Origin of the sequence: Variovorax paradoxus, from assembly GCF_009498455.1 — a bacterium.
Classification (GTDB): domain Bacteria; phylum Pseudomonadota; class Gammaproteobacteria; order Burkholderiales; family Burkholderiaceae_C; genus Variovorax; species Variovorax paradoxus_H.
Map to the genome: position 1 here is coordinate 5847636 of NZ_CP045644.1, position 446087 is coordinate 6293722.

General features: G+C 68.1%; 420 protein-coding genes, 1 tRNA gene, 3 pseudogenes and 2 riboswitches (2 of these 426 cut by a window edge). Of the genes and pseudogenes, 177 read left to right on the forward strand and 247 right to left on the reverse strand.

What is annotated here, in order from left to right:
- The 3 genes in view from GFK26_RS26985 to GFK26_RS26995 are tightly spaced (at most 56 nt apart) and all read right to left on the reverse strand, a layout consistent with a single transcriptional unit that may run on beyond the window.
- Nucleotides 1–1597, reverse strand: the 5' portion of a protein-coding gene (locus GFK26_RS26985) for a catalase (protein WP_153284657.1). Its footprint begins 824 nt before the window's first position; the window shows 1597 of its 2421 coding nt (coding positions 1–1597); it begins with the start codon at nt 1595–1597; its stop codon lies off the left edge, out of view.
- 56 nt (nt 1598–1653) lie between these two features.
- Nucleotides 1654–2640 (reverse strand): DUF72 domain-containing protein, encoded by a 987-nt coding sequence (locus tag GFK26_RS26990; protein WP_153284658.1) that lies wholly within the window; start codon nt 2638–2640, stop codon nt 1654–1656.
- Complete coding sequence (locus GFK26_RS26995) at nt 2624–3190, reverse strand: hemerythrin domain-containing protein (protein ID WP_153286124.1); 567 nt, start codon at nt 3188–3190, stop codon at nt 2624–2626. Before GFK26_RS26995 ends, GFK26_RS26990 begins: the two co-directional genes overlap by 17 nt.
- A 309-nt stretch (nt 3191–3499) precedes the next feature.
- Between GFK26_RS26995 and GFK26_RS27000 the strand changes: the two genes are divergently transcribed.
- Nucleotides 3500–4927: a homospermidine synthase gene (locus GFK26_RS27000; protein ID WP_153284659.1), complete on the forward strand. Its 1428-nt coding sequence runs from the start codon at nt 3500–3502 to the stop codon at nt 4925–4927.
- A gap of 1 nt (nt 4928) precedes the next feature.
- Nucleotides 4929–6233, forward strand: a complete 1305-nt coding sequence (locus tag GFK26_RS27005) for an NAD(P)/FAD-dependent oxidoreductase (protein ID WP_153284660.1) — start codon at nt 4929–4931, stop codon at nt 6231–6233.
- 6 nt (nt 6234–6239) lie between these two features.
- Here GFK26_RS27005 and GFK26_RS27010 read toward each other — a convergent pair whose 3' ends face one another.
- Genes GFK26_RS27010 through GFK26_RS27025 form a run of 4 tightly spaced genes read right to left on the reverse strand, consistent with a single transcriptional unit; the run spans nt 6240 to nt 7394 of the window.
- Nucleotides 6240–6581: a hypothetical protein gene (locus GFK26_RS27010; RefSeq protein ID WP_153284661.1), complete on the reverse strand. Its 342-nt coding sequence runs from the start codon at nt 6579–6581 to the stop codon at nt 6240–6242.
- A gap of 37 nt (nt 6582–6618) precedes the next feature.
- Nucleotides 6619–6903 (reverse strand): hypothetical protein, encoded by a 285-nt coding sequence (locus GFK26_RS27015; RefSeq protein WP_153284662.1) that lies wholly within the window; start codon nt 6901–6903, stop codon nt 6619–6621.
- Entirely contained in the window at nt 6900–7163 is a 264-nt protein-coding gene (locus tag GFK26_RS27020) for a hypothetical protein (protein WP_228121793.1), read from the reverse strand. The genes GFK26_RS27015 and GFK26_RS27020 overlap by 4 nt, the downstream gene beginning before the upstream one ends.
- A gap of 42 nt (nt 7164–7205) precedes the next feature.
- Nucleotides 7206–7394 carry an aminoglycoside phosphotransferase gene (locus tag GFK26_RS27025; protein ID WP_153284663.1) on the reverse strand — a complete coding sequence of 63 codons (189 nt, stop codon included), beginning with the start codon at nt 7392–7394 and terminating at the stop codon, nt 7206–7208.
- Between the two features lie 299 nt (nt 7395–7693).
- Between GFK26_RS27025 and GFK26_RS27030 the strand changes: the two genes are divergently transcribed.
- Nucleotides 7694–8110, forward strand: a complete 417-nt coding sequence (locus GFK26_RS27030) for a DUF6766 family protein (RefSeq protein ID WP_153284664.1) — start codon at nt 7694–7696, stop codon at nt 8108–8110.
- Nucleotides 8111–8163: 53 nt separating this feature from the next.
- Here the strand turns inward: GFK26_RS27030 and GFK26_RS27035 are convergent, their stop codons facing one another.
- On the reverse strand, nt 8164–8694 hold the full coding sequence (locus tag GFK26_RS27035; protein WP_153284665.1) for a DUF4142 domain-containing protein: 531 nt from the start codon (nt 8692–8694) through the stop codon (nt 8164–8166).
- Between the two features lie 222 nt (nt 8695–8916).
- Here GFK26_RS27035 and GFK26_RS27040 point away from each other — a divergent pair, with 222 nt between their 5' ends.
- Nucleotides 8917–9201, forward strand: a complete 285-nt coding sequence (locus GFK26_RS27040) for a DUF2934 domain-containing protein (protein WP_194273961.1) — start codon at nt 8917–8919, stop codon at nt 9199–9201.
- A gap of 18 nt (nt 9202–9219) precedes the next feature.
- Here the strand turns inward: GFK26_RS27040 and GFK26_RS27045 are convergent, their stop codons facing one another.
- Nucleotides 9220–9387, reverse strand: coding sequence for a hypothetical protein (locus GFK26_RS27045; protein ID WP_153284667.1), 168 nt, complete (start codon nt 9385–9387; stop codon nt 9220–9222).
- Nucleotides 9388–9600: 213 nt separating this feature from the next.
- On the opposite strand from GFK26_RS27045, the gene GFK26_RS27050 reads away from it, so the two are divergent.
- Entirely contained in the window at nt 9601–9906 is a 306-nt protein-coding gene (locus GFK26_RS27050; protein WP_153284668.1) for a hypothetical protein, read from the forward strand.
- Nucleotides 9903–10178, forward strand: coding sequence for a hypothetical protein (locus GFK26_RS27055; protein ID WP_153284669.1), 276 nt, complete (start codon nt 9903–9905; stop codon nt 10176–10178). Before GFK26_RS27050 ends, GFK26_RS27055 begins: the two co-directional genes overlap by 4 nt.
- A gap of 43 nt (nt 10179–10221) precedes the next feature.
- On the opposite strand, the gene GFK26_RS34605 is transcribed toward GFK26_RS27055, so the two are convergent.
- Nucleotides 10222–11259: an ATP-binding protein gene (locus tag GFK26_RS34605; protein WP_322745817.1), complete on the reverse strand. Its 1038-nt coding sequence runs from the start codon at nt 11257–11259 to the stop codon at nt 10222–10224.
- Nucleotides 11256–14402 carry a CheR family methyltransferase gene (locus GFK26_RS27060; RefSeq protein WP_322745818.1) on the reverse strand — a complete coding sequence of 1049 codons (3147 nt, stop codon included), beginning with the start codon at nt 14400–14402 and terminating at the stop codon, nt 11256–11258. The genes GFK26_RS34605 and GFK26_RS27060 overlap by 4 nt, the downstream gene beginning before the upstream one ends.
- Before the next feature lie 241 nt (nt 14403–14643).
- On the opposite strand from GFK26_RS27060, the gene GFK26_RS27065 reads away from it, so the two are divergent.
- The 4 genes from GFK26_RS27065 to GFK26_RS27080 are packed head-to-tail and all read left to right on the forward strand — an operon-like array spanning nt 14644 to nt 17658.
- Nucleotides 14644–15696 (forward strand): SDR family oxidoreductase, encoded by a 1053-nt coding sequence (locus tag GFK26_RS27065; RefSeq protein WP_194273962.1) that lies wholly within the window; start codon nt 14644–14646, stop codon nt 15694–15696.
- Nucleotides 15693–15929, forward strand: coding sequence for a hypothetical protein (locus GFK26_RS27070; RefSeq protein WP_153284670.1), 237 nt, complete (start codon nt 15693–15695; stop codon nt 15927–15929). The genes GFK26_RS27065 and GFK26_RS27070 overlap by 4 nt, the downstream gene beginning before the upstream one ends.
- Before the next feature lie 57 nt (nt 15930–15986).
- Complete coding sequence (locus GFK26_RS27075; RefSeq protein ID WP_153284671.1) at nt 15987–16859, forward strand: SDR family oxidoreductase; 873 nt, start codon at nt 15987–15989, stop codon at nt 16857–16859.
- Nucleotides 16860–16869: 10 nt separating this feature from the next.
- Nucleotides 16870–17658 carry an OBAP family protein gene (locus tag GFK26_RS27080; RefSeq protein WP_153284672.1) on the forward strand — a complete coding sequence of 263 codons (789 nt, stop codon included), beginning with the start codon at nt 16870–16872 and terminating at the stop codon, nt 17656–17658.
- On the opposite strand, the gene GFK26_RS27085 is transcribed toward GFK26_RS27080, so the two are convergent.
- The gene (locus GFK26_RS27085) at nt 17659–17838 is read right to left on the reverse strand and encodes a hypothetical protein (protein ID WP_194273963.1); all 180 of its coding nucleotides are present in this window, start codon (nt 17836–17838) and stop codon (nt 17659–17661) included. It lies immediately after the preceding gene.
- 278 nt (nt 17839–18116) lie between these two features.
- Between GFK26_RS27085 and GFK26_RS27090 the strand changes: the two genes are divergently transcribed.
- On the forward strand, nt 18117–18719 hold the full coding sequence (locus GFK26_RS27090) for a response regulator transcription factor (RefSeq protein WP_153284674.1): 603 nt from the start codon (nt 18117–18119) through the stop codon (nt 18717–18719).
- A gap of 33 nt (nt 18720–18752) precedes the next feature.
- Here the strand turns inward: GFK26_RS27090 and GFK26_RS27095 are convergent, their stop codons facing one another.
- From GFK26_RS27095 to GFK26_RS27115, 5 genes are all read right to left on the reverse strand, one after another.
- Nucleotides 18753–19172: a TraR/DksA family transcriptional regulator gene (locus GFK26_RS27095; protein ID WP_153284675.1), complete on the reverse strand. Its 420-nt coding sequence runs from the start codon at nt 19170–19172 to the stop codon at nt 18753–18755.
- A 57-nt stretch (nt 19173–19229) separates the two neighbouring features.
- Entirely contained in the window at nt 19230–20261 is a 1032-nt protein-coding gene (locus GFK26_RS27100) for a chemotaxis protein CheB (RefSeq protein ID WP_194273964.1), read from the reverse strand.
- A 69-nt stretch (nt 20262–20330) separates the two neighbouring features.
- Nucleotides 20331–25007 (reverse strand): CheR family methyltransferase, encoded by a 4677-nt coding sequence (locus GFK26_RS27105; RefSeq protein WP_228121794.1) that lies wholly within the window; start codon nt 25005–25007, stop codon nt 20331–20333.
- A gap of 37 nt (nt 25008–25044) precedes the next feature.
- Entirely contained in the window at nt 25045–26499 is a 1455-nt protein-coding gene (locus GFK26_RS27110; protein ID WP_153284677.1) for a sigma-54-dependent transcriptional regulator, read from the reverse strand.
- Between the two features lie 92 nt (nt 26500–26591).
- On the reverse strand, nt 26592–26978 hold the full coding sequence (locus GFK26_RS27115; protein WP_153284678.1) for a histidine kinase dimerization/phospho-acceptor domain-containing protein: 387 nt from the start codon (nt 26976–26978) through the stop codon (nt 26592–26594).
- 185 nt (nt 26979–27163) lie between these two features.
- On the opposite strand from GFK26_RS27115, the gene rpoN reads away from it, so the two are divergent.
- The 3 genes from rpoN (at nt 27164) to GFK26_RS27130 (ending at nt 29327) form a co-directional block, all read left to right on the forward strand.
- A complete protein-coding gene (gene rpoN, locus GFK26_RS27120; RefSeq protein ID WP_153284679.1) occupies nt 27164–28603 on the forward strand; it encodes an RNA polymerase factor sigma-54 in 1440 nt (479 codons plus the stop codon).
- 219 nt (nt 28604–28822) lie between these two features.
- Nucleotides 28823–29089 carry a hypothetical protein gene (locus tag GFK26_RS27125; protein WP_153284680.1) on the forward strand — a complete coding sequence of 89 codons (267 nt, stop codon included), beginning with the start codon at nt 28823–28825 and terminating at the stop codon, nt 29087–29089.
- 28 nt (nt 29090–29117) lie between these two features.
- Complete coding sequence (locus GFK26_RS27130; protein WP_153284681.1) at nt 29118–29327, forward strand: hypothetical protein; 210 nt, start codon at nt 29118–29120, stop codon at nt 29325–29327.
- Between the two features lie 43 nt (nt 29328–29370).
- Here GFK26_RS27130 and GFK26_RS27135 read toward each other — a convergent pair whose 3' ends face one another.
- From GFK26_RS27135 to GFK26_RS27145, 3 genes are read right to left on the reverse strand one after another with little or no spacing between them, the layout of a single operon-like run.
- The gene (locus GFK26_RS27135) at nt 29371–29778 is read right to left on the reverse strand and encodes an Hsp20/alpha crystallin family protein (protein WP_153284682.1); all 408 of its coding nucleotides are present in this window, start codon (nt 29776–29778) and stop codon (nt 29371–29373) included.
- Between the two features lie 18 nt (nt 29779–29796).
- Entirely contained in the window at nt 29797–30234 is a 438-nt protein-coding gene (locus tag GFK26_RS27140) for an Hsp20/alpha crystallin family protein (RefSeq protein ID WP_153284683.1), read from the reverse strand.
- Nucleotides 30235–30275: 41 nt separating this feature from the next.
- Nucleotides 30276–30611 carry a hypothetical protein gene (locus GFK26_RS27145; protein WP_153284684.1) on the reverse strand — a complete coding sequence of 112 codons (336 nt, stop codon included), beginning with the start codon at nt 30609–30611 and terminating at the stop codon, nt 30276–30278.
- Between the two features lie 283 nt (nt 30612–30894).
- Here GFK26_RS27145 and paoA point away from each other — a divergent pair, with 283 nt between their 5' ends.
- Genes paoA through paoC form a run of 3 tightly spaced genes read left to right on the forward strand, consistent with a single transcriptional unit; the run spans nt 30895 to nt 34699 of the window.
- On the forward strand, nt 30895–31539 hold the full coding sequence (gene paoA / locus GFK26_RS27150) for an aldehyde dehydrogenase iron-sulfur subunit PaoA (protein WP_153284685.1): 645 nt from the start codon (nt 30895–30897) through the stop codon (nt 31537–31539).
- The gene (locus GFK26_RS27155; protein ID WP_153284686.1) at nt 31536–32492 is read left to right on the forward strand and encodes an FAD binding domain-containing protein; all 957 of its coding nucleotides are present in this window, start codon (nt 31536–31538) and stop codon (nt 32490–32492) included. Before paoA ends, GFK26_RS27155 begins: the two co-directional genes overlap by 4 nt.
- Nucleotides 32489–34699: an aldehyde oxidoreductase molybdenum-binding subunit PaoC gene (gene paoC / locus GFK26_RS27160; protein WP_153284687.1), complete on the forward strand. Its 2211-nt coding sequence runs from the start codon at nt 32489–32491 to the stop codon at nt 34697–34699. Before GFK26_RS27155 ends, paoC begins: the two co-directional genes overlap by 4 nt.
- Before the next feature lie 39 nt (nt 34700–34738).
- On the opposite strand, the gene GFK26_RS27165 is transcribed toward paoC, so the two are convergent.
- On the reverse strand, nt 34739–35020 hold the full coding sequence (locus tag GFK26_RS27165) for a hypothetical protein (protein ID WP_153284688.1): 282 nt from the start codon (nt 35018–35020) through the stop codon (nt 34739–34741).
- 387 nt (nt 35021–35407) lie between these two features.
- Between GFK26_RS27165 and GFK26_RS34510 the strand changes: the two genes are divergently transcribed.
- Nucleotides 35408–37378, forward strand: a complete 1971-nt coding sequence (locus tag GFK26_RS34510) for an Ig-like domain-containing protein (RefSeq protein WP_194273965.1) — start codon at nt 35408–35410, stop codon at nt 37376–37378.
- 297 nt (nt 37379–37675) lie between these two features.
- On the opposite strand, the pseudogene GFK26_RS34385 reads toward GFK26_RS34510, so the two are convergent.
- Nucleotides 37676–37816 (reverse strand): annotated as a pseudogene (locus GFK26_RS34385) (integrase); the annotation flags it as partial.
- A 205-nt stretch (nt 37817–38021) separates the two neighbouring features.
- Between GFK26_RS34385 and GFK26_RS27180 the strand changes: the two are divergent.
- The 4 genes from GFK26_RS27180 (at nt 38022) to GFK26_RS27195 (ending at nt 42125) form a co-directional block, all read left to right on the forward strand.
- Nucleotides 38022–39008, forward strand: coding sequence for an AraC family transcriptional regulator (locus GFK26_RS27180; RefSeq protein WP_153284690.1), 987 nt, complete (start codon nt 38022–38024; stop codon nt 39006–39008).
- A 200-nt stretch (nt 39009–39208) separates the two neighbouring features.
- A complete protein-coding gene (locus tag GFK26_RS27185; RefSeq protein WP_153284691.1) occupies nt 39209–39790 on the forward strand; it encodes a VOC family protein in 582 nt (193 codons plus the stop codon).
- Nucleotides 39791–39837: 47 nt separating this feature from the next.
- Nucleotides 39838–41685, forward strand: a complete 1848-nt coding sequence (locus GFK26_RS27190) for an FAD-dependent monooxygenase (RefSeq protein ID WP_153284692.1) — start codon at nt 39838–39840, stop codon at nt 41683–41685.
- On the forward strand, nt 41682–42125 hold the full coding sequence (locus tag GFK26_RS27195; RefSeq protein ID WP_153284693.1) for a nuclear transport factor 2 family protein: 444 nt from the start codon (nt 41682–41684) through the stop codon (nt 42123–42125). The genes GFK26_RS27190 and GFK26_RS27195 overlap by 4 nt, the downstream gene beginning before the upstream one ends.
- An 806-nt stretch (nt 42126–42931) precedes the next feature.
- Here GFK26_RS27195 and GFK26_RS27205 read toward each other — a convergent pair.
- Nucleotides 42932–43942, reverse strand: coding sequence for a CbrC family protein (locus tag GFK26_RS27205; RefSeq protein ID WP_194273966.1), 1011 nt, complete (start codon nt 43940–43942; stop codon nt 42932–42934).
- Between the two features lie 602 nt (nt 43943–44544).
- Here GFK26_RS27205 and GFK26_RS27210 point away from each other — a divergent pair.
- The 9 genes from GFK26_RS27210 to GFK26_RS27250 all read left to right on the forward strand — a co-directional run bounded on the left by GFK26_RS27210 (nt 44545) and on the right by GFK26_RS27250 (nt 56056).
- Entirely contained in the window at nt 44545–45684 is a 1140-nt protein-coding gene (locus GFK26_RS27210; RefSeq protein WP_322745819.1) for an efflux RND transporter periplasmic adaptor subunit, read from the forward strand.
- Nucleotides 45681–48857: an efflux RND transporter permease subunit gene (locus GFK26_RS27215; RefSeq protein ID WP_153284697.1), complete on the forward strand. Its 3177-nt coding sequence runs from the start codon at nt 45681–45683 to the stop codon at nt 48855–48857. Before GFK26_RS27210 ends, GFK26_RS27215 begins: the two co-directional genes overlap by 4 nt.
- Nucleotides 48854–50350 carry an efflux transporter outer membrane subunit gene (locus tag GFK26_RS27220; protein WP_153284698.1) on the forward strand — a complete coding sequence of 499 codons (1497 nt, stop codon included), beginning with the start codon at nt 48854–48856 and terminating at the stop codon, nt 50348–50350. Before GFK26_RS27215 ends, GFK26_RS27220 begins: the two co-directional genes overlap by 4 nt.
- Before the next feature lie 60 nt (nt 50351–50410).
- Nucleotides 50411–52981, forward strand: a complete 2571-nt coding sequence (locus GFK26_RS27225; RefSeq protein WP_153284699.1) for a heavy metal translocating P-type ATPase — start codon at nt 50411–50413, stop codon at nt 52979–52981.
- Between the two features lie 10 nt (nt 52982–52991).
- Nucleotides 52992–53276 carry a glutaredoxin family protein gene (locus GFK26_RS27230; protein ID WP_153284700.1) on the forward strand — a complete coding sequence of 95 codons (285 nt, stop codon included), beginning with the start codon at nt 52992–52994 and terminating at the stop codon, nt 53274–53276.
- Nucleotides 53273–54295 (forward strand): 2Fe-2S iron-sulfur cluster-binding protein, encoded by a 1023-nt coding sequence (locus GFK26_RS27235; protein WP_153284701.1) that lies wholly within the window; start codon nt 53273–53275, stop codon nt 54293–54295. Before GFK26_RS27230 ends, GFK26_RS27235 begins: the two co-directional genes overlap by 4 nt.
- Nucleotides 54296–54346: 51 nt before the next feature.
- Nucleotides 54347–54847, forward strand: coding sequence for a Cu(I)-responsive transcriptional regulator (cueR, locus tag GFK26_RS27240; protein WP_153284702.1), 501 nt, complete (start codon nt 54347–54349; stop codon nt 54845–54847).
- Between the two features lie 92 nt (nt 54848–54939).
- The gene (locus tag GFK26_RS27245; RefSeq protein WP_153284703.1) at nt 54940–55134 is read left to right on the forward strand and encodes a heavy-metal-associated domain-containing protein; all 195 of its coding nucleotides are present in this window, start codon (nt 54940–54942) and stop codon (nt 55132–55134) included.
- A gap of 37 nt (nt 55135–55171) precedes the next feature.
- Complete coding sequence (locus tag GFK26_RS27250; RefSeq protein WP_153284704.1) at nt 55172–56056, forward strand: hypothetical protein; 885 nt, start codon at nt 55172–55174, stop codon at nt 56054–56056.
- Between the two features lie 269 nt (nt 56057–56325).
- On the opposite strand, the gene GFK26_RS27255 is transcribed toward GFK26_RS27250, so the two are convergent.
- The 5 genes from GFK26_RS27255 to GFK26_RS27275 are packed head-to-tail and all read right to left on the reverse strand — an operon-like array spanning nt 56326 to nt 61291.
- Complete coding sequence (locus tag GFK26_RS27255) at nt 56326–57756, reverse strand: aldehyde dehydrogenase family protein (RefSeq protein WP_153284705.1); 1431 nt, start codon at nt 57754–57756, stop codon at nt 56326–56328.
- Nucleotides 57757–57789: 33 nt separating this feature from the next.
- Complete coding sequence (locus GFK26_RS27260) at nt 57790–58674, reverse strand: TauD/TfdA dioxygenase family protein (RefSeq protein ID WP_153284706.1); 885 nt, start codon at nt 58672–58674, stop codon at nt 57790–57792.
- Nucleotides 58675–58732: 58 nt separating this feature from the next.
- Nucleotides 58733–59488, reverse strand: a complete 756-nt coding sequence (locus GFK26_RS27265; RefSeq protein ID WP_153284707.1) for an ABC transporter permease — start codon at nt 59486–59488, stop codon at nt 58733–58735.
- A complete protein-coding gene (locus GFK26_RS27270) occupies nt 59478–60281 on the reverse strand; it encodes an ABC transporter ATP-binding protein (RefSeq protein ID WP_153284708.1) in 804 nt (267 codons plus the stop codon). Before GFK26_RS27270 ends, GFK26_RS27265 begins: the two co-directional genes overlap by 11 nt.
- Nucleotides 60282–60292: 11 nt before the next feature.
- Nucleotides 60293–61291 carry an ABC transporter substrate-binding protein gene (locus tag GFK26_RS27275; RefSeq protein ID WP_153284709.1) on the reverse strand — a complete coding sequence of 333 codons (999 nt, stop codon included), beginning with the start codon at nt 61289–61291 and terminating at the stop codon, nt 60293–60295.
- 101 nt (nt 61292–61392) lie between these two features.
- Here GFK26_RS27275 and GFK26_RS27280 point away from each other — a divergent pair, with 101 nt between their 5' ends.
- Nucleotides 61393–62070: a Crp/Fnr family transcriptional regulator gene (locus tag GFK26_RS27280; RefSeq protein WP_153284710.1), complete on the forward strand. Its 678-nt coding sequence runs from the start codon at nt 61393–61395 to the stop codon at nt 62068–62070.
- Nucleotides 62071–62246: 176 nt separating this feature from the next.
- On the opposite strand, the gene GFK26_RS27285 is transcribed toward GFK26_RS27280, so the two are convergent.
- Genes GFK26_RS27285 through tauA form a run of 4 tightly spaced genes read right to left on the reverse strand, consistent with a single transcriptional unit; the run spans nt 62247 to nt 65868 of the window.
- Complete coding sequence (locus GFK26_RS27285; protein WP_153284711.1) at nt 62247–63017, reverse strand: sulfite exporter TauE/SafE family protein; 771 nt, start codon at nt 63015–63017, stop codon at nt 62247–62249.
- A gap of 45 nt (nt 63018–63062) precedes the next feature.
- The gene (locus GFK26_RS27290) at nt 63063–63929 is read right to left on the reverse strand and encodes an ABC transporter permease subunit (protein ID WP_153284712.1); all 867 of its coding nucleotides are present in this window, start codon (nt 63927–63929) and stop codon (nt 63063–63065) included.
- Nucleotides 63922–64737 (reverse strand): taurine ABC transporter ATP-binding protein, encoded by an 816-nt coding sequence (locus GFK26_RS27295; RefSeq protein WP_153286127.1) that lies wholly within the window; start codon nt 64735–64737, stop codon nt 63922–63924. The genes GFK26_RS27290 and GFK26_RS27295 overlap by 8 nt, the downstream gene beginning before the upstream one ends.
- A gap of 57 nt (nt 64738–64794) precedes the next feature.
- Nucleotides 64795–65868: a taurine ABC transporter substrate-binding protein gene (tauA, locus tag GFK26_RS27300; RefSeq protein WP_322745820.1), complete on the reverse strand. Its 1074-nt coding sequence runs from the start codon at nt 65866–65868 to the stop codon at nt 64795–64797.
- A gap of 139 nt (nt 65869–66007) precedes the next feature.
- On the opposite strand from tauA, the gene GFK26_RS27305 reads away from it, so the two are divergent.
- From GFK26_RS27305 to GFK26_RS27320, 4 genes are all read left to right on the forward strand, one after another.
- Complete coding sequence (locus GFK26_RS27305) at nt 66008–67489, forward strand: PLP-dependent aminotransferase family protein (RefSeq protein ID WP_153284713.1); 1482 nt, start codon at nt 66008–66010, stop codon at nt 67487–67489.
- Nucleotides 67490–67679: 190 nt separating this feature from the next.
- The gene (locus GFK26_RS27310) at nt 67680–67910 is read left to right on the forward strand and encodes a hypothetical protein (protein ID WP_153284714.1); all 231 of its coding nucleotides are present in this window, start codon (nt 67680–67682) and stop codon (nt 67908–67910) included.
- Nucleotides 67907–69112: a sulfite oxidase gene (locus tag GFK26_RS27315; RefSeq protein WP_153284715.1), complete on the forward strand. Its 1206-nt coding sequence runs from the start codon at nt 67907–67909 to the stop codon at nt 69110–69112. The genes GFK26_RS27310 and GFK26_RS27315 overlap by 4 nt, the downstream gene beginning before the upstream one ends.
- 19 nt (nt 69113–69131) lie before the next feature.
- Nucleotides 69132–69491 (forward strand): c-type cytochrome, encoded by a 360-nt coding sequence (locus GFK26_RS27320; RefSeq protein ID WP_416222517.1) that lies wholly within the window; start codon nt 69132–69134, stop codon nt 69489–69491.
- Between the two features lie 122 nt (nt 69492–69613).
- On the opposite strand, the gene GFK26_RS27325 is transcribed toward GFK26_RS27320, so the two are convergent.
- Both GFK26_RS27325 and GFK26_RS27330 read right to left on the reverse strand, forming a co-directional pair.
- Complete coding sequence (locus GFK26_RS27325) at nt 69614–71335, reverse strand: cobaltochelatase CobT-related protein (RefSeq protein WP_153284717.1); 1722 nt, start codon at nt 71333–71335, stop codon at nt 69614–69616.
- Between the two features lie 4 nt (nt 71336–71339).
- Nucleotides 71340–72320: an AAA family ATPase gene (locus tag GFK26_RS27330; protein ID WP_153284718.1), complete on the reverse strand. Its 981-nt coding sequence runs from the start codon at nt 72318–72320 to the stop codon at nt 71340–71342.
- 157 nt (nt 72321–72477) lie between these two features.
- Between GFK26_RS27330 and GFK26_RS27335 the strand changes: the two genes are divergently transcribed.
- From GFK26_RS27335 to GFK26_RS27375, 9 genes are all read left to right on the forward strand, one after another.
- Nucleotides 72478–72876, forward strand: a complete 399-nt coding sequence (locus GFK26_RS27335) for a nuclear transport factor 2 family protein (RefSeq protein WP_153284719.1) — start codon at nt 72478–72480, stop codon at nt 72874–72876.
- A gap of 16 nt (nt 72877–72892) precedes the next feature.
- Entirely contained in the window at nt 72893–74311 is a 1419-nt protein-coding gene (locus tag GFK26_RS27340) for an NAD(P)/FAD-dependent oxidoreductase (protein WP_153284720.1), read from the forward strand.
- A gap of 121 nt (nt 74312–74432) precedes the next feature.
- Entirely contained in the window at nt 74433–75899 is a 1467-nt protein-coding gene (locus tag GFK26_RS27345; RefSeq protein ID WP_153284721.1) for an amino acid permease, read from the forward strand.
- Between the two features lie 134 nt (nt 75900–76033).
- Nucleotides 76034–77857, forward strand: coding sequence for a sulfoacetaldehyde acetyltransferase (gene xsc / locus GFK26_RS27350; protein WP_153284722.1), 1824 nt, complete (start codon nt 76034–76036; stop codon nt 77855–77857).
- 204 nt (nt 77858–78061) lie between these two features.
- Complete coding sequence (locus GFK26_RS27355; protein ID WP_416222575.1) at nt 78062–78994, forward strand: bifunctional enoyl-CoA hydratase/phosphate acetyltransferase; 933 nt, start codon at nt 78062–78064, stop codon at nt 78992–78994.
- On the forward strand, nt 78991–80037 hold the full coding sequence (locus GFK26_RS27360) for a YeiH family protein (protein ID WP_153284724.1): 1047 nt from the start codon (nt 78991–78993) through the stop codon (nt 80035–80037). Before GFK26_RS27355 ends, GFK26_RS27360 begins: the two co-directional genes overlap by 4 nt.
- A gap of 341 nt (nt 80038–80378) precedes the next feature.
- Nucleotides 80379–81335 carry a LysR family transcriptional regulator gene (locus GFK26_RS27365; RefSeq protein ID WP_153284725.1) on the forward strand — a complete coding sequence of 319 codons (957 nt, stop codon included), beginning with the start codon at nt 80379–80381 and terminating at the stop codon, nt 81333–81335.
- A gap of 96 nt (nt 81336–81431) precedes the next feature.
- Nucleotides 81432–82532, forward strand: coding sequence for an adenosine deaminase (gene add / locus GFK26_RS27370; protein ID WP_153284726.1), 1101 nt, complete (start codon nt 81432–81434; stop codon nt 82530–82532).
- A 43-nt stretch (nt 82533–82575) separates the two neighbouring features.
- Nucleotides 82576–83583, forward strand: coding sequence for a Bug family tripartite tricarboxylate transporter substrate binding protein (locus GFK26_RS27375; RefSeq protein ID WP_153284727.1), 1008 nt, complete (start codon nt 82576–82578; stop codon nt 83581–83583).
- Nucleotides 83584–83930: 347 nt separating this feature from the next.
- On the opposite strand, the gene GFK26_RS27380 is transcribed toward GFK26_RS27375, so the two are convergent.
- The gene (locus tag GFK26_RS27380) at nt 83931–84857 is read right to left on the reverse strand and encodes a LysR family transcriptional regulator (protein ID WP_153284728.1); all 927 of its coding nucleotides are present in this window, start codon (nt 84855–84857) and stop codon (nt 83931–83933) included.
- A gap of 72 nt (nt 84858–84929) precedes the next feature.
- On the opposite strand from GFK26_RS27380, the gene GFK26_RS27385 reads away from it, so the two are divergent.
- From GFK26_RS27385 to GFK26_RS27400, 4 genes are read left to right on the forward strand one after another with little or no spacing between them, the layout of a single operon-like run.
- Entirely contained in the window at nt 84930–85604 is a 675-nt protein-coding gene (locus GFK26_RS27385; protein WP_153284729.1) for an HAD family hydrolase, read from the forward strand.
- Between the two features lie 27 nt (nt 85605–85631).
- Nucleotides 85632–86618 carry a tripartite tricarboxylate transporter substrate-binding protein gene (locus tag GFK26_RS27390; protein WP_153284730.1) on the forward strand — a complete coding sequence of 329 codons (987 nt, stop codon included), beginning with the start codon at nt 85632–85634 and terminating at the stop codon, nt 86616–86618.
- A 6-nt stretch (nt 86619–86624) separates the two neighbouring features.
- Nucleotides 86625–87779 (forward strand): DSD1 family PLP-dependent enzyme, encoded by a 1155-nt coding sequence (locus GFK26_RS27395; protein ID WP_416222518.1) that lies wholly within the window; start codon nt 86625–86627, stop codon nt 87777–87779.
- 22 nt (nt 87780–87801) lie between these two features.
- Nucleotides 87802–88185: a RidA family protein gene (locus tag GFK26_RS27400; protein WP_416222576.1), complete on the forward strand. Its 384-nt coding sequence runs from the start codon at nt 87802–87804 to the stop codon at nt 88183–88185.
- A 94-nt stretch (nt 88186–88279) separates the two neighbouring features.
- On the opposite strand, the gene GFK26_RS27405 is transcribed toward GFK26_RS27400, so the two are convergent.
- Nucleotides 88280–88642 (reverse strand): hypothetical protein, encoded by a 363-nt coding sequence (locus GFK26_RS27405; RefSeq protein WP_153284732.1) that lies wholly within the window; start codon nt 88640–88642, stop codon nt 88280–88282.
- Between the two features lie 102 nt (nt 88643–88744).
- On the opposite strand from GFK26_RS27405, the gene GFK26_RS27410 reads away from it, so the two are divergent.
- On the forward strand, nt 88745–89395 hold the full coding sequence (locus tag GFK26_RS27410; protein WP_153284733.1) for a hypothetical protein: 651 nt from the start codon (nt 88745–88747) through the stop codon (nt 89393–89395).
- Between the two features lie 76 nt (nt 89396–89471).
- Here the strand turns inward: GFK26_RS27410 and GFK26_RS27415 are convergent, their stop codons facing one another.
- The 6 genes from GFK26_RS27415 to GFK26_RS27440 all read right to left on the reverse strand — a co-directional run bounded on the left by GFK26_RS27415 (nt 89472) and on the right by GFK26_RS27440 (nt 91649).
- Nucleotides 89472–89795, reverse strand: a complete 324-nt coding sequence (locus tag GFK26_RS27415; RefSeq protein WP_153284734.1) for a hypothetical protein — start codon at nt 89793–89795, stop codon at nt 89472–89474.
- A gap of 86 nt (nt 89796–89881) precedes the next feature.
- Complete coding sequence (locus GFK26_RS27420; protein ID WP_153284735.1) at nt 89882–90139, reverse strand: SWIB/MDM2 domain-containing protein; 258 nt, start codon at nt 90137–90139, stop codon at nt 89882–89884.
- Nucleotides 90140–90298: 159 nt separating this feature from the next.
- Complete coding sequence (locus GFK26_RS27425; RefSeq protein ID WP_153284736.1) at nt 90299–90598, reverse strand: hypothetical protein; 300 nt, start codon at nt 90596–90598, stop codon at nt 90299–90301.
- 70 nt (nt 90599–90668) lie between these two features.
- Entirely contained in the window at nt 90669–90950 is a 282-nt protein-coding gene (locus GFK26_RS27430; protein ID WP_416222519.1) for a hypothetical protein, read from the reverse strand.
- 82 nt (nt 90951–91032) lie between these two features.
- A complete protein-coding gene (locus tag GFK26_RS27435) occupies nt 91033–91317 on the reverse strand; it encodes a hypothetical protein (protein WP_153284737.1) in 285 nt (94 codons plus the stop codon).
- A gap of 53 nt (nt 91318–91370) precedes the next feature.
- Complete coding sequence (locus tag GFK26_RS27440; RefSeq protein WP_153284738.1) at nt 91371–91649, reverse strand: barstar family protein; 279 nt, start codon at nt 91647–91649, stop codon at nt 91371–91373.
- Nucleotides 91650–92262: 613 nt separating this feature from the next.
- Here GFK26_RS27440 and GFK26_RS27445 point away from each other — a divergent pair.
- Together GFK26_RS27445 and GFK26_RS27450 are read left to right on the forward strand one after the other, a co-directional pair.
- Nucleotides 92263–93213, forward strand: a complete 951-nt coding sequence (locus tag GFK26_RS27445) for a class I SAM-dependent methyltransferase (RefSeq protein ID WP_153284739.1) — start codon at nt 92263–92265, stop codon at nt 93211–93213.
- A 240-nt stretch (nt 93214–93453) separates the two neighbouring features.
- Complete coding sequence (locus GFK26_RS27450) at nt 93454–94077, forward strand: tyrosine-type recombinase/integrase (RefSeq protein WP_153284740.1); 624 nt, start codon at nt 93454–93456, stop codon at nt 94075–94077.
- Nucleotides 94078–94359: 282 nt separating this feature from the next.
- Here the strand turns inward: GFK26_RS27450 and GFK26_RS27455 are convergent, their stop codons facing one another.
- The 5 genes from GFK26_RS27455 to GFK26_RS27475 all read right to left on the reverse strand — a co-directional run bounded on the left by GFK26_RS27455 (nt 94360) and on the right by GFK26_RS27475 (nt 99341).
- Entirely contained in the window at nt 94360–95331 is a 972-nt protein-coding gene (locus tag GFK26_RS27455) for an NAD(P)H-dependent flavin oxidoreductase (RefSeq protein ID WP_153284741.1), read from the reverse strand.
- Between the two features lie 7 nt (nt 95332–95338).
- On the reverse strand, nt 95339–96301 hold the full coding sequence (locus tag GFK26_RS27460) for a Bug family tripartite tricarboxylate transporter substrate binding protein (protein WP_153284742.1): 963 nt from the start codon (nt 96299–96301) through the stop codon (nt 95339–95341).
- Between the two features lie 24 nt (nt 96302–96325).
- Entirely contained in the window at nt 96326–96943 is a 618-nt protein-coding gene (locus GFK26_RS27465; RefSeq protein ID WP_153284743.1) for a 2-hydroxychromene-2-carboxylate isomerase, read from the reverse strand.
- A gap of 46 nt (nt 96944–96989) precedes the next feature.
- Nucleotides 96990–97718 carry an SDR family oxidoreductase gene (locus GFK26_RS27470; protein WP_153284744.1) on the reverse strand — a complete coding sequence of 243 codons (729 nt, stop codon included), beginning with the start codon at nt 97716–97718 and terminating at the stop codon, nt 96990–96992.
- 75 nt (nt 97719–97793) lie between these two features.
- Complete coding sequence (locus tag GFK26_RS27475) at nt 97794–99341, reverse strand: class I adenylate-forming enzyme family protein (protein ID WP_153284745.1); 1548 nt, start codon at nt 99339–99341, stop codon at nt 97794–97796.
- 83 nt (nt 99342–99424) lie between these two features.
- Here GFK26_RS27475 and GFK26_RS27480 point away from each other — a divergent pair, with 83 nt between their 5' ends.
- Nucleotides 99425–99874, forward strand: coding sequence for a winged helix-turn-helix transcriptional regulator (locus GFK26_RS27480; protein WP_153284746.1), 450 nt, complete (start codon nt 99425–99427; stop codon nt 99872–99874).
- Nucleotides 99875–100286: 412 nt separating this feature from the next.
- On the opposite strand, the gene GFK26_RS27485 is transcribed toward GFK26_RS27480, so the two are convergent.
- From GFK26_RS27485 to GFK26_RS27540, 13 genes are all read right to left on the reverse strand, one after another.
- Entirely contained in the window at nt 100287–101609 is a 1323-nt protein-coding gene (locus GFK26_RS27485; RefSeq protein ID WP_153286131.1) for an amidohydrolase, read from the reverse strand.
- 599 nt (nt 101610–102208) lie between these two features.
- Nucleotides 102209–102439 (reverse strand): hypothetical protein, encoded by a 231-nt coding sequence (locus GFK26_RS27490; protein WP_153284747.1) that lies wholly within the window; start codon nt 102437–102439, stop codon nt 102209–102211.
- 164 nt (nt 102440–102603) lie between these two features.
- On the reverse strand, nt 102604–103215 hold the full coding sequence (locus GFK26_RS34610; RefSeq protein WP_322745821.1) for a site-specific integrase: 612 nt from the start codon (nt 103213–103215) through the stop codon (nt 102604–102606).
- 100 nt (nt 103216–103315) lie between these two features.
- A complete protein-coding gene (locus tag GFK26_RS34615; RefSeq protein WP_322745822.1) occupies nt 103316–103936 on the reverse strand; it encodes an Arm DNA-binding domain-containing protein in 621 nt (206 codons plus the stop codon).
- A 65-nt stretch (nt 103937–104001) separates the two neighbouring features.
- Nucleotides 104002–104075: transfer RNA gene (locus tag GFK26_RS27500), tRNA-Gly, on the reverse strand.
- Between the two features lie 49 nt (nt 104076–104124).
- Nucleotides 104125–104361 (reverse strand): hypothetical protein, encoded by a 237-nt coding sequence (locus tag GFK26_RS27505; protein ID WP_153284748.1) that lies wholly within the window; start codon nt 104359–104361, stop codon nt 104125–104127.
- A gap of 59 nt (nt 104362–104420) precedes the next feature.
- Complete coding sequence (locus tag GFK26_RS27510) at nt 104421–104645, reverse strand: hypothetical protein (protein WP_153284749.1); 225 nt, start codon at nt 104643–104645, stop codon at nt 104421–104423.
- 164 nt (nt 104646–104809) lie between these two features.
- Nucleotides 104810–105085, reverse strand: a complete 276-nt coding sequence (locus GFK26_RS27515; RefSeq protein ID WP_153284750.1) for a hypothetical protein — start codon at nt 105083–105085, stop codon at nt 104810–104812.
- Nucleotides 105086–105195: 110 nt separating this feature from the next.
- A complete protein-coding gene (locus GFK26_RS27520; protein ID WP_153284751.1) occupies nt 105196–105972 on the reverse strand; it encodes an alpha/beta hydrolase family protein in 777 nt (258 codons plus the stop codon).
- On the reverse strand, nt 105956–107128 hold the full coding sequence (locus tag GFK26_RS27525; RefSeq protein WP_153284752.1) for a DUF3182 family protein: 1173 nt from the start codon (nt 107126–107128) through the stop codon (nt 105956–105958). Before GFK26_RS27525 ends, GFK26_RS27520 begins: the two co-directional genes overlap by 17 nt.
- 7 nt (nt 107129–107135) lie before the next feature.
- A complete protein-coding gene (locus GFK26_RS27530) occupies nt 107136–107402 on the reverse strand; it encodes a hypothetical protein (protein ID WP_228121795.1) in 267 nt (88 codons plus the stop codon).
- Nucleotides 107403–107559: 157 nt separating this feature from the next.
- Complete coding sequence (locus tag GFK26_RS27535) at nt 107560–108162, reverse strand: cysteine hydrolase family protein (protein WP_228121796.1); 603 nt, start codon at nt 108160–108162, stop codon at nt 107560–107562.
- Nucleotides 108159–108407 carry a hypothetical protein gene (locus tag GFK26_RS27540; protein ID WP_153284753.1) on the reverse strand — a complete coding sequence of 83 codons (249 nt, stop codon included), beginning with the start codon at nt 108405–108407 and terminating at the stop codon, nt 108159–108161. Before GFK26_RS27540 ends, GFK26_RS27535 begins: the two co-directional genes overlap by 4 nt.
- Before the next feature lie 199 nt (nt 108408–108606).
- Here GFK26_RS27540 and ligD point away from each other — a divergent pair, with 199 nt between their 5' ends.
- Nucleotides 108607–111195 (forward strand): DNA ligase D, encoded by a 2589-nt coding sequence (gene ligD / locus GFK26_RS27545; RefSeq protein WP_153284754.1) that lies wholly within the window; start codon nt 108607–108609, stop codon nt 111193–111195.
- Nucleotides 111196–111238: 43 nt separating this feature from the next.
- Nucleotides 111239–112159 (forward strand): Ku protein, encoded by a 921-nt coding sequence (locus GFK26_RS27550; protein WP_153284755.1) that lies wholly within the window; start codon nt 111239–111241, stop codon nt 112157–112159.
- Here the strand turns inward: GFK26_RS27550 and GFK26_RS27555 are convergent.
- Nucleotides 112156–113064, reverse strand: coding sequence for a LysR family transcriptional regulator (locus GFK26_RS27555; protein WP_153284756.1), 909 nt, complete (start codon nt 113062–113064; stop codon nt 112156–112158). The genes GFK26_RS27550 and GFK26_RS27555 overlap by 4 nt on opposite strands.
- 118 nt (nt 113065–113182) lie before the next feature.
- Here GFK26_RS27555 and GFK26_RS27560 point away from each other — a divergent pair, with 118 nt between their 5' ends.
- The 4 genes from GFK26_RS27560 (at nt 113183) to GFK26_RS27575 (ending at nt 116503) form a co-directional block, all read left to right on the forward strand.
- Nucleotides 113183–114448: an SGNH/GDSL hydrolase family protein gene (locus GFK26_RS27560; protein ID WP_153284757.1), complete on the forward strand. Its 1266-nt coding sequence runs from the start codon at nt 113183–113185 to the stop codon at nt 114446–114448.
- A gap of 81 nt (nt 114449–114529) precedes the next feature.
- Entirely contained in the window at nt 114530–114766 is a 237-nt protein-coding gene (locus GFK26_RS27565) for a hypothetical protein (RefSeq protein ID WP_153284758.1), read from the forward strand.
- Between the two features lie 36 nt (nt 114767–114802).
- On the forward strand, nt 114803–115408 hold the full coding sequence (gene thpR, locus GFK26_RS27570; RefSeq protein ID WP_153284759.1) for an RNA 2',3'-cyclic phosphodiesterase: 606 nt from the start codon (nt 114803–114805) through the stop codon (nt 115406–115408).
- Nucleotides 115409–115486: 78 nt separating this feature from the next.
- On the forward strand, nt 115487–116503 hold the full coding sequence (locus GFK26_RS27575; RefSeq protein WP_153284760.1) for a phosphotransferase enzyme family protein: 1017 nt from the start codon (nt 115487–115489) through the stop codon (nt 116501–116503).
- Nucleotides 116504–116518: 15 nt separating this feature from the next.
- On the opposite strand, the gene GFK26_RS27580 is transcribed toward GFK26_RS27575, so the two are convergent.
- The 4 genes from GFK26_RS27580 to imuA form a co-directional block, all read right to left on the reverse strand.
- A complete protein-coding gene (locus GFK26_RS27580) occupies nt 116519–117451 on the reverse strand; it encodes a hypothetical protein (RefSeq protein ID WP_153284761.1) in 933 nt (310 codons plus the stop codon).
- An 86-nt stretch (nt 117452–117537) separates the two neighbouring features.
- Complete coding sequence (locus GFK26_RS27585; protein WP_153284762.1) at nt 117538–120894, reverse strand: error-prone DNA polymerase; 3357 nt, start codon at nt 120892–120894, stop codon at nt 117538–117540.
- Nucleotides 120887–122245, reverse strand: a complete 1359-nt coding sequence (locus tag GFK26_RS27590; protein WP_153284763.1) for a Y-family DNA polymerase — start codon at nt 122243–122245, stop codon at nt 120887–120889. The genes GFK26_RS27585 and GFK26_RS27590 overlap by 8 nt, the downstream gene beginning before the upstream one ends.
- Nucleotides 122214–123020 carry a translesion DNA synthesis-associated protein ImuA gene (gene imuA, locus GFK26_RS27595; RefSeq protein ID WP_153284764.1) on the reverse strand — a complete coding sequence of 269 codons (807 nt, stop codon included), beginning with the start codon at nt 123018–123020 and terminating at the stop codon, nt 122214–122216. Before imuA ends, GFK26_RS27590 begins: the two co-directional genes overlap by 32 nt.
- Before the next feature lie 111 nt (nt 123021–123131).
- On the opposite strand from imuA, the gene GFK26_RS27600 reads away from it, so the two are divergent.
- On the forward strand, nt 123132–124262 hold the full coding sequence (locus GFK26_RS27600; protein ID WP_153284765.1) for an ABC transporter substrate-binding protein: 1131 nt from the start codon (nt 123132–123134) through the stop codon (nt 124260–124262).
- An 80-nt stretch (nt 124263–124342) separates the two neighbouring features.
- Entirely contained in the window at nt 124343–125263 is a 921-nt protein-coding gene (locus tag GFK26_RS27605; RefSeq protein ID WP_194274154.1) for an aldo/keto reductase, read from the forward strand.
- Between the two features lie 3 nt (nt 125264–125266).
- Here the strand turns inward: GFK26_RS27605 and GFK26_RS27610 are convergent, their stop codons facing one another.
- The gene (locus tag GFK26_RS27610) at nt 125267–126145 is read right to left on the reverse strand and encodes an alpha/beta fold hydrolase (protein WP_153284766.1); all 879 of its coding nucleotides are present in this window, start codon (nt 126143–126145) and stop codon (nt 125267–125269) included.
- A gap of 29 nt (nt 126146–126174) precedes the next feature.
- Complete coding sequence (locus GFK26_RS27615; protein WP_153284767.1) at nt 126175–127002, reverse strand: DODA-type extradiol aromatic ring-opening family dioxygenase; 828 nt, start codon at nt 127000–127002, stop codon at nt 126175–126177.
- 100 nt (nt 127003–127102) lie between these two features.
- On the opposite strand from GFK26_RS27615, the gene GFK26_RS27620 reads away from it, so the two are divergent.
- Together GFK26_RS27620 and GFK26_RS27625 are read left to right on the forward strand one after the other, a co-directional pair.
- Complete coding sequence (locus GFK26_RS27620; RefSeq protein ID WP_153284768.1) at nt 127103–128038, forward strand: LysR family transcriptional regulator; 936 nt, start codon at nt 127103–127105, stop codon at nt 128036–128038.
- Nucleotides 128039–128132: 94 nt separating this feature from the next.
- Entirely contained in the window at nt 128133–129989 is a 1857-nt protein-coding gene (locus GFK26_RS27625) for an ABC transporter ATP-binding protein (protein WP_194273968.1), read from the forward strand.
- A 7-nt stretch (nt 129990–129996) separates the two neighbouring features.
- Here the strand turns inward: GFK26_RS27625 and GFK26_RS27630 are convergent, their stop codons facing one another.
- Nucleotides 129997–130425, reverse strand: a complete 429-nt coding sequence (locus GFK26_RS27630; RefSeq protein WP_153284770.1) for a VOC family protein — start codon at nt 130423–130425, stop codon at nt 129997–129999.
- An 85-nt stretch (nt 130426–130510) separates the two neighbouring features.
- On the opposite strand from GFK26_RS27630, the gene GFK26_RS27635 reads away from it, so the two are divergent.
- Nucleotides 130511–131104, forward strand: a complete 594-nt coding sequence (locus tag GFK26_RS27635) for a TetR/AcrR family transcriptional regulator (protein ID WP_153284771.1) — start codon at nt 130511–130513, stop codon at nt 131102–131104.
- Here GFK26_RS27635 and tssF read toward each other — a convergent pair.
- Both tssF and tssE read right to left on the reverse strand, forming a co-directional pair.
- Nucleotides 131101–132981: a type VI secretion system baseplate subunit TssF gene (tssF, locus tag GFK26_RS27640; protein WP_153284772.1), complete on the reverse strand. Its 1881-nt coding sequence runs from the start codon at nt 132979–132981 to the stop codon at nt 131101–131103. The two genes, GFK26_RS27635 and tssF, sit on opposite strands and share 4 nt — an antisense overlap.
- A gap of 67 nt (nt 132982–133048) precedes the next feature.
- Nucleotides 133049–133639, reverse strand: a complete 591-nt coding sequence (gene tssE / locus GFK26_RS27645; protein ID WP_153284773.1) for a type VI secretion system baseplate subunit TssE — start codon at nt 133637–133639, stop codon at nt 133049–133051.
- Between tssE and GFK26_RS27650 the strand changes: the two genes are divergently transcribed.
- The 3 genes from GFK26_RS27650 (at nt 133638) to GFK26_RS27660 (ending at nt 136905) form a co-directional block, all read left to right on the forward strand.
- The gene (locus GFK26_RS27650; RefSeq protein ID WP_153284774.1) at nt 133638–133937 is read left to right on the forward strand and encodes a hypothetical protein; all 300 of its coding nucleotides are present in this window, start codon (nt 133638–133640) and stop codon (nt 133935–133937) included. The two genes, tssE and GFK26_RS27650, sit on opposite strands and share 2 nt — an antisense overlap.
- Before the next feature lie 167 nt (nt 133938–134104).
- Nucleotides 134105–135490 carry a DUF2868 domain-containing protein gene (locus tag GFK26_RS27655; protein ID WP_153284775.1) on the forward strand — a complete coding sequence of 462 codons (1386 nt, stop codon included), beginning with the start codon at nt 134105–134107 and terminating at the stop codon, nt 135488–135490.
- On the forward strand, nt 135487–136905 hold the full coding sequence (locus GFK26_RS27660) for a GTPase/DUF3482 domain-containing protein (RefSeq protein WP_153284776.1): 1419 nt from the start codon (nt 135487–135489) through the stop codon (nt 136903–136905). Before GFK26_RS27655 ends, GFK26_RS27660 begins: the two co-directional genes overlap by 4 nt.
- A gap of 9 nt (nt 136906–136914) precedes the next feature.
- On the opposite strand, the gene GFK26_RS27665 is transcribed toward GFK26_RS27660, so the two are convergent.
- Entirely contained in the window at nt 136915–137706 is a 792-nt protein-coding gene (locus GFK26_RS27665; protein ID WP_265590114.1) for a crotonase/enoyl-CoA hydratase family protein, read from the reverse strand.
- A 135-nt stretch (nt 137707–137841) separates the two neighbouring features.
- Between GFK26_RS27665 and GFK26_RS27670 the strand changes: the two genes are divergently transcribed.
- A complete protein-coding gene (locus GFK26_RS27670) occupies nt 137842–138861 on the forward strand; it encodes an AraC family transcriptional regulator (protein ID WP_153284777.1) in 1020 nt (339 codons plus the stop codon).
- On the opposite strand, the gene GFK26_RS27675 is transcribed toward GFK26_RS27670, so the two are convergent.
- Nucleotides 138858–139853 (reverse strand): sialic acid TRAP transporter substrate-binding protein SiaP, encoded by a 996-nt coding sequence (locus GFK26_RS27675; protein ID WP_153284778.1) that lies wholly within the window; start codon nt 139851–139853, stop codon nt 138858–138860. The genes GFK26_RS27670 and GFK26_RS27675 overlap by 4 nt on opposite strands.
- 203 nt (nt 139854–140056) lie before the next feature.
- Here GFK26_RS27675 and trhA point away from each other — a divergent pair, with 203 nt between their 5' ends.
- Nucleotides 140057–140680 carry a PAQR family membrane homeostasis protein TrhA gene (gene trhA, locus GFK26_RS27680; RefSeq protein WP_153284779.1) on the forward strand — a complete coding sequence of 208 codons (624 nt, stop codon included), beginning with the start codon at nt 140057–140059 and terminating at the stop codon, nt 140678–140680.
- 3 nt (nt 140681–140683) lie between these two features.
- On the opposite strand, the gene GFK26_RS27685 is transcribed toward trhA, so the two are convergent.
- The 5 genes from GFK26_RS27685 to bla all read right to left on the reverse strand — a co-directional run bounded on the left by GFK26_RS27685 (nt 140684) and on the right by bla (nt 146614).
- Complete coding sequence (locus tag GFK26_RS27685) at nt 140684–141685, reverse strand: tripartite tricarboxylate transporter substrate binding protein (RefSeq protein ID WP_153284780.1); 1002 nt, start codon at nt 141683–141685, stop codon at nt 140684–140686.
- A 34-nt stretch (nt 141686–141719) separates the two neighbouring features.
- The gene (locus GFK26_RS27690; protein WP_153284781.1) at nt 141720–142967 is read right to left on the reverse strand and encodes an acyl-CoA dehydrogenase family protein; all 1248 of its coding nucleotides are present in this window, start codon (nt 142965–142967) and stop codon (nt 141720–141722) included.
- A gap of 11 nt (nt 142968–142978) precedes the next feature.
- Entirely contained in the window at nt 142979–144550 is a 1572-nt protein-coding gene (locus tag GFK26_RS27695) for an AMP-binding protein (protein ID WP_228121797.1), read from the reverse strand.
- 135 nt (nt 144551–144685) lie between these two features.
- Nucleotides 144686–145687: a LysR family transcriptional regulator gene (locus GFK26_RS27700; protein WP_153284782.1), complete on the reverse strand. Its 1002-nt coding sequence runs from the start codon at nt 145685–145687 to the stop codon at nt 144686–144688.
- Between the two features lie 39 nt (nt 145688–145726).
- Nucleotides 145727–146614 (reverse strand): class A beta-lactamase, encoded by an 888-nt coding sequence (bla, locus tag GFK26_RS27705; RefSeq protein WP_153284783.1) that lies wholly within the window; start codon nt 146612–146614, stop codon nt 145727–145729.
- Nucleotides 146615–146786: 172 nt separating this feature from the next.
- On the opposite strand from bla, the gene GFK26_RS27710 reads away from it, so the two are divergent.
- Nucleotides 146787–147146, forward strand: coding sequence for an ArsR/SmtB family transcription factor (locus GFK26_RS27710; protein ID WP_153284784.1), 360 nt, complete (start codon nt 146787–146789; stop codon nt 147144–147146).
- Between the two features lie 43 nt (nt 147147–147189).
- The gene (locus tag GFK26_RS27715; RefSeq protein WP_228121798.1) at nt 147190–147735 is read left to right on the forward strand and encodes an SRPBCC family protein; all 546 of its coding nucleotides are present in this window, start codon (nt 147190–147192) and stop codon (nt 147733–147735) included.
- A gap of 20 nt (nt 147736–147755) precedes the next feature.
- Here GFK26_RS27715 and GFK26_RS27720 read toward each other — a convergent pair whose 3' ends face one another.
- The 4 genes from GFK26_RS27720 to GFK26_RS27735 form a co-directional block, all read right to left on the reverse strand.
- Nucleotides 147756–148379 carry a hypothetical protein gene (locus tag GFK26_RS27720; protein ID WP_153284785.1) on the reverse strand — a complete coding sequence of 208 codons (624 nt, stop codon included), beginning with the start codon at nt 148377–148379 and terminating at the stop codon, nt 147756–147758.
- A gap of 165 nt (nt 148380–148544) precedes the next feature.
- Nucleotides 148545–161966, reverse strand: a complete 13422-nt coding sequence (locus GFK26_RS27725; protein WP_153284786.1) for an Ig-like domain-containing protein — start codon at nt 161964–161966, stop codon at nt 148545–148547.
- Nucleotides 161967–162232: 266 nt separating this feature from the next.
- The gene (locus GFK26_RS27730; RefSeq protein WP_153284787.1) at nt 162233–163204 is read right to left on the reverse strand and encodes a Bug family tripartite tricarboxylate transporter substrate binding protein; all 972 of its coding nucleotides are present in this window, start codon (nt 163202–163204) and stop codon (nt 162233–162235) included.
- A 53-nt stretch (nt 163205–163257) separates the two neighbouring features.
- Nucleotides 163258–164412: a CaiB/BaiF CoA transferase family protein gene (locus GFK26_RS27735; RefSeq protein ID WP_153284788.1), complete on the reverse strand. Its 1155-nt coding sequence runs from the start codon at nt 164410–164412 to the stop codon at nt 163258–163260.
- 143 nt (nt 164413–164555) lie between these two features.
- Here GFK26_RS27735 and GFK26_RS27740 point away from each other — a divergent pair, with 143 nt between their 5' ends.
- From GFK26_RS27740 to GFK26_RS27775, 8 genes are all read left to right on the forward strand, one after another.
- Nucleotides 164556–165458 carry a LysR family transcriptional regulator gene (locus GFK26_RS27740; RefSeq protein ID WP_194273969.1) on the forward strand — a complete coding sequence of 301 codons (903 nt, stop codon included), beginning with the start codon at nt 164556–164558 and terminating at the stop codon, nt 165456–165458.
- Nucleotides 165459–165491: 33 nt separating this feature from the next.
- Nucleotides 165492–166247: a glutamine amidotransferase gene (locus tag GFK26_RS27745; RefSeq protein ID WP_153284790.1), complete on the forward strand. Its 756-nt coding sequence runs from the start codon at nt 165492–165494 to the stop codon at nt 166245–166247.
- A gap of 88 nt (nt 166248–166335) precedes the next feature.
- Nucleotides 166336–166974: a CDP-alcohol phosphatidyltransferase family protein gene (locus tag GFK26_RS27750; protein ID WP_101493638.1), complete on the forward strand. Its 639-nt coding sequence runs from the start codon at nt 166336–166338 to the stop codon at nt 166972–166974.
- Between the two features lie 35 nt (nt 166975–167009).
- Nucleotides 167010–167591, forward strand: a complete 582-nt coding sequence (locus GFK26_RS27755; RefSeq protein ID WP_153284791.1) for a glutathione S-transferase family protein — start codon at nt 167010–167012, stop codon at nt 167589–167591.
- A 41-nt stretch (nt 167592–167632) separates the two neighbouring features.
- The gene (locus GFK26_RS27760; protein ID WP_153284792.1) at nt 167633–168301 is read left to right on the forward strand and encodes a histidine phosphatase family protein; all 669 of its coding nucleotides are present in this window, start codon (nt 167633–167635) and stop codon (nt 168299–168301) included.
- A 51-nt stretch (nt 168302–168352) separates the two neighbouring features.
- A complete protein-coding gene (locus GFK26_RS27765; protein WP_153284793.1) occupies nt 168353–169315 on the forward strand; it encodes a DnaJ C-terminal domain-containing protein in 963 nt (320 codons plus the stop codon).
- A 2-nt stretch (nt 169316–169317) separates the two neighbouring features.
- Nucleotides 169318–169638, forward strand: a complete 321-nt coding sequence (locus GFK26_RS27770; RefSeq protein ID WP_153284794.1) for a chaperone modulator CbpM — start codon at nt 169318–169320, stop codon at nt 169636–169638.
- 174 nt (nt 169639–169812) lie between these two features.
- The gene (locus GFK26_RS27775; protein ID WP_153284795.1) at nt 169813–170805 is read left to right on the forward strand and encodes a fimbrial protein; all 993 of its coding nucleotides are present in this window, start codon (nt 169813–169815) and stop codon (nt 170803–170805) included.
- A 10-nt stretch (nt 170806–170815) separates the two neighbouring features.
- Here GFK26_RS27775 and GFK26_RS27780 read toward each other — a convergent pair whose 3' ends face one another.
- Nucleotides 170816–172555 carry a dipeptidase gene (locus GFK26_RS27780; protein ID WP_153284796.1) on the reverse strand — a complete coding sequence of 580 codons (1740 nt, stop codon included), beginning with the start codon at nt 172553–172555 and terminating at the stop codon, nt 170816–170818.
- Between the two features lie 49 nt (nt 172556–172604).
- Here GFK26_RS27780 and GFK26_RS27785 point away from each other — a divergent pair, with 49 nt between their 5' ends.
- Nucleotides 172605–173189, forward strand: coding sequence for a DNA-3-methyladenine glycosylase I (locus tag GFK26_RS27785; RefSeq protein ID WP_153284797.1), 585 nt, complete (start codon nt 172605–172607; stop codon nt 173187–173189).
- 98 nt (nt 173190–173287) lie between these two features.
- Here GFK26_RS27785 and GFK26_RS27790 read toward each other — a convergent pair whose 3' ends face one another.
- The 3 genes from GFK26_RS27790 to metE all read right to left on the reverse strand — a co-directional run bounded on the left by GFK26_RS27790 (nt 173288) and on the right by metE (nt 177066).
- Nucleotides 173288–173632 carry an alpha/beta hydrolase gene (locus GFK26_RS27790; RefSeq protein ID WP_153284798.1) on the reverse strand — a complete coding sequence of 115 codons (345 nt, stop codon included), beginning with the start codon at nt 173630–173632 and terminating at the stop codon, nt 173288–173290.
- Nucleotides 173633–173832: 200 nt separating this feature from the next.
- Complete coding sequence (locus tag GFK26_RS27795; protein ID WP_228121799.1) at nt 173833–174621, reverse strand: hypothetical protein; 789 nt, start codon at nt 174619–174621, stop codon at nt 173833–173835.
- Between the two features lie 99 nt (nt 174622–174720).
- Nucleotides 174721–177066 (reverse strand): 5-methyltetrahydropteroyltriglutamate--homocysteine S-methyltransferase, encoded by a 2346-nt coding sequence (gene metE, locus GFK26_RS27800; RefSeq protein ID WP_153284800.1) that lies wholly within the window; start codon nt 177064–177066, stop codon nt 174721–174723.
- Between the two features lie 99 nt (nt 177067–177165).
- Here metE and GFK26_RS27805 point away from each other — a divergent pair, with 99 nt between their 5' ends.
- Entirely contained in the window at nt 177166–178092 is a 927-nt protein-coding gene (locus GFK26_RS27805) for a LysR family transcriptional regulator (RefSeq protein WP_153284801.1), read from the forward strand.
- Nucleotides 178093–178175: 83 nt separating this feature from the next.
- Nucleotides 178176–179441, forward strand: coding sequence for an MFS transporter (locus tag GFK26_RS27810; RefSeq protein ID WP_153284802.1), 1266 nt, complete (start codon nt 178176–178178; stop codon nt 179439–179441).
- Here GFK26_RS27810 and mmsB read toward each other — a convergent pair.
- The 5 genes from mmsB to GFK26_RS27835 all read right to left on the reverse strand — a co-directional run bounded on the left by mmsB (nt 179426) and on the right by GFK26_RS27835 (nt 184688).
- Nucleotides 179426–180322 (reverse strand): 3-hydroxyisobutyrate dehydrogenase, encoded by an 897-nt coding sequence (mmsB, locus tag GFK26_RS27815; protein WP_153284803.1) that lies wholly within the window; start codon nt 180320–180322, stop codon nt 179426–179428. The genes GFK26_RS27810 and mmsB overlap by 16 nt on opposite strands.
- A gap of 40 nt (nt 180323–180362) precedes the next feature.
- Complete coding sequence (locus tag GFK26_RS27820) at nt 180363–181481, reverse strand: enoyl-CoA hydratase/isomerase family protein (protein WP_153284804.1); 1119 nt, start codon at nt 181479–181481, stop codon at nt 180363–180365.
- A gap of 137 nt (nt 181482–181618) precedes the next feature.
- Entirely contained in the window at nt 181619–182773 is a 1155-nt protein-coding gene (locus tag GFK26_RS27825) for an acyl-CoA dehydrogenase family protein (RefSeq protein ID WP_153284805.1), read from the reverse strand.
- A complete protein-coding gene (locus tag GFK26_RS27830; RefSeq protein ID WP_228121800.1) occupies nt 182770–183123 on the reverse strand; it encodes a lysozyme inhibitor LprI family protein in 354 nt (117 codons plus the stop codon). Before GFK26_RS27830 ends, GFK26_RS27825 begins: the two co-directional genes overlap by 4 nt.
- A gap of 41 nt (nt 183124–183164) precedes the next feature.
- Nucleotides 183165–184688, reverse strand: a complete 1524-nt coding sequence (locus GFK26_RS27835) for a CoA-acylating methylmalonate-semialdehyde dehydrogenase (protein WP_153284807.1) — start codon at nt 184686–184688, stop codon at nt 183165–183167.
- A 160-nt stretch (nt 184689–184848) separates the two neighbouring features.
- On the opposite strand from GFK26_RS27835, the gene GFK26_RS27840 reads away from it, so the two are divergent.
- Complete coding sequence (locus GFK26_RS27840; protein WP_153284808.1) at nt 184849–185757, forward strand: LysR family transcriptional regulator; 909 nt, start codon at nt 184849–184851, stop codon at nt 185755–185757.
- Between the two features lie 13 nt (nt 185758–185770).
- On the opposite strand, the gene GFK26_RS27845 is transcribed toward GFK26_RS27840, so the two are convergent.
- The 4 genes from GFK26_RS27845 to GFK26_RS27860 form a co-directional block, all read right to left on the reverse strand.
- Complete coding sequence (locus tag GFK26_RS27845; RefSeq protein WP_153284809.1) at nt 185771–186832, reverse strand: DUF4241 domain-containing protein; 1062 nt, start codon at nt 186830–186832, stop codon at nt 185771–185773.
- A gap of 12 nt (nt 186833–186844) precedes the next feature.
- Nucleotides 186845–188242 (reverse strand): CoA transferase, encoded by a 1398-nt coding sequence (locus GFK26_RS27850; protein WP_153284810.1) that lies wholly within the window; start codon nt 188240–188242, stop codon nt 186845–186847.
- 114 nt (nt 188243–188356) lie between these two features.
- Nucleotides 188357–188995, reverse strand: coding sequence for a 3-oxoacid CoA-transferase subunit B (locus GFK26_RS27855; RefSeq protein WP_056573812.1), 639 nt, complete (start codon nt 188993–188995; stop codon nt 188357–188359).
- A gap of 1 nt (nt 188996) precedes the next feature.
- Nucleotides 188997–189797, reverse strand: a complete 801-nt coding sequence (locus GFK26_RS27860) for a CoA transferase subunit A (RefSeq protein WP_153284811.1) — start codon at nt 189795–189797, stop codon at nt 188997–188999.
- A 92-nt stretch (nt 189798–189889) separates the two neighbouring features.
- On the opposite strand from GFK26_RS27860, the gene GFK26_RS27865 reads away from it, so the two are divergent.
- The gene (locus tag GFK26_RS27865) at nt 189890–190456 is read left to right on the forward strand and encodes a LuxR C-terminal-related transcriptional regulator (RefSeq protein ID WP_062476432.1); all 567 of its coding nucleotides are present in this window, start codon (nt 189890–189892) and stop codon (nt 190454–190456) included.
- Between the two features lie 138 nt (nt 190457–190594).
- On the opposite strand, the gene GFK26_RS27870 is transcribed toward GFK26_RS27865, so the two are convergent.
- Nucleotides 190595–191056 (reverse strand): GNAT family N-acetyltransferase, encoded by a 462-nt coding sequence (locus tag GFK26_RS27870; protein WP_194273970.1) that lies wholly within the window; start codon nt 191054–191056, stop codon nt 190595–190597.
- A 203-nt stretch (nt 191057–191259) separates the two neighbouring features.
- Between GFK26_RS27870 and GFK26_RS34070 the strand changes: the two genes are divergently transcribed.
- Nucleotides 191260–191406, forward strand: a complete 147-nt coding sequence (locus GFK26_RS34070) for a hypothetical protein (protein ID WP_167481131.1) — start codon at nt 191260–191262, stop codon at nt 191404–191406.
- Nucleotides 191407–191421: 15 nt separating this feature from the next.
- Here GFK26_RS34070 and GFK26_RS27875 read toward each other — a convergent pair whose 3' ends face one another.
- From GFK26_RS27875 to GFK26_RS27935, 13 genes are all read right to left on the reverse strand, one after another.
- On the reverse strand, nt 191422–192387 hold the full coding sequence (locus GFK26_RS27875; protein WP_153284813.1) for a Bug family tripartite tricarboxylate transporter substrate binding protein: 966 nt from the start codon (nt 192385–192387) through the stop codon (nt 191422–191424).
- Nucleotides 192388–192434: 47 nt separating this feature from the next.
- Nucleotides 192435–192815 carry a VOC family protein gene (locus GFK26_RS27880; protein ID WP_153284814.1) on the reverse strand — a complete coding sequence of 127 codons (381 nt, stop codon included), beginning with the start codon at nt 192813–192815 and terminating at the stop codon, nt 192435–192437.
- The gene (locus GFK26_RS27885) at nt 192812–193795 is read right to left on the reverse strand and encodes a hydroxymethylglutaryl-CoA lyase (RefSeq protein WP_153284815.1); all 984 of its coding nucleotides are present in this window, start codon (nt 193793–193795) and stop codon (nt 192812–192814) included. The genes GFK26_RS27880 and GFK26_RS27885 overlap by 4 nt, the downstream gene beginning before the upstream one ends.
- Nucleotides 193792–194964 (reverse strand): CaiB/BaiF CoA transferase family protein, encoded by a 1173-nt coding sequence (locus GFK26_RS27890; RefSeq protein WP_153284816.1) that lies wholly within the window; start codon nt 194962–194964, stop codon nt 193792–193794. Before GFK26_RS27890 ends, GFK26_RS27885 begins: the two co-directional genes overlap by 4 nt.
- 117 nt (nt 194965–195081) lie before the next feature.
- Complete coding sequence (locus GFK26_RS27895) at nt 195082–195855, reverse strand: hypothetical protein (protein ID WP_153284817.1); 774 nt, start codon at nt 195853–195855, stop codon at nt 195082–195084.
- A complete protein-coding gene (locus GFK26_RS27900; protein ID WP_153284818.1) occupies nt 195855–196553 on the reverse strand; it encodes a phospholipase D-like domain-containing protein in 699 nt (232 codons plus the stop codon). Before GFK26_RS27900 ends, GFK26_RS27895 begins: the two co-directional genes overlap by 1 nt.
- Entirely contained in the window at nt 196553–201820 is a 5268-nt protein-coding gene (locus GFK26_RS27905; RefSeq protein ID WP_153284819.1) for a DNA repair ATPase, read from the reverse strand. Before GFK26_RS27905 ends, GFK26_RS27900 begins: the two co-directional genes overlap by 1 nt.
- A 12-nt stretch (nt 201821–201832) precedes the next feature.
- Entirely contained in the window at nt 201833–202378 is a 546-nt protein-coding gene (locus GFK26_RS27910) for a zf-TFIIB domain-containing protein (RefSeq protein ID WP_153284820.1), read from the reverse strand.
- Nucleotides 202375–204561, reverse strand: coding sequence for a hypothetical protein (locus tag GFK26_RS27915; RefSeq protein ID WP_153284821.1), 2187 nt, complete (start codon nt 204559–204561; stop codon nt 202375–202377). The genes GFK26_RS27910 and GFK26_RS27915 overlap by 4 nt, the downstream gene beginning before the upstream one ends.
- Nucleotides 204562–204630: 69 nt before the next feature.
- On the reverse strand, nt 204631–205275 hold the full coding sequence (locus GFK26_RS27920; RefSeq protein WP_153284822.1) for an OB-fold-containig protein: 645 nt from the start codon (nt 205273–205275) through the stop codon (nt 204631–204633).
- A gap of 42 nt (nt 205276–205317) precedes the next feature.
- A complete protein-coding gene (locus tag GFK26_RS27925; protein ID WP_180839085.1) occupies nt 205318–205677 on the reverse strand; it encodes a hypothetical protein in 360 nt (119 codons plus the stop codon).
- Nucleotides 205678–205679: 2 nt separating this feature from the next.
- Entirely contained in the window at nt 205680–206402 is a 723-nt protein-coding gene (locus GFK26_RS27930) for a PspA/IM30 family protein (protein ID WP_153284823.1), read from the reverse strand.
- A 12-nt stretch (nt 206403–206414) separates the two neighbouring features.
- A complete protein-coding gene (locus GFK26_RS27935; protein WP_153284824.1) occupies nt 206415–206831 on the reverse strand; it encodes a YjfI family protein in 417 nt (138 codons plus the stop codon).
- Between the two features lie 141 nt (nt 206832–206972).
- On the opposite strand from GFK26_RS27935, the gene GFK26_RS27940 reads away from it, so the two are divergent.
- Nucleotides 206973–207890: a LysR family transcriptional regulator gene (locus GFK26_RS27940; RefSeq protein ID WP_153284825.1), complete on the forward strand. Its 918-nt coding sequence runs from the start codon at nt 206973–206975 to the stop codon at nt 207888–207890.
- Between the two features lie 7 nt (nt 207891–207897).
- Here the strand turns inward: GFK26_RS27940 and GFK26_RS27945 are convergent, their stop codons facing one another.
- Together GFK26_RS27945 and adh are read right to left on the reverse strand one after the other, a co-directional pair.
- The gene (locus GFK26_RS27945; RefSeq protein WP_153284826.1) at nt 207898–208281 is read right to left on the reverse strand and encodes a DUF779 domain-containing protein; all 384 of its coding nucleotides are present in this window, start codon (nt 208279–208281) and stop codon (nt 207898–207900) included.
- The gene (gene adh / locus GFK26_RS27950; RefSeq protein ID WP_153284827.1) at nt 208281–209801 is read right to left on the reverse strand and encodes an aldehyde dehydrogenase; all 1521 of its coding nucleotides are present in this window, start codon (nt 209799–209801) and stop codon (nt 208281–208283) included. The genes GFK26_RS27945 and adh overlap by 1 nt, the downstream gene beginning before the upstream one ends.
- 241 nt (nt 209802–210042) lie before the next feature.
- Between adh and GFK26_RS27955 the strand changes: the two genes are divergently transcribed.
- Nucleotides 210043–211938: a sigma-54-dependent Fis family transcriptional regulator gene (locus GFK26_RS27955; RefSeq protein WP_153284828.1), complete on the forward strand. Its 1896-nt coding sequence runs from the start codon at nt 210043–210045 to the stop codon at nt 211936–211938.
- A gap of 56 nt (nt 211939–211994) precedes the next feature.
- Nucleotides 211995–212825: a class I SAM-dependent methyltransferase gene (locus GFK26_RS27960; RefSeq protein WP_194273971.1), complete on the forward strand. Its 831-nt coding sequence runs from the start codon at nt 211995–211997 to the stop codon at nt 212823–212825.
- Nucleotides 212826–212840: 15 nt separating this feature from the next.
- Here GFK26_RS27960 and GFK26_RS27965 read toward each other — a convergent pair whose 3' ends face one another.
- Both GFK26_RS27965 and GFK26_RS27970 read right to left on the reverse strand, forming a co-directional pair.
- Nucleotides 212841–213641 carry a DUF1266 domain-containing protein gene (locus tag GFK26_RS27965; protein ID WP_153284829.1) on the reverse strand — a complete coding sequence of 267 codons (801 nt, stop codon included), beginning with the start codon at nt 213639–213641 and terminating at the stop codon, nt 212841–212843.
- A 60-nt stretch (nt 213642–213701) separates the two neighbouring features.
- Entirely contained in the window at nt 213702–214691 is a 990-nt protein-coding gene (locus GFK26_RS27970) for a hypothetical protein (RefSeq protein ID WP_153284830.1), read from the reverse strand.
- Nucleotides 214692–215010: 319 nt separating this feature from the next.
- On the opposite strand from GFK26_RS27970, the gene GFK26_RS27975 reads away from it, so the two are divergent.
- The 3 genes from GFK26_RS27975 (at nt 215011) to GFK26_RS27985 (ending at nt 219939) form a co-directional block, all read left to right on the forward strand.
- Entirely contained in the window at nt 215011–215397 is a 387-nt protein-coding gene (locus GFK26_RS27975) for a DUF4259 domain-containing protein (protein WP_153284831.1), read from the forward strand.
- A 219-nt stretch (nt 215398–215616) separates the two neighbouring features.
- A complete protein-coding gene (locus GFK26_RS27980) occupies nt 215617–218733 on the forward strand; it encodes a hypothetical protein (RefSeq protein WP_153284832.1) in 3117 nt (1038 codons plus the stop codon).
- Nucleotides 218734–218895: 162 nt separating this feature from the next.
- Nucleotides 218896–219939 carry an RNA methyltransferase gene (locus tag GFK26_RS27985; RefSeq protein WP_153284833.1) on the forward strand — a complete coding sequence of 348 codons (1044 nt, stop codon included), beginning with the start codon at nt 218896–218898 and terminating at the stop codon, nt 219937–219939.
- Here GFK26_RS27985 and GFK26_RS27990 read toward each other — a convergent pair.
- The gene (locus GFK26_RS27990) at nt 219932–220684 is read right to left on the reverse strand and encodes an alpha/beta fold hydrolase (RefSeq protein ID WP_153284834.1); all 753 of its coding nucleotides are present in this window, start codon (nt 220682–220684) and stop codon (nt 219932–219934) included. The genes GFK26_RS27985 and GFK26_RS27990 overlap by 8 nt on opposite strands.
- Nucleotides 220685–220932: 248 nt before the next feature.
- Here GFK26_RS27990 and GFK26_RS27995 point away from each other — a divergent pair, with 248 nt between their 5' ends.
- Entirely contained in the window at nt 220933–222531 is a 1599-nt protein-coding gene (locus tag GFK26_RS27995; protein WP_153284835.1) for a glucan biosynthesis protein, read from the forward strand.
- Nucleotides 222532–222563: 32 nt separating this feature from the next.
- Here the strand turns inward: GFK26_RS27995 and GFK26_RS28000 are convergent, their stop codons facing one another.
- Complete coding sequence (locus GFK26_RS28000) at nt 222564–223058, reverse strand: pentapeptide repeat-containing protein (RefSeq protein WP_153284836.1); 495 nt, start codon at nt 223056–223058, stop codon at nt 222564–222566.
- 285 nt (nt 223059–223343) lie between these two features.
- Nucleotides 223344–223754 carry an FKBP-type peptidyl-prolyl cis-trans isomerase gene (locus GFK26_RS28005; RefSeq protein ID WP_153284837.1) on the reverse strand — a complete coding sequence of 137 codons (411 nt, stop codon included), beginning with the start codon at nt 223752–223754 and terminating at the stop codon, nt 223344–223346.
- Nucleotides 223755–223901: 147 nt separating this feature from the next.
- Between GFK26_RS28005 and eat the strand changes: the two genes are divergently transcribed.
- The 6 genes from eat (at nt 223902) to GFK26_RS28035 (ending at nt 229801) form a co-directional block, all read left to right on the forward strand.
- Complete coding sequence (eat, locus tag GFK26_RS28010) at nt 223902–225308, forward strand: ethanolamine permease (RefSeq protein WP_153284838.1); 1407 nt, start codon at nt 223902–223904, stop codon at nt 225306–225308.
- A gap of 17 nt (nt 225309–225325) precedes the next feature.
- Entirely contained in the window at nt 225326–226720 is a 1395-nt protein-coding gene (locus tag GFK26_RS28015; protein ID WP_153284839.1) for an ethanolamine ammonia-lyase subunit EutB, read from the forward strand.
- The gene (gene eutC / locus GFK26_RS28020; protein WP_153284840.1) at nt 226717–227508 is read left to right on the forward strand and encodes an ethanolamine ammonia-lyase subunit EutC; all 792 of its coding nucleotides are present in this window, start codon (nt 226717–226719) and stop codon (nt 227506–227508) included. Before GFK26_RS28015 ends, eutC begins: the two co-directional genes overlap by 4 nt.
- Before the next feature lie 185 nt (nt 227509–227693).
- Nucleotides 227694–227921 (forward strand): hypothetical protein, encoded by a 228-nt coding sequence (locus GFK26_RS28025; RefSeq protein WP_416222520.1) that lies wholly within the window; start codon nt 227694–227696, stop codon nt 227919–227921.
- Complete coding sequence (locus tag GFK26_RS28030) at nt 227911–229164, forward strand: type II toxin-antitoxin system HipA family toxin (RefSeq protein WP_153284842.1); 1254 nt, start codon at nt 227911–227913, stop codon at nt 229162–229164. The genes GFK26_RS28025 and GFK26_RS28030 overlap by 11 nt, the downstream gene beginning before the upstream one ends.
- A 55-nt stretch (nt 229165–229219) precedes the next feature.
- Nucleotides 229220–229801, forward strand: coding sequence for a peroxidase-related enzyme (locus GFK26_RS28035; RefSeq protein ID WP_153284843.1), 582 nt, complete (start codon nt 229220–229222; stop codon nt 229799–229801).
- Nucleotides 229802–229826: 25 nt separating this feature from the next.
- Here GFK26_RS28035 and GFK26_RS28040 read toward each other — a convergent pair whose 3' ends face one another.
- Genes GFK26_RS28040 through GFK26_RS28050 form a run of 3 tightly spaced genes read right to left on the reverse strand, consistent with a single transcriptional unit; the run spans nt 229827 to nt 232878 of the window.
- Entirely contained in the window at nt 229827–231590 is a 1764-nt protein-coding gene (locus GFK26_RS28040; protein ID WP_153284844.1) for a phosphoethanolamine transferase, read from the reverse strand.
- A 57-nt stretch (nt 231591–231647) separates the two neighbouring features.
- Nucleotides 231648–232223 (reverse strand): phosphatase PAP2 family protein, encoded by a 576-nt coding sequence (locus tag GFK26_RS28045; protein WP_153284845.1) that lies wholly within the window; start codon nt 232221–232223, stop codon nt 231648–231650.
- On the reverse strand, nt 232210–232878 hold the full coding sequence (locus GFK26_RS28050; protein WP_228121801.1) for a phosphatase PAP2 family protein: 669 nt from the start codon (nt 232876–232878) through the stop codon (nt 232210–232212). The genes GFK26_RS28045 and GFK26_RS28050 overlap by 14 nt, the downstream gene beginning before the upstream one ends.
- Nucleotides 232879–233056: 178 nt before the next feature.
- Between GFK26_RS28050 and GFK26_RS28055 the strand changes: the two genes are divergently transcribed.
- Together GFK26_RS28055 and GFK26_RS28060 are read left to right on the forward strand one after the other, a co-directional pair.
- Complete coding sequence (locus tag GFK26_RS28055) at nt 233057–233731, forward strand: response regulator transcription factor (protein WP_056573854.1); 675 nt, start codon at nt 233057–233059, stop codon at nt 233729–233731.
- Nucleotides 233728–235086: a sensor histidine kinase gene (locus GFK26_RS28060; RefSeq protein ID WP_153284847.1), complete on the forward strand. Its 1359-nt coding sequence runs from the start codon at nt 233728–233730 to the stop codon at nt 235084–235086. The genes GFK26_RS28055 and GFK26_RS28060 overlap by 4 nt, the downstream gene beginning before the upstream one ends.
- Before the next feature lie 16 nt (nt 235087–235102).
- Here GFK26_RS28060 and GFK26_RS28065 read toward each other — a convergent pair whose 3' ends face one another.
- The 3 genes from GFK26_RS28065 to GFK26_RS28075 are packed head-to-tail and all read right to left on the reverse strand — an operon-like array spanning nt 235103 to nt 237218.
- Complete coding sequence (locus tag GFK26_RS28065) at nt 235103–235525, reverse strand: acyl-CoA thioesterase (protein WP_153284848.1); 423 nt, start codon at nt 235523–235525, stop codon at nt 235103–235105.
- A complete protein-coding gene (locus GFK26_RS28070) occupies nt 235522–236376 on the reverse strand; it encodes a DMT family transporter (protein WP_416222521.1) in 855 nt (284 codons plus the stop codon). The genes GFK26_RS28065 and GFK26_RS28070 overlap by 4 nt, the downstream gene beginning before the upstream one ends.
- A 59-nt stretch (nt 236377–236435) precedes the next feature.
- A complete protein-coding gene (locus tag GFK26_RS28075; RefSeq protein WP_153284850.1) occupies nt 236436–237218 on the reverse strand; it encodes an SDR family oxidoreductase in 783 nt (260 codons plus the stop codon).
- 141 nt (nt 237219–237359) lie between these two features.
- On the opposite strand from GFK26_RS28075, the gene GFK26_RS28080 reads away from it, so the two are divergent.
- The gene (locus GFK26_RS28080) at nt 237360–239063 is read left to right on the forward strand and encodes an electron transfer flavoprotein-ubiquinone oxidoreductase (protein ID WP_153284851.1); all 1704 of its coding nucleotides are present in this window, start codon (nt 237360–237362) and stop codon (nt 239061–239063) included.
- 55 nt (nt 239064–239118) lie between these two features.
- Here GFK26_RS28080 and GFK26_RS28085 read toward each other — a convergent pair whose 3' ends face one another.
- Nucleotides 239119–240180, reverse strand: coding sequence for a hypothetical protein (locus tag GFK26_RS28085; RefSeq protein WP_153284852.1), 1062 nt, complete (start codon nt 240178–240180; stop codon nt 239119–239121).
- Nucleotides 240181–240246: 66 nt separating this feature from the next.
- Between GFK26_RS28085 and denD the strand changes: the two genes are divergently transcribed.
- The 4 genes from denD (at nt 240247) to GFK26_RS28105 (ending at nt 244190) form a co-directional block, all read left to right on the forward strand.
- On the forward strand, nt 240247–241263 hold the full coding sequence (denD, locus tag GFK26_RS28090) for a D-erythronate dehydrogenase (protein WP_153284853.1): 1017 nt from the start codon (nt 240247–240249) through the stop codon (nt 241261–241263).
- Between the two features lie 71 nt (nt 241264–241334).
- Nucleotides 241335–242306 carry a TRAP transporter substrate-binding protein gene (locus GFK26_RS28095; protein WP_153284854.1) on the forward strand — a complete coding sequence of 324 codons (972 nt, stop codon included), beginning with the start codon at nt 241335–241337 and terminating at the stop codon, nt 242304–242306.
- Between the two features lie 115 nt (nt 242307–242421).
- Nucleotides 242422–242916, forward strand: a complete 495-nt coding sequence (locus GFK26_RS28100) for a TRAP transporter small permease (protein WP_153284855.1) — start codon at nt 242422–242424, stop codon at nt 242914–242916.
- Nucleotides 242913–244190 carry a TRAP transporter large permease gene (locus tag GFK26_RS28105; protein ID WP_153284856.1) on the forward strand — a complete coding sequence of 426 codons (1278 nt, stop codon included), beginning with the start codon at nt 242913–242915 and terminating at the stop codon, nt 244188–244190. The genes GFK26_RS28100 and GFK26_RS28105 overlap by 4 nt, the downstream gene beginning before the upstream one ends.
- A gap of 63 nt (nt 244191–244253) precedes the next feature.
- On the opposite strand, the gene GFK26_RS28110 is transcribed toward GFK26_RS28105, so the two are convergent.
- Nucleotides 244254–245039, reverse strand: a complete 786-nt coding sequence (locus tag GFK26_RS28110) for an AraC family transcriptional regulator (protein ID WP_153284857.1) — start codon at nt 245037–245039, stop codon at nt 244254–244256.
- A gap of 109 nt (nt 245040–245148) precedes the next feature.
- On the opposite strand from GFK26_RS28110, the gene GFK26_RS28115 reads away from it, so the two are divergent.
- The 7 genes from GFK26_RS28115 to gcvP all read left to right on the forward strand — a co-directional run bounded on the left by GFK26_RS28115 (nt 245149) and on the right by gcvP (nt 253369).
- On the forward strand, nt 245149–246342 hold the full coding sequence (locus GFK26_RS28115; RefSeq protein ID WP_153284858.1) for an MFS transporter: 1194 nt from the start codon (nt 245149–245151) through the stop codon (nt 246340–246342).
- Between the two features lie 249 nt (nt 246343–246591).
- Nucleotides 246592–247071 (forward strand): hypothetical protein, encoded by a 480-nt coding sequence (locus GFK26_RS28120; RefSeq protein WP_153284859.1) that lies wholly within the window; start codon nt 246592–246594, stop codon nt 247069–247071.
- Nucleotides 247072–247167: 96 nt separating this feature from the next.
- Nucleotides 247168–247704 carry a hypothetical protein gene (locus GFK26_RS28125; RefSeq protein WP_153284860.1) on the forward strand — a complete coding sequence of 179 codons (537 nt, stop codon included), beginning with the start codon at nt 247168–247170 and terminating at the stop codon, nt 247702–247704.
- A 94-nt stretch (nt 247705–247798) separates the two neighbouring features.
- A complete protein-coding gene (locus GFK26_RS28130) occupies nt 247799–248476 on the forward strand; it encodes an N-acetylmuramoyl-L-alanine amidase (protein ID WP_153284861.1) in 678 nt (225 codons plus the stop codon).
- A gap of 49 nt (nt 248477–248525) precedes the next feature.
- A riboswitch (glycine riboswitch) is annotated at nt 248526–248616 on the forward strand.
- 12 nt (nt 248617–248628) lie between these two features.
- Nucleotides 248629–248733: riboswitch (glycine riboswitch) on the forward strand.
- Between the two features lie 47 nt (nt 248734–248780).
- Nucleotides 248781–249956 (forward strand): glycine cleavage system aminomethyltransferase GcvT, encoded by a 1176-nt coding sequence (gene gcvT / locus GFK26_RS28135; protein ID WP_153284862.1) that lies wholly within the window; start codon nt 248781–248783, stop codon nt 249954–249956.
- A 71-nt stretch (nt 249957–250027) separates the two neighbouring features.
- Nucleotides 250028–250399 (forward strand): glycine cleavage system protein GcvH, encoded by a 372-nt coding sequence (gene gcvH / locus GFK26_RS28140; RefSeq protein ID WP_153284863.1) that lies wholly within the window; start codon nt 250028–250030, stop codon nt 250397–250399.
- Between the two features lie 60 nt (nt 250400–250459).
- A complete protein-coding gene (gcvP, locus tag GFK26_RS28145; protein WP_153284864.1) occupies nt 250460–253369 on the forward strand; it encodes an aminomethyl-transferring glycine dehydrogenase in 2910 nt (969 codons plus the stop codon).
- Nucleotides 253370–253400: 31 nt separating this feature from the next.
- On the opposite strand, the gene GFK26_RS28150 is transcribed toward gcvP, so the two are convergent.
- The 6 genes from GFK26_RS28150 to GFK26_RS28175 form a co-directional block, all read right to left on the reverse strand.
- Nucleotides 253401–253649, reverse strand: coding sequence for a hypothetical protein (locus tag GFK26_RS28150; protein ID WP_153284865.1), 249 nt, complete (start codon nt 253647–253649; stop codon nt 253401–253403).
- 115 nt (nt 253650–253764) lie between these two features.
- Nucleotides 253765–254679 carry a DUF3014 domain-containing protein gene (locus tag GFK26_RS28155; RefSeq protein WP_153284866.1) on the reverse strand — a complete coding sequence of 305 codons (915 nt, stop codon included), beginning with the start codon at nt 254677–254679 and terminating at the stop codon, nt 253765–253767.
- A gap of 170 nt (nt 254680–254849) precedes the next feature.
- The gene (locus GFK26_RS28160; RefSeq protein ID WP_153284867.1) at nt 254850–255539 is read right to left on the reverse strand and encodes an alpha/beta hydrolase; all 690 of its coding nucleotides are present in this window, start codon (nt 255537–255539) and stop codon (nt 254850–254852) included.
- A 39-nt stretch (nt 255540–255578) separates the two neighbouring features.
- The gene (locus tag GFK26_RS28165; RefSeq protein WP_153284868.1) at nt 255579–256619 is read right to left on the reverse strand and encodes an NAD(P)H-dependent flavin oxidoreductase; all 1041 of its coding nucleotides are present in this window, start codon (nt 256617–256619) and stop codon (nt 255579–255581) included.
- Nucleotides 256620–256729: 110 nt separating this feature from the next.
- Nucleotides 256730–258031, reverse strand: coding sequence for a UDP-N-acetylglucosamine 1-carboxyvinyltransferase (locus tag GFK26_RS28170; RefSeq protein WP_153284869.1), 1302 nt, complete (start codon nt 258029–258031; stop codon nt 256730–256732).
- A 155-nt stretch (nt 258032–258186) separates the two neighbouring features.
- Nucleotides 258187–259104 (reverse strand): protein NO VEIN domain-containing protein, encoded by a 918-nt coding sequence (locus GFK26_RS28175; protein ID WP_153284870.1) that lies wholly within the window; start codon nt 259102–259104, stop codon nt 258187–258189.
- Between the two features lie 111 nt (nt 259105–259215).
- Here GFK26_RS28175 and GFK26_RS28180 point away from each other — a divergent pair, with 111 nt between their 5' ends.
- The gene (locus tag GFK26_RS28180; protein WP_153284871.1) at nt 259216–259935 is read left to right on the forward strand and encodes a hypothetical protein; all 720 of its coding nucleotides are present in this window, start codon (nt 259216–259218) and stop codon (nt 259933–259935) included.
- A 3-nt stretch (nt 259936–259938) separates the two neighbouring features.
- Here GFK26_RS28180 and GFK26_RS28185 read toward each other — a convergent pair whose 3' ends face one another.
- The gene (locus GFK26_RS28185; protein WP_153284872.1) at nt 259939–260256 is read right to left on the reverse strand and encodes a hemagglutinin; all 318 of its coding nucleotides are present in this window, start codon (nt 260254–260256) and stop codon (nt 259939–259941) included.
- 108 nt (nt 260257–260364) lie between these two features.
- Here GFK26_RS28185 and GFK26_RS28190 point away from each other — a divergent pair, with 108 nt between their 5' ends.
- On the forward strand, nt 260365–260586 hold the full coding sequence (locus GFK26_RS28190) for a hypothetical protein (RefSeq protein WP_153284873.1): 222 nt from the start codon (nt 260365–260367) through the stop codon (nt 260584–260586).
- An 11-nt stretch (nt 260587–260597) separates the two neighbouring features.
- Here the strand turns inward: GFK26_RS28190 and GFK26_RS28195 are convergent, their stop codons facing one another.
- A complete protein-coding gene (locus GFK26_RS28195) occupies nt 260598–260870 on the reverse strand; it encodes a hypothetical protein (RefSeq protein WP_153284874.1) in 273 nt (90 codons plus the stop codon).
- Nucleotides 260871–260978: 108 nt separating this feature from the next.
- Between GFK26_RS28195 and GFK26_RS28200 the strand changes: the two genes are divergently transcribed.
- The 3 genes from GFK26_RS28200 (at nt 260979) to GFK26_RS28210 (ending at nt 265112) form a co-directional block, all read left to right on the forward strand.
- Entirely contained in the window at nt 260979–263075 is a 2097-nt protein-coding gene (locus GFK26_RS28200; RefSeq protein ID WP_194273972.1) for a S8 family serine peptidase, read from the forward strand.
- A gap of 89 nt (nt 263076–263164) precedes the next feature.
- The gene (locus tag GFK26_RS28205) at nt 263165–263416 is read left to right on the forward strand and encodes a hypothetical protein (RefSeq protein WP_139703887.1); all 252 of its coding nucleotides are present in this window, start codon (nt 263165–263167) and stop codon (nt 263414–263416) included.
- A 91-nt stretch (nt 263417–263507) separates the two neighbouring features.
- Nucleotides 263508–265112 (forward strand): phospholipase D-like domain-containing protein, encoded by a 1605-nt coding sequence (locus tag GFK26_RS28210; RefSeq protein ID WP_153284876.1) that lies wholly within the window; start codon nt 263508–263510, stop codon nt 265110–265112.
- Here GFK26_RS28210 and GFK26_RS28215 read toward each other — a convergent pair.
- Nucleotides 265103–266089 carry a LysR family transcriptional regulator gene (locus tag GFK26_RS28215; protein WP_153284877.1) on the reverse strand — a complete coding sequence of 329 codons (987 nt, stop codon included), beginning with the start codon at nt 266087–266089 and terminating at the stop codon, nt 265103–265105. The genes GFK26_RS28210 and GFK26_RS28215 overlap by 10 nt on opposite strands.
- Before the next feature lie 127 nt (nt 266090–266216).
- Here GFK26_RS28215 and GFK26_RS28220 point away from each other — a divergent pair, with 127 nt between their 5' ends.
- Complete coding sequence (locus tag GFK26_RS28220; protein WP_153284878.1) at nt 266217–267437, forward strand: M20 aminoacylase family protein; 1221 nt, start codon at nt 266217–266219, stop codon at nt 267435–267437.
- A gap of 41 nt (nt 267438–267478) precedes the next feature.
- The gene (locus GFK26_RS28225) at nt 267479–268471 is read left to right on the forward strand and encodes a Bug family tripartite tricarboxylate transporter substrate binding protein (RefSeq protein ID WP_153284879.1); all 993 of its coding nucleotides are present in this window, start codon (nt 267479–267481) and stop codon (nt 268469–268471) included.
- A 12-nt stretch (nt 268472–268483) separates the two neighbouring features.
- Here the strand turns inward: GFK26_RS28225 and GFK26_RS28230 are convergent, their stop codons facing one another.
- Nucleotides 268484–268684 carry a hypothetical protein gene (locus GFK26_RS28230; RefSeq protein ID WP_153284880.1) on the reverse strand — a complete coding sequence of 67 codons (201 nt, stop codon included), beginning with the start codon at nt 268682–268684 and terminating at the stop codon, nt 268484–268486.
- Nucleotides 268685–268839: 155 nt separating this feature from the next.
- On the opposite strand from GFK26_RS28230, the gene GFK26_RS28235 reads away from it, so the two are divergent.
- Both GFK26_RS28235 and GFK26_RS28240 read left to right on the forward strand, forming a co-directional pair.
- On the forward strand, nt 268840–269130 hold the full coding sequence (locus tag GFK26_RS28235; protein ID WP_062474377.1) for a hypothetical protein: 291 nt from the start codon (nt 268840–268842) through the stop codon (nt 269128–269130).
- Nucleotides 269131–269237: 107 nt separating this feature from the next.
- Nucleotides 269238–270131, forward strand: coding sequence for an amidohydrolase family protein (locus GFK26_RS28240; RefSeq protein WP_153284881.1), 894 nt, complete (start codon nt 269238–269240; stop codon nt 270129–270131).
- Nucleotides 270132–270152: 21 nt separating this feature from the next.
- Here GFK26_RS28240 and GFK26_RS28245 read toward each other — a convergent pair whose 3' ends face one another.
- The 12 genes and pseudogenes from GFK26_RS28245 to GFK26_RS28300 all read right to left on the reverse strand — a co-directional run bounded on the left by GFK26_RS28245 (nt 270153) and on the right by GFK26_RS28300 (nt 283869).
- Nucleotides 270153–270911, reverse strand: a complete 759-nt coding sequence (locus GFK26_RS28245) for a tRNA-uridine aminocarboxypropyltransferase (RefSeq protein WP_153284882.1) — start codon at nt 270909–270911, stop codon at nt 270153–270155.
- A gap of 38 nt (nt 270912–270949) precedes the next feature.
- Nucleotides 270950–272168: pseudogene (locus GFK26_RS28250) on the reverse strand (DUF1501 domain-containing protein).
- Between the two features lie 278 nt (nt 272169–272446).
- A complete protein-coding gene (locus tag GFK26_RS28255) occupies nt 272447–274033 on the reverse strand; it encodes a DUF1800 domain-containing protein (protein WP_153284883.1) in 1587 nt (528 codons plus the stop codon).
- 114 nt (nt 274034–274147) lie between these two features.
- Complete coding sequence (locus GFK26_RS28260) at nt 274148–274822, reverse strand: DsbA family oxidoreductase (protein WP_153284884.1); 675 nt, start codon at nt 274820–274822, stop codon at nt 274148–274150.
- A 52-nt stretch (nt 274823–274874) separates the two neighbouring features.
- Nucleotides 274875–276296, reverse strand: a complete 1422-nt coding sequence (locus GFK26_RS28265) for an MFS transporter (RefSeq protein WP_153284885.1) — start codon at nt 276294–276296, stop codon at nt 274875–274877.
- A 49-nt stretch (nt 276297–276345) separates the two neighbouring features.
- Entirely contained in the window at nt 276346–278256 is a 1911-nt protein-coding gene (locus GFK26_RS28270) for a bifunctional sugar phosphate isomerase/epimerase/4-hydroxyphenylpyruvate dioxygenase family protein (RefSeq protein WP_153284886.1), read from the reverse strand.
- A gap of 140 nt (nt 278257–278396) precedes the next feature.
- Entirely contained in the window at nt 278397–279173 is a 777-nt protein-coding gene (locus tag GFK26_RS28275; RefSeq protein WP_153284887.1) for an alpha/beta fold hydrolase, read from the reverse strand.
- A complete protein-coding gene (locus GFK26_RS28280) occupies nt 279170–280408 on the reverse strand; it encodes a multidrug effflux MFS transporter (RefSeq protein WP_153284888.1) in 1239 nt (412 codons plus the stop codon). Before GFK26_RS28280 ends, GFK26_RS28275 begins: the two co-directional genes overlap by 4 nt.
- Entirely contained in the window at nt 280405–280854 is a 450-nt protein-coding gene (locus GFK26_RS28285; RefSeq protein WP_153284889.1) for a carboxymuconolactone decarboxylase family protein, read from the reverse strand. The genes GFK26_RS28280 and GFK26_RS28285 overlap by 4 nt, the downstream gene beginning before the upstream one ends.
- Entirely contained in the window at nt 280851–282065 is a 1215-nt protein-coding gene (gene pcaB, locus GFK26_RS28290) for a 3-carboxy-cis,cis-muconate cycloisomerase (protein WP_153284890.1), read from the reverse strand. The genes GFK26_RS28285 and pcaB overlap by 4 nt, the downstream gene beginning before the upstream one ends.
- A gap of 16 nt (nt 282066–282081) precedes the next feature.
- Complete coding sequence (locus tag GFK26_RS28295) at nt 282082–282915, reverse strand: shikimate dehydrogenase family protein (protein WP_153284891.1); 834 nt, start codon at nt 282913–282915, stop codon at nt 282082–282084.
- A gap of 30 nt (nt 282916–282945) precedes the next feature.
- Entirely contained in the window at nt 282946–283869 is a 924-nt protein-coding gene (locus GFK26_RS28300; RefSeq protein ID WP_153284892.1) for a shikimate dehydrogenase family protein, read from the reverse strand.
- A gap of 199 nt (nt 283870–284068) precedes the next feature.
- On the opposite strand from GFK26_RS28300, the gene GFK26_RS28305 reads away from it, so the two are divergent.
- Both GFK26_RS28305 and GFK26_RS28310 read left to right on the forward strand, forming a co-directional pair.
- Nucleotides 284069–284863, forward strand: coding sequence for an IclR family transcriptional regulator domain-containing protein (locus GFK26_RS28305; RefSeq protein WP_153284893.1), 795 nt, complete (start codon nt 284069–284071; stop codon nt 284861–284863).
- A gap of 74 nt (nt 284864–284937) precedes the next feature.
- The gene (locus tag GFK26_RS28310; protein WP_153284894.1) at nt 284938–285942 is read left to right on the forward strand and encodes a Bug family tripartite tricarboxylate transporter substrate binding protein; all 1005 of its coding nucleotides are present in this window, start codon (nt 284938–284940) and stop codon (nt 285940–285942) included.
- A 326-nt stretch (nt 285943–286268) separates the two neighbouring features.
- Here the strand turns inward: GFK26_RS28310 and GFK26_RS28315 are convergent, their stop codons facing one another.
- The 5 genes from GFK26_RS28315 to GFK26_RS28335 are packed head-to-tail and all read right to left on the reverse strand — an operon-like array spanning nt 286269 to nt 293823.
- Nucleotides 286269–288320: a T6SS phospholipase effector Tle1-like catalytic domain-containing protein gene (locus GFK26_RS28315; protein WP_153284895.1), complete on the reverse strand. Its 2052-nt coding sequence runs from the start codon at nt 288318–288320 to the stop codon at nt 286269–286271.
- The gene (locus tag GFK26_RS28320; protein WP_153284896.1) at nt 288317–289180 is read right to left on the reverse strand and encodes a DUF3304 domain-containing protein; all 864 of its coding nucleotides are present in this window, start codon (nt 289178–289180) and stop codon (nt 288317–288319) included. The genes GFK26_RS28315 and GFK26_RS28320 overlap by 4 nt, the downstream gene beginning before the upstream one ends.
- Nucleotides 289177–289941, reverse strand: a complete 765-nt coding sequence (locus tag GFK26_RS28325; protein ID WP_153284897.1) for a DUF3304 domain-containing protein — start codon at nt 289939–289941, stop codon at nt 289177–289179. Before GFK26_RS28325 ends, GFK26_RS28320 begins: the two co-directional genes overlap by 4 nt.
- Before the next feature lie 30 nt (nt 289942–289971).
- Nucleotides 289972–290814, reverse strand: a complete 843-nt coding sequence (locus GFK26_RS28330) for a DUF4123 domain-containing protein (protein WP_153284898.1) — start codon at nt 290812–290814, stop codon at nt 289972–289974.
- Nucleotides 290815–290820: 6 nt separating this feature from the next.
- Nucleotides 290821–293823 (reverse strand): type VI secretion system Vgr family protein, encoded by a 3003-nt coding sequence (locus GFK26_RS28335; protein WP_153284899.1) that lies wholly within the window; start codon nt 293821–293823, stop codon nt 290821–290823.
- Nucleotides 293824–294037: 214 nt separating this feature from the next.
- Between GFK26_RS28335 and GFK26_RS28340 the strand changes: the two genes are divergently transcribed.
- From GFK26_RS28340 to map, 6 genes are all read left to right on the forward strand, one after another.
- Entirely contained in the window at nt 294038–294703 is a 666-nt protein-coding gene (locus GFK26_RS28340) for a response regulator (protein ID WP_153284900.1), read from the forward strand.
- On the forward strand, nt 294704–296131 hold the full coding sequence (locus GFK26_RS28345; protein WP_228121802.1) for a sensor histidine kinase: 1428 nt from the start codon (nt 294704–294706) through the stop codon (nt 296129–296131).
- A 20-nt stretch (nt 296132–296151) separates the two neighbouring features.
- Complete coding sequence (locus GFK26_RS28350) at nt 296152–297171, forward strand: Bug family tripartite tricarboxylate transporter substrate binding protein (RefSeq protein WP_153284901.1); 1020 nt, start codon at nt 296152–296154, stop codon at nt 297169–297171.
- Nucleotides 297172–297187: 16 nt separating this feature from the next.
- Nucleotides 297188–297592: a DUF6194 family protein gene (locus GFK26_RS28355; protein ID WP_153284902.1), complete on the forward strand. Its 405-nt coding sequence runs from the start codon at nt 297188–297190 to the stop codon at nt 297590–297592.
- 66 nt (nt 297593–297658) lie between these two features.
- Nucleotides 297659–297919 carry a ParD-like family protein gene (locus GFK26_RS28360; protein WP_062482851.1) on the forward strand — a complete coding sequence of 87 codons (261 nt, stop codon included), beginning with the start codon at nt 297659–297661 and terminating at the stop codon, nt 297917–297919.
- Nucleotides 297919–298710 carry a type I methionyl aminopeptidase gene (gene map, locus GFK26_RS28365; protein ID WP_153284903.1) on the forward strand — a complete coding sequence of 264 codons (792 nt, stop codon included), beginning with the start codon at nt 297919–297921 and terminating at the stop codon, nt 298708–298710. Before GFK26_RS28360 ends, map begins: the two co-directional genes overlap by 1 nt.
- 148 nt (nt 298711–298858) lie before the next feature.
- Here the strand turns inward: map and GFK26_RS28370 are convergent, their stop codons facing one another.
- On the reverse strand, nt 298859–299509 hold the full coding sequence (locus tag GFK26_RS28370) for a hypothetical protein (RefSeq protein ID WP_153284904.1): 651 nt from the start codon (nt 299507–299509) through the stop codon (nt 298859–298861).
- Nucleotides 299510–299709: 200 nt separating this feature from the next.
- On the opposite strand from GFK26_RS28370, the gene GFK26_RS28375 reads away from it, so the two are divergent.
- The 3 genes from GFK26_RS28375 to GFK26_RS28385 all read left to right on the forward strand — a co-directional run bounded on the left by GFK26_RS28375 (nt 299710) and on the right by GFK26_RS28385 (nt 301039).
- Nucleotides 299710–299967: a hypothetical protein gene (locus GFK26_RS28375; RefSeq protein WP_056583431.1), complete on the forward strand. Its 258-nt coding sequence runs from the start codon at nt 299710–299712 to the stop codon at nt 299965–299967.
- Nucleotides 299952–300404 (forward strand): hypothetical protein, encoded by a 453-nt coding sequence (locus tag GFK26_RS28380; protein WP_153284905.1) that lies wholly within the window; start codon nt 299952–299954, stop codon nt 300402–300404. The genes GFK26_RS28375 and GFK26_RS28380 overlap by 16 nt, the downstream gene beginning before the upstream one ends.
- A 170-nt stretch (nt 300405–300574) precedes the next feature.
- Nucleotides 300575–301039: a DUF2846 domain-containing protein gene (locus GFK26_RS28385; RefSeq protein ID WP_153284906.1), complete on the forward strand. Its 465-nt coding sequence runs from the start codon at nt 300575–300577 to the stop codon at nt 301037–301039.
- Nucleotides 301040–301169: 130 nt separating this feature from the next.
- Here GFK26_RS28385 and GFK26_RS28390 read toward each other — a convergent pair whose 3' ends face one another.
- The 13 genes and pseudogenes from GFK26_RS28390 to GFK26_RS34620 form a co-directional block, all read right to left on the reverse strand.
- Nucleotides 301170–302393 (reverse strand): ROK family transcriptional regulator, encoded by a 1224-nt coding sequence (locus GFK26_RS28390; protein WP_153284907.1) that lies wholly within the window; start codon nt 302391–302393, stop codon nt 301170–301172.
- The gene (locus GFK26_RS28395; protein WP_153284908.1) at nt 302386–303183 is read right to left on the reverse strand and encodes an ATP-binding cassette domain-containing protein; all 798 of its coding nucleotides are present in this window, start codon (nt 303181–303183) and stop codon (nt 302386–302388) included. Before GFK26_RS28395 ends, GFK26_RS28390 begins: the two co-directional genes overlap by 8 nt.
- Nucleotides 303183–304142, reverse strand: coding sequence for an ABC transporter permease (locus tag GFK26_RS28400; RefSeq protein WP_153284909.1), 960 nt, complete (start codon nt 304140–304142; stop codon nt 303183–303185). Before GFK26_RS28400 ends, GFK26_RS28395 begins: the two co-directional genes overlap by 1 nt.
- Before the next feature lie 27 nt (nt 304143–304169).
- Nucleotides 304170–305183 carry a sugar ABC transporter substrate-binding protein gene (locus GFK26_RS28405; protein WP_153284910.1) on the reverse strand — a complete coding sequence of 338 codons (1014 nt, stop codon included), beginning with the start codon at nt 305181–305183 and terminating at the stop codon, nt 304170–304172.
- A gap of 422 nt (nt 305184–305605) precedes the next feature.
- Complete coding sequence (locus GFK26_RS28410) at nt 305606–306799, reverse strand: MFS transporter (RefSeq protein WP_153284911.1); 1194 nt, start codon at nt 306797–306799, stop codon at nt 305606–305608.
- Nucleotides 306799–307911 carry a chorismate synthase gene (gene aroC, locus GFK26_RS28415; RefSeq protein ID WP_153284912.1) on the reverse strand — a complete coding sequence of 371 codons (1113 nt, stop codon included), beginning with the start codon at nt 307909–307911 and terminating at the stop codon, nt 306799–306801. The genes GFK26_RS28410 and aroC overlap by 1 nt, the downstream gene beginning before the upstream one ends.
- 33 nt (nt 307912–307944) lie before the next feature.
- Nucleotides 307945–308130, reverse strand: coding sequence for a hypothetical protein (locus tag GFK26_RS28420; RefSeq protein ID WP_153284913.1), 186 nt, complete (start codon nt 308128–308130; stop codon nt 307945–307947).
- 55 nt (nt 308131–308185) lie between these two features.
- Nucleotides 308186–309769, reverse strand: a complete 1584-nt coding sequence (locus GFK26_RS28425) for an MFS transporter (RefSeq protein WP_153284914.1) — start codon at nt 309767–309769, stop codon at nt 308186–308188.
- Nucleotides 309766–310143, reverse strand: a complete 378-nt coding sequence (locus GFK26_RS28430) for a YciI family protein (RefSeq protein WP_153284915.1) — start codon at nt 310141–310143, stop codon at nt 309766–309768. Before GFK26_RS28430 ends, GFK26_RS28425 begins: the two co-directional genes overlap by 4 nt.
- On the reverse strand, nt 310140–310520 hold the full coding sequence (locus GFK26_RS28435; RefSeq protein WP_153284916.1) for a YciI family protein: 381 nt from the start codon (nt 310518–310520) through the stop codon (nt 310140–310142). Before GFK26_RS28435 ends, GFK26_RS28430 begins: the two co-directional genes overlap by 4 nt.
- Nucleotides 310521–310591: 71 nt before the next feature.
- Nucleotides 310592–311875, reverse strand: coding sequence for an RNA polymerase sigma factor (locus GFK26_RS28440; RefSeq protein WP_153284917.1), 1284 nt, complete (start codon nt 311873–311875; stop codon nt 310592–310594).
- A complete protein-coding gene (locus GFK26_RS28445) occupies nt 311872–312354 on the reverse strand; it encodes an SRPBCC domain-containing protein (RefSeq protein ID WP_322745823.1) in 483 nt (160 codons plus the stop codon). Before GFK26_RS28445 ends, GFK26_RS28440 begins: the two co-directional genes overlap by 4 nt.
- 149 nt (nt 312355–312503) lie before the next feature.
- A pseudogene (locus GFK26_RS34620) lies at nt 312504–312770 on the reverse strand (ArsR/SmtB family transcription factor); the annotation flags it as partial.
- A 17-nt stretch (nt 312771–312787) separates the two neighbouring features.
- On the opposite strand from GFK26_RS34620, the gene GFK26_RS28455 reads away from it, so the two are divergent.
- Nucleotides 312788–313210, forward strand: a complete 423-nt coding sequence (locus GFK26_RS28455; protein WP_153284918.1) for a cupin domain-containing protein — start codon at nt 312788–312790, stop codon at nt 313208–313210.
- Between the two features lie 15 nt (nt 313211–313225).
- On the opposite strand, the gene GFK26_RS28460 is transcribed toward GFK26_RS28455, so the two are convergent.
- Genes GFK26_RS28460 through GFK26_RS28485 form a run of 6 tightly spaced genes read right to left on the reverse strand, consistent with a single transcriptional unit; the run spans nt 313226 to nt 318564 of the window.
- Nucleotides 313226–314014: an enoyl-CoA hydratase/isomerase family protein gene (locus GFK26_RS28460; RefSeq protein WP_153284919.1), complete on the reverse strand. Its 789-nt coding sequence runs from the start codon at nt 314012–314014 to the stop codon at nt 313226–313228.
- A gap of 1 nt (nt 314015) precedes the next feature.
- A complete protein-coding gene (locus tag GFK26_RS28465) occupies nt 314016–314846 on the reverse strand; it encodes an SDR family NAD(P)-dependent oxidoreductase (protein ID WP_153284920.1) in 831 nt (276 codons plus the stop codon).
- Nucleotides 314847–314880: 34 nt separating this feature from the next.
- Nucleotides 314881–315300, reverse strand: coding sequence for a MaoC family dehydratase (locus GFK26_RS28470; protein ID WP_153284921.1), 420 nt, complete (start codon nt 315298–315300; stop codon nt 314881–314883).
- Between the two features lie 14 nt (nt 315301–315314).
- Nucleotides 315315–315755, reverse strand: a complete 441-nt coding sequence (locus GFK26_RS28475; protein WP_153284922.1) for a MaoC family dehydratase N-terminal domain-containing protein — start codon at nt 315753–315755, stop codon at nt 315315–315317.
- Between the two features lie 13 nt (nt 315756–315768).
- Nucleotides 315769–316953 (reverse strand): lipid-transfer protein, encoded by a 1185-nt coding sequence (locus GFK26_RS28480; RefSeq protein ID WP_153284923.1) that lies wholly within the window; start codon nt 316951–316953, stop codon nt 315769–315771.
- 51 nt (nt 316954–317004) lie between these two features.
- Nucleotides 317005–318564 carry a long-chain-fatty-acid--CoA ligase gene (locus GFK26_RS28485; RefSeq protein WP_153284924.1) on the reverse strand — a complete coding sequence of 520 codons (1560 nt, stop codon included), beginning with the start codon at nt 318562–318564 and terminating at the stop codon, nt 317005–317007.
- 139 nt (nt 318565–318703) lie between these two features.
- Between GFK26_RS28485 and GFK26_RS28490 the strand changes: the two genes are divergently transcribed.
- Nucleotides 318704–319738, forward strand: a complete 1035-nt coding sequence (locus tag GFK26_RS28490) for an AraC family transcriptional regulator (protein WP_153284925.1) — start codon at nt 318704–318706, stop codon at nt 319736–319738.
- Between the two features lie 50 nt (nt 319739–319788).
- Nucleotides 319789–320379 (forward strand): GbsR/MarR family transcriptional regulator, encoded by a 591-nt coding sequence (locus tag GFK26_RS28495; protein ID WP_153284926.1) that lies wholly within the window; start codon nt 319789–319791, stop codon nt 320377–320379.
- Between the two features lie 24 nt (nt 320380–320403).
- Here the strand turns inward: GFK26_RS28495 and cydX are convergent, their stop codons facing one another.
- The 12 genes from cydX to GFK26_RS28555 form a co-directional block, all read right to left on the reverse strand.
- Nucleotides 320404–320553 carry a cytochrome bd-I oxidase subunit CydX gene (cydX, locus tag GFK26_RS28500; RefSeq protein WP_153284927.1) on the reverse strand — a complete coding sequence of 50 codons (150 nt, stop codon included), beginning with the start codon at nt 320551–320553 and terminating at the stop codon, nt 320404–320406.
- Between the two features lie 18 nt (nt 320554–320571).
- A complete protein-coding gene (gene cydB, locus GFK26_RS28505; protein WP_153284928.1) occupies nt 320572–321726 on the reverse strand; it encodes a cytochrome d ubiquinol oxidase subunit II in 1155 nt (384 codons plus the stop codon).
- Nucleotides 321723–323342: a cytochrome ubiquinol oxidase subunit I gene (locus GFK26_RS28510; RefSeq protein ID WP_153284929.1), complete on the reverse strand. Its 1620-nt coding sequence runs from the start codon at nt 323340–323342 to the stop codon at nt 321723–321725. Before GFK26_RS28510 ends, cydB begins: the two co-directional genes overlap by 4 nt.
- A 45-nt stretch (nt 323343–323387) precedes the next feature.
- Entirely contained in the window at nt 323388–325100 is a 1713-nt protein-coding gene (locus GFK26_RS28515) for an amino acid ABC transporter ATP-binding/permease protein (RefSeq protein WP_153284930.1), read from the reverse strand.
- Nucleotides 325097–326794, reverse strand: coding sequence for a thiol reductant ABC exporter subunit CydD (cydD, locus tag GFK26_RS28520; RefSeq protein WP_153284931.1), 1698 nt, complete (start codon nt 326792–326794; stop codon nt 325097–325099). Before cydD ends, GFK26_RS28515 begins: the two co-directional genes overlap by 4 nt.
- Before the next feature lie 156 nt (nt 326795–326950).
- Nucleotides 326951–328045 carry an acyltransferase family protein gene (locus tag GFK26_RS28525; RefSeq protein ID WP_153286140.1) on the reverse strand — a complete coding sequence of 365 codons (1095 nt, stop codon included), beginning with the start codon at nt 328043–328045 and terminating at the stop codon, nt 326951–326953.
- A 68-nt stretch (nt 328046–328113) separates the two neighbouring features.
- A complete protein-coding gene (locus GFK26_RS28530; RefSeq protein ID WP_153284932.1) occupies nt 328114–329076 on the reverse strand; it encodes an NAD(P)H-dependent flavin oxidoreductase in 963 nt (320 codons plus the stop codon).
- A gap of 80 nt (nt 329077–329156) precedes the next feature.
- Nucleotides 329157–330947: an acyl-CoA dehydrogenase gene (locus GFK26_RS28535; RefSeq protein ID WP_153284933.1), complete on the reverse strand. Its 1791-nt coding sequence runs from the start codon at nt 330945–330947 to the stop codon at nt 329157–329159.
- Nucleotides 330948–331035: 88 nt separating this feature from the next.
- The gene (locus tag GFK26_RS28540; protein WP_153284934.1) at nt 331036–331968 is read right to left on the reverse strand and encodes an electron transfer flavoprotein subunit alpha/FixB family protein; all 933 of its coding nucleotides are present in this window, start codon (nt 331966–331968) and stop codon (nt 331036–331038) included.
- 13 nt (nt 331969–331981) lie between these two features.
- Entirely contained in the window at nt 331982–332731 is a 750-nt protein-coding gene (locus tag GFK26_RS28545) for an electron transfer flavoprotein subunit beta/FixA family protein (protein ID WP_153284935.1), read from the reverse strand.
- Nucleotides 332732–332867: 136 nt separating this feature from the next.
- Nucleotides 332868–334157 (reverse strand): mechanosensitive ion channel family protein, encoded by a 1290-nt coding sequence (locus GFK26_RS28550; RefSeq protein ID WP_153284936.1) that lies wholly within the window; start codon nt 334155–334157, stop codon nt 332868–332870.
- A 39-nt stretch (nt 334158–334196) separates the two neighbouring features.
- A complete protein-coding gene (locus GFK26_RS28555) occupies nt 334197–335150 on the reverse strand; it encodes a histone deacetylase family protein (protein WP_153284937.1) in 954 nt (317 codons plus the stop codon).
- A gap of 89 nt (nt 335151–335239) precedes the next feature.
- Between GFK26_RS28555 and GFK26_RS28560 the strand changes: the two genes are divergently transcribed.
- The 5 genes from GFK26_RS28560 to GFK26_RS28580 all read left to right on the forward strand — a co-directional run bounded on the left by GFK26_RS28560 (nt 335240) and on the right by GFK26_RS28580 (nt 340982).
- The gene (locus GFK26_RS28560) at nt 335240–336160 is read left to right on the forward strand and encodes an AAA family ATPase (RefSeq protein WP_153284938.1); all 921 of its coding nucleotides are present in this window, start codon (nt 335240–335242) and stop codon (nt 336158–336160) included.
- Entirely contained in the window at nt 336157–337137 is a 981-nt protein-coding gene (locus GFK26_RS28565; RefSeq protein ID WP_153284939.1) for a DUF58 domain-containing protein, read from the forward strand. Before GFK26_RS28560 ends, GFK26_RS28565 begins: the two co-directional genes overlap by 4 nt.
- 13 nt (nt 337138–337150) lie before the next feature.
- Nucleotides 337151–339172 carry a transglutaminase TgpA family protein gene (locus GFK26_RS28570; RefSeq protein ID WP_153284940.1) on the forward strand — a complete coding sequence of 674 codons (2022 nt, stop codon included), beginning with the start codon at nt 337151–337153 and terminating at the stop codon, nt 339170–339172.
- 74 nt (nt 339173–339246) lie between these two features.
- Nucleotides 339247–340353 carry a lytic murein transglycosylase B gene (gene mltB, locus GFK26_RS28575; RefSeq protein WP_153284941.1) on the forward strand — a complete coding sequence of 369 codons (1107 nt, stop codon included), beginning with the start codon at nt 339247–339249 and terminating at the stop codon, nt 340351–340353.
- A gap of 5 nt (nt 340354–340358) precedes the next feature.
- Entirely contained in the window at nt 340359–340982 is a 624-nt protein-coding gene (locus GFK26_RS28580; protein ID WP_153286141.1) for an N-methyl-D-aspartate receptor NMDAR2C subunit, read from the forward strand.
- On the opposite strand, the gene GFK26_RS28585 is transcribed toward GFK26_RS28580, so the two are convergent.
- The 16 genes from GFK26_RS28585 to glpD form a co-directional block, all read right to left on the reverse strand.
- On the reverse strand, nt 340958–341476 hold the full coding sequence (locus tag GFK26_RS28585; RefSeq protein WP_153284942.1) for a hypothetical protein: 519 nt from the start codon (nt 341474–341476) through the stop codon (nt 340958–340960). The two genes, GFK26_RS28580 and GFK26_RS28585, sit on opposite strands and share 25 nt — an antisense overlap.
- Nucleotides 341473–342555: a beta-ketoacyl synthase N-terminal-like domain-containing protein gene (locus GFK26_RS28590; protein WP_153284943.1), complete on the reverse strand. Its 1083-nt coding sequence runs from the start codon at nt 342553–342555 to the stop codon at nt 341473–341475. The genes GFK26_RS28585 and GFK26_RS28590 overlap by 4 nt, the downstream gene beginning before the upstream one ends.
- On the reverse strand, nt 342552–342830 hold the full coding sequence (locus tag GFK26_RS28595) for an acyl carrier protein (RefSeq protein ID WP_153284944.1): 279 nt from the start codon (nt 342828–342830) through the stop codon (nt 342552–342554). The genes GFK26_RS28590 and GFK26_RS28595 overlap by 4 nt, the downstream gene beginning before the upstream one ends.
- On the reverse strand, nt 342827–343984 hold the full coding sequence (locus tag GFK26_RS28600) for an ABC transporter permease (protein WP_153284945.1): 1158 nt from the start codon (nt 343982–343984) through the stop codon (nt 342827–342829). The genes GFK26_RS28595 and GFK26_RS28600 overlap by 4 nt, the downstream gene beginning before the upstream one ends.
- 9 nt (nt 343985–343993) lie before the next feature.
- Complete coding sequence (locus GFK26_RS28605; protein ID WP_153284946.1) at nt 343994–344902, reverse strand: ABC transporter ATP-binding protein; 909 nt, start codon at nt 344900–344902, stop codon at nt 343994–343996.
- On the reverse strand, nt 344902–345882 hold the full coding sequence (locus tag GFK26_RS28610) for a BtrH N-terminal domain-containing protein (protein ID WP_153284947.1): 981 nt from the start codon (nt 345880–345882) through the stop codon (nt 344902–344904). Before GFK26_RS28610 ends, GFK26_RS28605 begins: the two co-directional genes overlap by 1 nt.
- On the reverse strand, nt 345879–346274 hold the full coding sequence (locus GFK26_RS28615; RefSeq protein ID WP_153284948.1) for a hypothetical protein: 396 nt from the start codon (nt 346272–346274) through the stop codon (nt 345879–345881). Before GFK26_RS28615 ends, GFK26_RS28610 begins: the two co-directional genes overlap by 4 nt.
- Nucleotides 346275–346361: 87 nt before the next feature.
- Nucleotides 346362–347498, reverse strand: coding sequence for a beta-ketoacyl-ACP synthase III (locus GFK26_RS28620; RefSeq protein ID WP_153284949.1), 1137 nt, complete (start codon nt 347496–347498; stop codon nt 346362–346364).
- The gene (locus GFK26_RS28625; RefSeq protein WP_228121803.1) at nt 347488–348492 is read right to left on the reverse strand and encodes a dialkylrecorsinol condensing enzyme; all 1005 of its coding nucleotides are present in this window, start codon (nt 348490–348492) and stop codon (nt 347488–347490) included. The genes GFK26_RS28620 and GFK26_RS28625 overlap by 11 nt, the downstream gene beginning before the upstream one ends.
- A 167-nt stretch (nt 348493–348659) precedes the next feature.
- Entirely contained in the window at nt 348660–350390 is a 1731-nt protein-coding gene (locus tag GFK26_RS28630; RefSeq protein WP_153284950.1) for an ABC transporter substrate-binding protein, read from the reverse strand.
- A gap of 89 nt (nt 350391–350479) precedes the next feature.
- Nucleotides 350480–350788: a DUF2160 domain-containing protein gene (locus GFK26_RS28635; protein ID WP_153284951.1), complete on the reverse strand. Its 309-nt coding sequence runs from the start codon at nt 350786–350788 to the stop codon at nt 350480–350482.
- 131 nt (nt 350789–350919) lie between these two features.
- Nucleotides 350920–351732, reverse strand: a complete 813-nt coding sequence (locus tag GFK26_RS28640) for a carbohydrate ABC transporter permease (RefSeq protein ID WP_153284952.1) — start codon at nt 351730–351732, stop codon at nt 350920–350922.
- Nucleotides 351729–352619: a carbohydrate ABC transporter permease gene (locus GFK26_RS28645; RefSeq protein WP_153284953.1), complete on the reverse strand. Its 891-nt coding sequence runs from the start codon at nt 352617–352619 to the stop codon at nt 351729–351731. The genes GFK26_RS28640 and GFK26_RS28645 overlap by 4 nt, the downstream gene beginning before the upstream one ends.
- Nucleotides 352620–352764: 145 nt before the next feature.
- Entirely contained in the window at nt 352765–353835 is a 1071-nt protein-coding gene (locus GFK26_RS28650) for an ABC transporter ATP-binding protein (RefSeq protein WP_153284954.1), read from the reverse strand.
- 1 nt (nt 353836) lies between these two features.
- Nucleotides 353837–354910: an ABC transporter ATP-binding protein gene (locus GFK26_RS28655; protein WP_153284955.1), complete on the reverse strand. Its 1074-nt coding sequence runs from the start codon at nt 354908–354910 to the stop codon at nt 353837–353839.
- A complete protein-coding gene (gene glpD, locus GFK26_RS28660) occupies nt 354910–356586 on the reverse strand; it encodes a glycerol-3-phosphate dehydrogenase (RefSeq protein WP_153284956.1) in 1677 nt (558 codons plus the stop codon). The genes GFK26_RS28655 and glpD overlap by 1 nt, the downstream gene beginning before the upstream one ends.
- 122 nt (nt 356587–356708) lie before the next feature.
- Here glpD and GFK26_RS28665 point away from each other — a divergent pair, with 122 nt between their 5' ends.
- Complete coding sequence (locus GFK26_RS28665) at nt 356709–357479, forward strand: DeoR/GlpR family DNA-binding transcription regulator (protein WP_153284957.1); 771 nt, start codon at nt 356709–356711, stop codon at nt 357477–357479.
- 165 nt (nt 357480–357644) lie between these two features.
- Nucleotides 357645–359141, forward strand: a complete 1497-nt coding sequence (gene glpK, locus GFK26_RS28670; RefSeq protein WP_153284958.1) for a glycerol kinase GlpK — start codon at nt 357645–357647, stop codon at nt 359139–359141.
- Nucleotides 359142–359159: 18 nt separating this feature from the next.
- On the opposite strand, the gene GFK26_RS28675 is transcribed toward glpK, so the two are convergent.
- The 4 genes from GFK26_RS28675 to GFK26_RS28690 all read right to left on the reverse strand — a co-directional run bounded on the left by GFK26_RS28675 (nt 359160) and on the right by GFK26_RS28690 (nt 365081).
- Nucleotides 359160–359624 carry an SH3 domain-containing protein gene (locus GFK26_RS28675; protein ID WP_153284959.1) on the reverse strand — a complete coding sequence of 155 codons (465 nt, stop codon included), beginning with the start codon at nt 359622–359624 and terminating at the stop codon, nt 359160–359162.
- A gap of 413 nt (nt 359625–360037) precedes the next feature.
- Nucleotides 360038–360994, reverse strand: a complete 957-nt coding sequence (locus GFK26_RS28680; RefSeq protein WP_153284960.1) for an alpha-E domain-containing protein — start codon at nt 360992–360994, stop codon at nt 360038–360040.
- A gap of 11 nt (nt 360995–361005) precedes the next feature.
- Nucleotides 361006–362502, reverse strand: coding sequence for a circularly permuted type 2 ATP-grasp protein (locus GFK26_RS28685; protein WP_153284961.1), 1497 nt, complete (start codon nt 362500–362502; stop codon nt 361006–361008).
- Nucleotides 362503–362612: 110 nt separating this feature from the next.
- Entirely contained in the window at nt 362613–365081 is a 2469-nt protein-coding gene (locus tag GFK26_RS28690; RefSeq protein WP_153284962.1) for a DNA internalization-related competence protein ComEC/Rec2, read from the reverse strand.
- 121 nt (nt 365082–365202) lie between these two features.
- Here GFK26_RS28690 and GFK26_RS28695 point away from each other — a divergent pair, with 121 nt between their 5' ends.
- The 5 genes from GFK26_RS28695 (at nt 365203) to GFK26_RS28715 (ending at nt 374151) form a co-directional block, all read left to right on the forward strand.
- Complete coding sequence (locus GFK26_RS28695; protein ID WP_153284963.1) at nt 365203–368733, forward strand: DUF2126 domain-containing protein; 3531 nt, start codon at nt 365203–365205, stop codon at nt 368731–368733.
- A 731-nt stretch (nt 368734–369464) separates the two neighbouring features.
- Nucleotides 369465–371825: a circularly permuted type 2 ATP-grasp protein gene (locus GFK26_RS28700; protein ID WP_416222522.1), complete on the forward strand. Its 2361-nt coding sequence runs from the start codon at nt 369465–369467 to the stop codon at nt 371823–371825.
- Nucleotides 371826–371871: 46 nt separating this feature from the next.
- On the forward strand, nt 371872–372693 hold the full coding sequence (locus GFK26_RS28705) for a basic amino acid ABC transporter substrate-binding protein (protein WP_153284964.1): 822 nt from the start codon (nt 371872–371874) through the stop codon (nt 372691–372693).
- A gap of 16 nt (nt 372694–372709) precedes the next feature.
- The gene (locus GFK26_RS28710; RefSeq protein WP_153284965.1) at nt 372710–373696 is read left to right on the forward strand and encodes a transglutaminase family protein; all 987 of its coding nucleotides are present in this window, start codon (nt 372710–372712) and stop codon (nt 373694–373696) included.
- Complete coding sequence (locus tag GFK26_RS28715; RefSeq protein ID WP_101492354.1) at nt 373693–374151, forward strand: RidA family protein; 459 nt, start codon at nt 373693–373695, stop codon at nt 374149–374151. Before GFK26_RS28710 ends, GFK26_RS28715 begins: the two co-directional genes overlap by 4 nt.
- Nucleotides 374152–374174: 23 nt before the next feature.
- Here GFK26_RS28715 and GFK26_RS28720 read toward each other — a convergent pair whose 3' ends face one another.
- Nucleotides 374175–375326 (reverse strand): ABC transporter substrate-binding protein, encoded by a 1152-nt coding sequence (locus GFK26_RS28720; protein WP_153284966.1) that lies wholly within the window; start codon nt 375324–375326, stop codon nt 374175–374177.
- Between the two features lie 167 nt (nt 375327–375493).
- Between GFK26_RS28720 and GFK26_RS28725 the strand changes: the two genes are divergently transcribed.
- Together GFK26_RS28725 and GFK26_RS28730 are read left to right on the forward strand one after the other, a co-directional pair.
- Nucleotides 375494–376555: a PAS domain S-box protein gene (locus GFK26_RS28725; protein WP_194273973.1), complete on the forward strand. Its 1062-nt coding sequence runs from the start codon at nt 375494–375496 to the stop codon at nt 376553–376555.
- A complete protein-coding gene (locus GFK26_RS28730; RefSeq protein WP_153284968.1) occupies nt 376552–377184 on the forward strand; it encodes a response regulator transcription factor in 633 nt (210 codons plus the stop codon). The genes GFK26_RS28725 and GFK26_RS28730 overlap by 4 nt, the downstream gene beginning before the upstream one ends.
- A gap of 16 nt (nt 377185–377200) precedes the next feature.
- On the opposite strand, the gene GFK26_RS28735 is transcribed toward GFK26_RS28730, so the two are convergent.
- From GFK26_RS28735 to GFK26_RS28760, 6 genes are all read right to left on the reverse strand, one after another.
- Nucleotides 377201–378955, reverse strand: coding sequence for a carboxylesterase/lipase family protein (locus GFK26_RS28735; RefSeq protein WP_194273974.1), 1755 nt, complete (start codon nt 378953–378955; stop codon nt 377201–377203).
- Nucleotides 378956–379118: 163 nt separating this feature from the next.
- Complete coding sequence (locus GFK26_RS28740) at nt 379119–380123, reverse strand: hypothetical protein (protein WP_153284970.1); 1005 nt, start codon at nt 380121–380123, stop codon at nt 379119–379121.
- Nucleotides 380120–380929, reverse strand: coding sequence for a hypothetical protein (locus GFK26_RS28745; protein ID WP_228121804.1), 810 nt, complete (start codon nt 380927–380929; stop codon nt 380120–380122). Before GFK26_RS28745 ends, GFK26_RS28740 begins: the two co-directional genes overlap by 4 nt.
- A gap of 223 nt (nt 380930–381152) precedes the next feature.
- On the reverse strand, nt 381153–381812 hold the full coding sequence (locus GFK26_RS28750) for an aspartate/glutamate racemase family protein (RefSeq protein WP_153284972.1): 660 nt from the start codon (nt 381810–381812) through the stop codon (nt 381153–381155).
- 48 nt (nt 381813–381860) lie between these two features.
- The gene (locus GFK26_RS28755) at nt 381861–383315 is read right to left on the reverse strand and encodes an MFS transporter (protein ID WP_153284973.1); all 1455 of its coding nucleotides are present in this window, start codon (nt 383313–383315) and stop codon (nt 381861–381863) included.
- Nucleotides 383316–383582: 267 nt separating this feature from the next.
- Nucleotides 383583–384119: a peroxiredoxin-like family protein gene (locus GFK26_RS28760; RefSeq protein WP_153284974.1), complete on the reverse strand. Its 537-nt coding sequence runs from the start codon at nt 384117–384119 to the stop codon at nt 383583–383585.
- Between the two features lie 117 nt (nt 384120–384236).
- Between GFK26_RS28760 and GFK26_RS28765 the strand changes: the two genes are divergently transcribed.
- Nucleotides 384237–384887 (forward strand): TetR/AcrR family transcriptional regulator, encoded by a 651-nt coding sequence (locus tag GFK26_RS28765; protein WP_153284975.1) that lies wholly within the window; start codon nt 384237–384239, stop codon nt 384885–384887.
- Between the two features lie 32 nt (nt 384888–384919).
- Here GFK26_RS28765 and GFK26_RS28770 read toward each other — a convergent pair whose 3' ends face one another.
- The 9 genes from GFK26_RS28770 to GFK26_RS28810 all read right to left on the reverse strand — a co-directional run bounded on the left by GFK26_RS28770 (nt 384920) and on the right by GFK26_RS28810 (nt 393193).
- Complete coding sequence (locus GFK26_RS28770) at nt 384920–385756, reverse strand: MurR/RpiR family transcriptional regulator (protein WP_101492418.1); 837 nt, start codon at nt 385754–385756, stop codon at nt 384920–384922.
- An 89-nt stretch (nt 385757–385845) separates the two neighbouring features.
- Nucleotides 385846–386760 (reverse strand): LysR family transcriptional regulator, encoded by a 915-nt coding sequence (locus GFK26_RS28775; RefSeq protein WP_101492417.1) that lies wholly within the window; start codon nt 386758–386760, stop codon nt 385846–385848.
- A 27-nt stretch (nt 386761–386787) separates the two neighbouring features.
- Complete coding sequence (gene fdxA / locus GFK26_RS28780) at nt 386788–387117, reverse strand: ferredoxin (protein ID WP_153284976.1); 330 nt, start codon at nt 387115–387117, stop codon at nt 386788–386790.
- Nucleotides 387118–387135: 18 nt separating this feature from the next.
- The gene (locus tag GFK26_RS28785; protein WP_153284977.1) at nt 387136–387912 is read right to left on the reverse strand and encodes an enoyl-CoA hydratase-related protein; all 777 of its coding nucleotides are present in this window, start codon (nt 387910–387912) and stop codon (nt 387136–387138) included.
- Nucleotides 387909–389072, reverse strand: a complete 1164-nt coding sequence (locus GFK26_RS28790) for a CaiB/BaiF CoA transferase family protein (protein WP_153284978.1) — start codon at nt 389070–389072, stop codon at nt 387909–387911. The genes GFK26_RS28785 and GFK26_RS28790 overlap by 4 nt, the downstream gene beginning before the upstream one ends.
- Nucleotides 389069–390451, reverse strand: coding sequence for an FAD-dependent oxidoreductase (locus GFK26_RS28795; protein WP_153284979.1), 1383 nt, complete (start codon nt 390449–390451; stop codon nt 389069–389071). Before GFK26_RS28795 ends, GFK26_RS28790 begins: the two co-directional genes overlap by 4 nt.
- A gap of 52 nt (nt 390452–390503) precedes the next feature.
- A complete protein-coding gene (locus GFK26_RS28800) occupies nt 390504–391352 on the reverse strand; it encodes an ABC transporter permease (RefSeq protein ID WP_124457170.1) in 849 nt (282 codons plus the stop codon).
- Nucleotides 391353–391362: 10 nt separating this feature from the next.
- Nucleotides 391363–392157, reverse strand: a complete 795-nt coding sequence (locus GFK26_RS28805; protein ID WP_101492332.1) for an ABC transporter ATP-binding protein — start codon at nt 392155–392157, stop codon at nt 391363–391365.
- Between the two features lie 4 nt (nt 392158–392161).
- Entirely contained in the window at nt 392162–393193 is a 1032-nt protein-coding gene (locus tag GFK26_RS28810; protein WP_153284980.1) for an ABC transporter substrate-binding protein, read from the reverse strand.
- Between the two features lie 409 nt (nt 393194–393602).
- Here GFK26_RS28810 and GFK26_RS28815 point away from each other — a divergent pair, with 409 nt between their 5' ends.
- Nucleotides 393603–395297, forward strand: a complete 1695-nt coding sequence (locus tag GFK26_RS28815) for a hybrid sensor histidine kinase/response regulator (RefSeq protein WP_153284981.1) — start codon at nt 393603–393605, stop codon at nt 395295–395297.
- On the opposite strand, the gene GFK26_RS28820 is transcribed toward GFK26_RS28815, so the two are convergent.
- Nucleotides 395294–395941: a response regulator transcription factor gene (locus tag GFK26_RS28820; RefSeq protein ID WP_153284982.1), complete on the reverse strand. Its 648-nt coding sequence runs from the start codon at nt 395939–395941 to the stop codon at nt 395294–395296. The two genes, GFK26_RS28815 and GFK26_RS28820, sit on opposite strands and share 4 nt — an antisense overlap.
- A gap of 151 nt (nt 395942–396092) precedes the next feature.
- Here GFK26_RS28820 and GFK26_RS28825 point away from each other — a divergent pair, with 151 nt between their 5' ends.
- Nucleotides 396093–397754, forward strand: coding sequence for a GMC family oxidoreductase (locus GFK26_RS28825; protein WP_153284983.1), 1662 nt, complete (start codon nt 396093–396095; stop codon nt 397752–397754).
- On the opposite strand, the gene GFK26_RS28830 is transcribed toward GFK26_RS28825, so the two are convergent.
- From GFK26_RS28830 to GFK26_RS28865, 8 genes are all read right to left on the reverse strand, one after another.
- Nucleotides 397720–398748, reverse strand: a complete 1029-nt coding sequence (locus GFK26_RS28830) for a LacI family DNA-binding transcriptional regulator (protein WP_153284984.1) — start codon at nt 398746–398748, stop codon at nt 397720–397722. The genes GFK26_RS28825 and GFK26_RS28830 overlap by 35 nt on opposite strands.
- Before the next feature lie 313 nt (nt 398749–399061).
- Entirely contained in the window at nt 399062–400042 is a 981-nt protein-coding gene (locus GFK26_RS28835) for a 2-hydroxyacid dehydrogenase (protein WP_153284985.1), read from the reverse strand.
- The gene (locus tag GFK26_RS28840; protein WP_153284986.1) at nt 400042–400995 is read right to left on the reverse strand and encodes a sugar kinase; all 954 of its coding nucleotides are present in this window, start codon (nt 400993–400995) and stop codon (nt 400042–400044) included. The genes GFK26_RS28835 and GFK26_RS28840 overlap by 1 nt, the downstream gene beginning before the upstream one ends.
- Before the next feature lie 10 nt (nt 400996–401005).
- Nucleotides 401006–401749 carry a sugar phosphate isomerase/epimerase family protein gene (locus GFK26_RS28845; protein ID WP_153284987.1) on the reverse strand — a complete coding sequence of 248 codons (744 nt, stop codon included), beginning with the start codon at nt 401747–401749 and terminating at the stop codon, nt 401006–401008.
- The gene (locus GFK26_RS28850) at nt 401749–402504 is read right to left on the reverse strand and encodes an amino acid ABC transporter ATP-binding protein (protein WP_153284988.1); all 756 of its coding nucleotides are present in this window, start codon (nt 402502–402504) and stop codon (nt 401749–401751) included. Before GFK26_RS28850 ends, GFK26_RS28845 begins: the two co-directional genes overlap by 1 nt.
- Before the next feature lie 32 nt (nt 402505–402536).
- Entirely contained in the window at nt 402537–403334 is a 798-nt protein-coding gene (locus GFK26_RS28855; RefSeq protein ID WP_101492320.1) for a transporter substrate-binding domain-containing protein, read from the reverse strand.
- Nucleotides 403335–403386: 52 nt separating this feature from the next.
- Complete coding sequence (locus GFK26_RS28860) at nt 403387–404040, reverse strand: amino acid ABC transporter permease (RefSeq protein ID WP_099796310.1); 654 nt, start codon at nt 404038–404040, stop codon at nt 403387–403389.
- 31 nt (nt 404041–404071) lie between these two features.
- Nucleotides 404072–404743 carry an amino acid ABC transporter permease gene (locus GFK26_RS28865; RefSeq protein WP_101492318.1) on the reverse strand — a complete coding sequence of 224 codons (672 nt, stop codon included), beginning with the start codon at nt 404741–404743 and terminating at the stop codon, nt 404072–404074.
- A 134-nt stretch (nt 404744–404877) separates the two neighbouring features.
- Here GFK26_RS28865 and GFK26_RS28870 point away from each other — a divergent pair, with 134 nt between their 5' ends.
- Together GFK26_RS28870 and GFK26_RS28875 are read left to right on the forward strand one after the other, a co-directional pair.
- Nucleotides 404878–406575: a hypothetical protein gene (locus GFK26_RS28870; RefSeq protein WP_153284989.1), complete on the forward strand. Its 1698-nt coding sequence runs from the start codon at nt 404878–404880 to the stop codon at nt 406573–406575.
- A 304-nt stretch (nt 406576–406879) separates the two neighbouring features.
- Nucleotides 406880–407617, forward strand: coding sequence for a metallophosphoesterase family protein (locus tag GFK26_RS28875; protein WP_153284990.1), 738 nt, complete (start codon nt 406880–406882; stop codon nt 407615–407617).
- On the opposite strand, the gene GFK26_RS28880 is transcribed toward GFK26_RS28875, so the two are convergent.
- Entirely contained in the window at nt 407614–408144 is a 531-nt protein-coding gene (locus GFK26_RS28880) for a cysteine hydrolase family protein (RefSeq protein ID WP_153284991.1), read from the reverse strand. The genes GFK26_RS28875 and GFK26_RS28880 overlap by 4 nt on opposite strands.
- Nucleotides 408145–408298: 154 nt before the next feature.
- Here GFK26_RS28880 and GFK26_RS28885 point away from each other — a divergent pair, with 154 nt between their 5' ends.
- Both GFK26_RS28885 and GFK26_RS28890 read left to right on the forward strand, forming a co-directional pair.
- A complete protein-coding gene (locus tag GFK26_RS28885; RefSeq protein ID WP_153284992.1) occupies nt 408299–409426 on the forward strand; it encodes an MBL fold metallo-hydrolase in 1128 nt (375 codons plus the stop codon).
- Nucleotides 409427–409840: 414 nt separating this feature from the next.
- A complete protein-coding gene (locus tag GFK26_RS28890; RefSeq protein ID WP_153284993.1) occupies nt 409841–410812 on the forward strand; it encodes an ABC transporter substrate-binding protein in 972 nt (323 codons plus the stop codon).
- A 30-nt stretch (nt 410813–410842) separates the two neighbouring features.
- Here the strand turns inward: GFK26_RS28890 and GFK26_RS28895 are convergent, their stop codons facing one another.
- The 5 genes from GFK26_RS28895 to GFK26_RS28915 form a co-directional block, all read right to left on the reverse strand.
- The gene (locus tag GFK26_RS28895; RefSeq protein WP_225617000.1) at nt 410843–411040 is read right to left on the reverse strand and encodes a hypothetical protein; all 198 of its coding nucleotides are present in this window, start codon (nt 411038–411040) and stop codon (nt 410843–410845) included.
- The gene (parC, locus tag GFK26_RS28900) at nt 411040–413436 is read right to left on the reverse strand and encodes a DNA topoisomerase IV subunit A (RefSeq protein ID WP_153284994.1); all 2397 of its coding nucleotides are present in this window, start codon (nt 413434–413436) and stop codon (nt 411040–411042) included. The genes GFK26_RS28895 and parC overlap by 1 nt, the downstream gene beginning before the upstream one ends.
- 140 nt (nt 413437–413576) lie before the next feature.
- A complete protein-coding gene (locus GFK26_RS28905; protein WP_153284995.1) occupies nt 413577–414515 on the reverse strand; it encodes a lytic transglycosylase domain-containing protein in 939 nt (312 codons plus the stop codon).
- A gap of 32 nt (nt 414516–414547) precedes the next feature.
- Nucleotides 414548–416536 carry a DNA topoisomerase IV subunit B gene (locus tag GFK26_RS28910; protein ID WP_153284996.1) on the reverse strand — a complete coding sequence of 663 codons (1989 nt, stop codon included), beginning with the start codon at nt 416534–416536 and terminating at the stop codon, nt 414548–414550.
- A gap of 74 nt (nt 416537–416610) precedes the next feature.
- Complete coding sequence (locus GFK26_RS28915) at nt 416611–417522, reverse strand: LysR family transcriptional regulator (RefSeq protein WP_153284997.1); 912 nt, start codon at nt 417520–417522, stop codon at nt 416611–416613.
- 90 nt (nt 417523–417612) lie between these two features.
- Between GFK26_RS28915 and GFK26_RS28920 the strand changes: the two genes are divergently transcribed.
- The 8 genes from GFK26_RS28920 (at nt 417613) to GFK26_RS28950 (ending at nt 425136) form a co-directional block, all read left to right on the forward strand.
- Nucleotides 417613–418809: a serine hydrolase domain-containing protein gene (locus tag GFK26_RS28920; RefSeq protein WP_153284998.1), complete on the forward strand. Its 1197-nt coding sequence runs from the start codon at nt 417613–417615 to the stop codon at nt 418807–418809.
- Nucleotides 418802–419998, forward strand: coding sequence for an MFS transporter (locus tag GFK26_RS28925; protein ID WP_153284999.1), 1197 nt, complete (start codon nt 418802–418804; stop codon nt 419996–419998). Before GFK26_RS28920 ends, GFK26_RS28925 begins: the two co-directional genes overlap by 8 nt.
- Nucleotides 419999–420139: 141 nt before the next feature.
- The gene (locus GFK26_RS28930; protein WP_153285000.1) at nt 420140–421366 is read left to right on the forward strand and encodes an MFS transporter; all 1227 of its coding nucleotides are present in this window, start codon (nt 420140–420142) and stop codon (nt 421364–421366) included.
- A 24-nt stretch (nt 421367–421390) separates the two neighbouring features.
- Nucleotides 421391–421534: a hypothetical protein gene (locus GFK26_RS34075; protein ID WP_194273975.1), complete on the forward strand. Its 144-nt coding sequence runs from the start codon at nt 421391–421393 to the stop codon at nt 421532–421534.
- 43 nt (nt 421535–421577) lie between these two features.
- A complete protein-coding gene (locus GFK26_RS28935; RefSeq protein ID WP_153285001.1) occupies nt 421578–422150 on the forward strand; it encodes a class I SAM-dependent methyltransferase in 573 nt (190 codons plus the stop codon).
- Nucleotides 422151–422269: 119 nt separating this feature from the next.
- Nucleotides 422270–423118: a 4-hydroxy-tetrahydrodipicolinate synthase gene (gene dapA / locus GFK26_RS28940; RefSeq protein ID WP_257884969.1), complete on the forward strand. Its 849-nt coding sequence runs from the start codon at nt 422270–422272 to the stop codon at nt 423116–423118.
- A gap of 153 nt (nt 423119–423271) precedes the next feature.
- The gene (gene bamC / locus GFK26_RS28945; RefSeq protein ID WP_153285002.1) at nt 423272–424351 is read left to right on the forward strand and encodes an outer membrane protein assembly factor BamC; all 1080 of its coding nucleotides are present in this window, start codon (nt 423272–423274) and stop codon (nt 424349–424351) included.
- A 5-nt stretch (nt 424352–424356) separates the two neighbouring features.
- The gene (locus GFK26_RS28950) at nt 424357–425136 is read left to right on the forward strand and encodes an MBL fold metallo-hydrolase (protein WP_153285003.1); all 780 of its coding nucleotides are present in this window, start codon (nt 424357–424359) and stop codon (nt 425134–425136) included.
- A gap of 79 nt (nt 425137–425215) precedes the next feature.
- Here GFK26_RS28950 and GFK26_RS28955 read toward each other — a convergent pair whose 3' ends face one another.
- The 3 genes from GFK26_RS28955 to GFK26_RS28965 all read right to left on the reverse strand — a co-directional run bounded on the left by GFK26_RS28955 (nt 425216) and on the right by GFK26_RS28965 (nt 427197).
- A complete protein-coding gene (locus GFK26_RS28955; RefSeq protein ID WP_056583267.1) occupies nt 425216–425464 on the reverse strand; it encodes a hypothetical protein in 249 nt (82 codons plus the stop codon).
- A 94-nt stretch (nt 425465–425558) separates the two neighbouring features.
- Complete coding sequence (locus GFK26_RS28960; RefSeq protein ID WP_153285004.1) at nt 425559–426065, reverse strand: hypothetical protein; 507 nt, start codon at nt 426063–426065, stop codon at nt 425559–425561.
- Nucleotides 426055–427197 carry a JmjC domain-containing protein gene (locus GFK26_RS28965; RefSeq protein ID WP_153285005.1) on the reverse strand — a complete coding sequence of 381 codons (1143 nt, stop codon included), beginning with the start codon at nt 427195–427197 and terminating at the stop codon, nt 426055–426057. Before GFK26_RS28965 ends, GFK26_RS28960 begins: the two co-directional genes overlap by 11 nt.
- A 14-nt stretch (nt 427198–427211) precedes the next feature.
- Between GFK26_RS28965 and GFK26_RS28970 the strand changes: the two genes are divergently transcribed.
- Nucleotides 427212–427736 carry an FKBP-type peptidyl-prolyl cis-trans isomerase gene (locus GFK26_RS28970; RefSeq protein ID WP_153285006.1) on the forward strand — a complete coding sequence of 175 codons (525 nt, stop codon included), beginning with the start codon at nt 427212–427214 and terminating at the stop codon, nt 427734–427736.
- 70 nt (nt 427737–427806) lie between these two features.
- Here the strand turns inward: GFK26_RS28970 and GFK26_RS28975 are convergent, their stop codons facing one another.
- The 4 genes from GFK26_RS28975 to coaBC form a co-directional block, all read right to left on the reverse strand.
- On the reverse strand, nt 427807–428307 hold the full coding sequence (locus tag GFK26_RS28975) for a glycine zipper 2TM domain-containing protein (RefSeq protein WP_153285007.1): 501 nt from the start codon (nt 428305–428307) through the stop codon (nt 427807–427809).
- 190 nt (nt 428308–428497) lie between these two features.
- Nucleotides 428498–428944: a dUTP diphosphatase gene (dut, locus tag GFK26_RS28980; RefSeq protein WP_101492295.1), complete on the reverse strand. Its 447-nt coding sequence runs from the start codon at nt 428942–428944 to the stop codon at nt 428498–428500.
- A 15-nt stretch (nt 428945–428959) separates the two neighbouring features.
- Complete coding sequence (locus GFK26_RS28985) at nt 428960–429397, reverse strand: hypothetical protein (protein WP_153285008.1); 438 nt, start codon at nt 429395–429397, stop codon at nt 428960–428962.
- A complete protein-coding gene (coaBC, locus tag GFK26_RS28990; RefSeq protein WP_153285009.1) occupies nt 429397–430620 on the reverse strand; it encodes a bifunctional phosphopantothenoylcysteine decarboxylase/phosphopantothenate--cysteine ligase CoaBC in 1224 nt (407 codons plus the stop codon). The genes GFK26_RS28985 and coaBC overlap by 1 nt, the downstream gene beginning before the upstream one ends.
- Nucleotides 430621–430815: 195 nt before the next feature.
- On the opposite strand from coaBC, the gene GFK26_RS28995 reads away from it, so the two are divergent.
- The 8 genes from GFK26_RS28995 (at nt 430816) to GFK26_RS29030 (ending at nt 437774) form a co-directional block, all read left to right on the forward strand.
- Nucleotides 430816–432498 (forward strand): CTP synthase, encoded by a 1683-nt coding sequence (locus GFK26_RS28995; protein WP_056583250.1) that lies wholly within the window; start codon nt 430816–430818, stop codon nt 432496–432498.
- Nucleotides 432495–433352 (forward strand): 3-deoxy-8-phosphooctulonate synthase, encoded by an 858-nt coding sequence (kdsA, locus tag GFK26_RS29000; protein WP_153285010.1) that lies wholly within the window; start codon nt 432495–432497, stop codon nt 433350–433352. The genes GFK26_RS28995 and kdsA overlap by 4 nt, the downstream gene beginning before the upstream one ends.
- Nucleotides 433349–433639: a DUF1330 domain-containing protein gene (locus tag GFK26_RS29005; protein WP_056583246.1), complete on the forward strand. Its 291-nt coding sequence runs from the start codon at nt 433349–433351 to the stop codon at nt 433637–433639. The genes kdsA and GFK26_RS29005 overlap by 4 nt, the downstream gene beginning before the upstream one ends.
- Before the next feature lie 52 nt (nt 433640–433691).
- On the forward strand, nt 433692–434975 hold the full coding sequence (gene eno / locus GFK26_RS29010) for a phosphopyruvate hydratase (RefSeq protein WP_153285011.1): 1284 nt from the start codon (nt 433692–433694) through the stop codon (nt 434973–434975).
- A gap of 15 nt (nt 434976–434990) precedes the next feature.
- A complete protein-coding gene (gene ftsB / locus GFK26_RS29015; RefSeq protein WP_062474651.1) occupies nt 434991–435269 on the forward strand; it encodes a cell division protein FtsB in 279 nt (92 codons plus the stop codon).
- Between the two features lie 162 nt (nt 435270–435431).
- Complete coding sequence (pnuC, locus tag GFK26_RS29020; protein WP_153286143.1) at nt 435432–436064, forward strand: nicotinamide riboside transporter PnuC; 633 nt, start codon at nt 435432–435434, stop codon at nt 436062–436064.
- Nucleotides 436061–436738 (forward strand): AAA family ATPase, encoded by a 678-nt coding sequence (locus tag GFK26_RS29025; RefSeq protein ID WP_153285012.1) that lies wholly within the window; start codon nt 436061–436063, stop codon nt 436736–436738. The genes pnuC and GFK26_RS29025 overlap by 4 nt, the downstream gene beginning before the upstream one ends.
- A 52-nt stretch (nt 436739–436790) precedes the next feature.
- On the forward strand, nt 436791–437774 hold the full coding sequence (locus tag GFK26_RS29030) for a hypothetical protein (RefSeq protein ID WP_153285013.1): 984 nt from the start codon (nt 436791–436793) through the stop codon (nt 437772–437774).
- A gap of 3 nt (nt 437775–437777) precedes the next feature.
- Here the strand turns inward: GFK26_RS29030 and GFK26_RS29035 are convergent, their stop codons facing one another.
- Nucleotides 437778–438653 carry an AraC family transcriptional regulator gene (locus tag GFK26_RS29035; protein ID WP_153285014.1) on the reverse strand — a complete coding sequence of 292 codons (876 nt, stop codon included), beginning with the start codon at nt 438651–438653 and terminating at the stop codon, nt 437778–437780.
- Between the two features lie 105 nt (nt 438654–438758).
- Here GFK26_RS29035 and GFK26_RS29040 point away from each other — a divergent pair, with 105 nt between their 5' ends.
- Together GFK26_RS29040 and GFK26_RS29045 are read left to right on the forward strand one after the other, a co-directional pair.
- Nucleotides 438759–439547, forward strand: coding sequence for an SDR family oxidoreductase (locus tag GFK26_RS29040; protein WP_153285015.1), 789 nt, complete (start codon nt 438759–438761; stop codon nt 439545–439547).
- Nucleotides 439548–439572: 25 nt separating this feature from the next.
- The gene (locus GFK26_RS29045; protein WP_153285016.1) at nt 439573–440451 is read left to right on the forward strand and encodes an NAD(P)-dependent oxidoreductase; all 879 of its coding nucleotides are present in this window, start codon (nt 439573–439575) and stop codon (nt 440449–440451) included.
- Between the two features lie 12 nt (nt 440452–440463).
- Here GFK26_RS29045 and GFK26_RS29050 read toward each other — a convergent pair whose 3' ends face one another.
- Both GFK26_RS29050 and GFK26_RS29055 read right to left on the reverse strand, forming a co-directional pair.
- Nucleotides 440464–441462, reverse strand: coding sequence for an Hsp33 family molecular chaperone HslO (locus GFK26_RS29050; RefSeq protein WP_099796277.1), 999 nt, complete (start codon nt 441460–441462; stop codon nt 440464–440466).
- 31 nt (nt 441463–441493) lie between these two features.
- Nucleotides 441494–442018 carry a gamma carbonic anhydrase family protein gene (locus GFK26_RS29055; protein WP_101492284.1) on the reverse strand — a complete coding sequence of 175 codons (525 nt, stop codon included), beginning with the start codon at nt 442016–442018 and terminating at the stop codon, nt 441494–441496.
- Nucleotides 442019–442057: 39 nt separating this feature from the next.
- Between GFK26_RS29055 and GFK26_RS29060 the strand changes: the two genes are divergently transcribed.
- Together GFK26_RS29060 and GFK26_RS29065 are read left to right on the forward strand one after the other, a co-directional pair.
- Nucleotides 442058–442870 carry a ferritin-like domain-containing protein gene (locus tag GFK26_RS29060; RefSeq protein WP_153285017.1) on the forward strand — a complete coding sequence of 271 codons (813 nt, stop codon included), beginning with the start codon at nt 442058–442060 and terminating at the stop codon, nt 442868–442870.
- Nucleotides 442867–443547, forward strand: coding sequence for a pentapeptide repeat-containing protein (locus tag GFK26_RS29065; RefSeq protein ID WP_153285018.1), 681 nt, complete (start codon nt 442867–442869; stop codon nt 443545–443547). Before GFK26_RS29060 ends, GFK26_RS29065 begins: the two co-directional genes overlap by 4 nt.
- A 3-nt stretch (nt 443548–443550) precedes the next feature.
- On the opposite strand, the gene GFK26_RS29070 is transcribed toward GFK26_RS29065, so the two are convergent.
- The 4 genes from GFK26_RS29070 to GFK26_RS29085 form a co-directional block, all read right to left on the reverse strand.
- Nucleotides 443551–444006, reverse strand: a complete 456-nt coding sequence (locus GFK26_RS29070) for a MaoC family dehydratase (protein ID WP_099796273.1) — start codon at nt 444004–444006, stop codon at nt 443551–443553.
- A 39-nt stretch (nt 444007–444045) separates the two neighbouring features.
- Nucleotides 444046–445179 (reverse strand): thiolase family protein, encoded by a 1134-nt coding sequence (locus tag GFK26_RS29075; RefSeq protein ID WP_153285019.1) that lies wholly within the window; start codon nt 445177–445179, stop codon nt 444046–444048.
- Between the two features lie 94 nt (nt 445180–445273).
- Complete coding sequence (locus GFK26_RS29080) at nt 445274–445855, reverse strand: TetR/AcrR family transcriptional regulator (protein WP_153285020.1); 582 nt, start codon at nt 445853–445855, stop codon at nt 445274–445276.
- Nucleotides 445856–445900: 45 nt separating this feature from the next.
- Nucleotides 445901–446087, reverse strand: partial view of a Bug family tripartite tricarboxylate transporter substrate binding protein gene (locus tag GFK26_RS29085; protein ID WP_153285021.1) — the end only. It continues 806 nt past the right edge of the window; the window shows 187 of its 993 coding nt (coding positions 807–993); the start codon falls outside the window, past its right edge; its stop codon occupies nt 445901–445903.

A 446087-nucleotide genomic window follows, 5' to 3' on the forward strand; every position in this document is an offset into this window, starting at 1 on the left:
CGTCGAGCCGCCGCGCGATGCTCTCGAAGCCCTGCCCCGCGCCGGCCTGGAACGGGCAACCGCCGCCGAGCGAGTTGGGCTCGTAGGCCGAGCGCCCGCGGTGGATGGCCTGGCGGTGCATGCCGTCGCGCTGGTTGTTGTGCACGGGCGCGATCGGCGCATTGATCGGCAGCTCATGGAAGTTGGGACCACCCAGGCGCGAGATCTGCGTGTCGACGTACGAGTGGATGCGCCCGGCCAGCAGCGGGTCGTTGGTGAAGTCGATGCCGGGCACCACGTGCGCCGCGCAGAACGCGACCTGCTCGGTCTCGGCAAAGAAGTTGTCGGGGTTGCGGTTGAGCACCATGCGGCCCACGATCTGCACCGGCACGAGTTCCTCGGGCACGATCTTCGTCGCGTCGAGGACGTCGAAGCTGAACTGCTCGGCCTGCTCCTCCGTGAAGATCTGCAGGCCCAGTTCCCATTCGGGGTATTCGCCCGCGTCGATCGCCTCCCAGAGGTCGCGGCGGTGGTAGTCGGGGTCGGCGCCCGAGATCTTCACCGCCTCGTCCCACACCAGCGAGTGCGTGCCGAGCTTGGGTTGCCAGTGGAACTTCACGAGCACCGATTCGCCCGCCTCGTTGACGAGCCGGAAGGTGTGCACGCCAAAGCCCTGCATCGTGCGGTAGCTGCGCGGAATGGCGCGGTCGCTCATCTGCCACATCAGCATGTGGGTGCTCTCGGGCATGAGCGACACGAAGTCCCAGTAGGTGTCGTGCGCCGAGGCTGCCTGCGGCATCGCGTGGTGCGGCTCGGGCTTCACGGCGTGCACGAGGTCGGGGAACTTCATCGCATCCTGGATGAAGAACACCGGCATGTTGTTGCCCACGAGGTCCCAGTTGCCCTCGTCGGTGTAGAACTTGACGGCGAAGCCGCGCACGTCGCGCGCCGTGTCCTTGGAACCGCGCTCGCCGGCCACGGTCGAGAAGCGCACGAACACCGGCGTCACCTTGCCGGCCGCCTGGAACGGCGCGGCGCGCGTGTACTGCGTGAGCGGCTCGTAGCACTCGAAGAAACCGTGCGCGCCCGAGCCGCGCGCATGCACGATGCGCTCGGGAATGCGCTCATGGTCGAAGTGCGTGATCTTCTCGCGCAGGATGAAGTCTTCGAGCAGCACCGGCCCGCGCGCGCCGGCCTTGAGCGAATTCTGGTTGTCGGCAATGCGCACGCCCTGGTTGGTCGTGAGCGTCTGCCCGCCCGAATCGACGCGCACGCGGTCCAGCGTGTCGATGGTGGCGTTGGTGCCTGCCGGCGCCACCGTGCCGGTCTTGCCCGACGCGTTCGACTCCGACGGTGTGCTGCCCGTGGGCAGGCGCGACGGCGGCTGCGTGTGCAGTCCCACCGGCGGCACCGTGCCGTGCTCGAGCGGCTTGTTGGTGTTGGCCGGCATCGCCGCGGCCAGCATCTGCGTCTCGATCGCTTTCTGCGCGGGAATGTCGCCCTTGCCCGCGGCGGGCGGCGCGGCGTGTGCGGGGCCGCTGTCGGTGTTGCGGGCCGCGGCGCGGGCGGCATCGAGCGCGGCCGGGGCCGGCGCGCTGGCTTTGGGTGTCTTGGGCATGGTGGAAATTTCCGTGGGTGGGTTCGAGGAAAAAAAGCTCAACGTAGGGCGCGAAATCAGGCGGGCCTGTAGGACGCCGCAGGCAATTCGATGCCGTCCATTTCATCGATGCGGGCGAAGCGGTCGTCGTCGCCCAGGCCGGTGCGAAGGCCCAGGCGTTGGGCTAGGTGGGCGGCGTCGTAGGGCGCGTGCACCTTGATGTCGTTGTCGAAGTAGCAATACACGTCGCGCCGCCCGCGCCGTGCGGCGACCGAAGAGGCCAGCGCCGCATCGGCCACCTGGCGCCCGGCGCGCCAGGCCCGGATGCGCGCGGCCCAGCGGTCGAGCGCGGCATCGCCGTAGCCGCTGGCGTAGAGCTCCTTGTCGCCATGCAGGCGCAGGTAGACAAAGTCGGCCGTGAGGTCTTCGATGAGCGGCCACCGACCGGCCGTGTCGGCGACCACGAGCGCCACGCCATGGCGGCGCAGCAGCGCGATGAAGTCGGGGTCGACGAAGCTCGCGTGCCGCACCTCGACGGCATGGCGCACACGCAACCCGCGCGGCGCCTTCAGCACCGAGCGGCCGTTCAGCCGCTCGTCGTGCGCGCGCGCCAGCGCCATTGCCGAACGCGCGTCGTGCGGCAACAGCGACAGAAAGTCGTCCATGCGCTGCGCATCGAACCGCATGCGCGGCGGCAGCTGCCAGAGGATGGGGCCGAGCTTCTTTCCCAGCGCCAGCACGCCCGACGCCAAAAAGTTCGCGAGCGCCGTGCGCACGTCGTCCAGGTGCAGCATGTGCGTGATGTAGCGCGAGCCCTTGACCGCGAACACGAAGCCTTCAGGCGTCTCGTCGTGCCATGACCGGTAGGACGTGGGGCGCTGCAACGAATAGAACGACCCGTTGAGCTCGATGCTCGGCAGCATGCGCGAGGCGTAAGCGAGTTCTTTCTTCTGCGCCAGCCCGCGCGGATAGAAGCGGCCCCGCCACGGCGCGTAGCGCCAGCCGGAGATGCCGATGCGGACCTCGGCGCGCGGACGGGTGGCGCGTTCAGGCCGACTTGCCAACCTTGAACCTCGACAGGTCCAGATGCCCGCTGCGCCGCGCCACGAGCAGCCCCAACGCGGTCACGCCGACCATCGCCAGCGCCACGGTGTGGCCCGACACGGCGCGGCCCATGTCGAGCGCAATCTCGCCGCTGCGCGGGCGCACCAGTTGCAGGCGCCGCTTCGTCATCTGCATGCCGAGCTCGCCCAGCTGGTCGGCCAGCAGGCGCTCGGCCTCCGGCAGCACCAGCGTTTCCTCGTCGGCCACGTGGTGCATCACGTCGCGCATGAGGTCGGCCACGGTCTCGTCGTAGCCGGTGGTGTCGGGCTCCATCTGGCGCAGCTGCCCGATGAGGCGCCGCATCTCCTGGTGCTCCTCCAGCGACTTGGCGATGACGTCGTTCTGCGTCACCGCGCGCACCGCGGGATAGAAGATTTCTTCCTCGAGCTGCGCATGGACCTCGAGCGCGGTGCACAGCGTGTTGGCCAGCCCCTTCTTCACGCGCGACGGCGAATCGGGCCGGTACTGGTGGAAGGTGGACATCACGTGCGTGTGGTCCAGCCGGATCATGTTCGTGGCGCTCGGGAACAGCGGGGACAAGAGTTTTTTCGTCACAGGCAACCTCCTGGGTGGGGACAGGAAAGAAAAACAGAGGCCACCGTGAAACGCCGCGCGCGCTGCGTGCGTAGGAAAGCGTCGTGTCCCGATGGCAGTGCCGGGGAGCCGCTGCAACAAGTCGCCACACGCGGGAAGGCGCGGGAAGGCGCGGGAAGAAAAGCACTTTCCTGCAACCGTGCGCGGCGCCGTCCGACGGCGGCCCCGCACGGCGCGGGACGAACGTGGCAGCGTGTTCTGCAAGGAGCAAACCCGGAGTTCGCCATGGCCACAACCTCGAAAAAGAAAGCCCCGGCCCGCTTCAACGGCCGCATCCTCATGCTCGGTTTCGGCCTCATCGGCCAGGCCACCGCGCCACTGCTGTTGAAGCACTTCGGCATTTCTCCCGATCGCCTGCGGGTCGTGACGCGCAGCGAGGACCGCTCGGGCGTCGCGGCCAAACTGGGCATCGGGTTCACGGTGGCGCCCCTCGACGAAGGCAACCACGAGGCACTGCTCGCGCCGCTGCTCGCGCCGGGTGACTTCCTCTTGAACCTGTCGGTCAACGTGTCGAGCCTGGCGCTGATCCGCCTGTGCCGTGCGCGCGGCGCCTTCTACCTGGACACCTGCAACGAGCCCTGGCCGGGGCGGTACGACGACCCGTCGCTGCCGTTGTCGCGGCGCTCCAACTACAACCTGCGCGAAGAGGTGCTCGCGTACCGCCTCGACAAGCGCGACGGCCCCACGGCGGTGATCACCATGGGCGCCAACCCCGGGCTCGTGTCGGCGCTGGTCAAGCAGGCCCTGCTCGACATGGCGGCCGACCAGGCGCTGAAGGTTGAAATGCCCGGCAGCTACGAAGAGTGGGCCCGGCTCGCGCGGCAGCTCGGCATCCGCGTGATCCACATCGCCGAGCGCGACACCCAGACCGCGCGCGAGCGCAAGGCGCCGGGCGAGTTCGTCAACACCTGGTCGGTCGACGGCTTCGTCGACGAGGGCCTGCAGCCCGCCGAACTGGGCTGGGGCACCCACGAGCGCCACTGGCCGGCCGACGCCGCGCGCCACGGTTTCGGCAGCGACGCGGCCATCTACCTGCGCCGCCCCGGCGTCGGCACGCGCGTGCGCAGCTGGACACCGCTCGAAGGCCCCTACCACGGCTTCCTGGTGACGCATGCCGAATCGATCTCCATCGCCGACCACCTCACGCTGCGCGAGAACGGCGCCGTGGTGTACCGCCCGACCGTGCACTACGCCTACCACCCCTGCGACGACGCCGTGCTGTCGCTGCACGAAATGGCGGGCAAGAACTGGCAGCGCCAGCCGCGCCACCGCATCGTGCGCGAGGAGATCGTGCAGGGCATGGACGAACTGGGCGTGCTGCTCATGGGCAACGACAAGGGCGTGTACTGGTACGGCTCGCGCCTGACGATCGAACAGGCCCGCAAGCTCGCGCCCTTCAACAGCGCCACCAGCCTGCAGGTGGTGGCCGGCATCCTCGGCGGCATGGCCTGGGCCTTGCAGAACCCCGACGCCGGCGTGGTCGAGCCCGACGACCTCGACCACCGCGTGGTGCTCGAAGCCGCCCTGCCCTATCTCGGCGAGATGGCCGGCGTGTACGGCGCGTGGACGCCGCTGACCGACCGCAGCCCGCTGTTCGACGAGGCCACCGACCCGGACGACCCCTGGCAGTTCCTCAACTTCAGGGTGGGCTGACATGCTGCTGCAGAAAGAACTCGGCGTCGTCGAGAACTCGTACTACGAAGCCAGCGTGGCGCGGCCCGCCGTGAGCCCCGCGCTGGAGGGCACGGTGCAGGCCGACGTGTGCGTGGTGGGCGGCGGCTACGCGGGGCTCTCGGCGGCGCTGGAGCTGGCGCTGCGTGGCCATGCCGTGGTGCTGCTCGAGGCGCAGCGCGTGGGCTGGGGCGCCTCGGGGCGCAACGGCGGCCAGGCGATCGTGGGCTTCGGCTCCGACGGCGAGCGCGCCATCGAGCGCCAGCTGCCGCGCGAAGACGCCCGCCGCGCCTTCGCCATCACCGAGGAAGGCCTCGACCTGCTGCGCGACCGCATCGCCACGCATGCCATCGCCTGCGAGTGGCAGCCCGGCTACCTGAGCCTGTCGGTCAAGCCCTCGCGCACCAAGGCGCTGCGCCACTGGATGGACCATGTGGAGGCGCTGTACGGCTATCCGCTCGAATGGATACCGCCGGCGGACATCGGGCAGTGGGTGGCCAGCGCGCGTTTTCATGCGGGCGTGTTCGACACCCGCTCGGGCCACCTGCATCCGTTGAAGTACTGCCTGGGCCTGGCGGGCGCCGCGCGTGGGGCTGGCGTGCGCATGCACGAGAACTCGGTGGCCTACCTCATCGAGCGCGGCGACCGGCCGGTGGTGAAGACGGCCCAGGGCGAGGTGCATTGCAACTTCGTCGTGCTCGCCGGCAACGTGTACCTCGCGGAGTACGGCGACTCGCTCGCGCCGTCGATCTCGACGCGCATCATGCCGGTGGGTACCTACATGATCGCCACCGAGCCGCTGGGCGCGTCGCGTGCCGATGCGCTGCTGCGCCACCGCGCGGCCGCGTCCGACACCAACTTCGTGCTCGACTACTTCCGCGTGAGTGCCGACCACCGCCTGTTGTTCGGCGCGGGCGACAGCTACAGCGCGAGCACGCCGCGCCACCTCGTGCGCAAGATCCGGGCGAACCTGCTGAAGGTGTTTCCGCAGCTGTCGGACGTGGACATTCCCTTCGCCTGGGGCGGCTTCGCCGACATCACGATGAACCGCTCGCCGGACTTCGGCCGCATCGACGCCAACATCTACTACCTGCAGGGCTTCTCAGGCCACGGGCTGGTGACGAGCGGCATGGCCGGCAAGCTCGCGGCCGAAGCCATCGCGGGACAGGCCGAGCGCTTCGACCTGTTCGCGCGGCTCACGCACCGCGGCTTTCCCGGCGGCGCGCGGCTGCGCACGCCGGCCCTGGTGCTGGGCATGCTGTTCTTCCGGCTGCGCGACATGCTCTGACGCCGGCTATTTCTTGCGGGGGCGCGAGTTCGAACTGCCCGGCGGCGGTGCCGGCGAAGGCCGCGTTTCCTCCGGGTTGCGGCGGGTCAGGCCGCCCGTGGAAGAGTCGCCGCCCGGGCGCTCGGTGCGTCGCACCTCCGGCGGGCCCTTGCGCTCGTCGATCGGGTCCGACGTTCTTCCTGTGTCGACGGTGCGCGCCGGATTGGCCGGTGTCTTAGCCGCATTGCCTTGCGTGCTCGGCGCCACGGTGCCCTTGGGATTGCCCGTGGACGATCCCTGGGCATGGGCACCGCCCGCGGCGGCCAGGGCGACCAGCAGCGCGGCAAAAAGGGGCATCGTTCTGGGCATCGGTTCTCTCCTTGTGCGCAGGGAAGGCGTCGCGCGCTCAGGGCCGCGGCTTCGGTGGAGGCGGCGGCGTCTCCTCGTTGGTTTCGGTCTCCAGGTCCTCATGCAGGCCGAACGCATCCGAACCGTCGGCCTTCGTGGCCTCGACGTTCTTGCGCTTGCCGGCCATGCGCTCGGCGGGCGCGGGCTTCGACACCTCGCCCGACGTGTGCTTTCCCTTGTCCTTGGGCACGAAGGCTTCGCCGGCGCCGATGTTGTCGACCGTGCCGTCGGTCGTGGGGCGGCTGCCGTCGCCGCTGCCCAGCACGTGGTTGTCGCGCGTCATGACTGGCCCCTGCGCCGCGCGGGGTCGCTCGGCCCGTTGGTGCGCGACAGCTGCTCCGCCGGCGGGCCGAGTTGGCCGCTGTCGCCGCCCGCAGCCTGCGTGGTGCCGCCGTCGCGCACGCGGCTGCGGCCGGAAATGATTTCATCGTCGTCGAAGTTCAGCGGCGCCGTATCGGGCGTACCGCCGCTTTCGACGCGGGTGCGTGGCTTCGGCGGAGAACCCGTCGTGGGGGCGTCCTTCGGGGGTCGGTTCGGTGCCATGGTTCCGGTTCCTTCATCAACTCATTGAATTTGCTCGGCGCGTCAGGCGTTTCGGGGGCCTGCGCCGCGCGCCATCTCGATGGCGCCTTCCGCGAAGGCGACCAGTTCGTCGGTGAGCGGTGCACCGGGCGCCAGCACGCCGACGCGTTCGGCCAGCGCCTGCAGGCGGGCGCGCAGCGAATCGGCCTGCCCGGAAGCAGGCACGGGAATGTCGGTATCGAGATCAGCCATGGGTGTGGTCTCCTTGCTTCGATGCGGTGCTTCCTGTCGGTGTCGTGCAGGCCCGGTGTGGACCGCATTCATGCCCATGGTCGAAAGCTGTGCAGCCGTTCACTGCGCGGCGAGACCGCGCCCCGGTGCGAGTGCAGTCCTACGGCCCAGGCTCGGGCGCGGTTGCGTAGGAATTGCCAGCCGCGCACGCACGGCGTTTTCCTTCCCGACAACCGCCGCGCCGGGGACCGAATCCATCGCCTGGTCACCGCAATCACCGCAATCACCGCACCCACCACCGCACACGAGGGACTCCGCTCATGAAGCAATCGATCTGGAAACTCTATGGCTTCGCCTGGGTCACGGCAGGCTTCTTTCTCATCTCGCTCATCGGACACTGGGTGTTCGGCTGGTTCGCGTACGTGAACGAGCAGACGCAGTTCGGCCATCCGGTCGAGTTCAGCGGCTACATGGTCGAGATGCTGCGCGACACGCTGGAGAACTGGCAGTCGGAGTTCCTGCAGCTGCTGTGGCAGGTGGCGGGCCTGGCCTTCCTGCTGTACCTCGGTTCGCCGCAGTCGAAGGAAGGCGACGACCGGGTCGAAGCCAAGATCGATGCGATCCTGGCCGCGGTCGATCCGCAGAACGCCGACAAGCTCATCGACGAGATCGACCAGGAATACTGCGGCCGCCACACCGACCCGCGCTGGGCGGCGATGCGCAAGACCGGCAAGTGAGCCGCCCAGGCACGGCGTGCGCCGTGCGTGGGGGCGTGTGCGCCGCGCCGCCGTTACTTGCCCGCGGTGCGCGTGGCCAGTTCGCGCGCGTGCTTCAGGTGGCCCTGCACGATCGGCAGCATCTTGCCGGCGAGCGCCTTCAGGTCGGCATCCTTCGCCTCGGCCTGCGTCTTCTTCAGCAGCTTCTCGGTGGCCTCGTGGTCGCCCACGCCCGCCTGCTTCACGTAGCGGCTGTTGAACAGCTCGCCCGACAGCGCCTTGAACTCCAGCGCCACGGTCTTGTGCATCGGGCCCGGGCCGTCGGGCAGCTCGGTGCCCTTGGCCGACGCGAGCGTCTTCACGTCGGCCAGGCCCTTCGAGTGATCGTCGACCATCATCTGCGCGAACTTCCTGATCTCGGCGTTCGTGCTTTTATCGAGCGCGAGCTTGCCGGTCTCGACCTCGGCCATGTTGGCCTGGGCGATGTCCTTGAGCATCGAGGCATCGGCGGCCGCGAGCCGGTCGGCAGCCCACGCGGACGAGACGGACAGCAAGGAAAAAGCGACAGCGGCGGCGGCCGTGAGGCGGCGAGGGAAACGGTTCATTTGCGTGCTCCTTGGCGTGGATGAAGCGCCGCAGGCTCGCACGCACGGCGACGCGCGCGTTGTAGGAAAAGGATCAAAACCGCGTGCCATCATTTCTGTCGCGCGACCCACCGGGTTTTTCGTTTTTACCGGTCGAAATCGGGCACTTGTCTGACGGCGGCGCCGTGCCGATGCCGTAGGTTGGCTCGCATGTCCAACGATGTCGAGCCCACGGAGGTGACCATGCCGACAACCAGCAAGCGCCAGCCACAGACCCCGCAGCCGGACACATCCGGCAGCAGCAGCAACACCCCCCGCAGCGATGCGCCCGAACAGGCCGTGCCGCCCGCCTCCGACGGCAGCGGCACGCAGCAGGCGATGCAGGGGGACGCGGCCGACCCGGCCTCGCGCGAAGAGCGGGTGCGCCAGGCGGCCTACGACGCCTGGCTGCGCCGCGGCGGCGAGCCGGGCGACGAGGTGCAGGACTGGCTCGACGCCGAAGCGAAGGTCGACCGCCAGAAGGGCTGAAGACCGCCGAACTGCGCGCTAGTCCTTCGGCGTCAGCTGCCCCGCCGCGCCGCCGGCGGTCGAGTTGCCGGCCTTGCCGACCGACGCGCCTTCGCGCGTGGTCCGCGTCGGGGTCGGCCCTTCCTTCTTCGCGGGCGCAGGCTGCCGGGGCGCAACGGGCTTTGTCGTGCGGGATGGCGTGGTCATCGGGTGTGCTCCTTCCCGCCACTGCAGCGGGTCGGCCCGAGGGTGAACGCGCACGGCGCGCCCGGTGTCGGACGCCGCCGGATCGCGTCGGAAGTGGCCGCCCCGCGTGGCGCGCCGCCGACCGATGGTGCGCAGGCATGCCGATTGCCGGGGATTGCCGGGACAAGCGTGCTCTTTTCCTTTCCCTCGACCTTCATCACCCAGGCAGTCCGCATGAGAAAAAAGATCACAGCGCGAGACCTTCGCGCGGCCGAGTACTACCAGCTGCTCGAACGTCTGTCCCTCCGGCAATTGCCGGTGGTGTGCAGTGCGCCGGAAGACATCCACCGCATCCTGGCGCTGCGCAGCGCGTCGCTGCTGGAGGCGCTGACCGAGCCGCCGGAACTGCTGCGCACCGGCGAGCGGCGCATCGCACGCGCCGTGGTGACCGCCATCACCTCCGAAGGCCGCAACGCGCTCGCGCGCGGCAGCCGGCATGCGTCGTCCCCGCTGCGGGCGTCGTCGATGCAGCGCGCATGACCCGCTACGGCGACGAGGCCGGTGCCGCGGCCGGTGAAGCGGACCGTCATGCACGCATCGAGCGGCTCACGCGCACGCTCGCGCACCAGTGCGCCGACGAGTCGGTGGCGCGCGAGCAGGTCGATGTGTGGCTGGACGCCGTGCGCCTGGCGCTGCGCGACGGCGGCGCGCTGCCGCCGCCCGGCGCGCGCACGCACTGGCGCTCTTGCGTGGACAAGCTCGACGCAGCGCTGATCGCGCTGGAGTCGCTCACGCGCCGGCGCGCCAACTGAAGAAGGAAGCAGCGGCGCGTTTCGCGCCCGCTGTTTCTCTTCTTCAGAGCCGCCCGATCGCCGCCTTCAGTTCGTCGATCGACGCGGGCTTGGGCAGGTGCGCATCGAAGCCGGCTTCGAGCGCGCGGCGTGCATCCACGCGGCGGCCGTAGCCCGTCATCGCGATGGACGGCAGGTCGCGCGTGGCCTCCTGGCGCCGCACTTCGGCGATCAGCGCGAAGCCGTCCATGCCCGGCATGCCGAGGTCGGACACCAGCAGGTCGTAGCGCGCCTTCTGCAGCAGCACCAGCGCCTCCTCGCCGCTGGCCGCCGTGTCGACGGTGGCCCCTTCCAGCCGCAGCACCTCGGCAAAGGGCGCCAGGGCGTCGGCGTAGTCGTCCACCGCGAGCACGCGCCAGCCGCGCAGGTCGACGCCGGTGGGCGCCGCCTCGGGCGCCGCCGGCACGTCGGTGCCGACCTGCGGCAGCCACACGCTGAACTGCGCGCCGCGGCCGGCGCCCTCGGAGTGCGCTTGCGCACGCCCGCCGTGCGCCACGGCCAGCTCGTAGACCAGCGCCAGGCCGATGCCCAGGCCGCCGTTGGGCGGCGCGGTGCCCTGCGTGGCGTCCTGCGCCGCCTGGTTGAACATGCCGAACACATGCGGCAGGAAATCGGCCGCGATGCCGCAACCGGTGTCGGTGACGGTGAGCCGCGCAAAGCCGTCCTCGCCCGCGACGCGCACCGTGATGCGGCCGCCGTCAGGGGTGAACTTGGCGGCGTTGCTCAGCAGGTTCCATGCGATCTGCTCCACGCGCACGCGGTCGCCGTGACAGACCACGCCGTCCTCGCACTGCACGTCGAGCACGAGGGTCTTGCCCGGCACGTTCGCCACGGCGGCGCTGGCCGCCGTGCGCACCAGGTCGCCGAAATCGACCGCCACGCGGTTCAGCCGCAGCTTGCCGGTGCGGATGCGCGAGAGGTCGAGCAGGTCGTTGATGATGCGCGACTGGCTGCTCACCGCTCGCCGTATCGCATCGCCCAGGCGCTGCACCGACGGGTTCTCGGCGGTCAGCGGCAGGCGCATGAGCAGCTCGGCATTCATCTGGCATTCATCTGGATCAGGTTGAGCGGCTGCTTCAGTTCGTGCGACATCACGGCCAGGAAGCGGTCCTTGAGCTCGTTGGCCATCTGCGCATTGAGGCTGGCCTTCTTCTCCTTGACGAGCCGGTGCTCCTGGGCCAGCTCCTGCTGCTTGGTGCCCGTCATGTCGCGCGCGATCTTGGCGAAGCCGCCGCCCGCGCTTTCCTCGAGCAGCGTCATCACGCCGCTGCAGTAGAAGCGGCTGCCGTCCTTGCGCAGGTGCCAGCGCTCGTCCTCCGCCCGGCCGGTTTCGGCGGCAAGGCGCATCTCCTGTTCGGGCACGCCGTGCGCCTGGTCTTCCGGCGTGAAGATGGTGGCGATGGGCTGCTGCAGCATCTCGTCCTCGGCGTAGCCGAAGATGCGCTGGGCGCCGCGGTTCCAGGTCGTGATGCGCCCGGCCGTGTCGGTGGTGACGATCGCGAAATCGCGCGTGGTCGCGGCCACCAGGCGCAGGCGCTCCTCGCCGGCGCGCACGCGTTCCTCGGCCGCGCGCAGGTCGGTGATGTCGAAGAAGTTGAGGATCGCGCCCTCGATCTTGTCGTCCGCCGTGCGGTACGGAAGGATGCGCGCAATGTAGTGCCGCCCGTCGGTGCTGGTCACCTGCCGCTCGATCGTGCGCAGGTCCTTGAAGGCCGAGGCCGTGTCGTCGGCCAATTCGGCGTAGTCCAGGCGGCTCGTGATGTCGAACAGCGAACGGCCCAGGTCGGTCGGGATCAGGTTGAACAGCTTCGCGGCCTGCGGCGTGTAGCGCTTGACGTGCATGCCGCGGTTCACGAACACCGTGGCGATCTCGGACGACGAGATCAGGTTCTGCAGGTCGTCGTTGATGTGGCCGCGCTCCTCGACCTTCACCTTGAGCTCGTAGTTCACCGTCACGAGCTCTTCGTTCATCGACTGGAGTTCTTCCTTGCTGGTCTCCAGTTCCTCGGTGGCCGAGCGCAGCTCTTCGTTGATCGCCTGCAGCTCCTCGTTCGACGCCTTCAGCTCCTCGGTGGAAGTTTCGGAATGCTCGATGGTGTCCTGCAGGTGCATCTTGAGCTGGCGGATCTCGTCCTCGAGCTGGCCGATGAGCAGCGTGCGCGCCGAATCGTCCGACTCGCCGGTGCGCAGCGGCATGCTTTCTTCGACCTCGTCGAACACCACGAGGATGAGGCCGCTCTTGCCATCCTTGCTGTCGGGGTGCGGCGGCAGCGGACGCACCGTGATGTTCAGGAACACCTGCTTGCCGTCTTCCTGGCGCTGCACGATGCGCGTCTCGACGCTGCGCGCGGACTGCGAGGCCTTGAACAGCGCCGTGCGCAGCTCGATGCGGATGTCCGGGCGCACGTTGTTCAGCAGGTTGTTCGACGGCTCGCCGCTGGCGCGCTCGAGAAAGCGCCCGACCCCGTTCGACAGGTGCAGCACCTCGTGCTGGCTGTTGATCAGCACGCTCGGCGGCGAAAACTGCTCGATGGCGCGCTGGTGCATTTCGGCCGTGGCCGGCGCATCGCCCGTGCGCCGCAGCGCACCGCGCGGCGGCTCGGGCAGCACGCCGGGCGCGGACAGCACCGGCGACTCGCTGATCAGCGGCATGTGCCGCCCGTTCGGGAGCCCCGGATTCACGCGGAAGATCCGGTGCTTCTTGTCGACGGCCGTGAACAGGCTGCCCACCGCGTCCGTCGATTCCGAGGTGCCCATGAACAGGCAACCGCCCTCGCGCAAGGCGATGCGGAACATCTCGAGCACGTGCGCCTGCGCCGAGCGGTCCAGGTAGATCAGCAGGTTGCGGCAGCAGATGAGGTCCAGCCGCGAGAACGGCGGATCGCGCAACAGGTTGTGCAGTGCGAACAGCACCGGCTCGCGCACCGAGGCGGACACCCGGTACTGGCCCTGCTCGCCCACGAAGAACTGGCGCAGGCGCGCGGGCGTCATGTCCTGGGCGATGCCCTGCGCATAGATGCCCTTGCGCGCCACGGCGATGGCACGCTCGTCGATGTCGGTGGCAAAGACCTGGATCTCCAGCGGCTTGGCCTGCAGGTCGGCCTGCTCGCGCAGCAGCATGCTCAGCGAGTAGGCCTCTTCGCCGGTGGCGCAGCCCGCCACCCACACGCGCACCTGCTCGCCGGGCTGCTTGGCCTCGACGATGCGCCGGACGGCCTCGCGCTCGAGCGCCTCGAAGGCCTCGGGGTCGCGGAAGAAGTTGGTCACGCTGATCAGCATGTCCTGCAGCAGCAGCGGCGCCTCTTCGGCGTGCTCGCGCAGGAAGTCGCGGTACGACGGCAGGTCGGTCAGCCGGTTGACCTGCAGCCGGCGCTCGATGCGGCGCAGCACCGTCGCGCGCTTGTAGTGGCGGAAGTCGTGGCGCGTGTAGCCGCGCAGGTACGACATGATGTCCTGCAGGGCCTTTTCGGCATCTGCCGAGGCCATCGGCCCCGCCGCGTCGGACACGAGGCCGGCCGGCTCCTCGGCGTCGGGCATGCGGATGTGGCGCGCACTGCGCCAGATGTCCACCAGCCGCTGCGGCATGTCGACCGCGGGCAGTTCGACATCGACCTGCCCGGTGGCGATGGCCGCGCGCGGCATGCCGTCGTGCGCCGCGTCCTCGGGCGTCTGGGCCATGGCGATGCCGCCGTGCTCCTTCACGCTCGTGAGCCCCACGGCGCCGTCGCTGCCGGTGCCCGACATCACGATGCAGACCGCGCGCTCGCGGTGCACCTCGGCCAGGGTGCGAAAGAACAGGTCGATGGCGATGGGACGTCCGCCCGCCTGCCCGTTCGGCGCCACGCGCAGGTGGCCGTCGTTCATCAGCAGCGTGACGCCCGGCGGGATCACGTACACATGGTTGGCCTCGACCGGCATCGACTGGCTCACCGGCCGCACCGGCATGGCGGTGGCGCGCTGCAGGATCTCGGCCGCGCTGCTCTTGTGTGTGGGCGACAGGTGCAGGATGACCACGAAGGCCATGCCGGCGTCGGCCGGCATGCGTTCGAGGAACCGGATCACCGATTCCAGTCCGCCGGCCGAACCGCCGATGCCCACCACCGGGAACTTCAGGTGGCTGGGGACGAGGTTGGACGGCGCGGCAACGGCGGACGAAAGGGAAGCGGCGGGTCCTTGAGGGGGCATGAAGTCTCGCTGGCGGGGGAAAGCGATGTGTGCCGCTGGGCGGCCCGGAAGAGATGGATTTTGCCCGCTTCCACGCCCCCCGGGTGCCTCGCAGCCCCGCGCCGGCGCCCCACGCACCGCCAGCACGCGCCGTGGGTTTTGTCCGACGCCCGGACGCGCAAGCCACGCGCGCACGCGGCGCAGGAATCGCCCAAAGGTCGAAGGCCCCCGATCGACGATCGACCGCCCGCAGGAGCCGCCCGTGTCCCCCTTGTCCGCCGCCCATCCCACCCCGCCCACCTCACAGGCATCGCCATCGCCCGAGGGCCCCGCCGACGCCACGCCGCACCTGCTGCGCCAGGTGGTGGTGCTCACCGGCGCCTCCAGCGGCATCGGCCGCGCCACGGCCCTGGCCTTTGCCTCGCAGGGCGCCTCGCTCGTGCTGGCCGCGCGCAACCGCGAGGCGCTGCAGACGGTGGCCGCCGATTGCGAGCGGGCCGGCGCGCGCGTGCTCGTGGTGCCGACCGACGTGACCGATGCCGGGGCCGTGTCGGCGCTCGCGCAGGCGGCCATCACCCACTTCGGTCACGTGGACATGTGGATCAACAACGTGGGCGTCGGCGCCGTCGGCCGCTTCGAGGACACGCCGCTGGCCTCGCACCGCCGCGTGGTCGAAGCCAACCTGCTGGGCCACATGCACGGCGCGTACGCCGTCGTGCCGCACTTTCGCGCGCGCGGGCGCGGCACGCTGGTCCACATGATCTCGCTGGGCGGCTGGGTGGGCACGCCCTACGCCACCGCCTACACGGCGAGCAAGTTCGGCATTCGCGGGTTCTCCGAATCGCTGCGCGCGGAACTGGCGGACTGCCCCGGCATCCACGTCTGCGAGGTGTTCCCGACCTTCGTCGACTCGCCCGGCATGTCGCACGGCGCGAACTACAGCGGGCACCGCGTGGGGCCGCCGCCGCCGGTGGTGGACCCGCGCCGCGTGGCCGCCGCGCTGGTCGGGCTGGCCACACGGCCGCGCGCACGCACCTACATCGGCGCGCCGGCACGCCCCGGCATCCTGATGCACGCACTCGCGCCGAACCTGATGGCGCGCCTGCTCGGACGCGTGGGCAGCGCCGCCATGCGCCGCGCCCCGCCCGCCGAACGCAGCGACGGCAACCTGTTCGAGCCCTCGCGCGGCTGCGCCATCGACGGGGGCTTTCGCAAGAAGGCCGGGCCCGCGCGCGCGGTGTGGCTCGGCCTCGGCGCGCTCGGGGCCGTGGCGGCCACGCGTTACGTCCTCAGACACGCAAGGAGCACACGATGAAGCCAACCGACACCCCGACCCCCGACCCCGCCCGCGGCGGCCAGCGCGTGCAGCCGCCCGACGCGGTGAACGGCGAAGAACCCGCCGTCGCCCCCCGCGATGCGCAGGGCCTGCGCCGTGCGATGCGCGACGCCACCGGGCGCGATGCCCCGTCTCCCGAGGCCGACAGCCCCGACGCGCTGAAGCGGCGTGCCGCACGCGGCACGCCGCGCGAGAACGACGCCGGCGCCTGAACGGGCGGCAGCGGCCGTTCCGCTTTTTTCTTTTCACCGAACCCGACAGGACACGCCATGACAGACCCTCGCCAGGCCGGCGCGCAGCCGCCCTTTTCCACACCCGCCCAGCAGCCGCCGGGCCTCGAATCGAAGATGTCGCCGCCGCCCGATTTCGGCGAGCAGTCGTACGTGGGCAGCGGCAAGCTCCAGGGCAAGGCCGCGCTCATCACCGGCGGCGACAGCGGCATCGGCCGCGCGGTGGCGATCGCCTTTGCGCGCGAAGGCGCCGACGTGCTCATCTCGTACCTGCCCGAGGAAGAAGACGACGCGCGGGTCACGCGCGAATGGATCGAGCGCGCGGGCCGCCGCTGCGTGGCCGCGCCCGGCGACATCTGCGAGGAAGCGCATTGCCGCAAGCTCGTCGACCAGGCCTTCGATGCATTCGGCCGGCTCGACGTGCTCGTCAACAACGCGGCCTTCCAGATGAGCCACAAGTCGCTCGACGAGATCTCGGCCGAGGAACTCGACCGCACCTTCCGCACCAACGTCTACGCCAACTTTTTTCTCAGCAAGGCCGCCGCGGCCCGCATGAAACCCGGCGCCTCGATCATCAGCACGGCCTCGGTCAACGCCGACAAGCCGAACGCCACGCTGGTGGCCTACGCCGCCACCAAGGGGGCGATCCAGAACCTCTCGGGCGGCATGGCGCAGCTGCTCGCCGAGAAGGGCATCCGCGTGAACTGCGTGGCCCCGGGGCCGTTCTGGACGCCGCTCATTCCCTCCACGCTGCCGCCCGAGAAGGTCAAGGAGTTCGGCAAGCAGACGCCGATGCAGCGCCCCGGCCAGCCGGCGGAACTGCAGGCGGTGTACGTGCTGCTGGCCAGCGACCAGGCCAGCTACATCTCCGGCGCGACCATCCCGGTGACGGGCGGCGTGCCCTTCATCTGAGCGCGGCGACATGCACGCGCACCACCCCCTGGCGCGCGCCGCGTGGCTGGTGCTCGCGGCCGCGCTCGCGGCATGCGGGGAGCACCCGAGCCCCTCGAACGTGCAGGCGCCGGGCGCCGACAAGCGCCCCGGCACCGCCGTGCTCGAAACCGGCGCCGCCATGCTGCAGGACAAGCCGCCCCTGGACGCCCTCAACGCCTACCTCGACGGCTTTCATTTCTACAGCGGCCGCATCGACGCGCAGATGGAAGCGCACCACTACTGCGCCCTGCTCAACGACGAAGTGATCCAGTGCGTGATCTTCGACGGCAACCAGAAGTCGGCCAAGCTGATGGGCGTGGAGTACATCGTGAGCGAGCGCCTGTTCCGCACGCTGCCCGACGCCGAGAAGGCGCTGTGGCACAGCCACGTGCACGAGGTCAAGTCGGGCCAGCTCATCGCGCCCGGCATTCCCGACGCCGCCGAGCATGCGCTCATGAAGAAGCTGGTGGGTACCTACGGCAAGACCTTCCACACCTGGCACACCGACCAGCAGAAGGAACTGCCGCTGGGCACGCCGCAGCTCATGATGGGGTTCACGGCCGACGGCCAGGCGAACCCCGCCCTGGTGGACGCGCGCGACCGCCGCTTCGAGGTGCGCAGCGCCGACAAGCGCCGCGCGCGCGAGGACATCGCCGCGCCCGCGATCGTGCCCGGCGCCGACGCCTGGCAGCAGGGCAAGGCGCTGCAGCTGGCCGACCCGACGGCGGCGCCTCATGCGCATGCACCGACACCGGCGCCCGCCTCGGCGCCGCGCTGATCACCCCTCGTCGTCCTGCGGGCACGCGGCGTCGGCCATGTAGGCCTGCGCACGGTGGGTCAGGTGCTCGATGGCGTCGTCCGAGGCCTCGAGGTTCAGCGCCACCAGCACGCAGCGGCGCAGGCCGTTGCACGACACCTCCGCGCGCCCGTCGCAGGTGCCATTTGGTTTGAATTGCACTTCGATCTGGCAAGCCCACCCCTCGCCAAGATACACATGCACAGGCGCTTGATTCATGGGCAGGAAGCAGGGCAATCGGCGTGCCCGCGCGCCGCGTGTCGTCCGGGCTGCACGGCACCGGTCAACTTTGTCCGCGCCGGAAAAAATTGCAGCAAGACCGGTGCACGAGCGCCGAATATGCAGCGCAGGCCCCAGGGCCTGCAGAAGGCGCACGAGCGGCACACGCAGGGCACACGAAAGGCGCACAGCAGGCACACCGCGTGCAGGTGCTTGGCGCCATGTCCGCCGATCCGCCTGCCATGAACCCGACCTCGTCCCTGCGCCTTCCCGCTCCCCGCCTCGACCGCTGCGTGCACGATGCGCGCAACGCCCTCGCCGCCATCTCCGCCGCCACCGAAGTGCTCGAACGCGCCGACTCGCCGGAGCCCGTGCTGCACAAGGCCGGCGCGGTGGTCGCGCGGCAGGCGCGCGAACTCGCCGAGCGGCTGGGCGAACTCACGACCCACGCGCTGCAGGGCACCGCGCAGAGCGAGCGAGCGCTCGTGGTCTCGGACGACATGCACCTGCTGGCGCGCCTCGCAGGCCTGCTGTCGCATGCCGGCTACCGCCTCGACCTGGCGGTGAGCACCATCGCCGGCTACGAAACGCTGCTGCGCGAGCAGCCGGACCTGGCGGTGATCGACCTGCGCACCTCGGCCGGCGAAGCGCGTTCGCTGGCCCGGCTGGCGCGCGGCGCCGGTTTCGACGGGCGGTTGATCGCCATCGAGGATTCGGCGGCTACGCGAGGCCTGCCGCCCACCAGCAACGCCGCGGGTTTCGACGCGGTGCTCGCGCGCTCCTTCGAGCTGACGCTGCTGCGCGCCGCGATCCCCTCCGACTGAGGTGCGACGCGCTCGCCGCAGATCGGGCGTTCATCAGAGATCGGGCGGCAGCCGCACCTGCGCCGGATGCGCCTGTTCGTGCCGCGCTTGGCACTCGAGGCAGCGCGCGGCCGCGGGCTGCGCCTGCAGCCGCGCGTGCGGAATCTCCGCGCCGCATTCGATGCAGCGGCCGAACGCGCCGCTGTCCAGGCGCGCGCGGGCCGCGTCGATCTCGCGCAGCTCGGCCATGTCGCGCTCGGCCTCGGCATAGCGCAGGCCGTGGTGCAGCCGCTCCCCGGCGATGTCGACGCGGTCGCATGCGGGGGCGCGCGTCAGTTCGGTGGCGTCGCTGCGGCGCGCGTCCGGCAGCTCGGCGGCCACGGTGCGCAACTGCGACGCGAGCGCCGCCTCGCGCGCGTCGAGCGCGTCGCGCCAGTGCTGGCGTTCGGCGTCGGTGGTCGGGGGCAGGGTCATGGTCGCTTCCTCGGGTCTTGTCTTGAACTGGACGTCGGGCGTGACGGCGCGGACTCCTCACGCCTCGAAGCTCGCCGGGCTCGGCGCCTTCATCGTCAGGCTGCGCATGGCCAGGCTCACCGCGGCAAGCTCGTCGGCCTCGCGGTCGCAGCCGGCAGCCGCCTCGGGCTCGCTCGCACGCTGCGTCTCGGCCAGGCGCCGCAGGATGGCTTCCTTTTCCTGCAGCGCGCGCAGGCCGGTCCACAGCGCGGCGTCGGTCACCTGCTCCTGCGTCGCGGCCAGGCTGCGCAGGCTGAAGGCATGGCCGGTGTGGCAGCGATAGCGCACCGGCCGCTGGTCGTCCAGCTCGAACAGCACGCCGCCGCAGTCGGGGCAGCTGAAGGCCGAGGGCGTCGCGATCTCCTTCAGGCTTTCCATGGCGTTCCCCTCACGGCCCGCGGCGTGCTCGCGGCGCAGCGCGGGCGACGGGGCGTGGCCGTGCCGATGGCCGCTTGCGCCGGCTTCCGCACGGGCGGCCGCCAGCAGAACGCCCGCCATCTCCGACAGCGGCACCACGTGGTCGGCCCGCACCACCGACAGCGCGGCGCGCGGCATGCCGGGCTCGAAGGCGTCGGCCGGGTCCTGCACCACGGCCGTGCCGCCGCAGTCCTTGATGGCGCGCAGGCCGGCGCTGCCGTCGTCGAGCAGGCCCGTGAGCACCACGCCGATGGCACGCGCGCCCATCTCGAGCGCGGCGGAACGGAACAGGGGGTCGATGGCGGGGCGTGCATGGTGTTCCTTCGGTCCGCGGATCACGCGGATCACGCCGCCTTCGAGCAGCATGTGGTGATCGGGCGGCGCCACGTGGAGGGTGCCGGCGGCCGGCAGGTCGCCGTCGCGCGCCTGCACGGCGGGGTTCGGACCCCGGGCGCTGAGCAGCTGCGCGAGCTGGCTGCGGTGCGCGCCGATGTGCTGCACCAGGAAGATCGGCACCGGAAAATTCGCCGGCAGCGCCGCGGCGAGTTCGAGCATGGCGTACACGCCGCCCGAGGACGCGCCGATGAAGACAGCGCGGCCGGGCGGGTGAAGGGGATGGGCAGATGAGGTCATGGCCGGACGCAAAGTCGGTAGGGGTTGTGGGGCAAGCCGCATGCCTGCGCGCAGGGGCTGTTCGATCGTTCAGCCGCTCGGTGGCGCGCGCCGCGCGGCTTCGCGCTCGTGCAGCAGCCGCTGCAGGTCGGATGCCGTGACGGGCTTGGCCACATGCGCGTCGAAGCCGGCCGCGAGCGCCGCCGCCCGGTCGGCCGCCTGGCCCCAGCCGGTCGCTGCGATGAGCACCATGTCGCGGCCCCAAGGTTCGGCGCGGATGCGGCGCGCCACCTCGTGGCCGTCCAGCCCGGGCATGCCGATGTCGAGCACCGCCGCATCGGGGTGCAGCGCCTGCGCCGCGCGCAGCGCATCGATGCCGTTGTGCACGGTCTCCACGCTGAAGCCCGCCTTCGACAGCATCTGCCCCATGCCCCAGAGCGCGTCGACGTTGTCATCGGCCAGCAGCAGCCGCCGCACCCGCCCGGGCGCCGCGCCATCGCCGGCGGGTGCGTGCGGCACCGCGTCCGCCGTCGCCCGGGCCGCGGGGATGCGCACCGTGAAGCGGCTGCCTCGGCCAAGGCCCTCGCTCTCGCCCGTGACCGTGCCGCCGTGCAGTTCGACGAGGTTGCGCACCAGCGCCAGCCCCACGCCCAGGCCGCCCGCGGCGCGCTCGTGCGCGCGCTCGCTCTGCACGAACATCTCGAACATGGTCTGGATGGTGTCGGGGTCCATGCCGATGCCGTCGTCGGCCACCTCGAACACCGCGTTGCGCGCGTCGGCGTACACCGCGAGCCGGATGCGCCCGCCCGTGGGCGTGTACTTGGCGGCGTTCGACAGCAGGTTCGACAGCACCTGGGTGAGCCGCGTCGGGTCGGCGTCGAGCACGATCTCTTCCTCGGCGATGTGCAGCTCGAGCACGTGACGACCCTGTTCGATGAGCGGCCTGGCCGTCTCCAGCGCCGCATCCGCGATGGCCTGCGCCGTGATGCGCTCGGGCTTCAGCGCGAGGCGCCCCTGGCGCAGGCTGGCCACGTCGAGCAGTTCGCCGAGCATGACCTTCATGACCGCGGCCTGCCGGCGGATCACGCGCGCGGCGCGCACCTGGTCCTGCGTGGGCAGCAGCTCGGGCGCCAGCAGCTCGGCCGCGCCGCTGATGGAGGCCAGCGGGTTGCGCAGCTCGTGCGAGAGCACGGCCAGGAAGCGGTCCTTGGCGGCGTCGACCGTTTCCAGCGCGCGGCGCGCGGCCTCGTTGGCGCGCAGCGCCGAGAGCAGCTCGGCGCGGCCCTCTTCCAGCTCCTGCTGCGCGGCGCGCTGCTCGCTCTGGTCGCGCAGCACCTTCACGAGCCCGATCACCGCGCCGTCGCCACCGTGCATGCGCATGAGCGCGCCGCTGGCCCAGAAGCGCGAGCCGTCCTTGCGCTGGTGCAGCCGGTCGTCGGCCGCGCGACCCTCGGCCAGCGCGATGCGCGCCTCCTCGGCGGGCGCCTGGGCGGCGCGGTCTTCCTCGGTGAAGATCACGTCGGCCGGGCGGCCGAGGATCTCCTGCTCGCTGTAGCCCAGCAGGCGCTCGGCGCCGGCGTTCCAGCTCGTCACGCGGCGCGCCAGGTCGACCGAGAAGATGGCGTAGTCGACCGCGTTCTCCAGCATCAGGCGCATGCGCTCCTGGCTCTCGCGCAGCGCCGCTTCGGCCGCCTTGCGCTCGCTCACGTCGGTGCACACGATCAGCGCCGAGTCGGGCCGCCCGCCGCCGTCGGTGAGCACCGTCACGCTGGTGTGCAGCCAGATGACCGCGCCGTCCTTGCGCACGACCCGGTTCTCGGCCTGGAACGGCCGGCCGCGCGTGGCCAGCTGGCCGAACAGCTGCTGCGCGTCCGCCAGGTCGGCCGGGTGCACGAACTCGAGCACATGCCGGCCGACGAGTTCGTCGCCCTCGCCCCCCTCGCCGCCCACGAGCGCGCCGTAGCAGCTGTTGGCGAACGTGATCTCGCCGTCCAGCCGCAGCTGCGCCACGCCCACCGAGGCCTGGTTGACGATGGCGCTGAAGCGCGCCTGCGACTGGCGCAGCGACTCCTGCGCCGCCTTGCGCTCGGTGATGTCGACCAGCGTCAGCACCACGCCCGCGATCGCGTCCTCGACGGTGCGATAGGGCCGTGCGCGCGCCAGGTACCAGCGGCCCTGCGCATCGCCCACTTCGCGCTCGGACGGCTGCAGCGTGCGCAGCACGCCGCGCGCATCGTCCGTGAGCTCGGGGTAGTCCAGCCCGGTGACGAGGTCCGACAGCGGACGCCCCATGTCGCCCGCGATCAGCTTGAAAATTGCTGCCGCGCTCGGCGTGAAGCGCATCACGCGCAGCTCGCGGTCCAGGAACACGGTGGCGATCGCGGTCGCATCCATCAGGTTCAGGATGTCGCTGTTGGCATGGCCCAGGTCGTCGACCTTGTTCTTCAGCTCCTGGTTGACGGTGACCAGCTCCTCGTTGATCGACTGCAATTCTTCGCGGCTGGTGTCGAGCTCTTCGGCGGCCGCATGCAGTTCCTCGTTCATGGCGTGCAGCTCTTCGTTGCTCGCCTTGAGTTCCTCGGTCGAGACCTCGTACTGCTCCACCGTCTGGTCCAGGCGCGCCTTCAGGCGCTCGACCTCGCGCTCCAGGTGCCGCGCGACCGGCTCGGGCTGCAGGCGCGGCAGCACGGTGAAGGCGTCGCCGCTCGCGGGGCCCTGCGCCTGGCCGGGGGCGCGGGCGCCCTCCTCGCGGCGCAACAGCACCAGGAAGCAGCCGCCGAACGCCTCCACCGGCCGCACGCCGATCGCCACCGAGCGCTCGCCGCCGGCCACGCGCACGCGCACCGGCGCGATCTCCACCGGCTCGCCCCGCGCCTGGGCATGGTGCAGCGCCGTCTGCAGCTCGGCCTTCAGCGCGGGCACGATGGCGCGCAGCACGTTGCGCGAGGGCTCGCCGCCGCCGAAGTACAGGTACGGGGTGGCGGCGGGAGAGATGTGCAGCATCCCGTGGTCGGCGTCCACCAGGATCGACGGCGGCGCCAGCAGGTCGATCAGCTGCAGGTGCATCTCGGCCCAGGTCATGGTCCGCCCGACGCGCGGCGCGGGCAGCGCCGTGGCCGGCGGCACCGGCGCCGCGATCGCCACGCGCGGGATCACGGTCGGCGCGCGCAGCCCCCCGGGCGTACGGGGGCCCGCCGGCGCGCCCGGGGGCCGGGGCGCGGCGGGCTCGCCCGTGCGCACCTGGCGCCGCACGTAGAGGCGGTGCGCCTTGTCGACCAGCGCGAACAGGCCGCCGCGCCCGTCCGCCGCTTCGGAGGCGCCCAGGAACAGCGGCGCGCCCGGCTGCATCGCGAAGTGCAGCGTCTGGAGCACGCGCGCCTGCGCGTCGCGGTTCAGGTAGATGAGCAGGTTGCGGCAGGTCGCCAGGTCGATGCGCGAGAACGGGGCGTCGCGCAGCACGTCGTGCACGGCGAACAGCACCCGCTCGCGCAGTTCGCGGCGCACGCGCAGGCCGCGCGGCTCGCGCACGAAGAACCGCCGCATGCGCTCTTCGCCCAGGTCGGCCTCGGCCGCCAGCGGGTAGATGCCGTCGCGCGCGGTGCGCACGGCGTCCTCGTCCAGGTCGGTCGCGAAGACCTGGAAGGCCGGCGGGTGCTCCAGCGTGCGCGCATGCTCGCTGAGCAGCATGGCGACCGAGTAGGCCTCTTCGCCGGTGGCGCAGGCCACGACCCACACGCGCAGCGTGTCGTTCGGGCCCTTGTGGCGAAAGAGCTCGGGCACCCGCGCGGCCAGCGCGTCGAAGCTGTCGGCGTCGCGGAAGAAGTTGGTCACGCTGACCAGCATGTCGTGCAGCAGCGCGCCGGCCTCGCCCGGCCGGGTGCGCAGGCAATCGAGATAGGCCGGCAGGTCGCCCACGCCGTTCACCTGCATGCGCCGGCCGATGCGCCGCAGCACGGTGGCGCGCTTGTAGTCGCCGAAGTCGCGGCCCGTGCGGTTGCGCACGAAGGCCAGCACCTCGCCAAAGGCGGCCTCGCCGGCGTCGGGCGGCGCGGGCAGCTGCTCGGGCGGCAGGCGCAGCTGGCGCTCGATGCGGTGGTAGGCGCCGATGCGCGCGCCCATCTCGCGCACCGGCAGCACCCAGTCGACCATGCCGGTCGCGACGGCCGCGTTCGCCATGCCGGCCTCAGCCGACTCGCGCGGGTCCTGCGCGATGGTCAGCCCGCCGCGCTCCTTCATGCGCTTGATGCCCAGCGCCCCGTCGCCGTCGGTCCCCGACAGCACCACCGCCGTCGCATGCGGGCCGTGCGAATCGGCCAGCGTGCGAAAGAACAGGTCGACCGGCAGGTGCCGCGCACGGGCCGGCGGTGCGGGCGCCGGCTCGATCAGGTTGCCGCGCATGTGGGGCGACCTGCCGGGCGGCAGCAGGTGCACGGTGTCGGGCGCCAGGCGCAGCGGCGCATCGACCGGCACCACCGGCAGCGGCGACGACGCGCGCAGCCGCTGCAGGAGCCCGGCGAGCGCATCCCCGCCGGCTTGGCCGATCTCGCCGGTGTTGCCCGTTTCGGGCAGGTTCAGCACGGCGACGAAGGCCAGGCCCGCGTCCGGCGCCACGCCCTCGAGGAACGCGCACAGCGCCTCGACGCTGCCCGCCGCGCCGCCCAGCCCGACCACGGGCAGCAGGCCGTAGCCGAACGACGGCACCGCGTCGTCGAGCTGGCCGGCCGTTTCTTCTTCGGCGCTGTCGGGCGTGGAATCGTTCAATGCCATCCCTTGTGTGAGGCCCGCAGGCGCAACGCCGCGACGGCTACTGCTGGTATTCCTTGAGCCGGTTGTAGAGGGTCTTCATGCTGATGCCCAGCAGCGCGGCGGTGCGTTCCCTGTGGCCGCCGCAGCGCGCGTAGGTGGCCAGGATGAGCTGGCGCTCCACGTCGGCCAGCGGCGACCCGATCTCGACCACGAGCTGGCCGCTCCCCGGCCCGGACGGCGACAGCGGCCGATCGAGTCCGAGGGACGTCAGGGCCGTGGAAACCACGGCGGCCACCGGGTTGCCGCCGCCCGCCGGCGCGGCGGCCGCGCGCACCACCGGTTCATGCGCGGGCGCGTGCAGGGGCAGCCATTCCTCGTCGATCCCGGCGCCGCTGGCCATCACCCAGGCGCGCTGCAGCACGTTGCGCAGTTCGCGCACGTTGCCGGGCCAGTGCCACGCCGCGAGCCGCGCCAGCGCGCCGGCGCTGAGGTGCTTGGCGCCCCCGCCTTCCTGGCGCGCCATCTCCTGCAGGACATGGTGCGTGATGAGCGCCACGTCGTCGCCGCGCTCGCGCAGCGGCGGCAGGCCGATCGGGAACACGTTGAGGCGGTAGAGCAGGTCTTCGCGCATGCGGCCATCGGCCACCGCGGCGGCGGCGTCGCGGTTGGTGGCCGCGATCACGCGCACGTCGGTCTGCTGCACCTGCGTGGAGCCCACGCGCATGAAGGTGCCGGTCTCGAGCACGCGCAGCAGTTTCACCTGCAGCTGCGGCGGCATCTCGGTCACCTCGTCCAGGAACAGCGTGCCGCCGTGCGCGCGCTCGAAGAAGCCCTGGTGCTGGCGCTCGGCGCCGGTGAAGCTGCCGCGCTCGTGGCCGAAGATCTCGCTTTCGATGAGGTGCGGCGACAGCGCGCCGCAGTTCACGGCCAGGAACGGCTGGTCGCGCCGGCGGCTCATGTCGTGCACCGCGCGCGCCACCAGTTCCTTGCCCGTGCCGCTCTCGCCGTGGATGAAGACGGTGACGGCGGTGCGCGCCACGCGCGAGATCTGCCGGTACACGCGCTGCATTTCCTGCGAACGCCCGATGAGCGGACCGAAGCGGCCGGTCTCGCGCCACTGCTCCTCGACCTCGTCGAACTCGGCGCGCAGCTGCGACGGCGCGATGAGCCGCGACAGCAGGCCCTTCAGGTGCTGCGGGTTGATGGGCTTGACCAGGTAGTCGGCCGCGCCCAGCCGCATGCCGCGGATCGAGGTCTCCAGGCTGGCCTGGCCGGTCATGAGCACCAGCACGGTGTCGTTGAGCGCTTCGTTGCGCTCGTCGAGCAGCGCCAGGCCGTCGCCGTCAGGCAGGTGCAGGTCGAGCAGCAACAGGTCGGGCCGCTGCATCGCCATGAGGCGTCGGGCCGCGGCCATCGAATGCGCGCACATCACCGAATGGCCCTCGCGCGCGACGAGGGCGGCCATCATGCGGGCGGAATCTTCGTCGTCTTCGACGATCAATGCATGCGCCAAAACGGCTCCCGAACGGGGGCGCGTGGACCCGCGCCTTTGAGGCTCCCTGGTGTTTCGTATGGTTGCGTTTGCGGGTGACGGCGGCCGACGGTTCAGCCGTTGAACTCGCGTGAGAATTCATGCACTTGCTGTGTCAGCGTATTCATACGCGCGATCTGGCGGCCCAGCACCTGCATCGCCTCCTGCCGCAGGGCCGGGTCGTCGGTGGTGCGCATGAGGTCCAGTGCCACGGCCATCGCGCCGACGGGCGCGCGCAGGTCGTGGTCGAGCTGGCGTGCCGCCTGCGCCTGGCGCGCCGCCCGCGCGCGCAGTTCGGCCAGCTGCTGCTCGGCCCGCGGTGCACGCGCCGCCCCGCCCTGGCGCCGCAGCCCGGCGCCCAGCGCCACGCCCACGATGCCCGCGAAGGCGCCTGCGAGCACGCCCGCCGTCCATGGCCTGGCGGCGGCACGGTGCCGGCGGGTTCGAGGAATGTTCTCCATGCCGCCGAGTGTCTGCCAATGCGGCCGCGTTGTCTGCCCCCGGGGCGCTGGCAAGGGGTCGGCAAGTTTTACCGCAAGCCGTTCCGGTACCGGCGGCGCGGGTCGCCGCGGCGCGAACTTTCAGCCTCCTGGCGACCGGTTTTCGGGGTTTTCGGGCTGGCACGACCATTGCGCGCGAGCCGCGCATGAACCCGTCCATCGCCCTGCAGGCGCGCCAGGCGCAAACCCTCATCTTCTCGCCGCGGCTGCAGCAGGCCGTGCGGCTGCTGCAGCTCTCGTCGCAGGACTACGCGCAGGCGCTGCGCGAGGCGGCCGAGCTGAACCCCTTCCTCGAGGTCGACGAACCCGCCGGGGCCGTGGCGCCGGACGGCACGGCGCAGCCGTCCACCGCGCGCGTGGACGCCGATGTGGAACCCGCCGAAGCCGGCGGCGCGTTCGAGCGCATCACCGCCGCGCCGCCGACCGGCACGCGGCACCTGTCGCACGACGAAAGCGCCGACCTGATGAAGCGCGTGGCGCTGCCGGCGTCGCTCTCGGCGCACCTGCGCGCGCAGGTCGGCGTGCTGCGGCTCACCGAGCGCGAGGCGGCGCTGGCGCAGGCGGTGGTCGAGGCGCTGGACGACGACGGCTACCTGCGGATCTCGCTCGACGACATTGCGCTCGCACTGGGCGAAGACCCTGACGACATGCGGGACGAACTGCGCACCGCACTGCGCCGCGTGCAGGCGCTCGACCCCGCCGGGGTGGGTGCGCGCAGCGTGTCCGAGTGCCTGTGCCTGCAGCTCGACGCGATCTCGCCGGCGTCGGTGCGCGCGCTGGCGCAGCGCATTCTCGAAACCCACATCGAGCTGCTCGCCGCGCAGGACCTGCGCGCCATCGCCCACGCGCTCGGCACGCCGCTCGCCGCGGTGCAGTGCGCGGCCTACGCCATCCGGCGGCTGAACCCGCGACCGGGCTGGTGCCATGGCGAGACCGGCGCGCGCATCGTGGTCGCCGACGTCATGGTGAAGAAGGTGCGCGGCAGCTGGCGCACGTCGCTCAATGCCCATGCGCTGCCCCGCGTGCGGCTGAACACCGCCTGCGCGAACCTGCTCGACACGCGCCGCAACGCCTGCGTGGGTCCGCTGAAGACCTACCTGGAACAGGCGCGCTGGATGGTGGAGACGGTGGCGCAGCGCACCAGCACCATCCTCGAGGTGGCGCGCGCCATCGTCGCGCGCCAGCAGATGTTCCTGGAGCACGGCCCGCTGGCCATGAAGCCGCTGGGGCTGAAGGAAATCGCCGATGCGGTGGGCGTGCATGCCTCGACCGTCTCGCGCACGGTGCACAACAAGTACATCGCCACGCCCGCGGGCGTGTTCGAGCTGCAGTACTTCTTCTCGCGCGGCCTGCAGCACTCGGCCGGCGGCGCGAGCGCGCCGGTGGCGGTGCAGCAGCTGATCCGCGAGCTGATCGCGGTGGAGCCACCCGGCGCACCGCTGAGCGACGCTGCGCTGGCGCGGCAACTGGCGCAGCAGGGCTTTCGCATCGCGCGGCGCACCATCACCAAGTACCGCCAGACGCTGGACATCGACCCGGTGGAGCGCCGCCGCGCGCGCAGTGCCAGGCTCGCGGCCGCGGCCTGAGTTCACTGCCGCCTCAGGGCGCGTCGGTGCCGGGCTCCTCGATGCGGTCGAGCACGCGCCCGGGCGAGACGTTGCGGGCGCAGCTCGCCGAGTTGAAGGTCGTCGGTGGCCAGCGTCCCTCCCGCGCGACACGCGCGCACCGAAGGCGTTCCCTCCTACACAGGGCGTGCGCCAGGCTGGCTACCTTGGCCAAGGCCATCGCATCTCGCAGGAGCATCCATGAACAAGCGCACCACCGACGGCGCCGCGGCGACGGGCTCGCCGCCGTCACAGGACACCACCACCGACACCACCACCGCCCCCACCACGCAGCCATCGACCCGAAGCAACGAGCCCGTGGGCCCGAACGACGGTCCCGCGCTCACCCAGCGCGTCGCGTCCGACGCCTCGCGGGTGCGCGAAGCGGCCACCGGCCCGGCGCGCCGGGCCGCAAGCCCGCCCTCCGGCGAACACGGCGGCAAGGAAGCGCCGCCCCGCAAGCCATGAGCGGGCTTCGCATGGCCTGCGGGCGCCCATGAGCGAGCGCAGCGACAGCGCCTTCCTGGCATGGAAAGAAGCGCACTGCAGGGCATCGGAGGCCGACTTCCGCATGGGCCTGCACCAGCACCTCGCGCGCACCGCCGCGCAGCGCGAAGCGGAGGCGCAGGAAGTGCAGCGCCTGAAGCGGCTCGCCTCTGAAAAACTCCAGCGCTTCCTGGAAGAGAGCCGCGCAGCCTGCGGCTAGGACGCCGGGAGCGCGAGGGCGCCCGCGGCGTCCTCGTCCCTGCTCAGCCGACCTCGACGTGGATGCGTCGCGGCTTGGCGTGCTCGGCCTTCGGAATGCGCAGCTTCAACACGCCCTGCGCCAGTTCGGCGGACACCTTTTCGGTGTCCAGTTCCTTGCTGAGCGTGAAGACACGGCGAAAGCGGCCGAGGCCCACTTCGGTGTGGCTGGTCTTCAGGTCGTCCGGCACGCTCAGGCCCGACTCCGCGTCGATGGTCAGGGTCTCGGCCTCGACATGGAGATTGAGCTTGTCGCGCGACACGCCGGGCAGGTCGGCGTAGAGCGTGATGCCCCCGGCGTCTTCCACCACGTCGACGGGCGGCGTGAGGGCCGCGCCCTGGTAACGCGGCGGCTGGCGGGAGTCCGTGTGCGTTGGCGCACCCGGCGATGCGGTCTGTACGTCATTGCGCATGATGTTCGTCTCCTTGGTTCACTGGACAGCGATACGGCGCGGCTGCGCCGAGGCCCGGCGGCGCACCGTGATGCGCAGCACGCCGTCGCGCAGCCTGGCTTCGACGGCCTCGGGGTCGGCGTCGTCCGGCAGCGTGAGCACGCGGCGGAACGCGCCCTCGAAGCGCTCGTTGATGTGCACGGCCGCCTTGGCCTGCGCATCGGGCAGCTGGCTCTTGCGCTCGCCCGCGATGGTCATCAGCCCGCGCTCCAGGCTGATCTCCAGCGTGGCCGGATCGACACCGGGGGCAAAGGCAAAGATCTCCAGCGCCTGGGGCGTGGCGCCCACATTCAGCGCGGGAAAGCCGTTGCTGCCATGGCCGCGGATGGTGGGCGACAGATCGAACGCCTGCTGCATGTCGCGTTGCAGGCGGTCCATTTCGGCCAGCATGTCGCGAGGGAAGAAAGATCGGTACATGGGAAACCTCCTGTCAAAGCTGAACAGAACACCCGCCCGCCTCACTGGGGCAGGCCGTGCGTGCGCCTCGATGACGCGCCTTCGCCGCTGTTCGCGCGGTGCTGCGCAAACAGCCGCGACGACCGCTGTCGCCAGCGCGCGGGGCGAGGTTCGGGGTAGGAGAATTTCGCCAGCTCCTCGCGCCCCTTCTGCGTAATGGCGAGCACCTGGGCTGCCGACGCGGCGCCGGACAGCGTGAGCGCATTGGAGGGCGCGGGCACCAGGGCGACAACGAGTCCGGCGGCGCGAAGCAGCCGCACCTGATCGATGTCCTCGGTGCGATAGAACGACACAGGCAAGCGAGAGCCGGCGATTTGCTTGAGCAAGTTCATGGCCATGAAATACCTCCTTTTCGGTTGACCAATTTCCGACGGAAGTGAACATAGGAGCCTTCGCCGCGCATTTCAAGAGGCGGCGGCCGCGTGACTTTCAACCTGCAATGCGGCGGCATTCTGAACGCTGATTTCTTACACGCGAAGACGCGGGGCACTTCTTGGGCACCCGCCGGGCACTCCTCAGGCCGCAACACCCTCCGTTCTCCTACTGCGCCTGCCGGTGGTGCGTGATACGCAGCATCCTCGGTCCCACGCATTCGAGAACTTCGCCCCAGGAGCCCCCGACATGGACAGTCCCACGCCCCCCTTGATCTCGCGACGCGACGCCCTCATCGCCGGCGCCGCCACCGCCGCGGCGGTGTCGTCATCCGTGCCCGGCACGGCCGCCGCCCAGCCCGCCCCCCTGGCCACCGCAGGCCCGCAGTTGAAGGTGTCGCTGACCGTCAACGGCCAGCCGCATGCCCTTCAGCTCGACACGCGAACCACCCTGCTCGACGCCCTGCGCGAGCACCTGAACCTCACCGGCACCAAGAAGGGCTGCGACCACGGCCAGTGCGGCGCCTGCACCGTCATTGCCGACGGCCGGCGCATCAATGCCTGCCTGACGCTCGCCGTGATGCACGACGGCGGCCAGGTCACGACCATCGAAGGGCTCGGCACGCCGCAGCACATGCACCCGCTGCAGGCGGCCTTCGTGAAGCACGACGGCTACCAGTGCGGCTATTGCACGCCGGGCCAGATCTGTTCTGCGGTGGGCGTGATCGACGAGGTGAAGCGCGGCATTCCCAGCCACGTGAGCGCCGACCTCAACGCCCGGCCGCTGCTGTCGGCCGACGAGCTGCGCGAGCGCATGAGCGGCAACATCTGCCGCTGCGGCGCATACACCAACATCGTCGACGCCATCACCGAAGTGGCCGGGAGCCGCGCATGAAGCCCTTCACCTACGAACGCGCGCAGTCGCCCGCGCAGGCCGCGGCCGCCGTCGCGCGCAACCCGGGCGCCAAGTTCATCGCCGGCGGCACCAACCTGTTGGACCTGATGAAGCTGCAGATCGAGGCGCCCACGCACCTGGTCGACGTGAACGGCCTGGCGCTCGACGCCATCGCGCCCACGGCCGAGGGCGGCCTGCGCATCGGCGCGCTGGTGCGCAACACCGACCTGGCCGCCGACGCGCGGGTGCGGCGCGACTACGGCGTGCTGTCGCGCGCGCTGCTGGCCGGCGCCTCGGGCCAGTTGCGCAACAAGGCGACCACGGCGGGCAACCTGCTGCAGCGCACGCGCTGCCCCTACTTCTACGACACCGACCAGCCCTGCAACAAGCGCCAGCCCGGCAGCGGCTGCAGCGCCATCGGCGGCATCACGCGCCAGCACGCGGTGATCGGCAGCAGCGCCGCGTGCATCGCGACGAACCCGAGCGACATGGCGGTGGCGATGCGCGTGCTCGACGCGTCGGTCGAAACCGTGCGCCCCGACGGGCAGGCCCGCGTGATCCCGATCGCCGATTTCCATCGCCTGCCCGGTGACACGCCGCACATCGAGACCGTGCTGCAGCGCGACGAGCTGATCACCGGCGTCACGCTGCCCCGGCCCGTCGGCGGCACGCACGTGTATCGCAAGGTGCGCGACCGCGCCTCGTATGCGTTTGCGCTGGTATCGGTCGCGGCGATCGTGCAGCGCGACGGCTCGGGCCGCGTGGCGCTGGGCGGCGTGGCGCACAAGCCCTGGCGCATCGAGGCCGCGGAGGCGGCGCTGCCGCAAGGCGCGAAGGCCGTGGCCGCGCAGCTGCTGGCCGGCGCACAGCCGACCCATGACAACGCCTTCAAGCTGCCACTGGCCGAGCGCGCGCTGGCCGGGGCGCTGCTGCAAGCGAGGAGCCGCGCATGAAATTCGACACCCCCGCCACCACCAACCCCATCGACCAGCTCAAGGTCATCGGCAAGCCGACCGACCGCATCGACGGCCCGGCCAAGACCACGGGCACCGCGCGCTACGCCTACGAACGTCACGCCGAGGTGCCCGATGCGCTCTACGGCGTCGTGGTCGGCGCCGGCATCGCCAAGGGCCGCATCGCCTCGATGGACCTGAACGCCGCGCGCGCAGCACCGGGCGTGCGCGCCATCGTCACGGCGCGCAATGCCGGCACGCTCGCCAAGGGCGACTTCAACACCGCCAAGCTGCTGGGCGGCCCCGAGATCGACCACTACCACCAGGCCGTGGCGCTCGTGGTGGCCGACACCTTCGAGCAGGCGCGCGCCGCCGCGCAGCTGGTGCGCATCGACTACACGCGCGCGCCCGGCCGCTTCGACCTCGCAGCGGAAAGGGGCGCGGCGCAGCTGCCCGAGCCCACGCCCTTCGCCGGTCCGCCGGAAACGAAGACGGGTGATTTTTCGGGCGCGTTCGCCGCCGCGCCCGTGCAGCTGGACGCGACCTACACCACGCCCGACGAGTCGCACGCGATGATGGAACCGCACGCGTCCATCGCGCAGTGGCACGGCGACAAGCTCACGATCTGGACCTCGAACCAGATGATCGCCTGGGGCGTCGGCGACGTGGCCAAGACGCTCGGCATCCCGAAGGCCAACGTGCGCCTGGTCTCGCCTTTCGTGGGCGGCGGCTTCGGCGGCAAGCTGTTCGTGCGCGCCGATGCGCTGCTTGCCGCGCTGGGCGCACGCGAGGCGAAGCGCCCCGTGAAGGTCGCGCTGCAACGGCCGCTGATGATGAACAACACCACGCACCGACCGGCCACCATCCAGCGCATCCGCATCGGCGCCACGCGCGACGGCAAGATCACCGCCATCGCGCACGAAGGCTGGTCGGGCGACCTGCCAGGCGGGCAGGCGGAAACGGCCGTCAACCAGACACGCCTGCTGTACGCTGGCGCCAACCGCCTGACGACCACGCGGCTCGCCGTGCTCGACCTGCCCGAAGGCAACGCCATGCGCGCGCCCGGCGAAGCGCCCGGCATGATGGCGCTGGAGATCGCCATGGACGAGATGGCGCACAAGCTCGGGCTCGACCCCGTCGAGTTCCGCGTGCGCAACGACACGCAGGTCGACCCCGAAAAACCGGAACGCCCCTACTCCCAGCGCCGCCTGATCGAATGCCTGCGCACCGGCGCCGAGCGCTTCGGCTGGAACCGGCGCATCGCCACGCCAGCGCAGCAGCGCGACGGACGCTGGCTCGTCGGCATGGGCATGGCCGCGGCCTTCCGCAACAACCTGCTGACGAAATCGGCCGCGCGCGTGCGGCTGGACAGCCGCGGCATCGTCACGGTCGAAACCGACATGACCGACATCGGCACAGGCACCTACACCATCATTGCGCAGACCGCCGCCGAAACCATGGGCGTGCCGCTCGACAAGGTGCAGGTGCGGCTCGGCGACTCGGCCTACCCCGTGTCGGCCGGCTCCGGCGGGCAATGGGGCGCCAACAACTCGACGGCGGGCGTCTACGCCGCGTGCATGAAACTGCGCGAGGCCATCGCGCAGAAGCTGGGCATGGCGGCGACCGACGCGCAGTTCTCCAACCGCATGGTGCATGCCGGCGGACGCCCCGTGCCGCTGGCCGAAGCCGCGGGTGCGAACGGCCTCGTCGCCGAAGACGGCATCGAATACGGCGACCTCGACAAGAAGTACCAGCAGTCCACCTTCGGCGCGCATTTCGTCGAAGTGGGCGTCGATGCCGTCACCGGCGAGATCCGCGTGCGGCGCATGCTGGCCGTGTGCGCGGCCGGGCGCATCCTGAACCCCAAGTCGGCGCGCAGCCAGGTGATCGGCGCCATGACGATGGGTGTCGGCGGCGCGCTCATGGAAGAGCTGGCACTGGACAAGCGGCATGGCTTCTTCGTCAACCACGACCTTGCGGGCTACGAAGTGCCCGTGCATGCCGACATTCCGCACCAGGACGTGATCTTCCTGGACGAGACCGACCCGATCTCGTCGCCGATGAAGGCCAAGGGCGTGGGCGAACTCGGCATGTGCGGCGTCGCGGCCGCGGTGGCCAATGCGGTCTACAACGCCACAGGCGTGCGGGTGCGCGACTACCCGATCACCCTCGACAAGCTGCTGGAAGGCCTGCCGCCGGTGGCGTGAGCGAAGCAAAAAGGATGAAAGCAGCGGCGACGCGGCGACTCAGAACCGCGTTTCCGCGCGCAGCCTGAACTCCTCGTCCGCGCTGCCCTCGTCGTCCGCGAAGGCGATTCGCAGCCGCGCCTGTTCGTGCCGCAGCGCCAGCTCGCAGCGCCGCTCGAGCGCGGCGGCATCGCCCGGCGCCGCCTCCCCCGCGTCGATCAGGAACTGCGACTCTTCATGGGTGAGCCCGTGAAGGATTTCCTCGCTGCGGGAGTTGATGGCGAGCAGCCCATCCGCCAGAAGACGCGCCCGCCGGTCGTTCGGAATGCGAAGTGCCTGCATGAAGGAACTCCTTTCGAAAAAATTCTTGTGTCGTCGCCTCCACGATGGCGCGGCGGGTGAGCGGGCATGTAGGCAGGCACCGCGACTTGCGCGCGGGGGAAAGCCAGTGTGTGGATCGATGCGTCGGCGAGGTGTGGGTGACAGGGCCGGCGGCGGTGCGATCGCGCTGGTGTTCTTCAGGAATTTCCTTCGAACGCATGCCTCTGCCGAAGGGCGCGCTTTTCCTTGGGCCGGGATCTACTTGTTTTCGGTGATGGACGCTGAAAGCGAACGCACTTACTGTCCCGACCCGCTGCTTGCGGCGAATCGTGCGCGCGCTGTGCCATGCGAGCGGGCCACGTCCCGCGCTCCCAGTTCAACCAAACCCTCTCCAAAAAAAGAACCTGTATGACGGCCATCAAGACAGTGCGCTTCCCGTGTGCAAGATCCTCGGGACCGCGGTACCTCCTTCACGCGGTCTTGATGATGGCTGCCTTCGTGGTGCTGTCGGCGTTGAGTGCCTGCGGCGGAGGCAGCGGCTCCTCGGGTGCATCGTTTGCGCTGCTTCCTCCGCCTGCCGGGCCCGCTTCGCCGCCCACACTGGTATCGATCCAGGTCGCCCCTGCCGACCCTCGCATTGCCGCGGGCACGTCGACTCAATTGGCGGCCACGGCCATCTACAGCGACAACACGCACACCGATGTCACGACGGGCGCTGAATGGACCTCCTCCGATGCGAGCGTGGCAACAGTGGACGCGTCCGGCAAAGCGGTCGGCGTTGCGGCGGGGCCGGCCACGGTCACGGCCAGCCTCGGCGGACAAAGCGGCAGCACGACGCTGACGGTGACACCCGCCACCGTGGTGAGCCTCGCGATCACGCCAGGCACCGCGACCATCGCCAAGGGAACGCGCACGCAGTTCGTCGCCACGGGCACTTTCTCGGACCGGACGACGCAGGACCTTTCTGCCGACGTGGCGTGGCATTCATCCAGCCTCGCGGTGGCGACGGTCGATGGAACCGGCTTGGCAAGTGGCTTGAGCGTGGGGAGTGCCTCGATCTCGGCGACTTGCCAGAGTGCGAGCCTGTGCGCCTCGGCGCTCGCAGCAACGGCGACCCTCGACGTCAGTGCAGCCTCCCTGACCTCGCTGGCTGTCTCGCCCGCCAGTCCCAGCATTGCGCTTGGCACGACGCAGCAGTTCACCGCGATCGGAACGTACAGCGATCAAACCACGCAGGATCTCAGTGCGCAGGTCAGCTGGACCTCGAGCGACGTCTCGAAGGCGGTCGTGAATGCCCTCGGCCTGGCGACGTCGTCGGGAATCGGCCTGACAACCATCCAGGCCACCATGGCCGGGACGACGGTCGGCACGGCGACGCTGGTCGTCACCCCGGCAACCCTGACATCCATCGCGGTGACGCCCTCGTCGGCGAGCGCCACGATCGGTGGAACTTCCGGGGGCAAGACGCAATTCACCGCGACGGGAACCTATAGCGATGGCGGCACGCAAGACATCACAAGCCTGGTGACGTGGACGTCCGATGCGCTTTCCGTCGCAACCATCAGCAACGCCTCGGGAGCGACAGGTCTCGCAACCAGCGTGGCTGGTGGTCAGGCGACCCTCACGGCGGCACTGGGCAGCATCAGCGCAAGCGCGCCGCTGACCGTGGAGCCCAAGACGGTGTTCTCTGCGTCGGGAACTGCGACCTGGACCGTGCCGGCAGGCGTCACATCCGTGCAGGTCGTCGCCGTTGGCGGCGCTGGCGGTGCGAGCTTTTCCATCAATGGCGGCAAAGGCGGTCGGGTGAGCGCGTTGTTGGCAGTCACGCCGGGCGAAGCACTGAACCTCTTCATGGGCGGTGGTGGTGGCAGCCGTGCCGGCAACGGCATCGGCGGCATCGGCGGAGGCGGCTCGAGCCCCGACGGTGCTGCGGGTGGCGGTGGTGGCGCGACGACCCTCGCGCGAGGCGCCACGGTGTTGCTCATTGCCGGCGGCGGCGGGGGTGCGGGCTCCAGCGCTGGCGGGACCTCCGGCGGTGACGGCGGAGGAAATGGCGCGGCCTCGGGAGCCCCGGGCTCCGGCCAGGGTGGTGGTGCTGGCGGGAGCGGTGGGAGCGGCGGACAGGGAGGAATCGGCAGCATCTCGCCGGGGGAGGCCGGCACCAGCACCCATGGTGGTGACGGCGTCTTCTTCGGAGGCGGCGGAGGCGGCGGCTTTGGCGGCGGCGGGGGCGGCGGTTTCAACGGCAACTACGGCGGTGGCGGCGGCGGTGGCGGCAGTACAGGCCCCAGCGGCGCGACTTATGCGACCGGTGGCTCAGCCAGCGTCGGCGGGACCCGGGGCCGTGGCGATGACGGTTCGGTCACGCTCACCTATTGAACTTCGCCGGCAGACGTCAACAGCGCCGGGCCAGGTCTTCGCGGACGCTGGCCGTCCGTTGGCGCTCGACATAGCCTGTGCCCCAGCCCACAGCGGCGAAGCCTGGAAACAGCCAGACGGCGATGTTGTGCAAGTCGGGCGTGGTCACTGTGGCGCCTTGCACTGCTTGTGCACGCGTGCCGGTCGGTCCACAAAAGCAAGAAGGAAGCTACGCAGCGAAACCTGACATTCAGCTTTGAGAGCCCGACTTCCGGACTCAGCGCTGGCGTTCCGCTTGCTCTGAAATCCCTTGTGCGATCACCGCCCGATGCTGAGGTGTTTGACAGTCGACTCCAGCTTGGAATGGCCGAGCTGCAACTGGACAGCGCGCAGTTTCCTGGTGCGCCTATAGATCAAATTTGCCTTCGTGCGCCGCATCGAGTGCGTCCCGTCATCAGCAGGATAAAAGGCTGATTGATGGCGGCGGGTTGCTTTATCTGTTGCGTGAGCATGCGGGGACTTCTACGCGTGTTCGGCCTCAGGAACGGGGATGAATTGGTCTGACACGAGAAGCCTCGGTCCAGCCGATTGGTAGTGGGTGCGAACGCGCGTATGCTTCGATGCCAGGTCGGTCGCGAACGCCTTTTCGCGAAGGAATCGAGCAATGCCCACGAAACCCACCCCGTCACACTCCGCAGCCTCCAGTGGCTTCGAATGGTGGCGGTCGTTGGAGCCGGCCGGATCCGCAAACACAGACAAGCTCGAAGTGCCAGCCACGTCGTTGCTGGACATGGACTGGTGCGCGATTCGGCACTTTTCGCTCGGGACGGTTCCTCACCTCGTCGACTACCAAATGGACGCGCACACCCTCATGATCTTCGACCGCGGAAGTTTCGTCGAAGGCGTCAGAGGGATCGAAGGTGAGCGGTTCGCCGCATCCGGCCCGCTCGACATCGGCATCGACGTCGTACCCGCGCGCGCGCGCTTCAGAGGCCGCGCGGAGCCGGGGAGCAACGTGGGGTGCACCACGGTCTCCATCTTTCCGGACCGGCTGGACGAGGCGATGAAAGAGTCCCTGGGCGTCAACGCAGGGCTCCGTCCCTCGATCGCGCTGCAAGGCGAGTTGCTCGCTCCGCTGGCGGTCAGGCTGCGGCAACTGAGCCGGCCCGAAAACCTCGTGGCGAACAACAGCCTCTACCTTGAGTCGATGTGCATGGTCCTCTGTCGAGAGCTGTTGCTCGCCCAGCAGCAGACCCACGAAGGGCGCGTTGCGCGACCTGTCGGTGGCCTTTCTCCCCGCGCGCAGCGGCAGGTCAAGGAGTTTCTTCGGGAGAACCTGGACCAGAAGGTTGAGTTGCAAGCGCTGGCCGCGCAGGCGGGTGTCAGCCCGTTCCATTTTTCGCGTGCCTTCAAGGTCTCCTTCGGGCTCCCACCGCACAAATACCTACTGAGCCTCAGGATCCAGCAAGCGGCGACCCTGTTGCGTGGCACTCGAGAGCCCATCACCGATGTCGCCCTGAGCGTTGGTTTTTCCTCTTCCGGCGAGTTTGCGCGCGCTTTCAGGCAAGCAATGAATTGCACGCCGCGCGAATTTCGTCAGGCGAACGCCGGCACCGATGAAAGCGGCCTGAACACGCAGGGCAATCGCTGAGCCATTGCCAGGGACAGCTGTCCCGGGCCCGCGCATGAATGCGCAAGAAATCCCAATTTCAGCAAATTTCGCCAAGCGGCAAAGGCCTCCGGCGCCGAACCTATGGCCCTGGCTCGTCGCTGCAGGCTTGGCTGAGGACCTCACCGACCGACATCGCAGTCGAGCCTAACCAGACGCCAGTCGTCAAAGAAGGAGACCGCATGTCATCAGTTATTCGGCCGAGCAGTTTTGCTCACGTGGTCTATCGAACGTATCGCTTTGAACAGATGGTGGATTGGTACTGCAAGGTGCTCGGCGCCACGGTGCAGCACCGCAACCCCGCCCTCGCATTCCTGACGTACGACGGAGAACACCATCGAGTCGCTTTGATCAACCTGGAGGTGGTCAAGCCCGCCAGCACGCCAGGCAACGTTCGCGCCGGCCCCGGCGTGGACCACGTGGCCTACGGCTTTGTGTCGCTTTCCGAGTTGCTGGCGAACTACGAGCGGCTGCAGGCGCTCGGCATCGCGCCCTACTGGGCCATCCATCACGGGGTGACGGTCTCCCTGTACTACGCCGATCCCGACGGCAATCAGATGGAGTTCCAGGTCGACAGCTTCGCCTGCGTTGACGCAGCGAACGACTTCATGCAAAGCCCTCATTTCGACACTAACCCGATCGGGGTCGAGTTCGACCCAGACGAGATGCTGGCAGGGCTTCGTTCGGGCATCGCGGAAAGCGAATTCCTCTTCCGCAAGAGCGACCTGCCGGTAGCGCCGATCCGCGGATCGATGGCGCTGTGATCTGAAGCCTTCATTCCCCCGATCCAATCATCCAACGGAGACATCTCATGAAGACCATCGAAACCCCCATCCTGATCTGCGGCGGCGGCGGTGCAGGCCTCAGCCTGTCCACGTTCCTGTCGGCGCAAGGCATCGAATCGATGCTGGTCGAGCGCCATTCCGGCACCTCGCACTTGCCCAAGGCGCACTACCTGAACCAGCGCACGATGGAAATCTTTCGGGAGCATGGCATCGCCGACACGATCTATCAGCGCGGCACGCCGTTCGAGAACATGGGTTGCGTGGTCTGGTTGACCTCCCTCGGGGGTGACGGCCCGCAGGATGGCAAGACGATCTATCGAATGGATGCCTTCGGCGGCGGCTGCACGAAAGCGGTGTACGAGGCCGACAGCCCTTCGCGTTCCGGCAACCTTCCCCTGCTTCGCCTGGAGCCCGTGCTACGCGAATTCGCTGAGAAGAGCCCGCTCGCGAAGGTCCACTTCAGCCACGAGATGATGGGCTTCGAGCAGGACGACAGCGGCGTCACCTCGATCGTGAGGAACCTTCTGAGCGGCGAAGAGTTCAAGGTGCGCTCGCAGTACCTCGTCGGCGCAGACCGGGGCCGCACCGTCGGTCCGGCCATCGGCGTCAACCTCGAGGGCCAGACCAATCTAGTCGACATGGTGAGCACGCATTTCAGCGCCGATTTGTCCAAATACATCGACGATGACAGCCCGCTGATCCGCTGGTTCATCAATCCGGAGGGCGGCGGCGGCTGGGGCAGTGGCGCCATGGTGACCATGGGCCCGACGCATTGGGACCGGCATTCGGAGGAATGGGTGTTTCACTTCGCATTTCGCCCAGGTGATCCCGATTTCGACGAAAGCCTGATCGTCCCCCGGATCCGCGAACTGCTCAAGGTGCCGGAGTTGGACATTCAGATTCACAAAGTGAGCCATTGGATCGTCGAATCGGTCCTTGCCGACAAGTACCGTGGCGGCCGTTGCGTCGTCATCGGCGATGCCGCGCACCGCCATCCGCCTACGACCGGCCTGGGCCTGAACTCCGGCATCCAGGATGCGCACAACCTCGCATGGAAACTTGCCGCGCTGGTGCGCAACCAGGCCGGCGACCACCTGCTCGATTCCTACGAGCAGGAGCGCAGACCGGTGGCGGCACGCAACACACGCTGGGCACTCTTCACCTTCATGAACCACTTTGTCACCGACGCAGGATTTGGCCTTGTCGCCGGCGCACCGCCGGAGGTGCAGGTGGCGGCCTTCCGTATGCTGATGGTCGACGGCTACGAAGGCGATTGGGCACGCGCGCGCATGCAGGAGGTGCTCGCGACGCAGCGGATGGAATTCTGTGCACACGATCTCGAACTGGGCTTCGCCTACGACGGCAATGCCGTCGTGCCCGACGGGACGCCGGAGCCTGCACGGGCCACGATGGGCGACGTATACACGCCGACCACCCGGCCCGGACATCGCCTGCCGCACGCCTGGCTGACGCAGAACGGCAAGCGTGTGTCGACACATGACATTTGCGGCCGCGGTCGTTTCGTATTGCTGGCTGGCGCAAAAGGCGGAGCATGGAAAGAAGCGGCTCGCATTGCCGCCAGGCAGTGCAACGCAGACGTGCAGGCCTACGTCATCGACGTGGCGGGCGACTTGGAGGATGCGGACGGGTTGTGGGCACGCCTGCGGCAGATCGAGGACGACGGCGCGATTCTCGTACGACCCGATGGGCATGTGGGATGGCGTGCCGCCAGCCTGCCTCTGAACCCAGGCGAAGCCTTGAGCAAAGTGATCGGCCGCATCCTAGGACAGGTCACTGGCAATGAAGACAACACGCACCACAGCGCCGTCGAGGCCGCCGTAGCGGTCGCGGCATTGGAAGTCGAGGCCTCGTGACAATCCACGCCGCGATCGCCGAAGCCGGCGCGGCGCAGGTCGCGCAGGCCGAATGCTCGCGTCTGTTCGTCGACTTCGCGAACGCCATGGATCACCACGATCACTCGCGGGTGATGGATCTCTTCTCGGAGGACGCGGTGCTCGAACGCCCCGCAAGCGTGCTGCGCGGAAGGCAGGAAATCAGCGGCTTTGTGCTGCAGCGCCCACGGCACCACGTGACGCGGCATCTCTGCACGAATCAGGCCATCGACGTGCTCTCCAACGAGCGCGCGACGGGACTCGCCTACGTCCTGTTCTTTCAGGCTCCGAACGAAGGGGCTGCCCTCCTGCCGCTGCGGATGCCGAATCCGGCGCTGGTGGAATACCGCGCAGCTTTCATTCGTAATGAGGATCGATGGCGAATAGATGCGCTCGCGATCACAGTGATCTTCTCAAACTGATTCGCACCGCGATAGTCATGATTCCCTGGCCTGGACTCCACCAGAAACGCGCGGCGGAATTTGTTGGCCGATGACACATTGGCGAAGCGGTAGGAACAAGTGCGAGTTCGTTTCGGCCGAAAACGGTCGTTCTGAGTAGGCACCGAAAACCACAACAAGTCGAGGGGCCCGGCCTCGGATAGACAGCGGCCGTGCGAGCCGGCGTCCGTCGAACGTCAGATAACTATCGGAGTTGTCGCTCATGCCGACTATCGCGAGTGACTCTGACCAGTCTAAATCGGGCATCGACATAGGACGTATAAAGTGATTTCGCGCACCAATTTCGGAAGTTCTGTACCTTCGCTCCGTGGAGCAGATGCCTCAGGCTCCTTGCCGAAACCACTGACTACGACGACGGTTGGCGGGCGACTTCACTCGCATCTCCCCATTGGAAATGCCGCGACCACCAGCCTACCCTTGTTGTCGTGCAGCGCAGTTTCGGGAAACGCGATGCGCATTCTTTCCAAGCTTGATCACTGTGAGCGTCCTGCCATCCCATCTTGACCGGCCTCACGCGGGTCACCTGGACTGCAGTTGTGCTCCGACGTAGGCAACGCACTCCACGAGGTTGAGGGCGGCCAGCAGCAAGAACTTCTCGGCGTCAGTTGTCACGCGCAGCAGGTCGTGCTGGCCAAGGTGGCCATACACAAACGCCAGCAAGGCGTGCCAGCCAGGACGACCAGGAAGCCATTTCAATCAACTTTCAGGCGCCGCACCACCCAGGCGTAGCGGGTCTCGCCGATGACGATCTTGCGCGGGCTCATGCGTCAGCTGTGGTCGACATAGCCACCCAGCCGGCCGCAGTGCAGGCAGCCGAAGACGAACACCGCAGTGCCGCGCTTGCGCGACGGCGTGTCGAGCAGCCATTGCCAATTGGTGTCGCCGCCGAGGTCCGCTTCGTCGCAGATGGCGCGAACGAAGTCGCTGCCCGCCTCCGACGCGAGCAGGGCACGGTCGACATGCTCGATCTCTCCGAGAAAGCGGCCGGCGTCGTTGCAGTGTGCCCACCACTGCTCTTGCTGGTAGCTGAAGAAGCTGGGCGTGCGTTGCGACACCTCGGCCAGCACGGCGGCGGGCAACTCGACCTCGCCCATGCCGATGGACGCCACGTCGTTGAACTCGCCGTCGAACTTTGCCGCGGCCGAACCGTCGGCGATGCACCAGGGGCAGAAGTGCGATGTGTCGCCCACCGCGTAGAAGCTGCCGCCGTAGATGTAGCCCGTGGCCTTGCCGCAGCATGCGCAGGCCTCGCCCGACGTGCGCACCACGCCCGACGCGAAGGGGTCGGCGTAGTAGCGGAACCCGGGCAGCGCACGCGCAGGGTCGGGCTGCACGGCTTCGGGTTCACGCGCCTGGTCGATGGCGGCCCGCAGGTCGGCTGCATACGGCTCGCACCACGTGCCGGCGATCGCGTTGAACATGAAGACTTCTTCAGCCACCACGCCCGTCACCTCGTCCCGCAGCACGAACAGCTGCTGCAAGAGCGTGTAGTCGTGCGCGATGCTGATGCCGTTGCGCGCAAAACGCGCGTCTTTCAGCGCCAGTTTGGTGTAGTGCGCGATGTCTTCGCCGGTTCGCTTCATTTGCTTGCGGTCGGTCGCGTCGAAGACCGGGTGCAACTGCCATTCGCCGTCGCTGCGGCGCGGGTCGCCGAAGGTGCCGCCGTTGGAAGCCGCGTAGCAGGCCTTGAGAACCGGCGGCAGTACGACACCGAGCTTTTTTTCGAGTGCATGGAGTGCGCTGTCGGGGGCGGGCGGCGGTGGACGGTATCGGGACATGGCGCTGAAGGATGGGCCCACGGGGGGCAATCCAATGTTGATAAACGTGTTTATATCCGCCTTCCATCGCCACAGCAGGTTGGCGTTGATGCCATGGGCCATCGCAACCGCGGCCATTGACATGCCGGACTGCGCGCAGGCTGCCGCGGCACCCGCATGAAACCATAACTCTCCAAGGTTTGAGGGCCGGTTCAGAGTTGAAGTGGACACGAGGCTCCTATGTCCCGATCCGGCTTTCAAGATGGTTGGACTGGACGCTCACTGATCACTGGCCTTTCGACGCATCCTTCGTCTCCTGATCCGACTTTTCCGACATGGCCAACCGTTCGGGGGCCTTACCGTCGCGATCGAAATTCTGCAAGCAGGCAGATTTCCCCGCCGCCTGCCCCCTCCTCCTGTCCCTGAGCTTGAGAGCGTGGTGCGCCCTGCCCACAGCACCTGCCACGCAGTTCCCGGGTTCAAAAAAGTCGATTGACCTTCCCAGCGTGGCAAGCCGGATAAACGCAACGGGAGCTGCTTCAGCTCGGAAAAAACCAAATCGACTCCCGTCGCGAAAGGCAAGAAAGATGAAGGTCAAACGCGTAACCCCGATCACTGCGGCAATGAGCGTCGCGCTCGCGCTCGTGATCGCCGGCTGCAAGGAAACGGCACCGGCTGCCGCCCCCGCCAAGCCCCCCGACGTTCCGGTGGCCGAGGTGGTCGTCCGTCCGGTGTCGCCATTCGTCGAGTTCACCGGCTCGCTCACCGCAGTCAAGCGGGTCGAACTGCGCCCGCGTGTCGCCGGCTACATCCAGGACGTGAGCGTGCCCGAGGGGCGCTTCGTCGAGAAGGGCCGCAGTCTCTTCGTCATCGATCCCCGGGTGTTCCAGGCCACGCTGAACGCCGCGACGGCGCGCCTGCGCCAGGCCGAAGCGGCATCGATGCTTGCCCAGGCAGACCATGCGCGGGCCGAACAGCTGTTCGCCCAGAAGATCGCCGCGCGCGATCGCCTCGACACCGCCACCGCCGCGCTGAACGCGGGCAAGGCGCAGGTCGATGCCGCGAAGGCTGCGCTGGACGCCGCCCGGCTCGACCTGAGCTTTGCGCGAGTCACCGCGCCGATCAGCGGCCGCGTCGGCCAGGCGCTCGTCACCGAAGGCAACTACGTCGCCAGTGGCGTGACGCCGCTCACGACGATCGTCTCGATCGATCCGCTGCATGTCTATTTCGATGTCGATGAGCGCACGTACCTGCGTTCGCTCGCCGCAGGCCGGGCCACCGCGGCCCCGCAAGGGTCGCAGGCGTCCAAGGTCATGGTGGCATTGCTCACCGACAAGACCTATTCGCGACCCGGCCGTGTCGACTATCTCTCCAACGCCAGCGATCGCGCAACGGGCACGGTGCGCGTACGCGCCGTGGTTGCCAACCCCGACGGGCATCTGACGCCGGGCCTCTTTGCCAAGGTCAAGCTGGAAACCGGCGCGCCGCAAGCCAGGGTGCTGATCTCCGATCAATCGATCGGCACCGACCAAGGCAGCCGCTATGTGCTCGTTGTCGGCAAGGACGACAAGACCGAATACCGACCCGTCGAACTGGGCCCGGTGGTCGACGGCTTGCGCGTGATCGAGCAGGGCCTGCAGCCGGGCGAGCGCATCGTCGTCAAGGGTCTGGTGCGCCCGGGCATGCAGGTCGCGCCGCAGCCGGCCGCGATCGACGGCACGCCCGCCGCGGCGGCACCTCCCGCCTCGGGAGCCGCGCAATGACGTTCCCGCGTTTCTTCATCGATCGCCCGATCTTTGCCATCGTTCTCTCGATCCTGATGGTGATCGCCGGGGGCGTGGCCTTCTTCCAGTTGCCGCTCAGCGAGTACCCGGCGGTGACGCCGCCGACCGTGCAGGTGACGGCCTCGTACCCGGGCGCCAACCCCAAGGTGATTGCCGAAACGGTGGCAGCACCGCTGGAGCAGGCGATCACCGGGGTCGAGGGCATGCTGTACATGTCTTCGCAATCGGCCACCGACGGCCGGATGATCCTGACCGTCACCTTCGCGCAGGGCACGAATGCCGACATGGCACAGATCCAGGTGCAGAACCGGGTCTCGCGCGCGCTGCCGCGCCTGCCTGAAGAGGTGCAGCGCCAGGGCGTCGTCACGCAGAAAACCTCGCCTGACATCCTGATGGTGGTTCACCTGCTGTCGCCCGACAAGCGCTACGACCCGCTCTACATCTCGAACTACGCCTACCTTCAGGTGCGCGACGAGCTGTCCCGCATCGCGGGGGTGAGCGACGTGCTGGTCTGGGGCGCGGGCGAATACAGCATGCGGCTGTGGCTCGATCCGAACCTGATCGCCGCACGCGGGCTGACGGCCGGCGACGTGATTGCCGCAGTGCGCGAGCAGAACGTGCAGGTCGCGGCCGGCTCCGTCGGCCAGGCACCCAACTCCAGTGCCGCCTTCCAGGTGACGGTGAACACACTGGGGCGCTTGACCGACGAGGCGCAGTTCGGCGACATCATCATCCGCACCGGCGTCGACGGCCAGGTGACGCGCCTGCGCGATGTCGCCCGCATCGAGATGGGGGCCGATGCCTACGCGCTGCGCAGCCTGCTCGACGGCGAACCCGCCGTCGCGCTGCAGATCATCCAGAGCCCGGGCGCCAACGCGCTCGACGTTGCGCAGGCGGTGCGAACCACCATGCAGCGGCTCGAAGGCAACTTCCCCGCAGGGCTGAGTTCGCGCATCGCCTACGACCCGACGGTCTTTGTCCGTGCTTCGCTGGAGTCGGTGGCGACCACGCTCCTGGAGGCGATCCTTCTCGTGGTCATCGTGGTGGTGCTGTTCCTGCGCAACTGGCGGGCGTCGCTCATCCCTCTCATGGCGGTGCCGGTGTCGCTGATCGGCACCTTCGCCGTCATGCACCTGATGGGCTTCTCGCTCAACACGCTGTCGTTGTTCGGCCTGGTGCTGTCGATCGGCATCGTCGTCGACGACGCGATCGTGGTGGTCGAAAACGTCGAGCGCCACATCGAGAACGGCGAGGCGCCCGCGCAGGCCGCGAGGCGCGCGATGGACGAGGTCACCGGACCCATCATCGCGATCACGTCGGTGCTCGCCGCGGTGTTCATCCCGACCGCCTTCCTGAGCGGTCTGCAGGGTGAGTTCTATCGCCAGTTTGCGCTGACGATCGCCATCTCGACCATCCTGTCGGCGGTCAACTCGCTCACGCTCAGCCCGGCGCTCGCAGCGCTCCTGCTGCGCCCGCGCGCGCACGGGGTCGTGCATGACCCGCGCAGCCTGCGGGGCCGTGCCGGTCGGTTCTTCGAGACGCTCGGCCGGCCGTTCCAGCGCGCACCGCACGCCTACGGCAACACGGTGCGCAAGGTCGTGCGCGTCAGCGGCGTGGCGCTCTTGCTCTACGGTGGGCTGCTCGCGCTGACCTACTTCGGCTTCAAGGTGGTCCCGCCGGGCTTCGTGCCGATGCAGGACAAGTACTACCTCGTGGCGATCGCCCAGCTGCCCAACTCGGCCTCGCTGGACCGCACCGACGCGGTTGCCAGGCAGATGTCGAAGATCGCGCTGGCCGAGCCCGGTGTCGAAAGCGTCGTGGCGTTCCCGGGGCTGTCGATCAACGGCTTCGTCAACGTGCCGAACGCCGCGGTCATGTTCGTCATGCTCGACCCGTTCAAGGACCGCACGACGCCCGACCTCACCGCGACCGCGATCGCGGGGCGGCTGCAGGCGAAATTCGCCGGCATTCCCGACGGCTACCTCGGTGTGTTTCCGCCGCCGCCGGTGCCGGGCCTGGGGGCCACGGGCGGCTTCAAGATGCAGGTGGAAGACCGCAGCGGCGCCGGGCTCGATGCCCTGGTCCGGCAGACGCAGATCCTGATGACCAAGGCCTCCGAGTCGGGACAGGTGGTCGGCCTCATGACCAGCCTGGACGTCAATGCACCGCAGCTCGACGTGGCCATCGATCGCACCCAGGCCAAGGCCCAGGGGGTGCGCCTGGCGGATGTGTTCGAGTCGCTCCAGGTCTACCTGGGCTCGCTCTATGTGAACGACTTCAACCGCTTCGGCCGCACCTACAAGGTGACGGCCCAGGCCGATGCGGACCACCGCATGCAGGCCGAAGCCATCGGCCGCCTGCAGGTGCGCAACGCAGCCGGAAACATGCTGCCCTTGTCCTCGTTCGTCACCGTCACGCCGAGCTCCGGCCCGGACCGCGTGATCCGCTACAACGGCTACCCATCGGCCGACATCTCGGGTGGCGCGATGGCCGGTGTCAGCTCGGGGCAGGCGGTGGCGGTCATGGAGCGCCTGGCGAAAGAAGTGCTGCCTGAAGGCATGAGCTTCGAATGGACCGACCTCACCTACCAGCAGAAGCTGGCCGGGGATTCGGCGCTGTTCATCTTTCCGCTGTGCGTGCTGCTGGCCTACCTGATCCTTGCCGCGCAATACAACAGCTGGCTGTTGCCCCTGGCGGTTCTGATGATCGTGCCGATGTGTCTGCTGAGCGCAATCCTCGGCGTCTGGCTGGTGGGCGGCGACAACAACGTCTTCGTTCAGATCGGACTCATCGTGCTCGTCGGCCTGGCAGCCAAGAACGCCATCCTCATCGTCGAGTTCGCGCGCAGCCTCGAGGCCGAAGGGCTGAGTGCGCTGGACGCGGTCGTCGAGGCGTGCCGATTGCGGTTGCGGCCCATCCTGATGACCTCGCTGGCCTTCATCGCCGGTGTCGTTCCGCTGGTGCTGGCCAGCGGCGCCGGGGCCGAGATGCGGCACGCCATGGGGATCGCGGTCTTCGCGGGCATGCTCGGCGTGACACTGTTCGGCCTGTTCCTGACGCCGGTTTTTTATGTGGTGATGCGCGGCCTGGCGGCCCGCTTCGAGCGGCCCGGGTCCGGCACCCGAGCGCGCATGGAAGGGAGCACGTCATGAGAACTCTTCGTCAAGCCGCTCTGCTTCCTCTGAGCGCACTCCTGCTGCTGGCCGGCTGTGCGGCGGTGGGACCCGACTACGCAGCGCCTTCACAGCGTGCGTCGCAACTGCCCGCCAGCTTCGGCGAGCCGTCCGCGGGCCTGGTCCCGGGGGCTGTCGAAGTGGCGTGGTGGCGCACCTTCGACGACCCGGCGCTGACCGCCTTGGTCCAGCAGGCGCTCGCGGCGAACCATGACGTCGGCATCGCCGCCGCGCGGCTCGAGGAGGCGAATGCGGGGCTGCGCGAAAGCCGCCAGGGCTTCCTGCCGCGCGGTGGTCCTTCATTCAGCTACGAGAACCGCCGCCGGGCGGAAGTCGAACGGTTGCCCGGCCAACCGCGCCAAGCTGAAACCTACCGCGGTGCGGTCGACGCTTCGTGGGAAATCGATCTCTTCGGGCGCGTGCGTCGCTCGGTGGAGGCGGCGCAGGCGCAAGCCGGCTCTCGCGAGGCGTTGCTTCGCGGCGTGCAGGCGGGCGTTGCTGCTGCGGTGGCCGCCACCTGGTTCGAGCTGCGCGGCATCGAGAGCGAACTCGCAATCGTCACCGACATCCGACGAAGCCAGCGCGACAGCCTGGGCCTGGTCGAAGCGCTCGTGGGCGCCGGTTCTGCCAGCGAGTTCGACCGACTCCGCGCCGAAGCGTTGTTGCGCCATGTCGAGGTGGCCGTGCCTGACCTGGAGCGCCGCCGCGCGGCCTCTGTCAATGCACTGGCCATCCTGCTGGGCGAAACGCCCCATACATTCAAGCCACCCGCCGTCACGCCGGCGCCTGAAACGCTGGCCGTTCGAGAGATCGCCGTGGGTGACCCTGCCGCGCTGCTTTCACGGCGCGCCGACATTGCGGCGGCCGAGCGCAAGCTCGCCGCGGCGACCGCCCGCATCGGGGTGGAAACGGCCGCGCTCTACCCCGAGGTCCAGGTGCAAGGCTCGATCGGCTTTGTTGCGGGCAGCCTCGATGCGATGAGCGGCGCGGGCGCGCTGTCCGGTGTGCTCGGCCCGAGCATCCGCTGGTCTGTGCTCGACACCGGGCGCGTGCGCGCGCGGATCGCCGCCAGCGAGGCACGCACGCAAGAGGCCCTGATCGCCTACGACCAGACCTTGTTGCGCGCCCTGCAGGAAACCGACGACGCCTTCAAGGCCTATGGCGCCGCGGGAGCCACGCTGGGGCTGCGTCTGCAGGAGTCTGTGGCGAATCGCGAGGCGGCCCGTCTGGCCCGGGTGCGGTTTGCGGCAGGCGAAGGCCTCTACCTGGATGTGCTCGAAGCCGAACGGTCCGACTTCACCAGCCGGCGCGCGCTCGCCGTCGCACGCACCCACCAGCGGCTTGCCGTGGTCAGCATCTACAAGGCGCTGGGCGGTGGCTGGGAAGTCTGTGCGCAGGCCGACCACGGCTGCGGCGGGGCCGATGGAACGTCGAACCCGCGCGTCATGAATCAAATCGCACAAAAGCCTTGACCTTCACACGATGTCAATCTTTAACCTTGGCATCAACATTCACATCCAAGGGGTAGTTCCATGGCTTCCGTTGCCCTTCCAAGAGGCATCCCTCCCGCCCGCTCCCAGGCCACTCGCCTGAGCCTGCCTGTCGAAGGCATGACCTGCGCCTCGTGCGTTGGCCGTGTCGAGCGCGCGCTGAAGGCGGTCCCCGGCGTGCAGACGGCCGCGGTCAATCTGGCCACCGAGCGCGCCGACATCGGCTTCACCGGCGCGGCCGATGCGCAGGCGGCCGTGCGGGCCATCGAAGGCGCCGGCTACACCGTGCGCGAAGAGACCACCGAGCTCGCCATCGAGGACATGACTTGCGCGTCGTGCGTGGGCCGGGTCGAGAAGGCGCTTGCACAGATCCCGGGCGTGCTCCAGGCCAGCGTCAACCTGGCGACAGAGCGCGCGCGGGTGCGCCACCTGGCCGGGGTCGTCACCACGGCCGACCTCGAAGCGGCGGTCGCGCAGGCGGGCTACAAGTCGCGCCGCCTGTCCGCAGAAACGGCGAATGCGGACGACCAGGACAGCGCGCGTCGCGAGCGCGAGGCGCAGGGGCTGCGGCGCGCCTTGCTCATTGCCGCCACGCTCACCTTGCCTGTCTTCGTGCTCGAGATGGGCTCGCACCTGATTCCCGCCATGCACCATTGGGTGATGGGCGTCCTGGGCCAGCAGACGAACTGGTACGTGCAGTTCGTGCTCGCCACCCTGGTGCTGTTCGGTCCGGGCCTGCGCTTCTTTCGCAAGGGCGTGCCGGCGTTGCTGCGTGGTGCCCCCGACATGAACTCGCTGGTCTCGGTCGGCACGGCAGCGGCCTACGGCTATTCGGTGGTCGCGACCTTTGCGCCCGACGTGCTGCCGCCGGGCACCGCCAACGTCTACTTTGAAGCCGCCGTGGTCATCGTGACCCTGATTCTGCTCGGACGCGTGCTGGAGGCCCGCGCCAAGGGACGCACCTCGCAGGCGATCAAGCGGCTGGTCGGGCTTCAGGCCAAGACCGCGCGCGTCGTGCGCAACGGCACGACTGTCGAGATTGCGCTCGACCAGGTGACGACCGGTGATGTGGTGCTCGTTCGTCCGGGCGAGAAGATTCCGGTCGACGGCGAAGTGGTCGAAGGCGCCTCCTACGTCGACGAAAGCATGATCACCGGCGAGCCGGTGCCCGTGTCGAAGGGCGTGGGCGCCGAAGTCGTCGGCGGCACGATCAACAAGACCGGTGCCTTCAGCTTCCGCGTCACCAAGGTCGGCGCGAACACGGTGCTCGCGCAGATCATTCGCCTGGTCGAGGAAGCGCAGGGCTCCAAGCTGCCGATCCAGGCGCTGGTCGACAAGGTGACCATGTGGTTCGTCCCGGCGGTGATGGCCGCCGCCGCACTGACCTTCGGGGTCTGGCTGGTCTTCGGCCCGGAGCCCGCGCTGACCTTCGCGCTCGTCAATGCGGTAGCGGTGCTCATCATTGCCTGCCCGTGCGCCATGGGGCTGGCCACGCCGACCTCAATCATGGTTGGGACGGGCCGCGCGGCCGAACTCGGCGTGCTCTTTCGCAAGGGCGAAGCCTTGCAGGCGCTGCGCGATGTGAGCGTGATCGCGCTCGACAAGACCGGCACGCTGACCAAGGGACGCCCCGAGCTGACCGATCTCGTGCCTGCCGAGGGCTTCGCCTACGAAGAAGTGCTGGCGCTCGTGGCGGCGGTCGAGACCCGCTCCGAGCACCCGATCGCCGAAGCCATCGTTGCCGCCGCCGAGCAGCGCGGCATCGCGCTCGACCCCGTCGAAGACTTCGACGCGACGCCAGGCTTCGGCGTGTCGGCGCGCGTTTCGGGCCGCACCATCGCCGTCGGCGCGGACCGCTTCATGACGCAGCTCGGCCTTGACGTGGCGAGCTTCCTGCCCGCTGCCCAGCGCCTGGGTGCGCAAGGAAAGAGCCCGCTCTATGCCGCGATCGACGGCCGCTTGGCGGCGATCATCGCGGTCGCCGATCCGATCAAGGAAACGACGCCCGCGGCGATCAAGGCGCTGCACGCGCTCGGCCTCAAGGTCGCGATGATCACCGGCGACAACGCGGCCACGGCCGCGGCAATCGCCCGGCAGCTCGGCATCGATGAAGTCGCGGCCGAGGTCTTGCCCGACGGCAAGGTCGCGGCACTGAAGAAGTTCCGAGCCAATGGCGCGCGGGTCTCCTTCGTGGGTGACGGCATCAACGACGCGCCGGCACTCGCCGAAGCCGACGTGGGCCTGGCCATCGGCACGGGCACCGATGTGGCGATCGAGGCGGCCGACGTGGTGCTGATGTCGGGCGACCTGCGCGGCGTGCCGAATGCCATCGCGCTCAGCCAGGCGACGATCCGCAACATCAAGCAGAACCTGTTCTGGGCCTTTGCCTACAACGCCGTGCTGATCCCCGTTGCGGCCGGTGCGCTCTACCCGGTGAACGGCATGTTGCTGTCGCCGATCTTCGCCGCGGCGGCGATGGCGCTCTCCAGCGTCTTCGTGCTCGGCAACGCGCTGCGGCTCAAGCGCTTCCGCGCACCCATGGCGGTCGAAGCCCGCACCGAGACGGCGCACAGTGCGGCGGCATCACCCCAGCCACGCCTGGCGAACGACTGAGGAGGCGGCCATGACCACCCGCGCAACCCATCCCCCCGTCGTCATCTACACGACACCGACCTGCCCCGACTGCCGGATGCTGAAGGCTTGGCTGGAGCGGGAGGGGATCGCGTTTGAAGAACGCGATCTCACCGACCCGAAGATCATGGCGCAGGCCAAGGCACGCACCGGCGTGCGCGTCGCACCGATCACCCTGGTGGGCGAGCAGGTCTTCTACGGCACGTTCCCGTCGCAAAAGCCGGGCTTGATCGAGGCCCTCGGCCTGCCCCGTCCCGATCGGGAGGGCGCGCCATGACGAAGCAAGTCGCGCTGCGCCAGGCCGGACGCACCATCGCGGTGGCCGAGGGCGTCACGATCCTCGACGCGGCGCTCGCCGATGGCATTGCCTATCCGCATGGCTGCCGCTCCGGCCGCTGCGGGTCGTGCAAGTCGCGCCTCGTCAGTGGCTCGGTCGAGCTTCTCGAGCACAGCCGCTTCGCGCTGTCACAGGAAGACAAGGCGCAGGGCTTGATCCTTGCCTGCCGCGCGATCCCCACCACCGATGCGAGCGTCGCGTGGATCGGCGGCGACGAGGAAGCGCCGTCCCATCCGCGCCGCCGTCTGAACTGCCGTGTGACGGCGATCGAGAACGCAACCCACGACATCAAGCATGTCCAGCTCGCCATCGAAGGGGCCGATCCGCTGGCCTTTGCAGCGGGCCAGTACGCCCGACTCACGTTCCCGGGAGCGCCCACCCGCGACTATTCGATGGCCAACGGGTCGGGCGAGCCAACGCTTGAATTCCACATCCGCCGGGTGCCCGGTGGCGCCGCGACACGGCGCATCCACGCGCTCTTGAAGCCCGGCGATCCGGTGTGGGTGGAAGGGCCGTTCGGGTCTTCCTACCTGCGCGAGCAGCATGCCGGGCCGATCCTGTGCATTGCCGGCGGCTCGGGCCTGGCGCCGATCAAGGGGATCGTCGAGGCAGCCCTTGCGGGTGGCATGAAGCAGCCGATCCATGTGTATTTCGGCGCACGCAGCGATCGCGATCTGTATCTCGTCGATCACTTCGAGGCCCTGGCCCAACGGCACGCCAACTTGCGCTTCACGCCCGTCGTCTCCAGCCCGCCCGCGGCGGCGCGATGGCGCACGGGCCTGGTGACCGAGGCCGTCGCCCAGGACCTGCACGACCTCGATGGCTGGAAAGCCTATGTCGCCGGGCCGCCACCGATGGTCGAAGCGGCCATGCAGCTCGGCACGGCACGCGGGCTGCGGTCCGAGGACCTGCATGCCGATGTGTTCTTCACGCCCGAAGCCGCATCGGCACACCACTGAGCCCCCGGTGCTTCGGGTGGCATTCGATCAATCCCTTGTGAGGAAGAAATGATGAACATCGGCCAAGCAGCCACGTTCTCCGGTGTCTCGGCGAAGATGATTCGCTACTACGAACAGATCGGCCTGATCCCGAAGGCCAGTCGTTCCGACGCAGGCTATCGAAACTACAGCGCGGCGGACGCGCACAGCCTGCGCTTCATCCGCCGCGCACGCGACCTCGGTTTTTCTGTCGAACAGATCTCCGAGTTGCTGGTCTTGTGGCACGACCGTGAGCGCGCGAGCGCCAACGTCAAGGCGATGGCGCTCCAGCATGTCGCTGGCCTGAACGGGAAGATCGCCGAGCTGCAGGCGATGGCGCAAACGCTCGGGCATCTGGCCGACCACTGCCACGGCAATGACCGTCCGGACTGCCCGATCCTGGCAGACCTGGCCCAGCCCACCGCCGACACGGTGACGAAGCAACGCACGCAGGCGTCCCATCGCACGCCGCGGTTCGGCGTCGACACGCCGGCCTCGTCACGCCATCGCGCGGCCCCGACGACGCCTTCGTGAGCACGGGGCAAGAAATTCACCGAAAGGTGTTGACCTTGCCACGCTGTCAAAACCCACAGTAGCCACTCACAGCAACCAACCAGGAAATCCAGATGCTTCGTTTCTACATCCCCAACATGACGTGCGGCGGCTGCGCCAACTCCGTCACCGCAGCGCTGCGCAGCGTCGATCCGCAAGCCCGCATCGAAACCGACCCGCCCTCGCGTCAAGTCCGCGTCGAGAGCGCCCTCGACGAAAGCGCGTTCCTCGCGGTGCTTCGCGAGGCCGGATATCCGGACAAGCAGTGACCCAAAGCCATGTCCTACTGATCAAGGAGAAAGTCGCATGAACATCAAGCATCTTCTGGCGATCGGCGCGACAGTGGCTGGTGCCGCCGCACTGCCATCGCTCGCGGCACAGCCGCCCCTGAAGGGCACGTTCGCCCTTCCCGGCGTGGCCGAAAAGGTCACGGCCGAACTCGTGGTCCGGGAGACCGGGCCGCTCACGCGCGAGCTGCAGATCGCTTTCACCGACAAGGGGACGGGCCGGCCCATCACCCAGTTCGACGAGGAACTGACGCAGGAACTCCACGTGCTCGCGACCGACAGCAATTTCTCAAGCTTCGTGCACGAGCATGCAGGCAAGCGAGGCGCAGACGGCCGCTTCAGCGTCGCGATGCGCTTTCCGAAGCCCGGCACCTACCATGTCTACGCCGACGCCATGCCCAAGGGCCTGGGCCAGCAGGTCGTGCGTTTCGAAGTGCCTGTGGACATGACCACGGGCCCGGCCGCACGGCAGCAAATGCCCGTCAGTGCAACCCAGGGGTCCGATGGCCCCTACACGGTCAAGCTGAACGCCTCGACGCTTCGCGCCGGAACCGAAAGCATGATGGCGTTGACGGTCCTGAAGGACGGCAAGCCGGCCAAGGACCTCGGGCTCTATCTCGGTGTTGCGGCGCATGCGGTGTTCGTGAGCACCGACGACCTGGGCTATGTCCACGCGCACGCCATGGCGGCGGACGCGGGCAAGGTAGGCCACGCCGCGCATGCCGCGCACGGGGGCCATGGGGCGCAGGGGTCACATGGCGGCGCCAAGGCCACCGTTCCCGCCGACCTGATGCTCCACGCCACGCCCCCACGTGCGGGTCGCTATGCACTGTGGATTCAGTTCAAGGGCGGCGATCGGGTGCGAACCGTGCCATTCGTCGTGACGGTTCCGGCAGCGCCGTGATTCGCCACGAATCACGTTGACAGGCTTGGCGGGCATACGAGGCACAGGAAGCCAACCATCGGTATTGCCCGTCCAAATGACCCAGCGAAACCGCCAGCACCATCCTTGAAAAGGCGTCCGAATGCGATCCGCTGAGTCTGTGATTTCCTGAAGGCTCGCACCTTCAACGACGCCTGTCTTCTCGGATCAAGCGGGCATTGGAGACCATGGCGTAGGGCCAGCCCGTTGCCCGAGCCGACCGCACCACTCTATGCACGCCTCCTTGGCAATCAGGCTGCCGAACCGCCCATCAACGCCTTGACCTCAAGGAATTCCTTGAACCCGTGCTCGCCCCACTCTCGCCCATTGCCCGACTTCTTGTAGCCACCAAAGGGTGCCCCGAAATCCGGACCGGCCCCGTTCAGGTGAACCATGCCCGTGCGCAGGCGTGAGGCCACGCGGCGCGCGCGCTCCAGGCTGCCCGACTGCACATAGCCCGACAAGCCGTAGGCGGTGTCGTTGGCCATGCGCACGGCGTCGTCCTCCGTGTCATAGGGAAGCATCACCAGCACCGGGCCGAAGATTTCCTCGCGCGCGATGTGCATGTCGCTGCGCACATCGGCGAACACCGTGGGCCGAACGAAGTAGCCCTTGGCCAGGCCTTCGGGTCGCCCCGGACCGCCCGTCACCAGCGTGGCGCCCTCCTCGATGCCTTTCTGGATCATTCCCTGGATCCGGTTGAACTGCAGCTCGCTGACCACCGGTCCCATGTGCATGCCTTCAGCCATCGCGTCCGCCACCGGCATCGCCTCGGCCGCTGCCCTGGCAGCGATCACCGCACGCGCATGCAGGGCGCGCGGCACGAACATGCGCGTGGGCGCGTTGCAGCTCTGGCCGGAGTTGATGAAGCAGGCCTGCACGCCCTGCGCGACGACCGTCTCGAGATCGGCGTCGTCCAGCACGATGTTGGCCGACTTGCCGCCCAGTTCCTGCGTCACGCGCTTGACAGTGTCCGCGGCGGCCTTGGCCACGGCGATCCCGGCACGTGTGGAACCGGTGAAGGTCATCATGTCGATGTCCGGGTGAACGGACATGGCCTCGCCGACCGCCAGGCCGTCGCCGTTGACCAGATTGAACACACCCGGCGGCACGCCTGCCTCGTGCAACACTTCGGCCACCAGGATCGCATTGAGCGGCGCGACCTCGGAGGGCTTGAGCACCATGGTGCAACCGGCCGCCAGCGCCGGCGCCACCTTGCACATGATCTGGTTGATGGGCCAGTTCCAGGGCGTGATCATGCCCACCACGCCGACCGGCTCGTGCACGAGCGTGGTGGTGCCCTGCACTTTCTCGAAATCGAACGCCTTGAGCACCTCGAGCGTCTGCGACAGGTGCGCCACACCGACGGCCGCCTGTGCGGCCTTCGACAGCCACAGCGGCGCGCCCATCTCCTGCGAGATGGTCTGCACGATGTCGCCATAGCGCTGTTGATAGACGGCCAGTACCTTCTCCAACAACGCCAGGCGCGCTTCGCGGGTGGTCTGCGAGAAGGTCTCGAAGGCGCGCCGGGCGGCGGTCACGGCGGCGTCGATGTCCGCTGCCGAGCCCATGCTGATGCGGGCGATGGCCTGCTCGTTGGACGGGTTGATCACGTCCAGGGTACGGGGCACGGCCGGGTCCACCCACTGGCCGTCGATGTAGAACTTCAGATGCTGTTGCATGGCATTTTTCCTTGGGATCGATTCGAATGGGCGTCAGGCTGCCTGGGCCGTACCGGGCGTGTCGAAGGTGACGCGCTGGTTCACCCGGTGGTGCGGCCAGTAGTCCGCCACCGCGTAGTGCTGCGTGCTGCGGTTGTCCCAGATGGCAATGCCTCCGGCTTCCCATTGGTGATGCACCATGAACTCTGGCCGTTGGAGCCAGCCGAGCAGGAAATGCAACAGCCCGCGCGCTTCATGCCGGTCGATGCCGATGATGTTGCGCGTGAAGTCCGCGTTGACGAAGATGCACTTGCGCACCGAATCAGGATTGATGCGCACCACCGGATGCACCACGGGCTTGCCCGCCTTGATTGCGGCGATCAGCGCGTCGTCGCCTTTCTTGCCCAGGTACTCCCGAAAGCCCGACTGCTCCCAGGTATGTACCGCGCTCAGACCCTCCAGGTACTGCTGCATGCCCGGCGACAGCCAGTCGTAGGCCTTGCTGGTGCTGCTCCAGCAGGTGTTGCCGCCGGCCGGTGGCGTGACGGTGATCTGGATCGCGGTGCCCAGCGGCGGGTTGAGCTTCCAGCTGATGTCGGTGTGCCAGTTGTCGATGGCCGGCGGACGCTCGCGGTCGGAGACGATCATCTCCATCTCGGGTGCGTCCGCGTTGCGGTCGAAGTACGAGCCCTTCGAGATCGGGCCGAACACCTGGCCCAGCGCGATGTGCTGCGCCGGTGTGATCGTCTGCGGCTTGAAGAAGATCACCTCGAAATCGAACAGCGCCTGCCGCAGTTCGGTTTTCACGGCGTCGCTCAGCGGCTTCGTGAGGTCGACGCCTTCGATCCAGGCCGCGAAGTTCGGCATGCGCGGCACCGGCTGGATGTGCTGGTAGCGGCTGGCGATGTCGATCAATTCCATGGGCGCGGTGTTGGCCATGAGCAGTACCTTTCGATGAAGAGAATGAGACGGTGAAAAGGAGAAGTCGACGCGAGGCCTACTGCCAGTGCAGCAGGCGCTTTTCGAGCCAGGTCATGAAGCGCACGATGCCCACGCCCAGCAGGGCCAGCACCAGCAGCAGCGCCATCACGCCGTTGATGTCGAAAGTGGAGCCCAGGTAAGCTAGCGTCTGGCCCAGCCCCTTCTCACTGGCGATGATTTCGGTGCCGACCACGCCGAGCAGCGCATAGATCAGCCCGAGCCGCAGGCCCGAGAAGATGACCGGCACCGCGCCGGGCAGCGTGACCTCGAAGAAGGTGGTGGCCGCGCTGGCGCCCAGCGTGCGGCACAGGGTCACATGGTCCTGGCTCACGCCGCGGATGCCCGCCACCGTGGCCGACAGCACGATGAAGAAGGTGAGCGAACAGCCGACGGCGATCTTGCTGCCGATGCCCAGCCCGAACCACAGGATGAACAGCGGCGCCAGCGCAATGCGCGGCATCACGTTCAGCGCATTGAAGTACGGATCGGCGAAGCGCTCCAGCGCAGGCCAGCGCACGAACACCAGCCCGACGGCGAAGGCCGCGAGGCTGCCCATCACGAAAGACGCCCCCACCGATGCGAGCGTCCAGCCCAGGTCGGTCCAGAACTTCGCGGTGCCCAGGTTGTTCCACAGGTAGGCCGCCACGCCGCTGGGCTGGCCGAAGAACGTCGGATCAACCCATTTGCGGACCGCGGCCAGCTCGCCCAGCCCCAGCGCGGCCACGATGAAGACGAGGTGCAGCATCCCCCATTGCAGACGGCTAGCCTTCATGGTGCACCCATCCCGATTCGAGCTGCGACCACAGCGTTGCATACAGTTCGTGAAAGCGCGGCGACTTCTGCAGCTCGCGGATCGAGCGCGGACGCGGCAGATCGATAGGCACGTCGGCAATGATGCGGCCGGGCCGCGACGACATCACCACCACGCGATCGGACACCGCCACGGCCTCGGCCAGGTCGTGCGTGACGAACAGCGCCGTGTGCCGGTGCTGCTGGCATAGGCGCAGCAGCAGGTCTTGCAGCTGCAGCTTGGTCTGTGCATCGAGGGCGCCGAAGGGCTCGTCCATGAGCAGCAGCGGCGCATCGAGCGCGAAGGTTCGGGCCAGCGCCGTGCGCTGGCGCATGCCGTGCGACAGCGCCTTGGGCAGCGCATCCGCGTGATCGGCCAGCCCCACTTCGGCCAACACGCGCCGCGCGCGCTCCAGGCTCTTCGCCTTGGGCAAGCCACGCACACGCGCACCGAAGGCGGCGTTCTCGAGTGCGCTGCACCACGGCAGCAGGCTGTCGCGCGCCAGCATGTAGCCGATCTGCGGGTTGCCGATGCGCGGCGCGGCGCCCAAAACCTGCACCGTGCCCTCGCCCATGTGCGGCACCAGGCCGGCGCACAGGTTGAGCAGCGTGGTCTTGCCGCAGCCGCTGGGGCCGACGAGCGAGACAAACTCGCCCTCGGCGACGTGCAGCGAGACGTCGGCGAGCACGGACGAACGGCCATCGAAGCTCAGATGCACGCCGTCGATGGCGACGGCGCGGCCGGCTGCTGGAGGAGAGAAGGCTGTCGAAGACATGGACCTCCTGCTCACTGCGCCAGCAGCTTGGCGGTGTCGACCACCTTGTCGATCTGGCCGGTGCGCTGCATGTACTGCGCCGCATGCTGGAAGGCCTTGGCGTCCACCGGGAACTGGAAGGCCGGCACGGAGTTGCGCAACGAGACCTCGAGGATCTTGTCGCCGTCGGGCGCGCTGATCTTGAAGGTCTCTTGCGCCGTCTTCAACAGGGCGCCGAAGTTGGCGGGGTTCTGGGCGAAGTCGCCGGCCTCGCGCATCGCCTGCCGGAAGCCTTCGACGGCCTTGGGGTTCTTCTGGAGGAACTCGGCGCGCACCACCTGCAGCACAGCCGCTCCGTTGGTGTCCAGCACGTCGGTGGGCCCCTGCCCCTTGCGCGGATCGACCACCATGCGGCAGGCCTTGGTGACCTCGCAGAAGCCGTCCATCGGCGCGAAAAGCATCAGGCCTTCGACCTGCTTCTGCGAGATCGCCGGGAAGGCCGTGTTGGGCGATCCCACGGCCACGATGGTCACGTCCTGGGCCGTCATGCCGGCGCCCTTGAGCAGGCTGACCAACTGAAACTCCGCCGCACTGCCGCGCGCGGTCACACCGATCTTCTTGCCCTTGAAATCCTGCATCACCGCCGGGTAGCCCTTGTCGGCATTGGGCGATGCCAGGCCGGCACCGGCCATGAGGAAGAAGTTCGGCGAGCGCGCGCCGCTGCCGATCACCTTGAGATCGGCCCCTTTGTTGGCGGCCTGAACGATCACCTCGGGCGGTGTGAAGGCGACCTCGAGATCGCCGGCCAACAGGGTCTGCATGGCCAGCGGCGCCTGAGGAATGGTGCGAAGCTCGCACTTGACGCCATGTTTCTCGCACAGGCCGTTGGCATTGGCCACGCGCACCAGGAAGTTGCCGATGCCCGGGTAGTCCTGGATGCGTAGCGTGGTGGTGGCGGGCTGGGCATGGGCCGGTGCGTGCAGCACACACACGGCGGCTGCGGCAAAAGCGATCAGGCTGTTTCGAAGCATGGTGGAATCCGTTTCGATTGGGTTGCATCGGGACGCTTGCGCGCCGATCGATTACAAAATCGGAGACCCGCTCAAATTGCGCTTCAGGTGACAATTTCGGGGTGAACACCAAGCTCGACTTCCCTAATCCCTCGCAAAGCGAACGCTATCGCGTCGACTGGATGGCGGACTTGCCGGCAGCGTCGGTGCGACGACTGCGGGAGATCGGCACCCGGCGCCTCTATCAGGACGGCCAGCTGCTGCAAAAGCGCGGCGACTCGGCCCACCATGTGCTGGTGCTGATCTCGGGCCGGCTGCGGTCGGTGGGCTACACCGCCGGCGGCACGGAGCAGGTCACACGCTGGATGGAAGCCGGCGAGGTCAGCGGCTTCAGTTCGGTACTGGGCAACGCCCCCGTTCCGGTGGACCTGGTGGCCACGGGGGACGTCGAAGTGCTGGTACTGCCGCGCAAGCCCTTGCTCGACTTCCTGTCCAGCGACGCGATCGCCAGCCTCGCCGTCGCCCGCGTGCTGAGCCTTCGCGTCAATGAACTGTTCGACATGGTCTTCATCCGTGCCGAAGACGCATTGAGCGCTCGGGTTTGGGCCACGCTACAGCGAATCGCCGCCGAGAACGGTACGCCGCAGGGGGACCGCACGATGCTGCGCATCTCGCAAGGGGACCTCGCCCACGCGGTCGGCGCGTCCCGCCAGCGGGTGAACGGAGAGCTGCGCAAGCTCCAGGCTGCGAACAGGATCAGGCTTGGCTATCGGTGGCTGGAGATCCTGAATAGAGAATGACGTGAAACGCTTCGCGGCGACGCGCAGGCGGCGGATGAAGCGGGGATGAAGAAGGCCAGTCGGACATGCTTCAACGGCCCGCGACCTTTCCAAGAAGTGTCCGCAAAGCGGTCCCTACTGCTCTGCGCTACCCTGGTCCAATGAGCCCGGGTAGCGCAGGGACACCCATCTGGCAATCAAGCGCCGCCGCGCACGTAGCTCGCGGCAATTGGCAGAATCAGGCTAAGGCCGGCCACCCCCAGCAGCGCACAGACGATCAGCCGCACAGTGCGCGCAGACCAGTTGGGTGGATGACGCTGCAACAGCCATGTCAGTGCCATCACCAATGGCATCGCGAACAGGCAGAGCCAGAGCGCGCGCAGGCTGAAATGGCCGGCAGGCACCACCAGCATCAGACGCAGCAACGAGTTGAAAGCGAAGATCATGACCAGTGTCTGGCGGATCGCCACCTGCCCCATTGGTTGCCGATAGAACTGGTAGACCAGCGGCGGACCGGCGCTCGAGAACAGCCCGCTCATCAGGCCGGAGACCAGGCCAAAGGCACGAAAGCTGCTGCGCGACGAACGCTCGCGCAGAGGTGTCACGCGCACCAGCATGGTGGTGGCGCACGCGAGAATCGTGAGGCCCAGCAGGACACGAAGCAACAGCATGACGTTTGCGCTCAGCCAGCCGATCAACAGCACCCCGGCCACCACGCCGATGCCGCTGCCGGTCGCTGTGTCGCGCAGCGCCGCCAGATCGAGCGCCTTGCGCGAGCCCCGGAGCACGAGGGAGGCCTGAACCAACGTGAGAACGCTGGCAACGTTGGCTGCATCCGCGAGCGGCACGATCTCCAGCATGCCGACCAGCCCCATCAGGATCAGGCCGAAGGCAAAGCCGGTGAGTGTCTGCGCACAGGTGGCGAGCGCCACGCACAGCAGGAACGACGCTCCCTGCCAAACAGTCATGGTGCTTCGTTCTCCTGTTGCTGGTTGACGCTCGGCAACGCCGCGCTACACCCTGCCCTTCCATGGCACCAGCACCTTCTCGAGGTAACGCATCAACACGTCGAAGCTGAACGCGAACAGGCCGATCACGATGATGCCCATGATGACCACGTCGCTCGCCAGGAACTCCGCAGCGTTGAGCACCATGAAGCCCAGGCCGCGAGTGGATGCCACCATCTCGCCAGCCACCAGCGTGGTCCAGCCCACACCGATGCCGATGCGCATGCCGGTAAAGATCTCCGGCAGAGCCGACTTCAGGATCACGTGCCAGATCACCTGTGCCCGCGTCGCGCCCATCGAATAGGCGGCGTGGATCTGCTCGATCGACACCGAGCGTACGCCCGAGCGCGCGGCGATCGCCAGCGGGGCAAAGATCGCCAGGAAGATCAGGTAGAGCTTGGAGAACTCGCCGATGCCGAACCAGATGATCACCATCGGCAGGTAAGCCAGCGGTGGCAGCGGGCGATAGAACTCGATCAACGGGTCGAAGATGCCGCGCGCCACACGGCTCACACCCATCATGACGCCGATCGGGATGGCGGTGGCACAGGCCAGCGCGAACGCCCCGAACACCCGATACAGGCTGGTCCAGGTGTGCTCCAGCAACGTGGCGCCCGCGAAGCCGTGAGTCGACACCTCCAGGAACTTGCTGAACACCGCCTGCGGCGACGGCAGGAACAACGGCTTGACCCAGCCCATCTGGGTCACCAGCATCCACAGCGCCAGCGTGGCAATGACGGTGCCGGTCGCGATGGCGCCGGCCTGACCCTGACCCGGTGCGCCGAATTGTTCGCCGGGCCGCACCGAGCGCTTGGCGAAAAGGCGCGCCAGCAGGCCACCGCCATGGTTTGTCTTCAATGCGATTTCAGACATGGCTCAATTCCTTTTGTACGTCGGCCGCGCGTTCGTCGCCGTAGATGATGTTGAGCACCTTCTCGCGCATCTGGATGAAATCCGGACTCGACTTCACAGCCCGCGCGTCTCGCGTCTGCAGGAAGCGCTTGTTGAAATCGAGTTCGTAGCGGTGCGTGATGCGGCCCGGGCGCGGCGACATCACGATCAGATGGCTTGCCAGGAACAGCGCCTCTTCGACGCTGTGCGTGATGAAGAAGAACATCTTCTGCGTCTTCTGCCACACGTCCAGAAGCAGCTCCTGGATCGTCTCGCGCGTCAGTGCGTCGAGCGCCGCCATCGGCTCGTCCATCAGCAGCATGGCCGGGTTGCAGGTCAGTGCACGCGCAATCCCCACGCGTTGCTGCATGCCGCCCGACAGCTGGTAGATCATGTGTTTGTGGAAGTCCTGCAACCCGACCAGCGCCAGGTTCTTGGCCGCGCGGTCGCGCCGCTCGGCCGTGGGAACGCCCTGCAGCTTGAGGCCGAACTCGGTGTTCTCCATCACGTTGAGCCAAGGCAGCAGCGCATGCTTTTGGAACACAACGCCGCGATCCGAGCCCGGCCCCTGGATGGTTTTTCCGCCAAGCAGCAGATCGCCGCTGGATGCGGAGATAAAGCCAGCCATCAGGCTGAGCAGCGTGGTCTTGCCACAGCCCGATGCGCCGAGCGCGACGACGAAGTCGCCGCGGTTGATCGTCAGGTCGATATGGTCGAGCGCGTGTACCCGTTCGGTGGGCGTGCGCCCCGGATAGGTGACGCTGACGTCCTTGACCTGGAGTTGTTCCATCGCCATGTGAGGTTCCTTGATGTCGTCGCTGTGCTGCGGATACCGTGGCCGGGTTTCTTACTTCAGCCCCATGGCGGCGTCGATGTATTTGGTCGTCACGAACTTGCTGTAGTCGGGCGCCACCGCATCGATGCGCCGCTGCTCCAGCAAGAAGTCGGCTGTTGCCTTCAGTGCCTTGGCCGCGCCGCCGGCTTGGCCGCCGCCGAGCCAGGCCGCTGAAGCCTGCTGCTCCGCAGCGGGATAGGCGTACAGCTTGAGAGCGTCGGAACTGGCCTTGGCATCGCCGCCGATCTTGGCGGCGATCGCCTTGGCGGGTGCCGAGTCAGGGCCCCAGGCCGTCGGGTTGGCGCGGTAGGAGGCATCCGAGTCGGCCAGGGCCTTGACGAACCTGGCCATGAAGCTCGCATTCGCCTCGGCGAACGGGCGGCTTGCCGCCACACCGTCGAAGGTGGCCTTGCCCTTCTTGCTCAACTCACCCGACGTGATCAGCACCTTGCCGGTCTGCTTGATGCGCGCGAGCGCCGGATCCCACACGAAAGCGGCATCGATGTCGCCGCGTTCCCAGGCGGCGGCGATCTGGTTGGGCTGCATGTTCAGCAATTGCAACTCGCCCGGCTTGAGTCCCCATTGCTCAAGCGCAAACATGGCGTGAAAGTGCGTGGTCGACACGAAGGGAACGCCGAGCTTCTTGCCTTTGAGGTCAGCTGGCTTCTCGATGCCCGAGCCGTTGCGCACCACCAGCGCCTCGGCCTCGTTGATGTCGTCGAGGATCCAGAACAGCTGCAGGTCCAGGCCCCGGCTGAGCGCCGCTGCGAGCGGGCTCGAGCCGATGACACCGATCTGGACGTCACCCGAAGCCATCGCGGTGGCGACCTTCGCACCCGATTCGAACTGGCGCCAATTGATCTTGTAGCCGGTCGCCTTTTCGATCGTGCCGCTGGTCATGGCCACGATCATCGGTCCGGCTATTTGCTGGTAGGCGATGGTTACTTCTTTGGTCTGGGCCTGGGCGCTGCCGACGCCACTCAATGCCGATACCATCCCGAATGCGAGGGCGCACCGGCCGAACAATTGTTTAATCTTGCGCATCAATGTCTCCGTTGTGATGAAGTCAGGCGGCAGTGTGTGCACCGGGGCCTGCGGTCCATAGAGCCAGATACGCGCATTCGCTGAGACCACTTGACGATCCCCATTGGCAACCTCAGGGTAAGTCCTGATCACGCCCGCCCCCGAACTTGAAAGAACGATGGCACAACACCTGAAATCTGCGATGTGGAAGCAACTGCTGCAGCGCTCGGCACGCGAGAACATGAGCTTGCAGGGGCAGATCCGCGAGATGCTTGTCGCGGCCATCCTCGACGGGCAGTTACCGGCCGGCGTGCCGATCCCCTCGAGCCGGGAAATGGCCGAGCAACTTGGCGTTGCGCGCAACACGGTGGTGCTGGCCTATCAGCAGCTGGCTGACGAAGGCTATCTGGTCTCGCGCCAGCGCAGCGGCCATTTCGTGAACACCGACATGGCGACCAGTCGCCTCGGAACGCCCGCGCGACCGTCGCAAGATGCAACGGCCTGCGCGGCGGTGGACTGGTCGAGCCGCTTTCAGCAACGGCCGTCGCAACAACGCAGCATCGTCAAGCCGGCCGATTGGCAAAAGCATCCCTACCCATTTCTCTATGGCCAGTTCGACGCCGCGCTATTTCCCACTGCGGACTGGCGCGAGTGCTGCATCAAGAGCCTGAGCGTGCTGGACATCCGCGATTGGGCGCCCGACCAGATTGCGCGAGACGACGATTCGCTCGTGCAGCAGATACGCACCCGGGTCCTGCCGCGCCGCGGGGTCTGGGCCTCGGCCGACGAAATCGTCGTCACCGTCGGCGCACAGCACGCGCTGTACATGATCGCCGACCTGCTGATGCGCGAGGGAACGCGCGTGGGCATCGAGGAGCCCGGCTACCCCGACGCGCGCAACATCTTCGCCAGGCGCACTTCGCAGTTGGTGCCGCTTCCCGTCGATGAAGAAGGCCTGCCGGTGACGGACGCGCTGCGCGACCTGGACGTCGTCTACGCGACACCCAACCACCAGTGCCCCACCACGGCGACCATGGGACTGAAGCGCCGAGAAGCCCTGCTGAAGATGGCCGACGAATCCGACTTCATCGTCATCGAGGACGACTACGAAAGCGAGAACCGTTTCGACGGCGATCCGATCCCGGCGCTGAAGAGCCTCGACCGCAGCAACCGCGTGATCTACGTGGGCAGCCTGTCGAAGACGCTGGCCCCCGGACTGCGCATCGGCTACGTGGTCGGGCCGGCCGAGCTGGTCGCCGAGCTACGTGCGCTGCGCCGGCTGATGCTGCGCCACCCACCGGCCTACACCCAGCGCGCCTTCGCGTTGTTTCTCTCGCTCGGCCATCACGATGCGTTGTTGCGCCGCCTTGCCTCGGCGCAACGCGAGCGCGCCACCGCGCTGCGATCCGCACTGGCGCAGCATCTGCCGCAATGCAGCGTGGCGCCAGCAGCCGGCGGCAGTTCCTGCTGGGTCTCGCTGCCGGAACAGCTGGATGCCACGGCACTGGCCGAACAGGCGCGCGATCGCGGCGTACTGATCGAGCCCGGCGAGGTCTTCTTCATGACCGAGCCGCCCCCTCGGCAGCACTTCCGCATGGGCTACTCGTCGATCGCGCCTGCGGCGATCGAACCCGGCGTCAAAGTGCTGGCCGAACTCGTCCGCGGCTTCGAGCGCAGGCGCTGAAGCCGCTGGCCCCACCGAATCGGCGCATCTGGCGCCATGGCTGAAGCCGGACCAGGCCTACGCTGCAGGGATGCCGATGAACCCGCGACGACGCCAAGTCCTCAGGTACACCCCTCGCCGCAGCCGCCTTGCCGACGTCATTTTCCCGAGGCCATGCCGCTGCAAGCGGGCACCCGCTCGACGCCGTGACATGCCCAGCGATCCTTCGCTGGCGTTGGTGCATGGTCGCAGCCCGGCCACCCGCCGGCCGGCCGAAGACATCATCGCCAGCCAGCGCCTCGAGATCGACGGCATACAGCGCCGGCTGCTTGCGCTGCAGCAAGACCATGCGCAAGCGCAGCGGCCGGCAGGCTTTCCGTCCTGGGGGCGGCCTGCGTGGCGCCTGATGGGCCCCATGAACTCGCAAACGAGACAGCAATGAACCACATGAACACCTCCCCGAAACTCAACCGCCGTCACCTGCTGGCCGGCAGCGCCGGCGCATGGGCCGCCACCGGCTTGGCCGGCTGGACCGGCCAAGCCGCCGCCCAGGCCAAACCACTGCCAGCCCTGGTGGCCTGGAAGGATGCCGGCAGCGTGATCGTGCACAGCGCGAGCACACTGGAAACCCGGCGCAGCGCCTTCGGCACCAGTGTGATCACCCCCTCGGAGCAGCTCTACCTGCGCAACAACCTGCCTGCGCCGGATGCGGCCATCCTGAACGATCGTGAGAGCTGGGAACTCACCGTCGAGGGCGTCAAGGGCCCGCGCAAGCTCAGCCTGCGCGAACTCAAGGGGCTCGGCCTGGAGACCGTGGCGACGGTGCTGCAATGCTCAGGCAACGGGCGGGCATTCTTTCCGAGCAAACCCAGCGGCACCGCCTGGACGGTGGGTGCCGCCGGCTGCGTGCTATGGAGCGGCGTGCCGCTCAAGACGATGGCGAAGGCACTGGGCGGCGTGGCCGACGGCATGCTCTACATCACCGGCACTGGCGGCGAAAAGCTTCCCGACGGCCTTGACCCCCAAAGCATCGTGGTCGAGCGTTCGGTGCCCATCCGGGCGTTGGACGATGCGATGCTGGCTTGGGAGATGAACGGCGCGCCACTGTCACTCGCTCACGGCGGCCCACTGCGACTCATCGTGCCGGGCTATCAAGGTGTCAACAACATCAAATACATCCGACGCTTGGCGTTTACCGCCGCGGAGACCAACGCCAGGATCATGTCGCATGGATACCGCATCTCGCCGCCGGGCAGCAAGGCCGACCCGTCGCAACCCTCGGTGCAGGAGATGAGCGTCAAGTCGTGGATCAACTCGCCCACGCACGAGAGCGGAAAACTGGTCGCCGGCACCGTGCAGATCCACGGCGTGGCCTTCGGCGGCCTGGATGCGGTGAAGCGCGTGGAGGTGTCGGTGGACGGCGGAAAGACTTGGGCCGACGCCCAATTCATCGGCCCCGATCTCGGCAAATTCGCCTGGCGCCAGTTCGTGCTGCAGGCCAGATTGCCCGGCGGCACTCACACCCTCGCCAGCCGGGCCACCGATACGGCCGGCAAGGTGCAACCCGAAGCACGCATCGAGAACGTGAGCGGCTACAACAACACGAGCTGGGCCGACCACACCGTACAGGTCACCGTGGCCTGAGTCAGTCCAAGGGAATCTCATGATGAACCTCCAACACCCATACCGCGCGCTGCGTCGCGCCACCCTCGCCGTCTGCACCCTCGTCGCGAGTCTGCACGGCCATGCCGCCGATGACGGCGCCAAGCAATTCGCACTGGGCAAGAAACTCTTCGTTCAAGGCGCGGCGCCGGCCTGCGCGCTGTGCCACGCCTTGAAGGACGCCGGCAGCACGGGCGCGGTCGGCCCCATCCTTGACGACCTGAAGCCGGACGCCGCCCGCGTGGCGAACGCCCTGCGCAACGGCTTGGGCAACATGCCGGCCTACAAGGCCACGCTGCAGGAGGAGCAGATCCTTGCGTTGGCGCACTATGTAGCCAAGGCCAGCGGCGGAGCACGCTGAACAAGGCGCGTCCCCCGCACGCCCCCGAGCCCCTGCTCCTTCGAATCAACGCGTACCGGCAGCCAGGCTGCCCGGCCGTGGTGAGGCATGGCGTCGTTCAGCGCCCCCCGCCTTCCGCTGTTTCACCGACGCGCGAACATGGCGACGATCTCGTGGAACACCTCGTTCCCGAGCGCGCCCGAGATGTCGATCGTCTGGCTGCGGCGGTAGTAAGGGCTGAGGTCCAACCCGACGCCCACGCCGTAGATCTCCACCACGCCCTCCCGCTCGCGGCGCTCCACGACTTCACGCAGATGGTGGTCGAGGTAATGCGCGTCGTTGGCAAGATGGGTGGCGCTGTCCATCGGGCTGCCGTCGGACAGCACGACCAGCAGGCGCCGGCCCTCGCCACGGCTTTCCAGCCGCGCACAGGCCCAGTCCACCGCCTCCCCGTCGATGCCTTCGCGGAACAGGTCCGACTTCAGTAGCGCGGCGATGTCAGGCCGCGAGCGGCGCCATGGCGTATCGGCGTCCTTGAAGACCATGTGACATGTTTCGTTGAGCCGGCCGGGATGCTCGGTCCGGCCGGTACGCTGCCAGTCGCGCAACGCGCGGCCGCCGTTCCAGGCGCTGGTGGTAAAGCCGAGCACCTCGCTCGCAACGCCGGCCTGCTCGAGCGCACGCACGAACACGTCGACCAGCATGGCGACCGACTCGATGTGCTGCTTCATGGAACCCGAGCAATCGATGAGAAAGCTCAGCACGCAGTCGGCCATCGGCTCCTGCCGTTCGATGCGGAACAGGCGCCGCTCGGTCGGCGAAGCGATGAGCTGCGCGAGCATGCGGCCGTCGATGCAACCCTCTTCCTGCGCGCCATCCCAGTCGATGCGTGTGGCCACGGCGAGCACCGCCTTGAGCTCGCGTGCCAGCCGCGCGATGTTGACGCCCTGCCCCGCGATGCGGCGATCGAGGCGCTCGCGGTATTCCCTCAGCAGCGCGGAGCGCACCAGCGTCGCGGCCCTCACTTCCTGGTCATAGGCGGTCGTGAAGACGCGGTAGCCGTCATCGGCTTCTTCAAGCACGCGGCTGTCTCCGATGCTGGCGGCCGCGACGCGGTGATCGTCATCGTTGCCTTCGAAATCTGTCCAGTGGCTGAAGAATCGGCGGCCGTCGTCGTCCTCGCCACATTCGTCGGTCTGGTCATCGCCGGTCTCGCTGGCGGCATGGATCATTCCGGCCACCGTGTGCGCGATGGTCAGCGCATGCTGCGCATAAGCGGCCTGGTCGGTGCGCTGGCGACGCAAGCCGGCGAGTGCATGGCCCAGCACCGGCGCCAGGGCCATGCGCGTGGCCTCGATCACGCCATCCGTGGCCTCCACCACCGGTTGCGCCGTGACGCGGGCACGGCAGATTTGCGCCGTCGTGTAGAGCAGGATTCCGCTGGCGGTTTCCGTCACGCCGCTGTGATGAAAGGCAAGCGACCATTGTTCGTGACGGTGCTGCAGGTTGTGCACCATCCCGGGCATGCCGGCGGGCGCCAGTGCTTCCACTCGGAACTGCTCGAGCATGTCGAACAGCGCGCGCGCGAGCGGGTCGGCCGGGCCCAGGTGCCGGTGGAGTTCGGCATCGGACAGCAAGAGACGCAGCGCCATACCGTCGGCCGCGCCACGGAACGAGCCAAAGTCATCGCGCTGCGGAGACGGATGCAGGTGTGGCGCAAACAGTGCCAGCGCGCGTCGGCCCCGAAACAGGCGACGGCCACGGAAGTGCAGGTCCGCGTCACCGCTCAGCGCCCGGATCGAGGCGGCGCAGAGTTCGTCGACCTTCTGCTGATGCCGGGTTGCCGCCGCCTGGGGCACGCTCACCGCATCACTCCTGGTGTGTTGCAAGCTGATGCGACTCTTCGAGTTCGCGATCAAAGCAACGCTGGAAGTATTCGGCCACGATGGCACGCTCAGCTTCGTCGCACTTGTTGACGAAGGAGAGGCGAAAGGCAAGCGCCGGATCGCGGAATATCTCGACGTTCTCGGCCCAAGTGATGACGGTGCGGGGCGACATCAGCGTCGACAAGTCGCCGGCAGCGAAGCCCTTGCGCGTGAGCTCGGCCACGGCCACCATCGAATCGATCAGCGCGCGGCCGGCCGCGTCGGCGAACTGCGGCACACGCGCCTGCACGATGGCAATCTCTTCGTTGCGCGGCAGGTAGTTCAGCGCCGCGACGATGTTCCAGCGGTCGATCTGCGCGTGGTTGAGCCGCTGCGCGCCGTGATACAGGCCGCTCAGGTTGCCCAGGCCCACCGTGTTGGCGGTGGCGAACAAACGAAAGCAAGGATGCGGGCTGATCACGCGGTTCTGATCCATCAGCGTCAGCTTGCCATCGCGCTCCAGGATGCGCTGGATGACGAACATCACGTCGGGCCGGCCAGCGTCGTACTCATCAAAAATCAGGGCCACCGGACGCTGCAGCGCCCAGGGCACGATCCCCTCCTGGAACTCGGTGACCTGCTGGCCGTCGCGCAGCACCACCGCGTCCTTGCCAACCAGATCCAGCCGGCTGATGTGGCCGTCGAGATTGACACGAACGCAAGGCCAGTTGAGCCGCGCCGCCACCTGTTCGATGTGGGTGGACTTGCCGGTGCCATGCAGCCCCTGCACCATCACGCGCCGGTCGCGCGAAAAACCGGCCAGCAGCGCCAGCGTGACGTCCGGGTTGAAGCGATAGGCGCTGTCGACCTCGGGCACATGATCCTCGCCCTCGCTGAAGGCCGGCACGCGCAGATCGGTGTCGATGCCGAACACCTCGCGCACGGAGATCATTCGGTCAGGTCGGGCAGTACTCAGTTCGGTCATGTTGGTTTCCATCAAGTCCAAAAAAATGTACTTGGAGTCCTGCTGCCAAGGCCAGCGATTTCGCACGCTGGCTCCAGCAAAACCCGTGAACTGGCGCCACGGGCGCCGATCGCCGGCCTCTACGCTTCGTATCCACTGATCGAACGGAGACCTTCACATGCCCACCCCTTCCCGCCCTGTTGACGCCGAGTTCCTGCGCGCCTTTGCCGCAGCCTGGAACGCGCACGACCTCGAGGTGCTGATGTCCTTCATGAGCGAGGACTGCTCGTTCCACGCGGCCGGCGGTCCTGACCTGCTTGGCCGCAGCTTCATTGGCCGCGAGGCTGTGCGCGAAGGCTTCCAGCTGGCCTGGCAGACATTCCCCGACGCAGCCTGGCTCGACGGAGATCATTTCGTCTGCGGCGACCGTGGCGTGTCCGAATCGACCTTCCGCGGCACCAAGGCGGACGGCACGCGCATCGAAGCACGCATGGTCGACGTCTTCACCTTCCGGGATGGACTGATCGCGGTGAAGAACGCCTACCGCAAGGATCGCCCGCCGGTCCAGGCCGTATGAACACAGGGAGCCCATCATGGACATCAGCGCCCCGCGTCTCGCACCCCTGAACCCCTACGACCCGCAATACGATCCGCTGGTGGTATCCCATCCGGGGTGTGGGCGCGACTACGCGCCGACCTACTGGGTCGGCACGGCCGGCGCGCCGCCGCCGGATGACGGCCCGATCACGCGCGACACGGATGCCGATGTGGTGATCGTGGGCTCCGGCTTCACCGGGCTCGCCACCGCACTGTTCCTGGCGCGCGAGCACGGCATCCGCGCCACCGTGCTGGAAGCGAACCAGAGCATCTGGGGCTGCACCAGCCGCAACGGCGGCCAGGGCCAGAACGCCAGCGGGCGGCTGTACCGCTCGCAGTGGATCGAGCGCTGGGGCAAGCAGACAGCGCTGAAGCTGGACGCCGAGATCCGCGCCGGCTATGAAACCTTCAAGAGCCTGGTGGCAGAAGTGCCCTGTGATGCACAGCCCGGCGGCCACTTCTATGTGGCGCACCGCGACAAGAAGATGGACTTCTTGCGCAACGAGGCCAAGGTCATGCGCGACGTGTTCGGCTATGACACCCGCATGCTCAGCGCCGACGAACTGCGTCGCGACTACTTCAACGAGGCCGAAGCCTGCGGCGCCATGCACGAGCCGGACGGCATCGGCGTTCATCCGCTCAAGCTCGCACACGGCTACCTGCGCATGGCGCGCGCGCTGGGCGTGAAGGTGCATCCGGCCAGCCCCGTGACCGGCGTCGAGACGCGCGGCGGCGTGCACTACCTGAAAACCCCGGGCGGCACGGTGCGCGCACGCGCCGTGGGCTTTGCCACCGGCGGCTATACCAGCAACGGGCTGCACAAGAGCCTCGACTCGAAGATCATGCCGATTCTGTCGAACTCGCTGGTCACGCGCCCGCTCACACCCGACGAGCTGGAGGCGATCAACTTCCGCACGACCACCTTCATCACCGACACGCGCACGCTGCGCTTCTACTACCGCAAGCTGCCCGACAACCGCGTGCAGATCGGCAGCCGCAGCGCCATCACCGGTGCGGATGCGCCCGACCCGCGTCACATGCAGATGCTGGTCGAAGGCCTGCACCGCAAGTTCCCGGCGCTGAAGGGCATCCAGATCGACTACTCATGGTGGGGCTGGGTGGATGTGAGCCACGACATGATGCCGCGCGTGATGCAGCCCGATGCGAAGGAGAGCGTGTTCTACGCGCTGGGCTACGGCGGCAACGGCGTGAGCTTCTCTGCGCATGCGGGCCGGCGCATGGCCGAGCGCATCGCCGGCAAGAGCAACAAAGTGTTCGAGCTGCCGATCTACAACTCGCCCCTGCCCTACCCCAACGTGCTCAACCTGGTCGAGTCGCGCGCCTTCGCGCCGTTTCGTCGCCTCGGTCAGCGCTTCCTTTACCACTGGTATCACCTGCGCGACGAGAGGCTCTGACAAGCCGGACACCATTCATGAGACGCCCGGATCGACTACCAGCTCATGCTGCGGTCACTGCGACGGCAAGCAGCGCCTGGGGCGCCCTGCCGGTCGAGACATAAACACATTGGAGACAACCATGCATCCGCAAAAAGACTCGCAGCCCGCTTCGGGACTGCAGCACAGCCTCAAGCAAAGACACATGACGATGATTGCCCTGGGCGGGGTGATCGGCGCCGGCCTGTTCGTCGGCAGCTCGGTCGTCATCAAGGCGGCCGGGCCTGCCGCCATCATCTCGTTCATGCTCACCGGCGCGCTCGTCGTACTGGTCATGCGCATGCTGGGAGAAATGGCGGTGGCGATGCCGGCCGTCGGCTCGTTCTACGAATATGCGCGGCTGGCCTTCTCCGACCGGCCCACCTGCAGCGCACTCGCGGGTTTCCTGACCGGCTGGATGTACTGGTATTTCTGGGTCATCGTGGTGGCCGTCGAGACAGTCGCTGGTGCGCAGTTGCTGTCGTACTGGCTGCCGAGCGTGCCGCAGTGGATGCTCGGGCTCGGATTGATCGTCGTCCTCACGCTGACCAATCTGGTCTCGGTGAAGTCCTTCGGCGAATTCGAGTTCTGGTTCGCCTCGATCAAGGTCGCGGCGATCATGGTCTTTCTCTTCCTCGGCGCGCTCTATGTCCTGGGTCTGTGGCCGTCGACAAGCGCCGGGGTTGCATCCCCCGGCTTCACCCACTTCTTCGCGCATGGCGGGTTCGCACCCAACGGCATCGTTCCGATCCTCACCGGCGCGGTCGCTGCCACCGGCTTCTACTTCGGCGCGGAGATCGTGACGATCGCCGCGGCGGAAACAGCGCAGCCGGAAAAGGCGGTTGCCAAAGCGACCAGTTCGGTGATCACGCGCGTGCTGGTCTTCTATGTCGGCTCGATTTTCCTGGTGGTGGCCATCGTGCCCTGGAACTCGGTTGCAATCGGGACGCCGTATGTCAGCGCGCTGGCGGCGATGGGCATCCCCGGCGCGGCGCAGCTGATGAACGCCATCGTGCTGACGGCCGTGCTGTCGGCACTGAACTCCGGCCTCTACGCCTCTTCGCGAATGCTGTTCGCTTTGACCAAGCGAGGCGATGCGCCCAAGGCCCTGACGAAACTGAGCCGCAACGGCGTGCCCGTTCGGGCCATCCTGGTGGGCACCCTGTTCGGCTACGCCTCCGTGGTCATGTCCTACCTGTCGCCCGACCGTGTCTTTCAATTCCTGGTCGACTCCTACGGCACGGTGGCGATCTTCGTCTACCTGCTGATTGCCGTCTCGCAGCTGCGCCTGCGCCGCCGGCTCGAACGGGAAGCCCCGGAGCGCCTTCGCGTGCGCATGTGGTGCTACCCCTACCTGACCTACGTCGCGATCTTCGGAATGCTCAGCATCGTGGTGGCCATGGCCTTCATTCCCGAGCAGCGTCAGCCGCTGCTGCTGGGCATCGCCAGTCTCGGTGTGCTCTTGCTCGCCTACGGCGTGAGAGCTCTGCTCGGCCGGCGATCGACCCTGGTATCGACACCGAACCTGAACGTCAGAGCCAACCATAGCCATCCGCCATTGGCTCCATGAATGGTTGCGTCCTGGCCCCACAAGGCAAGCCGGGCCCTTCTTAGCATTCAAGAACCAATCAGCGCAGTCACGTCCTCGGCGCATCGATCCCGATTTTCCAACCTGAAATCACTACCTATCGGAGACTTCAAATCATGACCAAGCAAGCACCCAGCACCCATATCCGCACCGTTGTCAGTGGACCTCAGAAGATGACGCCTTCAGAGGCCTTCGTGGAGACCATGGTCGCCAACGGAGTCACCGACATGTTCGGCATCATGGGCTCGGCCTTCATGGACGCGATGGACATCTTCGCGCCGGCCGGCATCCGCCTGATCCCTGTTGTGCACGAACAAGGCGCAGGCCACATGGCCGACGGCTACGCCCGCGTCAGCGGCCGCCACGGCATGGTCATTGGTCAGAACGGCCCCGGCATCAGCAATTGCGTCACGGCGATCGCCGCAGCCTACTGGGCGCACAGCCCGGTTGTGATCGTCACGCCCGAGACGGGCACCATGGGCATCGGTCTGGGCGGCTTCCAGGAATGCAATCAGCTGCCGATGTTCCAGGAGTTCACCAAGTACCAGGGCCACGTGACCCATCCGGCGCGCATGGCCGAGTACACCGGCCGTTGCTTCGACCGCGCCATGTCCGAGATGGGTCCGACGCAGCTGAACATCCCACGCGACTATTTCTACGGCGAAATCACCACCGAGATCCCCAAGCCCAGCCGCCTTGATCGCGGCCCCGGCGGCGAGAAGAGTCTGAACGAAGCCGCCGAGCTTCTGGCCACGGCCAAGTTCCCGGTCCTCATCTCCGGCGGCGGCGTGGTCATGGCCGACGGCATCGAGGAATGCAAGGCGTTGGCCGAACGCCTGGGCGCCCCGGTGGTCAACAGCTACCTGCACAACGACTCGTTCCCGGCCAGCCATCCACTGTGGTGCGGTCCGCTGGGCTATCAAGGTTCCAAGGCGGCCATGAAGCTGATCGCGCAAGCCGACGTGGTGGTCGCGCTGGGCTCGCGACTGGGCCCGTTTGGCACCCTGCCCCAGCACGGCATGGACTACTGGCCCAAGAACGCGAAGATCATCCAGATCGACGCCGACAACAAGATGCTGGGCCTGGTCAAGAAAATCTCGGTAGGCATCTGCGGCGACGCCAAGGCGGCCGCCGTGGCATTGACCGAACGGCTGAACGGCAAGACGCTGGCCTGCGACGCCAGCAAGGCCGAACGTGCAGACAAGATCGCCACCGAGAAGGCCGCATGGGAGAAGGAACTGGACGACTGGACCCACGAAAAAGACCAGTTCAGCCTCGACATGATCGAGGAACAGAAAAAGGAAAAGACGCCCTTCGGTGGCCACTACCTGCACCCGCGCCAGGTGCTGCGTGAACTGGAAAAGGCCATGCCCGAAGATGTGATGGTGTCGACCGACATCGGCAACATCAATTCGGTGGCCAACAGCTATCTGCGCTTCGAGAAGCCGCGCAGCTTCTTTGCTGCGATGAGCTTCGGCAACTGTGGCTACGCCTTCCCGACCATCATCGGCGCCAAGGTTGCGGCTCCGCATCGCCCGGCCGTGTCGTATGCCGGCGATGGCGCCTGGGGCATGAGCCTGATGGAAACCATGACCTGCGTGCGCCACAACATCCCGGTGACCGCGGTGGTGTTCCACAACCGCCAGTGGGGCGCCGAGAAAAAGAACCAGGTCGACTTCTACAACCGCCGCTTCGTCGCCGGCGAACTCGACAACCAGAGCTTCGCCCAGATCGCCAAAGCCATGGGCGCCGAGGGGATCGTGGTCGACAAGCTGGAGGACGTCGGCCCGGCGCTCAAGAAGGCGATCGACATGCAGATGAACGAAGGCAAGACGTGCATCGTCGAGATCATGTGCACACGCGAACTGGGCGACCCGTTCCGCCGCGATGCGCTCTCCAAGCCGGTGCGCTTCCTCGACAAGTACAAAGACTACGTCTGACGCCCCGGCGCGGCACACACGCCGTGCTCGACCTGCTTGCGGCCCGCAAGCAGGTCGGCGTGAGCCTGCGCGCCGCGCTCTCTCAAGTTTCATCGCCCTCCGCCGGAGGGCAAGCCGAGAGGCCCCTCCATGCACTCCCCTATCCCTGGCAAGCCCCGTGAACCCCGCGCAACGACGCCGACGGCGCCGCAGGCGCACCCGCACATGCGGGCGCTCATCAAACGGGCGCGTGCGCAAGGCCCGATCACGGTCGCCGTCGCCTACCCCTGCGACACGACTTCCCTCGAAGCCGTGCACGCTGCAGCGCAAGCGGGGTTGATCGAGCCGCTGTTGGTCGGCCCGCGCAAGCGCATCGAGGCTGCGGCCGCGCAGGCCGGCGTGTCGATCGCGGACTATGTCGTGCACGACACCCCGGACGATCCGAGGAGCGCTGCCGCAAAAGCCACGGAACTTTGCCGAGACGGCCATGCGGCCGCGCTCATGAAAGGCGCATTGCACAGCGACGAACTGCTGGGCGCGGCCGTCAGTCGCGAAGGCGGCCTTCGCGGCAGCCGGCGCGCCAGCCATGTGTTCGTGATGGACGTCCCAGGTGTCGACCGGCCATTGCTCATGACCGATTGCGTGGTCAACATCGCCCCCACGCTGCCGGACAAGCGCGATATCGTGCAGAACGCGATCGACTTCGCCATCGCACTGGGCATCGGCAGGCCGCGCGTGGCCATCCTGTCGGCAGTGGAGACCGTCAATCCCGCCATCCCGGGCACCATCGACGCCGCAGCACTTTGCAAGATGGCCGATCGCGGCCAGATCAGCGGTGGCATGCTCGACGGACCGCTTGCCTTCGACAACGCGATCTCAGCCGAATCGGCGCGCAACAAAGGCATCGTGTCGGTGGTCGCCGGGCAGCCCGATGTGCTGCTGATGCCCGACCTCGAGGCCGGGAACATGCTCTACAAGGAACTCGTCTACCTGGCGGGCGCCGAATGCGCAGGCCTGGTGCTGGGCATGCGCGTGCCGATCGTGCTCACCAGCCGCTCCGATTCCGCCGCCAGCCGCGTGGCTTCTTGCGCATTGGCGGTGCTGATGGCCAGCGCGACAGCCGGAACGCACTTGGCTCCATTGAAGGAGGCGGCATGACCACCGCTTCCGCTTCGATCCGCGGGCAGTATGCGTTGCGGCACGCGATGGTGTTGATGCCGGGCGTGGCGCTGGCCGGAGTCGTCGCGCTGGCAGCCACTTTCGTCTCCACCTTGCATGGCGGTCCGCAGTTCCTGTATGCGCTGTTCTTCGGTGTCGCCTTTCACTACCTGAGCCAGGACGCGAAGGCCAAACCCGGCATCGAGTTCTGCGCCCGCGGCGTGCTTCGTCTGGGTGTCGGCCTGCTCGGTGCGCGCATCACCGCGACCCAGATCGTTGGGCTCGGCTGGAGCACCGCGCTGATCGTGATTGCCGCCGTCGTCACTACCTTGCTTTGCGGCGTTCTGCTCGGAAAGAAGCTGGGCCTGAGCCGTGCGCAGAGCGTGCTCTCGGGCGGCGCTGTCGCAATCTGCGGCGCCTCTGCCGCGCTCGCGATCTCCGCCGTCTTGCCCCGAGAAAAGGACGGTGACCGCTTCACGCTCATGGTGGTGGTGACGGTGACCGTGCTGTCCACGCTGGCGATGGTGATCTACCCACTGGTTGCCAAGCTGGCGCACCTTTCACCGGCAATGGCGGGACTCTTCATCGGCGGCACCATTCACGACGTGGCGCAGGTCGTTGGCGCGGGCTACACCCTCAGCCATGAGGCCGGCGACTACGCCACCATCGTCAAGCTGTTTCGCGTGGCGATGCTGACGGTTGTTGTTGTGGTGGTGTCCAGCGTCTTCAAGAAGCAACGGGAGGAGGCGCAGGCTGCAAGTGCGGCCGGCCGCAGCCCGACCAAACAGGCGCTGGTGCCATGGTTTCTCTGGCTGTTCGTGATCATGGTGATCGCCAACTCCCTGCACATGCTGCCGCCTGTCGCCCAGAACGGGATCAACGACAGCTCGCGCGCATGCCTGGTGATCGCCATCTCGGCGCTGGGCATCAAGACCTCGTTCGCGCAGCTCGCCCGAGCGGGTTGGCGCCCGTTCGTCCTGTTGCTGGTCGAGACGCTCTGGATGGCGGGGCTGGTGCTGGCAGCCATCCTCCTTCGTCCCTGAGATAGCAGGTCGACCGCGGTCTTCCGGGTGTTCCTGACGATCAAGTGGCCGGGGCACAGGCGCGCTGGGCGACGCTCGCGGGCCAGACTTTGTTCGGCGCAAAACAGCCGGACCTGTAGCGGCACGCGGATGCGACTGCAAGCGGCCAGTCTCCAGTGGTGAACGGCCCGGTTTGAGGGACTCGTCAACCTTGCCACCTGGCGTCCGCAAACGTCCAGTTCGAGCACCCGAGTGCGCTCGGACGAATCCCGTGGGAGACCCACGACGCAGCACTTCGGGGCGAAGCTTGCGGGCAGAATCGGGGCGTCGCTCCGCGCCTCGAGGAGCCCCACTTCTTTCGCGTGAACATCGTGCCTCTCGAACTTGGCGAACATGACCGTCGACTGGATGAATCGCTGTTGCGTTCCCTGCACGCCTTGCTGGGGGAAGCGAGCGTCTCGCAGGCCGCCGCGAAGTTGGGCGTTGCGCAGTCCGCGCTGAGCCGCCACCTCAAGGTGCTGCGGCAGTTGACTGGCGACGAACTACTGATACGCGTGGGCAACCGAATGGTGCTCACTGAAAAGGCGCAGGCCCTGGTTGCGCCCACCCGCCGCATCCTGGCAGACATGTCGCTGCTCACCTCGGAGGCCAAGCCCGTCGAACTCGCACAGATGCGCCAGAGCTTTCGCATCGCGACCTACGACTTCTTGCCACACCGGTTCTTCGCGGACATCGTCGAGCGGGTTGCCCGGCAGGCGCCCGAGTGCGACGTGGTCGTGCGCGGCCTGGGCTCCCGGTTCGAGCACTACCGCCAGCTCGCGGACGGTGAGGTCGACATGGTCATCACCATCTGGCCCGAGCTGCCGGACCATCTGCGCGCGGCAAGCTTGTTGACCGAGCCGATGGTGTGCCTGATGCGTAGGGGCCATCCGCTGCTGGGTAAACCGCTGACACTTGAGGACTATCGCCGGGCTCGGCACCTCGCCTCGCTGGAGCACGTGCCGGGGCAGGGCACCATCCTCGATGCACAGCTCGCGGAACTGGGCGTGTCGGTGCACACGGCCATTCACACCCAGTTCCTGAGCATGGCGCCCGCCATCCTCGCCCGCTCGGACCTCATCTTCTCCACCGGCCGACTGCTGGCCGAGGACTTCGCCGAGCAGTACCCGCTCGCGCTCGTGCCGTTCCCCGCCAAGATCAAGCCGCATCGCTATCGCCTGGTTTGGCACGAGCGCACACACAAGAGCCAGGCCATGAGCTGGATGCGCGGCGAATTGATCGCTGCCGCGCGCGCGCTCGCCCACCGGCCAAGGTCATGACAATGGCGTCATAACCTGCTGCACACCGCGGCGCTGGGCGTCGGCGGCAGGCGTGGATAAGGTGGCGGCACATCCCCTTACCCGACGCTGCCGCACATGTCCTTCCCCTTCTCCAACGTCACCGATTCGTCCGCTGTTTCTGCCACGCCGCTTCCGGCCGAGCTACTTGCCCGTGTTGCTCGACTTCCCAAGGTCGACTTGCATTTCCACATGGCCGGCACGCTGCGACCAGCCACGCTTGCGCGGCTCGCGGGCAAATACGACCTGCCTCTGCCCCGCCCCCTGGAGACGCTGTACACCTACCGCGACTTCTACGACTTCATCGACGTGCTGCGCATCGCCGCGCAGGTCGTGCGCAGCAGCGCCGATTTCGAATGCGTGGCCTACGAAGCCGTGGAGGACGCGGCGCGCAGCAGCAACGCGCGCCATGTCGAGATGTCCTTCAACCCTCAGTACTTCATGCCCACCGCCGTTCCCTACCGGGTGCAGATCGAGGGGTTGACTGCGGGCCTGCATGCCGCGCAACGCGACTTCGGCTGTTCAGGCCTGCTGATCGCCTCTTTCGACCGCGGCCTGCCGCTTGACAGCGCCGAGCGTGCCATGGAAGACATCCTCGGCCTGCGCTCGGACCTCGTGGTCGGCGTGGGCCTGGACGGCCCGGAGCGCGAAGGGCCGCCGGCCCGGTTCGCGGCGCTCTTCCAGCGCGCCGGGCAGGCCGGACTGCGCCGCACGGCCCACGTCTGCGAGGACAACCAGACACTGGAGGAGGCGCCGCCTTCCAATGTCGACGCGTGCATCGAGCTCCTGGGCTGCGACCGGCTGGACCACGGCTACAACCTGCTCGCGAGTGAAGACGGGTTGCGCCGCGCGCGCGATCGCGGCGTGTACTTCTGCGTGTGCGGGGTCACGAGCGTCGTGCGGCGTCAGCGCCAGCGCATCGAAGGCCTCAAGCGCATGGTCGACGCGGGCCTGCCCGTCACCCTCAACACCGACGACCCCGCGATGTTCCATACCGACCTCTCTCACTCCTACGCCACCGTGCTCGAAGGCTGCGGCTGGGGGTGGGCACAGGCGCGTGCCTTCAGCCTGGCGGGCGTGGACGCATGCTGGCTCGACGAGTCGGCCAAGAGGGCCTTGCGCGCCGAGTTCGAGCGCGAGATCGCCCGGCTCGAAGGCGCGCCATCTGCAACCCATTGACCGCCCCGCCGAAATCAACCGAAGCCGAAAGCAAGGATCTGTGATGCCACTCGCAACTGCTGCAAAAATCCACCGCCGTCAACTGGTTGCGGCACTCGCACTCGCCGCCCTTGCGTGCTCGGCGCCGCCCCTCATGGCCGAGGGCGCATGGCCCGCACGCGCGATCACCCTCATCGTTCCCTATGCTGCGGGCGGCAACGTGGACGTCATGGCGCGTTGGATCGGACCCGAGCTGTCAGCGCGTCTCGGGCAGCCCGTGGTCATCGAGAACGTCTCGGGCGCCGGCGGCATCATCGGCACGGAAAAAGCCGTGCGCGCCAAGCCCGACGGCTACACCCTGCTGCTGTCGGTGGAAAGCACCATCATCATCGCGAAGATGGTCACGCCTTCCACCGTCCGCTACGACGGGCTGGCTGATTTGATGCCCGTCACCCTGCTGGGGGCGCAGCCCCTGGCGCTCGTGGGCAAGCCCGCGATGCAATCGAAGACCGCCGAGGCGCTCTATGCCGAGCTGAAGTCTGTGCCGGGCAAATACAGCTACGCGAGTTCCGGCGTGGGAACCTCGCTGCACCTGGGCGGCGAACTGCTCAAGCAGCAAGGCGGCCTCGACATGCTCCACGTGCCCTATCGAACCGGCACGCAGATCGTGAACGATCTCAGCGGCAATCAGCTGGACCTGGCCGTGCTGCCCTTGTCCATGGTGATGCAGCAGGCACGCGCAGGAAAGATCCTCGTGTACGGCGTGATGTCAGACAAGCCGTCCCCGGCCATGCCCGAGGTGCTTCCCCTGGCCGGCGTGCCGGCCTGGCGCGGCGCGAACGTGACGGTGTGGCAGGGTGTCTTCGCGCCAAAAGGCACGCCGACGCAGATTGTCGAGCGGCTGAATACCGCGCTGGGCCAAGTGCTGGCCAATCCCAGCGTGCGCAAGAACTTCGAGGATGGTGGTGTCACGCCAATGGGCGCCGGTCCGAGGGAATTCGCTGCGTTCGTCAAGAACGAGGAGAGCAAGTTCGGCGCGATCGTCACCAAGGGAAACATCAAGGCCGAGTAACCGGCCCGCCGAGCAAGACCGAGCATCTGCTGGACCAAGCGCACTTGCATCCTGATGGCGATGAGCCAGGCTGTTTCGACAGTGAATCCGCCTGTTGCCATACCGCTGGTCTGCCGCCATCCTACTGGCCGCCCCCCGGATGTCGCAAAAGCAGCGATTGCCGTCGTCGGGCTTGGAACCATCGATGGCTGCATGGAGACTGACACCCGACGCTTGGGTTCGTGGGCCAGGCTGACGGGGTCGGCGCGAGAACTCGACAATGCACCGTGTCCATTCGCCCGCCAGCAGTCATTGATAGGTTAGCTCTCGCATGTCGGTCGCTTGGTCTTCGCTCAGCGCCCGCGGATTCACCGGTGCGACTCGGTGCCGCGCCCGTCCGATCGACCCGCCGCCTCCACCAGGAAACTGACCAGCGCCTGCACCCGCGCGCTGCGCCCCTTGCGCGTGGGCACCAGCACCACCACCGGGGCGGCGCCAAATTCCCAATTGACCATCACGCGCTCAAGGCGGCCGGCGGCCAGCGCTTCGGCGGCGTCCCATTGGGAGCGCAGCACGATGCCCAGGCCATCCTCGGCCCACTGGCGTGCCACGCTGCCGTCGTTGCTGACGAAGGCCGGGTTGATGCGCAGCGTCTCGCCCTTGCGGGCGCCGCTGCCCGCGGGCCGCATGTGCCACAGTGTCACGTCTTCGTCGTTCTCGCGGATGCAGATGCAGGCGTGATAGGCCAGGTCCGCCGGGTTGCGGGGCGTGCCGTGCTCGCGCAGGTAGCCGGGGCTCGCGCACAGCCAGCGTTCGTTGGAAGCGAGCGTATGCGCCACCCAGGACGAGTCGCGCACCGCGCCCACGTGCACCACCGCGTCGGAGTCGTGCTTGTCGGGCCACGGCGTTTCGCGCAGGTCCAGCTGCAGCCCCAGGGCCGGATGCAGGCGGGAGAAACGGGACAGCCACGGCGCGACATGTGTGCGGCCATAGCCGAAGGACGCGGCCACCCGCAGCGTTCCGCTCAGGCGCCGGTCGTCCCGCTGCAGGGATTCGCGCAGGCCGTCGAACTTCAGCAGGAGTTCATAGGCCTCACGCCCGAACCGTTCGCCTTCCGAGGTCAGGTGCAGCTTGCGCGATGTGCGGTTGGCCAGCACCAGGCCCAGCGAGGCCTCGAGCTTGCGCAAGCGCATCGAGAGCGCGGGCGGCGTGACACCGAGCGAGCGCGCAGCCGCGCTGAGCGAGCTCTCGCGCAGCAACGCGGCAGCCAGGCGAAGGTCTTCGATCTGCATCATTCAGCAGAGCTTAACTATTGATGACGCAAGAGTGAAGCTCGAAGACGCCCTGGCACACCTAAAGTGAGCGCCATGCAAAACACTTCGACTTCCATTGCTGCGGCCGGGCGCTATCCCCGGGCCGTGCTGTTCGACCTGCTCACTGCGCTGCTCGATTCGTGGACCGTCTGGAACGCGGCTGCCGGCTCCGAGCAGATGGGCCGCGCCTGGCGCGCCGAATACCTGCGGCTCACTTATGGCTGTGGCGCCTACGTGCCCTACGAAGACCTGGTACGGCAGGCCGCCGCCACCGTGGGATTGCCCGCGAGCGCCCCGCAGTCGCTGGACGACCATTGGGAGGAACTGCCCGCGTGGAGCGGCGCCACCGAACTGCTGCGGGCGCTCGCGCCCCACTGCAAGCTGGCCGTGGTGACCAACTGCTCGCGGCGCCTGGGCCAGCGTGCCGCCGATCGCCTGGGGATCGACTGGGACGTGGTCGTGACCTCCGAGGAAGCGGGCTTCTACAAGCCCGATCCCAGACCCTACCGGCTGGCCCTGGAGCGCCTGGGCGTGCAGCCGGCCGAGGCGGCTTTCGTTGCCGGATCAGGCTACGACATGTTCGGCACCGCCAGCGTCGGCCTGCGCACCTACTGGCACAACCGCGTCGGCCTCGCCCGGCCCGAAGGCGCGCCGCTGGCGGAGGTCGAGTCGCCCACGCTCGATGGCGCGCTGCCATGGCTGCGCGGCTTCCGACCGGCCGCTTTCTGATCCAACCCACCACTCCAGGACCTGTCCATGATCCGCTCCCTTCGCCTGGTGGGTAGCCTTGCTTCCCTCTGTGCCGGCTTGCTGGCCGCGTCCGGCGCTTTCGCACAGGCGTTTCCGAACCGCCCCGTCACGCTGATTGTTCCATTCCCGGCCGGCGGTCCCAGCGATGCGCTGGCCCGCGCCGTCGCGCAGAAGATGGCTGCGCCGTTGGGCCAGCCCGTCGTCATCGAGAACCTCGGCGGCGCGAACGGCGTCATCGGCCTGACGAAGGCCAGCAAGGCCGCCGCCGATGGCTACACGATCTCGTTCGGAGGCATCGGCACGCATGTGGCCAACCTCGCGCTGTACAAGAAGCTGGCCTATGACCCCGTCGCCGATTTCGCTCCCATCGGCCCCGCGGGCGCGGCACCGATGCTGCTGCTGGCCCGCGCCGACCTGCCGGCGAACGATCTACGCGAGTTCAGCGCCTGGCTGGCGAAGCACAAGGACAAGGCCTCCTATGGCAGCGCGGGCGTGGGGTCGATTTCGCACTATGGCTGCGTGCTGTTGCTGTCTTCCCTCGGCCAGAACGCCACGCACGTGCCCTACAAGGGCGTTGCGCCGGCAATCAACGACCTGATGGGCGGGCAGACCGATTTCATGTGCGACCAGACCACCACCGCACTGCCGCAGATCGCCGGAGGGCGCATCAAGGCCGTCGCCGTGCTGTCGGGCACGCGCCTCGCGCAGCTGCCGCGTGCAGCCACTGCGGCGGAAGCCGGCCATGCGCTGGACGTGCGTTCCTGGAATGCCTTCTTCGCCCCGCGCGGCACCCCGCAGCCCGTGCTCGCCAAGCTGACGGGCGCGCTGCAACAGGCAGTGGCCGATCCGGTGCTTCGCAAGCAGATGGAAGGGCTGGGTGTCGACTTGCCCGCACCCGCCGATGCAACGCCCGCGGCCGTCACCGCGCTCATCGCGCGCGGCATCCGCGACGACGTGCCGGCCCTCAAGGCCAAGGGCCAATACCTGGACTGATCCGAAATGAACAACATGCAGAACAACCCTCCAAATCTCGCCGATATCGACACCCCCGCAGCCGTCGTGTCGCTTCCACGTATGCAGCGGAACATCGCGCGCATGCAGCAGCAGGCCGATGCGCTGGGCGTGCGCTTCCGCCCGCACGTGAAGACCACCAAATGCGCCGATGTGGTCGCGGCCCAGCTTGCCGCCGGCGCGGCGGGCATCACGGTGTCGACGCTGAAGGAGGCCGACCAGTTCTTCGCCCGCGGCGTGACCGACATCCTCTATGCCGTCGGCATGGCGCCGCACCGGCTCGCGCATGCGCTGGACCTGCGCCAGCGCGGCTGCGCGCTGCAGATCCTGACCGACAGCGTCGAAGGCGCGCGGGCCATCGCCGAATACGGCCGCGCGCACGGCCACGCCTTCGAGGTGCTCATCGAGATCGACACCGATGGTCACCGCTCTGGCATCAAGCCGGGCGAGGACCTGCTGCTCGAGGTCGGCCGCGTGCTGCATGAGGGCGGCATGCGCCTGGCCGGCGTGCTGACGCATGCGGGCTCCAGCTACGAACTGCACACGCCCGAGGCCCTGGCCGCCCTGGCCGAGCAGGAACGCGCCGGCTGCGTGCAGGCCGCGGAACGCCTGCGCGCCGCAGGCTTGCCTTGCCCCATGGTGTCGGTAGGCTCCACCCCCACGGCGCTGGAAGTTGCGTCGCTCGAAGGCGTGACCGAACTGCGCGCCGGGGTCTATGTCTTCTTCGACCTGGTGATGCGCAACGTGGGCGTCTGCAGCACCGAAGACATCGCGCTGAGCGTGCTCACCACCGTCATCGGGCACCAGGCCGACAAGGGCTGGGCCATCGTCGATGCCGGCTGGATGGCCATGAGCCGCGACCGGGGCACGGGCAAGCAGCAGCGCGACTACGGCTATGGCCAGGTGTGCACCGTGGACGGGGTGCCAATCGAGGGCTACCTGCTGTCGGGCGCCAACCAGGAGCACGGCATCCTCTCGCGCGAGGGCGCTGCGGACCCGGACATCGCGGCGCGCTTCCCGACCGGAACCCGGCTGCGGATCCTGCCCAACCATGCCTGCGCCACCGGCGCGCAGTTTCCCGCCTACCAAGCGCTGGCCGCGGATGGCACGGTGCAAACCTGGGAGCGCCTCCATGGTTGGTGAGAACGCCGCTGAACCCCGCAATATGTCGGGCCCGGCCCATGTCGCAGTGCCCGCCATGGCCAGGCCGGGCGGCCACTACAGCCATGCCGCCGTGGGCGGCGGCATGGTCTTCATCGCCGGACAACTGCCGATCACGCCGGAGGGCGAGCGCCTGGCCGATGCGACGTTCGAAGCCCAGGTGGCGCAGACGTTGGCGAACGTACAGGCCGCCTTGCTCGCGGCCGGTTCAGACATCGACAAGCTGCTGCAGGTGAGGGTCTACCTCGACGACATCGCCAACTGGCCGGCCTTCGACAGGATCTATGCGCAGTGGGCCGGACCATCGCGCCCAGCCAGGGCCGTCGTGCCGACCGGACCGCTGCACTTCGGGTTAAAGGTCGAGGTGGAGGCGATGGCGCTTGCATGATCGGACGATTGACCGCTTCGGGGCGACGCGACCGGCTGCTTCTGGCATCAAAGCTACAAACCGCAACCGGCTACAGTCGGCCAACAGCAGACCTTCAACCGTCCTGTTCAGTCGACAGACCAGATTCGAACGCACCACCATTGTGATAGTGCTCAACGATCCGCATTGCCATGAAGCCATATGCTTTTTCGGGAGGCGTATCGTTCTCGACGTATCGAATGTGTGAGACCACGTAGGCGGAGCCCAGATGCTGGTTGGCTTCCGCCACCCCGCGTAGCACGTGTTGGACGAGCTGATCTTCGTTCAAAGGCTTGTGCCGGCACTCGCCTGTGCCGGCGAGTCGCTCACAGATGGGAAAGCCATCGAGGGGGCCACCGAGTCGAATCTGAAGCAAGTTGTGCGTTGGTCCGGTAATACGGGCAGCAGCGAAAAACTCCCCCAAGCGTACGAACTGCATTTTCGAGGTCCAGTTTTTGTGCGAATAGCTGAATCATGCCTCAGCGACTACTGCAGAATTCGGCCAGAAGCTGCCTATCGGCCTCACCGCTCGCAAGACCCCATGAAGCAATCAGAACTCAACAAGATGGTTGGCGCTTGCCTCAAGCGCGAAGGCAAGACGCTCGGTTGGAAGACGAAGGCCCATAACGCCTTTCGCGTTGAGGGGGACATGTTCTTTTCGCTCTTGATTTCAGGCGACGCGAAAGAGAAAACGCTGTACCGCAGGCTGTCATGTAAGCCGATGGCCTTCGACGCTGAGCTATGGAACATTTTGGGCATGACAGCCAATTCGCAGGAGCCCTTGGGGCTTCGCGCCGATGGGGCGTACACCCTCTTTGGTATCGCCCTGTACGAAGGCTCGATTGAAGTTGCAGAGTGGAATGATGAGGGGCTGTTGACCTCTACTCGCCAGTGCCTTTTAGAAGCGAATGCATCCATCGAGTCCAATCAACACCTGCGCACCGTCGATGCGTTCATGAAACTGGGCGAAGCTTTCAACGTGGACATCCTCAAGAGAGTGCCGAACACGGCATGGAACTTTTGGAAGGAGCGCTTGATTTGCCATCGTCTTAAGGGAGAGATGGAACAAGCAACCTCAATTGCCGAGGCTCGCATTTCCGCGGGTGATTCAGGTCGCTTCGTCATTGGCGGGCAGACGTTCTACCACCTTGCGCAGCGGCTACCACAGGGTCACAGCGTACCTGCCGGATGACCGCTTTTAAGCGAGTTCTATGCCGGCTTTGGGCCCTAAGCCGAAGTTCACTCTTCTCCGAAGCAGACCTTGTGTCTTATGTGGAGATTTTGGCCAGGAGGTCCGGGCGCACCTCCTCCGGCGTGAAGGCTCTCAGAATTACTTCCTTGGGCTCGACCGCACCTTCGGCCCGTGCCAAATCTATCCTGGCAATCTGCTCTGGAGATAGAAAGTGGTCCTTCAGGGCGACGGCAACGCTCGTTATCTGAGTGCGTCGAGCAAGGAAAGCATGCATCTGCGCGACGGTAAGTCCAATCGCATGACCTGCGGCGACTTCAGCTGCAACGTGCACTGTGATACCAGAACCTGCGTCCACATTAACCACCGCTTTGAATTCCGCAAAGTATTCTTCAAGGTTCATTAGATGTCCGGTTCTGGCCGCCCGGGGCCGGTCACCGACCAGGTCCGCTCCTGGTCAGCCAACGCCGCTGCGTGCGGCAACGCTCTTCAGGACAGGTGCTTCCCAACAAGACCCGACATTTCGAACATCGTCACCTCTGGCTTGCCCATCACCGCTTGAAGCTTGGCATCACAAAGGATATTGCGCTTGTTCGCTGGGTTCTGGAGGTTGTGCAGCTTGATGTAGTCCCACAGCAGCTTGGTGACCTCAGTTCGAGGCTGGGGTGCGGAGCCAATGACGGCTGCGAGCTCGACGCTGGGTGTCAGGGGGCGCGTGAACGCCGTTTGCTTCTTGGCAGTGGTCATATTTGTCTCGGCAAAGCGGTGAATTCTACGAACGCCCCAAAAGGTTTCGCCGGGCGCAGCCCCGGGCGGCGGTTGTGAGGCATGTCCGTCGATCAGTTCTTAGCAAAATGGAAGGCAGGCATGAAGGTCAGGTGTTGGCCGACTGCGGGCTTGGGACCATTATTTGGCCATTAGGCCAACAGCGGCGGCCTTGAGCACTACGACGGCCTCGGCGGCTGAGGGCTGGTAGAGTTCGCGCCATGTGTCGTCCCAGCTCGCCGGTCGGCCCTCGTTCTCCCAATCTTCCAGCGCCACCGCGTTGACGATTTCAACCTCTAACCAGGCGCGCTGGTATCGCTCCAGACCAACAGCATCGGTTGAGCCGACGAAGGCGTCTTCCGACTGCTGAGCGAATTGCGCAAAGGCGAACACGTCATCCGTGGCCTTGAGGGCGAGTGCATCGAATTCCCGTCGATTCATGTTGGGTGACGCATGGAGAAATTGAAGGTCGATGTTAGACGACCGCCTTTGGCCGCTTGACGTCGGTTGCTCATTGAGCGCCTTCAAGGGCCTCGATGTATGGCAGCACCTGTGGATGAGCCTGAACCCACTGCTCGCCCAAGTACGTCGCTACGGAGCCCGAGCCGATGACGCTCTCGATAGACCCGAATTTCGAAGCGGCCTGCAGCAGGCCGTGGGCCGCATGCATTGCCCCTTCGCTCGCGGCCGACTCTGGCTCTCCAGCTTCGATGCCCCACTCCTTTTGAATAGCCACAATGAGTTTGCCAGCGGCAGCCTCAAGTGGTGTTCGTGAGCGTGTCATGGATGCCAATCTAACCTGCTTGTGAAGGTCCGGTTATGTCCGACTGTAGTCAATTGCGTCACGGTCGCGAAGCGCGCGTGGCAGCTTGATCTCAGCGGTAGTCCGAGAGGCGTGTCGGATTTCCGGCCTTGATCACGTGACCATTGAACCTGACGTGCCAATCCGGGTCCCCCTCCTTGTGTGCGTGTATCTGAAGGCCACCATCCACGGGAGCTATATCAAGAGGCAAAAGGTTGTCCGTCGGTTGCGCAAGAAGCTCAACCTCATCGCCAGGCTCAAGGATTACCTCCTCCGGAACCATCTCAAGATACAGCGTCATGGCGACAGCGGTTTTGTTCTTGAATTTGCCAACCACAGGGTAATTTTCTGGCGTCATGACGGAGGTCTAGTTATGGCCGCGACGCGTCATGCTTCGCGGCACTCTGAAATCTAGTCCATATGGATGGCGATGGTCTTCGAATCGAGCGCAATTTTTTGCAGCGTGCGATAGAAATTGCCGTCCTGCCAACGGCGCAGGACGTCGGTGTTCACAAAGCGGAGCACGCACTCCCCAGGCCAACCTGGTCCCCCCGCGCTCAGTGCATCCCAGAGCGCGTCGAAATTGCGGCCAAAGAGTTGTGCACCCTCCGGTTGTGTCGTCGACAGGTAGGCTGCCCAAAAATCTGCTTCGTCGTTGAACTCACTGCAGTCGATGATGAATTCACGCATTACTCATGACGTTCGAAATTGAGGGGACGAGGTGGAAGTCTGCTATTGGCCGCGATGGGACCTTCAAGGAACCAACTCACTGACTACGCCGATTCCGACAATCCTCGCACCTTCTAAGATCTGAAATTGTGATCCAACGACCAGATCCCCGTAGTCGACATCGGGTGCATAGATGAACGCGACCTCAGCATCTGTACAAATTCCGGGCTGAATCGGCTCGCTGGATTCATCGCCCGAAAAGACCACCCCCAAGTACTCTCCACTGCCGACGCGAAAGTGAGGTCTGTACTTTCGGGTCAAGTACGCGGGCATCGTTCGACCGCTAACTTCCGCGGCAACGAACTGAACTATCACCTTCGCACCGGGCATATATTGGGCTTGATCGTATGACTGCTGTGGAACGAACTGGAGCCGGATTGTGAGCGTCGGGTTCTGGCCGACTGTAGCCGCACACCCGCATTGGTGATGGTCAGGATGTGAGCGAAGCCTGTTTGAAGGGTGCCGCAGCCGGCTAGGTCTGCTGCAGCCGGCGGCTGCGTTGGCGGTTCAGTTCGCCCTGTGAAGTCTTGGCCAGGACCACCGCGATATCCGGTCAGAATGGGAGCCTATGCCTATGCAGCCCCTGTTCGACGCAATCGCTTCAATGTCCGCACCGGTGGATGCGCAGCGCATCTTCCACGGCCGCGGTGGGCTTCATCCCGAGTGCGCTCACTTGTCGCTCGACTTTTTCCCGCCGGTTTGGGTGTTGACCAGCTTCAAGCCTGCGACCGACGGCGAACTGGCTGCAATTGGCGCCGCACTGGAGCGTCGCTGGTCACAGTTGGCACCGGGTGAAACGCTGCAATGGGTGTTTCAGTGCCGGCATGAAGGCCAGAGCAGCACACAACTTATGGGCGGTTCGGTGCCCGACCCGCATTGGGTCACCGAGGAGGGCGCTCGCTATCGCGTTAACGTGGGCCGGGGCCAGAACCACGGGCTGTTTCTCGACATGGCCGAAGGACGGCGCTGGGTTCGTGCGTTTGTGAAGGCGCGCCCAGACGCCCGGTCGCGCGTCAAGGTGCTCAACCTGTTTGCTTACACCTGCGCGTTTTCGGTGGTCGCATTGCAGGCAGGGGCCCGGCACGTCACCAACCTGGACATGAGCAAGGGCGCTCTAGCCGTGGGGCAACAGAACCACCGCGCCAACGGCGTGCTCGCCGGCGCGAGCTTCCTCCCTCATGACCTTTTCAGTTCGTGGGGAAAAATCGCGCGCGGAGGCCCTTACGGGCTCGTCATCGTTGACCCACCAAGCTATCAAAAGGGAAGTTTCGTTGCGACCAAGGACTACGCCCGACTGATTAAGCGCTTGCCTGACCTGCTGGAGCCCGACGGCCTTGTCCTGCTATGCCTCAATGCCCCAGAACTGGGACCAAAATTCCTGCAAGAGCAAATGAGCGCACTGGCGCCGGAGCTGGATTTCGTGAAAAGACTGGCGAATCCAAGCACCTTTCCCGACGTGTCCGACGAGCGGTCGTTGAAGGTGTTGGTGTACCGGGCACCGCCGGGTGTTCAACCTGAGGTCTGAAGGGTGCGCTACGCATTAGCGCCACGGGCGGACGGCCCCATGGAGTGCCTTCGTGTGAATTGAAGCAAGCTGTCGAATGATTGGTCCTGGCCGATTGTGCCCCTTGCCGTAGGTCAAACATAGCCGCGAAAGCTGATGCCTAACCCAGTGGAGAGCAGGCGCCGCTTGGACGCGGCATTCAGGACAGTTCCAGTCCTGACCGCGCATGCTCAGGCTCCCTCAACTCGATGGGAGACCATCATGGAATCTGCAAACGCTGCAACCTGCCGCGCGCCCTGGAACAAGGGCAAGATCGTCGGCCAGAAGGCGCCTTTCAAGCTCAAGGACATTTGGGCGCTGCGGGTGCGGCTGCAACTGGAGGGCCGAGTGCGCGAACTCGCTCTCTTCAACTTGGGCCTGGACAGCAAGCTGCGAGGCTGCGATCTTGTTGGCCTGAAGGTCAGGGACGTCTGCCACGGGGAGCAGGTTGCACCACGGGCCACGGTGATGCAGCACAAGACGCAGCGTCCGGTGCAGTTTGAGCTCACGCCCGGAACCCGCGAGGCTGTGCAGGCGTGGATCCAGCGCACCGGACTGCGATCGGACGACTTCCTGTTCCCGAGCCGAATGCATGACTCGCCGCACCTCGGCACCCGGCAGTACGCCCGAATTCTTGGTGGCTGGGTCAGAGAGCTTGGATTAGATCCAGCCGACTACGGAACGCACTCGATGCGGCGGACAAAGGCGACGCTGATCTACCGGCGGACGAGGAATCTCCGGGCGGTGCAGTTGCTGCTCGGCCACTCGAAGCTTGAGTCGACCGTCAGATACCTGGGCATCGAGGTAGATGACGCCCCCGAGATCTCGGAGCAGACGGAAATCTGAGCGAGCGACGATTGAGCGGCGCAGATCCGTCCGTCGTGAGACGGATCGATGCGCTGCCAGATGGCTTGATTGCAGCGCACAGCAGACATTCGGCGGGCCGCGCCGACTGACCGCAACCAGTCTGGAGCGGGCATGCCCAACGCGCAGCTACGCAGCGATTACCGACATAAGCATCGAAGCTATTGACCTCCGCTTTGAGCGAAAGATCGAAGCAGTCGCCTGATTTCATTGCTCACCTCACGAGCCCCCGGGCGAGCCTCTCAGAAGTACAGGAAGCCGGGCTCAGACAAGCCCTGCAAGCCGTCCGCGAATCAGCGTGTGCGCATCGTCAACGATCTGTGAGATGAGATCCTGCACGGATGGGATATCCCGGATGAGTCCGGCCACCATGCCGCAGGACCAGGCGCCTGCATCCATCTGGCCCGAACGCATGACCTTCGGATAGACACCGCCCACTTCCGAGACGATGTCCTCGAAGGTGATCCGGGAGCCAAGCTGGCGCTCTTTCTCCAGCAACCGATCCACGCCGGCATTCCTCAAGACACGCTCGGTGTTGCGCAAGGGGCGCATGACGAGTCGCGTGTCCAACTCGGACGCTTCGAGGATCGCCTGCTTGACGTTGGCGTGCACCGGCGCCTCGACCGTTGCCAGAAAGCGCGTCCCCATATTGATCCCATCGGCGCCCAATGCCAGGGCCGCGACCAGCGAACGGGCATCAGCCATGCCTCCAGAGGCCAGGAACGGGATCTGCAGTTCATCGGCCGCACGAGGCAGCAGAATGAAATTGGGCACGTCGTCTTCACCCGGATGCCCGCCGCATTCGAAGCCATCGACGCTCACCGCATCGCAGCCGATCTCCTGCGCCTTGAGAGCATGGCGCACGGAGGTGCACTTGTGGATCACCTTGACGCCCGCTTCGTGAAGCATCGGCAACCATTTTTGGGGGTTGTTCCCAGCCGTCTCCACGATCCTCACGCCCCCGTCGAGGATGGCTCGGATGTAGCCGGGGTAGTCCGGCGGTGTGCTGGCGGGCAAGAAGGTCAGGTTGACTGCGAAGGGCTTGTCGGTCATTTCGCGGCAACGCGCAATCTCTCGGGCCAGATCACTGGGGGTGGGTTGGGTCAGCGCCGTCAGGGTGCCGATGCCGCCTGCATTCGATACGGCCGAGGCCAACTCCGCCAAGCCGACGAAGTGCATGCCTCCCTGCATGATCGGATGCTGGACGCCAAAGAGTTCTGTGATGCGTGTTTTCATGGTCGGCTTACTTTCTGCTCAGGCCCAGCAGGTCGAGAATTTCCTTCTCCTGCTTCATGGTGTCGATCGCGAACTTGTGGAAATCCGCCGGGCTTCTGTACTCCGGTTCCATGTCGTAGCGCGCCAGGGCCCGCTTGAACTCGGGCTGGTGCATCGCCTGTTTGAAGGCGTCGTGCAGCTTGGTCACGATGGCGGGATCCATCCCTTTGGGTCCCACCAGGCCCCAGTGCGATGTCTGCGTCAATGGAATGCCGACCTCGTGCAGCGTCGGAGCATCCGGGAAGCTCTCCATCCGCTTGCTGCCCCAGGTCACAAGCAGGCGCATCTTTCCATCTTTGACAAATGGCGCCCATGCAGAGGTCTCCGCCGCCGACTCGATCTGGCTGCCCATGAGGGCCTGCATCGTTTCCCCGGTCCCCTTGTAGGGAATGTGGTTCAGCTTGATCCCGGCCTTCCTGGAGATCTGCTCCATCGTGAGATGGTTCGTCGTGGCCACGCCCGGCGTGCCATAGGTGAGCTCGCCTGGCCTGGCCTTGGCGGCCGCAACATAGTCCTGCCACGTCTTGATCGGTGAAGTCGACGGCACCACGATGCCGAACGAGTAACCGGTCAGGCCGATGATGTAGGTCAGATCCGTGGCCGGATTCCATTTCACGTCAGTCGTATACGGGAGGCGATAGATCCCCAGCGAGGCAATGCCCAGCGTGTACCCGTCCTTGCTCGAGCTTTGCATGACGATCCCCGGCAAGGTGCCTCCGGCGCCTGGGCGGTTCTCGATGACGACCGGCTGCTTGAGGATCCTCGAGACAGAGTCGGCCAGCACCCGCATCGGCGTGTCTGTCGATCCACCGGGCGCGAACCCGATGACGATCTTGATCGGGCGTGCGGGATAGGTCTCCTGGGCCGATGCGGGCTGGGCGAATGCTGCGCCGAGCGCCAACAGACAGGCGAAGGTTCTTGTTCTGGTCATGTTCTGGTGTTTCCGATATCTGGCTCAGCGGCTGCGCACGCGATTGATCTCAACCTCGACGTCGTCCAGGCGATCCTTGCCAAAGAAGATTTCCTCTCCGACGAAGAAGGTGGGCGAGCCGAAAGCCCCCCGCGCGTGTGCATCCTGCGTATTGGCCAACAGCCGGCTCTTGACGTCCGGCGACTGGCTCGCGGCCATCAGCGCAGACGCGTCAAGACCGGCGGCGGTCAGTTCGCCGGCGATGACCTCTGGTTCGTCCATCTTCTTCTCGCGCTCCCACATGCTGGCGAACACAGCGTCGACGTAGGGCTTGAAGCAGCCCAAGGACTGGGCTGCAACGGCCCCGCGCATGATCTGCAGGGTATTGATCGGAAAATGCGGATTGCGTCTGTACGCGGTCAGCCCGTGCTTGTTGACGAAGCGATCGAGCTCGAGCAGGTCATAGGCGCGCTTGGCCGGAATCTGCGCATTGGTTTCTGCGGGTGAGCGGTTGTTGCTCAACTTGAACAGCCCCCCCAGCAGGATCGGGATGTATTCGAACTTGGCGGTGCTCCTGGCCTCGATCTGGGGAATGACCTTGTGGCTCAGATAGGCGTTGGGGCTTCCGAAGTCGAACAGGAATTGGACGGTGATCAGGTTCATGGCTTGGATTTGCTTTCCTTCAATGTCTCGGGTGGCGCGCACCGCGTCACCACGGCTCCATCCACGGACGGATTTCAGTCTCGTGCGTCCACGCATCACGCGGCTGCATGTGCAAATGCCAGTACAGATCCGCGATGCGCGCCGGATCGACGATGCCGCCCTGGTCCTTGGTGGCGTAGCGTTCAGGGAAGTTGGTGCGGATGAATTCGGTGTCGATGGCGCCGTCGATGATCGGATGGGCGACATGGATTCCCTTCGGCCAGAGCTCGCGGGCCATGCTTTGCGCCAGGGCGCGCAGGCCATGCTTGGCGCCGGCGAAGGCGGCGAAGCCATCCCGGCCCCGCAGGCTGGCGGTGGCGCCGGTGAAGATGATGGTGCCGCGGCCGCGGGGCAGCATGACCTTGGCGGCTTCTCGCCCCATCAGGAAGCCGCCGAAACAAGCCATCTCCCAGACCTTGTAATACACCCGCGCCGTGGTCTCCGTGATCCCGAACCGCACGTTGGCACCGATGTTGAAGACGGCCGCTTCAATGGGCGCTATCTCGGTCTCGATCTTCTGGAACAGCGCCACCATCTCCTCTTCCTTGCGCGCATCGGAGCTGAAGCCGTGCGCCTCTCCGCCGTCGGCCCGGATCTGGTCGACAAGGGGCTGGAGCTTGTCGGCGCTGCGCCGGGTCATGCAGGCCACATAGCCTTCGCGTGCGAAGCGTTGGGCGATCGCCCCGCCGGTGGCGTCTCCTGCGCCAATGACCAGGATGGCTTTCTTGTCTGTCATGGGTTTTCCTTCTGATGTGAGGGGATGAGTGCTTTCGGAATTGCGCCGTGCCGGTCGCGGCGGCGCTCCGTGAATTCAGGAGGCGTCTGCCGACGCTTGCCTGGCGAGCTCGTGCTTGAGGATCTTTCCAGCGGATGTCGCCGGCAACGAGGCCCTGATGAAGACCTCCATCGGCCGCTTGTAAGGCGCCAGGTGCTGGGCTGCGAACTGTCCGATTTCTTCTGAGGTGGCTTCGACGCCGGGCTTGAGCTGAACGAAAGCCACGACCTCTTCGTTGCCCGGTACAGGTCTGCCGACCACGGCGCAACTGGCCACGGCCGGATGAGCCGCCAGGACAGCCTCGACTTCAGGGGGATAGACATTGAAGCCCGACCGGATGATCAACTCCTTGGTGCGTCCGACGATGTGCAGATAGGGTCCGTCCAGCCGTGCCAGGTCACCGGTGTTGAACCACCCCTGTGAATCGACGACCTGCGCCGTGAGCTCGGGTGCCTTGTAGTAGCCGAGCATCACGTTCGGCCCGCGCACGTGCAGTTCCCCGACTTCGCCTGGCGCAGCCAACTCGCCTGTCGTGCCTTTGAGGCGCACCTCGATCCCGGGAATGGGTGGACCGACCGTGGTGTCGTCGCGCGGATCGTCGACACGCGTGAACGCGATGGTCGGTGCGCACTCGGTGATGCCGTAGCCGTTTTGCAGGGGCAGCCCGAAGGCCGACTCCACCGCGGTCTTGAGGGTCAGGTCCAGCGGCGCGCCCGCCACGCCTATACCGCGAAGTGCGGGACAGGAAATCGCACCGCCCGAGACCTCCAGCAGACGCTGGAACAACGTCGGAACGCCCTGGAACCGCGTGATGCCCTCGCTGCTCAATGCGCGCAAGGCAGCCTGGGCGTCGAAGCGAGGCACGAGTTCCAGACGTGCGCCGAACATCAGCGTGCCGATGAGCACGGACGAGAAGCCGACGATGTGGGACATCGGCAGCACCCCGTAGACAAAATCATCGGGCCCGAACCCGCGCAACACGCCGCCGATCACCGCAGTGAACATCACGCTGCGATGACTGAGCATGACGCCCTTGGGGGTGCCGGTCGTCCCCGAGGTGTAGATGAGTGCCCCGACCTGACGGGCACCTTCGGCGCTGACAGGCTCGCTTGTGGCGCCGGGGTCCGCTTCGGTCACCGCCACTTCACCGACGCCAGGAATCTCATGGATGGCCGCGCTCATTCGCTGGGCATGTCGAGCTGCGTCGGGCGAGACCGCACTTGTTGCAATTACCAGTCGAGCGCCGCTGTGTGCGCAGATCGCGGAAACCTCCCGCTCGCTGATCCGCGCGTTGACCACCAGCGGCCAGGCATCGATGTCGCCGATCGCGAGCGCCAGGACGGCCAATGCGATGGAGTTCTCACCGATCAGCATGACGCGGTCGCCCGGGCGAACACCGCGTCGATTGAGCCATTGCCCCGCACTCTGGATGGCCTGGGCCAACTGCCGATATGTCATGAGGCGCGCACCCTCGGACAACGCGAGCGCATCGGGCGAACGATGCACCCAGGGCCGAATGACGTGCGACATACGCTCTGGGAGCGTGGCGATCCGAGCCTCGAGATCGGCTGAAGAGGTCTGCATGTTTCCTTGTCTCCTTAGTTCATTTTTTGAACTGGCAAAATCATAAGTTTGAAAAATGAACTCGTCAACGTAGAATTGCGAAAATGAAGTGGAATGACCTTGAGCAGGAACGCTGTTCCGTCGCACGCACCGTCTCCGTGATCGGCGACCGATGGACGCTGCTCGTGCTGCGCGACTGTTTTCTTGGCGTACGCCGCTTCGAGGAGTTTCAGCAGCGACTCAAGATCTCACGACCCATGCTGGCGGACCGCCTTGCCAAGCTCGTGGAGGTCGGCGCCCTCAAGAAGTTGGCCTATCAAGAGTCGCCGGTTCGATATGAGTACCGGCTGACTTCCAAGGGCATGGACCTGTATCCGATCATCATGGCGATCGTGCATTGGGGCGACGTCCACATGGCCGGCAAGGCTGGCAGACCCCTGCTGCACCGGCACACGGGCTGCGGCCACTTGTTTGATCCTGTTGTTGTTTGCTCAGAGTGCGCGGCCGGGATTCACGCCAAGGACGTGGTGGTGGAAAAGGGACCGGGCGCTTAGCGTTGCCGCTGGCACCGAGATCCACCCAACCAGCGCTTTCTCTCATCTCAAGGGATGACACCGCTCAAGCGAATCATTCGGGAGATCTTCTCAATGGTCGGAATCGAGAGCCTTCTGCGACCGCTCGCTGAGTGAGCACGCAAGGTGCTGTCACCCATTGCGATGGCCTCGCCTTCCTCGTCGAGCCGAACGTAGCCGCCCAAGGCGTTCGGGAACGGTGGCAGTGGCAAGAGAGATTGAGCTGAATCCCGCCGATCTATAACCCGGCGGTTTGCGAGCGAAGCAGTCCGGCCGGGCATCGCACCCAGCGACTGATTTCCGAGATGACAAAAGCACCCGCGCCGCAGCCGTGCGTGAGCCGGATGGCGTCGGAAGAATGCGGCCCGTGTCGAAGACCGCAGCGCAGCACGGGCTACTTGGGTGCCATAGCGGTGAGCACGGCCAAGCTCATGGCCTCCACACTCGTCTTGATCGAGGGCTCCGGCACCGGTGCGAAGAAAGGCGAGTGATTGAAGGCCAGAGGCTTGCCGCCGGGCTTGAGCGACGCCGTCACATCCTCGGGAGAAAGCACGCCGACGAAGAACATCATCGACGGAACACCCGCATTGACGAACTCGGAAAAATCCTCGCTCGCGGTGATGGGGCGCACCTGCACCACCTTCGGATCGCCAAACGCCATCTTGAGCGCCGCCGCCGTTCGATTGACCACCGCTTCGTCGTTGACCACTGCGGCGCCGCCCGGTACGAGTTCGACCACCGGCTCGGGCGCACCGCCCATCATCGCAGCCGCGTTGGCTGTGCGGCGAACGCCGGCCAGCAACTTCTCGCGCACTTCCGGCTGGTAGCTGCGGATGGTGCCGCGCAGCACCGCCGCGTCGGGAATGATGTTCCCCACGGTGCCGGCCTGAATGGCGCCGATGGTGATCACGCCGAACTCGGCTGGATCCTTTTCGCGGCTCACCACGGTCTGCACGTCAGTAATGAAACGTGCGGCGATCGCGATCGGGTCGATGGTCTTGTCTGGTGCCGACCCATGACCGCCACGGCCCTTGAAGGTGATCTCGAGCGAGTCGGAATTGGAACTGATCGCGCCCACCTTGTAGCCAATGAATCCATAGGGCGACGGCGAGGTGTGCAGCGCGAACGCGAAGTCGGGTTTGGGAAAACGCTTGAACAGACCGTCGGCGAGCATCGCCTTGGCGCCCGAGACGGTTTCTTCGGCGGGCTGCGCCACGAACATCAGCGTGCCTTTCCACTGGTCTTTCATCGCGAGTAGCGTGCGCGCGGTGCCGACCCAGCTCGCCATGTGGATGTCGTGACCGCAGCTGTGAGCCACGAAAGTTTCGCGACCGTTCGATTGCGTCTTGGCCTTGCTCGCGTACGGCAAGCCGGTTTTCTCCTCCATGGGTAACGCATCGAGTTCGGTGCGCACCAGCACCGTCGGCCCTGCACCGTTCTTGTAGATCGCCACGACGCCCGTGCCGCCGATCTTCTCGGTGACGTCGAAACCGAGTTGGCGCATTTCACCAGCCAGCTTCGCGGCCGTGCGCACTTCCTGGAAAGCGATCTCCGGATTGGCGTGCAGGTCCTTGTAGAGCGCGTCGAGCGATGGGTACATGCCGTTGACGATGGGCCCGACTTGCTGATGCAGCGACTTCTGTGCGCCGGCGTTCAGCGCCAGGGTCAGCAACGCAACGGAGGACAAAGCGCCGCGAGGAAATGAAAAGGAAGGCATGAAGAGAGACCCGTGAAATGAAAGAAGACAGACACCGGTTGCACCAGTGTGCCCGGCTTCATGCAAGCTTCGAGCCCGGGATTGCCCTCGCCGGCCTTGACGTCATGAGACACGCCACGGACGGCAAGGTTACGACGACCGTGGCCACGAACTCGCTTGCCGCGACAGGCGAATCTCCGGTGTACGTTGCCTACGCACGGCAGCGAACGGCGATGTTGAAGCTCGGCGTGATCTGAGCGGGCATGCACGAGGGGCGGCTATGCAGCGATTGCCTGCGTCGGGGATGCAGCCACCGACTTCGGCATTTCTTGTCGGAGACCAACTCTTGCTCGCATTGCTCCTGCGACCGAGAACTCGAAAGAGATGCAACTGCCCGAGGGCGGGTGTCAGACGTTCACCAGCAAGTGTGTAGCCCGCAAAGACTACTTGGATCGCTGTCCGAAATTCATTGTTGCTCGAGGGTAGATTGAGCAAATGTCTTGGGCCTCGGCAGTGCGGTCAACTGGGAACCTCCTGCGCACGCTAAGGCGGCGGACTCATGCCGTTGCCGACACAACGCTCTGGCGGCGCGGCATGCCTGTCTCGAAACGCTGCCCTGCTCAGCTCGTGCCGAGAATGATCGCGTCCGAGACGACGAATCGATCGAATTCGATCTTGGGGATGGCGGCGCTCAGCGGCTGGCCCTCTTCGGTCCAGGTCAGCACGGCGCTGCCTCCTTCGACGATGACTTGGCAGGGGCCTTCGGGGATCGTAAGCAGCGGACCATCGCCAGCGCGGAATTCCACCGGGGCGGCGATGCGGGCGCTGATCTGTGTAGGAGTAGAGGACATGGCTTTGATGTTTGGGGCTGCAGTCTCAACCCGGCGTGGGACGACACCGCATGCAAGGCGAGGGCAATGACCTCAATAAGAGTTGCGCGTCTTGTGCAGTGGCATCAGCGGCGTCGGCGGCTTGGGTGCGCAAGGCGACACTCTCACGGGCCTCGGCTCGCTCGTCATGGCATAGGCTTGGACAAGCGGAGTTGATCCAAGTAATTCGCCCACAGCAGCATCATTTCGCGGCGCTGCTCCTTCAACTGGGTCCGGTTGTATGCGGTTCCCAAAGGCCCACTTTTTCCGTGCGCCAGTTGCTCTTCAATCACCTCAGGATTGACGCGGAGCTGATCAACCATGATCGTTCTCGCCATCGCGCGAAAACCATGCGCTGTCATCTCTGTGTTATCGAATCCCATCCGTCGCAGCGCGGTGTTGACCGTGTTGTCCGACATCGGCCTCTCACCGGTAAGCAAGCTGGGAAAAACATAGCGGCCATGCCCTGTCAGGACTTTCATGCGCTTCAACGAAGCAACCGCTTGAGGCGCAAGAGGAACAAGACGAGGCTCGCCGTTGAGCTTTGCTTGCTTCGTCCTCTTCATCGAAGCTGCCGGTATGACGACTTGGCTGCCATCGAAGTCGACCCAACTCCATTCCATCGCGCGGATGTTGCCAGGCCGCTGAAAAAGCAAAGCAGACAAGAGCAACGCCTCTCTTGTTGCGGGCAATCCGCGATAGTCGTCGATCGCGCGCATCAGGTCACCCGCCTTCCGGGGGTCAAGCACGGCAGCCATGTTTTTCACGATCACAGACCCTAAAGCCCCCCCGCAGCTTGGTGGCCGGGTCGTCTTCACAGCGCCCCGTGGCAATGCCATAACGAAAGACTTGCCCCGCTTACTGGCGTAGGGAAACCGCCGTCTCATTCAGCCCCTTCCCCTCCACTCGGCGCAGCGGCTCCAACAAGACGTTTTCGGTGATCTCGCCCAAAGGCAATCCCCCAATCCAGGGAAAAAGATTGCTCTCTTGCAGCCGCAACCATTTGGTGCCGTGCGCGTCACTCCACTCTCGCTGCTTGAGCGCGTGAAATTCACGGGCAACCTTCTCGTAGGTTGTCACCGCGGTTGCGCGAACCTTTGCCTTGTCTAGCCGACGGCGCTGGGTGGGGTCAGCGCCGGTTTGCAGCACTTTGCGCGCTTCATCACGAGCCGCTCGAGCTTCTTTGAGCTTGACCGCGGGGTAACTGCCAATCGCGAGACGCTTCTCCTTGCCGCCAACCGTGTACTTCCAGAACCAGCGCTTGGAATCGTTGGATGCGACTTCCAGGTAGAGATTGCCGCCGTCACTGAAGCGCGCGCGCTTCTTGTCAGAGGGGCACGAGGCGTTTTTACAGGCAACTTCTGTGAGCATAGGGGAACAAGGTTTTGGGTTTGACCCAAATATACCGATGTTCCCCGTGCTGTGCCCCGTGGAGGCGTTGGCTTCAGTTGGATCGCGCAGGCTTCCCTTGGACTTCATTTATCCGTAACCCCTTGATTTTCAAGAGATTTTTGGATTCCTTAGGAACGCCTTGGAACGTTAACTGGAGCGGGTGAAGGGAATCGAACCCTCGTCAGTTGCTTGGGAAGCAACAGCTCTGCCATTGAGCTACACCCGCGGCAGGCGCGGATTCTAACGTCAGTCCGGGTGGTCTTTCCCGCGTGACACTAGTTCGCGGCGAGCAACTCAAAGCTGCCTTTGGTGCCCACGCTGCCACCGGGACTCCACAGCCTGAAGTTGACCGACCAGAGATCGAGGCTGTTGCCCGCCGGCACGGGGATGTCGTTGACGTGGAGCACGTCGGTCCCTGTGTTGGAGAAGCGGTAGAGCATCGCCCGGGGGAGTCCTTGAATGGGGATGAACTCAGCGGCGGGCTCGAGATGAAACGTTCCTGCGATCGTCATGCGCGCTCCTTGGTTGGAAGGCCGGAGTATGCCGACCCGCGCACAACCACTCCCTCTGCTCAGGTCTGCAGTTCATCCCTTCGCAGGCGCAGCGCCGCGCGCCCTTGCGGCGTGATGAGCAGGACCACGGCGACGCGCCGGCCCGTGCCGCTGGCGGCCGGGGGCAGGACGGCTTCGATGAGATGGGCGGCGACCAGCACGGTCGCGCAATGGATGTCGGCTTCGTCGCGGACCGCCATCGGAAACGACGCATCTTCGATGCGCTCCAGAAAGTCCATGGGCATGGCAAAGCTCCTCACAAAACGAGCCGCAGTCTAGGGCGTTGCAGCCCCGAAAATGCGACCCGAACGCGTTGCGTTTGTAACCAATATCACACCTGCGAGCAGGCGAGAACTTTCTCGCGACAACGCGCGGCACGCCCTGTGCACTTTCGCATCGCAGCCGCGCTTCAACGCCATCCGTTCATGCGCGGAAAGTCGCCGCAGGCCAGCATGATGGGCCCGCGCGGATCGGCCCGAAAGCGCGCCACGGCCGCCGCCGCGATCACGTCGAAATGCCTTTTGCAGGCACGCAATGTGTGCTCGCCGATTTCCTGCGCGCCGAGCGCATCGTGCAGCACGTCTTCCGAAATTTGCGCCAGCACGCGCGCACCATCGGGACCGTCGGGGTACACGGCGAAACGCACCGTGGCCGTATCGAAGCAGTAGATGCCTTCGAAGTCCATCTCTTTGTCTCCGTCACCATAGGCTCCGGATTCGGCGCGCGCGCCACCGCCCGTGGTGATGGATTTGCGCCCGTGTTGTGGAAGGAGCCGGCCTACAGCGCCTGCGCGCCTCAGGCCGTGCTGCTCGACACCGGCTTGGTGAGCGTCGAGGTCGCCTTGGCGCCGAGCGTCATCTCGGTGATCCACGACACGAGCAGCGCGCCGTAGGCCTGGCGCGATTCCAGGCGCGACAGCGCGTGGTCGGCGCCGGCGAGCTTGCGGTACGTGGCCGAGCGCACGCGCTTGAAGGCGGCGAGGTAGTTCTCGATCACGGGGTGCGGCACGGTCTGGTCGTCTTCCGACTCGACGATGAGCACGTCGCCGGTGAAGGCCGCGCAGGCCTTGAGTGCGCGGTTGTCCTCGGGCCCGACGAGCGTGCGGCGGTAGGCCACGAGGTCGGAGCGGCTCAGCAGGCCCTTGGGCGTGTCCCACTCGCCGTCGCGGTACAACGCGGGCGCGCGGAGTGCGAGCCAGCGCACGGGCCGCATCGCGCTCACGAGCGCGGCCAGGTAGCCGCCGTAGCTGCTGCCGACGATGGCCACGGCCGCGGGGTCGACGGTCGGGTGGCCCACCAGCGCGTCGTAGGCGGCAAGTACGTCGCGCAGGTTGTCTTCGCGCGTCACCTGCTGGCGCAGCCCTTCATGGCGCGCATGGCCGCGCAGGTCGAAGGTCAGGCAGACGCAGCCGAGCGCAGCGATCTCGTGCGCGCGCTTGAGGTACTGCTCCTGGCTGCCGTCCCAGCCGTGCACGAGCAGCACGCCCGGCACCATGCTGGAAGCGGCGAACAGCGTGCCTTCGATGTGATGGCCGTTGACGGGAATGTCGATGGAACTATGGCGTGTCGGCATGCGTGGGGGTTGTCGTGTTCAACACGGTGTATTTGCACAGCGGCCCGGTCTCGGGGTCGTTGCCCTGGTAAGTGATGATGGCGTTCGCCGGCACGGAGGCCGTGCCGTACGCCTCGAAGCAGGACGCGTGCACGCGCTGGCAGGCCGGGTCCCGATGGAAGGCTTCGAGCGCCGCGATCTCCGCGCCCGTGGCGCCGCCCACGCGCCACGACTGCTCCAGCACGCCCGAGCGCCAGTCGCCGCGGCCGTCGAGTCCCTGCGCCACGTCGTAGTTCACGCGCGAGGCGAAGAAGCCGGGGTAGCAATCGATCACCGCGCGGTGGTAGCGGCGCGCCTGCTCGATCGCGCGGCGCAGCGGCGGCGGTGGATCGACGGCGGCCAGCAGCGCATCGAAGTCGCCGCGCACGAGCAGCAGGTCGGAGCCGCCGTAGACCTCTTCGCCGGTGTTGTCGCGCGTGAGGCGCTGCGCGCCGCAGTAGCTCACGACGCGCTGCGCCACGATGAGCTGCCCGACGCTGCAGGTGTTCGGCTGCTCGAGGTTGGTTTCGAGCACGAGCCCGTGGGCGGCGATCTCGCGGTCGTCCATCGCGTCGAGGCCGCGCTCGAGCGCATCGATGCTGTCGACCACCTGCTGCCCTCGCCCGCCCGTGGCGGTCACGGATTTCAGGCGCGCGCGGCCGATGTCGAGCAGCGCACGGCCGGCGACGCGCGCCTCGTCGAGGCTGAAGCAGGTGAAGCCGGGCAAGGCGGCGTCGGCAATCTCCACCGCAAGCCGCGCCGACCAGCCCAGGGGCCGCACGGCGTCGGTGCCGACGAGCGGATGGGTGATCGCCTTGGTGGCGACAAAGGCATGCGGCACCACGCCGCCGAAGAGGTCGTCCACGCCGGCGATGCCCATGGCGCGCGCCTGGTGCGGATCGGTAAGCGTGTCGCTCGGCACGAAATAAAGCGGCGCGGAGTGCGGCTGGGCGGCGTCGTACGCGCCCGCGAACTCCCAGCCCTGGAGCGCCGCCAGGCGCTGTGCAAAGTTGGCGCGCGTGGCGTGCTCGTGTTCGCTGCAGTAGCCCTTCAGACTCACGTCCCAGGTGACGACGCGGCGCGGCGTTGATCGCATGGCGGACGCGTGGGCCATGACGGTGTTCAGGCGCAGGTCCATCGGGGCCTCAGGCGTCGCCCTTCTTGCCCTTGTCGTTGTCCGCGTCGTCCGAAGGCAGCTTGACCTTCGTGACGGTCACCGACACCGGGTCGCTGGCCGGGAACGACTCTTCCACGCCGCTGTCGAGCGCTTCTTCGCTGGAGGGTTGGGGCGTGGGCTTGGCGGCGTCGGCCGGTGGCTTGCCGTGGTTCTCGGACGTGGGAAACGGAAACTTCTCCGGCGGGTTGCTGTCCGGGCTCGCCGGCTTCGGGTCGGGGGTCTGCTTCGAAGTCATGGGGTCTCCTTGGTGCGATGCACACGGGCTCACATGGCTGCCTCCTCCGGGTTGGCGGCTGCAGTGTCTTCATGTTCCGCCGATCGCGCGGCGTGCCGGTCGGAGGGCACAGCGCCTGCGCGTGGGACCTGTCTGGCGCGCGGGTGCGCGCCCGGCGTCATCGCCGTCCCGGCAGGCGAAGGCGCGCACCCGGCGTGGTCGCGATGCCGAACGCGTCGTGGCACTGCGCCAGGAACAGCGCATGGCGCCGCGCGGTCTGCGTGCCGCTGCAGTCCCGCGGCACCACCACCTCGAGCCCGCGCATGCGCGCGTCGAGCGCGGTGGCCAGCACGCACTGGTCGCTCGCCACACCGGTGACGACCAGCCGGCGCACCTGCAACACGCCCAGCAGCTGTTCGAGCGGCGTGCCCACGAAAGCCGACTGCTGCGGCTTGAGCACGAAGTAATCGTCGTGGGCCGGCAGCAGCCCGGCGGTGACGGCGGCCCCGGCACCGCCGCAGGCCAGCGAGAGTTCGGCCAGCGCTGCGAAGTCGGAGCGCCAGCGGCCCCGGTTGTCATTGGCGTAGATCACCGGCACGCCGCGCGCCTTGCAGCGCCGCGCGAGCGAGGCGATGCGCGGCGCGATGGCCGCGGCGGCGGGCAGCAGCTTGCCGGCGTCGGGAAAGTCCCAGCAGCTGATCATGTCGACGATGAGCAGAGCCGTCGCGCCCCGTGCCGTTTCCACCGCCAGCGGGGACGGCGGGCCATGGGCAACGCTCACGGCGTGCTGCGTGGGGGCGGCGTTTCAGCAGCCGGTGCGGTGGGGGCCGGTGCCGTCTGCGGCACGGTCTGCGCCGCAAGCGGCGTGGCGTCGATCGAGGGCGCTTCGCCGCGCTTGTCGACCGCGTAGAAATACAGCAGTGCGCCCAGGAACACCAGCAACGCCACCCCCACGCCATAACGGAAAAGGCGTGCGTTGTCGTGGTCGTCGCGGCGGGCCTGTCGCTTGGCGTGGGTTGAGTTCATGGGCGATGTCCTGTCGTCGTTGTGATGCCCCGGTGTCCCGCCGCCGCAGGGGCGCCCGCATCGGCAGCGGCTGCATCGTGGTGTAGGAAATTTCCGCCTCTTGCAAGCCCATGCGGGACGGCCCACCCGGCCTTGGCCCACACGAAGACCGGACACTTGGCCGCTGCGTCACGGCGCCAGAGCGGGCACAACCGAGGGCATGGCCCGTTCCAACGACACATCCACGTCCGCGCCCCTGGCGACCTACCGGGCGAAGCGCGACTTCACCGCCACCACCGAACCCGCCGAGGGCGGCAAGCCGCAGCCTCACGCACCGGCCTTCGTGATCCAGAAGCATGCGGCGCGCCGGCTGCACTACGACTTCCGGCTCGAACTCGACGGCGTGCTGGTGTCGTGGGCCGTGCCCAAGGGGCCGAGCCTCGACCCGGCGCAAAAGCGCATGGCCGTGCACGTGGAAGACCATCCGCTGTCGTATGCCGGCTTCGAAGGCACCATTCCCGAAGGCCACTACGGCGCGGGCGAGGTCATCGTGTGGGACCGCGGCACCTGGGAGCCCGTGGGCGATCCGCGCAAGGGCCTGGCCGCGGGCAAGCTCGCGTTCCGGCTGCACGGCGAAAAGCTCGAAGGCCTGTGGGAACTCATCAAGATCGCCCGGGGCGGCGAGCGGCAGGAGCCCTGGCTGCTGTTCAAGAAGCGCGACGACTTCGCGCGCTCGCATGCGGCGTACGACGTGGTGTCGGCGCTGCCCGACAGCGTGGGCGGTGCGCCGGCGGCCCGGCGCACTTCGCGCACCACGGCGAAAACCAGCAAGCAGACGAAGGCGAGCGCCAAGGCCGCGTCGGGCGCGCCTGCAACAGGCGCGGTGAAGGCGCGCCTGCCCGCCACGCTCTCGCCGCAGCTCGCAACGCTGGCCAGCGGCGTGCCCGAAGGCGCGCCCGGCGACTGGATCTACGAGATCAAGTTCGACGGCTACCGCGTCATGGCGCGCATCGAAGACGGCAAGGCGCGCCTGCTCACGCGCGGCGGCCACGACTGGAGCGCCAAGCTGCCGCCGCTGGTGGCCGAGCTGGAGCGCCTGGGCCTGGACAACGCCTGGCTCGACGGCGAGATCGTCGTGCTCGACAAGGAAGGCACGCCCGACTTCAACGCGCTGCAGAACGCGCTCGACCGCGAACGCGCCGACCCGATCGTGATGTTCCTGTTCGACGTGCCCTTCTTCGCGGGCTTCGACCTGCGCCAGGTGCCGCTGGCCGAGCGCCGCCGGCTGCTGAAGCAGCTGATGGACGCACGCGCCACGCGCCGCCTGCGTTTCAGCGCCGACTTCGAGGCCGACATCGACTCGATCCTGCAATCGGCCTGCCAGATGAACCTCGAGGGCGTGATCGCCAAGCGCGCCGATGCGCCCTATGTTTCGCGCCGCAGCGACACCTGGCTCAAGCTCAAGTGCATCCGGCGCCAGGAGTTCGTGGTGTGCGGCTACACGCTGCGCACCGACAGCCCGACGCGCATCGGCAGCCTGATGCTGGGCGTGCACGCGAAGAACGGCGACCTGGTGTCGGTCGGCGGTGTCGGCACGGGCTGGAACGACCGCGAAGCGCGCGACATCCGCCGCCAGCTCGCCGCACTCGACACCGACAGCGCGCCGTTCACCGGCGGCGAAGCCAAGCCCGGCCGCCGCCGGCCGGGCGGCACGCGGCACTGGGTGAAGCCGACGCTCGTGGCCGAGGTGCGCTTTGCCGCATGGACGCCCGACGGGCAGATCCGTCACGCGTCGTTCGTGGCGATGCGCGACGACAAGCCCGCGTCGGAGATCGTGCATGAGGAACCCCGCGACATCGCACCCGTCTCGGGTGCCAAGACAAAGAAGGCCATGAAGACATCCTCGAAGAAAGCCGCATCCACCGTCGGCGGCGTCACGGTGAGCCACGGGGACCGCGTGATCGATGCGGCGTCGGGCCGCACCAAGCTCGACCTCGTGCGCTACTACGAATCGGTGGCCGAGCACATGCTGCCGCACCTGAAAGGCCGCCCGTGCGCGCTGGTGCGCGGGCCTCAAGGCGTGGGCGGCGAGATCTTCTTCCAGAAGCACGCCGAGAAGGTCAACATCGCCGGCGTGAAGCAGCTCGACCCGGCCCTGTGGCCCGGCCACCCGTCGATGCTCGAGGTCGGCACGCGCGAAGCCCTGCTGAACGCCGCGCAGTTCAACGTGATCGAGTTCCACACATCGAACGCAACCTCGACGCACTTCGACCGGCCCAACCGCATGATCTTCGACCTCGACCCCGGCGAAGGCACGCCGTGGGCGCATGTGCAGGAAGGCGCGCTGCTGATGCGCACGATGCTCAGCGAACTGGGGCTGGCGTCATGGCTCAAGACCAGCGGCGGCAAGGGCCTGCACGTGGTCGTGCCGCTTCGCATGCATTACGACAACGACACGGTGAAGGCCTTCTCGCGCGCCATCGTGCAGCACATGGCGCACGTGATCCCGTCGAAGTTCGTGGCCAAGAGCGGGCCGTCGAACCGCGTCGGCAAGCTCTTTGCCGACTACCTGCGCAACGGCGTGGGCGCGACCACGGTGGCGGCCTACTCGGCCCGCGCGCGGCCCGGCATGGGCGTGTCGATGCCGGTGAGCTGGGACGACCTGGGCAGCCTGAAAAGCGGCGCGCACTGGACCGTTGCCACCGCACGCGAGCACCTGTCGTTCCAGTCCGAAGACCCCTGGGCCGACTACTGGACCACACGCCAGCCGCTGGGCGAGGCGATGAAGCGGCTCGGCTTCAAGAAATAGACCACCCACGACACGACACGACAACGAAAGAAGGAAGCACACCATGGCCACGAGAACCCTCTGGAAAGGCGCCATCACCTTCGGACTGGTCCACATCCCCGTGGGCCTGCACACCGCAAGCAGCGAACAGGGCATCGACTTCGACTGGCTCGACAAGCGCAGCATGGACCCGGTGGGCTACAAGCGCATCAACAAGCGCACGGGCAAGGAGATCGCGCGCGAGCAGATCGTCAAGGGCTTCGAGTACGAAGACGGCAAGTACGTCGTGATCTCGCCCCAGGAGATCGAGGCCGTCTATCCGCGCACCACGCAGACCATCGAGATCCAGCGCTTTCTCGACGTCGGCGAAATTCCTTTCGTGTACCTGGAACGCCCCTACTACCTCGCGCCCATCAACAAGGGCCAGAAGGTCTACGCGCTGCTGCGCGAAGTGCTCGCGAAGACCGGCAAGGTCGGGCTGGCCAAGGTGGTCATTGCCACCAAGCAGCACCTGGCGCTGCTCATTCCCTTCGGCAAAGTGCTGGTGCTCAACCTGCTGCGCTGGGGCGACGAGGTCAAGGACGCCGACGGGCTCGACCTGCCGGCCGCCGGCATCAAGGCCGCCAAGCTGTCGGCCGCCGAGATGAAGATGGCCGAACAGCTCGTGGACGACATGTCGGGCGAGTGGAACCCCGACGAATTCAAGAACGAGTTCAAGGACGCCGTGATGAAGATCGTCGAGAAGAAAGTCAAGGCGGGTGACACGGAGACGGTGGTGCAGCCGGAAGAAGAGGCGCCGGAGGGCGGCGCCGAGGTCATCGACCTCACCGAGCTGCTCGCGCGCAGCCTGCGCAGCGGCAAGCGCACGCCACCTGCAGCGAAGAAACGTGCGACCAAGACGACGGCCTCGCGCAAGACCGCGCACAAACCCGCTGCGGCCAAGCGCGCGAAGAGCGCGAAGAGCCCAGCCCGCAAGGCGGCCTAGCGCCGCGTCGCTTTCGCCGCACCCGGCAACGCCGCCACGCGCTGCGCCAGAAAGTCGACCAGCACCTGCACCCGCAGCGGCAACTGCCGGCGCGGCGCGTAGAGCAGATGCAGTTCCTGCGCCGGCCCGGTGTGCCGCGCGAGCACGCGCACCAATTTCCCTTGCGCAAGCAGGTCCGCGACCATCCACGTGGGTTGCAGCGACACGCCCGCGCCCGCCAGCACGCTGTCGAGCAGCGCCACGGCGTTGTTGACGCGGTAGCGGCTGCGCACCGGCACGGCCACCGCGCCGTCGGGGCCCGTGAGCAGCACGCCGTCGTCACCCGCCGCATAGCGCAGGTAGTCGTGCGCGAGCAGGTCGTTCGGCGTGCGCGGCTTGCCGCGTGCGGCCACGTACGCAGGCGAGGCGACGAGCACGCGCGGCCAGCTGCCGAGGTGGCGCGCGACAAGGTCGGGCGGCAGCGCACCGCCCACGCGCAGCGAGACGTCGATGCGCTCCTCGCGCGGATCGACGAAGCGGTCGTCGAGCGCCAGCTCGAGTTCGATGTCGGGGTACAGCCGCAGGAACTCGATCGCCATGGCGTTGAGGTGCCGCTGTCCCAGCGTGACCGGCGCGCTCAGGCGCAGCAGGCCGCGCGGTTGTTGCACCTGCGCGCGGGCATCGGCCACGGCGTCGCCGTAGTCCTCGAGCATGCGGCGCGCGCGTTCATGAAAACGCTGGCCCTCCTCCGTGAGGCTCAGGCCCGTGGCCGCGCGCCGCAGCAGTCGCACGCCCAGCGAGCGCTCCAGCCCCGCGACCAGCTTGCTCACGGTGGGCTGCGTGGTGTCGAGCGCGCGGGCCGCGCCCGAGAGACTGCCGAGCTCGACGCTGTGCACGAAGGCGGAGAGTGCGCGAAGGGTGTCCATGGGGTGGCCATTCGAATCGGGAATGCGATGCATGCCATTCTGCCTTCTATCCCTCGCGATTCGAATGGAAGAAAGTTCGTCCATCGACGCTTCTTTCTTTCACCCAAGGACATTTCGCATGACTGCTTCGCGACTCACTTCCCTCCTGCGCCAGGGCGCGCTCGCCCTCTCCTTCGCCGCTGCCGCCACCGCTTCCACGGCAGCGCCCACGCACTGGAGCCCCAGCTGGATGGCTGCGACCCAGCCGCTGTGGGACGAGCGCTTCGTGCTGCCCCTCGGCATTCCCGCCCGCTTCGAGCGGCAGACGCTGCGCCAGGTCGCGCGCCTGAGCATCGGCGGCACGCGGCTGCGCGTGGTGATCAGTAACGAAGGCGGCACCATGCCGCTGCACATCGGCGCCGCCCGCGTGGCCCGCCATGCGAGCGGCTCGGCGGTCGTCGAAGGCACCGAGCGCGTGCTGCGCTTCGGAGGCCGAACCGACGTGACGGTGCCGCCCGGTGCGCGCCTCGTGAGCGACCCGGTCGACCTGGCGCTGCCCGCGCTGAGCGAAGTGGCCGTGTCGCTTTATCTGCCCACGCCCAGCCAGCCCGCGGGCTTTCACTTCGATGCGCGGCAGACGCTGTACATCGCCGACGGCGACCTGAGCGCCGCTGCACGATTGCCAGCCGCAGCCACCTCATGGAGCACGCGCGTCTACGTGAGCGGCCTGATCGTCGAGACGCCCCAGGCGCCCGTCACCGTCGTCGCGCTGGGCGACTCGATCACCGATGGCAACGGTTCGACACCCGGCGCCCACACGCGCTGGCCCGACGCGCTGGCCGAACGGCTCGCGCCGCGCGGCGTGGGCGTGCTCAACGCCGGCATCTCGGGCGGACGGTTGCTGAAGGACGGCATGGGCCGCGCGGCGCTCGAACGCGCAGGCCGCGACGTGTTCGCGCAGCCCGGCGTGCGCGCGATGGTCGTGCTGCTCGGCACGAACGACATCGGCTGGCCCGGCGGCCCCTTTGCGCCGCACGAACTCGCGGTGCGCGCCGAAGAAGTGATCCAGGGCTTTCGCCAGCTGATCGAGATGGCCCATGCCCACAACGTGCGCATCGTCGGCGCAACGATTCCGCCCAACGAGCGCGCCCTCGAAGGCACGCCGCTGGCCGGCCACCACTCACCCGAAAAAGACACCGTGCGCCAGACCGTGAACCGCTGGATTCGCGAAAGCGGCGCCTTCGATGCGATGGTCGATGTCGATGCGCTGCTGCGCGACCCGGCCCGGCCGGCCCGCCTGAAGACCGCCATGGATTCGGGCGACCACCTGCATCCCGGCGATGCTGGCTACAAGGCCATGGCCGCAGCCATCGACCTCGACGCCTTGCTGGGCAGCGATCGTTAAAAGACTGCAAATTTACTGTACATAAATACAGTCTTTTCTCTAGAATGGCTCGTCTCCAAGAACAACATTCGAGGCGACGCCATGACCACCGCCAACCCGCCTGCGCCCTCCGCGCAGGTGCTTTTTTTCTCCTCGCGGCAGCACCCGTTGCAGTCGCGTCCACGCACCACCGGCAAGACGGGCCGGATTTCGACTTGGCCCTTCCGCGTCACCCGCGAGCACGGCCACGACGACGGCAACGAACAGGATGACATCCGCGTTCAGGCGGCGCGCGTCATCCGGACGACGGCCGCGCATTGGTGGCCGCCGGAGCCCTGAACCGCCTTTTCATCCTTCTTCCCCCGGAGAACTGCAATGGACGACTTCAACCGTGGCGATGAGTTTGCGAACGAGCCCGAACCCGACTGGGATTCCCCCTCTTTCGAGAGGCAACGCCACCTTCTCATCGCGCTGTTTCCCGAGCCCGACGTGCAAGCGGCGATCGAAGCGCACCGCAAGGAATGGATCTGGCCGAAGGGCCACTACTTTCCGCGCAGCCCGCGACTGCACCTGACGCTCCACTGCTTCGGCGACCAGCCCAAGGATGTCGAGAAACGCCTGCGTGAAGCGCTCGCCCAGGTTCGGGTGCCCCCCATGAACCTCGTGCTCGACAGCTCGCGCACATGGCGCAACGACATCGCGGTGCTGCAGCCCGCCGAGCACGGCGCCTTGCGCACCCTGCATGCGGACATCGGTCGTGCGGTCCAGAAGGCAGGCATCGTCACGGAAACGCCGACGTTCACACCGCACATCACCATCGCCCGCCGCACCGAGGGCGCGGCCTACCCGATGCGCCTGCCGCCGATCCCGTGGCGCGTGAGGAGATTCCTGCTCGTGCGCTCCTTCACTTCGCATCCCGTCGAGCACAAGGTGCTGGCCACTTACGAAGCCGACGAAGAAGACAAAGAAGACGCCGTCTGACAACGGCCGGCGGGCTTTCGTGGCCTTATCGGGTGAGACAATTTTCGGCGCCCATCGAACCCACGCCACGCCCGCCGCATGCTGACACCACCCGATATCGCTCCCGACGCCGTTCAAGCGTGCCTTGCCGAAACCTACGGCCTGCAAGCGGCACGCGCCGAATTCCTGCCGCTGGGCGCCGACATCGATTCGGCCGCGTTCCGCATCGAGACGCCGGACGGTCGCGTGCATTTCCTGAAACTGCGCCGCGGCGGTTTCAATGCCGCCGTGGTCGATGTGCCGGCCTTCCTGCACCACACGCAAGGCATCGACGCCGTGATGGCGCCGCTGCCCACGCTGACGCAGCAACTCAGCGTGCAAGTCCATGGCTTCGACTGGGCGCTCTATCCCTTCTTCGACGGCGCCGACGGTTTCACGCGCACGCCGACCGATGGGCAATGGACCGCACTCGGCACGGCGCTCAACGCCATCCACCGCACCACGCTGCCCGAACCGCTGCTCGCCACCCTGCCGCGCGAAAGCTATTCGCACCATTGGCGGGAAGGCGTGCGCGGCTACCAGCGCCGCTTCGTCAACGGCGTGGCGGGCGACGATCTCGTAAAGCGATTTCTCGCCTTCTGGGACGCGCACGACGAGGAGATCGATTCGCTCATCTACCGCAGCGAACAGCTTGCCTCGATCCTGCTCGAGAAGTCGCTGCCGCAGGTGCTGTGCCATTCAGACCTGCACGCGGGCAACGTGCTGCTGGGCGACGGCGACCGCCTGTGCATCGTCGACTGGGACACGCTGATCCTCGCGCCGAAGGAGCGCGACCTGATGTTCATCGGTGGTGGTGTCGGCGGCGTGTGGAATCAGCCGCGCGAAGAAGCGCTCTTCTTCCAAGGTTACGGAAAGAAGGAGGCGGTCGATGCGCTCGCCCTCGCCTACTACCGCCACGAGCGCATCGTGCGCGACCTGCTGGAGTTCTGCGACCAGATGTTCGACGCGCAGGCCAGCCGCGACGACCGCGAGGAAGGGTTGCGCCAGATGGCGAGCCAGTTCGAGCCGGGCAACGTGGTCGCCGTCGCGCACCGGGACTACGACGCCATCACCTGACGAGCGCCGGCAGGGTCAGATCAGCAGGTCTTGCGCGTCGTCCTCGAAGCCCGCCACGGGCTGCGCCTTGGCCAGCGCCAGCCACACCGAAAAAGGAATGCGCTCGAAGGCGCGATGCACCGCAGCGCGCGCCACCACGAGGCGTTCGCCCTCGAGCACCATCACGCCGCACCCGGTCGGAATTTCGTCGGGTGACGCGATGCAGCGGCCCTTGGCGTCATTGCCCAGCACGTACCAGCACTCGCCGCCCAGGTCGAGGTAGGCCGCGCGTTTGTCGGGCTTGCGCAGGTCGCCCAGCAAGTCGGCGCGGCTCACCTTCACCTCGTGCACGATGGGATGCGCATAGGCCTCGACGCTGGTGTTGCGAATCGAAAACACATCGGGCCGCGCCATGCACCAGCGCGGCTTGCCACCCTCTTCGAGCGGCGGCAGGCGGGCGCGCAGGCCGAGGCCGCGCCAGGCGATGCGGCCGCCGCGCGTCATCTCGCGCGCCACGCGCTCCACCAGCGCCTCGTGCGGCGTCAGCGCCGCGCGGTTGAGGGTGAGCGTGGTGGCGATGCGCGCAATGCCGGCGTCGGTCACGCGCAGCGTCTCGTGGCCGAGGCCGCTGCGCACGCGTTCCAGGAAGCCGCCCGCGAGCAGTTCGACCTCGATGGGATCGCAGCAGGGCCAGCCGGCCGAACGGTAGATCTCGCGCAGGCGCCGTGCGTGCAGCTTGCCGAACGGCACCGTGGGCACCGCCGTCTGCATGGGCGGCGGCTCTGTCACCGGCGGCGGAAAACCGGGGTCCGTCACGGGCGGCAGCGCCGGCGGCGGATCGCCCTCGGGCGGCAGCCCGGGCGGCGGCGGTGGCGGCATGGGCACCGGCACATCGGGCGCGGGCGGCGGCGGACCGATGGGCGTGGCGACGACGTCATCGGCAAGGGCGAATGCGGCAAGTGCGGACATGGCAGGAACAGGTTAGCGAAAAGTAAGGGCCGACGCGAGGCATGGAACGATCGGTTGCATTCGTCGTTCGTCGGGACCAGGCGGCGTCAGTGGAAGTCGCGGCTGGTGTTGCTCTGCGCCAGCCGACCCATGAGGGGCGTCAGGTCCTTGAAGCCGGTGGCGACCAGGTGCTGCACCTTGCCGCCGCTGTCGTCGTCGCGCTGCCAGGTGCCCTGCACCGCGAGCAGGTGCGACTTCAGCAAGGGCTCGCGCCAGGCCTCGATGACATGGCTCCAGACGATCACGTTGACGTTGCCGGTCTCGTCTTCGAGCGTGACGAAGATGGTGCCGTGGGCGGTGCCGGGCCGCTGCCGGCCCTTGACGATGCCGCAGGCGCGCACGGTGCGGCCGGTGGGTTGCGCACGCAGTTCCTCCGCACTCATGAGCTGCATGCGCGCCAGGCGCGGGCGCAGCAGCGCGAGCGGATGGCGGCGCAGCGTGAGGCCCAGCGCCGCATAGTCGCCGACGATTTCCTCACCCTCGGGCGCGGCCGGCAACAGCAAGGCCTGCTCGTGGATCGGCACGCCCTTGAGCAGGGCCGACGAGCGATGCTGCGCCGTGGCGTCCCACACCTGCTGGCGGCGATGGCCCGAGAGCGACATCAAGGCATCGGCCGCGGCGAGCGCGGCCATGTCCTTGCCTTCGAGTTCGGCGCGCAGGGCCAGGTCTTCGGTGCTGGTGAAGGGCGCTTGCGCGCGGGCTTTCAGCAGGCGCTGCGCGCCGGCTTCGCTGAGGCTCGAGACCCGGTTCAGGCCGAGCCGCACGGCGGGCTGGTTCTCGTTGCCCAGGCGCTCGGCGTAGCGCGTGTCGGTGCCCGGCGGCATGCGCGGCGCACCGGGGGCGCGGGCTTCGAGCGTGGTGTCGATCTCGCTGCAGGTGACATCGACCGGCCGCACCTCGACGCCATGGCGGCGCGCGTCCTGCACGAGCTGCGAGGGGCTGTAGAAGCCCATCGGTTGCGAGTCGAGCAATGCGGCGAGGAAGCAGGCGGGCTCGTGGTTCTTGAGCCAGCTGCTCACGGTGACCAGCAGCGCGAAGCTTGCGGCATGGCTCTCGGGAAAGCCGTAGTCGCCGAAGCCGAGGATCTGCTTGAAGATGGCTTCGGCGAAGGACTCCTTGTAGCCGTTGTCCACCATGCCTTTCACGAGCTTCGCGTGGAATTTCTCGAGGCCGCCCTTGCGCTTCCATGCGGCCATGGCCCGTCTCAATTGATCGGCTTCGTCGGCGCTGAACTTGGCCGCGATCATGGCGATCTGCATCACCTGCTCCTGGAAGATCGGCACGCCCAGCGTGCGCCCGAGTGCTTCTTTCAGCTGTTCCTTCTCGTAGTGGATCGGCAAGCCCTTGCGCACACGCTCGCGCTGCTTGAGGTACGGATGCACCATGCCGCCCTGGATGGGCCCGGGCCGCACGATCGCCACCTCGATCACCAGGTCTTCATAGCAGCGCGGCTTCAGGCGCGGCAGCATCGACATCTGCGCACGGCTCTCGATCTGGAACACGCCGACGGTGTCGGCATCGCAGATCATGTCGAACACTTTGGGGTCGTCGTGGGGAACGTCGTGCATCTGCACCATCGAGCCCCGCCAGCGGTTCATGTGATCGAGCCCGCGGCGGATGGCGCTGAGCATGCCGAGCGCGAGCACGTCGACCTTGAGCATGCCCATGGCTTCGAGGTCGTCTTTTTCCCACTGGATGACGGAGCGGTCTTTCATCGACGCCTTCTCGACCGGCACCAGCCGCGTGAGCCTGGTGTGCGTGAGCACGAAACCGCCGACGTGCTGGCTCAGGTGGCGCGGAAAGCCCTTGAGCCGCTGCGTCATCTCGATCCACTGGACGAGCTTGAATTCGTCCTCCTTCACGCCGACGCGTGCGCACGCGGCATTCAACTGTTCGCCGAGCACGGCATCGTCGAACCAGTAGTGGTCCTTGGCGAATTCGTCGACCAGTCGCTCGTCGATGCCGATGGCCTTGCCCACGTCGCGCAAGGCGCTGCGCGAGCGATAGCAGATGACGACAGCGGCAATGGCGGCGCGCTCGCGGCCGTATTTTTCGTAGATGTACTGGATGACTTCTTCGCGGCGCTGGTGTTCGAAATCGACGTCGATGTCGGGCGGCTCATGGCGATGGCGACTCAGGAAACGCTCGAACAGCAGGTGGCTTTTTTCGGGGGAGATCGCGGTGATCCCGAGGCAATAGCAGACGACGGAATTGGCCGACGACCCGCGCCCCTGGCAAAGAATTTTCTGCGAGCGCGCAAAGCTCACGATGTTCTCCACGGTGAGAAAGAACATCTCGTATTCAAGCTCGCGGATCAGGTCCAGCTCTTTGTGCAACTGCGCACGCACGCCATCGGGAATGCCGCCTGGATATCGCTCCTGCGCCCCTGCCCACGTCTTGCGCGCCAGCGTCTGCGTCGCCGTCTCGTTGCTGCCCAGCATTTCCAGCGGGTACTTGTAGTTGTCCCGGATCACCGCCGGATCGAAGCTGCACCGCTGCGCCACCACCAGCGTGTTCGCCAGCATCTCGGGCAGATACAGTTCGGCCAGCCGCACCCGCTGCCGCAGATGTCGCTCCGCATTCGACTGCAGCGCAAAGCCGCACTCGGCCACGGTCTTGCCTTCACGCACAGCGGTCAGCACGTCGTGCAATGGCTTGCGGCTGCGCGCATGCATGTGCACATCGCCGGCCGCCACGAGCGGCACGCCGGTCTGCTCGCTCGCCTGCATCAACGTGACGAACCAGAGGTCGTCGTCGAGCTCGTTGAGCATTTCCACGGCCAGCCAGAGGTTGTCGCCATACAGCGCCTTGGCGGCCAGCAGGTCTTCGTGCAGCGTGGCGACGTCCATCGCGCCGCCGGGCCCGCGATGCGGCACGAAAAGCACCTGACAGTTCTGCAGCGAAGCGACGTCGCTGTCTTCCCAGCTCACGCGGTACTCGCCCTTGGGCAGCTCGGTGTTGCGCGCGGCGGTGATGAACTCGCAGAGGTTGCCCCAGCCCTCGGTGTCGTTCGCGATCACCACGAGCTTGAAGCGTTCGAAGCGGAACTCGCTGCCGAACAGAAGCCGGAAATCGAGGTTGCGCGGAATCGGCGGTTCCTCGGGATGCTCGCGTTCGTATTCGTCGAGCGTGTGCTCCATGTCGCGCCTGCAGACGTAGGCCCGCACGATGCCGGCCACCGAGCATTCGTCGGTGATCGCCAGCGCCGCATACCCCAGCTGGTAAGCGCGCTCGACCACTTCTTCCGGCGTCGACGCGCCGCGCTGGAAGCTGAAGTTCGTGAGGCAGTGCAGCTCGGCATAGTCCGGCAACGTCGCCACGGTGTGCTTGCGCAACGGCACCGGCAGCGCATGCACCTTGGCAGGCTGGCGCTTGCGCTCTTCCTTGGCGCTCAGGTCAGGCATAGAACCCCTGCAGATACCAGCGCACTTCGCCCGAAGAAAACCGCGCCGAAGGCCGTTCGCGAAAGATCCATACCAGGCCGGCTTCGGGGCTTTCGGCCACGTAGTAGTCGCGCATCGCCGGCTGGCCGCCGTCTTCCTTGCCGCCCCACCAGCCGGCCTCGACGCGCTGCGGCCCGATCAGCTTGCTCAGCGGGCCGCGATAGCACGGGCGCTCGCCGTCCATTTCGAGCAAGAGCGGTTCGGGCAGCAGCCACGGCGGATAGATCGCATCGGGCTGCGAGGCTGCGGCCTTCGCTTCCTTGCGCGTCTTGTCGGGCACGGCCTTGTCCTTCTGCAATGCGGGCTGCCATGCCTGCTTGCGCTCGGGGCGGTGATCGGCCCGCGCGACCGGCACCACCACCTGGTGCGCGCCGAGCCGCACGCTCAGGCGCTCGACCATCTCGTGCAGCTTGTCGCCCTTGCGGTTGTCTTCGGGCAGGAAGCTCGTGCTGGCGCCGGCCCACGGATCGGTTTCGAGCGTGCGCAGCTGGAGCCAGTTCGCGGGCGCCGCGAGCGTGGTGAGCGCGAGTTTTTCGGACAGCAGGCGGCGCAGGTGCGCCATGTCCTGCGTGGGCTCGGCGGTGCGCACGGCGAGCTGCTGGTGCGGCGGAAGGTTCACGCCGTTGAAGCGCTTGAGGTCGAGCGTCCACTGCAGCTCGAGCGCACGCGCACCGCGCTGGCGGGCGCGCAGCCAGATCTGCAGCGCCGAGAGCAGACGGTTGGCCGACCACATGAGTTCGGGCGCGGTCTCGGCGAGCGCGGGCAGTTCGAGCTTCTGTTCGAACACATCGGGCAGCGTGAGCCAGTCGTGGCCCTCGGGACGCAGGCCCCAGGCCGTGTCGAGCGCTGTGCGCAGTTCGGTGCCAAAGCGCCGCGTGAGGCCGCCGCGCGGCAAGGCGGCCACATCGCCCCAGGTGCGGCAGCCCAGGCGCGCGAGCAGATCGAGGTGCGGGCGGGCGGCGGTCAAGGTGTCGAGAGGCAGGCCGGCCGGCATGTCCTTGGGGCGGTCCTCGTTGCGCTCGAACAGGCGCAGCCGCGCGAGCGCGATCAGGCTCGTGGCGCCCTGCGCGCCGAGCATGCGCACGTCGGGCGCGGGATTGGCGGCGACCAGCTGGCGCATCAGCTGCAGACGGCCGCCCCACAAACGCTCGCAGGCCGAGACTTCGAGCATGAGCGCTTCGTCCTGCCAGGCCACGTGCGGTGTGTATTCCAGCGCCCACCAGCCCAGCGCCTCGGGCGTGGGCAGCTGCGGTGCGTCGGGCGCGTCGGCCGCGTCGGCCTCAGGCGACCACCGCAATGCGATCCAGTGCATGGGGGCCTCCTTTCCACGCGTCGATGCGCACCACGGTCGCGGACGTTGCCGATTCGCCGGCAGGCACGGTGCCCTGCTGTTGCAGCCGCAGCTTGCGGCGCAGCCGGGCGGCAGCCAGCAACGCGGCCATGCGCTCGTTGCGCGCCGGCAGCATCACCGGCGCTGCCAGAGGCGGACCGCGGCGCTTGAGGATGTGAAGTTCGATCTGCGAAGCATCGGCTTCGCAGCTTTCGACCTGCAGGCGAAGCCGCGCAGGCGACGCGCCCTGCGCCGCCGCTTCGGGCCGGCACACGAAGAGCAGCACCTCGTGCTGCGCGGCCGCGAGCTGCAGCCGCCGCAGCTCGCCCACGCGGGCTTGCGGCAACCACGCGACAACGGCCGCGACCTCGGCGCAACGCAGCGCCTGCTCGCAGGCCCAGAGCCGCGCGGCGGGCGCGTCGCTCTTGACCCACATCAGCGCTTCCACCGGCAGGCCCTGCGCGGCGAGCGCAGCGCCGCAGGGTTCATAAGGCGCGCCGACCAGCACCACCGGCCCGCCGCGCGCCTGCACCGCCTGCGCCAGCGCGGGCAGCAGCAGCCGCCACACATGCGCTTCGGGCGCGCTTTGCAACAGCTCCGTCATCGCCCCCACAGGCCAGCCGCCGCCGGGCAGCTCGGCGTCGAGCGCGGTGTGCCCGGTCGCCACGACCTGCGCGTCGGCCAGGCCGAGTTCGTCGGCATGCCAGACGCCGCGGCCGGCGGCGGTGGAAAAGGAGTCGAGGAAAGGGAGGCCCATGATTGCAACTGTTAACTGTATTTTTATACAGTATTTCCCGGGTCGCAACCAGAGAACGATTTACCTGCGAAGGCCAGCGCCTTAAGATCTGTTTGTTAACAATTTGTGACCATGATCCACAAAAAGATTCAATTGCTGGCTTCGGCCCTCGCCGCCCTCGTCTTCACGGTGGCCCCCGCCGCCCAGGCGCAGACCGCCAAGCCGCTGCTGATCGGGCAGACCTACGTGCAGACCGGCCCGCTCGCGTCGCTGTCGACCGAGCCGCTCGTGGGCATTCGCGCCATGTTCACCGCGCTGAACGCCAGCGGCGGCATCAACGGCCGGCCGGTCGAGCTGCGCCAGCTCGACGACGCCTACGACCCCGCCAAGGGCGCAGAGAACGTCAAGGCCTTCGCGCGCGACGGCGCCGTCGGCGTGCTGATGCCCATCGGCACCTCGTCGGCGGTCGGCGCGCTGAAGGCGGCCAACGAGCTGAAGATTCCCGTCGTCGGCCCGTACACGGGCGCGGGCCCGGTGGTGAAGTTCAGCGAATACGGCTTTCCGGTGCGCATCAGCTTCGACGAGGAATACAGCCGCATCGTGAACCACCTCTTCACGATCGGCCTGTCGCGCATCGCCTTCGCGCACAACGACAACCCCGGCGCGCGCTCGGCGATGGAGAGCACGCAGAAGTTCATTGCCGAACGCGGCGACAAGATGGTCGGCAGCGTGGCCATCAAGAACGACGGTTCCGATGCGGCCGAACGCGCCGCTGAGCTGGCCAGGCTCAAGCCCAAGGCCGTGGTGCTGTCGGCCACCAACGACGTGGCGGCCAAGTTCATCTCAGCCTACCGCGCGGCCGGCGGCGAGACGGCGTTCTATTCGTTCTCCTTCCTGAACGGGCAAAAACTCTTCCAGGACATCAAGAAGGACGCGGCCGGCGTGGTCATCTCGCAGGTCGTGCCCTACCCGTGGAACAGCGCGATGCCCGTCATCGCCGAGTACCAGGCGGCCATGAAGAAAATCGGCGCGACCGAGTTCAGCTACGCGAGCCTGGAGGGCTACGTCACGGCCAAGGTCATGGTCGAGGGCCTGAAGCGCGCGGGCGCCAACCCCACGCCCGAGTCGCTGCAGAAGGGCCTGGAGTCGTTCAAGACGCTCGACATCGGCGGCATCGCCGTGTCGTACCGGCCCGGCGAGCACCGCGGGCTGACCTTCTCCGAGCTGTCCATGCTCAAGGCCGACGGGCGCTACCTGCGCTGAGGCCTTCCGCCCGCGGGCCTCGCGGGCGCAGAATTTCGTTCGTGACGACGCCCCTCACGAACGAGCCCCGCCCTCTTGCCCTGACACGCGCGCAGCTGCTGCGGCTCGGCGCGGCCCTGTGCGCGGGCGCCGCGCTCCCCTCCTTCGCCCAGCAGCAACCGAGCAGGCCCGCGATGCAGATGACCACCCGCCCCATTCCCTCCACGAAGGAAGCCCTGCCGGTCGTCGGCTGCGGCACCTGGATCGGCTTCGACCAGCGCCCCGGCACCGACGGGTACCAGCGCCTGCCCGGCGTGCTCGACGCGCTGTTCGCTGCCGGCGGCACGGTGATCGACAGCTCGCCGATGTACGGCCGCTCCGAGGAAACCACCGGCGAACTGCTGGCCGCAGCGAAGCCACGCACCAGGCCCTTCCTCGCCACCAAGGTCTGGACCTCGGGCCGCGAGGCCGGCATCGCGCAGATGGAGCAATCGTTCGCGCGGCTGCGCACGCAGCAGATCGACCTGATGCAGGTGCACAACCTCGTCGACTGGCGCACGCACCTGGCCACGCTGCGCGGCTGGAAAGACAAGGGCCGCGTGCGCTACCTTGGCATCACGCACTACACCGCCTCGGCCTACGGCGAGGTCGAGGCCGTGCTGCGCGCCGAGACGCTCGACTTTCTGCAGATCAACTACTCGCTCGACGCACGCGACGCCGAGCAGCGCCTGCTGCCGCTCGCGGCCGAGCGCGGCGTGGCGGTGATCGTCAACATGCCCTTCGGCGGCGGCGGTTTGCTGCGGCGCCTGCGCGACAAGCCGCTGCCCGCCTGGGCCGGCGAGATCGGCTGCACCAGCTGGGCGCAGGTGCTGCTGAAGTTCGTGCTGAGCCATCCGGCCGTGACCTGCACGATTCCCGGCACGAGCCGCGCCGCGCACATGGCCGACAACGCCGCGGCAGGCGCGGGCACGTTCCCCGATGCGGCGTTCTGGCGCCGGCATGCAGGCGCCTTGGGCCTCTGAAAATCAGCCGAAGAATTTCAGCAGCTGCGCGTTGACCGCGTCGGCGCGCTCGTACTGCACCCAGTGCCCCGCGCCATCGATCACCACGCCTTCGCGGTCCGGTCCTTCGCTCGCCAGTTGCGCCACCAGCGGACGCGGATCGGCGGTGACGTCGAACTCGCCCCACAGCAGCAGCGTCGGCACGCCCAGCGTGGCGATCGCGGTCTGCAGCCCGCCCGAGAGCGACACCTCCTTGCTGCGAAAGCGCGTGCCGTGGCACGAGAGGTCGTGGATCTCGAAGGCCAGCGGATCGATGGCGGCCGCCTCGTGCAGCATCAGCGCGCCCAAGTTGTGCATGAGCGCGGCGCGCTCGGTCTCGCGGTCGGGGGCGGCGCGCCAGTTGATCATCTCGACCGTCATGCGGCGCAAGGTGCCGTGGCCGCCGCTGCCCACCAGCGCCAGCCGGCGGATGGCGCCGCGCCGCACCGCGAAGCGCGCGGCGGTGAGTCCGCCGAACGAGAAGCCGCCGAGGTCGATGGGCGTGCCGGCGCCGATGAGCGCATCGAGCGTGCCGCCGAGCGCGGCCAGCAGCGGCACCAGCGCGTCTTCGCCGGGCGCCACGCGCGGCAGCGCATCGGAGTCGTGAAAGCCCGGCATGTCGGGCAGGAGCAGCGTGCGTTCGGCCGACAAGGCCTCGGCATTGCGCAGCCAGTGCATCCAGCTGCCGTGGCCGCCGTGCAGCAGCACGATGGGCGGTTGGGTCGTGTCGGTGCCGAAGCGGCGCCAGCGCACGCGCACGCCGTCGTGCACCGGGTCGTGCGAGGTGGACAGGGCTTCGATGCGGGCGATCAGGCGCCGGGCTTCGGCGGATTCGGTGGGGGTGGGAAGAGCGGGCGTGGGCATGGGTTTATTCTGCCGCGCGCTCCCCGTTCTCAAGCCGCGCCGAAACGATAGCTCGACACCACGAGCCCGCCCATGAAGGCGTCCTCGTGGTAGACGCGCTCGCCGGCCTCGCCTTCGGCCGCGCCGACCGCGACCATCAGCGGAATCAGGTGCTCCTCGCGCGGATGCGCCATGCGCGCCGACGGGGCCGAGGCCCAGTCCTGCAGGCGCTGCACGCGCGCTTGCGGCGTGGCCTGCACAGCGGTTTCGTCGAGCCAGTCGCCGAAGGCCTTCGACACGCCGTGCGCCTGCGGGCCGAAGTTGCGCAGGTTGTGATAGCTCAACCCGCTGCCGACGATGAGTACGTTCTCGTCGCGCAGCGGCGCGATGGCGCGGCCCAGCGCCAGGTGCTCGGCCGGGTCGAGCCCGCGCCGCAGCGACAGCTGCACCACCGGGACGTCGGCGTTCGGGTAGATCGCGGCCATCGGCGCGAACATGCCGTGGTCGTAGCCGCGCTCGGGGTCGATCTGCGCCGGCAGGCCGGCGGCAGCGATCAGCGATTGCACGCGCTGTGCGAGTTCGGGCGAGCCCGGAGAGTCGTAGCGCACCTCGTAGGTGTGGGCCGGGAAGCCGCCGTAGTCGTAGATCATGGGCGGGCGCGGGTTGCCCTGCACCGTGAACACGGGCGACTCCCAGTGCGCCGAAACCATGAGGATGGCGCTCGGCGTGCGGCCGATCTGGCGCGGCATGTCGGCCAGCGAGGCGGCGAGCTGGTCGTAGGTCGCGCCCATCTCCTTCTTCATCCAGGGCCAGGGGCCGCCGCCGTGCGAGATGAAGTACGTGGGGAGGCGGGAAAGCGTGGGGGTGTCGTGGGTCAAGTCGATGCTCCTTGAGGGCGTTGGATCGACTGTAGACATTTCCTTTCAGGAAATCGACAGGCTACGATGCATCGAATCCTTTCTTCACAGGAAATCATCGATGGACCGCATGACCAGCCTGCGCGTGTTCCGCGAGGTCGTCGAGGCCGGCAGTTTCGTGACCGCGGCCGAGCGGCTGGGCCTGTCGGCGCCGATGGCCAGCAAGCATGTGGCGCAGCTAGAGAAATCGCTGGGCGCGCGGCTGCTGCATCGCTCGAGCCGCCACCTGAGCCTCACCGAAGCCGGCACCGCCTGGTACGAACAGAGCCGCCGCGCGCTCGACCTGCTCGACGCGGCCGAAGCGGCCATCGGCCAGACGCGCGACACGCCGCGCGGCCAGCTCAAGGTGAGTGCGCCCGTGTGGTGCGCCACGCCGCGCTTTGCGCGCGTGCTGGCCGACTACCGCGAGACCTACCCCGAAGTGCTGGTCGACATGCACCTGGAAAACCGCAAGGTCGATCTCGCGGCCGACGGCTACGACCTGGCCTTGCGCGCCACGCAGGAGCCCTCGCCCGCGCTCATCGCGCGGCCGCTGTGCCGCGTGCCCTTTCATCTCGTCGGCACGCCGGCCTGCCTGAAGCGCCACGGCGGCCCACCCGCGGTGCCGGCCGACCTGGCGAAGCTGGGCGCGATCGTGCCCAGCTACGTGAACCTGGACAACCTCGCGCTCAAGGGGCCGGGCGGGCGCATGTTTCCGTTGCGGCTCACGCCCGCGATGCGCTCGGACGACACCACGCTCACGCTGCACGCGGTGCGCGCCGACATGGGCATTGCGTACCTGCCCGTGTGGCTGATCGACGACGACCTGGCGCAGGGGCGGCTGGTGCAACTGCTGCCCGCGTTCGAAGCGATGCCGGTCACGTTGTTCGCCGTGTACACGAGCCGGCAGTACATGTCGCCCAAGCTGCGAACTTTCATCGACTTCCTGAGCGAGCGATTGGGCGGCATGGAAACAAAGGCAGCACGCACCGACGACACCAAGGCGCGACGCAGCTGAAGGCTTGCTGAAGGCGCCGGCCGCGAACGCACCTTTTGGGGGCAAGGTCATGCATGCAGGGCTACAGTCGAAGGCTCTGCTGGAGACCGATTCCTTGTTCCGCTTCTTCGAAAAACTCCTTACTCCCTACCCCGCCGCCGAACCCGCGCTGCCGCCCCAGGGCTTCTTTGCCTTCCTGTGGGCCTGCACGCACGGCGTGCGCGGCAAGATCGCCGCGATGGCGGCGCTCACCGCGGTGATGTCGATCTTCGAGGCCGCGCTGTTCGCGATCCTCGGGCGCATCGTCGACTGGCTGGGCCCGCAGGCACCGTCCACGCTGTGGGCCGAGCGCGGCGACACGCTCATGTGGCTGGCCGCGTTTCTGGTGATCAGCATCGGCGTGGTGGCGCTGCAGACCATCGTGAAGCACCAGACGCTCGCGGTGAACCTGCCGATGCGCCTGCGCTGGAACTTTCACCGCCTGATGCTGGGCCAGAGCATGGCCTTCTACCAGGACGAGTTCGCGGGCCGCATCACGGCCAAGGTGATGCAGACCGCACTCGCGGTGCGCGAAACCGTGTTCGTGCTGGCCGACGTGCTCGTGGCCATGGGCGTGTACGTGGCCACCATGATCATCCTGGTGGGCGTGCTCGACGCGCAGCTGGTGTGGCCGTTCGTGATCTGGCTGGCGTTGTACATCTGCGCCCTCGTCTACTTCGTGCCGCGCCTGGGCAAGGTCGGCAAGGCGCAGGCCGACGCGCGTGCGCTCATGACGGGCCGCGTGACCGACGCCTACACCAACATCGCGACCGTCAAGCTGTTCTCGCACACGCAGCGCGAGGCCGGCTTTGCGCGCGACGCGATGCGCGAGTTCATGAAGACGGGCTACGGCCAGATGCGGCTGGTGAGCGCCTTCGAGATCGTCAACCACACGCTGAGCATGGGCCTCACGGCCGGCATGGCGGGCATGGCGCTGTGGCTGTGGTCGCACGGCACGGTGGGCGTGGGCGCGGTGGCCGCCGCCACGGCGATGGCGCTGCGGTTGCAGGGCATGTCGCACTGGATCATGTGGGAGATGACCAGCCTGTTCGAGAACATCGGCACGGTGCAGGACGGCATGAAGACGCTGTCGCGCCCGCGCACGGTGCTCGACGCGGCCGATGCCAGCGTGCTCGACGTGCCGCGCGGCGAGGTGCGTTTCGACAACGCGAGCTTCCGCTATGCGGATGCGGGCCGCCGCGTCATCGACGGCCTGAACCTCGTGGTCAAGCCCGGCGAGAAGATCGGCCTCGTCGGCCGTTCGGGCGCCGGCAAGTCGACGCTGGTGAATCTGCTGCTGCGTTTCCATGACCTGGAAAGCGGCCGCATTCTCATCGACGGACAAGACATCTCGAAGGTCACGCAGGATTCGCTGCGCATGCACATCGGCATGGTCACGCAGGACACCTCGCTGATGCACCGCTCGGTGGCCGACAACATCGCCTACGGCCGGCCCGACGCCACGCTGGCGCAGATCGAAGCCGCCGCCAGGCGTGCCGAGGCGCACGACTTCATCCAGACGCTGGGCGATGCGGGCGGGCGGCGCGGCTACGAGGCCCACGTGGGCGAGCGCGGCGTGAAGCTGTCGGGCGGCCAGCGCCAGCGCGTCGCCATTGCGCGCGTGATGCTGAAAGACGCGCCGATCCTGCTGCTCGATGAAGCGACGAGCGCGCTCGACTCCGAGGTCGAGGCCGCGATCCAGCAGAGCCTGTACACGCTGATGGAAGGCAAGACCGTGATCGCCATTGCGCACCGGCTGTCGACCATCGCGGCGATGGACCGGCTCATCGTGCTCGACGAAGGCCGCGTCGTCGAAGAAGGCGACCACCGCACGCTGATGGCGCAAGGCGGCCTGTATGCGCGGCTGTGGGCGCACCAGAGCGGCGGCTTCCTCGGCGACGGGCTGGAAGAAGACGAAGCCCTGCGCGCCTGAGCGGGCGTCAGGTCGGCAGCGCGCCGGCCTCGTACTGCGCGGCGAATTCACCCGTCGGCGGGATCGGCTTGATGATGTCGATCAGCACGCCGTTCGGGTCGCGCGTGATGAAGTGGCGCTGACCAAAGGCCTCGTCGCGCAGCGACAGCAGGATCGGCAGGCCGGCCGCCTTCAGCCGGTCGTGCACTTCGTCGGGGTCTTCGACCTCGAAGTTCAGCAGCAACCCGCCCGCCACCTGCCCGCGCGCTTCGGCGGGAATGGTCTTGTGGCTGCCGTCGAGCACGGCGAGGTTCACCGAGGCATCGTCCGCCAGCTGCAGGTGCACGTACCAGTCGGTCGTGAACAGCGACGCAAACCCGAAATGCGCCTGGAAGAAGGCCGCGGTGCCGGCCACGTCGTTGGTCATGATCACCGGGTAATAGCTCGTCACTTTCATGGGGTGGCTCCTTCGTGGATTAAACATACAAACTGAATGTAAGTTAAATATTAATCCACAAACAGACTGCATGTAAATTAGGGTCATGGCAAAAATCCCGGCACGCACCAACCGCGAACGCACCGAAACCACCCGCCTCGCGCTGACCGAGGCGGCCCGCACGCTCTTCGTCGGCAAGGGCTACGGCGACACCTCCACGCCAGAGATCGCCATGGCCGCCGGCATCACGCGCGGCGCGCTGTACCACCACTTCAACGACAAGCGCGACCTGTTCCGCCAGGTCCTGCTGCTCGAGGCGCAGGCGGTCGCGGCCGACATCGACGCGGCCACGCCCGACGAACTCGGCCCGCGCGAGGCCCTGCTTGTGGGCAGCGAGGCTTACCTGAAAGCGATGACGGTGCCGGGCCGCACCCGGCTGCTGCTGATCGACGGGCCCGCCGTGCTGGGCATGGCGGAGATGATGTCGATGGACGACGCCACGTCGGCGAACTCGCTGCGCCAAGGGCTGGCGCGCGCCGGAATGGGCCGCGGCGAGGTGTCGCTCGATGCCCTCGCCCGCCTGCTGTCGGCTGCCTTCGATCGCGCGGCGCTGGAGATCGATGCCGGCGCCGATGCCGCCAAGGTGCGGGCCGCCATGCTGTGGCTGCTCGAGCAGGCGCTCCCGCCCAAGAAGAACTAGACCGCGCCTCGCCCGCCCATGCGCACGGGCCACTTCGCCACCGTGCCGCGCTGCATCGATTCGAGCGTGGTCTGCGTGAACACGTTGATGCTCACGTGCCGCGCGAGGTAGTGCTCCAGCACCAGCCCCAGCAGGTACGGGCTCGTGCCCGAGAACCCTTCTTCATCGACGCTCAGCGTGCATTGCACGCCGCGCCCATAAATCAGCGGCCCCGCGCCCGGCAGGCGCCGTGTCACGGGTTCGATGCGCGAGCCGACGAGGCAATCGATCTGCCGGCGCAGCACGTCGTTGTCGGCGGTGACGAACAGCCGCAGCATGTCGCGCAGCGCCTGCGCGCCCTCGCGGTGCGGCAGGTCGGCCAGCGGCAGGTGGTTGAAGCCCAGCTGGCGGATCAGCCGCCACGCGATCTCGCGCTGCGCGAAGGGCGACTTGGGCGTGCTTGGCGGGCGAATGAGGCCCACGGCCGACACCGGAATCGAATCGGCCACCGCCAAATCAGAGTGCCCGTTGCGCGGCACGAGGCACGGCAGGTCGCGGTTGGTCAGCATCGCCTTCACCGACAGATAGCGCAGGCTCTCGGGGTACGGCGCCTCCTGCTGGTCGACCAGCGACAGGAACACCTCGGTGCCGATGTACGGCGTGCGCGTGCCGTACTTGCGCGCCGTTTCGGACACCAGCCGCGGCTCGCGCCGCACCGAGAAATAGCGGCCGTGGTTGCCCTCGTCTTCGTTGAGCGTCTGGTAGAGCGGGCGGAAGTCGATCTCGGCCGTGGTGCGCGCCTGCTGGCCGGCGATGCGCTGCACCGAATACACCTCGAAATCCATCGGCCGCGAACGGTCGGGCACGAGATGGAACTCGGTCTGCGCGGTGTCGAGCTCGATGCGGTCGGTGCGCCGCTCGAACAGGTTGACCACCGGCGTGCTGAACAACGCGAACTGCGCCGCATCGACCAGCGCCCCCAGCGCGCCGGGCGGCTTGCTCAGCAGCACGACGATCTCGACCTCCTTGCCGGCAATGCGCGCCAGCCCCGGCGCGAGCTGCGTGAGCGTGAAGAAATAAAAGCGCTCGGGACAGGCGAAGTATTCGTGCAGCAGGTTGTGGCCGTGGAAGGTGTTCCACGCCAGCGGCAGCAGGCCCTCGCCCGGCGCCAGCCCTTCGTGCACCAGCGCGCCTTCGGTCACCACATGCGGCCGGTCCATCAGCTGGCCCGGCTCGCCGACGAAGGTCGCGACGGCCGAGGTGTGCAGCAGCTCGAACAGGTGCGACGCCACCTGCTCATTGCCGCGCAGGTAGATCGGCAGCCGGTCGAGCCCCGACAGTGCGGAAAAACCCATCTCGCCCACGATGCGCAGCCGCAGGCGCAGCGCGCCCGTCACCTGCACGTGCGGCGGCACGTAGCGCTCCAGCGCCGGGATGTCGGGCGGCGCGCCGGTGAGCCGCGCCTCGACGATCTCGAAGGGCCACAGCGTCACGTCCTGGCTGGAGCGGAACTCGCACGGCGTCTGCTCGCCCGCGGGCACGCGTGCATGAAAAGCCGTGCCGCGCGGCACCACGAAGCCGCGCGTGAAGTCGCCCTCCTTCACGCTGGGATGCAGCTGCGCCACGGCCATCGACGGCGTGGGGCTCAGGTAGTTGGGATACAGCACCTCGAGCAGGCGCTGCGTGAAGCGCGGAAATTCGGCGTCGAGCTTGATCTGCATGCGCGCCGACATGAAGCTGAACGACTCGATGAGCCGTTCGACATACGGGTCGGCCACCTCGATGCCATGCATGCCCAGGCGGCGGGCGATCTTCGGGTGCGAGGCGGCGAACTCGCTCGCCGCCTCGCGCATGTAGACGAGTTCCCGGTTGTAGTACTCGAGGAGTTGCGGATCCATGACGGTGAGCCTTCCCTGGCGGGGTGTGAAGTGAGATGAAAGAAAACGAAAGACGGGTGATCGCGCGTCAGTCCGCCGCGCCGACGATGCGCATGCGGTTGGTCTCGAGATCGACCGCGCTCTGCACCGTGAACGCCAGCGGGTACGGCTTCAGGTAGATGAGCGCGCGGATCTCGAACAGCAGCACGTTGTAGGCCTCGGCCGCGCCGTCTTCCTTCATGAGCGGCACCACCTGCACGCTGTCGGGAATCAGCCGCGGCTCGTAGTCGCGGATGGCGCGGCGGATGATGCGTTCGATGTCCGCCCACTTGCGCTCCGACAGGTAGCTGCCGGCCAGCGGCGGCACGCCGTAGTTCACGGTGGAAGACGCCGCATCGGCATGGCGCACGCGGTCGATCAGGTCTTCGGCGTTGGTGGTGTTGAACAGCAGGGCCAGGTCGCGCTGGATGATCTCCCGCATCTGGGCCGGCGTGGCCGTGTACTCCGACGGCAGCTCGGTGGTGCGGCTGGGCGCGTCGTCGCGCAGGCGGTCGAACAGCGTGGGCAGCAGCTGCGCGTTGACGCGCGGCGGGGCCGGTGCGTCTGGCCCGCGGAGGGCGCGGGCGCCGGGGTGCGCGGGGTGGGAACCTGTGAACGGGGAATGCTCGGTGAGCCGCATGACCTTGCCTTTTCTGGAAGGGGCAGAGTCTTGCGTGGATGCCCGCCGCTCATTGCAAACAATGGTCACACAGCGGGCAGGAGGCGCACGCGCACGCCTCGGGCGGGCATTTGTCGTCGCATCCGCGCTTCGCGAGTCCTACAGCACGCACCGCCCCTCGCCGACACCCGCGCGCCGGCTGTCGCCCGATGCTGGGTCATCGCCAACCACTAGGAGCCCTCGCGTGAATTCCATCATCTACATCGTCGGTCTGGTCGTGGTCGTCGTGGCCGTGCTGTCGTTCTTCGGCCTGCGCTGAAACCCGCCGACCGCGCGTCCTTTCCTTTGCTGCACGCGCAGCGCAACGGGGCCGTTCGCGGCCCCGTTGGCCGTGCGCCGGGCCTTGCGAAGCGCCGGGCATAATTTGCGCGCCCCGCCGCTGCTTTCCTGCGCCGGGGCGTCATTGGCGAAGAAGAAGGGACCCTGTTGACCACCACCGCACTGCGCGAACCTGATTTTCCGGATGCGGTGATCACCGAAGCGGTCCAATGGACCGAACAGAACGGCCCGCTCGACGACGCGTCGGCCCTTCGCACCGCCGCCTCGCGCAGCGCCGACGGCCACTCCCGAATCATTGAACGCGCCCGCCAGCTCGGCGAGCGCATGGGCCTGCAGGCCGAACTCGCGCGCGGCCGGCAGTGGGCGCCGTGGGTCTTGCTGGCCCTGGTGGCACTGGTCGTGATCGCGGGGCTGGGCCTCGCGGGCCAGGTGGTCGGCGGCAACGACCGCCACATCAACGTGATCGTCGCGCTCGTCAGCTTGCTCGGCCTGCACGCGCTCACGCTGACACTGTGGCTGGTCGGCCTGTGGCTGCCGTCGGGCACCTTCGGCACGGCCTCGCTGGGCTGGCTGTGGCTGTCGCTCACGGCGCGCGTGGCGGGCGGCCAGCGCGGTCAGGCGCCGCTGCTGGTGCGTGCGGCGACGGGGCTGCTGACACGCGCCCGCCTGCTGCCCTGGGCCTTCGGGCTCGTGAGCCACGGCATCTGGGCGCTCTCGTTCGCCGTGGTGCTGGCCGCGATGCTGTTCGCCCTCGCCTTTCGCAGCTACACGCTGAGCTGGGAAACGACGATCCTCGAGCCCGCCTTCTTCGTGCGCGTGGTGCAGGCGCTGGGCTGGTTGCCGGCGCAGTTCGGCTTTCCCGTGCCTGATGCGGCCACGGTGCAATCGGCGGTGCCGGTTGCTGCGGCCCAGCGCACCTGGGCGCTGTGGCTCACCGGTTGCATCGCGGTCTACGGCCTGCTGCCGCGCCTGGCGCTGGTGCTGCTGAGCGCCGCCGTCTGCCGCCACCGGCGCCCGGCCCTGCAGCCCGACTGGCAGGCGCCCTACTACCGCAAGCTGCTGGCCCGCTTCGCCGCGCTGGCGCCGCCCGCCATCGTCGATGCCGACCCAGGCCGCGCGCACCCCGCCGCGCCCACCGGCCTGCCGGCGTCCGAGCAGCACGACGGCCTGTTCGTCGTCGGCTTCGAGCTGCCGCCCGACATGCCGTGGCCGCCGGCCGGTTTGCCGGCATCGTCGGCCCGCATCGACGGCAGTGCCCCGGCGCGCCGCGCGCTGCTCGACCAGCTTGCGCAAATCCACCCGCGCACCGTGCTGCTCGTCTGCCATGCGGCGTCGAGCCCCGACCGCGGCACCGAGCGCTTCCTGCGCGAGGTGCTGATGCATTGCGGCGAATGCCGACTCTGGCTGGCCGACGCGCCCAACGCTGCCGCCACGCAACGCTGGCGCGACTGGCTGCGCGACGCCGGACTGGCCCACGTGGTGGCGAGCGACCGGCTCGATGCCGTCTTCACGGAAGGCACCGCCACCGCATGACCGAACCGATCCGCATCGCCGTCGTCGGCCACACCAACGCGGGCAAGACCTCGCTGCTGCGCACGCTCACACGGCGCGTGAGCTTTGGCGAGGTGTCGCAGCGCCCCGGCACCACGCGCCATGTCGAGTCGGTCGATCTCGAGGTGAACGGCCAGCCGGCCGTGCGCTTCTTCGACACGCCGGGCCTCGAAGACGCGGTCGCGCTGCGCGAACATCTGGCCGGCCTCGACGCCACCGCGCAAGCCACGCCGCCCGAACGCATCCGCCGCTTTCTGCAAGGCCCCGAGGCGCACGGCGTGTTCGAGCAGGAGGCCAAGGTGCTGCGCGCGATGCTCGACATCGACGCCGCCTTTCTCGTGATCGACGTGCGCGAGCCGGTGCTGCCCAAGTTCCGCGACGAGATCGAGCTGCTGAACTCCTGCGCGCGCCCGGTGCTGCCGGTGCTCAACTTCGTGCGCGATGCCGCCAGCCGCGAGCCGGCCTGGAAAGAGCTGCTCTCGGCCTACGGCCTGCACGTGCAGGTGCGCTTCGATGCGGCAGCGCCGTTCGTGGGCGCCGAGCACGACCTCTACAACGACCTCGCCACCCTGCTGCGCGACCGCCGTGACGTGCTGCGCGGCGTGGTCGACGCCCTCGACGCCGAGGCCGACGCGCGCCGCCAGTCGGCCTGCACGCGCATCGCCGACCTGCTGGTCGATGCCGCGTCCGTCCGCCGCACCGTGCCTGCCGCCGAGTTCGCCGACGCCACGCGCCGACAGGCGCTCATCGCCGGCGTGCAGAAGGACGTGTTCGACAAGGCCCAGCGCTGCACCGACGACCTGCTTGCGCTCTACGGCTTCCGCCAGGACGACGCCGACGAAGCGCCCCTGCCGATCATCGAAGGCCGATGGACGCTCGACTTCTTCAACCCCGAGGCGATGAAGGACGCGGGCCTGCGCCTGGGCAAGGGCGCGGTCATCGGCGCCGCCGTGGGCGTGGTGGCCGACCTCGCGGTGGCGGGCCTGTCGCTGGGCGCGGGCGCGGCGCTGGGCGGCGCCATCGGCGGCGCGGTGTCGCAGGGCTGGGGCCCGCTCGGGCGCAAGCTGGCCAACAAGCTGCGCGACATGCACGAACTCACGGTGGAAGACAGCGTGCTGTTCACGCTCGCGGCGTGGCAGCTGCAGCTTGCGCAGGCGCTGGAACGGCGCGGCCATGCAGCGGTCGAACGCATCCGGGCCGAGGCCCCGTCGGTGGACGACGACGACACGCTCATGCGCGCCGCCGCAGGCGCCGTGCGTGCCGTGCAACCCGCGCGCAGCCATCCCGAGTGGGAATCGACCGGCGCCCTCACGCGCAGCTTCTGGCGCCCCGCGCCGCAGCGCGAGGCGCTGGCGGGCACGCTGTCGATCGAACTGCAGCGCGCTTTCGAGCCCTGAGGCCGGGCCTCAGCCCGCCACCTGCTCGGGCGTGACCTTGGCGAGCGACTTGTCGACGAACGCCCCCAGCCGCGTCTGCACTTCCGCGCCGGTCTGCACCACCGCCGCCATCAGCGATTCGGCGAACATGCCGTCGGTGGCCGACATGTCGGCGATGCGGCTGATCGACGTCACCATCGCGTAGTTCGACAGCGCCGCGTTCTTTGCCACGCGCTTGGCCAGCACCATCGCGGCACGCAGGCTCTCGCCGGGTGCAGCGATCTCGTGCGCCAGGCCCAGCGTCTTGCCGGCGCGGGCATCGAGCACGCGGCCGGTGAGCATCATCTCGACCATGCGGCCCGGCGTGATGATGCGCGCCACGCGCACCGTCGCGCCGCCGCCGGTGAAGATGCCCTTCTGCCCCTCGGGCAGCGCGAAGTAGGTCGACGGGTCGGCCACGCGCACGTGCGTGGCCGCCGCCAGTTCGAGCCCGCCGCCGACCACCGCGCCATGCAGCGCCGCGACCACCGGAATGCCGCCGTACTGGATCTTGTCGAAGGTGCTGTGCCAGCGTTGGCACACGCGCATGAAATCGACCGCCGTGCGCTCCTTGTCGTGGTGCTCCTTCAGGTCGAGCCCGGCACAGAAATGCGGCCCCGCGCCGGTCAGCACCACGGCCTTGGCCTCGCGCGGGAGTGCGGAGAACACGGCGTCCAGCGCGGCCAGCGTGGCCTCGTCGATGGCGTTGCGCTTGGCGGGACGGTTCAGGGTCACGACGGCGACCTCTTCGTCCATGTGCAGGGTGACGTTCCGTTCGATCACGGCAGGGCTCCTTGGTTGTTGCGGGTTCCGCCACGGGCATGTGGCGCTTCAGGGCTACGATAGCCTTGGGTGCCACGCCATTGCTTGCAGATCGCGCCCATTCATTTGCAGAATCCGCCAACCGTTCTTTCACCCATGCCACCCGAGCGCGCCACCGTCGCCGTCAGCTTCCTGCAGCACCTGCTGAGCGGTGCACGCCGTCAGCTGAGCCCGCGCGACATCGACGCGCTGGCCGCGCAGGCCGGCCTCTCGCCGCAGCTGCTGCGCCAGGAAGGCGCGCGCGTCACGCGCGAGCAGTTCGTGCGCATGTACGAGTGCGTGTCGCTGTTCATGGGCGACGAGATGCTGGGCCTGTGGTCGCGCCCGATCCGCGCGGGCGCGCTCAAGTACCTCGGGCTCAGCCTGCTCGATGCGCCCTCGCTCATGGTCGCCATGTACCGCTTCACGCGCTTCTGGAACCTGCTGCTGGACGACCACCGCCTGCGCATGACGCGCGCCCACGGCGTGGCCACGATCGCCATTGCGCCGCACCCGGAAGCCGCCGCGCGGCCCACCACGCCCTTCGGCCATGCGCTGATGGTCAAGCTGATCCACGGCGTCGCCTCGTGGCTCATGGGGCGGCAGTTGCCGGTGCTGGGTGTCGGCTTTGCGTTCCCGCGCCCGGCGCGCTTCGACGAGTACGCGAACCTGTTCCCCGGCCCGCTGCAGTTCGAGCAAGACACATCTTCGGTGCGCTTTGCCGAACCCGTGCTGCGCCAGACCTTCCAGCGCACACGCGCCGAGCTGCTCGACTTCGTGCGCCGCGCGCCCGACGACTGGATCTTCGTCACCTTCGACCACGACACCACCAGCGCCACGGTGCGCGAGTTCGTCGCCGCGCACCTTGCATCCGATGCCACGCTGGGCGCGGCGGCGCGCGCGGTGCACATGTCGGAGCGCGCGCTGTCGCGCCAGCTCGCGGCCGAGGGCACGAGCTTTCGCGCGCTGAAGGAAGAGGTGCGCCGCGACCTCGCGATCCAGCGCCTCGTGAAGACCCGCGAACCGATCGATCGCATCGCCGCCTCGGTGGGCTTCGACAACACGCCGGCGTTCCACCGCGCCTTTCGCACGTGGACCGGCAGCACGCCGCGCGGCTACCGGCAGCGCGCGGGTTAGTGGGAAGTCCCGGCCAGCGCCTGCAGTTTGGCGAAGTCACCCGGCCGCGCGCCCATCTGCTCGGGCGTGGACCGTTTCGCCACGCGCTCCAGCAGCGGCAGGCGGTTGACCGGCTGCACCGTCATGCCCTTGCTGCGCAGGAACTGCTCGTCTTCCAGCTCGCTGGCAATCACGCCGACATTCGTCCACTTGGCCGTGTCGGCCAGCGTCTTCTCCACCATCGCCTGCTGCGGCGGCGTGAGCCGGGCCCAGGCGGCCTTGCCGATCACGATGCCCAGCGTGTCGTAGATGTGGCCCGTGAGCTGCACGTACTTCTGCACCTCGTAGAGCTGCTTGGCGCGCACCGTGCCCAGCGGATGCTCCTGCGCCTCGACCTCGTTCTTCTTGAGCGCGCCGTACAGGCTGTTGAACGGCAGCGACACGGGCTTGGCGTCGAGCGCGGTGGCAAAGAGCTGGTAGGCCGCGGCGTCGGGCACGTACAGGCGCAGGTCGCGAAAGTCTTCGGGGCGCTGCAGCGGCCTGCCCGAGGTCACCTGCCGCGCGCCGTAGTAGACCGACGCGACCATGCGGTTGCCGCTGCGCTCGTTGTAGCCCTTCATCAGGTCCGCGAGCAGCGGGCTCGCGAGGTACTTGCGCACGTGGTCCAGGTCCTTGAAGGCGAAGGGGTAGCTGCCCAGGCCCAGCGGCGGATAGCCCTCAGCCAGCGTGGCCTGCCCGACGTAGGCGATCTGCATGGAATCGTTGGCGAGCATCAGCGCGTAGTCGCGCTCCTGCCCCAGCCTGGATGCGGCCACCACCTCGATCCTGATCTTGCCGTCGGACTGCTCGGCGATCTTGCGTGCCGCCAGTTCGGCCTGCTGGTGAAAGATGCTCGCGGGCTCGTAGATGTGGCCCCACTTGAACTGCTGCACTTGCGCGGAGACAGTGACCGCGCACCCCATGGCGACGCACAGGACAGCAGTCCGGCGCCACGACATCAAACATTTTTTCATCGGCAGTCCCTCACGGTGAGAAGGCCCGCCGGCACGGGTGCGCCAAAGCACGCGGCGGGTGTCGGGAACGCATCCCGGCCGCTGAATGTAAACATTTGCAACCAGAAGCCGGAGAGGGTTTGCCCGGTCACGCGGCAGTCATGGCCGCTGCCTAGGATCGCGGGCGCCCGACGCGCCCTCCTCCTTCTCTCTCACCGCACCCCATGTACCCCGGCGAACGACTCAACGGCTACAGCCACCTGTTCGGCCTGCTGCTCGCGCTGCCGGCCGCCGCGCTGCTGCTCGCCAAGACGCTGCCCACGGGCGACCCGGCGCGCATCGCGGGAGGCCTGGTGTTCTCGCTGTCGGCCGTCGCGCTGTACGCGGCCTCGACGCTCTTTCACAGCACACGCGGCCGCAGCAAGCGCCTGTGGGAGCGCGCCGACCATTGCGCGATCTTTTTGCTCATCGCGGGCACCTACACGCCCTTCGCGCTCGTCACGCTGCAAGGGCCCTGGGGCTGGTTGCTGCTCGCGGCGATCTGGAGTGCCGCGTGCTTCGGCATCTGGCGCGAGCTGAAACCCGCCAGCGCCGGCGCAGAAAAGAAGCCCTCGCTGCCGCTGTACATCGGCATGGGCTGGCTCGGCGTGCTGGCCGCGGCGCCGCTCGCGGCGAAGCTGCACGCCACGGGGCTGGCGTGGCTGGTGGCGGGCGGCGTGCTCTACACGGTGGGCACGGTGTTCTATCGCAACCGGCTGGGGCTGCGCCACGCGCACGGCGCCTGGCACCTGTTCGTGCTGGCGGGCACCGCGAGCCACTACGTGGCCGTCGGCTGGTTCGTGCTCTGAGCCTTACAGCGGCTGCAGCTTCGCGGTCTTCATCATCCGTTCGGTCAGCTCGATCTCGCTCGCGAAGGCCTGCACGTAGGCCTCGGGCGTCGACGGGCTCACCTCGCTGCCCAGCTCGGTCAGCGCCGTGATCACCGCCGGCTGCTTCAGCGCCTGGCTGAACACTTCGTAGAGGCGTGCAGCGATGTTGTCGGGCGTGCCCGCCGGCACCGACACGCCGCCCCACGACGTGAGCTCCACACCGCGCAGGCCCAGCTCGGCCAGCGTCTGCACCTGCGGCAAGGCCGCGTTGCGCTTGGTGCCGGCCACGCCGAGCGCGCGCAGCTTGCCGCCCTGCACATGCGGAAACGCCACCGAGAAGATCGGCATGCCGAAGCTCACCTGGTTGCCCAGCACGGCGTTGACGAGTTCCGATGCACCCTTGTACGGCACGTGCGTGGCCTGCACGCCCGCCGCCTGCAGGAACAGCTCCACGCCCAGGTGCGAGGGCGTGCCGACGCCGCCCGAGGCGTAGTCGAGCTTGCCGGGGTTGGCTTTTGCACGCGCCACCAGCTCCTGCATCGTCTGGATGCCCGAGGCCGGGTTGACCACCAGCAGCACGTCGGAGGTGGTCAGCCGCATGATGTGGCGGAAGTCCTTCACGGCGTCGTAGCCGGGGTTCTGCTGCATGCGCATGTTGGCGGCCATGGGCGCGGCCGAGTAGATCCAGGTGTAGCCGTCGGGCGCAGCGCGCGCGACCTGGCGCGCGCCGATGTTGCCGGCCGCACCGCCGCGGTTCTCGATGATGACCGGCTGGCCCAGCAAGGGACCGACCGCTTCCGCGAGGATGCGTGCGCCGTTGTCCGGGCCGGTGCCGGCGAGGTACGGCACGACCCACTTGACCGGGCGGGTCGGCCGCCAGGCGGATGCGTTCGCGGCGCCCGCTGCGCGCGCAACGGCCGGCAGCAGCGCGGAGGCAGCGATCGCGCCGCACAACGCGCGGCGATTGGCATGGAAGGTATTCATGGCTTGTCTTGTCTCCTGATTTTCTGCTTCGGTCTCAGGCCGCGTCGCCGATCAGTTCGCGCGCGATGATGTTCTTCTGGATTTCGCTCGTGCCCGTGAGCACGCGGTACATGCGCAGCATGCGGAACAGAAATTCCACGCGCCGCCCCTGCACGATGCCTTCGCCACCATGGATCTGCACCGCCGCATCGGCCACGCGGAACGCGGCCTCCGAGCAGAACAGCTTGGCCATCGAGGCCTCGGCGCGCGGGTCGCCGCCGGCATCGATCTGCCGCGCGGTCGACAGCATCAGCGCGCGCGCCGCGCACAGCTGCGTCGCCATGTCGGCCAGCGAATGCTGGATCGCCTGGAACTGCGCGATGGCGCGACCGAACTGGCGGCGCGTGCGCGCGTAGTCGCGTGCGTCCTTCAGCGCCACGGTCGCCAGCCCCACCATGCCGGGGCAATGCAGCAGCCGGTTGACCGTGATGCGCCCCAGCGCGAGCGCCAGCCCCTTGCCGGGTTCGCCGATGAGGTTCGCGGCCGGCACGCGGCAGCCGGTGAGCACGATGTCGCCCGTGGTCGACTGGCCCGCCATGGTCTTGTAGCCAGCCTGCACCTCGACGCCCGGCTGCGTCAGGTCGACGAAGAAGGCCGTCACCTCGCGGCGCGCCGGATCGTCCGACGTGGACGCCATCAGTACCGCGAAGTCGGCAAACGGCGAGCCCGAGATGAAGCGCTTGCGCCCGTCGAGCACGTACACATCGCCCTCGCGCCGCGCCGTCGTCTGCACCGCGCCGGCATCGGAGCCGGCCTCGGCTTCGGTGAGCGCAAAGCAGATCGCTTTTTCGGCCTGCGCCACGGGACGGATGAAGTTCGCCATCTGTTCCGGCGTCGCGAACTTGGCGAGTGCACCCACACGCGGCGGCCCGCTGAGTTCGCCGAACACATGCGGCGCGAGCGGCGAGCCGCTCGAATAGATCGACTCCTTCACCAGCACATGGTCAAGCAGCGACAGGCCCAGCCCGCCCATGGCTGTGGGCAGCGTCATGCCGTAGAAGCCCATCGCGTGCGAGCGGCGCCAGACGTGGCGCAGCGTTTCCTTGTCGGGGCAGTGCTCGTGGTCGATGCCTTTCTCGCGCACCAGGTCGGCCAGTTCGCCGTTCAGGAAGTCGCCGATGCGGGCGATCAGCTCGGCCGCGCGCGGCGAGCCCTCGAAGGGGCCGTCGAACAGCGGCGCGCGGATGGCCGAAGCCTCGGTGGCTGCGGTAGGGGCGGCGGAAGGTGTCAGCGTGGTGTCCATGTCGTTCTCTTTCAGTTGACGCGGCGCGCGTGGCCGGCCCAGTACGGCGTCTGGATTGCCTTGCGTGCGACCTTGCCGTTGGCGTTCTTCAGCAGCGAATCGACAAACTCGATGCGGCGCGGCCGCTTGAAGCCCGCGAGCCGTGCGGCGCAGAAGTCGTCGAGCCCGGCCGTGTCGGGCGAGGCGCCCGGCTTCAGCACGATGTGCGCGGCCACCGCTTCGCCCCACTTGTCGTCGGGCACGCTGAACACGCAGGCCTCGGCCACCGCCGCGTGCTGGTACAGCACGGCCTCGACCTCCGAGGGGTACACGTTGAAGCCGCCGCTGATGACCATGTCTTTCTTGCGATCGACGATGTAGATGTAGCCCTCGTCGTCGGCACGCGCGAGGTCGCCCGTGTGATAACGGCCGTCCTTCAGCACCTCGGCCGTGAGCTCGGGCGCGCGCCAGTAGCCGGCGAACACGTCTTCGCCGCTCACCACGATCTCGCCCACTTCGCCGGGCGCGACCGGCCGGCCTTCGTCGTCGACGATCTCCACCAGCGATTCGAGAAACGGCCGGCCGCACGAGGCCAGCCGCTCGGGCATGGCGGCGCGCGCGAACAGGTGGTCTTCCACCGAGAGGCCGCACACGCCCGAGGTGGTTTCGCCCGCGCCGTAGCCCTGCGACAGCACGGGGCCGAACACGTCCATCGCCTGCATGATCCGCGCGGGCGCCATCGGCGCGGCGCCGTAGCCCAGGCGATGCAGGTCGGGCAGCGGCCGGTAGCGGCCCTGCAGCTCGGCCAGCAGCATGTTGATCATGGTGGGCACCATGAAGGTGTGGGTCACGCGTTCCTTCTTCATGTCGTCCAGGAAGCGCCCGGGCTCGAAGCCGGTGAACAGGCGGATGGTCGCGCCGCTGCACAGCGCCGGCACGATCTGCATGCCCGAGGCGTGCGTGATCGGGCCCACCAGCCCCAGCAGGTCGCCGGGGCGCATGCCCTCGCTGCGCGACAAGAACTTGCGCAGCTGGGCCAGCCGGTTGCCGAAGGTCTGCATCGCGGCCTTGAGCACGCCGCTGGAGCCCGAGGTGTAGTGCAGCACGGCCAGCTCGTCGGCACGCACGCGCTCCGTGGTGAAGGCGTCGCTGGCGAGCGCCAGCTGGCCTTCGTACGAAGCGGGCGTGCCCTCGGCCGCGTCGAGCAGCAGCAGCTTCGGGGCGGCGCCCTTCAACAGCGGCAGGAAGGTCTCGGCGCGCGCGGCGGTGGTGACGATCAACGTAGCCTCGCTGTTCGCGATGACTTCGGCCACCTCGACCGGCGCGAGCCGCGCGTTCATCGGCGCTTTCACGAGCGCGGCCTTGTAGCAGGCCAGCTCCAGCTCGACGATCTCGATGCAGTTGGGCAGGTACACGCCCACGCGGTCGCCGCGTTGCAGGCCGAGCCCGCGCAGGGCATTGGCCAGCCGGTTCGCGCGACGGTCGAGCTGTTCGTAGGTGCAGGCGCGCTGCGGCGTGGTCACGGCGATCTGCCGGGCATGCAGGCGGGCAGCGCGGGATGCGAGTTCGCCAACGTTGGCGATCTCGGGCGAGAGTGAGGGCAAGTTGTCTCCTTGTGGCAGGTGCCTGTGCACCTTCGGGAGAACTGTCGCAGGCAACGCCGCTACACAACAAATACCGATTGCTGATGCGCGGCCATCACAAAAGATGATGACCCCGCCGCGCGACCCTCTCGCCTGCTATGGCTGGGGCTTGCCGTCGCCCAGGAACTGCGCGTCCCAGCGGCCCGAGGCGATCATCGATCGCGCCTCGTCGGCCAGCACCTGCATCACGACCTGCGTGGCCGCGTCGGGCGCCTTGCCGACCGGCGTGGCCAGGTGGTACGTGCGCAGCAACTCGGGCTCCACGATGCGTGCGATCAACCAGTTCGGCTGCTCCCCCGGCCCGTCCGAAAGCGCGCAGGCGGGCGAAACGGTGAAGCCCGCGCCCGCCAGGTAGAGCGAGCGCAGCACGCGCGCCGAATCGTGTTCGTGCACCACGTTGAGTTCCACGCCCACGGCCTCGGCCGCCGCCTCGACGCGCTGGCGGATGCTGAAGCGGCGCGACTGCAGCACCAGCGGCAGGCCCGCGGCGCGCGCGAAAGGCACCGTGGGGCGCACGGGCGCGCCCTTCTTCGCACGCCCACCCTTCGCGCTTTTTCCGAGCAGCGCCGCCACCTCGCCCTTCGCATCGAAGCCGCAGAGGAACATGCCTTCGCGCACGAAGGGGCGCACATCGAGCCCTTCGACGCTCGCGGTGTCGACCAGCAGCCCGATGTCGGCACGGCGATCGACCATGGCCTTGCGCACCATCAGGCTCAGGTCGTCGATCACGAACACGCGGATGCGCGGGTGCGACTGCTTCAGCCGCGCCAGCACCGGCCCGAGCAGCAACGACGCCAACAGGAACGGCACCGCCACCGTGACCGAGCCCTCAGGCCCGTCGGGCGCGCGCTGCAGCCGCTCGCGCATGGCTGCGGCATCCGACAGCAGGCGCCGCGCGTCCTGGTACAGCTGCAGCCCCGCGGCCGTCGGCGTCACGCCCACGTGCGAACGGTCGAACAGCTGCGTGCCGAGTTCAGCCTCGAGCTTCTTGATCTGCGCGGTCAGCGCGGGCTGCGCCACGTACAGCGACGCGGCCGCGCGCGACAGGCTGCCGGCTTCGAGCACCGCGATGAAATAGCGAAGAGACCTCAGGTCCATGGGGCGGCAAGGGAAAGATGGGAGCCGCCCATTGTGGCCTCAGCCCGCGAGGGCCTTCACCGCGATGCGCGTGGCCGAGGCGACCACGTCGTTGCGGCCCTTCGCGTCCTTGTCGGGAAAGGTCAGGTAGACCGACAGCACCAGCGGCGCGCCCGACGGCGGCCACAGCACGCCGACGTCGTTGGTGGTGCCGTACGAGCCCGCGCCGGTCTTGTCGCCCACGCGCCAGCCGGCGGGCACGCCGGCCAGGAAGCGCTCGGTGCTCGTGGTGTTGCCGAGCAGCCATTCGCGCATCTGCTCGCGCTGCGGCGCGCCGAGCGCGTCGCCCAGCGCGAGCCGCTGCACGCTGTCGGACATGGCCGCGGGCGTGGTCGTGTCGCGCGGGTCGCCGGGGATGGCGGTGTTCAGCTCGGGCTCGGTGCGGTCGAGGCGGAAGGTGGTGTCGCCGATGCGCCGCGCAAACGCGGTGACGGCGGCCGGCCCGCCCAGCACCTTCAGCAGCAGGTTGGCGGCGGCGTTGTCGCTGTACTGCATGGTGGCGGCGCACATCTCGTTCACGGTCATGCCGGTGGCGAGGTGCTTCTCGGCGACCGGCGAGTGCGAGACCAGGTCGCCCTTGCCGACGCTGATGCGGCGCCCGAGCAGGCTGGCGTCGGTCGTGCTGCGTTCGAGCACGGCCGCGGCGAGCATCAGCTTGAAGGTGCTGCACAGCGGAAACCGCTCGTGCGCGCGGTGTTGCAGGCGCACGCCGCTGCCGGTGTGAAAGCCGGCCACGCCAAGCCGGCCGCCGCAGGCACGCTCGAGTTCGGCGAGCTGTGCGCCAGCCTCGGCTTGCGCGCCCTTCTTCGGCCAGGCGCTGCAGGCGCCCGCGAGCGGGGTCGCGGCGACGGCGAGCAACAGGGTGCGGCGCTGGATGAGGGTGTTCATGGGTTGGTCTTTCGTTCGCGAGTGAATGGAATGAAAGGCATCGTAGGAGCGCAGCCGCCAAGCTTCCAGCGCCCGGTGCGTGCAGGGCGTCCCGGGTGTATCAGGTGTAACGCCACGCAATCATTCAACCTTCAGGTTGAATTTTGTTGAGCATCGATCTATATTCAACTTCATGGTTGAACTTGAAATCGAAGACGAACGGCTCGACGCCGTGTTCCACGCCCTGGCCGACGGCACGCGGCGCACCATGCTGCAGCTGCTCGCGCAGGGCGAATGCAGCGTGGGCGAGCTGGGCGCGCCGTTTCGCATGTCGTTCGCGGGCGCCTCCAAGCACGTGAAGACGCTGGAGCGCGCGGGGCTGGTGTCGCGCACCGTGCAGGGCCGCGCGCACGTGTGCCGGCTCGAACCGGCGGCGCTCGCCACGGCCGATGCGTGGCTGCGCGCGTACGAAGTCTTCTGGAACCACCGCCTGGACGCATTGGCGCAGGCGCTGCAGCGCGAGGCCGGCGACAACGGCCGCGGCCGCGCGTGACCCCCTTCCCTCTCCTCTTCATCCACCCAAGGAGCACCGACCCATGACCATGACCCTGAAACACAGCCTGGGCACGCAGACCGAGCCCGGCACCCTGCGCATCGAGCGCACCCTGCCCGCGCCCGTCGAGCGCGTGTGGACCTACCTTGTCGATCCCGAGAAGCGCCGCACCTGGCTGGCCGGCGGCACCATGGCGCAGGCACCGGGCGCGGTGTTCGAGCTGCGCTTCCAGCACACCGAGCTGTCGGGCGAAGTCGCCCCCGAGCGCTTTGCGGCGTACCGCGAGACGCACGTACAGAACTCGCGCGTGCTGCGCATCAAGGCACCGACCCTGCTGGTCATCAGCTGGGGCAACGAACACGAAGACGCATCCGAAGTCACCTTCGAACTGTCGCCGCAGGGCGAGCAGGCCACGCATCTGGTGCTCACGCACCGCCGCCTGCCCGACCGCAAGGAAACGCTGAGCGTGGCCAGCGGCTGGCATGCGCACCTGGGCGTGCTCGACGAGGTGCTGCACGGGCAAAAGCCGCAAGGCTTCTGGACGCTGCTGGACGCCGCCGAGGCCGCCTACGCAACGCACATCCGCTGAATGAAGACCGTCGGGCCTTGTCAGGCCCGGCGGGCCTGCTCCGAAGGCTCGCGGCAGGGCTGCACGCGCACCGCGCGACTGATCACGTGCCGCTGCTCGCGCGCGCCCTTGAGCATGCGCTCGGCCTCGCGCTTCCCGTGCGGCACCGGTGCGCCCTCGCCCATTTCCGACACCGCCACGAACACCGTCCGGCCGCCTTCGAGCACCGCCTGCGTCTTCGGCTGCGACTTGCCCGCGTACAGCGGCGCATCGTCGATGTAGGCCTCGAGCGAGTGCGCGCCCGGCGCCACGCACAGGCGCGTGAAGCCGTTGGGCATCAGCGCAGCATGGAACTCGCCGTCGACATACACGTGCGCGGGGCCCGTGCTGGGGCTGGCCGTGGCGCTGCGGAAGAAAACCACCTGGGCCAGCTCCGGCACCACGGCAGGCGCGGGCCGGTACACGGCGCCCTTGCGCGAAGCCGGGGCGCGCACCGCGGCGGGTGCGGCCATGAGCATCGGCTCGGAGGGCGGAGGCAACGGCGGCAGCGGCGCGGACGCCGTGACCGCGACGGGGCCGCAGCCCGCGGCGACCATCGACAGCGAGAGCACCCAGCGTCCCGGCCGCATGCGCTGGTGAAAGGAAAAGAATCGGGACAAAGACATGAAACGCTCCAGACGCTTCCGCCAAAGGAAGCGCCGTTCAAGAAATAGAAACGAAGAAAAAATGAAAGCCGTGAACCCCACGGCAACGCGCGACAGCCGCACCAGGCGGCTGTCGCGTCTTGGGCGGCGCGGGGGGCGCGCCGCCTTGCGGGCCTGCAGGCTCGCTTAGAGGATGGTCACGTGGACCTTGTCCTCGATCAGCAGCTCGGCCGTGCCGGCCAGGTTGGTGTAGACGCTGTACGTCACACCGCCCACCGTGGCGTTGCTGCCCTGCATCCAGCCGTCGTCGCCGGCCTGGCCGCCGAGCAGGTCGACGTCGCCGTTGGCGCCGTTGACCAGCATCTGCACCTTGCCGTCGGCCGTGACCATGTCACGCGCACCGCCGGCCAGCACGTCCGCCGCGCTCAGCGCCAGCGTGTTGCCGCCTGCGCCGAGGTCGAACTTCTCGAAGCCCTGCACCTTCGCCAGGCCGAGGGCCGACAGGTCGATGTGCATCGACTTGCCATCCATCACCAGGGTGTCGGTGCCCAGGCCGCCATCGATGCGTTCGAAGTCGCCGCTCAGGATGCGAACGGTGTCGTCGCCCACGCCGCCGTGCGCCACGTCGCCCGTGCCGACATTCGAAAGAACGTCGTTGCCGGCGCCCCCTGCCAGTCGGTCTGCGTAGCCGAGTCTCGCGATGATCGTGTCGTCGCTCTCGGTGAACGCCTGCGTCGCGTGGCTGAGCACGTCGGCGCCGTAGCCCGAATGCGCGTCCACCGCCACCGCATCGGCTTCGAGGCCGGTGCTGCTGAAGGTGCTGGCCGCCGTGTTCTGCAACGTGACCGCCACACCCTGCTGCACGAGCAGTTCGGCGCCGAAGCCCGAGTGCGCATACACCTCGTAGACCACGCCCGAGACCGTCACGTTCGCGCCCTTGACCCAGTCGCCCGGGTCGGTGCCGTTGGACAGCAGGTCGCTCAGCGTCACCTTGTCGCCGGCATTGCCCTTGACCATCATCTGCACGCGGCCGTCAGCCACGAACTGGTCCTTGGCGCCGTTCTCCATCACGTCGGCCAGCGACAGCTTGAGCGTGTTGTTGCCCGTGCCGGTGAGGTCGATGACTTCGACCGAACTGATCTTGCTGCCGAGTGCGGTGAGGTCCAGCGTCTGGTTGGCGCCGGTCAGTTTCAGGGTGTCCAGGGCCTTGCCGCCATGAATCCCACCTCCCGTTGCAGTCAGGTCGACCACATTGGCCAAGTTGAACGAAGTGGCATCTTCGCCGCCATAGTAAGTTTTCGAATCGGCCCTGATGTCTTGCACTTTCTCTGGTGGAAGCACCTGACTCACTCCACCAGGCCGAGTGATGACCAGATCATCAATGAGTGTTCCGGCTCCGTCCGCTTCTGGTGTGACATAGGAGAAACTTGAGATTGCTTTCCCAGCGGGCGCCGTAAAGTTCACTGCACCCGAGTAATCCATCGTGCCGTTCCCCGGAAAGTTCGACCTACCTATTTCGACACCTTCGGCATCGAAGAACGCCACGTAGATTGGATTGAGAGAGCTTTCGGCGAAGAACCTGAACTGGATCTGAGAGGCTGGCTGATCCAACAAGAAGTCCGTGCGGTAGTGGACCTCATTGGCACCAACCCAGAGGCCCCCGCCTGACATACCGTGGTAGTAATCCATGTATGAGATCGAAGTTGCGCTAACAACCTTGACGGAACTGTTATCCAAATAGATTCCCGAAGGCGTCGTCGTTACTACCGGCGCCACATTGAAGGCGAGGGTCTCCGAACCAAGCGGAACGGTTGTACGGTAACCCGACACATTCCCCGCCTGATCGACGACACCCACCACAACGCCGTTCGTCATACCCGCAGGCAAAGTCAAAGTCACGCTTTGCGCATCGATGTTCGCTTGCGTCAGTGTGTATTGCAGGTGCTTTCCGTTGGAAACGACATCCAATGCGTCGCCAACTTTCAGAGCCAGATCGGCCAACTTCACCGTGGCCTTGGAAGTTCTCGTATCCACGGTCACGCTCTGCGGCGCATTGGGCGCCACAGTATCCAACGCAATCGCCTGCGACTTGGCGGTGCCCACGTTGCCTGTCTCATCCACCACGCGCGTCTGCACGGTCCAGTTACCGGTATGGCTGCCGTCATCCTGCGCACTCCACTTGGCGCCGTCCACGAAGGCGGCCTTCCAGGTGGTGCCGCCGTCGGTCGACACCTGCAAGCTCTCGCCCTTGGCGAGCACCGCCGACAGGTTGCCCTGCAGCAAACGCCCTGCACCGCCGTCGTTGGTCAGATAGTCGGCACCGCTGAACCCGCTGTCCTTGCCGATGTCGGAAACCGTGGCCGTCTGCGTCGGCGCCGTGGTGTCCACGGTGAAGCCGAACGCCGACGACGACACGCTGGCCGTGCCCGCCTTGTTCACCGCCACCGCACTGATGCTGTGGCCGCCGTCGGCCAGCGGCGCAGTTGGCGTGTAGGTCCAGTTGCCCAAGGCATCGGACTGCACGCGCGTCACTTCCACGCCGTTGTCGTAAACGACGATGGTGCTGTTCGCCTCGGCCTTGCCCGTCACGACGGGCCGGGTGTCGTCGGTGACGTCGCCGCTGTACATCTCGCCCGTCACGCTGCCCACGTCGTCCATCACCATCACGATGACCGGCTTGGGTGGTGGCGTCGTCGACACGGTGAAGTCGAACGCATCCGACGCCGCACCGATGTTGCCCGCCTTGTCGATGGCGGCCACGGTGATGCTGTGCGCGCCGTTGATCAGCCCCGGGGCCGGCGTGTACGTCCAGTTGCCCGAAGCATCAGCCGCCACGCGATCGATCTCCACGCCGTTGTCATAGATGACCACGGTGCTGTTGGCCTCGGCCTTGCCCTCGAAGTCGGGCTGGGTGTCGTCGGTGGGGACGGCGCTGCCGCTGGTCAGGTTGCCGACGATGCCGCCCACGTCGTCGGCCACCGACACGATGGTCGGTTTGGCCGGCGCGGTGGCGTCCACCGTGAAGCCGAACGACGCGGACGGCGCACTGGTGTTGCCCGCCGCATCCGTCGCGGTGACGGTGACGGTGTGCGTGCCGTCGCCCAGCGCCGTGCCCGGCGTGAACGTCCAGTTGCCGCCGGCGTCGGCCACCGCCGAGCCCAGCAGGGTGGCGCCGTCGTACACCTTCACGGTGCTGCCCGCCTCGGCCTTGCCCTTGAACTCGGGCTTGGCGTCGTCGGTAAGGCCGCCTGGGGTCACGTCGGTCGTGAAGGGGCCCACGTCGTCGGCCACCGACACGATGGTCGGCGCGGCCGGCGGCGTCAGGTCGACCGTCACCTGCCACGGGTTCGAGGGCTCGCTGCGGTTGCCCGCCTTGTCCTCGCTCACCACGGTGAAGTTGTAGGTGCCGCTGTTGAGCTGCGTGGTCGTGAAGCTCCAGTTGCCCGAAGCGTCGGCCGCGACCTTGCCCAGCAGGTTGCCGCCGTCGCTGTAGATGGACACGGTGCTGTTCGCCTCGGCCTTGCCCGACAGGGTCGGGGTGAAGTCGTCGGTCGATGCGCCGTGGGCCACCGGCCCGCGGATGTCGCCCACGTCGTCTTCCACCTTCTCGATGGTCGGCTTGGCCGGAGCCTGCGTGTCCACCGTCAGGTCGAAGACCGGGGTCTTGGCGCTCTCGCTGCTGGTCGCCGTGGTCACGGTGGCGCTCAGGTTGTACAGGCCGTCGCGCAGCGGCGTGGCCGGCGTGAAGCTCCAGTTGCCGCCGGCATCGACCTCGGACGATCCCAGCTGGATGCTGCCGTCGTAGATCTTGACGGTGCCGCCGGGGGTGGCCTTGCCCGTGAGCGTCGGGGTGGTGTCGTCGGTGACGCCGCCCTTGGCGATGGCGCCGGTGACGGTGCCCGTGTTGTCCTCGGCGCCGGTGATGGACACCGTGACATCGCGGGTGTCCAGCGTGAAGTCGATGGCCGGGCTCTGGACGCCCAGGTTGCCCGCCACGTCGATGACGGCATGCGCGAAGTCGTGCGCGCCGTCCACCAGCGGCGTGGTCGGCGTGAAGCTCCAGTCGCCCGCGGCATTGGCCTGCACGCGGCCGATTTCGCTGCCGTGGTCGTAGACGACCACGGTGGCGTTCGGCTCGGTCTTGCCCGTGTAGGTCGGGGTGCTGTCGTCGGTCTTGCTGCCGCTGGCGATCGGGCCGGTGATGGTGCCGGCGTCGTCGTTCAGCACGGCCGTGCCCGCCGTCGGCGCGATGGTGTCCACGGTGATGGCGTACACGCCCGTCTGCGGGCTGGTGTTGCCCGCCAGGTTGGTCGCCGTCGCCGTCAGGTTGTTCAGGCCTTCGGCCAGCGCGGCCGGCGGGGTGAAGACCCAGGTGCCGTCGCCCTGCACGAGGGTGGTGCCGAGCAGCACGTCGTTGCTGTACACCTTGATGGTCGCGCCCACTTCACCGGTGCCCGACACGGTCGGGGTGGCGTCGTCGGTCACGGCGTTCTTCTGCAGGTCGCCCACGATGGCGCCCACGTTGTCGTTCACCGACACGATGGTCGGCGGCTGCGGGTTCTCGTCGCCGATCACCTTGAAGCCGAAGCCGTCCGAGGCCGCGCCGGTGTTGCCGGCGGCGTCCACGGCGGTGGCCGTCAGGTTGTGCAGGCCGCTGCCCAGCGGCAGTGGCGGCTCGAAGCTCCAGTTGCCGTTGGCGTCGACGGGCGCACGGCCCAGCTCGATGGCGCCGTCCTTGATGACGACGGTGCTGTTCGGCTCGGCCTTGCCGCTGATGAGCGGCTTGGCGTCGTCGGTGGTCGCGCCCGGGGCCAGGTTGCCCTTGACGGCGCCCTGGTCGTCGTACACGGTGTCGATGGTCGGCTGGCCCGGGGCCACCGTGTCCACGACCACCACGTGCGGCTGCGAAGGCGCACTCAGGTTGCCTGCCTCGTCTTCGTTGACGACGGTGAAGCTGTGCTCGCCGTTGTTCAGCGGCGTGGTCGGCGTGAAGTTCCAGTCGCCCTTGCTGTCGACGTCGGCGGTGCCCAGCAGGCTGCCGTTGTCGTACACGTGCACGGTGCTGCCCGGCTCGCCCTTGCCCGACACCGTCGGCGTGGTGTCGTCGGTCGAGCCGCCGTTGGCGATCGGGCCCTTGATGGCGCCCACGTCGTCGCTGACCGCGTCGATGGCGGGCGTGGAAGGCGCGCTCAGGTCCACGGTCAGGTCGAACGCCTCGGTCTTCGCGCTCTCGCCGGTGGCCTCGGTGGTCACGGTGGCGCTCAGGGTGTGCAGGCCTTCGCCCAGGGCGGCGCCCGGCGTGAAGGTCCAGTTGCCATTGGCATCGGCCGTGGTCTGGCCCAGCAAGGTGGCGCCGTCGTAGATCTTGACGGTGCCGCCGGCGGTGGCCTTGCCCGCGAGGGTCGGGGTGGCGTCGTCGGTGATGCCGCCCTTGGCGATGGCGCCCACGATCTTGCCCACGTTGTCGCTCGCGCCGTCCAGGGTGACGGTGACGCCCACGGTGTTGACCGTGAAGTCGATGGCCGCACTCTTCTCGCCGGCATTGCCGGCCGGGTCGATCACGGCGTTGCTGAAGCTGTGCTCGCCGTCCACCAGCGGGGTGCTCGGCGTGAAGCTCCAGTTGCCTTGTGCGTCGGCCGGCACGCGGCCGATTTCCTTGCCGTCGTCGTAGATGACGACGGTGGCGTTCGGCTCGGTCTTGCCGCTGAACGTGGGAGTGCTGTCGTCGGTGATGTCACCGCTGGCGATCGGGCCCTTGATGTTGCCCACGTCGTCGCTCAACACGGCGCTGGAGGCGCCCGGCGCCACGGTGTCCACGGTGATCGGGTACTTGCCGGTCTCCGGGCTCGGGTTGCCCGCCGCGTTGGTCGCGGTGGCGGTGATGTTGTGCAGGCCGTCGACCAGGCCGAGCGAAGGCGTGAAGCTCCAGTTGCCCGAAGCGTCGGCCACGACGGTGCCCAGCAGCTTGCCGTTGCTGAACAGCGAGACGGTGGCGCCGATTTCGGCAGTGCCTTCGATGGTCGGTGTAGCGTCGTCGGTGACGGCTTCCTTCTGCAGGTTGCCCTTGATGTCGCCCACATCGTCCTTCACGGCCGTGATGGCCGGCACGGCGGGTGCGCCGCCGCCGATCACTTCGAAGCCGAAGCCGTCCGAGGTGCTCCCCACGTTGCCGGCGATGTCAACCGCCGTCACGGTGATGCTGTGCGCGCCGTTGCCCAGCGGCAGCGACGGCTCGAAGCTCCAGTTGCCGTTGGCGTCGACGGGCGCACGGCCCAGCTCGATGGCGCCGTCCTTGATGACGACGGTGCTGTTCGGCTCGGCCTTGCCGCTGATGAGCGGCTTGGCGTCGTCGGTGGTCGCGCCCGGGGCCAGGTTGCCCTGGACGGCGCCCTGGTCGTCGTACACCGTGTCGATGGTCGGCTGGCCCGGGGCCACCGTGTCCACGACCACCACGTGCGGCTGCGAAGGCGCGCTCAGGTTGCCGGCCTTGTCTTCGTTGACGACGGTGAAGCTGTGCTCGCCGTTGTTCAGCGGCGTGGTCGGCGTGAAGTTCCAGTTGCCCTGGCTGTCGACGTCGACGCTGCCCAGCAGGCTGCCGTTGTCATACACGTGCACGGTGCTGCCCGGCTCGCCCTTGCCCGACACCGTCGGAGTGGTGTCGTCGGTCGAGTCGCCGTTGGCGATCGGGCCCTTGATGGCGCCCACGTCGTCGCTGACCGCGTCGATGGCGGGCGTGGAAGGCGCGCTCAGGTCCACGGTCAGGTCGAACGCCTCGGTCTTCGCGCTCTCGCCGGTGGCCTCTGTGGTCACGGTGGCGCTCAGGGTGTGCAGGCCTTGACCCAGGGCGGCGCCCGGCGTGAAGGTCCAGTTGCCGCTGGCATCGGCCGTGGTCTGGCCCAGCAGCGTGGCGCCGTCGTAGATCTTGACGGTGCCGCCTGCGGTGGCCTTGCCCGCGAGGGTCGGGGTGGCATCGTCGGTGATGCCGCCCTTGGCGATGGCGCCCACGATCTTGCCCACGTTGTCGCTCGCGCCGTCCAGGGTGACGGTGACGCCCACGGTGTTGACCGTGAAGTCGATGGCCGCACTCTTCTCGCCGGCATTGCCGGCCGGGTCGATCACGGCGTTGCTGAAGCTGTGCTCGCCGTCCACCAGCGGGGTGCTCGGCGTGAAGCTCCAGTTGCCCTGGGCATCGGCCGGCACGCGGCCGATTTCCTTGCCGTCGTCGTAGACGACGACGGTGGCGTTCGGCTCGGTCTTGCCGCTGAACGTGGGGGTGCTGTCGTCGGTGGTGTCGCCGCTGGCAATCGGGCCCTTGATGTTGCCCACGTCGTCGCTCAACACGGCGCTGGAAGCGCCCGGCGCCACGGTGTCGACGGTGATCGGGTACTTGCCGGTCTCCGGGCTCGGGTTGCCCGCCGCGTTGGTCGCGGTGGCGGTGATGTTGTGCAGGCCGTCGGCCAGGCCGAGCGAAGGCGTGAAGCTCCAGTTGCCCGACGCGTCGGCCACCACGGTGCCCAGCAGCTTGCCGTTGCTGAACAGCGAGACGGTGGCGCCGATTTCGGCAGTGCCTTCGATGGTCGGCGTGGCGTCGTCGGTGACGGCTTCCTTCTGCAGGTTGCCCTTGATGTCACCCACGTCGTCCTTCACGGCCGTGATGGCCGGCACGGCAGGAGCGCCGCCGCCGATCACGGTGAAGCCAAAGCCGTCCGAGGTGCTTCCCACGTTGCCGGCGGCGTCAACCGCCGTCACGGTGATGCTGTGCGCGCCGTTGCCCAGCGGCAGCGACGGCTCGAAGCGCCAGTTGCCGTCGGCATCGACCGGCGCGCGGCCGATCTCGATGCCGCCGTCCTTGACGATCACGACGCTGTTCGGCTCGGACTTGCCGCCGAGCATCGGCTTGGCGTCGTCGGTGGTGTCGCCCTGGGCCAGGTTGCCCTTGACGGTGCCCTGGTCGTCGTACACCGTGTCGATGGTCGGTTGGCCGGGCCACGGCGACGTGTCGACGGTGACGGTGTGCGGCGCCGAAGGCTCGCTGAGGTTGCCGGCCTTGTCTTCGTTGACCACAACGAAGCTGTGCTCGCCGACGGCCAGCGGCGGGGCCGGCGTGAAGCTCCAGTTGCCCTGGCTGTCGACGTCGGCGGTGCCCAGCGGGCTGCCGTTGTCGTACACGTGCACGGTGGTGCCGGGTTCGCCCTTGCCCGACAGCGTCGGGGTGGCGTCGTCGGTGATACCGCCGTTGATGATGGGCCCCTGGATGGCGCCCACGTTGTCGCTGACCGCGTCGATGGCGGGCTTCGAGGGCGCGCTCAGGTCCACGGTCAGGTCGAAGACCTCGGTCTTGGCGCTCTCGCCATTGGCCGGCGTGGTCACGGTGGCGCTCAGGGTGTGCAGGCCTTCGCCCAGGGCGGCGCCCGGCGTGAAGGTCCAGTTGCCGTTGGCGTCGGCCGTGGTCTGGCCCAGCAAGGTGGCGCCGTCGTACACCTTGACGGTGCCGCCGGCAGTGGCCTTGCCCGTCAGCGTCGGGGTGGCGTCGTCGGTGACACCGCCCTTGGCGATGGCACCGGTGATCTTGCCGACGTCGTCGCTCGCGCCATCGATGCGGATGACCACGGGTTCACCCGCGACCGTGAAGTCGGTCACCGGGCCGCGCGCGCCGGCATTGCCGGCGGCGTCGATCACGGCATGGCTGAAGCTGTAGCTGCCGTCGTCCAGCGGGGCCGGCGTGAAGCTCCAGTTGCCTTCGGCGTCGGTCGGCACGCGGCCGATTTCCTTCGCGCCGTCGTAGATGACGACGGTGGCGTTCGGCTCGGTCTTGCCGGCGTAGGTGGGGGTGTCGTCGTCGGTGATGCTGCCGCTGGCGATGGGGCCCTGGATCGCGCCCACGTTGTCGCTGAGCACCGCGCCCGAGGCTGCGGGCGGCGTGAAGTCGGTGGTCAGCACGAACTCGGCCGAAGGCGCGCTCGTGTTGCCGGCCTGGTCGGTGGCGGTGACGGTGAAGCCGTGCTTGCCCTCGTTCAGCGGCGTGGTCGGGGTGTAGGCCCAATTGCCGGCGGCGTCGGCCGTGGCCGTGCCCAGCAGCTTGCCGTTGTCGTACACGGTGACCGTGCTGTTCGCTTCGGCCTTGCCCGACAGCGTGGGCGAGGGGTCGTCCGTCACGCCGCCGTTGACCAGTGCGCCTTGCTTGGCGCCCACGTCGTCGGCGGCGGCCTCGATGCTCGGAACCGTCGGTGCGGCGGTGTCCACGGTGAAGCCGACCACGGGCGTGGGCTTGCTCACGTTGCCGCTCAGGTCGGTGGCCGTGGCGGTGATCTTGTGCTCGCCCTGGCCCAGGTCGGCCGCGGGCGTGAAGCTCCACTTGCCGTCCGCACCGACCAGCGCGGTGCCCAGCAGGGTCTTGCCTTCACCTTCGCCGTCGTACACATGGATGGTGCTGTCGACCTTGCCCGTGCCCTTGATCTCGGGACGCGTGTCGTCGGTGACGCCCTCGGGGGCGATGGCGCCCTTGATCGCGCCCTGGTCGTCGAGCAGCGTGTCGATCGACACCAGCAGGTCCTTGGTGTTCACGGTCACGTTCAGCGGATCGCTCGTGCCGCTGCCGTTGCCCGCCGGGTCGATGACCTCGGTGGTGAAGCTGTGCGCGCCGTCCGGCAGCGGCGTGCCGGGCGTGAAGGTCCAGTTGCCGTTGGGGTCGACCGGCGCGGTGCCGAGCAGCGTGCCGTTGTCGTACACGTTCACGGTGCTGCCGGGCTCGGCCTTGCCGTTGAAGGTGGGCGTGTTGTCGTCGGTGATGTCGCCGCTGACCAGCGCACCGGTCTTGTCGCCTGCGTTGTCGAGCACTTCCAGGTCCGTGACCTTGCCGGGAGGCTGGGTGTCGACGGCGAAGCTCCAGACGCCGGTGGGTTCGCTGGTCTGGCCCACGGTGTTGCTGGCCGTGGCGGTGATGTCGTGCGTGCCGTCGGCCAGCGGGGTTTCAGGCGTGAAGCTCCACTTGCCCGAGGCGTCGACCGCCACCTTGCCGATTTCCACGCCCTTGTCGTACAGCGTCACGGTGCTGCCGCGCTGCGCCGTGCCGATGATGGTCGGGCGGGCGTCGTCGGTGAGCTCGTTCTTTTGCAGCATGCCCTTGCTCGGGCCCACGTCGTCCTGCACGTTCTCGATCACGGGGACCGGCGGCTGGGTCGAGTCGACGGTCACTTCGTACGATGCGCTCGGCGCGGTCTGGTTGCCGGCGGCGTCCATCTCGACGGCGGTGAAGGCGTTGCTGCCGGACATCAGCGGGTGCGCCGGCTCCAGCGACCAGGTGCCGTCTTCGCCCACGGTGGCGCGGCCGAGCTCACGCTCGCCCAGCCCGTCCTTGATCATCACGATGACGGTGTTGCCGGCCGTGCCGGTGCCGTGGATCACGGGGCTGCTGTCGTCGGTGGTCCCGCCCGACGCAATGTTGCCCAGGACGTTGCCCACGTCGTCTTCCACGCCGGTGATGGCCAGCTTGCCGGCGTCCGGCGGGGTGTAGTCGGTGGTCAGCACGAACTCGCCCGAAGGCGCGCCGGTGTTGCCTGCCTTGTCGGTGGCGGTGACGGTGAAGCTGTGCTCGCCTTCGGCCAGCGGCGTGGTGGGGGTGTAGGCCCAGTGGCCGGCGGCGTCGGCCGTGGCCGTGCCCAGCAGCTTGCCGTTGTCGTACACGGTGACGGTGCTGCCGGCTTCGGCCTTGCCCGACAGCGTGGGCGACGGGTCGTCCGTCACGCCGCCATTGGCCAGCGCGCCCTGCCTGGCGCCCACGTCGTCTTCGGCTGCGTCGATGCTCGGCGCACCCGGTGCCACGGTGTCGACGGTGAAGCTGTAGACGTCGGTCGCCGGGCTCGTGTTGCCTGCCAGGTCGGTGGCCGTGGCGGTGATCTTGTGCTCGCCCTGGCCCAGGTCGGCCGTGGGCGTGAAGCGCCACGTGCCGTCGGCCTTGACCACGGTCTCGCCCAGCAGGGTCTCGCCGTCGTAGACCTTGATGGTGCTGCCGGCCTTGCCGGTGCCCAGGATCTCGGGGCGGGTGTCGTCGGTGACGCTGTCCCGTGCAATGTCGCCCTTGATCGCGCCCTGGTCGTCCACCAGCGCGGTGATGACCACCACGCCGGGAATGGCGTCCACGATCACGTTCAGCGGATCGCTCGGGCCGCTGGAATTGCCGGCGGCGTCGGTCACCTCGGTGGTGAACGCATGGTCGCCACTGGGCAGCGGCTTGCTGGGCGTGAAGCTCCAGTTGCCGTCGGGCGCAACCAGCGCTTCGCCGATCTTCTCGCCGTTGTCGTACACGGTCACGGTCGCGCCCGGCTCGGCCTTGCCGCTGAAGGTCGGACGGTCGTCGTCGGTGGTCATGCCTTCGGTGAGCTTGCCCACCGTGCCGCCGACGTCGTCGGTGACGTCGAAGTCGGTGACCTGGCCCGGCGCCGTGGCGTCCACCACGAAGTGCCACACGCCGGTGGGCTTGCTGGTCTGGCCCACGGTGCTGGTGGCCGTGGCGGTGATGTCATGCCGGCCGTCGGCCAGCGCGGTCTCGGGCGTGAAGCTCCACTTGCCCGTGGCGTCGGCCACGACCTGGCCCAGCAGCGCCGTGCCGTCGTACACCTTCACGGTGGCGCCGGCCTGCGCGGTACCGATGATGGTCGGCCGGGCGTCGTCGGTGAGCTCACCCTTTTGCAGCATGCCCGTGCTCGGGCCCACGTCGTCCTGCACGTTCTGGATCACGGGCGCCGGCGGCGTCGCCAGGTCGACCGTCACGTCGTAGGGTGCGCTCGGCGCGGTCTTGTTGCCGGCCGGGTCCATTTCGACGGCGGTGAATTCGTTGGGGCCCGACAGCAGCGCCTTGTCGACCTGCAGCGACCAGTTGCCTTCTGCGTCGACGGTGGCGCGACCGATTTCGCGCTCGCCCGTGATGTCCTTGACGCTCACGATGACGGTGTCACCGGCCGTGCCGGTGCCGCTGATCACGGGGTGGCTGTCGTCGGTGATTCCGCCCGAGGCGATGTGGCCCGTGATGGCGCCCACGTCGTCGGCCACGCCGGTGATGGCCAGCTTGCTGACGTCGGGCGGCGTGATGTCGACCACGAAGTCGAACGGGTCGGAGGGCTTGCTCTCGTTGCCGGCCGGGTCGCGCTCGACGATGACGATGGAGTGATCGCCTTCTTCCAGCGCTTCAGGCGGAACGAAGCTCCAGTTGCCGTCTTCGTCCACTTCGACGGTGCCGATTTCGGTGCCGTTGTCTTCGATGACGATGGTGCCGCCGGGCTCGCCCTTGCCGTGCAGTTCAGGCTGGCGGTCGTCGGTGACGCCGCCCGGGGGAATGTCGCCGGTGATCTCGCCGACGTTGTCGATGGCGCCGCCCACTTCAGGCTGGGTCGGCGCGCTCAGGTCCACATCGAACTCGAACGGCTTCGACGGCAGGCTCTCGTTGCCCGCCGTGTCGCTCTCGGTGATGGTGATGGAGTGGCCGCCTTCGATCAGGTCGGACGGCGGCGTGAAGGTCCATGTGCCGTCGTCGCCCACCTGGACGCTGCCCAGCAGCGTCTCGTCGTCGTACACGTTGATGGTGTTGCCGGGGGTGCCTTCACCCTTGAACTCGGGACGCTGGTCGTCCGTGGCGCCGCCCGGAGGCACGCTGCCGGTGACGGTGCCGACGTCGTCGATGACGTCGCCGATGCCCTGGCCGTTCCAGCCCGGTGCGGGCGGGGCCTTGGTGTCGACTTCGAACACGAGCGGGTCGGAGGGCTGGCTTTCGCGGCCGCCGGCGTCGCTTTCGGTGATGGTGATCGAATGCTTGCCTTCATCCAGGTCCTTGGAAGGCGTGAGCTCCCAGTTGCCGTTCGGGTCCACGACGACCTTGCCGATTTCGGTGCCGTCGTCGTAGATCGTGATGGTGTTGCCGGGCGTCGCGCCAGTGCCCGAGAAATCGGGGCGCGTGTCGTCGGTCTTGCCGTTGTGCGGGATCGGGCCCGTCACCTTGCCGACGTCGTCGTACGCGCTCAGGCTGTCGAAGCCGGGCTTGCCGGGAGGCTGCGGCTCGGGGGCCACGGGTCCGACGAATCCGGGATCGCCGTCGCTGCCGCTGCTGGCGGCGATCAGGCCCATGCCCAGCGCGGCCAGGCCGCCGGTGATCAGCAGCGGGAACATGCCGCCGAGGAAGTCGTTGCCGGCGCCGGCTTCGGCACCCGCCAGGTACGGCACACCGGAGCCGAGCGAATCACCGCCCAGCGCCACGGCCGTCGACTGGCCTTCGGTCAGCGAGAAGACCTCGCTCGTGGCGTCGGTGCCGGTGTACGCATACAGCTGGCCGTCCTCGGCCACGCCGTACAGGCCCACGGGCTCGGACTGCGCGTAGTAGCCCTCGAGCACCAGGCTCGGGCTGGTCTCGCCTTCGAGCGTGATGTGCAGGTCCGCACCCACGCGGGTGAGGGTCACGTTCTCGGGCGCAAAGCCGTCTTCGTCCTTGAGCAGGTACTTGGCACCCTTCTGGACCTTGATCTTCAGCGGCGCCTTGCCGGTCGCTGCGGCGTCCACCGTGTGATCGATGTTCCTGCCGTTGCTGTTGACTACGACCTTCGTCTTCTTCTTCGTTGCCATGGGTTTCCTGTGCTCGCTGGGTAAAAAAATGGGACCGGATCGACGCGCGCGCACGCAGCGCCAGATCACACGGTTCGGGGGATAGAGCACTCTAGGAAGAACACCCGGGCGGGACCATCGGACGAGTCTGAAACCCAGAGCCGCACCACTAGGCCAAGGGCGAAACTGTGAACAAAGCCCCTTGCGGCGGGCACAAAAGTAGAAAGCCCCGGCGAGTCGGGGACTCGCCAGGGCTTAGAAAAGAAAACTGCGCCGCAGCGCGCGGCTCACTCGGGCTCGATGCCCGCCGCACGGATCACGCGGCCCCACTTCTGCGATTCGGCAGCCTGGAACTGCGCCAGCGCCTCGGGCGTGCCGGTGGCAGCTTCGCCGCTGGAGATGGCCTGGTAGGCAACGATGGCGGGCGAGGCCGACACCTTGTTCAGCATTTCGTTGAGCTTGCGCGTGACGGCCGCGGGCGCGCCCGGCGGCAGGTAGACCGCCGTCCAGTACGACATGTCGTAGCCCTTCACGCCCGCTTCGGCCACGGTCGGCAGCGCGGGCACGGCGGCCAGGCGCTTGTCGCCGCTCACGGCCAGCGCGCGCAGCTTGCCGCTCTTGACGTGCGGCAAGGCGGTGGGCGCGTCGGCGAACATGAAGTCGACCTGCCCGCCCAGCAGGTCGGTGATGGCCATCGGGTTGCTCTTGTAGGGCACGTTCACCATGTCGATGCCCGCCATCTGCTTGAGCAGTTCGCTCGCCACTCGGCTGGACGAACTGCCGCTGCCGAAGTTGAGCTTGCCCGGCGACTTCTTCGCCGCCGCCACGAGGTCGGCCACCGACTTGATCGGCGAATCGGCGCCCACCAGCAGCAGCATGTGGCCCTTGGACAGCAGGCCGACCGGCGTGAAGTCTTTCACCGGGTCGTAGGGCAGCTTCTTGTACAGGTGCTCGTTGGCAGCGTGCGTGGTGTTGGTGGTCATGAGCAGCGTGTAGCCGTCGGGCGCGGCCTTGGCGACGTACTGCGCGGCCAGGAAGCCGCTGGCGCCGGCGCGGTTCTCCACGATCACCGGCACCTTGTATTCGACGGTCAGCGCCTGCGCGAAGCTGCGCGCCTGCTGGTCGGTGCCGCTGCCGGCCGCGAAGGGCACGACGACGGTGAGCGGCTTGGCGGGATAGTCCTGCGCATGGGCAGGCGCTGACGCTGCTGCAGCCGCGAAGGCCAGGACCGCGCCGAGGCGGAAGATGGAAGTGCGCATGAAGTTGTCTCCGGTGGTCTGTCGTTTTTAGAAAGGGAAATCGGTGCGGTCGCTCAAGCCCCGTCGCGCTGCGGCACCGGCGGCGCACCGAGCGCCGCGTTGTGCTCGCCCAGCCGGGGCGCGACCGCGCGGTGCGCGGGGCGCACGCCGTCGATGGACATCGGCAGCGCGGTCAGGCGAAAGTCTTCGCCCGGCACCGGTTGCAGCATGCCGAGCGCCTCGACCTGCGGATGCGCGACGGCCTCGGGCACGGTGTGCACCGGCGCGCAGGGCACGCCCGCCGCGGTGAAGCGCGCCATCCAGTCGGCGCGCGGGTGCGCGCGCAGCAGCGGGCCGATCTGTTCGAACAGCGCCGCCTTGTGCTGCAGCCGCTGGCGGTTGCTCGCAAAGCGCGCGTCGGTGGTCCAGTCGTCGCGACCGAGTTCGTGCGCGAACTTGGCGAAGAGCCGGTCGTTGCCGCAGCAGATCAAGAGCGGCGCATCGGCGGTATCGAAAGACTCGTAGGGCACGAAACCCGGGTGGCCCGAGCGGTGGCGGTCGGGCAGCCGGCCTTCGTTGACGTAGGCATCGGCTTTCTGCCCGGTCCAGACCAGTGCGGTCTCGAGCAGCGAGGTGCTCACCACGCCGCCCCGGCCCGTGAGGTGGCGACGCTGCAGCAGCGCCAATGCACCGATCACGGCCCACATGCCGGTGCCCTGGTCGCAGACCGAGGCACCGGTGCGCATCGGCGGATCGTCGGGCCCGCCGTTGATGCTCGACAGCCCGCTGAAGGCCTGGATCAGCGGCTCGTAGCCCGGCTGCATGCGCAGCGGACCGGTGTGGCCGAAGGCAGAGATCTCGCAGTAGATGAGCCGCGGATGGCGCGCGCAGAGCGAGGGGCCGTCGACGCCCATCGACTGCGTGACGCCCGGTCGCAGGTTGTGGATGAGGATGTCCGCATCGGCCGCGAGCACCTCGAAGGCCGCCATGCCTTCGTCGCTCTTCAGGTCGATGGCGACCGAGCGCTTGCCGCGGTTGAACACGTGGAAGTTGAGCGCGTCGCCGTGCCGGAATGCCGGGCCCATGTGGCGCGCGTCGTCGCCGCCTTCGATGCGTTCGAGCTTCACCACGTCGGCGCCGAGGTCGGCCAGGATCGCGCCCGCGAAGGGCCCCGCCAGCACCTGCCCGAGTTCAAGCACCCGGATGCCTTCCAGAATTTTGCTGTCCATGTCACGGGGGCTCGGGGGCCCCTTGTCTCCATTGTCTTGAGTCCTTCAGTCTGGGTGTCGCGCATTGATCTGTGAAGAACAATATTCCTATATCTGTGATAACTTGAGTGGATCAATCCACCGCCACCCGAGGAGCCGCGCCCGTGCGAGTCGATATCACGCTGCAGCAGCTCGAGGCCTTCGTCGAAGTCGCGAAGACGACCAACTTCCGCGCCGCCGCGCAGGCCCTGCATGTGTCGCAGCCGGCGCTGAGCCGCACGGTGCGCATCGTCGAAGACCTGGTGGGTGCGCGCCTGTTCGACCGCGACACGCGCCATGTGGAGCTCACGCCGGCCGGGCGCGAGCTGCTGCCGATTGCGCTGCGCATCCTGGAAAACTTCAACAGCTCGTTCAGCGAGCTGTCGCAGTTCCTCGAAGGCCGCAGCGGGCACCTGACCATTGCGGCGCTGCCCTCCACCGGCGTGGCGCTGCTGCCCGGTGCCATCGCCGAATTTCGCGAGCAGCACCCGCAGGTGCAGTTCTCGCTGATCGAAGGGCCGGCCGACGCGGTGCGCGCCGCGGTCGACGAAGGCCGCGCCGACTTCGGCCTCAGCGTGCGTCCCGGCCCGCACGAGCCTTTGCTCTACCGGCACCTGCGCGACGACCCCTTCGTGCTGCTGTGCCGGCGCGACGACCCGCTGGCCGCGCGCGCCTCGGTATCGTGGTCGGTGTTCGCGACGCGGCCCTTCATTGCGAGCAGCTTCCAGAGCAGCATCCGGCCGATCACCGACGCCGCCTTTCTGCAGCGCGGCCTGCAGGTGCAGCCCGCGCTCGAATACCCGAGCGTGGCCGTGGCCGGTGCGCTCGTCGCGGCCGGGCTGGGGCTCACCGCCCTGCCCCGGCTCGCGCTGCAGCTGTCGCAGAACGACGAACTCACCACCGTGCCGCTGCAGCGTCCGGTGATGTCGCGGCCCATCGGGCTGGTCACGCGCGCGGGGCGTTCGCCCTCGCCGGTGGGTCGCGCGTTCATGGACCTGCTGCACCGCCGGGAATCGTCCCCACGCTGACTTGGGCGCGCCGGCTGCGGCATCATCGACGCCATGCACAGCACGCCCCCGTATCCCCTGGTCATCGTCAAGGTCGGTGACACCCCTGACGCGCTGCGCGAAGGCCGCGGCGACTTCGAACACTGGATCGCCGACGGCCTCGGCACGCAGACCCTGCCCCTCGTCGTGGTCGACCCGCGCCGCGGCGACACGCTGCCCGCGCCCGGCCAGGTGGCCGGCGTGGTCGTCACCGGCTCGCACGCGATGGTGTCGCACCGCGAGCCCTGGAGCGAAACCACGGCCGCCTGGCTCGCCGAGCTGGTCGCACGCGACACGCCCGTGCTAGGCATTTGCTACGGCCACCAGCTGCTGGCACACGCGCTCGGCGGTGAGGCCGGCCATCACCCGCAAGGCCCGGAGGTCGGCACGGTCACCGTGACGCTCGACGCGGCCGCCGGCGACGACGCCCTGCTGGGTGACCTGCCCGCGCAGTTCCCGGCGCAGGCAATCCACTGGCAGAGCGCGCTGCGCCTGCCCGAAGGCGCGGTGCGGCTGGCCCACAGCGCGCATGAGCCGGTTCATGCCTTCCGCGTGGGCACGCAGGCCTGGGGCCTGCAGTTCCACCCCGAGTTCGACGCGCAGACCATGGGCGGCTACATCGAACTGCTGGCCCGCGACCTCGCCTCGGACGGCCTCGATGCCGCGGTGCTGCGCGAGGGCGTGCGCCCCACGGGCGCGGCGGCAGGCCTGCTCGGGCGCTTCGCGCGGATCGTCGAGGCGAAGGCACAGGCGCAGCAACAGAGCGCCTGACACCGCCGACGGGGCGTCGGACCGCGACTACAAAAAGCGGGCCGCGCTTGGGTTAAGGTGCGATTCCTTCCGCAGCTTTCCCCACCCCATGACCACGCCTTCGCCTACGCCGGCCCGCAAGCATTTCTCGATGATCCGCGGCTTTCATCTGGCCGATGTGTTCACGCTCGGCAACGCGGCCTGCGGCGTCGGGGCGGTGTTCTTCGCGATGGCCTTCATGCGCAGCCAGTCGCTCGCCCACTTCTACTGGGCCGCGGCGCTCGCCCCCGCGGCCTTCATCTTCGACGTGCTCGACGGCCGCATCGCCCGCTGGCGCCAGACGCAGTCGGCACTCGGGCGCGAGCTCGATTCGCTGGCCGACGTGATCTCCTTCGGCGTGCTCCCCGCCGCGCTCGGCTTCGCGGCCGGACTGGACGGCGGCTGGGACTGCGCAGTGCTCATCTACTTCGTCGGCTGCGGCGTGAGCCGGCTCGCACGCTACAACGTGACGGCCGAGGCGCTCTCGGCCGGCGCCGACAAGGTGAAGTACTTCGAAGGCACGCCGATCCCGACCAGCGTGGTGCTCGTGGGCGTGCTGGCCTACGCGGCCTCCAAGGGCGCCCTCGGCGCCAACCTGTGGGGCGGCGCCTGGACGCTCGGCCCGTGGCAGCTGCATCCGCTGGTGCTGCTGTTCGCGCTCTCGGGCACGCTGATGATCAGCAAGACGCTCCGCATTCCGAAGTTCTGACGAGCCCCATCCTCAACGCACCAAGGAGACCTCGCATGACCATGAAGCTGTATTTCGACCCGCACAGCCGTGCGCAGGTCGCCAAGTGGATGCTCGACGAGGCCGGGGTCGACTACGAGATCGTGCCCACCCTCATCAAGGAGCGCGCCCACAAGCGCCGCGAATTCCTGAAGATCAACCCCGCGGGCAAGCTGCCCGCGCTGGTCGACGGCCGCACGCGCATCTTCGAAAACGCGGCCATCTGCATGTACATCGCCGAGAAGTACCCCGGCCAGCGCCTGGCACCGGCCGTGGGCACGCCCGAGCGCGGGCGCTACCTGTCGCTCATGGTCTATTCGACCGCGCAGCTCGAGCCCGCCATGGGCGACAGCCTGCTGAAGATCAAGAGCAACAACAGCGCGCGCGGCTGGACCGATTTCGAGCACGCCAAGGACGCCGTCGAACGCGAACTCGGCGACGGCCCTTACCTGTTCGGCGCGCAGTTCACCGCGGCCGACGTGATGATCGGCGCGATGCTCATCTGGCACCGCGCCTTCGGCGGCCGCACCAACCGCCCGAAGCTCGACGCGTACATCCATCGGCTGCAGGCGCGGCCTAAGGGCATGAAGTTCGGTTGAAGGAAAACAGCCTGTCGTCGTTCCCCGGCAGAATCACTGCCATGTCCCAGGCCACCTCTTCCCCCTTCCCCGTCCATGCCGCCCATGCCGCCACTGGCATCGACCTGCTGAACCGCCTGGCCGCCGAGCAGTTGCTCGCCCCGACCTGCGACCACTTCTACTTTTTGCGCCACGGCCAGACCGGGCGCAACGCGCTGCGCGTGTTCCAGGCGCCCGACGAGCCGCTGAGCGCGCTCGGCGAGCAGCAAGCAGTGCTGGCGGCCGAGCTGCTGGCCGGCGAGCCGATCGGCGCCATCGTCTGCAGCGACGCGCGCCGCGCCTTCGACACCGCCCACACCGTGGCACGCGCCCTGCGCCTCGTACCCTCCGCGCACGAGAACCTGCGCGAGCGCAACTTCGGCGCGCTCATCGGCACCTCGTCGGCGAACATCGACTGGGCCTGCGAGCCCGAGGGCGGCGAGACGCTGGCGCAGTTCGTCGACCGCAAGCGCGAAGCGCTCGCCGCCGCGCTCGCCGCACAGCCCGCGCCGGTGCTGGTGGTGGCGCACGGCGGCACGCTCTATGCGCTGGCCGCGCTGCTGGGCGTTGCGGTCGATGCGAGCATCTTCGGCAACGCCCAGCCGTTGCGTTTTTCACGTGCCGGCCCCACATGGGCCGTGACGCCGCTGCAACAGCGGCACGCCGACGGCGGCGGGGCAGCGCTGGCCTGAGCCAAGCCCCAGTTGCTCTGTACGCCGTCCTGAAAGGAATCACCACCCCCCATGGAATTCAAGGACTACTACAGCGCACTGGGCGTCGAACGCACCGCGTCCGACGACGAGGTGCGCAAGGCCTACCGCAAGCTCGCCCGCAAGTACCACCCCGACGTCAGCAAGGAGCCCGACGCCGAGCAGCGCATGCGCGACATCAACGAGGCCAAGGACGTGCTCGGCGACAAGGAGAAGCGCGCCGCCTACGACGCGCTGGCCGACCGTGTCGCGCGCGGTGGCCGGCCCGATGGCAGCTTCGAGCCGCCGCCCGACTGGGACACCGGCTACGAATTTCACCGCGGCCCGCGCCAAGGGCCGGCCGACCACGCCGACTTCAGCGAGTTCTTCTCGTCGATGTTCGGCGACGCCGAGCGGCGCGGGGCCGCGCGGCAGAACTACCGCGCACGCGGCGAAGACCACCATGCGGCCATCGAGATCACGCTCGAAGATGCGCTGAACGGCGCCGAGCGCGAGCTCACGCTGCGCGCCCAGACGCTCGACGCGCAGGGCCGACCGCAGTGGCAGAACCGCACGCTCGCCGTGAAGATCCCGCCCGGCGTGCACCCCGGCCAGTTCATTCGCCTCGCGGAGCAAGGCATGCCCGGCCACGGCGGCGAGCCGGCCGGCGACCTCTACCTCGAGGTGCGCATCGCGCCGCACACGCTGTACCGCGTGGAAGAGCGCGACCTGTACATGACGCTGCCCATCACCCCCGCCGAAGCCGCGCTGGGCGCGCAGGTGCAGGTGCCGACGCCCACCGGCGGCGTGGTCGAGGTCACCGTGCCGCCCAACGCACGCGGCGGCATGAAGCTGCGCCTCAAGGGCCGCGGCTTCGCAGGCAAGACGCCCGGCGACCTGTACCTGCTGCTCGAGATCGCGCTGCCGCCCGCCGACAGCGAGGCCGCACGCAACGCTTACGCGCAACTCGCGCAGGCGACCTCCTCGTTCAACCCCCGCCAGCACCTGGGAGTCTGAGCATGGCGAACTTTTCTTCCGTCACCACCACGACGGCCATCGGCGTCTCGCACCCGCTGGCCGCGAACGAACTGGCGCGCGCCTGCGGCGCCGACACCGCCTGGGTCGTGCAACTGGTCGAAGTGGGCATCGTGCAGGTCACCACGACCGACGCACCGCCCGAGCGCTGGGAGTTTTCGAGCAACGACCTGCAATGCGCGCTCGAAGCGCGTCGGCTCGAACGCGACTTCGGCGTGAACCTCGACGCCGCTGCGCTGATCCTCGACCTGCAGCACGAGGTGCGGCGGCTCAAGGCGGTGCTGCGCGCGAACGGCGTAGGCTGACGCGCCGCGCGCGTGGCGCTTGAACTGCGCCCCGGTCGCCCGTACCATCGGCCGGCGCACGAGGGCGCGTGCAGCCAATGCGGCAGCAACACAGGCAAGGGCAGGCGATCCGATTTTGAGTCCCGGAAGGCCCAGAGCGGTGACTTCACGGACGACTCGGAGGGCTCCCGAAATATGACCACCAAAGAACTACTTGGCCTGGCGATGCTCGCGCTCGTCATGTCTCAGACAGCCCGGGCCGCCGATCCTTGCTCTTCGAGCACCGGGCAACCCGGCATCATCCTGTTCCCGATCGTCGGGCCGGTGACGGTCGATCCATCGGTGGCAGTCGGCACGACGCTGGTGCGACCGGCCACCCCGCTCAGTGCGACACCGCCGGTGACCATTACCTGCGCTGCACAGGGCACCACGAAAGTGAGCCTCCAATGGGCCGGCTCCGGCCCCTACCTTGGCAACAACATCTACGCCACGAGCGTCCCCGGCGTGGGCGTGAGACTGTTCTGGGACGGAGGCACGACGGTGCCTTTTGCCACGACGGGCCCAGCCTCCTTCGAGTCGGCATCGTCGTGGACGGGCACCATCTCGATGGCCGTGGTGAAGACCGGCTCCATCACGCGCGGCGGTTCGATTACAGGCGAAGTGGCGAAGCTGACCTACCCGACGCTGGGAGGCTTCCAGATCGGTTCGATTCGCATCAACGGAAGCATCGAGATCAACCCCGGTCGCCCTACCTGCGCGGTGACGACGCAGTCGGTATCGGTGCGGCTGGGCAACGTCTCGAAGGACAAGTTCAAGGGCGTGGGATCGACGTCGCAAGGCGAACCTTTCAACATCGGCTTGAACTGCGCGGGCGGCATCACGGGGATCACCACCGCCATCTCCGTCACGCTGACCGATCCGACGAATCCTGACAACCGCTCCAACACGCTGTCGCTGAGCCCTGCCTCGACGGCATCGGGGGTCGGCATCCAGATCCTGAAAGGCGCAACGGTGCTGTCGTACGGCCCGGACTCGAACACACCGGGCACGCAGAACCAGTGGAGCGCCGGCTCGAGCGGCAACGGGCTGTTCGATGTGCCGCTGATCGGCCGCTATGTGCAGACCTCACCGACGATCAAGCCCGGGAGCGCCAGCGGACGCGCCACGTTCACGCTGAGCTACCAGTAGCCGCGCAGCGCTACTGCATCTGCTGCAGGTTCCCGATGCGCACCAGCATCTCGGTGAACATCTGCATGTCGGCGTCGAGGTCGGGCACTTCCTTGTATTCCTTGGCGTTGTGCGCGGTGTACTTCTTGCCGGGCATCGCGGGGCCGAAGTTGATGGCGTTGGGCATCAGCTTGGCCGTGGTGCTGCCGGCGGTGGGCACGGGCTTGGCCTCGAGGCCGGTGGTGTCGCCGAAGATGTTGAGCAGGGTCGAGAGCCACGCGCCCTTCGGGTCGCGCGCCATCCAGTTGCCCTGGTCGTAGGCCAGCTCGAGCTTCACCTGGCTGGCCGTGGCCCAGCCGTTGACCTTGGCCGCGATCTGCGCCTTCAGTTCGTCGGGCGTGCGGCCGCGCGGCATGCGCACGTTGGTGGTCACCTCGAGGCGGCCGTCGGCGCCCATGCGCACCAGCGTGGGCGACATCGTGAGCGGGCCCATGAAGTCGTCCTGGTAGCCCAGCCCCATCTTCTCGCCAAGGTAGCCGGTGCCGTAGAGCGCGTCGATGTAATGCACGGCCCGCAGGTAAGGGTTGGCCGCCAGCGGCACGCCCGACTCCTTGAGGAACAGCGCCAGGCGCGGCACGGGGTTCACGCCTTCTTCGGGCCGCGAGCCGTGGGCCGAGGTGCCCGTGACCTTCAGCTCGATGGCTTCAGCGCCGCGTGCGATGTCGATCGCGAACTTGCCGCCCTGGCCTTCGTACTTGCGCACGAAGGCGGCCTTGGCAGCTTCGAGCTTCGCGGCCACGGCCGCGAGGTCGCCGCCCTTGAGCGTGGCGGTCGCGGTCTGCGGGATCGCGTTGGCCGACGCGGCACCGCTCATCGCGGTGATGGCCGTGGCGGCAGGGTCGGTCGCTTCCGCCGGGAAGAACACCTTGAGCGCGCCCGAGCCCTTCTCGGCCACGACCGCGGGGTACTTGCTATCGAGCACGATGTTGTAGGCCGGCAGCGGCGTCTTGTTGCGGTAGTACTGCATCGCGTCGCCGCCGGTTTCCTCGGTGGTCTCGATCATCAGGCGCACGCCGCGCTCCACCGGCAGGCCGCTGTCTTTCACGGCCTTCATGGCGTAGAGCACGGCGGCGATGGAGCCCTTGTCGTCGATGGTGCCGCGCCCGTAGAGGAAGTCGCCCACGCGCGTCATGGCGAAGGGATCAAGGCGCGTGCCGTCGTCGAGCACCCATTCGGACAGCACGGCCGGCACCACGTCGGCGTGCGTGAGGATGCCGAACTCTTCGCTGCTGCGGCCCTTGAGGCTCACTTCGAAGATGCGGCCGTCGACGTTGCGGTAGCCGAGCCCGAAGTCCTTCGCCATCTTCTCGACCAGCTGGCCGAACGCGACCATCGGCGGGCTTTCGTGCGGCGGCACCTGCACGTTGCGCACCGTGGGCAGCGCCACCATCGTTCCGATGCTGGCGATCACGGCCTGCTGGTTCTGCAGCCGGTTGTACAGGCCGAGCAAGCGCGCGATGTTGACGAGGTCGTCGCCCGGCAACGCCTTGCCGCCGGTGTAGGCCGCCACGCTGGGCTGCAGCGCGGGCTGGGCCTGCACCGCCTGCGCCAGGAAGGCCTTGAAATCGGGCGCCGTGCGACCGCCCTTCCAGGCGGCGGCGAGCTGGTCGAGCGCGGGCTTTTTCAGCGTCTCGGCACCGGCCGGAACACCGACGGCGAACGCCGTGAGGGCCAGTGAAAGCGCCGACAATGAAAAACGAAACTGCTGCATCAGGGTCACTCTCTCATTCCGAAAAACATCTCCCGACGATAGCCGAGCCATGCCTCACGACGACAGCCATTCTTCGACCCAGCGATGCGCCTGGGCCCGCACTGATCCGCTGCTGGCCAGCTACCACGACGCCGAATGGGGCGTGCCCGAACGCGACAGCCGCGCGCTGTGGGAAAAGCTGATGCTCGACGGCTTCCAGGCCGGCCTGTCGTGGCTCACCATCCTGCGCAAGCGCGACGCCTTCCGCGCGGCCTTCGAGGGCTTCGTGCCCGAGACGGTGGCGCGCTTCACGCCGGCCGATGTCGAGCGCCTCATGCAGGACGCGGGCATCGTGCGCTCGCGCGCGAAGATCGAAGCGGCCATCGGCAATGCCAAGGCCTACCTGACCATGCAGGCGGCGGGCGAAGATTTCTCTGATTTCGTCTGGGGCATCGCGGGCGGTCAGCCGGTCGTCAACACCACGGGCACCGTGCCCACGCAGACGCCACTGTCCGAAGCGATGTCGAAGGCGCTGAAGCAGCGCGGCTTCAAGTTCGTCGGGCCGGTGATCGTCTATGCCTGGATGCAGGCCACGGGCATCGTCGACGACCACGCGCCCGACTGCCACTGCCACCGCAGCAACCACCGCGCCTGAAGACAGCACAGACGTGAAAAAACCGGACGGTGCTGTCGCACGGTCCGGTCTTTTCGGGTGGTGGTCTTTCTCACCGAGGCGGCTTGCGCCGCCATCGATCACAGGCCGGCTTGGCGCGTGAAGCTGCGGGCTTGCGAGGGGATCACGCTGCCAGCGAACGATTCGCGGCGCAGGTTCTGACCCGGAGCGTGGGCAGCTGCCACGGCTTCGGCGCGGACGGTGGCGCGATCCACCGACGAGGCCAGCACGGGGGCCACGTTGGCCGACACGGCGTCGCTGTATTCGTTGCCGGCACGGGCGGCGGCCACGGCTTGCGGTGCCACGTCGGCACGGCTGTAGCCGGAGGTCACGGCGTGAACGCCTTCGTAGGTCTCTGCGTGGGCGGCGCCAGCGGCGGCGAGCAGGGAGAGAGCGGCGGCGGCGAGGATGTTCGAGGTCTTCATTTCAATTCCTTCTTGTGTTCAGGCTTTGGATGTCCTGAAGTTTGCCGCAAATTCCTAGGGTAAACCCCAGTCATTCTGAATCGCAGTGTTCATGGAATTGAAACAATCACGGGGAACTTTCCGACATGCGGGGCCCACGTGAAACTTTTTCGTACAAACGCGCCGCTAGTTTGCAAACTTTTGCGCTCTTTCGTCAAGCCTCAGGGCCGGCCCCAGCTGCGCACCAGCGTGCGGATCGCGACCGAGCCGCTGCCCTTGACCTCGGCGCGGTAGCTGCCGAGCAGCGCCTCGCGCTCGGCGGCAGCCTGCGGTTCGTTGCGCCAGGCGAGCAAGGCGGCCACGTCGGCGTCGGGCAGCGCCAGCAGCAGCGCCTGCGTGATCAGCTTTTCGAACTCGCGCGCCACGGTCATCAGGTTGCGCGGACGCGGCGAGGTCACGCCGCGCGACCACAGCGAATCGAGCGCCGTGTCGAGCGTGCGATCGGGCAGCGAGCTGAACTGCGCGGCATTGCCACGCGCCAGCTGCTTGACCACCGCGCTCATGAGCAGCTGGCTGGAAAAATCGACCTCGCGCGCCTCGGCCACCGTCATGCGCGCCAGCAGTTCGACGCGCGCCGGGTCGGCCGGCCGCGCGTGCTGTTGATGGAAGAAGGTCACCTTGCCGGGCTCGTCCATCGCGGCGTAGTCGGCGCGCAGCTTGGCGAAGCGCGCCACGGCCTCCAGCACCGGAGGCGTCGGCGCAGCGGCGCCCTGCCCGGCCGCCGCCACGTCCTGACGGATCGCGGCCACCGAAGCGTTCACGTCGAAAGCGCGACCTGCTGCCACGTCGAGCGACTGCAGGGCCTTGTCGGCGATGGCGAGGTCCGGCGGCTCCAGCAGCTCGCGCGCACCGCGCGACACGGCACCGGGGCCGTAGGCGGCCTGGTAGCGCGCCTGCACGCCCTCGAACTGAAGCAGGGTTTGCGCGCGGTCCTGCGTCCACCCCGTCAAGGGGGCGAGAAGCAACGACAGCAACAAGAGGCAACGAGGCGACGACAGGCGGGAAAGCAACGACATCCCGCATTATTGGCACGCCGCGATCCGCGCCCTTCACACCTGCGCCAGCTCCTCGCGCAGCAGCTTCGCAGCCGCCACCATGTTCGACAGCGCCGCCTCGGTCTCGGGCCAGCCGCGGGTCTTGAGGCCGCAGTCGGGGTTGATCCAGAGGTTCTCGCCCGGCACCACCTGCGCGGCCTTGCGCATGAGGCGCACCATCTCGTCGACCGACGGCACGCGTGGCGAGTGAATGTCGTACACGCCGGGGCCGATCTCGTTCGGGTAGCGAAAGCCGCCCGCGTTGTTCTCCCCACCGAAGCCGCGCAGCAGCTCCATGTCCGAGCGGCTCGTTTCGATGGTGATCACGTCGGCGTCCATCGCGGCGATCTCCGGCAGGATGTCGTTGAACTCCGAATAGCACATGTGGGTGTGGATCTGCGTCTGGTCGCGCACGCCCGAGGCGCTGATGCGAAAGGCGCGTGTGGCCGCCTTCAGGTACGCCGGCCAGCCCGCGCGGCGCAGCGGCAGGCCTTCGCGGATGGCCGGCTCGTCGATCTGGATGATGCCGATGCCCGCGCCCTCGAGGTCGTTCACCTCGTCGCGGATCGCCCACGCGATCTGCTCGCAGGTGGTGGCGCGCGGCTGGTCGTCGCGCACGAAGGACCACTGCAGGATGGTCACGGGGCCGGTCAGCATGCCCTTCATCGGCAGTGGGGTGAGGCTCTGCGCATACCCAGTCCATTCGACCGTCATCGGTGCCGGGCGCGCCACGTCGCCGAAGATCACCGGCGGCTTCACGCAGCGCGAGCCGTACGACTGCACCCAGCCGTTGGCGGTGAAGGCGAAGCCGTCGAGCTGCTCGCCGAAGTACTCGACCATGTCGTTGCGCTCGGCCTCGCCATGCACCAGCACGTCGATGCCGAGTTCTTCCTGCTTGCGCACGGCGAGTGCGATCTCCGCGCGCATCTTCTCGCGGTAGCCGGCCGCATCGAGTTCGCCGCGCTTGAAGGCAGCGCGGGCCGCGCGGATATCGGCGGTCTGCGGGAACGAGCCGATGGTGGTGGTCGGTAGCGCGGGCAGTGCGAAGCGCGTGCGTTGCACCTGCTGGCGCAGCGGGAAAGCGGACACGCGGCGGTCGTCTCCCGTCACGCTGCGCGCCAGGCGCAACGCCACGTCTGCACGGTGCACGCGCGGGCTGGCGCGGCGCGCGGCCACCGCCGTACGCGCGGCCGCGAGTTCGGCGGCCACCGAGGCTTCGTTGCCATCCACAACAGCGCGCAGCACGCGCAGTTCATCGAGCTTCTCGATGGCAAAGGCGAGCCACGAGGTCAGTTCGGTGTCGAGCTTCGTCTCGGCCGCGAGGCTGAACGGCACGTGCAGCAACGAACACGACGGCGCGATCCACAGCTCGCCCTGGTGCTTCTCGGCCACGGGCTTGAGCTTGCCCAGCGCCACATCGACGTCGGTGCGCCAGATGTTGCGGCCATCGACCACGCCGACCGACAGCACCTTGTGCGCCGGCAGCCAGTCGGCCACGCCGGTCAGCTCCTGCGGCGCGCGCACGGCATCGACGTGCAGGCCCGCCACCGGCAGCTGGCAAGCCAGGCGCAGGTTCTCGGACAGCGGCGAGAAGTACGTGGCCAGCATCAGCTTGGGCGCGCTGCGGGCCAGTTGCCAGTAGGCACGCTCGAAGGCGTTGCGCCAGGCCTCGGGCAGGTCGAGGCCGAGGATGGGCTCGTCGATCTGGACCCATTCCACGCCCTGCTGTTTCAGGCGGTTCAGCACCTGCTCGTACACGGGCAGCAGCGCGTCGAGCAGCGAGAAGCGGTCAAAGCCGGCGGTCTTCTCCTTGCCCAGGTACAGGAAGCTCAGCGGCCCGAGCAGCACGGCCTTGACCGCATGGCCGGCGTGCTGCGCCTGCGCCACCTCGTCGAACAGGCGCGTCGATGCGAGCTTGAACTGCGTGTCGGCCTTGAACTCGGGCACGAGGTAGTGGTAGTTGGTGTCGAACCACTTGGTCATCTCGAGCGCGAAGGTGCCTTCGGCGCCGTGGGTGCAGCTGTCGTCGTGCACGTGGCCGGCTTCGTCTTCCACGCCGCGCGCCATCTTGAAGTAGCGCGACAGCTCGGGCTCGTCGCCGCTGAAGTCGAAGCGCGCCGGCTCGCAGCCGAGCAGCTGGATGTGGTTGGCCACGTGGTCGTAGAAGGCGAAGTCGCCCACCGTCACGAAGTCGAGCCCCGCATCGCGCTGCGCCTGCCAGTGGCGCGCGCGCAAGGTGTCGCCGACGGCTTCGAGCGCGGCATGGTCGGTCTCGCCGCGCCAGTGCTTCTCGAGGGCGAACTTGAGTTCCCGGTGGGCGCCCATGCGCGGAAAGCCGAGGATGTGGGTACGGGTGGTCATGCAGGTGGTCCGGTCGCTGATCTTGGAAACCGGTGATGGTCGGCGTTTGGTGCCTATGATTCAAACGAAACCTTTTGCCCATTCGCTTGAATAATTTTCATGATGCAGTCCATCCTCGAAATCCGCCACCTGCGCACGCTGGCCGCGCTGCGCGACACCGGCAGCCTGGTGCGTGCGGCGCAGCTGCTCAACCTCACGCAGTCGGCGCTGTCGCACCAGATCAAGCTGCTCGAGGACCGCTACGGCGCCCAGCTGTTCGAGCGCAAGTCGGTGCCGCCGCAGTTCAGCACCACCGGTCTGCGGCTATTGCAGCTGGCCGACACTGCGCTGCCGCTCATCGAAGAGGCCGAGCGCGACGTGGCGCGCCTCGCGCTGGGGCGCAGCGGGCAGTTGCGCATCGTGGTCGAGTGCCACACCTGCTTCGACTGGCTGATGCCCGCGATGGACGCCTTTCGCCAGCGCTGGCCCGAGATCGAACTCGACATCGTCTCGGGCTTCCACCCCGACCCGATCGCGCTCGTGATGCAGAACCGCGCCGAGGTGGCGATCGTCTCCGAGGAAGACCCCGATGAAACCGTCGACTATCACGCACTCTTCCGCTTCGAGATCGTCGCGCTGCTGGCGAACGACCACGCGCTGACGGCCAAGCCGCACCTCACGGCCCGCCACTTTGCCGACCAGACGCTCATCACCTACCCCGTGCCCGACGAGATGCTCGACATCGTGCGCCAGGTGCTGGCGCCCGCCGGCGTCGAGCCCGCGCACCGGCGCACGACCGAGCTCACGGTGGCGATGCTGCAGCTGGTGGCGAGCGGGCGCGGCGTGGCAACGTTGCCGCTGTGGGCGGTGCAGAACTACCTCGACCGCGGCTACGTCACGGCGCGCCGCGTGGGCGCCAGGGGCCTCACGGGGCGGCTCTACATGGCCTGCGCGCAGGCGACCTCGGCGCGGCCCTGGCTGGACGACTTCGTGCGCGTCACGCGCGAGACATGCTTCAAGAGCCTGCCGGGGATCGAATTGCTGTGAACCCGGGCGGAGGATCACGTCCGAATCCGGCCAGTGCAGGCTGGTGCACGGCCTGAAGATCGACCACCACCACGGATCGCCCCATGACCTCTCCGAAGACGCTCGACACCCCTGCCATTCCGCGCCCCCGCTTCTTCCACGGCTGGCTCGTGGTCGCCGGCGCCTTCGCCGTGATGTTCGTGGGCTTCGGCTGCGCCTACACCTTCAGCGCGTTCCTCGATGCGCTGCAGCGCGACTTCGGCGCCTCGCGCGGCGAGGTCTCGCTGGTGTTCTCCCTCGCGGGCTTTCTCTACTTCGGGCTCGGCGTGTTCAGCGGCCCGCTTGCCGACCGCTGGGGCGCGCGGCGGCTGGCGGTCGCGGGCATGGTGCTGGTCGGCCTCGGGCTGGCGCTCGCGAGCCAGGCGCGCAGCCTGACGCAGATCTTCTGGGCGTACGGGCTCGGTGTCGGCCTCGGCGTGGGCGCCTCGTACGTTCCGGTGCTGGGCGCGGTGCAGCGCTGGTTCGTGCGCCAGCGCGGCTTCGCCTCGGGGCTCGCCGTGAGCGGCATCGGCGTGGGCACGCTGGCGATGCCGCCGCTGGCCTCGTGGCTCATCGACACGCTGGGCTGGCGCGATGCCTACCTGGCGCTCGGTGTGCTCGCGGCCGTGGTCGGCGTGGGCCTGGCGCTGCTGGTCGAGAACGACCCGCGCGCACGCGGCCTCGGCCCTGATGGCGATCCGCCGAAGGCGCAAGCCTCCACCGCGTTGCCACCGGGCGCTTCGGTGCGCGAGGCCATCGGCTCGGGCCGTTTCGCCGGGCTGTACGCGGCCTGCCTCATCAGCTCGTTCGGCTTGTTCGTGCCCTTCGTGCACCTGGTGCCCTACGCGCTCGACCACGGCGTGGCCGCGTCGTCGGCGGTGCTGCTGCTCGGTGCGATCGGCGTCGGCAGCACGGCGGGCCGTTTCTTCCTGGGCGGGCTCGCCGACCGCATGGGCCGGCACTACGCGCTGCCGCTGATGTCGGCGGGCATGGCGCTGTCGCTGATGGTGTGGGCCGTGTCGGGCGGGTTCTGGGGGCTGGCCCTGTTCGCCTTCGCCTACGGCGTGTTCTACGGCGGCTTCGTGGCGCTGCTGCCCGCGCTGGTGATGGACTGGTTCGGCGGACGCCACATCGGCGCGATCATCGGCATCCTGTACACCAGCGTGGCGATCGGCACGCTGATCGGGCCGAGCGCCGCGGGCTTCGCCCTCGACCTCACACGCAGCTACCTGCTGCCGATCCTCGTGGCGATCGGCGCCAACCTCGTGGCGGCCAGCCTGCTGCTCGCGATGGCGCGACGCGGCCGGCGCGCCGCTCAGCCGGCTTTCTGAACCAGCTTCAGCACGCTCGAGAAATCGAGCGCGCCGTGGCCCGCGAGGCTGTGCGCCGCATACAGGCTGCGCGCCAGGCCGCCCAACGGCGTGGACGCACGCACCGCGCTCGCGTTTTCCTGGGCCAGACCCAGGTCCTTGAGCATCAGGTCGGTGCCGAAACCGCCGGCGTAGTTCTTCGAGGCGGGCGACGTTTCCATCACGCCCGGCATCGGGTTGTACTTCTCGAGCGCCCAGTTGCCACCCGAGCTGCGGCGCATGATTTCCGACAGCACCTTCGGGTCGAGCCCGTTGGCCACGCCCAGTGCGAGCGCTTCCGAGGTGCCGATCATCAAAATGCCGAGCAGCATGTTGTTGCAGATCTTGGCGGTCTGGCCCGCACCGGCTGCGCCGGCGTGGAAGATGTTGGCGCCCATCTTCTCGAGCACCGGGCGCGCGCGTTCCAGGTCTGCCGTTTCGCCACCGACCATGAAGGTCAGCGTGCCGGCAATGGCGCCGCCGGTGCCGCCCGACACGGGCGCGTCGATCATCGCGATGCCCTTGGCAGCGGCGGCCTCGGCCACCTTGCGCGAGGTGGCGGCGGCGATGGTGCTGCTGTCGATCACGAGCGTGCCGGCCTGGATGCTGTCGAGCAGACCAGGCTTGCCGGCGCCGCCGAGGAACAGGCCCTCGACGTGCGCGCTGGCGGGCAGCATGCTGATGACGACTTCCGCGCCGGCCACCGTCTCGGCGGCCGACTTGGCGATCGGCAGGCCTTCGGCGCCGAACTTCTTGCAGGCGTCGGCCGAGAGGTCGAAGGCGCTGAGCGTGTGGCCGGCCTTGTGCAGGTTCAGGGCCATCGGGCCGCCCATGTTGCCCAGGCCGATGAATGCGATCTTCATGTGTCTTGTCTCCGTTGTTCTGTGCAGGGAATAGGTCGGGTCAGACCAGCGACGCCAGCTCGGCCGGCATCTCGCCGCGCGGGCGCAGGTGGTCTTCGACGAAAGCAGGCGTGATCTCTTCGAGCGTGGCCGGGCTCCAGCGCGGGTTGCGGTCCTTGTCGACCAGCACGGCGCGGATGCCTTCGGCGAAATCCTTGTTCGCGCAGAAGCCCAGCGAAGCCCAGTATTCGAGGCGGAATACCTCGGCCAGCGACATGCGCGGCACGCGCTGCCAGAGCTCGAAGCTCAGCGCGATGGAGCTCGGTGCGCCCTTGGTGAAAGTCTTCGATGCGGTCTGCAGCCACGCGTCGTCGCTCTGCACGTCGCGCAGGCGCCTGGCAATGTCGAGCAGGTCGTCGCCGGCCATCAGCGCGTTGATGGTGTCGTAGTGCTCGCGCACCTTCGACGCGGGCATTTCGGTGCCCTCGCCCGCCTTGGCAAGGATGCGCGACAGCGTGGCGCGGTCGGCCCGGGCATCGCCGCCGGCCCATTGTGTGGACGCGATGGCCGCGAGCACGTCGGCCTTGCGCTCCTGCGGCACCAGCACGTCGGCCAGGCCGCAGAAGATGGTGTCGTGCGCGTTGATGTTCGCGGCCGTGAGCGCCAGGAACAGGCCCGTGCGGCCCGGCGTGCGGCGCAGGAACCAGCTGCCGCCCACGTCGGGGTACAGGCCGATGTTGATCTCGGGCATGGCGATGCGGCTTTGCAGCGTCATCACGCGGTGCGAGGCGCCCGCCAGCAGGCCCACGCCGCCACCCATCACGATGCCGTGGCCCCAGCACAGGAAGGGCTTGGGGAAGGTGTGGATCAGGTGGTCGAGCTCGTACTCTTCGCGGAAGAAATCTTCGGCGTAGGTGTTGCGCTCGGGGCCGCAGTCGAGCAGCGTTTGATACAGCTGGCGCAGGTCACCACCGGCGCAGAAGGCTTTCTCGCCCGCCGCATCGAGCAGCACGCCGATGATGCCGGCGTCGGCGGCCCACTCGCGCAGCTTGGGCGTGAGCAGGCGCACCATGTCCACGGACAGCGCGTTGAGCGAAGCCGGCGCATTGAGCGTGGCCACGGCAAAACGCTGGCCGCCGGCGGTCTTGATTTCGTTGAAGAGAACTACGTTGTCGGTCATGTCATTCACGGAAAAGAAAACCCCAAAGGATACGTGCGCGGAATACCGCGGAACCGGCTTTGCCGGGCCGCTGGTATTGCCCCCTGCAAGGGGGTTGGAGGCCACACGAAGTGGGCAAGCCTGGGGGTGTGCCTTGTCTATCGGATGTCGCTGTCGCCTTCCAGCAATTTTCGCGCAACGATGACGCGCATGATTTCGTTGGTGCCTTCCAGAATCTGGTGCACGCGCGTGTCGCGCACCAGACGCTCGAGCGGGAACTCGCTCAGGTAGCCGTAGCCGCCGTGCAGTTGCAGCGCGTCGTTGCAGACATTGAAGCCCGCATCGGTCGCAAAGCGCTTGGCCATCGCGCAATAGGTGCTCGCGTCCACATGGCCCGCGTCGAGCTTGCTGGCGGCCAGCCGCACCATCTGCCGCGCGGCGACCAGCTCGGTCGCCATGTCGGCCAGCTTGAACTGCAACGCCTGGAAGCTCGCGATCGGCTTGCCGAACTGCTGGCGCTCGTGCAGGTAGCGGCGCGCCGCGTCGAGCGCGCCCTGCGCCGCGCCCACCGAGCAGGTCGCGATGTTGATGCGCCCGCCGTCCAGGCCCTTCATGGCGATGCGAAAGCCCTCGCCTTCCTTGCCCAGCAGGTTTTGCGCGGGCACGCGCACGTTGTCGAAGTTGATGGTGCGCGTGGGCTGGCTGTTCCAACCCATCTTGTGCTCCTTCTTGCCGTAGCTCACGCCCGGGGCGTCGGCCGGCACCGCGAAGGCCGAGATGCCGCTCGCGCCCGCGCCGCCCGTGCGCGCCATGAGCACCAGCACGTCGGTCGAGCCGGCGCCGGAGATGAACGCCTTGTTGCCGTGGATGACGTATTCCGTCCCTTGCAATTCAGCCCGCGTCTTGAGCGAGCCCGCGTCGGAGCCCGCGCCCGGTTCGGTCAGGCAGTACGACGCCAGCTTGCGCCCGCTCGTGAGGTCTTCGCCCCACTGCTGCGCCACCGCGTCGGTGGCCCAGGTGCCGAGCATCCACGTCGCCATGTTGTGGATCGTGATGAAGGCCGTGGTCGAGGGATCGACCGCGGCCATTTCCTCGAACACCAGCGCCGAGTCGAGCCGCGGCAGGCCGAGGCCGCCGATGCGCTCGGGCGCATACAGGCCGCAGAAGCCCAGTTCGCCCGCCTTGGCGATGGCTTCCTTCGGAAAGATGGCTTCCGCGTCCCACTGCGCGGCGTGCGGCGCGAACTCGGCCTGCGCGAAATCGCGCGCGGTCTGCGCAAAGGCGTTCTGTTCTTCGGACAGTTCGAAATTCATTGGGAGCGACCCTTCCAGAGATCGAGCTTGGCGGTGCGTTTGCGGGTCGATTGTTCGAGGCAGCCGTAGAACTCCAGCGGCCAGATCGAACCGCCTTCGCTGTCCTTGGCGGCGGTCTTGCACCCCGGATCGCGGCCCTTGAGCCAGGCGCGCTGTTCGGTGCGCAAGGCGGTGCGCTGCTGCGGCGACAGCGATTTCATCACCTCGCCGTAGCGGATGTTGAGCGCCGCGTCGGCGGCGCGAAAGTCGCGCACCGCGCAGGCGTTCATCTGCTGCTGGTTGCCGTCGGGCTTGCAGTCCAGCGGACTCGCTTCATCGGCCGCCTGCGCGCCAAAGGCGAGCAGCAGCACGGCCGATGCCGCGACAGCGCGGAACGCGCACCTCACGCACTTCACTTGAGGCTGATCGTCGTGTTGACGCCCTGGCTCACGGTGCTGTCGTCGAACCAGCGCGCCGTCACGGTCTTGGTCTGCGTGTAGAACATGATGACCTGCTTGCCGTACGGGCCCAGGTCGCCGAGCTTCGAGGCGCGCGAACCGGTGAACGAGAACATCGGAACCGGCACCGGAATCGGCACGTTGATGCCGACCTGGCCCACGTCGATGTCTTCCTGGAAGCGGCGCGCCGCGGCACCCGACTGCGTGAAGATCGCCGTGCCGTTGCCGTTCGGGTTGCTGTTGATCAGCTCGATGGCTTCGTCGATGGTTTCGGCGTCGGCAATGCACAGCACGGGGCCGAACACTTCCTGGTCATAGATCGTCATGCCGGGCTTCACGCCGGTGAAGATCGTCGGGCCGACAAAGTTGCCCTTCTCGTAGCCGGGCACAGTGGGCTTGCGGCCATCGAGCACCAGTTTGGCGCCGTCGGCTTCGCCGCGTTCGATGAGGCTGTTCACGCGGTCGTACGCTGCGCACGACACCAGTGGGCCCACGTCCACGCCCTTTTCAGTGCCCGCGCCGATCTTCAGCGTCTTGGCCTTCTCGATGAGTTCAGGCACCCAGTTGCGCGCCTCGCCCACCAGCACCGCGACCGACACGGCCATGCAGCGCTGGCCTGCCGCGCCGAAGCTCGCGCCGGCCAGTGCGTTGAGCGTCTGCTCCTTGTTGGCGTCGGGCATCACGATGGCGTGGTTCTTCGCGCCCATCATGCATTGCGCGCGCTTGCCGGCCAGCGTGGCGCGGTTGTAGACGTGCGTGCCGACCTTGGTCGAGCCCACGAAGCTGATCGCCTTGATGTCGGCGTGGTCGCAGATGCCGTTGACGATGGCTTCACCGCCATGAATCACGTTCAGCACGCCCGGCGGCACGCCGGCTTCGAGCGCCAGTTCGCACAGGCGCATCGTGACCATCGGGTCTTGTTCGGAGGGCTTGAGCACGAAGGTGTTGCCGGTGACGATGGCCATCGGGAACATCCACAGCGGGATCATGGCGGGGAAGTTGAACGGCGTGATGCCGGCGCACACGCCCAGCGGCTGCAGCAGCGTGTAGGTGTCGACGCCGTTGGCCACGTTGTTGGCCAGCTCGCCCAGTTGCAGGTTGCCGATGTTCGAGGCGTGCTCGACCACTTCGAGGCCGCGGAACACGTCGCCTTCGGCGTCCGGCAGCGTCTTGCCCTGCTCTGCCGTGAGGATCGCGGCCAGCTCGTCCATGTTCTCGCGGATGAGCTGCTGCAGCTTCAGGAAGATGCGTGCGCGGGCGCCCAGCGGCGTCTTGCGCCAGGTCTTGAAGGCTTCCTTGGCGGAGGCCACGGCGGCGTCGAGTTCAGCTTGCGTCGCGAACGGCACGCGGGCCAGCACCTGCTGCGTGGCCGGGTTGACGACGTCGCGCCATTCGGTGGTCTTCGATTCGACGAACTTGCCGCCGATCAGCAGCTTGACGGTGGCGACTTGCGTCGAGGGGGTGGTGGTGGCGTCCATGGGGTTTGTCTCCTGTGATCCTGTGAAATTCGGTACCGGATTGAGCCGGTGCAGCCCGCATCCTAGCTTTGCAGATTTGCCATGACAATAGACAAATATGCGTCATCGCTTTGCAAAAATGCAAAGCACCGCATCCCACCGCACACAAGGCCGGACGCACATGGACTGGGACAACCTGCGCTACTTTCTCGAACTCGCCCGCTCGGGCACGCTGATGAGTGCGGCGCGCCGGCTGGAGGTCGACCACACCACCGTCGCGCGGCGCATCCAGGCGCTCGAAAAAGAGGTGGGCGCGCCCCTGTTTTCGCGCGAGTCCGGCGGCCACCGGCTCACCGAGGCGGGCCGCCGGCTGCAGCCACAGGTCGAGGCGATGGAGAGCGCCTTCCAGGCCGTGGAGAGCACCGCGCCGGCGTCGCAAGAGGGCCTGTCGGGGCTGGTGCGCATCGGCGCCACCGAGGGCTTCGGCACCGTGGTGCTGGCGCCGCAGCTCGCGCTGTTTGCGGTGCAGCACCCGAAGCTCACCATCGACCTGCTCGCGATGCCGAGGCTGGTGCACCTGTCGCGGCGCGAGGCCGACATCGTCATCTCACTCGAACGGCCGGCGCGCGGGCCGGTGGTGGTGACCAAGCTCACCGACTACACGCTGCGGCTCTACGCCTCCAAACAGTACCTGGCCGCGCACAAGCCCATCAAGACCCGCGAAGACCTGCGCGGCCACACCTTCATCAGCTACGTGGACGACCTGCTGTTCAGCAAGGAACTGCAGTATCTCGATGAGCTGCATCGCCCCGACAGCTTTGCGCTGCGCAGCACCAGCGTGCTGGCGCAGCACCGGGCGGTGGCGGCGGGTGCGGGGATTGCGGTGTTGCCGGCGTTCATTGCGCAGGACGACCGCGCGCTCAAGCCGGTGCTGCCGGACGCGGCGAACTTCACGCGGACCTTCTGGATGTCGATGCCTGCGGAGACCAAGCACCTGGCGCGCATGCAGACCGTGTGGGAATTTCTGCGTGCGACGGCTGCGGCGCAACAGCAGGTGCTCTTGCCCACGAGCACGGCGAACACCCAGTGACCGGTTCGCGCGCTCAGGAAAACAGGCGCTTCAGAAATCCAGGTTTGGCCGCTGGTGATGCAGCCTTTTCCAGCAGCTCGATCAGCCCGTCCACACGCGGCTTCTTGAGCCGGCGCGCGTAGTCGATGTAGCTCTCTTCCGTGTCCATGCGATAGAACTGCGGCGGCATCGGCAGCGGGCCTTCCACCGCCGCCAGCAACACGCGCAATGCGTCGAGCTGGTTCATGCGGATGGCGCTCATGATGGCGGTCTCGCCGAGCGAGGGGATGATCTCGTTGGACTGCGCGAGCCCGCCGTCGAGCAGGGGCTGGATCGCCGCCGCATCACCTGCGACTGCGGCCGCGCCCAGTGCCTCGAGCGCCGCCAGCTTCTCGGGCGAAAGGCTGGCCAGGTAGGCGTCGCTGCGCTTGTCGTCCTCGTCGCGCGCGTCGCCGCCCTGCATGACCATGAAGTCGGTCACGAGCGCCACGGGTTCGCCTGCGGCGTCGAGCGCCCAGAAGCTCGGATAGCTGCCGTCGCCCCAGCCCGCGCTGAAGATCAGCACGTTGTTCGCGCTGCCCGCGCCCAGCGGGTAGTGGTCGGCGATGTCGGCCGAGGCGAGGTCGGCGCCGAGCACGTCGTCGTAGTAGCTCACGTACTCGGGGTTGGTGGCGGACTCGCGCGCCTCGCGCTCAGCCATGGCCTTGGCGCCGTCGGCGTCCATGAAGCAGCCGACGCCGGCATCGACCGGGTAGCCGTAGAACTCGTCGCTGCCGAGTTCGTCCTGCGATTGCCCTTCGAGCAGCGCCGCCTCCCAGTGCAGGTCGCTTGCCTGCAGGCTGCCGCGCTCACGCAGCCACAGCACGGCCAACGCATGGCGGCCGCCGCCCTGCAGCACCTCGACGGGGAACGCGCCCCGCCCGCTCACGCTGCGAACGAAGGGCTCGCGCTCGGGCTGTACCAGCGGATCGCAGGCCACGATGCGGCCGCTCGTGAGGTGCAAAGCGCCGCAAGGCTGGCGCTGCAGATGCCGTGCGCGCAGCGCCTCGTCGTCAAGAAAAATACTCTGGAGGTTGTCGATGTCTAGGTAGGCCATGCGCCCAGTTTCTCATTCCCCGGCAGCGGCGGGCCACACGGGCGGATGGCTGCCCGGCGGCATCGAAGGCCGCGGCCAGGCGGCCGGCGTGCGCGACAGCTGCGCGCTGTGGCGCACCGCCGTCAGTTCGCCGAAGCCTGAGGCCGTCGTCTCGACATAGGGCTCGACACCGGCTCGCGCGATCGACAGCCCGCCGTCCACGCGCCCCAGCCCGCGCAGCCACTGCCCCGTCTGCGCCAGCGACACCTGCACATGCCAGCTGCCGCCCTCCTGCTGCTGCCGCCACAGCGCCGCGGCGGCGCCGAGGGCGATCAGGTAGCCGCTGGCCTCATCGAGGATCTGCATCGGCATCGGGCGCGGCTTGCCGTCGCCCGCCGCTTCGCCTTCGGCGTGGTTGAAGCCCATGGCGGTCTGCACCAGCGAATCGAAGCCGCGCCGATCGGCCCACGGCCCTTGCGTGCCATAGGCCGTGAGCGACACACAGACGATGCCCGGCCGCTCGCGCGCCAGCGCCTCGGGGCCGAAGCCCAGCGCCGCGATGCCGCCGGGGCGGTAGCCCTGCACGAAGACGTGTGCATCGGCGACGAGGCCGTGCAGCACGGCGCGACCCTCGTCAGTGCACAGGTCGACATGCGTCGAGAGCTTGCCGCGGCTGGTGTCGGCGATGCATTCGATGTTCGGCAGGTTCGGCGAATTGACCAGCATCACGTCGGCGCCATAGGCCGCCAGCGCCCGGCAGCCGACCGGCCCCGCGAGGATGCGCGTGAGGTCGAGCACGCGCAGGCCTTCGAGCGGGCGCTGGTCGCCCTGCAACGGCGGCAGCGCGCGCGACGGTGCATCGCCGATGCGCTCGATGGTGAAGAGCGGCTGGGCCGCGACCGCCTGCCCCTGCGGCGTGGCGTCCCATTCATCGAAGCGGCGCAGCGCGGTGGCCACGAGGCCTTGCGCGGCGGCGGCCGATTCGAAATCGACCGCACGCCAGCCGGCCATTGCGGCCTCGGCATCGGCACGCGTGGCGCTGGCCGGGTCAAGCTGCATCAGGCGCAGCGCGCCTTCGCGGTGGTGCTTGAAGTTGGCGTGGATGCGCACCCAGCCGTCGGCGCAGCGGTACATGCCCGAGAAGGTGTCCCACAGCTCGGGTACGCGGCCGTCGATGCTGAACCAGCCCGTGCAGTCGAGCGCGGCATGCAGCGTGTCGACCGCCACCTCTTGCCGCGCCACGCCGCGCCGGTGCCCCAGTTCGCAGGCGGCGAGCGCGGCCGCAGCAATGCTGGCCTGCGCCGCGAGGCCGACCGCGAAGGACGATGGCAGCACCGGGTCGGCGCCCGTGAGCCGCGCGAAGGCCAACGCCTCGGCGGGCAGCCCCGCCAGTTGCCAGAGACCCGCCAGGACTTCTTCACTCGTTGCCATGCGTCAACCCTTCAGGGACAAGAAGAAATGAACAGGAAATGAAAAAGGCAGGGTCCGCTTGCGCGGCCCTGCCCTTGTTGTGTGTCGTTGCGTTCGCGACCTTGTGCGGATGGCTTACTGGATCAGCTTCGCACCGGTCTTGGCCTGCAGCGCGTCGAAGCTCACGCCCGGCGCGAGTTCGATCACCTTGAGGCCTTCGGGCACGACGTCCATCACGGCCAGGTCGGTGATGATGCGGTCGACCACGCCCACACCGGTCAGCGGCAGCGAGCACTGCTCGAGGATCTTCAGGTCTTCGGTGCCGTCCTTCTTCTTGGCCACGTGTTCCATCAGCACGATCACGCGCTTCACGCCGGCCACGAGGTCCATGGCGCCGCCCATGCCCTTGACCATCTTGCCGGGGATCATCCAGTTGGCAAGGTCGCCCTTGGCGCTGACCTGCATCGCACCGAGGATCGACAGGTTGATCTTGCCGCCGCGGATCATCGCGAAGCTGTCATGGCTGCCGAAGATGGCCGAGCCAGGCAGCGTGGTCACGGTCTGCTTGCCGGCGTTGATGAGGTCGGCGTCGACGTTGTCTTCGGTCGGGAACGGGCCGATGCCGAGCATGCCGTTTTCGCTCTGCAGCCACACTTCCTTGGTGCCGGTGTGGTTGGCCACCAGGGTCGGAATGCCGATGCCGAGGTTGACGTAGAAGCCGTCTTCGAGTTCTTGCGCGGCACGGGCCGCCATCTGGTCTTGGGTCCAGGGCATCTCAGGCTCCTTCTTTCTTGTTGACGGCCTTCACGGGCGCTTCGCTGCCGGCGGCGGCCTGGGCGATGGCGGTCTGCGCTTCGACCTTGGCGGCGGCGGCATCCACCGACGCGCTCAACGTGCGCTTCTCGATGCGCTTCTCAGGCGTGGCGTTGAGCACCAGGCGGTGCACGTAGATGCCGGGCAGGTGGATGTCGTCGGGGGCCAGCTCGCCCACTTCGACGATCTTCTCGACCTCGACGATGCAGACCTTGCCGGCCATGGCAGCGGCCGGGTTGAAGTTGCGCGCCGTGAGGCGAAAGCGCAGGTTGCCGGCCTTGTCGGCCACGTCGGCCTTGACCAGCGCGACGTCGGGCACCAGCGAGTGCTCCATGACGTAGGTCTCGCCGTCGAACTCGCGCAGTTCCTTGCCTTCTGCCACTTGCGTGCCCACGCCGGTCTTCGTGAAGAAGGCCGGGATGCCCGCGCCGCCGGCGCGCAGCTTCTCGGCCAGCGTGCCCTGGGGCGTGAATTCGAGGGCCAGTTCACCGGCCAGGTACTGGCGCTCGAACTCCTTGTTCTCGCCCACGTACGACGCGATCATCTTCTTGATCTGGCGCGTCTCGAGCAGCTTGCCGAGGCCGAAACCATCGACGCCCGCGTTGTTCGAGATGACGGTGAGGTTCTGCACGCCGGAATCCTTCAGCGCGTCGATCAGCGCTTCGGGAATGCCGCACAGGCCGAAGCCGCCGACCGCGAGCGTCTGCCCGTCGGCCACGACCCCCTTGAGTGCCGCGTCTGCGGAGGGAAAAATCTTGTTCACTCGGGCTCCTTGATGGGTGTGGAGAGTGGGTGGGAAAGGCGTCAACGATACTACCTACTCGTATACGTAGTATTTCGTAATGGTGACTCCTGATGCCCGAGATCGATTACCGGTTGGCTTTTGAGCATGCGCCCGTCGGCATGGTGGTGTCGAGCAACCGCACCATCGTCGCCTGCAACCAGCGCGTGTGCGAGATCTTCGGCGCGGAGCCCTCTGCGCTGGTCGGGCATTCGTTCAGCATCCTGTACCCCAGCGTGGCCGAGTTCGAGCGCATCGGCAAGCGCATGGAGCCCTTTCTGAACGCCAGCGGCCACTATGCGGACAACCGCATGATGAAGCGCCTGGGCGGGCTGCACGGGGCGCTGGCTGGCGAGACTTTCTGGTGCCACGTCACCGGGCACGCGATGAACCGCGCGGCGCCGCATGAGGCCGGCATCTGGACTTTTGAAGACCTGGGCTCGCGCCGCGCGGTGAAGGCGGAGCTCACGCCGCGCGAACGAGAGGTGGCGGCGCAGGTGATGCGCGGGCTGACGTCGAAGGAGATCGGGAAGGCGCTTGGGATCAGCCATCGCACGGTGGAACTGCATCGGGCGCGGTTGATGCGCAAGTACGCGGCGGCGACGACTGCGGAGTTGGTGCAGAAGCTGATCGCGGGGTGATTCTTTTCAGGGCGCGTGCACAGGCCACCGGGTACTTCCCTCCGCGAATGTCCCCCGGGCTTCGCCCTCCTCCTTGATTTCGCTGCGGGAAGCACCCAGTGTCCTGCGCCCGCTGGGCGCTGTCGTCGTGCGGGGCGATCAGCCCGCGGCGCGCGACAGCACCATCTCCATGCGCACCAGGTCGCGCAGCGGGATGCCGTTCTGCTTCGTTGCCTTGCCCCAGCGGCGCACGAAGTAGTCGACATCGACGCCGACGATCCGAAAGCCGAAGCGCTGGTAGAAGGCCAGCTCGCGCAGGCTGCTATTGCCTGTGCCGACTTCGAGCCGGTGTGCGCCGCGCTGCTTGGCAAGGGCCTTTGCTTTCTTCAGCATTGCGGTGCCGATGCCCTGGCCCTTGTGCGACTCGGCCACGGCGATGTTCATGATCTCCCAGGTGTCGACGCGCGTGGCCATGAGCACCATCTGCCCGACGACTTCGCCTGCCTTTTCGGCCAACCATTGCTCACCGCGCAGCAGGTACTTTTCGACTTCAGGGCGCGGGCCGTCCGCGTCGAACAGGAGCGTCCAGGGCACCGCGTCGGCCGGGGTCGCCCGGCGCATCTTCAGACCTGTCGTGTGTGTGTTTCGTGCTTTCCTTTGCATGACCCTATTCTGAGTTCTGAGCAGAAGTTCCCTGCCAGGGACCCCGGATCGTTGCGAAAACGGAAACGCCGTGTCGACAAAACCTGTGCGTCATCGCGCTGTGGGAGGCCTATCGTGGAACCACGCGAACACACCGTTCGCCCCACACAGGAGCAGACACCATGTCCACACCCCTTCACTCCGAAAAGAACCTTCTTCAGCAAACCAGGCTGACCGTCGCACAAGCCCGCGCGCTGGCCGGGCACCAGGTGCCCGTGGCGCTCGGCCTTGCGGCGGTGATCCTGTCGGTGCTGGGCGTCAAGCCCTGAGCCTGGGCATCTCGCTCACTCCGGCTTGATGTCGGCGCCCTTGATCACCTTCGACCAGGCCGCGAGTTCCTGGTCGACGAACTTGCCGAGCGTTGTTGGGTCCATGTAGGTCGCGAAGGCGCCCTGGTCGTCCACCTTCTTGCGGAAGGCCTCGCTCTCGACGATCTTCCTGATCTCGGCGCTGAGCTTGTTCACCACCTCGGGCGGCGTCTTCGCCGGCGCGAACACCGCGAACCACGACTCGACCTCGTAGCCCGGAAACCCGGCCTCGGCCGAGGTCGGCACGTTCGGCATCGACGCATGCCGCTTGCTGCCCGTGTACGCCAGCGCCTTGATGCGCCCACCCGCAAAGTGGCCGATGACCGACGGCGGCGTGGTGATGAAGATGTCGACATTGCCCGCCACCAGGTCGTTGATGGCCGGCCCCGAGCCCTTGTAGGGCACGTGCGTGGCCGGCTGCTTGGTCTGGCGCGACAGCAGTTCGCCCGCGATGTGCTGGATCGAGCCGTTGCCCGACGAGGCGTAGAACAAACCACCCTCCTTCTTCTTGCCGTACGCGATGAGTTCCTTCATCGAGGTCACCGGCAGCTTGCCGCTCACCGCGACCACGTGCGGCGCGCGCATCACCATCGCCACCGGCACGAAGTCTTTGGTCGGGCTCCAGCGCAGGTTCGGGTACAGAGACGGGTTGCCGACGTGGTAGCCCGAGTACTGCATCAGCAGCGTGTAGCCGTCGGGCGCGGCGCGGGCCACGAACTCGGTGCCGATGTTGCCGCTGGCGCCGGGCTTGTTGTCGATGACGACCGGCTGGCCCAGCGCGCGCTGCAGCGGGTCGGCGACCAGCCGCGCCATGATGTCGGTGGAACCCGCGGGCGCGGTCGGCACCACGAAGGTCAGGGGTCTGGCAGGCCAGGTGTCGGCATGCGAGGCAGTGGCAGCCAGCGCAAGGCCGACCGCGAGCAGGCGGTGAACGGGTTTCATGAATTTGTCTCCAGTGGTTTTTGTGAACTGTCTTCGGGCTGCATGTCTCAGGGTGCCAGCTCCGAAATCTCGATGAGATTCAGGTCGGGGTCGCGCACATAGACCGAGCGGATGCGCGACGTGGCGCCCGTGCGCATCACGGGGCCTTCGATGATCGGCACGCTTTGCTCGATCAACCGCTCAATGACTTCTTCGAGCGGCACGCTGGCGATGAAGCACAGGTCGAGCGAGCCGGGCGTGGGCACGTCGGCCTTCGGCTCGAACTCGTGCCCCTTCACATGCAGGTTGATCTTCTGCTGACCGAAGCGAAAGGCCTTGCGGCCGGCGCCGAAGACTTCGAGCGTCATGCCCATCGTCTCCACATAGAAGCGCATGCAGGCTTCTTCGTTCGCGGTCGTGAGCACCAGGTGATCCAGGTGTTCGATCATGCGTTCTCCTTCTTGAGCGGGCGTGCCTTCGCGCGCTCGACGATCTCTTTGAAATCGGCCGGCGGCGCATGCCGCGTGAGCCGGTTACCGGCGCGCGAGACCTGGGCGGGCAGCTCGTGCTGCACGAGCGATTCGAGTTCTGCCGCAGCGCCGATCAGCCCGTCGAGGTCCATGCCGGTGTCGTAGCCCATGCACTGCAGCATGTGGACCACGTCCTCGGTCGCGACATTGCCCGTCGCGCCCGGTGCATAGGGGCAACCGCCGATGCCGCCGAGCGACATGTCGAGCCGCTCGATGCCCGCCTCGACCGCGGCGATGGTGTTCGCCAGGCCCATGCCCCTTGTGTTGTGAAAGTGCGCCGTCCATTCCAGCGCCGGGTGCCGCGCACGCACGGCCTCGCACACGGATTGCACCTGCGTGGGATGCGCCATGCCGGTGGTGTCGCACAGCGTGATGCCCTGCACGCCCAGCGTAGCGAAGCGATCGATCCAGCCCTGCACCGTCTCGAGCGGCACGTCGCCTTCCATCGGGCAGCCGAACACGCAGGAGAGCGACACGTTCACCGGCACCCTCGCCTGCTGCGCCAACGCGATCACGTCGGTCAGCTGCGCGAACGACTGCTCGCGCGTCATCCGCAGGTTGCTGAGGTTGTGCGTCTCGCTGACCGACATGACGATGTTGAACTCGTCGATGCGGCTTTCCAATGCACGCTCCGCGCCGCGCACGTTCGGCACGAGTGCGGTGTAGACCACGCCTGGTCGGCGCGCGATGCGCTGCATCACTTCTTCGCCGTCGCGCAGCGCGGGAATCGCCTTGGCCGAGGTGAACGAAGTCACCTCGATCTTGGCGTAGCCGAGCGTGCTGAGACGATCGATCAGCGCGACCTTGTCGTCGGTGGGAATGAAGCGGCTTTCCATCTGGAAGCCGTCGCGCGTGGCGACTTCGTTGATGAACAGTCGGGTGCCGTTGCCAGTTTTCATACGGCCTCGCTTTCGGCGCCACGCACCGGCCAACCCGCGCTTTTCAGATCGGCCGTGTGTTCGCCCAGGCGCGGCGCCGCGTGGGCGATGCGCCCCGGTGTCGCGCTGAGCTTGGGCACCACGCCCGGCACCTTGAGCAGCGCACCGTCGGAGCCGCGCGCCTCGACGATCATCTCGCGCGCCAGGTACTGCGGATCGGTGGCGATGTCGGCCACCGTGTAGATGCGCCCGACCGGCACGCCCGCCACGTCGAGCACGGCCAGCACATCGTCGCGGCTGCGCTGCAGGGTCCAGGCCTCGATCGCGGCGTCGATCTCTTCCACGCGCTGCACGCGGCCGTCGTTGTGCGCGAGGCCGGGGTCGTTCTCCAGGTCGGTGCGGTCGATGGCGCGCATCAGCCGGCGGAAGATGCTGTCGCCGTTGCCAGCCACCAGAACGTAGTGGCCGTCGCTGCAGCGGTAGGCATTGGTCGGCGCGATGCCGGGCAATGCGCTGCCGGCCCGCTCGCGCACGGCACCGAAAGCGTCGTACTCGGGCAGCAGGCTTTCCATCACGTTGAAGACCGACTCGTACAGCGCGACGTCGATGAACTGGCCTTCGCCCCCATGCGCCGTGCGGTGGTGCAGCGCCGTGAGCACGCCGATCACGCCATGCAATGCGGCCAGCGTGTCGCCCAGCGAGACGCCCACGCGCACCGGCACGCGGCCCGGCTCACCGCTGAGGTAGCGCAACCCGCCCATCGATTCGCCGAGCACGCCGAAGCCCGGCTTGTCGCGGTAGGGGCCGGTCTGCCCGTAACCCGAGATGCGCAGCATGATGAGCCGCGGGTTCAGCGCGTGCAGCTGCTCCCAGCCCAGGCCCCAGCCTTCGAGCGTGCCGGGCTTGAAGTTCTCGATGAGCACGTCGGCCTCGAGCGCCAGGGCGCGCACGGCCTCCTGCCCTTCGGCGCTGCGCAGATCGAGGCACACCGAGCGCTTGTTGCGCGACTGCACCTCCCACCACACCGAGGTGCCATCGCGCAGCAGCCGCCACTTGCGCAGCGGGTCGCCGACGCCGGCGGGCTCGACCTTGATCACGTCGGCGCCGAACTCGGCGAGCGTCTTGCCGGCGAACGGGCCGGCGATGAGCTGGCCGAGCTCCAGCACCTTCAGGCCTTCGAGTGCGTTCATGTCTGTCTCTGTCTCCAAGTGGGTGGCCCCTACTCTAGAAACAGATCGCGATGAACGGAATTGCTCTGATGGCAGCAGGCCTTCGCGAAACGCGAAGGCGTGCCATGCGCCCTGCTGCTACTTCTTCTTCAGCGTGGACGCAGGCTTGGCAACCACCGGCGGCGCGGCCGGCGTCTTGACCCAGCCGCGCAGCATCACGCCCAGGCAGATGCCGGCCGCGAAGATCAGCCAGTACACCCACGACGGCAGGTTCTCCACGCCGCTGTGCAGATTCATGCCGAAGGCCGCGCCGACGGCCATCAGCGGAAAGGTCAGCGCGGCGATGGTGTTGAGCTTGTGCTGCGCGCGGCTCATGTCGAGGGCCGAGCCCGCCTGCGCTTCGGCGGCGCGTGCGAGCCGGTAGTCGAGCGACATGCGCGTGTCGGCCAGCAGCAGCTCGAAGCCGCGGGCAATCTCGACCGCCAGGTCGCGCTGGTCGATGAGCATCAGGTCGCCTTTGACAGCATCGCGCGCGGCCTGCAGGGTGTCCTGCATGTTCCGCGCGGCGCGGGTGAGCGGGATCAGCGGGCCGAGGACCTGGAACAGGTCTTCCGAGGTCTCGGCGGCCTGGTGGCGGATCTCGAAGGTGCTGAACGCCGTGCGGTAGCTGTCGAGCAGCTTGGCGAGCGCGCGCTCGCCGGGGTTGTTGCCCTTGTGCAGCCACGCGCCGTCGGGCTTGCGCAGGAACACCACGGGCTTGCGCTCGGCGCCGGTGCCCGAGGGCGGCTCGTGCAGGATCACCATCAGGTGCTCCTGCTCATGGATGATGCGCTGCGCACCGTAGGTGCTGCCGCCCAGCCGCTGCTGCATGGCAGCGGGCAGTTCCCAGTCGTAGTCGATTCGTCTTGCCATCAGGGGGCCTGCAGTTCTTTCCACAAGGTGTCGAATTCGTCCGCGAAGCGGCGCACCAGCGACGGGTCGTTGCTCAGCACCAGGTTCTCTTCGTTGTACTCGCAGGCGCTGCGGGTCCAGTTGTAGCTGCCGTTGAGCAGCCGCGCGCCGTCGAAGAGCGCGAACTTGTGGTGCATGTGGGCCTCGGTGCGGTCCACCGCCACCGCAATGCCGGCCGCGCGCAGCTGGCCGACGTCGCTGCCGCGGTCGAACTCCTTGTCGTTGTCGGTGACGAAGCGCACCGTCACGCCGCGCCGGTGCGCGGCCAGCACCTCGGCGGTGATGCGGTCGTCCGAGAGCGTGAACACGCACAGGTCGACCGCACGCTTGGCCGTTCGCAGTTGCTCGTTGATCGCCTGCAGGCAGGCGGTGCCGGGGCTGAAGTAGGCCTGGGAGCGCACCGTGACGCTGTCGGGCGACCGGCCGGTGTCGATCGCGCGCACCACGCCTTCGAGCCACTTGAGCAGCGACAGCTGCTCGGGGTCGGCGGTGCGCGAGCGCACGAGGTCGAAGGCGCGGTTGCGCAACTGGCGCAGGCCGTCTTCGGGCGGCGAGGCTTCCCGCAGGGTGTGGACCAGCACGCGGCGCTCGTCGTCGCTCAGGCGCGCGTCAGCCATCGTGGCGTCGAGCTGGGCCAGCAGTTCGGGCAATGCGGACATCAGTGATCCTTGTCGGCTTTGGGTGAAGCTGGAGGTGCAGGCGCGCGCTTGGGTACGGCCCGCGAGGCCTGCACCTCGGCGGCGAGGCGCTCCATGTCCTGCTTGATCGAGCGGTCGAGTTCGAGCCGGCGTTCGGTGGCCGTCACCAGCGGCAGGATCAGTTCGCGGTAGGTCACGGCGATCTGCAGCATGGCGTCGGCCAGGCGCTGGCCTTCGCTCGGGCCTTCAACCGGCGGCGTGGGCTCGGGCTTGAGTGAATCGACCGCGCGCGCCACGTCGAGCATGCTGCTCGCGATGCGCTGGCTGCCGTCGACGTCGGCGCCGCCGAGCTTGCGCTGGCGCACGAACTCGTCGCAGATGGCCGTCCAGCGCGCGCTTTCCTCGGGCGTGGGGCTGCCGAGCAGTTGGGCCAGGCGCAACAGGTTTTCTTCGGCGCCGGTGGTCAGCGTCTGGGCTTCGCCGCGGTAGTGGTCGCGCAGCAGCGCGTCGAGTTCATCGTCGCGCATCAGCGGCGTGATCTTGCCCGCGAGCTTGGTCATGTTGCGGTAGCTGCCCTGCAGCTTGAACGGCGGCGCGGTGCGGTAGTTCTCCTGCTGCGCGGCCGACGCGATGTAGGCCAGGTTGACCTTCAGCAGCAGGTCGCGCGCACGGAACAGCCGCTGCAGCAGCGCCTTGATCTCTTCCAGCTCGACCGAGCTGTAGGCGTGCGACAGCGCGCTGCTCGGCACGTCGTGGCCCTGCGCCATCTTCACCAGCAGCTGCACGTCCTTCGGATCGCGCGAGGCCAGGGGCATCAGCGTGGGGTTCGAAGTCAGGCTGTTCTCGATGTACGAGAGCGCGAACGCCGCTTCGCGGCCCGAGAGCACGTCGCCCAGGTTGTAGATGTCGGCGCGGTTGGCCAGCATGTCGGGGATCTTGAACACGTCGCCCGACTCGGTGTACGGGTTGCCCGCCATCACGATCGCGAAGCGCTTGCCGCGCATGTCGTAGCTGCGCGGCTCGCCGTTCCACACGCCCTCGATGCGGCGCGTGCCGTCGGCCAGCGCAATGAACTTCTGCAAAAACTCGGGGCTGGTGTGCTGGATGTCGTCCAGGTACAGCATCACGTTGCTGCCCATCGCCAGGCCCAGGTTGAGCTTCTCCAGCTCCTGCCGCGCGGCGCTGTTGGGCGCGTTGACCGGGTCGATGGCCGTGACGCCATGGCCCAGCGCCGGGCAGTTGATGCGCACGAAGATCAGGCCGAGGCGGTCGGCCACGTACTCCATCAGCGTCGTCTTGCCGTAGCCGGGCGGCGAGATCAGCAGCAGCAGGCCCATGCGGTCGGTGCGGCTGCCCTCGCCTGCCGAACCGATCTGCTTGGCAAGGTTGTCGCCGATGATCGGCAGATACAGCTCGTCGATCAGCTGGTTGCGCACGAAGGTCGACAGCGGCTTGGCCTGGAACTGGCCGAGCTTGAGCCGTGCCTTCTCGCGCTCGAGCAGCTCGTGGCGCAGGCTGTGCAGCGCCTCGTAGCCCGGCACCGCATGCAGGGTATGGAACAGGAAGCGGCGCCAGAAGTCGTTGAGGTTCAGCGTGAGGCGGCCCTCGACCACGCGCGGGTGCTCCCCGCGCAGGCCTTCGACCGTGCGGTCGAGTGCCGCATTCACGCGGGTGCGCTGCAGCGGCATCGCCAGCACGCTGGCCGCGTCGTCGATCCAGTCGATCGATTGCGGTGCCTGGTGCGTCGCGTAGGCGCGCACCCAGTCGCGCGCCAGGCGCCAGCGCTCGGCCGGCGGTGCGGCATCGAGGTCGTGCTGCCACGCGTCGCGTCGGCCGCCGCGCTCCAGCTCGCGCATCAATGCGGCCGCCAGGTCTTCGCCCGCGCCGGACACGGCCCAGGCGTCGCCGCCATGTTCGCTGGCCAGTTCGCGCACGAGGTACGCGGCGGCCTGGTCGCACAGCGTGGTCACACGGCCGTCGTGCGCATCGCGCGTTTCATCGCTCGCGGTGTCGGCCAGCGGCAGCAGATCGGGCACCACGTCGCGGGCGAAGTGGTTCAGGGCACGTGCGATGTCGGCTTCGAGCTGTTCCAGCGCATCGCGCCGACCGAACAGCGCCAGCATCTGCATCGAAGCGCGCGCGCGGCGCAGCATCGATTCGCGGTGCGCAATGAGGTGGCCGTGCTGCCAGTAGAGCAAGGCCAGCGCGCGCTCGGTCGGGCCCCAGGCCAGCAGACCGGCCTGGTCCTGCATGCCGACGAGCGCGCCCAGCAGGCGCATCGCGTCGTCGTCGTGGATGCCCTTCTGGTAGCCCTCCTGATACCGCGCCGCGGCAAAGCGGCGGACCATGTCGAGCAGCTGCGGATGCAGTGGATCTTCGGTCAGCAGCGTGAGCACCTCGGCCCAGCTGCGCTCGGTCTTGCCGTCGAGCAAGGCCTCCAGCAGGCGGCCCGCCAGGTACTCGGCGCGCGACAGCTCGGGCGTTTCGGACACCAGCGACTGGTTCCAGTAGCGCTGCAGCGGCAGCAGCCGCGGCTCATCGACCGGGCTCTGGTAGTCGGTGCCCGTGACCTGGTAGGCCATGCCCTCGTCGCGGGCCACGAGCGTCAGGTCGACCGGCTGGCGGTGCACGGTGAAGGCATGGCGGCCGAGGCGCAGCGTGTCACCGCCTTCGCTCACCAGCTCGCGCTTGTCGCGGATGGAGCGCAGTGCCTGGTCGCGCGCGGTCTTCAGGCGCGTGTCGAGCTCGTCGGCCTGCACCGCGGCGCCCAGCGTGCGCAGGTCGGCGATCAGAGTGTGCAGCTTGCCGATCATCGGATCGGCCGCGAAGTAGCTGTGGACCTGCGTCAGGTCGCCGAACTGCGCAATGCGGCGCGGAATGCCGTCGAGGATGCGCCCCGCCGCATCGACCACGCCCTGCGCGCGGCGCTGGCGCGCTTCCACCAGGCTCTGGCGGCGCGCGGACAGCGCTTCGTAGACGGTCTCGCGCTTCTCGGCGATGTCGGCCAGAAAGCCTTCCTGCTCGGCAAAGCGGCCTTCGATCTCTTCGAGCTGGGCCAGCAGGCGCGTCAGCGCGTCGTCGCACTTCTCGGGCGTGTCGGCGAATTCCAGCGCGTTCTCGACCGCCTGGCTGAAGAGTTTGAACTGCGCACCGAATTCGGCACGCGCTTCGGTCGCGCCCAGCGACTTGCGCCGCATGCGCGCGTCGGCTCGCATGCGGTTGATGTCGGCATAGATGAGCGAGATGCGGTCGAGGATCGACGTGCGGATCACCGCGTCGCCGCCTGGCAGGCTGCCGAGCTGCTCGGTCAGCAGGTCGAGCCCGGCCGCCTGCTCATCGAGCGTGGCGAGCATCTGCCCGAGCGCGGGCGACGTGGCGAGGTTGGGCAGTTCGAGCGCGAGCTTGTCCAGTGCCTGGCGCTGGCCGTTGAAGGCGGTGTCGGCCGCCAGGAACTGCATGGCGCGCTCGCCGATGCGTTGCTGTTCGGCTTCGAGCGCGGCGTCCATGGCGGCGATGCGCGGCAGGTCGGCGTAGCGCAGCTCCTTGAGCATCTGCAGCGCGCCGCGCCGTTCGCGCAGCCGGCCCAGCGCCTTCACGAAATCGTCGGGGGCGCGCCAGAGCGTGCTGGCGATGTCGACCATCAGCGCGTGCTGCTCGTCTTCCGCACGGGCCAGCGCGCGCGCGGTTTCGCGGCGGATGGTGTCGACCTTTTCGAACTCGGCCAGCGTGCTGCGCGCCACCTCGGCGATGCTGCGCAGCTCGCCCATGAGGCCGGCGGCCTCGGGCGCGTCGAGCCAGAAGTAGGCGTCGCTCACGCGCGTGCACTGGCGGATCAGGTCGTCGTAGGCCGCGCGCGTGGGCGCCTGCTCGCGCACCGCGCGGGCGATGCCCATGAGGTCGCTCACGCCGCGCACCAGTTCGGCATTGCCGATCTTGCCGAAGAAGCCGGTGGCGGGCGGCTGCGCGCTCACGTGCTCTTCGCTGGCGAAGGGCGTCTGCCACAGCTGCATCGGGTGCACGCGCGTGGGCTCGCCGTTGTCACCGTTGAACACCAGGATGCGGCCGTCGGCAAAGCGCGCGTAGCCGTTGGCGATGATCGGCGTGGCGAGCTTCTTGTCGATCAGGTTGTAGTTGAAGAGCGCGTAGCGCCCCGGCTTGCGGTCGTAGAACACATAGGCCACGTCCTCGCCGTTGGGCGAGCGCAGCATGCGCTTGAAGCGCAGGCTCTCGACCACCTCGGCGGGCAGGTCGAAGCGCTTGTGCTCGCCCGACTGCAGGTAGTAGCCGCCGGGAAAGATGATGCCGTGGTCTTCGGGCAGCTGCACGCAGGAGCCGCCGATGGCGTCGATGCGCTCGACCTGCTGCGTGCGGATGTTGAACACCAGATAGCGCGTGGTCTGCTCGCGGTAGGGCTTCACGCGCAGCAATATCAGCATGCCGAGTTTGGCCCAGGCGATCTCGGCGTCGGTGAGCGACTGGCTCTTGTCTTCCACCGGCTCGCTGTAGATGCCCAGGCCGGTCTCGGTGTTGTTCTCGATCTTGATCGTGAGGTCGCCGCCCAGCGTCTCGACGAACACGGTGTCGAGCACGTTCACGTGCGGGTGCTTGCCGCCCACGTGGTCTTCGCGCGTGGCCACGGTCCATTCGAAGTCGTGGCTGGCGGGCAGCGCGATGTCGCGCTCGCCGCGGTTGTCGACGTAGTGGATGCTGCCGTCGCGCTCGATGGCCCAGCGGAACACGCGCACGTCGCTCAGTTGCTGGCCGATCTGGAACGAGGCGAGCAGCTTGTCCTGCGTGACGCGCAGCTGCAGCAGCGTGGCCTGCTTGTAGTAGGCGTAGAGCTCGCGGAAGTCGGAGACGAAGCGCGTGTCTTCCAGGAACGAGCCGGCCAGCGGCACGGGCTGCAGCTCGTCGTTTTCGGTGGCGGCTTCGCCCGGCGCTGCGAGCCGGTACAGGCCGAACACGTCGCCCACGGCCGTTTCCTTGCGCAGGCCGATGAAGACGTTGTAGCCGAACAGCAGCAGGTCGCCGATGCGCACGATGTCGCGCGCCACGGCATTGTTCTCGGTGCGCGCGCGGGTGCGCAAAATCAGCGCCTGGTCGGAGCGACCGAACTCGGCGAGCCGCTGCTCGTTGAGCGCCTGCGTCTTCTTGAGCAGGCCTTCGCCCTGGGTTTCGAGTCGCTTCTTCAGCAGGTCGTAGCTGCCGCTGCCGGAGACCAGCGCTTCGGTGGCGTCGATGGGAGCCTGGGCGCCGGGCGGCGCGCCGGTGTCGTCAGTGGGTTGCATGGATCGGCGCGGTCAGTCCGCGCGCAGCAGTGCGAGCAATTCGTCGCGGTGAGGCTGGGTGTCGAGCCAGGTGCGGATGCGGTCCAGCTCGTCGATGCAGTCGTCGCCGTAGCGGCGGCGCAGCGCGGCCAAGCGCGCCTCGCGCACCTCCTCGGTCTGCAGGCGGCGCTGCCAGCCGTCGGACAGCAGCTCGTCGAGCCGGCCGGCCAGGCCGCGGCTCACGAGGGCGCGCCATTCGCCCTGGTCGAACCAGAGGTTCTGGCAGGCCACGCAGCGGTCGATGCGGAAGTCGGGCCCCGCACTCACGCGCAGGCGCTGCATCAGCCGTTCGCACTCGGGGCAGTGACGCACAGCGGCGAGGTCGAACACCTCGATCACTTCGTCGTCGACCTCATGCGGCACGCGCTTCGGGTCGGCGGCTTTCCAGCTGCGCCAGTCGTCCATGTCCATCACCATGCCATGGCAGTCGCCGCACTGCACGCCCAGCAGCGCTTCGGCCAGCGCCACGGGCTGCATCGCCGCGCGCCCGGCGCAGCTGCACTTCAGATTCGGATTCACTGCGCGTTTCCGTTCAAGGGGCGGAAGGTGGAGATCAGGTTCTGCAGCGCCGACTTCTGGCTCTCGGTGCCGTCGTTGGCGATCTTGTTCATCAGCGAGGCGACGCTGAGGTTCTGGATTTCGCCCGACGAGTTGCCCAGCGCGCCGACGATGTCGCGCAGGTCCTTCACCACGTCGCGCTCACCCGAGAGCTGCTCCTTGAAGGCGACCTGCACCGCCTGGCTCTTGGAGATGACGCCGTCGATGCCCTTGCCCACCGAGAGCGAGCGCACGAAGCTGTCGAAGTAGTCGCCCGAGCCGCCCACGATGTCGATCTTGGCGTTGGCGAGCGCGGTGCCGAGCACGTCGGCCTGTTCCTTGGCAATGGACGTTTGCGCGTCGATGCCCTTCATGGTTTCGATGTGCGACTTTTCCAGGCGCATGCGGAACTCTTCGTGGTCGCGCGTCTCGGGGCTCATGGACTTCATGGCCTCGAACTTCTCGTGCAGGCCCTTCGCCTCGGCGTTGAAGCGCGCTTCGATCACCTGCGCATCGGCCTGGCCCGACTTGAGCGTGGCTTCGGCATCGGCCGTGCGCACGTTGACGTCGGCGAGGCCGAGCTTTTCCTTGCCCGAAGCTTCGGCGTCGAACTTGGCGCGCATGCCGGCGGCTTCGGCCTGTGAGCGCGCTTCGATGACCTGCGCGTCGGCCTGGCCGGCCTTGAGGATCGCGTCGGCATCGGCCTGGCGCACATGCACGTCGGCCAGGCCCAGCTTTTCCTTGCCCGAGGCTTCGGCCTCGAAGGTGGCCAGGCGCGCCTGCGCGGTGGCGATTTCGACCTTGGCAGCCGCGAGGCCCGGTGCGGCGGAGATGGCTTCCATGCCCTCGGCTTCGCGCTTCTTCGATTCCGCGTCGCGCTCGGCCACCTTCAGCTTGGCATCGGCCAGCGTGAGTTCTTCGGCCGCCTTGTGGCGTGCGCGCTTTTCTTGCGTTTCGGCCGCCTTCACGTCGATCACCATCTTCTCGTCGGCCTGGCCCTCGGCCATGATCACGACCGACTTCTTGGTGCGCTCGGCCTCGGCCACCACGCGCAGTTCCTTGATGGCTTCTTCCTGCTCGGCCACGGTGCGCTCGACCACGATGCGCTCGCGGATCACGTCGGCAATGGCCTTCTTCTGCACTTCGACGGCCTTGTCCTTCTCGATGCGCTGCAGGGTCACTTCCTTTTCGCGATCGACGATCTCGAGGTCGCGGGCACGCGTGACCTTTTCTTCCTCGACGGCCACCGCGCGCTTGCGGTTGTTCTCGGCCACTTCCTTTTCGCGCTGCACGTTCTCCTGCTGCACGGCCACGGTCTGCTCCGACAGCAGGCGCGCGGTTTCGGACTTGGTGCGCTCTTCGGACTGGATCTTGGAAGTTTCGGCTTCTTCGCGGGCACGCACGCTGGCAATTTCGCGGTGCTGGCGCGAGGTGGCGTCGGCCTGCTGGCGCTCGAGTTCGAGCAGCGCTTCTTGCGTCTCGACGTTCTTCTTCTTGATCTGCATTTCCTCGTTGCGGCGCAGTTCGTTGGTGCGCACATGCTCGACCGCCGTCAGCTCGGTGATCTTCTTGATGCCCTGCGCATCGAGGATGTTGTTGGCGTCGAGCTCCGACAGCGGGGTCTGCTCGAGGTAGTCGATGGCGGCGTCTTCGAGCACGTAACCCGAGAGGTCGTTGCCGATCTGGCTGATGATCTGGTCACGGAAGCCGTCGCGCGCCTGGTACAGGTCGACGAAGTCCATCGACTTGCCGACCGTTTTCAGTGCTTCGGAGAACTTGGCCGAGAACAGCTCTTCGAGCGTCTCGTGATTCGATGCGCGCGCACAGCCGATGCCCTGTGCCACCTTCAACACGTCGTCGGCGGTCTTGTTGACGCGCACGAAGAACTTCACCTTGATGTCCGCGCGGATGTTGTCGCGGCAGATCAGGCCTTCGTTGCCGGAGCGGTCGATCTCGATGGTCTTGACCGAGATGTCCATCAGCTCGGCCTTGTGGATGATCGGGTAGACCATGCGGCCGGTGAAGGTCACCTCGGGCTCGGCGCGCAGCGTGTTCACGATGAGTGCGTGGCCCTGTTCGATCTTTCGATAGAACTTGGCGAACATCGCGAACAGGCCGAGGATGACCACGGCCAATATGACCACGGCAAAGATGATGGGCTCCATTTTTTCTCCAGATGCTTTTTAAGAGCGAGCTAACGAACTTGGGTGAGGGGTGCGCGCGGTCAGAACTTCTCAGACGATGTCTTCGTGCGCCGCGATGAGGTAGCGCGCGGCCACCTCGTCGTATTCGAGGATGAGCGCGTGCGAGCCGCGCTTGAGGGCGTTGGGCGTGGGCGCCCAGACGCGGATGTTGAGGCTGGCGCCGCGGCGCGCCACTTCGGCGCGGCCGTCTTTCTCGTTCACCACGCCGGTGACGACGCGGCAGACCTGGCCCACCAGCGCCGCATTGCTCACGGCCGTGTGGCTCACGAAGAGGCCCTTGAGCGGGCGAATCGCCACCGCCGTTACCGGAATGGCAAGCGCCGCGCTGACCACCAGCAGCACCGTGCCGGCCAGCAGCTTGAGCACCATCGTCGGCACCAGCGGCAGCAGCCACTCGCCGCCCAGGCACGAGAGCGTCCAGGCCACCAGTACCAGCAGGCTCACGGCCACCGAGAACGGCACGCCGTTCAGGCCGAAGGCGACCACGTAGCTCGCGATCTGGCCCATGTCGCTGGTGTCGCCATCGGCATGCGTCTGCAGGTCGACGTCGATCCCGCTGCTCTCGAAGTCGACCATGCCGACCACCGCGAGCACCCAATAGATCACCACGACGCCGAGCAGCACCGTGTAGATCGCGGTGGGGTACCCCGTCACCGCTCCCATGAAATCGCCCATTGATCCTCCCGCGTGCGGGTTGGTTGTTGTTCTCTTTTCTTCTTACCTGCCGCCCGGCTTTTTTGTGCCGGTGTTCTTCTTGTTCGCCTTGCCCGCAAAGGCAATCAGTTCGCGCGTGGCCTTCTCCTTGATGGCCAGGCGGTCGTCGGGTGCCAGACCATAACGCGCCGCCAGAAATTCGTAGTCGGCCGTGTTCAGCGACACCGTGAGGCGCGGCCGCTTCGGCTTCGAGGTGGTCGCCAGGCCCAGCACCTGCCGGATCTGGTCGGGCGTGGACACGTGCTGCTCGAAGGCCGCGGTGCGCACGGCCTCGAGCACGGCCTCTTCCACGTCGAAGGCCACCTGGACCGCGCGGATCGCCTCGTCCGAGCCTTGCCAGCGAACCGGCTTGACCCGCACCATCGTCACTCCGCAGCCGGTTCGGACGGCCCAGACGGCTTGGCCTGCCGGGCGCGGATGCGCTCCATCACCTTGCCGGTGCGGTCCGCGTCGTTGCCGATGCCCGCAGCGGCCAGTTTCTTTTCGAGCGCGCTATGGCCGAACTCGTCTTCGAGCTGCTGGCCCGCCGTCATGCGATCGGACAGGTCTTCGTGGCGCGAGCGGATGCGCTCCAGCGACTCGCGCGCGCTGGCCAGGCGCGAGCCGCCGCTGCCGATGTTCTCGGAAATCGACTGCGTGGCGCGGTAGACGCTCTCGGTGGTCTTGGCGATGCCGATCTCGCGCTCGTGCTCGCGGATGCGCGCCTCGGCCGACTTGATCAGGTCCTTGAGCCGCGACACCTGCAGCGCATACGAGGCGTGGGCCTTGGCCTGCTCCTCGAGTTCCTGCTCGAGCGTGCCGACCTTGGACGCCACGTCGAGCGCCAGGCCTTCCTGGGTCTTGTTGAGCGCTTCGAGCGCCAGGCCTTCGTAGCGCGTGACCTCGCCCTTCAGGCGTTCGATTTCGCGGGCCGACTGCATCTCCTTGGCCATGACGCCGGTGAGGTCGCCCTTGGCCTTTTCGATGCTGTGCTTGGCGTCGATGATTTCCTGCTCGTAGATGCGCGTGGCATTGCTGTCGATCACGCTCTCGCCGATTTCGCGGGCGCTGCCGCGCAGCAAGGTGACCAGCTTCTTGATGACTGTCATGGTGATCTCCGCTTAGTTCAGGAATTCGGACAAGGCGTCCAGGGCATCGAGCGCGTTGTCGCTGAGCACGGCCACTTCGCGTGCGATGTCTTCCACGCTCGCGTTGCGCCCGAGCGCCCCGGTGAGCACGTAGCGGCCACCGACGCGCCCGAAGGACGACAGCGGCACCGACGGGTTGAGGTCGAGCAGCGATTCGAGCAACTCGGTGCGCCGCTCGGGTTTCACTTCTTCCTCGGTCCAGAGGTAGCAGATGCAGATGATCTGCATGTCGGAACTGGTGACGAAGATCGGCAGCTCATCGCGCCCTTCGATGCTCACCTGGACCACGGGCGTGCTGCCCGGAATGGGCTGCAGCTGCACGGGCAGCCCGCCCATCGCCGCGCCGGCCAGCGCATCGAGGCCCTTGAGTTGATCGAGCAGTGATTGCATACCTCTCCTTTGGGTTGTCTACCGTTGGAAGCGCGCGATGCTTCGCTGGATTCACTATAGGTGCAGCGACATAACATGTCAAAAATTCTTTTAGCCCATGCGCATGACTTTCGACACTGGCGCGCTCTCTAGAATCCGCCGATGCCCCGCACCATCAACCCCGCGCGTGTCGATTTCGTGACGCTTCGCCTCTTCTGCGCAGTGGCCCAGTCGGGCAGCATCACCAAGGGCGCGGAGGCGTGCCACCTCGCGCTCTCGGCGGCGAGCCGGCGCTTGTCCGACTTCGAAGCCGCCACCGGCTCGAAGCTGCTCGAACGCAGCGCGCAGGGCATCGCGCTCACGCCCGCCGGGCATGTCGCGATGCAGCATGCGATGCGGCTCTTCCAGGGCTTCGAGCAGTTCAGCAACGAGCTGGGCGACTACGCCAGCGGCGTGCGCGGTCATGTGCGGCTGTGGGCCAACATGTCGGCGCTGACGGAGTTCCTGCCGACCACGCTGGCCGCCTTCCTCGGGCAGCATCCCGACATCCGCGTCGAGGTCGAGGAGCAGCTGAGCGGCGACATCGTGCGCGCGCTGGTCGACGGCCTTGCCGACGTCGGCGTGTTCGCCGAGAACACGCCTGCCTACGGCCTGGACGTCGCGCCCTTCCAGACCGACGAGCTCGTGGTGTTGTGCGCCAAAGCGCACCCGCTGGCACGCCTGCGCGTGAAGAAGATCGATTTCAAGACCTGCCTGGCGCACGAGTTCGTGGGGCTGAACCGCAGCAGCTCGCTGCTCGAGCTGACCTCGCGCGCGGCCGAGCAGGCCGGCATTCCGATGCGCCTGCGCGTGCAGGTGCGCAGCTTCGATGCGATGTGCCACATGATCGCGGCCAACCTCGGCATCGGCGTGGTGCCGCTGGCCGCCTGCAAGGCGCAGGTGGCCGCGCTCGACCTGAAGGTGGTGCACCTGAAGGACACGTGGGCCACGCGCCGCCTGCTGATGGCGACGAAGACGGGCGCGGCGCTGTCGCCGGCGGCGCAACTGCTGGTACGGCAGCTGCTCGCTTCGTCGAACTGAAACGCGATCAGCCCTGCTTCGCTGCCTCGGCCTCGAGCACCGCCCACTCCGCCGCCGTGAACAACCGCGAGCGCGTCAGGAAGCGCACGCCCAGCGGCCCTTCCAGCGAGAACATCCCGCCGCGCCCCGGCACCACGTCGATGATCAGCTGCGTGTGCTGCCAGTACGCGAACTGCGGCCCGCTGATGTAGAACGGCATGCCGCCGAGGTGCCCCAGCAGCCGGTCGTGGTCGCCCACGATGAACTCGCCCTGCGTGTAGCACATGGGCGCGCTGCCGTCGCAGCAGCCGCCTGACTGATGGAACAACAGCGGGCCGTGCCGGGCGGCGAGGTCGTCGATGAGCGCGAGCGCCGCATCGGTCGCGGTGACGCGCAGGACCTCGCCGGTCATCAGAAGAAGCCCAGCTTGTTCTCGCTGTAGCTCACGAGCAGGTTCTTGGTCTGCTGGTAGTGGTCGAGCATCATCTTGTGGTTCTCGCGCCCGATGCCCGACTGCTTGTAGCCGCCGAAGGCCGCATGCGCCGGGTACTGGTGGTAGCAGTTGGTCCACACGCGGCCGGCCTGGATGCCGCGGCCCATGCGGAAGGCACGGTTCATGTCGCGGCTCCACACGCCGGCGCCCAGGCCGTAGAGCGTGTCGTTGGCGATGGACAGTGCTTCTTCCTCGTCCTTGAAGGTGGTGACCGACACGACGGGCCCAAAGATTTCTTCCTGGAAGATGCGCATCTTGTTGTGGCCGCGGAACACGGTCGGCTTGACGTAATAGCCGTCGGCCAGGTCGCCGTCGAGCTGCTGGCGCTCGCCGCCGATGAGCACCTGCGCGCCCTCCTGCCGGCCGATGTCGAGGTACGACAGGATTTTTTCCAGCTGTTCGCTGGAGGCCTGCGCGCCGATCATGGTGGCCGCGTCGAGCGGGCTGCCCTGCTTGATGGCGGCCACGCGCTTCAATGCACGTTCCATGAAACGGTCGTAGATCGATTCCTGAATGAGCGCGCGGCTCGGGCAGGTGCAGACCTCGCCCTGGTTCAGCGCAAACATCGTGAAGCCTTCGAGCGCCTTGTCGAAGAAGGCGTCGTCGCGCTCCATCACGTCAGCAAAGAAGACGTTGGGCGACTTGCCGCCCAGCTCCAGCGTGACCGGAATGAGGTTCTGGCTCGCGTACTGCGAGATCAGCCGGCCCGTGGTGGTTTCGCCGGTGAAGGCGATCTTGCCGATGCGGTTGCTCGACGCCAGCGGCTTGCCCGCCTCCACGCCGAAGCCGTTGACCACGTTGAGCACGCCCGGCGGCAGCAGGTCGCCGATGACCTCCATCAGCACCAGGATCGACACCGGCGTCTGTTCGGCCGGCTTGAGCACCACGCAGTTGCCGGCCGCCAGCGCAGGCGCGAGCTTCCACACGGCCATGAGGATCGGAAAGTTCCACGGAATGATCTGGCCGACCACGCCGATGGGTTCATGAAAGTGGTACGCGAAGGTCTCGTGGTCGATCTCGCTGATGCCGCCTTCCTGCGAGCGGATGCACGAGGCGAAGTAGCGGAAGTGGTCGATGGCCAGCGGCAGGTCGGCGGCCATGGTCTCGCGAATCGGCTTGCCGTTGTCCCAGGTCTCGGCCGCGGCCAGCATGGCCAGGTTTTCCTGCATGCGGTCGGCGATGCGGTTCAGGATGTTGGCACGCTCGGTGGTCGAGGTGCGGCCCCAGGCGGCCTTGGCCTTGTGGGCGGCGTCGAGCGCGCGGTCGATGTCTGCGGCGCTGGAGCGCGGCACTTCGCAGAAGACCTTGCCGGTGACGGGCGTGATGTTGCCGAAGTACTGGTTCTCCACCGGCGCGACCCATTCGCCGCCGATGTAGTTGCCGTAGCGCGCCTTGAAAGGCACTGCGGTGCCGAATTTGCCCGGTTCGAGCATGTCCATGGGTTGTCTCCGTTGGGTAGGTAAGGTGTGAACAGGCGGCGCCACGACATGCGGCGGCCCGCACAGGTACCGCAAGCGGCATACCCGCGCGGATCGGGACAATCCCCAAGCCCCGCGCCAGAGGGGCGCGGCCCGCGCAGAGGGTTTCCATTCGCAATCTGCGACAGATGCGCGCGACGGCCGCGACTACGATGTCGCACAAGGCGAATCGCCGGCAATCCCGCCCACGGAGTTCCGCAAGATGAGTGAAGCTTCCGCACCATCAACCAGCATCGCGCAGGCCCGCGAGCTGTTCTTCGCGCAGGGCCGCGACCCGGCGCCGTGGATCGCGCCGCACATCTCGCGCTCGTGGCAGCGCAGCCGGCCGGTCGACCCGCAATGCATCGACTCCACGCCGATGGCGCCGTCGCTGCTCAACGAACGGCGCGAACAGGCGATGCGCCTGCTCAGCTGCGCGCAGCCCGAACTCGACGGGCTCGCCGAGCATGCGGTCGGCAACGGCTGCATCGTCGCGCTGTCGGACGCGAGCGGCCTCATCCTCGAAGAAATCGGTAGCCCCGACTTCCTGCCCAAGGCGCAGCGCGTGGCGCTGCAGCCCGGCGTGGAATGGTCGGAGAGCCACCGCGGCACCAACGCCATCGGCACGGCGCTGGCCGAGCGTGTGGCGCTGATGGTGCTGGGCGGCGAGCACTACCTGGCGCAGAACGGCCGGCTGGGCTGCGCGGCGGCGCCCATCTTCAGCGGACGCGGCGAACTGGCCGGCGCGCTCGACATCTCGGGCGAAACCGCGCGCGTGAACCACCACGCGCTCGGCCTCGTGCGCATGGCGGCGCAGCAGGTGGAGCACCGCATGCTGCTGGCCGAGGCCTCGGGCCATGTGCTGCGCTTCCATGCGCGGCCGGCGCTGATCGGCACGGCGCGCGAAGGGCTGATGGTCATCGAGGGCGGGCGCATCGTCGCGGCCAACCGCGTGGCGCTCGACCTGTTCGGCCGTTCGTGGGAAAGCCTGTTGGACCTCGATGCCGAAGAATTCCTCGGCGCGCAATGGCCGCGCATGGAGCACCGGCGCAGCCTGCTCACGCTGCCGGGCGGACGGCAGATCGCGACCGTCATGGAGCGCACCGGCACGGCGAACAGCGGCGCGGGCCGCAGCACCGGTGCGCGGCAGGCGATGGCCGCCAACGCCGCCCCCGTCGACACCGGCGACGTGGTGGCCCCGCTGCTGGCGCGCGCCGTGCGCGTGCTCAACGAAGGCGTGCCGGTGCTGGTGAACGGCGAGACCGGCAGCGGCAAGGAGGTGTTCTCGCGCCGCCTGCACGCCACCAGCCGCCGCAGCGCGGGCCCGTTCGTGGCGGTCGATTGCGCCTCGCTGCCCGAGACGCTCATCGAGGCCGAGCTGTTCGGCTACGAAGAGGGCGCCTTCACCGGCGCGCGCCGCAAGGGCATGCCGGGCCGCATCCGCGAGGCGCACGGCGGCGTGCTGTTCCTCGACGAGATCGCCGAGATTCCGCTCGCGTTGCAGACGCGCCTGCTGCGCGTGCTCGAAGGCCGCGTGGTCACGCCGCTGGGCGGCGGCCAGGGCGTGGCGGTCGATTTCGACCTGGTCTGCGCCACGCACGCCGGCCTGCCCGCGCTGGTCGAGGCTGGGCGCTTCCGCGCCGACCTGATGTACCGCGTGGCCGGCTTCACCGTCGCCCTGCCCGCGCTGCACGAGCGTGCCGACCGGCGCGCACTCATCGCGCGGCTGTTCCTCGAATCGGGCGGTGCCGCCAAGCACCTGTGCCTGGAAAACGACGCGCTCGAGCGCCTGGCCGCCTACCGCTGGCCCGGCAACGTGCGCGAACTGCGCAGCGTGCTGCGCGCACTCGTCGCGCTGGCCGACCCGGGCGATGCGGTGACGGCCGACGCACTGCCCGCGCACCTGCACGACGCCGCGCCCGTTGCCGACTTCAGCGAAGCCACAGCGTCGCAACCCAACGCGCCGCTGCAGACCATCACGCGCCACGCCATCGACGAAGCACTGCGCGCCTGCGACCACGACGTGGCGCGCGCCGCCCGCCGGCTCGGCGTGCACCGCAGCACCGTGTACCGCCACCTCGCGCGCCAACGGGCGCCCGCGGGCAACACCAAAGACTGACTTGCCCGCACGCGTGGGACCGGCCAGACTTTGCGCATGGCCCTGTTCCCGCCTCCATGACCACCGGCAAACCCGCGCGCAAGCTCTCGGCCGTGCCGTCCACCTTGCGGATTCCGCTGGCCGCGCGGGCCTCGGGCGATGCGCTCTTTCCGCAGATGGCCGTGCGCGACGCCTACGCCGCCGGCATCCTCGAGCAGATCCGCGACGACGACCACGCCCTGCCCGACGACCGCACGACCATCTTCGGCATCCTTGCGCGCACGCGGCGCTTTCGCAGCCTGGCGCAAGACTTTCTCAAGGCGAACCCGGGTGCGCGCGTCGTGAACATGGGCTGCGGCCTGAGCCACTACTTTCAGTGGCTGGACGATGGCAAGTCGCGCATGACCGACGCCGACCTGCCCGAGGTGCTGGACCTGCGCCGCGAGCTGCTGCCCGACACCCACCCGCGCCACGACGTGCGCGAACTCGACCTGACGGCGCCCGACTGGTGGGACCAGCTCGGCCTGCCGCGCAAGCGCCAGGCGCAGCCGGTCTTCCTGTTCACCGAGGGCGTGCTGATGTACCTCACGCCCGAACAGGTGAACGCCGTGCTCGCCACCTTCGGCGAACGCGCGCCCGCGGGCTCGGTGCTGGCCTTCGATGCGATGTGCTGGCTGGCCGTGGGCCGCGCGCGCCAGCACCCGTCGGTGCGCGCGACGGGCGCGGAGTTCCAGTGGGGTCTGCGTCGCTACGACGATCTCACGCGGCCGCATCCGCGCCTGCAGCTCGATGGCACCTACCGCGTGATGGAAGGCATCGGCTGGCCCTACACGCTGTTCGCGCCGGCGGTGCTGTTCTTTCTCGGCGTGCCGATCTATGCGGTGTACGCGCTGAGCGCGAAGGACTGACGCGTCTTTGCCGGCTCAGGCAAAGGGCACGCTGCGCCAAGGGCTGCGCGCGTCGCTCAGCAGCAGGCGGTTGGTGCGCAGCAGGTGCTCTTCGCGCGCATCGGCGTACTGCCAGATCAGGCCGCCCGCGATGTATGCCGCGCTCACCTGCGACCAGTTGGCATAGGCCGCACGCACCTGCGATTCGAGGCCGCCCGCGAAGCCCGTGAACTCCGCGCGATCGATGTAACCCAGCTGCACCGCCCAGCGCGACAGGTTGGCCAGTCGCACTGCATCCCAGGCTACGAGGCTCGTCAGCTGTTCCGGCGCCACGCCGAAGTGCTTGCGTAAAGCCTTGACCCAGCTCTGGCTGCCCGTCATCAACTGGCCCAGCTCGGCGTTCGAATGCCCGGTCTGCGCGGACAGCGCACGCATGTCCAGGTGCTCGCGCGCCTTGATCTGGAAGAACGCGGGGAACCACGCGTCCATGACCAGGCGCAGCACGCCCGGCGTGGACTGCACCGCCTTGTCGATCGCGCCGATGGCCTTCCACGACGGCAGGTACTTGGCGCGCTGCCCTTCTTCGGTCAGCCAGCGTGCGGTCTGCTCGAAGCTCGCGCGATCGGTCACGTTCCACACCTGCGCGACGCCTTCGCGCAGCGTGTCGTTGTCCCTGCCGGTGAGCACGGCATTCACACAGTCGCCGTTGAAGGCCGACAGCGGTGTGCTGAGCGCGACCAGCCATTGCTCCTGCGCGGAAAGCGCCGGTGCGGCGGCGTCGAACTTGAGCTTTTTGTTGTCGAGCATCGAGTGCGCGAGCGTGTCCTTGAACCCCATGAAAACTCCTCCCGAAGTGTTGACGTGTTGAAGTTGTCGAATGACTGACGCGCGAGCGGTTCAGGCCCGCGATTGCAGGCGCACGACTTCTTGCTGCAGGAACGCGAGGAACGGCGCACGCAGCGCTTCCGTCATGTGCGCGGGCAGGGCCATCGGCGGCGTCGAGCCGGTCAGCAGCTGATCGCCCTTCTCTGCGATCTGCAGCGAGCGCTCCTCCACGCGCTCCAGCGCGATGCGCAGCGGCGACTCCATCAGGTCCTTGCCGTACAGCGCCTGCGCCGTGAGCGCCACGCCGTAGGGGCCGCCGAACAGCGGAAAGTCGGCCAGCGCGAACTGCAAGGTTTCGCCCGTGGGAATCTGGAACTTGTCGCTCACCTTGCCCAGCTTCGGGTTGGCGGGGTCGAGCAAGGTGTCGGCCGCGCCGTACTCGGCCACGAGCTCGGCCAGCGTCCAGACGCGCTGCTGCGCCTGCCGCTGGCTGCCGTTCTCCGCGTGGTACGCGACCACCGCCGCGACCGCTGGCGCCAGCAGTTCGCCGCAGCGCTTGAGCAGCACCGGCTCGGGTTCGTCGGCCACGCCCGACCAGTCTTTCCAGGCCTTGTAGCGCGTGAGCAGCATCGAGACGAACGACGGCGCGTCGTCCGCGCGCGCGGGCAAGGCATGGCCCTGTGCCGGCGGCGGCGCGGCCAACAGCACGGTGAAGTCGTCCTGCACGTACATCGCCTGGTCGGTCAGCAGCAGCCCTTGCGATGTGCGCTTGCCGCTGAGCCGGTTCATTGCGTGGTAGCCGAGGAAGAACAGCGGGATCTCGTCGCCCAGCCAGGGCTTGGGCAGGTACATCTGCTCGACCGCCTGCGCGAACACCTGCGGCGCATCGTCGTGGTCGGGATGGTCGGACTGGTCGGGCAGGAAAGCGAAGGCCGACAGGTCGGCATGCAACGGTGCCTGCACCTGCTGCTGAACGCGTGCGCGCAAGGCATCGCCGTGGCGCGAGCGTTCGGGCGGCAGCGCGCCCAGGTGATCGGTGAACGACGAAAAAACGAATGACATGCTGAATCTCTCCCTGAAACCGTGGTTATGAATGGGTAAGCGGCCTGACATCTGCTTCCGTTGGCACTGCACGGCAGATCGGTCGTGATCGCGGCGTGTCCTGCAAGGACACCGCCGCAATGCCAGCCCAAGGGAAGTGTTCCCCGGCGGCTCACGGACTGGATGATCACGCGCCCCTTGTTCAGAGGCGCAGCCATGCGACTTGGAAGCGTCGCTTGGCATTCTGACGAATTCTGCGAGGGCGCGCGATCACGCTGTCGGGTCGCTAGCATCACTGAATCTGCAAACCGTGGCCACGCCACACACGGGAGTCATACGAATGGGTACATGGTCGACAGCAGGCTTCGGCAACGACGAGGCTCTCGATTGGCTGGCTGAATTGCAGGAAGCGAATGACGCGCTCGCGTTCATCCGGGAGACATTGGCATCCGGCTCGACGGAAGGCACCGTTGCCGCGGCCGAAGTGCTGGCGCTGCTTGCCGGCCAAGGCAGTGCCGACGTGCACCCGGAGGCCGTCGACTGGTGCGCCGGCAAGGCCGCGCCACCTGCCGACTTGCGCCATGCCGCCGCCGACGCGCTGCAGGCCATCCTCGACGACCCCGATGCCGACGGGCACGACACCTGGGCCGAGCTGGGCGAGGACGACGAGGACTACCTCGCGTGGCTGGCGAACCTGAAAAGCCTGCGGGCGCGGCTGCGCAGCTGAGCACCGACGAACGCCCTCGACGTTCCGGCAAGAAATTGCGCCGTGTTACGTAACGGGTGGCGACAGCTGCCCGTTTTGCACGACTGCCCCGACCGCGCCCTTCGAAAAAAATCGTTTTGAATCAACGAGATAAGGCGTTTTCAGCCGGGCACTGACAGCCGAAAACGAAGGCGGCACGCATGTTGCCCTCTGTAGTCATTTATTTGACGAGGAGGCCGCATGACCACCACCGTATCGCCGATCGATTCGATCCCCGCAGCCGCCGAAAGCGGTGCTCCCGTGGTGCTTGCGCAGGCCAGCGTCACGCCCCTGGGCCCCGTCGGATCGGGCGCCGCCATGGCCGCGCCTGCCGCGCCGACCAGCCTGGGCACGCTGTCCAATGCCACGCCCGGCACGGTCGTCATGCGCGACGGATTTCGCATGCCGGTGGACGGCAACCAGAACCTCATTGCAGGCGACCGCGTGATCGTGCCCGACGGCGGGCAGGCCAACGTGCTCTTCCCTGGCTCGGCCACCAACAAGGCGCCGCTGGCCGGCGTGTTCGCGAGCGGCACCGACGCCACCATCACCTCGACCAAGCTGTCCAGCGGCCTGGAGCAGGTGAATGTCGACGTGGCCGCGGGCAACCTCGATGTCACCTCGCCCGACAGCGACGCGGAAGCCGCAGCACTCGCCGTCAGCAAGAAGACCGCGGCCGGCAGCGGCATCGGCCTGGGCGAATTCGCACTCGGCGCACTGGGCGCCATCGGCCTGGGCGCGGCGCTGGGCGGAGGGGGCGGCAGTGACGGCGGTGGGTTCCCCCTGTTCCTCTCGGGCGTCGGCGACGGTGACGCGGACGCCGACTCGGATGCCGATGCAGACGCCGATTCGGACTCGGATGCCGATGCGGACGCCGATGCCGATTCGGACGCGGACGCCGATGCCGATGCCGATGCCGATGCCGATGCGGACGCGGACGCGGACGCGGACGCGGATGCGGATGCAGATGCAGATGCCGATGGCGACCACCTGCTCGATCCGGGCGACGGCCTTGCCGGCCAACTGGTCGAGGCCATCGACAAAGCGATCGGCCTGGGCGGCGGTGCGTCCGGTTCGTCGGGCACGCTGGCCTCGCTGATGCCCGTGGCCGATGGTCTCACCGACCTGGTCGACGACCTGCTCTCGCCGGTCACCGGCGAGGAGTTCACGGCCGACGACCCAAATGAATTCGAGCCCGTGGACAACGTGGTCGAAGACGTTGCCATTCACGTGGGCGGCGTGCTGACCCCCGTGGTCGACGGCGTGCTCGGCGAAGGCCTGACCGACGCCCTCGTCGGCTCGCTGATCGGCCAGGTCGACTACCTGACCGACGCACTGGGCAACGTGCTCGAGAACGTGCTGGGCGGCGAAGGCCTGCTCGGCGGCCTCACTGCGCCTCTGGGCCTGGACGGACTGGTGGACGACCTGCTCGGCACCGACGGCGTCGTCGGGCAGGTGCTCGAAGGACTGCTGGGCGAAGGCAGCCTGCTGGGCAGCGTGCTCGGAGAAGACGGCTTGATCGCGCAACTGCTGGGTGAAGACGGCCTGCTGGGCGGCGTCCTCGGCGATGACGGTTTGCTGGGTGGCGTCCTCGGCGGCGACGGCGGCCTGCTCGGCGGCGTGCTGGGTGACGACGGCTTGCTCGGTGGCGTCCTCGGCGGCGAAGGCGGATTGCTGGGTGGCGTGCTGGGTGACGACGGCTTGCTCGGTGGCGTGCTCGGCGGCGAAGGCGGCTTGCTGGGCGGCGTGCTGGGTGACGACGGCTTGCTCGGTGGCGTGCTCGGCGGCGAAGGCGGCTTGCTGAGCGGCGTCCTGGGTGACGACGGCTTGCTCGGTGGCGTGCTCGGCGGCGAAGGCGGCTTGCTGGGCGGCGTGCTGGGTGACGACGGCTTGCTCGGCGGCTTGCTCGGCGGAGAGGGCGGCCTGCTCGGGGGAGTCCTGGGCGACGACGGCCTGGTCAACGGCCTCCTCGGCGACGAAGGCATCCTGGGCGGTGTGCTCGGCGGCGACGGCGCACTGTCCGGCCTGCTCGGCAGCGAAGGCCTCACCGGCGGACTGCTCGGCTGCGACGGGCTCGTCGACAACCTGCTCGGTCCTGACGGCGCCGTCGGCTCTCTGCTGAACGCAACCCCGCTGGCCGGCCTGCTCGGCGGCGAGGGCGGTCTGCTCAGTGGCGTGCTGGGCGACGACGGACTCCTGGGCGGCGTGCTCGGCGACGACGGCCTGCTCGGTGGTGTCCTGGGCGACGACGGCATCCTCGGTGCCGAAGGCCCCGTCGGCGGCTTGCTGAATGGCGTTCTCGGCGGCGACGGTGATGGCCTGCTGGGCGGGTTGCTCGGTGGCGAGGGTGGACTGCTGGGCGGCGTCCTCGGCGGTGAAGGCGGCCTGCTCGGCGGCGTGCTGGGTGACGACGGCCTCCTGGGCGGTCTCCTTGGCACCGAAGACGGTCTGCTTGGCGGCCTGCTCGGCGATGAAGGCCTCTTGGGCAGCCTGCTCGGCGGCGGCGATGGCGGTTTGCTTGGTGGCGTGCTGGGTGACGACGGCCTTCTGGGCGGCGTCCTCGGCGGGGACGGTGGTCTGCTCGGCGGCGTGCTGGGTGATGACGGCCTGCTGGGTGGCGTCCTCGGCGGTGACGGTGGACTGCTCGGCGGCGTGCTGGGTGAAGACGGCCTCCTGGGCGGCGTCCTCGGCGGTGACGGTGGACTGCTCGGCGGCGTGCTGGGTGATGACGGCCTCCTGGGCGGCGTCCTCGGTGGCGACGGTGGCTTGCTTGGCGGCGTGCTCGGTGAAGACGGCCTGCTGGGCGGCGTCCTCGGCGGGGACGAAGGCGGCCTCCTTGGCGGCGTGCTCGGTGAAGACGGCCTGCTGGGCGGCGTCCTCGGCGGCGACGAAGGCGGTCTCCTTGGCGGCGTGCTCGGCGAAGACGGTCTGCTGGGCGGTGTCCTCGGCGGCGGCGAAGGCGGCTTGCTTGGCGGCATCGTCGGCGAAGACGGCCTCGTGGGCAGCCTGCTCGGCGGGCTGCTGGGCGGCTCGGGTCCGGCCGCGGCCATCCTCGAGCCGGTCTCGTCGGTGCTCGACCATGCCGTCGAACCCGTCGTGGCCGAAGCGACGCAGGCCGCATCCGGCGCCACGGCGCCTGCGAGCGACATCCTGGCTGGCGCAGGCGCAGGGGTCGCCCCGGTGGTCGCAGAGGTGGTGCACACCGTCGAACACGTGGTGTGCGAGGTCGTGGCCCCGATCACCAGCCTGCTCGATCAGGGCACCGGCGGCTCCACGCTGGCGCCCGTGACGAACATCCTGCACGGCCTGCTGGGCTGATCGAAGGCGGGAGGGGCCGGCAACGGCGCCCTCCCCTTTGTTCCTTTTCACGCACGCGAAGGCGCAGCGCACCGGCCCCGGTGCGCTGCGCCTTCGCACGCCCGCCGTGCACAATCGGCGCTCCCGAGCCCTGAACCCTGAGCCCCTCTGCCCGCGCCGCGCATGCGAATCCACGAACTGAAACGACGACTCCGCGAGGCCGGGGCCGGCCCGAGCCACGAGCAGCGCGTCCTGCGGCTGTGGTCGCATGCACTGCCACGCAACAGCGGCCGGCGCCTGCCGGGCACATTCTTTCCGTCGTCGCTGATGGAGGCCCTGCCGGGCATCGAAGCCGATCTCGCGGGCCTGGCGCGCATCCATGCGATTCATCCCGGCGCCGACGGCTCCGAGCGACTGCTCGTTGCGCTCGCTGACGGCCAGACCGTCGAAAGCGTGCTGCTGCCGCGCGACGGGCTGTGCGTCTCGTCGCAGGTCGGTTGCGCGGTCGGCTGCCAGTTCTGCATGACCGGGCGCGACGGCCTGCTGCGGCAGGTCGAAAGCGCCGAGATCATTGCGCAGGTCGCACTCGCCCGCCTGCGCCGGCCGGTGCGCAAGGTGGTGTTCATGGGCATGGGCGAGCCGGCCCACAACCTGGACAACGTGATCGAGGCCATCGAGCTGCTCGGCACGGTCGGCAACATCGGCCACAAGAACCTGGTGTTCTCGACCGTCGGCGACGCGCGCGTGTTCGAGCGCCTGCTGCAGGCGCGCGTGCGGCCCGCGCTGGCGCTCTCGCTGCACACGACCGATGCGGCGCTGCGCCGCAAGCTGCTTCCGCGCGCGCCGAACCTGACGCCCGAAGCCCTCATCGACGCGGGCGAACACTACGCCCGCACCACCGGCTACCCCATCCAGTACCAGTGGACGTTGCTCGAGGGCGTGAACGACGGGCCTGAAGAAATCGAAGGCATCGTGCGGCTGCTCTCCGGCAAGTACGGCGTGCTGAACATGATCCCGTTCAACACCGTGGAGGGCGTGGACTTCGGCCGCCCGTCGCGCGAGCGTTGCGAGCAGATGGCGCGCACGCTGCACGAGCGCGGCATCCTGACCAAGCTGCGCTACTCGGCCGGCCAGGATGTCGACGGCGGCTGCGGCCAGCTGCGGGCGCGCGCCGCCGAGGTGCGGGTGACCGTGCCGATTCGCCGCGCCGACGACCGCGTCAGCTGAGCGACGCCACCCAGTCCCACACCGCGTCGGGCGCCTCGACCATCACGTTGTGGCCGTGCGGGCCAAGGTCGCGTGCTTCGGGGTCGAGCGAGCGGGTCTGCGCGAGAGTGACCAGCGCATCGTGGCGGCCCTGGCCGAGGTGAACCGGGCAACGCGCCAATCCGACCAGTTCGGAGAGCGGCGGCTTGCCCACGGCATTGGCACGCGGGTCCATGGCTAGGCGCCATCCCTCGGCATCGTGCGCAACGCCGCGCGCGACAACGGGCGACGCCGCCTCGACGATCCCCGCCAGGCCGGAAACCTTCAGGTAGCGGTCCCGCGCCTCTTCTTCGGTCGCGAAACGCTTGGCGGGCTGCGTCGCCAGTGCTTCCATGCGGCGGACCTCTTCATCGCTCCATGCGACCTTTATGCCGGCCGCGAACACCGCGTGCGGCGCGACGCCGAACCACCCGCTCGCAAGCGCAAGACCGATCACACCGCCCAATGAATGTCCGAGCACCACGAGCCGGCCTTCGGGCTGCAGATGCGGCAGCACCGCACGCGCCACGGTGGCGGCGTGCTGGCCGATGGCATACGAAGCCTGCCGGTCGGATGCACCGTGCCCGGGCAGGTCGAGCGCCAACCAGCGGCCGCACCATCGCACTCCCGCCGCGCCGCACAGCGGCGACCACACCGCGCCCGTCGCGCCCATGCCGTGCAGCAGCACCAGCAGGTCCGGGCCTTCGCCGCCTTGTTCCGTGTACATGTCCGTTGTCTCCAGGCACTTTCGATGGCGCGAGAATACCCGTCGCCGCCTCGAAACGGGCCTGATCGGCGCGCCCCGCCGCCAGTCAACGCGGGGCCTTGTCCGGCCCCGTTTGCGCGGAATGGCTGACGCGCCGTACCCTGTGGCCCGGGGCATGCTTGACGTTTTTCCGCGCCTCTCACCCGCCCTCTCAACCGCCGCTTCTTTTCCCTTCTCCTCCAAAGGCTTTCGCCGCCCCTCAAGAACACATGCTTGATCGCCGATCCTTCCTCGCCGCCGGCAGTGCCGCCGCCGCACTCGCCGCCCTGGGACTGCCCGAAGAGGCGCTGGCCGCCAACGGCCTGCAACTGAGCCAGCCGGCGCCCTTCTCTTTCGACGCGCTCGTCGCGCAGGCCAAGCGCCTCGCCGCCCGCCCCTACAACGCCGGCGCGCCGCTGGCGCCGCAGGTGCTGGAACGCATCGACTACGACGCGCACGGCAAGATCCGCTTCGACCCTGCCAACGCCCTCTTCCGCGACGGGCCCGGCGCGTTTCCGGTCACCTTCTTTCACCTCGGCCGCTTCTTCCAGACCCCCGTGCGCATGCACGTGCTGGAGACCGCCGGCGGCGACAGCTTTGCGCGCGAGGTGCTCTACAGCCCTTCGTACTTTTCGATGCCCACCGACAGCCCCGCGCGCTCGCTGCCCGAAGGCGCCGGCTTCGCAGGCTTTCGCCTGCAGGAAAGCCGCCTGGGCGACCAGGGCAAGCTCGACTGGCAGAAGAACGACTGGGTCGCCTTTCTCGGCGCTTCGTACTTCCGCGCCATCGGCGAGCTCTACCAGTACGGCCTGTCGGCGCGCGGCATCGCGGTCGACGTCGCGGTGCCCGACAAGCCCGAGGAGTTTCCGAACTTCACGCGCTTCTATTTCGAAACGCCCGCCGCGGGCAACACCACCTCGATGACCGTCTATGCGCTGCTCGAAGGGCCGAGCGTCACGGGTGTGTTCAAGTTCATCATGCAGCGCGGCAAGGCCGTGATCATGGACATCGACGCGCGCGTGTTCCTGCGCCGCGACGTGTCGCGCCTGGGCCTGGTGCCGCTCACGTCGATGTACTGGTACTCGGAAACCATCAAGCCCACCGCCATCGACTGGCGTCCCGAGGTGCACGACTCCGACGGCCTGGCGATCTGGAACGGCGCGGGCGAGCGCATCTGGCGACCGCTCAACAACCCCACGCAAACGCGCGCCTCCGCCTTCGCCGACACGAAGCCGCGCGGCTTCGGCCTGCTGCAGCGCGACCGCAGCTTCGACCACTACCAGGACGGCGTCAACTACGAGAAGCGCCCGAGCCTGTGGATCGAACCGCTGGGCGACTGGGGCGAGGGCTCCGTGCAGCTCATCGAGATCCCGACCGACGACGAAATTCACGACAACACCGTCGCTTTCTGGGTGCCCAAGGCCGACGCCAAGGCCGGCTCGAGCTACAGCCTGCAATACCGGCTGCACTGGACCGACCAGGAGCCCTTTCCGTCACCGCTCGCACGCTGCGTGGCCACCCGCATCGGTCGCGGCGGCCAGCCGGGCCAGCCGCGTCCGCAAGGCGTGCGCAAGTTCATGGTGGAGTTCATCGGGCAACCGCTCACCACGGTGCCCTTCGGCGTGAAACCCCAACTGGTTCTCACCGCGCCGCGCGGCAAGTTCTCCTACGTCTTCGCCGAGGCCGTACCCAACGGCGTGCCGGGCCACTGGCGCGCCCAGTTCGACTTCACGCCCGAAGGCACGGAGCCGATCGACATGCGGCTGTATCTGAAGAACGGGGACCAGACGTTGACGGAGACCTGGCTGTACCAATACCAGCCGGGGTGAGCGGAAGCGGCGGCATCTCGCTTGCAGCAGCCTCAGTTGATTCGCGCGTGGGTCAGTTGCATGTCCTCGAACTGACTGCCCGTGAAGTCGACCTGCTCGCCCTGCAGGCCCGTCGCACTCACCTGTGTGCCTCTGCAGTCGAGCAACTTCAAACGCGACCACTGGCTCGCATCGAAATTCAATGCGGTCCAGTTGCACCCGGTGAAAGTGCAATCGCTGAGCGTGCTGGCCTTCAACTGCGACGCGCTGAAAGTGCAGTCGACGAAGGTGCATCCGCTGATCGCGATGCGCTGCATGTCGCACTGGCTGAAGGAGCAACCGCTGAACTGGCATGCGGTCCAGACGGCGTTATGAAAAGTGGTCGATGTGAAGCTGCTGCCGTTGAAGGCGCTGGACGAGAAGGTGATCAGGTTGAGGTCGAGGCCGGCGTAGGCATTGCCGTCGCTCTGGCCAGAAAGACCCGCCGGCGCACCGCCTGCGCCTTTTCGCCATTTGTCGTGGTCATCGATGATTTGTTTAGCGCTCATGGTGCACCTCGACAAATGCGATTGCACATGAGAGCACCGGGCGGCCCGGGAACAGCAGCGAGGCGGTGCTGTTGATTTGAAGCGTGCGCGTTGGCGCAGCAATGAATGCGGACATGTATTCCTCCCAGAAACCGCTCCTGTGGATCAGGAGTTGGGCGGCGGATTGTGGGAGGCCCATGCGCGCAAAAACGCGAGGAAAGAATCGGGCAACTATTGCGAAGCGGGCAGCGTGATGGACTGCACGCACCGCTCATTGCCCAGGCCGGCTCCAACCGGTCGCGATCGTTATTTCTTCGTGACGGACACCAGCTCGACCTCGAAATTCAGCGTCGCATTCGGCGGAATCACACCGCCCGCGCCGCGCGCGCCATAGGCAATCGACGGCGGGCACGTCAGCTTGGCCTTGCCGCCCGGCTTCATCTTCTGCACGCCTTCGGTCCAGCACGGGATCACGCCGTTGAGCGGGAACTCGGTGGGTTCACCGCGCTTGTACGAGCTGTCGAACTCCTTGCCGCTGTCGGGGAAGGTGCCGCGGTAGTGCACCTTGACCACGTCGGTGGCGGCGGGCGATGCGCCGGTGCCTTCCTTGAGCGACTGGTAGATCAGGCCGCTGGGCGTGGTCACGGCGGCGGATTGCGCAAAGGCGGCGGGGATGGCAAAGACGGACACGAGCGCAGCACAGACAAATGACTTCACGAAACACCTCGGTGGTTGAAAGAAGAAAGAAGAGCTGCCGATTATGGACAGCCCCCGTGAAGCCGCCTGTACGCCGATGTATCCGATGGAACGGCCCTTGCTTTGGGACAGACGCACTGTCACCATCCACAAAGAGAGGAAGCCCCCATGCGCTCCAACGACGCTTCGCCGGTCCCCGTCGCCGGCACCGGCCATCTCAAGAAAGTCCTCGGCCCCATCCAGTTGTGGGGCATCGCCGTCGGCCTCGTCATCTCGGGTGAGTACTTTGGTTGGAGCTACGGCTGGAACACGGCCGGCACGCTCGGCTTCCTGGTCGCCACGGTGCTGGTGGCGACGATGTACACGACCTTCATCTTCAGCTTCACCGAACTCTCGACCGCCATCCCGCACGCCGGCGGTCCCTTCGCCTATGCGCGGCGTGCCTTCGGGCCGCGCGGCGGTTTCGTGGCGGGCTTCGCGACGCTGATCGAATTCGTCTTCGCGCCGCCGGCCATCGCGCTGGCCATCGGCGCCTACCTCAACGTGCAGTTCCCGGGCATCAACCCGAAGTGGTTCGCAGTGGGCGCGTATGTGATCTTCATCGGGCTCAACTGGATCGGCATCGGCATCGCGGCAGCGTTCGAGCTGTTCGTTACCGTGCTCGCGATCTTCGAGCTGCTGGTGTTCATGGGCGTGGTCGCACCGGGCTGGTCGATGGCGAACTTCGTGGCCAACGGATGGGCCGGCGGCAACGTGCTGAACGGCGCGGCCGTGTCGGGCATCTTCGCGTCGATCCCGTTCGCGATCTGGTTCTTCCTGGCGATCGAAGGCGCGGCCATGGCGGCCGAAGAGGCGCGCGACCCGCACCGCACGATTCCGCTGGCCTACACCACCGGCATCGTCACGCTGGTGCTGCTGGCCTTCGGCGTGATGATCTTCGCGGGCGGCGTGGGCGACTGGCGCCAGCTCGCGAACATCAACGACCCGCTGCCGCAGGCCATGAAAGCGGTGGTGGGCGGCGACAGCGGCTGGCTGCACATGCTGGTGTGGATCGGGCTGTTCGGGCTCATTGCATCGTTCCACGGCATCCTCATGGGCTACTCGCGCCAAATCTTCGCGCTCGCGCGCGCCGGCTACCTGCCGCGCTATTTCGCCGGCCTGAGCCCGCGCTTCGACACGCCGCACCGCGCGCTGCTGGCGGGCGGCGTGGTGGGCATCGTCGCCATCTTCAGCGACACGTGGGTGCAGTTCGGCGGCCAGACGCTCACCGCCAACATCGTGACCATGGCCGTGCTCGGCGCGATCGTGATGTACCTGACTTCGATGGCCGCGCTGTTCAAGCTGCGCCGCACCGAACCGAACCTTCTGCGCACCTACCGCGCGCCCTTCTACCCCGTGTTCCCGGCCATTGCGCTCGGCCTCGGCCTGGTGTGCCTGGGCGCGATGGTCTGGTTCAACACCATGCTGACGGTGCTCTTCCTCCTGCTGATGGCGGCCGCCTACGGCTACTTCCTGCTCACCTCGGCGCAGCGCGATGCCGCCGCGCCGGACGAGATGCTGTCTTCCAAACCCTGACCCCTTTCAAAGAGACGATGCGCTACCGCACCACCATTGCCGGCCAGGTGTTCGCCTTCGACGATCTGTGCCAGGTGCTCGCCTGTGCCAGCCCGGCGCGCTCGGGCGACTACCTCGCGGGCCTCGGCGCCGCCACCGCCCAGCAGCGCATGGCCGCACGCCACGTGCTGGCCGACACGCCGCTCAAGCGGTTCCTCACCGAGGCGCTGATTCCCTACGAGCAGGACAACATCACGCGGCTCATCATCGACACGCACGACGCGCTGGCCTTCGCACCGGTTGCGCATCTCACGGTCGGCGACTTCCGCAACTGGCTGCTGTCCGAGCAGGCCACCACCGAAGCACTCGCCGCGCTGGCGCCGGGCCTCACGCCCGAGATGGTCGCGGCCGTGTCGAAGCTCATGCGCAACCAGGACCTCGTCGCGGTCGCGAAGAAGTGCCACGTGGTCACGCGCTTTCGCGACACCATCGGCCTGCCCGGCCACCTGGCCGTGCGCCTGCAACCCAACCACCCCACCGACGACTTGCGCGGCGTGGCCGCTTCCACACTCGACGGCCTGCTCTACGGCGCGGGCGACGCGGTGATCGGCATCAACCCCGTGTCCGACAGCCTGCCGGTGCTCGGGCGCCTGCTGCACATGCTCGACGAGGTGATCCAGCGCTTCGAGATTCCCACGCAGAGCTGCGTGCTCACGCACGTGACCAACACGCTGAAGCTCGCCGAGGCCGGCGCGCCGGTCGACCTGGTGTTCCAGTCGATCGCCGGCACCGAAAAGGCGAACCTGTCGTTCGGCGTGACGCCCGCGTTGCTCGACGAGGCCCACGCCGCCGCGCAATCGCTCGCGCGCGGCACCGTCGGCAACAACCTCATGTACTTCGAGACCGGCCAGGGCAGCGCGCTCTCGGCCAACGCCAACTTCGGCGTCGACCAGCAGACCTGCGAGGTGCGCGCCTATGCACTCGCACGGCGCTACCAGCCGCTGCTCATCAACACCGTGGTCGGTTTCATCGGCCCCGAATATTTGTACGACGGCAAGCAGATCATCCGCGCCGGCCTCGAAGATCATTTCTGCGGCAAGCTGATGGGCCTGCCGATCGGCTGCGACATCTGCTACACCAACCACGCCGAAGCCGACCAGGACGACATGGACACGCTGCTCGTGCTGCTGGGCACCGCGGGCATCAACTTCATCATGGGCATCCCGGGCGCCGACGACGTGATGCTCAACTACCAGAGCACCTCGTTCCACGACGCGCTCTTCCTGCGCGAAACACTGGGCCTGAAGCGCGCCCCCGAGTTCGAAGCCTGGCTGCAGCGCATGCAGATCACCGACACCGCCGGACGGCTCGCACCGCCCACGGCCAACCGGCTGCTGAGCGACATGGGCGGGCTGTCCGCGCTGGCACCATGAGCGATTCGCCGGTCACTCCCAACCCCTGGGCCCAATGGCGCGCCGCCACGCCCGCACGGCTCGCTCTCGGCCGCGCCGGTGCCGGCATGCCCACCGACGAAACGCTGCGCTTCGGCTGGGCCCACGCGATGGCGCGCGACGCGATCCATGCGGCACTGGATGTCGACGCACTCGACGCCGCACTGCGCGCCGATCAATGGGACGTGAGCCGCGTGCGCAGCCAAGCCGCCGACCGCACCACCTACCTGCGCCGCCCCGACCTCGGCCGCCAACTCGACGCCGAAGACGCCGCGCACCTGCGCAACGAGCGCCCTGCAGGCGGCTGCGACGTCTGCCTCGTGATCGGCGACGGCCTCTCCTCGCTCGCCGTCGCGCGCCATGCCGTGCCGTTGCTCGCGGCGCTGCGCCCGCAGTTGCCGCCCGGCACACGCCTGTCGCCCGTGTTCATCGCCACGCAGGCGCGCGTGGCGCTGGCCGACGAACTGGGCGAAGCGGTCGGTGCCGGGCTGTCGGTCATGCTGATCGGTGAACGCCCGGGCCTCAGCTCCCCCGACAGCCTCGGCATCTACCTGACCCACGCGCCGCGACGCGGCCGGCATGACGCGGAGCGCAACTGCATTTCGAACGTGCGGCCCGAGGGGCTGTCGTACGCGCATGCAGCTTTCAAGCTCGCGTGGCTGGTGCGCGAATCGCTGCGCCGGGGGTTGAGTGGTGTGGGGCTCAAGGATGAGAGCGATCTGGCGGTGCTGGAGCCGCCCGAAGCAAAGCCGCCAGGCCTGACCGGATGAGACGGGCTTCCCCAATGAGAAAATACGCAATAAAATGACTTTTAACCCGCTTAACAGTCACTTTATTGATGCCAAAGAGCAGCCGAAGCCTCTCAGCCCTGCCGTCGCAGACCGCCAAGCCTCTTGAGAGTCTTGGCCTGCGCCTGCGAGCACACCGGGTGCACCGCGCGTGGACGGTCGCTGAAATGGCCGAGCGGCTGATGTGCTCCCCCAACACGCTGCGGGCCCTCGAATCCGGCAAGCCCGGCACCAGCATCGGTCTGCTCGCCCATGCGCTGTGGCTGCTGGGCCAGATCGATTCACTCGACGGCGTGGCACCGGCTCCCGCGGAACTGGCGGCAAAGCGCCGTGTGCGCCGATCGGCCGCACAAGGCGCTGCGGGCGTGATCGCGGAGGGTGAACGTGACTTCTGATCAGCCCGACGCCGAGCGCCGCATCTACGTCGGCCTCGCACACCGCACGGACGAACCGGTGCAGCCCGCCGGCCTGATGAAGGTGGTTCGTCGCGGGGTCGTGGAGTCCGGCGAATTCGCCTACGGCCGGCGCTACCTCGAAGACCCGGCGGCCGCGCCGCTGAACCCCGAGACCCTGCCGCTGCGCGACGCCGCGTTCGTGCTGGCCGAGCAACGCATCCGCGACGGCGGCGCCATGCCACTCACGCTGCGCGATGCGCTGCCCGACAGCTGGGGCCGCAAGGTGCTCGAAATCCGCCAGGGCCGCCCGCTGTCCGACATCGACGCGCTGCTGCTGACCAACGAGGACCGCGTCGGCGCGATGGTGTTCGCCGAAGCGCTGCCCATCCGCAGCGACGAGCCGCCCGTCACGCTCTGGTCGCTGCAGGAACTTGCGGAGGCTTCGCGCCGGATCGAGGACGGCCTGGACATCGGCCCCGACATGCACCTGCTGCTGCGCGGCGGAAGCCTGGGCGGTGCGCGCCCCAAGGCCGCCTTCGTGCACGAAGGCCGGCGCTGCATCGCCAAGTTCGCGTCGCGCGGCGACGACCATGACGTGGAGGTGATCGAAGCGGCCACGCTCTGGCTGGCCGATGCCTGCGGCATCACGGTGCCTCCGTTCCTGCTCCAACCTCTCGCCGCCGGGCACGCCTTGCTGGTCGAGCGCTTCGACCGGTCCGGGCCGGTGACCGACGAGCGGCGCTTTCACTACCTCTCGGCCTCGGCACTGCTCGACGTTCCCTACGAATCCAGCCGGGGCAGCTACGTCGAGCTGGCGCAACTGCTGCGCCGCATCTCCCGGCAGCCGCAGGAAGACCTGGCCGAGCTATTCCGGCGCCTGGTGTTCAACCTGGCGGTGGGCAACAGCGACGATCACGTCAAGAACCATGGCGCGCTGCGAGGCGAGGATGGCCTCTGGCAGCTGGCCCCGGCCTTCGATCTCGTCATGCAGCTGGGCGGCCATACCGGCTACCAGGAGCTCGCCATCCTTCCGGGACAGCACGCGTCGAGCCTCGAATTGGCGCGCGCTGCAGCGCCGCATTTCGGCCTGTCCGCTGCGCAGGCGGACGAAGTCATCCACACCATCGAAGAAACCGTCGGCGTGCAAGCCGCGGCCAGCGTCGAGGCGGCTGGAGGCAACCGCGACCTCGTGCGCCGGGTGGCAATGTTCATCGCGCAGCAGCACGAACGCATCCGCACCTAGGCGCAGGGGCGGACGCTTGCCTATGATCTTGTCATTCCACCCAGGAGACAAAGACATGACCGCCCCCCGCTACCCCCTCGCCGAACTGAAAGACCTGCCCGACGACATCCGCACCGCGATCCTCGCCGTGCAGGAAAAGGCCGGCTTCGTGCCCAACGTGTTCCTCGGCCTTGCGCGCCGCCCCGCCGAATGGCGCGCCTTCTTCGCGTACCACGACGCGCTGATGCTGAAGGAAGAAGGCTCGCTCACGAAGGGTGACCGCGAGATGATCGTCACGGTCACCAGCGCGGCCAACCAGTGCCTGTACTGCGTGGTGGCGCATGGCGCGCTGCTGCGCATCTACGAGAAGAAACCGCTGGTGGCCGACCAAGTGGCGGTGAACTACCGCAAGGCCGACATCACGCAGCGCCAGCGCGCGATGCTCGACTTTGCGATGAAGGTCTGCGAACACTCGCACGAGATCGACGACCGCGACTTCGGACCGCTGCACGCGCACGGCTTCGACGACGAGGACATCTGGGACATCGCGGCCATCACGGCCTTCTTCGGCCTGAGCAACCGGCTGGCCAGCTTCAGCGGCATGCAGCCGAACCCGGAGTTCTTCCTGATGGGCCGGCTACCGCGCGAGAAGAAATAAGACGACGACGATTGCCGCAGCGGACTCAGGCCTTGCCGCGGCACGAGGCCAGCGCGTCGAGCGCGGGCCTGTAGGTGGGCGTGGTCACGTCCATGAGGCCCAGCACCGTGTGATAGAGGTTGTCGTGCGTGAGCGGTGCGTCCAGGCCCGCTTCCATGCACGCGCGCGAGAGCTTGCGGCGTTCGCTCATGCCGTCGCCGAACCACGTGACCAGGGGCACGTGCTTCTGCGCATCGGGCGCGAAGCTGTACGGCACGCCGTGCAGGAACAGCCCGTACTCGCCCAGTGACTCGCCGTGGTCGCTCATGTAGAGCAGCGCCGGGTCGTACTGCTTCGACTGGGCCTGGAGCCAGTCGATGGTCAGGCCGAGGAAGTGGTCGGTCTGGGCGATCGAGTTGTCGTAGACGTTCATCAGCTCGGCATGCGCGCACTCGGCGAGCGCGTTGGTCTTGCACTCCGGTGCGAAGCGTTTCAGCTCGGGCGCCGAGCGCTTGTAGTAGGCCGGGCCGTGGCTGCCCATCTGGTGCATCACGAGCACGATGCCCTTGGCGCGGCGCTCCGCGGGCAGTGCGGCGATGCGTTCGTCGAGGCCCTTGAGCATCACGTCGTCGAGGCACTCTTCGCCGTCGCACAGCGACTTCTTCGTGGCGGCGTCGAGGCCGTCGAAAGCCGACGCATTCGGAACGCGCTCACACACGCCCTTGCAGCCGGCCTGGTTGTCGAGCCAGAACACCGCCAGGCCCGAGGCCTGCAGCACGTCCATGAGGTTCTCGTACTCGTCCTTGCGCGACTCGTAGCCGCTCTTGCCCAGGGGCGAGAACATGCAGGGCACCGAGGCCAGCGTGTTGGTGCCGCACGAGCGCACCTCGCGGTAGCTCAGCACGTTGCGCTTCGCAAGCTCGGGCGTGGTGTCATGGGCGTAGCCGTTCAGGCCGAAGTGATCGGCGCGCGCGGTCTCGCCCACCACCACGACGAACAGCGGCGGTCGCTTCTGCGCCGCGTAGCTCGGCCCCAGCGCGGTGCCGGCGGTGATCGGGATCAGCTTGCTGCTGCGCTTGAACATCGGCTTGAGCACCACGGCGCCGGCCGAGTAGAGGCTGGCGATCGGGTTCATCATGTAGCGCAGGTGCACGTTGTTGCGCATCAGCGGCGCAAGCTGCCGGTTCATGGCCACGCCTGTGCCCACGGCCACGACGGCGGCCAGCACCAGCAGCAACGCGTTGCGCCAGGCATGCGACAGCAGCCCCATCGGCACGATGCGCACGCGCCACAAGGCCCAGGCCGCGGGCAGCACCACCACGAGCACGTTGAAGGCCATGCGCCCGCTCAGCAGGTCGCGCGCTTCGTGGGGGTCGGTCTGGAACGCGTTGGCGATCATGCTCGGGTCCATCACCACGCGGTACTGGAGCATGTAGTGCTGCGCCACCGCGGCGATCACGACCACGAGCAGCCACAGCGGCTTCATCCAGCGCGACCAGGCCGTGAGCGACAGCATCGCGACGGTGCCGCAGAAGGTGAGCATGCCCAGCGCGACGACGGTCGGCAGGTAGGTGCTGGGCGCGCCGCCCAGGCGGGCCAGGTCGTTCAACAGCGGCCAGTTGGCCGTGAGGCCGAGGTACAGGCTCAGCCAGACGATCGCCTGCCGGGTCGAGCGGGGCTGCGAGATCCGGCGGTCGATGCGTTGCCACAGGGTGGCGTCGGCGCCGGCATCCGACAGCGGCGCGGGACCGGATTCAGAGCGGTGGATGGCACGCGCAAACAGCGCGGTGTCGAGACGCGAAACAGACATGCCGCCAATGTAGGCAGCGTGCCTGAAGAGAGCCTGAACACTTCATTCAGAGCGCGTTCAGGCTCGGCCGATGCGCGCGCGGCGCAACAGCCGCAGGCGCGGGCTGCGCGACACCGCACGGCCGGCGGGGCGGCTGATGCCACGCTCCACCACGATCGCGACCAGCGCCGCCAGGATCGCGGCGGCCGTCACGTCGGTCGGGAAATGCAGGCCCAGGTACAGCCGGCTCCAGGCCACCGCCACCGCCGCCACGAGCGCCAGCCGCATGGGCGTGCGCCACGGCAGGCACCACAGCGAGAAGGCCGCGGCAAAGGTGCCGGCCGCGTGCAGGCTGGGAAATCCCGGCCGCACGCCCTGCGGCACCCACTGGATGCCAAGCCCGTAGAACGCCGGTCGCGGAAACGGCAGCACCGAACGGAACACGTTCACCACCAGCCACACCACGACCACGCTGACGAGTGCGGTGAAGAAGGCGTGGCGCCAGCGGCGATCGAAAGCTGCGGCGGCCGCGATCGACAGCGCCAGCAGCGTCGGCAACACATCGGACGCGAAGACCGCGAAGCGGATGCTCCACGCCGGCGCGGAGGCCGAGGCGTTGATCCAGCTGAACAGGGCGAAATCAAGGGCTTGCATGCAGGGGCGAAGTGCGTTCGGTGGGAAGAGGTTTCCGGCGGCGCGTCACCGCCAACTCGATGGCAAAGCCGACCGTCCAGCAGACCCAGGCGGTCCACAGCGTGTGGCTCATGTAGTGCGCGCCGCGCAGCTGTTGCGCCACGCCGAGCACGAGGCCGGCGACCAGCGCCGTGCCGAGCCACGCGAGGGCCGCGCGCGGCGCCACATGCCGCAGCACGAAGTAGCCTCCGATGAAGGCGAAGGCCGCCGAGGCATGGCCGGCCGGGAAGCAGCCGCCCGGTCCGCCGTCGCGCAGGCCCCAGGCCCAGTGCGATACGTGGCGCGCCACGCCGCCGAATTCCTTCAGGTCCCAGGGGCAGCTGGTGTCGCTCGCGTGCTTGAGCAGGCTCACGGCCAGCACCGAGGCCAGCACGCTGAGCGCGAGCTGCACGCGCGCGGCGGTGGGCAGCCGCCGCAGCACGCCCACGGGCCATCGGATGGCGGCGAACAGGCCGACGAGCAGCAGCCAGCTCAGGTTCTTGGCGCCCTCGTGCATCACGTGGACCAGGAAGGGGTTGTCGCGCCACGGAAAGCCCATCGGCGTGCCGGCCAGGCGGGCCAGCGGCAGGTCGCCGCCGAGCGCATCCCAGGTCATCAACAAGGCCAGAGCAAGCAAGGTCAGGACTCCGGGACGGAGGTTCGGGAAACGACGGAACATGAAGAAGCAGGCCTCGGAACAGACTGGGCGCGAGCCTACGCACGCAGGATGAACCCCGTCTGAAGCAACCTGAACGATTCCTGACGCAACGGCCAGGGAGGCGACGCTAGACTTCGAGTTTTTGTAAGGCCACCGCGTGCGAATCTTGCTGGTCGAAGATGACAGTTCGTTGGCAGACGCGGTCTGCAGCTACCTGGTCGCCAAGGCGTTCGTCGTCGATGTGGCCCCCAGCCTGGCCGAAGCGCGTGGTGCGCTGCTGTCGGTGCAGTACGCGGCGGTGCTGCTCGACCTGCACCTGGGCGACGGCGACGGCCTCTCGCTGCTGCCGCAGGTGCGTGCGCTGCGCGAGCCACCGATCGTCATCGTGCTCACGGCGCGCGACCAGGTCACCGACCGCATCCGCGGCCTCGATGCCGGCGCCGACGACTACCTCATCAAGCCCTACGACCCGGCCGAGCTGCTCGCGCGGCTGCGGGCCGTGGAGCGCCGGCGCAGCGCCAACACCTCGCCGGTGCTGCAGCTGGGCACGCTGGAGATCGACCTGGCCCACGACCGCGTGCGCAAGGACGGCATACCCGTCGTGCTCACGCAGAAGGAATGGGCGCTGCTGCGCGTGATGGCCACGCGGCCCGAACGCATCCACACGCGCGACAACCTGGCCGACGCACTCTACGGCTTCGGCGACGAGGCCGACAGCAACACGCTCGAGGTGTTCATCAGCCGGCTGCGGCGCAAGCTCGGGCGCAGCCACATCCAGACGCTGCGCGGCCTGGGCTACCGGCTGTCGTTCTCGGCGGACGACGAGGAATGAGCGGCGCCCTCCTTCGCGACCGCCGCGATTCGCTCGCCGGGCGCCTCACGCGCACGCTGATCCTGTGGGTCGGCGGTGTGTGGCTGCTGTGCGTGTTCGCCGTGGTCTGGTACGTGGACCGCGAGATCAACCACAACTTCGACAACGAGCTGGTCGAGGTGTCGCACCGCATGTTCGACATGGCGGTGCAGGAACTCGACAAGCTGAAGCAGCATCGCGAGAACGGCACGCGGGACGCACCGCTGATCGCGCCCAAGCAGCTGTTCTCCGAAGACGCCGTGCTGTACCAGGTGGTCGACGTGCACGAGCACGTGCTGCTGCGCTCGGCCGAGGCGCCCAACGACGCCTTCGACGTGCCGCTGGCCGCCGGCTTCGCCAACAACCAGACCTGGCGCATCTACACCGTGCGGCACCCCACGCTCGGCCTGTACTTCCAGGTGGCCGATCCGCTCGACGAGCGCCGCCGCGCGCTGAACCGCACCTTGTTCGGCCTGATCATCCCGCTCGGCGCGGTGCTGCCGCTGCTGGCACTGGTGTTGCGGCGCGTGGCGCGCACCGAACTGCGCGTGCTGCAGCAACTGGCCGCCGAGATCGAGAAGCGCAGCGGCACCGACCTGCGCCCGATCACCCTGCCCGGCTTGCCGCAGGAGCTGCGCGCGGTGGGCGACCATGTCAACCGGCTGCTCGAGCGGCTGTCGCAGTCGCTCGACGTGGAACGCGCGCTGGCCGCCAACGCCGCGCACGAGCTGCGCACGCCGCTGGCCGCCGCGCGCCTGCGGCTGCAGACCGCGCTCGACCACGACCTGAAGCGCACCGACGTCGAAGGCGCGCTGCAGGCGCTGCAGATGCTCAGCCACCGCACCGAGAAGCTGCTGCAGCTGTCGCGCGCCGAATCGGGCGCGTCCCTCACGCGGGCGCGGGTCGACCTCGTGCAGCTGGCGGGCACGGTCGCGCAGGAGTTCTGGCAAGACCCGCAGACCAACGAGCGCCTGAAGCTCAAGGTGCCCGACAGCGCGGCGCCCGTGGCCTTCGGCGACGTCGACGCGCTGGCGATCGCGCTGCGCAACCTCGTCGAGAACGCGTTGCGCTACAGCGGCGACGGCCGCGTGACGATCGAAGTGGCGGCGCCCTGCGTGCTCGTGGTGCGCGATGCGGGCCCGGGTGTCAGCGCCGAACAGCTGGAGTCGCTGCACCAGCGCCATGTGCGCCACGGCTCGGACCGCGCCGGCTACGGCCTGGGCATGTCGATCGTGGGCACCATCGTCGAGAAGCACAACGCGACGCTGGAGCTGGCCTCGCCGCCGGCCGGCATGGCGCGTGGCTTCGAGGCGCGCATCGTGCTGCAGCCGGCCTGAACCTGTTTCGTCAGGCTCAGTCGCTGACGATCTCGCGCAGCCAGTCGGGCAGCGGCAGCGCCTTCTGCTTCGGGAAGTCGACCCAGATGGTGGTGGCGCCGCCGGCCGCGCAGAGCACGTCGGGCGCGTCTTCGCGGACCATGGTGGCCCAGCTTTCGAAGGTCGTGCGTCCCGGGTCGCTCACGTACATCTTGAGCCGCACGTTGCCCGGGTACTCGATCTGCCGGTAGAAGTTGCAGAAGGCGTTGACGATCACCATGCCTTCGCCGCCCGGCGTGGGCTCCACGCCGAGCGAGCGGATCCAGTCGATGCGCGCGGTCTCGAGGTAGCGAAAGTAGGTGCCGTTGTTCAGGTGGCCCATGGCGTCCATGTCGCCCCAGCGGATGGGGATCGACATTTCGAACACGAGCTTCTTCTTTTCGGGGATTTCGATTCTCATCGGTGGGCCTTGATGGATGCGAGGATGCCCAGGACGAACAGCGCCGCCGCCAGCCATTCGGTGGCCTGCGGCCAGCGGCCGTCCCAGAGGAAGGAATAGAGCAAGGCGAACAGCGTCTCGCTCACGATCAGTTGGCCGCACAGGCTGGCCGAGAGGCGCTGGCTGGCGACGTTCCAGAGGATGGTTGCGAGCCACGACGAGCCGAAGCCGCTCGCCAATGCAACCCAGATGAAGAGCATGCCGTCGGGCCGCGACTGCAGCGTGGCGACATCGCTGCCCGCCACCGCCCACAGCAGCAAGGCGCCGAGGCCGGTCGCAATGCCGAGCCAGTTGGCCCAGTCGGCCGCGTGCACCTCGCGGTGCCGTTGCAGCCAGGCGGCATTGAGCAGGCCGTAGACCGTCCAGCTCACCATCGCGGCCAGCGCCAGCGCGATGCCCCAGCCGAAGCGCGCACCGCCGCCGCCACCGCCGCCGCCATGCTGCGCCGACCATGCGCCCCACATCATCAGTGCGATGCCCGCGCCCGTGAGCAGCAGGCCGGGCAGCAAGGCCCGCATGTGCAGGCCCGCGGGCCGGCCGAGCAGCATCATCCAGACGGGAATCGTGCCGATGATGAGGCTGGGCACCTCGGTGCCCGCCGCTGCGATGCCGAAGGCCAGCAGCAGGTAGTACCCGCTGAAGCCCAGCACGCTGAGGCCAAGCGCCGCCAGCGCCTGCCGGCCCGTGGGCCAGCGCACCGCCGCAGGCCGCGCGAACACCGCCAGCGCGGACACCGCACCAAACACCACATAGCGCGCCGCCGTGATGTCGACCATGCCGAAGTGACCGACCATGCGCGGCGCCACGAACACCAGGCCCCAGAGCGCGCCCGCAGCCAGCCCGGCTGCGATGCCGATCCACGCCCGCGGACTCAGATCGCGAACCCGTCATCGGCTGCGATGACCGCGCCGTTCACGAAATGGCTCTCGCCGCTGGCCAGCAGCACGATCAGGCCGTCGAGGTCTTCGGGCTTGCCCACGCGCTTGCGCGGCAGCATGCTGACCAGCTTGGCGCCGCGCTCGGTGCTCCAGTGCTCCTCGTTGAGCTCGGTCGTGATGTAGCCCGGGCACAGCGCGTTCACGTTGATGCCGAAGCGGCCCCACTCGAGCGCCATGGCCTTGGTCATCTGCACCACCGCGGACTTGCTCATGCAGTAGGTGCCGATCTGCGGCATGACCTTCAGCGCCGCCGACGACGCGATGTTGATGATGCGTCCGCCGATGTAGGTGCCCGGCGCGGTGCCCTGGGCGCGCGCCAGCATGCGCTTGCCGACCTCTTGCGCGACGAAGAAGGAACCCTTCACGTTGGTGTCGAAGATGTAGTCGTAGTCGTCGGGCGTGACGTCCTGCAGGCGCTGCGTGGTGCTCACGCCCGAGTTGTTGACCAGGACGTCGATGGGCCCGACTTCGGTTTCGGCGCGCGCCACGGCGGCCTTGATGCTGCCGATGTCGGTCACGTCGAGCTCGACCACGTGGGCGTCGTGGCCCTCGCCTTCGATGCGCGCGCGCAGCTCCTTGAGCTTGTCGACGCGGCGGCTGGCCAGCACCACGGCGGCGCCGGCACGGGCCAGCGTTTTCGCGAACTGGGCGCCCAGTCCGCTGGAGGCGCCGGTGACGAAGGCCACGCGGCCGGAGAGATCGATGCTGTAAGCCATGGGCAGAATCCTGTGGAGTCGCGCAGGTGACGCAGGGCGCCTCGCCTGCGGGCGACAAGGAGCACCGCCGGACGCCGCATAAAATGCCCGGCGAACCGGGACGCCCCCGCGCCTCTAAAAATCATTATCGACCCAACCCACATGACGCACGACGAAATCCTCGCCCAGTTCGGCCCTCGCGAAGCCATGGAATACGACGTGGTCGTGGTCGGCGGCGGCCCCGCCGGCCTCTCGACCGCGATCCGCCTCAAGCAGCTCGCCGCCCAGCAGGAGAAGGAAATCTCCGTCGTGGTGCTCGAGAAGGGTTCCGAGCCCGGCGCGCACATCCTGTCGGGCGCCATCATGGACCCGCGCGCGCTCAACGAACTGCTGCCCGATTGGCAGGAACTCGGCGCGCCGCTGAACCAGCCCGTGACCGACGACGCCATGGTGTTCCTCGGCGAGAAGTCGGGCCTGCGCACGCCCAACGCGTTCCTGCCGGCCTGCTTCCAGAACCACGGCAACTACATCATCAGCCTGGGTGCGTTCACCAAGTGGCTGGCGCAGCAGGCCGAGAACCTCGGCGTGGAAATCTTCCCGGGCTTCCCGGCCGCCGAAGTGCTCTACAACGAGAACGGCTCGGTGCGCGGCGTCGCCACCGGCAACATGGGCGTCGGCAAGGACGGCGAGCCCACCGAGAACTTCCAGCTCGGCATGGAACTGCTGGGCAAGTACACGGTGTTCGCCGAAGGCGCACGCGGCCACCTGGGCCGACAGCTCATCGCGAAGTTCAAGCTCGACGAAGGCCGCGACCCGCAGACCTACGGACTGGGCGTCAAGGAAGTCTGGGAAATCGACCCCAAGCGCCACCAGCCCGGCTTCGTGCTGCACACGGCCGGCTGGCCGATGAAGAGCGACACCTACGGCGGCGCGTTCCTCTATCACATGGAGGACAACAAGGTCACGATGGGCTTCATCACGGGCCTGGACTACAGCAACCCGTACCTGAGCCCGTTCGAGGAAATGCAGCGCTGGAAGCTGCACCCCAACATCCGCTGGTACCTCGAGGGCGACGAAGCCAAGGGCATCAAGCCCGCCAAGCGCATCGGCTACGGCGCGCGCGCCATCACGGCCGGCGGCCTGATGTCGCTGCCCAAGACGGTGTTCCCGGGCGGCGCGCTGGTCGGCTGCGAAGCCGGTTACCTGAACGTGAGCCGCATCAAGGGCAGCCACGCCGCCATCAAGACCGGCATGCTGTGCGCCGAAGCCGCGTTCGACGCGGTCATGGCCGGCCGCCAGCACGACGAGCTCACGGCCTACCCCGCCGCGTTCGAGAAGAGCTGGCTCTACACCGAGCTGAACAAGGCGCGCAACTTCAAGGCCTGGTTCAAGAAGGGCCTGGGCATCGCGACGCTCATGAACGGCGTCGAGCAGTGGCTGCTCAAGGGCCACATCCCATGGACCCTGCGCCGCAACAAGCCCGACCACCAGTACCTGAAGCCGGCCGCCGAGTGCAAGCCCATCGTCTATCCGAAGCCGGACGGCAAGCTCACCTTCGATCGCCTCTCCAGCGTGTTCATCAGCAACACGAACCACGAAGAGCAGCAACCCGCCCACCTGACGCTGAAAGACGCGTCGGTGCCGGTCAACGTCAACCTCGCCAAGTTCGCCGGCCCCGAAAGCCGCTACTGCCCGGCCGGCGTGTACGAGTTCGTGCCCGACGAAGCCAGCGCCGGCAAGGAGCGCCTGCAGATCAACGCGCAGAACTGCGTGCACTGCAAGACCTGCGACATCAAGGACCCGACGCAGAACATCGTCTGGGTCACGCCCGAAGGCGGCGGCGGTCCGAACTACGTGGGCATGTAAGCCCCGCCGCATCGATGCATGCAAGCCCTCTTCGGAGGGCTTTTTTCATGGCGCGTCAGGCGAGGTACGCGGCGACCTCGTCGGGCGTGAGGAAGTGCACCAGCGACACCTGCGGGTGCTGCTCGGCGTGCAGCACGTGGGTGAACCCGTTCCAGCCGCGCGCGGGCTTGTCGTCCGTCTCCAGCGCGACGAGCACCAGCCGGCCCTGCCTGCGCGCGTTCTCGCGCAGCGTGCCTTCGCCCCAGGACCACGCCATGCGGTCCACCAGCTCGCCCTTGGCGTAGGCGGTCGCCTGCAGCCAGAGGAACGAGGCGGCATCGCTGTCGCCGTCGCGGCGCGTGCGCGGCGGTTGCCGGATGCCCAGCGTCTGGGCGTGCGTTTCCATCAGGTCCTGCAGCAGGGTGAAGGCGTGGAAGTTGTTGTTGAGGCCCTGGGCGCGAACGACCATGCCCGCGCGCGACGTCGGCAGCAGGACCACCAGCTCGTCTTCGTACGACAGCAGAGCCGCGGCGCGCAGGAAGTGCAAGGCCTCGAAGGGCAGCGAGTCGTTGGCGTACATGGCCTCGACGTGCGCGAGCAGGCCTTCGTCCGCCACCAGCGACTGGTGGTTGCGCACGTCGCGCACCACCATGGTCATGAGCGGCAGCACCAGCAGGTCGACCGCGCGCTGGCGCGCATCGACCTCGAAACGCGCCTGCGGCGACAGCGACGCGAGCGCCGCTTCGGCGGCCTGCCAGGCGGCGAGTTCGTCCTCGTCCTGCGGTTCCTCGTCGTCTTCGTCGGGTTCGTCCGGCTGCGCCGCGCAGTACGGCGCCAGCGACGCCAGCAGGCGCCCCGCCAGCTGCCGCACGGCGTCGAACATGAGCTGCGGATCGGCGCCGTTCTCGACCAGCGCGCCGCAGAACACCGCCAGCAACGCGGCCCGGTGCGGATGCAGGTCGCCGAGCTGCGCGAGGGCGGCGCGCAGCACCTCGTCCTTCGCCGCGCCCTCCACCACCTCGAAGTAGAGCCCGCGGACCTCCGGCCGCTTGAAGAAGGAAGCCTGGGTGTCGAGGTCGGCGTCCTGCAGCACAGGCAAACGCAGGGTGGCGAGGAGATCGGGAGGCAGCATGGGCATGCGCAAATTGTGCGGCACCCGCCGACGCTATCCTCGCGAGGCAAGGACACAAGGAGACAGGACCTCATGCACATCGTCATCACCGGCGGCGCCGGCTTCCTGGGCGCGCGACTGGCCCGCACCCTGCTGGCCCTGGGGCCGTTGTCGCTCGCAGGCGCCCCCGCCCGCGACATCGCACGCATCACGCTAGTCGACCGCGCACCGCCGCCACCCGACCTCGCGGCCAACCCGCGCATCGCAGCCGCCACCGGCGACCTCAACGCGCAACTGGCCGACGACGGCGCCACCTTCTGGCGCGAGGCCGACGCGGTGTTCCACCTCGCGGCCGCCGTCAGCGGCGAATGCGAGGCCGACTTCGACCTCGGCATGCGCAGCAACTTCGCCGCCACGCACGGCCTGCTCGAAAAGCTGCGCGCGCTCGGCACGCGGCCGGTGCTGGTGTTCTCCAGTTCGCTCGCCGTGTTCGGCGATTCGCCCGAGCAGCCGCTGCCCGCGCTCATCGACGACCACACGCTGCCCACGCCGCAGACCAGCTACGGCATCCAGAAATTCATTGGCGAGCAGCTGGTGGCCGACTACACGCGCAAGGGCTTCGTGCGGGGGCGCAGCGTGCGCCTCATGACGGTGAGCGTGCGGCCCGGCCAGCCGAACGGCGCGGCCTCGGGCTTCTTCAGCGGCATGATCCGCGAGCCGCTCGCCGGCCTGCGCGCGGCCTGCCCCGTGCCCGACGAGACGCCCGTGGCCATCGCCTCGCCGGCCCGCACCATCGAAGGCATCGTGCGCGCCGCGGAGGCCGGCGATGCCGAATGGGGCCCGCGCACCGCGCTCAACCTGCCGTCGCTCGCCACCACCGTGGGCGAGATGGCCGCTGCGCTCGAACGCGTGGCCGGCCGCGCCGCCACCGACCTGCTCGACCGCACGCCCGACGCCGCCATCGGCCGCATCGTGAAGACCTGGCCGGGCCGCTTCGACACGCCGCGCGCCCGGGCCCTGGGCCTGGCGCCCGACGAGAGCTTCGACGCGGTAATTCGCGCCTACGTCCGTGAAAGTCCCGACGCGGTGAAACTGCTTATTCGTGCATAGTCAATTCTTTGCGTGAAACCGGTCTCAGGCTGTTTTGCGCGCCCCCTTTTTTCACCCGAGGAGACAGACAAATGAAGTTGACCCGACTGGCCGCCGGCCTGGTTCTGGGCATGGGCATGGCCTGCGCCGCTTTTGCGCAGACGACCATGAAGATCAGCATTTCCACCGCGCAGAACTCGCACCAGGGCGTGGCCATCGACACCTTCGCCAAGGAAGTCGAAAAGCGCACGGGCGGCCGCTACAAGGTCCAGACCTTCTACAACGGCGCGCTCGGCGGCGAACGCGAGTCGATCGAAGCGGTGCAGCTGGGCACCCAGGAACTGGCCTTCTCGTCGACCGGCCCGATCCCCAACTTCGTGCCCGAGACCAAGATCCTCGACGTGCCCTTCCTGTTCCGCGACAAGGCGCATGCACGCGCCGTGCTCGACGGCCCCATCGGCCAGGAAATGCTGACCAAGTTCGACGCCAAGGGCTTCAAGGCGCTGGCATGGGCCGAGAACGGCTTCCGCCACATGACCAACAGCAAGCGCGACGTGAAGGCCCCCGAAGACCTCAAGGGCCTGAAGATGCGCACGATGGAAAACCCGGTGCACATCGCCGCCTACAAGGGCTTCGGCATCGTGACCACGCCGATGGCCTTCCCCGAGGTGTTCACGGCACTGCAGCAGGGCACGGTCGACGGCCAGGAGAACCCGCTGCCGGTGATCATCTCGGCCAAGTTCGACCAGGTGCAAAAGCACCTCTCGCTGACCGGCCACGTCTACTCGCCCTGCATCTTCGTGATGAACAAGGGCACCTTCGACAAGCTGAGCGCGGCCGACAAGCAGGCTTTCCTCGACGCCGCCAAGGAAGGCACCAAGGCCAACCGTGCGCGCGTGGACGAAGACGACGCCAAGGGCGTGGCCGACCTGCGCGCCAAGGGCATGACCGTGATCGACAACGTCGACAAGGCCAAGTTCGTGGCGGCGCTGACGCCAGTCAATGCCCAGTTCGAAAAGGACTTCGGCAAGGCCAACCTGGACAAGATCCGCAACTTCAAGTAACTCCCCGGCGGCTGTCCTCCTGACAGCGTCGATGCCCGCCCAGCTTTGTCTGGCGGGCTTTTTTCGTTGAGAACCCGAAGAAACCGAAAAAACCGAACCATGCGAGCTGTTGTGTATGAAAGATAAATTCCTCGGCATCGAGCGCTGGACCACCGGCGTGTCGATGGTCGCAGCCTGCCTGATGCTGGTGATCGCCTCGGCGCTGGGCGTGTTCCAGATCGTCACCCGCTTCGTGCTGGAGCAACCCGCCGAATGGAGCGAGATCCTGATCCGCGTGAGCCTGATCTGGATGGTGTTCCTGGGCATTCCGATGGCCTTCCGCCAGGGCGCGATGGTCAGCGTCGACGTGCTCTACCGCTGGAGTTCGCCGCGCCTGCGCCGCGTGCTCGACGCCGTGGTGGCGCTGGCCGCACTGGCGCTGATGCTGGTCATTCTGTGGTGGGGCTGGGACTACGCGATGCGCGGGCGCGTGCAGTCGATGGCCGGCCTCGAAAGCCTGTCGATGGTGTGGGCCTACCTGGCGCTGCCCGTCGGTTCCGTGTTCTGTCTGTTCGGCATTGCCGGCAATTTTCTCGATCCCAAGCGGCTTGAGCTGGAGACCGCGCAATGAGCGTCGTGATGGTTGCAACGATGGTGCTGTGTTTTGCACTGTCGGTGTCGGTGGCCGTGTCCATCGGTCTGGCGTCGATCCTGGGCATCCAGGTGACGAACGCCAACATGCTGATCTCCGTGAAGGAGATGTTCAATTCGATCAACAAGTTTCCGCTGGCGGCCATTCCGTTCTTCATCCTGGCCGGCAACCTGATGGAAACCGGCGGCATCTCGCGCCGACTGGTCGAGTTCGCCAAGAGCATCGTGGGCGGCGTGCAGGGCGGCCTGCCGATGACCTGCGTGCTGACCTGCATGATCTTCGCGGCGGTGTCGGGCTCGTCGGTGGCCACCACCTTCGCCATTGGCGCCATCCTGATCCCGGCGCTCATCAAGCACGGCTACCCCACGTCGTACGCGGCCGCGCTGCAGGCCACGAGCGCCGAGCTGGGCGTGATCATTCCGCCGTCGATTCCGATGATCCTGTACGGCGTGAGCGCCGAAGTCTCGATCGGCGAGCTGTTCATCGCGGGCTTCGGCCCCGGCATCCTGATCAGCGGGGCACTCATGCTCTTCGTGTGGGTCTACTGCAAGTGGAAGGGCTGGGGCAAGACCGACGGCGACGGCCGCATGCCTTTCGGGCGTGCGCTGTGGCAGGCCGGCTGGGCGCTCTTGATGCCGGTGATCATCCTGGGTGGCATCTACGGCGGCATCTTCACGCCGACCGAAGCCTCGGCGGTGGCGGTGTTCTACGCGCTCGTCGTGGGCATGGTGATCTATCGCGAGATCAAGATCACCGACCTGTTCGCGATCCTGCGCAAGTCGGTGCTGTCGTCGGCGGTGATCATGTTCATCATCGCCAACGCCGGCCTGTTCGCGTTCCTGATCACGCGCGCCGGCGTGCCCGACGCCATCGGCCACTGGCTGCAGGACGTGCTGAAGTCGCCCGCGATGTTCCTGCTGGGCGTGAACGCGGCGCTGTTCGTGATCGGCATGTTCATCGAGACCAGCGCGGCCATCATCGTGCTGGCGCCGATCCTTGCGCCGGTGGCGGTGCATTTCGGCGTCGACCCGGTGCACTTCGGCCTGATCATGGTGGTGAACCTGGCGCTGGGCATGATCACCCCGCCCTTCGGCGTGAACCTGTTCGCGGCCTGTACGGTGGCGCGCATCTCGCTCGACCGGATCGTGAGGCACCTGATCCCGTTCGTGCTGGTGATCCTGGGCTGCCTGCTCATCATCACGTACGTGCCCTGGGTCTCGCTGTCGCTGCGCGACCTGGTCTACAGCCGGTAGACGCAGGCACCACGCCCACCCGCACACGGCGGGCGGCCTTCGCGGGCCGCCCGCCGTGTCGTTTCAGCGCTTCGGTTCCTGCTGCAGGTACTGGCTCGGCGGCATGCCGAGCGTGCGGCGGAACATCGCGGTGAAGGCGCTCGGGCTCTCGTAGCCGTGTGCCAGCGCCACCTCCAGGATCGACGCGCCCGCGGCCAGGCGCGGGAGGCTCAGCAGCAGCCGCGCCTGGCGGCACCACGCACCGAAGGTCATGCCGGTCTCGCGTTCGAACAGCCGCGCCAGCGTGCGCGCGTTCATGTGCAGCCGCGCGGCCCAGCCGTCGAGCGTGGCGGGCTGCGCGGGGTCGCGGATGAGCGCTTCGCACAGCGCGGCCAGGCGCGCGTGGCGCGGCATCGGCACATGCAGCGACAGCGCGGGCGCAGCCTCGATCTCGTCGAGGATCAGCTCCATCACGCGCTCGTCGCGCCCGCCCGGCGGGTAGTCGAGCGGCAGCGACACGGCCGCGACGATCAGCTCGCGCAACAGCGCCCCCACATGGATCACGCGGCAGTCGGTGCCCAGGTCGGCGCGCGTGCCGGGCTCGACGAAGACCGTGCGCATCTTGACCTCGCGCGCCATGCGCAGCTGGTGCGTCATGCCGGGCGGCACCCAGACGCCGCGCCCCGGCGGCACCACCCAGCTGCCGGCCGCGGCGCTGACCATCATCACGCCCGAGATCGCATGGATGAGCTGGCCGCGGCGGTGCGCATGCGGCGGAATGAAGGCGTCGCCCGCCGGATCGGTGGCCAGCACGGCCACGGCGCGCGGGGTCGACTCGCCTTCTTCGGGGCGCAAGTTCAGTTTGTCCATTTCACGACGATGTTTGCACATTCATAGCGAGAACATCTTTCCGTGTCTTCCTACGATGGCTTTTCACCCTCTTTTTCTCCCATCGGACATCGAAGAAAGAAGCCATCGAATGAACACGCGCCGACTCGGGCTGCTCACCGGCACCCATGCCGTCAACGACCTCTACCAGGGCCTCGTGCCCGCGCTGCTGCCCTTCATGGTGCTGGAACGCGGCTACAGCTACACGGCCGTGAGCGGCCTGATGCTGGCGGCCACCGGGCTGTCGAGCGTGGTGCAGCCGCTGTTCGGCCTGTACGCCGACCGCCACCCGCGCGCCTGGCTGGTGCCCGTGGGCTTCCTGGTGGCGGCGCTGGGCGTGGTGCTGGCGGGCCTGAGCCAGAGCTACCTGCTGACCTGGATCGCGGTCGCGCTGTGCGGGCTGGGCATCGCGGCCTACCACCCGCCCGCCACCGTGGCGGCGCGCGCGGCCGGGGGCGCGTCGCAGAAAGCGATGAGCGTGTTCTCGGTGGGCGGCACCATCGGCGCCTCGTTCGCGCCCGTGCTGGCGGCCACGGTGGTGGGCGGCGGCAGCCTGTCGCGCAGCTACCTGCTGGGCATTCCTGCGGTGGCGATGGGCGTGGTGTGGGTCGCGGTGAACGCGCGGCGCGGTGCCGTCGCCAGCCACGCGGCCGCCGCGGCGGCGCGCGCCGCGCAGGCCCGCACCCAGGTGCTGAAACCGCACAACGACTGGCGCGCCTTCAGCCTGCTGGTCGCGACCATCGTGGGCTGGTCGATCCCGTACGTCACGGTGCTGTCGATGCTCTCGCTGCGCATCACGCGCGACCTGCACGGCACCACCTTCCAGGGCGCCGCGGCGCTCACCGCCTTCACTGCAGCGGGTGCCGTGGGCACGCTGGCCGGCGGCTGGCTCGGCGACCGCATCGGGCGCATGGGCACGATTCGCTGCGGCTACCTGCTCGCGCTGCCGGCGATGGCGGGCCTCGTGCTCGCGTCGACCCCGGGCGCAGCGCTGGCCTGCACCGCGTGGCTTGGCATGAGCATGTTCCTGCCCTTCGCCGCGCAGGTGACGCTCGCGCAGGACTACCTGCCGCGCAACCCGGCCACCGCCAGCGGCATCACGCTCGGGCTCGCGCTCTCGGTCGGCGGGCTGGTGTCGCCGCTGTTCGGCCTGCTGTCGGACGCACGCGGGCTCGGCGTGACGCTCACGGTGGTGTTGTGCGTGCTGTGCGTTGCGACCGTGCTGGCCTTGCGGCTTCGCAACCGCGCGGTGCAGGTGATGGCGGGCGAGGCTGCTGCGGCCTGACCCCAACCCCGCGCCTCTCGTGCGCAGGGCACCGGGTGCTTCTCGCAGCGAAATCAAGGAGGAGCCGAAGGCGGGGGACATTCGCGGAGAGAAGTACCCGGTGTCCTGTGCACACGCCTGAACAACGGACCACCGAAATCCGTGGGCCATTCAACGCCGCGCGCGCCCTCTTTCACTGCCAGAATCGACGCAAGCTTCGACGTCGAGCCTGACAGACAAGAAGAAGGAAAGAGGAAGGAGAAGGACGCCATGCACCGAATCGTCGCCCAAGGGAGCAGCCTTGCCGCCGCCGGCCTGCTGGCCACCGCCGGTTTCGCGGCCCCGCCGGCCGCCGCGCCTGTGCCGTCGTCTGCGGCAGCACCCGTCGTTGCCGCGAGCCCCGTCGCCCATCTCGCTGAAGTGGAAGCCGCGGTGCGCGCCTGGGCCGCGGCCTGGTCCGCGCGCGACGTGGAGCGCTACCTCGCCGCCTACGCGCCCGACTTCACCCCCGCGCGCGGCCAGACCCGCGAACGCTGGGAGGCCGACCGGCGCGCCCGCATCACGGGCAAGTCGCGCATCAGCGTGGGCATCGAGGGGCTGGTGATCAGCATCCAGGGCACGTCGGCCAGCGCGGAGTTCCGGCAGGTCTATCGCGCCGATGCGCTCACCGAAACCGACCGCAAGACACTCGAGCTGCAACGCATGGGCACGCGCTGGCTGATCCGCAAGGAAAACAGCGCGGGCAACTGATCCGCGCCGCCATTTCCCTGTAAGGCAAATGGTTCACGAAGGTGTCACCACTTGCAACGATGCTGCAGCCTTCGACCTCCGAAAGCTGTGGCTGCCATGTTCCCCACCAAGACCGAGAAGGCCCGCGACGAACTCCAGGCCGGGCAGCGCACGCTCAGCCAGCGTGAGCGCGCCCTGCTGCTCATGGCCGACGGGCGGCGCTCGCTGACCGACTTCAGCCCGCTGTTCCCGAGCCGCGGCGAGGCCGAGCAGGCGATCCAGGGCCTGATGCAGCGCGGCTACCTCCAGGACGCGCGGCCGGTGCCGGTCCAACCGCCGCCCGCTCCCACGTCCGCTCCGACCGCCGAGCCGATCCAGGTCGCCACGTCGGCCGACAGCTTCGACGGCAAGCGCTCGCTGGCCACCACGCGCATGTTCCTGTTCGACATCTGCGAGCGCATGTTCGTGCGCCGTGACCCGCGATTCGCCAACCAGATGCGCGACGCCCTGCGCGAGGCGCGCGACCGCGAGGCCATGCTGACCATCGCTGCGCTCATGCTCTCCGAGATCGAGAAGGCCGCCGGCCCCGAGCGCGCCGACTCGCTGCGCGAGCGCATCGACAAGCTGCTGCCGCTGGCCGAAACCGTGCACTGAACCTGGCGGCTGCGGGTCGCCATCCCTCAACCAGGGGACGCGGGCCCCCGGGGCTGCTTGCTAGAACCCAACTCCCAAAACAAGGAGGTTCAGCATGCCGAGTCCGAAGAGCTATCACTTCACGCTTCCCAAGTCGAAACGACCGGGCGAAGTCTCCCTCAACGAGCCGTGGTACCCCGGCGTGCAGCCCTACTGGCCGACGTGCACGACGAAGCGATCGGTCGATCCGATCATGGGCATCACCACGGTGGTCATTCACGCAACGGCCGGTGGGTCGTCTGCCGGCGCCATCTCGGTGATGAAAAAGCCGACCGATGCCGCCTCTTTCCACTGGCTGGTGCCCGATGAAGATGAGGACCAGCACGGCGAACTCGTCTGGGCCTGCGTGCCGGAGGCGCTCGCGGCATGGCACGTGCGCAATGCGGCCTCGCATCCCGATGTGAACGACGGCGCCAGGCGCGTCAACCACTGGTCGCTTGGCATCGAGGTCGTGAACAAGCAGGAGCTCGACCCGTTCTCCCCTTGGCAAGTCGAGATCACGGCCCGCATCGTTCGCCATTGCTGGGCCAAGTACCCCAACCTCGCCCACGTGGTCTCGCACGCCAAGCTGGACCCGGACCGCCGCACCGATCCGGGCACCTTGTTCGATTGGGAGCGCTTCAAGCATCTGGTGCTGAACGGCGAGGCCGATGCCATTCCCGTGGCGGTCGCTTCCGCCAAGCCGCTCTCTGAACTGCCGGCGTCCGAGGCGCTGGGGTGCTGCCACACCTGAGGCCCCCACGAGCACTTCGACACCAGCCCCGGCCCCGCGATCCACTACACTCGCCGGGTCAGGAGAGAGCCCCGCATGACGGGGCCGCCGAAGGCGCAGGGGATCCCCGAACGCTCAGGCAAAAGGACTGACAAGACGCCGGCCACCACCGGCGTTTCCTTGCTGGAGAGAGGCCGTGGCATTGCATGCGGCCCACCGAAGGAGCAAACCCCGATCGTGGGGCGAATCTCTCAGGTAAAGCGGACAGCAGGGGTGGCCCGTGGCGTTGCAGCCATGGATTTCGACTGCCCCTTTGGAGTGCCCCGTGGCCGCTTCTTCCGCTTCCTCCGACGCCCAACTTCTCAAGACACCGCTGTACGACCTCCACGTGGAGCTCGGCGCGCGCATGGTGCCTTTCGCCGGCTATTCGATGCCGGTCCAGTACCCCGCGGGCCTCATGGCCGAGCACAAGCACACGCGCGACGCGGCCGGCCTGTTCGACATCTCACACATGGGCCAGTTGCGCCTCGTCGGCCCCGATGCCGCCGCCGCCTTCGAAACCCTGATGCCCGTCGACGTGATCGACCTGCCGGCCGGCAAGCAGCGCTACGGTCTGCTGCTGAACGACGAGGGCGGCATCCTCGACGACCTGATGTTCTTCAACGAAGGCCACGGTTCGCTCTTCGTGATCGTCAACGGCGCCTGCAAGGTGGCCGACATCGCCCACATCCAGCAGAAGATCGGCGCGCGCTGCGAGGTGCAGCCCCTGCCCGACCACGCCTTGCTCGCGCTGCAGGGCCCGCAGGCCGCCGCCACGCTGGCGCGCCTGTCGCCCGGCATCGAGCGCTTCGTGTTCATGACCGGCGGCGCGGTGCAGATCGGCGGCATTCCCGCCTTCGTCACGCGCAGCGGCTACACCGGCGAAGACGGCTTCGAGATCTCGGTGGCCGGCAAGGACGCCGACGCCCTCGCCCGCCTGCTGCTCGCGCAGCCCGAGGTGAAGCCCGTCGGCCTGGGCGCGCGCAACTCGCTGCGGCTCGAAGCCGGCCTGTGCCTGTACGGCAACGACATCGACACCACCACCACCCCGGTCGAAGCCTCGCTCAACTGGGCGATCCAGAAGGTGCGCCGCGCGGGCGGCGCGCGCGAAGGCGGCTTTCCGGGCGCGGCCAAGGTGCTGGCCCAGTTGGCCGCCGTCGCCTCGGGCGCGGCCGGCCACACCGACCATGACACGCTCACGCGCAAGCGCGTCGGCCTCGTCGCGCTGGAACGCATTCCGGTGCGCGACGGCACGCTGCTGCAGTCGCTCGAAGGCCAGGACATCGGCACCGTCACCAGCGGCCTGCTCGGCCCCACGGCCGACCGCTGCGTGGCCATGGGCTACGTGGCCGCCGCCTTTGCCGAACCCGGCACGCGCGTGCAGGCCATCGTGCGCGGCAAGCCGGTGCCAATGGAGGTGTCGACGATGCCTTTCGTGCCGACGCGCTACTACCGCGGCTGAGCGCCACTGAACACCGCAGACCCGGCTAGGCTCTGCACCCCGATTCAATTTTTTCCACGAGGAGTTTTTTCATGAGCATCAAATACACCAAGGACCACGAATGGGTGGCGGCCGAAGGCGGCGCCGCCACCGTGGGCATCACCGTGCACGCGCAGGACGCGCTGGGCGACGTGGTGTTCGTCGACCTGCCCGAAGTCGGCAAGACCTTCGCCCAGGGCGAAGTCGCCGGTGTGGTCGAGTCGGTCAAGGCCGCCGCCGATGTGTTCATGCCCGTGTCGGGCGAGATCACCGAAGTGAACGAAGCGCTGCGCGCCGACCCGTCGCTGGCCAACAGCGACCCGCTGGCCTCCGGCTGGTTCTTCAAGGTCAAGCTGAGCGAGCCCGCGCAGCTCGACGCCCTGCTCGACGCGGCCACCTACGACAAGTTCGCCGCCGAATCCTGATCCGCTGAACCGCAGCAGTTTCTTCGCACCTTCGTTCCTTCCCCCCGAGCCTTCACCGCCATGCCGATTCCCGCCCTTCCCTCTTTGCAAGAACTAGAGAACGCCGAAGAATTTCTCGCCCGCCACATCGGCATCGATGCAGCGGACGAGGCGCGCATGCTGCCGGTGATCGGCTCGGAAACGCGTGCGGAGCTCATCGACGGCATCGTGCCGGCGGCCATCCGCCGTGCCCGGCCGATGCGCCTGCCCGCGCCGGTGACCGAAGCCGACGCGCTGGCCGAGCTGAAGACGCTGGCGTCGAAGAACAAGGTGTTCAAGAGCTTCATCGGCCAGGGCTACTACGGCACGCACACGCCGGGCGTGATCCTGCGCAACATCCTCGAGAACCCCGCCTGGTACACGGCCTACACGCCCTACCAGGCCGAAATCTCGCAGGGCCGCATGGAAGCCCTGCTCAACTTCCAGACGATGGTGTGCGACCTCACGGGCATGGCCATCGCCAACGCCTCGATGCTCGACGAGGCCACGGCAGCCGCCGAGGCCATGACGCTCGCCAAGCGCAGCGTGAAGAGCAAGAGCAACGTGTTCCTCGTGTCGGGCGATTGCCACCCGCAGACCATCGAGGTCATCAAGACGCGCGCCGCGCCGCTGGGCATCGAGGTCAAGGTGAGCACCGTGTCGGAAACGCTGCCGCACCTGATGGTGAGCGGCGAGTTCTTCGGCGTGCTCGCGCAGTACCCCGCCACCACCGGCCACGTGCACGACCTGCGCCCGCTCGCGGGCCACGCGCACCAGTGCGACGCCGCCTTCATCGTCGCGGCCGACCTGCTGGCGCTGACTCTCTTGGTCGCCCCCGGCGAGTTCGATGCCGACATCGTCTGCGGCACCACGCAGCGCTTCGGCATGCCGCTGTGCAACGGCGGCCCGCACGCCGCCTACCTGGCCTGCCGCGATTCGTTCAAGCGCTCGCTGCCCGGTCGCCTCGTCGGCGTGAGCGTCGACACGCACGGCCAGCCCGCCTACCGCCTCGCGCTGCAGACGCGCGAGCAGCACATCCGCCGCGAAAAGGCCACTTCGAACATCTGCACCGCGCAGGTGCTGCCGGCCGTGGTCGCCAGCATGTACGCCGTGTACCACGGCCCCGACGGCCTCACGCGCATTGCGCAGCGCGTGGCCGTGCTCACCGCCATCCTCGCCAAGGGCCTGTCGCAGATGGGCCGCGAGCCGGTGAACTCCACCGCCTTCGACTCGCTGACGATCCGCACCGGCGACGACACGGCTGCGATCATCGAGCGCGCGCAGGCCGGCGGCGTCAACCTGCGCCAGCGCCTGCAGCAGCACCTGGGCATTTCGCTGGACGAAACCACCACGCGCGCCGACATCGAAACCCTGTGGGCGCTGTTCGTGCCCGCCGGCACCGCGATGCCGCGCTTCGACGAACTGGCCGAGAGCACCACGCCGCTGATTCCCGACGACCTGCGTCGCACCAGCGCCTTCCTCACGCACCCGGTGTTCAACACCCACAAGAGCGAAACCGCGATGCTGCGCTACATCCGCAGCCTCTCGGACAAGGACCTCGCGCTCGACCGCAGCATGATCCCTCTGGGCAGCTGCACCATGAAGCTCAATGCGACCAGCGAGATGATCCCCATCACCTGGCCCGAGTTCGCGAACATCCACCCCTTTGCGCCCGCCGACCAGCTGCAGGGCTACGCCCAGCTCGACGCGCAGCTGCGCGCGTGGCTGTGCGAGGCCACGGGCTACGCGGGCATCAGCCTGCAGCCCAATGCGGGCTCGCAGGGCGAGTACGCGGGCCTGCTGGCCATCAAATCGTTCCACGAAGCCAAGGGCCAGGGCCACCGCAACATCTGCCTGATTCCCTCGTCGGCGCACGGCACCAACCCGGCCAGCGCCCAGATGGTGGGCCTGCAGGTGGTGGTGACGGCCTGCGACGCGCAAGGCAACGTCGACATGGACGACCTGAAGCGCGCCTGCGAAAAACACAGCGCCCACCTGGCCGCCGTGATGATCACCTACCCGAGCACGCACGGCGTGTTCGAAACGCGCGTGAAGGAACTCTGCGAACTCGTGCATGAACACGGCGGCCGCGTGTACGTCGACGGCGCCAACATGAACGCGCTGGTCGGCGTGGCCGCGCCGGGCGAGTTCGGCGGCGACGTGAGCCACCTGAACCTGCACAAGACCTTCTGCATTCCGCACGGCGGCGGCGGCCCGGGCGTCGGCCCGGTCTGCGTGGTCGAAGACCTCGTGCCGTACCTGCCGGGCCATGCGACGGCCGGCGTGCCCTCGAACGGCGTGGGCGCCGTGTCGGCCGCGCCGCTGGGCAATGCGGCCGTGCTGCCGATCAGCTGGATGTACTGCCGCATGATGGGCGCCAAGGGCCTGCAGGCCGCGACCGAAACGGCCATCCTCAGCGCCAACTACATCAGCGCACGCCTCAAGGACCACTACCCCACGCTGTACGCGAGCCCCAACGGCCACGTCGCGCACGAGTGCATCCTGGACCTGCGCCCGCTCAAGGACACCAGCGGCGTCACCGCCGAAGACGTGGCCAAGCGCCTCATCGACTACGGCTTCCACGCGCCCACGCTGAGCTTCCCCGTGCCCGGCACGCTGATGGTCGAGCCGACCGAAAGCGAACCGCTGGCCGAGCTCGACCGCTTTGTCGACGCGATGATCGCCATCCGCGGCGAGATCCGCCGCGTCGAAGAAGGCGTCTGGTCGAAGGACGACAACCCGCTCAAGCACGCGCCGCACACCGCCGCGAGCCTGCTCGGCAGCGAGTGGAGCCACCCCTACTCGCGCGAACTCGGCGCGTTCCCGCTGGCCGAACTCAAGCAGGCCAAGTACTGGCCGCCGATCGGCCGCGTCGACAACGTCTACGGCGACCGCAACCTGTTCTGCAGCTGCGTGCCGGTGGGCGACTACCAGGAAGCCGAAGAGGCCTGACGAAGGTGCAGGCGGCGGCGCCTGGCCGCCGTCAGCCTTCGCGGCGGTACATCGCCCACTTCACGGTGAGCAGGTCCGCGGCGATCTTCGCGGCGTTCACGCCGGCATAGGCTTCGGACGGATCGAACTCGAAGCCCGCCTGGTAGCGCTTGATGTGCGCGTAGTCCCGGTCGAAAGTCATCGGGCCCATGAGTTCGGTGGGGTCGGTGCCGGCGGGAAGCGCCAGGAATTTTTCGGGGTCGGTGGTGCTCTGGTAGAGATCGACGCTCATCAGGTTCATGGCTTGCCCTCGGAGTCTGGAGCACAAATCATCTCGGCCCTTTGCTGCGCATGCAATCGGCCTGCGCCTACACGGCGTGCAGGCGCGCAGCACGCGCGCTGCACGCCCTCTCGCGTCAGGGCTGCTTCTTCTTCGCGAGGTCGCCCGTGGCGATCCGCTCGCGAAAGCCGCGCAGGCTGGCCTTCATCTTGCGCTCGTTCTCGGGGCCCATGCGCACCAGGATCTTCTGGCCGGCCGAGAGCGATTCGAGCTTCGGATCGGCGTATTCGTAACGCACCCAGGGCCGTTGCGAGGGAATGTCGCCCTTCACCTCGACCAGCTTCACCTGCACCGGCCCCGTGGGCTCCGGCGCCTGCAGCAGGTGGTCGATCACGGCGATGAAGCGGTCGTTGAAGTAGCGCCCCGGATAGCCCAGCTCTTCGTACGCCTGCTGGAACAGCGGGTACAGCCGCGCATACACTGCCGCCGCCTTGGCCGGATCGACCGACCCGGCCAGCATCACGATGCCGTTGTAGCGCGCCGCGTTGTTCGCCGCGATGGTCTGCACACCGCCCTGCGGCGGCCCTTCGGTGATGAAGCGCTGCGGCGCGGGCCGCACCGGCCACTTGCTTGCGGGCGCCTGCTCGCGCGGCAGGTTGTCGACCGTGGCAACGAAGCGCCGCACCACGCCGTCAGGCTGCAGATAGGCCGCCACGGCCTTGCCGCCCAGCAACTCGGTGATCGCCTTGATCACGCGCGCATCGGAACCGGGCAGCGCGGGCAATGCGGCGTCGGGCGGTGCGAGCACCTCGACCGGGTTCTGCGGGCCCGTCAGTTCCGCGGCCTTGAGCGGCTCGGGGGGCGGCGCGTCGTTCGGAGCGATGGCCACGGGCGCGGTCGGCAGCGGTGCCAGTTGCTGCTGCTGGTACCAACGCCAGCCGAAATAAGCGGCCACCAACACGACGAGCGCGAGGCCGATGATGGTGCCCATCGGCGCTTCTTTGCGGGGTCGGAATTCGGGGGTGTCGCGGGGGGACTCGGCGTCGGACATGGGCGGTTTCCTTTTGCGGGATGGCAGTGGGGAGACGAAAGGCAATGGTGCATCAGGATGGCCCGCAAGGGCCGCACGATCGCCACGTTCTCGTAACCCCCTGTGACGCCCCGATCGCGCCGAAGTTCAGTCGCTCAGCACGCCCGCATCATGCGGCGCACGCGCGCGGATCAGCGCGCCGTGGCGTGCGGGGTTGCGCCCGCGCTGAGCGCCTGCAGCCACGCCAGCGTGCCCTGCAGCTCGGCCGGGCGGATTTCGTGCGCGCCCGGAAAGTCCGAACCCGACAGCGCCAGCGGCAGCCCGCGCGCCAGTTCGCGCGTGGCCTGCGCGGCGCTCGGCGGAATCACGTTGTCGGCGCTGCCGTGGCTCACCCACAGCGCCTTGCCCGCGAAGGCCTCGGGCGAAGCGATGTGCGGCACCACCTCGGGCAGCAGCCGGCTGTGCCACACCAGCGCGGCGCGCAGCTTCTCGGGCTGCGTGAGCAGCAGCGACAGCGACATGATCCCGCCCTGGCTGAAGCCGCCGACCACCACGCGCTCAGGCGGAATGCCCAACTGCTGCGACGCCGACGCGACCATCTCGCCGATGAGGAAGCGGCTTTCGCGCTCCTGTTCCTCGTCGATGCGGCGACCGCCGTCGGCCAGCACCTGGAACTCGAACCACGCATAGGAACCAGGCGACAGCACGTACGGCGCGCGCAGGCTCAGCACATGGAACTGCGGCGGCATCATGCGCGCCAAACCGAACAGGTCTTGCTCGTTGCTGCCCACGCCGTGCATCAGCACGAGCAGCCAGGGTTCAGGGCCACCCGAGGGTGCGGGATGGTGCAGGAACTGCAGAGGCAGATGGAGCGATGTCATGGGTGAGAAGTGGCTCGAAAAAAAGACGGGCGGCGCGGCTCAGCGAAAGCCCTTGGCCAGCGCCCGCGTGACCTCGGCCGACGACACCTCGCGGCAGCCGGTGGCGTTCTGCCCCGACCACAGCGGAGAAAAATCGCCGCTGCCCTGCGCCTCGGCCTTGGCGCGCAGCGGCGCGATGCCCGAGGTGGCGAGCGGGAATTCCGGCGCCGGGCCGATGGGCCCGAGCTCGCGCATCACGCGGTTGACGATGCCGCGCGCGGGCCGGCCCGTGAACAGGTTGGTGAGCGCCGTGTGGCGCGCGGCCTCGCCCTTGAGTGCCGCGCGGTGCAGCGCGCTGGTCGTGGCCTCGGGTGTCAGCAGATAGGCCGTGCCCACCTGCACGCCCGCCGCGCCCAGCGCCATGGCCGCAGCCACGCCGTCGGCATCCGCGATGCCGCCGGCCGCGATCACCGGCACCTTCAGGGCGCGCACCAGCTGCGGCAACAGCGCGAAAGTGCCGATCTGCTTCGTGAGGTCGTGCGACAGGAAGTGCCCGCGGTGCCCGCCGGCCTCGAGCCCCTGTGCGATGACCGCGTCGGCGCCGTTCGCCTCGAGCCACAACGCCTCTTCGACGGTAGTGGCCGAGGCCAGCACCTTCGCGCCCCAGCCGCGCACCTGCGCCAGCAACGCCTCGGGCGGCAGGCCGAAATGGAAGCTCACCACCGGCGGCTTGAACTCGGCGAGCAGGTGGGCCACGTCGGCGCTGAACGGGTTGCGCCCCGGCCCGGTCGGAATGGCGGCAGGATCGATGCCGAACTCCGCGTAGTACGGTGCCAGCGCGCCGCGCCACGTGGCTTCGCGCGCATCGCTCGGCACCGGCGGCGTGTGGCAGAAGAAGTTGACGTTGTAGGGCTTGTCGGTGCCGGCGCGGATCGCTGCAAGTTCGCTGCGCATCGCATCGGGCGCGAGCATCGCGCACGGCAGCGACCCGAGGGCGCCGGCGTTGCTGACCGCGATGGCCATCGCGCTGCCCTGCACGCCGGCCATCGGCGCCTGGATCAATGGAAGTTCGGTGCCGAGGATCTGTTGCAAGGTCGTCATTCGGGGGCGCTCCTGTGTCCGTGTGTCGAATGGCGGCATTCTGCGGCGAAGCCGGTGGGCGCCGTGGCTGCGGGGTCATCGCGGGCGCAGCCGCCCGTCGGCTCAGCGCTTTACTCCTCGCTGGTCCACTCCACCTGCACGCCCAGGCTGCGCAGGTTTTCCACGAAGCGCGGGTGCGCGCGTCGGATCGGCGTGGCGTTGCGGATCTCGGACTTGCCTTCGATGCTCGCGGCCACCATGAACAGCGCGATCGCCACGCGAATGATGTAGGGGCTCTCGACCACCGCCGGCGTGAGCGCATGGCCGCCGAAGGTGATGAGCCGGTGCGGATCGGACGAGAACACGTGCGCGCCGAACTTCGACAGCTCGCCGGTCCAGCCCAAGGCACCGTCGTACACCTTGTTCCAGAACATGGCGTTGCCCTGCGCGCGCACGCCCAGCGCAATGAAGATCGGCAGCAGGTCGACCGGGAAGTACGGCCACGGCGCGGCCTCCACCTTGGTGAGCACGTTGCTCGTGAACGGCGTCTGCACCTTCAGCGGACCGGTGCGGATGGCGCGCGACCAGCCGTCGGCATGCTCGATCTGCACGCCGAACTTGGCGAAGGTGCGGTCGATCAGCGGAAAGTTGCCGGGCGCGGTGTTGCGCACCACGACGTCGCCGCCCGTGATCGCGCCCAGGGCCAGGAAGGTGGTGATCTCGTGGAAGTCTTCGTCGAAGCGAAACTCGCCGCCGCCCAGCGTGGCGCCGCCATGCACCGTGAGCCGCGAGGTGCCCATGCCCTCGATGCGCACGCCGATCATGGCCATGAAGCGGCAGAACTCCTGCACGTGCGGCTCCGAGGCGGCGTTGGTGAGCGTCGAGGTGCCGCCCGCGGCAGCCGCGCACAGCACGAAGTTCTCGGTGGTCGTCACCGAGGCGTAGTCGAGCCAGTGGTCGGTGGGCGTGAGGCGGCCGGGCGCATACACCAGCAGCGAGCCCTCGGTGCGCTCCACCTCGCCGCCGAAGCGCTGGAACACCTCGACGTGCGGATCGATCTCGCGCACGCCCAGCGTGCAGCCCTTGACGTTGTCTTCGAGCCGCGCCACGCCGAAGCGCGCCAGCAGCGGCGGCACCAGCATGATCGACGAGCGCATTTCCTCGGGCAGCCGGTGGCGGGCCGCGTCGAACGCGGTTTCGCGGTGGTGCAGCTCGAGCGTACCGCTCTCGTGGTCCATGCGGACCTCGCTGCCCAGCGTGCGGAAGATGTCGAGGATCTTGCGCACGTCGGTGATGTCGGGCACCCCGAGCAGCCGCAGCGGTTCGCCGGTGAGCAAGGTGGCGCAGAGCACCGGCAGCACCGCGTTCTTGTTGGCGGAGGGAATGATGCGGCCGCGAAGGGGCGTACCGCCGTGCACGATGAGGTTGGACATGAAGGGGGCGAACAGAGGGGGCGAAGGCACGAACTGTTCGCGCCGGACGGCGGAACTTTACCGTTGGAAACGACGGGTTTCCGGGGGCTCAGTTGTAAGAATTTGGATACGCACGCGGCGCACAGGTGCGGCCGCGGCGTTATCTGGAAGGCCCGTCAGGCCTTGCGCTGGAAGCCCGGCGCCTGGTCGACTTCGGTCGGCTTGTAGATCTTGTGCGCCGCCGTCGCGGTGCCCGCGTCGGCCACCACCAGCAGGCGCCACAGCGGCTCGCGCACGGCGCACAGGCTTTCCTCGGGCGTGAGCGCGAAGGTCGGCAGCGCCGGGGCGGTGCCCTTCACGACCACCTTGAGCAGCATCGCGCCCTTGGCGTTCGACACCTCGATGTCGTAGCCCAGCGCCTTGCTGGTCACGTCTTCGGCGTTGTAGCCATAGCCCTTGAAATGGCCCATGACATAGGCCATGGCAGCGGCCTGGACGGCGTCCGTCGTGGTCGGGCCGGCCGGGGCGGCGTCTGCGTCGTCATCCGCCGCCACGCTGCCACGGGCCTTCGCGGCCGCGATGTCGGCCTCGGTGGGCACCCAGCCGCGCGCACCGCGCACCAGCACCGCGAGCTGCTGCTCGGGTTCCCAGCTCGCCACATGCCATTCGGCGTCGTCGCGCACGCGGGTCGACACCTTGGCGCTCTTGTTGCTCTCGAGTTCGGCAATGGCCACGCGGTTGGTCTGCAGCACGGCGCGGAAGCCCTGGCCGGCGTCGAAGGTGCGCTTGAGCAGGGCCAGGCGGTCCTTGGCGCGCTGCGCCTGCTGGGCGCTGCGCACGCCGCCGCCGGGGCGGCGCTGGGCGTCGAGCGATTCCAGGTAGAACCAGCGGCCACCGGCCGCCACGCTCACGTACTCGCCCCAGATGGTGGCGATGACGTTGTCGCCCGTGGCGAGCCAGGCGTGCTCGAACGGCTTGTCGCGTGCGTCGAACACCCCCATCTTGGCGACGATTTCGACCGGCGTGAGGCGCGGTCCGGAGAGCCGCATCTCATCGATGGCGGCGAGCACGGAGGGGTCGACTTCCTTGTCCATTCAGCGGAATTCTGGCGAGTTGGGAGGGGGTGGGAGTATGCCGCATCGGGCATGCCCCCCGGGCGTGGCGCGCCCCGGCGCGTGTACCCTGCGTGCCTTGAAAGCCCCCGCATGCACGACCTGCTGACCTCCTATTTCTGGCATGGCGACACGCTGCGCAGCCGCAGCGTGGGCGGCGTCGTGCACGCGGCCCTGCTCGACGTGCCCGAGCCCCCGGCCCGCCTCGTGGCCGATTGGCAGCGCGAGATTGCCACGAACGTGCCGCTCGAACCCGGCGATGTCGAACCCATGCCGCTGGCCCGCGCGCGCACGCGCTGGCCCGATTACGCGCGATGCGTAGGCGCGATGTCCGACTGGCTGGCCACGCTCGGCCTGCCCGCGACGCTGCTGCCCGCCAGCGACGTCGCCCTGATGGCCTGCCGCGGCGCCCGCTACCACCACGACGGCGCGCAGTACGGCGGCGCGGCCTTCTGCAACCTCTTTCTCAGCGACGACAAGGGCCTGGACGTGCATTTCCCCGTCACGGGCCAGCGCATTGCGCTCACGCGGGGCACGGCGCTGCTGTTCGACACGGGCCAGCCCCATGCCGTCGTGCCGCGCGGCAGCGACCACGTCTTCGATGCGGCCGATTTCCCGGACAGCCAGGACCTCACGCAGCTGTTCCTGACCTGGGAGCTGCCGATCGAAGACGCGCAGGTGGCGCGCCTGCTCGGCATCAACTTCGATGTCGATCCGGTCACCGCATCGCGGCTCGAGGAAGAACAGGTCCGCGTGAACGGCGAACCGGCCGAGGTCTGCGCGAGCTCCGGTCGCTGGCGCAGCGCCCCGTAGCAGTCAATCGCCCTGGCGGTAGTGAGTCCCCGGCCGCGATGCCGAATCGATGATGTCCCGCCACGACTTTCCCGCGCTTCGCAGTTGCGCGATCGACGGGCCCAGCGTGTTGCCGTAGCGGCTGTGCGATCTGGCTTCGAGGGCCTGCAGTTCGGCGGAAGGCGTCAGCGTGCGGTAGTGCAGCTTGAGGTCGTCCCGCTGCGCGAAGATCCAGCGCGCCACCTGTTCTTCATCCACACCATCGGCCAGCATCCGCGCGGCAGCGGGCCCGAGCGCGGCGACGGCTGCTTCGTAGGTCTTGCGTACGTTGGGGTCTGCCATGCGGACTCTGGGATGGATGTGAGGAGCGATTCGACCCATTGTGCATACGACGCGCACGCTACAGTGGCAGTCTCCTCATCCCTTTTCGTGCCTGCCCGGAGCCCGACGATGCGCTACCTCTTCAATGTGTTCGGCCACACCCTGCGCGTCGAAATGCTTGATGCCCGCTGGCGCGGCCACTGGGTCGGCGCGGATGGCAAACTGGGCCCCGCCCAGCTCGCGATTCCACCCGACGTGGCGCCGGCCGACCTCGCGCAATACCTCTACGACATCTATCACGAGAACGCGACGCCGACGAACGGCGATGTCTTCGAGATCGTCGCGAAGTGAGCCCGGCGTTGCTATCGCTGCGTCGTCACCTTCGATGACGCGCGAAACGCCAGCCAGGCCACACCGCCAAACGCCAGCACGAACACAAGCAGCGGCCACACCTCTCTCGCCCTGAAGCCCTCGTTCACGAGGTTGGCCAGCAAAGTCCACGGCACCAGCGGAAACGCGAGCAGCACCACCACCGCAGGCACATGCGCGTGCGACGGGAAAAGAACCAGCGCAAGACCTGCCGCCAGGAAGCTCGCCACCAGGTATGCGAGCAGGAGCTTGAAGACCACTTTCATGCGGCGATTCTGACCGCCCTTCTCGCCCGGTCGGGGTGACAGATGACATGGCAATCTGCTACACCTCGCGGTACTCGTCCACGCCCTGTGCGCAAGGAGATTCGACCGATGGCCCCAGCCAAGAAGCGCGTCGCCGCGAAGAAGCAATCGCCCGCTGATACGAAAGTCCCCAAGATGCCGCACGGAGTGCTGACGCCGGCGCTGTCGTCGGGCAACGTGCGGCTTCATGTGACCGGGCAGATCAAGCTGCTCAACAGCTGGGTCGACCTTCCGCCCGAGATGGCCGCGGCCATGGTGGCGCAATCGGCACAGGCCGACGCTCCCGCCGCAGGCCATCTGCCGGGCGAAGCCTCCCCCGCCCTCACCGCCGCGCTTGCCGGCACCGCCGACGCGCTGTGCACGCGGCTCTCGCCGGTGTCGACCTTCGGGCTCGCACAACTGCAGCGCCTGCCGATGGACGTGGAAACCTCGATGGACCCGCGCCTGCAGCTGGCGGTGATGAACCGCCGCGCAGGCAAGCAGAGCATGCCGATCTCGTCCGCCGACGGCGACTCGGTGCCGGTCGTGGCGCGCGTGACCAGCCATGCCGAGTGGGCGGACATTCCCGACGTCGACGCGGGCTCCGACATCGGCACCGCGGACGACGGCACGGTGCTGGTCACGGGCCGCATTCCGCTCGGCAAGGCAGAAGCCATTCGCCAGCATCCGGCCGTGCTCAGCATGAAGGCCTCGCAGCCCGTGCTGCCGGCCTTGAACAACACGATTGCCTCGATGGGCGTGCAGGCCGACAACCCCGCGCTCGCCGGCACGGCCGGCGGCAGCGGCGTGGTGATCGGCGTGGTCGATTCAGGCGGTGACTTCGCGCACCAGAACTTCGTCAAGGCCAACGGCAAGACGCGCCTGCTGGCACTGTGGCAGCAAGGCGCGCCGGCCAAGGCCAACAGCCCCTACGGCTACGGCCGGCTCTTCGAGGCGGCGGACATCGACAAGGCGCTGAAGAAGGCCGACCCGTACAAGGCGCTCGGCTACGACCCCGGCGCGGGCAGCCCGGGCAGCCCTGGCTCGCACGGCACGCACGTCATGGACATTGCCGGCGGCAACGGCCGGGGGTCGCTGCAACCCGGCGTGGCACCCAAGGCCGACTTGATCTTCGTCGAGATGTCGGCCCGCGACATCGCGTGGACCGGGCACAACGCCGTGTTCAGCTCCTTCGGCGATTCGGTGCAGATGCTCGAAGCGGTGAAGTTCATCTTCGACCGGGCCGGCGACAAGCCCTGCGTCGTCAACCTGAGCCTGGGCACGAACGGCGGCCCGCACGACGGCACCTCGCTGGTCGAGCAGGGCTTCGACGCGCTCGTGTCGCAAAAGCCCAACCGCGCGATCGTTTTGGCGGCCGGCAATTCGCAGGAAGACGACACGCACACGGCGGGCACCGTGCCCGGCAACGGGCACCTCGATGTGTCGTGGACCCTGGTCAACGGCAGGGGCGGCGAGTTCGAGCTCTGGTACGGCGGCAGCCATCGCCTGCGCGCCGAACTGCTGGGGCCCGACAACGAGGTGCTGGCGAGCGTGGCGCCGGGCGAAAACTTTCCGCTCGGCGCGGGCAACGGCGAGATCGCCGCGTTTCTCAGCAGCCGCATCACCGACCCGAACAACAAGGACAACGTGATCGGCATCTGGCTCGCCCCCAACTGGCCCGACGGCGCGTTCAAGGTGCGGCTGCACGCCCTGGCCGCCGACGACGTGCCGTTCCATGCCTGGCTCGAGCGCCTGGACATCGGCCAGTCGTACTTCGGCAACCCCGTGAAGTCGCACCTGCTGGGCTCGTTGTCGACGGGCAAGCTGTCGATCGTGGTCGGCGCGTACGACGCACGCAAGACGGGCGAGCCCGCCGCCAGCTTCTCGAGCGCGGGCCCGACGCGCGACGGCCGGCCCAAGCCCGAGGTCAGCGCACCCGGCGTGCAGGTGAAGGCCGCGCAGTCGCGCACGAAGGACGGCATGGTGAAGAAGTCGGGCACCAGCATGGCGGCGCCGGCGGTGACCGGGCTGGTGGCGCTGATGCTGGCCAAGGCCCACAAAGCGGGAAAGAAGCTGACCATTGCCGACATCCGCGCCAGGCTGAAGGCGGGCGTCAAGCCCGGCACGGGGCCGGCCGGCTGGGACCCGCAGCGCGGCGATGGCCGCGCCGGCAGCGGCGCGATCTGACGATTCAGCCATGGCCCCCACTCCCGGTGCGGTTGTGCCGAACCTGAACGGGGGGTGTAATCTGTGTTCCGGCCCCCATCTGCCCTCTCATGACCATCGATCTGCGTTCGCTCAAGAAGCTCGACTTTTCGGCCGCCCCCGCGCCGGTGTCGGGCGAGCGCGTCGTCGTGCTGGTCAAGCTGTGCGAGGGCGCCGAGCGCCCGGACTACATCGCCGCGCGCGCCGACATCTCGCCCGGCCTGTTCTCGGCGGAGATTCCGCTCGACAAGCTCCAGCAGCTCGAAGCCGACCCGGCCGTCGAATCGGTCGAGCTCTCGCGCCGCCTGCCCAACATCTCCTGACACGCGGCCCAACCGGGCCGCTCCCTTCGCGCGTGCCGTGCCGGCAGGCGCCCGCACACGCGTGCACGACAACCCCTCCCAAGGAACATCCATGAGAGTGCTCGACGATGCCGCGCGCGCGGCGGTCCGTTCGGTGATCGCGGCCCATCAGGCAGAGCTGACCGGTTTGCCCGGCTACGTGGCGGCGGAGCCGGGCTTTCCGTTGGTCGATGGCCGGTTCCTGCGCGAGCCTGCCGTGATCGTGCTGGTCGACCGCAAGCGCCCTTTGTCGGAGGTGCCCGTGGCCGAGCGCGCACCCCGGCAGCTGGGCCCGTACCGCGTCTGCGTGATGCAGGCCGACCCCGAGCGGCAACTTGCCGCCAGCGCAGACTTCGAGGACACGGTCAACGCGCTCGCCGAAACGGCTGTCAATCTCGTCTACAAGCCGCCCGCAGGCAAGCCCATCGACAAGCCCTACAACGTGAAGCAGCCCTTCCTGTGCCACGTCGGCCCCGACGCCGGGTGGCCCGTGCTGCGGCCCTTTCTCGAGGGCACCACGCGCTCGCTCTCGGTGGCGATGTACGACTTCAACGCCGACCACATCGCGCAGGTCTTCATCGACCTCGTGCGCGACGGCGGCATTCAAGCCTCGCTGAGCTGGGATGACGGCATGACGAAAGAAGAACAGGTCATCCGCAAGAAGCTGCGCACACTGCAACAGGAGGCCGACCTGACGGCCTGGCTCGTGCAGTGCGGCAAGGGCCGCCGCTTCGCCAGCGCGTACCACGAGAAGGTGGCGGTGCGCGACGGCAAGGCCTTCTGGCTCTCCAGCGGCAACTGGAGCAAACGCAGCCAGCCCGACATCGACCCCGTGGCCACGCCCGCGCAGGCCAAGGGCATGTTCAGCAAGGGCAACCGCGAGTGGCATGTGATCTGCAACGACGCCGTGCTTTCGAAGGTCTTCGAGAAGTACATCCGGCACGACCTCGCCGCGTCCGCGAAGGAAGAAGCCGACGGTGCGGCCGATGCGGCGCTGGACGTAGCGCAAAAACTCACGCTGCCCGATCTGTTCGTTCCGCTCGACCACCTGCTGGAACAGGCCGTGGCCTTCGCCGGGCCTGTCGTGCCGGTCGAACCGGCACGGCTGCCGTCGGTGAAAACCACGGTCAAGGTCCAGCCCGTGCTCACGCCGGACAACTACCTGCCGCACATCAACGCGCTCATCGACAGCGCGCAGACCTCGCTGTACCTGCAGCTCGCCTACATGACCTGGAGCGATGCGGACAAGGACGCCGACTTTCGAGCGCTGCTGCACAAGATCGCTCAGCGCAGCACCGAGCCTGACCTCGACCTGCGCATCATCCTGGGCAGCACCAGCGCGGCCGAGAACATCCGCAAGCTGGTCGAGGCGGGCTGCAACCAGGAGGTGTTCCGCGTCCAGGGCAGCATCCACAACAAGGGAATCATCGTGGACGGCCAGACGGTGCTCGTGAGCAGCACCAACTGGTCGGGCGACGGCGTGCTGCGCAACCGCGACGCCGGCCTGATCATCCACAACGAGGACGTGGCGCAGTACTACCAGCAGGTCTTTCTCGACGACTGGGACTCGCGCGCCAGAAGCCGCGTCGACGACGACCCGCCGGTGACGCTGGCCTCAGCCGATGCGCCCACGCCGCCGGGCATGGTGCGGATGTCGTGGGGGGACTATCACGGTTGAGGCGGCAAGGCGCCCGGCATGGCCTCGATGAAATCCACCGAGTGCAGCACCCGCCGCAGCTCCGGATCGTCCGAGGCCTGCCACGCCGGCAGCTGCGCCAGGAAGTGCGCAATGAAACGCGCCGCCGCGTGCGACGGCGCCTCCTGCGCGCGGCGCACGATGCCCACGACGTTGCTGTGGAAGCGCTCGCGCAGTTGCAGCGTCACGAGCGCGTGGCGCAGGCTGTCGGTTTCCACCAGCGGCCAGGGGCAGAAGGTGAGCATGTCGGTCTTGCGCACAAGGCCCAGCATCATCGAGGGCGAGTGGGCCAGCTGGATGCGCTGCACGGGCGCGGCCAGGCCGTGCTGGCGGAACAGGTTGTCGAGAAAGCTCGCGCCCTCGCCCGGCGTGAAGTTGAGCACCCAGTCGTCCTGCAGCAGCTCGGCCATCGACTGCGCGTCGGCCCGCGGATGGCCGCGGCGCGCCACCACCGTCATGTCGTAGCGAAACAGCGGCTGCGCCTGCAGCCCCTGCATGGCCTCGTCAGGGCCGATGCGGCCGATCAGCAGGTCGAGGCTGCCTTCGCGCAGCCGCGCATAGCTGAGCGCCGACAGGCCGTCGAACATCTCGAGCTGCACATGCGGCAGCTCTGCGCGGAACAGCGACACCACGCGCGGCAGCAGGGTCTGCGTGACCCAGGGCGTGATGGCCACGGTCAGGCGCTGCTGCGCGCCGGTGTCGCGGTGGCGTGAGAGCGTGTCTTCCGCCTGGCGCAGTTGCGCGAGCACGCGCTGGGCATGCTCCAGCAGTTCCTGGCCGGCCGGCGTGAACGCGATGCCGCCGCCGTGGCGCGTGAACAGCGCGACCTGCGCATGCGCCTCCAGCTCGCGCAGGCCCTGCGTGACCGTGGCCTGGGTGACGCCCAGCGCCCGCGCGGCGGCGCGGATGCTGCCCTCGGAGGCGACGGCGGCGAGATAGCGGAGCTGGTGCAGCTTCATGGCGGTCGATTATCCGCAGCCCTCCGCAGCGACAGGCGCAGCCCGCCTCCGCATGGCGGCGCCTGTCTGTCGCCGCAGGCACGCAGTTCCTAGACTCGCCGCAAGACAGCAACAAGACAGATTCCCCATGACGACCTACACCGTCGACAACGCCGCCGCCCTCGAGAACGTGCTGCCCGCCGTGCGCGAGGTCGCGCCCGAAATGGTCGGCCTGCGCCACCAGATCCACGCCCACCCCGAGCTGGCCTACGAAGAGCACGTGACCAGCGAGCTGGTGGCCACGCGCCTGGCCGAATGGGGCTACGAGGTGCACCGCGGCCTGGCCGGCACCGGCGTGGTCGGCACGCTGAAGTGCGGCACCGGCACGCGCCGCCTGGGCCTGCGCGCCGACATGGACGCGCTGCCGATTCAAGAGGCGACCGGCCTCCCCTACGCCAGCCAGGTGCCGGGCAAGATGCACGCCTGCGGCCACGACGGCCACACGAGCATCCTGCTGGCCGCCGCGCGCGTCATCGCGCAGGAGCGCAGCTTCGACGGCACCCTGCACCTGATCTTCCAGCCGGCAGAGGAAGGCCTGGGCGGCGGGCGCCGCATGGTCGAGGAAGGCCTGTTCGACCGCTTTCCCTGCGACGCCATCTTTGCGCTGCACAACATGCCCGGCTTTCCAGCGGGCAAGTTCGGCTTCAAGGAAGGCTCGTTCATGGCCTCGTCCGATTCGGTCACGATCACGGTGAACGGCCGTGGCGGGCACGGCTCGGCGCCGCACCTGTCGGCCGACCCGGTGGTGGCTGCGGCGCACATCGTCGTGGCGCTGCAGACCATCGTGTCGCGCAACGTCGACCCGCGCGAGATGGCGGTGGTGTCGGTGGGCGCGATCCACGGCGGCGACGCGCCCAACGTGATTGCCGACAGCGTGCAGATGCGCCTCACGGTGCGCGCCTACCGCCCGGAGATCCGCGCCATGCTGCGCGAGCGCATCACCGAGCTGGCGCAGGCGCAGGCCGCCACGCTCGGCGTGAAGGCCGAGGTGGACTACCACTGGCGCTACCCCGCGCTGGTCAACGACGAAGCATCCACGCGCTTCGCACGGCAGGTCGCGCTCGACTGGCTGGGCGACGACGGCCTGCTGCCGCCGCTGGCGCCGCTCACGGGCAGCGAAGACTTCTCATTCATGCTGGAGCGCTGCCCGGGCAGTTACCTGATCGTGGGCAACGGCGAAGGCGAGCACCACCGCACCGGCGGCTGCATGGTCCACAACCCCGGCTACGACTTCAACGACGCGATCCTGCCGATCGCGGCCAGCTACTGGGTGCAGCTGGTGCGGCGCTTCCTGAGCGCGAACGCCTGAGCAGGCCTTCTCTTTTTCCACTTTCCCGTACTGGAACCGCGATGACCCGTCTTCCTTCCTCCGTTTCGCGCCGCGTGGCCTTGAATGCGCTCGGCGCCGCCGCCCTCTGCGCCGCCGCACCCGCGTTCGCGCAGGGTGCCTACCCGGCCAAGCCGGTCAAGCTGCTGGTCGGCTACGCGCCGGGCGGCTCGGTCGACATGGCCGCGCGCGTGGCGGCGGACATTCTGTCGGCCAGGCTCGGCGCGACCGTGGTGGTCGAGAACGTGACCGGCGCCGCAGGCGTGGTCGCGGCGCAGCGCGCGGTGAGCAGTGCGGCCGACGGCTACACGCTGCTGGTCGGCTCCAGCAACGAGATGGCGGCCACCGTGATGGTGAACCCGGCGCAGCGCTACGACCCGGTGAAAGACCTGACCCCGGTCAGCCTGCTCGCCGCCGCGCCCGTGCTGCTGGTGGCGGGGCCGAAGGTGGGCGTGAAGAACCTCGACGAGTTCATCGCGCTGGCCAAGCGCAACCCCGGCAAGTACAGCTACGGCAGCTCGGGCGTGGGCTCGACGCTGCACTTCGTGGGCGAGCAGATCAAGCAGCGCGCGGGCCTGTTCCTCACGCACATTCCCTACCGCGGCACCGCGCCGCTCACGAGCGACCTGGTCGGCGGCACGCTGGACTTCGCGATCGTGTCGCCCACTGCCGCGGCGCCCTTCCTCCAGGGCGGGCGGATCGTGCCGCTGGGTGTTTCGTCGGCCAAGCGCTTTCCCGGTTTGCCGCAGGTGCCGGCGCTCGGCGAGCATCCGCAGCTCAAAGGCTATGAGTTGAGCGGCTGGTTCGCGCTCGCGGGCCCGAAGGACCTGCCCGCGCCCGTCGTGCAAAGCCTGCGCGCAGCGCTGCAGGCCGGCCTGGCCGACCCGGCGATCCGCCGCCGGCTGGAAGAAGGCGGCTCCATTCCCGCCACGGGCAAGGAAGACCTCGGGCAGATCATGCGCGAGGACACGGCGAAGTACGCGACGCTGGTGAAGTTCGCGAACATGCGCGACTGACCTCCGGCTGTTTCAGCGCGCGGGTTCGCCGCCCTGCCGCTCCTCCACCCACCACTTCGATTCCACGGCATTCATCGCACGCGCATTGGCGATCATCTCGTCGATCTGCGCGCGCGTGGCCGGCGAATCGACCATCCAGGCGGTCTGCACGGCATGCGCGGGACCGCCGGCGGCGAGCCGGTACTCCAGACAAAAACGAACCTCATTGCTCATCGGTGATCGAACCCTCTCTCTGCCACCGATTCTGTCCGAATCAAGTGAAACAGAACGCTTCTTCGATGCGTCGCAGCCACAGGAAGCGATGGCGTTTTGAGGCCATTCGTTCACAATGATTGCACCGTTGTTGCAGCGGAAAGGAGTGTGAAATCATGTTCGACTTCTTGTTTCGGCCCACCCACACGGCCTATTTGAAACGTGCCTCGGCGCTGCTCGAAGAGGCCCAGATGGCGCGCATCGAACACCAGGCTGCCGCAGAGCATCACAGCGCCCTCGCCCGCATGTACGCGGAACGTGCACGGCGGCTCGAGAACGAGCTGTACCGGCAACCGCGCGCCGCGGAGCACGGAACCGAAGCGGTCGCGGTGGCGGTGGAAGACCGCCCGCAGCTGTATTCGCTGGATGGCAGCCGCAAGGCGACGACGCATCCGGCCGGCAGCTGACGCCGGCCCGCGCTGCGATCGCTTCGACGTCGCGTCCGGCGACAAGGGCGCGGCTGCGCCGGCGCGGTGATGTAATCCGGCTGTCCGGTCATCACCGCGAGAACCTCATGCGCCTCATTGCTGCCCCGCTGCTCGCCGCCTGCGCGGCCCTGGTCTTCTCCCCTGCCCACGGTCAGGCTGCCGCGCCTTACGACGGCCCGCTGTTCGACACCCACCTGCACTACAACCAGGAAGCCTGGGACGGCACCACCGGCCCGTTCCCGCCCACCGAGGCGCTCGCGCGCATGCAGCGCAACCAGGTGAAGGCGATCATCGCGAACTCGCGTCCCAACGCCGGCACGCAGACCCTGGCCGCCGCGCGCGAGACACGCGCCGCCGGCGTCACCGTGGTGCCCTTCGTGCGCCTGTACCGCAACCGCGACGACTACAGCAACTGGTTCCGCGACGAGACCATCTACGAGATGGTGCAGACCGAACTGGCACGCGGCACGGCCAGCGGCCCCTACCGCGGCATCGGCGAATTCCACCTGTACGAGAGCGCCAACGCCAACGGCCCGGTGGCGAAGAAACTGATCGCGCTGGCCGAAGAGAAAAAGCTCGCCGTGCTCGCGCACGTGGACGATGTGGCCGTCGACCTGCTGATGGCGAACGCGCCGTCGAAGGGCCGATCGCTGCGCCTCGTCTGGGCCCACACCGGCATCGGCGGCACGCCGGTCGAGCGCGTGCAGGCCATGCTGGAGCGCTACCCGCTGCTGATGGGCGAACTCTCGTACCGCCCGGGCCTGACCTGCGAAGGCGGGCGCCTGTGCCCCGAATGGCGCGCGCTGATCCTCAAGTACCCGGAGCGCTTCATGGTCGGCTCCGACACCTGGGTCAACCAGCGCTGGAGCGCCTACGACGAGATCATGCGCGGCTACCGCACCTGGCTCGGCGACCTGCCGCCCGCCGTGGCGCAGCGCATCGCCTGGGGCAATGCGGCGGCGCTGTTCGACATGCGCTGAGGCGGACCGGCGCAGGATTTCTCAGGCTTCTTGATTGCGCAGCGCGACCACCTCGCGCAGCCGCTGGTGCGCGGCACCGTCCCACGCCACGGGCTGCTGGTTCTTCGCGCACAGGTAGTGATGCGTGAACACGCCCAGGTACGCGTCCAGCGTCTGCTGCGCCGCGTGCTCGCCTGCGAGGTCCATGCACATCGCGGCCACCTCGCTGGTGCAGAAATGGTCGTCGCGGCCCGAGTTGCGCAGCTTGTACTGCGTGATCTGCTCCGGCTGCAGGCTCAGCACCGGCAGCCCGTCGAGATACGGGCTGCGGCGAAACATCTTGCGTGCCTCGCCCCAGGTGGCGTCGAACAGGATGAACAGCGGGCGTTTCGCGGCGCCGCCATCGGCCCCATCTGGCGACGAAGGCACGACGCCCAGCACCACGCGCTCGGGCGCCGCGTACTGCCCCGGGAACACCACGTAGGGCTGCCATTGCGGGTCATTCAGCAACGCCAGCAGCGCGGGATCGGTCTCGGTGCGGGCCCAGCCGAAGGCGAAGGTGTCGGCCACCACATCGGCCACCAGCCACCCCGTGTTGGTCGGCTTGAGCGGCTCGATGTCGGCCATGAGCAGGCACACGCCCGCGCGCGTGGCCACCGGAGGGCGCACGGCGCACATGCAATGGCTGGGCACCAGGCGGCAGCCCGCACAGCGCTCGCGCTTGAAACCGCCACGGGCGAGAAAAGGCTTCGCGCTGCGCGCGAGGCGGGCGGCGCGAAGGAGGGAGACGGCATGAGGCATGCGGCGATTCTCGGTGGACCGCATGCGCAGCTGAATCGCTAGACCAGCCGCAGGTCCTTCACCGCCGCCCCGCCGAACACCTTCGCCACCTGCGCCGGCGACAGCCCGTACATGCGCTGGAACAGCCCGCCCAGCACCGCCCGGTACTCGTTGAGCACCGGGTAGTCGCGGTTCTGGAACAGCGTGGCCTGCGTCAGCGGCTGCTGTTCGCCCACGACACGCCCGCCCGCCTGCGCAGCCAGGCCGCCGCCGAGCACCCAGTACACGGTGCCGTGACCGTGGTCGGTGCCGCGGTTGCCGTTCTCGCGGAAAGTGCGGCCGAACTCGCTGACCACGACCACCACGGTCTGGCGCCAGGCGGTGTCGCCCATCTCCTGCGCGAAGCCGGCCACGCCGCGGCCGAGTTCTTCAAAACGGTTGGCCAGGTAGCCCTTGGCTGCGCCCTGCCCCACATGGGTGTCCCAGCCGCCGACGTCGACGAAGCCGATGTCGAAGCGATCGCGCATCAACAGCGCCATGCGGCGCGCGACCTGTTCGAAGCCCTTGGGGCTCATGGCGTTGCGGCTGGCGGCCTGCATCTCGGCCTGCATGGCACGCACCACCTCGTCGCGCAGCTGGAAGCCCTCGGCCACGGGCTGTGCGAGCGCGGTGTTGCGGTACATCGACGCAATGATCTGGCTCTGCCGCGCATCAACGCCCGGCCGCGCGACGCCCGCGAGCGCCATGTTGGCGGCCTTGGCATCGTCGCCGCGCAGCACGATGGGCAGCTGGTCGGTGAAGGCGATGGGCGACACGTCGGCCAGCGGGCCGGCGCCGAGCACGCCGGCCAGCCGGTTGAGAAAGCCCGAGCGGTAGTCGCGCTGCGCGCTGTCGGGCGCCACGCCGAGCTCGATGGCGTCCTGCGTCTCGAAGTGGCTGCGCGTGAGGTCGTCGGTGCCGGCGAAGGCGATGAAAGACGCCTGCTTCTGCTGGAACAGCGGCAGCACGCTCTGCGCGAGCGCGGGGTGCAGGCCCCAGTCGGCATCGAGCGGCAGCGCGCCATCGGCCGCGCCGGGGCGGGAATGGCGATGTTGGGGCGGGAGGCGTAGTAGAAGTCGGCGTTGCCGGTGGGCACCAGCAGGCTGGTGCAGTCGTAGGCGCCGCGCAGGAACACGACGAGCAGCTTGGTGCCCTGGGCGGCGGGCGCAGCGGCCACGCGTGCGGCGGCGCCGGCAAAGGCGCGGCGGCGATGAGTTGCAGCAGGTGTCGGCGTTGCATCAAAGTTGTCCTTTCTTCTTGCCTTGCGCCTTCCCCTCTGGGGAAGGTTGGGATGGGGCTCGACGGCGCTGGCATTCATCGCTGTGCTTCAGCGAGCGCCGCGTGCCCCCACCCTGCCCTCCCCAGCGGGGAGGGAGAAAACCAAATGCCTTGCTCCTTCCCCTTCCGGGGAAGGTTGGGATGGGGGGTCGGCGGCGCTGGCATTCATCGCTGTGCTTCATCGAACGCCGCTGGCCCCCACCCCTGCCCTCACCCAACGGGGGAGGGAGAAAATCAAATCACCGCCGCATCAGCTCGGGCGATGCGAGCAGGAAGGTGTTCCACTCCGGCGGGTTCTTCGCCTGCGCGAGCGCCTGCTGCGTGTCGGTGCTCAGGCCGGGCTGCAGCGCACGCACGGCGCGCGACTCGGCCAGCGGGGGAAACGGCGGCTTCTCGAGCGGGGCCTTGTCGTCGGTGCGGAACAGCACGGCGCCGCTCATGCCGATGGCGCGCGCCACTTCGAACCGCGTGTTCATCTGCCCCGCGCTGGCCCAGGCGGCTTCGTTGAGCGGATAGCCGTCGGGCGTTTCGTGGGCGTACAAGGTCTGCCCCATGCGGTTGATCCAGCCGATCATCGGCGTGCTGTTGAGCACCACGCGCTCATCGTAGGCCAGGCGCACGCCCGCCACCACGTAGTGCACGGGATCGCGGAACTTGCGGCCCAGCGAGGCCGCGAACTCGCGCGATTCGAACAGCGTCTGCAGCGTGGCGGCGATGTCGCCGTCGCTGCGCGTGAAGGTGGCGGCCATGCGATCGACCAGCGCGGGCGGCGGCTCGTCGGCCACGAAATAGACGGCGAGCTTGCGCGAGATGAAGCGTGCCGTGGCCGGCGCGCGCGCGAGGCGGTCGAGCGCCTCGTCGGTCTCGGCCAGGCCGCGCGCCTGGATCGGCTGGCCCAGGAAGGTCTTGGGACCGTAGTCGTGCCGGTTCGGGTGGAATTCGAAGAGGCCTTGGCGCACGTAGTCGGCGCGCACGGCCGCACGCACCGCGGGCGGTGGCACATCGGGCGGCTGCACGCTGACGCCCACGCCGGTCAGCACGCGCGCCAGCTCCTGCACGTCGGCCTGCGTGTAGCCGCCGCCCACGCCAAGCGTGTGCAGCTCCATGAGTTCGCGTGCGTAGTTCTCGTTGATCCGGTTCGCGGCGTTCTGTGCGTTGTCGAGGTAGCGCAGCATCGCCGGATGCCGCGCGGTGGCGCCCAGCAGGTCGCGGAACTTGCCGAGCGCGTGCGGGCGGATCGCGTTCTCCTCGTAGTCGCCGACCATCGCGCGCACCAGGTCCTTGCGGATGCTGACGTTGAAGTGGTTCATCCAGAACCAGGTCATCTGCTCCTGCAGCTGATTGGGCGCGTACAGCGCGCGCAGCAGAAAGCGCTGCTGCGCCTCGCGTGCGAGCGTGTTGAGTTCCTGCTGGTAGGCCGCAAGCGCAGCCGTCTTTTCTGCGTCATCGGTCAGCGCGACGGCGGCCTTGCGCCGCGCGTCGAGCGCGAAGACGAGCTGGTCGAGCGGCGTGCGCGAAATCGCCATGGCGTCGATCTGCGCCTGCGCCGCCGCGGGCAGCGGGCGCGGCGCGGGGCGCAGCTGGCGCCCCATCCAGCGCGGCAGGCCGTCGCGCGCCAGTTCGGCCTGGCTGCTGGCGTTGGCGCCCCAGCTCACGCGATCGAGCCAGCGCAGCTGCGCGGCGGGCGTGTCGGCCGCATGGCCCAGCGCGGTGAGTGGCGGGCCCTCGGGGCGCAGCAGGCCGATGGAACAGGCGGTGAGCGACAGCACGGCGGCCAGCGCCACGGCGATCGCGCGCGAACGGTGCAGCTTCGGGAACAACGGCATGCGGCTCATCATGAACCGATCAACCGCCGCGCGATGTAGGCGGTTGACCGACCTCGGCCGTGCGCAGGTAAAGCTGAGGGTCAGCTTCGTTTCAAGGCGAAACGAGCGCGTCTGTCAGGCTGTCGCGACGCGGCTGGGTTCCGCGCCCGCGATCTGCCGCAGCGCGCGCTCGAACACCTCGACCGGTTGGCCGCCGGAGATCAGGTGCTGGTCGTTGATGATGATCGCGGGCACCGAGTGGATGCCGGCATCGGTGTACATGCGCTCGCGCTCGCGGGTCTCGGCCGCGAACTCATCGCCGGCCAAAATCTCGCGGGCCCGCGCCGCATCGAGCCCTGCCTCGGTCGCCGCACGCACCAGCACCTCGGGGTCCGAGGGGTTCTGGCTGTCGGTGAAGTAGGCCTTCAGCAGCAGCTTCTTCAGCGTCACCTGCTTGGCCGGGTCTTCCAGCTCGGCCCAGTGCAGCAGCCGGTGGGCGTTGAAGGTGTTGTACACGCGGGGCCGGCCGCCGGGGCTGAACTCGAAGCCGACGGCCGCGCCGCGCTGGCGGATCGCCTCGCGGGCCTGCGCCTGCTGTTCCTGCGAGGAGCCGTACTTCTGGTTCAGGTGCTCGAAGGTGTCCTGGCCTTCGGGCGGCATCTGCGGGTTCAGCTCGAAGGGCTGGAAGTGCAGCTCGGCCGACACCTCCGGCGCCACCCGTTTCAGGGCAGCCTCGAGTGCGCCAAGGCCCACGGCGCACCAGGGGCAGGAGACATCGGAAACGAAATCGATCTTGAGATGGGCGGTCATGGCGCCATTCTTCATGGCGCCACAACCCCTTTGTGCGCGCGGGGTCTTCAGCTCAGGCCACCGCCTTGCGGCGTTCGCGGTCCGTGCGGGCGCTGGCCATCGTCTCTTCGCGCAGGCGGTCGTACTCGGCCTTGTCGACGGGCACGGCGTTCGGGTCGCCCAGGTCGCGCATGTGGATGCGGTAGGTCTCGCGGGCGCTCATGGCGGCCAGCGCGGCCAGCACGGTCACTGCGAAGGTGATGGCGCCGACCGTGAACCACACGTTGGTCGAGCCCGGAGGCGCCACGGCGGCGAACAGCGCGGGCAGCAGCGCGGTGAAGGTGGTGCCAATGTTCTGCGAGATGGCCATGGCCGACACGCGGTTGCGGGTGCGGAACAGCTCGGGGTAGAAGCTCGGGAAGGTCGCGTTGTAGCCTTGGTACACGATGCCCCACATCAAGAGCGACATGCAGATGGCCAGCGGCACGTTCTTGATGCTGATGGCATACAGGTACACGAAGGACAGCAGGCCCGAGGCCAGAGCGCCCACGATGATCGGCGGCTTGCGGCCGATGCGGTCCGACAGGTTGCCTACGAACGGGATCACCAGCACGGCCAGGATGTTGCCCAGCACCGGAATCCACAGGTACACGTCTTTCTGGAAGCCGATGCCGTAGGCGGCCTGCACCGCGTAGGCCGCGCCGAACACGGTGGCGACCACCGGAATCACGTTCATCAGCGCCATGCAGACCACGCGCAGCATGTCGGCCCAGCTGTCGGTGAAGGCCTGGACGATGGGCGACTTCGCCACTTCGCCCTTCTTGTCGACCTCGGCGAAGGCCGGCGTTTCGTCGACCTCGCGGCGGATGATGTAGCCGGCCACGATCACGAGGAAGCTCAACAAAAACGGAATGCGCCAGCCCCACGAGTTGAAGGCTTCTTCGGGCATGTAGTGCGCGAGCGGCAGGAACACGGCGGCCGCCAGAATCTGGCCGGCCTGCACGCCCTGCAGGGTGAAGCTCGCGAAGAAGCCGCGGCGTCCGAACGGCGCGTGCTCCAGGATCATCGAACTCGCGCCCGAGATCTCGCCGGCCACCGCAAAGCCCTGCACCAGGCGCAGCAGCACCAGCAGCGCGGGGGCCAGCAGGCCGACCTGGTCGTAGGTCGGCAGCAGGCCCACGGCCACGGTCGAAAAACCCATCAGGAACATGCACAGCACCAGCACCTGCTTGCGCCCGTGCGTGTCGCCCCAGTGGCCGAGCACGAAGGCGCCGATGGGGCGCGCCACATAGCCCACGCCGTAGGTCGCCAGCGACGCAATGATGGCCGTGGTCGGATCGCCCTTGGGAAAGAAGATCTGCGGAAAGATCAGCGCCGCGGCGGTCGCGTAAATGAAGAAGTCGTAGTACTCCAGCGCCGAGCCGATCCAGCCGCTGGCGGCGGCTTTCTTCGACTGGTGCCTGCCTTGCGGCTCTTTGGCGGATGTGTTGGCCATGGGTTGTCTCCAGGGGTGTGACTAAGGTGACGGATGCGAGGGGGAAAAATCAGTCTTGTGGCTGCTGTGGCTGCTGCTGCTGTGCTTGCGACGCCATGCGCGCGGGTGCGTTGAGCGCGCCGTAGGCGTCGTAGCCGCCCATGCGCTGCGCGACCTCGAAGAACAGGCCGCCTTCGAAACTCTCGGTGTAGATGTGCAGGTAGTCGCCGGCCGCCGAACGGTCGAACAGCACGCCCGCTTCGCGCATGCGCGCCAGCAGCTCGGGCGCCACGTCGATGCGCGTGGCGAGGTCGTCGTAGTAGTTGTCCGAGATCGGCACGAAGCGCGTGGCGTTGGAGCGCAGCCGGGCCACGGTGTCGAAGATGTCGTCGCAGTCGAGCGCGATGTGGTGCACCGCGCCGCCGCCGGTCACGCTCAGCGTGCGTGCGGTGCGCGTGCGCTGGCTCAGCGACACGTTCAGCACCAGGCGCAGGCTGCGGTCGGCATTGGCCACGCCGCGGCTGCGAATCAAGCCGAAGGGGTCGGCCAGCTCCAGGCTCTCGCCGGGCTCCAGGCCGAGCACGGCGCGCGTGAACAGCACCCAGGTGTCGAGCTGATCGAGCGCCAGGCCCAGCGCGACGTGGTCGATGCGCGTGAGGCCGGCATCGCGGTCGTCGGGCCCCGCGTCTTCGAGGATGAAGTCGGCCTCGTACAGCCCGTTGGCGCCCAGTGCCTCGGGCACGAAATGGATCAGGTTGCCGCCCGGCGCCACGATGGCCGGCACGCGCAGTTCGTTGGGCCCGACCGGGCTGTCGTGGCGCAGCGAGCGCATGGCGGTCGCGCGGCCGACGGCGGCGAGCGGGTCGGCGCAGCGCACGCCCAGCGCGCACACCGAGGTGCCGTGCGCCTCGAAACGGCGGCGCGCAAACGAATCGGGCTGCGCGTTGACGATGAAGTGGATGCCGCCCTGGCGGTACAGCGTGACGGCCTTGGAGCGGTGGCGGCCGACACGGCGGCAGCCCAGCTGCCCGAGCAGCGCGCCGAGCGCGACGGCCGAGGCCTCGTCGGCCGCGAACTCGATGAACGACAGGCCAGAAAGCACCGGCGCGGGTGGCGGGTTGAACAGCTCCACGCGCTGCGGCTGCACGGGCGCATCGCTGGCAGCGAGCCGCTCGCGCGTTTCGCTTTCGAGGTATAGCAGCGAGCGCATCGCATCGACCGCTGTGCGGCGGTTCGGCGTCTCGCGGAAGATGTCGTTGAAGATTTCGAGCGACAGCGGCCCCGTGTAGCCCGCGCGCAGCACCTGCTCGAAGAAGCCGGTCACGTCGAAGTCGCCCTGCCCCGGGAACGAGCGGTGGTGGCGCGCCCACTGCAGCACGTCCATTGACAGCAGCGGCGCATCGGCCATCTGCACGAAGAAGATTTTTTCGCCCGGAATGGCGGCGATGCCCGCGGGGTCGTCCTTCAGCGACAGCGTGTGGAAGCTATCGAGGATCAGCCCGAGATGCGGGTGGTCGGCGCGCTGCACGATGTCCCAGGCCTGGGCGTAGCGCGAGGTGTGGCGGCCCCAGGCCAGCGCCTCGAAGCCCACGCGCAGGTTGCGGCGCGCGGCGCGCTCGGCCAGTTCGTGCAGCTGGGCGGCGGCACGCGCCGGGTCGTTCACCGACAGCGGCGAGGTGTTGGAGCAGCACAGCACCATCGGTGCGCCCATGGCTTCCATGAGGTCGAACTTGCGTTCGGCGCGCTCCAGGCTGCGCTGGAACTGCGCCTGCGGCATGCCTTCGAAATCGCGGAACGGCTGGTACAGGTCGATCGCCAGGCCCAGGTCGGACGCGATGCGGCGCAGTTCGGCGGCGGTGCCGCGGAAGTTGACGAAATCGGCTTCGAACAGCTCGATGCCGTCGAAGCCCGCCGCCGCAATGGCTTCGAGCTTCTGACGGAGGGTGCCGCTGAGCGAGACGGTGGCAATGGCGCGGTGCATGGGATGGACTGTAGAAAGAGCCCGGGCGCGCCACAACGCAAATCAGCCCCTTCTGATCGATGATCGCACGCTGCCGATCATCATTCGCACGAAATAGGGGTTACACCTAGCCCACACGAGGGTGCGGGCCGGGTGTTTTTTCAGAGGCTGCGCCAGTAATCGATCAGCATCTGCGCGAACTCGACCGGCCGCTCCACCGCACTCAGGTGCGCGGCGTCGATGGTCGCCAGCCGCGCGCCCGGAATCTGCGCCACCATGGCCTCGGACATGGCCATCGGCGTGGCCTCGTCCTGCAGCCCGCCGATCACCAGCGTGGGCGTGGCGAAGCGGCGGTTGCTGTCGCGGAAGTCGATGGCGGCGACGGCGTTGCAGCTCTCGATGTAGCCCTGCGCGTCGGTGCGCACCAGCGTGTCGTGCAAGGTGCGCGCCGCCAGTGCGCCTTCGGGCGTGCCGGCATAGGCCGGCGTGAGCCAGCGCGCCACGGCACCGGGTGCGATGGCGGCCACGCCCTTGGCGGCCACGGTCTCCGCGCGCAGGCGCCACGGCGCCTGGTCGGGGTAGTGGGCGGCCGAATTGGCGATGACCACGGACTTCAGCAACCCGGGATGCCGCACCGCCAGCGCCTGCGCGGTCATGCCGCCCATCGACAGGCCGACGAAGTGCACGGGCTCGCCGCCCGTCTCGCGCGCGATCAGGTCGGCCGCGTCCTGCGCCAGCGTTTCCACGCGCAGCACGCCCGGCACCACCTCGGAGCCGCCGTGGTTGCGGTGGTCGTAGCGGATCACGGTGTGGGCGCGCGCGAGTTGCGCGGCCACGCCGTCCCACATGTGCAGGTCGCAGCCGAGCGCGTGGCTGAGCACGACGAAGGGGCCTTCGCCTTCGCGCACGACGTTCAGGCGGGGGGTGGAAGTGGTCATGGGGTGGAGTCCTTCTTTGGGGAGGATGGAGAAGCAGGTTGCGGGAGACGTGGCAGCCACAGGAATGCAATGGCCAGCAGCACGACGCCGGCCATCAGCATCGGCACGACCATCGGCCAGGCGCCGTACGAAAAACTGGTGTCGACGAACAGCGCGGCGACCTGCCCCACGCAGAACGCGACCATCATCATGCCGAAACCGGACCACGACACGGCCCGCCCCGCCAGGTGCGGCAGGTCGCCCACGGCGCCGGCCTGCCCGCAGGGCTGGTGAATGCCGTGGCCGAGGCAGTACACGGCGTGGCCCGCCAGCAGCGGCACGGCGCTGTGCGGCATCAGCCAGCAGCCCAGCGCCTGGATGACGGCGCCCGTGATGCTCAGTACGGCACCGAGCCGCACGGTGCGCATCGGCCCGAAGCGGCGCAGCAGGCTGCGGCACATCGTGGTGCTGAAGATGTAGACCAGCGAACCACCGGCCGGAATCCAGCCGTACCACGCAGGCGACCAGCCGAGGTAGCCGATGTAGACCATCGGCGAGAGCAGCAGGAAGCAGAACAGCCCGCCATAGGTGGTCGCCGCCACCGAGGCCCAGGCGCGGAACGAGCGGCTCGCGAACACAGCGCGCGTGCTGCCGCGCGGTGCGGACGATTCGCCCGTCATCGGTCGGCGCGTTTCATCGAACGAACGCCAGCACAGTGCGAACAGCGCCAGCGAATAGACCGCCATCGCGACCATCACCCAGCGCCAGCCTGCACCTTGCACCAGCCAGGCGCCCAACAGCGGCGCCACCAGCCCGACCATGCCCAGGCCCGTGAGGCCGCGTGCCATGACGTGCGGGCCCTCGTGCGCCGGATACAGGTCGCGCACCGCGGCGCGTGAGCACACGAGAATGGCCGCCATCGAAAAGCCCTGCAGCGTGCGCCAGCCCGCAAGCACCGCCACGCTGCCCGCAAAGGCACCGCCGAAAGCCGCGACCACATAGCAGGCCAGCCCCGCCAGCAGCACCGGCCGGCGGCCGAAGCGATCGGCCAGCGGACCGCACAGCAACTGCGCAAAGCCGAAGGCCAGCACGAACAGCGTGAGGCTGGTGCTGGCCGAGCCCAGTTCCCTCGCGATGGCGGGGAGCGCGGGCAGATAGCTGTCGGTGGCGACCGGTTGCGCGGCCAGCAGCAGCGGCAGCAGCAAGGTGAAACTGACGTCGAACCGGCCCTTCTTCGGGGCGACCGGCGCGTTCACTGCGCCGCGGGCGGAGCGGACGAAGCGAGCGTTGCGGGCAGCAGGCCCTTCTCGCGCAGGATGTTCGTGGCGATGCCGAACGCGTGGTTGGCCACCGGCACGCCGCAGTAGATGGCGGCCATCATGATCACTTCCTTGATCTCGTCGGGCGTGAGGCGCGACTCGGGCGGGCCGTCGAGCGCGGCGCGCACGTGCATCGCGAATTCTTCGTAGGCATGGATGCCCAGCATCATCGACAGCACCATGAAGCGGCGCGTCTTGTCGCCCAGCGCGGGGCGGCCCCAGATGTCGTTCCACGCATGGCGCGTGATGAGTTCCTGGAACTCGGCGTTGAAGCCGTTGCGGTTGGCGAGCGACTTGTCGACCCAGGCGTCGCCGAGCACGCGGCGGCGGTTGACGAGCCCGTCTTCGTAGGGGTTGCTCGGGGTGTCGTCGGGGGCGGTCATTGCGAGAGTTCCTTGTCGGATGAGAGTTGGGCTTGCAGGGCTTTCACCTCTGCCACAGCGGTTTGCCCCGCGTTCACGGCGAGCGCGGGGTCGAACCATTCGTCGGCCGCATCACGCGGCAGCTCGGCACGCAGCCGGTCGATGTTGGCGCGCATGCGCGCCGCATCGACCTGCAGGCCGGGCAAGGCGCCGGCCATGGCGCGCACGCTGCCGTGCGCCGACATCAAGAGCTGCGGCCACTCGGCCAGCTCGGCCTGCCAGGCGCCAAGCGCGCGTTCGTGCTGTTGCGGCATGGCGCCGAGCAAGGCGGCCACGCGCTGCGGCGCGCGGTGCGCGGCGGCAATGGCGACCATCGAGGCCACGGGGTTGCGCTTGTGCGGCATCGCCGACGAGCCGCCGCGCCCAGGTTCGCTGGGCTCGGCGACCTCGGCCACTTCGTGCTGGCCGAGCAGCGAAATGTCGACCGCGACCTTGCCCAGGCTGCCCGTCATCAGGCCGAGTTCGCAACCGAGCGCGACCCATTCGTCGCGCTGCGTGTGCCACGTCGCACCGGGGTCGCCCAGGCCGAGTTCCTTGGCCATGCGCTGGCGCACCGCGGCGCCCTGCCCCTTCATCTGCGCCAGCGTGCCGACGGCGCCGCCGAGCTGCAACTGCAGCGCGTGCTTCGCGGCGGCGCGCAGGCGCATGCGGCTGCGCACCAGCGGCGCGGCCCAGCCGGCGCACTTGAAGCCGAAGCTGGTGACCGAGGCCGGCTGCATCAGCGTGCGCGCGAGCATCGGCGTCTCGGCGTGCTGCACGGCCAGGCGCAGCAACGCGTCGGCGGCCTTGGCGAGATCGGTCTCGACGAGCGCGACGGCCTCCCGCGTGACCAGCGCCATCGCACTGTCGATCACGTCCTGGCTGGTGCTGCCGAAGTGCACGAAGGGCGCGGCCTCGGCGTTGAACAGGCCCACGGCCTCGCGCAGCGCCTTCACCAGCGGGATGGCGACGCTGCCCGCGCGTCCGCTCTCGCGCACGATCTTGGCCACGTCGAACAGCTCGACCTTGCAGCTGCCGACGATCGAATGCGCCGCGCTTTCGGGAATCACCCCCTCGGCCGCCTGCGCACGCGCGAGCGCAGCTTCGAAGCGCAGCATGGCGTCGACGAAGGCGCGGTCGCTGAAGGCGCCCAGCGTTTCGGAGGTGGAAAGGAAGCCTTCAAAAATGCTCATGCGTGTTCCGGTGTTTTCAGTATTTCAGTTGCGCGACGGCGCGCAGTTCTTCGGGCGAGGCGGTGCCGAAGCCGAAGAACTCGAGGTAGGCCGGGATCATTTCGAACAGCATGTCGGTGCCGACCTGCACCTGGCAGCCCTTGGCCTTGGCAGCCTGGAGCAGCGGCGTGTATTCGGTCTTCATGACGACCTCGCCGACGAAGGTGCCGGGGGCGATGCGGTCCACGTCGAACGGCAGCGGGTCGGTGTCCTTCATGCCCAGCGGCGTGGCGTTGACGACGATGTCGAAGCCGGCCGGGTCTTTCGATCCCGTGGCGACCTTCATCTGCGGGTAGTGCTCGCGCAGCCGCGCGGCCAGTGCCTGCGCGGAGGCGTCGCTCATGTCGAACAGCATCAGCTCGGCCGCGCCGGCCGCCGCAATCGACGCCGCAATGGCCGACCCGACACCGCCCGTGCCCGACACCATCACGCGCGTGCCCTTGAACAGGCGCCCCTTGCGCTCCACGCCGCGCACGAAGCCCGCGCCGTCGAACTGGTCGCCCAGCAAGCTGCCGTCGGGCCGCTTGAGCACGGCGTTGCAGGCACCCGCGACGCGCGCGGTGGGCGTGACCTCGTCGACCAGCGACATCGTCGTCACCTTGTGCGGCATCGTGACCAATGCGCCGCGCAGGTTCGAGAACCTGAAGATCTGCGCGAGCGACACCGCGTAGTCCTCGGGCTTCACGCCCATGGGCACCACCACCGCGTCGATGCCCTGCTTGTCGAACCAGGGGTTGTAGATCATCGGCGCCTTGAAGGCCTCGGTGGGATAGCCGATGTGGGCGATGAGCGTGGTCTTGCCGGAGATCATGAGAGTCGTCTTGTTGAGGAAGGTGCGGGCTCAGGCCACGCTCGGAGACTGGTAACGCAACGGTGTTGCGATCTCGGCGTGCATCGCCGGCGGGTAGATGAGCTCGCGCAGAAAGTCGGCGTCGGCCTGCATCGCATCCGCCGCGTCGAGGTGGCCGAAGTAGCGGAAGTAGTGCGGCATCTGCTGCACCAGCATCTCGAAGCCGGCCTGCGCATTGAGCCCGCGCGCACGCGCCGCACGCACCAGCGGGGTGGGCTGGTTGCGCAGCAAGATGTCGAACAGCGCCGCATGCGGTTCCATGCGCGCCACGTCGAGCGGCAGCGCGTCGTCTTCGGCCAGGCCGAGTGGCGTGGCGTTGATGACGAGGTCGTAGCCCTCGGGCGCGTTGCTGTCGACCGCGACCACGGTCGCGTCGAAGAAGGCGTCGAGCTTGGCGGCCACGCCCGCGGCTTTGCCGGAGGCGGTGTCGAAGAAAGCGATGTGCTCCGCGCCGTTCACCGTGCCGCCTTCGGCCAGCGCCACGCCGATGGCCGCGGCGCTCACGCCCGCGCCGAGGATCAGCACGCGCTTGCCGCGGAACGGCACATTGCAGCGGTCGAGCGCGCCGATCAGGCCTTCGCCGTCGAACAGGTCGCCTTCGAGCTGGTCGCCCTCGGTGCGGCGCACCACGTTGACCGAACCCGCCACGCGGCCGAACAAACCGCAGCCGTCGAGCAGGTCGACCACGCGCGGTTTGTGCGGCGGCGCAATCACCATGCCGCGCACGTTGCGCGCCAGGAAGGCCGACTTCAAGAACACCGCGAAGTCGCGCACCGGCACCTGCATGGGCACCAGCACAGCGTCGATGCCGTGGCGCGCGAAGGCGGCGTTGAACATGCGCGGCAGCCGCACATTGCGCACCGGGTCGCCGGGGATGAGGTAAACCTGGGTGCTGCCAGTGATGAAAGGGCTCATGGGCGTGCTTCCGTTCGTCAATCGCTCGTTTCGGGGCGGATCAGCGGGCTTTATAGACCCTTCGCGAAGGACGTGCTGGCACATGAGCCGTCAAACGCTCGATCATCGATCTTTATAGTTCGTCAATCGATCAAATTACGGGTTTTCACTTAGCAACCCGCAAGCCGTTACCACGCCGGACCGGGGCACACTTCCGCCCATGACCCCCACCAGCCCCGACGACTCGACGCCGCCCGCCGGCCTGGACAAGCGCGACTGGATCGCCGGGCTGGAGCGCGGCGTGAGCATCATCGAGGCCTTCGACGACGCCAACCCGCGCCTCACCGCCAGCCAGGCCGGCCAGCGCACGAACATGACGCGCACCGCCGCGCGGCGCTACCTGCTCACCCTGCAGCACATGGGCTACGTGGCGAGCGACGGCAAGCTCTTCTGGCTCACGCCGCGCGTGCTGCGCCTGGGGCAGTCGTACCTCGAATCGGCCCGCTTGCCGCGCGTGGTGCAGCCCTTTCTTCAACGCGTCGCGGCGGGCACCAACGAGATCGCCTACCTCAGCGTGATGGACGGCGACGAGGTCGTCTACATCGCGCGCAACGGCCCCAACCGCAGCATGAGCACCGGCTACGTGCTCGGCGCGCGCGTGCCGGCGCAGGTGACGGCCTCGGGCATGTTGATGCTGGCGCTGCGCAGCGACGCCGAGCTGAACGAGTGGCTGGCGATGCGGCAACTGACGGTGTTCACGTCGCACACCATCGCGAGCATGGAACGCATGAAGCTCGAGCTGGCGCGCATCCGTACGCAGGGCTGGGCGCTGTCGGAGCAACAGCTCGACCTGAACTCGCGCGGCATCGCCGTGCCGCTGCGCGACCGCCACGGCACGCTGGTGGGCGCGCTCAACATCACGATGCCGATGGGGCACGAGAGTTCGGAAGACGCGGTGGCGCGCGTGCTGCCGGTGCTGCGCGAGACGGCGCAGGCGATGCGCAATCTGATCTGACGAACTGACAGCATTCCGACAGCATCCGACCGGCAGGATGCGGGCTTCCAACCAAAAAACACTGGAGACAAGCCATGTTCGACCGCTTTCCGACCGATACCCACACCCGCCGCCACTGGCTCCAAGCCGGCGGCGCCCTCACCCTCGGCGGCCTGCTGCCTTCAATGGCCTCGGCGCAGGACGCCTGGCCCAGCAAATCGGTCCGCTTCGTCGTGCCCTTCGCACCCGGCGGCAGCTCCGAAATCGTCGCGCGCTCCACGGCCGCCGAGCTGTCGCGCACGCTGGGCCAGAGCGTGTTCGTCGACAACAAGCCCGGCGCGGCCGGCAACATCGCGATGAGCGAAGTCGCGCGCGCCACCGACCAGCACACGCTGATCCTCGGCCACATCGGCACGCTCGCGGTCAACCCGTACATCTTCGCCAAGCTGCCCTACGACGCGAACAAGGACTTCAAGCCCGTGAGCCTGCTGGCCAAGGTGCCCAGCCTGTACGTGGTGCACCCCGACGTGCCGGCGAAGAACCTCAAGGAATTCATCGCGTACGCCAAGAGCAAGCCGGGCAAGCTGAGCTACGGCTCGGCCGGCAACGGCAGCGCCGGCCACCTGGCCTTCGAGTACCTGAAGATGACCGCCGAGGTCTTCATGCTGCACGTGCCCTACCGCGGCACCGGCCCGATGGTGACCGACCTGCTCTCGGGCCGGCTCGACGCTTCGGCCATCGGCGCGGCAGCGATCATTCCGTTCATCAAGTCCGGCAAGGTGCGCTGCATCGCGACCGGCTCGGCCAAGCGCCTGGCGCAGCTGCCCGACGTGCCGACCGTGGCCGAGCAAGGCTTCCCCGGCTTCGAGATGACGCAGTGGTACGGCATGCTCGCGCCCGCCAGCATCACGCCCGCGCAGATGGCCAAGCTCTCCGCCGAGACGATGAAGGCCGTGAAGTCGCCCGACTCGATGCAGCGGCTCACGGCCGATGCGGCCGAGGCCGTGGGCGGCACCCCGGAGCAGTTCGCGCAGTTCATCACTGCCGAGCAGAACCGGTGGCAGAAGGTGATCGCAAGGGCAAACATCAAGCCGGATTGATTGACTGGCACGACGAAGAACAAACTTCGTCCAGCACAGCCGCAGGTCGTAGTTCGCGTCGTCGTAGCCCGTGTTGGTGTACTCCGGCACCCAGAACTTCTTGGGGTCGTGGTTGTCTTCGTGATACCGGCAGTTGCGCCTCCAGGCCTTGTCGCCTATCTGGAGCGGCCGGGTTCGGCTCCTTCGCACCTTCGGGCATGACTGCCGCATCGACCTGCTCGGGCGATGAAATTCGCCAGCCCCTTGACGCGTGTCGCGGGGGTCACCGCGCGACGGGTGGCGTCTTCCGAGAAGGCCCGACTGCCTGCCCTGGCTGCACAGATCGATCAGGCTGTCATCGGTTCCTGTGGCTCCTTCTCGGCGGGCCGACGGTTCTGGGTCAGGCGTGTCTCGTCCGCGCCCGCATACACACGGCGATAGCGCAAGTAGCCGGCACCCCATGCATACCATTCGCGCCCTTCCGTGAATTCGGGCGCGTACTCGCCCGTGGTCAGGTACAGGTTGACCCATCGCTCCTGGCGGCGCGTCAGCCCGGCCGGCGCTCCACCTCTGGGTGGATCGATCCCCGTGCGTGCCTCGTCCGCCTTTTTCTTGCGGGCTACCAGTTTTTCGAGTTGCGTCTTGAACTCGGCCGCCTCGGGCCCGGTGAGCTTGAACCATGCATGCGAATCGTGCACGCGGTCTTCGAACAGCTTGCTGGTGAGCACCGGCTCGTTCCAGTACGGCTCGATGCGCCCCCACTCGCCGACCCGCTCCGAATCGATGCCGGGCACGTTGTCGACTTCGTGCGGTGTGCCATCCGGGCTGTTGCGGCCGCTGATCCGCTTCTTTTTCTTCAGCCAGGCTTCGAAGTCTTCTACTTCCTTGACGAACTGCTCGTCGGCCGACTTGAGGTCCGCCTGGTCTTCCTTCGAAGCGCGCAAGACGAACGGCATCGTGGCCGCGTGGCCAGCCCAGGACTTGCGCCATTGGATGAACAGCTTGCGCTGCTCTGCCATGACATCGCGCAACGTACCTTCCTTGACCTGGCACACGGCGAGGTAGGCGTTGAAATCACGGATCAGTTCCTTGGCGACCATGAACTGCGCCTTGATGACTGGACGTGCAAGCTCCAGTTTGAGGGGCACGCCCAGCACTCGAGCCTCTTGATACATCATTGCCAGGGAAATGCGCGAGAGCATGTCATCACCCGCTGGATCAATGCCCTTTCCTTGCTCCTTCGGCATGTAGCCCCCCCCAATGTCCGAGTGCATGCCCGGACACACCCATTCCCGACACCTCGTCGGCAACGTATTGCCGACGTGAACGGAATCAGACGGAAAGCTGCGGCGAAACTCGTGCGCGGCCACGATGTGCAGACAATGCACGTCGGCTGGAATGCGCATCGAAGTGTCCGCGTCGGCCCATCCACCATGTCCGTCAGCGAACAGAGACGAGGCCGCCACACCAACCGATGCGACGGTATCGAACAATCCCAAAAAATCGAAGGTCACAGGAAACGAAGCCAGCGTCGGCCCTGTCTGACCGCGGAGTTCAGCATCGATCTCGCACATCGCCAGGAACCAGTTGACGAAGACCCGCGCCTCCGCCGCCCCCCGCGAAAAACCGAATGCACTGACAAAGATGCGCTGCACGCGCCCTGGGTCGATCTTGCTGCACTGCCCGGTCTCGGGGTCGATCATGTGCGGCTTGACCGAATCGTGCAGCTTGTTGAGCATCGCCTCTAGCGTGCGGCGATTCTTGTTCTCGCGTTGACGCCGGTCGGCAGGACTTTTACCTGCCTCCAGCAGTTCCTCGCGTCCGAGGTCGAAAGCCTCGCAAAACTTCAGCACTTCCTCGGAGGAAAACAGTCCTGGTCCATTGCCGCTTCGGGTGAGATAGCGGTAGACGCAGTTGAGAGCCTGCGCCAACGCCCACAGGATGCGGCGCTCGCCGTAGAGCGCCGTGGCATTGCCCAGCAGCGCATCCTTGCCAGTGCCGCTGTCGTTCACCTGCAGGAAGGGCGTTCCCACGCCCGGAACGTACACCTTGAAGAAGTGCTGGTAGTTGTCGGGGTTGGTGGTCCACTGTGCCTCGGGGTCGGCTGGCACCCCAGGCACGCTCTGACCCGGATAAGCGCCGTACAAGCGCGCGACGTTGGAGTACGTTTGGTCCTTCTCCTTGGTGCTGCGGTCGTAGTTGTTTCGCGTACCGTCGAAGAAGAAGCCCATGAAGAGGTTCACGTCGCAGGACTTTCCCGGTTGACCTATAGGCCGAAGCTCGCGTTTGACTTCGTAATTTTCTCGAATCGACTCGCTCTCCGCTCCAAAAAAAATCTCTCGATTCGATGGATCTGAAAATACTACCTCGTCGATCGGCCTTACAAGCTGCGCGGTCATGGCTTGATCTGCATCAGTCGATCAACCTTCTCTTGATTCCAGGCCACCAACTTTTCCAAAGCGGTCTTCCGGTCCTCGAAGAATGCAGGATCTTTTGGTCCTGAAAACGGCTTGAGTTTTTCTCGAAAGGCATAGCTATTTGCTAACCTATTCCAGGTTTTCTCAAGGTACTTTTGAGGATCTTTGCGGAGTTCATCCAGAGATCTTTGGTCAGCTTCCAAAGCTTCTCGCGCCAACTTCATATCCCGCTCCCACAACTCCCGCTGGAAGGCCAGCGAAGGCTTGGGCCATCCCTTGATCTTCCCGGGCCACTCGTCGCCGTTGGGCCGGTACGCGGTTGAAACCACACCCACCGTGCCATCGGGATAGTTGATGAACCACACATCCCCCGCCTTGCCACTCTTGTCGTAGGGCGGCAGATCGACGATGAAGGTCTGGCGCGGCCGATAGTCGCGCGCGTTGTTGTCGTAGCTCTGCAAGATCACTCCGACCTGGATGCCAGGCGCCCAGGTCTTCGGCACGTTGTAGCAACAGATCACGCCTCCTGCGGCAAACGGACCGATCTCTTCGGAAGCGACCACGGTCTGCTTTGGGTCCTTGGGGTCGAACAGCCGGTAGCGGATGTCCTGGTCGGTGTAGTTAACTCCGCTGACCGAGGCCGGAACAGTGTTGGCGTGGCCTAGAGCACAACCGCCAGCGGCCAGTGATGCGAGAAGCACGAACGGAAACAGCCAGTTCCTGCGCAGCCCGGCAACGCGGACTTTTCCGATATTGCCAACCTGGCTTTCGAGAAGACTGCTTTGATTCGAAGGATCAGCATCAATTGCCGCATCTATCGAACCTACGAGTTGCGTTGTCATGGCTTTACTTTCAGAAGTCGATCAACTGTGTCTTGCGAATGCTCCAGCAACCGCATTCGCCATTGGCGTTCGTGAGCAAGAAATTCTGGATCAATCGGACCCGCGAACATTTGAAGCTCCTTCGGATGTCGTTTTTGCTTCAGCTCTTCCAAGTAAAAATCCCATTTTTTCTTGAGAAAATCTGAAGGATTCCGATCGAACTCAGCCGCTGACTCTTTGCTCGCTCTGAGACTCTCCTGCGCCAACCTCATATCCCGCTCCCACAACTCCCGCTGAAAAGCCAAAGAAGGCTTGGGCCATCCCTTGATCTTCCCGGGCCACTCATCGCCGTTGGGCCGATATGCCGTCGAGACCACGCCCACTGTTCCATCTGGATAGTTGATGAACCACACATCTCCCGCCTTGCCACTCTTGTCGTAGGGCGGCAGATCGACGATGAATGTCTGGCGCGGCCGATAGTCGCGCGCGTTGTTGTCGTAGCTCTGCAAGATCACTCCGACCTGGATGCCAGGCGTCCAGGTCTTCGGCACGTTGTAGCAACAGATCACGCCTCCTGCGGCAAACGGACCGATCTCTTCGGAAGCGACCACGGTCTGCTTCGGATCCTTGGGGTCGAACAGCCGGTAGTGGATGTCCTGGTCGGTGTAGTTGACGCCGCTGACCGACGCTGGGACCGTGTCGGCACGGCCGATGGCACATCCTGTCGCAGCCAGGGATGCAAGAAACACGAGGGGAAGAAGGAGCCAGTTCTTGAGAAGCATCTGTTTGTTGTTCCTGCTGCGATGGATGAGCTAAGCCATCAAGGCGCGCAGCGCTTCATGGTCCGGGCGGACGCTGCGGCTGAGTTCGGGCTGCTGCCAAAACACCTCGCACAGTCTCATCCGTTGCGCCACCGTGTCGAACTGCATGGCATTGGCTGCGGCGAGCCCGCATGTCGCAAGCGCGTGCAAGGCCGAGGGCGAATGCTTCGCTTCGTAGGCTGGCGAGAGCTGCAGCAGGTTGGCGACCATCTCGTCCGCTTCGCTGCCGGCAATGAGCGCCGCGCATTGATCACCATCGAGTACCGGTGCGCATGGAGGCAGCGACATGGAAGCGGCCGTTTTTCCGGGTGCAAGGAAAGTGCTCCAGCTCGCGTCGCGCCGGCGGAAATGCCACGTGGTGCCGGGACCGCAGAACGCCATCTGCTGCAACGGTGACAACGCAGCCAACACATCCGGCAGGCGGCGCGTGTCGGGAAAGCGCAGCACGAAATACTGACCGTCGGCATTCACGATGCACCAGGGGCTCAGACGTTCGAACAGCGATTCGAGCGGTTCGACCGAGCGGATGAAGCTGAGCATCGGCAAGCCATTCGTCAGCTGCAGCACACGGTCGAGCAAGGGTCTCTCGACGGCGTCGATGTTCAGCAGCACCGGCGAATGCCGGATCGCCTCGTCCGAAGCGCCGGGCATGTTCTCGTAGAGCGACCGGCAAGAGCCGGAGCCCAGGTGACTCTTGAGCAACTGATGGCATTGCGGAGCGAAGGCGCAATCGATCAAGGCGTAGCGAAATCCCTCAGTACCCGCGGCAAGAGGGCCGTCGTCCGCAAACAGGGCGTCGATCCATCCGGGCGCGTGCTTGTCGATCAGGTTCATCGTGCGTTACTCCACCTGAGTGAAGGCCGGTGCCGACTTGAGCGACTTCAAGAGGCACGCCACGCAGATGCTCTTGGGAAACGCCGGCAGCGGATAGCTCTTCTGCACCGGCCCAGCCAACTTCCGCTGCACCGCGTGATAGGTGATCTTCCCCGGGCACTCGAACGTGATGTCCCCATCCTGCAGCGTGATCGACGCGCCCTGCGCCGTCGCGATGCGGATCTTCTTCTTGGCCGCGAACTCCACCGTCTGGTCCGTGCTCGCGATCTTCAGCGCGTCCTTGGCCTGGATGCGCAGTTCGTCGTGCTGCGCCTGGAAGTCCAGGTCGTCGTTACCTGCGATGACCGACAGGCCCGCTTCGGCATCGGCCTTCTGCGCCCCGGCCAGCACGCCGATGGCCTGTCCGCTGTGCACGCGCAGCACGTCGGCCAGTGCCAGGTTGATGTCGCCACCGCTGGCCAGCGTGGCGGTCTCGCCGCTGACGATCTGCAGCTGCTGACCTGCCACCATCGCCAGGCCGCCGCGTGCGGCCAGCGCGATCACGGCGTCGCTGGTGTGCGGCACCTTGCCTTCGCCGGTGGCGATGGCCTTGTCTGCCGCGTCTGCGTAGGCGGTGTCGAGCGCATCGGCAGCGACCATGCCGCTGGCGGTGCGCTCCATCGCGGCGTAGGGGGCGCGTTCCTTGTCCAGTTGGGACTCGTCGGCCTTGTTGGCTCCGATGTGCCCAGCCAGCTGCACGGTCTCATGGGTCTTGGCGGCATCGCTCAGCGCCTGGCCCAGTTGCTGTACCTGCTTGAGCAGCGCCATGCCGGCGGCGAAGTCGCCGACGGGCTCCAGCCTCTGGCCGCCTGCGCCGTGGTACGTGCTCAGCAGCACGCCCTTGCCGCCGCGCAGGGCGGCGTAGCCGTCGGTGCGCAGCTCCAGCCCCTGGCCGCGGAAGCTGCCCCGGAAGTTGTCGGCCTGGTGGATCAGGTGACCAAGGTTCAGCTGACTGTGGGCGGTGCTGGCGTGCAGCTGCACACGCAGCTGCTGGTTGGAGTCGTCGAACACCAGCTGGCTGAATCCCTCGCCGCCGAACTCCTTGGTCTTGAAGCCGCTCAGGGCGGCCGCATTGCGGTGGCCCTTGTCGTCGGCGCTGGCGCCGTGCCAGGGTGGGGCGTGGCCTGCTGCCAGGTTGGCCTGGGCGCTGGGCGAGGCGTTGCCCGCTTGGGCGAAGACGTCTTCATGGGCTTCACTAGCTCGCGATGCGCCGCCGGGTGTGGGGGCGATGCCGCCGTCGCCGCGTCCGTTGTACAGCGCGCCGACGATGACGGGCTGGTCCACATCGAGGTCGACGAACTTGACCAGCACTTCCTGGCCGATGCGCGGCAGCCACTGCCAGCCCATGCCGGGGCCGGCCTGGCGCTGGGCCACGCGAATCCAGCGGGTGCTGCGGTTGTCGGGGGCGCTGTCATCCGAGCTGTTCTGCCAGTGGAAGCGCACGCGCACGTCGCCGCGGTCGTTGCAGTACAGCTCGTCGGCGCCGTTGGGCGTGGTCTCGCCCGAAGGGCCGACCACGATGGCGCTGTGCACGCCGCTGGCCGTAGGTTTGGCGTGCAGGCGCGCGCCATCGGCCGCAGCCAGTGCGGGGCGCCAGGGACGCGGCACGTGCACGCCCGAGAAGCTGTTGGCGTAGCCCTGTGCTTGCGCGGTGGCGAGGTTCCGGGGCTGCGGCTGGATGCCGTCGATGTCGTTGCCCGCTGCTGCAGACACCAGCCCGAACACATCGGACTCGGCCGTGACTGCCGCGCAAGGACTGTCGAACACCAAGTGTTCCGTCAGCTCGCCCAGCTGCGCCGCAATCGATGCGGCCGTGTCCTTGGGCAGGTTGTTGATGCCCACATGCTCGACGGTGTCCAGCAGCAGCGCAGGCTTGGCCTGCAAGCCCAGCGCGGGTGCATCGTCGATCTCGATGCGCGTGCCTGCGCGCAAGGTGCGCACGGTGCTGTGGCCCAGCATCACGTCGGCGCGGCATTCGGCCGCTTCCATCATCAGGGCGGCGTAGCGCTCCAGCGTGCGGTTGGTGTCCCAACCACGGCTGCGGTCGTTCAGGCCGAGCACGTCGTCGTACTCCAGGCGCGGGGCGTTCTTGCCGCCGACCGGAAAACGCGCCGGCGCGCTGCCTGCGAGCTGGCGCTTGCCGTCGACGTTCCAGGCGCTCAGGTGCACCTGCGCCACCGACTGGCGCATGCGACGCACCAGCGCCTGCACGGCGTCGCTGCGCTCCTGCGAGCTCTTGCGGTGAAAGCGAACAGGCGAGACTGCATCGGCGGGCTGGGTGTCGTTCGACGAAAAGATGACGAGCTTGTGGCCCATCGGGGCCTTCGCGTCTTCCTCGGTGCGCCAGGCCAGGCCCTCTTCGGCCAGCAGGCGCGAGAAGAAGTCGAAGTCGCTCTCTCGATACTGGGTGCAGTACGTGCGCACGGGCGCATCGGCGAGGAAGCCATTCACCTCGGAGGAGAAGGCCCAGCTGCCCGCTTCGGCATACGGCGCCAGCACGCGTTCGATGATGTCGGCCACACTGCGCTGCTGGAAGACCTGGCTGCGGCCCTGCTGGGTGGCCAGCCAGAGCCAGGGAACCAAAGTCAGGCGGTAGCGCGCCAGGCCGCCATCGGAGCCCAGCGATTCGACGGCGCGGATCAATCCGGTGCGCTTTGCGAGCGAGCCATTGGCCAGCACGGTGACCAGCGTCAGCGGCTGATCAATCAGCGAAGACAACGCCAGATCCGCGCGCAGGCTCAGGCACACGATGCGCAGCTCGAACAGCTGCGACACGGCTTCTCGCTGCACCCAGCCTTCCACGCGCAAGGCGTCGATGCTCTCGCGGGCTGCAGATGAAGAAGATGAAGCAGCGCTGGGTGCTTCGAGGCGGTACAGCCGGGCCGTCTGGCTCAGCTCGGCCCACAGGGCGCTGCGATCAAGAGCAAAAGACGAACGCGCGTGCAAAGGCACGCGGCCTTGAATTGACATGTGATTCCCTGAAGCTTCTTGTTCTGCCCCATGCAGGGGGGGTGACCTCAGTGGATTGTCCGTGGCGCGAAGGCCTTCGCGTAAGTACCTGAAAGTAGCAGGGCTCCAGTCCCACGCGGCCTATGCATCCGCGCCTTGCCCTATGCATCCACGGGCTGCCTATCGCCCCGCCTCAGGTTCCGAACCGCATGGCGTAGTGCACTAGCATCGCGCCATGCGCATCCTGCTGGCCGAAGACGAACACACCCTGGGCACCTGGCTCTGCAAGGCGCTGGAGCATGCGGGCATCCAGGTCGAATGGGTGGACGATGGCCGGCTGGCCGACCGGGCCTTGCAACAACGCGACCACGACGCGCTGGTGCTCGACCTGGGCCTGCCCGGCATGGACGGCCACACGGTGCTGCAGCGGCTGCGCGAACGCGACCAGCGGCTGCCGGCGCTGATCCTCACGGCGCGCGATTCGCTGAGCGAGCGTGTCGCGTCGCTCAACGCAGGCGCCGACGATTTCCTTGCGAAGCCCTTCGCATTGGCCGAGCTCGAGGCCCGGCTGCATGCGCTGGTGCGGCGCGCGCGCGGCGTGGAGCATCCGCGCCTGGCCTGCGGGCCGCTGGTGTACGACGGCGCACGCCGGCAGTTCACGCTGGGCGGCGAAGCGCTCGCCCTGTCACCGCGCGAACAGGCCGTGCTGCGCGCGCTGGTGCAGCGCAGCGGCGAGCCGCTGTCGAAGCAGCAGATCCTCGATCGCGTGTTCTCCGACGATGACGAAGTGCACCTCGAAGCGGTCGAGGTGCTGGTCTACCGGCTGCGCAAGCGGCTCGACGGCAGCGGCGTGCGCATCGTCACGCTGCGCGGTCTGGGCTATGTGCTGGAAGCGGATTGAGTGAGCGCGCTGCGCCGCTTCACCGATCGCCTGCGCCGCACCAGCCTGTGGCAGCGGCTCGCGCTGCTGCTGTTCCCCGCCCTGCTGCTGGTGACGGGCCTCGAGCTGTGGATGACGCGGCACGACGCGCTGGCCGCGGCCAATGCGGCCTACGACCGCTCGCTGCTCGGCGCGCTCAAGTCGATCGACGCGAACATCTCCACCGTCTCGGGCGGGCTCTCGGTCGAACTGCCGTACACGATGTTCGAGTTCTTCGAGCTCACAGCCAGCGGACAGGTGTTCTTTCGCGTCGCGACCTCCGATGGGCTCGTGGAACTGGGCAGCGCCGACCTGCCTGCGCCAGCCGTCGAGCCCGCGATGGGCGTGCCGGCCTTCTACGACGCCACCTACTTCGGCGAAGCCGTGCGGCTCGCGGCCTACCGGCGCGACCTCGACCGTGCGCCGGCCGGCAGCACCGGGCGCAGCGTGCTGATCCAGGTCGGCGAGAGCACGCGCTCGCGCCAGGAGTTCACAAGCCGCTTCGTGCGCAGCGCGGCGCTGCGCGACGGGTTGATCCTTGCGATGCTGCTGTGCGGCACCGCGCTGGCGCTGGCCGCGGCGCTGCGCCCGCTGTCGCGGCTGGCGCGCGAGGTGCAGGCGCGCTCGCCCGACGACCTGACGCGCATCGCCGAGACCGACCTGCCCGCCGAGGTGCGCCCGCTGGTGGCCGCCGTGAACCAGCAGATGGCGCGCACGCAGGAACTGGTGGCGCAGCAGCGGCAGTTTCTCGACGACGCCTCGCACCAGCTGCGCACGCACCTCACCACGCTGCAGATGCAGGCCGACTACGCACGGCGTGAAGACGACCCCGCGCAGGTCCGCGCCGCGCTCGACGCGCTGGGCGCCGAGATCGGCCGCGCCACGCGCAGCGCGCAGCAGTTGCTGGCGCTGGGCCGCAGCGACACCGTGGCGGTCGAGCCCGCCGAATTCGACACCGCCGAGTTGCTGCGCGAGGTGGCGGTCGACCTGCTGCCGCTGGCGCGCGCCAAACGAATCGACTTGGGCATCGACCTGGGCATCCACGCGCCCTCTTCCGATCTGCACGCGGTGGGCGATCGGAGCCTGCTGCGCGAAGCGCTGAGCAACCTCGTGGCGAACGCGATCACCTACACGCCGGTGGCCGGCACCATCACGCTCTTCGCGGCCGGCGATGCGGCGGGTTGGAGCCTCAACGTGGAGGACGACGGCCCCGGCCTGAGCGACGAAGAGCGCGCCACCTTGGGCCAGCGCTTCCGGCGCGGCACGCGCGCGGGCCATGGCGGCTTCGGGCTCGGCCTGGCGATCGTGCGCGCCATCGCGCAGCGGCACCGTGGTGATCTGCGGCTCGAAGCGCGCGGCGCGGGGCCGGGCCTGCATGCCATCATCTGGTGGCCCCGGCCTGCGGGGTGAACCGCCGCCCTCCTTCCTCGATGTCACGCCCCTTCGCCTTCACCCGTCGCCATGCGCTGCGCGCGCTGTCCGCGTGGCTCGCGCCTGTTGCGCTGCATGCGACGGCGGCAACGGGCGATGCGTCCGAAGGCCCGGCGGAATGCGTCATTCCCGCCAAGGCCGGCGGCGGTTTTGCACTGACCTGCGCGCTCGCGCGCGACGCGCTGCAGGCCGTGCGCCCCACGCGCACGCCGCTCGCGCAGCGCTACCTGCCGGGCGGCATCGGTGCCGTGGCCTTCGACCGCATCGCGAGCGGCCAGCTCGGCGGACCGGGCACGCTGGTCGCGTTCTCGAGCGGTTCGCTGCTCAACCTCGCGCAGGGCCGCTTCGGGCCGCACCCGCCGTCGGCCGTGCGCTGGATCGCCACGCTCGGCACCGACTACGGCGTGATCGCCGTGCACCGCGACTCGCCCTACCGGCGTTTGCAGGACCTGATCGCCGCGCTGCGCCAGGACCCGTCGCGCATCGTCTTCGGCGCGGGCGGCACGGTCGGCAGCCAGGACTGGGTGAAGGCCGCGCTGCTGGTGCGCACGGCGGGCGGCGCACCGAAGGCGATGCGCTTCGTGTCCTTCGAAGGCGGCGGCGACGCGCTCGGCGCGCTGCAGGGCAAGCATGTCGATGCCTTCCCGGGCGATGCCGCCGAGGCGCTGCAGGCCATCGCCGGCGGCGCGGCCGTGCGACTGCTCGCGGTGCTGTCCGAAACGCGGCTGGGCGGGGCGCTCACGGGCGTGCCCACCGCGCGCGAGCAAGGCGTGGACATCGTCTGGCCGACCGTGCGCGGCGTGTACCTGAGCGCCAACGTGCCCGACGCCGCCGTGCGCGCCTGGACCGCGGCCTTCGCCGAAGCCACGGCCGCACCGGGCTATGCGGCGCTGCGCGAACGGCACAGCCTTTATCCTTTCGCGCTCACCGGCGCCGCGCTCGACGACTACGTGCAGGCGCGCATCAAGGCCTACCAGGCGCTCGCCGACGAGCTGGGCCTGCGCCGCTGGAAGCCCTGACCACATCCGCAAATCCATGACCGAAGACGACATCACCCAACACCTCATCGACACGCTCGGCGGCTGCCATTTCGAGGTGGCCGACGACAACACCTTCTTCTTTCACGGCGCGGACAACAAGTTCCCCTTTGCCACGATCGTCACGAAGGACAGCGCGTTCGACAGCGCCTCGAACCTGAACCGGCCCGGCGTGTTTCGCCTGAACGTCGGCGTGGGCAAGGAGACCTTTCGCGCGCTGTTTGGCGACGCCGAGCCGTCGGGCATCGACCACACCGCCCTCGACCGGCTGATACCGCATCCGGTGTACGCCAGGATGTACTGGGTCAGCGTGATCAACCCGAGCGTTGCGACCTTCGAGACCGTGAAGCCGCTGCTGGCGGAAGCTCGCAACCTGCTGGTCGCGCGGGACAAGAGCGCGTAGATCTCGCCAAACACCAGGCCATATGAAACGCATACAATCCATATACGTTTCATACAGAGGTGACCCATGGGCATCGTCAAGATTTCAGACCTGATGCACGAGAACCTGCGCGTGGCGGGCAACGCCCTCAGCCGGTCGATCAATGCGCAGGCAGAGCACTGGATGCGGGTCGGCATGCTGACCGAGATGCACCCGGACCTGGACTACCGCGAGGTCTGCCAGCTGCTGATCCAGGCCGAGCTTTCGGGCGGGCTGGACATTGCCGCGACAGTCACTGCCGCACCACCCGGCAAGCCCCGCGCCCCCGCAAACGGCAAGCAGCACTGATGGCACACGACGTTCCCCTCCGCTCGGCCGAAGAGCTGGTGATGGCACGGCGGGCCGCGCAGCTGGCGGCCGAGGTCCTGGCGATGATCGAGCCCCACGTCGTGCCGGGCGTGAGCACCGACGCGCTCGACCGCATCTGCCACGAACACATCGTGAAGGTGCAAGGCGCCGTTCCCGCCAACGTGGGGTACCTCGGGTATCCGAAGACCATCCTCACTTCGGTCAACCAGGTCGTGTGCCACGGCATCCCCTCGCCCGACAAGATCCTGAAGAAAGGCGACATCGTCAACATCGACGTGGCCGTCAACAAGGACGGCTGGTTCGGCGACACCAGCCGCATGTTCTTCGTCGGCGAGCCCAGCGTGCTCGCCCGCCGGCTGGTGGAGACGACCTACGAAGCCCTGTGCGCCGGCATCCGGCAGGTGAAGCCCGGCGCGACGCTGGGCGATGTGGGCCACGCCATCCAGTCGGTTGCCCAGCGCGAGCATTTCAGCGTGGTGCGCGAGTACTGCGGGCACGGTATCGGCCGCATCTACCACGACGAACCGCAGGTGCTGCACTTCGGGCGGCGCGGCGCGGGCCTCGTGCTGGAGCCGGGCATGGTCTTCACCATCGAGCCGATGCTCAACGCGGGCCGCGCCGAAACAAAGCAGCTGGCCGACGGGTGGACCGTCGTGACGAAAGACAGGTCGCTGTCGGCGCAGTGGGAGCACATGGTGGCGGTGACGGCCGACGGGTATGAAGTGCTGACGGCCTGGCCGGGCGGTACGGGGGCTTACGCGCCGGTTTGAGCGAGGCCTGGTTCAGGCCTGGCCATAGCATCGATGCGCACGGAAGCGCGGAGCCGCCTCGCACAGTTCCACGCGCCGTAGGACGTACCTTCGCTTCCCCCAGATCCGGCAGCGGATGCCATCTCGCAGGCAGCCTGGGAACAGGGAGTCAGCGCGACAGCGTCGCCAGCTTCTTCTTCGCACTTTGCAGGAGGCCGATCTTCTCGACAGGCAGCCGGGCCTTCGTATCCCCGAGCGCAATGACCTCGATGACGGACGCCGCCGCGAGCTTCGACGCGAGCGGGTCGCGCGGCGTGAGGCCGTTGAACCTGGCGTTGGAGATGACGTGCATCTTCAGGTGCCGGTGAATGTTCTTCGACAGCTTCTGGCACGCGGCCTTCATGGCCGTTTCGTCGGGCGTCAGCTCGCCGTGCACGACGAGGAGTTCCAGCGTGCCGTCTTCCTCGACCCCCAGCACGAAGGCGCGCACGACCGAGTCCTTGAACTTGGCGCGCAGCATCGCGCGCACCGGCTCGGCGGCGGCGAACGACTTCATGGCGATGCGGCGCAACTCGTCGTGGAAGACGAAGGCGCGGTTGATCTCGACGGTTTCGACAGACTCTGTGGGGTCGGCCTTCGGCCTGTGCTTTTTCAGGATGCCGCTGCCCACCAGGTGCTCCAGGGTTCGCGCCACATCGGCGGGGTCGAGCTTCGAACGCCGGGCCAGCTCGCTGGAAGTCAAGGGTTGGTCGGGCGCCGCGTAGGCGACCATCAAGAGCTTTTGCACCTCGGGGGCGAAAAGAAAATCTGCAGCACTCATTTCGCGGTTCTCTACTTCTCTACGTCTGTGGGGTTCTCTACAAGCGGGTTGCATTATCGAGAGCACCCCTGCTTCCCGTGCGATGCGGCTTTCTCCACGGCGTTTTCGCGGCGGATTCCGTCACCGCGCATGGCGCCGGCCTACAGCGGCGCCCGGCGCTCGCCGGTAAGAACGGCTGAACACGACAAGGAGCTTCAGCCATGGACCTGGAACAGACGATCGACAAGATCAAGCAAGTGGATGCTGCGCGCGCCGACTACCCCGGCGAACACCTCGTCGTGCTCGGCGCCGGCGTGCTGCTGTTGCTGGCAGCGGGCCGCAGCCGGTCGTTCCTGATGCGCATGGTCGCAGGCGCGGCCGGCGGCGCGCTGATCGGCCGCGCGGCGAGCGGCACCGGCGGCATCGCGAAGCTGGCCGGGGTGTTGCAGAACGGAGGCCTGGCATGGCCGCGGCGCTGAGTTCGCGGGCCCGCCCGCCTGCGGCCGACCCCAGGCGGTATTGGGCGCCCTGCCTGGGCGTCGCGCTGGTGGCGATGGCGCTCTTCCATGCGACCTTGAAAGACCTGGTGAACGAGAGCGCGGCACGAGCCGCGCTCGTGACCACGGCAGTCGTTCCGGCCGAAGCCGAACCCGACAGATCGGCCGCAGGCCAAGCGTTGCCGGATGGGGCGCCGAGTGCGCCGTCAGTCCCCGTCACGCTGACGAACACGAACTTCGAGCCCTCCGTGATCCTTCCCGCAGCGCGCACCGCCAAGGCCGCGCCTGCCGTCGTCGAGGTGCACAAGTGCGTCATGCCTGAGGGCAATGCGGCCTACTCCGACGGACCGTGCCCCGCAGGCGCACACGCGACCACGCTGCGACTGCCGCGCGACCTGCACGCCTCGGCGAGCCTGTGAGCGCATCCGCACAGGGAGGTTGCGGGAACGCCGGTTTCTGCGGAAATCCGGCGTCTGCTTCAGGTTACACGTTGAAGCAATCAGCATAATGACGCCGCTCGCGACACCCTGCCGCGAGCGGCCGGGTCGAGGGAGCACTCGGTCTTGTGTGCACAACCGAGATTACAAAAATGAAGATCAATCACAAGAGCGGCATCGTCGTCCTGTCGGCGCTGCTGATGACGGGATGCGCGTCGGTCAACATGGCCAGCAAGGAGGAGAGCGACAAGGCCAAGCAATTCAGTGCGCCGGCCGCCGGGAAATCCGGTCTTTATGTCTATCGCAACAGCTTCGTCGGCAAGGCCTTGAAGAAGGACATCTGGGTCAACGGCAAGTGCCTGGGCGAGAGCGCTTCCGACGTGTTCTTCTACACGCAGGTCGATGGTGGCAAGAAGAACAAGATCGAAACGGAATCCGAGTTCTCGCCCAATTCCATGGAAGTGTTCATGGACGCCGGCAAGAACTACTTCATCCGGCAGTTCATCAAGATGGGCGCTTTCGTGGGCGGCGCCGATCTGGAGGAGATTCCGGAAGCGCAAGGCAAGACGGATGTCGCCGCACTGAGCCTGGCGCAGTCGGGCACCTGCGGCAACTGAGCGGTGTCAGGGGGAAAGCGATCACGAACTGTTGATCGCCTTCCCCCATTCGATTTCCACGCCGGCTTTCGCCCAAGGAATGGCCGGCCATCAAGGCGTGCACGCGCTGCGTTGCGACGCCTGCAGCCTCTCAGGCGACCTTCAAGAACACCTCATGGTCCGGTGCGAAATTGGCGTGCAGCGGCAGCATCGCGCCGCCGAGCGCACAGGCCTGCGCCCCCGCCCGCCCGCCGTGCAGCCGCGGCGCCCACAGGCCTTCCCAGTTGCACTGCGCGAGCGCGGCGCGGGTCTGCACCAGCAGCGCTTCGAGCAGCGCACGTGACATCGAGCCGTCCATCACCACGTCGGCCAGATCGAGCACCGCGGTGCTGCTGACGATGGCGTGCGCCAGCGCCCGCGACGCGCTGCCGAGCCAGGCTTGCGTGGCTACGGCGAACGGTGCCTCGAGTGCGCGGTCGTCGTAGGCGGCGGTGGCGTCGAGGCCTTCGGCGCGCAGGCGCTGCTCGAACTCCCACAGCGACGCCTCGGCCACCACCTGCGTCGACACGCCTTCGGAGGGCTTCGCGGTGCGCATCGGGATCGACGCGAGCGCGCCCGCATTGCCGTGCGCGCCGGTGTGCAGGTGCGAGTTGATGACCAGCCCGCCGCCCACGAAGGTGTCGACGAAGATGTACAGGAAGCTCTTGAGGTCGTGGCCGCGCCCCGTCACCAGTTCGGCCACGCAGGCCGCCACGGTATCGCGCGCAAAGCCCACGGGCACGTCGGTGCGCGCGCGCACCTCGGCCAGCAGGTCCATCTGGTTCCACTCGTCCGACTGCGCTTTCGACAGCCCCAGCGTGCGGTGCCAGCCGCCGAGCTGGAACGGCGCGGCCAGGCCTGCGCCCACGTTGCGTACGGCGAGCGGCCCGAGCCCGTCGCGCAGCCGATGGATATGTTCGGCGATCACGGGCAGCAGCGCCTCGGCGTCGGGAAACTCGTAGCGGATCGCGTGGTGCTCGCGCACCTGCGCCGTGAAGTCGATCAGCAGCCACTCGGCCCCGCGCCGCCCGAGCTTGACGCCGATGGCGAAGGCGCCGTCGGGGTTGAGCGCCAGCGGCACCGAGGGCTGGCCGATGCGCCCGCGCACGCGGCTTTGCTTGACGATGAGGCCGTCGTCTTCGAGCCGCGCGGTGATGAGGCCGATGGTCTGCGCGCTCAGGCCCGTGAGCCGCGCGAGGTCGGCCTTGGGCAGGCTGGGGTGCACGCGCAACGCCTGCAGCACCACGCGCTCGTTGAACTGGCGCATGCCCACATGGTTGGAGCCGCGCGGACGCAGCAAGGCCGACGGAAGCTCGAGGGCATCGGGATCAGGCATGCGCCTCCGCGGGCAACTGATCGGCGGTCATGGCACCGGTCATCACGGCCACGGTGTCGCTCATGCTGATCTTCTTGGGGTTGAGCACGGCGGCGCGCCGGCCGAGACGCGCCACGTGGATGCGGTCGGCCACCTCGAACACGTGCGGCATGTTGTGGCTGATGAGCACCACGGGCAGGCCGCGCTCGCGCACGCGGCGGATCAGCTCGAGCACCATGTTGCCCTCTTTCACGCCGAGCGCGGCGGTCGGCTCGTCCATGATGACCACGTGCCGCGCGAAGGCCGCGCTGCGCGCCACGGCCACGCACTGGCGCTGGCCGCCCGAGAGCGTTTCGACCGCCTGCGTCATCGACTGGATGCCCACCTTCAGATCGGCCATGCGCGCCGTGCTTTCGAGCAGCATCTTCTTCTTGTCGAGCATGCGCAGCACGTTGCCCAGGAAGCCGGGGCGGCGCAGTTCGCGGCCGAGAAAGAGGTTCTCGTAGATGGTCATGGCGGGCGCCACGGCGAGGTCTTGATAGACCGTCTCGATACCGGCGCGTCGCGCGTCGAGCGGGTTGCGAAAGTGCACCGGCGCACCGTCGAGCAGGATCTGGCCCTCGTCGGGCACGATCGCGCCCGACAGCGCCTTGATGAGCGACGACTTGCCCGCGCCGTTGTCGCCGATCACCGCGAGGATCTCACCTTCGCGCAATTCGAAGTCGACGCCGTCGAGCGCAGTGACCTGGCCGTAGCGTTTCACCAGGCCCTTGGCCTGCATGACGATCTTTGGGTTTACGACAGCGTTCATCAACGGGCCCCCTTGCGCGAGAGCTGGTCGGCCGCCACCGCCAGGATCACGAGCACGCCCGTCACCAGCACCTGGTAGATCGACGACACGCCCATCAGCGTGAGGCCGTTGCGGAACACGCCCACGATGAGCACGCCGATGAGCGAGCCCAGCACGATGCCGCGCCCCCCGAACAGGCTGGTGCCGCCGAGCACCACGGCCGTGATGGCGTCGAGGTTCTCGGTCTGGCCCGCGTTCGGGTCGCCCACGCCGGTGCGCGCCACCGACAGCAGCGAGGCAATGCCGTAGAACACACCCGCGGCCACATACACCGCGAGCAGCACGCGCTGCGTGGGAATGCCCACCAGCCGCGTGGCTTCGGCGTTGTTGCCGACCGCGTAGATGTGACGGCCGGATGCGGTCTCGCGCAGCACGAACCACGCGAGCACATACAGCGCGACCATCAGCACCGAGCCCCACGCCACTTCGGCGCTGCCGATGGTGAAGGTGGTGCCCAGGCCCGTCAGGCCGCCGGGCAGGTCGGTGATCGTTTGCGACGACGAATACAGCTGCGTAATCGCGAACGCGATGTTCAGCGTGCCCAGCGTCACGATGAACGGCGGCAGCTTGATGCGTGTCACCAGCAAGCCGTTGAGCAGGCCGAACAGCGTCGTCACGCCGATGCCGCACAGAATGGCCAGCGGCACCGGCAGCCCGAGTTCGGTCGCGAACTTGCTCATGACGATGCTGCCCAGCGCCATCACCATGCCGCACGACAGGTCGATGCCGGCCGTGAGGATGATCAGCGTCTGGCCGATGGCGATCACGCCCACCACCATCACCTGTTGCAGGATCAGCGACAGGTTGCCGCCCGTCAGAAAGCGGTCGGACTGCGTCGCAAAGAAGATGCAGGCGCCGAGCAGGGCCAGCCACGGCCCGAGGGCGCCCCACGGGATGTGGTGCGTCGGAGATTTCGCCATCGATGTGCCTCCCTTTCTACCGACCGCTTACTTCTTGCCCCAGCACAGCTCGGCGCCGGTCTTGGTGTCCTTGCTCTCGACACCCGCCACGCTCTTGCCGGCGATGAGCGTCACGCCGGTGTCGACATAGCCCGAGGCCTTCTTGCCGGTCTTGGCGAACTCGACGCCCGCGGCCACGCCCATGGCGGCCATCTTCAGCGGGTACTGCTGCGAGGTCGCGGCAATGACGCCGGCGGCCGTGTCCTTGATGCCCTGGCAGCCGCCGTCGACCGAGACGATCATCACGCCCTTCTCCTTGCCCGCGCGCTTGAGCGCGTTGTAGGCACCGGCCGCGGCGGGCTCGTTGATGGTGTAGACCAGGTTCACGTCGGGCGCTTTCTGCAGGCAGTTTTCCATCACCGTCTGCGCCTTGGCCTGGTCGCCGAAGCTGTCGGCCATGCAGACGATTTCGGGCGCCTTCGACAGCTCGTTCGACTTGGCGTCGTTGGCCGCCAGGCCAAAGCCCTTCATGAAGCCGTTGTGGCGCTGCGCGCCCACGGGGTGGCCCGGCAGCAGGTCGAGCGCCACGATCTTGGGCGTCTTGCCGGCCATCGCGGCCTTGGCGTATTCGCCGATGAGCACGCCGGCCGTGTAGTTGTTGGTGGCAAAGAGCGCGTCGGTCGCGTCCGGCGGATCGGCCGGGCTGTCGAGCGCAATCACCTGCACGCCCTTGTCGCGCGCCTTCTTGATCGCCGGCACGATGGCCTTGGCGTCGCTCGGCGTGATGAGGATGGTCTTGGCACCGGCCGCGATCATGTTTTCCATCGCCGTGATCTGCCCCGCGTTGTCGCCGTCGGCCTTGCCCGCGCCTGAGAGCAGCTTGGCGCCGAGCTTCTTGGCCTCTTCCTGCGCGCCCTCCTTCATCTTCACGAAGAAGGGATTGGTCTCGGTCTTCGTGACCAGGCCGATGACCGGCGGGTCGGCGGCCAGGGCCGTGGAGGCGGTGGAAGCGGCCAGGGCCAGGACGGCCAGGGCGGGAACGAAGCGCGGGCTGATGAACATGGGTGTGTCTCCTTCAGGGGCGGGGCACGGCGTTTTGCCGTGCTTTTCTGTGAAACCGGCGGCCTTCTTGTTTGCAATTCAACGAGAACGCACCGGACGCGAGACGGACTATCGAACAGTCGACTTACTAAATCAAGTTGATTGAGTTATCGAAAACCCGCGTTTGAACAGATTCGTTGGCCGTGACATTTGCCGCGGTTCATCGGCCTGCGGGCCGCAGTTTGTCATTCAAAAAGCCTCAATGCCTGGACGGCGTCGACGTTTGAATTCAGTTTTCGACGATTGGCTTGAATGGCGCTTCAGCGCTCATCTGGGTGCGAAAAGTCGGCTACGGGCCGAAATGCAATGAAGGTGCGCTCTTTGTTACCGCGACTGGCAAGCCCCGGCGCCGGCGATGAATGCAGCGTCTCGGGCGGGCGCGCTCAGGCCCGGTTCGGACGCGCCGAGGGCTCGAGCACCACCATCCGCCAAGCGCACAACGACCCCGCCACCGCCAGCACCGCCGCCAGCGCGAACATCGTGCGATAGCCCAGCTCCTGCGCCACCGCGCCACCAAGCAGCACGCCCAGCACACCGCCGAAGCCGTAGCCGATCACCGTGAACAGCGCCTGCCCGCGTCCGCGCAGGTGGCCGGGGAAGCGGCGCGACACCACGGCGATGCAGGCCGTGTGGTGCGCCGCGAAGCTCAGCGCGTGCAGCCATTGCGCGACGACGAGCGCCGCGATGAAGCCGCCGAGCCCGGCCGTGAGCCCGAGCCGCGCCACGCCGGCGATGCCGCACACCAGCATCCAGCGCGGCATCGGCAACAGGCCGATGAGCCGGCCCTGCAAAAAGAACCAGACGATCTCGGCCACCACCGACAGCGCCCACAAGAGGCCGATGGTGCTCTTGCCATAGCCGATCGAATCGAGGTACAGCGAGAAGAACGCGTACACCGAGAAGTGCGACATCACCTGGAAGAACAGCGACGCAAAGAACCAGCGCACGGCGGGGATGCGCAGCACGGGGCCGATGGGTTCCTTCACGGCGTCGTGCGCGGCGGGCGGCTCGCGCACGTCGGGCAGCTTCATCGTGGCGATCAGCACGACGGCCAGCGTGCCGGCCGCCCAGTACGGAAAGTGCTTCATGCCGAAGCGCTCGAACCACTCGCCCGCAACGAACACGGTGAACAGGAAGCCGGCCGAGCCGCACAGGCGGATGCGCCCGTAGCGGCCCCAGTCGCCCGCGACGATCTGCGCCATGGCCGCTTCGGTGAGCGACATCATCGAGCTGGTGTGCGTGAACATCACGAGCAGCACCAGCGCGAGCCACCACGCGCCGCCGTGCCACCACAGCCCGAAGGAGCTGGCCAGCGCCACCGCGGCGCTGAAGCGCAACAGCTTCACGCGCTGGCCGGTGTGATCGCTGAGCGCGCCCCAGGCATAGGGCGCGAAGACGCGCGTGATCGATTGCACCGAGGCCAGCAGGCTGATCGTGAAGATCGGCAGGCCCAGGTCCTTGAGCCACAGCGGCAGGTACGGGTTGAAGAAACCGATGTGCGCGAAGTAGCTGGCCGACAGGCCAGCGAATGCCAACAGGTGGCCGCGCCCGGCGGCCACAGGTGGCGCGGCGGGCACTACAGGAAAGACGACTGCGGCGACGCAGCTTCGCTCTTCTCGGCAGGCGGATTCACGTCGCCGCACTGCGCGCGGTTGCGCAGCACGTGTTCCATCACCACCAGCGCGAGCATCGCTTCGGCGATGGGCGTGGCGCGGATGCCCACGCAGGGGTCATGGCGGCCCTTGGTGATGACTTCGACGGGGTTGTTGTTCACATCAATCGACTGGCGCGGGCTGATGATCGAGCTGGTCGGCTTGATCGCGATGCTCACCTCGAGGTCTTGCCCCGAGCTGATGCCGCCCAGGATGCCGCCCGCGTTGTTGCTGAGAAAACCAGTCGGCGTGATCGAGTCGCCATGCGTGGTGCCGCGTTGCGTGATGCTGTCGAAGCCGGCGCCGATTTCCACGGCCTTCACGGCGTTGATGCCCATCATGGCGTAGGCGATTTCGGCGTCTAGCTTGTCGAACAGCGGCTCGCCCAGGCCCACGGGCACGTTGGTGGCCGTGACGCGGATGCGCGCGCCGCACGAATCGCCGGCCTTGCGCAGGCGGTCCATGTAGTCCTCCAGCGCGCTCACGTCGGCGATGGGGGCGAAGAAGGGGTTGTTCGGGACGTGGTCCCAGTTCTCGAAGGGAATCGTGATCTCGCCGATCTGCGTCATGCAGCCGCGAAACACCATCCCGTATTTTTCGGCCAGCCACTTCTTGGCGACGGCGCCGGCCGCGACCATGGGCGCCGTGAGGCGTGCCGAAGAACGCCCGCCGCCGCGCGGATCGCGGATGCCGTACTTCTTCCAGTAGGTGAAGTCGGCGTGGCCGGGTCGGAACTGCTGGGCGATCTGCCCGTAGTCCTTGCTGCGCTGGTCGGTGTTCTGGATCAGCAGCGCAATGGGCGTGCCGGTGGTCTTGCCTTCGTACACGCCGGACAGGATCTGCACCGCGTCGGGCTCGTTGCGCTGCGTGACGTGGCGGCTGGTGCCGGGGCGGCGGCGGTCGAGGTCGCCCTGGATGTCGGCCTCGCTCAGGGCCATGCCCGGGGGGCAGCCGTCGATCACGCAGCCGATGGCCGGGCCGTGCGACTCGCCGAAATTGGTGACCGCGAAGAGAGTTCCGAAGGTGTTGCCGCTCATGGCGGGGATTATCCCCACAAAGCAGCAGCCGACTCAGTCGGTGGTGTTTTCCATGCGCTTGGCGAGTGCGCCCAGCTGCAGCTCGATGCTGAACAGCCGCTCGTTCAGCACCGCCGTCTGCAGGCGGATCGCCTCGACGATGGCCTTGGTCTGCGGGTCGGAGGTGCTGTCGGACAGTTCAGACAGGTCATGCAGCTTCTTGCGCAGTTCGTTGCTCATGGGGCCTCCGTTCGGTCGTGGGGATGCGTCGTGGAAGCCCCAGTATGGAGGCTCGTCAACGCTCCGGCAATGCGGCGCCGCCCGGGGGTATGGCGCCCTCCTCCGCATGCGCCGCGCCCACCCCGCGCAGCCGCACCGCCACCAGCACGCCGACGAACAACAGCACCACGGCGCACAGGCCGGCCACCAGCCGCAGGGCGCGCAGCAGCGCCTCGCGCCCGGTGTCGAGCAGCGCGGCGCCCGTGGCGCCGGGCAGTTCCCCGGCCAGCGCGACCGCCCCGCCCAGGGTGCTGCGCGCGGCTTCGAGCGCCGCCGGATCGGCCAGGCCGGCGGGCACCGCATCGGCCATCGCCGCGCGGTAGATCGCCGCGCCAACGCTGCCGAGGATGGCAATGCCCAGCGCGCCGCCGAACTCGGAGCTGGTCTCCGAGATCGCCGAGGCCACACCCGCGCGCTCCGGCGGCGCGCTGCCCACGACCAGGTCGGTGGCCAGCGTGAACACCGGCGCCAGGCCGAGCGACGAGATGATCGCGCTCGTCACCATCCAGGCCAGCCCGCCCTGCGCGGGCAGCAGCACCAGCATGCCGAAGCCCAGCGCCGCCACGCCCAGCCCGCCGCCCATGACGTACGCCGGGCACAGGCGCCGCGTGAGCGCGGGCACGATCATCGAGCCGACGATGAAGGCGCCGGCGCTCGGCATGCTCCACAGGCCCGCCTCCAGCGGCGACAGGCCGAGCACCAGCTGAAGGTACTGGGCGTTGTAGAGAAAGAGCCCGAACATCACGAAGCAGGCCAACATGTAGGCACCGAGCGAGACGCTGAAGGCCGGCAGCCTGAACAGGCGCAGGTCGATCATCGGATTCGCCAGCCGCCCCTGCCGGCGCGCGAACAGCCAGCCGAGCAGCGCACCGGCCGCGATGGCCAGCAGCGACACCGCGTCGGGACCGTGCTCGGCCACCTGCTTGATGCCGTAGATGGCCGCCAGCACGGCGCCCAGCGAGAGCGCCACGCTGGCCAGGTCGAGCGCGCCGGCATCGGGATCGCGGTACTCGGGCAAGAGCCACGGGCCGAGCGCCAGCAGCAGCACCATCACCGGCACGCCGATGAGGAACACCGAGCCCCACGGAAAGAACTGCAGCAGCACGCCGCCCAGCACCGGGCCGATGACCGCGCCGGCCGAGTAGCTCGAAATCCACACGCCGATGGCCACGGTGCGCTGCGCCGGATCGAGGAACATGTTGCGGATCAGCGAGAGCGTGGACGGCGCCAGCGTCGCGCCCGCCACGCCGAGCAGCGCGCGCGTGGCGATCAGCATGTTGGCGCTGGTCGAGAAGGCCGCGAGCACCGAGGCCACGCCAAACGCCACCGCGCCGATCAGCAGCAGCCGGCGCCGCCCGATGCGGTCGCCCAGCGTGCCCATGGTGACCAGCAGGCCGGCCACGAAGAAGCCGTAGATGTCGACGATCCACAGCAGTTGCGAGGCGGTGGGCTTGAGGTCTTCGCTGATCGACGGGATCGCCAGGTTCAGCACCGTGAGGTCCATCGAATAGAGCATGCACGGCAGCGCGATGACCGCCAGGCCGGTCCATTCGCGCGCCGTGGCGCGGGCGGGCGTCACCCGCTGCGTTGCGCCGCTCATGGGCCGGACCCCTGGTCGCCGTTGTCGCTGACCGAGAACGCCTTGCGCACCTCGACGCTGCTGAAGCGCGCCGACGGAATGCCGGCCGCGAGCTGCAGCGCTTCTTCTTCGCTGTCGGCCTTGACGAGGTAGAAGCCGCCCAGCTGTTCGCTGGTTTCGGCGAACGGCCCGTCGGTGACCGAGAGCTTGCCGTTGCGCATGCGCACCGTGACCGCCGTGCCGGCCGGCTGCAGGGCCTCGGCCGCGACGAGCTTGCCGCGCGCCTGCAGATGGGCGTCGTAGTCGAGGTGTTCGTGGATGTAGTGGTCCATGTCCTGCGCCGAGAAGTGGCTCGTCTGCGCGTCGGTTCCGTAGATCAGGCAAAGGTATCTCATGCAACATTCCCCTTCGGGTTTTCGATCATTTCCATGACGTCGATGGGACGCACTTCGATGGCGCCGTAGCGCGCCATCGGAATGCGGCCCGCCAGCTGGATCGCGGCGTTCAGGTCGCGCGCCTCGACCAGGATGAAGCCGCACAGCTGCTCGCGCGCTTCGGCATACGGGCCGTCGACGTGCGAGCGCTGGCCCTGGCGCACCTGCACCACCTTGGCGGCGCTCACCGAGGTCAGCGCCTCTGCGGCGATGAAGTGGCCGGCGGCTTCGAGCAGGCGGTCGTAGGCCATCGAGTCGGCGTTGAGCGCGCGGCGCTCGTCGGGCGGCAGCGCGCGCAGCACCGCTTCGTCGCAATGAACGAGGCAGAGGTATTTCATGCGGAATCTCCTTGCAGGTTTGAGTGAGGACACTACTGGTCGAACGGCGACGGCCGAAATCGACACGGGCGTCAAAAATTTTTCGTGTCCGGCAACGACGCCAGTTGCCGCTCCAGGAATTGCCGCTCGGGCTGCTGGCGAACCAGCGACAGCGCCCGCAGGTAAGCCTCACGCGCATCGTCGATGCGGCCCAGGCGGCGGCACAGCTCGGCACGCGCACCGTGCGCCAGGTGGTACCGGACCAGCTCGCCGCGCGCGAGCAACGCGTCGATCAGCGCGAGCCCCGCCGCCGGCCCGTCGCGCATCGCCACGGCCACTGCGCGGTTGAGCTCGGCCACGGGCGAAGGGTCGAGCCGCAGCAGCACGTCGTACAGGCCGACGATCTGCGGCCAGTCGGTGTCGGCGGCCTCGGGCGCTTCGGCATGCACCGCGGCAATGGCGGCCTGCAAGGTGTACGGGCCGAAGCGGCGCGACAGCAGCGCGCGCTCGACCAGCGCCGCGCCCTCCCCGATCTGTCCACGGTGCCACAGGCTGCGGTCCTGCGCGTCGAGCAGCACGAGCTCGCCCTGCGCCGAGGTGCGCGCGGTGCGGCGCGCGTCGTGCAACAGCATCAGCGCGAGCAGGCCCAGCGCCTCGGGGTCGGGCAGCAGCTCGGCCACCAGCCGTCCGAGCCGGATCGCCTCGGCCGACAAGTCGGCGCGCGTCACGCGCTCGCCCGACGAGGCCGCGTAGCCTTCGTTGAACACGAGGTACACCACGCGCAGCACGGCATCGAGCCGTTCGGGCAGCTCGGCCAGGCCCGGCACCTGGTACGGAATGCCGGCGTCGCGGATGCGCGCCTTGGCCCGCACGATGCGCTGGGCGATGGTGGGCGCCGGCACGAGAAAGGCGCGCGCGATCTCTTCGGTCGCCAGCCCGCAGACCTCGCGCAGCGTGAGCGCCACCTGGGCGTCGGGCGCGAGCGCGGGATGGCAGCAGGTGAAGACCAGGCGCAGGCGGTCGTCCTCGAGCGCGTCGGCATCGGGGTCGGCCTCGTGCCAGGCGGGCGCAGGGTCGGCCAGCGTGTCGGTGTGGGCGGTGGCGTCGTCCCACGCAGTGAAGCGCGCCTGCCGGCGGATGCCGTCGATCGACTTGAAGCGCCCCGCCGACACCAGCCAGGCGCGCGGATTCGCCGGCACGCCCTCGCGCGGCCATTGCTCGAGCGCGACGCGAAAGGCGTCATGCAAGGCTTCTTCGGCCAAGTCGAAATCGCCCAGCAGGCGCACCAGCGTGGCGAAGATGCGGCGCGACTCGGTGCGGTAGATCGCGTCGAGCGCGTCGAGCGCGTCGGCAACGCCCGTCGTTTTTTCGGTCACCCGGTGTCGCCGCCGAGCAGCCAACTTTCGAGCTTGACGAGCGCGCCGGTCCAGCCGTGGGTGTGGCCCTCGCGCGCCGCTTCGTCGAAGAACTGCTGGTGCATGAGCACGAGCTCGCAGCCGCCCGCGTCGGGTTCGAATTGCAGCGTGACGCGCGACTCGCGCTCGGGCGTGCTGCGCCAGGCCCAGCTGAAGACCAGCCGGCGCTCGGGCACCACCTCCAGGTAGGTGCCGCTCACGTCATGCGTCTCGCCGTCGGCCGCCAACATGGTCACGTGAAAGCGCCCGCCCACGCGCAGGTCGACCTCGGCCAGCGGCACGTCGACGATTTCGTCGGGGCCGAACCAGTGCTTCAGCGCTTGCGGGTCGGTCCACGCGCGCCAGACTTTGGCGGGGCTGACGCGGAAGTGCCGGCGGAGCGTGAGCGACGGGCGCTCGGTGGTGGGACTGGTGGGGTTGTCGGGGGAGGGTTTCGCCATTCGGTGTCCTCCTGGTGATAAAGAAAGCGCGCCAGTGCATCGAGGCGGCCGGTCCAGAACTTCTCATAGCGCGAGAGCCACACGGCGGCCTCCTGCATCGGGCCCGCCGACAGCTCGCAGCGCACGACGCGGCCCGCCTTCGTGCGCGAGATGAGGCCGGCGCCTTCGAGCACGCGCAGGTGCTTCATGAAGCCGGTCAGCGACATGCCGTGCGGTTCGGCGAGCTCGGTCACGCTGAGGCCGCCCTCGCCCAGCGCTTCGAGCACGCTACGACGCGTCGGGTCGGACAGGGCCGCAAACACGGCGTCCAGGGCATCTGAGTGAACCATGCGGTTGAGTATCTGGAGCGGCCTGCGGGCCGTCAAGCAATGGGCCCCGCGCAGGAACGGTTTATGCATGCTGCATCGCAGCATCATTCCGCGAAGGAGCGCCCATGCTGGACCGAACCGCCACCCAGTTCTCCCACGTCAAGCCCGGCGACACCGAGTACGTCTCGGGCGGGCTGCGAGACTTCTTCCTGTACCGCGACCTCGGCATTGCGGCCGCCACCCACGGCCAGGTGATCGCGCACCTCGTCAAGGCCAACATGGCACCCGAAACGGGCACCGGCTGGCACCGCCACGAGGCGGACTTCCAGATCGTCATCATGCTCAAGGGGTGGGCGCGCTTCATGTACGAAGACAAGGAAACGCGCGTCGAGGCCGGCGACGTGGTGCACCAGCGCCCCGGCATCCGCCACTTTCTGTTCGACTACTCGCCCGACATGGAGTACCTGGAGATCGTCTCGCCGGCCGACTTCAAGAGCATCGACGTCGAGCCGGTGTGCGAGATTCCGCCGCCCACGCCCTGGGCTTGAACCCGCGCGGCCTCGTCAACGGCCCGAGAAACGCGGCGCGCGTTTGGCGGTAAATGCCGCCACGCCCTCGCGCGCATCCGCGCTGCCCGATCGTTCACGCAGCAGGCGGTGCTCCATCTCGAAGTGTTCTTCGATCGGGCGCGCGGTCGCACCGCTGCACAGCGCCTTGATGCCCGCGAACGATGCGCTCGCGCCGTTCGCCAGCCGCGTCACCAGTGCTTCGGCAGCCGCCGCAAGCTCGGCGTCCGGGTACAACGCATCGACCGCGCCCGCCGCCAGGCAGCGTGCGCTGTCGATCGGGTCGCTGAGCATCAGCCATTGCTGCGCGCGCACCGGCCCGATGCGCCGCGACAGGAAATACGAACTCCCCGCGTCCGGCGACAGGCCGATGGCCGCATAGCCGGTGCGCAGCTTCATCGACTCGGCCGCGAGCACGAAGTCGCCGCACAGCGCCAGCCCCACGCCCGCGCCGCCGACCGTGCCGTTCACTGCCACCACCAACGGCGCCGGGTTGTGCGCCAGCCGCAGCAGCGCGGGATGCAACCGGTCGAGGATGGCGTCGACCAACTCGGGCAGCTTGTCGCCGGCGGCCACGAAGCTGTCGATGTCGCCGCCCGCGCAGAACACACGCCCTTCGCCGGTCAGCAGAATGGCGCGCGGCGCGGCGTCGATCACCTCGTCGATGGCGCGCGACAGCGCATGGCTGCTCGCCAACGACACCGAATTGGCACGCTCGGGCCGCTTCAGCACGATGCGGCCGATGCTGTCCTGCACGCCCCAGGCGATGCCTTCTTCGTGCTGCATCTCAGATGCCCGTGAGCCCGCCGGTGCACATGAGCGTCTGGCCGCTCACGTAGTCCGACTCGGGCGCGCACAGCAGGTACACCGCGCCGGCGGCTTCTTCGGGTGTGCCGCCGCGGCCCAGCGGGATCGACTGTTCCATCATCGCCAGCAGCCCCGGGTTGACGCCCACCTTGATCTCGCGCCCTTCGATGTTCGCCGTGGTGGCCTCGGCCGTGCTGGCCGTGAGCCGCGTCTGGATGAAGCCGAAGGCCACGCAGTTCACCGTGACGTTCATGCGGCCCCACTCCTTGGCCAGCGTCTGCGTCATGCCGACGATGCCGGCCTTGGCGGTCGAGTAGTTGGCCTGGCCCGCATTGCCGAAGAGCCCGGCCACCGACGAGATGTTGACCACCTTGCGCACCACGCGCTGCCCCGCTTCGCCTTCTGTTTTCGCCAGCGCGCGAATCACGGGTTGCGCGGCGCGCAGGATGCGAAAAGGCGCCGTCAGGTGCACGTCGATCATGGCGTACCACTGCTCGTCGGTCATCTTCTGCACCACGCTGTCCCAGGTGTAGCCGGCGTTGTTGACGATGATGTCCAGGCCCTTGAATTCGCTCACCGCCGTGCCGACGAAGCGCTCGGCAAAGTCCGGCGCCGACACGCTGCCGACGCAGGCCACGGCCTGGCCGCCCGCGGCGCGGATGGCCTGCACGGTTTCTTCGGCCGGTTCGGCATCGAGGTCGTTGACGACGATGCGCGCGCCTTCCGACGCGAGCTTGAGTGCGATCGCGCGACCGATGCCGCGGCCCGAGCCGGTGATGAGGGCGACCTTGCCTTCGAGTTTGGGTGCCATGTCTCTTCTCTTTTCTTTCGTTCGTTCAGGGGATTCAGCGCAGCGCCACGAGCGCTTCGCCCGCGATGCGGGGCTGGCCGTACTGGTTGGCGCTGAGCACTTCCACGCGCACGCAGCGCTCACCGTTGTGCTCCAGCTTTTCGACCACGCGGCCGGTGCAGCGCACGGCATGGCCCAGGTGCGTGATGCCCTGGAAGCGCACGTCGAAGCGGCGCAGCTGCGCCTGCGGCACCCACTGCGTGAGCAGACGGCCGAGCCAGGCCATGCCCAGCATGCCCTGCGCAAACACGTCGGGCATGCCGGCCTTGCGCGCGAAATCGGTGTCGATGTGGATCGGGTTGTGGTCGCCCGAGGCGCCCGCGAACAGCGCGAGCGTGGTGCGGTTGACCGGCGCAAGCTGCAAGGCGGGAAGCTCGTCGCCGATCTGGATGCTGTCGTAGGTGGGATGGGTCATCGTGCGTTCCTTCTTCAGTGGCGGCACACGATCACCGTGCGCAATTCGGCCACGAGTTCGTCGCGCTGGTTGGTGGCGCGCGAGGTCTTCACCACGAATTCGAGCGCGCCGTTCTTCTTGTCGTGGATGTCGCTGATGGTGGAGCGCACCGTCACCGTGTCGCCCACACAGGCCGGCCGGTGGTATTCAAAGCTCTGCTCGCCGTGCAGCAGCTTCGACAGCGGAATCTGCAGGTCGTCGAGCATCTGGCCCGACGCGCCCGAGTCCAGCTCGGCCGCGAACAGGAAGGTCGGCGGCGCGGGCAGGTCGGGGTAGCCGGCATCGCGCGCGGCGGCGGCATCGGTGTAGACCGGGTCGGTCTCGCCGATGGCCTTGGCGAAGAACTGCAGCCGGGTGCGCTCGATGGGCAGCACCGAAGCGGGCAGCTCGTGGCCGATCCATTTCTTGTCGATCATGTTCTGCCTTTTTTCAGACGCGTTCGTACAGCGTGACCACGCAGGCGCCGCCCAAACCCAGGTTGTGCTGCAGCGCCATGCGCGCGCCTTCGACCTGCCGTTTGTCGGCCGTGCCGCGCAGCTGCTGGACCAGTTCCGTGCATTGCGCAAGACCCGTGGCGCCCAACGGGTGGCCCTTCGACAGCAGGCCGCCCGACGGGTTGGTCACCACCTTGCCGCCGTAGGTGTTGTCGCCATCGACCACGAACTTCTCCGCGCCGCCGACCGGGCACAGGCCCAGCGCTTCGTAACTGATGAGTTCGTTGTGCGCAAAGCAGTCGTGCAGCTCGACCACGTCGATGTCCTGCGGGCCGACACCGGCTGCGTCGTACACCTTCTGCGCGGCTTCCTGCGCCATGCTGAAGCCGACCACCTCGCGCATGTCGCGGCTCTCGAAGGTGATGGCGCGGTCGGTGGTCATGGCCTGCGCCTTGATGCGCACGCTGCGGTCCAGGCCGTGGCGCTCGGCGAAACGCGGCGAGCAGACGATGGCCGCAGCCGCACCGCAGGTCGGCGGGCAGGCCATGAGCCGCGTCATCACGCCGGGCCACATGACGGGCGCGGCCATCACCTCGTCTTCGGTGACGACGGTGCGAAACAGCGCCACCGGGTTGTTCGATGCATGGCGGCTGGCCTTGGCGCGGATCTTCGCGAAGGTCGACATCTGCGTGCCGTACTGCTGCATGTGCGCGAGCCCCGCGCCGCCGAAGTAGCGCAGCGCCAGCGGCACCTGCTCGTTGCCGACCAGCTCGTCGGTGATCGACTCGAAGTGGTCGAACGGACTCGGGCGGTCGTTGAACACCGCGCCCAATGCGCCGGGGCTCATGTGCTCGAAGCCGAGCGCCAGCACGCAGTCGGCCGCGCCGCTGGCCACGGCCTGGCGCGCAAGGAACAGCGCGGTCGAGCCGGTGGAGCAGTTGTTGTTGACGTTGACGACCGGAATGCCGGTCATGCCCACTTCGTAGAGCGCGCGCTGGCCGGCGGTCGAGTCGCCGTACACGTAGCCGACGTAGGCCTGCTGCACCAGCTCGTAGCCGATGCCGGCGTCTTTCAATGCGGCATTGGTCGCGTGCGCGGCCATCTGCGGGTAGGGCTGGTTCGCGCCCGGCTTGGTGAAGGGGATCATGCCGACACCGACGACGTAGACATCCTGGCTCATGAGCGTCTCCTGAAATGAAGTGAATGAAGAAGAAAAAATGGTGGGCAGTGCTCAGGCTACGCTTCGTTGGCGGTCTTGCCAAAACGGTTCGCGCAGCCGGGTCTTGAGCACCTTGCCCGCACCCGAGAGCGGCAGCGCCTCGACCAGCGCCACGCTGCGCGGGCACTTGTAGTTCGCGATCAGCGTCTTGCAATGCGCGATGAGCACATCGGCCGCCAGCTGCTGGCCCGGCTTGAGCACGAGCACCGCATGCACGGTCTCGCCCCACTCCTCGCTCGGGATGCCGATGACGGCGCAGGCGGCCACGGCCGGGTGCTGGTTGATGGCGTTCTCGACCTCGGCCGAGTAGATGTTCTCGCCGCCGCTGATGATCATGTCCTTCAGGCGATCGACCACGAAGATGTAGCCGTCGTCGTCCATGTACGCGCCGTCGCCGGTGTGCATCCAGCCGCCGCGCACGGCCGCGGCCGTTTGCGCGGGCTGGTTCCAGTAGCCCTGCATCACGTTGGGGCCGCGCACCGCGACCTCGCCGACGGTGCCGCGCGGCACTTCGACGCCCTCGCCATCGACGATGCGCACCTCGGTGCAGTAGCTCGCGCGGCCGGCCGAGCGCAGCTTGCCCCGTCGCTGGCCTTCGGGCGTGTGGTTGCGCGCGGGGTTGAGGGTGGCCAGCGGCGACAGCTCGGTCATGCCGTAGGCCTGCACGAAGTCCACGCCCGGGAAGGCGTCCATCGCGCGGTTCAGCACCGCCTCGGCGATCGGCGAGGCGCCGTAGGTGATGCACTTCAGGCTGCTCAGGTCGCGCGGCTCGCGCATCGCCGGATGGTCGACCAGCATCTGGATCATGGTCGGCACCAGCAGCACGTGCGTGACGCGGTCTTGCGCGATGGCGTTCAGCACCGCCTCGGGGCTGAAGGCCGGAATGATCGCGTGCGTGTTGCCCTCGAGCCAGTGCGGTGCGGAGATGCCCATGTCGGCCAGGTGGAACATCGGCGCGGCATGCAAGTAGCAGCCGTCGGGCGCAGCCAGGCCTTCGGCATGCAGGGCCAGCCCCGAGCTGCCCATGTTGGTGTGGCTCAGCATCACGCCCTTGGGAAAGCCCGTGGTGCCGCCGGTGTAGAAGATGCCGGCCAGGTCTTCGCCGCGGCGGCCCACATCGGGCACGGGCGAGGCGGCCTCCAGCAGTGCCTCGTAGCCGTGCATGCCGGGCGGCGTAGGGCCGTCGCCGCAGTAGATCACCTCGCGCAGGCTGGTCGCCTGCCCGCGCATCTGCTCGACCACCGCGCGGAAGGTGTCGTCCACCAGCAGCAGCGAGGAGCCCGAGTCTTCGAGCGAGTACAGGATTTCGGCGGCCGACCAGCGGATGTTGCAGGGGTTGAGCACGCCGCCGCCCCAGGGCACGGCCATCTGGTATTCGAGGTAGCGCGCCGAGTTGAGCGCCAGCATCGCCACGCGGTCGCCCGCCTGCATGCCGAGCCCCTGCAGGGCGCCCGCGAGGCGCGCGACCCGCTCGGCATAGGCGCGAAAGCTCAGGGTGCGGCCGGCGGCGCGCACGGCGATCCGGTCGGGGTGCTGCTGCACGCTGCGGTGCAGCGACTGGGTCTGGTACATGGCGGTTGTCTCCGTTCGGTTCTTGTGTGGACGCATGGTAGAAACCGCGCCGTGCCGCGGCGATTGCGCTTCGCATCGCCTGCATGGCAGAAAACCTCAATCGACACCCACACCGCTCTCGGGTCTGATTCGCTCACCCATGCTGCAACCGCCCGTCACCATCCCGATCGTGTTCGTCCAGGGCATGCTCTCGGGCGTGCGCGCGCGTGGGGACGATGCCCCGATCTGCATCGACACCGCGCTGCAGGATGCCGGCATTGCTCCCGCCCTGCTCGATGCGCCGGGCGCGCGTGTCACGGCCGAGCAGTACGTGGCGCTGTTCGCGCTGCTGATGGAGCGGCTGGACGACGAGGCCCTGTGCTTCCTGTCGCGCCGCCTGCGTCGGGGCAGCTTCGCGCTCATGACGCGCGCCACTTTGGGCGCGCCCACGCTCGAGGTGGCGCTGCGGCGCGTGGCCCGCACCTTCAGCCTGCTGCAGGACGACCTCGAGATGGTGCTGCTGCGCGAAGGCGCGCTCGCGGGCTTCGGCCTGCGGGTGCAGGGCATGCCGAGCGCGCCGCTGAACTTTTTGCACGAGCTGATGCTGCGCGTGTACTGGCGGCTCTTTGCCTGGCTGCACGGCGGGCGGCTGACGGCGCGCCGCTTCGACTTCGGCTTCGAGCAGCCGCCCTACGCGGCCGGGTACAGCAAGGTGTTTCCCGCGCCGCTGCAGTTCGGTCAGCCGCTCTCGGCCGTGTGGTTCGACGCGAGCGCACTGGCCACGCCGATCCACCGCGACGCACGCGCCATGCGCGACTTTCTGGCCGCCGCGCCGGCCCATGTGATCCTGCCGCCGCTGGGCGAACTGGCCGTGAGCGCGCGCGTTCGCACCGTGCTGCAACAGCACCGCCCGGCCTGGACCGACCTGGCCACGGCCGCGCGCAGCCTGCACATGTCGGTGAGCACGCTGCAGCGCCACCTGGCGACCGAGGGCACCTCGTTCCAGTCGCTCAAGGACCAGCTGCGGCGCGACGTGGCCATCGTGCGCCTGAACACCAGCACCGTGCCGCTGGCGGTGCTGGCCGAGGAGCTGGGCTTTTCGGACAGCGCGGCGTTCCAGCGTGCCTTCAAGACCTGGACCGGCGGCGCGCCGGGGTCGTATCGAAGGCGGCCGGGACCGGATCCGGAGGCCTGAGTTTTCAGACACTCCTGAAACTACAGCCATCTCGCGCGACAATCCGCCGCATGGCTTCCGCACCCGAACTCCCTCCCCTCAACCGCCAGTTCGTCGCCCATTTCGGCGAAATGGGCAGCAAGTGGGGCATCAACCGCACCGTCGGCCAGATCTATGCGCTGATCTTCCTGTCGGAGCGCGCGCTCAATGCCGACGAGATTGCCGAACTGCTGGAGTTCTCGCGCTCCAACGTGAGCATGGGCTTGAAAGAGTTGCAGGCCTGGCGCCTCGTGCACCTGCGCCACCACGCAGGCGACCGGCGCGAGTACTTCGAGGCGCCGAAGGACGTGTGGGAAATCTTCCGCGTGCTGGCCGAAGAGCGCCGCCGCCGCGAGATCGAGCCCACGCTCTCGATGCTGCGCAACGCGCTGCTCGAGTCGCCCACGAGCGACGCCGAGCGCCACGCACAGGCCCGGATGCGCGAGATGCACGACCTGATCGACCGGCTGATGAAGTGGTTCGACGACGTGCAGCGCCTGGCACCCGAAACCGCCATGCAGCTTATGGGCATGGGCGCGACAGTGACGAAGGTGCTGACGCTGAAAGACCGCCTCACGGGCGGTGCGTCGAAGAAGAGCAAGGGCCCCGCGGACAAGGACTGATCCGCGAGGTGAAGGGCTACACCTTCACAACCGTTCCTGCCCCTGCGGTGGTTCCGGCATGCCGAGCTTTTCCTTGCGGATGGCCTCGTCGTCCATGAGTTCGTACCACATGGCGTTGAGCACGGCGAAGGCGGCTGCCAGCGGCAGGCCGAGGATCCAGGCGAAGTACCACATATCTTTTTCCTTCCCGTTTCAGTAGGCGTGTCCGCTCTCGTCGCGGATGGCTTGCTCGTCGACCTTGCCCCACAGCACGTGATAGACCCAGGTGGTGTAGCCGATGATGATCGGGATGAAGATCACGGTGACCACCAGCATGATGAACAGCGTCAGGTGGCTCGACGATGAATCCCACACCGTGAGGCTGGCGCGCGGGTCGATCGACGAAGGCAGGATGAACGGGAACATCGACGCGCCCACGCTGAGGATGATGCCGGCGATGCCCAGCGCCGCCGTGAGCAGCGCCAGCCCTGGCCGACGCAGCACCAGCCCGAGCAATGCACCCAGCGTGCCGACGAAGCCCGCCACCGGCGCAGCAATGGTCCAGGGGTGCGCCGCGTAGTTGCCCATCCAGGCGCCGGCATGCAGCTCGACGGTCTTGAGCATCGGGTTCGACGGGCCCACGGTGTCGACCACGCTGCTGATGCGAAAGCCCCCGATGCCCATCGCCAGCCACACGCCGGCCAGTGCGTAGAACACGAGCGTGAGCACGGCCGCGACCATGCCGTAGCGGCGCGCGCGCTCGGCCACCGGGCCTTCGGTCTTGAGCAGCAGCCACGCCGAGCCGTGCATCACCAGCATCGCCACCGACACCAATCCGCAGAGGATGGCGAAGGGGTTCAGCAGGCCGAAGAAACCGCCGTCGTAGAAGATGTGCATGTCGGCGCCGAAGCGGAACGGCACGCCCTGCAGCACGTTGCCCACGGCCACGCCGCTGATCAGCGCGGGCACGAAGCCGCTGAAGAACAGCACGCCGTCCCAGCGCGCGCGCCACTGCGGCGACTCGCGCTTGCTGCGGAACTTGAAGGCCACCGGCCGCAGGATGAGCGCCGACAGGATCACGAACATCGCCAGGTAGAAGCCCGAGAACGACACGGCGTACAGCTGCGGCCAGGCCGCGAAGACGGCCCCGCCGCCCAGGATCAGCCAGACCTGGTTGCCTTCCCACACCGGGCCCACGCTGTTGATGACGACGCGGCGCTCGATGTCGTTGCGGGCCGCGAACGGCAGCAGCATGCCGGCGCCGAGGTCGAAGCCGTCGGTCACCGCGAAGCCGACCAGCAGCACGCCGATCAGCAGCCACCAGATGAAGCGCAGGGTGTCGTAGTCGAGAAGTGTGTGGAGGATCATGCGGCGCTCCCGGTCGAGGCAGAAGAGGAAGGCACGGCGGCGCGCGCCGGCGGAATGTGCGAGCGGGCATCGCCCTCGGTGGGCGCGTGCTCGGTCTGGGGGCCCTTCTGGATGGCCTTGAGCATCAGCTTCATCTCGATGATGAGCAGCGTCGTGTAGATCGCGATGAAGCCCGCGAGCGTGATCAGCAAGGTCGTCACGCCCAGGTTCGACACGGCCACCGCGGTCGGCAGCACGCCTTCGATCACCCAGGGCTGGCGCCCGTATTCCGCCACCAGCCAGCCGGACTCGATGGCGATCCACGGCAGCGGAATCGCCCACACCGCGACCTTGAGCAACCAGCGGTGGCGGTCGAGCGCGCGGCGCGCCGACAGCACGAAGAAGGTGCCGGTCAGCAGGATCAACAGCATGCCGATGCCCACCATCACGCGGAACAGCCAGAACAGCGGCGCCACCTGCGGCACGGTGTCCCATGCGGCCTTGGCGATCTGCTCGTCGGTGGCTTGGCGCGGATCGTCCACGTAGCGCTTGAGCAGCAGCGCGTAGCCCATGTTGATGCCGTTCTCTTCAAAGTCGCCGCGCACGCCCTGCGTGACCTTGTCGGCACCGCCGGCCTCGCGGATCTTCTGCAGCGCGTCGTAGGCCTTCAGGCCCTCGCGGATGCGGGCCTCGGCGCGCTTCACGAGCTCGTCGATCCCGGGCATCACGGTGTTGAGCGAGCGCGTGCCGATGAGGCCCATCACCGCCGGGATGTGAATGGCGTAGTGCGTCTCGCGCGCCTTCTGGTCGGGGAAGCCGATCACGGTGAAGGCGGCGGGCGCGGGCTGCGTTTCCCACATGCCTTCGATGGCGGCCAGCTTCATCTTCTGGTGTTCGCCCGAGAGGTAGCCGCTCTCGTCGCCGAGCACCGCCACCGACAGCGCGGCGGCGAGGCCGAACGACGCGGCCACGGTCATCGATCGCTTGGCCAGTTCGATGTGGCGGCCCTTGAGCAGGTACCACGCCGACACGCCGAGCACGAACACCGCGGCGCACACGTAGCCCGCCGACACGGTGTGCACGAACTTGGCCTGCGCCACGGGGTTGGTCAGCACGGCGGCGAAGTCGGTCACCTCCATGCGCATGGTCGCGGGGTTGAAGGCCGCGCCCACGGGGTTCTGCATCCAGCCGTTGGCGATGAGGATCCACAGCGCCGAGAAGTTGGAGCCGATGGCCACGGCCCAGGTGGCCGTGAGGTGGCCCACCTTGGAGAGCTTGTCCCAGCCGAAGAAGAACAGGCCCACGAAGGTCGCTTCCATGAAGAAGGCCATGAGCCCTTCGATGGCCAGCGGCGCGCCGAAGATGTCGCCGACGTAGTGGCTGTAGTAGCTCCAGTTCATGCCGAACTGGAACTCCATCACGATGCCTGTGGCCACGCCCATCGCGAAGTTGATGCCGAACAGCACGCCCCAGAACTTGGTCATGTCGCGCCAGATGACGCGCCCGGTCATCACGTAGACCGTCTCCATGATGGCCAGGATGATCGACAGTCCGAGCGTCAACGGCACGAACAGGAAGTGGTACAGCGCCGTGACGGCGAACTGCAGGCGCGAGAGCGCGACGATGTCAAGGTCCATGGGGCTTCCTTTGTGTGTTCTGTGTTCGGTCGGTATCGGCTCGGGTCAATCGGGTCGCAGGCCGCGCAGCGCGGCCTCGAACGCGTCGGTGCCACGGCGCAGGTCGGCCACGATGCGGCCCCGCGCCATGCACACGAGGCGGTCGGCCAGCGCGGCTTCGCGGCGCAGGTGCGTGGCGATCAGCAACGTGCGCGCGCCGGCCTGCTGCGCCAGGCGCTGCAGCACGTCGTGTGCGGTGGCGGCATCAAGCGCCTCGGTGGGTTCGTCGAGCAGCCACAGCGGCACGGGCCGCAGCAGCAGACGCGCGAGCGCGAGCCGGCGCGACTGCCCGCCCGAGAGGCCCAGGCCGCCTTCGCCCAGGCGCGTGTCGAGCCCGGTGGCCAGCGCGCGCACATCGGCGTCGAGGCCGGCGGCGTGCAGCACGGTCCACAGGTGCTCGTCGCTGGCGTGGGGATCGGCGAGGCGCAGGTTGTCGCGCAGGCTGTCCTGGAAGAGTTCTGTGCGCTGGGTCAGCAGGCAGGCCGGTTGCGCCTGCACGTGGCCGGCGCGCGGCGTGAGATCACCGGCGATCACTGAGAGCAGCGTGGACTTGCCTGCGCCGCTGGCGCCGACCAGTGCAACGCGCTCGCCATCGTTCAGATGCAGCGACACGCTGCTGAGCACTTCGACAAGGCTGCCGGGGTGGACGACGGTGAGCTGGTCGACCTGCACCGCTGCCGTTCGCTCGATGTGGGAGGGACGCGCCCCCTCCTCCACCGACGGGTCCAGCCGCGGCGCCAGCCGGCGCACCGCCAGCCACGTGCGTCCTGCATCGAGCGCGCCACGCCTCAGCGCCGCGAAGGGTTCAGTGGCGGTGAGCGCGATCAGCAAGGCAAGCGCTGCGCCGGGTGCGCCGATCACGCCTTCGCTCACCAGTGCGCCGACGGCCAGCAACACGCCGACCAGCGTCAGGGTGCCGGCGCTGCCGTAAGCAAACCCAGCCGCAGCTTCGAGCTTGTTCAGCGCAAGGTCGGCCTGCGCGAGGTGCGCGTCGGCATTCATCAGCGCGGCGCGCTGGGCGTCGAGCCGGCCCGCCATCGCGAGGTCGGCCTGGCCTGCGACCAGATCGACGGCCCGCGCGCGCAACGCCTCGACGGCATGGGCACGCTGCCGCGCCGGCCGCCGCGCACGCCGTGCGATGACGTACGCCAGGCCCCAGCCGATGGCGCAAAGCCAGAGCGCGATCGCCACGCCCATCCCCACATGCATGAAGCCGAGCACGATGCCCGCCAGCAGCGCCGCACCCGCTGCGGCAGCGGCGGGGACGAACAGGCGCAGGTACAGCGACTCCAGCGCATCGATGTCGGACGTGAGGCGGAACAGCAGCCGCGCCGGCCGCATCAGCAGATCGCGCGCGGCCTCGGGACGGGCCCAGCCGCGAAACAGCCGCACACGCAACTCGGCGAGCACGGCGAAGGTGGCGTCGTGCGTGACGAGCCGCTCGCCGTAGCGCGAGCCCGTGCGTCCGAGCGCCAGCAGCCGGATGCCGGCCGACGGCATGAAGACATCGAAGGTGAAGGCCGTGGCCGCGTGCAGGCCCGCGAGCGCGGTCGCGGTGATGAACCAACCCGACAGGCCCAGCAGCGCCATGCCCGCGAGCACGGTCACGGCAGCCAGAAGGCAGCCCAGCAGCAAGGCACGCGGCTGCGTCGCGAGGAAGGGACGCAGCACGAGGCGCAGGTCGCGCCAGCGGGGGGAACGGGTTGCGCGGTTGCTCATGCGGCCTTCTCCACCCGCGGCTGCGGGCCGAGGCTCACGGTGCGGTCCATGCGCGCGGCCAGCACCGGGTCGTGGGTCGAGACGATCAGCGTGCGGCCGCGGGCGAGCGTCACCAGCGCATCGGCCACGCGCGCGGCGGTGGCGGTGTCGAGGTGGGCCGTGGGCTCGTCGGCCAGGATCAGGTCGGCATGCGGATGCACCGCGACGCGCGCCAGCGCCAGCCGCACGGCCTCGCCGCCCGACAGGCCGCTGCCGCCCTCGCCCAGCGCGGTGCCGGGATGGGCCTGCGCCACGTCGTCGAGCGCCGCGAAACGCATCGCCTCGGCGACCTCGGGCGCGCCGATGTCGGCACGGCCCAGCGCCACATTGGCTTCGACCGAGCCGGCGAAGACGTGCGGCTTCTGCCCCATCCACGCCGTGCGCTGGCGCAGTGCTGCGGCCGTGTGTTCCGTGAGCGGCACGCCGCCGATGGCGATCTCGCCATGCGTGACCGGCATCAGCCCCGCGAGCAGCGAGAGCAGCGCGGTCTTGCCCGATCCGCTGGGGCCGGTCAGCGCGATGTGCTCGCCGGCGCCGATGCGCAGCTCGTAGCCGTCGAAGAGCGCCGTCGACTCGCCGGGCCAGGAGAAATGCAGCGCGTGGACCGTCACGGCCGGTGCGGCGCCCGCGCCGGCGGCACCGGTGGCCGCGCGCGTGACCGCGACGCCTGCGCCGGGCAACGGCAGTGCGCCGCGTTGCAGGTCGTCGAGCGCCTGCAGCGCCGCCTCGCCCGCCGCGCGGTCGTGCCACACCGCCGACAGCTCGCGCAGCGGCTCGAAGAACGCCGGCGCCAGCAACAGCACGAACAGGCCTTCGCCCAAACTGAGCTGCTGGCCCCACGCGCCGAAGCCGAGCGAACCCAGCAGATGGAAGCCAACGTAGACCGCGACCAGCGCCACCCCCAGCGCGGAGAACAGCTCCAGCACCGCCGACGACAGGAACGCGATGCGCAACACCGCCATCGTGCGTTGGCGCAGCGACTGCGCGGAGGCACCGAGCCGGTCGGCCGTGGCATCGACGGCGTCGAGCGCGCGCAGCGTGGCGAGGCCGCGCAGGCGGTCGAGCAGGAAGGCGTTCATGCCGCCCATCTCGACCATCTGCGCCTCGCTGGCCGCCTTGGCGCGCCAGCCGACGATGGCCATGAAGATCGGGATCAGCGGCGCCGCCATCAGCAGCACCAGCGCCGCGGCCCACGAGAACCAGGCGACGGCAGCGAGAAGGAACAGCGGCACCACCGTCGCACGCCAGCGCGCGGGCTGGTAGCGCATGAGGTACGGCACCAGCGCCTCGGCCTGTTCGGCGAGCACGCTGGCCGCAAGGCCGGAGGGCGCGCGTTCACGGTCGAGCGGCGAGCCGGCCGCCAGCGCGGCTGCGGTCTGCGCGCGCAAAGTGGTCAGTTGCGCCCGCGCGCGGCCGAAGGTGCGGCGCACGCCCCAAGCTTCGCAGCCCGCGCGCAGCAGACCGAGCAAGAGGATGCCCAGCGCTGGCCCCAGCACGGCCGCCATGCCGTCGCCGCTTGCCAGCCCCTGGACCGCCATCGCCAGCAACGCCGCCTGCGGCAACCACGCGAGCGCGGCGGCGCCTTGCACCACGCTGCCGATGTCGGGCGACGTGAAAGCCTTCAGCGGCGACCGTGGCGGCGTTTTTTCCGTCATTCCTTGAGTTTGTGTATTTTCAGTATTTCCTGAAAGTTTCACAATCATACACACGACAAGCACTTGGCGCAGACTGCCCGCTCTGAGGCCCCAAGGCAACAGATTTGCAAAGATTTGGAAAGGAAAATGTCCGCGTCCGAGCGGGCGCGGCACGCTTCAGTACGACACGATGAGGCCGCTGACGAGCAATGCGGCAAAAAGTGTGCATACGCTGCGCAGCGAGGCCGGCCGGGCTTCGACCTCCCGGTACAGCAGCACCGCGGCGCCCACCGACAGGCCGAAGGTCGCGACCATGCCGAGCAGATCGACCCACGGCCCGTGCGGCCCCAGCGCCGCCACCAGCGCATTCACGGCGAGCAGCACGGGGAAATGGATCAGGAACAGCGAATAAGAAATGCGGCCCAGCTGCTGCAGCGGCACGGCAGCTGCGGGCCAGTGCGCGGGCGACAGCCATTGCCGGCGTTGCGCCACGGCGATGAGCAGCGCGGTGACCAGCGCGATGGCGATGCGGCTGCGCCAATCGATCATGAGCGCGCCCACGCCGACCAGCGCCAGCAGCGCGACGGCGCCGTGCCAGGTGCTGGCGCGCGTGGCACGGCCGACCCAGAAGGCCAGCATGCCGAGCCCGTAGGCGCCGAAGAAATAGAACGCCGTCTCGTCCAGCCGCGCGTGCCGGTTGAACAGCGCGAGCGAAGCCACCGCCACGAGGAACACCAGCGCCACGGGCGCCCAACGCGCGACCGAGGTGGGCTGGCGCAGCACGGCGGGCAACCCGACCAGCGCGAGCGCCAGCGCGAACAGCTGGAAGTCGATGGCCACGTACCAGACACCGGTCGACAGCGACTCGTAATTCAGCAGGTCCTGCAGCAGCAGGCCGTGGGCCAGCATCTGGCCGAGGCCCGGCTCGGCCGGCACCACCTCTTCACCGAGCCATGGCCGTGCCACCTCGGCCACCAGCACGCACACCGTGAGCGCCGCGAGGTACGGCATGACCAGCCGGCCATAGCGCTGGAAGAGCCTGGACAGTGGCCGGTCCGCCCGAAGCATGCCGTCGGGCGCGAGGCTCGCCGCGGCGAGAAAGCCGGCGATCACGAGGAACACCTGCACCGCGAGCCGGCCATCGTCCGCCAGCCAGCCGAAGAAATTGGGCGCGAGCACCTGCGCGCCGGCCGGCATCGGGCCATAGCGCGCGAGGTGGTGCCCGACGATCAGCGCACAGGCCAGGCCCTTGACCACGTCGAGCAGCGGCATGCGCGCCTGCCGCGCCGTCGCGGGCGCCCCGCTGACCGCGACGGTCGCTGCCGTTGCGTGCGAACCGCTCAAAGCGCCAATCGCTGTCGTGCTTCCTGGTACTCGCGCTTGAGCTTCTCGATGAAGGCGCCTGCGCTCGCCACTTCGGTGATCGCGCCAATGCCCTGGCCCGAGCCCCAGATGTCTTTCCAGGCCTTGGCCTTGCTGCCCTCGCCGCCGCCGAAGTTCATGGTCGTCACGTCGCCTTCGGGCAGGTTGGCCGGGTCCATGCCGGCCTTGACGATGCTGGGCGCGAGGTAGTTGCCGTGCACGCCGGTGAACAGGCTCGAATAGACGATGTCGTCCGAGTTGCCGTCCACGATGGCCTGCTTGTACTCGTCGCTCGCGCGCGCTTCTTCGGTCGCGATGAAGGCGGTGCCGATGTAGGCGAAGTCGGCGCCCATGGCCTGCGCCGCGAGCACCGCGCCGCCGGAGGCGATGGAGCCCGACAGCGCGATCGGGCCGTCGAACCACTGGCGGATTTCCTGCACCAGCGCGAACGGGCTCTTCACGCCCGCATGGCCGCCGGCACCGGCCGCCACGGCGATGATGCCGTCGGCGCCCTTCTCGATCGCCTTCTGCGCGAACTTGTTGTTGATGATGTCGTGCAGCGTCACGCCGCCGTAGCTGTGCACCGCGTCGTTCACGTCGGTGCGCGCGCCCAGCGAGGTGATGACGATCGGCACCTTGTACTTCACGACCATCTCCATGTCGTGCTCCAGGCGGTCGTTGCTCTTGTGCACGATCTGGTTGATGGCGAAGGGCGCGGCCGGCTTGTCGGGGTTGGCCTTGTTGTAGGCCGCGAGCTCTTCGGTGATCTCGATCAGCCACTCTTCGAGTTGCGCGGCCGGGCGGGCGTTGAGCGCCGGCATCGAGCCGACCACGCCGGCCTTGCATTGCGCGATCACGAGCTTGGGGTTGCTGATGATGAACAGCGGCGAGCCGATGATCGGCAGCGGCAGGTTCGCCAGGACAGAAGGCAGCTTGGACATGTCGTCTCCGGGAAGGGGTTCGGTTTTATAAGAGCAAGGGGCCGCTGCCGCCCGTCAGGTGGGCGACAGCGGCAGGCGCGTCAGAACGCGTCGAGCGCCAGCGCCGTGACGCTGTCGGCGCCTTCGACGATGCTGTCGCGAATGCCCGGCACCTTGTTCAGGATGTGCTCGGCGTAGAAGCGCGCGGTGGCGATCTTGGCCTGCATGAAGGCGACGTCGACGTTGTGCGAGGCCTGGTCCTGCGCCACGATGAGCGAACGCGCGAGCTGCCAGCCGGCCACGAGGTTGCCCGCGAGCATGAGGTACGGCACGCTGCCCGAGAACACGGCATTCGGCGAAGCCTTGGTCTGGCCGGCGACGAAGTCGACCACGTCGATGAACGCCAGGCGCGCGGCGGTCAGGCGCTTGAGGACGGCTGCGGCCGCAGCGCTGTCGCTCTTGGCGAGCTCGGCTTCGGTCTTCTCGATCTGCGCGGCAATCGCCTTGGCCGTCTGGCCGCCGTCGCGCGCGGTCTTGCGGCCCACGAGGTCGTTGGCCTGGATCGCGGTGGTGCCTTCGTAGATCGTCAGGATCTTCGCGTCGCGGTAGTACTGCGCCGCGCCCGTCTCCTCGATGAATCCCATGCCGCCGTGCACCTGCACGCCCAGCGAGGTCACTTCGAGGCTCATCTCGGTGCTGTAGCCCTTCACGAGCGGCACCATGAATTCGTAGAAGGCCTGGTTCTGCTTGCGCGCGTCGGCATCGGGATGGTGGTGCGCGGCGTCGTACGCAGCGGCGGCCACCGAGGCCATCGCGCGGCAGCCTTCGGTGTAGGCACGCATCGTCATCAGCATGCGTTTCACGTCCGGGTGATGAATGATGGGCGCGCTGGCGTTGATCGAGCCATCGACGGGGCGGCTCTGCACGCGGTCTTTCGCGTAGGCCACGGCGTGCTGGTAGGCACGCTCGGCAATCGCGATGCCCTGCATGCCGACGGCGTAGCGGGCCGAGTTCATCATGATGAACATGTACTCGAGGCCGCGGTTCTCCTGGCCCACGAGATAGCCGACGGCGCCGCCGTGGTCGCCGTACTGCAGCACGGCGGTCGGCGAAGCCTTGATGCCCATCTTGTGCTCGATGCTCACGCAGTGCACGTCGTTGCGTGCTCCGAGCGAACCGTCGGCGTCGACCATGAACTTCGGCACCACGAACAGGCTGATGCCCTTCACGCCTTCAGGCGCGCCGGTCACGCGGGCCAGCACGAGGTGCACGATGTTCTCGGCCATGTCGTGCTCACCGTAGGTGATGAAGATCTTGGTGCCGAACACCTTGTAGGTGCCGTCGGGCTGCGGCTCGGCGCGGCTGCGCACCATGGCCAGGTCGCTGCCGGCCTGCGGCTCGGTGAGGTTCATCGTGCCGGTCCACTGGCCGCTCACGAGCTTCTCGAGGTAGATGGCCTTGAGCTCGTCGGAGCCGGCGGTGAGCAGCGCCTCGATGGCGCCGTCGCTCAGCAGCGGGCACAGCGCGAAGCTCATGTTGGCCGAGTTGAGCATTTCGCCGCAGGCCGCGCCGATGGTCTTGGGCAGGCCCTGGCCGCCGAAGTCCGCCGGATGCTGCAAGCCTTGCCAGCCGCCCGACACGTACTGCGCGAAGGCGTCCTTGAAGCCCTTGCTGGTGGTGACCTCGCCGTCCTTGAAAGACGAGGGGTTGCGGTCGCCTTCGACGTTCAGCGGCGCCACCACGTCCTGGTTGAAGCGCGCGCACTCTTCGAGCACGGCCTGTGCGGTTTCGAGGCCGGCGTCTTCAAAGCCGGGCAGCTTGGCGATCTCGCCGATGTTGGCCAGGTGCTCGATGTCGAACAGCATGTCCTTGAGGGGGGCGGTGTAGCTCATGTCTCTTCTCTCCAGGGGCCGCGGCGTATGCGGCAGATGTAAAAAAGGCATCGCGAACGATGCCTTCTGGCTCCATGCGCTGAAGCGATCAGAGCGCCTTCACGAGTTCCGGCACGGCCGTGAACAGGTCGGCCACGAGGCCGTAGTCGGCCACCGAGAAGATCGGCGCCTCTTCGTCCTTGTTGATCGCGACGATGACCTTCGAGTCCTTCATGCCGGCCAAGTGCTGGATGGCGCCCGAGATGCCTGCGGCGATGTACAGCTGCGGCGCAACGATCTTGCCGGTCTGGCCCACTTGCCAGTCGTTCGGGGCGTAGCCTGCGTCCACTGCGGCGCGGCTGGCGCCGAGGCCGGCGTTGAGCTTGTCGGCCAGCGGGGCCATCACTTCGGTGAACTTCTCGGCGCTGCCCAGCGCGCGGCCACCGGAGACGATGATCTTGGCGGCGGTCAGTTCGGGGCGCTCGCTCTTCGTGACTTCACGGCCCACGAAGCTGCTCTTGCCGCTGTCTGCAACGCCTTCAGCCGTTTCGATCGCTGCGCTGCCACCGGTGGCGGCTGCGGCGTCGAAGCCGGTCGTACGAACCGTGATCACCTTGGTGGCGTCGGTGCTCTGCACGGTGGCGATCGCGTTGCCGGCGTAGATCGGGCGCTCGAAGGTGTCGGGGCTGTCGACCTTGGTGATGTCGCTGATCTGCGCCACATCGAGCTTGGCGGCCACGCGCGGAGCGACGTTCTTGCCGTTGGCGGTCGAGGGGAACAGGATGTGGCTGTAGTTCGCTGCGATTGCGAGCACTTGAGCAGCGACGTTCTCGGCGAGGTTTTCAGCGAGGCTCGGGCTGTCGGCAGCGATGACCTTGGACACGCCGGCGATCTGCGCGGCGGCCTTGGCGGCTTCGGCGGCGTTGGCACCGGCCACGAGGATGTGGACGTCGCCACCGCAAGCCAGGGCTGCAGTCACGGTGTTGAGGGTGGCCGGCTTGATGCTGGCGTGGTCGTGTTCGGCAATGACGAGTGCGGTCATGTTCGTTTCTTCCTCAGATCACTTTGGCTTCGTTCTTGAGCTTGTCCACCAGGGTGGCAACGTCAGGCACCTTGATGCCTGCACCGCGCTTCGGCGGCTCGCTGACCTTCAGTGTCTTCAGGCGGGGCTTGACGTCCACGCCCAGGTCTTCAGGCTTGAAGACGTCGAGCTGTTTCTTCTTGGCCTTCATGATGTTGGGCAGCGTGACATAGCGCGGCTCGTTCAGGCGCAAGTCGGTCGTGATGACCGCGGGCAGCGTGAGCGTCAGCGTTTCCATGCCGCCGTCGACTTCGCGAGCGACGGTGACCTTGTCGGCTGCGAGCTCGACCTTCGAGGCGAAGGTGGCTTGGGGCAGGTCGGCCAGCGCAGCCAGCATCTGGCCGGTCTGGTTGGCGTCGTCGTCGATCGCTTGCTTGCCGAGGATGATCAGCTGGGGTTGTTCCTTGTCGACCAGCGCTTTCAGCAGCTTGGCAACCGCCAACGGCTGCAGCTCTTCGGTGGTCTCGACCAGGATGCCGCGATCAGCACCGATGGCCATCGCGGTGCGCAGGGTTTCCTGGCACTTGGCGTCACCGCACGAGACGGCGATGACTTCGGTCACGAGGCCCTTTTCCTTCAGCCGCACCGCTTCTTCGACAGCGATCTCGTCGAAGGGGTTCATGCTCATCTTGACGTTGGCAATGTCCACCCCGGTGCCGTCGCTCTTGACGCGCACCTTCACGTTGTAATCGACGACCCGTTTGACAGGCACAAGAACCTTCATTGACTTGACTCCATTGGATTGCAAAAAGGGGGGCTTCGAGAGCAGCCGGCCATTTTAGGACGCCAGCCTTGGCTGCTACTCCATTCTTCTTGTCGGCCTCGAAGGCCGAAAAAAGAACGATCGTGCTTTTCCGTGATTATAAAACAGCGGGAGGCGCTGCGGCCACACCCGCCGGCAAAGATTCCACTCGCAGCACCCGCTGCGGATAGGGAATGTCAATGCGGGCGGCCCGCAGTCCTTCGAGGATGGCGATGTTGATGGCCGAGCGCACGTTGTCCTTGCCCTTGTCAGGGTCGGCGACCCAGAAGTTCAGGCTGAACTCCAGGCCGTCGGGCGCGAAGGTGACGAGGTAGGCCACGGGCGCCGGGTCGGTCATGACGCGCGGCTGGGCCTTGGCGGCGTCGCACAAAATGCCCTGCACCTGCGCCACGTCGCTCTCGTAGCCGACGACGATGTTGGTCGCGATGTTGAACTTGCGGTCGGCCAGCGACAGGTTCTCGACCCGGCTGGTGATGAGCGATTCGTTCGGCACGATGGCCTCGCGCCCGTTGCCCGCGCGAATGAGCGTGTAGCGCGTCTTGATGTCGGTGATGCGACCCTCGAAGGTGTCAACCTTCACGTTGTCGCCGATGCGGATCGAGCGCTCCAGCAGGATCACGAAGCCGCTCACGTAGTTGGCCGCCAGCTTCTGCAGGCCGAAGCCCAGGCCCACGCCGAGCGCACCGCCCAGCACCGACAGCGCCGTGAGGTCGACCCCCACCGCCGACAGCGCAAACAAGAGGCCGATCAGCAGCAAAAAGGCGCGCACCGCATTCGACGCCACCTTGCGCATCGACAGGTCGCTCACGGCCTCGCGCAGGATGCGTTTTTCGATGGTGCTGGCGATCCACAGCGCGACCATCAGCACCAACCCGGCCGACAGCGCGCCCTGGATGATGGTCTGCAGGCTCACGCGGGTCTTGCCGAAGGCCAGCGTGATGTCGTCGAGCTCGGCCAGCACGGGCGGCAGCAGGCCGACGATCCACAGGACGGCGGCGATCCAGGCCAGCCACGAGATCGTGCGTTCGATCAGCCGCACGAGGCTGGAGGTCGGGAACACGGCGCGCAGCACCCGCGCGAACAGCCGGATGACCGCCAGCGACAGGAACACCGGCACGGCGATGCGCAGCACCAGCACCACGGGCAGCACATCGAGCGCCACGCGGCGCGCGATACCGGTGAGCACCAGCGCGAGCAGCGGGAACAGCAGGCCGTCGAAGGTGCGCTCACCGAACCAGATCGAGTCTTTGGGCTGGTCGCGCCCGAACCATTTGCACACGGCCCATGCCACGGCCACGCAGCTCACGAGCACGGCCAGTTCGATGCCCAGGCCGTGCGCGTCGACCTGTTTCAGGCGCAGAAGGAAGTCGTCGAAATTGAAAGTCATCGGTGAAAGAAACATGGCGCCCCGCGGGCGCCGTCTGCGTTAGAGGTCTGCCAGCACGCGGATGTGCGCTTCCACGCTGCGCGCCAGGGCGTCGAGGTGGTAGCCGCCTTCGAGCAGCGAGACGATGCGCCCGCGCGCATGGCGCTTGGCGACATCGCGCACGCGGCCGGTGATCCAGGCGAAGTCGTTTTCGTTGAGGCCGAGCTGACCGAGTTCGTCTTCGCGGTGGGCGTCGAAACCGGCGCTGATGAAGACCATCTGCGGCTTGAAGGCGTCGAGCCGCGGCATCCAGATCGCCTCGACCAGCTCGCGCACGTCCATGCCCTTGGTGTAGGCCGGGATCGGCAGGTTGAGCATGTTCGAGGCCGGGTGCTCGGTGCCGCTGTACGGATAGAACGGATGCTGGAAGAACCCGACCATCAGCACGCGCGGGTCGTTCGACAGGATGTTCTCGGTGCCGTTGCCGTGGTGCACGTCGAAATCGACGATGGCCACGCGGTCCAGGCCGTGCACCTCAAGTGCGTGCCGCGCGGCAATGGCCACGTTGTTGAAGAAGCAGAAGCCCATGGCCTGCTCGCGGCAGGCATGGTGACCCGGCGGTCGCACGGGGCAGAAAGCGTTCTCGACCTCGCCAGCCATCACGGCATCGGTCGCCGCGACGGCGGCACCGGCGGCGCGGCGCGCGGCCAGCAGGGTGAATCGGGTCAGCACGGTGTCGGGGTCGACCTGTGCATGGTCGGGGCCACCAGCGGGGGCGTCGGCCACGAGGCGCTGCTGCAGCTCCTCGAGGTGTTCAACGTGCGCGTGGCTGTGGGCCCGGGTGATCTGTTCCAGCGTGGCCAGGGGCACTTCGCCCCGCGCCAGTGCGTCGCCGACGCCGGTCAAAAGCAACCGGTCTTCGATGGCATCCAGCCGCTCAGGGCATTCGGGATGCCCGTTGCCCATGTCGTGCTTCCAGAAGTCGCGATGCGTGAAGTAGCCTGTCTTGCCCATCTCTCGCCGTGTCTCGTGTCGTCGCGTCTAGACCTCACACGGCATGGGGCCGCAGGGTCTTACGGTATCGTTTGCATATGGATACAAATATGGACGTAGCCGCGAAGCTAGCCTCTTTGCTGAGTCAGCTTAACACGGTGATTGTTGGCAAAGATGCCCAAGTGCGCGACTGCGTGGCCTGTTTGCTGGCCGGCGGACACCTGCTGATCGAGGACGTGCCGGGGGTCGGCAAGACCACCCTGGCGCATGCGCTCTCGCACACTTTCGGCCTTCAGTTCTCGCGCGTGCAGTTCACGGCCGACCTGATGCCGGGCGACCTGTCGGGCGTGGCGATCTACGACCGGGGCCAGCAGGCCTTCGTGTTCCACCCCGGGCCGATCTTTGCGCAGGTGCTTCTGGCCGACGAAATCAACCGCGCCAGCCCCAAGACCCAGAGCGCGCTGCTCGAGGCGATGGAAGAAAAGCAGGTCACGGTCGAGGGCGAGACCCGCCCCCTGCCCTCGCCCTTCTTTGTGATCGCCACGCAGAACCCGCAGGACCAGCTCGGCACCTTCGCGCTGCCCGAGTCGCAGCTCGACCGCTTCCTGATGCGCATCTCGCTGGGCTACCCCGACCGCGCCGCCGAGCGCCAGCTGCTTGCGGGCGCCGACCGCCGCGAGATGCTCGCCGGCCTGCCCGCCCTGTTGACCGCGGGCGAACTCACCGCCCTGCAGCAGCGCGTGCAGCAGGTGCATGCGGCCGAGCCGCTGCTGAACTACCTGCAGGACCTGATCGCCGCGACCCGCTCGGGCCGCTGGTTTTTGCAGGGCCTGTCGCCGCGCGCGGGCATCGCCGTGCTGCGCGCCGCCAAGGCGCAGGCGCTGCTGGCCAACCGCAACTACGTGGCGCCCGACGACATCCAGGCCGTGCTGCCGCAGACGATCGCGCACCGCCTCACGCCCGTGGGCGACGCGGGCCGCGGTGCGGTCGAACAGGTGCGCGCGATGATTGCCGCGGTGCCCTTGCCGTGAACCGTGTCGGCGTCCTGCGCTCGCGCATCGACGGCTGGTTCCTTTCGCGCCGGCCGCCGTCGGACACGCTCGAGCTCACCCAGCGCAACGTCTACATCGTGCCGACGCGCGCCGGCTGGACGCTGGCGGCCACGCTGCTGGTGCTGCTGGTGGCGTCGATCAACTACCAGCTCAACCTGGGCTACCTGCTCACCTTCCTGCTGGCAGGTTGCGTCGCGGTGGGCATGCATGTGTGCCACGCCACGCTGCGCGGGCTGGCGCTGCGCATGGTGCCGCCCGAGGCGCAGTTCGCGGGCGCCGCGGCGGTGTTCCGCGTGGTGCTGCACAACACGCGGCGCAGCGTGCGCTACGGCATCGGCATGGCCGTGCGCGGCAGCGGCCAGTGGGCCTGGACCGACGTGCCGGCCGAAGGCACGTCCACCGTGGAGATCGCCTTCCAGCCCGAGCGGCGCGGCCTGCACCCGGTGCCGCCGCTGACGGCCGAGACGCGCTTTCCGCTCGGCACCTTTCGCGTGTGGACCGTCTGGCGGCCGGCCGCGCAGATGCTCGTGTACCCGACGCCCGAGGCCCATCCGCCGCCGCTGCCGCCGGGCGAACCGCTCTCGGGGCCCGCCGCCGCGTCGGCCGCGATGCGGGCACAGAACGCCGGCGAGTACGACGGCGTGCGCGCCTACCGCCGCGGCGACCCGCTCAAGCTCGTGGTCTGGAAGAAGGCCGCGCGCGCCCAGGCCAACGGCTCCGAAGACCTCGTGAGCCGCGACACGCAGCACACGCAGCGCGAAGAACTCTGGCTCGACGCGCAGGCCGCCGCACTGCCCGACACCGAGGCCCGCCTCTCGCGCCTGTGCGCCTGGGTGCTGATGGCCGACCGGCTCGGCGTCGACTACGGCGTGCGCGTCGCCGGGCGCACCGTGAAGCCGTCGCAGGGCGAAGCGCACCGGCGTGCCTGCCTGGAAGCGCTGGCGCTGTGCGCATGAACGAGGTCGCTGCATGAACCGGGTCGCACGCGAACTCACCGCACTGCCAAGGGACGCACGGGACACGCTGTTCCTGCTCTGCGTCATCGGCCTCATCCTGCTGCCGCAGGTGAACGAACTGCCCTGGTGGTGCTCGGCCATCACGGCCATGGTGCTGCTGTGGCGCGCCTCGCTGGCGGTGCAGGCACGCCCGCTGCCCAGCAAGTGGTGGCGCATCGCGCTGCTGGCGCTGGCGCTGGCCGGCACCTACGCCACCTACCGCACGCTGCTGGGCCGCGACGCGGGCGTGACGCTGGTCGTGTGCCTGCTGGCGCTCAAGACGCTGGAGCTGCGCGCGCGGCGCGACGCCTTCGTGATCTTCTTCCTGGGCTTCTTCGCGATGCTCACGAACTTCTTCTATTCGCAATCGCTGCTCACCGCCTTCACCATGCTGCTGGCGCTGCTGGGCCTGCTGACGGCGCTGGTCAACGCCCACATGCCGGTGGGCCGGCCGCCGCTGATGCAGGCCGCGCGCACGGCCGGCTGGATGGCGCTGGCGGGCGCGCCGGTGATGCTCGCGCTGTTCCTGCTGTTCCCACGCTTCGCGCCGCTGTGGGGCACGCCGAGCGACGCCATGGCCGGACGCAGCGGGCTGTCGAACACGATGCGGGTCGGCACCATCGCCGAACTGGCGCTGGACGGGAGCATCGCGGCGCGCATCAAGTTCGACGACAACCGCGCGCCGCCGCAAAGCCAGCTCTACTTCCGCGGTCCGGTGCTCGCGCAGTTCGACGGACGCGAATGGACGGCGCTGCCGACGTGGGCGCGCAGCGGGCAGTCGGTGTCGAACCTGCGCACACGCGGCGAGCCGGTGCGCTACGAGGTCACGCTCGAAGCCAGCCAGCGCCCGTGGCTGCTCACGCTCGATGCGGCGCCGCGCGCGCCCGCGCTGCCCGGCTACGAGGTCATCGGCACATCCGACCTGCAGTGGTTCGTGAACCGGCCGGTCACCGACCTCGTGCGCTACCGCGCAGAAAGCCATCCGCAGTTCGAAAGCGGCCCGGTCACGCGCACGGGCAGCCGGCTCCAGCCCTACCTGGCGCTGCCGCCCGGCAGCAACCCGCGCACCGCCGAACTCGCCGCCCAGATGCGCGCCGACCCCGCGCTGGCCGGCGCCGATGCACAGGCCTTCGTGCAGGCCGCGCTGCAACGCCTGCGCACCGGCGGCTACACCTACACGCTGGAGCCCGGCGTGTACGGCAACGAGACCGCCGACGAATTCTGGTTCGATCGCAAGGAAGGCTTCTGCGAGCACATCGCCTCGGCCTTCGTGGTGCTGATGCGCAACCTGCAGATTCCGGCGCGCATCGTCACCGGCTACCAGGGCGGCGAACTCAACAACGTCGACAACTACTGGGTCGTGCGCCAGAGCGACGCGCACGCCTGGGCCGAGGTGTGGCAAGAGGGCACGGGCTGGGTGCGCGTCGACCCGACCGGCTCGGTCGCGCCGGGGCGCATCGGGCAGTTCCAGCGCCTCACGGCGCAGCCCGGCCTTTTCGCAGGCGCCATCGGCGTCATGAGCCCGACGCTGGTGCAGAACCTGCGCGCCGCCTGGGAAGCCGTGAACAACGGCTGGAACCAGTGGGTGCTCAACTACACGCAGAGCCGCCAGCTCGACCTGCTCAAGACCCTCGGCTTCAACGCCCCGAGCCTGGAAGACCTGGCCTACGTGCTGCTGTACCTGCTGGTGGCCGCAAGCCTGGCCGGCGCCGGCTGGACGCTGTGGGAACGCAGCCAGCACGACCCGTGGCTGCGGCTGCTGGGCCGCGCCCGTGCGCGCCTGGCGAAGGCCGGCCTGCCGCTGCCCGAGACCGCGCCGCCGCGGCAGATGGCCCAGGCGGCCGACGCCCGCTTCGGCCCCGCTGCGCAGGCCGTGCGCGACTGGCTGCTGAAGCTCGAAGCCCAGCGCTATGCGCCCACCACGCCCGCGTCGCTCGCCGCGCTGCGCGCCGAGTTCCGCCGGCTGCCCTGGCCGCCCACACCGCCGCGCGCCTGACACGCAGGCCACGCGGCTGCAACCACATGTGTCGCCCGAAAGTGCGCATGCGCACGGGCGGCACAATCGTGTCCATGTCACACGCCTTCCCCACGCCCTTGCGCGCCGCAGCGGCCGCCACCGCCCTCCTCGCCGCCTGCGCCGCCTGGCCCACGGGAGCCCTGGCCCAGAAGCCCCAGGCCAATGGCCGCGCCGCCGCCGTCATGCCCGTGCGCGGCAGCGTTCCCTACGCCACGCGCGACGACGCCATGCAGTTTGCCGACGAGGTCGCCAAGCGCCGCAACCTCGACCGCGAATGGGTGCGCGCCACCATCGGCGCCGCGCGCTTCCTGCCCAACGTGCCGCGCCTGATGCTGCCGGGCCCCGTCGGCACCGTGAAGAACTGGCAGACCTACCGCAGCCGCTTCATCGATCCGGTGCGCATCGCGGCCGGCGTGCGCTTCTGGCGCGCCAACGCCGACACGCTCGCGCGCGCCGAAGCCACCTACGGCGTGCCGCCGGAAATCATCGTCGGCATCGTCGGCGTGGAAACCATCTACGGCCGCAACATGGGCAACTTCCGCGTGATCGATGCGCTGGCCACGCTGTCCTTCGACTTCCCGCAGGGCCACCCGCGCGCCGCCGAGCGCATCGCCTTCTTCCGCGGCGAGCTCGAGAGTTTCCTGAGCACCGAAAGCCGCACCGCCGACGACCCACTCACGCCCGTGGGCAGTTACGCCGGCGCCATGGGCATGCCGCAGTTCATGCCCAGCAGCATCGCCAAGTACGCGGTCGACTTCGACGGCGACGGCCGCATCGACCTCGTGAACAACCCGGTCGACGTGATCGGCTCGGTCGCGAGCTACTTCAAGGGCTTCGGCTGGACGCCGGGCATGCCGTCGATCTACCCCGTGCACTTCGAGGAAGCGCGCCTGAAGAAGGCGCTGCTGCTCGCGCCCGACATCCTGCCGACCTTCAGCGCCGACAGCTTCGTCGCCGCGGGCGCCGTGCCCGAAGGCGAAGGCCTGAAGCACAAGGGCCTGCTCGCGCTCATCGAGCTGCAGAACGGCCTCGACGCACCGCCGACCTACGTCGCGGGCACGCGCAACTTCTACGTGATCACGCGCTACAACTGGAGCAGCTACTACGCGATGTCGGTGCTCGACCTCGGGCAGGAAGTCAAGGCCGCGATGGCGCAGTGACTGCCATGACACCGCAGGCGCTGCACGCGAACTGGACCGCAGCCTGGCGCGCGCTCGGGGTGGCCGCGCCCGACGACGCGCTGTGGCTCGAACTGCAGCGCCGCTACAGCGAGCCGCAGCGCCACTACCACACGATGCAGCACCTCGGCGAATGCCTCGCGTGGTTCGACCAGGAACAGGCGCTGGCCGAACACCCCGGCGAAGTGGCGCTGGCGCTGTGGTTCCACGATGCGATCTACGACGTGCAAGCGCGCGACAACGAGGCACGCAGCGCCGACTGGGCACGGCAAGCCCTGCAAGCCGCAGGTGTGGATGCAGTGGCGGCCGATCGCGTCCACGCGCTCGTCATGGCGACGCGCCACGATGCGGTTCCAGAAGGGCGCGACGCAGAGCTGCTCATCGACATCGACCTGTCGATCCTCGGCGCCGGGCGTGCGCGCTTCGACGAGTACGAGCGCCAGGTGCACGCGGAATATGGCTTCGTTCCGGAGGAGATCCGCCTGCCGCGTCGGCGCGCGATCCTCCAGCGCTTCCTCGACCGCCCCGCGATCTACGCCACGCCGCGCCTGCATGCGCTGCTCGAAACACGAGCGCGCGAGAACCTTCAGCGGTCGATCGCAGCGGCCTGATCGGCCGGCACCAGGCGCCACCACTCGGAGCGCGGCGGCACGTCGCCGAATGCTTCCTCCACCACGCCGAACAGCAGGCCATCCGGCCCCGCACCGAGCTGCGACAGCGCCAGCGGACGCGCAGGATCGCGGCACAGCATGAAGCTCGCATCACCCTGCCAGTCGAGGCAGCGGCCGACCTCGGCCAGCATCAGCGCAGGCTGGCTCTGCATGAAGGTGAACGGCATCGGCAGGCCCGCGTCGAGTTGCGCCAGCCCCGCACGCGTGGCCTCCCACGCGCCGCGCTGGCTGGTCACGCGCAGGCGCGCACCGGCAGGCAACGCAGCTTCACTCGCCGCGTCGAGGCACATGCGCGCGCCGTACATCGCGAGTTCGGTCCACAGGCCGACACGACGCGGACGGCGGCCCAGGCGGGTCGCCAGCGCATCGCGCCAGTCGTCGGGCGGCGGATGCGCCACGACGTGCGCGACGGTGCGCCAGGTCGGTGTGCTCATGCGGCGCTGCAATCCGTCAGCACCAGCGACGCATGCCCGCCGCCGAAGCCCACCACGTTGAGCAGGATGTGCCGCAGCCGCGCCGGCGGCCCGTCGCTCAGCGCGATGCCGAGCGTCTCGTCGAGCGCATAGCCGACCGACGGCCAGGCACCGCCTTCGATGCAGCCGACCAGCAAGGCCAGCTCCGCCGCCCCGGCCGCGCCGAGCGTGTGGCCGATCGCCGACTTGAGCGACACCAGCGGCGGCAGCGGGTCGAACACCTGCCGCAGCGCCTCGACCTCGATCGCGTCGTTGACCAAGCTTCCCGCGGCCTGCACCTTGATGAGGTCGATGTCCGCAGGCTGCAGGCCGCTGCGCGCCAGCGTCTCGCGGCACATCGCGCGCACCGCGCTCGCTTCGGTGCCCGAGGGGTTGCGCCCATCGACCACGTTGGCGCCACCGCCCAGTACCCAGCGCGCGGGTTGCGACCCGAGCCGCAGCGCCGCCACGGCCTCGCCGAGCACCAGCCCCTGGCGCCCCGCGCCGAAGGGCCGCGCGCTGTCGGGCGCCAGCAGTTGCATCGCGCCGAAGCCGGCCACGGTGAAGCGGTTGTCGAGCTCGGCGCCGATCACCAGCGCCTCGCGGGCCTCGCCCGCGCGCACCATGTCGGCCGCCGCCAGCATCGCATTGAGCGCCGAGGTGCAGGCGGTCGAGACGGTGAAGACCGGGCCTTGCCAGTCGAGTGCAGCAGCGGCGATGTCGGCGAAATCCTGCAGGTCGCCGCTCAGCCGCGCGTCGTGCTGCGCGTGTTCCATGGCGCCGATGTCGAGCGACGACGAGGCCACGAACAGCGGACCGTCCCGGTCCAGCCCTGCGCCGGTCTGCGCGACCACGCGGCGTACCGTGTGCTGCACGCGCTGCGCCCAGTCGCCCGGCGGCACCGGCAGCGTGTACACCGGCCACTGCAGGCCGTCGGCCACAGTCACCGGCGTGGGCGGCACGCCGCCGCGTCGCAGCGCTGCGAGCGCCGACGGCAGGTCGTCGCCGAGCACACAGGCCAGGCCCATGCCGGCCAGGTACACCGGACTCCTCAGGCTCATGCCTTGCCCGCTTGCACCAGGTGTTCCGCCAGGTGCGCGATGGAGGTCAGGGCGCGGCGCGTGTCCTTGCTGTCGGGCATGCGCAGGCCGAAGTGCTGCTGGATCGCCATCGACACCTGCAGCGCGTCGAGCGAGTCGAGGTCGAGCCGCGCCTCGGGGCCGAACAGCGGCTCGTCGTCGCCGAGGCCGCCGGGCGGCGCGTCTTTCTCGACGGCCTCGAGCACGAGGGCCTTGAGGCGGGCGATGAATTCAGGAGAAGAAGCGGTGCTCGTCACGGTGCGCGCCTGCGAAACAGAAAGACAGCCACGAAAAACATGAGGGCCGCGAACGCCACCAGCCGGCCGACCTGCGGCAGCACCTCGGCCACGCCGCCGCCGCGCAGCAGCACGGTGAGCAGCGCTTCGAGCCCCCAGTTCATGGGAGAGATTTCGACCATGCGCTGCATGAAGCCCGGCATGACGAACTTCGGCACCATGATGCCGCCCGCCGCCGCCATCAGCACGTTCACCATCGGCCCGAGCGTGGCAGCCTGCGCATGGCTCTTGACGAGGCAGGCCACCGCGAGCGACAGGCTCACCGCCGCCAGGCTCACGGCCGCCAGCGACAGCAGCAAGCCGCCCCAGTGGATGCCCGACAGCGAGAGCGCATCGCCGCCGATCATCGGCATGAGCCAGATGCCCGCCGCCAGCATCAGCAACGCCTGCAGCGCGTTCACGCCGAGATACGGCAAGGCCTTCGACGCGAGCAGCATCGTGCGCGACACGCCCAGGCTCTGCAGCCGGCCGAGCGCGCCCGAGCCGCGCTCCTGCACGAACAGGCTAGAGAGAGAAGCGACCACGAAGAACATGCCGAACACCAGCCAGGCCGGCACGTTCTGCTGCACCGACGTGGGCCGCGGGCCGGCCGTGGCAAAGCGCTCGGCCTGCACCATCGCCTGGATGGACGCGTCGGGCGCGGGGCTGGCCGTGCCGGGCACTGCCAGCGCGAGCCGCGCCTTGAGCTCGCCCGAGGCACCGATGAGTTCGGCGCGCAGCGCGTTGAACAGGTTGGCGTCGATGCCGGGCTCGGCCAGCAGGCGGATGTGGGCGCGCGTGGAAAGCGCGGCCGATTCCAGCTCTTCCGACAGGCCGGGCTCCAGCACGATCACGTACTTGAGCGTGCCGCTGCGCAGCCGCGCCTGCCAGTCGGCGCCCAGCGGCTGCGGCGCGCCGTGGCTGCGCTGCCAGATCTGCAGCAACCACTTGGCGGGCGTGCCGCTGTCGCGCGCATCGACCGCGTAGCTCAGCTCGGCCAGCGGCGGGCGGTAGATGTCTTTCAGCGTGAGCGACATCAGCACGATGAACACCATCGGCATCACGAACAGCACGGCCAGCCCGTGCATGTCGCGCACGAGGGCCAGCAGTTCTTTCTTGATGAGCGCGAAGAGCATGGCGTTCGATCAGTCGCGCAGCGAACGGTGCGTGAGCGCCATGAAGAGCTGCTCGAGGTCGTGCCGGCCGAACTCGGCCTGGCGCACCTCGATGCCCGCGGCTTCGAGCGCGACCAGCACGGGGCCCGGGCCGGTGTCGGGATTCAGATGGATGCGCCAGTGCGCCGCCCCCTGCTCCACCGTGCCGAAGCGCGACAGCATCTGCGCGTCGAGCCCGTCGGCGGCCAGGGTCAGCAGCATCGCGCTTTGCGACAGCAGCGCGTCGAGCGGGCCTTCGCGCAGCACGCGGCCCTGGTCGAGGATGGCCACGCGGTCGGCGATGGCCTCGATCTCTTCCATGTAGTGCGAGGCGTAGATCACGGCCGCACCGGCCTGCGCCAGGCTCTTGATCGCATCGAGGATGAAGGCGCGCGACTGCGGATCGACGCCCACGGTCGGCTCGTCGAACAGCATCAGCTCGGGCTCGGGCAGCAAGGCGATCGCGAGGTTGAGCCGGCGCTTCAGGCCGCCCGAGAGCCGCTCGGCGCGCACGCCCGAGAACTGCTCCAGCTGCGCGAACTGCGTGCAGGTGTCGATGCGCGCCTTCTTGCGCGCACCCGAAAGCTGGCCGGCCGCGGCGAAGCAGGCCAGGTTCTCGGCCACGGTGAGCATCGGGTAGAAGGCCTGGTCCTGCGGCGCGACGGCAATGCGCGTGGGCGCCTTGGCGCGCACCTGCTGCAACGGCTGGCCGTCGATGCGGATGTCACCCGACTGCACCGCGAGCGCGCCCGACAGGTGCGAGATCAGCGTCGTCTTGCCGGCGCCGTTCGGGCCCAGCAGGCCCAGCACGCAACCGCGCGGCACGGCGAGCGACACGTCGGCCAGCGCGGCCTTGTCAGCGTGCGGGTAGCGGTAGCCGAGCTGACGAAGCTCCAGCATCAGGCGACGGCGGCCTTGAGGTCGCGGAAGAAAGTTTCCTCTTGCTGCGCCTGCTCGCGCAGCTTGCCCGCGAGCGCAACCGGATCGACGGGCTCGCGCCCCTTCACCATGCGTGCCGCCTTGAGCGCGAACGCGCGCCAGCCGTCGCCGATGGCGATCAGGCGTTCGGACATCTGCGTGAGCTGCGGCTTGTCGAGCAACTGCGCCGCCTCCTGCAGGAAGCCCGCGTAGATGAAGCGGAAGCCCGCGCCGCCCGTGCCGATTTCTTCCTGCATGCGCACCAGGTGACCGATGAAGTCGACGCTGCGCGGATCGCTCGGCGACAGCTTCTGCATGCGCTTGGCCAGCGTGCGCATGCCGCGCACGCCGACGATGGGCACGGGCGCGAGCATGTTGCGCACGGTCTTGCGGATCGCCTTGATGACCGAGGCGGCGTCGACCGCTTTGCGCTCGATGGCCTGCGGGTAGTACATGAGCCCCTTGGGCGCCAGCACGCCCTTGGCGAAGCGCGCGCGCGACAGGTCTTCGCTGGCGCAGCGCACGGGTTCCTCGAACACGGGGTCGCTGATCAGGTAGTCGTCGCCGTCCTTGCCGTAGACCAGCAGGTTGTGCGCGTTGAAGTGAAAGCGCATGTTCGGCGGAAAGTACGGCAGCCAGTAGACCGAGGTCTGCAGGCCCACGAGCTGGCCGTCGGCCAGCAGCGCGTCGAGCCGCTGCTGCCCGGCTTGCGGGCTGCGGAAGGTCTCGAAGCGAAAGCGCGCGGCCATCGGCGCCAGCAGGCCCTTGATGATGGCCTTGGGCGGCATGCGGTACGAGATGAGCGGCAGGCCCGACAGCTTGATGAACGGCAGGTAGGCGAACGACAGCGCCGACGACAACCCCAGCGCCATCGCCTCGCTCATCGGCGCGCCGTGGTGGCGCATGAGGCTGGAGATGACGCCGCTTTCGCAGTGCGCCGCCTGTTGGTGTTGGAAGTTCACGGCAGGCCTTGCAGGGTGGAAACGGGCAGCCCCAGCGCCTGGCCGTAGCGGGCGAGCTGGGCCGGCGACAGCGCGGCGAAATGGCGCGGCTGCAGGTGGCGGCGCACGCGCCATTGCCAGAAGCCGCTGGTCTGCGAGAGCAGCGCCACGTCCATGCGACGCTCGTACATCCAGTATTCGAGCGGCGAAGCCAGCCCGGCTTTCACGCGCACCTTGGCCTCCTGCGCCTGCTCGACCAGCACGTCGACCGCATGGCTGGTGACGATCTCTTCCGCCTCCCAGCCCTTCGACGTGGTGGTGACGACGCGGCCTTGCGCGTCGCGGGCGTACATCAGCTTGGAATGGCCGGCGAGGGTCGCGTTGCCCTCTTGGGGCACGGCATCGAGGTCCATGTCAGGCCTCCCGCCGGGCCGCCCCAAGGGAGGCCTGCGCCCCCTCAGGGGGCAGCGATACGCGAAGCGATGAGCGTGGGGGCAAGGTCATACAGCCTCCAGGTAGATGAAGCCGCTGGAGAAGCGACCGCTTTCGGGCACGAACATCAAGAGCTTCTGGCCGGGCTTGATGCGACCGGAACGGAACAGCTCGTCCAGCATGATGTACGGCGAGGCCGAGCCGGTGTTGCCCTTGGTCGCGAGGTTGCTGAACCAGCGCTCGCGCGGAATCGGCAGGCCCAGCGAGGCCAGGCTGGCCGCCACGGGCTCGACGAAATAGTGCGACGACAGGTGCGGCAAGAACCAGTCGATGTCGTCGGTCTTCAGCCCACGGCGCTCGATGATGGCCGCGAACGGCTCGGTCAGCGTGGCGCGCACGATGTTGTCGTTGAGCAGGCGCACGTCCTGCTTGACCGCAAAGGTCGAGTCGCGCTGCCAGTCGGCGGGCGAGGTGCGGGCCCAGCCGTCGAGGCCGCCCTGCGCGTTCTTGTCGGCGCCCGCATACATGCACACCGGCAGCTCGTGCGCCGCCGACGACAGCTCGATCCACTCGACGCGCAGCGACAGCGGCCCGCGCGGTTCGCGCTCCAGCAGCACCGCGCCGGCGCCGTCGGACAGCATCCAGCGCAAGAAGTCTTTCTCGAAGGCGATCTCGGGGCGCGCTTCGAGCGCTTCGATCTTGTGCTCGAGCTCAGCCTCGAAGTTGATGCCGCGCATCACGGCCGAGGCCAGCTCGGAGCCCGTGGCGACCGCGCGGCGCGCATCGCCTGCACGCACCGAGAGCCACGCATGCTTGAGCGCCGCCGCGCCGGCCAGGCAGATGCCGGCGCAGGCCACCACCTCGAGCCGGGGCCAGCCCAGTTCGCCGTGCACCATCACCGCATGGTTGGGCATGAGCTGGTCGGGCAGCGAGGTGCCGGTGGCCAGGCAGTCGACCGGGCCGATGTCGTCGCCCAGCGCGCGGATGGCCGCGGCGGTGAGCTGTGCATTGGTCATGGCCAGCTGGCCGGTGGCGCGGTCGATGGCGTAGTGACGCGACTGGATGCCGTTGCTGCGCAGGATGAGGCGTCGCGCACGCGACACCTTGCCACCGATGCGACCCAGCACTTCTTCGATGTCTTCGTTGCTGACCGGAGAAAAAGGCAGGAAGGCAGCGGTGCGGGTCAGGAAAACATCAGTCGTCATAAAGAGGGAGCCGGTCCGTGGCAGAGCCCGACGGGCGCTCGAATTGAGCGGTCATTTTAGTCAGCCACCCTCGGAACAAAGGCCGCAGCAGCGCCTGCAGGGTCAGGCTCACCGGCACGACGGTCACGATCAGCGCCAGCAGAAACAACACGTACAGCAGCAGCAGCGGTTTGCGCACCGCCGCGCCCGGCCCGCCGGCCGCCATGATCAGCTTGCCCCAGAGGTAGAAGCTGCGCGTGCCGGCCTTCTCGCTGACCAGCAGCCGTGCGTCGGCGCGCACCGCGCCCAGCCCGGCCAGCAAGGGGGCATCGCCCTGCTCTTTACCTGCGTGCAGCGCGTCGCGCAGGGCGCGGCCGAAGCGGCTGCAGCGGCGAATCTGCTCGTCGCTCAGGCCCGCATCGGGCATGCCCCAGAAGCCGCGCTTGCGGCCCCAGATGAGCCAGGCCGGCGTGGTGAAAAAAGTGGCCAGCGTGGGGCCGGGGTCGGTCAGCACCACGTTGTCGATCAGGCGCGCGCCGGTGGCGGCAAGCAGGCCCTTGAGCTTTTCGTGGGCCAGCAGCCACATGTTGCGGCAGGCGATGACCGTGACCACGGGTTTTCCCTTGAGCAGCCGCGCCGCCACGGGATGCTGCAAAAAGGCCGCAACCGGCTGCGCAGGCGCCAGGAACCAGACCTGGTACGGCAGGATGACGAGGTCGAAGTCTTCGTCGCCCGTGAGCGCGAGCGGCGCCAGCGGGCCCGGCTTCATGTGGGCCGACTCCGGGAACGCGTCGAAAAAAGTCAGGAACGGCCAGGGCCAGGGAAAGCGCTGCAGCGGCTGCAGCGTTTCCACATGCAGGTCGATGTCCGGGTCGGCGCGCAGCGGCGCGGCGATCTGCCCGGCCACGCGGTCGAGCTGCCCGGTCTGCGAGTACTGGATCAGCAGGACGCGTTTGGCACGCGCGCTCGGGGTGGCAGGAGGGCTGGCGGAGGGGCTGGAAGAACTTGGATTCACAGGCGGGGCGTGGCGGGGGCCGTCGAATGTAAGCGAAGCTTTTCAAAGGTGCATCTGCCATTGGTCATGGCGTCGCATGAATCCGACGAACCATTCGGGCAGAACGAGAAAAAGGGCCGCACCTTGCGGCACGGCCCTTGTTTGCATTTGTGATGCCCGGTGTGCGCTCAGCGCACCTTGCCGTCCTTCCAGGCGCTCAGCAGCTTGTTGTAGTCGATGGTTTCGCCCTTGGGCTTCTCGTTGGCCAGCTTCTTCCACGGGGCGTTCTTGTCGCTGAGCCACTTGTTCGGATCGCCCTTCGCGTTGAGCTTGGGCGCGCAATGGGCCATGCCGGCGCGTTGCAGGCGGCCCATCACGTTGTCCATCTCGTCGGCCAGGTTGTCCATGGCCTTCTGCGGCGTCTTCTCGCCCGTGACGGCTTCGGCCACGTTCTTCCACCACAGCTGCGCCAGCTTCGGGTAGTCGGGCACGTTGGTGCCGGTGGGCGTCCATGCCACGCGGGCCGGGCTGCGGTAGAACTCGACCAGGCCACCGAGCTTGGGCGCCATGTCGGTCATGGCCTTGCTCTGGATGTCCGATTCGCGGATCGGGGTCAGGCCCACGATGGTCTTCTTGAGCGAGACGCTCTTGGAGGTCACGAACTGGGCGTAGAGCCAGGCAGCGGCGGTCTTGTTGGCGTCATGGCCGTTGAAGAACGACCACGAACCCACGTCCTGGTAGCCGTTCTGCATGCCCTGCTTCCAGTACGGGCCGTTCGGGCCGGGCGCCATGCGCCACTTGGGCGTGCCGTCCTCGTTCACCACGGGCAGGCCCTTCTTGGTCATGTCGGCGGTGAAGGCCGTGTACCAGAAGATCTGCTGGGCGATCTGGCCCTGCGCGGGCACCGGACCGGCTTCGCCGAAGGTCATGCCCATGGCTTCCTTGGGCGCGTACTTCTTCATCCAGTCGATGTACTTGGTGAGCGCGTACACGGCGGCCGGCGAGTTGGTCGCACCGCCGCGCGACACGGCCGCGCCCACGGGCGTGCACTTGTCGTCGGCCACGCGGATGCCCCACTCGTCGATCGGCATGCCGTTCGGGGTGCCGATGTCGGCAGTGCCGGCCATCGAGAGCCACGCGTCGGTGAAGCGCCAGCCCAGCGACGGGTCTTTCTTGCCGTAGTCCATGTGGCCGTAGATCGGCTTGCCGTCGATGGTCTTCACGTCGACGCTGAAGAACTCGGCGATGTCTTCGTAGGCGCTCCAGTTCAGCGGCACGCCCAGGTCGTAGCCGTACTTGGCCTTGAACTTGTCCTGCAGGTCCTTGCGCGCGAACAGGTCGGCGCGGAACCAGTACAGGTTGGCGAACTGCTGGTCGGGCAGCTGGTACAGCTTGCCGTCGGGCGCGGTGGTGAACTTGGTGCCGATGAAATCCTTGATGTCGAGCCCGGGGTTGGTGTACTCCTTGCCCGCACCGGCCATGTAGTCGGTGAGGTTCATCATCTTTCCGTAGCGGTAGTGCGTACCGATGAGGTCGGAGTCGGAAATCCAACCGTCGTAGATCGACTTGCCCGACTGCATCGAGGTCTGCAGCTTCTCGACCACGTCGCCTTCCTGGATCAGGTCGTGCTTCACCTTGATGCCGGTGATTTCCTCGAAGGCCTTGGCCAGCGTCTTCGATTCGTATTCATGCGTGGTGATGGTCTCCGACACCACCGAGATTTCCTTGACGCCCTTGGCCTGCAGCTTCTTGGCCGCGTCGATGAACCACTTCATCTCGGCCGCCTGCTGGTCCTTGCTCAGGGTCGACGGCTGGAACTCGCTGTCGATCCATTTCTTGGCCTCGGGCTCTGCGGCCCATGCGCCGTGCGCAGCGACCATCGCCGCCGCCATTGCCAATGCCGTGTAGCGCATCTTCATGAATATGTCTCCTCGGTTGTGCTTCCCCGGTTTTTTCATCGCGGCTCCGGGGAGGCGGAGAGCCGGACGTGTGGGTGGAATCGGTGAACCTAGCCTTTGCGCATGACCAGGGCAAGAACGAGCATCGACAGCACGAAGCCGATCCAGATCGAGGGCTCGGCCTCCAGGCTCAGCCACTCCTGCGCCTTGCCGGCCAGGCCGACGAAGATCAGGTTCACATACGCGGCGGACAGCAGGCCGATGAAGAGCCGGTCGCCGCGCGTGGTGGCAATGGGCAGCCATCCGCGCCGCATGACGGTGGGCGACTTGATCTCCCACACGGTCATGCCGACCAGCATGAGCGCGATGCAGGTGAAGAAAACGGCCACGGGGGTGGTCCAGACCATCCAGTCGAACATTCTTTATCTCCTTGTCTTCTCTTGCGCCTTCCCCCTCTGGGGGAAGGTTGGGATGGGGGCATCGGCGTCCAATGGATACGCCGCTTGCCCCACCCCTGCCCTCCCCAGAGGGGAGGGAGAAAAACCGAACGTCACACGCGTCCCATCGCGAAACCCTTCGCGATGTAGTGGCGGACAAACCAGATCACGATCGCGCCCGGCACGATGGTGAGCACACCGGCCGCAGCCAGCGTCGCCCAGTCCATGCCCGACGCACTCACGGTACGCGTCATCGTCGCCACGATGGGCTTGGCATTCACGCTCGTGAGCGTGCGCGCCAGCAGCAGCTCGACCCAGCTGAACATGAAGCAGAAGAACGCCGCCACGCCCACGCCTGCCTTGATGAGCGGCAGGAAGATGGTGAGGAAGAAGCGCGGAAACGAGTAGCCGTCGATGTACGCCGTCTCGTCGATCTCGCGCGGAATGCCGCTCATGAAGCCTTCGAGAATCCACACCGCGAGCGGCACGTTGAACAGCAAGTGTGCGAGCGCCACGCCCAGGTGCGTGTCCATGAGGCCCACCGTGCTGTACAGCTGGAAGAACGGCAGCAAAAACACCGCGGGCGGCGTCATGCGGTTGGTCAACAGCCAGAAGAACACGTGCTTGTCGCCCAGGAACGAATAGCGCGAGAACGCATACGCCGCCGGCAGCGCCACAGTGAGCGAGATCACCGTGTTGATCGCCACGTAGATCAGGCTGTTGATGTAGCCCGAGTACCACGACTCATCGGTGAAGATGCGCGCGTAATTGGCCCAGGTGAGCTGCTGCGGAAAGAACGAGAAGCTCGACACGATCTCCTCGTTCGTCTTGAAGCTCATGTTGATCATCCAGTAGATGGGCAACAGCGCGAACAGGATGTACAGCACCAGGAAGACGCTGCGCTTGTGGAAGCGTTTTTCGTTCATTGCTCTTTCTCCACTTCCTGTGTACCGACCCGTTGCATCCAGTTGTAGAGCACGAAGCAGAACAACAGAATGATCAGGAAATAGATCAGCGAGAACGCCGCAGCCGGCCCGAGGTCGAACTGCCCCACGGCCTTCTGCGTGAGGTACTGGCTCAGGAAGGTGGTCGCGTTGCCCGGCCCGCCGCCCGTCAGCACGAAGGGCTCGGTGTAGATCATGAAGCTGTCCATGAAGCGCAGCAGCACGGCAATCATCAGCACGCCGCGCATCTTGGGCAGCTGGATGTAGCGGAACACCGCGAACTTGCTGGCGCCGTCGATGCGCGCGGCCTGGTAGTAGGCGTCGGGAATCGAACGCAGGCCCGCATAGCAGAGCAAGGCCACGAGCGGCGTCCAGTGCCACACGTCCATCACCAGCACCGTGAGCCACGCGTCGGTCGCGCTGCCGGTGTAGTTGTATTCGATGCCCATCACCTGCAGCGCATGGCCCAGCAGGCCAATGTCGGCGCGTCCGTAGATCTGCCAGATGGTGCCCACCACGTTCCACGGAATGAGCAGCGACAGCGCCACCACCACCAGCACCGCCGACGACTTCCAGCCCGTGGCCGGCATCGACAGCGCGAGCGCGATGCCCAGCGGAATTTCCACCAGCAGCACCGAGAGCGAGAAGCCCAGCTGGCGCCACAGCGCCTGGTGCAGCTCGTCGTCGCGCATCACGGCGGCAAACCATTCGGTGCCGACGAACACGCGCCGGTCGGGCGAGATGATGTCCTGCACGGAGTAGTTGACGACCGTCATCAGCGGCACGATGGCCGAGAAGGCGACGCAGATGAGCACCGGCAGCACGAGCCACCAGGCCTTTTGATTGATGGGTTTATTGGTGGCGTTCATGGTGTTGCTCCTTCCCCTTCCGGGGGAAGGTTGGGATGGGGGCAGGCAGAGCGCCCGATAGGAACGCCGCGTGCCCCCACCCCGGCCCTCCCCCGGGAGGGGAGGGAGAAAGACAAAGGCATCGGGCTGGTTGCGATCGACGGGTTCATGCCACCAGCTCCTCATCCTTGTAGTAGCACGTGTGCGTATCAAGCACCCGCAGCCACACCGTGTCGCCCACCGCCGGCGGCTGTTCGTCCGAGTGCATGCGCACCTTGACCACGCCGCCGTCGACCTCCGCGCTCAGCATCGCGTGCGTGCCGACGTCCTGCACCTGCTTCACCACCGCCGGCACGGCGCCGGCCGCACCGGCATTCGACAGGCGCAGGTACTCGGGCCGGATGCCGATCTTGAGTGCGCCGGGCGGCAGTTCACGCATCGGCACCAGCGGCGTGCCCGCCACTTCGAGCGCACCGTTGGCGCTGTGGGCCGACAAAAAGTTCATGCCCGGCGAACCGATGAAATGCCCGACGAAAGTGTGGGCCGGCCGCTCGAACAGGGCCTCGGCGCTGCCCACCTGCACGGCCTTGCCGCGCGTCATGACCACCACCTCTTCGGCGAAGGTGAGCGCCTCGACCTGGTCGTGCGTCACGTAGATCAGCGTGAGCTTCAGCTCGCGGTGGATCTGCTTGAGCTTGCGGCGCAGCTGCCACTTCAGGTGCGGGTCGATCACGGTGAGCGGCTCGTCGAACAGCACCGCCGACACGTCGCTGCGCACCAGGCCGCGGCCCAGCGAGATCTTCTGCTTGGCGTCGGCCGCGAGGCCCGCGGCCCGCTGGTTGAGCTGGCCGCTCATGTCGAGCATTTCGGCGATTTCGCCGACGCGCTTCTTGATCTGGTCTTCGGGCACCTTGCGGTTGCGCAGCGGGAACGCCAGGTTCTCGGCCACGGTCATGGTGTCGTAGATCACCGGAAACTGGAACACCTGCGCGATGTTGCGTTCCTGCGGCGTGGCGCGCGTCATGTCGCGGCCGTCGAAGCTCACGCTGCCTTGCGAGGGAACGAGCAAGCCCGAGATGATGTTGAGCATGGTCGTCTTGCCGCAGCCCGAGGGGCCGAGCAGGGCATACGCGCCGCCGTCGCGGAAGCTCATCTTGAGCGGGAGCAGCGCGTAGTCGCTGTCCTGCGTGGGGTTGGCGCGGTAGGCGTGGGCCAGGTCGAGATCGATGCGTGCCATCTCAAGCTCCTTTGCGCCATGCCGGCGCGCGCGCCAGCTTTTCGCTGGCATCGAACACATAGGCCTGCGACGCGCTGAAGTACAGCGTGATCGCGGCGCCCAGCTCGAATCGGTGCACGCCGGTGAGCTGCGCCACCAGTTCGCCCACCGCCGTGTCGACGTGCACGAAGGTGTCGGAGCCCGAGATTTCGGCCAGCTCCACCTTGCCGGACAAGGCGATGTCGCCCTCCCCCGCACCCACGTTCAGGGCACTTGCGCGCAGGCCGACGGTGACCGCGCCCGACACGCCTTCGGGCAGGGCCAGCGTCAGCGCGGGACCGCCCGCAAGCTGCACGCGGCCGGCCGTGGCCGTGCCCGCCAGCAGGTTCATCGGCGGATCGCTGAAGGCGCGTGCCACGCGCAGCGACTGCGGCGCATGGAAGACCTCGGCGGTCGGGCCGTACTGCAGCAGTTCGCCGGCGTCCATCACGGCCGTGTAGCCGCCGAGCAGAAGCGCTTCGCCGGGCTCGGTGGTGGCGTAGATGACGGTCGAGTCGCCGGTGGCAAAGAGCTGCGTGAGTTCTTCGCGCAGGCCTTCGCGCAGCTTGTAGTCGAGGTTGACCAGCGGCTCGTCGAGCAGCATGAGCGGTGCATTCTTGGCGAGCGCGCGCGCCAGCGCCACGCGCTGCTGCTGGCCGCCCGACAGCTCGGCCGGCAGGCGGTCCAGGAACATGCCGATGTGCAGCTTGTCGGCCAGCGCCTTCACGCGCGCATCGATGTTCGATTCGCCGCGCAGCTTGAGCGGCGAGGCGATGTTGTCGAACACCTTGAGCGAGGGGTAGTTGATGAACTGCTGGTAGACCATCGCGACATTGCGCTCGCGCACCGGCGTGCCGGTGACGTCCTTGCCGTCGACCAGCACACGCCCGGTGCTCGGCGTGTCGAGCCCGGCCATGAGGCGCATCAGGCTGGTCTTGCCGGCCTGCGTGGCGCCGAGCAGCACCGTCACCGCGCCGCTTTTGGGCGCGATGCTCTGCTCGTAGAGCCAGGTGTGCGCGCCGACCTTCTTGGTGACGCGCTCCAGAGTCAGCTGCATCAGCTCACCTCCACTTCCACGGTGTCGTTGTTGTTCGTTGCGTTGGCCTGCAGCCAGATCGCCACCTGCTCGCGCTCGGCGGGCGTGTAGTGCAGGCCGAGCTTGGTGCGACGCCAGAGGACGTCGTCCGAGCTCACGGCCCATTCGCGCGCCTGCAAAAAGCGCAGCTCGCGCTCGTACAGGCCGGGCGCGACCTCGGCGCCCATGTCAGCCAGCGCCTGCGACTCGCCGACCAGTTCGGCCAGGCGCGCGCCATAACCGCGCGCCAGCCGCAGCGCGACCTTGGCATCGAGCCAGGGGTACTTCGCCTGCACGGCCGTCACGAAGCGGCCGAAGTCGTCGTCGGGGCGCTTGGGCGCGCCGATCCAGGCCGACAGGTCACCGCCGGCCAGGAAGGCGCCGTCGGTCCAGGCCGGGCGCTGCGCAACCGACTGGCCGAGCATCTTGCCGACCTCGTCGGCCGCGTCTTCGGCCAGCTTGCGGAAGGTGGTGATCTTGCCGCCCCACACCGACAGCAGCGGCGCGGCGGTGGTGTTCGACTCGAGCAGGTAGTCGCGCGTGACGGCGGAGGGGTCACCCGAGGCGTCGTCCAGCAGCGGGCGCACGCCCGAGTAGGTCCAGACCACGTCGGCCGGCACGATGGCCTTGTCGAAGTAGCGACTGGCCTGCGTGCAGAGGTAGTCGATTTCTTCCTGCGCGATGCGCGCGGCGCCGGGATCGTCGCCGCTGATCTCGATGTCGGTGGTGCCGATCAGCGTGAACGCGCCCTGGTAAGGGATGGCGAAGATGATCCGCTTGTCGGGGTTCTGGAAGATATAGGCGTGGTCGTGGTCGAACAGGCGCGGCACGATGATGTGGCTGCCCTTCACGAGCCGCAGGCTCTTGGTGGCCAGCGCCTCGCCGCGCGCCGACTGGGCCACGCCGCGCAAAAAGGATTCGGCCCACGGGCCGGCCGCGTTCACCACGGCGCGCGCACGCACGGTGCGGTGCGCGCCGTCGGGGCCTTCGAGCGTGGCGACCCAGCCGTCGGCGCCGCGCTGCGCATGGATGCAGCGCGTGCGCGTGAGCACCTCGGCGCCCTTCGAGCGCGCATCGATGGCGTTGAGCACCACCAGCCGCGCATCGTCGACCCAGCCGTCGGAATACACGAAGCCGCGCTTGTACTGCGCCTTGAGCGGTGCGCCGGCCGCGTGCTGGCGCAGGTCGATGCCGCGCGACGGCGGCAGCACCTCGCGCTTGGCCAGATGGTCGTACATGAACAGGCCGATGCGGATCATCCAGGCCGGGCGCATCGAGGGGTCGTGCGGCATCACGAAGCGCAGCGGCCACATGATGTGCGGCGCGCTCTTGAGCAGCACCTCGCGCTCCTGCAGCGCCTTGCGCACCAGCGAGAACTCGTAGTACTCCAGGTAGCGCAGCCCGCCGTGGATCAGCTTGGTCGAAGAAGACGAGGTGTGCGAGGCCAGGTCGTCCTTCTCGCACAAGACCACGCGCCAGCCCCGGCCGGCCAGGTCGCGCGCAATGCCGCAGCCGTTGATGCCGCCGCCGACGATCAGCACATCGCATTCGGTGGCCGGCGCGGCCGCTGGAGAGGAGAAATCGGTCACAGGCTGGAGGTCCGTAGGTTCGTGACTTTTGTCAGCAAAGGCCGAGATTGTATTTTCGAGTTTTTTCATTTGGATTCCTTTTGGCGCGATTTTCCTCCGAGTTTTCCCTTACCCGTATTCGTTTTCTTTCGTTTTAAAGTGACGCGGCCTGTACCCTCGAGCCCAGTCTTTCCGCTTTCCACGACGTCCCTGTGAACTCCAACCCGCGCCAGATCAACCTCCTCGACACCGTGCGCGCGCGCGGCTCCGTCACCGTCGAACAGCTCGCCGACATGCTGGGCGTGACGCTGCAGACCGTGCGCCGCGACGTGCAGCGGCTGGCCGACGCAGGCTTGCTGACGCGTTTTCATGGCGGCGTGCGCGTGCCGAGTTCGACCACCGAGAACATCGGCTACCAGCAGCGCGAAACGCTCAACGCCGACGGCAAAGCGCGCATCGCGCGCCGCGTGGCCGAGCTGGTGCCCAACGACTGCTCGCTGATCCTCAACATCGGCACCACCACCGAGGCCATCGCCAAGGCGCTGATGCGCCACACGGGCCTGCGCGTGATCACCAACAACCTGAACGTGGCGACCATCCTGAGCGGCAATACGTCGTGCGAGGTGATCGTGGCCGGCGGCTCGGTGCGCCCGCGCGACCGCGCCGTGGTGGGCGAGGCCACCATCGACTTCATCCGCCAGTTCAAGGTCGACATCGCGCTCATCGGCGTGTCGAGCATCGAGGCCGACGGCTCGCTGCGCGACTTCGACCTGCGCGAGGTGAAGGTCGCGCAGACCATCATTGCCCAGGCGCGCGAGGTGTGGCTGGCGGCCGACGCGAGCAAGTTCAACCGGCCGGCCATGATCGAGCTGGGCACGCTCTCGCAGATCGACCGCCTGTTCACCGACGCCGCGCCGCCGCCGCCGTTTCCCGACCTGCTGCATGCCGCGCAGGTGCGGTTGGAAATCGCGCGCGACGCATGAGATGAGCGGCCCTGACGTATTTCTCCCTCCCCCGCTGGGGGAGGGTCGGGGTGGGGGCACGACGGCTTCCGAAGAAGCATGGCGCCTCATTGAAGGCCTGCCCCCATCCCAACCTTCCCCCAAAGGGGGAAGGAGCCAGACAGGATTCAAAGGAACACGCAACCCATGACCACCTACCTGCTCGCCCTCGACCAAGGCACCTCCAGCTCGCGCAGCATCGTGTTCGACCGCGAAGGCCGCATCGTCGCCATCGCCCAGAAGGAACTCACGCAGATCTACCCGCAGCCGGGCTGGGTCGAGCACGACCCGATGGAAATCTGGCGCAGCCAGCTCGCCACCGCGCGCGAGGTGCTGGCCAAAGCCAAGCTGCAGCCCGCCGACATCCACGCCATCGGCATCACCAACCAGCGCGAGACCACCGTGCTGTGGAACCGCGCCACCGGCCAGCCCGTGCACCACGCCATCGTCTGGCAGGACCGCCGCGCCGAACCGCTGTGCGCACAGCTGCGCGACGAAGGCATGACGGACACCATCCGCGACAAGACCGGCCTCGTGATCGACGCGTACTTCTCTGGCACCAAGCTGCGCTGGCTGCTCGACCACGTGCCCGGCGCGCGCGCGCAGGCCGAGCGCGGCGAGCTGGCCTTCGGCACGGTCGACAGCTGGCTCATGTGGCAGCTCACCGGCGGCAAGGTGCACGTGACCGACGTGAGCAATGCCTCACGCACGATGCTGTTCAACGTGCACACCAACGAATGGGACGCCGACCTGCTCGCCGCGTTGAAGATCCCCGCCGCGCTGCTGCCGAAGGTGCAGCCGTCGAGCTCGCACTTCGCCGACACCGACGCCGCGCTGCTCGGCCACACGCTGCCCATCGGCGGCGTGGCCGGCGACCAGCAGAGCGCCCTCTTCGGCCAGGCCTGCTTCGAGGCCGGCATGGCCAAGAACACCTACGGCACCGGTTGCTTCCTGCTGATGCACACGGGCGGCGCGTTCCAGCCGTCGCACAACGGCTTGCTGGTCACCAGTGCGGCGCAGGTCGATGCGACGCCGCAGTACGCGATGGAAGGCAGCGTGTTCGTCGGCGGCGCGGTGGTCCAGTGGCTGCGCGACGGCCTCAAGGCCATCAAGGGCAGCGCCGAGGTGCAGTCGCTCGCCGAGAGCGTGCCCGATGCGGGCGGCGTGATGATGGTGCCGGCCTTCACCGGCCTGGGCGCGCCCTACTGGGACGCGGACGCGCGCGGCACGATCACCGGTCTCACGCGCGGCACCACGGTCGCGCACATCGCGCGCGCCGCGCTCGAAAGCATCGCGTACCAAAGTGCCGCACTGCTGCAGGCCATGAGCCGCGATGCAGTCGCTGCGGGCGGCAAGCCGGTGGCCGAACTGCGCGTGGACGGCGGCGCGAGCGTCAACGATCTGCTGATGCAGTTCCAGGCCGACCTGCTGGGCATTCCGGTGGTGCGGCCCGAGGTGATCGAGACCACGGCCCTGGGCGCGGCCTACCTCGCGGGCCTGTCGACCGGCGTCTACACCGATGCGCGCCAGCTCTCGAAGCTGTGGAAGATCGAGCGCCGCTTCATGCCGACCATGGGCCGTGCGCAGGCCGAGGAATCGATGGCGCGCTGGGAGCGCGCGGTGCGCCAGGCCACCGCGACCTGAGCACGCGCGGGTGCGGGCTTACCAGCCCCAGAGGGAGCGCTTCAGCACCCAACCGGTGGCGCCGCCTTCATGGCGCACCTTCACCCAGTCGCCGCGGCGCTCGAGCGTGCGCAGCACGTCGCCATACACGGCCCGCTTCACGACCGGGCTGCGCGCACCGGGGGCGCGGCGCAGTTGCGCGGTCTTCGCCTTCACGACGTGGTGCGGCGTCTTGTTCGTCATCGAACGGAAGACCCAGGCCTTGTCGTTCTCGAAATCGGTGACGCGCAGCCAGTCGCCCTTGCGGCCGATCACGCGCAGCGGATAGCCCCGGCTCACCGTCCAGTGCGCGTCGGCGCGCTGGCTCGGGCCGGTGCGCATGTTCAGCGTCTTGACCGCGACACTGACCATCTGCGGCTGCGCGGCAAAGGCGGACGGCAGCACCATCCACGAAAAGAAGAATGCGAGCAGGAGCGCGGGCAGTCGGCGGCTGAATCGGGCCATGGGGCGAAGGTTCCTTTCAAGAAGACACGGAGTCCGGCAAACGCCGGGCGAAGCCCCTCTGGGACGCTGGGCGCGAATAAGTTCCGCGGGGATATCCCTGAGGCGGGACTCAAAGACCCGCAAGGGTCGGGACACTGAACGTGCAGCGACCCGGTGCGGCGCAGAATTCGCCCGCCTTCGATTCCCCCGCGCCGCGTTTGCCCCCTCAACCGACGCGCCACGGCCCGACGCCGCGGAACTGCCGCTCGACCCGGGTGCGGCACTTCCGCCACGCGTACGACGCTGGGCATCCGCTGGAGCGGACAGGAGGCAGAGCGCGATGTGCTGCGCGACAACCCGCCTGCGGCGGGCGTCGACGATTCCGGTGGCTGTCGAATCGTTTTCGCGTTGACAGTCGCCGGAAACGGGCTCGCTCAGTGCGCCGGCACCAGGAAGTCCTGGCTGATGCGCCCACCCAGCTCGTTCACCCGGTCGAGGAACTGCGTGAGGTAGGCATGCAGCCCGGTCGCCAGGATCTCGTCGACCCGTGCGTACTGCAGGTCGGCCAGCAGCTTGCCGGCGCGGCGTTGGGTTTCGGCGCTCTGCTCGTTCTGCACCTTCGCGAGGTTGGCGACCACCTCGGCCAGGCTCGCGTGCAGCGAGCGCGGCATGTCGGCGCGAAGAATGAGCAGCTCGGCCACGCGCTCGGGCTTGATCACGTCGCGGTACACCTTGCGGTAGACCTCGAAGGCCGAGACGCTGCGCAGGATGGCGCTCCAGTGATAGAAGTCGTACTCCTGGTCTTCCTCGGTGGCGGCACCGAAGAATTCGCTGTTGAGCGCGTGGAACTTCACGTCGACCAGGCGCGCCGTGTTGTCGGCACGCTCCAAAAAGGTGCCTAGGCGCGAGAAGTAGAACGCCTCATCCTGGAGCATGGTGCCCAGCGTGACGCCGCGCGACAGGTGCGAGCGGAACTTGACCCACTCGAAGAACTGGCCCGGGTCGCGCTCGAAATCGCCGGCGCGCAGCATGCGGTTCACTTCGAGCCAGGTGGTGTTCTGCGTTTCCCAGGCCTCGGTGGTGAGCGCGCCGCGCACGGCACGGGCGTTCTCGCGGGCGGCCTTCAGGCAGGAGACGATCGACGACGGATTGCTCTCGTCCTTGACCATGAACTCCATCACCTCGTTGGGTGCGATGTGGTCGTACTTGTCGTTGTACAGCGGCAGCAGCTCGCTGATGGACAGCACGCCCTGCCAGCCGTACTTGGCAACCTCGGCCGACTGCGGCAGCAGCGAGGTCTGGTAGTTGACGTCGAGCATGCGCGCCGTGTTCTCGGCACGCTCGGTGTAGCGGGACATCCAGTAGAGATGGTCTGCGGTGCGGGACAGCATCGTTTGTGCTCCTACTGCGATTGGCTTTGCGACTGCGTGGCCGGCTTCGGCTTGGCCGTGCGGTCCGCTTCGAGAATCCAGGTGTCCTTGGTGCCGCCGCCCTGCGACGAGTTGACCACCAGCGACCCTTCCTTGAGCGCCACGCGCGTGAGGCCGCCGGGCACCATCTGCACCTCGCTGCCCGAGAGCACGAAGGGGCGCAGGTCGATGTGGCGCGGCGCGATGCCGGCGTCGACGAAGGTCGGCGAGGTCGACAGGCTCAGCGTGGGCTGGGCGATGTAGCCGTCGGGCTTGGCGATGACGGCCTTCTTGAAGTCTTCGATCTCGGCCTGCGTGGCGGCCGGGCCGATGAGCATGCCGTAGCCGCCGGCGCCGTGCACCTCCTTGACGACCAGGTCCTTCATGTTGTCGAGCGTGTACTGCAGCTCGTCCTTGTTGCGGCACATGTAGGTCGGCACGTTCTTCAAAATCGGCTTCTCGCCGAGGTAGAACTCGATCATCTTCGGCACGTACGGGTAGATCGACTTGTCGTCGGCCACGCCGGTGCCCACGGCATTGCAGATGACGACGTTGCCCGCGCGGTAGGCGCGCATGAGGCCCGCGCAGCCGAGGGTGGAGGTCGGGCGGAACACGTCGGGGTCGAGAAAGTCGTCGTCGACGCGGCGGTAGATCACGTCGACCCGCAGCGGGCCGCGCGTGGTGCGCATGTAGACGAAGTCGTCCTTCACGAACAGGTCTTGGCCTTCGACCAGTTCCACGCCCATCTGCTGGGCCAGGAAGGCGTGCTCGAAGTAGGCGCTGTTGTACATGCCGGGCGTGAGCACCACCACCGTGGGCTCGGCCGTGGCCGGCGGTGCGCTGGCGCGCAGCGTTTCAAGCAGCAGATCGGGGTAGTGGGCGACCGGCGCGATGCGGTTCTGATTGAAGAGCTCCGGAAAGAGCCGCATCATCATCTTGCGGTTTTCGAGCATGTAGCTCACGCCGCTGGGCACGCGCAGGTTGTCTTCGAGCACGTAGTACTCGCCGTTGCCCTGGGCGTCGGGCGCACGCACGATGTCGATGCCCGAAATGTTCGAGTAGACGTTGTGCGGCACGTTCACGCCCATCATCTCGGGGCGGAACTGGGCGTTGTTCAGGATCTGCTCGGCCGGGATGATGCCGGCCTTGATGATGTCCTGGTCGTGGTAGACGTCGTACAGGAAGCGGTTGAGCGCCGTGACACGCTGCACCAGCCCCTTTTCCATGCTCTCCCACTCGTGGGAGGGAATGATCCGGGGCAGCAGGTCGAACGGGATCAACCGCTCGGTGCCGGAGCCGTCCTCGTCCTTGGCGCCGTACACCGCGAAGGTGATGCCGACCCGGCGAAAAATCATTTCCGCCTCTTCTCGCCGCGCTCGCATCACCTCACCGGGTTGCTTCGCAAGCCATTGGTCGTAGCGCTTGTAGTGTTGCCGGATTGCAGCGCCCGCATAGGGGAGCTGCTCATACATCTCGTCGAATTTGTGCATGGAACGACCAATCTCCTTGAGCCATAGCTTAGCAAGTTCAAGGCCAGTAGAAGCCCTAGGTTTGAACGCGATGCGAGGGCCTTTGGTGTTTCGGACCCGCCTTCACGATTTCAGGGCATGCGGTGGCGCCAGTAACGCAGGTCGAGCGCGCGTTCACAGCTCACCTCGGCCGGCGTCGCGCTTGCCCAATGGGCGGCACCGCAGCGCGGGCTGTCGATCACCCGCACGCCGCGCTCGACGTAGCGCGCCACCACCTCGGGCGCCGGGTGGCCGAAGCGGCTGCGGTAGCCGGCCTGGACCAGCGCGATGCGCGGGCGCACGGTGTCGAGCAATGCCTCGCTCGACGAAGTCTTGCTGCCGTGGTGAGGCACCAGCAGCACATCGGCCTGCAGCCCCGGCGTGCGCGCCACCAGCGCGGCCTCCTGCAGCCGCTCGATGTCGCCGGCCAGCAGCGCCGTGGCGCGGCCATTGCCGATGCGCAGCACGCACGACACGGCATTGGGCCGCGTGAAGCTACGGTAGTCGCTGTCATAGGGAAACAGCAGCTCGAAATCGACGCCGTCCCAGGTCCAGCGCTGGCCGGCCTCGCATCGGCGCGCGGGGCGCAGCGCCTGCAGCGGATGCCCGGCCTCGATAGAGCTCAGCAGCGCGGCTTGCGGCTGCATGGCGAGCACGGCGGGCGCGCCGCCTGTGTGGTCGATGTCGCGGTGGCTGAGCAGGAGCATGTCGAGCCGTTCGCCCCGCGCGCGCAGCAAGGGCACGAGCACGCGATGGCCCGCATCGCTGTCGAGCCCGTAGCGCGGGCCGGCGTCGTACAGCAGGCTGTGCGTGGCGGTGCGCACGAGCACCGCGTTGCCCTGCCCGATATCGGCGGCGAGCAGATCGAACTCGCCCACCGCGGGCCGCGCCGGCTGCCACAGCAGCACCGGCAACAGCAGCGGCAGGCCAAGCGCGCGCATCGACCACGGCAAGCGCATCGCCAGCAGCACGCCACCCGCCACACCCCCCGCGGCCAGCCACGGCGGTGGCGCGGCCATCGACAGCGTGGCGAATGGCAGGCCGGCGAACGCCTGCAACAACAAGGCGAACAGCTTCACGGCGCCGGCGGCCACGTCCCACAACGGCGGCACCGCCACGCCGAGCATCGCCAGCGGCGTGATCACCAGCGTCACCCACGGGATTGCGATCGCATTGGCCACGAGCCCGACGGCCGACACCTGCTGGAACAGCAGCAGGCTCAAGGGCGCGAGCGCCAGTGTGATGGTCCATTGCTCGCGGAAGAAGCGACGCAGCCGCGTGAGCGCCCCCATCTTGCCCTCGCCCGGCACGGCCGTCGCCGAGGCGAAGAGCACCGCCACCGCCACGAAGCTGAGCCAGAAGCCGGCCTGCAGCAGCGCCCACGGATCGGCGGCCACCACGACCGCGGCCGTCAGCAACCAGACATGCGGCCACGGCCAGCGCCTGCCCGTCAGACGCAGCAGCGCCACGGCCGCGAGCATCCACACCGTGCGCTGCGAGGGCACGCCCCATCCGCTGAAGAGCGCATAGAGCGCGGCCAGCAGCACACCGCCCGCGAGTGCGGCCTGCTGCGCGGGCAGCCACAGCATGAGCCGGCTGCTGCGCCGCCAGAGCGCGCCCACGACATGCGCCGCGAACCACGCGAACAAGGTGATGTGCAGGCCCGAGATCGACATCAGGTGCGCCACGCCCGTGGCGCGGAACACGTCCCAGTCGGCGCGGTCGATGGCGCCCTGGTCGCCCGTGACCAGCGCGGCGATCACGCCGGCCTGTCGCCGGTCGTCCACGCGGGCGAAGACGTCATCGCGCACGGCCTCGCGTGCCCGCTCGATCGGATGCAGCCACGTGGTGCCCAACAGCTGCGGCGCGGGTTCGCGTGCGCCGACGCGCACATGGCCCTGGGCATGCACGCCCTGCTCCCATGCCCACAGCTCGCTGTCAAAACCGTGCGGGTTGAGGTTGCCGTGTGGCGCGCGCAGGCGCACGGTCAGTTGCCAGCGCTGGCCGGCGTGCACTTCGCCCACCGTGCGGGCGGTGGACGCGCGCCGCTCGACGGGCTGCTCCCATACGCCGCTGTGTTCGCCGTACCAGGCGAGCGCGATGCGCGATGGCACAGTCGGCGGCGCAGTGTCAGGTGAAGCCTCGGCCCATTGCGCCGCCTCCACATCGAAACGGAAGCGTGTTCCGATCTCGCTGTGCTGCGGCATCTGCGAGACCACGCCCGTGAGCCGCAGGTCCCGCCCTTCGAGCTGCGGCTCTAACGCCCCGTTCGCATAGGCCGTCGCACGCCATCCAGCGAGCCCTGCACCGGCCATCGCGCCGCATGCCAGCGACAGCATCAGCACGATCAGCCGGCCTCCACGCCACCGCCACAACAGCCAGCCACCGCCGAGCCCCACGAGCAGCAATGCGGCGTAAACGCCTGCGTGCCACAGCTGCGGCTGGCGCAGCTGCAAGGCCGCGCCGAGCAGCGTGCCGCCGAGCGCAACAAAGGCCCCCGACCCGCCCGCCACCGCGCCGGACGCACGCCGCGACCGACCTCCAGACACCTCTGAAACCATGATGCAAACCCTCCCCCAATCCACGCTCGATGGCGCGTTAATTGCTTGGCAACTGGGCTAGTATGCGTCTCACCAGAGACATCTTTTCGATGCAACCTCGCTGCACTGCACGCCCCTACGCATGTCCATTCACGCCGCACTCCACCACGTCACCCACTACACATACGACCGCCTGGTGCAGTTGGGCCCGCAAGTCGTGCGACTGCGCCCCGCGCCCCATTGCCGCAGCAATGTGATCTCGTACTCGCTGCGGGTCGAACCGGCCGAGCACTTCGTCAACTGGATGCAGGACCCGTTCGCCAACTACCAGGCGCGGCTCGTGTTCCCCGAGAAAACGCGCGAGTTCAAGGTCACGGTCGACCTCGTGGTCGAGATGGCGGTCTACAACCCCTTCGACTTCTTTCTCGAGCCGCAGGCCGAGAACTTCCCGTTCAAGTACACGGCCTCGCAGGCCGAAGAACTGGCGCCCTACCTCGTGGCCGACCCGGTCACGCCGCTGCTGGAGGCCTACCTCGACAAGGTCGATCGCAAGGAGCAGCGCACCATCGACTTCCTGGTCGGCATCAACCAGCAGGTGCAGCAGGACGTCAACTACCTCATCCGCATGGAGCCCGGCGTGCAGACGCCGGAAGAAACGCTCACCAACGGCAGCGGCTCGTGCCGCGACTCGGGCTGGCTGCTGGTGCAACTGCTGCGCCACATGGGCCTGGCCGCGCGCTTCGTGTCGGGCTACCTGATCCAGCTCACGCCCGACGTGAAGGCGCTCGACGGCCCGAGCGGCACCACGGTCGACTTCACCGACCTGCACGCCTGGTGCGAGGTGTTCCTGCCGGGCGCCGGCTGGATCGGCCTGGATGCCACGTCGGGCCTCATGGCCGGCGAAGGCCACATTCCGCTGGCCTGCACGCCCTCGCCATCGAGCGCCGCGCCCATCGAGGGCGGCGTCGACGAATCCGAGGTCGAGTTCAGCCACGAGATGAAGGTCACGCGCATCTACGAATCGCCGCGCGTCACCAAGCCCTACACCGAAGAACAGTGGGCCGAAGTGCTCGCGCTCGGCGACGCGGTCGATGCGCGCCTCGTGGCCGGCGACGTGCGCCTCACGATGGGCGGCGAGCCCACCTACGTGGCCACCAGCGACCGCGACGCGCCCGAATGGAACACCGACGCGCTCGGCCCCACCAAGCGCGGCTACGCCACCGAGCTCGTGCACAAGCTGCGTGCCGAGTACGGCCAGGGCGGCTTCCTGCATTTCGGCCAGGGCAAGTGGTACCCGGGCGAACAACTGCCGCGCTGGGCGCTGTCGATCTTCTGGCGCGCCGACGGCCAGACGCTCTGGCACGACCCCGAGCTGTTCGCCGACGAGCGCGTGCCCACGCACTACACGAGCGAAGACGCGCGCCGCTTCACCACCGTGCTGGCGCACAAGCTGGGCCTCACCGAGCGCTACATGCAGCCCGGCTACGAAGACACCTATTACTACCTCTGGCGCGAACGCCGTCTGCCGGTGAACGTCGACCCCTTCGACTCCAAGCTCGACGACGAACTCGAACGCGTGCGCCTGCGCCGCGTGTTCACGCAGAAGCTCGACGCCGTCATCGGCTACATGCTGCCCATCGAGCCCGGCAACGCAAATGCCGATGCCCCCGTGCTCGCCGGCCCCGGCTGGAAGACCGGCCCGTGGTTCCTGCGCGACGACCGCCTGTTCCTGATCCCGGGCGATTCGCCCATGGGCTATCGCCTGCCGCTCGACTCGCAACCGTGGGCCAGCAAGGGCGACTACCCGTACCTCATCGAGCGCGACCCGACCGCGCCGCGCGGCGCCTTGCCGAGCGCGTCCGACTACCGCGCGCGCTATGCCACCGCCACCACGGCAGCCGGCGCCGAGCTGGGCGACGTGCCCTACACCTTCGGCACGCCGCCCGTGGTGGCCGCGTCGCTGCGCATGCAGAGCCCCGGCGATGCGGCCAAGGGCGATGCGGCACAAGGCGATGCAGCAGCAACGGCCGCTGATGCCGGGAGTGCTTCCGCCACACCCGCCACGCGCCAACCGCTGCGCGGCGAATCGGCCCACTGGGTCACGCGCACCGCACTGTGCGTCGAGGTGCGCGACCCGCGCCGCGCCAACGGCCCTGCGGCCGAGAAGAAGGGCAGCGCCTCGGGCGTGCTCTACGTCTTCATGCCGCCGCTCGCGCGCCTGGAGGACTACCTCGACCTCGTCGCCGCCATCGAAGCCACCGCGAAACAGCTCGGCGTGCGCATCGTGATGGAAGGCTATCCGCCGCCGCGCGATCCGCGCCTGAAGATGCTGGCCGTGACGCCCGACCCGGGCGTGATCGAGGTCAACATCCACCCGGCCCACAACTGGAAGGAACTCGTCGACCACACCGAGTTTCTCTACAACGCCGCATTCGAAACCCGCCTGTCGGCCGAGAAGTTCATGACCGACGGCCGCCACACCGGCACCGGCGGCGGCAACCACTTCGTGATGGGCGGCGCCACGCCGGCCGACAGCCCCTTCCTGCGCCGGCCCGAGCTGTTGGCCAGCCTGCTGCTGTACTGGCACAACCACCCGTCGCTGAGCTATCTGTTCTCGGGCATGTTCATCGGCCCGACGAGCCAGGCGCCGCGCGTGGACGAAGCACGCAACGACCAGGTCTACGAACTCGAAATTGCGCTGAAAGAAATCGCCAAGAACCGCGAGATCTACGGCCAGAACATGCCCGCATGGCTGGTCGACCGCACGCTACGCAACATCCTGATCGACGTGTCGGGCAACACGCACCGCAGCGAGTTCTGCATCGACAAGCTCTACTCGCCCGACTCCAGCACCGGCCGCCTCGGCCTTCTGGAACTGCGCGCGTTTGAAATGCCGCCCCATGCGCGCATGAGCATCGCGCAACAGCTGCTCATTCGCGCCCTCGTGGCGCGCTTCTGGGACGCGCCGTACGAGGCGCCCGTCACCCGCTGGGGCACCGAGCTGCACGACCGCTTCCTGCTGCCGACCTTCGTCAAGATGGATTTCGACGACGTCATCAGCGAGATGCGCCAGGCCGGCTTTGCCTTCGATGCCGACTGGTTCGCGCCGCACTTCGAGTTCCGCTTCCCGCTCGTGGGCCAGATGCAATCGATGGGCGTGGAGCTGTCGCTGCGCAACGCGCTCGAGCCCTGGCACGTGATGGGCGAAGAAGGCTCGGCCGGCGGCACGGTGCGCTATGTCGATTCATCGCTGGAGCGCATCGAGGTCCGCGTGACCGGCCTGAACGAAAGCCGCCACGTCGTCACCGTCAACGGCAAGGTGCTGCCGCTGCAGCCCACGGGCGTCACCGGCGAGTTCGTGGCCGGCGTGCGCTACAAGGCCTGGAACCCGCCCTCGGCGCTGCACCCGAGCATCCCGGCCCACGCCCCGCTGACCTTCGACCTCGTCGACACCTGGATGAAGCGCTCGTTGGGCGGCTGCCAGTACTTCGTGGCCCACCCGGGCGGGCTCAACTACGACACCTTCCCGGTCAACGCCTACGAAGCCGAAAGCCGTCGCCACTCGCGCTTCACACGCATGGGCCACACGCCGGGCCTGCTGCGCACGCCACCGGCCACCATCGACCTGCCGGGCAGCCGGGAGTTTCCGTTCACGCTGGACTTGCGGCGCTGATTGAAGATTGAAGTGGACTCTGGTCGCACGCAGCGCTCATTTCTTGCTGCGCGCGTTCAGGGTCTTCTTCTTTTCGGAGTTCAACGTCGCCACACCTTGCTCGGTGAACACGTAGAGCGCCCTTCATCGGCCGCCGCGGCTGATGTTTGTGGTCACAGTTTGTGACCACAAAGCCTCCCACTCCTACGCCGAGAGTTGAGACATGAAGGCGGCTGGGAAGCACATGGACCTTCAACGCCTTCATTTCGCCTCGCCGGACCGCTCGCAGGGCCCCGGTGACGGTGATGTGACAATCTCCCCCCTGTGGAACCCCTGAACGAATCCCTGTTCGACGCCCAGGCCCCGGAGCATCCGGCGGCGCTGGCGTCTTCGCTCGCGCCGGCGGCCCTGCCCGGGCATTTCGACGAATTGCGGGGAGAGGCGACGCCTGCGGTGCCCTCGCGGCCCCTGCCGGGCGCGGCCCCGGCGCCCGCCGCGGCGCCGCTGCTGTACGACACCGCCGGGGAGCGACCGGCTCCGTCGCAATCGCAATCGCAATCGCAGTCACAGTCCTCCTCCCAGTCACAGTCACAGTCGCAAGGACAGGAGTCCTCCCTTCCAGCGACCAGCCCCCCCTCACCCCCGCCTGGAACGCCTTCTTCGAACAGCTCGGCCCCGGCGGCTTCAACGACCTGCCGCGGCGTGCGGTCAGCCTCGAGCGGCAGATCCGTGACAACGGCGTCACCTACAACGTGTACGCCGACGCCAACGGCCCGCAGCGGCCGTGGTCGCTCGACCTGTTCCCGCTGATCGTCTCGCCCGAGAGCTGGGCGCAGATCGAGGACGGTGTGCAGCAGCGCGTGCGCGTGCTCGACCGTGTGATGGCCGACGCCTACGGTCCGCAGCAGCTGCTGGCCGAAGGCCTGCTGCCGCCGGCGCTGGTGCGCGGCCATCCGGGCTATCTGCGCGCGCTGCATGGCGTGAAGCCGGCGGGCGACACCTGGCTGCACATCGCCGCCTTCGACCTCGCACGCGGCCCCGACGGCAACTGGTGGGTGGTCTCGCAGCGCACGCAGGCGCCTTCGGGCCTGGGCTACCTGCTGGAGAACCGCCTGGCGATCACGCGGCAGTTTCCGCAGGCCTTCGAGGCGCTGCAGGTGCAGCGGCTGGCCGCCACCTACAGCGCCATGATGGAAGGCCTGCAGCGCATGTGCCCGTCGGGCTCGCCGCCGCACATCGCGCTGCTCACGCCGGGCCCGTACAACGAGACCTACTTCGAGCACGCCTACCTGGCGCGCTACCTCGGCCTGACGCTGGTCGAGGGCAGCGACCTCACGGTGCGCGACCAGCGCGTGTACCTGAAAACGCTCCAGGGCCTGCGCCCGGTGCATGGCCTCATCAAGCGGCTCGACGACCAGTTCCTCGACCCGCTGGAGCTGCGCCCCGACTCCACGCTCGGCGTGCCCGGCCTGCTGCAGGCGATCCGCGCGGGCAACCTGCTGGTGGCCAACATGCCGGGCTCGGCGTTCCTCGAATCGCCCGCGCTGCTGGGCTTCTTGCCGGGACTGGCGCTGCGGCTCATCGGCGAGAAGCTCAAGCTGCCGGCACTGCCGACCTGGTGGTGCGGCGAACGCGCCTCGCTCGAAGCCGTGCTGCCGCAGCTGGGCGAGAGCGCCATCAAGCCGACCTACCCCGGCTTCGAGGGGCGCGCCAGCTTCGACGCGGTGCTCGGCAGCCAGCTCGGCCGCCGCGCGCTCGACGAATGGGCCGGGCGCATCGTGCGCGAAGGCGATGTCCACACGGTGCAGGGCTACCTGCCGCTGTCGCAGATGCCGACCTGGGCCAGCGACCTCGGCCCCGGCCACATCGCACCGCGCGCGCTGATGCTGCGCGTGTTCGCGGTGAGCGACGGTCCGCAATCGTGGCGCGTGCTGCCCGGCGGGCTCGCACGCCTCGCAGGGCCCGATGCGCAGATCGCTTCGATGCAACGCGGCGGCAGCAGTGCCGACGTCTGGGTGCAGACGCACGGCGAGGTCGACCGCACCACGCTGCTGCAGCCGCACGCCACGCCGGCCTCGCTCGCGCGGCACCGCGCGCCGGTCACCAGCCGCGCGGCCGAGAACATGTTCTGGCTCGGCCGCTACACCGAGCGCGCCGAGAACGCGGTGCGACTCGCGCGGCTCACGCTCAACCTGCTGGGCAGCGAAGACCAGTCGTCGCGCCCGCTGCTCGAATGGCTGCACCGCATGGCGGTGCGCAATTCGCTGGTGCCGGCCGAGGCGCCGGGCAGCGCGCCATCACAAGACACCACGCGGGCGACGCATTCGCGCCGCGTGTTCGAGCGCGCACTCATCGCCGAGCTGGGCGACGTCGACGACGGCGGCAGCGTGGGCTACAGCCTGCGCAGCATCCGGCAGGCCGCGGCGGCCGTGCGCGAACGGCTGTCGCAGGACAACTGGAACCAGATCGTGCGCGCCGAAAGCGACTTCCTGCGGCGCGCGGCCGAGCAGGCCGGCGAAGGCAGCTTTGCGGCCGGCGCCGCCTTGCGCGCGCTCGAATCCGCCAGCACCGCATTGGCCGCCATGACCGGCGCGCAGACCGACCGCATGACGCGCGACGACGCCTGGCGGCTGCTGTCGATCGGCCGCCACATCGAGCGGCTGGCCTTTTTGTCGAGCGCGCTCGAGGCCGGCTTTGCCAACGGCGCCGTGCACGAGGTGAGCGGCTTCGAGGCGATGGTGGCGCTGTTCGACAGCACCATCACCTTCCATGCGCGCTACCAGCAGCGCCGCGACGTCGCCACGCTGGTCGACCTGCTGGTGCTCGATGCCGAGAACCCGCGCTCGCTCGCCTGGGTCACGCAGACGCTGCGCGGGCGCATCGCGCGGCTCGCGGGCAGCGCGCCGGGCAAGCTCACGGCCCTGTCGTACGAGCTGCCCGACCCCGCCACCTGGACACTCGAACACCTGTGCGCCGCCGGCCCCGGCGCCGACTACCCCGCGCTGGTGCAGCTGCTCGCCACCTGCGAGACCGCGGCGTACCACGTGTCGGACGCCATCGGCACGCGCTACTTCACGCTCACGTCCGAATCGCTGCGCTCCGTCGGCGCCTGATTCCGCAGACACACCCATACAACGATATTTCGAAGGAGGCATTTCCATGCCAGGCATCGCCCTCAACCGACGTCTCACACTGACCGCCGCCAGCCTCCTGGTCGGCCTCGCGCTCGCCGGTTGCGGCAAGCAGGAACCTGCCGCGCCCACGGCCGCATCGGCACCGCCGCCCGCTGCCGCGCCGCGCGTGCTGGTCGTGGGCACCGACGCGGCCTACACGCCCTTCGAATCGCAGAACGAAAAGGGCGAGGTCGTGGGCTTCGACATCGACGTCGTGAAGGCCGTTGCGCAGAAGGCCGGCATCGAGGTGAAGTTCGTCAACACGCCGTGGGAAGGCATCTTCAACACGCTCGACCTGGGCGACCGCGACCTGCTGGTGTCGGCCATCACGATCACGCCCGAGCGCCGCCAGACGATGGACTTCTCGCAGCCCTACTTCGAGGCCCGCCAGCTCATCGCCGTGAAGAGCGATTCGACCGTCACGAAGTTCGACGACATCAAGAAGCTCAAGGTCGGCGTGCAGAACGGCACCACCGGCGACGAGGTGGTGGGCAAGCTGCTCGGCAAGTCGAGCACCGACATCAAGCGCTTCGAGTCGACGCCGCTGGCGCTCAAGGAACTCGAAGCCGGCGGCGTGCAGGCCGTGGTGGCCGACAACGGCGTGGTCGCGCACTACCTGGCCAACAACCCGGGCGGCGGCTTCAAGACGGTGAGCGACGCCGGCTTCTCGGCCGAGCAGTACGGCATCGCCGTGAAGAAGGGCAACGCCGAGCTGCTCGCGAAGATCGACAAGGGCCTGGCCGACATCAAGGCCGACGGCACCTACGCCAAGATCTACGCCGCGCACTTCGGCGCCGAACCGAAGTAAGCAACGGGCCCGCGCGATGCTGCTGCACGTCACCCACGAAACGCGCTACGCGTACGCGCCGGCGGTCGAGACGGCGCAGCACCTGGCGCACCTGCGCCCGCTGACCACCGCGTCGCAGGAACTCGTGAGCCACCAGCTCACGATCGACCCCGCACCCGCGCAGCACACCGAAGTGCCCGACCTGTACGGCAACACGCGCGCCTTCTTCGCGCTCGAGGCCACGCACGACCACCTCATCGTGACGGCCGAGAGCGTCGTGAAAACGTCGGAGCCCGTGCTCTCGCCCGCCGTGGCGCGCGAGCTGCCCTGGGAGACCGTGCGCGAGCGCTTCCGTTTTCGCAAGGACGCGCCGTTCGACCCCGCCTCGGAGTTCGTGTTTCCCTCGCCCTATGTGCCGCGCCATGACGACTTCGTGGCCTACGCGCGTGCCAGCTTCGCGCCCGAGCGTCCCACCTTCGATGTGGCGATGGACCTCACCGAGCGCATGTACCGCGACTTCGCCTACGACGCCGACAGCACCGAGATCAACACCCCCGCCGTCGAAGCCTTGGCGCAGCGCAAGGGCGTGTGCCAGGACTTCGCCCACATCCTCATCGCGTGCTTTCGCGCCATGGGCCTGCCCGCGCGCTACGTGAGCGGCTACCTGCTCACGCAGCCGCCGCCGGGCCAGCCGCGCCTGGTGGGCGCCGATGCCTCGCATGCGTGGGTGTCGGTGTATTTGCCCGGCGAGGGCGAAGGGCCCGAGAGCGTCGGCGACTGGGCCGACTTCGACCCCACCAACGGCCGCCAGCCCGGCGAGGACTACGTCACGCTCGCCATCGGGCGCGACTACTCCGACGTCTCGCCGATGCGCGGCGTACTGCACGGCGGCGCGCGCCACACGCTGCGTGTCGGCGTGACCGTGCAACCCGTGGGGGAAGTGATCGCGTTGCCGCAATCGCCGGCGCAAACGCAGACACAATCACACCTGTCACCGTTATCCCCAGATCAGGAGTCTTCATGAGCGTTTACGACAAGCTTTCCAGCCTCGGCATCACCCTGCCCCCGGTCGCCGTGCCCGCGGCCGCCTACCTGCCCTTCGTGCAGACCGGCAACCTCGTGTTCCTCTCGGGCCACATCGCCAAGAAGGACGGCAAGCCGTGGGTGGGCCAGCTCGGCGCCAACATCACCACCGAAGAAGGCAAGCTGGCCGCACGCGCCATCGCCATCGACCTGCTCGGCACGCTGCACGCCGCCGTGGGCGACCTCAACAAGATCAAGCGCATCGTCAAGCTGATGAGCCTCGTGAACTCGGTCGGCACCTTCACCGAGCAGCACCTCGTGACCAACGGCGCGAGCGAGTTCTTCGCCGAAGTGTTCGGCGCCGAAAAGGGCGCGCATGCACGCAGCGCCTTCGGCGTGGCACAGGTCCCGATGGGCGCCTGCGTCGAGATCGACCTGATCGCCGAGATCAGCTGATCTTTCTCTCGGGCGGCTCAGCCTCAATGAATGAGCCGCCCTCCGTTGCCGATCATCGACAACGTCACCGGATGCGGGCGCACCCCAGGGTCGTCGCCCCCAGACACCGGAATCCCCTCGATCTCACGCCGCAGCATCAGCTTCATGGCGTCCTGCATCGAGCGGCGTGGTGAAGCGGCCAGCGCCGTGCGCGCGGCCTCCACCGTCACCATCGCCACCACGTACCCTTCCAGCGAGAAGTAGCTGAACTCGTCGCGGCCCATGTGGCTGCGCATGTCCTGCTGGTAGCGCTGCACCAGCGGCGACGTCGCCAGGCGCGGGTTCGGCATGACCTGCGAAATCACCGTGCCACGCGCCGCCGGCCCCACGCTCTTCGCGAGCGCTTCGCCGTTGACGATCGAGAGCATGTACGGCGTCGGCCGCGTGATGCCACTCTCCGCCGCCAGCCCCGACAGCAGCTTCACCCCACACGGCGTCACGCACAGCGCGAACAGCGCATCAGGCTTCGCCGCGCGCACGGTCGCGGCCACTGCGGCGCCGTCCATCTGCGCCAGCGCCACGCCCTGCTGCCCCACGAGTTCGATGCCCGCGCCGCGCAGCGCGGTCTCGAGTGCTGCAAACGCATCGCGCCCCAGCCCGTCGTCCTGCCAGACCGCGAACGCGCGCCGCTGCCGCACCGACACCGCCTGCGCAACCAGCTGCCGCACCTCGTCCGCATAGCTCGCGCGCAGGTGATAGATGAGCGCACGCTGCGCACCGTGCAGCGACGAGGCGCCGGTCATTGCGCCGATCAGCGGCGTGCCCGCCTCGCGCATCGTCGGGTAGGCCGCGTCGATGTGCGAGGTGCCGGCCGACAGGCCGAGCGCATCGACCTTGTCCTGCACCACCAGTTGCCGGATGTTCTGCGTGTGGCGCTCCACCGAGTAGCCGTCGTCCAGCGCGCGCCACACCAGCTTGTGACGCCCGAGCAGGCCGTCGCGCTGCACGCGCGCGAGGTAGGCGTCGATGCCGTCCTTCACGTTGCGCCCGGCCTCGCCGAGCGGCCCGCTCAGCGGCAGCGACTGCCCCACCACGATCTCGTCGGCACGGCCCGGCAGGCCAAGAAAGAGAAGACCCAGAAGCGCAAGCCAGCGGTAGACCATCGTCGTGTCGTCCTTGCCGGCGTCGCCGGCCATGGGGCAGCCTGAAGCAGGCGGGCCCCGATCTTGGCGGCGCACCGCATGCGGCGGCCATCGGACATTTCCGGCCGACGCTACGGGGAACCGTGCTGCTCGCAAACCCTCGGGCGCGGGGTGCGTGGCGCGGCCCGCGTCCTATCATGCAGCGCGCCACCGCCCACCCCATGACCGATCCCGCACCCGAGCGCCTGCCGGACATTCCCTTCGACACCATCGTGGAACAGATGGTCGCGGGCATCTACGTGATCCAGGACGACCGCTTCGTGTATTGCAATGCGACCTGGGCCGGCATTGCGGGCTACACGGCCGAGGAAGCGACCGGCATGTCGCTCGCGCAGATCGTGCCGCCCGACTTCCTCGAGGTGGTGCGCTCGCGCATCAGCGCCCGGCTGGCGGGACTGCCGCCCAGCATGCACTTCATCACGCGCGGCCTGCACCGCGACGGCCGCGTGCGCTTTGTCGAAGTGCATGGCTCGCGCATCACCTACCGCGGCCGCCCGGCCGTGATGGGCGTGGGCGTCGACGTGACCGACCGCGTGCGCCACGAGGAAGAACGCCAGCGCTCGCGCGAGCAGCTGCAGGCCCTGGCCGCCTACACCGCCAACAAGCTCGAAGAGCAACGGCTGGCCCTCTCGCGCGATGTGCACGACGTGCTCGGCGGCATGCTGACCTCGATCAAGATGGACGCCACGCGCATCCAGCGCCGCGCCGACAACCCCGAGGTGCAGGCGCTCACGCAGGGCCTGATCGCGCTCACGCAGCAGACCATCGACACGGTCAAGCAGATCTCCGAGGCGCTGCGCCCCAGCGCGCTCGACCACCTCGACCTGTCGGTGGCGCTCGCAAACGAACTGCAGGCTTTCACGCGTCGCTCGGGCGTGCCGCATTCGCTGGACGCCGACGCACCCGCGCTGCGGCTCGCGCCCAGGCACGCGACAGCGGTCTATCGCATCTTCCAGGAGGGCCTGACCAATATCTCGCGCCACTCCAAAGCACAGCACGTCGATGTGCGCTTGCGCGTGGAAGCCGAGCGCCTGCAACTCGTGCTGCACGACGACGGCCGCGGCTTCGACACCGACGCGCCCGAGGGCAGCGCGCTCGGCCTCTTGAGCATGCGCGAGCGCGCACGCGAGATCGGCGGCGAGCTGCACATCCGCTCGGCGCCCGGCGCGGGCACGCGGCTCGCGCTGAGCGTGCCGTTGCACCCGGAGAGCGGCGCCGCATGATCGACATCCTGATGGTCGACGACCACACGATCTTCCGTTCAGGCCTGCAGCGCCTGCTGCTCGACGAGACCGACCTGCGCACCACGGCCGAGGCCGGCAACGGCGCCGAGGCGCTCGAGCTCGTGCGCCAGCGCCGCTTCGACGTGGTGCTGCTCGACATCAACATGGAGGGCCGCAACGGCCTGGAAGTGCTGGCCTCGATGCGCGCGGCGCAGCCCGCGCTGCCGGTGCTCATGCTGTCGATGTACGCCGAGGAACAGTACGCGCTGGTCGCGATCCAGGCCGGCGCGCGCGGCTACATCGCCAAGGATGCGGAGCCCGCCGAGCTGGTGCGCGCCATCCGCTGCGTGGCGGCCGGTGGCCAGTACCTGAGTGCGCGCGCCGCCTCGCAGGTCAGCGGCCAGCTCGAAGGCCGCGACGACCGCCCGGCGCACCAGCGGCTCACGGTGCGCGAGCACCAGATCATGCTCATGATGCTCAAGGGCGTGTCACTCACGGCCATCGGCGACGAGATGCTCATCAGCGTGAAGACCGTGAGCACGCACCGCAGCAACATCCTCGACAAGCTGGGCGTGGCCAGCACGGCGGAGCTGGTGCTCTATGCCGTGCGCCACGGGATCATCCAGTAGATCGATCGCCAGGAACTCAGCGGGTACCGTTGCGCAGTGGATCGACCGAATCGGGCAGCGCATTGAAGTCGATCTGCTGGAACAGGAACTCGCGCTGCTGCGGCGACAGCAGCGAGTAGCGCGGCCAGAAGAACAGGTAGTCGTCGGCCGACATGCGCGGCTGGTTGTCGAAGACCATCCGCTTGCTGCACAGCAGGCACACGAAGTTGGTCCAGTTGTTCCAGGTCGTCTGGCCGTCGAACATGCGGCTCGGCGCGCCGTAGCGGGCAAAGCTCGCCGTGTGGCCGATGAACTTGTCCGACAGCGCCTTGCGGCTGCTCGCGTTCGCGCTGCTCCACGCAAAGCGCATGAAGTTCGGCTCGTCGGTCACGAAGTTGCCGAACAGCGCCGCCACGTCGATGCCGTGGAACGCGCCGAAGGTGTCCTTCCAGGGCTGCGGCGTGTCGTCCCAGTTGTAGTTGTAGCGGTAGATGTCGCCGTTCTGCAGGCGCAGCACGCGGATCACGTTGTCGATCACGTTGTCCAGCGCGTAGCTGATCACTTCATGCGTCTGCGTGTAGATCGGCTGGAACTCGGGCTTGATCAGCTGGTTGAAGGTGACGCTGCCGGGCGGCGCGTAGTTGCTCAGGTTCCAGAGCTCCTGCGGCGAAGGCTGGCCCATGCCGAACAGGAAGGCGAAGTACGAGCCCTCGTCATGCGTGGAGCCGATCATCAGCGGCATCTTGTTGTAGTTGCCCGCAATCAGCCCGGGCAGGCCGCTCGCGCGGATCACGGTGCCGTCGGTGAAGTGGCCGGGCACCACGGGGCTGGGCGTGAACTTCATGATCTGCGCCGCGCTCGCGCCGCGCAGCAGCGCGGCGATGTCGGACTGGCTCATCGTAAGGCGCTGCGCCGCGGCCTGCAGCGCGGTGGAAGCGCGACCGCTGTCGACCAGCAGGCTGTCGATCAGCGAGTCGGCCGCCAGCGTGCCCACCACCGGCGGGTAGGCGTTGGGCACGCCCGACATGCACACCGCACGATGGAACTTGCCATCGGCCAGCGGCGACTGCAGCAGGCCCCAGGTGTTGATGCAGCCGGCCGACTGGCCCGCCACCGTCACCAGCCCCGGGTTGCCGCCGAAAGCGCGCGCGTTGGCCTTCACCCAGTCGAGCGCGCGCACGAGGTCGAGCGTGGTGAAGTTGCCCGAGTCGTCCAGCGCGTTGCCGGTTTTCATCGCCGGGTGGTTCAGCCAGCCCAGCATGCCCATGCGGTACTGCACGGTGACCACCACCATGTTGGCCTTCTGCGCCAGGTAGGCCCCGTCGTAGGCCGGCTCGCGCGCCGAGCCCTTCGTGTTGCTGCCGCCGTGGATCCAGAAGAACACCGGCAGGTTCTCGGCGCTGGAGTTCGGGCGCCACACGTTCAGGTACAGGCAGTCTTCCGTGCCCACGGGCTGGCCGAAGGTGGCCGGATCGGGCTCGCCGAAGGGGTTGCCGACCTGCGCGCACATGCCGGCCAGCGTGGTCGCGGCACGCGCGCCGCTCCACGGTTGCGGCGGCTGCGGGGCGCGCCAGCGCAGGCTGCCGACCGGCGGCTGCGCGAAGGGAATGCCCAGGAAGGCGTGCGTGTTGTTGGCGGCAACCTTGCCGTAGATCTGGCCGGCGTCGAGCGCGCGCGTGAGGCTCTGGTTGTAGGCGGCCAGCGCGGGCGCTGCGAGCACGGCGAGCGCCCACAGGACCGTGGTGCGAAACAGCAGGCGAAAGAGGCCTGCGAAAGAACGGGGGCAATGCATGGCGGTTGTCTCCTGGAGGTGGATGCGACCGGCTCTGACGGCCGGGGTCATGCATCGATTCTCGTGAGCACCCTGCCCTGCGCGCCTCGGTGTCATCGGAGGGCCGCAGCAAGAATCCGCCGATTGACATCCGGGCCGCGAAGGGCCATGCAAGCGGCTCGGGCTACTTGCGCTTCCAGCTCGCCACGGTGATGAACACGCCGGTTTCCTTCGCGTCGCGCAGGCGCACGCTGTAGCGGCCCGCGCCGTCGGTGCCGTTGAAGACGACCTCGCGGCCCTCCTCGTCCAGCGTCGCGCCCTTCGCGAGTTCGCGGTAGGTGTCGACCAGCTTGGCGATCGGCTCGTAGCTGCGCAGCGTGACCTCGGCGTCGGGCAGCTGCGCTTCGGGGCGCTGCGAGCGCTCGTAGGCCGTGCGCATCGGCAGGCCGGCCAGGCCCTTGGGCAGCACGATCTTGCCGGCGCTGGCCGAGCTGTTCACCTCGGCCGTCTGCACGAGCATCGGATGCAGCGACGCGGGGAAGCCCGGCGGCAACTGCGCGACGCGCCAGCCCGGCACGTTCGGCTGGCCGGTGATGTATTCGACGCGCGCGATCTTCTGCGCGGCGGCCACGTCCGCCGGATCGTCGCTCTCGGCCATGGCCGCGAGGTACGAAGGCAGCCGCTTGCTCCAGGCCACCAGCGGCGCGGCATCGGCCTGGCTGGCACCGGCGTGCTGGAAGACCGACAGCACGGTTTGCGGCAAGGGGTTGCAGACCTTCGGATCGTCGCTCTTCGCGGCCGCGCGGCAATGGCCGTTGACCAGCCCCATCGCCTGCACGCGGCCGTCGGCGTCGATCAGCATCGCCGCGCGCTCTTCGCCGTGACCACTGCCACTGACGGACGCGATGACCTGGCGACCGTCGGGCCACACGGTGCGCGTGACGTCGAACTTCGAGCGCATGCCTTCAAGCAGCTGCTGCGCGATCAGCGTGTCGGGCTCGGTGTAGCTGCCGCGCGCATAGCCGACAAGGCCGATCACGGCCGCGCGGATGCGCGTCTGCTCGCTCAGGCGCAGCGCGGGCGGGGGCAGCTCCGTCGTGACGGGCGCGGCAGCGTCTTGTGCCTGGGCGGTGAGCGCGCAGGCGAGCACCAGCGACGCCAGCGCCGACTGAATCAAGGTCTTCTTCATTCGGAAATTTCCACTTCGATGTTCGTGATCGCGGGCATGTCGCGCGGGATCGTCGTGCTGACGGAGAAGCTCAGGCCGTTGCGGCGGCCCGCGATGAAGCCGTCTCCCGACTCGATGTCCTTCAGCGGCGGCGACAGCTGCTTGTAGAAGGCCAGCACCTGCTCCGGTGTGTCGACGGTCTGCAGGCGCAGCACGCGCTTGGCCTTGGCGTCGCTCAGCGCGTCTTGCGCGGTGCCGTAGATCAGCGCCTTGGGGTACAGCGGCACCTGCGCGGAAAAAGCCTTGTTGGGCCGCACGATGGGCCGCGCCGTGGTGCGCGCGGCGTCCATCGTGACGTACTCGGTCGTGGCGATCTTCTCGCCCACGCCCTCGCCGCCCTGCATGCGGTCGGGAACCTGCTGGCTCCACGCGACCAGCGGTTGCGCCTTGGCGCGGTCGAAGCCGGGACGCAGAAAGATCGAGAGCACGGCGTGCTGGTCGTCGAGGCAACCGCTCGACGACGAGTTCTTGCCGCAGCTGCGATGCACCAGCGCGGCAGCGAGCACGTCGCCACTGCGGTCGTCGACCAGCACGGCCGCGCGCTCGCCACCGTCGTAGGGCCGGCGATAAGACGAAAGCAGTCGTTGGCCGTCAGGCAGTGCCTGCTGCTTGCGGTCGGGGCGCGAGGCCAGGCCCGAGATCAGCTGCTCGGCCAGCAGGCCTTCGGGCCAGTAGTACGAGCCCGACGCCATGCCCGCGAAGCCCGTCACGGCAAGGTCGAGTGCGGGGGCCTGGGCGTCTTCCTGCGCACGCTCGTGATGCGGCACGAGGACGAGTTGGGGTGTCGCATTTTGTTGTGCGACAGCGCCGAAGGAAGAGAGAAGAAGGAAAGCGAGGAAAGCGGAACGCGGTCGAAAGTGAGGCATGAAAAAAGAAAACGAACGATGCGGCTTGCCCGATGTTTGCAGACAAGTGTGTCGTTTGATTCTAGAAGGCGTTCATTGCAAAAATCGCCTCGCATCTCATCGTCGCGAGCGCGAAAAGATCACGTCACGGCGTGACCGCGAGCTTCGAACACAGCAGCCGCATCGCAGCGCCGATCGGCGCGATCACCGGCACCTTGAAACGCGGCGTCAACGCCAGTGCGGCCTGCCCGAGCGGACCGCCGCCGATGATCACGGCCTGCGCGCCGTCGTCGTCGATGCAGCGTTGCACGGCCTGCGCCAGGGCTTCTTCGAGCGCGAGCGCATCGGCCGCGAGCGCACGCGGATCGCCCTGCGTCAGGCGGATGCCGCTGTACTGCGCGCGCAGCCCGAGCGCCGCGGCGCGCGCCTCGATGGGCACCACGAGGTCGGGCGTGACGGTCGCGATGCCGAAGCGCCGGCCGCCCTCACCCGCCGCGAGCATCGAGGCTTCGGCAATGCCGACCACGGGCACGCCGGCTTCGCGGCGCAGCAGCTCCACGCCGGGGTCGCCGAAGGCGCTGACGATCACGCCGTCCCACCCCTCGTCTGCTGCCGCGCGCCACACCTTCAGCACCTCGAGCGCGGCCGCGTTCAGCTCGTCTTCGTTGACGATCATCGGCGGGCCCTGCACCGCGGTGCGGCCGGTCACGCGGCAACCGGCGGGGGCTTCTGCGGACGCGATGCCGACCATCATGTCGGTGGTCGCGACGGATGCGTTGGGGTTGATGAGCAGGATGTCGGGCATGCGGAAAGGCGCTTTCTTTTTGTCTCTTGAGATGGGTCGTTGCGCGGCTCAGTTCGAGCGGGCCAGCGTCGCACCGGGTGGGCGGTCGTCGGGCTCGGCCTCGCCGGGCAACGGCAGCGCATCGGGCGACTGGCCGTAGGTCTCGGGCACGCACTGCACGCTGGCGACGAATACCGCGTACATCGCAGCGGCCAGGCCGAACACACCGACCAGCCCGAACGCATCGAACAGGCGGCCCGCCACCAGCGGCATCAGCGCGCCTGCCGCAGTGCCCGTCGCAAGGATGAAGGCCGTGCCGAAAGCGCGCACGCGCGTCGGGTACAGCTCGGGCGCGAAGATCCAGATGGTGGTGTTGAGCAGCAGCACGAAGAACTGGAACACCGCGCCCGCAATGAGGATCACGACGATGCTCTTGGCCACGAAGCCGATGGTCAGCGCCGCCAGGCAGGCGCACACGGCGCCGGCCGTCAGCACGCGCTTGCGCGGAAAGTGAAAGCCCAGCAGCGAGGCCGCAATGGCGCCCAGCAGGCTGCCGCCCTGCATCACCATCGTGAACAGCAGGCTCTTGGACATGCTGTAGCCCAGCGTCACGAGGATGGTCGGCATCAGCGTGAGCACCGAGATCTGCGCGCCGTAGGTCATCCAGATCGTGATGCACAACGGCACCGTGCGCCGCGCCAGCGCGCCGCGGAAGATCTCGGTCACGCGCACCTTCGGCCGTGCGGCCTGCGCCAGCGTGCCGTCGTCGGTGATGTATTGCTGGGGCGCTGCCAGCTTGCCCGACAGCCGCCCCGATGCGAGGCGCGTCAGCACTGCATTCGTTTCCTTCACGCGGCCCTGCGACAGCAGGAAGCGCGGCGTCTCGGGGATGTAGCGGCGATAGAACGCACCGAGCAAGGCCGGCACCATGAGGCAGGCGAACAGCCAGCGCCAGGCGTTGTCGCCGGGGAACATCCAGAACACCAGCAGGCCGAAGCCCGGTGCGAGGAAGTTGCCGAGGCCGCCCGCGCCCACGTTCACCATCCCCACGGCCGTGCCGCGGAACTTGGTCGAGCAGAACTCGGCCAGCATGGTCACGGCAATGGCGATCTCGCCACCCAGGCCGAAGCCCACCACCGCGCGGCCCAGCGCCATCACCGTGAAGTTGGGCGCCATCGCGCAGATGCCCGCGCCGAGCGTGAACATCAGCAGGTCGATCGACAGCATCACGCGGCGACCGTACCGGTCTGCAATGAAGCCCGACACGATGCGCCCGATGGCCGCGCAGGCAAAGGTGACGGTGTTCAGGAAGCCGATGTCCGACGCGCTCAGCCCCCACTGCTCGCGCAGCATGGGTCCGACGATGCCCACCGCGTTCTGTTCGAAGGCATCGAACAGGCAGCCGATGAGGATCAGAAAAATGATCGTGTGGTGCGAGCGCGTGACGCCGATGGTGTCGAGCGCGCGATCGAGCTCGGCGACTCGGGGCGAGTCGGGCCCGGAAGAGAGTGCAGGTCCAGCCATGAGAAACCTCTGAAGAAGGATTGAAGTGCTTGCTTGCGCGTGGCAGCCCGATGTCGCGGATCGCATCGTAGGCGGCTGCGCGTCTGAATGGCATATGGATTTCACCTACTTTGATAAATTGAAATCCAAATTTCAAACAGGAGCAGCCTCAAGCAAGCGGCATGCCGGGGTTTTTCAGGCTCAGGCAGCGGGTTCTCAGGGTTGGACTGAAAAAAAGGGGCGCGACCGCACCTGCAGCGGGCGCTCGTGCACCGAGGGCGTGCGCCGCTAGGACCTCGCCGAGCCGGCCAGCGCCAGCAGCTCGTCGACGTCCCAGTGGTCGTCTGCGTGCCGGCCGTATTTGGCAGCGACCACGGTGCCCCGCGCGTCGAGGAGCAGGTCGGCCGGCAAACCCGTGATGCCGTTCTCCGCCCGCTGGTAGAAGCGGCCCGTCGCAAGAACCCAGCGCAGGCCGCTCCAGAAGACGCGCGGGTGCAGGAAGGCCAGCCGCGAGGTTTCCACGCCAAAGTGCCGGTAGTGGGTCTTGGTCGGGTCGGCCACGCAGTCGAACGGCAACTGCGCCTGGTACTGACGCATCTCCTGCGCGGACGAATGAAAGAGCACGACCTCGCGGACGCCCGCCGCCGCCAGCTCGCCCTGCCTTCGGGCAAAAGTCAGCAGATGGAAGTTGCAGACCGGGCAGCCCGCGAAACGGCGAAACTGCAGGTGGACCCAGCGCGCGCCGGCGTCCGGCAGCTGCAAGGGCTTTCCGTGGATCGTTTCCAGGACCGTGGCGGGCACCACATCGCCGGGAGAGAACTTCATCGAAGGTCTTTCAGAAGGGTTGCGAAGACGTCGGGCCGGGCGCCGGAAAGCGTCTTCCTATTTTTAAGTACACTGTACGTTTATCACTTTACAGCCTCTTCAAGAACGGAGTCAAGCGTGGGACGTCCCGCCAAATTCACCCGTGAACAGCTTCAACAGGCTGCGTTGGCGTTGGTCGATGCGGACGGCCTCTCCGGCCTGACCATGCGCGCGCTGGCGAGTCGGCTCGAGACCGGCGCGATGACGCTCTACAACTACGTCTCGCAACGCGAAGAGCTGGAGATGCTGGTGGTCGAAGCGGTGCTGGGCAAGGTGCGCTGGGGGACCGACGGCCACCAGCCCTGGCATGAAGCGCTGGAAAACATCGCGATCGCGCTGTGGCGCGTGATCCGCGACCATCCCCATGTGATTCCGCTGATCCTCACGAAGCGCAGCCGCTCACCCGCGGTGTTCGAGGTGACCGAAGCCCTGCTGCACACGCTGGCCCAAAGCGGCCGCAGCGGCGCCCGCCTGCTCGTGGGTTTTCGCGCGGTGTCCGCGCTCATCATGGGCGCCGCGCAGGCCGAACTCGCCGGGCCGCTCACGCTGCAGGCCGACGAATCACCCGACGACACCATCGCGCGGTTCCAGGCCCTGCCGCCGGACCGGTTCCCGCATCTGATCGAGATCGCGACTGCTGCCACGGCCAGCGATGCGGAGACCGAGTTCCGGGCGAGCCTGTCGCTGCTGATCGATGGCCTGCGCGCAGAGGCTGCGCCGCAGGTCTGAGGCCGCCCAGGAAAGGGCGATGCGCCCTCCCCTCAGAGCTCGTCGTTTTCCTCGTGCCCCAGCTCGATCGCCGCCAGCCGCTTGCGGCCGGCCGAGCCTGCGGCCTCGATCACCATCGTGGCGATCAGATCGCACACGCCCATCACGGCCGCGTGGTTGTCGAGCAGCCCCGGGCCGCGGCAGTCGCATTGAAGCGACCACGTGGCGCCCGCGAAATCGGGCGAGGCGCGGTCGCTGATGTAGACGATTTTGGCGCCGACGCGCTGCGCGCCCGCGAGCAGCGTGTCGAGCTGGCGCGTCTGGCGGCGCGTGCCGAACACGATCACGCAGTCGCGCTCGCCCAGCCCCGCCAGATGCTCGGCCAGCGTTTCGCCGGGGCCCGGAATGGCGGTGACGCGCGGCACCACCTGGATGATCTGCCAGCGCAGGTACAGCGCGAACGCGTGGCTGCTGCGCGTGCCGAAGATCAGCACCTGCCCCGCGCCGATGATCGCCTTCACGATCTCGGCCATCTGCTTGTCGCTCAGGCGCTCGAAGGTGCTCGCGAGGTTGGCCTGCGACTGCTGGAAGTGCGTGGCCACGAGGTGGCCGCGCTTCGAGGCTTCGGTCGCGTTCTGGAACAGCGGCGAGCCCGTCTGCTTTTCTTCGCGCACCTGGCGCCGCGCCTCTTCGTAGTTCTCATAGCCGATGCGCCGGATGAACCGGCTCACCGTGGAGGGCGACACGCCCGCAAGCTCCGCGAGTTCGTTGCCCGCATAGCTGGCCAGCTCGCCGGGAAACTCCAGGACGAAATCGGCAAGCTGGCGTTCGGTCGCGGACAGCTGGTCGAGCTGGCTGCGAACGCGGCGGACGAAGGAATCGGCGGACATGGGTGGGTGATGGGCGTGGCGCACGATGATGCCATGCCCCACCCATGCGGCAGAACCCACGAGCCAGAACGCCGCCCGCGCCACCGCGTTCAGACGGCAGCCGCCGCAATCTCCAACTGGGTCAGCCGCCGCGCCATGCGACCGACAAAGTTCTGTGTGACGTGCGGCAGCACGCGCTGCGACGGCACCACGATGCCGACCTGCAACTGGTCGAGCGCGGGCAGCTCGAAGGGCCGCCAGATCAGGTCGCCACGCTTCAGGTCTTCGATGAAGGCGATCTTCGAGAAGCACGAGATGCCCTTGCCCGCCATGATCAGCCGCTTGAGCATCGGCGTCGAATTGCAGGTGGCAGCCGGCTCCATGTCGTCCCAGAACGCAGCGAACTCGGGCGACAGCCCAGCGCTGATGACCGGGTGCGAACTGGAGCGCAGGAACGGGTAGCGCGCGCATTCCTTCAGCGACACGCTGGCGTGGTTGGCCAGCGGATGGCCCGGCGGCATCACCACGCCGATGGGCAGGTTGGCCAGCGCCACCGCGGCCACGCCGCCCGGCAGCCGGCTCACGAAGGTCATGCCCACGTCGACCTGCCCCGACATCACCATCTGCGGCACGTCCATCGGCTGCACTGCGGTGATGGTGTACGTGACGGCCGGGAACACCTGCAGAAAATCTTCGACCGCCGACGGCAGCATCTCCTCGAAGAAGGAGTCCATCGCGGCCACCTTGACGTGGCCGGTGCGCTCGCCCTTCAGCGCATCGAGCTCGGTGCGCATCACCTGGTACTGGTGCAGCGTTTCCTGCGCGTGCTTGAGCAGGCGCTCGCCGGCCGCATTGAGCCGCAGGCCGTTGGGCATGCGGTCGAACAGCTCCACGCCCAGCTCGTCTTCGAGCTTGTGGATCTGCCGGTTGACGGCGCTGGCCGCCACGTAGAGCCGCTCCGAGGCCTTGCGCACCGAGCCGCAGCTTGCGACCTCGATGAAGTACTTGAGGATGCTGGCGTGCATCAGCCGGCCCTCCCCCGCCGCGCCGGCTCAGCCCGGTGCGTGCGGAAACGCGGCAACGGCCGGATGGTCGCAGGGCACGCGCTTCGCGTCGGCGCCGCCGGGCGAACCGAGCCCGCTGACGTTGGCCGCGAAAAATTCGCGGTTGATGGCCGTGAAGTGTTCCATTTCGGGCGGCAGCCGAAGGTCTTCGTAGATGGCCTGCGTGGGACAGGCAGACACGCAAACGCCGCAGTCGATGCATTCATCCGGGTGAATGTACAGAGTGCGCTCGCCTTCGTAGATGCAATCGACCGGACAGCACTTGACGCAGGCGCCGTCCTTGACGTCGATGCAGGCAGCGGTAATGACGTAAGCCATGGCATGAAGGGCCGGCGCCTAGCGGCCCAGCCACTGCGGCTTGCGTTTCTGCTGGAACGCCAGCACGCCTTCGTTCGCGTCTTCGGACTGCAGCGCCGCCACCAGTGCGGGCAACCGCATGCGGTGCGCGTCGGCCGGTGCCAGCGTGCCGGTGCGGCGCACCACCTGCTTGATGGCCTTGAGCGACAGCGGGGCGCAGGCCAGCATCTGCTGCACCCAGCGGTGAACGGCCGTATCGAGCTCGGCGCGCGGCACCACCTCGTTGACCAGGCCCATCTCGAGCGCGCGCGGCGCCTTCACGCGCTGGCCGGTGAACATCATGCCCATGGCCTGACGGTAGGGAATCTGCCGCTGCAGCAGCAGCATGCCGCCGTCCAGCGGCAGTCGCCCCACCAGCGGCTCGGGCAGGCCGAAGCTGGCTTCGTCGCAGGCCACCACGATGTCACAGCCCAGCACCATCTCGAAGCCGCCGCCAAGCGCCAGGCCGTTGACGCGCGCGATCACCGGCACGTCGAGCGTCTCGCGCAGCGCGATGCCGCCGAAGCCGCCGGTGCGGGCCGCGGCCCAGTACTCGATGCCCTTGAGATTCGAGGTGTTCTTCAGATCGGCACCCGCGCAGAACGAGCGCTCGCCCGCACCGGTGAGCACCACCGCCCGGATGTCGTCGCGCGATTCGATGTCGGTCCAGATGCGCTGCAGTTCGGCCTCGGTCGACAGGTCGACCGCATTGAGCACTTCGGGCCGGTCGATGGTGACGGTGGCTACATGGTCGACGACGTCGTAGAGAACACTCATGCGTCGGCCTCCTCGATCAGCGCGCGCGCTTCCGCCAGCACTTCTTCTGTGTGCTGCCCGAGCCTGGGCGGTTCGCGCCGCAGGCCGGCCTTGGCGCCCGACATCTGGATCGGGCTGGCGATGAACTTGAGCGGACGACTCGACGACGCATCGCCTTCGAGAATCATCGCGTTGTGCAGCGTCTGCGGATCGACCAGCGCCTCGCGCATGTCGCGCACAGGAGCCGACAGCAGGTCTTGCTCTTCGAGCTTTGCCAGCCAGTGGTCGCGCGTGTTGCTGGCAAAGCGCTCGCGGAAGATCGCATGCAGCTCGGCCTTGTGGGCGAACTGCGCCGCCATGCCCGAGAAGCGCGCATCGACCGACAGGTCGCCGATGCCCAGCGCCGTGCAGATGTCGCGCAGCGGGTTGGCCTTGAACGCGCCCACCAGCACCAGCGGCCCGGTCTGGGTGTCGAACACGCCCGACAGCGGCATCGCGGCCCAGTTCACCTCGGAGTCTTCCATCATGACCATGGCCGCTTCCTGCATCTGCATCGCGAGCATGGAGTTGTAGAGCGACACGGAAATCTTCTGGCCTTCGCCGGTGCGCTCGCGCTGCAGCAGCGCCAGCAGGATGCCCTGCACCATGTGCATGCCCGCGGTGTAGTCGGCCAGCGCAGTCGGGTAGATCGAGACCGGCACCGAGGCATCGGCGCGGCGCGCCATCACGCCGGTGAGCGCCTGCGCCAGCACGTCCTGCCCGCCCTTGTGGGCGTAAGGGCCGGTTTCGCCGAAGCCGGTGCCCACCGCGTAGATGATGCGCGGGTTCAGGCGCTTGCAGTCTTCGTAGCCCAGGCCCAGCCGCTCCATCACGCCGGCGCGGAAGTTGTTGGTGACCACGTCGGCGCCGGCAATCAGCGCCTTCACCAGCTCCATCTGCTCCGCGTCGCGCAGGTCGATTTCCACGCTGCGCTTGTTGCGGTTCAGGCTGCAGAAGATCGGGTTGTCGTTGCCGGCCACCGGCGCGAAGGTCGAGCGGCTCAGGTCGCCCGCGCCCTTGCGCTCGACCTTGATGACGTCGGCGCCATGGTCGGCCAGCATCTGCGTGCAGACCGGGCCCATCATGACCTGCGTGAAGTCGATCACGCGGATGCCGTCGAGCGGCAGTGCACCGGTGCTCATGCAGCCTCCTTCGTGAACGAACGCGCGATGGCGGGCACGTCGGCGTTCGGTCCCTTCTGGTCGCCCGGGTCGGCACCCTGCGCGCGCAGCGTCTTTTGCAGCGCGGCCACATCGACATCGCGCACCGACACGCCTGCGTTCAGAGCCAGTGCCGCGGCAGCGCCCGTGGCCTCGCCCATCGCCATGCAGGGCGGGATCTCGCGCGAGATCTTCTGCGCGGCCGAGGTGGCCGAGTAGTGGCGCCCGGCCACCAGCAGGTTCTCCACGCTGCGCGGCAGCAGCGTGCGGTAGGGGTAGTAGTAGTCGCGGCCGCGCGCCACGCTGTCGTCGAAGCGGGTGCGCTGGGCCACGTCTTCCTTGGTCATCACGTAGGCGCCTTCGAGCAGGCGGGTCTGGCGGATGCCGGTCTGCGGCGCCATGTCGATCAGGGTGCACTTCGAAAAACCAGGCAGCCTGGCGCGCACGAACTCAATCACCTTGTGGATGGTGGCGCGGCCCTGCACCTCGGCGCGCGTGAGGTCGCTGACCTTCAGGCCGTCGAGCCCCGGCATGTGCGGACAGTTGCACCACACCACGCCGGGCAGCGGCGTCTTGAGCCACCACGCATCCCAGGCGCCGCCGAGCATGTGCTTGACCTCGCGGTCGAGTGCTTGCCAAGCCACGGGCTCTTCGCGTTCGAAGCGCTCGGCTTCGTCGGTGTCGACCGCGCCGAGGCGGAACACGGTGGTCACGATGTAGCTGCCGCTGATGTGCGGCGCGCCGGCCGAGGCGGCCACGTCGAGGTCGCCGGTGGTGTCGATCACCACCTTGCCCAGGATGGCTTCCCGCCCGCCCTTGGTTTCGCAGACCACGCCCTTGACCTTGCCGTCTTCCACCAGCGTGCGCGAGAACCACGAGTGCAGTCGCAACTCGATGCCGGCCTGCTGCACCATCTCGAGCGAGGTGCGCTTCCACGCATCGGGATCGAAGGCGGCGGCAAAGCAGATCGGGTGCGGCTTTTCCTTGCTATGGAAGTCGTAGGTGCCCCAGCGCTTCCAGCGCCGCACCGATTCGGGCAGCGTGCCCCAATCCTGCTGGCGCGGGTACTCGGCCAGGCCCAGCGCCGACATGCGCTCGATCATTTCGAGGCAGATGCCGCGCACCGAAATCTCCTGCTGGTGGCTGTCCCACATGTCGTCGAGCACCAGCACCATGCCGCCCGAGGCCAGGCCGCCCAGGTGGTTGTAGCGCTCCAGCAAGGTCACGCTGGCGCCGTTGCGCGCGGCGGCCAGGGCCGCGGCCTGCCCCGCGGGGCCGCCACCGACCACCACCACGTCCGATTCGGCTGCCACGCGCACGTCGTGCGCGGGCTCCTGCATCCAGTCGCCAATACGGCTCATAGAACTCTCCTGTTGATGTGTTGGGTTGTGTGTTTGAAATGCGCCCGATGCATCACGGGGCGGCTTCCGGTTGCCACCGGATGACCCAGCGCTCGGCCAGCGTCACCAGCAGGAAGAACAGGCCCGAGAGCGTGGCGCTCATGACGATCGCGGCGTACAGCAGCGGCGAATCGAAGTTGAAGGTGGCCTGCAAAATCATGGCGCCGATGCCGACCGTGGCACCCACCCACTCGCCGACCACCGCACCGATGACGCACATAGACGCCGCGATGCGCAGGGCCGAGAACAGATAGGGCAAGGCATTGAGCAGGCGCAGCCGAAAGAAGATCTCGGTCTTGCTGGCGGACAGCACGCGCATCAGTTCCATGGCCTGCGGGTTGACCGACTCCAGCCCGCGCACCATGTTCACCAGCGTGGGGAAGAAGCAGACCAGCGCCGCGATGGTGATCTTCGGCTCCATGCCGTTGCCCATGATCAGCACCAGCACCGGCGCCTTGGCGACCAGCGGCACGGCGTTGAACATCAGCACCACCGGAAAGAAGATGTCCTGCAGCGTCTTGTTGTGCACGAAGACCGTCGCGATGGCGATGGCCGCGAGGTTGCCGAGCACGAAGCCGCCGGCCGCCTCCATGGCGGTGGGCAGCAGGTTGTCGAGCAGCACGTCGCGCTTGGCGTAGAGCGTCTCCAGCACGGCCCATGGCGTGGGCGCAATGAAAGGCTTGACGTCGAACAACGCGATCACGGCCCACCACAGGAAGACCAGGCCGACGATGCCGAGCGCCGGCAAGATGCGGCGGCGCCACAGGCGGCGTTGGCGCGCGGCGGCCCACGCGATGTATTCGGGATCGGCCGGTGCGGCAAAGGCGCCGGGCACGGCGGAGTCGAGGGAACGGGTGTTCATGGCATCGGCCTCAGCAGGTTTCGAGCACACGGCGCAAATGGCTCGTGAGGCGAACGAATTCGGGGGTCTCGCGCATTTCGAGCGTGCGGTCGGCCGGCAGCTCGACGGGCACGATCTCGCGCACGCGGCCCGGGTTGGCGGCGAGCATCAGCACGCGCTGGCCCAGAAAGGCCGCCTCGTGGATGCTGTGCGTGACGAACAGAATCGTCACGCCGGTCTCGCGCCACACGCGAAGAATTTCTTCGTTGAGCCGGTCGCGCGTGATTTCGTCGAGCGCGCCGAAGGGCTCGTCCATCAGCAGGATCTTCGGGTCGCTGGCGAGCGCACGCGCAATCGACACGCGCTGGCGCTGGCCGCCCGACATCTCGTGCGGGAACGCGCCCAGGCGGTCTTTCAGGCCCACCAGTTCGAGCAGTTCCTGCGGCGAGCGGCGGCCCTTGCGGCTCGCGCCACCGCCGACCTGCAACGGCAGCTCGACGTTCTGCAATGCCGTGCGCCACGGCAGCAACGCCGCGTCTTGAAAGACAAAGCCGATGTCGCGGTTCTTGCGTGCGGCCTGCGGCGTGGAAGACAGCACCTCGATGCGGCCGCGGCTGGGCTGCAGCAGGTCGGCCACCACGCGAAGAAAGGTCGACTTGCCGCAACCCGAGGGGCCGAGCAGCGTCAAAAACTCGCCTTGCGCCACGTCGAGGTCGAGGCTTCCGATGGCGGTGACGTCGCGGCGCTCGGTGAAGAAGCGCACGCCGATGTCGCGGCAGGCAATCGCGGGCGCAGAAGCGGGTGGCGCGTTGAGAACGGCGGCCATCGCGTCAGGCCTTCCCTGCACGCGCGGCCGCGGTGGCCTTGAGCGCGTCGAGCGAGATCACGTCTTCGACCTTCGGCGTGCGCGCGGTGAACTGGCCCAGCTCCGAATAGGTGGTGATCTGCTCCTGCCACACGGCCGGGTCCATCGCGCCCCAACCCTGGGTCTGCGCGGCGCCGCCGAAAGAGTAGTCGAGCATCACGTCGACCGCGACGCGTTCGTCCTCGCGCTTGAGGTTGGGGTACTCCTTGACCAGCATGTCCACGGCCTGGTCGCGGTTGGCGCGCACATGCTGCCAGCCCTTGGCGGTGGCGCGCAGGAAGGCCTCGATGATCTTCGGCTGCGTTTCCAGTGTCTTGGTCGATGCGTAGTAAGGCAGCGCATAGAGTCGCACGCCGGCGTCCCACAGCGTCATCTCGACGCGGTCGGGGCCCAGCACCTTGATGGCGGTGGTGCTGGTGAGCCAACCCGTGACCACATCGACCTGCCCGGTGAGCAGCGGCGTCATGTCGGCGCCGACCGAGATCACCTTGACGTCTTTCTCGGGGATCTTGTTCTTGGCCAGCAGCGCGCGCAGCAGGATGGCCGCGGTCGACGGAATGCCCACACGCTTGCCGATGAGGTCGGCCGGCTTGCGTACCGGATTCTTCGCCAGCGAGAAGTAGGTGTACGGGTGCTTTTGCGCGCCCGCCGCGAAGCACTTGATCGGCAGGCCCTGCGACACGGCCAGCATGATCGACGGGCTCGACGACACCTGCCCCACTTCGTAGCGGCCCGACGCGATGATGGCCACGCCGTCGATGTTGGGGCCGCCCGGCTGGATCGCGAAGTCGATGCCTTCCTGCTCGTAGAAGCCCATGCGCTTCGCGACCACTTCGCCGATCTGGTTGACCCCGACGATCCAGCCCAGCTGCATGTGGATGCGCGCCTTGCCCTGCGCGAAGGCATCGACCGACAGCAGGCCACCCGCGGAAAGTCCGCCGGCGATGAGGGACGTCTTGAGGAGACTTCGGCGACCGGGGTCCCGGAGATTGGCCATGGCGGATTCCTTTTCTTCGATGCGATGAGGTGGAGTCATTCGGCGTGTGGGCCGGCCGGTGGTGCGAGACACCGAGGGCCAGCGAGGCGAATGTAGAAGTGCGGCGTGAGCGCACCAAGCATCGTTTTTCGCAACGGGTGAACTAAAAAATAGGTCTCCTTCGCGCCCCTCCAATGACACGGCCGTGCATCCGATGCGCCGCGCGGGCACCCTCTTCGGGAAAACCTTAGGTCCGGGCGCGGCCCAGGCACGGCCCCCACGGGCCTTGGACTAAAGTCTCATGACAGGCCCCATGCGATGCCCTAACTTGCGTGCACCGACTGCCCTGCCCTCCACCTCCCCGCCACTCTGCCCCACCGATGAGCGCCACCCCACCCACGACGCCCGCCGACCCGTCTTCGCCGCGCGCATGGCCGCCTTGCGACGCAACTTCCCGTTCTCGCTGCTCGGCGTGATGCTCACGGCGGGGCTGGTGGTCGTGGCGCTGTGGGGCGCCGTTTCGCACGCGCAGTTGCTGACCTGGGTCGGCGCCAACGCGGCGCTCACGGCCGCGCGCGCCTGGCAGGTGGCGCGCTACCGGCACGCCGAGCACGATGCGGGCGCGCTGCGGCGCTGGCAGCGCGGCGCGATGGTCGGTGCGGTGCTCGGCGGGTTGCTGTGGGGGCTGCCGCTTGCGGCGTGGATGCTGCAGGTCGCTCTGCCGCAGCAGATGTTCATCGTGGTGGCGATGCTCACCATGGGCACGGGCGCGATCTACGCGTACTGCATCGACCTGGGGCTGCTCTACGGCTTTCAGGTGACGTACTTCGTGCCCGCGATCCTCGCGATGGCCACGCTCGACGACGTGCTGCTGCGCGTGATGTCGGCGGCCGGCGTGCTCTACCTGTTCGTCACACTGGCCTTCGCGCAGCGCATGTACCGCACGCAGGTCGATTCGCTCGAGCTGCGTTTTGAAAACCTCTACCTGCTGCGGCAGCTGCGCCTCGAGAAAGACGCGGCCGAGCGCAGCGACCTGGCCAAGTCGCGCTTCCTCGCGGCCGCCAGCCACGACCTGCGCCAGCCGGTGCATGCGCTGGGCCTGTTCGTAGGCGTGCTGCGCGAGCAGGCGCTGCCGGCGGCGAGCCGGCACCTGGTCGACAGCATCGGCCGCGCCGCCGCCGCGATGGGGCTGCTGTTCGAAGGCCTGCTCAATGTGTCGCGGCTCGATGCAGGCGTGGTGCGCGTGAAGGCGCGGCCGTTTGCGCTGGCGGGCCTGCTCGACCAGATCGTGCTGGAGTTCGCGCCGCAGGCGGCGGGCAAGTCACTGTCGCTGCGCTTGCGCGCGAGCGATGCCGTGGTGCACTCCGACCCCGCGCTGCTCGACCGCGTGCTGCGCAACCTGGTGGAGAACGCGATCCGCTACACGGCGCGCGGCGGCGTGCTCATCGGCTGTCGCCGTGCGGGCGCCGACGCGCTGCGCATCGAGGTGTGGGACACGGGCGTCGGCATTCCGCCCACCGAGCAGGAGCAGGTGTTCTGGGAGTTCCACCAGCTCGGCAACCCCGAGCGCGACCGCACCAAGGGGCTGGGCCTGGGCCTGGCCATCGTGCGGCGCACGGCCGCGCTGCTGGGCCATCCGCTGGCGCTGCGCTCGCGCGTCGGCCGGGGCACGGTGTTCTCGGTGACGGTACCGCTCGCGCGGCAGGCGCTGCCCGTGCCCGAAGCGCCGCCTCCGCCGCTGCCGGCCGACACCGGCCGCCTCGTGCTCGTGGCCGAGGACGACGGGGAAAGCCGCCACGGCCTGCAGCTGCTGCTCGAAAGCTGGGGCCTGCGCGTGATCGCGGCCGAAAGCGGCGATGAGTTGCTGGCGCTCGCCGCGCGTCAGACGGGCAAGCCGGCGCTCATCATCAGCGACTACCGCCTGCGTGCGGGCGAAACCGGCATCGACGTGGTCGACCGCCTGCACGAGGACTACAACGACGACGGCATTCCCGCGCTGATCGTGAGCGGCGACACCGATCCGCGGCGCCTGAGCGACGTGGCCGCGCGCGGCTGGCAGATGCTGCACAAGCCGGTGGACCCGGCGCAGTTGCAGGCGACGGTGTCGCAGTTGATTGCCGGCTAGCGCGGGCGCCCGAGCATCCCCGCGCGGCGCGCCGCGATCACGGCCTGCGTGCGGCTGGTCACGCCGAGCGCGCCGAAGATCGCCGAGATGTGCGCCTTGATCGTCTTCTCGCTGGTCGCCAGGCGCAGCGCGATCTCGGCGTTGCGCAGCCCTTCGCACAAGAGCTGCAGCACCTCGGACTGCCTCCCCGTGAGCGTGCTCAGCGCATCGGTCGGCGTCGACAGCACGGGCAGCATGGCAGCGCCCGCCGGCGAGGCCTGCACCACGTTCTGCTCGCCCGCCATGACGCGGCGCAGTGCGTCCATGAGCTGCTGGCTGTCGGCCGACTTGTGCACGAAGCCTTGCGCGCCGGCGTCGAGCGCGGTGTCGATGTCCTGCGGGTCTTCCGAAGCCGACAGCACCAGGATGCGCAGGCCGCTGCGCCGCCGGTGCAGCTCGGCCAGCAAGGCGGCGCCGCCGAGGTCGGGCAGGTAGTAGTCGGTCATCACTGCATCGAGCCGGGGCAAGGTGGAGAGCGCTTCGAGCGCTTCGGCGCCGTTGCGGGCCGTGGCGACGGTCATCGAGGGCTCGGCCTCGCGCAGCGCGAGGAACAGGCCCTCGCGGAACATCGCATGGTCGTCGATCAGCAGGATGGTGGCGGACATGTTCCGATTCTGGCCGCAACCCTTGTCTTCACCCACGGTTTCCCGTGGCCGGCAGGGGAAACCCGCTGGGCCCGACCCCGGGGTCACTGGCCACAATGCCGGTGCGCGCATCGGCGCTCCGAACATCCAACGACAAGAAGGACCAGATGCCATGGCGGAATTCGACTACGTGATCGTGGGCGGCGGCTCCGGCGGCGCGACGCTGGCCTCGCGCCTGAGCGAAGACCCGTCGGTGACGGTCTGCCTCATCGAGGCTGGCGGCGACGGCCGCGGCATTCTCGTGCGGGCGCCGGCCGCCGTGGTCGCAATGCTGCCGGGCCGCCCGCGCCTCAACAACTACGCCTACCAGACCGTGCCGCAGCCCGGCCTGAACGGGCGGCGCGGCTACCAACCGCGCGGGCGCTGCCTCGGCGGCTCCAGCGCGATCAACGCCATGCTCTACGTGCGCGGCCACCGCGAGGACTACGACGACTGGGCACGCTCAGGCTGCGCCGGCTGGGGCTTCGACGAGGTGCTGCCGCACTTCCTGCGCGCCGAGGGCAACCAGCGCGGCGCGAGCGCGCTGCACGGCGCCGACGGCCCGCTGCAGGTGGCCGAGCAGCAGAATCCGCGCGCCCTCAGCGAGGCCTTCGTGCGCGCCGCCGCCGAGTGCGGCATTCCGCGCAACGACGACTTCAACGGCCCCGAGCAGGAAGGCGCGGGGCTCTACCAGGTCACGCAGTTCCATGGCGGTGCGAAGAACGGCGAGCGCTGCTCGGCCGCCGCGGCCTACCTGCACCCGGTGATGGACCAGCGCCCCAACCTCTCCGTGCTGACCGGCACGCAGGCCCTGCGCGTGGTGCTCGAAGACCGGCGCGCGGTGGGCGTGGAGGTGCGGCACGACGGCAAGGTCGAGACGATTCGCGCGCGCCGCGAGGTGGCGCTGTGCGGCGGCGCCTTCAACTCGCCGCAGCTGCTGATGCTCTCGGGCATCGGCGACCCCGACGAACTCGCGCGCCACGGCATCGCGGTGCAACACGCCCTGCCCGGCGTGGGCCAGAACCTGCAGGACCACTGCGACTTCATCGTCGCCTACAAGTCGAAGCAGACCGACATGTTCGGCATCGGCCCGATCGGCGGGCTGCAGCTGCTGAAGGCCATCGGCCAGTGGCGCCGCAACGGCACGGGCCTGGTCGCGACACCCTTTGCGGAAGGCGGTGCCTTCATCAAGTCGTCGCCCGAGCTGCGCCGGCCCGACCTGCAGCTGCACTTCGTGATCGCGATCACCGACGACCATGCGCGCAAGCTGCACGCGGGCTTCGGCTTCTCGTGCCATGTGTGCGTGCTGCGCCCCAAGGGCCGGGGCGACGTGCGCCTGACCGATGCCAGCCCCGATTCGGCGCCGCGCATCGACCCGCGCTTCCTGGCCGATCCGGAAGACATGGCGCTGCTGCTGCAGGGCGTGAAGAAGACGCGCGAGATCATGCGTTCGCCCGCACTCGAAAAGTACCGCCACCGCGAGGTCTACACCGCCGACGCCCACACCGACGCGCAGCTCGAACAGCACATCCGCGCGCGCGCCGACACCATTTACCACCCGGTGGGTACCTGCAAGATGGGCGTGGATGCGATGGCGGTGGTCGACCCGCAACTGCGCGTGCACGGCATCGCGGGCCTGCGCGTGGTCGATGCCTCGGTGATGCCGACGCTGATCGGCGGCAACACCAACGCGCCGACCATCATGATCGCGGAGCGCGCGGCCGGCTGGATGCGCGGGCCTGTCTCCTTCGCGGAACCCGCTACGGCAGTGCCGTCGATGAGCCTCGCACCATGAGTTCGCCCGGCAGCAACAGCTGACGCGGCGCGGCATCGAGCCCGCGCAGGCGCTCGATGAGGCAGGTGGCGGCGGCGCGGCCGATCTCGTCGGTCGGTTGCGCCACGGTGCTCAGGCCCGGCCCGATGAGCGAGGCCCATTCGGGATCGTCGAAGCCCACGAAGCCCAGGTCGGCGCCGAAGCGCCAGTCGAGCCGCGCCATGGCCTGCGCCACGCGCAGCGTGACCACGGCATTGCCCGCGACCACCGCCGCGCGGCGGCCGCGCTTGGCGCGCTGGCGCAGTGCGCGCAAGGCCTCGTCGAGCGCGTCGTTCTCGCCCTCGACCGATTCGAAGACCTCGCCCGCCACGCGCGGCTCGTGCGCCGCCACGCAGGCGCCGAACGCTGCCGTGCGCTCGCGCCGCGAGCTGACGCCCTTCTGCGGCTCGGTGACGTACAGCAGCTCGCGGTAGCCGCCTTCGACCAGGTGGCCGCAGGTGTCGCGCATCGCGGCGTGGTTGTCGAGCGAGACGAAGTCGGTGTGCATGCCCGTGTGCCGGCGATCGACCAGCACGGCGGGCTTGCCGTGCAGCGTGACCGCATCGACCACGTTGCTGCCGCGCCCCAGCGTGTTGAGGATGAAGCCGTCGACCTGGTAGCCCGCGAGCGCATTGATGGCCTCGCGCTCGCGTTCGCTCTCGTTGCCGAGGTTGAACAGCATCACGAGGTAGCCGGCGTCCTGGCAGGCTTTTTCGGCGCCGCGCAGCACGGCCACCGAGTACGGGTTGGTGATGTCGGCCACGATCAGGCCGATGAGCCGCGAGCGGCCGTGGCTCAGCGCCTGCGCCATCGGGCTCGGCGAGTACGCCAGCTTGGCGATGGCCGCCTCGACGCGCGTGGCGATGTCGGGGCTCAGCAGGCGCTCGCGGTGGTTGAGGAAGCGCGAGACGGTGGCCTTGGAGACGCCGGCGGCTTCGGCAACGTCGGCGATGGTGGCGCGGCCGGTGGGTTTCATGGCCTGCTCCCGAAAGGCGAAGAACGCGGTGGGCGGCTTTGGCTCCCTCTCCCCTTGGGGAGAGGGTTGGGGTGAGGGCCGGCGGCGCTGATGCGGCGCATGCTTGTGCGACGGCCACTGCCCTCACCCCCACCCTCTCCCCGAGGGGAGAGGGAGCAAGACAGGCCGGACGTTCGCGGCCGACGCGTCTGTATTGCTCCTTCCCCTTCCGGGGGAAGGTTGGGATGGGGGCAGGCAGAGCGCTCGATGGATGCGCCGCTGGCCCCCACCCCCGTCCTCCCCCGGGAGGGGAGGGAGAAAGACATGGGACGTCTCATGCGCCTGCCGTGTCGTACGGCGCCGTCGGCTTCTCGCCGGCCAGCACCTGCAACAGATTGGTCGTAGCCAGCTCGGCCATCGCATGCCGCGTCTCATGCGTGGCCGAGCCGATATGCGGCAGCGGCGTCACACGCGGATGCGTGCGCAGCGGCGACTCGGCCGGCAGCGGTTCCTTCGCGAACACGTCGAGGCCGGCGGCGCGCAAGGTGCCGTGGTCGAGCGCGTCGAGCAGCGCGGCTTCGTTCACGGTGGCGCCGCGGCCGCCGTTGATGAACGACGCGCCCGGCTTCATGCGCGCGAAGAAAGCGGCGTCGATCATGCCGCGCGTCGCGTCGGTCAGCGGCAGCATCGCGAGCACGATGTCGGCGCGCGCGAGCAGATCATCGAGCGGCGTGTGCGTGGCGCGGCCTTGCAGCTCGGGCGCCTGCGTGGCGAGGTCGACCGCGCGACGCGAGTGATAGAGAACCGGCATGCCGAAGCCCAGCGCGGCGCGGCGCGCCACGGCCTGACCGATGCGGCCGAATCCGAGGATGCCCAGCGTCTTGCCGTGCACGTCGGTGCCGAAGAATTCTTCGCCGATGTTCTTCGTCCAGTTACCTTCGCGCACGAGGTTCGACAGCTCGACCACGCGGCGTTGCGTGGCCATGAGAATCGCGAACACCGTGTCGGCGACCGTCTCGGTCAGCACGTCGGGCGTGTGGCACAGCACGATGCCGCGCTGGTGCAGTTCGGCCAGCGCGTAGTTGTCGACACCGACGGACACGCTCGATATCACCTCGAGCTGCGGCGCCGCATCGAGCAGCGCGGCGTCGACGTTGTAGCTCGAACCGATCAGCCCGTTCGCGGTGGCGAGCGCAGCGGCAAAGGCCTCGGGCTCCTTGCGCGGATCGGCCACGGTGACGTGGTGCGCGGCCTGCAGGCGCGCGAGTTGGTCTTCGGGCAACGCCCGGAATACGAGCACATTCTTCTTCGTCATCAGAGTCCCGCTTCTTCGAGTTGCGCCCGCGTCGGCAGGCCTTCGGTGTCGCCCAGCACCTGCACGGCGCGCGCGCCGATCCAGGCGCCGCGGCGCACCGCGTCGGGCACGCGCTTGCCTTCGAGCAGCGCGCTCACCACGCCGGCGGCAAAGCCGTCGCCCGCGCCCACGGTGTCGATCACCTCCTTCACCGGGAAGCCGGCTACATGGCCGGTGCCGGCCACTTCGCTGTCGTAGTACGCACCGGCGGCACCGAGCTTGACGACGACCAGCTTCGCGCCGCGCTCGCGGTAGAACTTCGCGACGTCTTCGGGCTTGTCATGGCCCGTGAGCAGCAAGCCTTCTTCGATGCCGGGCAGCACCCAGTCGGCGCGCGACGCGAGTTCGTTCACCCAGTGGCGCATGGTCTCGGTCGACGACCACAGCGTGGGCCGCAGGTTGGTGTCGAACGAGATGGTGCGACCGGCCGCGCGCATCACGTCCATGGTCTTGAGTGCAGCCTGCAGGCTGGTCTCGGAGATGGCCGCGAACACGCCGGTGGCATGCAGGTGGCGCGCCGAGCGCAGCCAGGCTTCGTCAACGTCGGCCGGGCCCATGTGGCTCGCGGCCGAGCCCTTGCGGTGGTATTCGATCGGCGGGTCGCTGCCGTCGGTGACGCGGCCCTTGAACTGGAAGCCGGTGCGCTGCGTCGCGTCGGTGATCACGTGCGAGCAGTCGATGCCTTCGGCGCGCATCGCGCCCAGCAGCGCGCGGCCCATCGAGTCGGTGCCCAGGCGGCTGGCCCAGCCGACCTTGAGGCCGAGGCGCGACAGGCCGATGGCCACGTTGGTCTCGGCGCCGGCGGTGCGCTTGAAGAACGACTCGGCGTTTTCCAGCGGACCAGGCCGGTCGGCCACCAGCAGCAGCATGGCTTCGCCGAACAAGGCGACATCGAAAGCGGTGGGTTCCGTCATGTGTGTGTTCCTACGCCCGTGCGGCGCGGATGAAGTCGATCTGCGCGCGGGTGACGGCCAGCAGGTCGTCGCCCACGAGCGGGTATTCGATGGCATGCGGCACATCGGCTGGCAGTGCGCGCAGCACTGCGCGCCACGGCGCGACCGAGTCGCCCATCGGCACCGCCACCCACTTGTGCGGCAGGCGCTGCGCGCCCTTGCAATGCACGTAGCGCACGCGGTGGCCGAGCGCCTGCGCGGCCTGCAGCGGGCACTCGCCGAGCCAGTGCCAGTTGCCCATGTCGAAGGTCATGCCCAGCGACACGCCGGCGCGGTCGGCCACGTCGAAGAAGGTCTGCAGCGCGGCCAGCGTGCCGGCGCGCACGGTCTGGTCGTTCTCGATGAGCAGCTCGACGCGGGTTTCGGCCAGCGCGACCTTCAGGCCCCAGAGCGAACCATGCGACGACGGTTGAAAGTCGCCGATGGCCATCTTGAGCCGCTTCGCACCGACACGCGTGGCGGCGGCGATGCCGCGTTGCAGCGCGGCGCTGTCGAGCCAGCCGCCTTCGGCCCACAGGCCCTCGGGGCTGGAGTACACGGAAGCAAGACCGTTCAGCGCGGGCAGTTCGGCCTCGGCGTCGCGCAGCATCTCGCCGCGCACTTCCACCGAATCGGCACCGGCCGCGCGCGAGAGTTGCGAGCACCAGCGCTGGCCGTGCCGCCCCACCTCGGCCGCACCGAAGGACGACAGAGAAATCAGGACTTCGAAGGCCATCAGTGGGCTTGGTGCGAGCTGAGAATTTGACCCAGGAACTGGCGCGTGCGCTCGTCCTTGGGGTTGCCGAAGAACTCCTGCGGCGGTGCCTGCTCGACGATCTTGCCGTCGGCCATGAAGATCACGCGGTCGGCCACGCTGCGGGCAAAGCCCATCTCGTGCGTCACGCACAGCATGGTCATGCCGTCTTCGGCCAGGCCGATCATGGTGTCGAGCACTTCCTTGACCATCTCGGGATCGAGCGCCGACGTGGGCTCGTCGAACAGCATGATCTTGGGCGACATGCACAGCGCGCGCGCAATCGCCACGCGCTGTTGCTGGCCGCCCGAGAGCTGGCTCGGGTACTTCTTCGCCTGCTCGGGAATGCGCACGCGCGTGAGGTACTTCATGGCCACCTCTTCCGCCTGCGCCTTGGTCATGCCGCGCGAGCGCATCGGCGCCAGCGTGCAGTTTTCCAGAATGGTGAGGTGCGGGAACAGGTTGAACTGCTGGAACACCATGCCGACTTCGGCGCGCACCGCATCGATGTTCTTGCCGCCCGCGGTGAGGTCGATGCCGTCGACCACGATGCGGCCCTTTTGCACCGTCTCGAGCCGGTTGATGCAACGGATGAGCGTCGACTTGCCCGAGCCCGAGGGCCCGCAGATCACGATGCGCTCGCCCTGGCGCACCGACAGGTCGATGCCGGTCAACACCTGGAATTCACCGTACCACTTGTTGACCGCTTCCATGCGGATGATCGATTCCGTCGTCATGCCAGGATTCCTTCTTCTTCAGCCGCGGGGGCTCACTGCATCTTGGGCAGGTCGGCCTGCAGCCACTTTTGATAGAGCTTGTTCAGCTCGCCGTTGGCGGTGTTCTTCTGCACGAATTCGTTCACGGCCTTGGTCAGTTCTTCCTGGCCCGGACGCATCGCGATGCCCATCGATTGCTGCACCAGCGTGAACTTGTTTTCGAAGGTGTTGGCCGGCACGCGCTTGGCGATCTGCGCCGCCACGGTGACCGAGCAGCCGATGGCATCGACCTGGCCCGAGATCAGCGCCTGCATGGCCGAGGCGTCGTCGTCGAAGCGGCGGATCTCGGTGCCTTCGGGGGCGGCCTTGGTCACGGCCACGTCTTGCGTCGACGCGCGGGCCACGCCCACGCGCAGGCCCTTCAGGTCGCCTGCCGCCTTGATCGAGGTCTTGGTCGCGCCGTACAGCACGATGGTCGCGGCTGCGTAGGGCTGCGAGAACTGCACCTGCTTGGCGCGCTCGGGCGTCACGGCCAGCGAGGCCACCAGCAGGTCGACCTTGTTGGTCAGCAGGAAGGGAATGCGGTTCGGGCCCGTGACCGGCACGATGTTGGCCTTGACGCCCCAGTCTTTCGCCAGCAGCTTGGCCACGTCGGCGTCGTAGCCGTCGGGCTGGTTCTTGGCGTCGGTGGTGCCGTAGGGCGGGAAGTCGACCAGCATGCCGATGGTGATCTCGCCCTTCTTCTTGATGTCGGCCACGGTCTGTGCGGACGCGAAGGGCGCGAACACGGTCAGTGCGGCGCCGAGGCCCAGGGCGGCAAGCGCAACGCGGCGGGTGGTGGAACGGGTCATGGGATGTGTCTCCTGAATAAAGAAAGGAAGCGACGAGAAAAACGAGGAACGGTCAGCGAGCCAACGCCAGGGCGCGCTTGCGCTCCATGCGCGCTGCAAGCAGCGACAGCGGCCAGCAGATCGCGAAGTAGATGGCCGCCACCACCGAGAACACGATGAGCGGCTGGAAGGTGGCGTTGTTGACGATCTGCCCGGCGCGCGTGATCTCGACGAAACCGATGATGGCCGCGAGCGACGTGCCCTTGATGATCTGCACCAGGTAGCCCACCGTGGGCGCCAGCGCGATCTTGAAAGCCTGCGGCAGCACCACGTCGCGCATGCGCGCCGCGTACTTGAGGTTGAGCGCCTGCGCCGCCTCCCACTGGCCGCGCGGAATCGCCTGGATGCAGCCGCGCCAGATTTCGCCGAGGAAGGCCGCGCTGTTCAGGATGAGCGCCACGCCCGCGGCCACCCACGGGTTGATGTCCAGCCCCAGCACCGGCGCACCGAAGAACACCAGGAACAGCTGCAGCAGCAGCGGCGTGCCCTGGAAGATCTGGATGAAGGTGGTCGACACGGCGCGCGCCCACGTCGATTCCGACGTGCGCATCAGCGCGATGGCCAAGCCAAGAATGGCGCCGCCCACGAAGGCGATGGCCGACAGTGCGAGCGTCCACTTGGCCGCTTCGAGGATGAAAAGGAATTCGGGAAAACCGAAGGTGCGCATGGTGTGTGCTCCGTCCGTCGTGGTCAGTCAGTTACCGGCGGTCCGGGTAGTTGAGCGTGCGCTTGTAGATCAGCTTGAACATGGCCGAGAAGGCCAGCGCCAGCGCGAGGTAGATGGCCGCGACCACGATGTAGATCTCGAAGCTGCGGAAGGTCTGCGACTGCAGGTTGGCGGCCACCGATGTCAGGTCGTCGGCCGAGATGACCGACACCACCGCCGAGCTCAGCATCAGCAGGATGAACTGGCTCGTGAGCGCCGGGTAGATCGCCTTCAGCGCGGGTTTGATGATCACGAAGCGGAAGATTTCCCAGGGCTTGAGGTTGAGCGCACGGCCCGCCTCGATCTGCCCCTTGGGAATCGACTCGATGCCCGCACGGATGATCTCCGTGGCGTAGGCGCCGAGGTTCACCACCATCGCCACCAGCGCGGCCGTTTGCGGCGACCAGCGCAGGCCGATGGCCGGCAGCGCGAAGAAGAAGAAAAACAACTGCACGATGAACGGCGTGTTGCGGATCACCTCGATGTACGCATTGACGATGAAGCGCAGCCAGCCCGGCCCCGAGGTCTTGCCCCAGGCGCAAAAGATGGCGACCACCAGCCCCAGCAGGGTGGCGATGAGCGAGAGCTGAACCGTGATCCACGTGCCCTTGAGCAACAGCGGCCAGGCGGCAAAGACGGCGTCGAATTGGAACTGGTAGTTCATGGTGGAGCGGGCACGAAGAGCCGTGCGCGGACCCTGAAAGGAATGCTTGCAGCTTAAATGAAACCGGTTTCAGAGCAATCTAGGGATTCCCCTAGGTGGGCGTTTTGACCCACCCGCCTGCCTACACTGGCGCGATGCCGAACCCCCACGCGGACTCAACTTCCTCCACGGCAAGCACCCCGGCTGACAGCCCCGTCGTGCAGCATTTCCGGCAGGCGCTGCTCTGGCCCTTGCGCCTCGTGCCGGCGCCCGGCGCGGCGCCCTCGCACCACGGCCCTTGGCACGTGCTGCGCGACATGGGCGAGGCCTCGCCCTGGCGCGAAGAGGTGGACGAATACACCGGCGACAGCGGCCGCTTCCACGAGCGCCACTACAACGAGTTCGTGAGCTTCCTGCCGTACGTGCAGCGCTTCCTGTACGGCGAAGGCCGATCGCGCAGCAGCAGCAATGAAGGCACGGGCAGCGATGGCGACTCGCCGATGCGCATCTTCCGCCGCCGCGACATCGCGTCCGTGCGGCTGGTGGCGCGGCCCGGCGAAGCGCCCGTCACGCTCGACGTGATTCACTGCGACCTGTACTTCTTCTTCGACATCGACGTGGTGCTGCTCAACCTCGAGGTCGGCACCGACCACCTGAGCCTCGCGCAGGCGCAAGACATCCTCTATCGCTTCGGCCGCGCCTACCCTTCGGGCTGGGAGGCCGACGGCGCCGCCCTGCACTGCATGGCCAGCGTCGAGTGGCTCGGCACCGACGGCCGCGTGCTCGCTGCCTCCGATGCGCAGCAGCGCGACGCCTTTTTGTCGCACGTGGCGCAGCACCGCGCGCCGCGCATCGCCGCGCACTGGGCCTACCTGATGCAGCCGCTGGTGAGCGACCATTCGGACGACCCCGGCGTGCTGCGCTACCGACAGATCGAGTACTACCGCATGCCGGTGATGGCCTACCTGTCGCTCGACGATCCACGCCGCCTCACGCGCGACGACTTCGTGCGGCTCGCGCTCGTCACGGGCGCGGGCGGCGCCGATGCCCACCTTCCCTATGCCGAGCAGCATCTGGCCGACTTCGAGCACACCTACTGCTACGACCGCTTCTGGGTGAACGCGGGAGCGGCGCCCAACACGCGCTACCTGTGCAACGGCCACGCGCTCATCGTGGTGGGCGACGCGCACTCCGAGTTCTTCTGCTGCCGCGACCGCGGCGTGCTCGCGCAGTTCAGGCACCAGCACTTTTTGCTGTTCCTCATCGCGCATTTCCAGAAGGCCTCGCTGCTGATGTTCTCGGACCAGCTGGTCGAGGCGCTCAACAAACTCGACATCCGCAACACGCCGAGCGTGAAGCAGTTCAAGCGCGCCATCCGCGCGAGCTTCGAGCGATTTCTTCGCTTCACGCACCGCTACTGGTTCCACGAGATTTCGGAGCAGGCGCAGGTGCGCGCGCTCTCCCACATGTGCGCCAAGCACTTGCGGCTCGACCCGCTGTACGACGAGGTGAAAGCGCGCATCGCCGACATGAACACGTACCTCGACGCCGACAGCCTGCGCCGGCAAGCCAGCACCGTCGTGCGGCTCACGGTGGTCACGCTGTTCGGCCTCATCGGCACCGTCACCACCGGCTTCCTCGGCATGAACCTGCTGGCCGAGGCCGACGCGCCGCTGTGGCGCAAGGCGATCTGGTTCGGCGTGGTGTTCACCTTCACCACCTGGCTCACGATCTACACGATGGTGAAGTCGCAGCGGCTGTCGGACTTCATCGATGCGCTGTCGAACGACAAGCTGAGTTTGCGGGGCAAGCTGGCGGCGCTTGGGCGGGTGTGGCGGGCGGGGGCGGACTGATCAGGGCGACGCTCCCGCCGACGCGGTACCTTGCTCCGCGAATGTCCCCCGGGGCTTCGCCCCTCCTCCTTGATTTCGCTGCGCAAGGCACCCCATCGACGTGAGCGTTGTTCAGTGCGGCTGTTGATCGACCGGCACCACGACCGCGCTCGGTGTGCGCAGGACACTGGGTGCTTCCCGCAGCGAAATCAAGGAGGAGGCCGCAGGCCGGGGGACATTCGCGGAGGGAAGTACCCGGTGGCCTGTGCACACGCCCTGAAGGCCGCCCCCAAACTAAGATCACCGCCCCACACAAAGGCCACGCATGCGCATCGCCCTCGTCTCCGACATACATGGAAACCTCCCCGCGCTCGAAGCCGTGGTCGAGGACATCGCCCGCCGCGGCGCGGACGCCATCGTCAATCTGGGCGACAGCCTCTCCGGCCCGTTGATGCCGCTGGAGACCGCGCAGTTCCTGATGGCGCAGGACTGGGTCCAGCTGGCCGGCAACCATGAACGCCAGCTTCTCTCCTTGCCTGCCGGGGGGCGCGGCCCGTCCGACGCGTTCGCGCATGCGCGGCTCGGTGCGAAGGAATTCGAATGGATGGCATCGCTGGTGCCCCACCTTCGCTTCAGCCCTGAGGTTGTGCTCTGCCATGGCACGCCCGCCAGCGATCTCGAGTACTTCCTGGAGACCGTGGAGCCTGCGAACTTTCGCGCGGCCACGCTGCCGGAAATCGATGCGCGCCTCGGTCACGTCGAGGCCGAACTGATCGCGTGCGGCCACACGCATGTGCCGCGCGCGGTGCACGCGTCCAGCGGGCAATTGATCGTCAACCCGGGCAGCGTCGGCCTGCCCGCGTATGCCGACATCCATCCGCATCCGCATGCGGTCGAAACGGGTTCGCCGAATGCGCGCTATGCCATCGCCGAGCAGCGCGAGGGTGGCTGGACCGCCCGGCTGGTTTCAGTGCCCTACGACCACACGGCCATGTCGGCGCTGGCGCTGAAGCACGGGCGGCCCGACTGGGCCCATGCCCTGGCGACCGGGCGCATGTCCTAAAGAGCGATCTGCGCGCTGTCGATCGCGCGGATCGGTACGCCGAAGCTCGTGATGTCCGACAGCGTCGCGTTGTGGTGCGCGCGGATGAAGGCGCCCTTGGCATGCGGCTTGTCGTGCGAGGTGTGGGCGTCGGCCGCCAGCACCACCTCGTAGCCCAGCGCGGCGGCGCGGCGCACGGTGGTGTCCACGCAAAACTCCGACGAATAGCCGCAGACCACCACGCGCCGCACGCCCTGCTCCGTCAGCCAGGCCTCGAGCGGCGTGCGCAGGAACGAATCGGGCGTGGTCTTGCGCAGGCGCGCGTCGGCTGGCGTCACCTGCAAGGCATCGGCCAGCTGCCAGCGTTCGGAATCGAATTCCAGGTCGATGGGGTTCTCGTGCTGGATGAAGGCCACCGGCACGCCGGCCGCGCGGGCGCGTGCCGTGAGGGCATTGATGCGCCCGATGACCGCTTCGGCCTCGTACGGCCGGGGCGGATCGTCGCAAAGGCCGCGCTGCATGTCGATGACGAGGATGGCAGTTTTCATGGCGATGAAGGACTGTGGGCGTGGATCGCCGGAGTATGCCGCCGGCCCGCCGATTGCCCCCGCTCGCCGAATGTTTCTGTCGCTGAAACCATTGAAAGGCCGACTCCCGCTAGTCTCGCGCCTCAAGATCAACACACATCAAGAAGGCTTTCTCATGGCTGACGACTCGGGTTCGCAAGGCGCTTATCTCCCCCGACTGCTGCGTCGCGGCGCGGTGCTCGCCACGGCCGGCTGTGCCTTCGTCGCAGGCTGCAGCAGCGCCGGCGGCGGTGAAACCCGCTACGACAACTCGCCGCAATTCAAGGGCGGCGTGTTCCAGAACATGCCCAACCCCGAGCTGCTGCCCACGGCCAGCACGTGGCGCATCTGGTCGCGCTTCATCGTCGGCAGCAAGGTCGACACCGTGCCGGTCGACCCGATTCCGGTGCGCGCGCTGACGCCCCAGGCGCTCGACGCGCTCGCGGCCGACGCCAACCATGTCGTGCGCCTGGGCCACTCGTCGCACCTGCTGAAGCTCAAGGGCAAGTACTGGCTCATCGACCCCGTGTTCAGCGAGCGCGTCTCGCCCTTCACGTGGGTGGGGCCGAAGCGCTTTCACAAGCCGCCGATCCAGCTGGAGCAGCTGCCGCCGATCGAGGCCGTGATTCTTTCGCACGACCACTACGACCACCTGGACGTCGCCACCATCGAGTACCTCGCCACGCGCGTGCAGCGCTACTTCGTGCCGCTGGGCATACGCGCCCGGCTCATCGAGATGGGCGTGCCCGCCGAGCGCGTGACCGAGCTCGACTGGTGGCAGGGCGGCGAGCATGCGGGCGTGAAGCTCACGGCCACGCCCGCGCAGCACTTCTCGGGCCGTGCGGTCACGCTGACCGACCGCGACCGCACGCTGTGGGCCTCGTGGGTGGTGCAAAGCGGCGATCAGCGCATCTTCTACAGCGGCGACTCGGGCTACTTTCCGGGCTTCAAGCAGATCGGCGAACGCTTCGGCGGCTTCGATCTCGCGCTGATGGAAAACGGCGCCTACGACGCCTACTGGCCCGGCGTGCACATGACGCCCGAGCAGAGCGTGAAGGCCTTCGAAGACCTGCGCGGCAAGGTGCTCTATTCGGTGCACAACAGCACCTTCGACCTGGCCTTCCACACCTGGCACGACCCGCTGGACCGCATCGCCGACCTGGCACAGGCCAAGAAGATCGAACTGGCCACGCCGGTGATCGGCGAAGTGCTGACGGTGGGGCAGGCGCGCACCAATGTGCGCTGGTGGGCCGGGCTGAAGTGAGCGCGCAGCCCTTCACGCGCCGGTGAATATTTCGATTGTTTCCCGCCACTTTTAAAAGGTTTACGGACGGTTAACTGGCCATCGGTTCAATCGCTTCACCGCCGCGACGACTCCCTCGAAGGAAGCGCCGGCGGGGAAGCCAGATCGTCTGCAAGGCAGCAGCCACAGGGAGCACGACGACAACAGGAACCGGTGCGAAGTGAGGCCCCGTCACCGCGGTAGAAGCAACCACCCTTCGGAGGCGCCTGGACATTGGTTCGAGCACTTTCGAAGGGTGCGCGCGCACCACGGCGCATGCTTTGCGGCATGAACCACCACGGATGCCGGTAGCGACCCGCGGACCACCTGCGCGAGGGGTGTCAGGACGCATCGAACCTGTCATCATCGAATCCCGCTCACTGCTCCCTCTCGACGATGCCGCTTGCCTCCCCGCTCACGAAACGGCGCCCGCGCACCTGGCTGCTGGCCGTCGTTCTCGGCATGGGCCTCGCCGGCAACGCGCTCGCGACGCACGGCAACCCGCAAGGCAAAGGCCCACGTGTCGGCGTGCTCGTGAGCGACCTGCGCAACCCCTTCTTCGCCTACATCGCCCGCGCGGTCGAGACGACCCTGAACGAGGGCGAGCAGCGCGCCGCGCACATCACCGTCGTGTCCAGCGGGTTCGATCCGCAGCGCCAGGACGAGCAGCTCAAGGAAATGATCCGCCAGCGCGTGCAGCTCGTGATCGTGACGCCCGTCGATTCGACCAGCCTGCACGCCCGCGTCGCGGAAGCGCGCGCGGCCGGCATCAAGGTCGTCGCTGTCGATGCGCTCGTGCAGGGCGCCGATGCGGCCGTGGTGACCGACAGCCGCGCGGCGGGCAAGCTGGCCTGTGAACATCTGGTGCGCACGCTCGGTGGCAAAGGCGAAGTGGCGATCATCGACGGCCCGCCGAACACGGCTGCGGTCGGCCGTGTGAGCGGCTGCCGCGAGGCGCTGGGCGCAGCGCCCGGTGTGCGTGTCGTGCCGATGGCATTGAACGGCGGTGCCACCAAGGACGGCGGCGTCGAACAGATGACCCAGCTGCTCGCGCGCCATCCGAAGCTGTCGGGCGTGTTCGCGATCAACGACCTGTGCGGCATCGGCGCGGAACTGGCGGCCCAGGTCGCGGGGCGCCGCGACATCGTCATCACCGCGATGGACGGTTCGCCGGAAGTGGTGCAACGCCTGCAAGACCCGGCCACATTGATCGCCGGCAGCGCGACGCAGTCGCCTGCGTTGATGGGCCAGCGGGCGGCCGAAATCGGGTTGAAGCTCCTGTCGGGCCAGACACCGCCGCAGCGCGTGCTGCTGTTGCCCTCGAAGCTCGTGACGCGCGAGAACGTCGGCGGCTACGACGGCTGGTAAGCAAGCCGGCGGGCTTGCTTACCGATCGACTTACTTGCCTTCCTGCTCGCGCCGCTCGCGCGCGCGCCGCACCTGGCGCGTCTCGTTGGCCTGCGCAATGGCGCGGTCTTTCGCGCGCCGCTTGCCCTGCCGCTTCTCGCGCATGCGGCGCCCCAGGATGTAGCTGCCGAAGCCGGTGACCACGGCGAGGATCACGCCGAGGATGCTGATGTCGATGCCGCCCAGCATCAGAGCACCCGCAGCACGCTCGCCGGCGTGAACCCGAGGTCTGCCACCTTGCCCTTGCGTCCGCGGGTCCCCATCGCGTTGTTGAGCGATCGGATCTCGAGCGTTTCTTCGCGCTCCTTGCCGCCGCGGGCGACGCCTTCGATGCGCACGCTGCGCGTGTAGGCCACCGCACCGGCCAGCGTGTCCTTGGCCTCCAGGTCGATCAGCGTCAGGCCGCGACCGCCCTTGGGCAGGCTCTTGAGCTCGGTGATGTCGAAGGTCAGGATGCGCTTGCCGCTCGAGGCGCAGGCCACGTGCGTGGCGGCCGGCATCGGCTCGGCCCCGCTCGCGCCACCCACCAGCGACGGACGGCACAGCTGCTCGCCCTCGCCCACGTCGATGAAGGCCTTGCCGCCGCGCTGGCGCGACATCATGTTCTCGACGGTGGCCATGAAGCCGTAGCCGCCCGTGTTGGCCAGCAGCACGCAGGCGCCCACCGGGCCCGCGAAGAAGTGCGTGACGTGCGTGCCGGCATCGAGATCGATGAGCGTGGTGACGGGCTGGCCGTCGCCGCGCGCACCGGGCAGCGAAGCCACGGGCACGGTGTAGACGCGCACGCTCTTGTCCTTGGCGCTGCCGAAGACCAGCAGCGTGTCGACGCTGCGGCATTCGAAGGCACCGTAGAGCGTGTCGCCCGACTTGAAGCTGTACTCGGGCGCGGTGCCGCCGTTGCCTGCAGCTTTCTCGCTGGCCCAGCCCTTCTGCGCGCGCACCCAGCCCTTCTGCGACACGATCACGGTGACGGGCTCGTCGACCACCTTCACTTCGGCCACGGCGCGCTTCTCGGCCTGGATGAGCGTGCGGCGCGGGTCTTCGAAGGTCTTGGCGTCGGCCTCGATTTCCTTGACCAGCAGGCGGCGCAGCGTGGCCGGGCTGGAGAGGATGTCTTCGAGTTTCTTCTGCTCGTCGCGCAGGCCGGCGAGTTCCTGTTCGATCTTGATGGCTTCGAGCCGCGCAAGTTGGCGCAGCCGGATTTCAAGAATGTCCTCGGCCTGCCGGTCGCTGAGGTTGAAGCGCGCAATGAGCGCCGCCTTCGGGTCTTCCGCGGCGCGGATGATGGCAATGACTTCGTCGATGTTCAGCAGCACCAGCTGCCGGCCTTCGAGGATGTGGATGCGGTCCTGCACCTTGCCCAGGCGATGGCGCGAGCGCTTCTCGACGGTGATCTCGCGGAACGCGATCCACTCGTTGAGCATCTGGCGCAGCGACTTCTGCGTCGGCTTGCCGTCGATGCCGACCATCGTGAGGTTGATCGACGACGAGGTTTCGAGCGAGGTCTGCGCCAGCAGCGTGGTCGCGAACTCGTCCTGGCTGATGCGCGAGGTCTTGGGCTCGAACACCAGGCGCACGGCGGCGTCCTTGCTCGACTCGTCGCGCACCACGTCGAGCATCGACAGCATCGCGGCCTTCAGCTGGGTCTGGTCGGCGCTCAGCGCCTTCTTGCCGGCCTTGACCTTCGGGTTGGTGATTTCCTCGATTTCTTCGAGCACCTTCTGCGTGCTGACGCCGGGCGGCAGTTCGTTGACCACGAGCTGCCACTGGCCGCGCGCGAGGTCTTCGATCGTCCAGCGCGCGCGCACCTTGAGCGAGCCGCGGCCGGTGCGGTAGGCATCGGCAATGTCGCTGGCGCCGCTGATGATCTGCGCGCCGCCCGGGTAGTCGGGGCCGGGCACGATCGCCAGCAGTTCTTCTTCGCTGAGCTTGCCGTTCGACTTGATCAGCGCCACGCAGGCGTCGGCAATCTCGCGCAGGTTGTGGCTCGGGATTTCGGTGGCCAGGCCCACGGCGATGCCGCTGGCGCCGTTGAGCAGCGTGAACGGCAGCCGCGCGGGCAGCAGGCGCGGCTCTTCGGTGCTGCCGTCGTAGTTGGGAATGAAGTCGACCGTGCCTTCGTCGATCTCGTCGAGCAGCAGGCTGGTGATGCGCGCCAGGCGTGCTTCGGTGTAGCGCATGGCCGCGGCGCCGTCGCCGTCGCGGCTGCCGAAGTTGCCCTGGCCGTCGACCAGCGGATAGCGCTGCGAAAAGTCTTGCGCCATGCGCACCAGCGCGTCGTACGCGGCCTGGTCGCTGTGCGGGTGGAAGCGGCCGAGCACGTCACCAACGACGCGCGCGCTCTTCACGGGCTTGGCGCCCACGGTGCCGTTGGTGCCGCCGAAGCCCAGGCCCATGCGCGACATCGAGTACAGGATGCGCCGCTGCACCGGCTTCTGGCCGTCGGACACATCGGGCAGCGCGCGGCCCTTGACCACGCTCAGGGCGTATTCGAGGTAGGCGGTCTGCGCGTAGTCGGCCAGCGTGAGCGTGGTGTCGCCGTCGGTGGGGCCTGCAAGGTCGAGCGGGGGTTGAGAGTCGTCCATGAAGAAGAGAGAAAGAAAACAGGTGGGGGCCGCGTGCGTTCGCGCTCAGCCCAGATTGAAAGTGAGGCGCGTCGCCGGTTGCAGGGCGCAGGCAGCGGTCGCGAGGACAAGGCTTCGACGGTGCATGGCGGTCTTCGGGGTCAGGACAGCGGAGAAGCCGCGGTGCCGGTCGGCTCGGCCGCGCCCGTGGGCACGTCGGACAGCTCGGGCACCTCAGGCATCGTCGGCACGTTGCGCGGCGAGTCGGACGGCATGTTGCCGCGGCCGATCGCACCGCCCTTGGGCACCGACATCTCCATGCGGATGCGCCCCGGCGTCTTGCCGCCACCGCTGCTGCTGCCCGTGCCGCTGCGCAGGTTGCCGCCCACGGTCACGGCCGAGGGCTTGAGGTACGCGTACAGCTGCAGCACGGTCTGCACGTAGTTCTGCGTTTCCTTGTAGTTCGGGATCTTGTTGCCCGCGCGCTGCACCGCGCCCTCGCCCGCGTTGTAGGCGGCCAGGGCGAGTTCGATCTGGCCCGGGAACATCGCGATCAGGTCGCGCAGGTAGCGCGAACCGGCGGCGATGTTGATGTGCGGGTCGAACAGCTTTTTCTCGATGGTGCCGCGCTTGTCCGTCGCCACGCCGTAGCGCTGCGCGGTGGCGGGCATGAGCTGCATGAGCCCCATCGCGCCCTTGGGCGAGACGGCTCTTGCATCGAAGCCCGATTCGGTGGCGACCAGCGCCTGCAGCAGCTCGTAGTCGATCGCGTGCTTGCTTGATGCATCGCGCAGCGCCGACTTGGCGCTCTTGTAGCCGGGCGAGGCCTCGAACATGGCGAGCAGGTTCTGCGACGCCGGCGACACCTTGCCGTCGAGCCGACGTTTGCTGCCGCCGCGGCCCAGCGGCGACAAGCCCTTCGCGGTGTCGAAGCTCTGGCCACCGTGGAAGAAGATCTTGTAGCGCTCGTCGACCTTCTCGGCCGCGAAGTGCGCCACGCCGTTGCTGTCGATGTAGCCGTAGATGTCGGCGGCGTGCGCGAGCCCCTGCTGCATGCACAGCAGAAGGGCCAACCACAGCGAACGCTTGAAAACCGACATGCGTGTGAGAAGAAGGAAAGAAAAGGGAAAGCTCAGACGTCGATGTCGACGTCGTCCGCGCGCAATTCCATGAGCTCGCGCCGCGCCGCCGCTTCGCCCTTGCCCATCAGCTTGGTGATCTCGCCCTGGGTGGACGAAAAGTCGAACCGGCCCAATTGGACCTTCATCAGGCGGCGGGTGTCCGGATTGAGCGTGGTTTCCCACAATTGTTCCGCGTTCATTTCGCCCAGGCCCTTGAAGCGGCTGATGCTCCAGGCGCCTTCGCGCACGCCGTCCTTGCGCAGTTTGTCGAGCGTGGCGGTGAGTTCGCCTTCGTCGAGCGCATAGACCTTGGAGGCCGGCTTCTTGCCGCGCGCGGGCGCATCGACCCGGAACAATGGCGGCTTTGCCACATAGACGTGGCCGGCTTCGATGAGCTTGGGAAAGTGCCGGAAGAACAGCGTGAGCAGCAGCACCTGGATGTGCGAGCCGTCCACGTCGGCATCCGACAGGATGCAGATCTTGCCGTAGCGCAGGCCGCTCATATCGGGAGAGTCGGTGGGGCCGTGCGGGTCGACGCCCACGGCCACCGAGATGTCGTGGATTTCGGTGTTGGCGAACAGGCGATCGCGCTCCACTTCCCAGGTGTTGAGCACCTTGCCGCGCAGCGGCAGGATGGCCTGGCTTTCCTTGTCGCGGCCCATCTTGGCGCTGCCGCCGGCGGAGTCGCCCTCGACCAGGAACACCTCGTTGTGGCTGATGTCCTTGCTCTCGCAGTCGGTCAGCTTGCCGGGCAGCACGGCCACGCCGGAGCCCTTGCGCTTCTCGACCTTCTGGCCGGCGCGCTGGCGCGTCTGCGCGGCCTTGATAGCCAGTTCGGCCAGCTTCTTGCCGTAGTCGACGTGCTGGTTGAGCCACAGCTCGAGCGTGGGACGCACGAAGCTGGACACCAGGCGCACGGCGTCGCGCGAGTTCAGGCGTTCCTTGATCTGGCCCTGGAACTGCGGGTCGAGCACCTTGGCGCTGAGCACGTACGAGGCGCGCGCGAACACGTCTTCGGGCAGGAGCTTCACGCCCTTGGGCAACAGCGAGTGCAGCTCGATGAAGCTCTTCACCGCGGTGAACAGGCCGTCGCGCAGGCCGCTTTCGTGCGTGCCGCCGGCGCTGGTGGGAATCAGGTTGACGTAGCTCTCGCGCACCGGCTGGCCGTCTTCGGTGAAGGCCACGCACCAGTCGGCGCCCTCGCCTTCGGCGAAGTTGTCGGCGTTCTTGTCGGCATGGCCGCTGCCTTCGAACAGCGGAATGACCGGGTCGCCGTTGAGCGTCTGCATGAGGTAGTCGCTCAGGCCGCCCTTGTAGAGCCACTGCTGGCTTTCCCCGGTCTTCTCGACCGTCAGCGTGACGCTCACGCCGGGCATCAGCACGGCCTTGCTGCGCAGCAGGTGGGTGAGTTCGGCCATCGGCAGCGCGGCGGTCTCGAAGTACTTGGCATCGGGCCAGGCGCGCACGGTGGTGCCCTGCTTGCGCTCGCCCGCTTCGAGCTTGCGGATTTCGAGCGCCTCGATCACGTCGCCGGCGCTGAAGGCCAGCTTGGCGATCGAGCCTTCGCGGTGCGAGGTCACTTCGAGGCGCTTGGACAACGCATTGGTCACCGACACGCCCACGCCGTGCAGGCCACCCGAGAAGCTGTAGGCGCCGCCCGAGCCCTTGTCGAACTTGCCGCCGGCGTGCAGCCGGGTGAACACCAGCTCGACCACGGGCGCCTTCTCTTCGGGGTGCATGCCGAAGGGAATGCCGCGGCCGTCGTCCTCGATACTGACCGAGCCGTCGGTGTGCAGCGTGACCTTGATCTTCTTGCCGTAGCCCGCCAGCGCCTCGTCGGCGGCGTTGTCGAGCACTTCCTGGATGATGTGCAGGGGGTTGTCGGTCCGGGTGTACATGCCCGGGCGCTGCTTCACGGGCTCGAGGCCCTTGAGCACGCGGATGGAGCCTTCCGAATAGCCGGAAGCGGAGTCTGAAGATGTCTTGGGGGAAGTCGCCATGGGGGCGGATTGTAGTCAGTTGGGTTGAAATGACTGGATACCCATACAGGCACCGGCTTCGGTCTTTTCGCACATCAGGCGCTGATTTCCACGGGCGGGCCGAACATCCGCGCACCCAGGAAGTCGATGAACGCCCGCAGCTTGGGCGACGGATGGCGCCCCGACGGCCACAGCACGCGGAACGCGATGGTACGGGGCTGGCGCAGGTGCTCGGTCAGCACGGGCTGCAGCGTGCCCTCGGCCAAGGCAGCGCGCACGCTGAATTCGGGCAGGCAGGCGATGCCGCGCCCGCGCAGCGCAAAGCACAGGCGGGTCTCGATGTTGTTGCAGATCATCGAGACCGGCGGGCGCACCTCGCTGCCGTCGGGCCCGGGCGCCAGCGGCCAGACCTCCACCTTGCCGGTCGCCGGGTAGCGGTAGTGCAGGCAGGCGTGGCGGGCCAGGTCGTCCGGCGAGGCAGGCGTGCCGTGGCGCGCCAGGTAGCCAGGCGAGGCCACGAGCAGCTGCGAGAACTCGCCGAGCTGGCGCGACGAGAGCCGTGAATCCGCCGGCTCGCCGGTGCGCACCACGGCGTCGAAGCCTTCCTCGATGACGTCGACGAGGCGGTCGCTGAAGTCGAGGTCGAGCTCGATCGCCGGGTACGCGGCCATGAAGTCGGCCAGCACGGGCAGCACCAGCGAACTGACCAGCGGCAGGCTCACGCGCAGCCGCCCGCGCGGCGCCTCGGCGGCCTGCGACAGCTCCTGCTCGGCGGCCTCGATCTCGGCCAGCACGCGGCGGCTGCGCGCCAGGAACAGCGCGCCCTCGGCAGTGAGCGTGATGCTGCGCGTGCTGCGGTGGAACAGGCGCACGCCCAGCCGCTCCTCGAGCCGCGCCACGCGCTTGCCCACGGCCGACGCCGACACGCCGAGCGCGCGCCCGGCCGCCACGAAGCTGCGGGTTTCGGCGACCTGAACGAAGACGGCAAAGCCGCTGAGGCTGTCCATGGGGAATCTCCATTGCGGACTTCAATGTCCGCATTGATCGGAACTGTAGCCGTCTTTATCCGAAGTCGGCTTCTTCCTATCGTTGGCCGCATGACCTTCCTCCCCGACATTTCCCCCACTTTTGCCCCGGCCTGGCCGGGCCCGGACCCGTCGCGCATCGACGCCGCCATCGACCGTGCGCTCACCGAGCAGCGGCTGGTCGGCGCGGTGGTGCTGGTGCGCCACAACGGGCGCCTCGTTCACCGGCGCGCCGCCGGACTGGCCGACCGCGAAGCCGGCCGGCCGATGCGCGAGGACGCGCTGTTCCGGCTGGCCTCGGTGTCCAAGCCCATCGTTTCCACCGCTGCGATGGTGCTCGTGGACCAGGGCCGGCTCGGCCTGGACGACCCGGTGACGCGCTGGCTGCCGAGCTTCCGCCCTCGCCTGCCCGATAGCGCGGATGAAGCCGTCATCACGCTGCGGCAGCTGCTGACCCATACGGCCGGGCTGGGCTACCGCTTCTTCGAAAGCTCGGACGACGGCCCCTACGCGCGCGCCGGCGTGTCGGACGGCATGGACCGCGACGACGGCCTCACGCTGGCCGGCAACCTGCAGCGCCTGGCCCGCGTGCCGTTGCTGTACCCGCCGGGCACAGGCTGGCTCTATTCGCTGGCCATCGACGTGATCGGCGCGGTGGTCGAGGCGGCCAGCGGCCGGCCGCTGTCCGAGGCGGTGCGCACGCTGGTGACCGCGCCGCTGCAGATGCACGACACGGGCTTCGCCACCGCACCCGGCGACCCGCGGCTCGCCACGCCCTACGTGAACGCCCCCGGCGACACGCCGCCGCAGCGCATGGACGGCCCCGTCGTCGCCACGCCGTTCGAAGGCGCCGTCGGCATCCGTTTCGACCCGGCGCGCGCCTTCGACGCCAGCGCCTGGCCCTCGGGCGGCGCCGGCATGGTCGGCAGCGCGGGCGACTTCTTGCGCCTGCTCGAGACGCTGCGCACCGGTGGCGCCTCGCTGCTGGGCGCCGCCACCGTCGATGCGATGGGCCGCAACCACACGGGCGACCGGGGCCCGGCGGACGCGCCGGGCTGGGGCTTCGGCCTGGGCTTCTCGGTGCTGCACGACCCGCAACCCACGCAGACGCCCGAATCGCCCGGCACCTGGCGCTGGGGCGGCGCCTACGGCCACGCCTGGTTTGTTGACCGGGCGCGCGGGCTCAGCGTGGTGGCGTTCACGAACACGCTCTACGAAGGCATGTCGGGCCGCTTCGTCACCGAACTGAGGGACGCCGTCTATGCGTGACACGACCTACTCTTCACCGCTGCCCCTCTCCGGCCTGCTGGCGCTGGCTGCCGGCGGCTTCATCACCATCCTCACCGAGGCAATGCCGGCCGGGTTGCTGCCGCAGATCGGCGCCGACCTGGGCGTTGCGCCCGCGCTGGTCGGCCAGCTCGTCACTGTGTACGCGCTGGGCTCGCTGGTGGCGGCCATTCCGCTGGTGGCGTTCACGCGCGGTTGGCGGCGACGGCCGCTGTTGATGGGCGCGATCGGCGGCTTTGCGGTGGTCAACACGGTGACGGCGCTGTCGCACGACTACACGCTGACGCTGGTCGCGCGCTTCTTCGCCGGTGTGTTCGCGGGGCTGCTGTGGGCGCTCTTGGCCGGGCACGCCGCGCGCATGGTGGCGCCGTCGCAGCAGGGCCGGGCCATCGCGGTCGCGATGCTGGGCGTGCCGCTGGCGTTGTCGCTGGGCATTCCGGCAGGCACGCTGCTGGGCGCGAGCGTGGGCTGGCGGGCGGCCTTCCTGGTCATGTCGGCGCTCTCGGTGCTGCTGCTCGGCTGGGTGCGCTGGCAAGTGCCCGACTTCCCGGGCCAGGACGCCGGGCGCCAGCAAAGCGTGCGCCGCGTGTTCCTGCTGCCCGGCGTACGTCCGGTGCTGGCCGTGATGTTCGCCTTCGTGCTCGCGCACAACATCCTCTACACCTACATCGCGCCCTTCCTGGTGCACGCCGGGCTCGGCGCACAGGTCGGTCGGGTGCTGCTGGTCTTCGGCGTGGCCTCGCTGGGCGGCATCTGGCTCACGGGTGTGCTGATCGACCGCTGGCTGCGCGTGCTGGTGCTGACCGGCACGGCGGCCTTCGCGCTGGCGGCGCTGATGCTCGCCGCGGCGGGCGGATCGGCGATGGGCGTGTACCTTGCGGTCGCGGTCTGGGGCCTGGCCTTCGGCGGTGCGGGCACGCTGTTCCAGGCTGCGTCTGCCCAAGCGGCTGGCGATGCGGCGGACGTCGCGCAGTCGATGGTCGTGACGACCTGGAACCTCGCCATCGCGGGCGGCGGGCTGGCGGGCGGCCTGCTGCTGCAGGGCGGCGGCGCGGGCAGCCTGCCCTGGGCGCTGCTTGCGCTGCTGGTGCCGGGGCTGGTGCTGGCGTGGCGGGCCTGCGAGCACGGGTTCCCGGGCGCGCGCGACGCGGCAGCGGCGCCGGCGCGCTGACGCCCCCTGAAACCTGAAGGCAGGCCGCGCGCCTGCCTTCTTTCTTTGATGCGGTGTGCGCATTGAAACCGCGCCCACAAATCATCAATGGCTTTGGCCGCCACGACACCGGCCACAGCATGCATTCGCTACATTCAAAGGATGCAAGCCTCCCCCGCTCCCACCCTTTCGATCAAGCAGGTGCTGTTCTGCGGCGCCATGATCGTCACGCTCTCGATGGGCATCCGCCACGGCTTCGGCCTCTGGCTGCAGCCCATCACGCAGGCGCAGGACTGGAGCCGGCAGACCTTCTCGTTCGCACTGGCAGTGCAGAACCTGTCGTGGGGCATCTTCGGCGTGTTCGCCGGCATGCTGGCCGACCGTTTCGGCGCGTTCCGCGTGCTGATCGGCGGCGCGGTCTTCTATGCGCTGGGCCTGTTCGGCATGGCGCATTCGCCGACGCCGCTGCTGTTCACCCTGAGCGCGGGCGTGCTGATCGGCGCCGCGCAGGCGGGCTCGACCTACGCCGTGATCTACGGCGTGATCGGGCGGCAGATCCCGGCCGAGCGGCGATCATGGGCCATGGGCGTGGCCGCAGCGGCCGGCTCGTTCGGGCAGTTCCTCATGGCGCCCATCGAAGGCCGCCTGATCGGCGCCTTCGGCTGGCAGACCGCGCTGGCGGTGCTGGCGGTGGTGGTGCTCGTGATCGTTCCGCTGGCCTTCGGCCTGCGCGAGCCCAAGACCGCGGCGCTGGCCGGCCATCGCGACCAGTCGGTGCTGCAGGCCGTGGGCGAGGCCTTTCGCTACCCGAGCTTCGGGCTGCTGATGGCGGGTTACTTCGTGTGCGGCTTCCAGCTGGCCTTCATCGGCATCCACATGCCGACCTACCTGCGCGACCAGAGCCTGTCGGCCGACGTGGCGGGCTACGCGCTGGCGCTGATCGGCCTGTTCAACGTGTTCGGCACCTACACGGTCGGCCTGCTGGGGCAGAAGCTGTCCAAGCCGAAGATTTTGGCGGCCATCTACCTGGCACGGGCGGTGTCGATCGCGCTCTTCCTGCTGGTGCCGATCTCGCCGCTCAGCGTGTACGTCTTCTCGGCGGCGATGGGCTTTCTGTGGCTGTCGACCGTACCGGCCACCAACGCCATCGTCGCGGGCATCTTTGGCGTGGCGCACCTGTCGATGCTCAGCGGCTTCGTGTTCCTGAGCCACCAGGTGGGCTCGTTCCTGGGCGTGTGGCTCGGCGGCTTCCTGTACGACACGACGGGCAGCTACAACATCGTCTGGTACATCTCGATCGCGCTGGGCGTGTTCGCGGCGCTGATCAACCTGCCGGTGAAGGAAAGCGCCATTGCGCGCGGCGTCCGGCCGGCTGCCGTGGCGGGCTGACCGCCCCCTTTGAGGAGAACCGCGATGACGCCCCGTACACGCAACCACTACCTGGCCCAGGCCGCTTGGCTCGCCGCCGTGCTGGCGGCGCTGGGCGGCGTGTTCGCGCTGTACGTGCATCCGTCGTTCCTGGTCACGCTGGTCGACCAGGTGTGGTCCTGTTTCTGAACGATTTGGCCTTGAAGTGCCCGTCCATCGGGCGGAAGCAGCTATGAAAGATGTGGCAATTCCCGTGCACTCGAGCACAACGCCGTCCGAATGGATCGTGCGCTGGTCGCACCTGCTCGCCCCGAACACCACGGTGCTCGACGTGGCCTGCGGGTCCGGGCGGCACATGCAGTGGTTCGCCGGGCGCGGGCATGCGGCAACCGGCGTCGACCGGTCACCCGAGGCCGTCGAAGCGGCCGGTGTGTTCGGGCGTGTGGTGGCGGCCGACATCGAGTCGGGCCCGTGGCCCTTCACGGCCCAGCGCTTCGGCGCGGTGATCGTCACGAACTACCTCTGGCGCCCGCGCATGGCCGACATCGTGGCCGCCGTGGCGCCGGGTGGCGTGCTGCTGTACGAGACCTTCGCGGCCGGCAACGAGACCGTCGGAAAGCCCTCGCGGCCCGATTTCCTGCTGCAGCCGGGTGAACTGCTCGGGGCCTGCGCCAGCCTGCAGGTGATCGCCTATGAAGACGGCTTCCTGGCGGAGCCGGCGCGCTTCGTCCAGCGCATTGCCGCCGTGCGGCCCGGCGAAGCGGCCGCGGGCGCCCCGCCGCGCCACTTCCTGAAGGGCAACTGAGCGTGCCGACACAACTGTCTCCGGCCCGGCCGGAGTCAGTAGAATGGCCGCTTTCGTCCACCGACAAAGAGATTCCCTTGGAGCAACTGACAGGCAGCATCGTCGCGCTCGTCACGCCGATGCACGACGACGGCAGTGTCGACTACCCCGCCCTGCGGCGGCTCATCGACTGGCACATTGACGAAGGCACCGACTGCCTTGGCGTGGTCGGCACCACCGGCGAATCGCCGACGGTCGATGTGGAAGAGCACTGCGAAATCATCCGCGTATCCGTCGAGCAAGCCCGGGGCCGCGTGCCCGTGATGGCCGGCTGCGGCGCGAACTCGACCAAGGAAGCCATCGAGCTCGCCAAGTTCGCCAAAGGCGTGGGCGCCGACTCGCAACTCCAGGTCGTTCCCTACTACAACAAGCCCACGCAAGAAGGCCAATACCAGCACTTCAAGGCCATCGCCGAAGCTGTCGGCGACTTGCCCGTCGTGCTGTACAACGTGCCCGGCCGCACCGTCGCCGATATGGCGCACGACACCGTGCTGCGCCTGGCACAGGTGCCCGGCATCATCGGCATCAAGGAAGCCACCGGCAACATCGAACGCGCCCAGTGGCTCATCCGCGACCTGCCCAAGAGCTTTGCCGTGTACTCCGGCGACGACCCGACCGCGGTGGCGCTCATGCTGTGCGGCGGCCAGGGCAACATCAGCGTCACGGCCAACGTGGCGCCGCGCAAGATGCACGAGCTGTGCGTGGCCGCGCTGGCGGGCGACGTGAAGCGCGCCATGCAGATCCAGTTCGAACTGATGCCGCTGCACCGCAACCTGTTCGTCGAACCCAACCCGATCCCGCTCAAGTGGGCCATGGCCCGCCTGGGTCTGTGCGGCGGCGCCCTGCGGCTGCCGCTCACGGAACTCGGCGAAGCGAGCCGCCCGGCGGTCGAGGGCGCCCTGCGCGCCACCGGCCTGCTCAAGGACTGACCGAGCCGGGTTTCCCACCGATCACACGGTTCCCGCCCGCCCTTTCCCCTGTTCGCAGCAAGGTCAAGCAACCTTTTGCCGGAACAGTGCTCAGAGAGAGCCGGGCGCTGGGGCCCATCGATTGACCGAACCATTCCACCAAGGAAGACGACGTTGAAGAATATTTCGCGACTTGCACTGCTGGCCCTCGTTGCCAGCCTCGCCGCCTGCTCCGTCCTCGAGAGCGACAAGATCGACTACAAGAGCGCAGGCAAGGCCCCGACGCTCGAAGTCCCACCCGATCTCTCGCAGCTCTCGCGTGACAATCGTTACGCCGTGCCCGGCGGCGCCGTCACCGCCAATGCCTACCAGGCCGGCGTCGCGAACGCACCGGGCATTCCCACCGCCGTGGCCAACATCGGCGACGTGCGCATGGAGCGCTCGGGCACGCAGCGCTGGATCATCGTCAACCGCACGCCCGACCAGCTCTGGGAGCCTGTCAAAGACTTCTGGCAGGAAAGCGGCTTCCTGCTGACCACCGACCAGCGCAACCTGGGCATCATGGAAACCGACTGGGCCGAGAACCGCGCCAAGCTGCCGCAGGACATCATCCGCGGCACGCTGGGCAAGCTGGTCGACTCGGTCTACTCGACCGGCGAACTCGACCGCTTCCGCACCCGCCTGGAGCGCAGCACCAACGGCACCGAGATCTTCATCAGCCACCGCGGCATGCAGGAGGTCTACAACAACTCCCGCCAGGACCAGACCGTGTGGCAGCCCCGCCCGAGCGACCCTGAGCTCGAGACCGAATTCCTGCGCCGCCTGATGGTCAAGCTCGGCGTGTCGCAAGAGCAGTCGAAGATCCTCGCCGCGACCACCGCTGCGCCCAAGACCGCCACCGTGGCCAGCATCGGCAACCAGCCGGTCGTGCAGATCAACGAAGGCTTCGACCGCGCATGGCGCCGCGTCGGCCTGGCCCTGGACCGCACCGGCTTCACCGTCGAAGACCGCGACCGCAGCGCCGGCGTCTACTTCGTGCGCTACGTGACGCCGAACCCCGACAAGAAGGACGACGGCTTCTTCGGCAAGCTGTTCAGCGGCTCCAAGAAGGACGAAGCGCCGATCAAGTTCCGCATCTCGGTCAAGAGCCAGGGCGAAGCCACCACGGTTTCGGTCCTGAACGAAGCCGGCGCACCCGAAACCTCGGCCAACGCGCAGCGCATCGTCAAGGTCATCGCCGACGACCTGAAGTAACCCGCATGCTCCGCTTCCGAAGCCTCGGCAGCGGCAGCACGGGCAACGCCGCGCTGGTCGAATCGACGACCAGCGCCGGCCGCACCACCCGCCTCCTCGTCGACTGCGGCTTCGGCATTCGCCAGCTCGACCGGCGGCTGGCCCAGGCGGGCCTTGCCGCAGCAGACCTCGACGCCGTCTTCATCACCCACGAGCACGGCGACCACATTGGGTGCGCCCATGCACTGTCTCTGCGCGACCGCATACCGGTCTGGATGAGCGAAGGCACGTGGCTTGCCACCGGTGGCCGCGACTACGAAGGCCGCCTGCACCTGGCGCGCGACGACGCCGAGTTCACGGTCGGCGACCTCTGCCTGCAGCCCTTCACCGTGCCCCACGACGCCCGCGAGCCGCTGCAGCTGCGCTGCACCGACGGCAACCGCACGCTGGGCGTGCTGACCGACCTGGGCCACGCCACCAGCCATGTGCTGGCCCGGCTGCGCGGCGCGCATGCGCTGCTGCTCGAGTTCAACCACGACAGCGACCTGCTCGCCGGCTCGGCCTACCCGTCGTTCCTGAAGCAGCGCGTGGGCGGCAACTACGGCCACCTGTCGAACACAGCGGCAGCCGAGATCGCGCGCGCCGTGCTGCACGACGGACTGCGCCACGTGGTCGCCGCGCACCTGAGCGAGCAGAACAACCGGCCCGACATCGTGCGCCGCCTCATGGCCGACGCGCTGGGCGGCGACGAGGCCGAAATGCTCACGGCGACCGCCGCAGAAGGTTCGCCCTGGCTCGACGTTTGAGAAGGCCGGGCAGCGCCCTCCCCCAATGAAGAAGCCGCCCGAGGGCGGCTTCTTGCATGGTGCGGACCTGGCAGCGGAATTACTGCTTCGGTGCCTCGCCCTTCTTGGCGGCTTCGGTCGCGGCGTTGGCGGCGTCCAGGGCCGACGAAGCGGCTGCCGATGGTGCCGATGCAGGCGCGGCGGCCGGCGGCGCGGCGGGCGCGGGTTCGGTCACGGGAGCGGGCGGCGGGGTCACGACCGCAGGCGCGGCGTCCTCTTTCTTTCCGCAGGCCACCAGGGCGGCAGCGGCGATCAGCGAGGCAATCAGGACGGACGACGACTTCTTCATGAGGACTCCTTTGGCAATGAAGGTCTGGAACGAAAAAATTCTAGACCGCCAACCCCGCCCGGATATGTCGCGGGGATGTATTTGCGGCATTGGCTTACAAGCCGAGCGTGGAGGCGGGAAAGGCCGGCCGGCCCTGGCGCCAGCACTCGTCGAAGCTTTCGCGCAGGTCGCGCCGCGCGCGCGCCTCGCTGCTGCAGACGCCGCGGCTGCGTTCGGCGTCGATGCGGTGCAGGCACCAGGTGGGCGTCCAGAGGGCGCTGGGCACCTCCTCGGCCGCGCCTGTGCGGCCCGCCGCGCGGCATTCGATGATGTGGTCCCAGGTGCGGCGCCATGTCACGAAGCGCGCATGGCCGCGTTCAACAAGGTCGAAGCGGCGTGCCAGCAGCAACAGGCGGCGCCCGCTGGCCGACCAGGCCTGCAGCGCCTCGATGCTGGCGCGCTCGCCCAGTGGCCAGTCGGCGAAGTCGGGGTCGCTGAAGACGATCTCGCTCCAGCCCTGATGCGCAGCGGCAGACAAGGCGGTGCGGATGAGGTCAGCAAACGCCTCCCGGCCATCGAAGCGGCCTTCGATCAAAACCGGTGTGGCGCTCTCACCCGGCATGCAGCCAGCCCGCCTCGCACCAATCGCCCAGCAGCGCCCGTGCGCCCTCGCTGGCGCGGGCCAGGTCGCGCGCACCGAGCGCGCGCTGATCGGCCAGCCGCCGCATCAACGTGGCGTCGGCCCCACCGGCGCGGAAGCTCTCGCCGTTGATGTAGATGTGCCGCGCGTCGTAGAGCATGCGCGTGCGGCGGTCGAGCACGACCTCGCGCAGCACCTCGGGCGCCTGGCCGCCCTCGCCGAACCAGACGTTGGCCTTCGGCTCGGTGAGCGATTCGCCCAACGCACGATCGATCGCGTCGGGGTCGCGCAGCGCGGCCTCGACGGCCTTGCGCGCGAAGTCCTGCAGCGCAGCCGGCATTGCGGCCGGGGCCTCGACAGCGGGTTGCGACGGGTCGCGGTAGCGCGCGAGTTCGGCGGGGCCTGCGTCTTCCAGGTCTTCCGAGTAGGCCTGTGCGACGCGCGCCAGCAGGTCGGCGCCCAGCTCGCCCACGGCGGACGAGCGCAGCCCGATCGAGTACGTCATGCAGTCGTCGCCTACCGCTACGCCGTCGTGGGCGTACTTCGGCGGCAGGTAGAGCATGTCGCCGGGCTCGAGCACGAAGGTCTGCTCGGGTTCGAAGTTCTCGAGCACCTTGAGCGGTACGTCGGGCTGCAGCCGCAGGTCGGACTGCTTGCCAATGGACCAGCGGCGCTGGCCCTGCGCCTGCAGCAGGAACACGTCGTAGCTGTCGAAATGCGGGCCGACCCCGCCGGTGTCACTCGCGTAGCTGATCATCAGGTCGTCCAGGCGCGCGTCGGGCAGGAAGCGGAACTGCCGCAGCAGCTCGTGCACGCCGTCGTGGTGCAGGTCGACGCCCTGCACCAGCATCGTCCAGCCCGGCTGCTTCAGCGGCGGCAGCGCGCGCCGGGGCAGCGGGCCGTGCTTCAGCGACCAGCCGGCCTTCCCATGCCGGATCAGCCGGGACTCGACCTCCTCACGCTCCGCCAGCGCAAAGAGCGCGGGGCGGTCGATCGGGGGCACCATCGAGGGAATGGCCTGCCGGATCAGCAGGGGTTTCTTTTGCCAGTACCGGCGCATGAACTGCGCGGGACTCAGGCCGCCGAGCAACGGCAGCGGTTGATTGATCTCCATGGGAGAATTCTGCAATGGAAATCTCTGAACAATGCGTGGTCGGCCTGACCTGGACCATGAAAGACACGCTGGGCGATGTGCTGGACGTGCTCGACGAGCCGGTGGAATTCATGGTGGGCGGCGACGACCTCTTCGACGTGATCGAGGCCGCCCTGCAGGGCCATGAGCCCGGTGCGCGCGTCCAACTGCAGATCGAGCCCGAGCAGGGCTTCGGCGACTTCAACGACCAACTGCTCTTCCTGGAGCCGCGCACGCTGTTCCCCGAAGGCACCGAAGAAGGCATGACCTTCGACGGCTCCGCCCTGCCCAAGGGCGTGAGCGACGGCATCCCCAAGGATGCGATCTACACCGTGGCCGAGATCTACCCCGACCACCTCGTGCTCGACGGCAACCACCCGCTGGCAGGCATCGCGATCCGCCTGGACATCACGGTGCGTTCGGTGCGCGAGGCGACCGAAGAAGAAGTCGGCCGCGGCACGGCGGGCACCGCCTTCTTCAAGGTGCCGCCGATGGCGCCGGGCAACCAGATGCTGCACTGAGACCACACCCTCCAACAAAGCAAAAGCCGGGCACTGCCCGGCTTTTTTCCTTGTGCGCGCGGCCGACCGCTTACATGCGCGAGATGTGGCCGTTGTCGATGCGCACGCGGTCGCCAATGCGCAGGTCGCCCGGGTGTTGCACGTCGAAGGCACGGTAGCCGCCGCGGTCGGTCTGCACCGAGACGCGGTAGCTTTCGTAGGCACGCGGCCCGTTCTGCTGGGCCTCGATGGTGTTGCCCAGCAAGGCGCCGCCCACAAGGCCGAGCGCGGTGGCTGCAGCGCGGCCGTTGCCGTGTCCGAACTGGTTGCCCACCACGCCGCCGATGAGACCGCCCGCCACGGCACCGCCCCCCGTGGTGCCGGTACCAGCGGTTTCGCTGCGCAGCACCTCGATGTTGGCCACGTGGCCGTACTCGACGTAGGCCGCTTCCTGGTACTGGATCGCCCGTGGCGGGGCCTGGTAGGGGTAGCGCGAGGTCTGGTAGACCGGGGCCGGCGCGACACAGGCCGTGAGCGTGGCCAGTGCGAGCACGGACGCGGTGACGGAAATGAAGCGCATTGGGATATTCATGAAAGAGGCTCCTCGAAGAAAACAGCACGCGCCCGGACGGGCCCATGCCTGCCGTGTCTAACGTCCGAGCCGCAGCCGCGATGACGAAAGACACACGCTGAAACCTTCGAGGCGAGCCGTGCGCCGGCAGTTCCGCTCTTTACGCCTTGGATACTCAGGTGCCCTTCAGCTTTCCCGGGGCACCCATTGCTCAGTGCTTGCCGGTTGAGCCGTAGCCGCCCTCGCCGCGTTGCGAAGCTGCAAATTCGGTGACCACCTGAAACTGCGCCTGCACCACCGGCACGATGACCAGCTGAGCAAGCCGCTCCATCGGCTGCAGCACGAAGGGCGTGTTGCTGCGGTTCCAGGCGCTGACCTTCAGCTCGCCCTGGTAATCGCTGTCGATCAGGCCGACGAGATTGCCCAGCACGATGCCGTGCTTGTGGCCCAGGCCCGAGCGCGGCAGGATCAACGCGGCATAGGCCGGATCGGCCAGGTGGATCGCGATGCCGGTGCCCACCAGTTGCCAGGCATTGGGTTCGAGCGTGACCGGGGCATCGAGGCAAGCCCGCAGGTCGAGGCCGGCGCTTCCGGGAGTGGCATACGCGGGCAATTGATCCACCATGCGGGGATCGAGGATTCGGACGTCGACTTTCACTGACTTGCTGCCTTCTTACTTCTGTTGCTGTTCTTTTTGCTTGCGGGCGGCCTCTTCGAGCACCTGCTGCCACTTGGCGACCCCGGGCCTCAGGTTGAGGCCCTTGAGAAAGCGCTTGCCGAACCACGCGGCCGCGGCGGTCCCCAGGACCAGCACGGGGAGCGACACGCCCAGAGCCCACAGCACCAGGAACACGAATGCGGCCGCGCCGGCCAGCACCTTGAGCGACGCCGGGGCGAGGGCCTTGTTGTCGCCCTTCGTGGCCTCGCCACTGGGCGATTCACGCCGCGCGACAGTGCTCCCCTGCGCGCTAGGCGAAGGCGTCATGCCGACGTCGAGCCCATGCTCGGACTCCTTGCCGGGAACGCGGGCCGACTGCCCCGCGCGCGCCGAAAGCTGCTCCACATAGCGAGCGAAGTCGCCATTGGGTGGTGTGTTCGATTCGGTGTTCATCAGGCCCTCCAATCGGGAAGTCGCGCGGCAATTTCAGTCATCAGCTCACGCGCCAGCCGGAGCTTGGGCGCGCGGGGCAACTCGCGCACGCCCTTGGCGTCCACCAGCAGCAGCGCGTTGTCGTCCTGCCCGAAGGTCAGCGGGCCGATGTTGCCCACGAGCAGCGGAATGCCCTTGCGCTCGCGCTTGGCCTTGGCGTGCTCGGCGAGGTTTTCACTCTCGGCGGCGAAGCCCACGCAGAACAGCTTTTTGGTCTGCGCGCGCTCGCTCTTGGCCACGGTGAGCAGGATGTCGGGGTTCTCGACGAAGTGCAGCACCGGCGTCTGCCCGCTGCCGTCCTTCTTGATCTTCTGGTCGCTGTGCGTGGCAGGGCGCCAGTCGGCCACGGCGGCCGTCGCTACAAAAATGCTAGCTGTCTGCGCCGCGCGGTTGGTGGCTTCGAGCATCTCTTGTGCCGACAGCACGTCAATGCGGCTCACGCCGCGCGGTGTGGGCAGGTGCACCGGACCGGCCACCAGCGTGACCTCGGCGCCAGCTTCGCGCGCTGCGCGGGCGATGGCAAAACCCATCTTGCCGGACGAGTGGTTGGTGATGCCGCGGATCGGGTCCAGCGCCTCGAAGGTCGGGCCGGCCGTGACCAGCACCTTCTGCCCCGCCAGCAGCTTGGGCTGGAAGAAGGCCGTGATGTCCTCGAGCAGTTGCGCCGGTTCGAGCATGCGCCCGTCGCCGGTTTCGCCGCAGGCCTGCCAGCCACTGCCCACGCCCAGCACGGTCGCGCCGTCGGCGGCCACCTGCATCAGGTTGCGCTGCGTGGCCGGATGGGCCCACATCTCGCGGTTCATGGCCGGGGCGATCAACAGCGGCACGCGGTCGGTCGGACGCGCCAGACACAGCAGGCTCAGCAGTTCATCGGAACGCCCCTGCACCAGTCGCGCAATGAAGTCGGCGCTGCAGGGCGCCAGCACGATCGCGTCGGCCTCGCGGCTCAGGTTGATGTGCGGCATGTTGTTCGGCTCGCGGGCGTCCCACTGCGAGGTGTAGACGGTGCGCCCCGAGAGCGCCTGCATCGTGACCGGCGTCATGAACTGCTCGGCCGCCTCGGTCATCACGACCTGCACCGTGGCGCCCGCCTTCACGAGCAGGCGGCACAGCTCGGCCGATTTGTAGCAGGCGATGCCCCCTGTGAGTCCGAGGACGATGTGTTTGCCGGCGAGATCTTGCATGGCTGTATTGTTGCTCACCCCCAGGCTACCCGCACTTCGTGTCGGTTCGCCAACCCCCTACCGGGGGCGGGCCGGCCGCTTCGGGCGGCCGTGCGCGGCGGCCCCCACGAAAGATGCCCTTCATGGAAGGTGCCGCAAACGGGACACCTATAATCGCAATTTCCCACTGCCCGGATTCACGCGTCCGGAACTGGCATGACCAAATTTGTCTTCGTCACCGGTGGTGTCGTATCTTCCCTTGGCAAGGGAATCGCCTCCGCCTCGCTCGCCGCGATCCTCGAATCGCGCGGCCTCCAAGTCACCCTCATCAAGCTCGATCCGTACATCAATGTCGACCCCGGCACGATGTCACCGTTCCAGCATGGCGAGGTGTTCGTCACCGATGACGGTGCCGAGACCGACCTCGACCTCGGCCACTACGAGCGCTTCATCAACACGCGGATGCGCAAGGCCAACAACTTCACGACCGGTCAGATCTACAAGACCGTGCTCGAGAAGGAACGCCGCGGCGACTACCTCGGCAAGACCGTGCAGGTGATTCCGCACATCACCAACGAGATCCAGGAATACATCAAGCGCGGCGCCGGCATCGGCACCCCGCACGAGGTCGACGTGGCCATCGTCGAAATCGGCGGCACCGTGGGCGACATCGAGTCGCTGCCCTTCCTCGAAGCCGTGCGCCAGATGAGCCTGCGCAACGGCCCGAACAACTCGGCCTTCGTGCACCTGAGCTACGTGCCCTGGATCGCCGCTGCCGGCGAGCTCAAGACCAAGCCCACGCAGCACACCGCCAAGGAACTGCGCGCCATCGGCATCCAGGCCGACGTGCTGCTGTGCCGCGCCGACCGCCCGATTCCCGACGACGAGCGCGCCAAGATCTCGCTGTTCTCGAACGTGCCCGAATGGGGCGTTATTTCGATGTGGGACGTGGACACCATCTACAAGGTGCCCCGCATGCTGCACGAACAGGGCCTCGATGGCCTGATCTGCGACAAGCTGCGCATCAACACCCCGCCGGCCAAGCTCACGCGCTGGGACGACCTGGTGTACGAGGTCGAGCATCCGCAACAGGAAGTGTCGATTGCCATGGTCGGCAAGTACGTCGACCTGTCGGACAGCTACAAGTCGCTCAACGAGGCACTGCGTCACGCCGGCATGAAGAACCATGCGCGCGTGAAGATCGACTACATCGATTCCGAGACCATCTCGGCGCAAGACGTGTCGCGCCTGGCGAAATACGATGCCATCCTCGTGCCGGGCGGCTTCGGCCAGCGCGGTGTCGAAGGCAAGATCTCGGCCGCCCGCTTCGCCCGCGAATCGAAGGTGCCCTACCTGGGCATCTGCCTGGGCATGCAGGTGGCCACCATCGAGTACGCCCGCCACGTGGCAGGCCTCAAGAACGCCAACAGCACCGAGTTCGACCCCGAAACGCCTACCCCCGTGATCGCGCTGATCACCGAGTGGAAGGACGCCGACGGCACCGTGAAGACGCGCGACGAGAAGTCCGACCTCGGCGGCACCATGCGCCTGGGCGCGCAAAGCTCCGATGTGTCGCCCGGCACGCTGGCGCACAGCATCTATGGCGACGTGGTCACCGAGCGCCATCGCCACCGCTACGAAGCCAACGTCAACTACCTCGACGAACTGCGCACCGCCGGCCTCGTGATCTCGGCGCTCACGCAGCGCGAGCACCTGACCGAAATCGTCGAGCTGCCGCAGGACGTGCACCCGTGGTTCATGGGCGTGCAGTTCCACCCCGAGTTCAAGTCGACCCCGTGGGGCGGCCATCCGCTGTTCAACGCCTTCATCAAGGCCGCGCTCGACCACAAGGACAAGGGCGCGGGCAGCACGAGCAAGACGCTCAAGGCCGTGGCATGAAACTCTGCGGATTCGACATCGGGCTGGACCAGCCTTTCTTCCTGATCGCCGGCCCCTGCGTGGTCGAATCCGAACAGCTGCAGATGGACACGGCCGGCACGTTGAAGGAAATCACGGCCTCGCTGGGCATTCCGTTCATCTTCAAGAGCAGCTTCGACAAGGCCAACCGCTCGTCGGGCACGAGCTTTCGCGGCCCGGGCCGCGACAAGGGCCTCGAAATCCTGGCCAAGGTGAAGCGCGAACTCAACCTGCCCGTGCTGACCGACGTGCACACGCACGAAGACATCACCGAGGCCGCCAAGGTGGTCGACGTGTTGCAGACGCCCGCCTTTCTGTGCCGCCAGACCGACTTCATCCACGCCGCGGCGCAGTCGGGCAAGCCGGTGAACATCAAGAAGGGCCAGTTCCTCGCGCCCCACGACATGAAGAACGTGATCGACAAGGCCCGCGCTGCCGCCAAGGAAGCCGGCCTCGACGAAGACAGCTTCATGGCCTGCGAACGCGGCGCCAGCTTCGGCTACAACAACCTCGTGTCGGACATGCGCTCGCTCGCGATCATGCGCGAGACGAAGGCGCCCGTGGTGTTCGACGCCACGCACTCGGTGCAGCTGCCCGGCGGCCAGGGCACGAGCTCGGGCGGCCAGCGCGAAATGGTGCCGGTGCTCTCGCGCGCGGCCGTGGCCGTGGGCGTGGCCGGTCTCTTCATGGAGACCCACCCCGACCCCAACAAAGCCCTGAGCGACGGCCCCAACGCCGTGCCGCTCAAGCACATGAAGGCCCTGCTCGAAACGCTGCTGGCGCTCGACCGGGTCACCAAGAAAAACGCTTTTCTAGAGGACAGTTTTCAAGCATGAGCAGCGGTTACGTCATTGCCCACGTCGAGGTCACGAACCCGACGCAGTACGAGGAATACAAGAAGTGGTCGAGCGTCGCGATGCAGGCGCACGGCGCCGAAGTCTGCGTGCGCGGCGGCCAGGTGCAGCCGCTCGAAGGCGACTGGAAGCCCACCCGCGTGGTCGTGCTCAAATTCCCCAGCTTCGAGCAGGCCAAGGCCTTCTACGAAACGCCCGAATACCTGAAGGCGCGCGAAGCGCGTGCCGGCGCCGCCATCATGAACATGATCGCGGTCGAAGGCCTTTGATTCCGTTTTTTGCCAGTCCACTCCACCAAGAGACCCAGAGAAAGAAATAGAGATGAGTGCAATCGTTGACATCGTCGGCCGCGAAATTCTCGACAGCCGAGGCAACCCCACCGTCGAGTGCGACGTGCTGCTCGAATCGGGCACCATGGGCCGTGCGGCCGTGCCCTCGGGCGCTTCGACCGGTTCGCGCGAGGCCATCGAGCTGCGCGACGGCGACAAGAGCCGCTACCTCGGCAAGGGCGTGCTGAAGGCCGTCGAGAACATCAACACCGAGATCTCGGAAGCCGTGCTGGGCCTGGACGCCAGCGAACAGGCCTTCCTCGATCGCACGATGATCGACCTGGACGGCACCGACAACAAGGCCCGCCTGGGCGCCAACGCCACGCTCGCCGTGTCGATGGCCGTGGCCCGCGCCGCGGCCGAAGAGTCGGGCCTGCCCCTGTACCGTTATTTCGGCGGCATGGGCGGCATGCAGCTGCCGGTGCCGATGATGAACGTCATCAACGGCGGCGCGCACGCCAACAACAGCCTCGACCTGCAAGAGTTCATGATCATCCCCGTGGGCGCCAAGAGCTTCCGCGAGGCCGTGCGTTACGGCGCCGAAGTGTTCCACGCCCTGAAGAAGATCCTGGGCGACCGCGGCATCAGCACGGCGGTGGGCGACGAAGGCGGCTTCGCCCCCAGCGTCGAGAGCCACGAAGCAGCCATCCAGCTCATCCTGGAAGCCATCGACAAGGCCGGCTACACCGCCGGCGAACAGATCGCCCTGGGCCTGGACTGCGCGGCCAGCGAGTTCTACAAGGACGGCAAGTACGTGCTGTCGGGCGAAAACCTCTCGCTGTCGGCCGAAAGCTGGACCGACATGCTCGCGACCTGGGTCGACAAGTACCCGATCATCAGCATCGAAGACGGCATGCACGAAGGCGACTGGGACGGCTGGAAGCACCTGACCGAACGCCTGGGCAAGCGCGTGCAGTTGGTGGGCGACGACCTGTTCGTCACCAACACCAAGATCCTGCAAGAGGGCATCGACAAGGGCATCGCCAACTCGATCCTGATCAAGATCAACCAGATCGGCACGCTGACCGAGACCTTCGCCGCCATCGAGATGGCCAAGCGCGCGGGCTACACGGCCGTCATTTCGCACCGCTCGGGCGAAACCGAAGACAGCACCATTGCCGACATCGCCGTGGGCACCAACGCCGGCCAGATCAAGACCGGCTCGCTGTCGCGTTCGGACCGCATCGCCAAGTACAACCAGCTGCTGCGCATCGAAGAAGACCTCGGCGACATCGCCGTCTACCCGGGCCGCGGCGCGTTCTACAACCTCAAGTAGCGCCTCGCAGCCTGCATGCGCGCGCGCTTCGTCCCTCCTCTCATCCTGGTGCTGCTGCTGGTCATCCTGCAGTGGCAGCTGTGGAACGGGCGCGGCAGCGTGCGCGAGGTCGCCCAGTTGAGAACCCAACTGGCCGACCAGAAGGACGCCAACGCCAAGGCCGCCCTCAACAACGAGCGGCTCGCGTCCGAGGTCAATGACCTGAAAGACGGCCTCGAGATGGTCGAGGAACGCGCCCGCGCGGAACTCGGCATGGTCAAACCGAACGAAGTCTTCGTGCAGATCGCAAGGTAATCGGATGACCCCCAGTCTCCGCGCACTTCGTGTCGCTTCGCCAACCCCCTTCCAGGGGGCGACACCAGCGGCCCGGCAAAGCCGGTTCCACGGTGTCCCACGACCAGACTGTGTGAGGTTCACAGAGCGCTCCGAAAGACGCACAGCCTCGGCGTGAACCTCATCCCCGAGTTCCTCTCGGCCTCCGCCTTTGCGCTGTGGGGCTCTCCCGTCACCTGGCTCGAACTCGTCGCCGCCGTGCTCGCGCTCGCGATGGTTGGCTGCAACATGCGCGAGATCCACTGGGGCTGGCCGCTGGCCATCGTCAGCTCGCTGCTCTACATGGTGGTGTTCGCCAACGCGCGCATCTACGGCGACGCCTCGCTTCAAGTCTTCTTCGCCTTCGTCGCCCTGTGGGGCTGGGCGCAATGGCTGCGCGGCTTTCGCGCCGACGGCAGCGCCTTGCGGGTCAGCCGGCTGTCGCCGCGCGGCTCCGCGTATGCCCTCGTGGCCTGCGCCATCGCGTGGCCCGTGGTCGCCCTCTTCCTGCGCCGCTTCACCAACACCGACGTGCCCTGGTGGGACGGCTTTGTCACCGGCCTGAGCCTGGTCGGGCAGTTTTTGCTCGGGCGCAAGTTCATCGAGAACTGGCTCGTGTGGCTGGCCGTGAACGTGGTCAGCGTGGGCCTGTTCATCCACAAGGGCCTGTGGCTCACGACGGCGCTGTACGCGGTGTTCGCCGTGCTCAGCGTGGCCGGCTTCCTGGCATGGCAGCGACGCCTGCCGAAGGCCACCACGAAGGCGGTGCCCGCATGACACCGAACCTGCCGACCGGCTGCGTCATCGCGCTCGTGGGCGCCGAGAGCACCGGCAAGACCGAGCTCTCGCGCGCCATCGCGCAGCGCCTGCAAGACCGCGGCACGACCGTCACGCTCGTGGGCGAGTACCTGCGCGAATGGTGCGAACGCGAAGGCCGCACGCCGCGCCCCGACGAGCAGCAGGCCATCGCCGACGAACAGATGCGCCGCATCGACGCCGCTGCCGCCACGGGCGTGGTGGTGGCCGACACCACGGCGCTCATGACAGCCGTCTACAGCGAGCAGCTGTTCGCCGACACCTCGCTCTACGACAGCGCCCTGGCCGCGCAGCGGCGCTACGCCATCACCTTGCTCACCGCGCTCGACCTGCCCTGGGTGGCCGACGACATGCGCGACGGTCCTCATGCGCGCCAGCCGACCGACACGCTGGTGCGCGCCGCGCTCTCGCGCGCAGGGCTTTCGTATGCGGTGGTACACGGCAGCGGCGGCGAGCGGCTGGCGAACGCATGGAATGCGATCAACACCATCGCCGGCAACGAAGGCCGGGCCCGCACGCGCACCCGCCGCGATGCGAAGCCCGCCTCGTGGACATGGCCTTGCGAGAAGTGTTCCGACCCGGAATGCGAACATAAGCTTTTCAGCGACCTGATGGCGCGCCGCGACCCCACCTGAGCCTCTCGGTTCGCAGGTGCTCGCGCGCCCTCTCCTTTTCACCGGAGACCCGATGCCCGTTTCGATTGCTGCGCGCCTTGCCCCGCGCGCTCCCGCCGCCGCTTTCCTCGCCCTGCTGCTGACCGCCAGTGCCGCTTCTGCAGCGCCCGTTGCAGCCACCGTCGAGAACGCCACCACCCCGACAGCCTGCGCCGAGGAAGACAACGTGTCGATGGTGCTGCGCGGCGACGGTATCCGCCACATGCGCATCGAAGCGCTGCAGCCGAGCTACCTCGGCAACATCGGCAACGACGTCACCGCGCCCGACTTCTCGGGCTGCAACTTCGACGGCGGCGCCCACCCGACCGACCCGGCGCATCGTTTCAAGAAGCGCACCGTCGTGCTGCTCGACAACGCGCAATGGCGCATCGTCGGCATGACGCTGCCGACCTTCTGGCGGTCGGCGCGCGTGCCGGTGCAGGTCGGCGCGCGGCACGACCGCGGCTTTCACCTGCTGCAGGTGTTCAAGAAGGACAACGGCAAGGCGCTCGAAGCCATCGTGCTCTACCCCTCCGACGGCTACTGGCGCCTCAAGCCGCTGCCCGAGGCGCGCTTCGGCGACGGCGTGTACGGCTCGTCGTTCCTGCTCGGCCCGGTCGTGCAGGCCGGGCGGCCGGTGGTGAACATCGCGTCGATCCGCGTCGTGCCCGAGCCGCTCGCGATCCACCTGCGCTTCACCGACGGCGGCAAGGCGGTGGCGCGCGTGACCGAGATCAGCCGCACCCGCACCGCGCTCGACGTGACGCTCTCGAAGCCCACGGCCAGTGCCAAGCAACCCTTCGCGGTGCTGCGTTCGATGTACGTGACGCCCGACAACGCCGACATGAGCGAGGTGCGCTGGCAGGCCTCGCCGCAGGCGGCCGAACAGGTGTTGCCGCTGCCCGCGGTGAAGACGCTGAACGCCACGCAGGTGCGCTTCGGCCGCAGCCTGCCCTCGAAGCACAACACGAGCGCGCCGGACATCGAATTCAGCGGCTTCGACGACGAAGCCCGCTGAACACTAGGCTGCGCGCCGCACCTCGCCGGGCGTGAGGCCCAGCACGCGCCGCATGCAGCGCGCCATGTGGCTCTGGTGCGAGAAGCCGCTCTCGAGCGCCACGAGGCTCGCGGGCAGTTCGCTGTTCAGCAGCAGGCTGCGCGCGCGGTCGACGCGGCGATGCACCACGTAGGCATGCACCGCCTGGCCGGTCGAGCGCTTGAACTGCGTCTTCAGGTGCGAGGCGCTCAGGCCCGCGACCTCAGCCAGCGCGGCCAGCGACAGGTCGCCGTCCAGATGCGCCTCGATGAACTCCGTGACACGCTTCAGCTGCAATCGCGTCAGCCCCTGCGCGGGTGACGGCGCCACCTGCGGGCCGGCCGCGATCAACTGCACCGCGAGCGCCGTGCCGAGACTGTCGGTGTAGAGCCGCCCGTTGGGAAAGCCCGCGCGGCGCTCGGCGTCGAGTGCCCAGGCGATGTGCTCGATCTGCGGGTCGCGGAACTGGTGACGCTCGCCGAGCACCGCGCGCTCGGCCGGCAGTCCCATCTCGTCGGCGGTGCGCGCGAGCAGCGCGGGCGCCATGCGCACCACAACCGACGTGCTCGCCGACTCTTCGTGCCAGATGTCGGTGCTGCCGGCCGGCAGGATGTCGAGGTCGCCGCGCGTGTAGAGAAAGCGATGAAACTGGCAGGCGCCCGCCACCGGCGCGCCCGCGTGCAGCTTGAGGCGGTGGTCGGGCAGCGCCTCGTAGCCGACCACGCCGCCGGGGGTCTGTCGCACGTCGACGCGCAGGCTGTCGGTGGCGGGCGGGGCGACGAAGCTGTCGCCGGACAGCGCCACATCAGGCGCCACTCCACCGTGCCCGCGGAAATCGGTGTCCAGATCGGTATCGCTCATCGAAACATTATGGGCCGCGAGCGCCGTGCATGCCGTCGACCGTTTGTGCTCCCCCGCAGCCGAATGTGCGCGACCCGACGCCGTGCGATCGGGATCATCGAGCCCATGAACACCACACCCCACACCCCTTACGCAGGCAAGAAAGCCGTCATCACCGGCGGCACCCTCGGCATGGGCCTGGCCACCGCGCAAGCGCTGCTCGAAGGCGGCGCCGACGTGCTCGTGACCGGGCGCAATCCGCAGAACCTGGAGGCCGCGCGCCGCGTGCTCGGCCCGTTCGGTTCGCGCGCCCATGTGCTGGCGTCCGACACGGCCTCGCTGGCCGACATCGATGCACTCTCCGCCACGGTGCGCGAGCGTTTCGGCCGCATCGACCTGCTGCACATCAACGCCGGCATCTCGTCGCTCGAACCTTTCGAACAGGTGACCGAGGCGGGCTACGACCGCGCCTTCGCGGTCAACACCAAGGGCCCGTTCTTCACCGTGCAGCGCCTGGCGCCGCTGATGCCGGCGGGCAGTTCGATCGTCTTCACCTCGTCCATTGCGGACGAAGGCGGCATGCACGGCCTGAGCGTCTACAGCGCCACCAAGGCCGCACTGCGCTCGATGGCCTCGGGCTTCGCGGCCGAGCTGGTGACGCGCGGCATCCGCGTGAACGTGGTGAGCCCCGGCTTCATCGACACGCCCACGCTCGGCGTGACCGACGCGAGCGCCGAAGAGCGCGCCGAGTTCATGCGCCTGGGCGACCAGATCACGCCGATGCGTCGCCACGGCACATCGGCCGAAGTGGCGCGCGCGGTGCTCTTCTTCGCCTTCGAGGCGACCTTCACGACAGGCGCGCGGCTCACCGTCGACGGCGGGCTGGGCCAGGGCCTGACGCCGGCAGCCGCTTGATCTGACTTCTCTCCAAGGACTTCACATGACCGACGTTTCCCTCATCGGCCTCGGCCCCATGGGCGTGGCCCTCGCGCGCGCCCTTCAATCATCGAAATTCACGCTGACGGTGTGGAACCGCACCGCCGAGCGCGCAAGGCCTCTGCTGAACCAGGGTACCGTGCTCGCACCGACGGCCCTGGCCGCCGTGCAGGCGAGCCCCGTGGTGCTGGTCTGCGTGGCCGACTACCCGGCGTCGCGCGCCATCCTCACCGCGCCCGGCGTTCACGACGCGTTGCGCGGCAAGGTGCTCGTGCAGCTGAGCACCGGCACACCGCAGGACGCGCGCGACGACTGGGCCGCGCTCAGCGGCGTGGCTTACCTCGACGGCGCCCTGCTCGCCACGCCGGGCCAGATCGGCCGGCCCGACACGCCGCTCTTCATCTCCGGCGAAGCACGCGCCCTCGCCGCCTGCCGACCGCTGCTCGAAGCCATCGCGGGGAACATCCAGCACATGGGCGAGCCGATCGGCAATGCGGCCGCCTGGGACCTGGCCACGCTCTCGTGCATGTTCGGCGCGATGAGCGGTTTCTTCCACGGCGTGCGCATCTGCGAAGCCGAAGGGCTGCCGGTGGACGGGTTCTCGCAGATGATCGGCGCGATCTCGCCGGTGCTCGGCGAAATGATCCAGGCCGAGGGCGAGGCCATCCACGCCGGCCAATACGGCGAGCCCGAGAGCTCGATGGCCACCTGCGCGGGCTCGGGCCGGCTGTTCGTGAAGCAGGCGCGCGAGGCGCAGCTCGACGCAGCCTTCCCGGATTTTCTGATGGGGATGTTCGACCGCGCGCTGCGCGCAGGCCTGGGCAACGAGCGCCTGGCCGCGATGGCCAAGGTGCTGCGGCATCAGCCGCCGCAGCCCGCCTGAGCGCAGCCGCGCTTACTGGACGACCGGGCTGCCCGGCAGCTGGTCGCCCGGCGGCTTGAACAGCTGCGCGGTGTCGATCGCGTCGAAGCGGTACTGCTTGCCGCAGAAGTCGCAGCCGACCTCGATGTCGCCGCGCTCGGCGAGGATTTCCTCGGCCTCTTCCACGCCGAGCCCGCGGATCATCTGCGCCACGCGCTCGCGGCCGCAGGTGCACGCGAAGTGCGGGCCGAGCAGGCCGGCCTGCGGTTCGAAGCGCAGCAGCTTTTCTTCCCAGAACAGGCGGCGCAGGATGGTCTCGACGTCGAGCGTGAGCAGCTCGTCGCGCGTGAGGCTCGACGCGAGGATCGAGATGCGGTTGTATTCCTCGTTGCGGCCGATGCGGTCTTCGCTGGCCTGGTCGCGGTCCTTGTCGGACGTGCCTTCGAGGTTGCCCTCGCCCTTCACCGGCAGGCGCTGGATCAGCAGGCCGGCCGCCACCTTGTCGTCGGCCGCGAGCACCAGCGTGGTGTCGAGCTGTTCGCTTTGCAGCATGTAGTGCTGCAGCACGTCGCTGAGCTTGCCGAGCTTTTCACCGTCTTCGCCGAACAGCGGCACGACGCCCTGGTACGGCGTGGCGCCCGGGAGCTTGTCTTTCGGGTCGAGCGTGATGGCGCAGCGGCCCTTGTTGTTCACGTTGACCATGTCGGGCAGGTGCGCGTCGGCCGGCAGGTCGCCGATCACCTTGGCGGTGGCGCGCAGGCTCAGGTCGGGCTTGGCCTCGGCCACGGCCACCTTCACGGGACCGTCGCCGAAGATCTGCAGGATCAAGGCGCCGTTGAACTTGATGTTCGACTGCATCAGCGTGGCCGCAGCCGTCATCTCGCCGAGCAGTTCAGCCACCGGCGGCGGGTACGGGCCGGTGGCGGTGTTGGAGGCGCGCCGCGCAAGGATCTCCTGCCACGCATCTGTCAGGCGCACGATCATGCCGCGCACCGGCAGGCCATCGAACAGGAATTTGTGCAGCTCGCTCAAAACGGATTCTTTCTCTCTGTGCCTGCGCGGGTCAGGCGATTTTTTTCAGGCCCTTCGCGAAGCGATGGGCGTTTTCGACGTAGTGCTCGGCGCTTTGGCGAAGCTTGGCGGCGGCGGCATCGTCGAGCGTGCGCACCACCTTGGCGGGCGAGCCGATGATGAGGGAGTTGTCGGGAAACTCCTTGCCCTCGGTCACGACGCTGCCGGCGCCAACGATCGAATTGCGGCCGATCTTGGCGTTATTCAAGACCACGGCCTGGATGCCGATCAGCGAGTTGTCGCCGATGGTGCAGCCGTGCAGCATCACCTGGTGCCCCACCGTCACGTTGTCGCCGATGGTCAGCGGGCAGCCGATGTCGGCGTGCAGCACCGACAGGTCCTGGATGTTGCTGTTGCGCCCGATGGTCAGCACCTCGGTGTCGCCGCGCAGCACGGCGCCGAACCAGACGCTCGCGTTCTGCGCCAGTTCGACGTTGCCCATGACCTGGGCGCTGTCCGCGACCCATGCGCCTTCGCCAAGGCGCGGGGCAATGCCATCCAATTCGTAAATCGCCATCGTGGTTGTCTCCGGAGGGGCAAAACTAGAATTGTAGGGATGCACCCCCGATTGAGCGCGCTGGCCGCGCTGCGCCTGACAGACCCCGACGACAAGGTGGCCGCCACGCGCGCCACGGCTGCCGAGGCAGCTACTGTTTCCATAGCACTCGAGCCCCTGCGCACGCCCGGCGACGATGACGGCGTGCCGGGCCGTCCCGAGCGCCCGCTGCGCGTGGCCGCCACCGCCGTGCAAAAGCGCTCGCCCTTCACGCCCGAGGGCCGCGCCGCGCTGATCCATTCGATCTGCCACATCGAGTTCAACGCGATCAACCTCGCGCTGGACGCCGTGTGGCGCTACGACGGCATGCCCGAGGCCTACTACCGCGACTGGCTGCGCGTGGCCGACGAGGAGGCGCAGCACTTCACGATGCTGCACACGCACCTGCAGGCCATGGGCTGGCGCTACGGCGACTTTCCGGGCCACGACGGCCTGTGGAACATGTGCGAGAAGACCAAAGACGACGTGCTCGCGCGCATGGCGCTGGTGCCGCGCACGCTCGAGGCGCGCGGGCTCGACGCCACGCCGCTGATCCAGTCCAAACTCAAGCGCGTGAACACGCCCGATGCGCTGCGTGCCGTGGAAATCCTCGACATCATCCTGCGCGACGAAGTGGGCCACGTGGCCATCGGCAACCACTGGTACCGCTGGCTGTGCGAACGCGCCGGGCTCGACGCCGAAGCCAACTACCCGGCCCTGGTCGCGCGCTACGACGCGCCGCGCCACAAGCCGCCTTTCAACCTCGAAGCCCGCAGCCGGGCGGGCTTCAGCCCCGCAGAGCTGCAAGCGCTGACCGACTCCCGCCCCGAATGACTGATGTGATTTCCGACCAGACCTGGTCACGCGCCGACCTGCAAGCCTGCCTGCAAGACCGCGACACGCCGCCCCGCTTCGAACGCTGCCATTTCGACGAGGCCGACCTGTCGCGCCTCGACCTGCGCGGCGCGCAGTTCACGCTGTGCAGCTTCGCCGAAACCTCGTTCGACCGTGCCCAGCTGGCGGACACGCGCTGGACCGGCTGCCGCGCACGCCAAGCCGACTTCGGGCTCGCCGACCTCACGAACGCGCGCTTCCAGGACTGCGACCTGAACAACACGCAGTGGGCGCGCGCCAAGCTGCCCTCGGCGCTCTTCACGGGCGTGAAGCTCACGGGCGCGCACTTCGGCGAGGTGTCGGCGCTGGGCGTCGTGTTCAAGGATTCGCTGCTCATCGACGCGCACCTGCGCGGCCTGTCGTTTCGCAAGCAGACGCTCGCCCAGCTCGACCTGTCGGAAGCCGACCTGTCGGGCTGCGATTTCCGCGAGGCCATTTTCGAAGGCGGCAGCCTGCGCAACGCGCACCTGAAGCTTGCGCGCTTCGAAGGCGCCGACCTGCGCGACGTGGACCTGGGCGGCCTGCGGCTGGCCAACGCCGCGCCGTTCAAGGGCGCGACCATCTCCCACCGCCAGGCCGCCGCACTCGTCGAGGAACTGGGCCTGCGCGTCGTCTGAGATTCAAGACGTCGCGGTGCGGCTGTGCACCACCAGCTTCGGCGTGAAGTACTGCAGCACCTCGCCGCGCTGGTTGCGCGTCTGGCAACGCATCGTGACCATCGCGCGGCCGGGCTTGGAGCGCGAAGGCGTGATGTCGACCACCTCGCTGAGCACATGCAGCACGTCGCCAGGGCGCGTGGGCTTGGGCCACTGCAGCTCGCCGCCCGAGCCGATGATGCCGTCGGCCAGCGGGATGCCGCTGTCGACCAGCAGCTTCATCGTGAGCGCCGCCGTGTGCCAGCCGCTCGCGGCCAGGCCGCCGAAGAAAGTGTTCTTTGCAGCCTCTTCGTCGGTGTGGAAAGGCTGCGGGTCGAACTGCTGCGCGAAGGCCTTGATCTGCGCCACATCGAGCAGGTGTTCGCCGCTCTGGAAACGGTCGCCGACCTTCAGGTCTTCGAGATACAACAGCGTGGCCATGGGAGTCTCCTTGTTTCGTTGCCCGCCATTCTCGGGCGATCAGACGCGTTCGAGGATGGTGGCAATGCCCTGCCCGCCGCCGATGCATTGGGTTGCGAGCGCGTAGCGGCCGTTCTCGCGCGCCAGCAGCGCCGCCGCCTTGCCCGTGATGCGCGCGCCGGTGGCGCCCAACGGGTGGCCGATGGCCAGGCCGCCGCCGTCGAGGTTCACCGTCGCCGGGTCGAGCCCGAGGTCGCGGATGCAGGCCAGCGCCTGCGACGAGAAGGCCTCGTTGATCTCAACCACGTCGAGGTCGGCCACGCTCAGGCCCGCGCGTGCGAGCGCCTTGCGCGTGGCGGGAATCGGGCCGATGCCCATGACGGCCGGGTCGACGCCCACGGTCGCGAACGAGCGGATGCGCGCCAACGGTTTCAGGCCGTGCTTCGCGGCGAAGGCGTCGCTGGTGACCAGCACCACGGCCGCGCCGTCGGTCAGCGGCGACGAGGTGCCGGCCGTGACCACGCCATCGGGACGAAACACGGGCTTGAGGTTGGCCAGCGCCTCGGCCGAGGTCGAGGGGCGGATGCAGCCGTCGGCATCGACCACCTCGCCGGAGGCCAGGCGCACCGGCACGATTTCGCCGGCCAGCCGGCCCTGCGCACGGGCCTCGGTCGCCTTGCGGTGCGACTCGACGGCCAGCGCGTCCTGGTCGGCGCGACTCACGTTCCAGCGCTGCGCAACGTTCTCGGCGGTCTCGCCCATCGAGATGTAGGCATCGGTGTTCGCCAGCAGCTCGGGGCTGGGCGAGAAGTTGAAGCCGCCCTGCGGCACCATCGTCATCGACTCCACGCCCACGCACAGGAAAGCCTCGCCCATGCCCGCCTCGATCTGCGCGGCGGCGATGTGCACGGCCTGCATCGACGAGCCGCAGAAGCGGTTCACCGTCATGCCGCCCACCTCGTGCGGCAGCCCGGCCAGCAGCCCGACGATGCGCGCAAGGTTGTTGCCCTGCGAGGCCTCGGGGTAGGCGCAGCCCAGGATGATGTCTTCGAGCAGCGCGGGGTCGAGGTCGGTGCGCTGCAGCAGGCCCTGCACCACGCCGGCGGCGAGCGTGTCGGGGCGCACCTCGGCCAGCGCGCCCTTCTTGGCGAAGTGGAACGGCGAACGGGCGTAGGCGGAAATCACGGCTTTCATGGGAACACTCCTTGGGGAAAAACTACCATCCAATCGGTAGGCTTCGGGGTTCAAAAAAAGGCACGCCAGGCGTGCCCGTGGTGAAACAGATCGGTCAGTCGAGCGGCAGCGCGCGCCGCAGTTGCGCGATGGCGTCGTCGAAGTCTTCGACGCGGCCCGTCATGCGCGACGCGAGCAGCGCGCCCTGGCACGACGAGAACACGAAGGCCGCGAGCGAGGCCACGGGGTTGTCTTTCTGCGCCTGCGCCGGCACCAGCGCGCCGAGCACGCCCGTGAGCCACATCACCTGCGTGTTGCGCAAGGCTTGCACGGCCAGGCGCAGGTCTTCGTTGATGCAGTCCCAGCCCGGCGCCAGTGCGCCCGCCGGGCACAGGCCCGAGCCCGCCTTCAGCGTGTTGCGGTACATGCGGAAATACGATTCGAGCGCGTCCTTGGGCTCGCGGGCGCGCGCCGCCACCCAGTCTTTGAAACTCTGCGTGGCGCCCTGGATCACCGCGATGCCCAGCGCTTCCTTGGTCGGAAAGTGGTGGTACAGGCTGGCCTTGCGCACGCCCACCGCGTTGGCCACGTCCTGGAAGCTGAAGCCCAGGTACGAACGGGTTTCGATGAGCCCGCGCGCCACCGCAAGAATCTGATCGCGGGTGCCGCCGGGGGCCAGGGTGGAAGCGTCGTTCATCTACCTACTATAAGGTAGGCAATCTCGCCCCTGCAAGCGCCGGGGTCAATCGGCCTTGATGCCCGCGGCCTTCACGATGCGGCCGTTGCTCTCGAACTCGCTGGCGATTTCCTTGGCGAAGGCGGCCGGCGTGCCGGTGGTGGGCACGTTGTCGGTGGCCGTGAGCTTGGTGCGCAGCTCGGGGCTGGCGAGCGCCTTGTTGATCTCGGCGTTGTACTTCGCGACCAGCGCC

What these genes read in the sequence shown, in the direction of transcription:
- GFK26_RS27590 (WP_153284763.1), bottom strand. Translation starts at nt 122,245, where the DNA reads ATGCACTGGATCGCATTGCGGTGGTCGCCTGAGGCCGACGCGGCCGAC.
- GFK26_RS28985 (WP_153285008.1), bottom strand. Translation starts at nt 429,397, where the DNA reads ATGAACACCGAATCGAACACACCACCCAATGGCGACTTCGCTCGCTAT.
- GFK26_RS28015 (WP_153284839.1), top strand. Translation starts at nt 225,326, where the DNA reads ATGCGCTACCGCACCACCATTGCCGGCCAGGTGTTCGCCTTCGACGAT.
- cydD (WP_153284931.1), bottom strand. Translation starts at nt 326,794, where the DNA reads ATGACGGAAAAAACGCCGCCACGGTCGCCGCTGAAGGCTTTCACGTCG.
- GFK26_RS27920 (WP_153284822.1), bottom strand. Translation starts at nt 205,275, where the DNA reads ATGGGCGATTTCATGGGAGCGGTGACGGGGTACCCCACCGCGATCTAC.
- GFK26_RS28405 (WP_153284910.1), bottom strand. Translation starts at nt 305,183, where the DNA reads ATGTTCATCAGCCCGCGCTTCGTTCCCGCCCTGGCCGTCCTGGCCCTG.
- kdsA (WP_153285010.1), top strand. Translation starts at nt 432,495, where the DNA reads ATGAAACTCTGCGGATTCGACATCGGGCTGGACCAGCCTTTCTTCCTG.
- GFK26_RS27190 (WP_153284692.1), top strand. Translation starts at nt 39,838, where the DNA reads ATGAAGACCATCGAAACCCCCATCCTGATCTGCGGCGGCGGCGGTGCA.
- GFK26_RS27015 (WP_153284662.1), bottom strand. Translation starts at nt 6,903, where the DNA reads ATGACGCGCGACAACCACGTGCTGGGCAGCGGCGACGGCAGCCGCCCC.
- GFK26_RS27820 (WP_153284804.1), bottom strand. Translation starts at nt 181,481, where the DNA reads ATGACCGACAACGTAGTTCTCTTCAACGAAATCAAGACCGCCGGCGGC.
- GFK26_RS27760 (WP_153284792.1), top strand. Translation starts at nt 167,633, where the DNA reads ATGTCCCAGGCCACCTCTTCCCCCTTCCCCGTCCATGCCGCCCATGCC.
- GFK26_RS28630 (WP_153284950.1), bottom strand. Translation starts at nt 350,390, where the DNA reads ATGAAGATGCGCTACACGGCATTGGCAATGGCGGCGGCGATGGTCGCT.
- GFK26_RS27850 (WP_153284810.1), bottom strand. Translation starts at nt 188,242, where the DNA reads ATGGCAACGAGTGAAGAAGTCCTGGCGGGTCTCTGGCAACTGGCGGGG.
- GFK26_RS27970 (WP_153284830.1), bottom strand. Translation starts at nt 214,691, where the DNA reads ATGTCATTCGTTTTTTCGTCGTTCACCGATCACCTGGGCGCGCTGCCG.
- GFK26_RS28920 (WP_153284998.1), top strand. Translation starts at nt 417,613, where the DNA reads ATGACCTTCCTCCCCGACATTTCCCCCACTTTTGCCCCGGCCTGGCCG.
- GFK26_RS27840 (WP_153284808.1), top strand. Translation starts at nt 184,849, where the DNA reads ATGGACTGGGACAACCTGCGCTACTTTCTCGAACTCGCCCGCTCGGGC.
- metE (WP_153284800.1), bottom strand. Translation starts at nt 177,066, where the DNA reads ATGACCACCCGTACCCACATCCTCGGCTTTCCGCGCATGGGCGCCCAC.
- GFK26_RS28655 (WP_153284955.1), bottom strand. Translation starts at nt 354,910, where the DNA reads ATGCAGCTGACTCTGGAGCGCGTCACCAAGAAGGTCGGCGCGCACACC.
- GFK26_RS28420 (WP_153284913.1), bottom strand. Translation starts at nt 308,130, where the DNA reads ATGAGCAACGAACTGCGCAAGAAGCTGCATGACCTGTCTGAACTGTCC.
- cueR (WP_153284702.1), top strand. Translation starts at nt 54,347, where the DNA reads ATGAACATCGGCCAAGCAGCCACGTTCTCCGGTGTCTCGGCGAAGATG.
- GFK26_RS27165 (WP_153284688.1), bottom strand. Translation starts at nt 35,020, where the DNA reads ATGCAGGCACTTCGCATTCCGAACGACCGGCGGGCGCGTCTTCTGGCG.
- GFK26_RS28555 (WP_153284937.1), bottom strand. Translation starts at nt 335,150, where the DNA reads ATGGGCAAGACAGGCTACTTCACGCATCGCGACTTCTGGAAGCACGAC.
- GFK26_RS27140 (WP_153284683.1), bottom strand. Translation starts at nt 30,234, where the DNA reads ATGTACCGATCTTTCTTCCCTCGCGACATGCTGGCCGAAATGGACCGC.
- GFK26_RS28725 (WP_194273973.1), top strand. Translation starts at nt 375,494, where the DNA reads ATGACCGATCCCGCACCCGAGCGCCTGCCGGACATTCCCTTCGACACC.
- GFK26_RS27405 (WP_153284732.1), bottom strand. Translation starts at nt 88,642, where the DNA reads ATGCAGTTCGTACGCTTGGGGGAGTTTTTCGCTGCTGCCCGTATTACC.
- GFK26_RS27525 (WP_153284752.1), bottom strand. Translation starts at nt 107,128, where the DNA reads ATGGACCTGCGCCTGAACACCGTCATGGCCCACGCGTCCGCCATGCGA.
- GFK26_RS34070 (WP_167481131.1), top strand. Translation starts at nt 191,260, where the DNA reads ATGTCCACACCCCTTCACTCCGAAAAGAACCTTCTTCAGCAAACCAGG.
- GFK26_RS28675 (WP_153284959.1), bottom strand. Translation starts at nt 359,624, where the DNA reads ATGGCCCGATTCAGCCGCCGACTGCCCGCGCTCCTGCTCGCATTCTTC.
- GFK26_RS27790 (WP_153284798.1), bottom strand. Translation starts at nt 173,632, where the DNA reads ATGAAGACCTCGAACATCCTCGCCGCCGCCGCTCTCTCCCTGCTCGCC.
- GFK26_RS27770 (WP_153284794.1), top strand. Translation starts at nt 169,318, where the DNA reads ATGGCGAACTTTTCTTCCGTCACCACCACGACGGCCATCGGCGTCTCG.
- GFK26_RS28045 (WP_153284845.1), bottom strand. Translation starts at nt 232,223, where the DNA reads ATGCAAGCCCTTGATTTCGCCCTGTTCAGCTGGATCAACGCCTCGGCC.
- GFK26_RS28955 (WP_056583267.1), bottom strand. Translation starts at nt 425,464, where the DNA reads ATGAAGAAGTCGTCGTCCGTCCTGATTGCCTCGCTGATCGCCGCTGCC.
- parC (WP_153284994.1), bottom strand. Translation starts at nt 413,436, where the DNA reads ATGGACGACTCTCAACCCCCGCTCGACCTTGCAGGCCCCACCGACGGC.
- GFK26_RS34615 (WP_322745822.1), bottom strand. Translation starts at nt 103,936, where the DNA reads ATGAAGTCCAAGGGAAGCCTGCGCGATCCAACTGAAGCCAACGCCTCC.
- GFK26_RS27700 (WP_153284782.1), bottom strand. Translation starts at nt 145,687, where the DNA reads ATGGACCTGAGGTCTCTTCGCTATTTCATCGCGGTGCTCGAAGCCGGC.
- GFK26_RS28815 (WP_153284981.1), top strand. Translation starts at nt 393,603, where the DNA reads ATGGCCGCCTTGCGACGCAACTTCCCGTTCTCGCTGCTCGGCGTGATG.
- GFK26_RS28480 (WP_153284923.1), bottom strand. Translation starts at nt 316,953, where the DNA reads ATGAGCCAGGATGTCTACGTCGTCGGTGTCGGCATGATCCCCTTCACC.
- GFK26_RS27435 (WP_153284737.1), bottom strand. Translation starts at nt 91,317, where the DNA reads ATGACGCCAGAAAATTACCCTGTGGTTGGCAAATTCAAGAACAAAACC.
- GFK26_RS27040 (WP_194273961.1), top strand. Translation starts at nt 8,917, where the DNA reads ATGCCGACAACCAGCAAGCGCCAGCCACAGACCCCGCAGCCGGACACA.
- GFK26_RS27810 (WP_153284802.1), top strand. Translation starts at nt 178,176, where the DNA reads ATGACCTCTCCGAAGACGCTCGACACCCCTGCCATTCCGCGCCCCCGC.
- GFK26_RS34610 (WP_322745821.1), bottom strand. Translation starts at nt 103,215, where the DNA reads ATGGCTGCCGTGCTTGACCCCCGGAAGGCGGGTGACCTGATGCGCGCG.
- GFK26_RS27080 (WP_153284672.1), top strand. Translation starts at nt 16,870, where the DNA reads ATGCACGCGCACCACCCCCTGGCGCGCGCCGCGTGGCTGGTGCTCGCG.
- GFK26_RS28175 (WP_153284870.1), bottom strand. Translation starts at nt 259,104, where the DNA reads ATGGACAAGGAAGTCGACCCCTCCGTGCTCGCCGCCATCGATGAGATG.
- GFK26_RS28915 (WP_153284997.1), bottom strand. Translation starts at nt 417,522, where the DNA reads ATGGACAGCCTCAGCGGCTTTGCCGTCTTCGTTCAGGTCGCCGAAACC.
- GFK26_RS28210 (WP_153284876.1), top strand. Translation starts at nt 263,508, where the DNA reads ATGAGAGTGCTCGACGATGCCGCGCGCGCGGCGGTCCGTTCGGTGATC.
- eutC (WP_153284840.1), top strand. Translation starts at nt 226,717, where the DNA reads ATGAGCGATTCGCCGGTCACTCCCAACCCCTGGGCCCAATGGCGCGCC.
- tssF (WP_153284772.1), bottom strand. Translation starts at nt 132,981, where the DNA reads ATGGATCCGCAACTCCTCGAGTACTACAACCGGGAACTCGTCTACATG.
- GFK26_RS27990 (WP_153284834.1), bottom strand. Translation starts at nt 220,684, where the DNA reads ATGTACACGGAACAAGGCGGCGAAGGCCCGGACCTGCTGGTGCTGCTG.
- GFK26_RS27945 (WP_153284826.1), bottom strand. Translation starts at nt 208,281, where the DNA reads ATGACCGGCGAGGTCCTGCGCGTCACCGCGACCGATGCGGCGCTCGCG.
- GFK26_RS27465 (WP_153284743.1), bottom strand. Translation starts at nt 96,943, where the DNA reads ATGAACCTGATCACCGTCCAATTCCTGTTCGACTTCGGAAGCCCCAAC.
- GFK26_RS28255 (WP_153284883.1), bottom strand. Translation starts at nt 274,033, where the DNA reads ATGCCGTTGTTCCCGAAGCTGCACCGTTCGCGCGCGATCGCCGTGGCG.
- thpR (WP_153284759.1), top strand. Translation starts at nt 114,803, where the DNA reads ATGGACGACTTCAACCGTGGCGATGAGTTTGCGAACGAGCCCGAACCC.
- GFK26_RS27555 (WP_153284756.1), bottom strand. Translation starts at nt 113,064, where the DNA reads ATGGACACCCTTCGCGCACTCTCCGCCTTCGTGCACAGCGTCGAGCTC.
- fdxA (WP_153284976.1), bottom strand. Translation starts at nt 387,117, where the DNA reads ATGGCTTACGTCATTACCGCTGCCTGCATCGACGTCAAGGACGGCGCC.
- GFK26_RS28885 (WP_153284992.1), top strand. Translation starts at nt 408,299, where the DNA reads ATGGCTGACGACTCGGGTTCGCAAGGCGCTTATCTCCCCCGACTGCTG.
- GFK26_RS28125 (WP_153284860.1), top strand. Translation starts at nt 247,168, where the DNA reads ATGTTCCCCACCAAGACCGAGAAGGCCCGCGACGAACTCCAGGCCGGG.
- GFK26_RS27335 (WP_153284719.1), top strand. Translation starts at nt 72,478, where the DNA reads ATGCCCACCCCTTCCCGCCCTGTTGACGCCGAGTTCCTGCGCGCCTTT.
- GFK26_RS27035 (WP_153284665.1), bottom strand. Translation starts at nt 8,694, where the DNA reads ATGAACCGTTTCCCTCGCCGCCTCACGGCCGCCGCCGCTGTCGCTTTT.
- GFK26_RS28995 (WP_056583250.1), top strand. Translation starts at nt 430,816, where the DNA reads ATGACCAAATTTGTCTTCGTCACCGGTGGTGTCGTATCTTCCCTTGGC.
- GFK26_RS28235 (WP_062474377.1), top strand. Translation starts at nt 268,840, where the DNA reads ATGTTCGACTTCTTGTTTCGGCCCACCCACACGGCCTATTTGAAACGT.
- GFK26_RS28390 (WP_153284907.1), bottom strand. Translation starts at nt 302,393, where the DNA reads ATGCCTGATCCCGATGCCCTCGAGCTTCCGTCGGCCTTGCTGCGTCCG.
- GFK26_RS28355 (WP_153284902.1), top strand. Translation starts at nt 297,188, where the DNA reads ATGACCGAAGACGACATCACCCAACACCTCATCGACACGCTCGGCGGC.
- GFK26_RS28085 (WP_153284852.1), bottom strand. Translation starts at nt 240,180, where the DNA reads ATGCCCATGCTGCCTCCCGATCTCCTCGCCACCCTGCGTTTGCCTGTG.
- GFK26_RS29070 (WP_099796273.1), bottom strand. Translation starts at nt 444,006, where the DNA reads ATGGCCACGCTGTTGTATCTCGAAGACCTGAAGGTCGGCGACCGTTTC.
- GFK26_RS28510 (WP_153284929.1), bottom strand. Translation starts at nt 323,342, where the DNA reads ATGGACCTTGACATCGTCGCGCTCTCGCGCCTGCAGTTCGCCGTCACG.
- GFK26_RS28865 (WP_101492318.1), bottom strand. Translation starts at nt 404,743, where the DNA reads ATGAACTACCAGTTCCAATTCGACGCCGTCTTTGCCGCCTGGCCGCTG.
- cydB (WP_153284928.1), bottom strand. Translation starts at nt 321,726, where the DNA reads ATGATCCTCCACACACTTCTCGACTACGACACCCTGCGCTTCATCTGG.
- GFK26_RS27930 (WP_153284823.1), bottom strand. Translation starts at nt 206,402, where the DNA reads ATGACAGTCATCAAGAAGCTGGTCACCTTGCTGCGCGGCAGCGCCCGC.
- glpK (WP_153284958.1), top strand. Translation starts at nt 357,645, where the DNA reads ATGACCACCTACCTGCTCGCCCTCGACCAAGGCACCTCCAGCTCGCGC.
- rpoN (WP_153284679.1), top strand. Translation starts at nt 27,164, where the DNA reads ATGAACCCGTCCATCGCCCTGCAGGCGCGCCAGGCGCAAACCCTCATC.
- GFK26_RS27755 (WP_153284791.1), top strand. Translation starts at nt 167,010, where the DNA reads ATGACCATGAAGCTGTATTTCGACCCGCACAGCCGTGCGCAGGTCGCC.
- GFK26_RS27585 (WP_153284762.1), bottom strand. Translation starts at nt 120,894, where the DNA reads ATGCCTGACCTGAGCGCCAAGGAAGAGCGCAAGCGCCAGCCTGCCAAG.
- GFK26_RS28550 (WP_153284936.1), bottom strand. Translation starts at nt 334,157, where the DNA reads ATGACTTTCAATTTCGACGACTTCCTTCTGCGCCTGAAACAGGTCGAC.
- GFK26_RS28650 (WP_153284954.1), bottom strand. Translation starts at nt 353,835, where the DNA reads ATGGCACGCATCGATCTCGACCTGGCCCACGCCTACCGCGCCAACCCC.
- GFK26_RS28485 (WP_153284924.1), bottom strand. Translation starts at nt 318,564, where the DNA reads ATGTACCAGACCCAGTCGCTGCACCGCAGCGTGCAGCAGCACCCCGAC.
- GFK26_RS27960 (WP_194273971.1), top strand. Translation starts at nt 211,995, where the DNA reads ATGACCACCGGCAAACCCGCGCGCAAGCTCTCGGCCGTGCCGTCCACC.
- GFK26_RS34075 (WP_194273975.1), top strand. Translation starts at nt 421,391, where the DNA reads ATGACGCCCCGTACACGCAACCACTACCTGGCCCAGGCCGCTTGGCTC.
- GFK26_RS28205 (WP_139703887.1), top strand. Translation starts at nt 263,165, where the DNA reads ATGACCATCGATCTGCGTTCGCTCAAGAAGCTCGACTTTTCGGCCGCC.
- GFK26_RS27030 (WP_153284664.1), top strand. Translation starts at nt 7,694, where the DNA reads ATGAAGCAATCGATCTGGAAACTCTATGGCTTCGCCTGGGTCACGGCA.
- GFK26_RS28515 (WP_153284930.1), bottom strand. Translation starts at nt 325,100, where the DNA reads ATGAGCAACCGCGCAACCCGTTCCCCCCGCTGGCGCGACCTGCGCCTC.
- GFK26_RS29005 (WP_056583246.1), top strand. Translation starts at nt 433,349, where the DNA reads ATGAGCAGCGGTTACGTCATTGCCCACGTCGAGGTCACGAACCCGACG.
- GFK26_RS27780 (WP_153284796.1), bottom strand. Translation starts at nt 172,555, where the DNA reads ATGCAGCAGTTTCGTTTTTCATTGTCGGCGCTTTCACTGGCCCTCACG.
- GFK26_RS27230 (WP_153284700.1), top strand. Translation starts at nt 52,992, where the DNA reads ATGACCACCCGCGCAACCCATCCCCCCGTCGTCATCTACACGACACCG.
- GFK26_RS27105 (WP_228121794.1), bottom strand. Translation starts at nt 25,007, where the DNA reads ATGGCATTGAACGATTCCACGCCCGACAGCGCCGAAGAAGAAACGGCC.
- GFK26_RS29030 (WP_153285013.1), top strand. Translation starts at nt 436,791, where the DNA reads ATGCCCGTTTCGATTGCTGCGCGCCTTGCCCCGCGCGCTCCCGCCGCC.
- GFK26_RS28965 (WP_153285005.1), bottom strand. Translation starts at nt 427,197, where the DNA reads ATGGAGATCAATCAACCGCTGCCGTTGCTCGGCGGCCTGAGTCCCGCG.
- glpD (WP_153284956.1), bottom strand. Translation starts at nt 356,586, where the DNA reads ATGAAAAAACTCGAAAATACAATCTCGGCCTTTGCTGACAAAAGTCAC.
- GFK26_RS28640 (WP_153284952.1), bottom strand. Translation starts at nt 351,732, where the DNA reads ATGAACGAAAAACGCTTCCACAAGCGCAGCGTCTTCCTGGTGCTGTAC.
- mltB (WP_153284941.1), top strand. Translation starts at nt 339,247, where the DNA reads ATGTCACACGCCTTCCCCACGCCCTTGCGCGCCGCAGCGGCCGCCACC.
- GFK26_RS27725 (WP_153284786.1), bottom strand. Translation starts at nt 161,966, where the DNA reads ATGGCAACGAAGAAGAAGACGAAGGTCGTAGTCAACAGCAACGGCAGG.
- GFK26_RS28305 (WP_153284893.1), top strand. Translation starts at nt 284,069, where the DNA reads ATGACCCCCACCAGCCCCGACGACTCGACGCCGCCCGCCGGCCTGGAC.
- GFK26_RS27580 (WP_153284761.1), bottom strand. Translation starts at nt 117,451, where the DNA reads ATGTCCGCACTTGCCGCATTCGCCCTTGCCGATGACGTCGTCGCCACG.
- aroC (WP_153284912.1), bottom strand. Translation starts at nt 307,911, where the DNA reads ATGAGCGGCAACACCTTCGGAACTCTCTTCGCGGTCACCAATTTCGGC.
- GFK26_RS28335 (WP_153284899.1), bottom strand. Translation starts at nt 293,823, where the DNA reads ATGTCAATTCAAGGCCGCGTGCCTTTGCACGCGCGTTCGTCTTTTGCT.
- GFK26_RS28870 (WP_153284989.1), top strand. Translation starts at nt 404,878, where the DNA reads ATGCCGAACCCCCACGCGGACTCAACTTCCTCCACGGCAAGCACCCCG.
- GFK26_RS27885 (WP_153284815.1), bottom strand. Translation starts at nt 193,795, where the DNA reads ATGAAAACTGGCAACGGCACCCGACTGTTCATCAACGAAGTCGCCACG.
- GFK26_RS27805 (WP_153284801.1), top strand. Translation starts at nt 177,166, where the DNA reads ATGATGCAGTCCATCCTCGAAATCCGCCACCTGCGCACGCTGGCCGCG.
- GFK26_RS26995 (WP_153286124.1), bottom strand. Translation starts at nt 3,190, where the DNA reads ATGATCCGGCTGGACCACACGCACGTGATGTCCACCTTCCACCAGTAC.
- GFK26_RS28790 (WP_153284978.1), bottom strand. Translation starts at nt 389,072, where the DNA reads ATGAGCACCGGTGCACTGCCGCTCGACGGCATCCGCGTGATCGACTTC.
- GFK26_RS28160 (WP_153284867.1), bottom strand. Translation starts at nt 255,539, where the DNA reads ATGACATCGCTCCATCTGCCTCTGCAGTTCCTGCACCATCCCGCACCC.
- GFK26_RS27270 (WP_153284708.1), bottom strand. Translation starts at nt 60,281, where the DNA reads ATGTCTTCGACAGCCTTCTCTCCTCCAGCAGCCGGCCGCGCCGTCGCC.
- GFK26_RS28690 (WP_153284962.1), bottom strand. Translation starts at nt 365,081, where the DNA reads ATGGTTTCAGAGGTGTCTGGAGGTCGGTCGCGGCGTGCGTCCGGCGCG.
- paoA (WP_153284685.1), top strand. Translation starts at nt 30,895, where the DNA reads ATGGACAGTCCCACGCCCCCCTTGATCTCGCGACGCGACGCCCTCATC.
- GFK26_RS29040 (WP_153285015.1), top strand. Translation starts at nt 438,759, where the DNA reads ATGAACACCACACCCCACACCCCTTACGCAGGCAAGAAAGCCGTCATC.
- GFK26_RS27025 (WP_153284663.1), bottom strand. Translation starts at nt 7,394, where the DNA reads ATGGCTGATCTCGATACCGACATTCCCGTGCCTGCTTCCGGGCAGGCC.
- GFK26_RS27670 (WP_153284777.1), top strand. Translation starts at nt 137,842, where the DNA reads ATGCCACCCGAGCGCGCCACCGTCGCCGTCAGCTTCCTGCAGCACCTG.
- GFK26_RS28730 (WP_153284968.1), top strand. Translation starts at nt 376,552, where the DNA reads ATGATCGACATCCTGATGGTCGACGACCACACGATCTTCCGTTCAGGC.
- GFK26_RS28820 (WP_153284982.1), bottom strand. Translation starts at nt 395,941, where the DNA reads ATGTCCGCCACCATCCTGCTGATCGACGACCATGCGATGTTCCGCGAG.
- GFK26_RS27115 (WP_153284678.1), bottom strand. Translation starts at nt 26,978, where the DNA reads ATGGAGAACATTCCTCGAACCCGCCGGCACCGTGCCGCCGCCAGGCCA.
- GFK26_RS27380 (WP_153284728.1), bottom strand. Translation starts at nt 84,857, where the DNA reads ATGATGCAGATCGAAGACCTTCGCCTGGCTGCCGCGTTGCTGCGCGAG.
- GFK26_RS27765 (WP_153284793.1), top strand. Translation starts at nt 168,353, where the DNA reads ATGGAATTCAAGGACTACTACAGCGCACTGGGCGTCGAACGCACCGCG.
- GFK26_RS27220 (WP_153284698.1), top strand. Translation starts at nt 48,854, where the DNA reads ATGAGAACTCTTCGTCAAGCCGCTCTGCTTCCTCTGAGCGCACTCCTG.
- tssE (WP_153284773.1), bottom strand. Translation starts at nt 133,639, where the DNA reads ATGCGGCTCACCGAGCATTCCCCGTTCACAGGTTCCCACCCCGCGCAC.
- GFK26_RS27010 (WP_153284661.1), bottom strand. Translation starts at nt 6,581, where the DNA reads ATGCCCAGAACGATGCCCCTTTTTGCCGCGCTGCTGGTCGCCCTGGCC.
- dapA (WP_257884969.1), top strand. Translation starts at nt 422,270, where the DNA reads ATGCACGACGACGGCAGTGTCGACTACCCCGCCCTGCGGCGGCTCATC.
- GFK26_RS27250 (WP_153284704.1), top strand. Translation starts at nt 55,172, where the DNA reads ATGAACATCAAGCATCTTCTGGCGATCGGCGCGACAGTGGCTGGTGCC.
- GFK26_RS28275 (WP_153284887.1), bottom strand. Translation starts at nt 279,173, where the DNA reads ATGACCACTTCCACCCCCCGCCTGAACGTCGTGCGCGAAGGCGAAGGC.
- GFK26_RS28165 (WP_153284868.1), bottom strand. Translation starts at nt 256,619, where the DNA reads ATGACGACCTTGCAACAGATCCTCGGCACCGAACTTCCATTGATCCAG.
- GFK26_RS27855 (WP_056573812.1), bottom strand. Translation starts at nt 188,995, where the DNA reads ATGCCCTGGACCCAAGACCAGATGGCGGCCCGTGCCGCGCAAGAACTC.
- GFK26_RS27880 (WP_153284814.1), bottom strand. Translation starts at nt 192,815, where the DNA reads ATGATCGAACACCTGGATCACCTGGTGCTCACGACCGCGAACGAAGAA.
- GFK26_RS28170 (WP_153284869.1), bottom strand. Translation starts at nt 258,031, where the DNA reads ATGTCCAACCTCATCGTGCACGGCGGTACGCCCCTTCGCGGCCGCATC.
- GFK26_RS28445 (WP_322745823.1), bottom strand. Translation starts at nt 312,354, where the DNA reads ATGGCGAAACCCTCCCCCGACAACCCCACCAGTCCCACCACCGAGCGC.
- GFK26_RS28080 (WP_153284851.1), top strand. Translation starts at nt 237,360, where the DNA reads ATGACGCACGACGAAATCCTCGCCCAGTTCGGCCCTCGCGAAGCCATG.
- GFK26_RS27890 (WP_153284816.1), bottom strand. Translation starts at nt 194,964, where the DNA reads ATGAACGCACTCGAAGGCCTGAAGGTGCTGGAGCTCGGCCAGCTCATC.
- GFK26_RS28740 (WP_153284970.1), bottom strand. Translation starts at nt 380,123, where the DNA reads ATGAAGAAGACCTTGATTCAGTCGGCGCTGGCGTCGCTGGTGCTCGCC.
- GFK26_RS28615 (WP_153284948.1), bottom strand. Translation starts at nt 346,274, where the DNA reads ATGGACCTCGATGCCGTGCCCCAAGAGGGCAACGCGACCCTCGCCGGC.
- GFK26_RS27055 (WP_153284669.1), top strand. Translation starts at nt 9,903, where the DNA reads ATGACCCGCTACGGCGACGAGGCCGGTGCCGCGGCCGGTGAAGCGGAC.
- GFK26_RS28285 (WP_153284889.1), bottom strand. Translation starts at nt 280,854, where the DNA reads ATGACCGCCCCCGACGACACCCCGAGCAACCCCTACGAAGACGGGCTC.
- GFK26_RS28845 (WP_153284987.1), bottom strand. Translation starts at nt 401,749, where the DNA reads ATGGCCTTCGAAGTCCTGATTTCTCTGTCGTCCTTCGGTGCGGCCGAG.
- GFK26_RS27410 (WP_153284733.1), top strand. Translation starts at nt 88,745, where the DNA reads ATGAAGCAATCAGAACTCAACAAGATGGTTGGCGCTTGCCTCAAGCGC.
- GFK26_RS27295 (WP_153286127.1), bottom strand. Translation starts at nt 64,737, where the DNA reads ATGGAACAACTCCAGGTCAAGGACGTCAGCGTCACCTATCCGGGGCGC.
- GFK26_RS27515 (WP_153284750.1), bottom strand. Translation starts at nt 105,085, where the DNA reads ATGGACTTCGAAGGCATCTACTGCTTCGATACGGCCACGGTGCGTTTC.
- GFK26_RS28830 (WP_153284984.1), bottom strand. Translation starts at nt 398,748, where the DNA reads ATGAAACCCACCGGCCGCGCCACCATCGCCGACGTTGCCGAAGCCGCC.
- xsc (WP_153284722.1), top strand. Translation starts at nt 76,034, where the DNA reads ATGACCAAGCAAGCACCCAGCACCCATATCCGCACCGTTGTCAGTGGA.
- GFK26_RS28935 (WP_153285001.1), top strand. Translation starts at nt 421,578, where the DNA reads ATGAAAGATGTGGCAATTCCCGTGCACTCGAGCACAACGCCGTCCGAA.
- GFK26_RS27630 (WP_153284770.1), bottom strand. Translation starts at nt 130,425, where the DNA reads ATGAAAGTGACGAGCTATTACCCGGTGATCATGACCAACGACGTGGCC.
- GFK26_RS28330 (WP_153284898.1), bottom strand. Translation starts at nt 290,814, where the DNA reads ATGAACCTGATCGACAAGCACGCGCCCGGATGGATCGACGCCCTGTTT.
- GFK26_RS27785 (WP_153284797.1), top strand. Translation starts at nt 172,605, where the DNA reads ATGCCTCACGACGACAGCCATTCTTCGACCCAGCGATGCGCCTGGGCC.
- GFK26_RS27610 (WP_153284766.1), bottom strand. Translation starts at nt 126,145, where the DNA reads ATGCCCACGCCCGCTCTTCCCACCCCCACCGAATCCGCCGAAGCCCGG.
- GFK26_RS28455 (WP_153284918.1), top strand. Translation starts at nt 312,788, where the DNA reads ATGCTGGACCGAACCGCCACCCAGTTCTCCCACGTCAAGCCCGGCGAC.
- GFK26_RS28860 (WP_099796310.1), bottom strand. Translation starts at nt 404,040, where the DNA reads ATGCGCACCTTCGGTTTTCCCGAATTCCTTTTCATCCTCGAAGCGGCC.
- GFK26_RS27075 (WP_153284671.1), top strand. Translation starts at nt 15,987, where the DNA reads ATGACAGACCCTCGCCAGGCCGGCGCGCAGCCGCCCTTTTCCACACCC.
- GFK26_RS28905 (WP_153284995.1), bottom strand. Translation starts at nt 414,515, where the DNA reads ATGTCGGTTTTCAAGCGTTCGCTGTGGTTGGCCCTTCTGCTGTGCATG.
- GFK26_RS27315 (WP_153284715.1), top strand. Translation starts at nt 67,907, where the DNA reads ATGAACCACATGAACACCTCCCCGAAACTCAACCGCCGTCACCTGCTG.
- GFK26_RS28400 (WP_153284909.1), bottom strand. Translation starts at nt 304,142, where the DNA reads ATGGCGAAATCTCCGACGCACCACATCCCGTGGGGCGCCCTCGGGCCG.
- GFK26_RS27875 (WP_153284813.1), bottom strand. Translation starts at nt 192,387, where the DNA reads ATGAAACCCGTTCACCGCCTGCTCGCGGTCGGCCTTGCGCTGGCTGCC.
- GFK26_RS28535 (WP_153284933.1), bottom strand. Translation starts at nt 330,947, where the DNA reads ATGAGCTACACCGCCCCCCTCAAGGACATGCTGTTCGACATCGAGCAC.
- GFK26_RS27940 (WP_153284825.1), top strand. Translation starts at nt 206,973, where the DNA reads ATGCCCCGCACCATCAACCCCGCGCGTGTCGATTTCGTGACGCTTCGC.
- GFK26_RS28200 (WP_194273972.1), top strand. Translation starts at nt 260,979, where the DNA reads ATGGCCCCAGCCAAGAAGCGCGTCGCCGCGAAGAAGCAATCGCCCGCT.
- GFK26_RS27045 (WP_153284667.1), bottom strand. Translation starts at nt 9,387, where the DNA reads ATGACCACGCCATCCCGCACGACAAAGCCCGTTGCGCCCCGGCAGCCT.
- GFK26_RS27050 (WP_153284668.1), top strand. Translation starts at nt 9,601, where the DNA reads ATGAGAAAAAAGATCACAGCGCGAGACCTTCGCGCGGCCGAGTACTAC.
- paoC (WP_153284687.1), top strand. Translation starts at nt 32,489, where the DNA reads ATGAAATTCGACACCCCCGCCACCACCAACCCCATCGACCAGCTCAAG.
- GFK26_RS27520 (WP_153284751.1), bottom strand. Translation starts at nt 105,972, where the DNA reads ATGCCGACACGCCATAGTTCCATCGACATTCCCGTCAACGGCCATCAC.
- GFK26_RS27445 (WP_153284739.1), top strand. Translation starts at nt 92,263, where the DNA reads ATGCAGCCCCTGTTCGACGCAATCGCTTCAATGTCCGCACCGGTGGAT.
- GFK26_RS27225 (WP_153284699.1), top strand. Translation starts at nt 50,411, where the DNA reads ATGGCTTCCGTTGCCCTTCCAAGAGGCATCCCTCCCGCCCGCTCCCAG.
- GFK26_RS28115 (WP_153284858.1), top strand. Translation starts at nt 245,149, where the DNA reads ATGAACACGCGCCGACTCGGGCTGCTCACCGGCACCCATGCCGTCAAC.
- GFK26_RS27620 (WP_153284768.1), top strand. Translation starts at nt 127,103, where the DNA reads ATGGACCGCATGACCAGCCTGCGCGTGTTCCGCGAGGTCGTCGAGGCC.
- GFK26_RS28685 (WP_153284961.1), bottom strand. Translation starts at nt 362,502, where the DNA reads ATGCACAAATTCGACGAGATGTATGAGCAGCTCCCCTATGCGGGCGCT.
- GFK26_RS28240 (WP_153284881.1), top strand. Translation starts at nt 269,238, where the DNA reads ATGCGCCTCATTGCTGCCCCGCTGCTCGCCGCCTGCGCGGCCCTGGTC.
- GFK26_RS27690 (WP_153284781.1), bottom strand. Translation starts at nt 142,967, where the DNA reads ATGGACACCACGCTGACACCTTCCGCCGCCCCTACCGCAGCCACCGAG.
- GFK26_RS28155 (WP_153284866.1), bottom strand. Translation starts at nt 254,679, where the DNA reads ATGTCCGACGCCGAGTCCCCCCGCGACACCCCCGAATTCCGACCCCGC.
- GFK26_RS27540 (WP_153284753.1), bottom strand. Translation starts at nt 108,407, where the DNA reads ATGAACTCAACCCACGCCAAGCGACAGGCCCGCCGCGACGACCACGAC.
- GFK26_RS27450 (WP_153284740.1), top strand. Translation starts at nt 93,454, where the DNA reads ATGGAATCTGCAAACGCTGCAACCTGCCGCGCGCCCTGGAACAAGGGC.
- GFK26_RS27395 (WP_416222518.1), top strand. Translation starts at nt 86,625, where the DNA reads ATGAACAACATGCAGAACAACCCTCCAAATCTCGCCGATATCGACACC.
- GFK26_RS27735 (WP_153284788.1), bottom strand. Translation starts at nt 164,412, where the DNA reads ATGGACAGCAAAATTCTGGAAGGCATCCGGGTGCTTGAACTCGGGCAG.
- GFK26_RS28490 (WP_153284925.1), top strand. Translation starts at nt 318,704, where the DNA reads ATGCTGCAACCGCCCGTCACCATCCCGATCGTGTTCGTCCAGGGCATG.
- GFK26_RS28875 (WP_153284990.1), top strand. Translation starts at nt 406,880, where the DNA reads ATGCGCATCGCCCTCGTCTCCGACATACATGGAAACCTCCCCGCGCTC.
- GFK26_RS27420 (WP_153284735.1), bottom strand. Translation starts at nt 90,139, where the DNA reads ATGACCACTGCCAAGAAGCAAACGGCGTTCACGCGCCCCCTGACACCC.
- GFK26_RS28430 (WP_153284915.1), bottom strand. Translation starts at nt 310,143, where the DNA reads ATGAGATACCTTTGCCTGATCTACGGAACCGACGCGCAGACGAGCCAC.
- GFK26_RS28245 (WP_153284882.1), bottom strand. Translation starts at nt 270,911, where the DNA reads ATGCCTCATGCCGTCTCCCTCCTTCGCGCCGCCCGCCTCGCGCGCAGC.
- GFK26_RS27475 (WP_153284745.1), bottom strand. Translation starts at nt 99,341, where the DNA reads ATGCAGACCTCTTCAGCCGATCTCGAGGCTCGGATCGCCACGCTCCCA.
- GFK26_RS27835 (WP_153284807.1), bottom strand. Translation starts at nt 184,688, where the DNA reads ATGGACGCCACCACCACCCCCTCGACGCAAGTCGCCACCGTCAAGCTG.
- GFK26_RS28825 (WP_153284983.1), top strand. Translation starts at nt 396,093, where the DNA reads ATGGCGGAATTCGACTACGTGATCGTGGGCGGCGGCTCCGGCGGCGCG.
- GFK26_RS28605 (WP_153284946.1), bottom strand. Translation starts at nt 344,902, where the DNA reads ATGCTGGAGCTTCGTCAGCTCGGCTACCGCTACCCGCACGCTGACAAG.
- GFK26_RS27005 (WP_153284660.1), top strand. Translation starts at nt 4,929, where the DNA reads ATGCTGCTGCAGAAAGAACTCGGCGTCGTCGAGAACTCGTACTACGAA.
- GFK26_RS28100 (WP_153284855.1), top strand. Translation starts at nt 242,422, where the DNA reads ATGAAAGATAAATTCCTCGGCATCGAGCGCTGGACCACCGGCGTGTCG.
- gcvP (WP_153284864.1), top strand. Translation starts at nt 250,460, where the DNA reads ATGCCGATTCCCGCCCTTCCCTCTTTGCAAGAACTAGAGAACGCCGAA.
- GFK26_RS28720 (WP_153284966.1), bottom strand. Translation starts at nt 375,326, where the DNA reads ATGGCCGGCGACGCCGGCAAGGACGACACGACGATGGTCTACCGCTGG.
- GFK26_RS28260 (WP_153284884.1), bottom strand. Translation starts at nt 274,822, where the DNA reads ATGACCGCCCATCTCAAGATCGATTTCGTTTCCGATGTCTCCTGCCCC.
- GFK26_RS27505 (WP_153284748.1), bottom strand. Translation starts at nt 104,361, where the DNA reads ATGACGATCGCAGGAACGTTTCATCTCGAGCCCGCCGCTGAGTTCATC.
- GFK26_RS27340 (WP_153284720.1), top strand. Translation starts at nt 72,893, where the DNA reads ATGGACATCAGCGCCCCGCGTCTCGCACCCCTGAACCCCTACGACCCG.
- GFK26_RS28110 (WP_153284857.1), bottom strand. Translation starts at nt 245,039, where the DNA reads ATGGACAAACTGAACTTGCGCCCCGAAGAAGGCGAGTCGACCCCGCGC.
- GFK26_RS27745 (WP_153284790.1), top strand. Translation starts at nt 165,492, where the DNA reads ATGCACAGCACGCCCCCGTATCCCCTGGTCATCGTCAAGGTCGGTGAC.
- GFK26_RS28805 (WP_101492332.1), bottom strand. Translation starts at nt 392,157, where the DNA reads ATGGCCGCCGTTCTCAACGCGCCACCCGCTTCTGCGCCCGCGATTGCC.
- GFK26_RS28570 (WP_153284940.1), top strand. Translation starts at nt 337,151, where the DNA reads ATGAACCGGGTCGCACGCGAACTCACCGCACTGCCAAGGGACGCACGG.
- cydX (WP_153284927.1), bottom strand. Translation starts at nt 320,553, where the DNA reads ATGTGGTACTTCGCCTGGATCCTCGGCCTGCCGCTGGCAGCCGCCTTC.
- GFK26_RS27460 (WP_153284742.1), bottom strand. Translation starts at nt 96,301, where the DNA reads ATGACCAGAACAAGAACCTTCGCCTGTCTGTTGGCGCTCGGCGCAGCA.
- GFK26_RS29035 (WP_153285014.1), bottom strand. Translation starts at nt 438,653, where the DNA reads ATGAGCGATACCGATCTGGACACCGATTTCCGCGGGCACGGTGGAGTG.
- GFK26_RS28925 (WP_153284999.1), top strand. Translation starts at nt 418,802, where the DNA reads ATGCGTGACACGACCTACTCTTCACCGCTGCCCCTCTCCGGCCTGCTG.
- GFK26_RS27825 (WP_153284805.1), bottom strand. Translation starts at nt 182,773, where the DNA reads ATGAATTTCGAACTGTCCGAAGAACAGAACGCCTTTGCGCAGACCGCG.
- GFK26_RS28035 (WP_153284843.1), top strand. Translation starts at nt 229,220, where the DNA reads ATGACCGCCCCCCGCTACCCCCTCGCCGAACTGAAAGACCTGCCCGAC.
- GFK26_RS28320 (WP_153284896.1), bottom strand. Translation starts at nt 289,180, where the DNA reads ATGACAACGCAACTCGTAGGTTCGATAGATGCGGCAATTGATGCTGAT.
- GFK26_RS28195 (WP_153284874.1), bottom strand. Translation starts at nt 260,870, where the DNA reads ATGAAAGTGGTCTTCAAGCTCCTGCTCGCATACCTGGTGGCGAGCTTC.
- GFK26_RS28840 (WP_153284986.1), bottom strand. Translation starts at nt 400,995, where the DNA reads ATGACGGAACCCACCGCTTTCGATGTCGCCTTGTTCGGCGAAGCCATG.
- GFK26_RS28710 (WP_153284965.1), top strand. Translation starts at nt 372,710, where the DNA reads ATGCTGCTGCACGTCACCCACGAAACGCGCTACGCGTACGCGCCGGCG.
- GFK26_RS28810 (WP_153284980.1), bottom strand. Translation starts at nt 393,193, where the DNA reads ATGGCCAATCTCCGGGACCCCGGTCGCCGAAGTCTCCTCAAGACGTCC.
- GFK26_RS27510 (WP_153284749.1), bottom strand. Translation starts at nt 104,645, where the DNA reads ATGCCCATGGACTTTCTGGAGCGCATCGAAGATGCGTCGTTTCCGATG.
- GFK26_RS27000 (WP_153284659.1), top strand. Translation starts at nt 3,500, where the DNA reads ATGGCCACAACCTCGAAAAAGAAAGCCCCGGCCCGCTTCAACGGCCGC.
- GFK26_RS28620 (WP_153284949.1), bottom strand. Translation starts at nt 347,498, where the DNA reads ATGACGACTGATGTTTTCCTGACCCGCACCGCTGCCTTCCTGCCTTTT.
- GFK26_RS27650 (WP_153284774.1), top strand. Translation starts at nt 133,638, where the DNA reads ATGACCTTGCCTTTTCTGGAAGGGGCAGAGTCTTGCGTGGATGCCCGC.
- GFK26_RS27330 (WP_153284718.1), bottom strand. Translation starts at nt 72,320, where the DNA reads ATGACCGAACTGAGTACTGCCCGACCTGACCGAATGATCTCCGTGCGC.
- GFK26_RS27965 (WP_153284829.1), bottom strand. Translation starts at nt 213,641, where the DNA reads ATGGGGTTCAAGGACACGCTCGCGCACTCGATGCTCGACAACAAAAAG.
- GFK26_RS29055 (WP_101492284.1), bottom strand. Translation starts at nt 442,018, where the DNA reads ATGGCGATTTACGAATTGGATGGCATTGCCCCGCGCCTTGGCGAAGGC.
- GFK26_RS27145 (WP_153284684.1), bottom strand. Translation starts at nt 30,611, where the DNA reads ATGGCCATGAACTTGCTCAAGCAAATCGCCGGCTCTCGCTTGCCTGTG.
- GFK26_RS29065 (WP_153285018.1), top strand. Translation starts at nt 442,867, where the DNA reads ATGACTGATGTGATTTCCGACCAGACCTGGTCACGCGCCGACCTGCAA.
- pcaB (WP_153284890.1), bottom strand. Translation starts at nt 282,065, where the DNA reads ATGAGCATTTTTGAAGGCTTCCTTTCCACCTCCGAAACGCTGGGCGCC.
- GFK26_RS27635 (WP_153284771.1), top strand. Translation starts at nt 130,511, where the DNA reads ATGGCAAAAATCCCGGCACGCACCAACCGCGAACGCACCGAAACCACC.
- GFK26_RS28385 (WP_153284906.1), top strand. Translation starts at nt 300,575, where the DNA reads ATGAAGATCAATCACAAGAGCGGCATCGTCGTCCTGTCGGCGCTGCTG.
- GFK26_RS28795 (WP_153284979.1), bottom strand. Translation starts at nt 390,451, where the DNA reads ATGAGCCGTATTGGCGACTGGATGCAGGAGCCCGCGCACGACGTGCGC.
- GFK26_RS27985 (WP_153284833.1), top strand. Translation starts at nt 218,896, where the DNA reads ATGCGAATCCACGAACTGAAACGACGACTCCGCGAGGCCGGGGCCGGC.
- GFK26_RS27975 (WP_153284831.1), top strand. Translation starts at nt 215,011, where the DNA reads ATGGGTACATGGTCGACAGCAGGCTTCGGCAACGACGAGGCTCTCGAT.
- GFK26_RS28375 (WP_056583431.1), top strand. Translation starts at nt 299,710, where the DNA reads ATGGACCTGGAACAGACGATCGACAAGATCAAGCAAGTGGATGCTGCG.
- GFK26_RS27095 (WP_153284675.1), bottom strand. Translation starts at nt 19,172, where the DNA reads ATGACCCTGCCCCCGACCACCGACGCCGAACGCCAGCACTGGCGCGAC.
- GFK26_RS28580 (WP_153286141.1), top strand. Translation starts at nt 340,359, where the DNA reads ATGACACCGCAGGCGCTGCACGCGAACTGGACCGCAGCCTGGCGCGCG.
- GFK26_RS27310 (WP_153284714.1), top strand. Translation starts at nt 67,680, where the DNA reads ATGCCCAGCGATCCTTCGCTGGCGTTGGTGCATGGTCGCAGCCCGGCC.
- GFK26_RS28465 (WP_153284920.1), bottom strand. Translation starts at nt 314,846, where the DNA reads ATGGCACCCAAACTCGAAGGCAAGGTCGCCCTCATCACCGGCTCGGGC.
- GFK26_RS27090 (WP_153284674.1), top strand. Translation starts at nt 18,117, where the DNA reads ATGTCCGCCGATCCGCCTGCCATGAACCCGACCTCGTCCCTGCGCCTT.
- GFK26_RS28750 (WP_153284972.1), bottom strand. Translation starts at nt 381,812, where the DNA reads ATGCCCGACATCCTGCTCATCAACCCCAACGCATCCGTCGCGACCACC.
- GFK26_RS28835 (WP_153284985.1), bottom strand. Translation starts at nt 400,042, where the DNA reads ATGACGAAGAAGAATGTGCTCGTATTCCGGGCGTTGCCCGAAGACCAA.
- GFK26_RS28600 (WP_153284945.1), bottom strand. Translation starts at nt 343,984, where the DNA reads ATGCTCTTCGCGCTCATCAAGAAAGAACTGCTGGCCCTCGTGCGCGAC.
- eno (WP_153285011.1), top strand. Translation starts at nt 433,692, where the DNA reads ATGAGTGCAATCGTTGACATCGTCGGCCGCGAAATTCTCGACAGCCGA.
- GFK26_RS28855 (WP_101492320.1), bottom strand. Translation starts at nt 403,334, where the DNA reads ATGACCCGTTCCACCACCCGCCGCGTTGCGCTTGCCGCCCTGGGCCTC.
- GFK26_RS28545 (WP_153284935.1), bottom strand. Translation starts at nt 332,731, where the DNA reads ATGAAGGTTCTTGTGCCTGTCAAACGGGTCGTCGATTACAACGTGAAG.
- GFK26_RS27955 (WP_153284828.1), top strand. Translation starts at nt 210,043, where the DNA reads ATGAGTGAAGCTTCCGCACCATCAACCAGCATCGCGCAGGCCCGCGAG.
- GFK26_RS29080 (WP_153285020.1), bottom strand. Translation starts at nt 445,855, where the DNA reads ATGAACGACGCTTCCACCCTGGCCCCCGGCGGCACCCGCGATCAGATT.
- GFK26_RS28715 (WP_101492354.1), top strand. Translation starts at nt 373,693, where the DNA reads ATGAGCGTTTACGACAAGCTTTCCAGCCTCGGCATCACCCTGCCCCCG.
- GFK26_RS28970 (WP_153285006.1), top strand. Translation starts at nt 427,212, where the DNA reads ATGGAAATCTCTGAACAATGCGTGGTCGGCCTGACCTGGACCATGAAA.
- GFK26_RS27180 (WP_153284690.1), top strand. Translation starts at nt 38,022, where the DNA reads ATGCCCACGAAACCCACCCCGTCACACTCCGCAGCCTCCAGTGGCTTC.
- GFK26_RS27285 (WP_153284711.1), bottom strand. Translation starts at nt 63,017, where the DNA reads ATGACTGTTTGGCAGGGAGCGTCGTTCCTGCTGTGCGTGGCGCTCGCC.
- GFK26_RS27480 (WP_153284746.1), top strand. Translation starts at nt 99,425, where the DNA reads ATGAAGTGGAATGACCTTGAGCAGGAACGCTGTTCCGTCGCACGCACC.
- GFK26_RS27455 (WP_153284741.1), bottom strand. Translation starts at nt 95,331, where the DNA reads ATGAAAACACGCATCACAGAACTCTTTGGCGTCCAGCATCCGATCATG.
- GFK26_RS28340 (WP_153284900.1), top strand. Translation starts at nt 294,038, where the DNA reads ATGCGCATCCTGCTGGCCGAAGACGAACACACCCTGGGCACCTGGCTC.
- GFK26_RS28150 (WP_153284865.1), bottom strand. Translation starts at nt 253,649, where the DNA reads ATGAACCTGATGAGCGTCGATCTCTACCAGAGCACCACCGACCCCGAA.
- GFK26_RS27320 (WP_416222517.1), top strand. Translation starts at nt 69,132, where the DNA reads ATGATGAACCTCCAACACCCATACCGCGCGCTGCGTCGCGCCACCCTC.
- GFK26_RS28975 (WP_153285007.1), bottom strand. Translation starts at nt 428,307, where the DNA reads ATGAATATCCCAATGCGCTTCATTTCCGTCACCGCGTCCGTGCTCGCA.
- GFK26_RS28185 (WP_153284872.1), bottom strand. Translation starts at nt 260,256, where the DNA reads ATGGCAGACCCCAACGTACGCAAGACCTACGAAGCAGCCGTCGCCGCG.
- GFK26_RS27020 (WP_228121793.1), bottom strand. Translation starts at nt 7,163, where the DNA reads ATGGCACCGAACCGACCCCCGAAGGACGCCCCCACGACGGGTTCTCCG.
- GFK26_RS27135 (WP_153284682.1), bottom strand. Translation starts at nt 29,778, where the DNA reads ATGCGCAATGACGTACAGACCGCATCGCCGGGTGCGCCAACGCACACG.
- GFK26_RS27215 (WP_153284697.1), top strand. Translation starts at nt 45,681, where the DNA reads ATGACGTTCCCGCGTTTCTTCATCGATCGCCCGATCTTTGCCATCGTT.
- GFK26_RS28435 (WP_153284916.1), bottom strand. Translation starts at nt 310,520, where the DNA reads ATGAAATACCTCTGCCTCGTTCATTGCGACGAAGCGGTGCTGCGCGCG.
- GFK26_RS28095 (WP_153284854.1), top strand. Translation starts at nt 241,335, where the DNA reads ATGAAGTTGACCCGACTGGCCGCCGGCCTGGTTCTGGGCATGGGCATG.
- GFK26_RS27415 (WP_153284734.1), bottom strand. Translation starts at nt 89,795, where the DNA reads ATGAACCTTGAAGAATACTTTGCGGAATTCAAAGCGGTGGTTAATGTG.
- GFK26_RS27865 (WP_062476432.1), top strand. Translation starts at nt 189,890, where the DNA reads ATGCCCGAGATCGATTACCGGTTGGCTTTTGAGCATGCGCCCGTCGGC.
- GFK26_RS28910 (WP_153284996.1), bottom strand. Translation starts at nt 416,536, where the DNA reads ATGGCGACTTCCCCCAAGACATCTTCAGACTCCGCTTCCGGCTATTCG.
- mmsB (WP_153284803.1), bottom strand. Translation starts at nt 180,322, where the DNA reads ATGAAGATCGCATTCATCGGCCTGGGCAACATGGGCGGCCCGATGGCC.
- GFK26_RS27895 (WP_153284817.1), bottom strand. Translation starts at nt 195,855, where the DNA reads ATGGCAAGACGAATCGACTACGACTGGGAACTGCCCGCTGCCATGCAG.
- GFK26_RS27935 (WP_153284824.1), bottom strand. Translation starts at nt 206,831, where the DNA reads ATGCAATCACTGCTCGATCAACTCAAGGGCCTCGATGCGCTGGCCGGC.
- GFK26_RS28295 (WP_153284891.1), bottom strand. Translation starts at nt 282,915, where the DNA reads ATGATCTCCGGCAAGACCACGCTCATCGCCCACATCGGCTATCCCACC.
- GFK26_RS28370 (WP_153284904.1), bottom strand. Translation starts at nt 299,509, where the DNA reads ATGAGTGCTGCAGATTTTCTTTTCGCCCCCGAGGTGCAAAAGCTCTTG.
- GFK26_RS28040 (WP_153284844.1), bottom strand. Translation starts at nt 231,590, where the DNA reads ATGTCTGTTTCGCGTCTCGACACCGCGCTGTTTGCGCGTGCCATCCAC.
- GFK26_RS28120 (WP_153284859.1), top strand. Translation starts at nt 246,592, where the DNA reads ATGCACCGAATCGTCGCCCAAGGGAGCAGCCTTGCCGCCGCCGGCCTG.
- GFK26_RS28525 (WP_153286140.1), bottom strand. Translation starts at nt 328,045, where the DNA reads ATGCCGCTGCTCGACGTGGTCAAGGGCCTGGCCTGTGCGCTGATCGTC.
- GFK26_RS27125 (WP_153284680.1), top strand. Translation starts at nt 28,823, where the DNA reads ATGAACAAGCGCACCACCGACGGCGCCGCGGCGACGGGCTCGCCGCCG.
- GFK26_RS28930 (WP_153285000.1), top strand. Translation starts at nt 420,140, where the DNA reads ATGCAAGCCTCCCCCGCTCCCACCCTTTCGATCAAGCAGGTGCTGTTC.
- GFK26_RS28680 (WP_153284960.1), bottom strand. Translation starts at nt 360,994, where the DNA reads ATGCTGTCCCGCACCGCAGACCATCTCTACTGGATGTCCCGCTACACC.
- GFK26_RS27530 (WP_228121795.1), bottom strand. Translation starts at nt 107,402, where the DNA reads ATGACTTCGAAGCAGACCCCCGACCCGAAGCCGGCGAGCCCGGACAGC.
- GFK26_RS28060 (WP_153284847.1), top strand. Translation starts at nt 233,728, where the DNA reads ATGAGCGGCGCCCTCCTTCGCGACCGCCGCGATTCGCTCGCCGGGCGC.
- GFK26_RS28895 (WP_225617000.1), bottom strand. Translation starts at nt 411,040, where the DNA reads ATGCTGGGCGGCATCGACATCAGCATCCTCGGCGTGATCCTCGCCGTG.
- GFK26_RS28360 (WP_062482851.1), top strand. Translation starts at nt 297,659, where the DNA reads ATGGGCATCGTCAAGATTTCAGACCTGATGCACGAGAACCTGCGCGTG.
- GFK26_RS27305 (WP_153284713.1), top strand. Translation starts at nt 66,008, where the DNA reads ATGTGGAAGCAACTGCTGCAGCGCTCGGCACGCGAGAACATGAGCTTG.
- GFK26_RS27470 (WP_153284744.1), bottom strand. Translation starts at nt 97,718, where the DNA reads ATGACAGACAAGAAAGCCATCCTGGTCATTGGCGCAGGAGACGCCACC.
- GFK26_RS27915 (WP_153284821.1), bottom strand. Translation starts at nt 204,561, where the DNA reads ATGGAGCCCATCATCTTTGCCGTGGTCATATTGGCCGTGGTCATCCTC.
- ligD (WP_153284754.1), top strand. Translation starts at nt 108,607, where the DNA reads ATGGCCCGTTCCAACGACACATCCACGTCCGCGCCCCTGGCGACCTAC.
- GFK26_RS28890 (WP_153284993.1), top strand. Translation starts at nt 409,841, where the DNA reads ATGCCGCTTGCCTCCCCGCTCACGAAACGGCGCCCGCGCACCTGGCTG.
- coaBC (WP_153285009.1), bottom strand. Translation starts at nt 430,620, where the DNA reads ATGCAAGATCTCGCCGGCAAACACATCGTCCTCGGACTCACAGGGGGC.
- GFK26_RS28800 (WP_124457170.1), bottom strand. Translation starts at nt 391,352, where the DNA reads ATGAACACCCGTTCCCTCGACTCCGCCGTGCCCGGCGCCTTTGCCGCA.
- bla (WP_153284783.1), bottom strand. Translation starts at nt 146,614, where the DNA reads ATGAACACCCTCATCCAGCGCCGCACCCTGTTGCTCGCCGTCGCCGCG.
- GFK26_RS27575 (WP_153284760.1), top strand. Translation starts at nt 115,487, where the DNA reads ATGCTGACACCACCCGATATCGCTCCCGACGCCGTTCAAGCGTGCCTT.
- GFK26_RS28230 (WP_153284880.1), bottom strand. Translation starts at nt 268,684, where the DNA reads ATGAGCAATGAGGTTCGTTTTTGTCTGGAGTACCGGCTCGCCGCCGGC.
- GFK26_RS28265 (WP_153284885.1), bottom strand. Translation starts at nt 276,296, where the DNA reads ATGGCCAACACATCCGCCAAAGAGCCGCAAGGCAGGCACCAGTCGAAG.
- GFK26_RS28775 (WP_101492417.1), bottom strand. Translation starts at nt 386,760, where the DNA reads ATGCACGCCAGCATCCTCAAGTACTTCATCGAGGTCGCAAGCTGCGGC.
- GFK26_RS27155 (WP_153284686.1), top strand. Translation starts at nt 31,536, where the DNA reads ATGAAGCCCTTCACCTACGAACGCGCGCAGTCGCCCGCGCAGGCCGCG.
- GFK26_RS34605 (WP_322745817.1), bottom strand. Translation starts at nt 11,259, where the DNA reads ATGAATGCCGAGCTGCTCATGCGCCTGCCGCTGACCGCCGAGAACCCG.
- GFK26_RS27845 (WP_153284809.1), bottom strand. Translation starts at nt 186,832, where the DNA reads ATGGCCTACCTAGACATCGACAACCTCCAGAGTATTTTTCTTGACGAC.
- GFK26_RS28105 (WP_153284856.1), top strand. Translation starts at nt 242,913, where the DNA reads ATGAGCGTCGTGATGGTTGCAACGATGGTGCTGTGTTTTGCACTGTCG.
- trhA (WP_153284779.1), top strand. Translation starts at nt 140,057, where the DNA reads ATGTACCCCGGCGAACGACTCAACGGCTACAGCCACCTGTTCGGCCTG.
- GFK26_RS28470 (WP_153284921.1), bottom strand. Translation starts at nt 315,300, where the DNA reads ATGACCCATCCCACCTACGACAGCATCCAGATCGGCGACGAGCTTCCC.
- GFK26_RS28075 (WP_153284850.1), bottom strand. Translation starts at nt 237,218, where the DNA reads ATGGCTTACAGCATCGATCTCTCCGGCCGCGTGGCCTTCGTCACCGGC.
- GFK26_RS27550 (WP_153284755.1), top strand. Translation starts at nt 111,239, where the DNA reads ATGGCCACGAGAACCCTCTGGAAAGGCGCCATCACCTTCGGACTGGTC.
- GFK26_RS28850 (WP_153284988.1), bottom strand. Translation starts at nt 402,504, where the DNA reads ATGACGACGGAATCGATCATCCGCATGGAAGCGGTCAACAAGTGGTAC.
- GFK26_RS27375 (WP_153284727.1), top strand. Translation starts at nt 82,576, where the DNA reads ATGCCACTCGCAACTGCTGCAAAAATCCACCGCCGTCAACTGGTTGCG.
- GFK26_RS28300 (WP_153284892.1), bottom strand. Translation starts at nt 283,869, where the DNA reads ATGAGCCCTTTCATCACTGGCAGCACCCAGGTTTACCTCATCCCCGGC.
- GFK26_RS29075 (WP_153285019.1), bottom strand. Translation starts at nt 445,179, where the DNA reads ATGAAAGCCGTGATTTCCGCCTACGCCCGTTCGCCGTTCCACTTCGCC.
- GFK26_RS28315 (WP_153284895.1), bottom strand. Translation starts at nt 288,320, where the DNA reads ATGACCGCGCAGCTTGTAAGGCCGATCGACGAGGTAGTATTTTCAGAT.
- GFK26_RS29045 (WP_153285016.1), top strand. Translation starts at nt 439,573, where the DNA reads ATGACCGACGTTTCCCTCATCGGCCTCGGCCCCATGGGCGTGGCCCTC.
- GFK26_RS28000 (WP_153284836.1), bottom strand. Translation starts at nt 223,058, where the DNA reads ATGAGCGCTAAACAAATCATCGATGACCACGACAAATGGCGAAAAGGC.
- GFK26_RS27400 (WP_416222576.1), top strand. Translation starts at nt 87,802, where the DNA reads ATGTCGGGCCCGGCCCATGTCGCAGTGCCCGCCATGGCCAGGCCGGGC.
- GFK26_RS27235 (WP_153284701.1), top strand. Translation starts at nt 53,273, where the DNA reads ATGACGAAGCAAGTCGCGCTGCGCCAGGCCGGACGCACCATCGCGGTG.
- GFK26_RS27600 (WP_153284765.1), top strand. Translation starts at nt 123,132, where the DNA reads ATGATCCACAAAAAGATTCAATTGCTGGCTTCGGCCCTCGCCGCCCTC.
- GFK26_RS27245 (WP_153284703.1), top strand. Translation starts at nt 54,940, where the DNA reads ATGCTTCGTTTCTACATCCCCAACATGACGTGCGGCGGCTGCGCCAAC.
- GFK26_RS27275 (WP_153284709.1), bottom strand. Translation starts at nt 61,291, where the DNA reads ATGCTTCGAAACAGCCTGATCGCTTTTGCCGCAGCCGCCGTGTGTGTG.
- GFK26_RS27355 (WP_416222575.1), top strand. Translation starts at nt 78,062, where the DNA reads ATGCGGGCGCTCATCAAACGGGCGCGTGCGCAAGGCCCGATCACGGTC.
- imuA (WP_153284764.1), bottom strand. Translation starts at nt 123,020, where the DNA reads ATGGGCCTCCCTTTCCTCGACTCCTTTTCCACCGCCGCCGGCCGCGGC.
- GFK26_RS28530 (WP_153284932.1), bottom strand. Translation starts at nt 329,076, where the DNA reads ATGTCCAAGCTGCCTTCTGTCCTGGCGAACCTGCCGCTGCCGATCATC.
- GFK26_RS28270 (WP_153284886.1), bottom strand. Translation starts at nt 278,256, where the DNA reads ATGCACCGCGCCATTGCCACCGTCTCGCTCAGCGGCACCCTCCGTCAG.
- GFK26_RS28950 (WP_153285003.1), top strand. Translation starts at nt 424,357, where the DNA reads ATGCTCCGCTTCCGAAGCCTCGGCAGCGGCAGCACGGGCAACGCCGCG.
- GFK26_RS27385 (WP_153284729.1), top strand. Translation starts at nt 84,930, where the DNA reads ATGCAAAACACTTCGACTTCCATTGCTGCGGCCGGGCGCTATCCCCGG.
- GFK26_RS28495 (WP_153284926.1), top strand. Translation starts at nt 319,789, where the DNA reads ATGGCTTCCGCACCCGAACTCCCTCCCCTCAACCGCCAGTTCGTCGCC.
- GFK26_RS27210 (WP_322745819.1), top strand. Translation starts at nt 44,545, where the DNA reads ATGAGCGTCGCGCTCGCGCTCGTGATCGCCGGCTGCAAGGAAACGGCA.
- GFK26_RS27360 (WP_153284724.1), top strand. Translation starts at nt 78,991, where the DNA reads ATGACCACCGCTTCCGCTTCGATCCGCGGGCAGTATGCGTTGCGGCAC.
- GFK26_RS28425 (WP_153284914.1), bottom strand. Translation starts at nt 309,769, where the DNA reads ATGAGCGGCGCAACGCAGCGGGTGACGCCCGCCCGCGCCACGGCGCGC.
- GFK26_RS27485 (WP_153286131.1), bottom strand. Translation starts at nt 101,609, where the DNA reads ATGCCTTCCTTTTCATTTCCTCGCGGCGCTTTGTCCTCCGTTGCGTTG.
- GFK26_RS28960 (WP_153285004.1), bottom strand. Translation starts at nt 426,065, where the DNA reads ATGCCGGGTGAGAGCGCCACACCGGTTTTGATCGAAGGCCGCTTCGAT.
- ftsB (WP_062474651.1), top strand. Translation starts at nt 434,991, where the DNA reads ATGCGCGCGCGCTTCGTCCCTCCTCTCATCCTGGTGCTGCTGCTGGTC.
- GFK26_RS27070 (WP_153284670.1), top strand. Translation starts at nt 15,693, where the DNA reads ATGAAGCCAACCGACACCCCGACCCCCGACCCCGCCCGCGGCGGCCAG.
- GFK26_RS27265 (WP_153284707.1), bottom strand. Translation starts at nt 59,488, where the DNA reads ATGAAGGCTAGCCGTCTGCAATGGGGGATGCTGCACCTCGTCTTCATC.
- GFK26_RS27560 (WP_153284757.1), top strand. Translation starts at nt 113,183, where the DNA reads ATGACTGCTTCGCGACTCACTTCCCTCCTGCGCCAGGGCGCGCTCGCC.
- GFK26_RS27255 (WP_153284705.1), bottom strand. Translation starts at nt 57,756, where the DNA reads ATGCAACAGCATCTGAAGTTCTACATCGACGGCCAGTGGGTGGACCCG.
- GFK26_RS28190 (WP_153284873.1), top strand. Translation starts at nt 260,365, where the DNA reads ATGCGCTACCTCTTCAATGTGTTCGGCCACACCCTGCGCGTCGAAATG.
- GFK26_RS27720 (WP_153284785.1), bottom strand. Translation starts at nt 148,379, where the DNA reads ATGTCTTTGTCCCGATTCTTTTCCTTTCACCAGCGCATGCGGCCGGGA.
- GFK26_RS28310 (WP_153284894.1), top strand. Translation starts at nt 284,938, where the DNA reads ATGTTCGACCGCTTTCCGACCGATACCCACACCCGCCGCCACTGGCTC.
- map (WP_153284903.1), top strand. Translation starts at nt 297,919, where the DNA reads ATGGCACACGACGTTCCCCTCCGCTCGGCCGAAGAGCTGGTGATGGCA.
- GFK26_RS28560 (WP_153284938.1), top strand. Translation starts at nt 335,240, where the DNA reads ATGGACGTAGCCGCGAAGCTAGCCTCTTTGCTGAGTCAGCTTAACACG.
- GFK26_RS28705 (WP_153284964.1), top strand. Translation starts at nt 371,872, where the DNA reads ATGCCAGGCATCGCCCTCAACCGACGTCTCACACTGACCGCCGCCAGC.
- GFK26_RS28395 (WP_153284908.1), bottom strand. Translation starts at nt 303,183, where the DNA reads ATGAACGCTGTCGTAAACCCAAAGATCGTCATGCAGGCCAAGGGCCTG.
- adh (WP_153284827.1), bottom strand. Translation starts at nt 209,801, where the DNA reads ATGGACATGCTCGAACCGGGCAAATTCGGCACCGCAGTGCCTTTCAAG.
- GFK26_RS28325 (WP_153284897.1), bottom strand. Translation starts at nt 289,941, where the DNA reads ATGCTTCTCAAGAACTGGCTCCTTCTTCCCCTCGTGTTTCTTGCATCC.
- denD (WP_153284853.1), top strand. Translation starts at nt 240,247, where the DNA reads ATGCACATCGTCATCACCGGCGGCGCCGGCTTCCTGGGCGCGCGACTG.
- GFK26_RS27900 (WP_153284818.1), bottom strand. Translation starts at nt 196,553, where the DNA reads ATGTCCGCATTGCCCGAACTGCTGGCCCAGCTCGACGCCACGATGGCT.
- GFK26_RS28770 (WP_101492418.1), bottom strand. Translation starts at nt 385,756, where the DNA reads ATGTCCGCCGATTCCTTCGTCCGCCGCGTTCGCAGCCAGCTCGACCAG.
- GFK26_RS27345 (WP_153284721.1), top strand. Translation starts at nt 74,433, where the DNA reads ATGCATCCGCAAAAAGACTCGCAGCCCGCTTCGGGACTGCAGCACAGC.
- GFK26_RS27750 (WP_101493638.1), top strand. Translation starts at nt 166,336, where the DNA reads ATGACCACGCCTTCGCCTACGCCGGCCCGCAAGCATTTCTCGATGATC.
- GFK26_RS27710 (WP_153284784.1), top strand. Translation starts at nt 146,787, where the DNA reads ATGGTTGAACTTGAAATCGAAGACGAACGGCTCGACGCCGTGTTCCAC.
- GFK26_RS27060 (WP_322745818.1), bottom strand. Translation starts at nt 14,402, where the DNA reads ATGCCCCCTCAAGGACCCGCCGCTTCCCTTTCGTCCGCCGTTGCCGCG.
- GFK26_RS27205 (WP_194273966.1), bottom strand. Translation starts at nt 43,942, where the DNA reads ATGTCCCGATACCGTCCACCGCCGCCCGCCCCCGACAGCGCACTCCAT.
- GFK26_RS28540 (WP_153284934.1), bottom strand. Translation starts at nt 331,968, where the DNA reads ATGACCGCACTCGTCATTGCCGAACACGACCACGCCAGCATCAAGCCG.
- GFK26_RS28220 (WP_153284878.1), top strand. Translation starts at nt 266,217, where the DNA reads ATGACGACCTACACCGTCGACAACGCCGCCGCCCTCGAGAACGTGCTG.
- GFK26_RS27715 (WP_228121798.1), top strand. Translation starts at nt 147,190, where the DNA reads ATGACCATGACCCTGAAACACAGCCTGGGCACGCAGACCGAGCCCGGC.
- gcvH (WP_153284863.1), top strand. Translation starts at nt 250,028, where the DNA reads ATGAGCATCAAATACACCAAGGACCACGAATGGGTGGCGGCCGAAGGC.
- GFK26_RS27995 (WP_153284835.1), top strand. Translation starts at nt 220,933, where the DNA reads ATGCTTGATCGCCGATCCTTCCTCGCCGCCGGCAGTGCCGCCGCCGCA.
- GFK26_RS27425 (WP_153284736.1), bottom strand. Translation starts at nt 90,598, where the DNA reads ATGAATCGACGGGAATTCGATGCACTCGCCCTCAAGGCCACGGATGAC.
- GFK26_RS28180 (WP_153284871.1), top strand. Translation starts at nt 259,216, where the DNA reads ATGCACGACCTGCTGACCTCCTATTTCTGGCATGGCGACACGCTGCGC.
- GFK26_RS27185 (WP_153284691.1), top strand. Translation starts at nt 39,209, where the DNA reads ATGTCATCAGTTATTCGGCCGAGCAGTTTTGCTCACGTGGTCTATCGA.
- GFK26_RS28755 (WP_153284973.1), bottom strand. Translation starts at nt 383,315, where the DNA reads ATGGCTGGACCTGCACTCTCTTCCGGGCCCGACTCGCCCCGAGTCGCC.
- GFK26_RS28735 (WP_194273974.1), bottom strand. Translation starts at nt 378,955, where the DNA reads ATGCATTGCCCCCGTTCTTTCGCAGGCCTCTTTCGCCTGCTGTTTCGC.
- GFK26_RS29025 (WP_153285012.1), top strand. Translation starts at nt 436,061, where the DNA reads ATGACACCGAACCTGCCGACCGGCTGCGTCATCGCGCTCGTGGGCGCC.
- GFK26_RS27130 (WP_153284681.1), top strand. Translation starts at nt 29,118, where the DNA reads ATGAGCGAGCGCAGCGACAGCGCCTTCCTGGCATGGAAAGAAGCGCAC.
- GFK26_RS27565 (WP_153284758.1), top strand. Translation starts at nt 114,530, where the DNA reads ATGACCACCGCCAACCCGCCTGCGCCCTCCGCGCAGGTGCTTTTTTTC.
- GFK26_RS27290 (WP_153284712.1), bottom strand. Translation starts at nt 63,929, where the DNA reads ATGTCTGAAATCGCATTGAAGACAAACCATGGCGGTGGCCTGCTGGCG.
- GFK26_RS28785 (WP_153284977.1), bottom strand. Translation starts at nt 387,912, where the DNA reads ATGAGTGTTCTCTACGACGTCGTCGACCATGTAGCCACCGTCACCATC.
- GFK26_RS27925 (WP_180839085.1), bottom strand. Translation starts at nt 205,677, where the DNA reads ATGGTGCGGGTCAAGCCGGTTCGCTGGCAAGGCTCGGACGAGGCGATC.
- GFK26_RS28215 (WP_153284877.1), bottom strand. Translation starts at nt 266,089, where the DNA reads ATGAAGCTGCACCAGCTCCGCTATCTCGCCGCCGTCGCCTCCGAGGGC.
- GFK26_RS29060 (WP_153285017.1), top strand. Translation starts at nt 442,058, where the DNA reads ATGCACCCCCGATTGAGCGCGCTGGCCGCGCTGCGCCTGACAGACCCC.
- GFK26_RS28695 (WP_153284963.1), top strand. Translation starts at nt 365,203, where the DNA reads ATGTCCATTCACGCCGCACTCCACCACGTCACCCACTACACATACGAC.
- GFK26_RS27100 (WP_194273964.1), bottom strand. Translation starts at nt 20,261, where the DNA reads ATGACCTCATCTGCCCATCCCCTTCACCCGCCCGGCCGCGCTGTCTTC.
- GFK26_RS28025 (WP_416222520.1), top strand. Translation starts at nt 227,694, where the DNA reads ATGGCCGAGCGGCTGATGTGCTCCCCCAACACGCTGCGGGCCCTCGAA.
- GFK26_RS27260 (WP_153284706.1), bottom strand. Translation starts at nt 58,674, where the DNA reads ATGGCCAACACCGCGCCCATGGAATTGATCGACATCGCCAGCCGCTAC.
- GFK26_RS28760 (WP_153284974.1), bottom strand. Translation starts at nt 384,119, where the DNA reads ATGAAGTTCTCTCCCGGCGATGTGGTGCCCGCCACGGTCCTGGAAACG.
- GFK26_RS27775 (WP_153284795.1), top strand. Translation starts at nt 169,813, where the DNA reads ATGACCACCAAAGAACTACTTGGCCTGGCGATGCTCGCGCTCGTCATG.
- GFK26_RS27675 (WP_153284778.1), bottom strand. Translation starts at nt 139,853, where the DNA reads ATGAAAAAATGTTTGATGTCGTGGCGCCGGACTGCTGTCCTGTGCGTC.
- GFK26_RS28635 (WP_153284951.1), bottom strand. Translation starts at nt 350,788, where the DNA reads ATGTTCGACTGGATGGTCTGGACCACCCCCGTGGCCGTTTTCTTCACC.
- GFK26_RS28880 (WP_153284991.1), bottom strand. Translation starts at nt 408,144, where the DNA reads ATGAAAACTGCCATCCTCGTCATCGACATGCAGCGCGGCCTTTGCGAC.
- GFK26_RS28475 (WP_153284922.1), bottom strand. Translation starts at nt 315,755, where the DNA reads ATGATCGACAAGAAATGGATCGGCCACGAGCTGCCCGCTTCGGTGCTG.
- GFK26_RS28225 (WP_153284879.1), top strand. Translation starts at nt 267,479, where the DNA reads ATGACCCGTCTTCCTTCCTCCGTTTCGCGCCGCGTGGCCTTGAATGCG.
- GFK26_RS27390 (WP_153284730.1), top strand. Translation starts at nt 85,632, where the DNA reads ATGATCCGCTCCCTTCGCCTGGTGGGTAGCCTTGCTTCCCTCTGTGCC.
- GFK26_RS28590 (WP_153284943.1), bottom strand. Translation starts at nt 342,555, where the DNA reads ATGAGCCTGAGGAGTCCGGTGTACCTGGCCGGCATGGGCCTGGCCTGT.
- eat (WP_153284838.1), top strand. Translation starts at nt 223,902, where the DNA reads ATGCGCTCCAACGACGCTTCGCCGGTCCCCGTCGCCGGCACCGGCCAT.
- GFK26_RS27730 (WP_153284787.1), bottom strand. Translation starts at nt 163,204, where the DNA reads ATGCGCACTTCCATCTTCCGCCTCGGCGCGGTCCTGGCCTTCGCGGCT.
- GFK26_RS27490 (WP_153284747.1), bottom strand. Translation starts at nt 102,439, where the DNA reads ATGTCCTCTACTCCTACACAGATCAGCGCCCGCATCGCCGCCCCGGTG.
- GFK26_RS27440 (WP_153284738.1), bottom strand. Translation starts at nt 91,649, where the DNA reads ATGCGTGAATTCATCATCGACTGCAGTGAGTTCAACGACGAAGCAGAT.
- GFK26_RS27905 (WP_153284819.1), bottom strand. Translation starts at nt 201,820, where the DNA reads ATGCAACCCACTGACGACACCGGCGCGCCGCCCGGCGCCCAGGCTCCC.
- add (WP_153284726.1), top strand. Translation starts at nt 81,432, where the DNA reads ATGTCCTTCCCCTTCTCCAACGTCACCGATTCGTCCGCTGTTTCTGCC.
- GFK26_RS27980 (WP_153284832.1), top strand. Translation starts at nt 215,617, where the DNA reads ATGACCACCACCGTATCGCCGATCGATTCGATCCCCGCAGCCGCCGAA.
- GFK26_RS34510 (WP_194273965.1), top strand. Translation starts at nt 35,408, where the DNA reads ATGACGGCCATCAAGACAGTGCGCTTCCCGTGTGCAAGATCCTCGGGA.
- GFK26_RS27870 (WP_194273970.1), bottom strand. Translation starts at nt 191,056, where the DNA reads ATGCGCCGGGCGACCCCGGCCGACGCGGTGCCCTGGACGCTCCTGTTC.
- GFK26_RS28645 (WP_153284953.1), bottom strand. Translation starts at nt 352,619, where the DNA reads ATGAACGCCACCAATAAACCCATCAATCAAAAGGCCTGGTGGCTCGTG.
- GFK26_RS28380 (WP_153284905.1), top strand. Translation starts at nt 299,952, where the DNA reads ATGGCCGCGGCGCTGAGTTCGCGGGCCCGCCCGCCTGCGGCCGACCCC.
- GFK26_RS28350 (WP_153284901.1), top strand. Translation starts at nt 296,152, where the DNA reads ATGTCACGCCCCTTCGCCTTCACCCGTCGCCATGCGCTGCGCGCGCTG.
- GFK26_RS27660 (WP_153284776.1), top strand. Translation starts at nt 135,487, where the DNA reads ATGACCGAACCGATCCGCATCGCCGTCGTCGGCCACACCAACGCGGGC.
- GFK26_RS28585 (WP_153284942.1), bottom strand. Translation starts at nt 341,476, where the DNA reads ATGAGCACACCGACCTGGCGCACCGTCGCGCACGTCGTGGCGCATCCG.
- GFK26_RS28065 (WP_153284848.1), bottom strand. Translation starts at nt 235,525, where the DNA reads ATGAGAATCGAAATCCCCGAAAAGAAGAAGCTCGTGTTCGAAATGTCG.
- GFK26_RS27685 (WP_153284780.1), bottom strand. Translation starts at nt 141,685, where the DNA reads ATGAATACCTTCCATGCCAATCGCCGCGCGTTGTGCGGCGCGATCGCT.
- GFK26_RS28460 (WP_153284919.1), bottom strand. Translation starts at nt 314,014, where the DNA reads ATGCAGCACGAAGAAGGCATCGCCTGGGGCGTGCAGGACAGCATCGGC.
- GFK26_RS28130 (WP_153284861.1), top strand. Translation starts at nt 247,799, where the DNA reads ATGCCGAGTCCGAAGAGCTATCACTTCACGCTTCCCAAGTCGAAACGA.